Origin of the sequence: Desulfohalovibrio reitneri (assembly GCF_000711295.1) — a bacterium.
In the GTDB taxonomy this organism is placed as follows: domain Bacteria; phylum Desulfobacterota; class Desulfovibrionia; order Desulfovibrionales; family Desulfovibrionaceae; genus Desulfohalovibrio; species Desulfohalovibrio reitneri.
Genome location: NZ_JOMJ01000003.1, coordinates 1,295,364 through 1,751,079, shown reverse-complemented (window position 1 = coordinate 1,751,079; position 455,716 = coordinate 1,295,364). Strand labels below are relative to the sequence as shown.

The window sequence follows — 455,716 nt, the reverse complement described above, 5'->3', positions numbered from 1 at the left end:
GTCCAGCAGGGGGGCCAGGCGGCGGCGGATGCCAAGGTTCACTCTGGCGCGCGGGTCGGCCACGTAGATGCGGTACATGTAGTCCCGCTCCTCGTCCGTGACCATCTCCAGCGTCAGCTCGTCGTGGTTGCGCAGGAAAAGCGCCCACTGGCAGGCCTCGGAGACGCTGGGGGTCTGCTCAAGGATGTCGATGACCGGGTAGCGGTTCTCCGTCTCCAGGGCCATGAACAGGCGCGGCATGAGGGGGAAGTGGAAGGCCATGTGGCACTCGTCCCCCCGGCCGAAGTACTTGGCGGCGTCCTCGGGCCACTGGTTGGACTCGGCCAGCAGCACGCGGCCGGGGAACCGCTCGTCCACATGCCTGCGGGCCTGCCGCAGGAACTCGTGGTTCTCGGGCAGGTTCTCGCAGTTGGTGCCCTCGCGCTCGTAAAGGTAGTTCACCGCGTCCAGGCGGATGCCGTCCACGCCCAGCTCGAACCAGAAGTCCAGTATCCTGAGCATGGCCTCGCGGACCCTGGGGTTGTCGTAGTTCAGGTCCGGCTGGTGGGAATAGAAGCGGTGCCAGTAGTAGGCCTTGGCCTGGTCGTCCCAGGTCCAGTTGGAGCGCTCGAAGTCGCGGAAGATGACCCGCGCCTCGGGATAGCGCTCCGGGTCGTCGCTCCACACGTAGAATTCGCGGGCCGAGGTGCCGGGCTTGGCGGTGCGCGCCTTGCGGAACCAGGGGTGCTGGTCCGAGGTGTGGTTGAGCACCAGCTCGGTGATGACCCGCAGCCCCCGCTTGTGCGCCTCCCGCAGCAGCCGCTTGAAATCGCCCAGGGTGCCGTAGTCGGGATGCACGCGCGTGTAGTCGGAGATGTCGTAGCCGTCGTCGCGCATGGGCGAGGGGTAGAAGGGCAGAAGCCACAGCGCGGTGACGCCCAGGTCCTCCAGGTAGTCCAGCTTGGCGATGAGACCCTTGAAGTCGCCCATGCCGTCGCCGTTGCCGTCGGCGAAGCTCTTGAGATGGACCTGGTAGAGGACCGCGTCCTTGTACCAGTCCCCGGGGCCGGGGCAGAGGGGTTCGTCGGCCATGTCGCTTCAGTCCTTACATGAAGTAGTCGAAGTCGGTTTCGCGGCGCAGGCGGGTGCGCAGTCGGAAGACGCGGGCGGGCAGCACGCGCGGGTCGAAAGCCATGCGGTTGGTGCGCCCGGCCCAGACGAACTTGTCGTCGCCGAGGAGGTCGTGGACCATGTAGGTGGCCCCCTCCTTGATGCCCAGGTCCTCCAGGGGCAGCTCCAGCTCGGCGGTCTGCGGGTTGTGCGGATCCAGGGAAACGGCCGTGAGGGTGGTTTCGCGCCTGCCCTCCTCGCCCTCGGCCCACTTGGCGAAGAAGACCACGTGGTCGTTGTGGGAGGGCAGGAAGCGCACGTTCCAGGTCTGGCGCAGGGCCGGCGTTTTGGCCCGGATGGCGTTGAGCCGGGTGATGAAGGCGGTCAGGTTGCCGGGCCGGTCCAGGTCCCAGTCCTTGATCTCGAACTTTTCCGAGTCCAGGTACTCCTCCCGGCCGTCCAGGCCATGGTTCTCGCACAGCTCGAAGGCCGGGCCGTAGATGCCGTAGTTGGAGGACAGGGTGGCCGCCAGCACCAGCCGGATGAGGAAGGCGGGGCGGCCGCCGTACTGCAGGTACTCCGGCAGTATGTCCGGGGTGTTGGGCCAGAAGTTGGGCCGGAAGAAGTCGCGCGGGGCGGTCTCCACCAGCTCCTGCATGTAGGATTCGATCTCCTGCTTGGAGTTGCGCCAGGTGAAGTAGGTGTAGGACTGGGAAAAGCCCGCCTTGGCCAGCCGGTACATGATCTTGGGCCGGGTGAAGGCCTCGGACAAAAAGACCGTCTCCGGCCGCTGCTTCTTCACTTCGCCCAGGCACCACTCCCAGAAGGGCAGGGGCTTGGTGTGGGGGTTATCCACCCGAAAGACCCGCACGCCCTGCCCGGCCCAGAAGAGAAAGACGTCCCGCAGCGCCTGCCACAGCTCGCGCCAGGACGGGGTCTCGAAGTCCAGGGGGTAGATGTCCTGGTATTTCTTGGGCGGGTTCTCGGCGTACTGGATGGTGCCGTCCGAGCGGTGGCGGAACCACTCCGGGTGAGCCTCCACCCAGGGATGGTCCGGGGAGCACTGGAAAGCGATGTCCATGGCGACCTCCAGCCCCTCGGACCGGGCCGCGCCCACCAGCTCCCGAAAGTCTTCCAGGCTGCCAAGGCGGGGATGCACCGCGTCGTGTCCGCCCTCGGCCGCGCCGATGGCCCAGGGGCTGCCGGGCTCGCCCGGAGCGGCTGTGGTGGTGTTGTTGGCGCCCTTGCGGAACCCGCGGCCGATGGGGTGGATGGGCGGCAGGTAGAGCACGTCGAAGCCCATGGATTTGACGCGGGGCAGTTGCTTCATGACGTCGCGGAAGGTGCCGTGCTCCGTGCCTTGCCCGCAGGAGCGGGGAAACAGCTCGTACCAGGCGGAACAGGCCACCAGAGCCGGCTCCACCGCCACGTGGCAGGCCTCTCCCAGGGATTTGACCAGCTCGGCGTGGTGGTGGCGGACCATCATGGCCCCCAGCAGGGGATCGGAAGCCAGGGCCAGTCCCTCCTCCCCCTCGTCCGGGCCGAAGGAGGCCAGGGAAGTGGCGAAGCCTTCCAGGGCGTCGGCGTCGGCCCTGGCTCCGCTTTCGCGGGCGCGTCCGGCCGCGTCCATGACCAGGGAGGCGCCGTCGGCCAGGGGCACGGTGACTTCCTGCCCGGCGTCCACCTTCTTCTCAAGCCCCGTCAACCAGCTGGCGAAGTGGTCGATCCAGCCGCGCACGGTGAACTCGTGGTCCACCTGCCGCTCGATGGGAAACCGGGCCGTGAACACGTCGTTTCCCTGCCGCTCCATTGGCTCGTCGCGCCACTCGGCCTCGTCCACCGGCCGCCAGGCCACCACGGCCCGGACCACGTCGTGTCCGTCCGCGAATACGTCGGCCCGCACGGCCACGTCCTCTCCCACGGCCCGTTTGGCCGGAAACCGGCCTCCGTCCACACGGGGCCGGACGTTCTCGATGACAACCCGCTTGCGTCCATCCTGCATAGTCGGCTCCTCTGAAGAGAGTCTCTCATATCTCTATGTAGCAGAGCCTGCGGGCCATGACAAAGATGGATGAATAAAAACGCGCCCCGGGAGCCGTTCGGGCGAGAACGGTTCCCGGGGCGCGCTGAGGGGCGGAATACCGGCGGTTACTCCGCGCGGCGCGTCTCTCGCAGGTAGTGGGCCAGGGTGTCGTCCAACTCCAGCTTGGCCCGGTGGAGCAGGGCGCGCACCTCGGCCTCCCCGGCTTGGTCCATCATGGCCTTGTGCAGAGTAACGAGGGCCGGGTAGTCGCGCAGCATGGAGCCAGTCACGCCGTCCACATTGGGGCTGACTTCCTCGTACGGGACCACCGAGGCGCGCCGTCCGGCGGCCAGCAGCTTGACCCCCTCCAGGGCAAGGTCGCGCTCGCCGCGCTTCTCCAGGGCGTTGAGGATGGTGTTGATGCGGTCGATGGGGTTGTTGCGAGGCTCGTCGGTGTGCGCGGGGTCGGCGGACCACCGCTGCAACTGCCTCCGTCCCACACGGAACAGCCGGGTGAAGAAGGCGTCGCCCAACACCCGCCGAGCCTGCCGGAAAAAACTCCACGAGGCATATCCGTTATCCATGTCTCCTCCTTCGTCGCGTGGCGGAGCAAAGTACTGGCTTTCCGCATCTATGACAATTTGGTCGCTTTTTAGAAAAAAGCGACCTTGCATTGCGTCTCCCACAGTATTACAAAAATTACCAAGGAGACGGTATGCGCTTCAATGTACTGGTCGTCGAGGACGACTTCGTCATCCGCAAGTTTCTCAGTGACATGCTGGAGCAGACCGAGTGCTCGGTCCACGCGGCCTCCAACGCGGACGAGGCCAGGAAGTGGCTGACTGAAAACGGGAATTCGTGCGACCTTGTCCTCATGGACGTTGGGCTGCCGGGGGAGACAGGCCTGGAACTCACCAAGCGCATCCGCAACATGGAGCCCCCCACCCGCGACCTGCCCATCGTGGCCGTGACCGCCTACGCCATGTCCGGCGACCGGGAGAAATGCCTGGAAGCGGAAATGGACGACTACCTGGCCAAGCCCTTCACCTTCGACGACCTCCTCGGCGTTCTGCAGCGCCATCTAGGCGACCGCTAACCCCCCTCCCAGACTGCCCATAAGGCGCCGTCTGCTTCGTTGCTTCGAAAACCGCGAAGCCCCGCGTATTACTCTATACTGCGGGCCTCCGCGGTTTTCTCGCGCCTCGCATCCGGCGCCTTCTGAGCAGCCTGGGGTTTTGTGCGTTGGGGAAAAGATGGGAAGAGGAGGGAGCAACCTGATTCCGCTCCTCGCGTGCGTAAAGCCAATCAGCCGGGGCGGGGTTGTACCGGGCAGACTCGCCACGCAATCGCCGATCCGCCGATGCACTCCCTTGCATTGTCCCGCCGTGCCCCAACCCGCGAATACACATGCAAAGGTAGTTTGCCGCAGGGTCCAGGGGCCGCGCAGGCCCCTGGTCGCCCGCAGGGCGAAATCTTAATTTTTCTTCGTCTAAATCACGGCGTTGAAGAGGTAGCCCACCAGAAGGATGCCGCAGCCGAGGACGGTGATGAATACGGCGATGAGGCGGGGTTTGAGGACTTTGCGGAGGATGACCATTTCCGGGAAGGAGAGGGCGATGACGCTCATCATGAAGGCCAGGACGGTACCCAGGGCGGCGCCTTTGCCGAGGAGGGCGTCGACGATGGGGATGATGCCAGCGGCGTTGGTGTACATGGGGATGCCGACGAGCACGGAGGCGGGCACGGCCCACCAGGCGGACTTGCCCATGATGTCGGCCATGAAGCCTTCCGGCACGTAGCCGTGGATGGCCGCACCGGCGGCGATGCCGATGACCACGTACTTCCAGACTTTGCCCACGATGTCGCGCACGGAGTCCAGGCCGAAGCGGAGCCTGCCGAGCCAGTCCAGGTTCTCGTCGGCTTCCTCGCCTCCGGCGCGCAGGTGGCGGACCCAGTCCTCCACGTGGTTTTCCATGTTCAGCCGTCCGATGACCCATCCGGCGGCCACGGCCACCCCGATGCCGGTGGCGAAGTAGAGGGCGGCCACCTTCCAGCCGAGCAGGCCGTAGAGCATGACCAGGGCGATCTCGTTGACCATGGGCGCGGCGATGAGGAAGGAGAGGGTGACGCCGAGGGGCACACCGGCGGTCATGAAACCCATGAAGAGGGGAACCGCCGAGCAGGAGCAAAAGGGCGTGACCACGCCGAGCAGGGCGGCCAGCACGTTGCCCGCGCTCTCCCGCCTCCCGGCCAGCAGCCGCCGCGCCCGGGCCTGGGTGAAATAGCTGCGCAACACCCCCACGCCGAAGACAACCAGCACGAGTAGAAGCAAGACTTTGGGGGTGTCGTACAGGAAAAAGCGCACCGCCTCGGCCAGATGGCTGCCTTCGGCCAGTCCGGCCACCCCGAACGTCAGCCAGGCGGCCAGCGGTGCCAGCTGCTTATAGATGGCGAACCAGGCCGCAAGCCCGGCCACCAGCAACAGCGTGGCCGTCACGGGAGAGAGCCGGGAGGCGCGCTCCTGGGCCGGAGACGAGGCCCCGTCACCCGCGCACGGGCAACTCTGCTTGGCCAACTCTTCGTTCAAATCCTGCATGGAAATCTCCCTCGATATTTTCTATTTGGCAAAATAGCCAATAATCAGGGCGTGTCAATGGGAGCGATGGAAGGGGCGGGTGAATGGAAGGGGTGGGTGAATGGAAGGGGCCTAGGCTACTCTAAATTAAGGCGGCATCCCGATTTCGCGCCACGCGCATGGCCAGCCAGGCGACCGGAACAAGCTGTACCGGCCTGTTTACCCAGCTCTCGCCGCTTCGCCGAGGTGCTCCCTGTCCACCTTCCCCCTGCCCATCAACCGCGAATACACGTGCAGGATTATCCTGCCGCGGGTCCAGGGCCGCGCAGGCCCTGGACCCGCGGCAGGGCGAAATCTTTTCCCTCCCCATCTTCCTCGATTTTCCTCAAAAGTTCGCCGGGGCGCTCCCTTGATGCGATTCCACCTTGCGCCCACCCGCATCGTACATGCAAAGTTACTTTGCCGCGGGGTCCAGGGGCGTGTAGCCCCCTGGCCGCCCGCAGGGCGAAATCTGTTTCTTCACTCTTCTCCCGAGGAGGCGTCATGCGCAGCGAGATGGTCGAGAAGCTGGGGATGGACCTGGAGCCGGTGGCGGTCCGGTTGATGGACGAGAAGCCGGAAGACGCCAAGGGGTTCAAGCCGGGCAAGTGGGGGTGCGTGATGTTTCTGCTGGCCGGAGCGGCCAGGGGGAACGTGGGCGCGTTCGACCGGGAGACCTACGGCTGCCCGGGCGGCGGTGTGGGGCTCGCTTTCGGCAACCGCTACGTTGACTTCCCAGGCGGCGAGGCGGGATTCTGCCGCTACCTGTCCACTGGCTACGCCGCCTGGGAGGAGGGCAAGCCCATCCTGGAGGGCGTGCTGCCGCACCTGAAGAACGAGCAGGCGGACAATTTTGTGCATGGCGAGCGGTATAAGCGCGACCCGGAGCTGGTGCGGGACTTCATCAACAGCCTGCCGATTCAGGATGTGGCGGCGGAGTACGTGGTTTTTCAGCCGCTCTCCCAAATGGGCGAGGACGAGACGGCCGAAGTGGTGGTTTTCCTGGCGGACATGGACCAGTTCGCGGCCCTGAATTTCCTGGCCAACTACGCCCGGCCGGGGCTGGACGCGGTGCGGCTGCCCTTCGCCGCGGGCTGCCAAGCCTCGGTGCTGCTGCCCCTGGAGGAAGCCAAAAGCGAGAACCCGCGCGCCGTGGCGGGCATGACGGACATCTCGGCGCGGGTGCACCTCAAGCGGCAGCTCAAGCGCGACGTGCTGAGCTTCGCCATGCCCTGGAGCCTGTTCAAGGAGATGGAGGCCAACGTGCCGGGCAGCTTCCTTGAACGCCCCAACTGGAGCCAGCTGCGGGAGATGGCCGGAAAGGGCTGATGGACGGGGGGCGGCTCGGCTGGCCGGCCGCCAACGTCCGCCTAGACGATGTTCAGGGGGTCGTCCTGCCCTTGCGCCGGGCGGAAGATGCAGCGCAGCTGGCCCGGCTCGTCGAAAAATTCCAGGTCCCACGCGCCGCCCGCGCCGAAGGCCTGGTGCACGGCCAGCCGCACCTCCGGCCGCACCAGGATGTCCACCGCGCCGGTGGACTCGCGCAGGGCGGAGCGCATTTGCGGGATGAGCCCGCAGGTCATGTCGCTGAGGTCGATGGTGGGTCGTTCGCTCATGTGGTCTCCCTGGATGCAAGAGATACGGAAAATTTTCCTGAAATCAAGAAAGTGCTGCGGCTGACGCGAAAGTAGTACGAAAGGTATTTCATTATCTTCCTTGCTTGTCCGGCTCACCGTGGTGTGAAGCGGATTCTTTTCCGCCGTCCATTTCGCCGCCATCCTTCCGGTGCTGACGGTGAAGGAAACGCGGCCGGATGAAAAGCGACCACAGGCTCAAGAATTGCCTTCCCACCGCCGAAAGGATAGTCTGTAGTCGAAACGTATTGCAGGAGGGGAGTGCAATGAGCCGCAAAGTACGCAGCGTCCGGGTGCCCGAAGAACTCGCTTCCCTGGACCTTTCCGGTCTGGTGCGCGAGTGCGAGCGCTACCTGCGCGACCTGGAATCCGCAACCCTGCTCAAGTCCAGCGGCAACAAGGACGCAGCCGAAGCCCTGCTCCGGGCCCGGCAGTCCGACCTGGGCCGCAAGATCGGCAAAAAGGTCTGGGAAGCCCGCGTGGCCTACTCCGGGGACAAGCCCAAGTAGCCCGCGGCCTCCATCACCAGGTTCACCGGCCCGCCACCGGCAGGCGCTCCGCCAGCCGCACGCCCGCCTCGTCCACTTCGGCGCGGTACGGCCACGCCTCCACGCCCGCGTCCAGCGCCCGCTCGAACGCCTCGGCGTATTCCGCGTCCACCGGCCAGGCCGGAGCCAAACAGCACGCCCCCGGTATCGACACCAGATAGAACGTGGCCACCCGCGCGCCCGTCTCCCGCTTCAGCCGCATCAGCTCCTCCAAGTGCTTCCGCCCCCTGGCCGACATCGCGTCCGGAAACAACGCCTCGCCTGCCACCTGCAAGGTGCAGTTCTTGGCCTCCACCCACACCTCGCCGCCGTCACCCTCAAACCGCGCGTCCAGTCGCGACTCACCGGTCTTGGCCTCCCGCTTCATGGCAGTCGCCCCGGCCAACTCCGGCAGCGCTCCCGCCTCCCAGGCCACCGCCAACATCCGGTTGGGCGCCAGGGTATTCACGCAGCACCACCCACCATCCGTCTCCATGGCCTCCAACGTCCACGGCAACGTCCGGCCCGGCCGCCTGGCCGGAGACAGCAATACTTTCCGGCCCGGCCGCAGCAGTCCAAGCATCGCCCCGGAATTGTTGGTATGCACCCAAAACCGCTCACCCCCCGGAAACTCCACCAACACCCGAAACCGCTTCTCGCGCTTGATGAAAACGGCCCGTGTGGTGCCTTCAGGGAAAGGGAGGAATGCCGTCATGTTGAGACCTTTATCGTGTGAGAAGGGAAAGTTTTCGCCCTGCGGGCGACCAGGGGCTAAGCGTTTCGCCTTCGGCGACCAGGGGGCTGCGCGCCCCCTGGACCCTGCGGCAAAATAATTTTGCATTTGTATTCGCGGATGGCGCGCGGTGGAATCGCGGGTAGGGAGCACTTCGGCGAATCCGTGATTGCTCAATTATTTCAGCCGATACAACTCCGCACTGGCCGTTTCGCTTCAGATGCGTTGGGACGCGAAAATTGGAATAGTGTTCCCTGCGGCTGCCATCCTTCAGTACCCCGCCCCCGAGCGAAGCGAGTGGCAAGCGAATTTGGGGAAAGAGGATGGAGGGGTGTGGGCAGGATAGAGAAAACCCCTTTGTCGCCAGAAAAGGGGTTTTCTCCTTCCCCCCCACTGCCCAGAACTCCAACCCCAACCAACCATCATCCATTCCCTTCATCCATCTCCAATTCTCGGTCTTTGCGGCCTTCGAGGCCGCAAAGACCGCCGACAATCATCCTTCCCCTACTTCACCAGCCTTAACAAGTACGCTTTCAGGTACTCGGTTTCGGGCATGGCCGGGTGGATGGGGTGGTCGGAGGCCTGGTGTCCCTGGGCCAGGATTTGGGATTGCAGTTTGCGTTGGTTGGCGGCGCGCAGCAGGGTGCGGCGGAGGTTGTCGGTGCTCATGTGCTGGGAGCAAGAGCAGGACAGCACCAGGCCGTCCGGGCCGAGCAGTTTCATGGCTTCGCGGTTGGCCTTGAGGTAGGCCTGTTCGCCTTTCTTGATGTCCTTTTTGGATTTCATGAAGGCGGGCGGGTCCACGATGATGACGTCGTATTTGCGGTCCTGCTGGCGCAGGCTCTCCAGGGACTCGAAAAAATCGCCGCGCATGGTTTCCACCCGGCCGGCGGTGCCGTTCAGTTCGGCGTTGCGTTCGGCGTATTCCAGGGCTGTTTTGGAGGCGTCCAGGCAGGTCACGGCTTCCGCTCCGCAGGCCGCGGCGGTGACGCCGAAGCCGCCCGCGTAGGAGAAGCCGTCCAGCACCCGCTTGCCCCGGCACATGGTGGCGATCAGGCGGCGGTTGTCGCGCTGGTCGTAGAACCAGCCCGTCTTTTGCCCTTCCGCCAGGGGGGCCAGGAACCGCAGGCCGTTTTCCTCTATCTCCACTTCCTCGGGCGGCGTGCCCAGGCCGGGTTCCACGTATTCCGGCAGGTTTTCCAGCTTGCGGGAGGGGGAATCGTTTTTCAGCAGGATGGAGGCCGGGTCCAGCAGATCCCGCAGGCTCTCCATCACCGCGACCTTCTCGCGCTCCATGCCCGCCGTGGTCAGCTGCACCACCAAGTGATCGCCGTGGCGGTCCACGATGAGGCCGGGCAGGTAGTCCGCCTCGGCGAAGCAGAGGCGGTAGAAGGGCGCGTCGAACAGGGTTTCGCGCAGGTGCAGCGCTTGGCCCAGCCGTTCGCGGATGAGATCCGGCCCCAGGACTTGCGACGGTTTGCGGCCTGTGACGCGGGCGCAGATAAGCGAGCCCGGGTTGACGTAGGCCGCCGCGATGAAGCGGCCCTGGGAGTCCACCACCCGGGCGGGTTCGCCCGGCGCGAACTCCTTGAGCGGGCTGCGCGCCGTGTCCACCTCGTTGGAAAATACCCAGAGGTGGCCGATCTTGAGGCGTTTTTCCTCGTTGCGTTTCAGGATGAGCTGTTTCATGGCCGCAGGGGGTAGCACCTGGGGGGCGGGGCCGCAACGCTTTGACGCCCGGGCTGGAAGCGATTAGGAGGATGACGGCGCGCCCGCGCCCCAGTTTTCTTCAGGAGAAATACCATGAGCCTATCCATCGGCATAGTGGGATTGCCCAACGTGGGCAAGTCCACCCTCTTCAACGCACTCACCAAGGCCCAGAACGCCGAGAGCGCCAACTACGCATTCTGCACCATCGAGCCCAACAAGGCCGTGGTGCCGGTGCCTGACTCCAGGCTGGAAAAGCTGGCCGAGCTGGCCAAGCCCGAGAAGGTCATCAACACCACCGTGGAGTTCTGGGACATCGCCGGTCTGGTGGCCGGCGCCAGCAAGGGCGAGGGCCTGGGCAACAAGTTCCTGGCCAACATTCGCGAGACCTCCGCCGTGCTCCACGTTGTCCGCTGTTTCGAGGACGACGACGTCATCCACGTCCATGAGAAGGTCGACCCCGTCCGCGACATCCAGACCATCGAGACCGAGCTCATCCTGGCCGACCTGGGCGTGGTGGAGAACCGCCTGGAGCGGGTGCGCAAGCAGCTCAAGGGCGACAAAAAGCTGGCTTCCACCGTGGACGCCTGCGAGAAGCTGGCCGCCCACCTGGGCGAGGGCGAGCCCGCCGCCTCCTTCCCCCGCGATACCGAGGCCGCCAGGGAGCTGCTGCGCGAGCTGCGCCTGCTTACGGACAAGTCGGTCATCTATTGCTGCAACGTGGACGAGGAGGCCCTGGGCGAGGACAACGCCCACGTGGCCGCCGTGCGCGAACTGGCCGAACGCCGGGGCCACGGCTGCATCAAGGTCTCCGCCAAGGTGGAAAGCGAGCTCATCGAGCTGGACGACGAGGAGGCCGCCGAGTTTCTGCACTCCTACGGCGCGGAGGAGTCCGGCCTGGGGCAGGTCATCCGCAGCGGCTACCACACCCTCGGCCTCATCTCCTATTTCACCGCCGGGCCCAAGGAAGTGCGCGCCTGGACCGTTACGCGCGGCACCAAGGCCCCCCAGGCAGCCGGGGTCATCCACACGGACTTCGAGCGCGGCTTCATCCGCGCCGAGATCGTCTCCTTCGAGCAGTACGTGGCCCACGGCTCCGAGGCCGCCTGCAAGTCCGCGGGCGTCATGCGCCTCGAGGGCAAGGAATACATCGTCCAGGACGGCGACGTCATCCACTTCCTCTTTAATGTGTAGGGGGGCCGTCGAGGTTGCCCCCTGGCGTCTCGCGCCTAGCCAGGGAACAACCTCGACGGCCCCGTTCACGCGCCGGTGCGCCGGGACTCGTTCGCGCTTGCGCGCGCGAACATCGCGGGGAGGCTCGCCCGTGCCGGGGGCACGGACATCGCTGGGGGGAGGGCGCTTGCGCGCGCCTGGAAGAGGCTGGGATGGTTGGGTTCCACCTTGGGCGCTTGCGCGCCCGGAAGAAGTTGGAATGTTTGGGGTTCCAATTTGAGCGCTTGCTCGCGCCTGGAAGCTGGGTGCCCCGAGGCCTCCGGTGGAAAGGGAGGCCGCGTTCGGGGGCGTATGGGTGCCGTGTTTCGGCGGCAGCCGGGCGGTTTGGGTCAGCTCTCGGGTTTAGCTCCCTCTGTGCCGTTCTCGCCCGCGCCGTTTCCGGTTTCCGCCGCGTTTTCTTCTGATTCCTGGGCGGCCTCGGCGGCGGGCTGTTCCCCCGCGTTTTCGCCTTCTCCCTGTTCCTGGGCTGGTTCGCCTTCGGCCTGTTCCTCTCCTTCGGCTTGCGGCGGCTCCGCGGATTCCCCGGCTGGTTGCTCGGCGGCTTCGGCCGCTCCCTGTTCCGTCTCGGCGGGTTCCGTGGTCTCGGCCTGGGGTTCGGGCTGTTCGGTGGGTTCTTCCTGTTTGGCTTCCGGGGCGATGTCCGGGCCCATGTCGCGGAAGATGGCCTCAATGACCGCCTTGGACTCGGCGTTGGCCTCGTGGCCGTGCTCGGCGTAGGCATTGTCCTGCACCGCTATGGCCGCGGCGAAAACCGCCCGCACGTTCTCCGTCTCCAGCACACCGCGCTCGTGCAGCTGCTCCATCAGCTTCTTGACCAGGGTCAGGGCGGCCAGGTTGGCCCCCATGGAACTCACGTTGCCCAGATCGGCCATGTTAGCCCTCCTGTTTGCCAAAGCATAGCAGGTTCGTGCCGCACGGCAAACCGCCGCGCTTGCCATGTCCGGGTCGCCGGGGCATCATCCGCCCCCTCGGAGGAACCACGTGACAAGCCTCGACAACCTTTCCCTCATCCTGGTCCGTCCCCGCTTTCCTGAGAACATCGGCTCGGTGGCCCGCGCCTGCCTCAACTTCGGCTGCCCCCGGCTGGCCTTGGTGGCCCCGGAGAATTTCGACCAGGACAAGGCCCGCCCCCTGGCCACGGCCCATGCCGCCCACATCCTCGACGCCGCCGAGATCCACCCCGATCTGGAGTCCGCCCTGGCCGGGGTCCACACGGCCGTGGCCGCCACCGCGCGAACCGGCGGATGGCGCAAGGGCATCCTGCCGCCGGGCGAGGCCGCCTCGGAAGCCGCAGCCACCATGGCCTCCGGCGGCGGGGCCGCCTTGGTGCTGGGGCCGGAGGACGCCGGGCTGAGCAACGGGGAACTGATGGTCTGCACCCACCTGACCACCATCCCCACCGCCATGGAGGGCCGCTCCCTGAACCTCGCCCAGGCCGCGCTGCTGCTGCTCTGGGAGTGCTTCCAGGCCGCCCGCCCTGCCTCCGCCGCCAAGGAGCCGGGACGGCTGGCCACCGTGCCGGAGCGGGAGGCCCTCATGCGCAACATCGCCCGCTCCCTGCGCCAGCTGGACGTCATCAAGGGCGGCAACGACGACTACTGGCTCTTGCCCATGCGCCGTTTCCTGACCCGTTTCCCCCTTCGCCGCGTGGAATTCGACATGCTCATGGGCATCACCCGGCAGGTGGACTGGCTTGCCGGGCGGAGCGGGGAAAAATAGGCCGACCGGCGATTTCCCGCCTTGCCCCCGTCACCCGGCGCGGGTAGGTTGCCGCCATGCAAGAACTCAAGCGGATCTGCGTTTTTCTGGGGGCCAACCCCGGCGTCAACTCGGACTACGCCGAGGCCACGCGCGAACTGGGCGCGGAACTGGTGCGGCGCAACATCGGGCTGGTCTACGGCGGCTCCAGCGTGGGGCTCATGGGCAGGCTGGCGGACACCGTGCTGGAGCTGGGCGGAGAGGTCACGGGAGTCATCCCCCGCGCCCTCTTCGACAAGGAGATCGGCCACACCGGCCTGACCGACCTGCGGGTGGTGGAGTCCATGCACGAGCGCAAGGCCATGATGGCCGAGCTTTCCAACGGCTTCGTGGCCCTGCCCGGGGGCATCGGCACCCTGGAGGAGCTGTTCGAGGTGTTCACCTGGGCCCAGCTCGGCTTCCACCACAAGCCCTGCGGCCTGCTGGACGTGGCGGAGTACTACCGCCACATCGGCGCTTTCCTCGACCACGCCTCGGACCAGGGCTTCATCAAGCCCGTGCATCGCACCATGTTGCTGCGCGAGGAGAGTCCGGCCGGGCTGCTGGACCGCATGGCCGCCTACGTCTCCCCCAAGGTGGAGAAGTGGGTGGAGCGGCCGGAGCAGCTTTAGCCGCTTGAAATGCCCCTTCCGCGCAACGGACAGGGCCCCGCTCCTTCTCGATGGAGCGGGGCCCTGTCCGTTGCGGCCCATGAGAGGCCGCCGGGTTCTCTGGAACGGAGGGTCAGAACTCGATCAGCGGGTTGTCCGCAAAGTACCGCAACTCGTCCTTCGGCGCGCCGTCCATGGCCGGACCCCGCTCGGGGAGCCTGAATTCCGAGCCCTCGAAAACCATGGGCTGCAGCCGGAGAAGCAGGTCGGCGGTCTGGTCCACAGCCGTCTCCAACAGCTCGTTGAGGCTGTGGGCGTGCTCCTCCCCTGTGGCCGGGTGCAGGTAGGGTATCTCGCCTTCCAGCCTGGGCAGCTGCTTGCGCATCTGCGGGATGTAGAACAGGGCGCCCAGCTCCTTCAGCCCGCGCGGCAGCATCCTCCGCAGCCGGTAGATCATCTTGGCGTTGAACAGTTTCAGGGACATGCCCTGCACCGAGGCGTACACCTTGAAGGCGGCGGTCATGGCCTCGACGGTCTGGCTGCGCGACACGCCCCCCACTTCGGCGAAACCGCATTCGGAGAAAAGCCGTTTGAGAGCCACCAGCCTGGAGTTGAGCATTCCCTGCAGGGAGTAGGTCATGACCTCCTTCAGCCCTCCGGCCAGATGGATGTCCATGAGCGTTTCCATGGCCCGGTGGCGCTGCACCGCCCGGGAACGATCGCGGGTGTTCTCGTGGTGGTAGTTGCCGGTGTGGTGGAAGACCAGGGGATGGAAGGCGGCGTCCAGGTGGATGTGGCTGGCCAGACCCGCCAGCCAGGCACACAGGTGGGCGTTCTCCGCGCCGCCGCCCTGTTCGATGATGTTGCCGGTCAGAACCCGGATGACGTCGTAGGTGTCCTCGCCGTTGTGTCCGGCCAGGATGTGCGGCACCCGCTTCACTTTCTCGGGGTAGGTGGCGGGCAGGAAATACAGGGCGTCGTGGGCCACCGCGCCCAGGTCCAGGCAGCTCGGGTTGGCCTCGATGGCCCTGGCCCAGGGGGTGCCTTCCAGCTTGCCGCGCAGCTTTTCGGCCGCTATCCAGTGGGTTATTTCTTTGGGCACTCCGCCTCCATGCGGCGTTGCAGCAAAAGGAAATCGGCCAGGGCCAGCCGGACCATGGCCGCGCACACGGGCACGATGCGGGGGATGGCGGAAATGTCGTGGCGGCCGTCGATGGTTATCTCGGTCTCGCGGCCGTCGCGGTCCACCGTGGCCTGCGACTGCCCCAGCGAGGGAATGGGCTTCACCGCCGCGCGCACCACCACCTCCTGGCCGCTGGACACGCCGCCCAGCACACCCCCGGCGTTGTTGGAGCGGAATCCCTCCGCGCCGATGAAATCGTTGTTTTGGCTGCCCAGGGAGCGGGCCGCCTCCAGGCCGGAGCCCACCTCCACCGCCTTGACCGCGCCGATGGACATGAGCGCGGCGGCCAGCCGCGCGTCCAGCTTGTCGAAAACCGGCTCGCCCAGGCCCGGGGGCACGCCGCGCGCAACCACCTCCACCACGCCGCCCAGGGTGTCGCCCGCGGCCTTCACCTCGCGCACCCGCTCCTCCCAGGCGCTGGCCGCCTCGGGGTCGGGGCTGAAGAAGGGCCGCCCGGCAGCGCCGTCCACGTCCGTCCGGGCGGCGGAGATGGAGCCCAGTTCCACGGTGTAGGCCAGCACCTCCACGCCGTGGTCGGCCAACAGGCGTCCGGCCACCGCGCCTCCGGCCACGCGCATGGCTGTTTCCCGGGCGCTGGCCCGGCCGCCACCGCGATAGTCGCGCGCACCGTATTTCATTTCGTATGACCAATCAGCGTGGCCCGGGCGATACACGTCCTTGATTGTGGAGTAGTCGTGGGAGCGCTGGTCCTGGTTGGCGATGAACAGGCCGATGGGCGTGCCCGTGGTGCGGCCCTCGAACACGCCGGACTGGATGGTCACCCGATCCGCCTCCTTGCGGGCGGTGGAGGCCACGCCGCCCTGGCCGGGCCGCCGCTTGTCCAGTTCCGCCTGGATGTCCGCCTCGCTCAGTTCGAGACCGGCCGGGCAGCCGTCGATGACCGCGCCCAGGCCGGGGCCGTGGGATTCGCCGTAGGTTGTCAGCCGAAAGAGGGTGCCGAAGGTGTTGCCGGGCATGGTCGTCTCCGGGGGTTGGTTCCGAGGGTTTCCTAGCCCGGAGCGGGCGGGGGTGGCAAGCTCACGGCTTGCGCAGCAGACAGGCGAAGAGGAACTCGCGCAGGGAGGAGTCCGGCGGAGTGGTGAAGCGGACCGCTTCCACAGCGCCTTTGTCGCGGATGAGCGACTCCACCCGTTCCTCGTTCTCGGCGCGATTGAGAGTGCAGGTCACGTAGGCCAACTCCCCGCCAGGGGGCAGGGTATTCCAGGCCGCGCGCAGCAGCTTGTCCTGAATGCCAGCCAGCTTCTTGGCGTCGCGCGGGGTGCGCCGCCACTTGGCGTCCGGCCGGCGGGCAAGCACGCCCAGGCCGGAGCAGGGCGCGTCCAGAAGGATGGTGCGCGGTTGTCTGCCCAGCGGAGGCTGGGTGGCGTCGGCCAGGAAGGCGGGCAGTTCGGGCAGGCCCAGGCGTTTGGCCTGGCTGTTGAGCTTCTTCAGCCGTCCCGGCCGCAGGTCCGAGACCCACAGGGGACGCACGCCGCGTTCGGCTAAAAGCCAGGACTTGCCGCCGCGCCCGGCGCAGGCGTCCCACACCGGCGGTGACCAGTCCTCGGGCTCCAGCCGCAGCACCGCCTCCTGGGAGGCGGCGGACTGGCGGGTGAGCCGTCCCTCGGCCTCCAGGGCGGGCAGGTCCAGTTCGGTTTCGCCCAGGGCGAAGGCTGTCTTGTCCAGGGAAAACACCGAGCCGTTTTGCAATTGAGGCAGCAAGTCGGCCGCGCCGGGGTGGCGGGTGTTCAGCCGCACGCCCACGGGCGGGGCTTGGCACGAGGCCGCCAGCACCCGCTCGGCAGCCTCGTCGCCCAGCTCCTTGCGCCACAGCCGCACCACCCACAGGGGCATGGAGTGGTAGCGGGAAAGGAAAACGTCGCTGTCCGGGTTGTCCTGGCGGTAGTAGTCCGGCTTGGCCGCGTCCTCGCCCAGGCGGGATATGTTGCGCAGCACGCCGTTGACAACCCCGGCCAGGGAGTCGCCGAAACGCTGCTTGGTGGCCTCCACCGACCAGTTCACCGTGGCGTAGGAGGGCACCCGGTCCAGCAAGGTCAGCTCGAAGGCGGCCACCCGCAGCAAGTCGCGCAGGGGCGGGGGAACCTTCTCCGGCTTGCGCAGGTGGCGGTCCAGCAGAAAATCCAGCCGGGCGCGCAAACGCAGCACGCCATAGGTCAGCTCCGTGGTCAAGCCGGTATCGCGAGGGGGCAGTTCGTCCAGCAGGGGATCCAGGGCGGCCTGCACGTCCGCTCCCCTGCCGACCCGCTCCAGGGCCTCCAGGGCGGCGCGGCGCGCCTTGGGGGTTTCAGCTTGCGCCAAGGGCTTCGTCCTTCTCTTTCTTTTCGGCTTTTTCCCTGGCCTTTTTCTCCGCCTCTTCCCTGGCCAGCCGCTCCCGCTCGTCCGCCTCGGCCACGGCCTGGGGGGTCAGAAAGCGCCGGGCGGCCGCCTCCAGGGCGGGCAGGGCCACCTGGGTGTCCAGGCAGGGGCCAAAGGGCCGCTCGTTGAGCACGCCGAAAACGGGCAGGGGATAGGTGTCCTGGATGCCGGAGGCGAGGTCGCGCTCGCAGGCCACGGCCAGGATGATTTTGGGCCTGGTCTGCACCACGATGCGGCGGGCGATTGTCCCGCCGGTGGCGATGGCGATGTGCAGGCCGTACTTCTCGGCCAGGGAGATGAGTCCGTGGATGGGGCAGCGGCCGCACCGCTTGCACTTGGACATGTCGTGGGTCAGGCGGATTCCGCAGTCGGAACGCTGGAGGCAGTGGGGCAGCAGCACCAGCACCTTGTCCGGCGGGTAGGTTCCGGCCTGATGCTCCACCAGCTCGTTGTTGACCTTGATGAAGGAGGCCCGGATCTGCCGCTTGGAAAAGCCCAGCGCCTTGCCCAGCAGGGTCATCAGGGGCAGGAAGAGCTTCACCGTGACCCCGCGTACCCGGTGGAAGAGCGGCAGGGAGCGTCCGGTGAGGATGTTGTAGACCAGCCCCAGGGCCGCGCCCAGCACGGCCAGCATGACCAGCAGCAGCACGCCGCCGGTTATCCAGGGGGCCAGGGGGTGGATGTCGCGCAGGCCGATGTAGGGCACGGCGAACAGAAGCGCCAGCGCCAGGCACAAAAGCAGGCTGGAACCAGTGATGAGCCCGATGAAAAGCCGCTTGCGCGCGGGCTGGGCGAGCTCGTCCGCGATTTCGTCGTTGAGGTCGTTGGTCATGCGTACTGTCCCGGCATGCTGGGACTATGGCACAAACGGTCCGGCGAGGCCATTATTCAGGAGCAGGCCCGGGCCTGCTGGCAGCGGCCCAGGTAGCCGCAGGCGAAGGCCTCGGCGTCCATGGATTTCTTGCCCCGGGGCGTGAGCCGGGCCACCCGGTAGACGCGGTCGCCGCAGGCGATTTCGAGGCGGCCGCCGCACACGCCCAGCACCTGGCCGGGCTCGGAGTCGTCGGAGCGCATGTCCCCGATCTCCCCGGGCTGGATGCTGACCCGCAGCGGCTTGTCGCGGTCGTCCATGTCCAGGTGGAAATAAGCCCCTGGCCAGGGGTGCATGGCCCGCGCGCGGCGGTCCACTTCCTCGGCCGGGCGGGAAAAGTCCAGCAGCCCCTCGTCCTTGCTCAGCTTGGGGGCGTAGGTGGCCAGGGCGTCGTCCTGGGGGATGGGCGCCAGGGTTCCGTCGCGCAGCATGTCCAGGGTTTCGCACAGCATCCGTCCGCCCATGTCCGCCAGCTGGTCGTGCAGGTCGGCCGCGGTGTCGGTGTAGCTTATGGCCAGGGCGCGCTGCAGCAGCATGTCCCCGGTGTCCATGCCCTCGGCCATCTGCATGATGGTCACCCCGGTGGCGGGGTTGCCTTCCAGCAGGGCGCGCTGGATGGGGGCCGCGCCACGGTACTTGGGCAAGAGGGAGGCGTGCACGTTGATGGCCCCGTGCCTGGCCGAGTCAAGCACCGCGCGCGGCAGGATGAGGCCGTAGGCGGCCACCAGCAAAACGTCGGCATCCAGGGCGCGCAGTTCCTCGACCGCCTCGGGCGTCTTGAAATTCTCCGGCTGGTACACGGGCAGGCCCTCTTCCAGGGCCAGGACCTTCACCGGGGTGGGCTTGCAGGCCCGCCCCCGGCCACAGGGCCGGTCAGGCTGGGAGTAGACCCCCACCACCTCGCCGTGGCCGGTCTCCCGGCACCAGTCGAGCACATGGCGCAGCACCTCGGAAGCGAAGTCCGGGGTGCCCATGAAGACCAGCCTCAATCGTCCGTCCTGGCCGCCTGCTTGACCCATTTCTTCACCTTGCGGTCGTAGAGGGAGCGTTTCAGCCGGGAGATGCGGTCGATGAACAGCACCCCGTCCAGATGGTCGATCTCATGCTGCAGGCAGATGGCCTTCAGCCCCTCGGCCTCGATCTCGATGGGGTTGCCCTCCAGGTCGTAGCCGCGCACCGTGCAGCTGGCCGCGCGGGTGACCTCGCAGCGGTAGTTGGCCACGGACAGGCACCCCTCCTCGGAGACCACCTCGCCGTCGGAGCAGACGATCTCCGGGTTGACCACGGCCATGGGTTCGGCCCGGTGGGAGGGCCCGGTGACGTCCACCACGATGAGCCGGATGGACTCGCCCACCTGGGGGGCGGCCAGGCCGATGCCCTCGCTCTGGTACATGGTTTCCAGCATGTCCTCGGCCAGCTGGCGAAGCTCCGGGGTGATCTCCTCGATCACCTCGGCCTTCTTGGCCAGGACCGGGTCCGGGTAGCTCAGTATCTCCAACGGCATGTCCCTATTGCTTGGCTTTTTCCCGCAGCTTGATGTGCAGCTCGCGGAGCTGCTTGGCCCCGACCGCCGAAGGGGAGCCGGTCATGAGGCAGGTTCCCTTCTGGGTCTTGGGGAAGGCGATGACGTCGCGGATGGATTCGCCGCCGCACAGGATCATGATAAGACGGTCGAAGCCGAAGGCAATGCCCGCGTGGGGGGGAGCGCCGTATTCCAGTGCGTCCAGCAGGAAGCCGAACTTGGCCCGGGCCTCCTCCTCGCCGATGCCCAGGTGCTCCAGCATGCGGGACTGGGTGTCGGCGTTGTGCACGCGCACCGAGCCGCCGCCGATCTCGAAGCCGTTGAGCACCATGTCGTAGGCGCGGGAAAGCGCCTTGCCCGGATCGTTGCGAAGCACGTCCTCCTGCCCCTCCTGCAGGGCGGTGAAGGGGTGGTGCACCGCGGTCCAGCGTTTTTCGTCGGAGTTCCACTCCAGCATGGGGAAGTCGGTGATCCACACCGGGGAGTACTGGCTGTGGTCGATGAGGCCCATGCGCTCGCCCATCTTCACCCGCAGGTGGCCCAGGGCCTCGTTGACCATGGTGGCCGCCCCGGCCTGGAAGAAGAGGATGTCCCCGGCCTTGGGGTCCAGCCGCTCGGCCAGGGCCGCCTTCTCGTCCTCGGAGAAGAACTTGACGATGGGGCTCTGCCACTCCAGCCCGCCGCCCTCGGCTTCCTTGAACTTGATCCAGGCCAGGCCCTGCGCGCCGTAGATCTTCACATACTCGGTGAGGTCGTCGATCTCCTTGCGGGTCAGCTCGCCGCCGCCGGAGACCAGCATGGCCTTGACCAGCTCCGCCTTGGCGAACACCTTGAACCCGGAGCCCTGAAAGACGTCGGAGACCTCGGTCAGGGGCAGGCCGAAGCGCAGGTCCGGCTTGTCCAGGCCGTACTTGCCCACCGCCTCGGCGTGGGGCATGCGCGGGAAGGGCGTGGGCAGGTCGATGCCCCCGGCCTCTTTGAAGAGCCGCACGATCATGCGCTCGGCCACGTCCATGACCTGGGCTTCGTCGGCGAAGCTCATCTCCATGTCGATCTGGGTGAACTCCGGCTGGCGGTCGGCGCGCAGGTCCTCGTCGCGGAAGCACTTGCAGAGCTGGTAGTAGCGGTCCAGGCCGGAGACCATGAGCAGCTGCTTGAACAGCTGCGGGGACTGCGGCAGGGCGTAGAACTCGCCGTCGCTCAGGCGGGAGGGCACCAGGAAGTCGCGCGCCCCCTCGGGGGTGGACTTGGTCAGGATGGGGGTCTCAACCTCCAGAAAGCCTTCCTCGTCCAGGTAGCGGCGCACGGCTTGGGCGGCCCGGTTGCGCACGATGAAGTTGTTGGCCAGCTTGGGCCGCCGCAGGTCCAGGTAGCGGTTGGTCAGGCGGATGGTCTCGCCCGCCTCGCTGCGGTTCTCGATCTCGAAGGGCGGGGTCTTGGCGGTGTTCAGCAACTTGAACTCGCGCACGGCCACTTCCACGTCGCCGGTGCCCAGGTTGGCGTTGGTCATGCCCTCGGGCCGGGCGCGCACCACGCCCTTGATGGCCAGCACGAACTCGCTGCGCAGGGCGTGGGCGCGGTCCAGGGACTCGCGGTCCACGTCCGGGTCGAAGACCACCTGGGTCAGCCCTTCGCGGTCGCGGAGGTCGATGAAGATCAGCCCGCCGTGGTCGCGGCGGTACTGCACCCAGCCCATGAGGCAGACCTCGGTCCCGATGTCGGAGGCCCGCAGGTCGTTGTTGCGGTGGCTTCGCCGCCAGCCGCCAAGATCGTCGATACGCCGCGCGTCGCTCATGCTCGCTCCTTGGAAAGAAAGGCGGCCTCAAGGGCCGCCCATGGGATGATTCGTCTTAGGCCAGGCGTTCGGCCGCCCGGTCCATGGAAATTGTTTCCTGCTCGCCCGTGGCCAGATTCTTGACGGTCACCGTCCCCTGGGCCAGCTCGTCGCCGCCCAGAATGAGGACGTGGCGCGCCCCGGACTTGTCCGCGGAGCGCATCTGCGACTTCATGGACTTGGCCTCGAAGGCCGCCTCGCCGCGCAGCCCGGCCTGGCGCAGGCCGCGGGCCAGCAGCAGCCCGGCCTGAAGCCCGGCTTCGTCCAGCACGGCCACGTAGAAGTCGGGCTTGGCAGCCTTCTGCTCGGCGAGCAGCAGGGCCAGCCGCTCCATGCCGCAGGCGAAGCCCACGCCGGGCACGTCCGGGCCGCCAAGCAGCTTCACCAGGCCATCGTAGCGGCCGCCGCCGGCCACGGCCGACTGGGAGCCGATGTCCGTGCTGGCGACCTCGAAGGTGGTGCCCTTGTAGTAGTCCAGGCCGCGCACCAGGCGGGGGTTGACCGTGTAGTCCAGTCCCGCCTCCTCCAGCACCTTCTTGACCACGGCGAAGTTTTCCCGGCACCCCTCGCAGGAGGCCTGCAGCGTGGTGGGCGCGCCCTTGGTGGCCTCGGCGCAGGAGTCGCGCTTGCAGTCCAGCACCCGCATGGGGTTGGTGGCCATGCGGCGGCGGCAGTCCTCGCACAGGGCGTCGGCCGTGAGGTTCTCGAAATACTCCGTGAGGAAGCCCCGGTAGGAGGGGCGGCATTCGGCGCAGCCCAGGGAGTTGATCTCGAAGGACAGCCCGCGCAGCCCGATGGCCGTGAGGAAGTCAGCCAGCATGAGGATGGACTCGGCGTCCGCCAGGGGGGAGGGCGAGCCGAAGCACTCCGCGTTGACCTGGTGGAACTGCCGCATGCGCCCCTTCTGGGGCCGCTCGTAGCGGAACATGGGGCCGAGGGTGTAGTACTTGTACACCCCGCCCGGCTGGTACCGCTTGGAGTCGATGAAGGCGCGCACCACCCCGGCCGTGGCCTCGGGCCGCAGGGTCAGCGAGCGGCCCCGGCGGTCGGGGAAGGTGTACATCTCCTTGCCCACCACGTCGGTGTCCTCGCCGATGCCCTTGGCGAACAGCTCGGTGCGCTCCACCACGGGGGTGCGCAGTTCGGTGTAGCCGTAGCGCGCGAACACCTCGCGCGCGGTGTTCTCGATGAAGGTGTAGGCGTCGGCCTCGGGCCCGAAGAGGTCCGCGAAACCGGTGATCTTTTGAATGGCCATGTCCGCTCCCGGTACGTGAAACCGGGAATCATTACGAGATCGGGGCCGGAATGTCAAAAGCCCGCGCCATGGCCGGATTGCGGGCTTTTCAGGCGATGCCTTGAGGGCTTCCGCTCCTTATTGCTCCGTCTCCCCCAGGCTCTCGTTGATCCGCCGCAGGGCCTCGGTGGCGGTGCGCAGCAGTTCGCGCAGCTGGTCTCCGGCGACTTCCGTGGCCTTCTCGCCCAGTTCGCGGGCGCGTTCCTCGCCGCGTTCCTTCAGCCCTTCCAGGGTCGTCTGCATGGTCGCGGTCAGGGCGGACAGCTGTTCGCGCAGCTTCTCCAGTTCGTCATCCAGGGCGGAGCGAAGACGCTGGGTCTCCTCCCGCAGGCGCTCCACTTCCTCGGAAAGCTGGGCCTGCTCCGCCTCCAGCCGCTGCATCTGCTCCCGCGACTGGCGCGAGGCGCAGCCGAGCAGGGAAAGCGAAACTACCACCAGGACCAGAACGAGAGCGAATCGTTTCATGGCCACCTCCAGCCTTCCTCTTCCCACGTTCGCGCCCGCATGGGAACCCCCGCTTGCCTAGTGCGCCTCGGAGGCGTATTTTCAGGGCAGATTGGCGGTCCAGGATGAACGGCCGCCGAAGGAAGAACCACATGGCCAAGGTCATCCCCATAACCAAACCCCGCGACACCCGCGACAAGTGCCTTGAAGTCGTGCTCGACCTGCTGGCCGAGCGCGGCTACTCCGGCCTGTCCCTGGAAGCCGTGGCCGCCCGCGCCTCGGTGGAAACCCGCGTGCTGCACCGCCTCTTCGGCGGATTGCAGGGGCTGGTCCTGGCCGCGGGGGAAACCGACGCCCACTGGCCGGACCTCGACGAACTGCAATCCCTGGCCTCCACTCCGGCGGACCCCGAGGAGCAGGTGGCCGTCTTCTACGAGGCCCTGCTGGAAGCCCTGGCCGAACGCCCCCGCACCGCCCGCATTCTGGCCTGGGAACTTGTGGACCGCAGCCCCCACGCCGAACTCATGGAGCGCAAGCGCGTCCGCACCTCCCTGGAATGGTTCGAGGCTCTTCCCGACGGCCTGCCCGAAGAGGAAGCCGACCTCGGCGCCGTTGTGGCCGTGCTGGCCGCGGCCTGCTCCTACCTGGCCCTGCGCGCCGGAGTCCGCCCCCAGTACGGCGGCGTAGACCTCCGCTCCCCCAAGGGGCGCGGCCGCCTGGCAGAAGCCTTCCGCCGCCTGACCCGAGGCCTCTTCGCCCCGGAATAATAATTCGCCGGGCCGTCCTTTCAGCGTACGCTCTCCACCCACCAACGGAAGGAGTGCCAATGGCCCGAATCTGCATCATCGACGACGATCACGCCCTCCGCAACGCCATGAGCCGCAGCCTGGAACGGTTCGACTTCGAGGTCGTTACCGCCGAGGAACCCAACGAGGGACTGGCCTTTCTCCGCAACCAGGGGGCGGACCTGGTGCTGCTGGACTACAACCTGCCCGGCATGGACGGCCTGGAAACCTTCGGGGCCATGCAGCGCGAGTTGGACGACCTCTGCCCGCCGGTCATCATGATAACCGGGCAGGGCAGCCTCCACCTGGCCGTGGAGTTCCTCAAGGCGGGCGGCGCGGACTTCGTGGAAAAACCCATCGTGGATTACGAAATCCTCGATATCCGCATCCGCCGCGCCCTGGACAACGAACGCCTCAAGCAGCTCCAGCGCGAGGAAACCGTGGCTCGCCGCGCCGCCGAAGCCTCCGACCGGCTCAAGGACCTCTTCATCGCCTCCGTGGCCCACGAACTGCGCACACCCCTGACCACCGTGCTCGGCTACGCCGAACTCTCCTTCGAGGCCGCCCGCAACAACCGCTGCGCGGATGCGGAAATGACCGGCCAGCTCCTGGAATCCGCCAAGGACCTCGCCTCCGTGGTGGATGACGTTATCCAGCTCGCGGAAATGGAAGGCGAATCGCCGCTGCCTGTCTCCCCCGTCGACCTGTCCGCCGAACTCAACCTCCTCAAAGAGGAGGCGCAAAGCAAACTCGCCGCCTCGGACAAAGACGGCCAGGTGGAAATCGGATGGGATGTCCCCGAACGCCTCCCGGCCGTACTCGCCGCACCCGAAAAACTCCATCGCGTCCTCTCCCAGCTGATGGACAACGCGGTCAAATTCACCGACGACGGGAAAATTGATGTGTTCGTCCAGCCGGACGAGGACCATGTGCTCGTCAGCGTCCACGACACCGGAGTCGGCATCAAACCCGAAGACAGCGAACGCATCTTCCACCGTTTCGAGAAAACCGACGCCACCGGCAACAGCCCGGGCGCCGGAGTTGGACTCTACCTCGCCCGGCGGCTCGCCGAACGCATGTCCGCCAAACTCTGGCACGAACCCAACGACAACGGCAGCACCTTCCACCTCGCCCTGCGCACCGCCGGGTAAGAGGAAATAAGAAAGGAAGAAGGGAAGATTTCGCCCTGCGGGCGACCAGGGCCTGCGCGGCCCTGGACCCTGCGGCAAAGTAACTTTGCATGTGGGGTCGCGGGTTGGGGCGAGTCAGGGGGTGGATGCCCGGAAGCGCTTCGGCGAATCGGCGATTGTGGGGGGCTGCTTGGTACATATCCTGCCCCCAGTTTGAAACAGCCTTGATTTAAGTGGAAGTCCGTGGCTTCTCAACAGGCAGGAGGTTTGCCATGAAGCGACGGAAGTGGACCCCGGAGCAGAAGACTCGGGTCGTCCTCGAAGGCCTTCGAGGACGACCCGTGGGCGAAGTGTGCGCCGAGTACGCCATCTCGCAGAACCAGTACTACAAGTGGCGCGATCAATTCCTTGCCCAGGCGCACAAAGCGTTCGAGACCGAGCACGGCGCACAGCGTACGGCCAAGCTTGAGCGCGAGAACATGAAGCTCAAAAGCCTGATCGGTGAGTTGACCATTGAGCTAAAAAAAAGCGGGCCGTTCGGATGAAGCGCGGACCATATGCAAAGGTCGCCGAGCGCAACGCCGACCTCCTGGCCCGCATTCGCGGCATCAAGGCCGACCATCCGTTCTGGGGATACCGTCGGGTCTGGGCGTTCCTGCGCTTCGTGGACGGCGTTGTCGTCGGCCAAAACCGCGTCTACCGGCTCATGAGCGAGCATGACCTCACGGTGAAGCCCAACCTGCGACTCAAGGCCAAACGCAGGCCGACCGGCGTCAAGCCCCGGCCCACGCGACCCAACGAGTGGTGGGGTATCGACATGACCAAAATCAAGATTGACGGCTACGGCTGGCTGTACGTGGTCATTGTGCTTGATTGGCGCACCAAGAAGGTCGTCGGCCATTACGCCGGCGACCAGGCCAAGGCGTGGCATTGGCTCTCGGCGCTCAACGCGGCTGTCGGCAGGCAGTTCCCCGAAGGCGTGCGCGACGGCGGTCTTCATCTCATGGCCGACAACGGCTGCCAACCGACCTCGACGAGCTTTATGAAGGCTTGCCGCGTCATGGACATCAAACTCGCCTTCACCAGCTACAACAACCCCAAAGGCAACGCCGACACAGAGCGCTTCATGCGCACCATGAAGGAAGAGCTGGTCTGGATCAATGAATGGCGTAGCCCGACGGCCTTTTACCAAGCCTTGGGCTCCTGGATCGAAGAATACAACCAAGGCTACCTGCACTCGGCGCTGGGGTATAAAACCCCGGTGACAACCGAGCAGGAACTGATCAACTCGCGGACTCTCTTAAAAAAGGCTTGCTAAACCGGGGGCAGTACAAACCATTTTTAAAGGGTTTTTCCTCCCTCTCCCACTGCCCTGAACCACCACCCCCGCCGACCACCTTCCATTCCCTCCACTCCTCTTCAACATGAAAAGGGGAGCGGGGCCTTGCCCGCTCCCCTGAGAAAACGGCACTGCAACTCCGCTTATTCTTCCGTGGAGGTGTCGTCTGCCGGGTTGGCTTTGTCGAGGACTTTGGAGAAGTCTTTTTCTTCCACGAAGCGGTAGCCGCAGTGGTCGGAGAGCTGGCCGGAAACGAAGTAGAGGTCTGGCTTGGGGTAGTCGCGACAGAGTTTGAGGCGGTGTTCGTGGTCGGCGCAGAGGCCGTTTTCGTCCATCCAGGTGCAGGTGAAGGTCAGGAAGCCGCGTTTCTTGCCGGTAATTTTGTACCGCGCCAGGCCGAGGTGGTCCTCTTTGGCCCGCTCGAATTCCTCCGGCGTGCGAATCCACCCCTCCTGCCAGCTCAGGAATATCCCCTGGCAGCATTTGCCGCACAGCTTGCACGACCCCCGGACAACGATGCGTCTGCCCATGACGTGCAGACGCAACCGCGTCCAGCCCCGCCAGAGACTCCAGATAATATCGTTCAACATGGCGCACGGAAGGTACAACCCATGACCGCCCCGTCAACCAGCGAAGTAAGGAAAGAGAAGATTTCGCCCTGCGGGCGACCAGGGCCTGCGCTGCCCTGGACCCGCGGCAAACTCCCTTTGCATGTGTGTTTGCGGGTTGGGACGCGTCAGGAGCGCGAACGGGGAGCACTCCGGCGTATGGGCGATTGTGGAGCGTGTCCACCCGGTAAAACCAGCCCTGGCAGTCAGGCTTCACATGCGTTGAAGGCGAAATTGGGCGAGGGGTCCCCGGCTGGCATATGGCTGTACCCCGCTTCCAAGGGGCGAGAAGATTTCGCCCTGCGGGCGACCAGGGCCTGCGCTGCCCTGGACCCGCGGCAAACTCCCTTTGCATTTGTATTCGCGGATGGCGCGCGGTGGAATCGCGGGTAGGGAGCACTTCGGCGTATGGCGATTGTGGAGCGTGTCCACCCGGTAAAACCAGCCCTGGCAGTCAGGCTTCACATGCGTTGAAGGCGAAATTGGGCGAGGGGTCCCCGGCTACGCCGCGTCAGTACCACGCCCCCGAGCGAAGCGAGGCCCCAGCGAATTTTTGGGGGTGAGGGGGCAGGATAATCCTGCCCCCAATGCCCTGATTTTCCACCCCAGCCAGCCACCTCCAATTCCCTCACTCCCCCACAAAAGCGAACGACCGGGGAGGCTTGAAGCCTCCCCGGTCGTTCTCCCTCTCCTCTAGTCCCTTCGTCAGCACTTTTCCAGAAATTCGGCCAGGCGGATGGCGAGCTGCTTGTCGGTCCAGCGGGTGGTGATGAACCGGCGGGAGGCGTGTCCGGCCTTGTCGCGGAGGCCGGGGTTTTGGATGAGCTGGCGGAGTGTTTGCGGAAGGTTGCGGGGTGTTGTGGTTATCCAGGGGAGGTTGGTTGTGCCGGTGAGTTCGGTGATGTGGCGGCGGTTGTGGTCGTCGAGCCCGGCGATGGTGGGCAGGCCTTGGGAGAGGCCTTCGATGGAGCTGACGCCGTAGTAGCCCTGGAGGTGGTCGAAAAGGATGTGGGCGCGGCGTTTGCGGCGCAGGCACTCCACGTGGGGGGCGTCGTCGATGAGGTCCAGTTCCAGGTGCAGGCCCTCGGTCCGCAGCTGGTCCACGGCGCGAAGGAGGTCGTCGGTGTTCTTGAGGTCTTTGCGGGTGGGGGAGTGGGTCAGCCGTACGGGGTGGTCCGGAACGGAGCCGTCCGCCGGGTGTTTGCCGGGCATGGGCAGGTAGCGCGGGTCGTCCTGGGGGACGAGGTTGGGCTGCCAGCGGGCCTCGGGCAGCAGATGCAGCAGGTCCGGCGTGGAGACGAGGAGGTTGCGGCGGTTCCGTTCGGCGTACTTGCGGCGGTACTTGTCCGGGTCGCCCCTAAAGTCCGGGTGGCCGTGGTGGTGGTGGACCACGGCCTTGCCGCGCAGGTGGTCGCGAGGCAGGAAAGGGCCGAAGGGCTGATCCTCGTCCGCGGTCATATGGAAGTGGAGGACGTCCGCGTCCCGCAGCAGGGCGTGCACTTCCTCCAGTCCCGCCTCGTCCAGATCGGGCAGGTGCAGGTCCGCGTCCCAGCCGTGGTTGTACCGCGTCTCCAGGGTGACCAGCCGGCAGGTGTGTTCCGTGTGCCGGTTGAGCGCCTTGGCGAAGGCGATGGCCGTGCCCGCCGGGTCGTTGACGGCCAGCATGAGGACGAGCACGCGGCGGGGCCTCCTGTCAGCCGGGCCGGGCTAGGCTGTCTTGCGGTTGGCCAGGTGCAGGTGGCCGACCAGATCCCAGGTGAGCAGGGTGTCCGCCTCGATGTCGCGGGCCGCCTTCAGCCCCAGGACGTCGTCCCAGTACAGCGGCGAGATGCCGGTGCCCGGGCTCTTGACGGTCAGGTGCTCCTCGGTGAGGACTTCGCCCGCCTTGATGTCGCGGGCGGCCACCACGGACTTGCGCAGTTTCTTGGCCGCGCCGTCCTCCTTGGGGGTGACGATCTTGTCCGTCTGCCGCATGGCCCGCTCCACCTCGCGGATCATGCCGATGAGGCTCTTGAGCTGGGCGGGTTCCAGGGAGGCGCGGTGGTCGGTGCCGGGCAGCATTTTGTTGAGGGTGAAGTGGCGCTCCACCACGCTGGCGCCCCGGGCCACGGCGGCCAGGGTGGGGGCCAGACCCTCCTCATGCCCGGAGTAGCCCACGGGCAGGCCGTAGCGCTGGAGCAGGGCATCCATCACGGGCAGGGCGATGTCCTCTTCCGGGCAGGGGTAGGAGGAATTGCAGTGCAGCAGCACGATGTTTTCGTGGTAGGCGCGCAGCTCCGCCACGGCCTGGTCGATTTCCTCCCAGGTGGACATGCCGGTGGACAGCACCACGGGCACGCCGGAGCGGCCGATGCGGCGCAGGGTGGGCAGGCAGACCAGGTCGGCCGAGGCGATCTTGATGAGCTCCACGCCCAGGTCCAGGGTCTGCTCCAGGCTGACCGGATCCCAGGCGGAGGCGAAGAAGACCATGCCCAGCCGCTCGGTGAGGTCCTTGGCCTGGGCCATCTCCTCGATGGAAAGCTCCAGGGCGTCGCGGTGCTCGCCGTAGGTGGGCCCGAAGCTGTTGGGGCCGGTGTAGGCCGCGGCCATGCCCTCGGCGGTGAGCAGGGAGGGGGTGTCGCGCTTTTGGAACTTGACCGCGTCCGCGCCCGCTTCGGCGGCGGCGTAGATCATTTCCTTGGCCATTTCCAGCTTGCCCTGGTGGTTGTTGCCGATCTCGGCCACCACGAAGCACGAGTGGCCGTGGCCGATGCCCAGGCCCGAGGGGAGGGTGATGCGGTCGATGCGTTCGCTCATGGTCACAACCTTACGATTTCGAGGTTTCGCCGCTCGGCCAGGGGCTGGAGCTGACGGTGGATTTCGTCCTGCCTGCCGAAGGAGGTGATGACGACTGCCTGGGCGCTGATGGTCTCCAGAACCTGCGGATGGGAGACCACGTGGCCGTGGAACAGGGAGCCGTGCTTGGCCGGGTCGTTGTCCGTGACGGCCAGCACCCGGAAGGAGGAGCCATTCAGCGCGGAGAGAACCACCTCGCAGGTGTCCGAGGCCCCGAACAGGGCCAGCCGCTCCACGCCCTGTCCGCGCAGGTGGTCCAGCTTGCCCCGGATGGAGGCCTTGAGCGAGGAGTAGATGCGGACGATCTCGGCGCAGTATTCGCCCAGCAGTTCCCGGCGTTTGGCTTCGCCCGCCTCGGTCAGGTTGTACTCGAAGCTTTTGCGCGTCACGGGGGTCAGGCGCACGGTGCCCTCGCTGCGCAGCGACTTGAGGTACTTGTTGACCATGGCGCCGCTCATTTCGGTCAGCCGCCCCAGGTGGCACTGGCTCACCCGGCTGCCCGCGGAGACCCCCTCCAGCAGGGAGAGGATGCGCGTCTGCTTGCCGGGCTTGAAGAACTGGTTTTGCTGGGAGAGCACCTGACCGTTCACCTTGTTAGCAGTTGGCGGCGAAATGGTTCAATAACGTGACACCCGTCCGCAGGGCAAGGCGGTCCCGCCAGTCCCCGGCATGCTTGCGCTCCTCCCTGGTCTGACCCAGAAGTCGCCGCACTTCGGGGCAGGGCCGCAGGGCGTTGCGCTGCAGCGACCAGGCCAGCCGCTCCCGGTGCGGGTTCCTGCCGCGAGGCGGCGGAAGGGGATTCGCTAACCCGGTAAACAATGTATCGGTTCCCCGGCCGATCTTCTTAAGGGATTTGGCGGCGTGCAGCCCGGCGCGGCGGCCAAAGACCTGTGTTGCCAGGACCATGGCCCCGCCCACGCGGTTGGCCCCGTGCATGCCCGAGGCGCACTCGCCGCAGGCGTACAGGCCGGGCAGGGAAGTGCGGCCCCAGGCGTCCACCCGCGCCCCGCCGTTGCCCGCATGGGCCATGGGGGCAACGCGCAGCCTGCCCCGGCTGGGGGAGAGCACGGTGGCCGCGCCGTCCCAGTCCAGGTAGTCGGCCAGGAAATGGTCCAGGGCGGCGTCCTCCAGGCCGAAGCCGTAGGGGCAGTGGCCGCGCCGCGCGCCGGCCAACTTGGCGATCTCCGGCGGCGGGACCACGAGGTTGCCGGAAGCGTCCAGCACCCCGGCCCCGGGGCGGGCCAGCTCGGCGATGTTCCAGAAGGTGCGGTCCGGCAGGCTGGCCCACATGTATTGCAGGTAGCCCGCGTTGATCAGCTCCACCCCGGCCTCGTCCAGCAGGCCGTAGGAAAAGCCGGGGTTGCGCGGCCCGGCCTGGGTGTAGGCGAAGAGGGGGGCGGGGCCGCCCAGGGCCATGATGGTGGCCTCGGCGCGCAGTTCCACCCGTCCGCCGTCCGCTTCGCTCTCCAGCAGGGCGCCCCGGCAGCGGCCGTCCCCGGCCAGCAGGCGGCGCACGGTCAGGCCCGGCAGAAATCGCCCGCCCAGGGCCTCCACCCGTTCGGCGAAACGGCGGTAGGTCGCGCCCAGGTCGGTAAATATGGCCGCCCTGCGGCTGCGGGGGCTGAAACAGGCGGAAAAGGCGCTGCGGCGGCCGTCCCCGTCGCGCAGGAACTCCGCGCCCAGGTCCTCCAGGTCGCGGAAGCGGTCCAGGCTTTCGGCGGCCAGAACCTCCACCAGGACGGGGTCGATCTCACCGGGACCGGCTGCCGCCAGCACGTCCTCCACCAGGGCGGCGCGCTCGGCGTCGTCGCCGCAGACCTGGATGCCCAGGCGGTCGTGGAGGTTGGCGAAGGAGGAGCCGGACGGCCCCCTGGCCGCGCTGGCCACCACCACTCCGGCTCCGGGGTTCTCCTCCAGGGCGGCCCACGCGGCGCGCAGGCCGGCCAGGCCGGAACCGAGGACCAGGATGTCGGCGTCCAGGGCGCGTGCGGGGGATGGCGGGTTCTGCATCTGCTTGCTCCAGTGGCCGCGTCGGAAAACCGGCGGCCGTGGTGGAACGGGATGCAGGGAGCGTGCCAGGAGTTCTCAGCCGGTGGTCGGCTTGGCCTCCGAGGCGAAGGAGGGCAAGGTGGTGCCGGTGCGCTGGGGGTCCATGTCCAGGCGCAGGCAGCACCAAGCCCCCATCCACGGGGGGTAGAAAGGCGTGTTAACCAGGTTCCAGATTCTGCCGCGCCCCCAGGTGGAGTAGGGCCCCGGCAGCACGGAGCGGGCGGTGCAGCGGCCGGAGGCCCCGGCGCGCCGCAGCCACCGCTTGACCCGCATCCAGTCCTGCCAGTTGGCCCGGCGCAGGGTGGAGCGGGAACAGCCCGGCCAGGGGATGCCCCGGCTGAGATAGTACAGGGAGAAGCGGTTGAGCACGGCCACCATGACCCCCCGCGAGGCCACCCGTACGGCCTCGGCCAGCACGGTCCGGGGGTCGTCGGAGAACTCCAGCATGGTCAGGAGCACGGCGTAGTCGAACTCGTCGTCCTCGTAGGGCAGCTCCTCGGCCCGGCCCAGGTGCAGGTCCGCCCGGTTGCCCAGCCGTTCGCGGGCGGCGGCCAGCATCACCGCGGAGGCGTCCAGGCCGGTGACGTCGAAGCCCGACTCCCAGAGGAAGTGCAGGAAGACGCCGGGGCCGCAGCCTATCTCCAGCAGCCTGCGGCCGCGCCGCCGCCAGGCCGAGAGCATGTGCCCCAGCAGGGCCCGCTCCCGCCCGTAGGCGAAGAGGCCTTGGGGGGTCTCGTACCAGTCCTGGTAGCGGCTGACGATGGCCTCTTCCGTGCCCATAACCTCAGTCCGAGAGCACAGCGCCCTGCGCCGCCGAGGACACCTGGGCGGCGTAGCGCTTGAGCTGCCTGGATCCGGTCTTTGGCTCGCGCGGCGTCCACTCCGCCTTGCGGCGGGCCAGCTCGTCCTCGTCCACCAAAAGCTCCAGCCGCCGCTCGGGGATGTTCACCTGGATGGTGTCGCCGTCCTTGATGAGGCCGATGGGCCCCCCGGCCGCGGCCTCGGGCGAGACGTGGCCGATGGCCGCCCCGCGGGTGCCGCCGGAGAAACGGCCGTCGGTGATGAGGGAGACCTGCGAGCCCAGGCCCATGCCCGCGATGTTGGCCGTGGGCGAGAGCATCTCGCGCATGCCTGGGCCGCCCTTGGGGCCTTCGTAGCGGATGACCACCACCTGTCCGGGCTGGATCTCCCCGGCCAGGATGGCCTGGTTGGCCTCCTCCTCGCCGTCGAAGACCCGCGCCTCGCCCTGGCTGACCAGCATTTCCTCGCCCACGGCCGACTGCTTGACCACGCACCCATCCGGGGCGAGGTTGCCGCGCAGCACGGCGATGCCGCCCTGCGGGGCGTACGGCTCGGCCACGGTGCGGATGACCTCAGGGTCGAGGATGGCGGGCTGCAGGGCGTCCAGGTTCTCGGCCACGGTGCGGCCGGTGGCCGTGAGGCATTCGCCCTCGATGCGGCCGTCGCGGCGCAACTCGTCCATGACCGCGGGGATGCCCCCGGCCCGGTGCAGGTCCTCAAGGTGGTGCGGCCCGGCCGGGGAGAGGCGGCAGAGGTTGGGCGTGGCCCGGGAGATTTCGTCGAAGATGTCCAGGGACAGGTCCAGCCCGGCCTCGCGGAAAATGGCGGGCAGGTGCAGCACCGTGTTGGTGGAGCAGCCCAGGGCCATGTCCATGGTCACGGCGTTGGCCACCGCCTTGGGGGTGACTATGTCGCGCGGGGCGATGCCTTTGGCCAAAAGGTCCATGACCCGCTCGCCCGCGGTGTGGGCCAGGCGCACCCGCTCGGCCGTGGGCGCGGGGATGGTGCCGTTGCCCGGCAGGGCCAGGCCGATGGTCTCGGAAAGGCAGTTCATGGAGTTGGCCGTGAACATGCCGGAGCAGGAGCCGCAGCCGGGGCAGGCGGTCTGCTCCAGTTCGGCCAGTTCCTCCTGGCTCATCTCGCCGCGCCGCACCTTGCCCACGGCCTCGAACACGCTGACCAGGTCGGTGCCCCCTTTGCCCGCCAGCATGGGGCCGCCGGAGACGAGGATGGCCGGGATGTTCAGCCGCAGCATGGCCATGAGCATGCCGGGCACGCTTTTGTCGCAGTTGGGGATGAGGACCAGGGCGTCGAAGGGATGGGCCGTGGCCATGATCTCCACGGAGTCGGCGATGTTCTCCCGCGAGGGCAGGGAGAAACGCATGCCCTCGTGGTTCATGGCCAGCCCGTCGCACACGGCGATGGCCGGAAATTCCAGGGGAGTGCCGCCCGCGGCGCGGACTCCGGCCTTGGCCGCCTCGGCCAGCCGGTCCAGGTCGCGGTGGCCGGGCACCACCTCGTTGGCGGCGTTGGCTATGCCCACCAATGGGCGCTCCATCTCCGAGCGGGTCAGCCCCAGGGCGTGGAGCAGGGACCGGTGGGGGGCCCGTCCGGGGCCGCCCGTCATGTTTTTGCTTCGCATGTGTCTCTCCTGTTTGGTGCAACCGCCTTTGTAGCGTCAGGCGACCGTCCCGCGCAAGGCGCGCTTCCCTTCCCAATCGCGGCGAGTTGGTACATCATGGGGGAATGCTTTCAAGACGCATTTTCCTCACCGTGTTCCTCGTGCTGCTGCTGGCCCCGGGGCAAGCGGCCCGGGCCCAGGACGATCCCCGCATGACCCCCACCGTGCGCGCCGTGCGCCAGGTGGCCCCGTCCGTGGTCAACATCACCTCGGCGCGGATGGAGAAGCGGGCCCCCAACCCCTTCGCCGACATGTTCCAGGGATTCCCGCCCATGTTCCGCGACTTCCTCAACCAGGGGCGCGAGCGCAGCGTGGAGGTCACCTCCCTGGGCTCCGGGGTGGTCATCGACGGCGGCAAGCGGCTGGTTGTCACCAACTCCCACGTCATCGCCGGGGCCTCGGAGGTGCGGGTCAACCTGCTGGACGGCCGGGAATTCCAGGCCGAGCTGGTGGGCGCGGACCCGGACTTCGATCTGGCCGTGCTGCGCCTGTCCGGCGAAGGCGACCTGCCCCAGGCGGAGATGGGCGACTCCTCGGACCTCTACATCGGCGAGGAGGTCATCGCCATCGGCAACCCCTTCGGCTACTCCCACACCGTGACCACCGGCGTGCTCTCGGCCACCGGCCGCAGCGTGCGCACCAAGCGCGGCGCCTTCACCGACTTTCTGCAGACCGACGCGGCCATCAACCCCGGCAACTCCGGCGGCCCCCTGGTGAACATCAAGGGGCAGGTCATCGGCCTGAACACGGCCATCGCCGCCCAGGCCGAGGGCATCGGCTTCGCCATCCCCGTCAACAAGGCCAAGCGGGCGGTGGAGGAGCTCATCGAGACCGGCCGGGTGGCCCTGGTCTGGCTGGGGCTGGCCGGGCAGGACGTGGACGAGCGCATCGCCGGGTATTTCGACCTGCGCCGCCCCGCCGGGCTGTTGGTCAGCGATCTGCTGCCCGGCACCCCGGCCGAGGGCTCCGGCCTGCAGCCGGGCGATGTGGTGGTGGAGGTCAACGGCGTGCGGGTGGAGGACAAGGTTCATTACGTGCAGCTGTTGCGCAACTTCACACGGGGCCAAAGCGTCAAGCTGCTGGTGGACGGCCAGGGCGGCAGGCGCACCGTGGAGCTGACCGCCGCGCCCTTCACCTGGGAGCAGGCGGTGAAGATCCTGCGCGGCCGCTGGGGGCTGAAACTGGCGGACGAAGCCGAGTCGCGCGGCTTCCGCATCAACGGCGTGGTGCAGGGCGGCCCGGCCGCCCGCATCGGCTTGCGCACCGGGGACCACATCTTCAACATCGGCGGGCTTGTCCTCAAGGACCCCCGCCATGTGGTCCGGGCGGTGAACCGCTACCGGCTGCACAACACCGTGCTCCTCAAGGTGGAGCGGGACGGCCGGGGCTACCACGTGAAGCTGCCCGTGGGGGGCTGATGCTGGCGGTGCTGTCCGACATCCACGGCAACTTCCAGGCCCTGGAGGCGGTCTGGGAGGACCTTCAGGCCCGGGGAGCGGACGAGGTGCTGACCCTGGGCGACAACGTGGGCTACGGCCCCCAGCCGGACGAGGTGGTGGCCTTTCTGCGCGAGCGGGGGGTCTCCTCCTGTCTGGGCAACCACGAGCAGGGACTGGCCGACCCGGCGGAGGCGTCAGTCCGTTTCAACCCCCACGCCCTGGAGGCGCTGGAGGTAACCCGGAGCCTGCTCTCCCCGGATTCCCTGGCCTGGTCCGTGGACCTGCCCCGGGCCATCGTCCGCCACGGCGTGCGCTTCGTGCACGGAGCGCCGCCGGATTCGGTCAACGCCTACCTCTTTCAGGAACTGCACAAGGGCAAGCTGGCCGGGCGCATGCGGCGCATGGAGGAGAACCTCTGCTTCGCCGGGCACACCCACGAGCTGCGCCGCTACTCGCTGGAGGGGGACGAGGTGGTCAAGACGCGACTGGAGCCGGGCTGGTTGCGCATCGACCCCGGGGTGAAGACCATTCTCAACGTGGGCGCGGTGGGCCAGCCGCGCGACGGCGACCCCCGGGCCAAGTACGTGCTCTGGGACCGGGGGGAGCGTGCCGAGGTGCGCCGAGTGCCCTACGACGTGGAACTGACGGCGCGGCTCATTCCCGAGGCGGGGTTGCCCGAGCGGTACGCCAGGAGGCTGTGGGGATGAACATCGGCAAGTACCGGGTTGCCGGGCTGCTGGGCGCGGGCGGCATGGGCCGGGTGTACAAGGCCGTGCTGCCCGTGGCCGGGCGCGTGGTGGCCCTGAAGCGGCTGATGCCGGACGAGACCCTGGAGATGCTGTGGGGGGAGGACGCTGTGGAGCGCCTCTTCCTGGACGAGGCGCGGGTGCTGGGGCGGCTGCGCCACCCCCGCATCGCCTCGGTGCTGGACTGCGACCGCGACGAGGCGGGGCGGCCCTTCTACACCATGGAGTATTTCTGCGCCAACCTCGGCTCCATGCTGGCCGAGTCCTATCAGGCGGAGGAGCCCAGCCGGGTGCTGCCTCCGCCCTGGGCTGCCCGGCTGGGGCGGGAGGTGTTGGACGGCGTGGGCAGACTGCACCAGGACGGCGTACTGCACCGCGACCTCAAGCCCTTCAACGTCATGCTGGACGACGAGGGCCGGGCCAGACTCATCGACTTCGGCCTGCACCGGGTGCGGGGCGAGCGGTGGGAGTCGCCGCGCGGGGTAGCCATCGGCACGCCGTTCTACACCGCCCCGGAGCAGGAGGCGGACCCGGACGCGGCCGGGCCGGAGGCGGACCTCTACTCCGTGGGGGTCATGCTCTGGCGCATGCTCACCGGCGCGCTGCCGGACGAGAACCCGGCCGCGCGCACCCCGCCCTCGGCCGCCAACCCCGGTTTGTTCGAGGCCTTCGACGCGGTGCTGACGCGGGCCGTGGCCCCCGACCCCGGCCGGCGGTACGCGGATGCCGGGGCCATGGCGGGGGAGCTGTACGAGGCCCTGACCGCCTGGGAGCAAGCCCGGGCCGGGCACTGCGAATTGCCCCCGGAGCCGGGCGGCGCGGAGGGCCCAGCCAGGCCCGCCCCCCGCTCGCGACCCTCCAAGATTTCCAAGGACGAGGCGCGGGTCGTGCTGGGGCTGGACGCCCTGCGCCACCCCTGGCCCCCGCCCGCGCCGGACCCGCTGGACAACGGCGACGGTACCGTCACCGACCGGGCCACCGGCCTGACCTGGGAGCGAGGCGTCAGTCCACACACTTTACAATGGGACGAGGCGGCCGACTGGGCCGGCGAGCTGAACCGGCAGGGCCTGGGCGGGCACGGCGACTGGCGGGTGCCCACGGCCTCGGAGCTGGCCGGGCTGCTGCTCCCGGCCGCCGGGGTGGAAACCCTCTGCCTGGACCCGGTATTCGCGCCCGCCCGGGGCGGGCTGTGGAGCGCGGACCGGGCCACCTTCACCAAGGCCTGGTTCGCCGACCCCGCCCTGGGTTGCATCGACCGGGCGGACATGGACTGTTTGCGTTCCGTGCGCTGCGTGCGGGGAGGCGAACCATGAGCGAATGCCAACGCTGCGGCGAGTGCTGCAAGCAGGGCGGACCTGCCCTGCACCGCGAGGATTTGGATCTGGTGGAGAGCGGCCCGGTGGGGCTGGCCCATCTGCTGACGCTGCGGGCCGGGGAACCAGCCTTCGACCAGGTGGCCGGGGCGGTGGCCCCGCTGGCCGGGGAGATCGTCAAGCTGGCCCCGGCCCCGGGCGGGGCCTGGACCTGCCGCTTCTACGTCGGGGAGGCGGGCTGCTCCATCTACCGCAACCGGCCCCTGGAGTGCCGCCTGCTGGACTGCCGCGACCCTTCCGCCCTGGCGGCCGCCTACGACCGGGACAGGCTGGTCCGCGCCGACCTGCTGGAGCCGGACAGCGCCTTGGCCGAGCTGGTCCGGGCCCACCAGGAAACCTGCCCGGTGGAGCGAGCCCTGGAGCTTGGCCGGCGGGCCAGGACGGGCGAGTCCGCCGCCCGGCGCGAGCTGGAGGCCATGTGCGGCGCGGACCAGGCCTTCCGCCAGGGGCTCACTGCCAGGGCCCCTGAGGCCGAGGCCTGGCTGGGCTTCCTCTTCGGCCGCGAGCTGGAGCGTGTGGTGCGGCGGGCCATGAATGCCTCGTTCTGAACCCGGCCTTGCGCTCGCCCCGAAGAGGTGGCTACAACTCCCAGCCGAGGGAACCGGGGGAGGAGAACCCCCCAATTTCGCGAGGAGCTGAAATGGCTAAACGCATCGTCATCATCGGCGGCGTGGCCCTGGGCCCCAAGGCCGCCTGCCGCGCCCGCCGGCTCGACCCGGAGGCCGAGATCGTCCTGGTGGATAAGGCCGACATCATCTCATACGGTGGTTGCGGCATTCCGTATTACGTAAGCGGCGACGTATCCGACTCCAAGGAGTTGCGATCGACCGTGTACCATGTGGAGCGCGATCCTGCGTTCTTCAAGAAGTTCAAGGGATTCGAAGCCCGCATCAACACCGAGTGCCTGGCCATCGACCGCAAGGCCAAGACGGTCCGCCTGCGCGACAACGCCAGCGGCCGGGAAGAGGACCTGTCCTACGACACCCTGGTCCTGGCCACCGGGGCCACCCCCTTCGTCCCGCCCGTGCCGGGCACGGACCTGCCCGGCGTGCGCACCATCGCCGACCTGCACGACGCCGACGCCGTGCTCTCCCAGGTGCGGTCCGGCAAGGTGAACCGGGCCGTGGTCGTGGGCGCCGGGGCCATCGGCCTGGAGATGGCCGAGTCCCTGGCCGATCTGTGGGGCGTGGAGACCACCGTGGTGGAGATGGCCCCGCAGGTGCTGCCCCAGGCCCTGGGCCGCGACATGGCCATGCTCTGCCAGCGGGAGCTGGAGCGCAACGAGGTCACGGTGCTCACCTCCGAGACGGTCACCGAGGTGCTGGGCGACGAGAACGGCGTCACCGGCATCAAGACCAAGGGCGCGGGGGACCTGCCGTGCGACCTGGTGATCTTCGCCTCCGGGGTCCGGCCCAACGCCGCCCTGGCGCGGGAGGCGGGGCTGGCCACCGGGCCCTTCGGCGGCATTCTGGTGGACCGCCGCATGCGCACCTCCGACCCCGGCATCTACGCGGGCGGCGACTGCGTGGAAGTGCCCAACCAAATCTCCGGGCACACCATGCACCTGCCCCTGGGCTCCCTGGCCAACCGCCAGGGCCGGGTCGTGGGCACCAACATCGTCGGCGGCCGGGCGGAGTTCCCCGGCGCGGTGGGCACCTTCATCATCAAGCTCTTCGAGCGGGCCGCGGGCAAGGCCGGGCTGACCATCGACCAGGCTCGGCAGGCGGACTTCGACCCGGTCCACGCCCTGGTGACCATGGCCGACCGGGCCCACTTCTATCCCACCCAGACCTGGATGTACCTCAAGCTCGTGGCGGACCGGGCCACGGGCCGGGTGCTGGGCGTGGAGTGCTTCGGCGAGAACGGCGACGCGGTCAAGGCGCGGGTTGACGCGGTGGCCGCCCTGTTGCCGCACAAGCCGGGCGTGGAGGACATCTCCAATCTGGAAGTCGGCTACGCCCCGCCCTACGCCTCGGCCATGGACATCGTGAACGCCTGCGCCAACGCCCTGGAGAACGTGCTGGCCGGGCGCAACACGCCCATGGACGCCGAGGAGTTCCTGGAGAAGTTCCACAAGGGCGAGATCCAGGCCCTGGACGTGCGGCCGGAAGGCCCCCCCAGCCGCGCCTGCAGCGAGGCCTTCGGCTCCTGCTGGACGGCCATCCCCCAGGAGGACCTGGCCGGGCGGCTGGACGAGGTGCCCGAAGGGGAGGACAAGCCCCTGGCCATCATCTGCAACTCCGGCCTGCGCTCCTACGAGTCGCAGTGCTACCTGACCTCCGAGGGCAGGAATGCCCCCCATGTGCAGGGCGGCTGGCTCATGCTCAGCTGTTTCGAGCCCGGCTTTCTGGAGTCCGGGAAGAAAAGCGGATAGCGTCCCGGGCGGCGCGCTCCCCGGGCCCGCGCCGCCCGGGGGGTCCGCCCGGTCTTGACAAGGCGGGCGGATGGTGGAAAAGGGCTTTTTTCCCGAACGCACCCCCGCAGGCAACGACGCGAGGAGTTCATGCCCCTCTCCGACCGATACAAGCGCATGTACCCGGTCAGCTGGGAACAGCTGCACCGGGACTCCAAGGCCCTGGCATGGCGGCTCTCCGAGCTGCCGGACATCAAGGGGCTAATCGCCATAACCCGCGGCGGGATGTTCCCGGCCGCGGTCATCGCCCGCGAGCTGGACATCCGCCTCATCGACACCCTCTGCGTGGTCAGCTACGACTGGCAGCAGCAGCGGGACAAGGCCGGGCTGCTCAAGGGGCTGGCCCAGGAGACCGACGGCCGGGGCTGGATTCTGGTGGACGACCTGGTGGACACGGGCAAGACCGCCCGCTTCGTGCGGGAGCTGCTGCCCGAGGCCCACTTCGCCACCGTCTACGCCAAGCCCGAGGGCAGGCCCGTGGTGGACACCTTCATCACCGAGGTCAGCCAGGACACCTGGATCCTCCAGCCCTGGGACGCCGAGACCCAGTTCGTGCAGCCCATCGCCAAGCTGCGTTCGGTTCCGCAGCAGGGCTGAACCACTTCCCACACAGGAGCGCGCCATGACCATGCACCGCACCGCAGTCCATCTCCTTCTCGCCCTGGCCCTGGTACTGGGCCTGGCCGGAATCTCCCAGGCGGCCGACGACGAACTCAAGGTCGGCTTCATCTACGTCTCCCCCGTGGGCGACGCGGGCTGGTCCTACGCCCACGACAAGGGCCGCCAGGCCATCGAGAAGATGGACGGCGTGACCACCTCCTTCGTGGAGGCCGTGCCCGAGGGACCGGATTCCGAGCGCGTGCTGACCAACATGGCGCGGCAGGACTTCGGCCTCGTCTTCGCCACCTCCTACGGCTACATGGACCCGGTCATCAACGTGGCCAAGGAGTTCCCCGAGACCACCTTCATGCACTGTTCCGGCTACAAGCGCGCCGAGAACGTGGGCACCTACTTCGGCCGCATCTACCAGGCCCGCTACCTGACCGGCCTGGTGGCCGGCTCCATGACCGAGTCGGACAAGATCGGCTACGTGGCCGCCTTCCCCATCCCCGAGGTCATCCGGGGCATCAACGCCTTCACCCTGGGCGTGCGCGAGGTCAACCCCGACGCCGAGGTGCGGGTGGTCTGGTCCAAGACCTGGTACGACCCCGCCACCGAGAAGGAAGCCGCCAAGAGCCTGCTGGACGTGGGCTGCGACGTCATCGCCCAGCACCAGGACTCCCCCGGACCGCAGGAGGCCGCCCAGCAGCGCGGCGTCTACTCCGTGGGCTACAACACCGACATGTCCCAGTTCGCCCCCAAGTCCCACCTGACCTCCGCGGTCTGGAACTGGGAGGCCCTGTACGAGGACATCACCCGCCAGGTGAAGAACGGCGAGTGGGAGTCCAAGGACTACTGGTGGGGCCTGGAGCACGGCCTGGTGGACATCTCCCCCTTCGGCCCCATGGTGCCCCAGGACGTGCGGGACATGGTCACCCAGGCCAAGGCCGAGATCATCGATGGTCAGGAGACCGTCTTCGCCGGTCCCATCAAGGACCAGGACGGCGCCCTGAAGGTGCCCGAGGGCAAGGCCATGAGCGACGAGAAGCTGCTGGGCATGACCTGGTTCGTGGAGGGAGTCGTCGGCTCCACCGAGTAGGATTCCCATGCGAGTACGTTTGACCCGGAGGCAGGAGTCCTGGAAATGGGGCTCCTGTCTCGTTTTTTTGGGAGCCGTGGCCTTCTCCCTGGGACTCTCCGCCCTGCTGCTGGCGGCCCAGGGCAAGCCGCCCCTGGAGGCCCTGCGGGGCTTCTTCCAGGGGGCCTTCGGCTCCGGCTACGCCCTCACCGACACCCTGCGCAAGGCGGTGCCGCTCTACCTCTGTTCCCTGGGTGTGGCGGTCACCTTCCGCATGCGGGTCTGGAACATCGGGGCCGAGGGCCAGTACGCCCTGGGCGCGGTGGGGGCCACCTGGGCGGTGCTGACCTTCTCCGCCCTGCCCATGGTCCTGCTGCTGCCGCTGATGTTCATCTGCGGCGGCATCGCGGGCGGGCTGTGGGCCCTGGTGCCCGGCCTGCTCAAGGCCCGGCTGCAGCTCAACGAGATCATCTCCACCCTGATGCTCAACTACATCGGCATCCTGCTTTTGGAGTACCTGGTCTACGGCCCCTGGAAGGACCCGGCCAGCTTCGGCTTCCCCATGACCGAGCAGTTCCCGGCCGCGGCGGTCATCCCGCGCATCCCCGGCACCAAGCTCCACTGGGGGCTGGCGGTCTGCCTGCTGGCCGGGGCGGCGGTCTGGATATGGCTGACCCGCACCCGTCTGGGCTATGAGCTGCGCGCCTCCGGCTCCGGGCCGCGCGCTTCGCGCTACGCCCGCATGCCGTACGGCTTCCTGGTATGCTTGGTCATGGCCATCTGCGGCGCGCTTGCCGGGTGGGCCGGGCTGGTGGAGACCTCGGCCTCGGCCGGGCGGCTGCAGCCCTCCATCATGGCCGGGTACGGCTACACCGCCATCGTGGTGGCCTGGCTGGCCCGCCTCAACCCCCTGACCATCGCCGTGGCCGCCTTTCTGCTGGCCGGGCTGCGGGTTGGCGTGGAGAACATCCAGCTCATGCACCAGGTGCCCGCGGCCTTCGGCGACATCATGGAAGGGCTCATCCTGCTGAGCGTGCTGGCCGGACAGTTCTTCACCACCTATAAGGTGCGCCTGCGGCGTGAAACGCCCGTGCCCGGAGAGGAGGGCGCATGACCTGGGAACTGCTGATCCCCCTGCTGGCCGCGGCGGTGCAGTCCGGCACCCCGGTGCTGTACGCCACCCTGGGCGAGATGATCACCGAGCGCGGCGGCGTGCTGAACCTGGGCGTGGAAGGCATGATGCTGGTGGGCGCCCTGACCGCTTTCCTGGTGGCCAAGGCCACGGGGCAGCCCTGGCTGGCCTTCGTGGCCGGGGGGCTGGGCGCGGCCGCGCTGGCCGCGGGGCACGCCCTGGTCTGCGTGGTCTTTCAGGGCAACCAGGTGGTCTCCGGCCTGGCCTTGACCATTCTTGGCGCGGGACTGGCCAACTACCTGGGCACGCCCTACATCGGCCAGTCCACCCCGGGCTTCATGCCCTTCGACGTGCCCCTGCTGGCGGACATCCCGGCGCTGGGGCCCATCCTCTTCCAGCACGACGCCCTGGTCTACCTGTCCTTTTTCCTGCCGCTTCTGGTCTGGCTGCTCTTCCACCGCACCCGGCTGGGCATGCACATCGACGCCGCGGGCGAGAACCCGGAGGCGGCCAAGGCCGCCGGGCTGAACGTATTCGGACTGCGCTGGCTGGCGGTGCTTTCCGGGGGCTTTCTGGCCGGGCTGGGCGGAGCCTACCTCTCCCTGGCCTACACCCACCTGTGGACCAACGGCTTGGCCGCGGGCCGGGGCTGGATCGCCGTGGCTCTGGTCATCTTCGCCTTCTGGCGGCCGGGGAGGGCGGTGCTGGGGGCCTATCTCTTCGGCGGGGTCATGGCCTTCCAGCTGCGGTTGCAGGCCTCCGGGGCCAACCTGCCCTCGTCGCTTCTGCTCATGCTGCCCTACGCCCTGACCCTGCTGGCCCTGCTGTTCGCCACCCTGCGCGGGGTGCGCTCCGGCGCGCCCGGCGCGCTTGGAACCAACGTGGAGCCCGAGACATGAGCCCCGTGGGACGCTTGGCCAAGACCGCCCTGGACAAGGCGCGCGCCCGCATGGCCCGCTTCTCCCGCTTCGGCGAGCAGGAGTACCGGCGGCTGCCCGAGGAGCGCCTGGAGCCGGGCCATCCGCCGCCGGCCGCGCCCACGGTGAGCCTGCGCTCCATTTCCAAGTCCTTCGGCAAGGTCAAGGCCAACAAGGACATCTCCCTGGACATCCGCCCCGGCCGCGTGCTGGCCCTCCTCGGCGAGAACGGCGCGGGCAAGTCTACCCTCATGTCCATCCTGGCCGGGCGTTTCCCCCCGGACTCGGGCGTCATCGAGGTGGACGGCGAGCCCACCCGCTTCCAGTCAAGCCGCGAGGCCATCGAGGCGGGAGTGGGCATGGTCTACCAGCACTTCATGCTGGTGGAGACCATGACCGTGGCCCAGAACGTGCTGCTCGGGCAGGAGGGCTCCTTCTGGGTCTCCCCGGCGGAGATGGAGCGGCGGGTGGCCGCCCTGGCCAAGCGGTACGACCTGCAGGTGGACCCCTCGGCCCTGGTCTCGGATTTGTCCATGGGCGAGAAGCAGCGGGTGGAGATCCTCAAGCTGCTCTACCGCAACTCCCGGGTGCTCATTTTCGACGAGCCCACCACGGTGCTGACCCCGCTGGAGACCGAGGGGCTGTTCAAGGCCCTGCGGGCCATGGCCGCCCAGGGCAAGGCCATCGTCTTTATTTCGCACAAGCTGCAGGAAGTGCTGGACATCGCCGACGAGATCGCGGTCCTGCGCCACGGCGGGATCGTGGACGACATGCTGCGCGAGGACGTGCGCTCCCGCTCGGAGTTGGCCTCCCGCATGGTGGGCAAGGAGGTGGTGCTCGACGTGGACCGCGCCCCCCAGACCCTGGGCGGGGTGGTCATGGAGTTGCGCGACCTCTCCGGCGACGGCCTGCAGAACCTCAACCTGGTGCTGCGCCGGGGGGAGATCGTGGCCGTGGTCGGCGTGGCGGGCAACGGCCAGAAGCCATTGGTGGAGGTCTTGGCCGGGCTGCGCCAGCCCCGGGCCGGGGAGGTGCGCATCCTGGGCCGCGACTGGCGCGACTTCCACGAGAACCCTTCCTGGAAGGACTCCCTGTCCTACATCCCGGAGGACAGGCTGGGCATGGCCACCTGTCCCGAGCTGGACATGGTGGACAACATGCTGCTGACCACCCGCCAGGGCTTCACCAAGGGGCCCTTCCTGGAGAACAAGCGCGCCCTGCGCACCGCCTCGGAGCTGGTGCGGGACTACAACGTGCAGCCCACCCGGGTGCGCACCGAGGCGGCCAAGCTCTCCGGCGGCAACCTGCAGAAGCTGGTGCTGGCGAGGGAGTTCTATCGCTCTCCCAAGGTCATCATCGCGGAGCAGCCCACCCAAGGGCTGGACATCTCCGCCACCGAGGAGGTCTGGAAGCGGCTTTTGCAGGCGCGCAAGCACGCCGGCATCCTGCTGGTCACCGGCGACCTGGGCGAGGCCCTGCGGCTGGCCGACCGGGTGGCGGTCATGTACCGGGGCCGCTTCATGGACGTCATTCCCACGGCCGATGAAGAACGGCTTGAAGGCGTGGGCCTGCTCATGGCGGGCATCAAACGGGACGCCTGATCATCCCCCGGGATTCCCCGGGGGCACATGCCATACAGGCCAGAAACGCGTAGGCGCGAGTGGCGGCGCGGGGGAAGCCCCGCGTCCGGTCATTCCGGTGGTGTTTCGCCGCGCAGCTTGGCTAGTTCGCGGCGGCAGCGGGTCAGCTCTTCGCCGGTGTCCCGCAGCCTTACGGCCAGGATTTCCGAAAAGAGCTTGTAGAGCATGGCGTGGAAGGGATGCCTGTCCTCCTCGGACAAGTGGTCCATGAAGGACGTGTCCATGGCCAGGCAGGTGGTGTGGGTGGCCGCCTCGATGGTGGCCGAGCGCGGCTGGCCGTCGATGACGCCCATCTCGCCGAAGACGTCTCCGGCCATGCGCAGCCTGGAAAGCTCCTCGCCCCCCTTGAGCACGCGCACCTCGCCGGAGATGACCACGTACATCCAGCGGTCGCTCTGGCCTTCCTCGATGATGGTCTCCCCCGGCTCGTACTTGCGGATCTTGGAGAGGGAGAGGATCTCTTTGAGGTAGCGGTTTTCGAAGTTGTGCAGCGACGGGATCTTCCGGAATTGACCGATGAGCTCGTCGCGGCCCTTGAGGTAGCTGGTTTCCTTCATCGTCCCTCCGTCCGTTCACGGGATACACCACCCCCGGGCGCGTGGCAACGCCGCTTGCCAAAGCCGTTCCGCCATTTTACGGTCATAAGGTGGAACAACCCCGGATTCCCTCATGACCGAGAAGACCGCTCCCACCGCAGACATCCTCCTCCAGGAAACCGAGGGCCCCGAAGGCATCGACCCGAGGGAGGCCAGGAAACGCGTGGAGTTCCTCTCCAGGCGCATCCATGAGAAGATAGACGATTACGAGGAGTACCAGTTCTCCAAGCAGGAGAGCAGGGCCCTGAACATCTTCTTCGATCTGGCCCAGGAGAACACGGGCAAGCATGACCTGCTGGCCCTGTCGGTGGTCGTTCCCAAGGTGTTTTTCGACAAGGACACGGACCTTTACCTGCTCAACGCTGACGGGGAGCTGGAGTGGCGCTGCTGCTCGGACGCGGGCTGTCCGGCCAGCGGCATCGCCCTGGAGCCGCCCGCCTTCTCGGCCGAGCCGCGCCTGGAGGGCAACAGCTACCTCCTGCCCATCAAGGGCAATCACGAACTGATTTCCCAACTGCCCATCAAGCCCCGGCGTGATGTCATCGGCATGCTGGTGGTGCGGCCCGCCTCGGACCTCAATGAGCACCAGCGCCTCTTCTTCGAGAAGTACGCCAACCGAATTGGCTACAGAATCCACAACAGGCTCATATCACAGAAGAACAAGGAACACCTGGAGTTCATCCGGAATCTGGTGGACGACATCGGGCACAACGTCATCGTGCCCAATATGTATTTTAAATTGTATTACAAGCGCCTCGAGAGCAAGATCAATATCCTCCGCGACATCGCCAAACAGTTTCAACGGTTCACCAGCGACTGCGGCATGGACGACCCCAAGCGGGCCGAGGTCTGCAACAGCCTCAAGCAGGAGATGGATTTCACCTTCCAGTCGCTCATGGACCAGTACCAGGAAATCCACCGCCACTACGAGCAGACCTCCCTGTTTTTGGAGACGCTACTGCGCCGCTCCCACTTCGAAAAGGGGCACTACGTGGTGGATCTCAAGCCGGTGAACCTGCACGCGCAGGTGGTGAAGCCGCAACTTGAGCGCTACCGGGGCAGGCTGGAGGACAGGGGCGTTCGCATAGAGGCCGGGCCGGGGACGGAGTCGGTGCGCGACCCCATGGTTCTGGCGGACGTGGGGCTCATCTCCCAGGTGGTGGCCAACTTCTTCTCCAACGCGGCCAAGTACACACGGCCCGCACCCCGAGGCGCGGACCGCCCCGGCGAGAGCTTCGTCATCTACGACTGGGACGAGGTGGAGCGCGTTGGCGACAGGGAAATGCCCGCGGTGCGTTTCAGCGTGCTCACCTCGGGCGAGCCCCTGGCCGACGAGGAGGCGGGCCAACTGTTCACCGACGGCTTCCGGGGGCGCAACGCCTCCCAGGAATACGGCACCGGCCACGGTCTCTCCTTCGTCCGGGAGGTGGTGGGTCTGCACCGGGGCGTGGCCGGATATGAACCCGCGCCTTCCGGCAACCTCTTTTTCTTCTATCTGCCCCAGCCGGACGAGGGAGAACCGGTCTAGGCGAACCTTCCCTTTACATCCGGGGACTTCGACCTTACTTGACACCTGCTTCGCGGCTGGGCTATTGCAGTCCGACCCTTGAAGGGGGCGAGAAACCAAGCCTGACGGGGGTTTCCGGCGAGGCGAGTGGCCGGCGGGGAGAAGCCGGCTCTGCATTCAATACACCTTTTTGGAGGGACGAAATGGGCTACAGCATCACCATCGACACCGACAAGTGCACTGGCGACGGCGAGTGCGTGGACGTCTGCCCCGTGGAAGTCTACGAGCTGCAGGACGGCAAGGCCGTCGTCATCAACGAGGAGGAGTGCCTCGGTTGCGAATCCTGCGTGGAAGTCTGCGAGCAGGACGCCATCACCATCGAGGAAGAGTAACCCTCCCGCGCCACAAGTGGCCTTCGGGGGAGCGGTGTAGGCCGCTCCCCCTTTTTCTCACGTCCAGACCCCCCCCCGGTCTGCCCAGCCCTCCAGACACGGGAGGCGAGAGCCCATGCCCATAGATTTCAGTGACATCCTGCAAGAATACCGCGAGCTGGCCGCAGAGACGGACAAGCTCTTCGAGGCCGTGGCCAAACAGTGCCCGGATGAAGTGGCCTGCGAGAAAGGCTGCTCCGACTGCTGCCACGCCATCTTCGATCTTTCTTTCGTGGAAGCCTACTTCCTGAACCAGGCTTTTCTCGAACGCTATGAGGGGACCGAGCGCGACGCCATCCTCATGCGCGCCGACGAGGCCGAGCGCCGTCAGCACAAGCTGGTGCGCAAGGCCCTCAAGGGCAAGGAGGAGGGCGCCGACTCGGAAGCCGTGCTGGAGGAGCTCGCCCGTCAACGCGTGCGCTGCCCCCTGCTCTCCGAGGAGCACGAGTGCGTCATGTACGACGTGCGCCCCATCACCTGCCGGCTCTACGGCGCGCCCATCGCCTTCGAGGGCCAGGTGCGCACCTGCGGCCGCTCCGGCTTCGAGGAGGGCAAGCCCTACCCCACGGTCAAGCTGGACCGCATCCAGGACCGGCTGGTGGACCTCTCCGCCCGCATGGTGGAACGGCTCAACACCCGCTACCCCGGCCTGGCCACCATGCACGTGCCCGCCTCCGTGGCCCTGATGAACAACTATGACGCCGAATACCTTGGCCTGAAGGAAGAAGAGCCGGAGGAGGACGCCTCCCTGGCCGACGCGCTGCCCGGCGACGGGGATGACGACATCTGGGGCGACGGCTTCGACCAGTCCTTTGGCGAGGGGCCGGCCGATCCCAACGCCTTCCAGCCCGGCCGCCGCATGGACTTCCCGGCCGAGGAGTGCGCCTCCTGCTCCACCTCCGATTGCGGAGGCTGCGACAAGGCCGGACCCGGCGGCTGCTCCGGCGAACCCACCATCATCGAATTCGGCGGCCCGGCCCGCCCGGAGGACGGCGAGGAATGAACGTCTCCCCCGAGGAGCGCGAGCGCCTCAAGCGGGCCATCTACGAAAAGATGGCCCCCCGGCGGCGCCGCTGGATCGAGAAAATAGGGTACGAGAACTGGGACCCCTTCCAGGAGCCCCAGGATCCCATCGATATCCGTAAGGACAAGAACCGCCTGACCGCCTCCCAACTGCTGGAGGCCTTCCGCCGCGCCCACCCGGACAAGGAATTCCCGGAACCGTACATGCGCGGTGCCAACGAACTGGCTCTGGGACTCATCAACGGCGACGAGCGCATCCAGGGCATGTACGAATTCGCCCGCTGGTACGCCGAAAAGATGGACCGCCCCGAGACCCCCGAGGAGTAAAACATGTCCAGCACCACCGCCAAGAACGTCGACGAATACATCGAGGAACAGAAGCAGGCGCTCAAGAACAATCCCTCCTGCGCCAACACCCTTTACAACCTGGGCACCGCCTACCTCTCCAAGCGCATGTTCCGCGAGGCCGAGGAAACCCTGCTGCAGGCCGTGGACAACGCACCCAAGCTGGTGGAAGCCTACGTGCAGTTGGGCGGCATCGCCATGAACCGCGGCGACATGGAAACCTGCCTGCGCTACAACCAGATGGCCGCCCAGGCCCGGCCCTTCTTCGCCGTGCCCCACGCCAACATCGGCTTCGTGCACATGCAGCGCGGCGAGGCGGACGAAGCCATCGCCGCCTTCAAGAAGGCGGTCAAGCTCGACCCCAAGTACGTCCAGGCCATGGCCAACCTGGGCGGCATCTACTTCATGAAGGGCATGCTGGACGCGGCCGAGAACTGGTCCAACAAGGCCCTGGCCCTGGAACCCCACTTCGGCCCCGCCTACGGCAACCTGGCCCTGGTCTGGCTGGAGCGCGGGGACAAGGAAAAGGCCGCGGAAAACGTCCGCAAGGCCGAGGAAAGCGGTTACGAGGTCCCCGAGGACCTGCGCGCCGAAGTGCAAGACCTCCTCTAGCCGCGCATCGTATTCCGCACGAAAAACGGGCGCGTCCTCCCAGGGAGGGCGCGCCCGTTTTCTTTATTCGCGCTTTGGCTGCGTCAGGCGATGGTCACATCGTCGTCCAGGAACACGTCCTGAATGGCGTGCAGCAGCTTGACGCCCTCCTCGATGGGCCGCTGGAAGGCCTTGCGGCCGGAAATCAGCCCCATGCCGCCCGCGCGCTTGTTGATCACCGCCGTGCGCACCGCCTGGGCCATGTCGCTGGCCCCGCCGGAACCGCCGCCGGAGTTGATCAGCCCGCAACGCCCCATGTAGCAGTTGGCCACCTGGTAGCGGGTCAGGTCGATGGGATGGTCCGTGGTCAGCTCGGAATACACCTTGTCATGGGTGTGGCCGAAGCCCACCGCCCGGTAGCCGCCGTTGTTGGTGGCCTGCTTCTGCTTGATGATGTCCGCGTGGATGGTGCACGCCAGATGGTTGGCCTGCCCCGTGAGGTCGGCCGAGGTGTGGTAGTCCACCCCCTCCTTCTTGAAGGCGTCGTTGCGGGTGTAGGCCCACAGAATCGTGGCCATGCCCAGCTCGTGCGCTTCCTCAAAGGCCTGGGCCACCTCCTGCAGCTCCCGGTTGGAGTTGGGATGGCCGAAGTAAATGGTCGCGCCCACGGCCACGCAGCCCATGTCCCAGGCTTGCCGCACGCTGGCGAAGGGAATCTGGTCCCGCTTGGCCGGGTAGGTCAGCATCTCGTTGTGGTTGATCTTCAGGATGAAGGGAATCCGGTGGGCGTACTTCCTCGCCACCGTGCCCAGCACGCCCAGCGTGGAAGCCACCGCGTTGCAGCCGCCCTCCAGGGCCAGCTTGACGATGGTCTCGGGATCGAAAAAGGCCGGATTCGGCGCGAACGACGAGGCGGCGGAGTGCTCGATGCCCTGGTCCACTGGCAAAATCGACAAATACCCCGTGTCAGCCAACCGGCCGTGCCCGAACAAAGTCTGCAGAGACCGCAGCACGCGCGGCGACCTGTCCGAATGATACCAGACCCGTTCGATGAAATCCGGGCCAGGCAAATGCATGTCATTCTTGGGAAACGTGTTGCACTTGTGCTCCAGCAGCGACTTGGCCCCGTCTCCAAGCAAACCGGCAATATCAGTCATGGCCACCTCCAAGGTTGTACGACTCACTCCCAACATTACCGCGAACAAACCAATATGAAAACAGGCCGGGCGAAAGAATCATGCTGGAAGAGGGATGAGCGAAGGAGGGGAGAGGGAGAGGGAGAGGGGAAATGGATGGTGGCTGGCGGGGGCAGTATATCTCCCTCTCCCGAGCCCCTCTCCCTCCTTTTCCAAAACTCCTTACCGCTCGCTTCGCTCGGGGGCGTGGTACAGGCAGGTGGGAGCCGGGGGACCACAGCCCAATTCAGGGTTCAACGCATCTGAAGCCAGACGGCCATGGCTGGTTATTATCGGGTGGACGCGTTCCACAATCGCCGGTTCGCCGGAGTACTCCCGCGTATGTTCCCCTGACGCGCACCAACCCGCGAATACACATGCAAAGTTACTTTGCTGCGGGTCCAGGGCCGCGCAGGCCCTGGTCGCCGAAGGCGAAACGCGTTCCTGCCCTGGTCGCCCGCAGGGCGAAATCTTCCCCGCTACCCTTTCACGAATTCATCCAACGGCGGTGTGTCCACGCCGATGGCACGCATGTCGCGGAGGTTGTCCTGGGTTATTTGGGCAGTGTCCGCGGCGGTGGCGTCGCTGATGACGGTGGTGCGGTAGCCGAGGCCCACGGCGTCGAACACAGTGGCGCGGACGCAGTTGGCGGTGTTCACACCGGTGACGGCCAGGCCGGTGATGGAGCGGTTGCGGAGAATGAGGTCCAACTCGGTGTGGAAGAAGGCGGAGAAGCTGGGCTTGGTGATGACGGTCTCGCCGGGCAGGGGCAGCAGCTCGTCCACAATGCGCGCGCCCTCGGAACCTTCCAGGCAGCATTGTCGCTCGCCGGAGAGGAACCCACCGCGGCGGGTGTACTCCACGTTGGAACCGTCCGCGCGGTAGGAGCGGGTGACGTACACTACGGGCCATCCCCGCCCCCGGAACACCGCAAGGGCCCGCGAAATCCCGTCCACGGCCACCCCAGCCTCCCCCACCGCGCACGGCGCGCCGGGAACGACGAAATCACGCTGCATGTCGATGATGAGAAGGGCGGTGTGTCGCATGTGGCTGATCCTCATGCCCGCAGCTAATTAGTCGGTCCTGAAAAAGGCCTTTCAGATTGAATCAGGCGTACTTTAGTCTGCCCCGACTCCAGGTTCCGAAGCAGAGCCAAGGGGCGAAAAGAGACAAAAAGTGCTTCAGTCCCCGCATCCACTTCTTGAAGTTGAACGCGGCTGCGGCCATCAGCAGGTTGATCGCATCACCGAGGGCCCCTTTCAGGAAGTTTTTGGCCATGCGGAAGTCGTGTTTGAGATGTCCGATCACCGGCTCGATGCCAGCGCGTCTGCGAAAACGTTGCCTGGCCTTTCGTCTCTGGTAGGGCGTGTCGCTTTTCTTCGGCCGGCCCGGAATCAGAATGCTCGTGTCACCGACTTTTTTGCGCCCCCTGTAACCCCGGTCACAGATGGCCGCCTCGGGGCAGGATTCCGTGATTTGCGAAACTTGCTCCAGAACATCCGGCAGGGTGTGACCGTCGAAAACGTTCTCCTTGAAGGACATGGCTCCTACGATCACACCGGTGGTCTTGGTCCAGGCGATGGAGGCCTTGCGTCCGAACTCGTACTTTTTGTGCTCTTTGCCCTTGCCGATGCAAAGCACGTCCGGTTCGTGCAGGCTGTAGATCTTGTTCTTGTCGGTACGTTTCTGGTCATGGACCCGGCGGAAGAGCTGCATAGCTTCCCTGTGCCTGGCCAACGAATCCCTGGGCAGTTTGCGCTCAAGTTCGCGGATCAGGACGCCAGCCATGGTCCGAATGCGTTTGATGATCTTGCGACTCTTGAATCGCTGGCGCAGGAGGCCTGGCAATTCACGGCGGAAACTGCGGCGCAAGCTGATTCCTTCGAACTCGGCGATGGCCCTGCATCGCTTGATGACCTTGGTCAGAAGCTTCACGTCAGTGGGGAAGGTGATGTTCTTCTCCTGGACCGTGGTGTCCACGGCGATCTCCCGCTCCATGGCGTCGTCGCCGTGCAGACCCACCGAGACCTCGAAGATCAAACGCGCCCCACCCTCGCCGATGCGTTTGCGGAAATAAACCAAGTCCGTGGGGTCACAAGGAAGCCTCCACCGGAAATGCGTCTCACCGCAGAAGGCCTGATAGTAGGGGTTCCGGACCCAAGCCTCAATGACACGCTCGTCGCTCAGATTTTCAAGCTGCTTGAGGATCATGAGCCCGACCATGAGTCTGATGGGCTTTGCTGGACGACCATACTCACTATAGAGGCTAGAAAACTCCTGCTCGAACCTTTCCCAGGGGATGTTCGCTGCAAGCTTGAGCAGCGGGTCCTTGGGATTGAGCTGATCGATGAGGTCCTCGTAGAGGAAATTGCCCTGATCGCTTTTGGCTGGCTTGGCCTTCATCATCACTCCCGAACCGGTGACGGCGCGACCGGTTTCTTGCAGAATCACTACAGTTCCTGGTCGAGAATGATACATTGAATGCTACACTTTGTTAATTCTTTTCAGTGTCATAGATGTTTTTCAGGGCCGACTAATTAGGTAGTGATAGGCGAAGATGGGAAATTAACCAGCTAGAGCGGGACTTCCCTGGCTGTGGGATTCCTCATCACTTGTAGAGTTGAAAGGATAAGTAGGCCAGTCAGGTTTATAATCTTCTGCTTGGTCCCCCCAACAAGCCCAGCCAGACCGGGGGCCCCTTGCGAAGAGTTCCAAGAAAGGTCCTCTGCTACACGACTCAATGAGTTCGTACTGCTCGTCAGGTTTACGAGAATGTTCTCTTTTGCGAGAAGCGATAAGATTGACTTGACTTCTTGCAGGGTCAAGAGTGCGAGCGTTTTTGCCCCGAACCCCAAAAAGGATCATTTCTGTTACATTGCGATAATAAAAGCCTACTCCACGCCCGTCAGGGCCTCCATCTTTACGGATTTTGTACCAAATAATATTTGTTTTATACTCGAAGCCCCATGCTCTGAGCACTTCAATTCCTTCTGGCAAGAGAGCATTTGGCACCCACAGATATAAATGCGCGGGCTCTGAAACTATAGATTGCACAGGTAAGTCTTTAATATCTTTTAAACCCAATGTTGGATATCGAGATAAACGTTTGTGTTCTGGGGCCATTTTCCCCGTTCTATTTGTGAATTGCCAAGGGGGATCGGCTAATACAGTATGGAAATATCTGTTACCTGTGAATTCAAGTAAAGCTTGATTGATGTCGTTCATTCTGCTTCCTCGATAAGCTGAGGTGTGAGTCCGAAAACAAGAACAGGACATCCTCCACTCCGACCTGCTTGGAGGCGAGGAAGCAATTTTGACATATGAGTGGTGCTTGCACCATATTTTTTCATTATGCCTAATTCTCGAAACCACGGGTTTAGCTTGTCACTACGAGTAATCAAGACAGCGGCACTTATTCGCCCATACTCATGAAATGCCCTGAAAGCATATAAGTCTCGGTCAAATTTTTGATCCTTGGAATTCCATTCCATATCACAGGCGACGCGCCCTTTTAGATGATCAACTTTGTGGGTGTCATGTTGAACGGAGACACCATCAACTACGAGTTGCGCTATGAGCTTGTCTTCTTTCCATCCATTATGTGTTTCTAAGAGCGAAGCGAACCTTTTAGGAATTTGGCTCTTGCTTCCACCGCTTTGCAAAACATCATTAGGCTTGATCCTGAATTGAATGAGAGCGGAGCATAACTCTTCATACTCATCACGAAGGTCGCAAGCTAACAATGCTGCAGCGTGACGATATTCATGTACTTCATATAGTGCTTGGATATCTTCGGGGACGAAGTCTTGAATTGTCATAATTTCAGCTTGTTATGGATTGCGAAAAGGTTGCCGATTCGTTTCGGTAAATTGTAGCTAGACATTATAGACCAAGTCAACCTGAGCAAAAGATGTGGAAAAATTCCTTGCGGGATATCTGCCACCTGAGCACATTCGCCGAAGTACTCCCGTCGCAGTCACCCACCCGCGCGCCATCCCGCGAAACCACATGCAAAGCTACTTTGCCGCAGGGTCCAGGGGGCGCGCAGCCCCCTGGTCGCCGAAGGCAAAATCTTCAGCTTTGGTGCCGGGTACCACCCGGCATCAAAGCGCCGAGATTTGTCTCGCCGCCTACAGCGCGGCCTGGATGAAGACCATGACGAAGAGGGCGACGGTTTCCACGACGCCGAGGGTCATGAGGTAGTTGCCGAAGCCCTGGCCTGTTTCGCCCAGGGCGTCGGAGGCGGCGGCCCCGGCTTTGCCCTGGAAGGCTGAGGAGGCACCCATGGCCAGGCCGCCCACGATGCCGGCCATGAGCATGGCGGGCCAGTTGATGAAGGCGGCTTCCCCGGCCTGGGAGGCGGCCACGGCCTGATCGACCATGCCGTTCATGACGTTCATGAGGATCATGCCGTAGATGGTCTGGGAGAGGGGCGCGCCGATGAAGGCGATGAGGATGAAGGGCGCGGCCTTGGACTGGAGGTAGGCTTTTTTCCAGGCTCCGATGGCGGCCATGCCCGCGGTGCCGATGCCGATGGCCGAGCCGAGGGCGGCGAAGCCCAGTGCGGCGGCTGCTCCGGCCTTGCCCAGCGCGGCGCTCATGAGGATGTCCATGTCCGTCTCCTTTGTTGGCTCAATCGGTTGTCTTGTTGTGTTCGCGGAAGGGGTCGAATTTGCGTCCCTTCCATTGCAGGCCCAGGTGGTTGGCGAATTCCAGGGTGTTGAGGCGCACGCCGTGGACCAGCACGCCCATCATGGCCAGCAGGATGTTGAGGCTGTGGCCCAGGAAGAGGATGAGGGCGGCCAGCAGGGCCCCGAGGGGGCCGGAGACGCCGTCGCCCACGGCCATGTTGTTGAAGGCGGCGGCCACGGCCAGGGTGGCCGCGCCCACGGCGAAGAGGCGCACGTAGGAGACCACGTCCACGAAGTTGCCGATGAGGTTGAGGGGGAACATGACGTGGTTGAACCACTCGCTTTTCAGGCGCGAGGGCGGGGTCATGAAGACGACGATGAGGGCCACGCCGGCTGCCAGGACCCAGAGCATGGCCTGGGGGAAGGGTTCGAGCAGGACCATGGCCCGGGCGGCGAAGAACATGGCCCAGGTGGTGGCGATCCAGCCCAGCTGGGCCAGGAACCGCAGATCCGGGAAGAAGCGGACCAGGTTCCAGAGGTGGGCCAGGGTGAGGTGGACCGCGCCGATGATGAAGCACAGCAGCATGACGTTGTGGTCCGAGCCGGGTCCGGTGAGCCAGTCGACGCGCAGGGAGCGCAGGGGGCCGGGCAGGGCGGTGAGGCCGAAGTAGGTGCCGGTGAGCGCGCCCCAGACAATGGTGGCGCAGCTCATGACGGTGAGCAGGGAGAAGACGCGGGAGGGCACCTTGTGTCCGGCCAGCTTGCGGCCCAGGAAGGTGAGGCCCAGAAAGAGCGTGCCGTAGCCCGCGTCGCCAACCAGCATGGCGAAGAACAGGGAGAGGAAGAGCAGGAAGGCGGCGGAGAAGTCGATTTCCCGGTAGCCGGGGACCACGCCGATCATGTCCATGACCGCCTGGATGGGCCGCACCCAGCGGGGATTGCGGATGAGGGTGGGCGGTTCCTCGTCGGCCGGGGGATCGGAGAGTTCCAGGCCGAAGCCATGTTCGGCCGCGGCCGCGCGCAGTTCGCCCTCGCGCTCAACGGGAATCCATCCGGAGATGGCCGCCAGGCCGCCCGCCTCGTCGAAGCGGTCCATGGACTCGCGCATGCGCAGGTAGTGCAGGTGGGAGGCGGCCTCGTCGCGCAGCGCGGCCACCACGGGCCGGTCTCCGGCGTGCTCACGAAGGTGGGTGTCGATGCGCGCCAACTCCTCGTCGGTATCCGCCATGAGGCGGTCGATGGCGGAGAGGGACAGCTCGGGCATGGGCACGGACACGGCGTCCGGGGTCTCGTGTTCTCCGGGTTCGCGGCGGCCCACCAGGGCGTAGTCCGTGCCGTCGGAATCCTGGGTGAGCAGGCGCAGGATGAGGCCCTCGTCCGGCTTGGGCGGGAGCTTTTTGGGCGGACCGTGGAAGAAGCGGACCACAACGCCCTTGGATTCAAGTTCCCGGGCCAGGCCGGGGTCGAAGTCGCCCAGCCGCTCCGCCCTGCGACGTTCGGCGGCCAGGCCGGCGCGCTCCTCAAGGAGGTGTTCGCGGCGGTTGACCAGGGTCCAGACACGCTCCACCACGGTGCGGGCGTCTTGTCCCGAGGGCCGGGCGCTGGAGGAAAGGGGCATGGCCCGCAAAGCCCCTTCCACGTGGGCCAGCCAGGAGGAGGCCCCTTCCAGGCCGTCGCCGTGGGGCTCGCGTGACGGCTCCAGGTGCACCGCGCCAAGGCGGCGCAGGCCCACCATGACCTCGTCGCGGTCGTCCCGGCGGCACAGGAGCAGGAGCTTGCGCATGGGCACGATCACGAGGCGGTCTCCCTTTCGCGCATTTTGGCCTTGGCGATCTTGGAGCGGGCAACGGCCGCGGTCTGCTCGTCGCCCAGGAAGATGTTGATGCGCCGGATGTTTTCCAGGCACTCGGGAATCTTGACCTTCTCGAAAAGGTTCACCCGCTGGGTGGTGGTGGTCAACTCCTCGTTCAGCAACTCGTACTGCCGCTCAAGGGTCATGCGCTCCAGGCGCAGGGTGATGAGGTGGCGCAGGGTGCGCACGCCTTCGTCCACCCAGGCCGGGGTTTCTCGGTAGTCGGGGTGGGCTTCGGGGAAGCGGACCTCTTTGAGGAGGGGGATGCGCACGCCCACGATGTTGCCACGGCCGGTTTCCACCCGCTCCGGCCGGACGAAGGGGGTGAAGTCGAAATCCTCGGAGAAGAGACGTACCCAGGAGTCCATGCGCTCCAGCGCGCCTCGCTCCTCCTTCTCCTTTTCTTCCATGATGCGGCGGAGGTTGCGCACCTCGTTCTGCAACGACTGCTTCTTGAGCTGCAGCGTGGGCAGGAACCGGCGGTAGCGAGCCAGGGCGTCGCGCTGGTTCTTCAGTTCGTTCTTGGTGAACTTGATCTTGGCCATGGGGACGCCTCCGTGGGGCTAGGCCCCCTCCTCCGCCGTCTCCGCCGGTTCCTCATCCCGCGTGGCGGCCTCGCGTTCGCGCGGCCAGTATTCCTCGATGAGGGAGGAGGGGATGCCGGTCTCCTCGGGCAGGAAGCAGTCGCCAAGGATTTTCCAACCCAGATCCAGGGCGCGCTCCAGGGGAAGATTCACCGAGAGGTCCATCATCTCGTCCTCGAAACGGCGGCCGTACTTGAGCAGCTTGCGGTCCCAGTCCGTGGTGCGGAAGCCCATGGACTGCTTCTCCAGCGCTTCCTTGTAGGAGGCGTAGAGCTGGATCATGACGTTCATGATGGTGCGGTGGTCGGAGCGGGTGTCCGCGTTGACCTGCTGCTTGAGGCGCGACAGCGAGCCGAAGGGCTCGATGCGGCCGCCGCGCAGGTAGAACTGCCCTTCGGTGATGTAGCCGGTGTTGTCCGGCACCGGATGGGTGACGTCGTCGCCGGGCATGGTGGTGACCGCCAGGATGGTGATGGAGCCCGCGCCCTCGAAGTCCACGGCCTTCTCGTAGCGGGAGGCCAGCTGGGAGTAGAGGTCGCCGGGGTAGCCCCGGTTGGAGGGGATCTGCTCCATGGTGATGGCGATCTCCTTCATGGCGTCGGCGTAGTTGGTCATGTCCGTGAGCAGGGCCAGCACCCGCTTGCCCTCCAGGGCGAACTTTTCGGCCACGGCCAGGGATATGTCCGGCACCAGCAGGGCCTCCACCGTGGGTTCGGCCGCGGTGTGCACGTACATCACCGAGCGGGACAGCGCTCCGTGCTCCTCCAGGTGGTCGCGGAAGAAGAGGTAGTCGTCGTGCTTTAGCCCCATGCCGCCCAGGATGATGACGTCCACCTCGGCCTGCAGGGCGATGCGGGCCAGGAGCTGGTTGTACGGCTCGCCCGCCACCGAGAAGATGGGCAGCTTCTGCGATTCCACCAGGGTGTTGAAGATGTCGATCATGGGGATGCCGGTGCGCACCATGTTGCGGGGGATGACGCGCCGCACCGGATTGACCGACGGACCGCCGATAGGGGTGGGGTTCTCGCGGATTTCCGGGCCCCGGTCGCGGGGGCGCCCCGCGCCGTCGAACACCCGGCCCAGCAGGTTGTGGGAGAAGGCGGTGCGCATGCCCTCGCCCAGGAACTGCACCTTGGAGTCGGTGGCCACGCCGCGCGACCCGGCGAATATCTGCAGGTAGACGCGGTCGCCCTCCAGCCGGATGACCTGGGCCAGGGAGGTGCCCCGGGTGGATGTCACCCTGGCCAGCTCGTTGTAGGCCACGTTGGTGGCCTCCACGATGACCACGTTGCCGGCGATCTGCTCAATGCGGTGATAGACCCTACGCATAGCTGGCCACCTCCGCGACCATGTCCTCCACTTTTCGCTCCAGGTCCTTGAAGTCGTCCGACTCGAAGGGGGCGCGGTTCCAGTCGCGGGTGGCCTGGGTCAGCCGCTGGAAGAAGGCCCGCGCCTCGTTCTTGTCGGAGAACTCCATGTCCGTGGTCAGGATGGAGTGCAGGCGGTCGAAGACGTAGCGCTGCCGTTCGGCGGGGGAGGCGCCGTCCACCTCGTGATAGGCGTCCTGCTGCAGGTAGACCGCGTCCAGGTACTCGCCCTTGAGGTGGATGAGGAAATCCTCCATGGAGGTGCCCTCCTCGCCGACCACCTTCATCATCTGGCCCACCTCGTTGGACTGGCGCAGAAAGCGGTCGCCGGTGGCCACCTTGTCCGGGTCCACCACCGGGGCGTACTTGGACCAGCTGTCCAGGGGATCCAGGGCGGGGTAGCGGCGGGCGTCGGAGCGGGCGCGGGAGAGGCCGTGGAAGGCCCCCACCACCTTCAGGGTGGCCTGGGTGACCGGCTCCTCGAAGTTGCCGCCCGCGGGCGACACCGTGCCGCCGATGGTCACCGAGCCCAGCGAGCCGTCGCGTAGCCGGACCACGCCGCCGCGCTCGTAGAAGGAGGCGATGACCGACTCCAGGTAGGCGGGGAAGGCCTCTTCGCCGGGGATTTCCTCCAGCCGTCCGCTCATCTCGCGCAGGGCCTGGGCCCAGCGGGAGGTGGAGTCGGCCAGCAGCAGGACGTTGAGCCCCATCTGCCGGTAGTACTCGGCGATGGTCACGGCGGTGTACACGCTGGCCTCGCGCGCGGCCACGGGCATGGAGGAGGTGTTGCAGATGATGAGGGTGCGCTCCATGAGGCTCTTGCCGGTGCGCGGGTCGGTCAGCTCGGGGAACTCGCGGATGGTCTCCACCACCTCGCCAGCGCGCTCGCCGCAGGCGGCGATGATGACCACGTCCACCTCGGCGTGGCGGGAGGTGATCTGCTGCAACACGGTCTTGCCCGCGCCGAAGGGGCCGGGGGTGCAGTACACCCCGCCCCGGGCCACCGGGCAGAAAGTGTCGATGATGCGCACCTTGGTCACCAGCGGCTCGGTGGGCCGCAGCCGCTCGGCGTAGGCGCGGATGGGAATCTTGATGGGCCACATCCGCAGCATTTTGGCCTGGTGCTCCCGGCCCTTCTCGTCGCGCAGGGTGGCGATGGGCTCGGTGATGGCGTAGTCGCCCGCTTCGGCCAACCACTCCACGGCCAGCTTGCCAGGCAGGTCGAAGGGCACCATGATCTTGTGCTCGAACATGCCCTCGGGCACCCAGCCCAGGAAATCCCCTGCGCGGAGCTCGCTTCCTTCCCGGGCCGTGGGGGTGAAGGGCCACTTGGCTTCGGTGTCCAGGGCGTTCAGGTACAGACCGCGCCGCAGGAAAAAGCCGGATTCCTCGGCCAGCCGGGGCAGGGGATTCTGCAGGCCGTCGAATACCTGGGACAAAAGGCCCGGGCCCAGCTCCACGGAGAGCAGCTCGTTGGTGAACTCCACGCGGTCGCCCACCCGCAGCCCCTTGGTGTCCTCGAACACCTGCAGGTCGGCGTAGCGGCCTCGCACGCGGATGACCTCGGACTTGAGCCGTTCCTCGCCCACTTGGGCGAAGGCCACCTCGTTCTGGATGACGGGATGCTCGAAGGCCACGGTCAGCATGTTGCCGTTGACTCCGACCAGCCGGCCCGCGTTCTCGCTCATGGGGATATCCTCACTTCTTCGGCGGCCGCGTCGATGACGGCTTCCACCGTCTCGCGGCCCCGCTGCCCGTCCAGGGCGTGCCAGCGCAGCAAAATGGAAAGCTTGGCGGCGAAGGCCAGCACGGCCCGGAACTCGAAGTCCCGGTTGACGGTCATTTCGTCCAGAAGCCGCCAGCGCAGCCGGTCCAGCTCCTCCTCGGCGCGCAGGGGGGTGTCCTGGTCAAAGGCGGCCTCGGCCCTGCGCGCCACCAGGGAACTGGAGCCCCTGGCCAGCTGGGGGCAATCCTCGTCCAGGGCGCAGGCGCGGCGCACCCGGGCGCGGGACACGGCGTCGAGAACCTGCTCCCGGGCGTCGAACCATTCGTCCACGAAGGGGTCGCCGCCGCCGGGTTCCCCGCGCAGCACCAGGGAGAGGTCGCGCTCTTGGGATTCGGTCAACTGGCCGCCAAGGCGGAACCGGAAGGTCCCCAGGCCGAAGGGCGGAGGCTGGCCGAAAACCAGGTGCGGCAGGGAGGCGGCCAGGTAGTAGAGCGCCATCTAGCCCTCGTCCCCCCCGCGTTCCTCCTGGTCCTCCTGAGGGGGGCATTCCACTACCTTGCAGGCCTCCTCGGCGCGCTGCCGTGCCTGGGCGGCGTGGGAAACGATCTCGGCCAGATGCGGGCGCAGGAAGGCTGACAGCGCCTCGGCCACGGCCTCGTCGGTGAAGTCCAGGTAGACCGAGTCGTTCTTGAAGGAGACGCGGAAGCCCTTGAGGATGTCCTGGTCTGTGTGCAGCTCGATGCCCTGGCGCATCTTGTCGCGGTACATGTCCGCGAAAAAGGAGATCAGCTCTTTCTCCTCCTCGGGGCTGACCAGCACGGCGATGTCCTGCCCCTGGCCCAGGGCGCAGCGCTCGGTGAGGTTGCGCAGCATGTCGCGCACGGTGTCGTCGTCCATGGCCCTGGTCACGGCCTCGGCCACAAGGCCGTCCATGATGTGCTCCACCCCGCGTCCCACGGAGATGAGCAGGTCGCGGGCGGCCTGCTCCAGGGTCCGGCGGGAGCGCTCTTCGAAGATTTTGGATTCCTCCTCGGCGCGTTCCTTGATGTCGCGGGCCTTGTCCTCGGCCTCACGGACGATGCGGGCGGCCTTCTTGCGGGCCCCGGCCACGATCTCCTCGGCCTCGGCCTCGGCCTTGGCCACGCCCTCGGCGTGGATGCGCTCGATGAGGTGCTGCAGGTCCTGGCTCATATCGTTCCCCCTGGCGGGTTTTCCAGCTTGGCGCGCCGTTCCGGTCGGCCATAGGCCTCCGTGGAAGCCGGTCCGGCGAAAGACCACGGAAGTCGGGCATTCGGGACTGGTGATACCACGAGGCCAGTGGCCTGTGAAAGGGGGTGGCCCAATTTATCACCTCCCGGGCGGAGTGCGGCGGGGGTGGAGGCGGTCGGGAGGCGGGGACTACGGAGCGGCCACCAGGCGGAAGCCGGTGGTGGCGCCGCCCCGGCCGGGGGCGCGGTCGTAGCGGTTGAAACAGCGGGCGTTGCGCACGTAGGAGCCGTCCCGCCCGCCGCGCAGCACGCCGTTCAGGTCCGGGTCGGTCTGGTCCGGCTTGGGGTAGGAAACGTAGGCCCCGGCGGTCCACTCCCAGACCCCGCCGGACATGCCCTCCACCCCGAGCAGGTTGGCTCGGGAGGGGGTGCGCCATTGCGCGTCCAGCCCGTCCTGGGGGCGGCCGGTGGGGGTGCCGTAACCGAAGCGGCGGCCGCCGGAGCGGCAGGCGTACTCCCACTGCGCCTCGGTGGGCAGGGTGTAGGTGCGGCCGCTCTCCTGCGACAGCCAGGCCGCGTAGGCCATGGCAACCACCCGGGAGACGCCGGTGGCCGGGGCCTCCGGGTCGCGCAGCACCACCCAGTCGCCGTCGCGGATGGCCAGTCCGGGATAGTCGCCCGCAGTGCGTCCGGTCTGGTTGAGAAAGGGGGCGAACTGCGCCCGGGTCACGGGCGTGACCGAGAGCAGGAAATCGTCGGGGCAGACTGGATGGACCGGTTTTTCGTCCTGCTCGCAGTAGGGGAACCAGGGGCCGCAGCCCATCTCGAAGCAGTCCCCCTGCACGCGCACGAAGCGCATGCCCGCCACGGGCTCACGAAGCAGGTCCGGGGCCCGCAGCTCCCCGCTTAGGGGGCCGGACAGCCCCTCGGGGAAGTCCCGCAGAACATTCCAGACGATGCGCTTGTCCGGTCCGGGGGAAATCTCGCCCAGGTCGCCTTCCAGATGGAGCTCCGCCGGGTCCAGCAGAGTCTGGCCAAGGCGCAGCAGCAGGCCCACGCGGACCTGTTCCGCTTCGCTGGACACGCCGAAGTCGAACATCACCCGGTCGTCCTCCTGGCGGGCGGAGAAATCGGTCACAAGCCCCGCCCGGGCGGCGGACGGCAGGAGCAGAAGCAGCAGGCAGATACAGGCGGCGGCGCGCGCGGTCATCCCGTGTCCTCCGGAACCACGTTGAGGTGGAGGCGGAAGAGGCGCACCCGGCCGGCGTCCGGGTCCTCAGGCGAAGGAGCGGCTTCGGCGGCGGGCTCCTCGGGAGCGGGCGGAGCGGGTTCCGGCTCGGGCGCGGGTTTGGGCATGGGCTTGTCCGGATCGGCTCCCGGCGGGGCGGCCAGTTGTTCGGGCGCGGGATCCGGGGCTGCGGCCAGCGGCCGATCGGCCTCGGCGGGCCGGTCATCGGACTGGCCCACGCCCAGCGGACCCAGGGCCAGAAAGGCGCCGCCCCCGGCCACCAGCAACAGGACCAGCAGCGCCAAGGCCGGTTTGAGCCACGGCTTGGGCTGCAGGTAGCGGCGCAGGCAGGCCCGGCAGCGGAAGGGCCGGTAGGGCAGACCACGGCCGAGGATGCGCTCCAGGGCGCGTCGTCGGGAGGGCCAGAACTCCCTGCTGCCGCAGTGGGGACATCTGGTGCCGTTGGCGTTCATAGTCGTTCCGTCGGGAGCTTGGCCGTGTTGGTTACGCGATTTCCAAGATTTTTACCAGTCTTGCGCACCAAGCAGCGCGTTTGGCCATGGTACGGGAAGAATGCGGCCTCATTGTGACGCCGTTTCCCGCCTCGCCGCCACCCGCAGCCAGGCGTCGAAGTCCGTTTCCCCCGCTTCCTTGCAGGCCAGGTAGTGGAAGGCGAACCGTTCGTAGGTCATGGGCGCGCCGTAGACGTTGAAGCGCGTCTCCCGTCCGGCCCAGGCCAGTTTCTCGCGCTCGGCCACTTGGGGGTGGACGGGCAGGTCCAGCCCGGCCAGGGCTTGATCCGCCGCGTTGTAGGCGGAGTCCGGCAGGGGCGGCAGGCCCAGCCAGCCAAGCACCGGCTCGGCCACCAGCCGCAAGACCCTGGAACGGGGGTGGTTGATCGTGCGGAAGAGCTGCTCCTCCCTCCAGTTGGCCAGCACGAAGTCCAGGTACTTGATGGAGGTCCGCTCCTCCTTCTCCCGTTCCATTTCCAGGGAGCGGGCAGGGCCCTCGTCCAGGTCGGCGAGCTTGGCGATGTCCGTGCGCAGGGCCATGTGCAGGGCCTCGGCCGGGGACAGCCCACGGGCCAGCAAGGCGTCCAGCAGCCGGTCGGAGTAGTCGAAGTCCGGGTCGGAGCACCACAGCGGCCAGGGGTGCATGAAGAACATGGCCGGGATGCACTCGGCCCGGGCGGAGCGGGGCAGCTTGTCCAGCAGGGCGGCCGAGGACAGCTCCCCCCACTCGGGCCCCAGGTGCTGATAGAGAAAAAGGTCGCAGCGGGCCAGGGACTCGTCCGGAACGGGCTGGCGGCGGTAGTTGGTGTACAGTTCCGCCCGCCAGGCCTCGTCGAAGCCGGGCGAGGCGCGCAGCAGGCGCAAGAGCAGCTCCCCCTGGCAGTTGGCCTGGATGACCAGCCGCCCGGGTCGTTCCCCGAAGCGCACGACGGCTCCCCGTCCCCTAGTCCGACAGCCGTACCGGGGTTCCGGCCAGGCCGCAGTAGCCCGGGGAGTCCGCCTCGGTGGCGGCCGGATCGGCGTAGCGCCACATCATGCAGTCCGGGCCCTGGCAGAACTTGAGCTTGTCGTCGCTGGTCTTGAGCAGGGGACAGAATTTGAATTTGGCTTCGCCGGGCTTCTTGAGCATGGGGCTCCTTTGGGTTTTGGGTCACAGCCAGCGTCTGTGGCGGAACCAGATGACCAGGCCGGCGACCACGCCCGCCATGAGCAAGAGCACAGCGGGGTAGCCCCAGGGCCAGGTCAGTTCCGGCATGATCTCGAAGTTCATGCCGTACACGCCGACGATGAAGGTCAGGGGGATGAAGATGGTGGCGATGACCGTCAGGGTGCGCATGACTTCGTTCTGCCGCAGCCCGATGGTGGACAGGGTGGCTTCCATCATGGAGGTGAGGTTTTCGCGCAGGGCCTGGGCCGCCTCCACCAGGGAGGCGGCGTGCTCGCGCACGTCGCGCAGGTAGTGGCGGCCGAAATGGTTGGCTTCGGCCTCGTCCCCGAAGCGGGCCACGATCTCCCGCAGCGGCCGCAACCCGTTCAGCAGAAAGAGCAGGTCGCGCTTGAGGTCGTGGATGGAGCGCAGGGTGTCCTCGTCCGCCTTGTCCATGATGCGCTCCTCCACCAGCTCGGAGCGTTCCGCCAGGGAGGCCACCACCACCCTGGCCGAATCCACGGCCGTGTCCAGCATGACCAGGAGCAGGTAGTCCGGGCCGGAAGCGCGGATGCGGCCCGTACCGCGCAGGATGCGCTCGGCCACGCCGTCCAGGGCCGGGGCGTCGCCCTCCTCGAAAGTGATCACCAGGTTCCCCCGGCGGGCCAGGCTGACCTGCTGCCGGGTCAGGCCCTCCTCCATGTCCAAACCGTACAGGGGCATCACCGCGAAAACGCGGTCGCCGTCCTGCTCCAGCTTGGGCCGCTGGGTGGTGTTCAGGGCGTCCTCCACCAGCAGGGGATGCAGGTCCAGCAGGGCGGCTGTATTCTTGACCAGCTCCAGGTCCGCCAGCCCCCGCACCCGGCACCAGGTCACGCCGCCTTCCGGCGGATGCAGGCGCTCGGCGTCGGGGAGCTGTTCCCGCCGCAACTCGCCACCCTCCGGCCCGTAACGCAGGACCTCCAGGCGCGGGGCCACGCCCCAGTCGCGGCCAACGTACTCGGCCCGGCCCGGAGGCGCGCCCGCCTTGCGGCCAAGGAGCTTCAGCAACTGGAACATGGCCTACCGTATACATGGAATGCCTGCCCGGGGAAACCACCGCGGAGCGCGGTTCCCGCCGCCTTGCCCAGCCTGTCCGCTTCTGCTAAACACGTGCCCACCAATCCGCATCCCCAAGGGAGAACCGACATGGCGCGCAAAGCCGCCTCCAAAGCCAATCCGCAAGAAAATCGGCGCGACGCGCTGAAGACCGCCCTGACCACCATCGAGCGCAAATGGGGCCAGGGCTCCATCATGAAGTTCGACGACAACGCCCACCAGAAGGTGCCCGTCTTTCCCTCGGGCTCCATCGGCCTGGACATGGCCCTGGGCGTGGGCGGCGTGCCGCGCGGCCGCGTCTCCGAAATCTACGGCCCGGAATCCAGCGGCAAGACCACCCTGGCCCTGCACCTCATCGCCGAGGCGCAGAAAAAAGGCGGCACGGCCGCCTTCATCGACGCCGAGCACGCCCTGGACGTGAACTACGCCCGCCGCCTGGGGGTGAACGTCAACGAGCTGCTCATTTCCCAGCCAGACTACGGCGAGCAGGCCCTGGATATCGCCGACATGCTGGTGCGCTCCGGCGCGGTGGACCTGGTGGTGGTGGACTCCGTGGCCGCCCTCATCCCCCAGGCCGAGCTGGAGGGCAACATGGGCGAGACCCAGGTGGGCGGCCAGGCGCGGCTCATGTCCCACGCCCTGCGCAAACTCACCGGCTCCATCCACAAGTCCAATTGCGGGGTTGTCTTCATCAACCAGATCCGCATGAAGATCGGCACCATGGGCTACGGCAACCCCGAGACCACCACCGGCGGCAACGCGCTGAAGTTCTACGCCTCCCTGCGCCTGGATATCCGCCGCATCCAGAGCCTCAAGAACCAGGAGGAGGCCTACGGCATCCGCTGCCGAGTGAAGGTGGTCAAGAACAAGCTGGCCCCGCCGTTCCGCGAGGCCAACTTCGACATCCTGTACGGCACGGGCATCTCGCGCCTGGGCGAGCTTTTGGACCTGGGCGTGGACCACGGCGTGGTGGACAAGGCCGGGGCCTGGTACGCCTACGGCGACGAGCGGCTGGGCCAGGGCAAGGACAACGTCCGCCAGATGCTGGCCGAGAACCCGGACTTGGCCGCCCGCATCGAGGGCGAGTTGCTGGCCCACCTGGGCATGGCCGAGGACGAACCCGCCGAGGCGGCTGCCGATGCCACGGCCGAGGCCGAGCAGTCCTGACTCCGCCGAACTGAAGATTTGGGGGCGGTCCGCGCGGCCGCCCCTTTTTTTCCGCGTCCCCTAGCCAAGCACGTTTCGATACCTAGAGGAAGACTATGCTTACGGCCAACGAAATCCGCAGCCGATTCCTTGAATTCTTCGCCTCCCGCGGGCACGAGGTGGTCAAGTCCGCCCCGCTCATTCCCCGCGAGGACCCCAGCCTGCTCTTCACCAACGCGGGCATGGTGCAGTTCAAGAAGGCCTTTTTGGGCCAGGAGAAGCGCGACACCCCGCGCGCCGTGACCTCGCAGAAGTGCCTCCGCGTGTCCGGCAAGCACAACGACCTGGAGAACGTGGGCCGCACCGCGCGCCACCACACCTTCTTCGAGATGCTGGGCAACTTCTCCTTCGGCGACTACTTCAAGGCCGAGGCCATCCGCTACGCCTGGGAGTTCTGCACCGCCGAGCTGGGCCTGGCCGCCGAGCGCCTCTACATCACCATCTACACCGACGACGACGAGGCGGATGAACTCTGGCGGTCCGAGGCCGGGGTGCCGCCGGAGCGCATCTACCGCCTGGGCGACAAGGACAACTTCTGGTCCATGGGCGACACCGGCCCCTGCGGCCCCTGCTCCGAAATCCACTACGACCAGGGCGCGGAGCACGCCTGCGGCCCGGACTGCGGCATCGGCGTGTGCGAGTGCGACCGCTACCTGGAAATCTGGAATCTGGTCTTCATGCAGTACGACCAGGTGGGCCCCGGCGAGCGGGTCAACCTGCCCCGGCCCTCCATCGACACCGGCATGGGTCTGGAGCGTATCGCCGCGGTCTGCCAGGGCGTCTTCTCCAACTACGACACCGACCTCTTCCAGCGCATCATCGGCTTCGCCGCGAACCTAGCCGATGTGAAGTACAAGGACGGCGACGAGGAGACCGACACCGCCCTGCGGGTCATCGCCGACCACGCCCGGGCCGCCGCCTTCCTCATCCCCGACGCCGTGATGCCCTCCAACGAAGGGCGGGGCTACGTGCTGCGCCGCCTCATCCGCCGCGCCCTGCGCTTCGGCAAGTTCCTGGGCCTGAGCGACCCCTTCCTCTTCCGGGTCTGCGAGGAAGTCGCCCGGGCCATGGGCGAGGCCTACCCGGAAATGGAGGAGGGCATCTCCTTCACCGCGCGCGTGGTGCGCGAGGAGGAGGAGCGCTTCGCCAAGACCCTGGACAAGGGGCTGGAAATCCTCGACCAGGAGCTGGGCAAGCTGGAGAAGAAAGGCGCCTCCGAGGTCCCCGGCGAGACCGCCTTCATGCTCTACGACACCTACGGCTTCCCCATCGACATCGTTTTGGACGTGGCCGAGAAGCGAGGCTTCACCGTGGATCAGCCCGGCTTCGAGCAGGCCATGCAGAAGCAGCGCGAACGCGCCAAGGCCGCCTGGAAGGGCTCGGGCGAGTCCGACGCCTCGGTGCTCTTCAAGCATCTGCTGGAGACCGGCCACCACAACGAGTTCCTGGGCTACGACCGCCTCGCCGCCGACGCCTCCACCGACGCCCTGCTGGACGAGTCGGGCGAGCCGGTGGAGCGGTTGCTCCAGGGCCATGGCGGCTGGGCCGTCTTCGACAAGACCCCCTTCTATGGCGAGTCCGGCGGCCAGATGGGCGACCGGGGCACCATCGACTCCATCACCGGCGACGCCGACGTGCTGGATACCCAGCGCCCCAGCGACAACCTCATCGTGCACAAGGTCTTCGTCAACGAGGGCGAACTCATCCAGGGCCAGAAGGCCACCCTCAACGTGGATGCCCTCCGACGCCAGGCGACCGCGCGCAACCACACCGTTACCCACCTCCTGCACGCCGCCCTGCGCGAGGTCCTGGGCGAGCACGTCAAGCAGGCGGGCTCCCTGGTCGGCCCCGATCGGCTGCGCTTCGACTTCACCCACATCTCCGCCATGAGCCCCGAGGAACTGCGGGACGTGGAACTGCGGGTCAACCGCGCCATCCTTCAAGACCTGCCCGTGGCCCGCGAGATCATGTCCGCGGCAGACGCCCAGGCCAAGGGAGCCACCGCCCTGTTCGGGGAAAAATACGGCGACGAGGTCTGCGTGGTGGAGGTCCCCGGCGTGTCCATGGAACTGTGCGGCGGCACCCACCTCGGCTCCACCGGCCAGGCCGGACTCTTCCTCGTCCTCTCGGAATCCGGCGTCTCCGCCGGCGTCCGCCGCATCGAGGCCGCCACAGGCGAAAACGCCCTGCACCAGGCCCAGTCCATGCGCGACGAGCTGACCAAGGCCGCGGCCCAACTCAAGTCCAACCCCCTGGACGTGGCCGACAAGGTCCAGGCCCTGCGCGGCGAAACCCGCTCCCTGCAAAAGGAAAACGAGCGCCTCCAGGCCAAGCTCCTGTCCGGCGAAGGCAAAAGCCTCATGGACGACCTGCGCGAGGTCAACGGCACCAAGGTCCTGGCCGCCAAGGTGGACGCCCCCTCGGTCAAGGTCCTGCGCGAACAGATGGACGACATCCGCTCCAAACTGCCCTCGGGCATCGCCTGCCTGGCCTCCCCCCAGGGCGAGGACAAGGCCTCCCTCATCCTCTACGTCTCCAAAGACCTCCACGACCGCTTCACCGCACCCTCCCTCATCAAGGAAGTCGCCGCCCTCATCGGCGGCTCCGGCGGCGGCCGTCCCGACATGGCCCAGGCCGGCGGCAACCAGCCCGAACAAATCGACGCGGCCCTGAACAAGCTGGTCGAACTGGTCGAGGGGTAGGAAAGAGCTGAATCCCGGGGGAGAGAAGGAAACTTTTGGAAAAGTTTCCTTCTCTCCCCCAGACCCCCTCTTATCATTCAAAACTTTTCATCGCTCGCTTCGCTCGGGGGCGTGGTGCGGGGAACGAGGCTGGCCGGGGACCGCCGCCCAATCCCGCGTTCGACGCATCCGCAGCCAAGCGCCGGGGCAGTGGTGAACCGGCATCGGTAGCCCCCAATCGCCTGTTCGCCGGGGTCCTCCCGCATGTCCCCCTGACGCGCGCCATCCCGCGAATACACATGCAAAGGTAGTTTGCCTCGGTCCAGGGCCGAGCAGGCCCTGGTCGCCGAAGGCGAAATCTTTTCTTCCTCCTCCTCTTCTTCTTTTCCAATGAAAAAGGGCGTGGCGGTGCTAAGCACCGCCACGCCCTTTTCTTTCAGCCTGTAATCCCGCCTTCTAGCAGATCATGTCCGCGGAGATGTCGCCGGTGACGTCGGCGAAGACGATGCGGTCCATGTATTCGGCTTGTTTTCCTTTGTTCCACTGGCTGACGGGGCGGTAGTAGCCCACGATGCGGGTGAATACTTCGGACTCTTTGCCGCAGGTGGGGCATTGGAAGTGTTCGCCCGCGATGTAGCCGTGTTCTTTGCAGATGGAGAAGGTGGGGGTGATGGAGAGGTAGGGAATCTTGGTTTTGGTGAAGGCTTTGACGATGAAGTTTTTCAGGGCTTCGGTGTCGGTGACGGCTTCGCCCAGGTAGGAGTGGAACACGGTGCCGCCGGTGTAGAGGGGCTGCAGCTTGTTCTGGTGGTCCAGGGCCATGAAGACGTCGTTGGTTTCGCCCACGGGCAGGGCGGTTGAGTTGGTGTAGTAGGGGGTGCCGTTGCCCGAGGCGTGGATGGATTCGTAGAGGCCCTTGTCGATTTTGGCCAGGCGGTAGGAGGTGCCTTCGGCCGGGGTGGCCTCGAGGTTGTAGAGGTGCCCGGTTTCTTCCTGGAAGCGGGAGGTGACCTCGCGCAGGTGTTCCAGCACGCGGACCATCATGCGTGTTCCGGCGTCGGTTTCGATGCCTTTGCCCAGGAGGTTGAGGCAGGCCTCGTGGCCGCCCACCAGGCCGATGGTGGAGAAGTGGGCCTGGTAGCCGTTTTTCAGGTAGCGCTTGGTCCAGGGGAACATGCCCCGCTCGAAGTTGTCGTTGACCAGCTTGCGCTTGAATTCAAGGGAGTCCTTGGCCATTTCGGCGTATTCGGTGAGCAGGTCCAGGAAGTCCTCTTCGCCCTGGGCCAGGTAGGCCAGTTTGGGCAGGTTGAGGGTGACAACGCCGATGGAGCCGGTGAGGTCGCCCGCGCCGAAGAGGCCGCCGGTCTTGTTGCGCAGTTCGCGCAGGTCCATTTGCAGGCGGCAGCACATGGAGCGGACGTCCTCGGGGTCGAGGTCGGAGTTGATGAAGTTCTGGAAGTAGGGCGCGCCGTACTTGGCGGTCATGGAGAGCAGGAGCTGGCCGATGTCCGAGTCCCAGGGGAAGTCTTCGGTGACGTTGTAGGTGGGGATGGGGAAGGAGAAGATGCGGCCGTGGTGGTCGCCTTCCAGCATCACTTCCAAGAACGCCTTGTTGATCCAGTCCATTTCCTTTTGGAATTCGCCGTAGGTGGCGTCCTGGATCTCGCCGCCGATGATGACCCCTTCCTTGGCGATGTGCTTGGGGGCCTTGAGGTCGAAGGTGAGGTTGGTGAAGGGGGACTGTCCGCCCCAGCGGGAGGTGGTGTTGAGGTTGAAGACGAACTTCTGCATGGCCTGGCGGACCTGCTTGTAGTTCAGTCCGTCGTGGCGGATGAAGGGCGCCAAGTAGGTGTCCACGTTGTTGAAGGCTTGCGCTCCGGCCCATTCGTTTTGCAGCGTGCCCAGGAAGTTGTTCATCTGTCCCAGCACGGAGTCGAAATGGCGCGCGGGACCGGCGCAGGAGCGGCCCTCCAGGTTGAATCCCTCAAGCAGGAGGTCGCGCAGGGACCATCCGGCGCAGTACCCGGCCAGTCCGAAGGACAGGTCGTGGATGTGGAAGTAGCCGTGCTCGTGCGCGTCGCGAATTTCCTCGGGGTATTTCTCCAGGGCGTAGCGGGCTTGCACGGTGCCGGAGAGGTGCAGCATGAGCCCCTGGAAGGAGTGGGTCATGTTGGCGTTTTCATTGACGCGCCAGTCGGCCTTGGTGAGGTAGTTGTCGATGGTCTGCTTGATATCGACGTAGGCCTGCTTCTGGTCGCGGAGCTGCCGCCGCTGTTCGCGGTAGATGATGTAGCGCTTGGCCACATCGTACATGCGCGACTCCATGAGGACCTGTTCGACCAGGTCCTGGACCTGTTCCTGCTCGGCGACCTCGACGAGGCCGAGCTTCTGCTCAACCTTGCGGGCCAGACGCTTGGAGAGGAGCGGGTCCTTGACGCCGCTGGCCTTGAGGGCTTTGAGGATGGCTCCGGCGATCCGTTCCGTGGACCAGGTCTCCAGGCATCCGTCGCGCTTCTTGATCTGTTTGGGCATTGCTCCTCCTGGGGGGGATGTAATCTTGTACTGTCAGCTCGAATCCTTCCGGCAGGGCGGCGCGAACGGCGGCCAGGTCGGAATCGTCGAGCGGGGGTACCTTGGTGGTGCGGAAGGTGAAGGCGCGGGGGAAGCGTTTGGTCAGGGCGAAGATTTCCGAGAGGCAACCCTCGGCTTCCTCGGCGCTGGCGCCGCCGCCGGTGAGTTCGGGGTATTTGGCCCATGGCCCTTTGACGTCAACGTAGGCTTCCTGGATAAGCCCGGCGGACAGCAGGGCCTCCACCACGTGGGGGCGCAGGCCGTTGGTGTCCAACTTCACGGGAAGGCCGTACTCGCGCAGTTCGCGCAGCAGCCGGGCCAGGTCTGGGATGATGGTGGGCTCGCCGCCGGAGACCACCAGTCCGTCAAGCCAGTGGCGGCGTTTTTTGATGAAGGCCAGGATGTCGGGCTTGTGGATGGTGGGGTGGATCTGCGGCCGCCAGGCCAGGTCGGCGTTGTGGCAGGTGGGGCAGCGCAGGTTGCACCCGCCGAAAAAGAGGACCGCGGCGTGGCGACCCTTCCAGTCGATGAGGCTGACGGGTTGCAGACCCCGTAGGTGTTCCCAGGCGTCGGAGGCGTGCATGAACTCCCGATGGCGTTCCCGATTCGATGGTTTGCGCGGAAGGGGTGGCCCTTCCGGGTACAGGGGCCGCCGCGAGGCGGGCCGGTCCTTTCCGGGCCCCCGGCCCGGACCGATGTCTGAAACCGCGAACATCGCGGCTCCCTTCCCCCCTCGTGTCCGGGCCCCGGATCCGCCGGGCTGCTCACCCACGAACGTGGACGGTTGGTGCAGAGCGCGGCGCAGGTCGGACGCAATAGGAACTACATCACCACCCGCTTTTTGTACAGACGGTAGAAGAATCGCACGTCGCGTCGCGGAAACACAACGTGTATGCCCGTCATTTCTGCATTACAGCACGGGGAGCGCACCATTTTCCACAGGCGACTTCTGCTTCGAGCCTCGCGTTGACTGCGAAAAAAAAGGGGATGTGCAAAACAAGTTTTTTCACCGCGCGGTCGGCGTGAACCTGTTCAATAGTCGGCGAACGCCTCGGCATGCTTGGCTTATTCCTGGTCCGGGGCTGTGGATTGGCCGCCTTCCGGAGGGGGCTGGGCAGGGTCGGCCTTCTCCTTGGGGGACTCGGGGGCCTCTTCCGCCAAGGCCAAACCGGCGGCCCGGTCGAGTTCGGCCAGTACCAGCCGCAGCAGTTCCACGGGCCGCATGTCGCGGCGGTCGGGGGGCGGCTGCACGGCCCTGGGGCGTGTCTCCAGGGTGGCGTTGCCGGAAGCCAGCAATTCGCCCGCGCCCAGGTAGACCGCCTCGACGCGCAAACGGCTTTCGCCCTCCAGGTTCAAATGGCGGCGCAGCTTCGACGCGGCGGAGGCGTTGCGCAGCAGGTCGCGAAGGCCGCGCGCCCGGCCATGGTCCAGGACGACGGCCGGTTGCTCCAGGAAAATCTCCCGCAGCACCATAGGCCCCCGGCGCACCAGGCTTGCCCGGTCGAACGCCGCTTCCACGCGGGGCAGGCGCAGGGCTTTCCCGCCTCCGGGCGCGTCCACGTCCACGTCCAAAAGCACGGCCTCCCGCTTCAACAGGCTCACGTCCGCCCGGCCCACCGAGATGTCGGCCAGCAGGACATGGGAGCAGAAGTCCTCCACGCGGTCGGCGGTCCACCGGTCCACGGCCCAGTCCAGGGCCAGAGGCAGGGCCACCAGCAGGAGCAGGAAGCCAATTATAATCTTCCGCATCTGGTTTTCTCAGCAGAAATGTGTTTAGGATGAGAATCGAGAACCCGTCTTCGCGGTGGCTGGTTGTCGCAAATGGCGGCCGGAAAGTACAGCCCCGCCATGGGCGCGCGAGACGTCACCGCCCCGTTCGTCCGGGGTAACGGGTTCGTCACGGCAAGGCTGTAATCCGGTTTTCGTTTTATGAGAACAACCCGGGAAGGCCCCGACAACGGAGGTACCGACATGGCCATGGCCAGGAAGCACAAGAAGCAGCCCGCGCCCGAGTCCGTGCAGACCCAGATCAACCGTTCCGACGCGGTCGACGAGGAGGCGCTCGTTCGCCGCCTGCTGGAGATGACATGCCCGGAACTTGAAGAGGGGGAGGCCAATCTGGCAGTTCGCCGCATCTGCAGCGAAGCCCTCTAGGCCGTCCAGCGCCACGCGACCCCGGAATCCCTCTTGGGTTCCGGGGTCTTTTCGTGCGCGGCCTGCGGAAATCCGCCAGGCCGCTTGCACTGGCGCGGAAAAACCTTATCCTCATGTGTGAATCCGCACTAAGCAAACCAAGCGAGGTATCCATGCGCCGCCTGCTTCTCCTGTTCGCCTGCCTGACCCTGACGTTGGCCGCCTGTGGCGGCGGGGACACCGGCCCCGGCGGGAAGGTCGGCTGGGAAAAGGGGAGCGAGTTCGACTCCATGTACGACCCGGCCGAGTTCGACAAGATCAAGGGCTATTTCCAGGAGTACATCGAGGTCACTCCCATGGAGGGCATGTCCCGGGGCATGGGCCTGATCATGGAGGACCGCACCGACGGCGAGCCGGTTAAGGTCATCTTCGGGCCCGAGGACTACGTGCGCGAGGCCCTGGAGCAGCTGGACCCCATGCCGGGCCAGAAGATCAAGGCCTACGGCTGCTGGGCCTACATTGGCGGCGAGGACGTGCTCATCGCCACCAAGCTCAAGAAGAGCCAGAAGGAATTCATCAAGGTCCGCCGCACTTCCGACGGCATGCCGTACTGGGCGATGTCGCCCCAGGAGGTGGCCGCGGAGAACACCGGCTACATCGAACCGGACGATTTCGACTGGGAGGACGAGGGGGCGAGTTGACCCCCCGCGTCCCACCGGACGACAGCATGCCCCCCGGCGTTCACGCGCCGGGGGCCTTGTTTTGTATTTGGATGGAGGCCGTCAGCTTCCGGCCTGGAGCAAGGTCAGGGCCCGGCGGATGGAGCCGCTGGGATCGGCTGCGCGCAGGCGGCTGGCAAAGGCTCCGTCGCGCCCCGCCTCGCGGGCGGTGTCGCGGGCCAGGGCCAGTTCCTCCAGCCCTTGCTCCACCCGGAAAATGCGCAAATTGGCCAGCCCCAGCTCCATTCCCGTACGCCAGTCGTCCGGTTGGTGCAGGCTGAGGCCGGACAACAGCCCCGCACGCACGGTGTCCGAACCCGGCACACGCCGCAGCGCTTCCTCCAGCCGTTTGGCCGCGCCACGGTCGGCGGGGTCCTCCTGGTTGGCCAGCACCAGGCAGTCCAGCTGGCAGGCGGGCAGGTGGCGGGCGGAGTCGAAGGCGAAGCCGGGCCGGTGGGTGAGCCCGGCGCGGCGCATGAGCCCGGCCCAGGCGGTCCAAAGTTCCTGCGGTGATTGCGGCAGGGCCGCGCGCGGCTGGCCGGTCAGCCTCCGGTGCCGTTCCAGGAGGAAGCGGGCCAGGGCCGGGTCGCCAGCGCGCTGGGAAAGGGCCGAGGCAGCCAGGGCGCACTCCGGATGGCGGGAGAGGGCATCCGAGGCTGCCGCGTCCCGGGCAGTGGCCAGCCCGCGTTCCATCTTCCCCGTGAGGGCGTGCACGGACAGCAGCCCGGCCGCGCAGTCCGGGTCGTCCGGCCGGGCGGCCAGCTCGCGGGCCAGGGAGGCGGCGTCGTCCGCCCGCCGTCCGCCGCGCCACATTTCCATGCGGGCCAGCAGGAGCAGCCGCTCCGCCTCGGCCCCGCGCGTGCGGCCGCCGGTTGTTCCGGCCAGAAGCTCCACCAGCCGGGCGGCCCGGTTGGCGGGCATGTGGTCGGCGCGGGAACGCTCCCAGGCGGCCCGGCCCATGGCCTCGGCCTTGTCCGGGTTGGCCCGCGCCCACTCCATGCCGTGCAGCAGGTCCAGGCCGTGATGGTACGGGATGAACTCCTCGCCCGGTTCGAAAAACAGCTCCTGATCCACCGCCTCGGCCGGGGAAAAGACCAGGCAGCCGCTGGCCGCGCCCTCGAAGAGGCGCATGTTGGCCTCGGCCGCGATGGTCTCGTTGGGCACCAGCCGGGCATCCAGGTAGGCGTCCTGCACTTGGCGCAGCAGCAGGCCGGAGTGGGTGGCCAGGTCGAAGCGGCTTTGCAGCAGCTCCACCATGGCCGAACGGGCCGGGCGGTAGGCGGAGAGCCGCCCCACGAAGGCCGCCAGGGAGGTCCGCTCCGCCCACGGCCGCCAGGGCCGGGAAAAGGCCAGCCAGGGCAGGTTTTCCGCGAGGGGCGAGCCCGCCTGGCGCAGCGGCTCCACCCAGGAGGGCTGGGTGGTCAGCACCAGGTCGAAAAGCGGGGCCAGCCTGCGCTGCCAGAAAAAGTTGAGATGGGTGTCCAGCCCCCAGAAGGCCACCGGGCAGTCCACCCCGTCCAGCCCGCGCGGCAGGAACCGCCGCCCCAGGTGCTCGCAGACCACCACGGCGTCCGGCTTGAACCCCTCCCGCTCCAACGCTTCGGCCACATGCAGGTCGCCCCGCTCCGGGGCGTCCAGGCAGATTGCCTCGTGGCCCGCCTCGCGCAGCGGGTTCAGCAGCCAATGCAGGGAGACGAGGCAGACGCGCATGGCTACAGCCCCAGGAAGGCCGCCACGCCCTCGGCCATGGAGCGGGCCACGCCCCGGCCCAGCTCGCGGACGCGCGGGGTGGAGCGCTTGTAGGTCCCGGCCTCCACGGCCCGCAGGGCCCCGGCCAGCTTGTCCGGGTCGCGGCCCACCAGGGTGGTGGTGCCTTCCTCCACGTAGACTGGCCGCTCGGTGTTCTCGCGGCAGATGAGGCAGGGCGCGTCGAACCAGGAGGCCTCGGCCTGCACCGAGCCGGAGTCGGAGAGCAGCAGGCGGCAGGAGCGCATGAGGTCCAGAAAGCCCAGGTAGGGCAGGGGCTCGACGGGGCGGACGTGGCGTATGGCCGCCAGCCGCCCGTCCAGATCGAAGGCCGCCAGCCTGTTCTTGGTGCGCGGGTGCAGGGGCAGGAGGATGGGGCCCTCCACCATCTCCAGCAGGTTGAGGATTTCCGTCAGGGCCTCGGGGGTGTCCACGTTGTGGGGGCGGTGGATGGTGCACAGGGCGTAGCCCCCCGGCTCCACCCCGTGTTCGCGGGCGGCGCAGGCGCAGCGGATGGATTCCAGGTGGCGGTCCAGACTCTCCAGCATCACGTCGCCGGTCAGCCGGGCCCGGTCCATGTCCACGCCCTCGCGGCGCAGATTGCCCATGGCCGAGGGCTCCGAGGCGAAGAGCAGGTTGGCGAGGCTGTCCGTCAGGCGGCGGTTGATCTCCTCCGGCATGGTCTCGTCGAAGGAACGCAGCCCCGCCTCCACGTGGGCCACGGGGATGTGCAGCTTGCGGGCGGTCAGGGCGGCGGCCAGGGTGGAGTCCACGTCGCCCACAACCACCACCAGGTCGGGCGGGTCGGCCAGCAGCACCCGCTCGAAGGCGGCCATCACCCGGCCGGTGGTCTCGGCGTGGCTGCCGGAGCCCACGCCCAGGTGGTGATCCGGCTCGGGCAGGCCCAGTTGGCGGAAGAAGACGCCGCTCATGGCGTCGCCGTAATGCTGGCCGGTGTGCACCAGCACCTGCCGCAGCCCCAGCCCGCGCAGCTCGGCGTGCAGCGGCCCTGCCTTCATATAGTTGGGCCTGGCCCCGACCACGGTGCAGACGGTTGGCATCCGGCCTCCCCTCACGCCCCGGCCGTGGCTTGGTCCGGCAGGGTCACGCCGTACACTCCGGCCATCCATTCGGCGGTCAGGCGGATGCCCTCGCGCAGGGAATAGGAGTTGGCGTGGCCCAGGTCGCGCACGCACTTGGTGGGATCCAGCTTCTTGACCTTGGTGGTGAGGATTTCCGAGTCCTTGTAGGAGACCAGGGCGGGGTCCGCCCCGGTGGCCTCCAGCACGGCGTCGGACAACTCCTCGATGGTGTGCATGGCGTCGCCGCCGATGTTGTACACCTCGCCCGGCTTGAAGTTGTCCGGGATGTTGCACAGGGAGTTGACCGTGTCCGGCAGGTAGGTGGAGGTGCGCTGGTGGCCCCGGTAGACCACCCAGGGCAGGCCGTGCAGGGCGCAGTAAATGAAGCGGCAGTTCACCGAGCGGTAGGGGGCGTAGAATTCGCCCGGACCGTAGGTGTTGAAGAGGCGGATGACCACGCTCTCGGTGCCGAACATCTCCATGGAATTGCGGACCTGCATCTCGTTGGCCCATTTGGTCATGGCGTAGTCGTTCATCTGCCGGATGGCGTACTCGTCCGGCACGGTCTCCACCATCAGCCCCGGCCAGTCGCCGTAGACCTCGGAGGAGGAGAAGTGGATGAGCCGAAAGCCCAGCCGCTCCTGCAGGCGGATGACGTTCTTGGTGCCCACGGCGTTGGTGCGCCAGAGTTGCTCATAGTAGTCCTCGCCGTTCCAGCGGCCGAACTCCGCGGCGCAGTTGTAGACGTAGTCGAAGGGACCGCAGGACTCGAAAACCCGCTCCAGCTGGCGGAATTCGGCGATGTCGCAACGCACGTAGCGCGGGGACTCCATGTCGTTGCGCAGGGAAAAGGCCAGCTGGTCGTGCTGGTGGGAGAGATCCAGGGACCAGACCTCGTGGCCGCGCCGCCGCATCTCCTTGACGATGCCGCCGCCCACGGTGCCCAGCCCGCCTGTCACGAGAATCCGCATTCCGCCTCCTTGCTCGCCGCGCCCGGGCGGCGGTTGGCCGGTCATCAGAAGTCCGCCCCGGTCAGGGGGGCGTGGTCGCAGTCCAGCCGCGCCACGGGCAGGCCGCGCTCCCGCAGCCGCGCCCAGGTCTCGAAATCCAGCGCCAGGATGATTTCGCCGTTTTCAGGCGCCGCCTCATCTTCCACAAGCCGCACGCGGTAGCCCGCCATGCGCAGGGCCTCGGCCGCTACTCCGGCGTGGGGTGAATCCTTTTTCACAGCCACGGCCTCCGTGCCCGGGGGCAGGCGCAACGCAGCCGCGCGGCCCAGCTGCTCCGCCGCCCGACGCAGGGCTGTCAGGCGGTCCATGAGGCAGGGGTCGGCGCGGGGGGCGGCGGCCATTTCCCCGGCCAGCCGCTCACGCACCTGCTCCGCCAGCTCTTCCCGGCGAAGCACCGTCTGCATGGCTCCGTGCTTGCGGTTCTCGGCCAGCACCTCGGGGACGTGTGTGAAATCCCATTCACGGGCGGCCCGCAGCCAGTAGTCCAAATCGTTGCAGACCAGGTCGCGGTACGCGCCCAGCCGCTCGTACACCTCGCGGCGGTAGAGGAAGCCCACGCCCACCGCGCCGGGGTTCACCAGCAACAGGCCGGGGTAGTAGGGTTCCAGCCGCACCACGTCCAGAAGGTTCCCGGCCGCGTCCAGGTTGGCGAAATCCGTGTAGGCCAGGCCCGCGTCCGGCCGGTTTTCCAGGGCCTTTAGGCAACGGGCCAGAAACTCCGGCCGGAACAGGTTGTCCGAGGCCAGCCAGGTCAGAAAGCGTCCTTCGGCCACGGCGAAGCCCGCGGTCATGGCCGCCGAGGCCCCCTGGTTCTTCTGGTGCAGCACTCGCACGCGGGGGTCGGCCAGGCCGTCCAGATAGGCGGGGGTGGCGTCGGTGGAGCCGTCGTTGACGATGACAAGCTCCAGGTCGTCCACGCTCTGGGCCAGCACCGAGTCCACCGAGGCGGCGATGTACTCCACTTGGTTGTATGTCGGCATTATGACGCTCACCAGGGGCATGGAGCGGCTCCCGTGGGCTGCAATTCGTCGGCCCGCCGACGCGAGGCCGCAGGTGGCGGGTGTGGTTGGGTGCGTTTTGTTCGCCGCATGAACGGTTTTCCGCCTTTCTGCTCTTTGCCCGTTCGTCTCGCGTCGCCGGTGGATTCCGGCCGGTCGGGGGTTGGTCCGGGGCAATGCCCTAAAGCGTTTATCGGCCGCAACCGATACTTCCTTTACTCGGTGAACGGTTTTGGGGCAGTCTGCCGCCAGTGGCGCGGCCGCCCAGCCAGCCAATACAACCCAGCTGATTTTCCCATGCAAACACCGCGCCCAACCAGCCAGGACACCGCCCCGCAAGGCCCCGCCACGGCCGGGGGGAACGCCCAGCGCGTGGCCCACATCGGCTGGCTGGCCTCCAGCCACCTGTCCCGCCGGGCCATGGGCTTCGCTGGCCTGGGGCTGGAGCAGCTTGTCCTCACGGACGCCGTGCCGCCCCACCTGCGCGGCGCCGACCTGCCCTTCCGGGTGGAGCTGCTGCCTTCCGGCCTGCGCTCCCGCCCACTGGAGGCCGTGGCCTGGGTGGAGGAAAAGCTGGCCGCCTTCGGCGCGGACGTATTGCACATCCACTCCACCCATTTTCCGGCCGTGCTGGGCATGTTCTGCCGCACCACGCCGAGAATTGCCAGCATCTGGGACTTCGTTTACTCCCGCGACCCGGTCTCTCCCCTGTGGCACCGGGGCGTTCTGGAAGGGTTGTTCAACGGCCCGGCCGCCGAGGCGGTCTCGTTTTCCTCCAAAGTCATCATGGACCAGTGGCTTGACCGGGGCATGGACGCGGGCCGCGCCCGCTTCCATTCCTGGGGGCTGGACCCGGAGGTATTCGCCCCGCGCCTGGACTCCGCCGGGCTGGACGGCCTGCGCGCGGAGCTGGGCATCGCCCCGGACGAGCGGGTAATCTTCTGCCCGCGCACGCCCAGCCTGCCAGCCAACGTGGACATGGTGCTGCGGGCCCTGCCGCGCCTGCGCCGCGAAACCCGCTGCCTGCTCACCGGGCATGTGCTGCCGCCCGAGACCCGCTACCTGGAGCCGCTGCTGAACGACCCGGAGATCGCCTCCCGGCTGACCATTCTGGAGCCGGTGCGGGACGCCTCCCGGCTGGCCGGGCTGTACCAGCTGGCCGACGCGGTGACCTCCCCGCACTGTAACGACAACAACCCGGCCACCGTGCTGGAGGCCATGGCCTGTGGGGCCATCCCGGTGGTGGCCGCCTCCTCCAGCGTGGAGTACTGGGCGCGGCCCGGGGTGAACGGCTTCGTGGCCCCGCCGCGCGACCTGGACGGGCTGGTGGAGACCCTCGACGAGGTGCTGGACCTGCCGCGCAAGCATCGGGAGGAGATGGGCCGGGCCAACCGCGCCCGCATCGTGGAGGAGGCCAACTTCCCCCGCACCCTGCGCCAGGTGACGGAGGACTACGCCGACTTGGCCGGGCGGGGGTGCCGCCGGGGCGAGCCGGACGAACTGGAGCTGGGGCTGCTGCACGACGCCTGCGGGCTTCAGCGCGAGGCCCTGGAGCATTACAGCCGCGCCTCGGCGCACCGCTGCGGCTCCCTGGTCCACCAGCTGGCCGAGGAAAAGCGCGCCCTGTTGCATGGCGATGCCCGCGCCTTCCACGCTGTGCGCTTCGACCCCGCGGCCCGCTCCGTGGCCCAGGCCGACTCCGGCGACCGCGCCGAGGCGGCCCGCGACCTGTCCCGCTCCATGCACCTTTTCGCCCATGACCAGATCGCCGGACTGTACCCCCTGGCCGCCTCGGGCGACGTGGAAGAGTATCTGGATTGCCTGCGCGTTATGGAGCGCACTTTGCATGTGCACCACGTGGTCTGGGTCTCGGAGAGCGTGGCCTGGTTCGGCGGCCGCTGGTCCATGTGGGACTTCTGCGCCGACCTGCTGCTGGCCGCCTGGCCGGAATACGGCTGCCTGACCCGGGCCGTGGCCGACACGCTGGCCGCCCTGCCGGAGGACGACGGGCGGCGGCCCGTCCTGGCCCGGCTGGCGCGGGCCTGCGGAAGCCACGGCCTGGAGGGCATAAGCCCGGATCTGGACCGCCGCTTCCGCCGCGAGCCGCTGGCCGCGCTGGACGGGTAGGGCCAAGCAAGCAGCATCAACCACACACCGGGGCGTGAGCGCCCCGAGCAAAGGACAGGGCATGGACATTCGAGGCAAGACCTTCCTGGTCATCGGCGGCGCTGGCTTCATCGGCTCCCATCTGGTGGACCAGCTGCGCCAAGAGGACGTGGCCGAAATCCGCGTCTTCGACAACTTCACCCGCGGCAGCGAGGAAAACCTGGCCGAGGCGCTCAGCGACCCGCGCGTGAAGATCTACGAGCTGGGCGGCGAACTGCTGCACACGGACATCCTGAACGCCGCCATGAAGGGCGTGGACGGGGTGTTCCACCTGGCGGCCATGTGGCTTTTGCACTGCTACGACTTCCCGCGCTCCGCCTTCGAGGTGAACATCGCCGGGACCTTCAACGTGTTGGAGGCCATGCTCAACAACGGGGTCAGGCGGCTGGTCTACTCCTCCTCCGCCAGCGTGTACGGCGACGCGGTGGAGGAGCCCATGACCGAGGACCACCCCTACAACAACACCAATTTCTACGGCGCCACCAAGATCGCGGGCGAGCACATGTGCCGCGCCCTGCACCACCGCTACAAGGACACGGACAAGCACTTCGACTACGCCGGGCTGCGCTACATGAACGTCTACGGTCCGCGCCAGGACTACCAGGGCACCTACATCGCGGTCATCATGAAGATACTGGACCGGCTGGACCAGGGGCTGCCCCCGGTGGTCTACGGCGACGGCTCCCAGGCCTACGACTTCGTCTACGTGGGCGACTGCGCCAATGCCAATCTGCGGGCCATGCGGGCGGACGCCACCGACGCCTTCTACAACGTGGGCACCGGGGCCAAGACCACCATCAAGGAGCTGGCCGAGCTGATTCTGGAAGTCACCGGCTCGGACCTGGAGATCGAGTACAAGCCGGGCGGGCTGACCTTCGTCAAGAACCGGGTGGGCGACCCGGCCAAGGCCTCGCTGGAGCTGGGCTTCGACGCCAAGGTGGAGCTGCGCGAGGGGCTCAAGCGGCTCATTGAGTGGCGCGACAGCCACAAGGCCGAGGTGGAGCGCCGCCGGAAAAAGGCCAGGTAGGAAGCATGTACGACATCCCCCTCATGCGCCCCCACCTGCCGGACGCGGCGCGGGAGAAGGTCTTGGAGGTGCTGGACTCCGGCTACCTCACCGAAGGCCCGGTCACCCGCCGCTTCGAGGAAATGTGTTGCGACTGGCTGGGCGTGGGCCACGCCCTGGCCGTGACCTCCTGCACCACCGGGCTGGAGATGGCCCTGCGGGCGCTGGGCGTGGGCCCGGGGGACGAGGTGGTTTTGCCTGACTACACCTACCCGGCCACGGCCACGGCCGTGGCCCTGGTGGGGGCCACCCCGGTCGTCGTGGACGTGGACCCGGCCACCATGCTCATCGACTACGAGGCCATGGAGCGGGCCGTAACCCCGCGCACCAAAGCCCTGTTGCCGGTCTCCCTGTTCGGCAACCCCGTGGATCAGGGGCGGGTGGACGCGGTGGCCCGCGAGCACGGCCTGCGCGTGCTGGAGGACGCGGCCTGCGCCTTGGGCGCTTCGTTCGGGGGCGAAAAGGTGGGCGGCATGGCCGACGTCTCGGTCTTTTCCCTCCACCCGCGCAAGTTCGTGACCACGGGCGAGGGGGGCTTGGTGACCACCAACGACCCGGACCTGGACGCCTGGATGGATTCCTTCAAGCATTTTGGCCTGGACCGCGAGGCCTCCCGCGAGGGCGCGGTCTTTTCCATGGTGGGCAGCAACCTCAAGCTGTCCAACCTGCAAGCCGCCCTGGGGGTGGCCCAGATGGAGATGGTGGACGAGCTGCTGGCCCGCCGGAGGGAGCTGGCCGCCAACTATCTGGACCTGCTGGCCGGAACCGGGGGCGTGGAGCTGCCCGCGACCACCCCTGGCGGCGAGCACTCCTGGCAGACCTTCTGCGTGCTGGTGGACGGCCGCGACGAGGTCATGGCCCGCATGCGCGCCGCCGGGGTGGAGGCGCAGATAGGCACCTACGCCCTGCACCTCCAGCCCGCCTTCCGCGACAACCCGGCCGTGCGGCTGGAAGGGGACATGGCGGGCAGCCGGAAGGCCTTCGACCGCGCCCTGGCCCTGCCCCTCTACCACACCATGACCAATGCCGAGCAGGAGCGGGTGGTGGACACCCTTCGGGAGGCCGTGCGGTGAGCGGCGCTGGCGGGAGCGGCGGGGGCCCGGTGCTGGCCGTGGCCGGAAACCAGACCACCTGCGCCGACGTGCTGCGCGCCCTGTGCGCCGCCGGGCACAGGCCCGCCTACCTGCTGCACATGGGGCCGGAGCACGCGGCGGGCATCGCCGACTACACCGACCTCGCGCCCCTGGCGGAGGAATTGGGCGTGGAAGTCATCCGACCGGCCACCTACGCCTTTTCCAGCCAGGCGGACCGCGACCTGTTCTCCGGCCTGCGCATCGACCTGCTGGTTTCCGCCGGGTGGCAGCGCATCTTTCCCGAGTGGTTCCTGCGGGGGCTGTCCATCGGGGCCTTCGGCATGCACGGCAGCGCCGACGACCTGCCCCGGGGGCGCGGCCGCTCGCCCATGAACTGGGCCATCATTGAGGGCCGCGACACCTTCCACACCTCGCTCTTCCGCTACGACGCCGGGGTGGACTCGGGCGAGGTGGTGGGCACCCTGCGCTTCGACATCACCCCGCGCGACGACATCCGCAGCCTGCGCCACAAGAATACCCTCAGCCAGATCCGCCTGCTGCTGCGCCACCTGCCCGCTCTGCTGGACGGAACGGCCCAACTGACCCCGCAGCGCGCGGACGTGGCCCCCACCTACTACCCCAAGCGGGAGCCCCGCGACGGGGTCATCGACTGGCGGGACAGCCTGGAGCGGGTGGACCGGCTGGTGCGGGCCGTGGGCCGCCCCTATCCCGGGGCCTTCAGCCTGTGCGGCGGCTCGCGGGTCAACATCTGGGCCGGGCGTCCCTTCGACTCGCGGCTGGATTTTCCCGGCTTCGAGCCGGGGGAGATCGCGGCCGTGTTCGAGGACGAGACCTTCGTGGCGGTCTGCGCGGGCGGGGCGGGCTACCTGGTCACGGACTGGGACGCCCCGGACGGCTGGCGTCCGGCGGAGGGCCGGGTGTTCGAGAGCCGGGAGAATCCCGGCTGGGAGAAGCTGGCGGCCATGCACGCCGGAGAGGGGCAGGAGGGCCTGGCCTTCACCCGCCCCATGTACGCGCGGCTGCTGGACGCCCTGCTGGAGGGCGGCTACCGCTTCGCCCCGCTGGACGAGCCGGATGACGGCGCGGAGCCGGTGGTTTTCCTGCGGCACGACGTGGACAAGTCCGTGGCCCGAGCCCTGGAGATGGCCCGCATGGAGCATGAGCGCGGGGTGCGGGCGACCTATTTCCTGCTTACCCGGGGGGCCTTCTACAATCTGCTTGAGCCAGAAACCGCGGCCATGGTGCGCGGGATAGCCGAACTGGGGCACGGCGTGGGGCTCCATTTCGATCAGCGCATGGTCCCGGGAGCGGACGGCGACCTGGACCGGGCCGTGGAGCGGGAGCTGAACTTGTTGGACTCGCTGCTGCCGGTAGGCGCGCGCCGGGCCGTGACCTTCCACAACCCCCGTCCAGAGGTGGTGCGCCGCCAGCCGGGCGGGGCGTATGTCAGCGGCTACCAGCCGGACCGGATGCCCCCGGCCTGCAAGTATCTCAGCGAGAGCAACGCGGTCTGGCGCGAGGGCGACCCGGCGGAGGACCTGCGCCGGGCGCGCTGGCCGAGGCTGCAACTGCTCGTCCATCCCCTGTGGTGGATGAACGGGCACCGCATGCGGCCCCAGGACGTGCTGCGGGAGGTGGTGGCCGAGCGGCTGGGCCGGGTGGACGCCTACCTGCGGGAGTCCAACCACCTCTGGGAGGCGGCCCGCTCCAAGGGGGAGCCGCTTCTGCCCAAGCGTTTCGCGGACGGGGAGGGCTGAGGCGTGCGCGTGAACCTGCACACCGGTCCCGCCCCGGAGGAATACCTGGACCTGATCGCCGAGGCCCCCTTGGCCATGCCCACCCACGCCCCGGCCTACCACCGGCTCATGGCCGGCCTCACCGGCGCGGAGCCGCTCTATTTCCTGGCCGGCGACCGCCATGGCCGCACCCTGGGGGCGCTGCCCTGCCTGGCCCTGGACCATCCGGAGTATGGTCCGGTGCTCAACTCCCTGCCCTTTTTCGGCAGCGTGGGCGGTGTGGTCCGCATCGGCGAGGACACCGACCCCGCGCCCGCCCTGGTGGAGGCCATGCTGGCCCACTGCCGGGAAATCGGCTCCCCGGCGGCCACGGCCATCCCCTCGCCGCTGGACGGGGGACGTTTGCCGGAAGCGGAGCACGGCTCGCGGCTGCTGCACGACGAGCGCATCGGCCAGATAACCCCGCTGCCCGCCGGGGCGGAGGACGCCGGGGAGAAGCTCTTCGCCGCCTACGAGGGTTCCGCCCGCCGCAACGTGCGCAAGGCGTTCAATAGCGGGGTGGAGTGCCGGATTTCCGACGACCCGGCGGACCTGGAGCGGGTGCAGGCCATTCACCGCGAGAACATGGCCGCCATCGGCGGGCTGGCCAAGCCGGACGGTTTTCCCGCCGCCGTGGCCCGCCATCTGGAGCCCGGGCGCGACTGCCGCCTCTATCTGGCCCATCGGGACGGCGAGCTGGCCGCTGGCCTGCTGGTGCTTTCGCACGGCCGGGTGGCGGAATACTTCATGCCCTGCGTGGCGGCGGAGCACCGCTCCGCCCAGCCCCTGAGCCCGCTAATCCACCGCGCCATGACCGACGCCGCCCTCGAGGGGCGGGCGTACTGGAACTGGGGGGGCACCTGGACCAGCCAGACCGGGGTCTACCGTTTCAAGCGCAAGTGGGGGGCGCGGGACATGCCCTACGCCTATTCCACCTGGCTGCTGGAGCGCACGGAACCGCTCTTACATCTCGCACCGCAGGAAATCCAGCGGGCCTACCCCTGGTTTTTCGTGGTGCCCTTCAACCAACTGGCGCAAAACAAGGGATGACGACCATGTCCCATATCGAGGGATCCGGAGAACTGGAACGGCTGGTGGCCGAATGCGAAAACTCCCGCCTGATGGCCTGGGCCGGCGGCCGGGAGACGGTGGAGGCCGGGCCGTGGCTGGTCTACATTAACCCCACCAACATCTGCAGCAACCGCTGCGTGATGTGCCCCCACGACGAGGCCATGCGGCCGGAGCGCGGCCACATGCCCATGGAACTGTTCGAGCGCATCGTGGACCAGCTTCCCGCCGGGGTGCGCAAGGTCTATCTGCTCAAGCAGGGCGAGCCGTTCCTCAACAAGCGGCTGCCGGATATGATCGCCCATCTCAAGACGTGGCGGCCGGACATCCACGTGGCGGTCATCTGCAACGCCACCGTGCCCCTGGCGGACAAGCTGGACGCCTTCATGCCGCACCTGGACTCCCTGGGGCTGTCCATCAGCGCCCTGAGCCCCGAGACCTACCGCGCCATCCACGGCACGGAGCACCACGGCCGGGTGCAAGACAACCTGGCGGCCCTCGACGCCTGGATGGCCCAAGCCGATCCCGAGACGCGGCCGCACGTCTACGTGGCCTACGTGCGGCAGCGGGCGAACATGCACGAGGGCATGGAGGAGGTGTTCGAGCACTACCGGGCGAACTACCCCAACCTCTGCTCCATGGACTTCCACCCCCTGTTCAACTGGCAGGGCTACATCGAGGAAGGCAACCCGGACCTGGCCGGGCCGGTGGAGGACGAGGCCCTGCCGTGCTGCATCTACCCCTGGTCCACCCTGACCATCTGCCACGACGGCAAGGTGGCCTACTGCCAGGAGGAATGCCGGGAGGACCACTTTCTCGGCGACCTGACCGAGCAGTCCCTCATGGAGGTCTGGAACGGGGAGGCGTTCCGCCGCTTCCGCCGCCGCCTGGCGGCCGGACGGTACAGCGAACTCTGGGACGACGGCTTCCTGTGCCGGGAGTGCTCCTATCTCTGGGACTGCCACTCCCAGTCGCCCCAGAATCTCGCCCAGGGCTACGCCATGGGGCTCGGCCAGCGGGAGCCCAGCTTCGGCAACCTCCTGGCCCTGCCAGCCGCGGAGCTGGCCGAACTGGCCGCCAAGTGGTTCCTGCAGGGGGAGCTGCACAAGACCGCTGGCTGCCTGGCCCATTTCGGCCGAGCGGGCGCGCCCGGGGAGTTGCGGGCCCCCCTGGACCGCCTGCGCGTCCTGGTGGACCGGGTTCTGGCCGCCAATAAGGGGCACTATGAACGGAAGGTCAAGCCGGGAGAGACCGGCCGCCCCACCTACTTCCCCCTGCCGGGCGGCCTGCGGAAGTAGCCGGAGCGATTGGCATGTGCGGCATCGTCGGAGTGATCGACTTTTCCGGGCGGCCGGTGGCGCGGGAGACGCTGGCGGCCATGACCCGGACCATGGCCCACCGGGGTCCGGACGGCGAGGGGGTGCTGGCCAAGGGCAACGTTGGCCTGGGCCACCGCCGCCTGGCCATCATCGACCTCAGCCAGCGGGCGGCCCAGCCCATGACCTCGGCCGACGGCCGCCGCCATCTGGTGTACAACGGGGAACTCTACAACTTCCGCGAACTGCGCCGCGAACTGGAGGCCGAGGGCGCGTCCTTTCGCTCCGACTCGGACACCGAGGTGGTCCTGCAGGCCCTGACCCACTGGGGGGAGAAGGCCCTGGAGCGGTTCAACGGCATGTTCGGGCTGGCCCTGTGGGACGAGGACCGGCGGGAGATACTGCTGGCCCGCGACCGCTACGGCGTCAAGCCGCTGTACGTGGCCCGGCGCGGGGAACTGTTCGTCTTCGCCTCCGAGGCCAAGGCAATAGCCGCCCACCCCGGCTTCGAGACCCGGCTGGACCACGAGGGGCTGCTGGAATACTTCACCTTCCAGAACTTCCTCTCCCGCCGCACCCTTTTCCGCGACGTGGAGACCCTGCCTCCGGGCCACTGGATGAAGGCCAACGGCGAACGCCCCCTGGGCGGGCCGAGGCAGTACTGGGACTTCGACTTCAGCGAGCCGTGCGGGGCGGCGGACGAGCGGGAGTACGTGGAGGAGCTGGATCGGCTGTTCAGCCAGGCGGTGCGGCGGCAGCTGGTCAGCGACGTGGGCGTGGGCTCCTACCTCTCCGGGGGCATGGACTCCGGCTCCATCACCGCCGTGGCCGCCTCCGAGCGGCCGGGCATGCGGACCTTCACCTGCGGCTTCGACCTGGGCACCGCCCGGGCCGAGGAGCTGGACTTCGACGAGCGCAGCGCGGCCGCGCGCATGGCCCGGGCTTTCCGCACCGAGCACCATGAGGCGGAGTTGGACTCCGCCCGTATGATCCAAAGCCTGCCGGACATCGTCTACCACCTGGACGAGCCCAGGGTGGGGCAGAGCTACCCCAACTACTATGCCGCCAAGATGGCCTCCGAGCACGTCAAGGTGGTGCTCTGCGGCACCGGCGGTGACGAGCTGTTCGGCGGCTACCCCTGGCGGTACTACCGCGCTGTGTCCAACGCCTCCTTCGACGAGTACGTGGACACCTACTACGGCTTTTGGCAGCGCCTCATCCCCAACCGGGTCATCCGCCAGGTATTCGCCCCGGTATGGCCCAGCGTGAAGGACGTCTGGACCCGCGACATCTTCCAGGGCGTTTTCAAGCGTCACGCCCGCCGTCTCTGTTCGCCCGAGGACTACGTCAACCACTCCCTGTACTTCGAGTGCAAGACCTTCCTGCACGGCCTTCTGCACGTGGCGGACAAGCTCTCCATGGCCCACGGGCTGGAGAGCCGGGTGCCCTTCCTGGACAACGACCTGGTGGATTTCGCGGTGAAGGTGCCGGTGCGCATGAAGCTGCGCGACCTGACCCGGGTGGCGGCCATGGACGAGAACGAGCCCGGCCCCAAGCAGCAAAAGTATTTCCAGCGCACCAACGACGGCAAGATCCTGCTGCGCAGGATGCTCTCGCGCTACGTTGACGACTCCATCACCAACGGGGTGAAAAAGGGCTTCAGCGGGCCGGACGCCAGCTGGTTCCGGGGCGAGAGCATCGGCTATGTGCGCCGCACCCTCTTTTCCCGCGAGACCCGCCTCTTCGACTACTTCGACCGCGAGGCCATCCTGGAGCTGGTGCTGGACCACCTGGAAGGCCGGGCCAACCGCCGCCTGCTGGTCTGGTCCCTGCTCTCCTTCGAGCAGTGGTGCCGCAGATTCCTGGGTTAATCCGGCGGATAGAGGGGAATCTCGGGCCGGGTGAAGATGGACTTCAGGGTCTCGAAGCGGCGCTGCCGCCTGGCGTCCTCTTCCGGGTCGCGGGCCTTTTCCTCGCTTTCTGCCGCCTCGCGTCGCTCCACTTCGTCCACCAGCCGGTCAAGCTCTTCGAAGTCATCGCTTGTCGAGTGGACCGGGGAGTAGCCCAGCATCTCCATTTCCCTGGCGCAGACGTGCTCGATCCAGCGCACCTCGGCCTCGTCCAGTTGGGTGGCGAATTTTCCGTAATTCTCAGGGTTCAGGGGGGAGGAGAGGTTACGGAAGGCCTGGCTGGCCTCGGCGTCGCCGCGCGCCTTGTCCGACTTGTGGAAGTCCAGCATGGCGGGCTCGTAGGCAAGCCCCAGGGTGTCGCACACCCGGCGCAGTTCCGTTTCAGGCCGGCGCAGCAGGTCTTCGTAGCGCAGCAGCACGATGCGCCCGGTGTCCCGCAGGGCGGAGTAGACCTCCAGGGAGTCCCGCTGGTTCTCCATCCACAGCTTCGCCCCACCCCGGATGCCCCGGTCCTCCTTGCCCGCCATCCACCAGGTGATGCGCTTCCAGGACAGGGCCATGTCCCTGGGGTCGCGGACCATGAACACGAACCGGCAGTCCGGGTAGTTGGCCATGAGGAAGGGCACCAGCCGGTAGCACCAGTTCTCCTTGATGAGCACGCTGGACTTGCCGTAGCGCTCCATTTCGGCCTCGTAGATGCGGCGGATGACCTCGGCGGGGTTGCGCTCGCGGCAACGGCGGAGCAGGTCTTCCTCGTCCACCCCGCTTTCCCAGTGGATGAAGGTGGTGCGCATCAGCTCGGCGCAGTCCGCCACCATGCGCCGCCACTCGGCGTCGTCGGCGAGGTCGCCGTAGCGGGAGCGGTTGTTGTGCATGATGCGGTGCAGGTGGGTGGGCGCGGCCCCCAGGCACTCGGAGTTGGCGTGCATGATCCGCAGAAACAGGTTGCTCCCGGAACGCTCGCTGACGATGAGGAAATTGAACGGGGTTTCCGCCATGCTCTCTCCGCCCTCTCGGGCCTTGCTCAGGAATACAGCCGGTGCACCCGCAGCGCCTCGCCGTGGGCGTCAACCAGGGACCGCTCTATATCGTACTCGAAGGCGCGGCTGCAAATGACCACCTCCGAGGCCCATTCTGGGATCTCACTCGGCGGCACCACCGGCAGGTCGCGGAAGGTGGAGCCCCACTTCCTCTTGTCGTTGTCAGAAAAGGCCACCACGTTGGCCCGGGCCAGTTCCGTGCTGTCCAGCAGCAGATCGGCGCATCCCCCCGCGCCGAAGAGCACCACCGGCCCGCCCGCGGTCTGGGCCAGCGCCTCGTCCGTCCTGGCCTCCACCACGTCCGGGGAGAGGACGTGCACGCGCTCCTTGCCCAGGCATGTCTCGGCAAACTCCTTGTAGCGGTCGAAATCCCGGGAATAGCAGGCCAGGAGGAAGGGTGTGTCCAGGCGCGGAGCTTCCTCCGGCGGGATGATGGGCAGGCCCAGCACCTCCGTGACCTCCTCGGGCAAGTCCTCCAGCAGGCAGACCCCGGCGATGGTGAAGTCCGGCTCGGTGGCTTGGTAGTGGAAGAGGAAGTAGCCCGTTTCCTCGGTCAGCCCCAGCAAGATGACGCGCTGGCCCCGGAAGCGGCTTTCCAGGTGGGCGGTGAGGTGCTCCAGCCGGTCCGGATAGGCGCGGTAGTAGGTGTTGATTCCTTTCTCCGCCTGCAGTTCCAGTTCATCCCGTCGCTTGGCCAGGTGGCGTCGCAGCCGCTCGTGCCCGGCTTCCCGGGCGGCTTCGATGCCCCGGTCGAAGTCCGCCTTCCAGTCCATGCCCTTGAGCAGGCCGCTGAACATGTAGACGTTCTCGTCCAGGAAGTCCCCGAAGATGGGCGAAAACTCCGGCTCGAAGCCAAGCTCCAGAAAGAGGGGCACCATCTCCGGCAGGGAGGGGATGGTGGTGCGCATGAGCACGGTGCGGGTGGCGATCCGCCATCCGGGCCGCTCGGCCGCTTCCTGGCTCAGGAGGCGGAGGTTGGCGAGGATGTGCTCCCAGGTCTCGCCCACCCGGACCTCCTCGTAGGCCTGGCCGTGGCCGTCCACGCTGACATTGACGTCCAGGTGGTCGAACCGGCGCAGCAGGTCCATGTGCTTGTCCAGCAGCTTGCCGTTGGTGGTGGTGGACAGGATGGTCTGCGGATGCAACTCCCGGGCTGCGAAGTCCATGATCTCCAGGGTGGCGGGCGTGAACAGGGGTTCGCCCCCGGCCACGGTGAGCATGGGGATGCCCCGCTTTTGCAGGGAGGCGATGAGGCTCTTGGCGTGGGGCACGAAAACGTTGCCCTTGCGCGGCTTGCCCCGCCTGGCGTCGCTGTGCACCGTGCACATCTTGCAGCGGATGTTGCAGACACCGGGCAGGGACAGGGCCAGGTTGAGCGGGGGCTGCTCCATCTCCTCGCGGCCCTGGGCGATGGCCTCCCGCACCGCCTCCACCCGCTCCCGCAGAAGCGGCGCGGTCAGGCGGGAGTAGTCGGCCAATTCGGGATAGTGCAGCTCCGCCCGGATGCAGCTCTGGCAGGCGGTCCCCTTCACGTCGCCCGTGGCCAGCCTCCGGCGCAGGTCGCGCATGAAGGGGCTGTTGAAGACCTCCAGCAATTCGGCCTCGTTGGAGGGCGGCTGCCGGTAGACCCCGGCCATGATGCGGCAGCAGGGGCGGTACCTGTTCTCGGCCACGATGATGTTTTCCCAGGGGGCCACGCACAGGGGAGCGAAACCGTCAGACATGTCGTTCTTCCTTGTTTCGTCGTCTCGGGGCCGCCGCGCTCATGCCGCCGGCTCCCGCGAGAAAATGTCCGGATTCGGCCGGAACCGCGCCAGGCACATGGCCTGTGACTGCGGGATGGTGGGCACGGCCGTCTTGAACAGCACGTACAGCAGGCCGTCCGCCACAAAGGCCTCCATGCCCAGACCGGAACCCAGGCCGAGGGCCTCCTTGAGGGGCCGCCAGTCCAGGAAGCCGCGCCCCGTGACCGCGCCGTCCTTGATGAAGAGCAGGTGCAGTCCGGACCAGTCGCAGACCAGCAGTCCGCCGGGGAATGGCTTGGCCCCCACCGGGCGGTGGAATCCCCCGGCCAGCGGGCGGAACCGCCCAGTCGGCCCGGCCAGGGAGATTTCGCCGTAGTCCGCCTTGGCCGGGTAACGCTCCAGCAGCACCGCTTCCCCGCCCAGCAGGCAGGGCAGGGAGGGAATGAAGGGCAGGCCGTTGCCGCAGAGGCGGATGACCTCGCCCGTGGGATTCAGAAAGGCCGGGCCGTCCTCGCCCAGCACGGCCAGCTGGTCCGCGCCACCTGCCAGAAAGGAGGCGGGCCGCTCCAGCCCCCGGATGGCCACCCGCTCCCCTAGGCGCATGTCGCGGTCGGTAAAGCGGAGGGACAGGCCGTCCTCCCCCAGCAGGGCCAGCCCGCCGCCCCAGGGGGTCATGGCGCGGAAGCTCCCGGCGTCCAGGGGTTCCGCTTGGCCGCCGGAGTCGTCCAGGTCGACCGCCACCACGCCGCCGCCCCGGATGTTCAGGCCCAGCAGCCGGGAAGGACCGGCAAGCGCCATGTGCTTGAGCATGAACGGCCCCCGGGCGGGGTCGGAGCGGAAAAAGTCCTGGGGATGCAGGCGCAGGGTCCGCGTCTCACCGCCGGAGGCATCCGGGCGGACCGCGCCGCAGATGTCGCCGTACAGCCGTCGGGCCCTGCCCTGGCCCCGGCTGGCCGGGTCCAGGCCGTGCAGCAGGCGGCGCGCGGCCATGCGGTCCACGGGGACGGTGTCGGCTTGGTGGAAGGTGACAGGTACGGGAATGGGCGCGTCAACCGGCATCAGGGCCTCCCTCGGCCATCCGCCGCCGCACCACGCGCCGCAGCAGTTCCAGCGGTGTGTCCGCCGCCCAGGAGCGCTCCGGCGGCAGGCGCAGGAGCCGGGCTCCGCCGGCACCTCCCCCGTGCTCCAGGCGGGCCAGGTCGTCCAGCCGTCCCAGGCAGAGGCTGCCGTCCGGCACCAGCACGTCCGGCAGTGACTGCCTGCCGGTGATGGGCTTGCCGTCGGCCGTGGCGTGGCGCTCGGCCGACCAGGCCGCGCCGGGGTCGAAGGGCCGGGTGAAGCCGTAGGAGCCCCCCCGGCAGCCGCGCTCCACAGCGTACAAAAAGCCGGGCGCGTCCGAGTCCTCCAGGCGGGCGGAGCCGTCGGCCAGGGACGGCACCAGCCAGTGGCCTTCTTCCAGGCCGTCCCCGGTCAACGGGGCCAGCCGGGCTTCCCCGTCCGCGATGCCCGGCAGGGCGAGCCGCACCCCGTCCGGTCCGAGAACCAGCCAGGGCGGGGCCGGGCGGCCTCCGTCCAGGCCGAAGGAGGCCCCAGGACATTCCCGTCCGCCGTCGCCCCGCGCCAGACAAGCCGCGCCGTGCCCCGGCCCGTGCGCAGCAGCACCGAACCGGAGTCCCCGCCGTCGAGGTCGGGGCGTCCGGCCGCGTCCAGGGAGAGCGTGTCCGCCTCGGGGACGGCCTCCCCCCAGGCCAGGGGAAATTCGCGGGAGACCGGGCCGCCCCGGGCCAGTTCGCGCGCCTCTTCGGGCGGTTCGGGGTCGAAGCGCAGCACCAGCCCGGCTGCGGGCACGTCGTAATACTGGCGGAGCTGGGCCGGGTGGTCCCGGGGCACGGCCACGGACAGCACGGGCGTGTCCGGGGCGGCGGCGTGCAGGCGCAGCGCCCCATACACGTCGTCCGGGTGGAGGAAGGGATTGCGTGGGTCCAGCCCCAGCACGGCCGTGCCGCCGTCCAGCTTATCCCCCAGCAGTTCGGCCACCCGGCCCTGCAGGCTCGCCGAACGTGGAGCGGAACACCGGACAACCTCCAACCCAGAAGCCAGGGCGGCGGCGCGGGCGGAGTCGGTGTACAGCGCCACCCGCGCCACACCCTCCAGTCGGGCCAGCCCGGCCAGGGTCTGACCCAGCAGGGCGGCGGCTTCCGGGGCCAGCCAGTCGGCTCCTCCGGCGTTGGGGAAAAAGGGCAGGCAGGCGATCATAGCTCGAAGTCGTACAGTCCCAGGCGGATGACTTCCTCCGCCAGTCGCAGGTCTTCGGGTTCGTCGATGTCGATGCACTCCACCTCGTCCTCGATGACATGCAGGTAGTCCCCGCGCGCCTGGAAGTCGAAGCTGGTGCCCTTGAAGAAGCCGTAGGAACGGTAATAGGTCCGGCCCGCCGGGGAGACGTCGTGGTCCAGAAGGGGGCGGGCCGCCCCGTCGTGGTCCGTGAGGTAGCCTGCCGGGCCGGGCATCACCCGGCGGCAGGTGGTCACGGTCTCGTACCCTTCCAGCAGCCGCCCCACCAGCCGCCCCACCACCGGGGCCTTGCGGAAGGGATGGGTGGGGTAGAGCACCACCTGGGCCTGCGGGGCGTAGCCTTCGGTCTCGAAAAGCCGGTTGCGCAGGTGCAGCAGGGCCTGGCTGATCTCCGCCTCGTCCGTGGCCAGTTCCGGCGGCCGCAGGAAGGGGACCTCCGCCCCCAGCCGCACCGCCTCCTCGGCCAGTTCCGGGGAGTCCGTGGAGACCACCACGCGGTCGATCTCTGGCACGGCCAGGGCGGTGCGGATGGAGTGGCCGACCAGGGGCACACCGCCCAGGAGGCGGAGATTTTTGCCCGGAATGCCCTTGGAGCCGCCCCGGGCGGGGATGACCGCCAGGACGCCCCGGCCGCGCAGGGGGGTTCGGCTCACGTGTTCCTCCGTCGCAGCCGTTGCCGCAGCCAGGATCGCGCCTCGCCCGCGCGGCGGTAGGCGATGAGCAGGGGGCGGATGGCGGCGTTGCCCAGCCGGAACCGCAGGCAGCGGTGGCCGTACCGTTGCTCCATGGCGCGGTAGGCCAGCACGGCTGTGCCGATCTCGGCCATGATGCGGCGCATGGTCAGGCACTCGCGGAAGTCCAGGTAGGTCTCCGCCCACTCGGAAACGCGTCTGCGCCGCTCGGCCATGTCCTCCGGTCCCAGGGCCAGAAAGGATTCCATGGCCGAGCAACATTCCTCCACGCTGGACGCGCGGGTCAGCGGCGGCTCCGCGCCGAAGACCTGGGCGTTGTAGAAGAGGTCCGCGGCCCGCACCAGCGGCGCTCCCAGGGACAGGGCTTCCCGGGAAAGTCCGCCCAGCGGGGCCTCGCTCGGGTTGAGGTTGTCGAAGACCACGGCGTTGGGAATGCTCAGGTAGGTCATCAGCTTCCAGAAGGGCAGGTGCTCCACGTAGTCGATGCGGTCCTCCACGCCCAGCTCCCGCGCCCTGGCCTTGAAGGCCTCGACGTCGTAGCCGTGGGAGCCCACCACCGCCCGGGCGTCGCCGCCTTCCCGCGCCACGCGGGCGAAGGCCTCCAGAAAAACGTCCGCCCGCTTGGTGCAGCCGGCGCGTTCCACCTGGAAGTTCACCCGGCTCAGCCAGAGGAAGACCTTGTTGCTGTCCGCGTACCTGGCGGTCAGCTCCGCCAGCAGGTCCGCGTCCACGTACGAGCGGTTGCGCCGCACGTCCTCGGGAAAAATGTGAAACATGACCCGGCCCTGGATGCCGAGGTCCTTGCACAGCCTGGCCAGGCTGGCCCAGATGCCGGAGAATACCCGGTCGGTGTGCAGCAGGGCGCGGCGGTAGATGAAGCCCGTCACTTTGTCCGCCAGCGGCTTGCGGTCCAGCCAGCCCACGGAGGGGATGATGGCCGCGTTCTCGCCCATGCCGATGTGGAAGACCGGGATGGTGTCGAACTGCAAGCCGAACATGACGGACGGGCCGCTGGTGAAGACCAAGTCGAAGTCGCGCTCGATGGCCCTGGAGGCCGGGGTCTTGCGGAAATAGGGGTAGGGGGCGTTCAGGTCCGTGTACATGTGGACCCACGGACAGGTCGTTATGTCGAAGTTCCTGTCCATGAGGACCGGGCGCGAACGGACCTGGTTGAGGTTGTCCGGGTGCATGTACACGTGGGCATCGAACCCGAAGGCGCGTAGCCAGCGGCAGAGGCGGAAGGCGCAGTTGTCCTGGTTGCCGATGAAGGCCACCCGGATGGGGCCGCGATTCGGTTCCGCCGCTTGCGCGCCGCACCGGGGGGTCTTGTCTTGCGGTGCCGTCATCATGCCGTCTTTCTGAATCGCCCGGAGTAGCAGGCCTTTTCCTTGTGGAAATGCACGGTCTCCATGGCCGCCTCCTCCACCCAGGAGCGGAACTCCTCCTCGGTGTACCGGAAGGCCTGGGAGGGAGAGTACCAGTCGTAGTTGGTCATGACGCTGACGAACTCGCCCAGCTCCTCGTTCCAGTAGCATTTGAGCAGGTTCCAGTAGATGAACCGTTGCACCGTCATCTCCCCGCCCTCGATGCCCAGCAGAGGGACGTCGGGTATGGCGAGGGGCTGGTCCAGGGAACTCAGGACTCGGCCAAGTTCGGTGAGCTGCTCGGAAAGCTCCATGAGCTGCTCATGGCTGTAGTCCGCGCAGGCCTCCCGGAAATAGTCGTCCAGCAGCTCCCTGGGCAGCGCCTTCTTGCGATAGACGTAGACCGAGACGTCCCCGCCCGTGGCGGCCACCCGCGCCAGCTCCCGGAACGTCCGGCGCGGCGCCTCGGTGTGGTGGATGACCTGGTCGCAGGAGACGTAATCAAAGGAGTTGTCGCGCACAAAGCCCAGGTCGGCGATGTCGCACTGCACAAACAGCAGATTGGGCAGGTGGCGGTAGTAGGCCGAGGCCTCAATGATGGAGTCGGAGATGTCCGCGGCCACCACGAACGTCTCCGGGGAAAGCTCCGCGAACCAGGCGGCCTTGTGCCCCATGCCGGTCCCCGCATCCAGGACGTGGCCGCAGTTCCGCAGATAGGAGCGCAGCTCGTCCTCGCTGGAGAAGCCGTACAGGTCCAGGTACCACTCCTTCTGGTTGGCCACCATCTTCTCGAAATCCGCGTCCCCGTGCGTCATCTGCCCCCATTTCTTGGAAAATGCTTGGGCGGTCTGGTCCTGGGTCGCGGAACCGGGGGCGGAAAGGAATGAGATGCAGTTTTCGCCGAGGGTCGCGAAGCCGGTGGAGGACAGGAAAGGGAGCTTGCCGATTTCAATGGTGCCCATGCCGGGTTCCTTTATAATGCGTTGCGTCAGACAGCGTTTCGAATCGATTCCGGGGATGACTCACGTCGCGCCTCCGGTGGCCGTGGCCTCCCGCCAACTCGCCACCGACTCCAGAATGGTCCGTTCCAGCACCCCGCCGGTGGTGCGCATGTCCAGCTCCCCGGCGCGGCGCACGCCCTCGCGGGAGAAGCGGGCGTAGGTTTCGGGGTCGCGCAGCAGGTCGAGTATGGCCGGGATCCGCTCGTGCTCGCCCTCCGGGTAAATGAGGCCCGCCCGGCCCCGGTCCAGCACGGCCGGAATGTCGCCGATGTCCGGGGCCACGCAGGGCACGCCGCTGGCCATGCCCTCCATGAGGGTGATGGGCCAGCCCTCGTGTGTGGAGGCCAGCAAGCAGACGTCCACCTCCTTGAAGAAGGCGGCCGGATCGGCGGCGTAGCCCAGATGGGCCACCGGGGCGCTCTCCATAGCCCGGGCCACCTCCCGGCAGTAGTCCGGGAACAGCTCCTTGCCCGCCAGCACCAGTTCGCACCGCCCGGCGCGCAGGTCGTCCCCCAGCACCTCGATGACGCGGGCCTGGTTCTTGTGCGGGGCGATGTTGGCCAGCATGCCCACCCGAAGCCGTTCCGGCTTCCCGGCCCGGCGCGGGTGCATGGGGAAGTTTTCCAGCCGCAGCCCGTTGGGCAGGATGCCGCCGGGCGGCAGGCCCATGTCCAGGCGGCGGGCGTTGTCGCGCAGCCTCGGCCCGCTGAAGAGCAGGGCGTCCACGTTGGCGTAGGTCAGCGCCTCCAGCTCCGGGTCGAAATACTCCTGGTTGCCCTCCCACCAGCGCAGGTAGCTGCGGATGTACACCGCCGGGGCGGGCCGCCGGGACAGGAAATCGGCCGTCTGGCGGGCGTAGCGGTTGGTGCGGATGACCAGGCAGTCCGGCTCGGCGCGCTCCACCAGCCGGAAGGCCTCCTCCGGCCCGCCGCTGACGTGCTCGATGCCCATGCCGTCCAGCATGTCCTCGATGGGCCCGTGGTCGTAGGACCAGCAGAACTGCTCGAAGCGGGGGGCCAGGTGCTCCACCAGCATGGCGTGCTGCCGCTCCACTCCGCCCACGCGGTAGGAGTTGAAGAAGTGGACCAGCCGCATGCTCAGTCCGCCTCCCGCACGGCGAAGAGGCTGATGAGGGGGTTGCCGTGCTCGCAGCGCGTTTCCACCGGGGCGAACCCGGCCGCTTGCACCATGCGCGTCAGGATGTCCCGATCGAAGTGGTGGGTGTGGTTCCAGTAGAGGAAGTTCCAGTTGGCCCCCAGCTCCTCGAAGGCGCGGCAGCCGGTGTGGAAGGTGTTGACGTAGAGCACGCCGCCGGGCCGCAGGGCGCGATGGGCTGCCAGCAGGTCCCGGTAGGGGTGGTAGGAGTGCTCCAGGTAGTCGCACATGGTCACGGCGTCCAGGCTCCGGGGCTCGATGTCCATGCGCGGCAGGGGGGCGCCGGAGACGTCCAGGCCCAGGCGCTCCCGCATGGCCCGCACGGCGTAGCCGTTCAGCTCGTTGCCGCTGACGCGGATGCCGCGCTTTCGGGCCGCCTCCATGAACAGGCCGACCCCGGCGCCCACGTCGTGCAGGCGTTCCAGGGGGCCGCCGTGCACGCGTTCCAGGTCGTCCAGCAGCGCGCCGAAGGAGCGCAGCCATTTCTCCTTCCAGCCCGGCAAGGAAAACTTGATGTTGGAGGACAGGGCCACGCCGTACTTGAGGCGGTTCTCGGTGAACTCGACGGAGCGCGGGGTCTCGGCCAGCAGGTAGTCCTCCCAGACGTCCTCGGCGATGCGCGGGGTGGTGAACCACAAGCCGCAGCCATCGCAGGCGGCGATGCGGCCGCCGTCGCCAGTGACCAGCCGCTCGGTGGATTCCTCCGCGCCGCAGAAGTCGCAGGCGGGGTATTCGTCGAAGGGGGCCACGCGGTCCTTGGACTGGTCCGCCTTGGTGTAGTCCGGCTTGAAGAAGCCGCGCTTCTTCAGGGCCAGGCACAGCCGTCCCTTGGCCCACCAGGCCGCCTTGCCGAGGGGATTCACCGCGCCTCCCGCGTCATGCCGCCTCCGGCGGTGTTGTCAGATGACCATGCCATGCCAGTCCATGCCTCGCAGCTGCTTGAGGACATCGTTGCGCAAAAGCGGGGTCATGGCCAGGATGACCACGTCCACGGCCTCCTCGTCCAGGGCCTGCGGCCCCATGACCGGGTGGCCGTCGCAGGTGGAGCCCCACTTGGCCCGGTCGTTGTCGATGAAGCCCACGAAGGAGAAGCGGTCCCTGGCCTCGGCCAGCCAGTCCGCCCAGGAATGGCGGTAGTTGGAGCCGGTGCCCCACACCGCCACCCGCTTGCCGTCCGCCCGTCCCGCGGCCAACCACTCGTCCGGGTCCTCGTCCAGGGCGCGGCAGTCCGTGCCGTGGGCCTCGGCCGCTCCCTCCAGGGTGTGCCGGTAGCGGCGCAGCCCGGCGGCCCCGCGCGCGAGGCCCGCCTCGTCCAGCAGCCGTTCGGCCTCCAGAAGATTCTCCCGCCAGGGCAGTGTTTCCAGCAGGGCGGGGTTGCCGGCCAAGTCCTCGTGGCGGGTCTGGCGGGTGGGGGTCAGGGGCTGGAACAGGGGCTGGATGGAGCGGTCCAGGCACCAGCGCACGTACTCCACCAAGCCTTCCACCGAGGTTTTCATGAGCACGGTGGAGGCGTTGACCACCCAGCGGTCCTTGCCCAGCCGCTCGCGCATGTCCGCGACCCTCTCCAGATTGGCTGAAACCTTCTCCCAGGAGCCGCCCCGGCGGATGCGGGCGTACCGCTCGCCCACGGCGTCAATGCTGACGTTGAGTTGCATGCGGCGGATGGAGCGCAGGTCGTCCAGCACCCGGTCCAGCAACAGTCCGTTGGTGATGAGATGCAGGTGCAGGTTGGCCAGCCTGGGGTCGGTGGCCATGGCGTGGATGAAATCGATCGCCTCGCTGGAGACAAGCGGCTCCCCGCCGCTGACCCGGAAGCTGTCCGCCGCCTCAAGCGCATCCATGTTCTCCAGCAGCGCCCGGCCGGAGACCTCGCCCACCTTGGCCTTGTCCCGGGAGTCGTGCTGGGCGCACATGACGCAGCGCAGGTTGCAACGGGTGGTGAACTCCGCGCTGTAGCGCACCGGCAGGTGGTCGGAGTCGGGATCGGCAGCCTGGCTGGCCTCCACCGCCTTGCGGTAGTTGGCCTCCTGTTTGGGCGCCAGATCGTCGGGGATTTCCGGGGCGTAGCGGTCCGCGGGGGTGAGGTTGCGGCAGCCCCGGCAGCCGCTGTCCGCCACCTCCCCGTCGCGGAAGGCGCGGCGGATGTCGCGGTACCAGTCGGTGTACCACAGGGCCGGGATGTCCAGCTCCTCCACGGACAGGGGGAAGGGCTTGCCTTTGTAGAGGCAGCAGCACAGGGTGCCGATGCCCAGGGGGGTGAAGTGCAGGTCGGTCCAGGGGGCCAGGCAGCGCGGTTCGGTCATGGGGCGATCCAGCTGTTTGGGCGACATGGCCGGGGAACATCCCTCCGGCCTGCGCCGGGAAAAGCAATATCCGTTCCACCATGTCCCGGCAACCGGCCGCCACACGGCGGCGGGGCGGATTGACCCCCTCACACCCTGCGGGTACCTTGCCGTGGTGTCGGCGGTCCGGGCTTTGCACGCGCCCGGCAGGAACACCGAACGCCAACCCACGCGACCGTCATGCAGCAGACCCTCAGCACCGTCCTCCGCCGCCACCGCCTCTTCGGTTACCCCGACCCCTCCTGGTACATCTGGGGCGCGGGGCAGATCATCCAGCGCGTCTCCGAGACCTCGCAGCGGGGCGGGATGGAGCGCGAGCGCTACCAGGCCTTGCATACGGCCATCCATCTGCTGCGCCAGGGCGGCGTCTTTTCCCCCTTCGACCGCGACCTCTTCAACATGCTCTTTCAACTGCAGGGGCTGGTGGGCCTGCCGGACGAGAAAGTCGCCTGGCACCGTTGGGCCTTCGACCAGGTGCGCGGCCTGGAGATGGACAGCCAGGGCGAGGCCGTGGTCCGGGTGGACGAGGCGCGCGGCGATCCCGCCAAGGTGGCCGCAGCCCTGGACCGCGAGCCGCCCATGCACGAGCGCTACCTGCTCCTGCTGGAACTGTGGCGGCTGGGCGAGCGGCCGGAGTTTTTGCGGCGGGCGCGGCGTTTTATGGCCCTGGAAGGCACGGCCCCGGCCGGTCCCGCCCTGGCCCTGGCCGCCTGGCGCGCCGGGGAGGACGACCTGGCCCGGGAGTTGGCCGGCGCTTCGCCCGCCACCTTCCTGCACCACCTGCTGGAGGGCGAACGGTCCCGGCGGGCGGGCGACCTGGAAACCGCCCGGGGCTACTGGCGGCTGTCCCTGAAGATGGAGCCGCTGCAACCCACCCTGGTCTACAAGATCGCCGACTCCCTGGCCCCGCCACCGGAGAAGGGGCTGGTGGAGCGGGCCGACGTGCACGTGGCCTACTACACCTTCAACAAGCTGGACATGACCCTGGACACCCTGCGCAGCCTGCTGGCCTCCAACATCGGCCCGGCCACGGTCAGCCTGCTCAACAACGGCTCCACCGCCTTCTCCCGGGGGGAGCTGGAGGCCGGTGTGGAAGCCGTGGCCCAGGGGCGGGAGGTGAACCTCGTCCACTTGCCCACCAACATCGGCGCACCCGCGGCCCGCAACTGGCTGCGCAACCTGCCCGAGACCCACGCCGCCGACTACCTGGCCTACCTGGACGACGACGTGCTGCTGCCAAGGGACTGGCTGGCGCACTACCTCCAGGACCTCAAGGAGGATTCCAGGGCGGTCTGCGCCGGACCGCTGTGCCTCAACCCCGGAAGTATTCCCACCATTCAGTACGTCTGGCGGTTCTTCGACGAGATCGGCGACCAGAAGATCCGCTTTTCCAACAACTGCCCGCAGTACATGGACTTCGGGCAGTACGACGCGCGCCGCCCCGCCCTCTCGGTGATGGGCTGCTGCCATCTTTTTGACATGCGCCGGGTCAACGGCCTGGACCTGCCCGGCTTCGACATCCGCTTCTCCCCCTCCCAGGTGGACGACCTGGAGCACGACATGCAGATCTGGAAGGCGGGCGGCACGGTGGTCTACGACGGCCGCGTGCGGGTGGTGCACCGCCAGGACGCCGGGCGGCAGGCTCCCATGACCCGGGCCTCCCTGGGCAACGTGCTCTCCAACCACCGCAAGATGGAAGCCAAGTGGAGCCTGGAGGATCTGACCCGGGTGGAGGCGCGGGTGCGCGAGGCGGACGACGCCCACTACCGCCGCTGTCTGGACATCGCCTCGCCCCTGCTGCCCCAGAATGTACGCGACTGGCTGGCGGCCTACGACCTGCCCGAACCCCGAAGCTGACCCCAACCGCGCAGGAACGCATGATACGAACGTCCATAGGCTCCCTGGAGAAGTACGACGGCCGCTCCCTGGTGCTGGCACTGGGACCGGTGGCGGCGGAGGAGATTTCCGAAGGGGCCGTTCGCGTGCCCTCCTTTTCACCGGAGGAGTTGGAGGCGGCCCGGGCCACCCCGGTGGAGCGTTTCCGCCACGGCGTCCACTTCCTGCTGGCACAGGGGGCCTGGGAGGAAAACCCGGAGGCGGTGCGGGAGATGCAGGCCTGGGCGGTGTCCGTCCACTACAAGTATTTCCACCTTCCCGCCGCCTCGGAGGATCTGCCAGACCCCCAGGGCGTACGGGAGAATACCCCTTTCAACATCCTCCACCACCTGCGGCTGGCCGAAAACGTTCCCCTGCATCTGCTACACCCCTTGGCGGACAAGCTGTCCGGCGCGGGGGAGGGCAAGCCGGCCCTGCTTCTGCTGCCCGGCCCCAGCCTCAAGGAAATCGGCCCCCACTTGGCCGAGCTGAAGAAGCACTGTCTGCTTGTCACCATCTCCCGCTGCCTGCCAATGTGTCATCAGCACGGAGCCATGCCCGACTTTTTGGTGCAGCTGGACTGCACCAGCCAGCAGGGCCTGTTTTTCCCCGAGTACCTGGACCTCTCGGGCACAACCCTGGTCGCCTTGAGCGTGGCCCCTGTGGCGGAAGTCGCCCACCGCTTTGCCGGCGTATTCTTCATGGAGTCCTTCAGCCCGGACATCCTGCCCAACCCCTTCCGGCTGCGCGAGTCCTGGCTCAGCTCGCTCATGCCCTGCATGGGGCTGGCCGAGACCCTGGGCTGCTCGCCGGTGGTCCTCACCGGTTCGGACCTGTGCTTTCCCGTGGAGGGAGAGGTCTACTACTCCGGCGCGCTGCGCGCCCCCAAGCCCAAGCAGGGGCGCTGCCAAGCCCCGTTGCTGGACGATTCGTGTCACCACATCCAGCTTGACGACCGCCATGGCCAGCCAAAGCGGACCACCTTCCACTACCTTGCCACCGCCGGGGAAGTGGAAACGGTCATGCGCGAGATCACCGAAACGCAGGGAGTATCCTTCCGGGTGTTGGAAGGCGGCGGAATCCTCTCGGCCGATTTGGCCCCGGACGTGTCCGGCCGGGAACTGCTGGACATGCCCACCCTGGACCGCACCGGCCTGGAGGCCGGATTGGCTGAGGCCGACCGGGGAGAGGAATCGCTGCATCCACTGCGGCTGAAGATGAGCCTGCTCAAGCAACTGGAGTCGCTGACCAGCCAGCGGCGGCTGGTGGAGGGTATTCCCCAGGAAGGGGCGGTGGAGTGGATCGACCGCCATCCTTTCCTCAAGAGTTTGGCCAAGGCCGGGGGGAGCAAGCGGGTGCCCTTCATGGACAAGCCCCAGGTGCTGGGCGCGCTGCGGGAGATGCTGGACCGCTGGGAAAATCGATTGCGGCTGGGGCTGGCCTGGACGGCCTTGGCCATGAGCCTGGGCAAGGGGCAGGACATCCACCTGCTGGCCCTGCGCGAGGAGCGGAGGGCCTGGGCGGAACGTATCGCGGGGGAGCTGGCCGGAGCCAGGGTGCGGATTTTGGTTCTGGCCGACGGCGGGGGCACGGACGCGGATGACGAAGTGCCCTACAACGACCTCTTTCGCTGGCTGCAGGCTCGCACCGCCCTGGCGGCCACGCCCGAGGCGATGGCCGCGGTGCGGCGCGTCATTCCCTGGAAGGACTTCCCCCAGATCGTGCCCTTCGCCGAGCTTGCCCGGCTGTACCGGGCTCGCCCGCCCGCGGGCCGCGCCTAGCGAGGACGGCCCGCGGAGGAGGAGGTTCAGGCGGGTTCGTCGGGCATGGCCCCCAGCCGTTCGGCGATGGCACGGGCCGCGCGGCGTCCCGTGCCCATGGCCAGGATGACCGTGGCCGCGCCAGTGACGATGTCGCCCCCGGCGTACACTCCGTCCACGGAGGTTTCGCCGGTCTCCTCGTTGACCTTGATGTAGCCGCGCTCGTTGAGGTCAAGCTCCGGCGCCGCCTCCAGCAGCACCCGGTTGGGGCCCGCGCCCACGGCCACCACGGCCAGGTCGCACTCCATCTCCCAGATGTCGCCCTCCACCGGCTTCGGCTTGCGGCGGCCGGATTCGTCCGGGTCGCCGAGCGCCATGCGCTGCAGCCGGATTCCGCGCAGGCGGCCGTCCTCGCCGGAGAGGAATTCCACAGGCGAGTTGAGGATCTCCAGCTTCACCCCTTCCTCCAGGGCATGATGGATCTCCTCCTTGCGGGCGGGCATCTCGTCCTGGGTGCGGCGGTAGACCACGGTGACTTCGCTCGCGCCCAGGCGCAGGGCTGTGCGGGCGGCGTCCATGGCCACGTTGCCCGCGCCCAGGATGATGGCCTTGCGGCCCCGCGCCGGGGGGGTGTCGTGGGTGGGGAACTCGAAGGCCCGGCCCAGGTTGGCCCGGGTCAGGAACTCGTTGGCGGAATAGATGCCGATGCTGTTCTCGCCAGGAATTCCCAGAAAACGGGGCAGGCCAGCGCCGGTGGCCGTGAAGACCGCGTCGTGCCGCTCACGCAGGCTGGCCAAATCGATGGTCTTGCCGCCCACCCAATTGAGCCGCATTTCCACGCCCAGCGAGGCCATGGCCTCCACCTCGCGCTTGACCACGGACTTGGGCAGGCGGAACTCGGGGATGCCGTAGGCCAGCACTCCGCCGGGCTCGTGCAGGGCCTCGTACACGGTCACGGGGATGCCGCGCGAGGCCAGGAACCCGGCGCAGGTCAGCCCGGCCGGGCCGCTGCCCACCACGCCCACGCTCACGTCGTCGCGCATCACCGGGCAGACGGGCTGGTCGGAGACCACCTCGCAGTCCCCGGCGGCGTACATGTCGGCCACGAACCGCTCCAGGCGGCCGATGGCCACGGGCTCGCCGGTCTTGGCCAGCACGCATGCCCCCTCGCACTGGATTTCCTGGGGGCAGACGCGGCCGCAGACCGCGGGCAGGGAGTTGGTGTGCAGGATGGCCCGGTAGGCGGACTCCAGGTCCTTGTTCTGCAGGTGGCCTATGAAGGCCTTGATATCCACCTCCACGGGGCAGCCTTCGATACAAGTGGCCTTTTTGCACTGCAAACAGCGGGCTGCCTCGGCCAGGGCGAGCTCCCAGTCGTAGCCCAGGCCCACTTCCCTAAAATCGGCGATCCGCTCGGCCGGATCGCGCTCGGGCATGGCGGTGCGGGGGGGGAGTTTTTTCTTAGCCATCCCGCAGCCTCCGGAAGTCTTCCATGGAGAGGATTTCGTCGCCCCGGAAGGCGGCCAGCCTGGCGCGCAGCTCGGCGAAGTCAACCTGGTGGCCGTCGAACTCCGGCCCGTCCACGCAGGCGAAGCGGGTTTCGCCGCCCACCGTCACGCGGCAGGCGCCGCACATGCCCACTCCGTCCACCATGATGGCGTTCAGCGAGACCGTGGTGGGCACGTCGAACTCCCGGGTCAGTTCGGCCACAGCGGCCATCATGGGCACCGGGCCCACGGCCACCACCTCGCCCACGTCCGGGTCGTTCTCCAGCCGCTCGCGCAGGGCTTCCGTGACCATGCCCTTGCGCCCCATGGAGCCGTCATCCGTGGTGACGACCACCTCCGGGCAGAAGCTCTCCAACTCGTCGCAAAAGAGCAGCAGGTCCTTGGAGCGGGAGCCGATGATGGACACCACATGGTTGCCCGCGGCGTGGTGGCCCTTGGCGATGTGGTGCATGGCCGCGATGCCCGTGCCGCCGCCCACGCAGACCACCGTGCCGCGCGGCTCGATGTCCGTGGGCCGGCCCAGGGGGCCGCAGACGTCCAGAATCTCGTCCCCGGCCTCCAGGGAATCCAGCAGGGCCGAGGTCTTGCCCACCACCAGAAAGACCAGCGTTATGGTTCCTCGCGCCGGATCGGTGTCCGCGATGGTCAGGGGAACGCGTTCCCCGGTCTCGTTGACGCGGATTATGACGAACGTTCCCGGCTTGGCCGTTTCGGCTATGGCCGGGGCATCGAGATCAATCCTGGAGACGGAGCCGGGAATGAGCTGTTGCTTTTCGAGAATTTTCGTCGGCATATATGTCCTTTTGGTCTGTGCATCGCACCATCCACTTCCCCGCGCGCATGACTACTCAAAGGACGGTCCCCTGGCAAGGCGCTGTCATGCTCTTGCCAAACGGGTCTGCACGTTCTATGGTTGAAATGTCCGAGGTGTCCGGCGAAAGCGGGCACCGAGCCGTCTACCATGGATGGTAGACGCGCGGAACCCCCGCCGTTCGCCTCCGGGAAGGCGGGATCGGCCGACGGCGACGGAACCGCCGCAGGCCGGATGGAGTGATTCCCGTGCGCATCGATTCCCACGGCTACACGCCCTACGACGACGCGGTCAGCCGCTTTCGAGCCCAGGAGCTTGGGCAGAACGCGCGGCAGCAGCGCGACCAGGCCCAGGCCAGAGTGACCACTACCCAGGTGGGCTTCAACCTCGGCAAACTGGGCGTGCGCTACCGCTCCGAGGACATGCGCCTGGACCACGAGGCCATGGACCGCCAGGCCGAACAGCAGGAGCACCGCCGCCAGGCGCGCTCTTTCGGGCAGGCCATGGAGGAAGCCGTCCTCCGTGCCCGTTCGGCCCAGCCGCCGCCGGACCAGGCCGGAGACCTCTCTTCCCTGACCACCATGCGGCAGGGACTGGCAGCCTACGCCAAGGCCACCTATGCCGGGCCCAGCCAGCCCACGCCGCGCCCTTCGCTGGGCACTGTGTAGCCTCTGGCCTCGCCAGACGCAGCCGCTTTTCCCTGAAGGAACCGTTCACCGTGCGCGCCGAAAGGCCATGCAAACGGCGTGACAATATGTGGCGATGTCCGGCCGACGGACTTTTTCCCCGTGCACGCCCTGCTATCCCCCATCCGGCGACCCGGCCGCGTCAGTCTTCCGACACCCCCGCCGCCCTGAGGTAGGCCCGGCGCAAATCCCCGTCCTCCAAGCTCTCCGCCCAGTGAAGGCAGAGCACCCTCAGCCCCCGGGCCAGTTCCTCCGCCCGGTCAGGCCGCGTCCGCCGGGCCTCCCGCGCCGCCTCGCTCCGCAGCAGCCCGTCCAGGGTCTCCGCCCGCCTGGACTGGCGGTGGTTGGCCTCCACCTCGGCGTTGCCCGCCCTGGCCATGGCCTTCCGGCCCGCCGGATCGGCCAGCAGGGCGGACGCCTTGGCCGCCGCGTCCGCTGGGTCCAGGTTGGCATAGGTCTGCAAATGCACGCCCGGATGGAACAGGTCGGATTGGCCATGCCCCACCTCCGGCGTCAGCAAGCACGCCCCGCAGGCCAGGGCCTCGAACACCCGGAAATTGAGGTCGCCCCGCTCGGCCACGTTCAGCACCACCCGCGCCTTGGGAAACAACTCCGCGTACGCGCCCGTGGTGATGTGCAACCCGCCGCCCAAAAGGCGCGACATCTCCGCCAGGAATACGTGCCGCCTGGGCGTGGTGGACGGATCCACGTGGCCGGCGAAAAGCACGTCCCACTCCTTTTCAGCCTCCCAGTCCGGCTTGTGCCACTCTTTGGGATACGGCGGCAGCCAGGCCACCCGGTCCACGGACAGTTCAGCCGCGAACCTCGGCAAATGGTCCCGCAGGGAAAGCGCGCAGCAGTCGAACGCCCTGGCATAGGCCGGGTACCAGCCGTGGATGTGCGAATCCACGCAGTAAAAACAGGTCAGCGCCGGAAACGACTCCAGCCCCGCCAGCGGCGGTGGAAAACTACGGTCCGAATAGACCACCACCTCCGGCTCGCACCCGGCCCGCTGGCACAACCCGGACCAGTCCAGCACCTCCGGCCGCTCCAGCGGCACGTGCGTCACCTCGTACCCCATATCCCGCATGCGCCCGGCAAACCCCGGCGTCCCAAGCCAAACCATCTTCGTCATGCGCCCGGTTATCGGCCTTCAAGGCAAGACAGTCAATGAATTGGGGAAGAGAGGACGAGGGAAGAAGGGAAGATTTCGCCCTGCGGGCGACCAAGGGGCTGCGCGCCCCCTGGACCCTGCGGCAAACTACCTTTGCATGTGTATTCGCGGGATGGCGTGGGGTGGGGAGACACGCGGGAGCACCCCGGCGCATGAGTGATTGCGGAGCGCGTCTACCCCGTAAAATCAAAATCCGGCCGTCTGGCTTCAGATGCGTTCGACGCGGAGTTGGGCTGTGCTCCCCGGCAACGCTACACCCGTACCACGCCCCCGAGCGAAGCGAGCGGTAAAGAGTTTTGTGGAAAGATGGAGGGAGTTTGGGGGAGGAAGGAAACCACTTTTTCAAAAGTGGTTTCCTTCCTCCCCCAATGCCTTGAACCACCACCCCAGCCAATCTATCCCATTCCCGGCCAATCTATCCTGGGAGTTCCACGCGCAGGGTGGTGCCTTGGTCCTCGGTGGAGGTGAAGGTGATGTCGCCGCCGTGGATGCGGGCTATGAGGCGGGCGGATGTTGTTCCCAGGCCGGTGCCGGTTTTCTTGCCGTGGGAGACGTAGGGTTCGAAAAGGCGGTCGCGGATTTCACGGGGGATGGTTCCGGGGTTGTGGATGGTGATGACTGTTTTGCCGGTTTCGCGGCGCAGGTCCAGTGTCACGGTTTCGCCGGCCGGGGTGGCCTCGATGGCGTTCTTGAGCAGGTTTTCCAGCATGCGGTGCAGCAGGTCGGCCTCGCCCCGGTGGGGGAAACCGGTCTGCCGCAGATTGTCAGGGGGAATCTCCTCGTCATTGACGCGGTAGACGAGGTTGACCTGGAAGTCCTGGGCCGTTGACTGGAATTCCCGGTGCAGTCCGTCCAGCATGTCCGCCAGGTCCAGGTTCTCGGGCTTCAGCTCGTAGGTGCCTTCCTCCATGCGCAGGAAGTCCATGGAGCGCTGGATGGAGCCGAGCATGCGCTCGGATAGCCTGGTGATCTCCCGGGCCCACTCCCGTTCCTTGTCCGAGAGGTTCTCCGAGCGGGAGAGGAGCCGCGCCAATCCGCCGACTCCGGCCAGGGGTGACTTGAGGTCGTGGCGGGCGATGCGCTGCACGTCCTCGCGCAGCCGCTCGTGGCGTTTGCGGATGGTCACGTCGCGGATGATGGCCCCGAAGAACCGTTCTCCCCGCGAGGTCCAGGTGGAGAGGGAAAGTTCGATGGGAAACTCGCGGCCCTCGCGGTTCAGGGCGTCCAGCTCGGTGCGGTTGCCGATGAGTCGTTTACGCCCGGTCTTCATGAAGCGGCGCATGCCTTCGTGATGGGCTTGGCGAAGCCGCTGCGGGATGATCATTTCCACGTCCCGGCCAACCGCCTCGTTTTCTTGCCAGCCGAAAAGCCGTTCCGCCGCCGGATTCCAGGAGAGAACCAGGCCGTTGGCGTCCGTGGTGATCATGGCGTCCACTGACGAGTCGGCCAGGGCCCGGTGCTGGTCCTGGCATTCCGCCAGCATGGAGGCCAGGATTCGCGCCCTGCGGAGCAGTTCCTCGCGCGAGAGGGATTCGAAATCCGGGTCCGTCATGCGCGCAATCTAGCACCGCGCGCCTCCCGACGCCAGTTTCGCCTTGATTTGGCGGGAAAAATCCAGCCGCGCCCAATTCGGCGCGCCCCCGCTTCCGTCGCGGTCGCCCTCGTGGATTCAACCCGACGCCCGGCTATGCATGGCGGCGTATTTCTGTATACTGGAATGTGGTGGAAAAACCTTATTGGAAAGGAGCACTTGCATGACATTGAACGGCAAGCGGATTTTGGTTGTAGGCGCGAGTTCCGGTATCGGCAAGGCAGTGGCTCGGGCGGTGTCGGAAGTCGGGGCCGAGGTTCTGCTTTGCGCCCGGTCCAGGGACAAGCTGGAGGCGCTGGCGGGCGAACTGCCGGGCGAGGCGAGTGCGCTGCCGGTGGACGTGACGGACGAGGAGGCGGTGAAGGCCGCGCTCGACGGTGCGGGAGAGCTGGACGGGCTGGTCTGCACGGCCGGAGCCTTCAAGGTGGGCCCGGTGCGCGACCTGCCCACGGACGAGGCCAGGGCCAACTTCGAGGTGAAGTTTTGGGGCGCCTACCACGTGGCCAAGTGGGCCTGCGTGCGCCAGGGCGGGGCCATCGTTCTCTGTTCCGGCATCTGGAGCCAGCGGCCCCAGTCCGGTGTGGCCCAGATGGCCTCGGTCAACGCGGCCCTGGAAGGGCTGGCCCGCAGCCTGGCCGTTGAGTACGCCCCCACGCGGGTCAACTGCGTCTCCCCCGGCGTCACCGACACGGAGTTATACGAGAAGAACATGAACCGGGAGCAGTACAGCCATCTCATGCGCACCGTGACCGGGGAGTTGCTCACGGGCAGGCCCGGTAAGCCGGAGGACGTGGCCCAGGCCATCCTGATGCTGCTGTCCAATCCCCAGATAACCGGGGAGACGCTGGTCATCGACGGCGGCGGCAAGCTGGCCTGACGCCGCCCAGGCGCGGGACCGGCTAGGCCGCGCCGCCGGCCAGGGTCTCCCGCGCCTTGGCGTAGAAGGCGCGCATCTGGTCGTCGCCGCAGAGGTCCAGCACCCTCTCGAGGAGGTCCATGGCCTTGTCCCGGCGGTTGGTGGCGGCGTAGACCAGGGCGGTGTGGAAGATCGGCTCCGGGTCCCGAGGCGCGAGCTCAGCGGCCTGGAGGTAGTGGCGCAAGGCGGCGGGCAGGTCGCTTTCCGCCGCCCTGTGCCCTCTGCCCATGTGCTGGTGGAAGGGCAGTTCGGCCACGTCGCGCCCGGGGTCGTCCAGCAGGTCCCGAAACGGCGTGTCCTTGAGGGCGGCGACCACCTCGTCGTAGTTGCTCAGGCTGTACCGCAGCTGGGCGGGGTTGATCTTGCGCATGGGGTTGACCGGGACCTCCCGCAGCGGGGGAACCTCCAGAAAACCGAACAACCGCTGTTGGCATTCGGCCGTCAGGTAGTTGGTCTCCGGATCGATCATGGCCTCGTAGTCCACCGTCAGACAGGGGAAGTTGTCCTCGAAGATGCGCTGGTAGTGGTCGATGCGGGCGCGGGCCTCGTTGAGGAGTTGCGGCAGTTCGTTGGGGTTTGGCAGCGGCAGCAGCACGCGGTTGATGGTCTCCGTGGCGTGCATGGGCCGCTTGAGCGCCTTGCGGATTTCAGGCTGGTGCAGCAACCAGGACACGTGGCGGCGCAGAAGGTTCCGACGCACCACGTGCACCACCCGGAAGTTTTCCGCCTTGTAAACGGGCAGGAAATCGTTCTTCCATTCCAGCTGATAGTACTTCACGTCCACGCCCACCGCCTTCCTCCGCCTGCGGGAAGCCAGGTAGCGCAGGTACCTTCGGAACACCTGGGGCAGGTGTTCCAGGGAAATGACCGAAGGATCCCGCTCGATCTGTTTCAGCCAATAGTGGTGGAAATGGTGCGGTTCGGTGTGGTCCGGCATTATTTCGCCGAACGCGCGGATGTCCGGGTGGGCGTTCAGCGAGGCGTTGAGAAAAGTGGTCCCCGAACGGGGCTCGGCGAAAATCACGAATCGAACCATACCGGGAATCCCCCGCCTGAACGTTTATCCACCAGAAACCACCGGAAACCGGGCACCGGAAACATACGACCATTCCAGCGCGGCCGTCAAAAAGATGGAAGTGGGCGGTGGGAGCGAGGGGATGGCGAGTGGCCGGTTGAGGTGGTGGTTCAGGGCATTGGGGATGAAGGAGAAGCCCCACCATCCTCTTCCCCCAAATTCGCTTACCGCTCGCTTCGCTCGGGAGCGTGGAACAGCCATGTGGCAGCCGGACATTCACAGCCGAATTCCGCATCCAACGCATGTGTAGCTTGACGGCCGGGGCTGGGTTTACCGGGGAGCCGCGCCCCGCAATCGCTCATGCGCCGGGGTGCTCCCTGCCCGCGATTCCACGGTGCTCCATCCCGCGAATACACATGCAAAGGTAGTTTGCCTCGGGTCCAGGGCCGAGCAGGCCCTGGTCGCCGAAGGCGAAATCCTCACTCTTCCGAATTCTTCCTTCTACGGCAGATACCGTTTCTGATTGACGTGCAGCGAAAGGTTGAGGTGGCGGGCAATCTGGGCTGGCGGGAAGAGGGCCAGTTCCATGAGGGGGGTGGGCTGGTCGGGGTCGAGGCCGAGGCGCAGGGTGCCCGGGTCGCGGAGGAAGGCGGAGAGGGCTTCGCCCGTGGCCTGGGCGATTTGGCGCCCTTGTTGGCTCTGGGCCATCTCCAGCAGGCTTTGGGAAGCGATGTCCGCCAGGCGGTCGGTGTAGACAGCGGGGTCGAGGTTGTTTTCCTTGGCTGCCAGTGCCAGGCGTTTTTGAGTCAGGCCGTGGTCGGTGTAGGCGATTTCCGCCTGGGCGATCTGGGTGAAGGCGGCCTGGGCGGCCAATTGTCCGCCCTGCAGGCCTCCGGCGGGCAGTTCGCGCAGTTTGGCGCCTAGTTCCAGCAGGCCCATGCCGGGCGCTTCCAGCCGGGCGGCATCCAGGTCCAGCCGTCCTTCCTCGGGGTCGTAGGCGGCTTCCAGGTTGAGTTGCATGCGGATGAAGGCGGGGTCGTACTCCATCTGCCGGAAGCGGTGCTCCATCCAGGCGGGCATGTTGGGCCGCACGCCGGTGCAGTCCACCGCGATGCGGTCGGGAGGGGAGAGGGTGATGACGGCGGTTTCCACGAAGGCCGTGGTCCGCATGGCGTTGCCGGGAATCTTCAGGTCCACGCCGTGCAGGGTGACGGAGCGGGAGAAGGGCGAGGCGTCCAGGCTGTCGTATTCCACCTTGGCCAGGGCGGGGTAGGTCTGGTTGAAGCTGGCCACGGCCTTTTCGGCCTGGTTCTGCATCATCCAGCCCGCGCCCAGGTAGATGGCGAAAGCGAGCAGGGGTAGGATTGCGAGGGCGATGGTCAATTTGCGCACGGGTATGCCTCCGGAGAGGGTTGTACGCCCGCTCGGCCGAGGGGGCAACTCTCGACCTCGCCCGGGGGCTCTGGTATGTGGCGGACGGGATGGATCAATCCTTTTGGAGCGATATCGTGAAGATGAGCCTGAATATCGATCCCTCGGTGGAATTCTTCAAGATGCAGGGCAGCGGCAACGACTTCGTGGTCATCGACAACCGCACCGCCCGCGTGGCCGAGGCGGACATGGCCGACTGGGCCAAAAAGCTGTGCCGCCGGGCCTTCGGCGTGGGGGCGGACGGCCTGTTTTTCCTGGAAGGCCCGGGGGACCGCGAGGACGTGGATTTCGTCTGGCATTTCTACAACTCCGACGGCTCCCGCGCGGAGATGTGTGGCAACGGCAGCCGCTGCGCCGCGCGCCTGGCCTACGAGCTGGGGCTGGCCCCGGAGGGCTGCGCCATCGGCACGGACGCCGGGGTGGTGCACGCCCAGGTCTATCCGGACACGGGCCGGGTCTCGGTCAAGCTGACCCCGCCCCGGGACATGAAGCTGGACGCGGACCTGGGCATCGCGGGGCTGGATTTGCCGGTGCACTTCGTGAACACGGGCGTGCCGCACGCCGTGGTGGTCTCGGACGACGTGACGGCCATGGACGTGGACCGGCTGGGCCGGGAGATTCGTTTTCACCAGGAGTTCGCTCCGGCCGGGGCCAACGTCAACTTCGCCCAGGTGGCGGACGATCGGACCATGTACCTGCGGACGTACGAGCGCGGGGTGGAGGCGGAGACCTTCGCCTGCGGCACCGGGGCCTGCGCCGCCGCGGCCGTGGTCCACGAGCTGGGGCTGACCGGCGAGGAAGTGGAAGTCACCACCTCCGGCGGCGAACGCCTGGTCATCACCCTCTCCGGCGGCGACGTCTACCTCACTGGCGGCGCGGAAATGACTTTCGTGGGTCGGGCGAACCTGGAGAGCGTGGGGCTGGTGTAGATCCCCCAAGGCGATACGCCGCAAACGAAAGCCCCGCACGGCGTTTGCCGCGCGGGGCGTTTTTCCTGCAAGGGGCGGGGGAACGGAGCGAAGGGCGCTATCCCCCGGCTTCGGCCTTGGCTCTGGCCCGCGCCTGCCGCCTCTCCTCGGCCTCTTCCATGCGGCGCTGGTCGTCCTGGGTTTCGGGGATGAGGCGGGGGGTTTCGGTGGGGTGGTTGTCCGGGCCCATGGAGACGAAGGTCAGGTAGGCCGAGGCCACGTGGCTGATCTTGCCGGTGTAGAGGTTCTCCACCTCCACCCGCACGCCCACTTCCAGGGAGGTGCGGCCCACGCCGTTGACGCTGGACTTGAAGAAGACCAGGTCGCCCACCTTGACCGGCAGGTGGAAGTCGAGGCGGTCGATGGAGACCGTGACCGTGTTGCAGCGGCAGTGGCGCATGGCGGCCACGGCCGCGGCCACGTCGATGTTCTTCATGATGACCCCACCGTGCACGCTGCCGAATGGGTTGGTGTCCTGGGGCTCCATCATGCGGGTCAGCACGAAGCGCGACTCGCCCACCGGCCGTCCTTGTCTTTCGTCCATTGGTAAACCTCCGCCCCCAGGCTACCCGCAACAGCCTTCACGGTCCATACGACTTTGCGGCGGGGGACTTCTGTGTTTTCACGCAAGCTGGTATGGTGGCCCAATCGTGGAAAATCCGCAGACAAGGAGGCGAACCATGGGTAAAGACGGACCACCGGAACATTACCGCAAACTCAACGAACGTTTTCCCGAATTCATGCGCGCCGTGCAGAACCTGGGCAAGACCGCCCAGGAGTCAGGCCCCCTGGACGAAAAGACCGTGCTGCTCATCCAGCTCGGAGCGGCCGCGGCCGACCGCTCCGAAGGCTCGGTGCGCTCCCACGTGCGCCGCGCCCTGGCCGCCGGGGCGGAGGAGGCGGAAATCCAGCACGCCCTGCTGGCCGTGACCTCCACCATCGGCTTCCCCAACGTGGCCGCGGCCCTGAACTGGGCACACAAGGAGCTGGACTAGGCACGAACCATCCCGAAAACAACGGGCCGCCCTCGGCGACAATGCCGGGCGGCCCGTTTGCTTCAGGCCGGGCTGAAAGCGCGTCAGGGATGGCCCTGGCGGCGTTTCTCCTTGAAGATCTGTTCCCGCTCGTTCTCCCGCCGCTCTCGCTCCAGCTTCTCCTTCCACTGGCTATGCTCCCGCTCCTGCTTGCGCCGCATTTCTTCCAGCCGTCGCTGGCGCTGTTCCCGCATTTCCTCCAGCCGCTCCAGCCGCTCGCGTTCCCATTCCCGCTCGCGCAGCCGGTCGATCTCGTCGCGATCCTCCTCCTCCCGCCACTCTTCCCGGCGGTCCGTTTCCTCAAGCCGCTGGCCGTCCGCCTCGGCATGCAGCGGGGCTGACGGAATCAGCCACGCGCCGAGCAGCGCGGCCAGGGCCAGGGTGATGAATCGGGATGACCAGCGCATGGGGATTCCTCCATGTACAGGGAATACGCCGGGCTCACCCCGCCCGCAACGGATTTGCGGGAGCGTGCGGCTGGCGGGTACAAAAAAAGCCGCCCTCGGCGAATGGCCTGGGCGGCGTTTTCCCGGTCGGCGGGGAAGGGCGTCAGCCGTTCAATCGGCTTGTCCGTCCCCGGTGTCCCGCTTCTTTCGGCTTTCCCCGGCCTGCATTTCCTCCAGCCGTTCCTCCAGCCGCTCCTCAAGCTGGCGCATGCGGACTTTGCGTTCCTCCTCCTTCTGGCGGAAGATGCCCATGCGTTTCCGCTCCATGTCGTCCCGCCGTTCGGTGCGCGCCCGCTCCATGTCCCGAAGGATGGCCTTGCGGTCCTCCTCGAACCGCTGGCGGAGCCGTTCGTCCGGCTCCGCCGCGCCGGGTCCCTCTTGGCGCATGCGGCGCATGGATTCCAGCCGTTCCCGCCGTTGCTCCTGGATGCGTTCTTTCATGCTCTGGGCATCTTCAGCCCCCGCCGGGTCGGGCGCGGACGCCAGGAGAAGCAGCGGGACGGCCGCCAGGAGGGCAAACCGCGAGAACGGGAACGGGAGGCGGCGATGGAACATGACGGTTCTCCTTTGCTCGTTGCTGCAAGCGAGGGGGAACACTAGGAGCGAGAGCCGTTTTCGGCAAGGCGCTGGAGCGGGACCAAATGGCGGCCCGCTGCCGTGTCCGGCGGACGGGGACGGCCGGCAAGTAGCTACTTCTTGTCCTTCCAATCGGCTTTTCCCCGGTCCTTGCCGCGTCCAGGGTTGTCCATGCGGCGCTCATGCCCGAGGCCCATATGTTCCCCCTCGCGGTCGCGGCGAAGCCCTTCCTGGTCCTCCTCGATTTCTTGCAGCCGCTCCTCCCGGGCGCGCTCCATCTCGCGCTTGCGTTCCTCCCGCTGGCGCTCCATTTCATCCAGGCGCTCCTTGCGCTGCTCCTCCATTTGGCGATTCATGCGCTCGCGTTTCTGTTCCTCGCGCATCTTGCGCATCTCCTTGCCCGGAACGTCGTCTGGCTGGGCGGCGGCGGGACCGGTAAAGACGAAGCAGAGGGCCAGTACGGAGGCAAGGACGATGATCGCGGGGATTTCGCGGCGGGTTTTCGTGTTTGTCATGGTGAACCTCCTTGGCGTGATAAGGGATATCCCAGTATTCATTCCTACGCCCGCAAGGTCCGCCCCGCAAGGGTGCAAGTGTGAGACCCGGGCTCTCGGCCTCCTTTTCAATCCGCCTTGCGCCTTGAGCCCCTCGGCCCAACCATGTAGACTCCGTCATCCAAATTTATTTCTGGAGACACTGCATGACCCAACCCGACGTTCCGGCCGATCTGCCGGAACCCGTGCTTACGGACAACGCCAGGGTGGTCCTGGCCAAGCGCTATCTGCGCAAGGACGCCGAGGGAAACCCCATGGAGGACTTCCGGGGGATGTTCCTCCGGGTGGCCGGGACCGTGGCCGCCGAAGAAGCCAAATACGAAAACTCCCCGTACACGGTCGAGGATCTGACCCGGGAGTTCTACCTGCTCATGACCTCCGGGCGCTTCCTGCCCAACTCGCCCACGCTGATGAACGCGGGCACCGACCTGGGCCAGCTGGCCGCCTGTTTCGTGCTGCCGGTGGAAGACTCCATGGACGGCATCTTCGACGCGGTGAAGCACGCCGCCATGATCCACAAGTCCGGCGGCGGCACCGGCTTCTCCTTCTCCCGCCTGCGCCACGAGGGCGCGCGGGTGGGCTCCACCGGCGGGGTGGCCTCCGGCCCGGTTTCCTTCATGAAGATTTTCAACACCGCCACCGAGCAGGTGAAGCAGGGCGGCACCCGGCGCGGGGCCAACATGGGCATCCTGCGGGTGGACCACCCGGACATCCTCAAGTTCATCGAGTGCAAGAGCAGCGAAGGCACCGAGCTGAACAACTTCAACATCTCCGTGGCCCTGACCGAGCGCTTCATGCAGGCCGTGGAGAACGACGAGGAATACGAGCTGATCGCCCCGCACACCGGCGCGGTCAAGGACACCCTGCGCGCCCGCGACGTGTTCACCCGGCTGGTGCGCAAGGCCTGGGAGTCCGGCGACCCCGGCATCGTCTTTCTGGACCGGGTCAACCGCGACAACCCCACCCCGGAGCAGGGGGAGATCGAATCCACCAACCCCTGCGGCGAGCAGCCGCTTTTGCCCTACGAGGCCTGCAACCTGGGCTCGGTGAACCTGGCCGCCCTGTACGACGCCGAGGCCGACGACGGCATCGACTGGGAGGAGCTGCGGCGGGTGGTGCGGCTGTCCGTGCGTTTTCTTGACGACGTTATCGACGCTTCCCGCTACCCCCTGTCCGAAATCGACGAGAAGGTGCGGCGCAACCGCAAGATCGGCCTGGGCGTCATGGGCTGGGCCGACCTGCTCTTCCGCCTGGGCGTGCCCTACGACTCCCGCGAAGCCCTGCGGCTGGCGGACAAGGTCATGGAGGCGGTACAGGCCGAGAGCAAGGCCGCCTCCAAGGAGCTGGCCCAGGAGCGCGGCCCCTTCCCGGCCTATGACAGTTCCTCCTACGCCCAGATCAACCTCGGCCCCTACCGCAACGCCACCACCACCACCATCGCGCCCACGGGCACGCTGTCCATCATCGCCTCCTGCTCCTCGGGCATCGAGCCGCTTTTCGCCCTGGCCTTTTCCCGCAACGTCATGGACGGCGAGCGGCTGGTGGAGGTGAACCCCTACTTCGAGGACGCCTTGCGCCGAGCCGAGGCCCACTCCCGCTCGCTTATGGAGGACGTGGCCAAGAAGGGCACCATTCACGCCATGGAGCACCTGCCCGAGGACATCCGCCGGGTCTTCGTCACCTCCCACGACATCTCCCCGGAAATGCATCTCAAAATGCAGGCCGCCTTCCAAAAGCACACGGACAACGCGGTCTCCAAGACGGTGAATCTGCCAAGCGACGCCACCGAGGAGGACATCCACCACATCTACACCCTGGCCTACGAGCTGGGCTGCAAGGGCGTGACCGTCTACCGCGACGGCTCCCTGAGCGGGCAGGTGCTGTGCACCGGCGAACCGGGAGAGGTGGAGAAACCCAAGCTGGGCGAGGCCTCCCGGGTCATGCAGCGGCCGGAGATGGTCTATGGCTTCACCCGCAAGGTGCGCACTGGACTGGGCGAGCTGTACCTGACCATCAACGAGGTGGACGGCAAGCCCTTCGAAGTCTTCGCCACCATCGGCAAGTCCGGCCACTCCATTATGGCCAAGGCCGAGGCCGTGGGCAGGCTGGTCTCCCTGGCCCTGCGCTCCGGCATCGGCGTGGAGGAGATCGTCAAGCAGCTGGAGGGCATCGGAGGCGAGTACACCGTCTTCGCCAAGAAGCGGCTGCTCAAGTCCATTCCCGACGCGGTGGCCTACGTGCTGCGCCAGCGCTACATGGACGACATGAACGCGGGCAACGACTCCGGCCTGGGCAAGCCCGGCTGTCCCGAGTGCGGCGACACCCTGGTCTTCGAGGAAGGCTGCCACCTGTGCCGCTCCTGCGGCTACACCAAGTGCGGCTGAAGGGAAGCGCGTCATGAAACGGGCCGCGGCAAGCACCCCAACGGCCAAAGCGGGCCACCCCAGGGAGGGAACGTTTGTCGCGGCCTGACGCCAACATCGTCGAACTGGAGCGGGTTTCCTTCAACTTCGGCTCCTCCTGGGCCCTGCAGGATGTCTCCCTGGCCCTGGGCAAAGGGGAGTTCCTGTTCCTCACCGGCCCTTCGGGCGCGGGCAAAACCACCCTGCTCAAGCTGCTCTACGCCGCCCTGCCGCTGCGGCGGGGCACCCGGGCCAATGTCTGCGGCTTCGACCTCAAGCGCATCCGGCGTGGCCGGGTGCCCCTGCTGCGACGGGAGATCGGCGTGGTCTTCCAGGACTTCAAGATCCTGCCCCGCCGCACGGTTTTCGCCAACGTGGCCATGGCTCTGGAAGTGCGGGGCATGGCCCGGCACGTCATCGAGCGGCGGGTGCGGGCGGTGCTGCGCGTGCTGCGGCTGGAGAACAAGGCCTACGAGCCCTGCGTGCGCCTCTCCGGCGGCGAGCAGCAGCGGGTGGCCATCGCCCGCAGCGTGGTGGTCAACCCCAAGCTCATCCTGGCGGACGAGCCCACCGGCAACCTCGACGCCGGGCTGTCCCGGCGGCTCATGGACGTCTTCAAGCAGTTTCACGTCTACGGAACCTCCATCATCATGGCCACGCACTCGGCCGAACTGCTGGACACCGTGCCCGAGGCCAAGGTGCTCCACCTGCAGGACGGCCGCATGTGCACCGACGACTGCCAAGTGGAGTCCCAGCCCGGACCGCTGTCCCGCTCCCTTGACGAGGAGGGGCCGGACGCCCCGGGCGTGCCCAGCGGAGGGCGCCGCTGATGGGCCTTCTCCGTCTGGCTATCCGCGGGGTGCGCGACCTGTCGGACCACCCCTGGGCGCAGGTGTTCACCCTCATGGCTGTGACCCTGGCCGCCTTTCTGGCCGGGCTGTTCCTGCTGTTGCTGCACAACCTCGACCAGGAGCTGTCCAAGCAGCGGGGCGAGGTCACGTTCCAGGTCTACTGGGCGGAAAAGGCGGACATGGACGATGTACGCCCGGTGTGGGACGAGCTGCGAAACATGAAAGGGTTGCGCGTGCTGCGGACCTTCACCCCGGAGCAGGCCTTCGAGGAGCTCTCCGCCTCCATGGATGGCGAAATGCGGGCGGACTGGATGGGCGGGCGGCCGCCCCTGCCGCCCACCGCCCTGGCCACTTTCGAGGCGGTGGAGACGGCCGAGGGGCGGGACTGGACCCGCGTGGTCTTCGACCGCCTCAAGGAACTGGAAGGGGTGGAGTCCGTCCACTTCAACCCCCTGCAGTTGGACCTGGCCCGCTCCTGGATGCGGGTCAGCCGGGGGGTGGTCTGGCCCCTGGTGGGCCTGTTGGCCCTTGTGGCCGGGCTCATCGTGGGCAACACCATCAAGCTGGCCCAGATAGCGAGGCTGGACGAGGTGGAAATCCTGCGGCTGGTGGGCGCCACCCGCACTTACATCCAGCTGCCCATGCTTTCCGGCGGGGCGGCCTTGTGCCTGGCGGCCGGGGCCGTGGCCACGGGGCTGCTCAAACTCTTTCAGCTCCTCTCCGCAGACATCATCAACGTCCCGCCGCTGTTCATCCGCATCGACTTCCTGCCCCTGTCCCAGCTGGGCGCCCTTATGGGCGGCCTGGTGCTTGTGGGCGTGGTCAGCTCCTGGGTCGCGGTCAAGGAATAGCGTGATTCCGGCCCCTCCGCCGGGGTATCCTTTCCTACTTGTTGCATCCGGAATGTGGATATGCGAAGAGCCGTGGATTCGTCGCGTACACATACGTGGAGCCAGGAGTCTTTTGCAGTTCGTCGATTTCACCATACTCCGCCCCGGCAGGGACGAGTTCCGCTACCGGGTGGAGGCCGATACCGGAAAGGTCTGGTGCACCCAGGCGTGCGAGGGCGGCTCCCTGCGGCCGGAAGCCAGGTGCCCAACCTGCCGGGCGGATTCCGACGAGTGCCAGGCGCTCAGGATGATCCTTCCCGTGCTGCGCTTCTTCTCCACGGTCACGTCCTCGGAGCGGGTCAAGGTGGCCTACAAGGACGAGACCATCTCTGCGGTGCATGAAACCTCCGCCCAGCGGGCGGCCTTCCTGGTCATGATGCATGGCCTGGTCCTCTCCCGCTGCGTGCTCTTCAACCGCTTCCGTTTTCTTCTCAACCTCTACAAGTTCCGTCTGGACGAGCACATCTTCTTCCACATGCTGGTGACGTATTCCCTGCTCAACGCCATGTTCGAGGGGCGGGAGACCAACGAGGACGAGGTGCGCCACCGCATCGCAGAGTACACCTCGGAGATAAAGTCCCGGCTGCACCGCATTCTGCGCGGAGCGCGGCAACTGGGCGACAAGGACGCCGCCCTCAACGGCCTGAACATCATCTTCAGCGTCAATCAGCTCTCTCGCGACACCCTGGGCGGGATCCTTAAGCAGTTCCGGGATGAACTGACCCCCTCGCCGCTGGTTTACCTGCGCGGGGAGTGAAGCCATCGGCGCAGGCTTTCGCTTGGTCGCAACCGCATGGCGTGGTACAAACCGTACTCAGAGGACGATCGTACTTGGCGTGGGCATGGGCACGGTGGCGGAGGGGGAATGAAGGAATACATACGCATACCGCTGGTTTACGTGGCCTTTTCGGTCTTCTGGATCGTGTTTTCCGACGCGGCCGTGTTTTGGCTGTTCGGGGCGGGGGACGAATCCAGGCTGGCGCAGACCGTCAAGGGTACCGCCTTCGTTCTGCTCTCGGGCGGGTTGCTCTTTTATCTCTCCCGCAAGCAGTTCCGGACCATTGTCGAGCGCAATCAACGCCTCTCCGAGGTTCTGCGCGGCCAACGCGCCCTGGTCCAGGAAATCCACCACCGGGTGAAGAACAACCTGCAGGTGGTCATCAGCCTGCTCTCGCTGCAACGCTCCAAGTCCGAGGACGACCAGGCCATCGAGGTGCTGCAGGAGTGCGAGGGACGCATCCGTTCCATAGCCCAGGTCCACAACCTCCTCTACGCGGACGGCGAGCCGGGCAGCCTTGATCTGTCGCTCTACATCCGCAAGCTCGGCGCGAGCCTGCCCCGGACATACGGCTTGGCCGGCCGCGTGGAGATGGACGTGCGGGGGGGCGAGAGCAGGGTGGCCATCAATGAAGCCGTCTCCATCGGCCTCATCATCAACGAGCTCATCACCAACTCCTGTAAATACGCTTTTCACGAACGTGGACAGGGAAGTGTCTCTGTGGAGCTGACCAATGAAAACAGCGGACTGACCCTGACCTACCGAGACAACGGACCGGGACTCGACGACCCGGGGCTGGTGGAATCCGACCACACCCTCGGCTTCCACCTCGTCCGCCTTCTGACCCGCCAGCTCAACGGCACTTACGCTCTCCTGGAAAAACCCGGCCTGGCTATGCGCTTCCACTTCCCCCTGGACGAGTGATGAAAGACTGGGGGAGGAAGGAAACCACTTTTGAAAAAGTGGTTTCCTTCCTCCCCCAATCCCCCTCCATCCTTCCGCAAAACGTTTCGTCGCTCGCTTCGCTCGGGGGCGTGGTGCGGGTAAGGCGCGGCCGGGGAACTACAGCCCGGTTTCGCGTCCAAAGCATGTGAAGCGAAACGGTTGGGGCGGGGTTGAACCGGTGGACGCGTTCCACAACAGTCAGTTCGCCGTGGTGTTCCCTCTCCTTTAACCCGACGCGCTTCATCCCGCGATACACGTGCAGGATTATCCTGCCGCGGGTCCAGGGCCGCGCAGGCCCTGGTCGCCCGCAGGGCGAAATCTTCCCCGTATCTCTCCTCTTCCTATTTGCTCACCCACAGGGTGGTGTTGATGCGGCGGAGGAGCTTGGTGGTTGTGGAGGAGGGGAGGAAGCGGTCTTTGCTGGAGGGTTCGTCGGCGTTGCGTCCGCAGGCAACCACGGCGTAGCGGCCTTGTTCGGCTTCTTCCAGGATGGCGCTGGCCGGGTCTTTGGCCTGGGAGACGCGCACGGAGAGTTGTTCCTGGGGGAATCCGTTTTCGATGAGCACGGATTCAGTGTGATCGATTATTTTCTGTGTTTCCGTGGTGATGCGCGGATTGTCGCGTTTGACATGGAATATGGTGATGTTGTGCTCCTCCTCGTTGCCGAGCATGAATCCCACGTGGTCGGCGATGCGGTCGGAGGCGGTGGTTTCGTCCACGCAGAGCAGGACGTTCTTGCGCTGGTTGAGTTCGTCGGGGCGTCGGCAGATCCAGATGGGGAAGTCGAGCTTTTGCCACAGGATTTTGTGGGAGACGGAGTCGCTGACCATTTCCTCCAGCCAGGAGACCCCGCGTCGCCCCAGGGCCACGGCGTCGTACATGCCCTTTTGCGCTTCATGGATGATTTCGCCCACGGTGCCCATTTGCGAGTGGACTACTTTCTTGGTGACTTTGGAGGGGTCGCAGGCGCGGTAGGTGATCCAGTCGTAGGCATAGTCCAGGGCCTCGTGGGAGGAAGTGCGTTTGGCCTCCTCCATTTCCGCCAGGGCGTGCTGCTCCGGCTGCAGGGAGGGGTCGAACGTGCCTCCGGCTGGCCGGGGGGCGACGTAGAGCAGGGTGATGCGGAGGTCGCAGAACTGGTTGAAGAAGCCTTTGACGAAACGCAGCGGGTAGGAGGCGGTGCGGTCGCCGGAAACGGTCAGCAGAAGGTGTTTTTCCATGGGAGGCTCCGGGTGTGCTTGTCTGATTTTCTCCATTGTTATGGCAGGGGGAGCGGCCGAGGGCAAGGAAGCGTGGCTGATTTTGCCGTCAGCGCGCCAGGTTGGGGGAGCATCTTCATTTTTTCCGGGCTGTCGTGCTATGCTCGGCAAGACCCGGAATGGTCCGGGCCGAGACCTATGGAGCCCGAAATGAAGCTGACCGATCTGATGTACCTGGGAATGGGCGCGGCCTATATGGCCAAGGACCGTCTGGACAAGCTGGCCGACGAGATGGCCGAGCAGGGCAAGATGAGCCGTGAGGAGGCTGAAAGCTTCCTGGAGGAGATGCGCGCCCGGGGCGAGAAGGAGAGGAAGGAGTTCGAGGAGCGCACCAAGGAGATGATGAAGGAGGCCGCCGAGGAACTGGGCCTGGCAACCAAGAAGGACATCCAGGAACTCAAGGACATGCTGGCCTCCAGGGGATAGGGCGTGATTCCCTCGCCCGGGCGTTTCTGCAAGGCGTTCCGGGTTCTTTTGACCGTCTTTTGCGTGGTGCGGCGGCGGGGTCGTTTCCTGCTGCTGCGCCCGCAGGGGCCGGCCGAACTGCGGCGGGCCATACTGGAGCTTGGCGTCAGCTTCATGAAGCTGGCCCAGGTGCTGGCCACGCGGGCGGACTTTTTCACAGAGGAGTATCTGGCGGAGTTGCGCACCATCCATGACGAGATGGAGCCCATGCCCGCGGAGGACCTTCGGCGCCAGTTCGCGCGCGCCTACCCGGATGGCTCGCCGTTCGCCGTGTTTGATGAACGCCCCCTTGCCTCGGCCACCATCGGCCAAGTGCACCACGCCAAACTGCCGGACGGCACGCGGCTGGCGGTGAAAATCCGCCGCCGGGGCATCGAGCGGCGGGTGCGGGAGGATTTGCGCATCCTGCGCCTGGCCCTGGCGTTGTTCCGTCCCTTTTTCTCCCGCGCCACCCGCAACTCCCTGGAGGCGGTGCTGCTGGAGTTCGACGCCATGCTGCGCCGCGAGTGCGACATGGCCCGGGAGCGAGACAACCTGGAGCGGTTCCGGCGGTTGTACGGCGGGTTCACCGGGGTGGTCCTGCCGCGTTCGTACCCGGAGCTTTCCTCCAAGGCCGCCCTGGCCATGAGCTACGAGGAAGGCTTCCGCATCGACGACCGCAGGGCCATGGCCTCGTCCGGGGCGGACTTCCGGGTGGTGCTGAACACGGTCATCGAGTTCTACACCGAGCAGATGCTGGTCAAGGGGGACTTCCACTGCGACCCCCACCCCGGCAACATCCTGGTGCGAGACGACTCCACCATCGTCCTGCTGGACTTCGGCATGGTCAAGCGGTTGCCGGAAAGCACTCGCGTAGCCATGATCGAGCTGGTCAAGGCGGCCAACGAACGGGATTTCGACCAGTACGTGGCCGCCTGCAAGCGGCTTGGGGTGGTCACACGGCAGGCCCCGGACGAGCTGGTGCGGGAGTTCGCCGAGCGCATGTTCTCCATCTTCGAGAACGAGGCCCTGTCCGCCTCATCCATGCAGGAGCTGGCCTGGGGCGTGCTGGAGGAGATGCAGGACCTGCCCTTCAAGCTGCCGCAGGAGGTGGTCTACGTCATGCGCGCCTCCTCGCTGGTGGAGGGGCTGGGCACCACCTACATAGAGAACTTCAACGGCATCAAGGACGTGCTGCCGGTGCTCAAGGGGAACCTTCGCCGGGCGCTGGGCCGCTCCGGCCTGCTGCCCACCCTGGCCGGGGAGGCCAGGGACCTGCCCCTCACCGTGCGGCGAGCCAAGTCCGTCTTGCAGGGGCTGGCGGAGGAGGAGTTGGCAGTCCGGCTCCACGGGGACACCATCTCCGAACTGGTGCATGCCTTTCTGGACAGGCTGCGTCCGGCCGCCCTGGGCCTGGTTCTGGTGGCCGTCGGGCTGGCCGCCGCCCTGCTGGACACGGCCTGGGCCGCCTGGACCCTGCTGGCCCTGGGGGCCGTGCGGTTGTGGACCGCCCTGCGCTGATCCCTGGCCCTGAACCGCGAACAGGTTTACAGTCCCCGTCCATGTCCGAGAACGTCATCGAGGTAACCGGTCTGTCCAAGCGCTTTGGCGATGTCAGGGCCGTGGACGACGTGACTTTCGGCGTCGGCCGGGGCCGCATCGTGGGGCTTTTGGGCCCCAACGGCGCGGGCAAGACCACCACCATCCACATGCTCCTGGGCCTTTTGACCCCCACGGGGGGCCAGGTGCGGGTGCTGGGCATGGAGCTGGCCGCCAACCGACGCGAGGTCCTCTCCCGGGTCAACTTTTCCTCGGCTTACGTGAACATGCCGGAAAACCTGAAGGTCTGGGAGAACATGCGGGTATTCGCCATGCTCTACGGCGTGGACCGACCCAAAGAGCGCGCGGCGGAAGTGCTGGAGTGGCTGGGCATAGCCGAGCTGGCCAACCGCCTCACCGGCTCCCTCTCCAGCGGCCAGACCACCCGGCTGAACCTGGCCAAGGCCCTGCTCAACAAGCCGGAAATCCTCTTTCTGGACGAGCCCACCGCCTCCCTGGACCCGGACATGGCCGACCGCATGCGTTCCCTGGTGCGCGACATCCGCGAGGAATCCGGCACCACCATGCTCTTCACCTCCCACAACATGCGCGAGGTGGAGGAGGTCTGCGACGAGGTGGTCTTTCTGGCCCGGGGGCGGGTGCTGGACCAGGGCCCCGTCGCCGAGGTGGTGGCCCGCGCCCAGAGCGAGGACCTGGAGCACATGTTCATCCGCGTGGCCCGCGACGGCGCGCTCACGCCGGGAGGCAAAGGCTGATGCGTCCCCGCCCCGTGGCCGCCATCATGCTGCGGCACGCCTACCTGCACAAGCGCAGCCTGCCCCGCTGCATGGAGATCGTCTTCTGGCCCCTCATGGACCTTTTCGTCTGGGGCTTCCTGACCCTGTACGTGCGGGAGCTGGCCCAGGGCGGGGCGGTCTCCTTCCTGCTGGGAGCCATGATCTTCTGGGAAATCCTCTACCGCGCCCAGCAGTCCATCTCCCTGTCCATCACCGAGGAGTTCTGGGCACGCAACATCATCAACCTCTTCATCTCCCCGGCCACGCCCGCGGAGATGGTGGCCGCGGTCTGCGCCATCGGCGTGGTCAAGAGCCTGCTCACCTCCTGCCTGCTGGGGGTGCTGGCCATGCCCTTCTACGGCTTCGACATCCTGGCCGTGGGCTGGATGATCGCCCCCCTCTACGGCGCGCTGCTCATCTTCGGCTGGGCCGTGGGGCTGGTCACCATGGGCCTCATCTTCCGCTACGGCCGCGCCGCGGAAGGCCTCATCTGGGGCGTGCCCTTCCTGCTGCAACCCTTCTCCGCCGTCTTCTACCCCGTCACCGTTTTGCCGGAGTGGCTGCAATACGCCGCCCTCTCCCTGCCTTCCACATGGGTGTTCGAGGGCATGCGCGCCACCCTGCGGGGCGAGGCCTCGCCCGAATACCTGGCCTGGGCCTTCGGCCTCTGCATCCCCTGGATGCTGGCGGCGGGCCTCTACTTCCGCCGCACCCTGGTCAAGGTGCGCGAGCGCGGCAGCCTGGGAAGGCAGGTCATGGAGTGAGGAGATATATGAGGGAAGGGGAGGAGTCGGGAGATTGCAGCCCGATTTCGCGACCCACGCATGAAAGGCCGATGGGCGAGGAGGGCCATGCCTGGCAGACGCTTCCCGCAATCTCCGGACCGCCCGGCATTCCCGTCATCTTTTGTTCCCGACTGTGGCGACTCGTCTGATTCCCTGAAAAAAGGCGCGGGAAGGTTTGCCTCCCGCGCCTCGTTCACCACGCTGTGAAATCGCATTCACCACGGCTGTGAAAACGAATTCACGATGCTATTCTTTTTCTGATTTTTCAAGGCGTTGCCAGACGTCGGCCCCCTCTTTGGCCAAGCGGTTGATCTCCCGGCCGTAGGACTGGCGGAGGGCTTCCAGGTACTCGGGGTCCTGTTTTCCCTTCCAGGTCTCCACTTCCAGAAAGCGTTTGGGCACCTTGGTCTGGGAGGGGTCGTAGCCGGTGTCGGCGCGGGTTTTCCAGCGCAGCCTCTGGATGTTTCGTCCGGCTTCGCCCATGGACTCGGCCAGCTCAGGCAGGTCCATGGCGGTGAAGCATTCGGCCAGCAGGTCCGGCTTATAGACGCCCCGCGCGAAGAGGCAGGAAACCAGGGAAGTCAGGATGCAGCGGTCGGCCTCGTCGTCCACCAGGAAATTGACTGCCTTGTCAACGTCCTGTTCCTGGTTCTTCTGGTCGAAGCCGTAGGCGCCCACGTCCAGGTGGGAGTGTCTGAACGACATGGACTGGGCCGCGAAGAAGACCTCGCCGGTGGCGTAGCCGGCCATCTCCTGCCCCAGCACGCAGGCGAAATCCTCGCCGCCGTAGTGCTGGGCCGCCACCATGGCGCCCTTGGCCAGCCTCTCGTAGAACTCGCCCTTGGCGTGTCCCAGCAGCCAGATGGCCTCTTTGTAGTTCTCCGCGTCGCCGAAGGCCAGGGGCACCTCGGTCTGCTCCTCGGAAACGAGTCCCTTCTGGAAGGCCTCTGTGGCCCAGGCCAGGGCCACGCCCGCGCTCATGACGTCCACGCCCTGCTTCTCCACCTCGTCCATGATGGCCAGCACGTCGGAGGCGTCGGTCACGCCGAGCATGGAGCCCACGGCGAAGATGGGCTCGTAGTCGTAGCCCACCTGGCGAAGCTGGAAGCGGTATCCTTCCTGGAACATCTCCCGCAGCATACCCACGTGGATGCAGCCCACCGGGCAGCCCGCGCAGGCGGTGTTGCGCATGAGCAGCTCCTCGGCGAACTTTTCGCCGGAGATGCCGGAAACGCGCTCGTCGTGGGTCTTTTGCAGGTTCTCCCAGGGCAGGGATTTCAACTCGTTGAGGGGGATGAGGTTCTGCGGCGTGCCCAGGTCGTGGTATTTGCTCATCATGTCGGTGGAGGTCATTTTCTCGTAGACCCGCTTGAAGAGCTTGGTGTAGCCGCGCGCGTCCGAGGGCAGGTCCAGGTTGCCGTCGCCCACCACGTTGAGCGCCTTGAGGTTCTTGATCCCCATCACCGAGCCGGAACCGAGCCTGCCGAAATGGCGGAAGGTGTCCACGTTGATGCAGGCGTAGGAGGAGAGGGTCTCCCCGGCGGGGCCGATGCGGATGTTGGAGCGGTGCCCGGACCCGCCGGGGAAGGTGCGGCGAAGCACCCGCCCGGCGGTGAACACGTTGGTTCCCCATAGGAAGTTGACGTTCTCGAACTCGATGGCCCTGTTGGCCACCTGCACGGCCACGGGGTGCTCGGCCCGGCCCCGGATGACGATGGCGTCGTAGTCAGCGAAGCGCATGGCCAGGGCCAGCCGCCCCCCGGCGTGGGATTCGGCGTACTGGTCGTGGTAGGGCGACTTGAAGCCGCAGACCACCTTGGACATGAGGGGGAAATACCCGGTCAGGCAGCCGATGGCGAAGATGAGGGGCTGGTCCGGGTGGGACCAGGACACCTCCGGCAGGCCGTATTCCTGGTACAGGGCGGCGGCCAGGCCGCTGCCCCCAAGCCAGCGGGTCTTGTCCGAGAAATGGCGCACCTGGGACTTGTTCTCGTCCAGGTGGAGCACGAGGACGCGGAAGGCTCTATTCGTCGACATCGCAGGTCCCTCCCACGCAGACGTGTTCCGGCTTTTCCATCATCTCAAGGCAGTCGTGCGGGCAGAAGGGCACGCAACGGCCGCAGTGGATGCAGACGAAGGGCTCGTTGTCCGGGGACAGGTAGATGGCGTCCACCGGGCAGGCCTCGGCACAGGCCCCGCAGCGGATGCACTGCTTCTTGTTGACCAGCACGCCGCCGCCTTCCCGCTGCCGGTAGGCCTCGGTGGGGCAGGCCTCGGCGCAGGGTGCCGGGTCGCAGCCCAGGCACAGCCGCGCCTCGAAGCCGGTGGTGATGCCGCCCGAGGATTTGATGCGGATGCCGCATTCGTTCCAGGAAAGCTTCTTGTGCACCTGCCGCGCGCAGGATAGCGAGCAGGAGTGGCAGCCGATGCAGCGCTCCATGCGGGGCGCGCGGAGTATTTTCTTGGGTTTTGCCATTCTCGTATTCCTCCCGTGTTCCGGAGGTTGCCGGGTTCCAGGTGGCCGGGGCTACCCCCGGCCGAAGAGCTTGGTCAGGGAAAGCAGTTGTTCCTTGACGCCGTCGTTCAACAGTCCGGCGTCAAGCCGCCATTCCCAGTTGCCGTTGGAAACGGCCGGGATGTTCATGCGCGCCTCCGAGCCCAGGCAGAGCAGGTCCTGCATGGGGAAAAGGCACAACTCGGCCACCGAGGCCTGGGCCAAGCGGATCATCTCCCAGGGGGCGCGCTCGGCCGTGAACGCGTGGCCGCAGTAGTCGAAGAGGTGCTTCTTGTCCTTTTCCGTGGCCTCCTCCTCGAACCAGCCCCGGGTGGTGTTGTTGTCGTGGGTGCCGGTGTAGGCCACGCAGTTTCGGGTGTAGTTGTGGGGCGCGTCGTGGGAGTCGCCCACGTTGTCGCCGAAACCGAACTGGAGGATCTTCATGCCGGGCAGGCGGAAGGCGTCGCGCAGTTCGCGGACGTCCGGGGTGATGACGCCCAAGTCCTCGGCGATGATGGGCAGCGAGGGCAGGGCCGTGGTCAGGGCGTCGAAGAACTCGAAGCCGGGGGCGTCCACCCACTCGCCGTTGATGGCGGTTTCCTCTCCGGCCTCGATCTCCCAGTAGCCGGCGAAACCCCGGAAGTGGTCGATGCGCAGGAAGTCGAACAGGGACAGGTTGTGGCGCAGGCGGTCGATCCACCAGTCGAAGCCTCGCTCCTGCAGGCGGTCCCAGTCGAAGACCGGATTGCCCCACAGTTGGCCCGTTTCCGAAAAGTAATCCGGCGGCACCCCGGCCACGTGGGTGGGCTGGCAGTCCTCGTCCAGCTTGAAGAGGTTGGGGTTGGCCCAGACGTCGGCCGAGTCCAGGGTGACGTAGATGGGCGCGTCGCCCATGAGGTGCACCCGGCGGGCCATGCAGTGCCGCCGCAGGTCGGCCCACTGGCGGGCGAAGATGTACTGGTTGAACTTGATCTGGCTTATGCGCCCGCGGTGTTCCCCGGCGAACTCGCGCAGGGCGCCTTGTTCGCGCAGGCGAAGCTCCCGGGGCCACAGGGTCCACATTTGTCCGCCGCGCGACTCCTTGATGGCCTTGAACAGGGCGAAGTCATCCAGCCAGTAGGCGTTCTCGTCTTTGAAGCGGTGGAAGAGGGTGTCCTCGGCCAGCCGTATGAAGTTGCGGTCGTAGGCCCGGCACAGCAGGTCCTCTTTGAACTCCTCCACCGCGCTGTAGTCCACCTTGTCCTCGGGCCATGAACCGTCGGAGTCCACGTCGCCCTCGTCCAGCCAGCCGTCGGCCACAAGCTTGTCGGGACTGATGAGCATGTAGTTGGCAGCGAAGGCGGAAATGGCCGAATACGGCGAGTTGCCGATGCCCGGTGTGGTGGGGTTGATGGGCAGCATCTGCCACACGCCCTGCCGGGTTTCGGCCAGAAAGTCCGCGAACCAGTACGCCCCGGGCCCGAGGTCGCCGATGCCGTAGGCCGAGGGGAGGCTGGTGAGATGAAGCAGGACGCCGCTGCGTCTGCGCATGTTGTCGTCTCCTTGTCATCCATTGGCGCCCCGGTCCTGGGAGCGCCGCGTCAAACCGGCAGTCTACACCACGCGCATGGGCGCGTGAAGCCGGGGGGGCACCTTCCGCCCGTTCGTGTAACGCCAAAGGGTTACGGAACCATGCCGCCGTTCTCTTCTCTTTTTCCCAACTCCCTGTCCAAGACCATAGGCTGGCAAGAACGCGCCGGGCGCGAGGCGCGAGAAAACCACAGGCCCGAGCACCTGTAGCCGTTAGGCGAGGAACGAGCCGTACGGATACAGAGAGCCGCGCTGTATTGGGAAATACGCGAGGGTCTGCGGTTTTCGAAGCAACGTAGCGAACGGCGCGTTCTTGCCGGCCTAACCCAGCATCCTCCGGATGGCGCGAAGCGGAACGCGAGCCTGGGAGGGGGCGCGCTCCAGGGCGCGGCCCAGGTCGGCGAAGCACTTCTCCAGTACGTAGGCATCGGTCATCACCGTCACGTCGCGTTCGTTCTCCGGCATGAAGTGGGCCTCGGCCGCCCGGGTGAGCCAGGCGCGCAGGAAGGCGCCGAAGGCTGCCTGCGCCCAGGCCTCCACCCACGGCTCCAGCCCGGGCCGGTCCTCCGGCCGTAGCCAGCTGGAGTTGTCCAGGGCTTCCCAGGCGGTGTCGAAGATGGACCGCTGCATGTCCGCCAGGTCGCGGAAGGGGGAGCGCTTGATTCGGCGCTCGGGCAGCGGCCGCTCCGGGTTGCCCTCGAAGTCGATGACGACGAAGTCCTTGCCCGTGGAGAGCAGGTGGGCCAGGTGGAACTCGCCGTGGATGCGCAGCTTCAGGCAGCGAATGGTGGAGGCGTGGAAGCGGTGGAAGATCTCCAGGCACCGGCTCCGCGCCTCGCGAATGGCGTCCGCCTCGGCCCGCGCGCCCTCGTCCAGGCCGGAGCGACCCCGCTCCAGCTGCGTCATGACCTTCTTCATGGAACTTTGCATGGTCTGGTAGACCGAGCGCTGGTACAGTCGCGAGAAGGGCTCGGCCGCGAAAGCCGGATCGCGGGTGGGCCGGGCCAGGGCCAGGTGCATTTCCGCGGTGCGCGCGCCCATCAGCCCGAACAGTTCCAGGTCGGAGCCGGTCATCAGGCTCCACAACTCGTCCGGGGGATCGACGTAGGCCGAGGCCCCGGGCGAGGCGGGCAGCTTGGGCGGAGCCATGTTCTCCGGCCCGTGGGCCAGCACCCGCTCCAGGTAGCGGTCCACCGCCTTCAGCCCCAGGGAGTGGCCGTCGGTTTCGGCCGGGACGTATTCCTTGAGGGAGGCCACCACCACCGGCTCCTGCCCTTTGCGTCGGTATTCCATGCTGCCCACGAAGCGCGGGGTGTGGTCGAAGCCCACCACCTCGGTGAGGTGGCGCACCATCTCCACGTCCGGGTTGACCCCTTCCTCGGCTTGCCGGAAGAGCTTGAGGAAGTACCGCTGGCCGAAGAGGACGATGGTGTTCACCCGCTGGGAGATGGAGTGGGAGGTTTTCAGTTCCCTGCCTTCGCGCAGGGCCTTGCGTCCCAGCCGCCCAGGCAGGGGGGCCAGTTCTCCGGAGCGGCCCCTGACGGACTTCTTGCGGGCCACAAGCTCCAAAAGCGGGGTGCAGGGCTCGCCCGGCGGCACGCCCTCGTAGATGACCCCGTCGCCTTCGGGGGCGGGAAAGGAGCAGATGACCTCGGGCCGCGACTCGGCCCGCATGCTCTCGGCCTCCTGATTCACAGCCGTGGACAGCAGCAGGTTGAAGGTGCGCGGCGGGTGGTCCACGAAGGAGGCGCGGGTGATGACCAGCCAGCAGGGGTGGCGCTCGGAGCCTACCTGCACCGCCTCCAGCATGCTGAAGTCCTTGACCTTGCGCTCGTCAGCCAGCCAGCCGCGCCGGGCCACGTAGCCGGGCAGCAGCCGGGCCAGCTCTGCCCTGGCCTTGGCGGTCAGCAGCTCGCCGCTGCGGGGGTCGGCCGCCAGCTTGGGCAGGGCGCTGACCTCGTGCGCCCCGGCCTCCCTGCGCAGGGAGAAGATGTAGTAGCCGCAGGGCCCCAGGGTGAAGGGCGTGCCGCCTTCGCGCAGGGTGGGGAAGGCCTGGCGGGAGAATACCTCCTCGGGCACGAAGCCGGACCAGTCCTCCAAATGGAGTTCGGCCATCTGGGGGTGGCGGGAGAGGTTGGCCACCACCAGCACGGCTTCCGGATCCCCGCCGTCCCTCTCCAGGGTGCGCAGATAGGCCAGCACGCTGGGGTTGCGCGGCAGCACGAACTCCAGCTTGCCCCGCGAGAGGGCGGTCAGCCGCTTGCGTGTGGCGATGATGCCTTTCATCCACCACAGGAGCGAGGAGCGGTTGTGCTCCTGGTTTTCCACGTTGACCGCCTCGTAGTGGTATTCCGGGTCGATGATGACCGGCAGGAAGAGGCGCTGGGGGTTGGCTGCGGAAAACCCCGCGTTGCGGTCCGCGGACCACTGCATGGGGGTGCGCACGCCGTCGCGGTCGCCCAGGTAGTAGTTGTCGCCCATGCCGATTTCGTCGCCGTAGTAGATGACAGGCGAGCCGGGCATGGTGAAGAGCAGGACGTTCAACAGCTCGATCTTGCGGCGGTCGTTGTCCAGCAGCGGGGCCAGGCGACGGCGGATGCCCAAATTGATGCGCGCCCGGGGGTCGCGGGCGTACATGCGGTACATGTAGTCCCGCTCCTCGTCCGTGACCATCTCCAGGGTCAGCTCGTCGTGGTTGCGCAGGAACATGGCCCACTGGGAGCCCTCGGGGATTTCCGGGGTCTGGTCCAGAATGTCCACGATGGGGAAGCGGTCCTCCATCTGCAGGGACATGAACATGCGCGGCATGAGGGGAAAGTGGAAGGCCATGTGGCAGGCGTTGTCGTCGCCGAAGTAGGCCACGGCGTCCTCGGGCCACTGGTTGGCCTCGGCCAGGAGCATCTTGTCCCGGTGGTTCTCGTCCACGTGGGCGCGCACCTGCTTGATGAACTCGTAGGTCTCGGGGAGGTTCTCGCAGTTGGTGCCCTCCCGTTCGTAGAGGTAGGGGATGGCGTCCAGCCGCAGGCCGTCCACGCCCATGGCCAGCCAGAAGTCCAGCAGCTTCATGACCTCCCGGCGCACGTCCTTGGAGTCGAAATTGAGGTCGGGCTGGTGGGAGTAGAAGCGGTGCCAGAAATAGGCCTTGGCCACCGGGTCCCAGGACCAGTTGGAGGTCTCGAAATCCTTGAAGATGATGCGCGCTTCCGGATACTTCTCCGGGGTTTCGCTCCAGACGTAGTAGTTGCGGTGGCGGGTGCCGGGGGCGGCCTGGCGGGCGCGCTGGAACCAGGCGTGCTGGTCCGAGGTGTGGTTGAGCACCATCTCGGTGATGACCCGTATGCCCCGCTTGTGCGCCTCGCGCAGGAAGGCCTTGAAGTCGCGCAGGTTGCCGTAGTCCGGGTTGACTTTTTTGGGATCGGCGATGTCGTAGCCGTCGTCCCGCAGGGGCGAGGGATAGAAGGGCAGCAGCCAGACCGCGGTGACGCCCAGGTCCTCAAGGTAGTCCAGCTTTTTCGTCAGGCCCTTGAAGTCGCCGATGCCGTCGCCGTTGGAGTCCGCGAAGCACTTGACGTGCAGCTCGTAAATGATGGCGTCCTTGTACCAAAGGGGATCGTTCATGAGTGCTCTGGATTCCTTTATGGTGTTTGCGGCAGGGTAACACCTTATCCGCGAGGCGGCTTCCTCGCAAGGAAGAACGGCTTCTTGTTGAAAGGGACCTTTGGAGAAGGTATAAGAAGGAATTGGTATGGTGGAATCTTTCGCCGCCACGCCACGGGAGACAAGGTGCAGGGCATACAAGGAATCTTCTCCACCACCACCGGCACGGGCGAGGCTGCGCGCAAGGTCTACTGGACCGCGCGGGAGCGGGACGACGGCTCCATCACCGTACAACCCCTGAGCCGCAATTTCGCGCCATCCGGCCAGCCCAGGAACGTCTCCCGCGAGGATTTCCTGGAGCGGTTCGAGCCGGAGCCGGAGTTCTTTCTGGACACCGTTTCCGACCGCCGGCAAGGCAAGGAGGTCGTGGACGGCCGCCCCCTGGCGGACATGGACCTGCCCGGCGCGGAACAGGTCAACGAGGACAACATAAAGGCCAATTTCAATCTCGGGCTGTGGCTCCTGGAAAACGGCCGCAAGGCCAAGGCACGGCGGGTATTCGAGCGCATTCTGCGGCTGGAGGGGCCCTTCCGCCGCGAGGACAAGCACCTCTTCAACGGTTTCGGCATCGCCCTGCGCAAATACGGGCAGCCCGACATGGCCCTGTCCTTCTACGACAAGGCCCACCTGCTGGCCCGAGACGACGAGAACCTGCACCACAACATGGCCCGGTCCCACTTCGAAAAAGGCGACACAAAAAAGGCCAGGGAAGAACTGGAGAAGTCCCTGCGGCTTAACCCAGGCCTCAAGGAATCGAAGCGGTTCCTGCGCTATCTCAGCGGACAGGGACGCCCCAAGCCGCGCGTTTACCGCCAAACACCGTTCGAGGAGTAGCCCAACAGGGAGGGTGTTCGTGCACATCGGCATCGACGCCGGTTCTGTCAGTGTCAAGACTGTCGTCACGGATTCCGGCGGAAAGGTGGTGTTCAGCGCCTACCGCCGCCACCATGGAGCGCCGCTGCGGGTGGCCCGCGAGATGCTGGCCGAGGCGGCCTCGGAATACGGCCCCCTGCCGGTGGCCTGCACCGGCTCCAGCGGCCGTCGGCTGGCCGCCGCCCTTGGGGCTCCGCACTTCAACGAGTTGTCCGCCTTCGCCCGGGGCGCGGCGGCCCTACGGCCGGACGCCGCCAGCCTCTTCGAGATGGGCGGCGAGGACTCCAAGTTCCTCCTGCTGGAGGACGGCCAATTGGCCGACTTCGGTCTCAACTCGGTCTGCGCCGCGGGCACCGGCTCCTTTCTGGACCAGCAGGCCGAGCGCATGGGCCTCTCCCCCGAGGAGTTCGCCGAGCTGGCGCTCGAGAGCCGCAATCCCCCGCGTGTGGCCGGGCGTTGCTCCGTGTTCGCCAAGTCGGACATGATCCACCTGCAGCAGATCGCCACCCCCCTGCGCGACATCGCCGGGGGGCTGTGCTTCTCCGTGGCCCGCAACTTCCGCGGCGCCATCGTGCGCGGACGGCCCACTCCCGGCCCGGCCCTGTTCCTGGGCGGCGTGTCCCTGAACAAGGGCGTGCTGCGCGCCTTCCGCGAGGTTTTCGGCATGGAGGACATCGAGGTGCCGGAACACTCCACCCAGTTCGGCGCGCTGGGCGCGGCCCTGCGCGGGGCGGAGGCCGGAACCGCCGTCCCCCTGGACCTGGACGGGCTTGACCGCGCCCTGGCTCGCGACGACTCCGGCGCCACCTCCCGCCGCAAACCCCTCATCCGCTCCGGCGACCGCTTCCAGGAACGCCACGCCCCCCACCCGGAGCACCGGCCCGAGCGGCTCACCGGGCCGCTTTACATGGGCATCGACATTGGTTCCATCTCCACCAACCTGGCGGTCACGGACGAGCACGGCCGCCTGCTGTCCAAACGCTACCTGCGCACCGCCTCCAAGCCCATCGAGGCCGTGCGCACAGGGCTGGCCGAGATCAAGGCCGAGCTGGACCCGGACGGCGGGGGGGTGGACATCGCCGGGGTGGGCACCACCGGCTCCGGTCGCTACATGATCGCCGACTTCACCGGAGCGGACATCGTCAAGAACGAGATCACCGCCCAGGCCACGGCCGCGGCCTTCATCGACCCGGAGGTGGACACCATCTTCGAGATCGGCGGCCAGGACTCCAAGTTCATCTCCCTGCGCGACGGGGTCATTGTGGACTTCGAGATGAACAAGGCCTGCGCCGCGGGAACCGGCTCCTTTCTGGAGGAACAGGCCGAAAAGCTGGGCGTTGACATCAAGGGCGAGTTCGCCGAGCGTGCCCTCAAGGCCCGCGCCCCGGCGCGGCTGGGCGAGCGCTGCACCGTGTTCATGGAGAACTCCCTGCAGGCCGGGGCCTCGCAAGGCGTGGAGACCGACGACCTCCTGGCCGGGCTGGCCTACTCCATCGTGGAGAACTACATCGGCCGCGTGGTTTCCGGCCGGACCATCGGGGAGCGCATCTTTTTCCAGGGCGGCACCGCCTTCAACCGCTCCGTGACCGCGGCCTTCGAAAAGCACCTGGGGTTGGAAGTCACCGTTCCGCCCAACCACGACGTCACCGGGGCCATCGGCATGGCCCTCATCGCCCGCGACCACATGCGGGCCACGGGCGGCGAGTCCACCTTCCGAGGCTTCGACCTGGCCCACGTGCCCTTTGAGCAGTCCTCCTTCGAGTGCCAGGGGTGCGACAACCGCTGCGAGATCAACCGGGTAAAAATCGAGGGTTCCGACGCCAAACTCTTCTACGGCGGCCGCTGCGAGAAGTACGACCAGGCCAAGAAGAAACCCGACCCGTCCGGAGACCTGTTCCGCTTCCGCGAGGAGACCCTGCGCGCCGAGCACGAACAGCGGCGCGACGCCTTCACCCAGGCCGGGTTCACCGCGCCGCGCGGGGTCATGGGCCTGCCCATGGTCTTCTTCATGCACGACTACCTGCCCTATTTCTCCACCCTCTTGTGGGAGCTGGGCTTCGAACCGCGCCTTTCTCCGCGCACCAGCCGCAAGGTGGTGGGCCTGGGGGTGGAGGCCGTGCTGGCGGACACCTGCTTCCCCATCAAGGCGGCCCAGGGGCACGTGCGCGCCCTTTTGGAAGAAGGCGTGGACCGCCTCTTCCTGCCCAGCTTCACCGACCTGGCCACCCCGGAGGACGACTTCGACTCCGCACAGGCCTGTCCCCTGACCCAGTCCTTCCCCTACCAGATCACCGCGGCCCTGCCCCGGGCCGACGTCATCGCGCCCACCATTTCCCTGCGGCTGGGCACCAAGCCCGTGCTGCGCGAGCTGCACGCGGCCCTGCACCGCTTCGGCGTGGGCAAGGGGGAACTCAAGCGGGCCATGCGGCTGGCCTCCCAAGCCCAGGCCCGCTACGCCGAGGCCATCCGCGAGCGCGGGCGCGAGTACCTGGACAACCTGGAAGGCCGTGCCCTGGTGATCATGGGCCGCGCCTACAACGCCTTCGACCCCGGCATGAACCTGGACCTCCCGGCCAAGGCCGCCGCCCTGGGCGAGAACGTCATCCCCATGGACTTCCTGCCCCCGGCGCGCATCACCGATTCCTGGCCGTACATGTACTGGCGCTCAGGACAGCGCATCCTCTCCGCCGCCCGGGTGGTGCGCGACGACCCGCGCCTCTTCCCCCTCTACCTGGGCAACTTCTGCTGCGGGCCGGACTCCTTCATCCTCAAGTTCTTCAATGAGGAAATGCGCGGCAAGCCCGCCCTGCACCTGGAGATCGACGAGCACTCCGCCGACGCCGGGGCCATCACCCGGGTGGAGGCCTTCCTGGACTCACTGGACGCCCTGCCGCAACCCCACGTGGACCGCGAGGCCCGGCCCAAGCGCCATGTCCCCTTCCGGCCCGGCCAGGGCGGCGGGCGCACCATCTACGTCCCTCCCATGTGCGACCACGCCCATGGCTTGGCCGCCGCCTTCCGCCACTGCGGCCTGGAGGCCCGCGTCATGGACGAGGCCGGCGACGAGGCCATGGAGCGCGCTCGTCACTATGTCTCCGGCAAGGAGTGCTACCCCTGCGCCGTGACCGTGGGCGAAATGCTGGGCGCCGCCGCCTCGCCCATATTCAAGCCGGACTCATCCGCCTTCTTCATGCCCGGCGGCACCGGGCCCTGCCGCTTCGGCCAGTACAATCTCTTCCACCGCATGGCCCTGGACCGCGCCGGGCTGCCACAGGTGCCCATCTTCGCACCGGTGCAGGACGCCTCCCTCTACGAGGAACTCGGCCTGGTCGGCTCCCGCTTCTCCCGCCGCGCATGGGAGGCCACCGTGGCCTTCGACCTGCTCACCAAAATGCTCCACGAGACCCGGCCCACGGAAGCCACCCCCGGCCAGACCGACGCCCTCTACCAGGACGCCCTGCGCCGCCTGGAGGAAACCCTGGCCTCGGACGAGGAGGACATCGCCGGACTCCTTCAGGACATCGGCCGCGACTTCCAGGCCGTTCCGCAGACCGGCGAAACTCGCCCCCTCATCGGCGTGGTGGGGGAAATCTTCGTGCGCTCCAACCGCTTCTCCAACGAAGACCTCGTCCGCAACATCGAGGCCCTGGGCGGCCGCGCCTGGCTGGCCCCTGTGGACGAGTGGATCCTCTACGTGGGCTACGTCTCCCGCCGCAAAGCCCGCCAGGACTGGGACTACAAGCGGCTGCTCAAGCTCTGGCTGGAACAGCGCGTCCAGGACAAGATCACCCACCACCTGGAAGCCGCAGCCAACGGCTTCCTCCACACCCTGCCCGAACCATCCACCCGGGAAGTCATCGACAACGCCAAGCCCTACATGCGCGACACCTTCCAGGGCGAAGCCATCCTCTCCGTGGGCAAAACCGTGGATATGGCCAAGCGCGGCGCCGTGGGCATCGTCAACGCCATGCCCTTCGGCTGCATGCCCGGCACCGTGGCCACCGCCGTCCTCCGGCGGGTCTGCGACGAGCACTCCCTCCCCGCCATCTCCATGCCCTTCGACGGCACCGCCTCCCCCACCCTCCACCTCACCCTGGAAACCTTCATGGAACAGTGCAGGCAGCGGGTGGAGTAGGAAGAAGAGGAAGAAGGGAAGAGGGAAGATTTCGCCCTTCGGGCGACCAGGGGGCTACGCGCCCCCTGGACCCTGCGGCAAAGTAACTTTGCATGTGTGTTCGCGGGATGGCGCGCGTCTGGGGTGAATACCAGAAAGCACCCCGGCGAAACGACGGTCATTGAGCGCGTCCTTCCTGAAGCCATCACACGGAACGAGCCTTCCGTGGTGCGGGGCATCCCTGCTCAAGCCTGATAAGTTTCCACCGGCCGTGGACACTCCCCGGTCGATATGTTTTATTTCTACTTTGATGGTCACCTTTCAACGGCGAGGATCCGCGGAACGTTTGTGCTCCTTAGCTGATCGGTGTGCTTCGATATCGCGTCACTCGCCACAAACGCATGGGATGTTCCTATGGCTATGAGACGAATCGCCTTTTTCATCGCGGGAGCAGCGGCGGGCGCCGTGGGCATGGCCTACGCCAAGAAGGGCAAGGACGAGAGCCTGCTGCAGGAACTGGTTCACACCGGCCACGACCTCTCCGAGAGGGTTCTGGGGACGGTGGAAACCATCAAGGAAGATGTCGAGGATTACTTGGCCGAGGCCAAATACCGGCATGAAGAGAGAGTGAAGCAGCGGGCCTCGCAACCCGAGCAGGGCGGTCCCACAACGGCCGAGTCCGGCGTGGCCCAGACCGCAAGCGCGGGCCCGGCGGATGAGGCGGCGGAGCCCCGGGCTTCCGACGAAGGAAGCGGCAAGGAGTCCTAGACAGTGGCTCCGCTTGTGCGCCGGTTTTCCGCTCGCCGCTTCCGCAGTTGCACCCAAGCCCGCGCTCCACGATGAGCATAGTCCGCAGCATTCCAGGCCGCATCCGTTTCGATGTGGGCTCGGAGGAGGCCTTCGCGAAGGTTCGCGACCAGCTCCTCGACGACCTTGGCGGAGAGCTCGGCGAGCTGGAACTACGCTACAACCCCCGCTCAGGCAGAGGGTTGGCGCTTTTTTCTCCGGACGAAGGGGCGACCAGCAGGGCGCTGGAAATCCTGGCGGACATCCTGCACACCTCCCTCCCCATGACGCTGCCGCCCTGCCGCGGCGCCGATTTGGGAGACGAGCGGGCCTGCGCTCCGCCGGGGCTGCACCCCGGAGGGCATGCCGAGACCCCGCTGGAACATCCCTTCGTGAGCGTCGCGCGCAAGGTTTTCCTCTTCTTCCTTCGCCGGCGTTTCATGCCCATGCGCATCAGGCCCTATTTCGTGGCCTTCACTGTGGCTCCGCTCATTCTTGAGGGGCTGCGCTCACTGGTGCGGGGCCGGATCAACGTCAGCGTGCTGGACGCCTCGGCCGTGGGCTCGGCCATGCTCATGCGCGATTTCGACACGGCGGGCTCCATCCATCTGCTGCTTGAGGTCAGCGAGGACCTGGAGGACTGGACGCGGGAAAAGTCCAGGGGAGACCTGGCTTCGCTGTACAGGGGGGACGGAAGGCCGGCCTGGGTGCAGCGCGGCGAGGGTGAGGTGCAGATTTCCCAGGACGAGCTACGGCAGGGCGACCTGGTGGTGGTCCGCTCCGGGGCCCGGATTCCGGTTGACGGCGTGGTGGCGGACGGAACGGCCATGGTCAACCAGTCGTCCATGACCGGGGAACCGCTCTCGGTGAAGCGCGGCCCGGGCAAGGAGGTGTTCGCCGGGACCGTGGTGGAGGAAGGCAAGCTCATCATTTATTCCGAGAGCGTGGGCGACGAGACGCGCTTCGCCAAGATCGCCCAGGTCATCTCCGATTCCGAATCCATGAAGGCCGACGTCCACAGCCACGCCGTCCAGCTGGCGGACAGGATCGTGCCCCTGTCCTTCGTCCTCTTCGGGGTGGTCTTCGCGTTCACGAGAAACTGGATGAAGGCCTCGTCCGTGCTCATGGCGGACTACTCCTGCGCCATCAAGATCGCCACGCCGCTGGCGGTGCGTTCCGCCATGCTGGAGTCCGCCCACTTCGGAGCGGTCATCAAGGGGGGCAAATACATCGAGCAGCTTTCCAAGGCGGACGCCATCGTCCTGGACAAGACCGGGACGCTGACCAAGGCCTCGCCCGAAGTCGTGCGCGTCTGCCCCGTGAACGGCTATTCCCGCAGCTACGTGCTGCGCAACGCCGCCTGCATGGAGGAACATTTCCCCCACCCCATAGCCGACGCCATCGTCCGCAAGGCCGACGAAGAGGGCCTGGTGCATGACGAGCGCCACGCCGAGGTGGAGTACACCCTGGCCCACGGCGTCTCCACCACGCTGGGCGACGACCGGCTGGTGCTGGGCAGCAGGCACTTCATCAGCGACGACGAGGGCATCCACATCGACGATTCACAGGAGGCGGTGGCCGAATGCACTAGGCAGGGCCTTTCCACCCTCTACCTTGGCGTGGGCGGCGAGTTGGCCGGGGTCATCGCCCTGGAAGACCCCTTGCGCGAGTCGGCCTACCGCTTCGTCCGGCGGCTGGAGAACATGGGCATGCGGCGCATCGTCATGCTCACCGGCGACGGCGAGGCCTCGGCCAAGGCCGTGGCCGGGGAAGTGGAGATCAAGGAATACCACTCCCAGGTTCTGCCGGACGACAAGACGCGCATAGTGGACGAGTTGCGGGAGGAAGGCCACATCGTGGCCATGGTTGGCGACGGCATCAACGACTCCGCCGCCCTGAGCCGGGCGGACGTGGGCATCTCCATGAAGCACGGCGCGGACATCGCCCAGGAGGCGTGCGACGTCATGCTCACCGTCGACCGGCTGGACAGCCTGGTGGACTCCATCACCCTTTCGCGCTTGGCCATGAAACGAATCCGGAACAACTACGGATTCATCGTGGCCAGCAACACGGCCTTCATCGGACTGGGCGTGTCGGGTCTCATCACCCCGGCTCTTCTAGCCTTTCTGCACAACTCCGGCACGGTGCTGACCTGCGCCTGGAGCATGCGGCCGTACTTGTCGCGAAAGTAGGGAATCCGCGACTTCTCCGGTTTCCCAGAGAAGCCGGGGAAGTCGCGGGCTATGCGGCTCGAATGACGTATGGTTCCGGTCGCGGCTACTTGGCGAGGGTTCTCTGGTTTTGATACAGATGCAGCGTCAAAAATCCCAGGAAAACCGAGCCTCCCACGACGTGCCAGTTTTCGGACACCGTCAGGGCGGCCAGCGCCCCGCCCAGGGAGGCCATCATGCCGCGCTTCACGTAGCGGCGGCCCTTGGCGCTTTTCAGCGCCTTGCCGGCGTTTCGGGCGCGGTTCTTCACCTTCTCCACGTCAATGCCCAGCGTGGTTGCTATCTTCCCCATAACCTGTTCGGCCGAGGTCTTGCCCCGGTCGTAGAGCACGAGCAGGCTGCCGATGCGCTTGTTGACCTCGACCTGCAGGACACCCTTGGCTTCAAGAAGGGAGTCGCGGATGGAGTAAGCGACCTCGGCCACCTTCAGTGCCTCGTTGCGAAAGCGGACCCTGCCCGTGGTTGCTGCCGTGTTCATCGAATTCCTCGCATGTGAATGGTGCTTCCCGTCAGTATTGCAGAAAAGTCGCCATTGCTGTCAACGCGATTGCGGAATATGAACTCCCTTCGCCATACCGCTCTCTTCCGGCGCGCCGTCCGGGCTGGCGCAGCCAGCACTCCGGGCAACCCGCCAAAGGAAACGCCATGAAATTCGACGCAATAGCCTCCCTGCGCCGTTACATATCCATCAAGCACAGCCTGCCCGGCCGCATCCGGATCAAGTTTTCCAAGGATATCCTCCAGGACCCCGACGCCCTGGACCTGGTCCGTTCGGCCATGGACCTTCCCTCGGCTGTCACGGATACCAAGCTGAACCCGTTTTCCCGGACCCTGCTCATCGAATACGACCCCGCGACCGTCCCCCCCGGTCTGCTCGAGGAACTCATCACCACCAGCGACGACGAACGCGCCTCGACCATCGTCGAGCAGCTTCACGAAAAGCTCTACAACTGAACCCGCCACTTTTCGCGCGCCCGCTGTCCGGGCTTTCGCTCCCCAGGCGGGCCGCGTGCGCCCCGCCTTTTCCGGCGCACCTGGGGGAGGCCTGCCGCCCGTCCATTCCTGTGTCCGCTTGGTAATCCGGGCTTTCCGGCTTCCAGTGCGGCGTTGTCCCCTCGCTCCACCTCCCCCGCCCTTCGAAATTTTGCCAAAAAAAAATTATCCTTCCCCCCCTTGCAATAAGAATTATTCCTAAGTAGGAATGATCCTCATGGAAGCCATCGGACGTTTTCAAGATGTGTGTCGGGAGCGCGGCCTGAAGGTGACCCAGCAGCGGCTGGAGGTGTACCAGGCCTTGCGGAGCTTCAGCGGCCACCCCACCGCCGAAGAGGTGTACCGGGAGGCCAGGGAGCGCGCGCCGACCATTTCCCGCGACACGGTCTACCGCACCCTGGGACTGCTGGAGGAGTCGGGGCTGATCCACCGCGCGCCGTCCAGCGGCCCGGGCGACACCGCGGTGCGGTACGACAAGGAACCCGCCGGACACCATCACCATCTGGTCTGCACCGTGTGCGGCGAGGTGGAGGACCTGCACGGGTACGGCCTGGACACTTCCATCCTGGCTCAAGCCGTGGGGGACTGGGGGCGAGTCTATTCCTGTCAGATGGTGGTCCAGGGAATTTGCCGCGCCTGCCTTCAAGGCAAGGCACAAACAGGGTAGGCTTGGGAGCGCTTTTTTTTGGCGCCTGCGCCAAGAGTGAATCCGAAAATCATGCAACCGCCCAATGAAATCGGGCACAAAGCAAGGAGGAACAGCATGACCAATTTGAATCTCTGCCCCATCGGCGAAGGTTTCCCTGAGATGGAAGTCGTCACCACCCACGGCCGCATGAAGCTGCCTCAGGACTTCAAGGGCAAGTGGTTCGTGCTCTTCAGCCACCCCGCCGACTTCACCCCCGTATGCACCACCGAGTTCGTGGCCTTCCAGAAGCGCATCGACGAGTTCAAGAAGCTCAATTGCGAGATCATCGGCCTGTCCATCGACCAGGTGTTCTCCCACATCAAATGGACCGAGTGGATCGAGGAAAAACTCGGCGTGGAGATCACCTTCCCCATCATCGCCGACGACATGGGCCGCGTGGCCGAGCGGCTGGGCATGGTCCATCCCGGCAAGGGCACCAACACCGTGCGCGCCGTCTTCATCGTGGACGACAAGGGCGCCGTGCGCATCATCTTCTACTACCCCCAGGAGCTCGGCCGGAACATCGACGAGATCCTGCGCGCCGTGGAAGGCATGCAGACCTCCGACAACAACGGCGTGGCCATCCCCGCGGGCTGGCCCAACAACGAACTCATCCAGGACCGCGTCATCGTCCCGCCTGCCCAGGACGTGGAAACCGCCAAGAAACGTTCCCAGGAATACGAGTGCTACGACTGGTGGCTCTGCCACAAGAAACTGTAGCCTCATCCACCTCCAAGCGGCCCGGCCGGGAGCGCGTCACCGGCCGGGCCGCCACCTTTCGAGGGGAAACGGCGCGAGAGTGCAGGCAGGCGCGGTGAGAACCCAGTTCTCACCGCGCCATTTTCATGGCGTTTGGTGGAGGGGAATGGATGGCGGCTGGCGGGGGAGGAAGATCAGGGCATTGGGGAGGAACAACAGTTCGGTTTCGCGTTCAACCCATGTGAAGCCAATCGGCCAGGGCTATGGCACCGGGTATGCGAGTCCCCACAATCGCATGTCCGCCGGAGTGCTCCCGCACAACATCCCGACGCGTCCCAATCCGCGAACACACATGCAAAGTTAGTTTGCCTCGGGTCCAGGGCCGAGTAGGCCCTGGTCGCCCGCCAGGGCGAAATCTTCCTTCTCTCCCGCCTCCGTCTACACGGGTTTGGTGATGATGTAGCCGGTGGCGTTTTCCGGGATGTAGCCTTGGGTGGCGGGGGCTGGGGTGAAGGAGCCTCCGGGTGTGGGGACCACGTGTCCGGCCGGTGCGGGGGTGGTGCTTCCGGCTGGTCCCGGTGTGGTGGAACCCGGCGGTCCGGCGAAGGTCACGCCGGCGCCTGCTGTGAGTAGGGACATGGCATCCTCCTTCCCTAGAAAGTGCCCCAGGGTTCCGGGGTGGTCAAGTCGCGGGCTGGGCGGGTTCGTAGGTACGGGCCTCAATCTTGTTGTTCTCGGGGTCGCGGAAGTAGACGGCCTCGGCCATGCCGCGCGCTCCCCAGCGCTGGACAGGCCCTTCTTCAAGCCCCACGCTCACCTTGTCCAGCCGTGCGAGCAGATCAGTCCAGGCTTGGCGGTCCAGGGCCAGGCAGAAGTGGTTGAAACCCGGGCCGTGCTCGGGTTCCGGGGCATGATCCGGCTCGTTTTCGCGGTTCTTGCGCCACAGTCGAGGCGGGAAGATGTTGATGAGGGTGTCCGGGCTGACGCGCAGGGAGGGGAAGGGAACTTCGCCGCGCCGCCACTCCTCGGCGCTTTCCTCTTCCAGGCCGATGACGTCGCGGTAGAAACGGAGCAGGGCTTCGGGGTCGGCCGCGTTGAGTGCGATGTGGTCAAACCGCATGGGGGCCTCCAAACAGGTCGTGCAGGGTTTCGCGGCGGTGGCCGAAGATGCGGGCAAGCTGGCGCCTGACCAGCGGCGCGGCCAATTCGCCAAGGGGCGGCAGAGGAAGGGCGTAGGTGACAAGGTCGCGCATGCGCACGCCGCCCGGAATCTCCTCGAGAAAATGCTCGTGGTGCCACAGCCGGTAGGGCCCCAGCCGCTGCTCGTCCACGAAGTAGCGCGGCGGGGCGACGTGGGTGATTTCCGTAAGCCAGGGCAGCTTGAGTCCGGGGAACGGCGCCACCCGGTACTCGATCATCTGCCCGGCGTGCATGACAGCGGGGTCCCCCAGCAGGGTGAAGCAGAGCCAGTCCGGGGTGATGCGGCACAGATTGCGCGGGTCGGCGAAGAAGTTCCAGGCCTCGCCCAGGCCGCAACCCAAGTCCTGGGTGGTGTCGAGTCGGCGGATCATGAGAGGTGAAAGGGCGCGGCCCGGGAGAGGCCGGACCGCGCCGTAGACCGGGTCAGGCGCGGCCGCGCTCCTTACCCGGATGAAACTTGCGTTTCTCGGTTTTGCTCGGGTTCTTGTCCAAATGGACGAAGCGCTTGACCGCTGTTTCCGCGAAACGCCCCACGATGTCCGGGAGGTCCGAGTCCTTCCAGGCCTCCTTGAAGTCATCCCGCTGTTTCAGCCCGTCGGACAACTCGAAGCCGGGCTCGCTGTCCGGGGCCAAGCTTATGTCGTCGTACTCCACTTCCCCGCCCTCGAGGATTTGATTGAAAAGTTCCCGCATGGTGTAGGTGAAGAACTTCTTCACGTCCTCGGTGGACTCGGCCTGGTCCATTCGTTCCCGCATTTTGGGGCGCAAGGCGTTTTCAAGCTTGGAGTAGGACGCGATCTCGGTCATGTGTCGTCTCCTTATCATCTAAGTTCAACGGACTTCGCCGTATCTTTCAGAGTACCACATTCAGCCCGCAGGGCAAGGTGGACAAGATGGAAGGAAAAAGGGATTGGCTACAGCGCGGCCAACCAAGTGGCCAGTTCGCAGGCTAGGCAGCAGGCGCCAAGGAAGTCGCCGTTGAGGCCGTGCTCGCGTTTGCCCAGAAGGGAGAGGGCCAGCACGGGGACGGCGGATAGGGCAGTGGCCAGGGCGAGACTGGCGGGGGGCAGCAGGATGAGGCCAAGGGCGATGTATTGGATTGCGGCCCAGATGAGGGCTGGACGGTCGGCCCCGGCGAGGAAGGTTCCGCCCAGACCGGGCCGGGCCAGGGGGCGGGCTGTGTGAGCCAGGGCGACCATGGCGAAGCGGCCGGCGATGAAGCCCATGAGGATCGCGCCGGGGTCGCCCGCGTCGAGCAGGCGGCCGAGGGCGAGGCCCTGCGCGCCGAGGACCAGGATGAGGCCGATGACGGCGAAGGCGCCGCAGCGTGAGTCCTTGAGCACGCGCCAGAAAGCCTCGCCTCGCGCGCCGCTGCCCCAGGCGTCGGCGATGTCGGCCAGTCCGTCGGCGTGCAGGCCGCGGGTGAGCACCAGAGAGAGGGCCAGCAGTGCCCATCCAGCCAGCAAGGTGTGGTCGGCCAGCAGGCCGAGGGCGAAGGGCATCGTGGCGGCCGCGCCCAGAACAAGTCCGGCCACAGGGAAGAGCCGGATGGTCCGGGCCAGATCGGCCGCTTCAGTTTGTCTGGCTGGAGCCAGGCGGGTCAGGAAGGAGAGGGCCAGCAGCAGGTCGGCCACCGGGTTGGGGGGCCTCACGCGGGGCCTCCCGCCAGCCGGACCAGGGACCCGATGCGCAGGTCCAGGAATTTTTTGGCCGAGCTGCGGTTGAGGGCAAGTTCCAGAAAGTCCTGGGACCCGGGCAGCAGCCCCAGGCCGCTTCCGGGCAGTTCCCCGTATGTGCGGGCCAGGGTGAGGGGCAGGCGCGCCGGAGCCACAAGACTTATGCCTGTCCAGTCACGCAGGGTGGGCAGCCAGTCCCTGGTTGGCATATTCAGGATGCAGTTGCCAAAGCGATCTATATGCATGACATGGGCCACCAGCCCGTCCCGGGTGATGCGGGGCAGGGAGCGCTCGAAGCGGTGGAGCCCCTGCTGGCGTATGGGCTTGCCCAGTGCCGAGGGGTCGGCGCCGCTGGCCAGCTTGGCTGCCGCCGGAGCAAAGACGTCGCGGCCGTGGAAGGTGGACGCCCCGTTGTGTTCCGGCGCGGGCAGTTCCCAGGCCTCGATCCGTTCCGAGGATTGCAGGGCGAGGGAAAGCAGGCCGTTGTCCGGGGCCACGTAGAAGCGGTCGTCGATGCGCGCGATGACCGCCCGTCTGGCTGTGCCGACGCCCGGGTCGACCACGGCCAGGACCACGGCCCCGGCGGGCAGGTGGTGGTGTGTGGCGGCCAGGAAGAAAGCCCCCTGGATGATATTGAAGGGGTTCACCTGGTGGCTGATGTCCACCAGCCGCGCGTTGGGCGCGTGGGACAGGCAGGCCGCCTTCATCTGGCCCACGTAGGCGTCGTTCAGGCCGAAGTCGGAGAGCAGGGCGATGATGGCCATTTCTTCAGTGTGAACCGGTCGCGGAATATTGGCAAGCCAGCGGCGCTGAGGCTGCCTAATACGCCCTTCTGGCGGAGAAACCCCGGCCGATGACGTTGAGGGTTGAGCCCATGATGGTGAAGGCGCCGGGGTCGGTGGTGTAGACCAGCTCCTCCAGCCGTTTGACCTGTGTGTTGTCGATGACGGTCATGAGCACCTCGCGTTCCTGCCCGGTGTAGGTGCCCTGGGCGTGCAGGAAGGTGGAGCCGCGAGCCATCTCGGTGTTGATGCGCCGGGCGATCTCGTCCACCTGGTCGGAGATGATGAGCACGAAACGGCGGGCGTTGAACATGCCCAGAAAGTACTCCGTGACCGCGCCGGTGATGAATACCATGGCCACGGAGTAGAGCACCATGTCCACGGTGAAGAGTCCCCAGCCCAGGGCGAAGACCAGGCCGTTGAAGGCGAAGTTGGTCTGGCCCATGCGCAGGTTGTAGCGCTGGTTGAGGAGCACGGCGAATACGTCGGTGCCGCCCATGGACCCCATGGAGCGCAGGGCGATGCCCGCGCCCGCGCCGGTGACAACGCCGCCGGCCAGGGCGGCCAGCATGGGCTCGGTGACGCCCAGGGTCCAGGGCACGAGTTCGATGGAGATTGTGACCGCGCTCATGCCGTAGAGGCTGTAGAGGAAGAAGCGCCGGGAGACCTTGAGCCAGGCCAGGGCGAAAACGGGCAGGTTGATGAGGAAGAACCACGCGCCCGGGGTGAGGGAGTCGGTGCCGTAGAAGACGAGCAGGGCGATGCCGGAGAGGCCGCCCATGAGGAAGCCCTCGGGAACGATGATGGCCTTGAAAGCCCACCCGTAGAGGAAGGCCCCAAGCGTCAGGAGGATGAGGTTCCACCAGACGGAGAAAGTGAATCGCTGCAGCCGCTCGGACATGGCCGTACTCCGTCCCAGCCCTGCACTCTAGGCAGGGTGGATGGCAAGGATTTTTTTGCGGCCGTGAGGCCCGGGGCGGGAGTCGGCTCAGGTCTCGCGCGAACTGAGCGTGATGTTGAAGGCCACGTTGTAAAAGTGGTGGAAGAAGTCCACGTACTCCACTGTGATGTGGGAAGGCACGGTGATGCGGGTAGGGGCGAAGCTGATGATGCCCTTGATCTCGGCGTCGATGAGGTAGTTGGCCGCGCGCTGGGCGCGTTCGGGCGGGGTGGAAATGATACCGATTTCGATGCCCATTTCCTTGACTTTCTCGCCCAGGCGGCGGGAGCAGATGACCTCCAGGCCGGAGACCACCTCGCCGATCTTGAAGGGGTCGCAGTCGAAGGCGCCGGAGATATGGAAGCCGCGCTGCTTGAAAACCTTGTGGCGCAGAAGCGCCCGTCCCAGGTTGCCCACGCCCACCAGCGCGCAGTTCCAGGTGCGGTCCACGCCCAGGGCCTTTTTGATGGATTGCATCAGGTCCTGCACGTAGTAGCCCACCCCGCGTACGCCGAACTCGCCGAAGTAGGCGAGGTCCTTGCGAATCTGAGAGGGGTTCACTTCGCAGATGCGGGCCAGGTGCTCCGAGGAGATGACCTCGGTGTTCTCCTGCTTGAGATTCTCGAGGACCTGTACGTAGACGGCCAGCCGCTGGATTGTGGCTCGGGGGATGTGTTCGCTTTTTACGCCGGGCATCGTCTTACTCATGTGAAATGAGTAACATATTTATGGGAAAAAAAGGGGGACCGCGGGCGCGGTCCCCCCCAAGCGTTCTTAGTGACCCAGGGCGACGCCACCGATCCAGGGGTTGGCGAAGATGAGGATCAGGTTCACGACCAGGGCGTAAATGGCCAGGGACTCGATGAAGGCCAGGCCCAGAATCAGGGTAACGGTCAGCTTGCCGCCGGCCTCGGGGTTGCGGGCGGTGCCTTCGCAGGCGGCCTTCAGGCCCAGGCCCTGGCCGATGCCGCAGCCGGCGGCGGCCAGCGCCATGCCCATGGCGGCGCCCCAGGAGGTGGCGGAGACGGCCGCGGCGGCGCCGTCGGCGGCGAAGGCGGCGGAGGCCACGGCGACCATGGCCAGAGCAGCGGTCAGGATGAAGGTCATCTTACGCATGTCAAAACTCCTCTTGTATGAATGTTGTTGGTCCAAGGACCATTTCCCCCGCTAGTGGGCGTGCTCCAGAGAGCCCTTGAGGTAGATCATCGCCAGGATGAAGAAGATGAAGGCCTGGATGGTCTTGGCCAGCCCGAACAGGAAGTACATCGGGATGGTGGAGACGACCGGGGCCAGGGTGAAGAGCAGGACCAGCACGATTTCCTCGCCGCGGATGTTGCCGAACAGCCGCAGGGTGAGGGAGAGGGGCCGGGCCAGGTGGGAGACGATCTCCAGGATGAACATCAGCGGAGCCAGCGCGGCCACCGGGCCCATGAAGTGCTTGATGTACCCGAAGCCGTGGGTGCGGATACCCCAGTAGTTGTAGTAGAGGAAGACGAAGATGGCCATGGCCGCGTTGGTGTTGACGTTGGCCGTGGGAGCGTCGAATCCGGGAACGAGGCCCTGCATGTTCATGAACCAGATGAAGAGGAACAGGGTGGCCAGCAGGGGGAAGACCTTGCGGCCCGCCTCGCCGATGTTGCCCACGGTGAAGTCCTCGAGACCACCGATGATCATCTCGAAGAAATTCTGCAGGTGGCCGGGAACCATCTGGATCTTGCGGGAGACCATCAGGCTCAGGACGATGAGCACTGCCATGGTGAACCAAGTGAAAAGCACGTGATTGGGCACGTGCAGCCCGACGGCCTGGGCCAGTTCGGGCAGAATGAGCAGCGGATGTGGAAGTCCTCCTGCGGCAGCCATTGGATGCGCCTCCTTGCCGAATCGTAGTTACGCGGCGGCCCCCTCCGAGGCCAGCCGGCTCAAGCCAAACACAACACCGGTCGCGACAACGCTGGACAGCCCGGCCAGAAGACCCGTCACGGGCGCCGCCATGGGCACCACCAGCAGGTACAGGGCAACGCCGGTCAGGGCCAGGCGGAGATAGAAACGGAGCAACTGCTCCGTCACCGCGCCCCTCTCCATGCGCAACGCCTTCTGGGCGAATCCGGCCAGATGATAGAAATTGAGCGAGGCGATGGCGGCTCCGGCGGCGAATGCTCCGGCCCAGGCCATGGCTCCCAGGGGGAGGCAGGCCATTGTGGCGGCCAGGGTCCCGGCCAGGGCGATGCCCAACTGCAGGATCACCAGGCCGCGCACGTCGCGACGCTCGAATCCCCTGCGGTAGAGGGCGGCTTCAAGAGCCCTGGGGCGGAGTGCCGGAATCCTCTTCATCGTCCTTCGCTTCCTTTCCGTGCCGTTCGCTTTCAGTTTGGCGGTTCATCCTGCGGGCTTCCTCGATGATGTTCTTGAAGCCCGCGCCGATCCCCGCCAGGAGCCAGAAGAGAAGAATCCATGGTCTGAAGCACCAGCCCAAATCACACAGCCAATCCTCGAGAAAGTATCCGATGGCCAGCCCCACGAACGTGCAGGTGACCATGTGGATGCCGATCAAGGCGGCGCTGCTGATAAGGTCCCAGGGCCCTGGCCCCTCGCTCTTCAATCCGCTCCTCGGGACGAACGGGACGTCGAGCCCCGTTCTTTCGTTCAATTTCTCACAAGGACGGTTGAGTGCTAGCATGGGGCCTTTGCCCAAGTCAACGCGTTCCGAGTAAAAAATGGCCACGGGGCCACATCCGGGATGAACACGAGCCGGTGACGTACCGCCTCCACAAACGAATGACAACCCCACGCCGCCGCGCTATCTTCCCGGCCCATGGCACGCAGTAAAGAACTTTCCCCGGCCCGCCTGTCCTCCCGCCTCGACCCGGCCCGCTGTCCTTTCGAGTCCTCGCGGGACGCGCCGCCGCCCACCGACCCCGTCCGGCAGCAGCCCCGGGCCGTGCACGCCTTCGAGCTGGGCCTGTCCATCGCCGGGCAGGGCTACCACATCTGCCTCGCTGGCCAGCCCGGCCTGGGCAGGAGCCACTTCGCCCACCGCCTTCTGGCGTCCCGCGCCGCAGAGATGCCAACTCCGCCCGACGCCCTCTATGTCTGCGATTTCGACGACCCGGACCGGCCTCGGCTTCTCTATCTGCCAGCGGGGATGGGCCGGGCCTTCCGCAACGACATGGCTTCCCTGGCGCAGGCCGTGGGCCGGGACCTCCCCTCCCATCTGGATCAGGAGGCGGTGCACGCCCGCCGCGAATCCCTGCGCGCCGGGTTCGAGGAGAAGCGGGGCGGGGTTTACGCGGACATGGAACGCCGAGCCCGGGAGGCCGGCTTCACCCTCTCTCTTGACTCCGAGCAGGGGCTCTCCATCACCCCCCGTGGCGACGAGGGGGACCGCCCGACCGGAGAGGAGCAGCACACCCGGCGCACGAGACTGCTTTCCGATCTGGCCCGCCGGCTCCGCCTGCTGCAGGCGGAGGAGCGGGACCTGCGCGAGGCCTTGCGGGACATGGAGCGGGAGGAGGCGGCAGAGGCCTTGGATCGGCTGCTGGCCCCCTTGCGCGAGGCCTACGCCGATTTCTCCGACGTCCTGTCCCACCTGGAGGCCGCCCGCGCCCACGTGCTGGACAGCCTGGACGACCTCCTGCCAAGCGGCGAGGAGTCCGACCGGGAATCGGCCGAGTCCGTGACCTCCCGCTTGGAGGCCAACCTCTTCGTGGACAACGCCGAGACCTCGGGCGCGCCCATCATCGAGGAGGAGCACCCCACCTTCTTCAATCTGCTGGGCTGCATAGAGCGCGAGGCGGAGATGGGCGCGTTGTCAACGGACTTCTCCCTGGTCAAGGCGGGCAGCCTGCACCGGGCCAACCACGGCTTCCTCATCCTCGACGCCGAGGACGTGCTGGCCTCGCCCGCCGCCTGGGACGGACTGCTGCGCGCCCTGCGCTGGCAGAAGGCCGGGGTGGAGGACCCCACCGACCACGACGCCCGCGCACCCGCACCGTGCGCCCCAGGCCTGTCGACCTGGACCTCAAGGTGGTCCTCATCTGCGGCGAGGAAGCCCTGGAGCTGCTGCTGCACGGCGAGCAGCGCTTCCGCCGCCTGTTCAAGGCGCGGGCGCACATGCAGTCGGACGTGGCGCGCTCGGCCCGCTCCATCAAGGACTTCCTGCGGGAGACCTGCCAGATAGCCCGCGACCTGGAGCTTTTGTCCTTCCCGCGCGAGGCCCTGGCCGCCCTGGCCGACTTCTCCTCCCGGCTGGCCGGGCACCAGAAGCGGCTTTCCCTGGAGTATCCGGCCGTGCGCGACCTGCTGGTGGAGGCCGACGCCCTGGCCCGGGCCGAGGGGCTGGACACGGTGCCCGCGCGGATCATCGCCCGCGCCCAGGAATTGCGCGACTTCCGCGACAACCTCATCGAAGAGGAGTTTCTGGAGGACTACGACAAGGAGATCATCAAGGTCCCCACCACGGGGTCGGCTGTGGGCCGGGTTAACGGGCTTACCGTCACCGGCTTCGGCGACTACGTTTTCGGCCTGCCCCACCAGATAGCCTGCACCGTGGGCGTGGGCGAGGGCGGCATCATTGACCTGGAGCGCGAGGCCGAGCTGGGCGGGCCAATCCACACCAAGGCCATGCTCATCCTCAAGAGCTACTTGCTGGGCCGCTTCGCCACGGACAAGCCCATCGTCCTGGCGGGGTCGCTGTACTTCGAGCAGTCCTACGCCAACGTGGAGGGCGACTCCGCCTCCGGCGCGGAACTGGCCGCCCTGCTGTCCGCCCTCAGCCAGGTGCCCGTGGACCTCTCCCTGGCCTTCACCGGCGCGGTCAACCAGTCCGGGGCCATCATGGCCGTGGGCTCGGTCACGAACAAGATCGAGGGCTTCTTCAGCGTGTGCCGTCGGCGGGGGCTCACCGGCTCCCAGGGGGTGCTCATTCCGAGCGACAACGTGGACGACCTCATGCTCAAACCCGAGGTGGTCCAGGCCGTGCGCGACAAGACCTTCCACATCCATCCTGTGCGCACCATCGAGGAGGCCATGACCCGCCTCACAGGCCGGAGCACCCGTTCGCTCATGCACCGCGTGGATACCCGCCTGGCCGCCCTGGCCGAGACGGCCCGCGCGTATAGAAACTGATGCCAGAGGTTGCCGCCGGGCGGCGGGGCTTATTCGCCCCCGCCCTGGCCGCCCTGGGTGTTCTTTTTGCGCGGGCGGCGCTTGCGCTTCTTTTTGGGCCCGCCGTCCTGGCCGCCGCCCTCGCTTTTGCCACCCTGGTTCCGGCCATCCTTGGGGCCGCCGCCGGAGGGCTTGCCGCCTTCCTTGGGCTTGCCCTCGGGCTTGTCCGCTTCCGGCGCGGGGGGCGGGGTGTGCAGGTTCTTGTGGTGGAAGTCGTCCAGCAAAAAGGCCAGCAGGGCCAGGGAGTCGTCCTCCCCGGCCAGTTCCCTGGCCAGGGGCAGGAAGCGCTGGATGCGCTCCTGCTGCAGGGCTTTGGTCTTGCGCAGTTCGGCCTCCAGCAGGGCGGTGGTGCGCTCGGCCACCACCTTCTGCACGTCTTCTTCCGTGGGGGCCTCGCGCTTTTCCAGGTTGATCTTGTAGTTGCGGGCGATGCGCTGGAGGTTGACCTCCTCCATGGTGTCGGTCAGGGAGATGACCTCGCCCGCGGCCCCGGCCCGGCCGGTGCGCCCGGCGCGGTGGATGTAGGACTCCTGGTCCTCGGGCGGTTCGTAGAGCACCACGTGGGACAGTTCCGGCACGTCGATGCCCCGGGCGGCCACGTCGGTGGCCACCAGGAAGCGCACCTGCCGTTTGCGTACGCGCTCCAGAATCTTTTCCCGCTTGGCCTGGGTCAGGTCGGCGGAGAGCTCGTCCGCGTTGTAGCCGAAGTTCTGCAGCACGGCGGTGAGATAGTGCACCTGCGCCTTGGTGTTGCAGAAGATGAAGGCCGAGGCGGGGTTCTCCGTCTCGATGATGCGCACCAGGATGCGGTCCTTCTCCATGCGCGGCGCGTTGTAGTAGACGTGGTTCACCTCGGCCACGTGTACGCTGGACGAGGAGAGGGAGAGCATCTCCTGGTCGGTCATGAACTCGTTGGCCAGGCGGATGACCTGCGGCGGGTAGGTGGCCGAGAACATGAGGGCGTTGATGCGCATTTTGGGCAGGTAGCGCTGCACCGCCTTCATGTCCGGGTAGAAGCCGATGGAGAGCATGCGGTCGGCCTCGTCGAAGACCAGCATGCGGATTTCGTCCAGGGTGAAGTTGCGGTGCAGCAGGTGGTCCAGCACCCGGCCGGGGGTGCCCACCACGATCTGCGCGCCGCCACGCAGGGCCTCGGTCTGCTCGCCGTAGCCCACGCCGCCGTAGACCGCGGCCACGCGCGGACCGTCCGGTCCGGACAGCATTTCCGCCTCGCGGGCCACCTGGCGGGCCAGCTCGCGGGTGGGCAGCATGACCAGGGCCTGGCAGGCGTCCTTGGCCGGGTCCACCTTCTCCAGCATGGGCAGCACAAAGGCCCCCGTCTTGCCGGAGCCGGTGCGCGACTGCACCATCAGGTCGCGGCCCTGGAGCAGGTAGGGCAGGGAGTGGGCCTGCACCGGCATCAGCTTGGTCCAGCCCGCGCGCTCGCAGGCTTGGCGCAGCCCTTCGGGCAGCTCCTCGAAAGATACCTCCGGAAGGGAGTCTTCCGGCGCCTCGATCTTCATATCGCTCTTCTCGTCAGACATATCGACCTCGTTTCGATTCCATTGGGGACGGCGACCATACCCGACTTGGGGCCATCCCGCAAAGCGGGACAGACGGACCGGGAGGGACGGCGGCCGCCGGGGATGCCGTTTTTCAGTCGCCCTCGTCCGCGAAGGCGAAGTAGCGGTCCGGCTCCCGCTTGGCGCGGTACATGGCCTTGTCCGCCAGGCGGATGAGGGTGGAGGGTGTTTCGCTGTCCCGGGGGTAGAGGCTGACGCCGATGGAGCAGTCAACCTGAAGAAGGTGCCCGTCGGTGGAGATGGGGTCGTCTCCGGTCAGGGCCACGTGGAGGCGTTCGGCCAGGGTGGCGGCGTCCTGGCGGGAGCCGAGCTCGCCCAGCACCGCCACGAACTCGTCCCCGCCCAGGCGGGAGATGGTATCCGCGTCGCGCAGGCAGGAGCGCATGCGGCGGGCGGTTTCCCGCAGCACCTCGTCCCCGGCGTCGTGGCCGTGGCGGTCGTTGATTTCCTTGAACCCGTCCAGGTCCACATACAGCACGGCCACCAGGCCGTTGCTCCGTCCGGCCGCGGCCAGGGCCTGCTGCAACCGGTCCTGCAGCAGGCGGCGGTTGGGCAGTCCGGTGAGGTTGTCGTGCAGTGCCTGCTGTTCCAGCTGCTGCTTGGCCAGGGTGATCTCCGTGACGTCGTGCAGGTTGACCACCACCTGGCCGTTGCGCATGGCGGAGAAGCGGGCGGTGATCCACTGCTTGCCGCGTCCGGGCGGATCGAAGGCGTAGACGCGCTTGGCCGGGAGGTTGGGCAGGACGCGCTGGCGCAGGTCCTTGAGAAAGGTCTCGCGCTCCTTGCGCGAAGGCAGCAGCAACTCGGCCAATTCCCGCGTGGTGGCGGGCGGGGAAGCGTCATCCAGGCCGACCATCCTGCGGAAGCCCTGGCTGATGAAATGCAGCGTGCCTTCCTCGTCCACCACCACGATGCCGTCGATGGCGTTGCTCAGAAGGTCGTCGTAGAACTCGCGGCTCTCCCGCAGCTCCCGCTCCATCTCGTCGCGGCGTACCTCGGCCCGGCGTCGTTGCACCGCCAGGCGCACGGCCCGCCCCAGGGGCTCCGGAGACAGGTCCTGCTTGATGAGGTAGTCGTCAGCGCCGTGGCGCAGGGCGGAAACGGCCACGTCCTCGGAGCCGAATCCGGTCAGCAGAATGGCCGCCGGGGGGTGCTCCAACTGGCGCAAGTGCCGCAACAAGTCCACGCCGGAGCTTTCGCCCAGGCGGTTGTCCACCAGGCACAGGTCGGCCGGGGTCCGCTCCAGTTCCTCCATCGCCTGCCTGGCGCTGGTGGCCTCGCGCAGGGTGAAGGGCGCGTCGAGGCCCTGCTCCAGGGTGTCGCGGATCAGTTCGACGTCGTCCGGGTTGTCCTCCACCAGGAGGAGTTCATAGGTGTCCAGGCCGTTCCTCACAAGTCCGAAGTGGGTCGGTGCGCTTTCCTCACGGTATCCGGAAAGTACCGCCGCGAGGGGGTTTTGACAAGAAGGGGGGCCGGAGGGCGGCTGGCTGGGAGGGGCGGGATGTTCACGGGCGGAAGCGTTTTTCCAGGAGGGCCACTTCCTTGTTCCCGTTTTCCGTTGGCTGGCGGCCGACCTCGGCGAAGCCCAGCCGCTGGTGGAAGGCCATGGAGCCGGGGTTTGGCGGGCGCACGTTGACCTCGCAGCAGAGCAGGCGAAGGCGGCGCGCACTGGCGTGCTCCTCGGCGGCCCGGTACAGGCCGCGCCCCAGGCCCAGGCCCGCGCCGCCGAGGCCACGGCCACGCGGTCGATGTAGAGGAAGGCGGAGTGGTTGGCCGCGAAGTAGCGGTAATTGGGGCTTTGGTAGTCGCTGCCCTGCTCCAGGGCCAGCAGCATCCCCGCCAGGGCCCCGTCCGGCGAGCGGGCGGCCAGGGCCAGGGCGCAATGCTCAAGCAGGGCGGCAAGGAAGGCGGGGTCCAGCTTGCCCAGGGCGGGCACGTTGGCCTGGTTCAGCTCCAGCAGGTCGTTATGGTCGGCCGGGCCGACCGGATGGATGACGGGTTCGGGCATGGCGAGGGGGTGTACTCCGGCGCGCCGGGAGGGTCAAAGGGTAAAGCCGCCGCCCCGGGTCCGAAGGAAAGGTATGGGGTCGCGCCGTGCAGCTTGAGAATTTGATGGCCGGGGTCATGGACGGCTTGCGGTCCGGGATGGGCCGCGTGTCCCCCAAGAGCGCGGACAATGCGGACAGTGGGCTGCCAGCGGGGGGTGGCGAGTCCTCGGGGGACACCGCCGCGACAGCCTGCGGCGCGGCCCCCTAGCCGGAAAGGGGGACGAAGGGGCGCGAAAGGCCCGGCCGCGGCGTGAGCGGCCGGGCCTTTTCGTGTTTGCGCGGATGGGGCGGAAGGCGGAGCTCACGGGCATGACTCTCCGTAACGGGAGACCCGGTCGCCAGCTCGCCTGCCAGGGATGAGGTGTAAATGAAGAGAGTGGAGATCAGTTTCCCGGCGCTGGAAACCGCAGTTCCACGCGGGTGCCGGAGCCGTGGGTGGCGTGGATGGTGCCGCGAAGCTGGCGGGCCAGGCCGTGGAGGATGCTGCCGCCCAGGCTGTCGTCGTGTTCCCAGAGGGCCTCTTCGGGCAGGCCCACGCCGTTGTCCTCCACGGAGAGGCGGTAGCCGCCGTTCTCCTTGGCGCAGGCCACCGCCACCCAGTTGTGGTCCTGCACGCCGTCGGGGAAGGCGTGCTTGGCCGCGTTGAGCAGGACCTCGGTGACGAACATGCCGATGAGGCAGAGGTGCTTGGAGGTAAGCTCTTCCTTATAGCACTCCTGGTCGAGAATGACCGGGAAGCCGAAATCGACGCACTCCTCCAAAGAGGAGAGCAGCTTGCGCAGGTAGGGGCCGGGCGCGGCCAGGCGGGATTGGCTGTGCCGGTAGATGGCTTCGTGGGCGTCGGCCACGGCCTGGATCCGGCTGGTGACCTCCCGCGCGGACAGGCTGTCGTTGTCCATGGCGCGCAGGCGGAAGTAGGACGACAGCATGTTGAGGTTGTTCTTGATGCGGTGGTGGACCTCCTTGAGCAGGGTGAGGTCCCCGGAATTCCCGGACGGTTCTGCGGAGCGCTCCGCCTGCTCGCGCGGCAGGACGGAGCCGAAGAGGATGGGCTGGCTGTTGAAGGTGAACCGGCCAATGCTGAGCCGGGCGGGGAGCAGTTCGTTGTCCAGCCGCCGCAGGTCCACGTCCCAGGGCATCATTTCCCCGGTGTCCGGCAGTTCCTCCAGAATGCGACGCCGCCGCTCCGGCCGCAGGTAGAGCTGGTCCGGGATGCTGCGCACGCGGCGCAGCAGGTCTCCGCTGTTCTCCGCACCCAGCAGCCGGGCCAGGTGGGCGTTGGCCGCCAGCAGCCTGCCGGACTCGTCGCTGCAGAAGATGCCCGTCCTGAGATCGTGGAAAACGGCTTGCAGGCATTCCCGCAGATGCATGCCGGGCGCGGCGGACTCCTCCGCCTGCCCGTACACGCCGGAGAAACGGAACAGGGCGTCGACTCCGACGTCCAGAGCCCCCGCCAGTTTTTCCAGGGTGGTCAGCGAGGGCGAGGCAAGACCGCGCTCCATGCGTCCCACGTATTCACAGGAAATGCCGGCGGACTCGGCGAGCTGTCCCTGGGTGAGGTGTCTGGCGAGCCGAAGCGAACGGAGCCGTTGCCCGAACTGGGTCTGTATCGGCGAGCGTGGCATAAAGTTGAACATACATCCCATTGGTTGACTGAAAAGGACCCGAGAGTGCGTCCCCGCGCGGTATGCGCTGCTTGGCGGCTTCCGCGCCTGTAGAGTGAACGATAGGCGGGGAGGAAACCTGTTTCCCCGTTCGGATGACCTGTTTGGGGATTTGGGCGACCAAGTAATTTCAGGCAAAAAGGGGAGGATACCGGCTGGCGGCACGCGCACAATAGGGTTTTGCCGCGAGGATGCAATTATTATCTTTTTTGTGAAGTATTTTGGTTGAATGGAAAGCGGGGACCGGATTGGACGTGGCCGGGCCGCGCCGGCGAGTGGTCCCGGCATCAGGGCGGCAGGCCCGGGGAGGTTAGCCGGGGATGGGCTGGCCGCCGTTGCTGGCGGGCCTGGGCTTGCCGTACAGGGACTTGTGGAAGCGGTCCATGTTGGCCCGGGGGCCGATGGCGATGAGGGTGTCCCCGGCGTGGATTGGTTCCAGCGAGGCGGGGTTGTAGATCCGTTTGCCATCGCCGCGCTTGATGGCCACGACGATCAGGTCGAAGTCGTTGCGGATGTTGGATTCCATGAGCGACTTGCCCGCGAAGGGGGCGCTCTCCGGAATGCACAGCTCCTCGAGTTCGAGTTCCACCTCTCTGCCGGAAACGGCCTGCTCCATGAAGTCGGTGATGGTGGGGCGGAGGATGTTCTGGGTGATGCGCATGGCCGCGCTGGCGTAGGGCGAGACCACGTGGTTTGCCCCGGCCAGGTAGAGTTTTTTCTCCACGCCCCGGCTGCTGGCCCGGGCGCTGATGAACACCTCCGGGTTCAGGGCGCGGGCCGTGACCACGATAAAGACGTTGTCCGCGTCGCGGTTGACCACCGAGATGACGCCCCTGGCGCGCTCCACCCCGGCCTCGGCCAGGCTCTCCTCCTCCATGGCGTCGCGCCTGATGGCGGGCGCGCCCAACTCGCGGCAGCGCAGTACCGCCTGCTCGTCGGTGTCGATGACCACAACGGACACGCCGTTGCGCATCAGTTCGGCGGTGACGATCTGCCCCATCTGCCCGAACCCGCAGATGACGTAGTGGTCGGAGTGTTTCCCGAGTTCCTTGCGCATCTTTCGCCTCCGGTACAGTTCCAGGGCCTGCCCGTCCAGGAACAGGTTGCCCACGAAGGCGGCGGTGGCCGCCACCAGGCCGAACCCGGACAGGATGAGGAGGATCGCGAAGACCCGCCCGCCTTCGGTGAGGTGGAAGGGGGCCACCGTGGTCAGGGTGCCGATGGTCAGGTAGAGGGCCTCCACGGGCGAGACGTCCTCCACCAGCATGAACCCGCCCATGCCCAGCAGGAGCAGGCACAGCAACGAGAGCAGCAGAAAGGCGGCGAAGCGCAGCCTGCGTGAGAGGCCTGCGCGTCTCATGAGGCGGCGGGGTTGGGTGCTGCTGGGGGCATGTCGCGCGTACCTCCCGGGCCACGTGGTTCCGGCGCGGAGCCGCGTATCGGCCCCGCGCCGGGGAACAAAGCACAAGCCCGGAGGGATGTCCAGGCCCCGAGGCCGGGGGCGCGCGTGAGGCTAGCCCTGCCCCTCCTCCTGCAGTTCCTGGATGAGGGTGCGCAGCTCCTGCGCCTGCTGGGAGAGCGAGCTGACCGCCTCCGCCGCCTGGTTCATGGCCTGGGAGGTCTCCGCGGAGATGGTGTTCACCTCGGTCATGGAGCGGTTGATCTCCTCGCTGGAGGCGGACTGCTCCTCCGAGGCGGTGGCGATGGAGCGGACCTGGTCGGCGGTGGACTCCACGATGCCGAGGATCTCCCGCAGCGCGCCGCCCGCCTGGGAGGCCATCTCGTTGGTTTCGACCACCACCCGGGCGGCCTGGTCCATGCTCTCGATGTTGGTCCGGGTGCCGCTCTGGATGGCCTCCACCGCCTGCCCCACCTCCTTGGTGGCGGACATGGTCTTCTCGGCCAGCTTGCGCACCTCGTCGGCCACCACGGCGAAGCCGCGACCCGCCTCGCCAGCGCGGGCGGCCTCGATGGCCGCGTTGAGCGCCAGCAGGTTGGTCTGGTCGGCGATGTCGGTGATGACCTCCATGATCTGGCCGATGCCCTGGGCCTGGCCGCCCAGTTCGCCCAGGGAGTCCTTCATGCCCTGGGCCTGGTGGTTGATCTGCCCGATGGACTCGATGACCCGCTCCACGATCCGTTCGCCCTCCTGGGCCTTCTGGCGGGCGTTGTCCGCGCTTTCCGCCGCCTTGGAGGCGTTCTGGGCCACCTCCAGGACGGAGGCGTTCATCTCCTCCATGGCCGTCGCCGTCTCGGTGACGCGCTGGGCCTGGCTCTCGGCCCCCCGGCTGGACTGCTCGATCTGGGCGGCCAGCTCCTCGGAAGCGGAGCCAACGATGTGGACCACGCTCTCCAGCTTGTCCGCGGCCTGCAGCATGCCTTCGCTGCGGGCCTTGCGCGCCTGGCGCAGGGCCTCTTCCGCCTCGCCCTTGGCTTCCTCGGCGGCGGCCGCCTTCTCCTCGGCTTCGCGGCTCTTGCGGCGGATTTCCTTGTCGTTCTCCTCCAGGGTGGAGGCGGTGGCGTTGAGGGTGTCCAGAATGTCGCCGATCTCGTCGGAGCGGGTATGCTCTTCGCGGTAGGCGTAGTCCCCGCCGGAAATGGTGTTCAGCGCCTTGGTGATGCGTCCGAGCGGCCGGATGATGACCCGGTTGGAGAAAAGCCAGATGACCACCGCGATGACGGCCAGGGAGATGAGCCCGACCAGGGAGAGGTAGGTGATGGTCCGCTCCACCGGCTGGTTGATCTCGGCCATGTCCAGCAGGCCGATGAGCTTCCAGCCCGTGTCCGGCGCGGTGACGACCACGCCGAGCTTCTCCGTGCCGTCGGCCGTGACCCGCGCGGAACCGGAGCCCATGGCGAAGAGGTCGGACAGATAGCCGGCCTCCAGTTCGTCCACGTTCTTGAAGATGGCGTCCTCGTTCCTGGGGTCGGCCAGGATGACGCCGTCGTCCTGGAGCAGCACCACGTAGCCGGACTGGCCGAGTTGGATGGAGCCGACCAGCTCGGTCAGCCTGTCCAGGGAGATGTCCATGCCGACCACGCCGATGGGCTCGCCGTCGCGCAGCACCGTGCGGGTGACGCTGGCCACGATCTGCCCGGTGGTGGAGCGGTAGGCCTTGGAGATGGAGGCGCGGCCGGTGACGGGCAGGGCCTCCTTGTACCAGGGCCGCGCCCTGGGGTCGTACCCCGGGGGCATGGTGGTGTCCGTGCGCGCGCTGATGAAGCCGCCGTTCTCGTTGCCGAGGTAGACTTCCACATACGAGGGGTGGGATTCCTGCATGGCCCGGAAGGACTTGACGATCTGCCGCCCGACGAAATCGCCGGAGTCGGGTTCTGCGGAGCGGGGCTCGTCGGCGTCCACAAAGCTGGTGGCCACTCTGTCCAGCCGCTGGGACATGGGGAGGCTGGCCAGCATGTCGGCGTTCATGCGGCTTTCTTCCAGAAAGATGGAGATGGCCTTCTCCACCTGGGAAAGCTCGCCGGTTATGGAGCGCTTGAAGGACTCGTAGGACTGTTCCCTGAAATTGGATGCGGCCAGGACGAGAATGGCCACCATCATCAACGAGATGAGGACCACCAGCCCGGCGATGAGCTTGGTCTTGATGGAGCGCAGCATGGTACTTCCCCCCTTGCTGTGGTTGTCCGGAGCGTCGCGGCCCTCCAAGCCGGGATGCCCCGTTGGTCGCTGTGTTCCCGGCCGCGTGTCGAACCGGCGGTCCCTGGACGTCGTATACTTGCCGGATACCGGCGGGCGTCCCGCTCCAGGACGTTGCCGGAGCGCGTGGAGAGGCGGAGCGGCTGCGGAATGGCGGTATTTTGAATTTGAAATAGTATCCAGTCGCATTCCGGTTGTCGATGATAAAGATCGTGCCTACAATTCGACGTGGCTGCGGCGACGGTTGACCTAGCGGGTTGTCCGGACAAGCGGCGAAGCGATTGCGCGGGGCGGCTGTGGACCGCCGAAACCCTTTTCTGGCAGGGGTTTTGCCGCTCGCGGCCAAGGCATTGCCATTCAGCCGCTCCCTGGTATGATGGGAGTGAATATCCGGCCGGAAATCACCGCCGGGAAACGATTTCACGCCGCGGCCAATCAGCGGGGAGTGTATGAACGTACTGCTTGTCTATCCCAGGTACCCGGACACCTTCTGGAGCTACCGAACCATTCTCCCCTACGTCTCCAAGAAGGCGGCTTTCCCGCCGTTGGGGCTTCTTACCGTCAGCGCCATGCTGCCTCCGGAGTGGAATCGCCGGCTGGTGGACGTCAACGCCCGCCAGCTCACGGACGAGCAGATCAGCTGGGCGGACATGGTGTTCGTCAGCGGCATGATCGTGCAGCGCGACTCGGCCGCGGAGATCGTCGGGCGCTGCAAGGCCATGGGCAAGACCGTGGTGGCGGGCGGACCGCTGTTCTCCACCCAGAAGGCGCGGGTGCCGGGGGTGGACCACTTCGTGCTGGACGAGGCCGAGGTGACGCTGCCGCGCTTTCTCAAGGACCTGGAGGAGGGGCGGCTCGAGCACGTCTACTCCTCGGATGAACGGCCGGACATCTCCACCACTCCGGTGCCGGACTGGAGCCTCATCGACATGGACGACTACGTCTCCATGTCCGTGCAGTACTCCCGTGGCTGCCCCTTCAACTGCGAGTTCTGCGACATCGTGGCCATGAACGGCCGCAGGCCGCGCACCAAGCGGCCGGAACAGATAATGGCCGAGTTCGAGTCCCTCTATGAGGCGGGCTGGCGCGGCGGGGTCTTCGTGGTGGACGACAACTTCATCGGCAACACCGCCGAGGTGAAGAACATGCTGCCCCGGCTCATCCAGTGGCAGCGGGAGCGCGACTTCCCCTTCCAGTTCATGACCGAGGCCAGCACCAACCTGGCCGACGACCACGAGCTGATGTCCCTCATGAGCCGGGCCAACTTCCACAAGGTGTTCCTGGGCATCGAGACGCCGGAGGCGGAGAGCCTGGCGGAGTGCGGCAAGCACCAGAACGCCGGGCGCGACCTGGCCGAGGCCGTGCGCACCATCCAGTCCAACGGCATGCAGGTCATGGGCGGATTCATCGTGGGCTTCGACAGCGACACGGAGCGGACCTTCGACGCCCAGATCCGCTTCATCCAGCAGGCGGGCATCGTCACGGCCATGGTCGGGCTGCTCAACGTGCTGCCGCGCACCAGGCTGTGGAAGCGCCTCAGCGCGGAGGACCGGCTCCTGGAGGATTCCACGGGGCAGAACACGGACGGCTTCCTGAACTTCGTTCCCAGGATGGAGCCGGAAAAGCTCATCTCCGGGTACAAGCGCATCATCGAGCGCATCTATTCCCGGCCCATGTACTACCGCCGCATCCACACCTTCCTCAAGACCTACACCCCCACGGCCCGCACCCACATGCGCCGGGAGGACGTGCAGGCCTTCCTCAAGAGCCTTTTGCGCATCGGCCTGCTCTCCAAATCCAGCCCCCACTACTGGAAGCTGCTGCTCAAGACCCTCACAACCAACATCCGCTCCCTGCCCGTGGCGGTGGAGCTGGCCATCTGCGGCGAACACTACGTCCGCATGCGCGACAAGCTGCTGCGCGGGGAGGGAGAGGACCCCAACGCGGTCAGCGTGACGGCCTCCCGCTAGCCGGACTTCTTTTCGCTGATCGCGCGGCGGATGTCGGCGTCGAGTTCGCTGAAGACGAAGGGCTTGGCGATGTGGCCGTCCATGCCGTTGTCGCGGAAGCGCTGCACTTCCTCGTCGCGTACGTAGGCGGTCAGGGCGATGATGGGGATGTCGCGCGGCGCGCCGGTCTCCCCGTCGCGGATGCGGCGGGTGGCTTCCAGGCCGTCCATTTCCGGCATCTGAACGTCCATGAGCACGGCGTCGAAGCCGTCCTCGTCCAGCATATCCAGGGCCTGTTGGCCGTCTCCGGCCACGGTGACGTGGTGTCCGGCCTCGGCCAGAAAACGGGTGGCGGCCAGCTGGTTGACCCGGTTGTCCTCCACCAGAAGCAGCCGCAGGCTGGGAACCTTTTCCTTCGGCTCCAGCCGGGATTCTTCGGGGTCCTGCCTCCGTTCCCCGGTCGCTTCGGCCAGGGGCAGGGTAAAGCGGGCCTCGGTGCCTTGGCCCTGCTCGCTTTCCACGCGCAGCTCGCCGTCCATGAGCTCCACCAGCCGCTTGACGATGGCCAGCCCCAGGCCGGTTCCGGCGATCTTCTTGGTGTAGGTCTCCTCGGCCTGGGCGAAGGGCTGCATGACGTGCTCCAGCCGGTCCTTCGGGATGCCCCGGCCGGTGTCGCGCACAATGAACTCCGCCAGCCTGCGGCCCTGTTCGTCCAGGCCCGCGTCCCGCACCCGCACCCCCGTGCGTGTCTGTGGCTCGCTTCGGGCGGCCGCAGAACTCAGGGCGGAGGAAAGGGGGTAGGACAGCCCCTTGCGGGCCATCTCCAGCACGTTGGCCCGGGGCGCGCCCTGGGCTGGCTCCAGATAGCGCCCGGAGCGGCCGTGGAAGTACAGGGCATCACCGTTGCGGTTGACCAGCACCGCCGGACCGGCGATCTCCAGAAGAAAACGCTCCGCGGACCGCTTGAAATCCCGATTCTCGTCTCTGGCCGCGTTTCCGCGCCGAGCTTGCGTCTGAGGGGTGCGGGGGCGGTATTCGGGCAGTTCAGGCGTTTCGGCCAGCCGGACCGACGCCTTGCCCCGCTTGATGCGGTAGATGCGGGACTTATTGTCCAGGGGGGCGAAGACGGCGGAGAAGTCGCCCACGCTTTCCGAGGTGCCCAGCATGAGCAGGCCGCCCTGCCGCAGCCCGTAGCGGAACTGGGAAAGGGCCTTCTTCTGCGCCTTGGGCTTGAGGTACATGAGCAGGTTGCGGCAGCAGACCATGTCCAGGTTGGAGAAAGGCGGGTCGGCGATGAGGTTCTGCTCGGCGAAGACCACCATCTCCCGGATTTTTTGCCTGATGTGGTATTTCCGTTCGCTTTTCGAGAAAAAGCGCCGCAGCCTCTCTTCGGAAACGTCGGCCTCGATGGTGGCCGGGAATATTCCCCGGCGTGCCTGGGCTATGGCGTCCTCGTTGAGATCCGTGGCGTATATGTCCACTTGCAGGTCCAGTTCCAGTTCATCCATGGCCTCGCGCAGGATGATGGCCACGGAGTACGCCTCCTCGCCCGTGGCGCAGCCTGGAATCCAGACTCGGTAACGGGCTTGGTCGAGCTCCGGCAGGGCCGTCTTGACCAGTATCTCCTTGAGCGCCTCGAAGGCCGAAGGATCCCGGAAGAAGTTGGTCACCCCGATGAGCAGGTCCTTGAACAGGGCGCGGAGTTCGGCCTTGTCGTCCCGCAGATGGGCCAGGTAGTCCTTGGGCCGGCCGGTCTGGTGGAGGATCATCCGCCTGCGGATGCGGCGGTTGATGGTGGATTCCTTGTACAGGGAAAAGTCGTGGCCGGTCTGGGTCTTGAGCAAAAGGAGCAGCTTGTCCCGCGCGCTGGTCGGCAGTGTCTCTTTGCCGGGCTGCGCGCCAGAGGGGACCAGCGGAAGCCGCCGGGCGTAGTCCATGATGTGGGAGGCCATCGCCGCCGGTTCCAGCACCAGGTCGGCCAGGTCCTCGTCGATGACGCTCTGGGGCATGGTGGGGAACTGGGCGGTTTCCGGGTTCTGGGCGATGACCAGGCCGTTGGCCTCCTTGATGGCCCGCGCCCCCAGGGTGCCGTCGGCGTTGGAACCCGACAGCAGGACCGCCACAGACCTGCCGCCCGCCTCCTCCGCCAGGCTGCGGAAGAGAGTGTCGATGATGGCCCTGGAGGTGTGGTCGTCAGGCGGCTCCAGCAGCATTTTGCCGTCATAGACGGTCAGCGAGTTGCCCGGCGGGGTGACGTAGATGCGTCCGGGCTCCACGGCCATGCCGTCCTCGGCCACGGCCACCGGGACCTCGGTCTCCTTCTGCACCAGGGAGGAGAGGATGTCCCGCTCCGATTCCTTGGCCTGGTGCTGGATGAGGAGCAGGCTGCAGCAGCCGTTGTTCTTCAGGGAGCCCAGCAGGGCCGAGAACGCCTCCAGCCCCCGGCGGAGGCCCCCACGCCCACCAGCAGATGGGCCGGCTCGTCCGGTTCGTCCTCGCTGGCGTGGCTGTCCGCAGGGACTTCCTCGTCCCGATCGCCTTCAGCGCCTTCCCCGGGAGACCCTTCGGCCTCGTCCCGGGGTTCCTCTGCGGGAGGCTGCTCCCCGTTTTCCGGAGCCGCCTCCCCGTCCCAGGTTTCCGGGCCGGTGTTCTTCTCGCTGCTCATGGCTCGTCCTTGTGCTGGATTCCTGGTTCATTCTACGCTCACAGGTTGCGGCGGTCCAGGGAAAGCGGGCCGGCAGCCTGTTCCGGCCGTTTCGCCCCGTCCGTAATTCTTTTCACCGGCCCATGCCTGACGCCCTCCCCCATGGCGCAAGGAAGGTCTCTTGCAACCGGCAAGCATCTGCTTTTCCTCGATTGATTCATCACCTCGAAACCAGGCACGGGATTTCACGCTATTCGTTTGACCATATTTTTGAAAACGTGGTAGTTTCCTGAACTAAGAGTGAAAAATCCAATGATCACGACGAGCGAGGATTAGTAGCCGGTACGCCGGGATGGTCGAGCCGAAGTCTGATCACGGAACGCGGCGGGGCGGAGGCCTCGCGCAATCAGGGGCCATGCCCCGCAACTTCACCCGTTTCGGGAGGAACCACATGAGCAACGACAACCGCAAACCAACCACCACCGATGCCGGCATTCCGGTGAACAGCGACGAATTCTCCCTCACCGTGGGGCAGGACGGGCCCATCCTGCTGCAGGACGCCTACCTCATCGAGCAGATGGCCAACTTCAACCGGGAGCGCATCCCCGAGCGCCAGCCGCACGCCAAAGGCTCCGGGGCCTTCGGCCACTTCGAGGTCACCCAGGACGTCAGCGCCTACACCAAGGCCGCGGTCTTCCAGCCCGGCACCAAGACGGACACCCTCATCCGCTTCTCCACCGTGGCGGGCGAGCGCGGCAGCCCCGACACCTGGCGCGACCCGCGCGGCTTCGCCCTCAAGTTCTACACCACCGAGGGCAACTTCGACATGGTGGGCAACAACACGCCGGTCTTCTTCGTGCGCGACCCCATGAAGTTCCAGCATTTCATCCGCTCCCAGAAACGCCGCGCCGACAACGGCCTGCGCGACCACGACATGCAGTGGGACTTCTGGACCCTCTCCCCGGAATCCGCCCACCAGGTCACCTGGCTCATGGGCGACCGCGGCATCCCCAAGACCTGGCGGCACATGAACGGCTACTCCAGCCACACCTACATGTGGGTCAACGCCCAGGGCGAACGCTTCTGGGTCAAGTACCACTTCAAGACCGACCAGGGCATCGAGTGCCTGACCCAGGAAGAGGCCGACCGCATCGCGGGCGAGGACGCCGACTACCACCGCCGCGACCTCTTCAACTCCATCGAGAAAGGCGACCACCCCAGCTGGACCCTCAAGGTGCAGATCATGCCCTTCGAGGAGGCGGAATCCTACCGCTTCAACCCCTTCGACCTGACCAAGGTCTGGCCGCATGAGGACTACCCCATGCACGAGGTCGGGCGGCTGACCCTCACCCGCAACCCCACCGACTTCCACACCGAGATCGAGCAGGCGGCCTTCGAGCCCAACAACTTCGTCCCCGGCACCGGACCCAGCCCGGACAAGATGCTCCTGGCCCGCCTCTTCTCCTACGCCGACGCCCACCGCGCCCGCCTGGGGGTCAACTACAAGCAGATCCCGGTGAACAAGGCCAAGTGCCCCGTGCACAGCTACTCCAAGGACGGAGCCATGCGCGTGGAGAACGTCACCGACCCGGTCTACGCCCCCAACTCCAAGGGCGGCCCCGCGGCCGATGGCCAGCGCTACCCCGAGGACGCCGTCTGGGGAGCCAGCGGCGACTTCGTCCGCGCGGCCTACACCAAGCGCAAGGACGACGACGACTTCGTCCAGGCCAACGCCCTGGTCAACAAGGTCATGGACGACGCCGCCCGCGACCGTCTCGTCTCCAACGTGGTGGGGCACCTCTCCAAAGGCGTCTCCGAACCCGTGCTCGAACGCGCCCTGGAGTACTGGCGCAACATCGACAAGACCATCGGCGACCGCATCGCCGAAGGCGTCGGGAAGAAGTAGGACAAGCAAGTTAAACCGCCCATCAGGTCTGGCCGGGCCAGCCCTGATGGGCGGGAAGATTTCGCCCTGCGGGCGACCAGGGGGCTGCGCGCCCCCAGGACCCTGCGGCAAAGTAACTTTGCATTTGTGTTCGCGGGTGAACGCGCGTCAGGTGTGAAGCAGGGGAGCGCCTCGGCGAATGGGCGCTTTGGGAGAGGCGAGACGCCGGTACACCCCCGCCCTGGCCGTTTGGCTGGCGATATGCATGGACGCCGGATTGGGCTGGAATCCCCAGGTCGCCACGTTCCGCCCCCCATCCTTTTACTCCGGCCAACCTCCTTCATTCTCCACCTCCAAGAGTGTCCGCCATGTCCGAACAGTACGAAGATGTCTGCGAATCCAACGAGTTGTTGAACACGGTGCTGGACAACGTGGATGCCGGTGTTCTGCTCATGGACGACGGCTTCAACGTGGTCATGGTCAACCAGACCTTGCTGCGTTTGTTCGACGTGACGTGGGAGAGCATTCAGGGGGTGAAGTGCGGCAATGCCCTGGGCTGCATCCACGCGGTGCTGGAGGGCGGGAAGTGCGGCGAGACCTCGCAGTGCGAGGAGTGCGGCTTGCGCGGTTCTGTGCTGGACGTCATGCGCTGCGGGGTGCCTTCCGACCGCAAGCGATTGCGGCGGGAGTTCGTGTCCGGCGGCACGCGCAGGCGCATGTTTCTGGAGCACTCCACCAGGCGTGTGGAGCATCGCGGCAGCGGGCTGATACTGGTGGTGCTGTACGATGTCTCGGAGCTGGAGCAGAGCCGCCGGGACCTGATGGAGAGCAAGGCGCAGCTTGACCGGGACATCGAGGCGGCGGCGGAGATTCAGCGGAGCCTGCTGCCTTCGGCCAGCCCCATCGCCCGCCGCCTCAGGTTCGGCTGGAATTTCCGCCCCTGCGCCGGGGTGGGCGGCGACCTGTTCCACGTGGCCCGCCTGGATGAGAAACGGGTGGGGATGTACATGCTCGACGTCTGCGGCCACGGGGTTTCCGCCGCCATGATCACGGTCTCCGTCTCCAGGATGATGCGGCCCGAGACGGGCATGCTGTTCAAGCCGGGAGGCGGCGGCGAGCCGCTTCCGCCCAGCGGGGTCATGTCCATGCTGGAGCGGGAGTATCCCTTCGAGCGGTTCGGCAGCTATTTCACCATGCTGTACATGATCGTGGATACGGAACAGGGGGAGATGGTCTGGTGCAGCGCCGGACACCCGTGGCCCGTGTTGGCCAGGAGGGTGGGCGGCGAGACGAGCGTGCGCACGCTGGATTCCGAGGGCCCGGCCATCGGCATCGGCGCGGATGTGCCGTTCAGCGACCGGCGGCTGCGGCTGCGCCAGGGCGACCGTGTGATCCTCTACACCGACGGCATCCTGGAACGGGCGGACGACGAAGGCGAGCAGTACGGCGAGGGTCGCATGTTCACGGACGCCTTGCGCACCGCGGACCGGCCCATCTCCGAGGCCATGAACGCCATGCTGCGGGACGTGCTGGCCTTCGGCGGCGACACCCCGCCCCAGGACGACATCGCCCTGCTGGGCTTCGACTACACCGAAAGCCAGGGCTGACGGGCTCTGGCGCGCTTTCGCCTGGCACGTATCATGCTTCCGATGGCGCATCCGGAAGAGTGTGCCAGCAGGGGAGCGCGCCATGGTCAATCCAATCGAGTCCGGCTACGCGGCCCAGGCCGTCAGCGCCACGAATTCAGCCAGCCAAAAGCCCAAGGTGCAGCAGACGAACGGGCAGGGCGGGGATACGGTCAGCCTGTCCAGGGAATCCCTGTCCATGACGAGCTTTTTCCAGGGGCTGGGGGTGGAGCACACCCCGGGCAAGTCCGTCACCCTCAAGGACCTGCGGGCCGGGCTGGAGCGCACGGAGGAGGCCTTCCGGGGCGACGTGGGCGCGCTGTTCATCGAGAACGGCATCCGCGCCAAGCCCCCCGTGGAACTGACCACGGCCCGGGACGGCTCCGTGGTGGTCAAGGGCGACCACCCGCAGAAGGAAAAGATCGAGCAACTCTTCGAGGACAACCCGGACCTGTCCAACGATTTCCGCAAGGTGGCCTGCCTGACCAGCATGATCGAGGCGGGCCAGGAGCACATGGAGTTCGCCCGCGCCTACCGCCAGGACCCCTACGCCGCGGTGGCCGAGTACGGCCACCTCTTCAACTCCATGCCCGCCGACCCCTTCAGCCTGACCATCGGCGAGGAGCGGACGGCCTAGGCCGCGAACGCCCCGTCCGGCGGGCGTTCGCGGGATGTTCCGGGGCGGCGCGGTTCCGCCTACCAGAGGTTGTCGCTGCCCAGGACCAGGTTGGACAGGGTGATCATGCCCACGATCTCTCCTTTCTCGTCCGCCGGGGCGCGGTGCACGCCCACGTGCTGCAGCAGGCGGATGGCGTAACGTATGTCCATGTCCGCCGGGACGGTGACGACCGGCTTGGTCATGATCTCGTAGACGAACACCTCGTCCGGCCTCTGTCCCTGGGAGATGACCTCCCTGGCCAGATCCTGCACGGTGACGATTCCCCAGGCGTCGTCCGGGGTGCGCTTGGCCACCAGCAGTTCGGACACCTGGTTGGAGCGCATCATGGCCGCGGCTTCCTTGGCGGTGGCCATCCCCTCGATGCTGAGGACTTCCTCGATCATGACGTCGCGTACCCGGACTATCGGCATTGCCGCTCCTCCTGTTCACTGCGTTGCTAGAGGTACTTGTCCCTGACCTCTTCCTTGAACTTCTCGATCTGGCTCTCCAGGCCGACCACCCTGTCCACCGGCATGACGAAGGCGATGCCGGTGCCCGGCTTGTGGAACTCCCCGGCGGTCTTGATGGCCTCCAGAACGGGGTCCACCAAGTGCTCCTCCAGGAGGAACATGACGATGTCGGTCTGGTCCTCCAGGGTCAGGCCGAAGAAGGTCTTGGCCTCCCGCATGCCCGTCCCCCTGGCCTGGATGATGGTGGCCCCGGTGGCACCCGCCTTCTTGGCGGCGTCCACGATGGGGTCGGTCTTGTGCGGCTTGACCGGCGCGTAAATCATCTTGAACTTCATCGGCTTTCCACTCCGGTGGGTTTCCGCCGCGTTGGCCGCGCGGCGATCCAGTGGGCGATTTGGGCGTACCCCATGACGGTGATGATGGGAAAGAGGCTGGCGAAGGCGATGAGCCCGAAGCCGTCCAGGGCCGGGTCGCGGCCCGGCACCGCCTCGGACAGGCCCAGGCCCAGCGCGGCCACAAGGGGGACCGTGACCGTGGAGGTGGTCACGCCGCCCGAGTCGTAGGCCAGGGCGATGATCTTCCGCGGGGCGAGGAAGGTCTGGATGACGACCATGATGTATCCTGCGAGGATGTACATGTAGAGCGGGGTGCCGGTGACGATGCGGAAGGCCCCCAGGGAGATGCCGATGGCCACCCCGGCGGCCACCGTGATGCGCAGGCCCCACTGGCTGATGACGCCGCCGGAGACTTCGTTGGCCTTGAGGGCCACGGCCAGCAGGGAGGGCTCCGCGATGGTGGTGGAGAAGCCGATGAGGAAGGCGAACAGGTACACCCAGCCGTAGGCGGTCCAGGCGGTCGGGTCGCCGCCCAGCAGGAAGTCCGGGCTGGAGAGCTGCAGGGCCATTATCTTGCCTACCGGGAAGAGCGCCTTTTCCAGCCCCACCAGGAACAGGGCCAGGCCGAGCACCACGTATATCCCGCCCACGATGAGGCTTTTGAGATGGGGGATGGGCTGGCGCAGGATGAGCAACTGAAAGCCGACGATAAGCCCGATGATGGGCAGCACGTCCCGCACCGTGGACAGTAGGGTGGATCCGAACTTGGCAAGGAATTCCATGTGGTTCCCGCTGTCCTAGTTGAACACCAGCACCCCGTAGCCCATGACGAAGATCATGGGCAGGAGCGAGGCGAAGGCGATGAGCCCGAAGCCGTCCAAGAGGGGGCTGCGGCCTTTGATGATGGAGGCGAGGCCCACGCCCAACGCGGCCACCAGGGGCACGGTCACGGTGGAGGTGGTCACGCCGCCCGCGTCGTAGGCGATGCCGATGATTTGCTCGGGGGCGATCAGGGTCATGAGCATGACCAGCACGTAGCCGCCGATGATGAGGTAGTGGATGGGCCAGCCCTTGAGGATGCGGAGCACGCCGATGAGGATGGCCAACCCCACGGAAAAGGCCACGGACAGGCGAAGCCCCAGGGCGTACTGCTCCATCGCCTGCTGGCCGGAAGTGATGAGGCCTCCGGTGGAGGCGATCTCGGCGGCCTCGGCGGCCACGGCGATGAGGGCGGGTTCCGCCACCGTGGTGGAGAAGCCCAGGGCGAAGGCGAAGGTGAGCAGCCAGAAGAGGCTGCCCTTGCGGGCCAGGGCGTGGGCCATGTTCTCGCCGATGGGAAAGAGGCCCATCTCCAGCCCCAGGACGAAGAGCATGAGCCCGAGGACCACCAAAAACCCGCCGAACAGGGCTTCCAGCATGTCCGGCAGCGGCTGCTGGATGACCACGCCCTGAAAGAAGGCGATGACCAGGATGATGGGGAGCAGGTCCTTGAAGGCGCTCCACAGCTTGGTGCCGAAGGCGCGCCCCAGGAGGCTTATTTTCCGTATGCCGGGCGTCTGTTTCATGTCCATTTCCGGAGCGCGCCGCGCCGGCGTGCGCGGGGGACGTTGCGCGCGCCGTGGGTGATTGAGCCGGATGCCGCGAGCGTCCGGGGAAGATCAGGAGCGGGCTGCGCGGACAACGCCGTGCTTGGCAAGAATTCGGTCATCTCCAGCCGCTTTAGTGGCATTTGGCCGGAATGACAAGACATGACGCCCCGATGGCCGCGCGCCGCGGTGCGGATCATTCCGGAAACCTGGCCATGAACCGGCGCTCGGATTCCGCGTCGCCGATGACCAGCAGGGAGTCCCCGCTCTTGAGTTTCGTGGCGGGATCGGGATTGATTTCCAACCCGGCTTGGCGGTCGATGCCGATGACGCTGCAGCCGGTATCCTCCCGTATGCCGCTGTTGATAAGGGCCTTTCCGGCCAGGGAGCTGTGCGCCTTCACCCTGAAGATGTTCAGCCCCTCGGTCAGGGTCAGCACCTTGCCCGGGCTGAGCAGATTGATGACCGTGTTGGCGGTAATGGTGGAATAGGACATGACCAGGTCGGCCCCGGCCTTGTGCATCACGGAGATGCTGCGGTCCTGGGTGGCGCGGCTGATGATCTGGATGTCCGGCCGCAGGCGGCGGCAGTAGATGGTCAGGTAGATGTTCAGGTCGTCGTTGTGGGTGGTGACGAACACCGAGGGCGCCTCCTTGATGCCCGCCCGCACCAGGGTGTCGTAGTCCGAGGCGTTGCCGGGCACCCAGTTGGCCGCGTCCGGAACCCGTTTGGGGTTCTTCTCCACGATGCGGTACTCCACGTCCCGTTGCCGCAGGACTTCCGCCGCGGCCTGGCCCACCCTGCCGCCGCCCAGGATCAGCACCGGGGACGAGACCGGCGGGGACTCGCCAACAAGTTCGTCGTAGGCCTCCAGCTGTTCCGTGGTCCCGGCCAGAATCAGGGCGGCGTTGGGATCGATGACGGTGTCCAGCTGGGGCGGCACCATCCGGCCGCGCTGCCACAAGCCCACCACGTTCATGCCGGTGGATTCCCGCAGGCCGCTGTCCTGGATGGAGCGACCGGCCAGCGCGGTTCCCCGGGCTGGGGCTTCCGCGATGTGCAGATCCCCGAGACTGCCGATGACGTTGCTCTTTGTGCCCGTGCCGAGGATGCGCCGGGCAAGCATCTGCCCGAGCATGTGCATGAACTGGTACGTGTGCTGCGCTCCGGCCAGCTGCAGAATATCCACCGAGTCCCCGGAGTCGGCGTTGGCCACTATGGGCACAGTGCCGGTGACTTCCCGGATGGTGTAGGAGGCATGGGTGTTCTTGATGTCGTCGCTCAGGGCCACGATCATGGCCGCCTGGTGCGCGCGCAGCCGCTGGTATGTCTGGGTGGCGTCGTACTCCCCCACCACCACCCGGAATCCCTGGTCCACCAGTTCCAGGGCCTGGGCCACCTCGGGCACCAGGATGCAGTAGTCATAGGAGAAGCGGCGCAACCGCATGGCCAGGCTCAGGGCCGCGGCCCCGGCTCCGATGATGAGCAGATGTCCGGAAGTCCGCTCCGGCAGCTCCCTGGGGGCCCTGGATTTGGTCTGGGCCTCCAGGAACGGGGCGTAGAAGAACTGGATGAAGGCGAAAGGCAGCATGACCAGCAGGAACACGATGCCAGTCAGCAGGACGATGGTGGAGAAGAGCCTGCCGACGTCGCTGGTGAAGGTGATGTCGCCGAAGCCGAGCGTGGACATGACCGTCAGGGTCCAATACAAGCCGGTCATCCAGGAGAACTGCTGCCCTTCGCGCTCCATGAGGACGTGGAACAGGACGCTGTACAGGGCCACGAAAAAGACCAGCACAAGGACGAACTTGAGCAGGGAGCGCAGGTTGCGCCTGGCCCGGCGGTCCTGCAGCAGGTACATCAACTGGGACGGAATGAACTTCATGCCGCTTCCTTGTCCGGGCCAGGAAATCAGGCCGGCTTCGCATTGTGTGAAAGCTTCGCCACCCCGGTCGTCCCGCTTTGCTCCCGGTCCCGCTTTCCGGTTATTCCAGGCGATTTCACGCCCCCGGCGCCGACTCCTCGAACGTCGCCGCTCCGCAGCAATATCCAATCCGAAATGGGGAGGCAATCGAACAATGCGCGCTTTCTTCAGATAAGCGGCGGGTTGAACGAAGTCAGCGGGAGGTCCGCGTTCCCCTTCGGCAGGCTCGGCGGCGCCGCTTGTCATGGCCGGGCCCAAAAACCGCGTCTTTCCGATTGCTCATCGGGCTGTTTCGGCTATATAGGAGGGATGAGCAAAGAACCCCGGGACAGTACCGAGCGGCCGGACCCCAAAGGTGGCCTGAAGAAAGACCTCGGGCTCGGAGCCGTCTTGTGCATATCGGCCGGGGCCATGATCTCGTCGGGCTTGTTCATCCTGCCCGGCATCGCCCACGCGCAGGCCGGACCGGCCAGCGTCTTTTCCTACTTCTTCGCCGGGCTGGTGGCCTGCTGCGGCATGCTTTCCGTGGCGGAGATGATTACGGCCATGCCCAAGACCGGCGGCGACTACTTCATCGTCACCCGCACCCTTGGCCCGGCGGTGGGCACTGTCACAGGGCTGCTTGTCTGGTTTTCCCTGGCGCTCAAGACCTCCTTCGCCCTGCTCGGACTCTCGGTGTTTGCCGGCCAGGTCATGCCCTGGCACCAGGAACTGGGCGGCGTGGGCCTGTGCCTGATCTTTTTGCTGCTCAACATCGTGGGCGTCCGGCAAGCGGCGTTTCTCCAGTACGGCGTGGTCATCGGCGCGGTGCTGCTCATCGTTCTCTACTGCGGTGTGGGCGTACAGCATGTTCACTCGGACCACCTGCTGCCTTTCGCCCCCCTGGGCTGGCATGCGGTATTCGCCACCTCCGGGCTTATCTTCGTGTCCTACGGAGGTTTGCTGAAGACCACCGCGGTGGCCGAGGAGGTCCGGGATCCCGGGCGCAACCTGCCTCTGGGCATGATTCTCTCCCTGGTTGTGGTGGTCCTGCTGTACACTGTGGCCGTCTTTGTGACCTCGGGGGTTCTGCCGGGGGACGAACTCAACATGTCCCTCACCCCCATTTCCGACGGGGCGGATGCCATCATGGGCCAAACGGGCCGCCTGGTTTTGAGCGTGGCCGCGTTCTTCGCATTCGTTTCCACGGCCAACGCGGGGCTCATGGCCTCCTCGCGCTACCTTCTCGCCTTGAGCCGCGACCATCTCGCCCCGGAAATCCTTGGCAGGGTCAACACGCGGTTCAGCACGCCCCACATCGCTCTCCTCTTCACGGCGCTGGTGATCATCGGCTCCCTGTTCCTGGAGACAAAGGCCTTGGCGGGCGCCGCGTCCACAGTACTCATCGTGTCCTACATCCTGGCCAACCTGTCCGTGATCATCCTGCGCGAAAGCGGCCTTCTGCATTACAGGCCCGTCTTCCGGGCCCCACTTTACCCGGTGCTGCAGGTGCTTGGCATATTGGGATCGGTGTTCATGCTGTCGGAGATGGGTATGAAGGCCTTGGTCCTGAGCCTCATCCTCGTCTTTGCCGGGCTGTTTTTTTATTGGTTTTACGGCCGTATACGCTCCAACCAGGAATACGCGCTCAAGCGCATGATCTCCCGCATCACCCATGAGGAGCAATTCGGCGAGGAGCTGGAGCGCGAACTGCAGAACATCGTCCGGGAGCGGGGAGGCATCGCTGTCGACCGTTTCGATGAACTCGTTGAAAACGCCTTGTTTTTTGATCTGAACGAAAAGATGGAGGTTTCCGGAATCTCCACCAAGGTCGCCGACGCCCTGGCCGGCAAGTGGGGGATCGCCCCCTTGGAGGCCGCCGCCCGGGTAAGTGAACACTTGGCGAGAAACACCCTGGACGAGGTCGTGCCGCGTATCGCTGTCGGTGAAGTCGACATAGACTGTCAGGGGGTCTACGACCTGGTAATCATCCGGGATAGACAATATCTGGAAAGCGAGCGGGGAAAGTTCCACGCCCTGTTCCTGATCGTGACGTGCAAGGGCGAGGAAAGGCGTTTCGTGGAGACGGTGGCGGCCCTGTCCCAAATCCTCCTGCCCGCGGAATTCGAGAAAGAGTTTCTCGAGGCCAAGGACGAGCGGCGCGTGAAGGACCTGCTTCTTCTGGGGACCAGGCGCAGGGGGTGGTTGTAGAGTCTCGGGCAAGAAGCGCGAGCAGCCAGGGCGACCCGCCCGCCCATGCGCCCGGCTGGGTACGCGAGGGCGGATGCTTCAGAAGAAGGGGGCCGGCGGATGCTCCCGCCGGCCCCTTCGATGCGTTGCGTGTTCGGATCGGTCGGAAACCGGCCGTCCGATCGCGCGAAGCCTTACTCGAACCAGGAGTCGACCAGGTCCTTGTTGGCCTTGATCCATTTGGCCGCGCCCTTTTGCGGGTCCTCGGCCCGTTTGATGGTGGCGATGAGGTCGCCAAGGGTGGCGTCGGTCATGAACCATTCGTTCATCCAGTCCAGCACTTCCCCGAAATCCTTCTCAAAGCCCTTCCTGGTGATGAAGAAGATGTCGTCCCCCTCGCCGTAGACGTTCTTCGGATCCTCCAGATACTTGAGGTCGTACTCGGCAAAGGCGTAGTGGGGGTTCCAAAGGGTCACGACGACGGGCTTCCCTGCCTCGTAGGCGGATTGCAGGACGCCCAGCATGGCGGGTTCGGAGCTTTCCACGAACTCGTACGCATCGAGTTCGTATTTCTTGACCGCTTCGCGCGTCAGCTCGTTGAGGCTCGACCCGGAGTCGATGCCCACGATTTCGTTGTCGAATTTCCCCGCGTTATCGGGAAGCTCGTCCAGGGAATCGACGTCCACGTAGGACGGCACCACCAGGCCCAGGCTGGCGCCCTTGTACCAGGCGCTCTGGATGTCGAAGTCGTCGCCGAACTTCTCCACCAGCGGCTTGTCGGAGTTGGGCAGCCACACCTCCAGGCCGACGTCCAGGGAGCCGGAGGCCACGCCGCCGTACATGACGCCGTTGCCGACCTCCATCAACTCGACGTTGTAGCCGCGCTTTTCCAGCAGAATCTTCCACATGTTGGAGACGGCGACGTTTTCGGCCCAGTTGTTCACGCCGAAGCGCAGGGTTTTCTCCTTGGCCATGGCGGGCTGCGAAATGCCGGACAGGACAAAGGCCAGGGCGGCCAGCGCGATTATTCCTTTCAACCTCAACATACGTTCCTCCTTGTTTGCGGTTGCCCACTCGCTGTGGGGGACGCGCCCTTCGCCGCATGTCAACCGGCGGCGAGGCGCGATCCGGTTAAATTCGTTGTATTATGTAGAGATGGACCGGGTGCCTGCTGAACGTCTTGAGCCGCTTGAACTCGAACAGGGTTCTGGCGGAGGGCTCGGTAAAGCAAAGCGGCGACATGTAGACCGGGACCGTGCCCCCGGGGCCGCCTTCCCCGGCAAGGTCCAGAAACGCGGGGATGTGGCCGGACGGGAGCTGTTCGTCGAAAACGAAATTGGCCGAGCACTCGATTCCGCCGTGCTTGTGGTTCACCGCCCGCATTCTCTGGAAGCACCGAACGACATCCTCGCTCCGCAGGGGTTTGCCGATGGAGTCCAGCGTCTCCTGGTCCGCGGATTCCAGGCCGACGTTGATGAAGACGTTGGCCCCGCATGCCCCCAGTTTTTCGAAGAAGCGGTCGTCCTTCTTCAGGAAGGACGTGACGCTGGCGAAAAGAAAGACGTTGGCGCCCCGCATGTACGCCCTGTCGATTCCCAGGCGGTTTTTGGCCTCCTGGATGGCGAAGAGGACGAGGTCGCCGGCGGCGTTCATGGGGTCGTGGTCGCCGAGGAACACGGCGTTGTAGTTGGCCAGGTCGCGGCCGTAGAGCGTGGCGAGCTGATCGAGCCGCTCTTCGATGTCCGCTTGCGAGAGGCTGGAAAACGGCCTGGCGTTCTTCACCGCGCAGAAGCCGCACTTGTGCAGGCAGCCGTGGGAGATGTTCAGCGGGATAACGTCGTAGTCCACGTGGCGGGCGTCCGGCGGCAGCACGGAGGGCCGCCCCCCGCAGGCCTCGAACAGTCGCTCCGCCTTGGCTCGCAGCCGCTCGGGCGTGTTCTCCACGGCTTCATTCAGGAACCGCTGGAACCGCTCGGGCAGGCCGTCCGCCGAGCGCCGGACCTTGTCCAGCTCGTCGAACCAGCCGGTGGCCAAGCGCCACACAGCCGGGTTGGTGAAGGGGTCCCCGCCGAGGATGTTGTTCGAGTCGTAGGGGAGGTTGGGCAGGTAGTACTCCCCCACGGTCTTGAACACCTCGCTGTACGGCTCCGGAATCCTGAAGGAGACCTGCGCCGGGAAGGACGCGTCCGTCAGCGTCTCCCACGACCCGGCGTACCCTCCGGTGGAGTAGTAGACCCAGTCGTTTCCGGCGGTGCGCTTGAGGTATTCCAAATCGCTGGGCCAATCCGGGTCGCGTCCCTCGGCCCGGACGACCTCGCTGTTCAGGTTGAACTGCAGCAGCGCCGAGTCGGTCTCGATCTCGGAGTACAGGCCGTATTTGACCGGACGCCGCTGCTTGACGTGGGCGTCCTCCCCGCGCTTGTTCAGCGTGATGCGGAAGCCGTCGCCCGCGAAGGTCTCCGGTTGCGGATGTTCAGAGTCCATGAGCATGAAGCCGGGTCCTCTACTTCAACAGTTCTTCTTCAAAGGGGTAGTGGGTGAGCAGCCTGGTTCCCTCCTCGGTCACCAGCAGCTGCTCCTCCAGCTTGACGCCCTCGCGTCCGCCCTTTTCCCCGATGTAGGATTCCACGCAGAGTGTCATGTTCGGCTCGATGACACCGTCGTACCCCGCGTCCGGGAAGTCCGCCCGGTGGTAGAGGTATGGGTACTCGCCGGACATGCCCACGCCGTGGGCGGAGAGGTAGTACCGGTTGGCGTGGTATTTCTCCGGGATGTCCCAGGCCTTTTCCGCGTACTCGCGAAAGGTCATGCCCGGCTTGATGATGTCGATGTTGTGCTGGATCTGCTCATGGGCGACCTTGTAGAGGGTGCGCTGCTCCTCGCTGGGGGCGTCCGGGCCCACGTGGAAGGTGCGGGAGAAGTCGGAGTAGTAGCCGTGGCAACCCACCACGTCGGTGTCGAAGCCCACCAGCTCGTTCTCCCGGATGACCTTGTTGGCCGATTCCTGGAACCAGGGGTTGGTGCGCGCGCCGGAGTTGAGGAGCCGCGTCTCGACATAGTCACCGTTCAGGGCGATCACTTCCTGATGCAGTATGGACCACAGCTGGTTTTCGGTGATGCCGGGCTGGATGGCGCCACGCATTTTTCCGGTGGCCTGCTCCGTGGCCTGGAGCGAGGCGATCATGCACTTGATTTCCTCGTCGGACTTGATGCAGCGGGCCATCTCCACCGGCTGCTGCGCGTCCACCACGGGAACGCCGCACTTGGCCATCTCGATGGCCACCCCGGCGTTCATCCGCTCCAGGCCGATCCGGAGGTCCGGCCCGGCGAGTTCCTTCATGAGCGCGATCATCTTGCGCGCCCACTGCGCCTCCCGCTCCTTGATGTGCGGCCCGGCCGCCACGAAGCTGGCCGTTTCCGAGGGGCGGACCTCGTCGATGGTCTCCAGCCCGTCGGCGAGGTGAAGGCAGCCAGTAAACTCGAAGAGGATGCTCCTGTCTTCAGTGAGGAGGAGGTAGCGGGAGGGGGCGTTGCGGGACGAGAAAACCTGCATGTTGCGGGCGCCGGTGGCGTAGCGGATGTTCACCGCGTCGGAGAGGATCAGGGCGTTCACACCGTACCGCTTCATCTGCTCCCGCACACGGCCGAGCCGGTACTCGCGGACGGCCTTCAGGTCGATGCCCGCGCTCTCCGGGGCCAGATCGATCAGATCCGGCCAGTTCATGTTCCCGTCGTCCGTGTGCCACTCCATGAGGGGCATGGTTCTCCTCCGGTTCGGTTCCGGCCCGTGCGGGGCCGGGGTAGTGTTTCCAGGCTTTGATTGGCGGCATCCTATCCACCACTTGGCTGACTACAAAGCTAGGAAGTATCCATTTTTTAGATAGGTCGTGGACCGTCGGCGCCAAGCCGTGTAGGCTGCCGGTGGGTCGTTGTTGAGCAGTTGGAGGAGCGGGCTTTGATTTCACTCAATTTTTCGCATCTGCAATGCTTTGTGGCGGCGGCGGAGACCGGGTCCTTTTCCGCTGCGGGGCGCTTGCTGGGGAAGGCGCAGTCCGGCGTCAGCACCGCGGTGGCCAATCTGGAAATCGACCTGGGGACGCGGCTTTTCGACAGAAGCAGGAAATACCTGCGACTCACGGAGGAGGGCGAAGTCCTGCTGCGCGACGCCGTGGGTATCGTGCAGGGCGGGGAGAGGCTGAAGGACCGGGCCCTGTCGTTTTGCGCGGAGGAGGACACGCACATCCGCCTGGCGCTGGACGAGGGGGTGCACAGCCAATTCGTCGAACAGTTCCTCGCGCCCTTCGAGAGCGGGTTTCCGTTTACGGAACTCGACCTGCAGACCGGGATATTCAACGACGTGGAAGAGTGCGTGGCGTCGGGCAAGGCCGACCTGGGCCTGTTGATCAGCTCGGGAATCCCCAAGCGGCTGGAGGCCTACAAACTGCTTTCCTATGTTTCCTTCCACGCTGTGGCCGCCGCGGACCACCCGTTGACCGGAAAGGAAGCCGTGACCATCAGCGACCTGGAGGATGAGCGGCAACTGGTCGTCACCAGCCGGGGCGACGGAAAAGACACCGAAGTGACCCACTTCAGCCCCAAACGGTGGCTTGTGGACAGCTACGGCGCGTGCGCTTCGCTGGTGGAGCGGGGGATGGGGTGGGCCTTCTTCCCCGCGACCATCCTGAACGACCCGCTGGTCCAGCGGAACATCCAGCAGATATCCCTGGAGCTGGAAATCCGCGAGCACGCCTCTCCGCTGTACCTGATACGAAACAAGAACAGGAAGGTGGGCAAGGCGGGCCGCTGGCTGCTCCGGAAGCTCGGTGAATACGCAATGTGACGGTCGGCCCCTGGAACCGGGGCAATCCGACGCCGCCCAACAGGCCGGGTCATGCGCGGCTGTCGCGGATGCCTCGCGCCATGCCCGGGCGGAGTGCGATGGAAGGCGATGCGGGCGGGTCAGTCCGCGCAGGGCAAGTGCAGAGAGAAAGTCGCGCCTTTTCCGGGTTGGCTGTCGAAAGCGATGTCTCCGCCGTGAAGCTCGGCGATCTCCTTGGCGAAGGACATGCCCATCCCGGCGGAGAACTGCTTGGTGCTGAATGTGGGATCGAAGATGCGATCAGAAGATTCCGGCGGTATTCCAGACCCTTCGTCGGACACGGCAAAGGACGCCACCCCGCCCTCCCGCGTCAGGCTCAGGCGGACCACATCACCTGGCTCGGATGCTTCCACCGCGTTGATGACAATCTCGCCGAGGGCCATGGCGAGCAATTCCTTATCAACAAGGACAAGTGGCCCATCCTCTTCGGCACACTCCAGCTTCACGCCGGACTTTCTGGCGTAGTCGGAGTTTAATCGCACGGCCTCCCTCAACACGTCCCCTGCGTGCATGGACTGCAATTCGGTTTCGATCTGCCCTTGGGTTTTCAGGATGCTGCCTATCAGCCCTTCCAGAGAGGCCGCCTCTGAATAAATGATGTCCGCTTTTTCCCGTATCTCGTCCGGGGTCGCGTCGTCCGTCCCAATGAGCCGCGCAAAGCCGCCGATGGTTTGCAGCGGGTTGCGTGTTTGGTGGGCGATGCTGGTGACTGTTTTGCACGCCAAATTTTTTCGTTCCAGCGAGACAATGCGTTCCTGGTTCATTTTCAGCCGCTGGTGCGCGTCACCGAGTATGTTGTAGGACCGTTCAAGTTCTTTTGTGTAATGCCGAATGATGTCCACGCCCTCTTCAACCTTTTTATAGAAGAGGGATACGGAGGCGATGATGATGAAGGTTGTCGTGTTGGCCGTGCCTGAGATGGGCGCGATGCGAAGCCATGTGTCCATGCTTCCTGTGCTGAGAAGTATAATCCGCGCCAGGTGGCCGAACCCGCGACTCAAGGAAAAGGCGGCCAGTGCCATGGTCAGGGCCACCAGATAGGACCACATGAGATTGTCCGGTTCCTTGCGGGACAAGCGAAGTGCGAAATTGAGAGCGACCACGGCGAGCAGGATCATGCAGGTCGAGCCAAGCGTATCGACGATCCAGATCATGTATACGGGTGGTTCCGTCATGCCGAAACTTCCTTCAAGAAACTGCGGAGGCCGAGAACGAAAAAGAGCATGGCGGGAACAGCCAAAAGATGGTCAAAAGACAGGAAGTAATACAGCAGGGCGATGTTGCCGAGCTCGCTGGATATGGTCATGGTCCATGGATTGTCTCCAACAAAAGGGGCAACATCCAAATAAAGATGCACCAGATGCGCTGAAAAGGTGGCGGCATTCCACAGCGCGAACAGCAGGCAGGAAACGCGAAGGTAGAGCCTGCCCCGGCCCTTGGGAAGCGCGCTTAGCCCCAGGCCAAACAGCAGCAGAATGGAAGTGAGGAAAAAGAGGAAGTGCCCAAATTGATGGACGTAGAGCCCCTCGGGAGCGGGATGCACCTGCAGGGCTGCGGCCGGGCTTGCGGAGCAGATGATAGCGGCGACCGCAAGCGCGATGAGCAGCGGCGAGCGGGCGGCTTGTGGACCCTGGTGAAACATGGGCAACACTCCACGGCGTATCGGATGCTACGAATGCGCGTCTGGTTCAGTCCTCTTGGCCATGTCGTGTCCCGCGCATGGAAACCACTGGCTCCATGTGTCGTGCCCTGAACGGTGGGGATGCGCTAGGCGAGTGAACGAGGACGAGGAATTGTCCGGGAGAGGGGAGACGGGATGGTCGGTCCGCCCAGGGTTCCGGGATGGTTGACCCTGGGGCGCGGGGCTTTTGTGGGGCGGGCCGGACGGGTGGCCCCGTGGGAATCCTTGCCTTGCCGGAGCGGCCATCGGCAACAGCCCCTCTTGCCTGAAACAGGGCGCGGCAAAGTGCCGGGCCCCAGGCGCATCCCTGCGGAAAGTAGCGGTGAGGGCGTGACCCACTTGTCCCTCCTTGCCGCGGCACGTGCGGATAGAACAAAAGACTCGGAATAAGGATAGCACGCGCGGTGGAGTTTGCGAAGCCGAGAGCCGCTTATCGGCAAAGTGGGGAAACGGGTCGGAAGGTCAGCAGTCTTTCTTGAAAAAGGAGTGTTGCTTCCAGGGAGAGGCTGTCGGGAATTACCGCCCACGTACCAAGAAACATTGGCCCCAGGCCAACCCCGCTCTTTTTAACCCCGCAATCGAACTCATTCGGCCAAAGCAACGAAGGTTCCAATTTCCCCAGCACCTCCCCTCGAGCTAACATGAAGGGCAGTCCAATGGTGCCGCCCCGCAAACTGTGAGCCGTCGCCGGACCTCCAGCAGTTAGGCGAGCGGAGCGAGTCGTACGGGATGAAGAGAGCCGCGAAGTACTGCGGCAATCCCGGCAAAATAAAAGAAGGGGCTACTCGGTGAGCAGCCCCTTCGGGATTTACTTTGGCGTCCCCAGGGGGATTTGAACCCCCGTCGCCGGCGTGAAAGGCCGGTGTCCTGGGCCGGGCTAGACGATGGGGACGCTGGTAAAAAAAAGTTGGCTGGGGGACTAGGATTCGAACCTAGGTTAACGGAGCCAGAACCCGTCGTCCTGCCAGCTAGACGATCCCCCAGCGCGCGAGAGAAAGCTTGTAAGGGCCTTGGCCTTGGCTGTCAACCCTTTTTTGGGGAAGATTTTCAGCCGGCTCCGGGGCCGCTTTGCAAGGCCTCCAACGTCCCCGGCACAAGGGGTCGGCCCCGTGAAAGGAGAGGTGAGAGCGGTGATTTCGCCGCACCTCGGCCAAAGGCTGCCCAAAAAGACGGTGGACGCACGAAAAGCGCGCCCCTCCGCCGCCTGTGGCGGAGGCGGAGGGGCGGCGCGTTTTCGCGGAGGCGTCCCGCGGGGCCTGTGTCCGGTCCGCTAGGCGGACTTGGCCAGGCGGCGGGTCTGCTTCTTGAGCTTGGAGATGCGCTTGCGCAGGCGGTCCCGCTGGGCGGGGTCCTCGGTCTGGTCGCGCTGCGCCTTGAGGTCGCGCATGGTGCTCTTGAGCTCCAGGATCTTGCCCTTGTTCACCTCGGCGGCCGTGGGCTCGGTCTCCAGACCGAACATCTCCTTGATGGTGGAGATGATCTCCTCCTTGCTCATGGAGGAGACGCCCTGGATCATGGGCAGCTTCTCGATGCAGAGATCGCGAAGCTCCTTGGCCGTCATCTTCTCCAGGTCCTTGCTCAGTCCGAGTTCCTCGAACTTGATCTCGTAGGACCCGTCCTCCTTGACCTCGCCGATGCCCTTCTTTTCCTCGGTTTCGGCGGCCTCGGTCTCCACGGCCTCTTCCTGGACCTTTTCTTCTTCGCTCATGGCTTCCTCCGGTAAAACCTCTATATCTTGCCGAACCGGCGGAGGTAGGCGCGGTAGCTCCTGCCCACCGGATCGTCGGACTCCTTGAGACGCTCCAGCCCGCCGAGATTCTCCGGCGGCCGGGGCGCTGGGCGGGCCTTTTGGGGGCTCGCCGCCCGCTCGACATCGAGCGGAACCCGGTCGTGTAGCAGTTCGAATGTGGCCTTGTCAAACAGCTCCCGGCCCAGGAAAACGTTGCATTTGGTGACGATGTCCGGGGCCAGGAAGGACAGCTCCTGCATGACCATGGGGCCCTCCGCGCCCAGTACCAGCGTGCGGCCGCGAATTCCCAAGGGGCGGACCATGTCCGCCAGCTCGTCGCCCAGCACCTCGCGCCAGGAACGCCACAGGCGCACAGCGTCCGTTCGCTCCGAGCCGCCCATGCGCTCCAGCAGGGAACGCACCTCGTCACCGGCCGCCGCGGCCCGGCCCTCGGAGTTGTCGCGAGTTCGTTTGCGCCAGGTCATTCGTCGCTCCACATCCGCCGCGGTGGCTTGCCAACGCGCCGAGTCGCCCGGGTGCATCATCATATAAGATCGCGCTCGAGTCGAGACCGAGCCATCCCGGCGGTCCGTCCCGGGGCAAATATCTCAGCCACTGGCGGCACGTCCCCCCTATGTTCTTCCGTCCGCCAAGGCAACCACCAAAAGGCCCCTTGACGAGGGCCGGGGAAGCGTGTAGCTCTCTTATCCATACATCAACATTGATTGATATTGCACTATGGAAATACTTAGATACAGCAAGGCGCTGGCCGACGAGACCCGCGTCCGCATTCTGGCCGTGCTCATGGAGCGCGAACTGAACGTGGGCGAGATCGTCCAGGCCCTGGGTCTTCCACAATCCCGCGTTTCCCACCATCTCGGCCTGCTGGCCGAGGTGGGCCTCGTCCAGCCCCGCCGCGACGGGCTCTGGGTTTTTTACTCGGCCGCCGACCAGGGCAGCCAGCAGGAGTACCTGGAGGCTGTCTCTCCTTTTCTGGAGGAAGGCCCCCTGGCCCGCGACCGCGAGGCCGCCCGACACGTGGCCGAGCGGCGCCGCGACGAGACCCGCCGTTTCTTCGACGCCATCGCCACGGACTGGGAGTGCTTCTCACGCGAGGTGCTGGGCGACCTGGACCTGGGCGGCCGGGTGCAGGCGCTCCTGCCGGAGTGCTCCACCGCCGCCGACCTGGGCTGCGGGGACGGCGCGCTGCTGCCGTCGCTGCACCAGCGGGCCGGGCGCGTCATCGGCGTGGACCACTCGCCGGGCATGCTGCGGGCCGCCCGCCAGCGCCTGGGCGACGTGGACTGGGCCTCCCTGCGCATAGGCGAGCTTGAGCACCTGCCCCTGCGCGACGCGGAGGCCGACGCGGCACTGATTTGCATGGCCCTGCACCACCTTTCCCACCCCGCCGAGGGGCTGACCGAGTCGGCCCGCACCATCCGGCCGGGCGGGACTCTACTGGTGGTCGATTTTGATAAGCACGGCAAGGAAGACATGCGGACCCGGCACGGCGACCGCTGGCTCGGCTTCTCCGAGGACGAGCTGGCCGAACTGCTGCGCGAAGCCGGACTGACCCCGCTTCCCGCGTTGGCCGAGGAACTTCCCTCCGGCCTGCGCCTTCTCTTCCAGCCCGCACGGAAACCGCACGAACACAAGGAGACTTAAGACATGAGCGTGCAACCCCTCGACCTTTCCCTGGATTACAAGATCGCCGACATTTCCCTGGCCGACTGGGGCCGCATGGAAATGGAGATGAGCGAAAAGGAAATGCCCGGACTGATGGCCCTGCGCGAGAAGTACGGCTCGGAGAAGCCCCTCAAGGGCCTCAAGATCGCCGGCTCCCTGCACATGACCATCCAGACGGCCATGCTCATCGAGACCCTGACCGCCCTGGGCGCGGACGTGCGCTGGGCCTCCTGCAACATTTTCTCCACGCAGGACAACGCCGCCGCCGCCATCGCCAAGTCCGGCTCCGCCAAGGTATTCGCCTGGAAGGGCGAGACCCTTGAAGAGTACTGGTGGTGCACCGAGATGTGCCTGACCTGGCCCGACGGCTCCGGCCCCGACCTCATCGTGGACGACGGCGGCGACGCCACCCTCATGATCCACCTGGGCGCCAAGGCCGAGAAGAACGCCGCGGTGCTGGACGAGGGCGACACCGACTCCGCCGACTACATGGCCCTGGTGGGTCGCCTGAAGGCCTCCATGAAGGAGAACCCCCAGAAGTGGACCAAGATCGGCGAAGCCTGCAAGGGCGTCTCCGAGGAGACCACCACCGGCGTGCACCGCCTCTACCACATGCTGGACCAGGGCGAGCTGCTCTTCCCGGCCATCAACGTCAACGACTCGGTCACCAAATCCAAGTTCGACAACCTCTACGGCTGCCGCGAGTCCCTCATCGACGGCATCAAGCGCGCCACCGACGTCATGATCGCCGGCAAGGTCTGCATGATCTGCGGCTACGGCGACGTGGGCAAGGGCTGCGCCCAGGCCCTGCGAGGCATGGGCGCCCGCGTGCTGGTCGCCGAGGTGGACCCCATCTGCGCCCTGCAGGCCACCCAGGAAGGCTTTGAGGTGACCACCATCGAGGACGCCATCGACGAGATAGACATCTATGTGACCGCCACCGGCAACTGCAAGGTCATCACCGGCAAGCACATGGAAAACATGAAGGACCAGGCCATCGTCTGCAATATCGGTCACTTCGACAACGAGATCGAGATGGCCCACATCGAGAAGTCCGACAAGTGGACCTGCACCACGGTCAAGCCGCAGGTGGACAAGTGGAAGTTCGCCGACACCGGCCGCGAGATCATCGTGCTGGCCGAAGGCCGCCTGGTGAACCTGGGCTGCGCCACCGGCCACCCGTCCTTCGTCATGTCCAACTCCTTCACCAACCAAGTGCTGGCGCAGATGGAACTGGCCAAGGGCGATCAGAAGATCGACGTCAAGGTCCTGCCCAAGCACCTGGACGAGGAAGTCGCTCGGCTCCACCTGGACCGCCTGGGCGCCAAGCTCACCAAGCTGTCCCCGGACCAGGCCTGCTACCTGGGCGTGGACCCCATGGGACCCTACAAGTCCGAACACTACCGCTACTAAAATGTGTTGTCCCCGCCCCCGCCCAGGGTAGGGGGGACTCACACCGGAGAGAGGCTTGACGCGAACGCCTCTCCCTCCATCCGGTCACGCCCCGAGGGAAGCTCTGCCCAGGTTTCCCTCGGGGTTTTTTGCGGCGGGTGGTGAGGTGACACCTCACCACCCGCCGCCTTTTGAGAAAGCGGGAGAATGGGGGGTGGTTGGCGGGGGTGGTGGTTCAGGGCATTGGGGGAGGAAGGAAACCACTTTTCCAAAAGTGGTTTCCTTCCTCCCCCAATGCCCCCACCATCCTTCCACAAAACGTTTTAGCGCTCGCTTCGCTCGGGGGCGTGGAGCGTACGTAGTGCAGCCGGGCGACAACAGTCCAATTCCGCGTTCAACGCATGTTGAACCAAACGGCCGGGGTGGGAATATACCGGCCGAGGGAAATCCATTGGCCTATTCGCCTATTCGCCGGAGTGCTCCCTTGCCGCGCTCCTACTCGCCCCATCCCGCGAACACACATGCAAAGTGAGTTTGCCGCGGGTCCAGGGCCGCGACTAAATCGCCCCGGAGGGCGATTTGGAGCAAGCGCGGAGCGCTTGGCCCGAAGGGCGAGGGCCAAGGAGGGCCCGAGTAGTCATGCCCTGGTCGCCCGAAGGGCGAAATCCTCATGTACTGCCCCCGGTTTAGCAAGCCTTTTTTAAGAGAGTCCGCGAGTTGATCAGTTCCTGCTCGGTTGTCACCGGGGTTTTATACCCCAGCGCCGAGTGCAGGTAGCCTTGGTTGTATTCTTCGATCCAGGAGCCCAAGGCTTGGCAAAAGGCCGTCGGGCTACGCCATTCATTAATCCAGACCAGCTCTTCCTTCATGGTGCGCATGAAGCGCTCGGTGTCGGCATTGCCTTTTGGGTTGTTGTAGCTGGTGAAGGCGAGTTTGATGTCCATGACGCGGCAAGCCTTCATGAAGCTCGCCGAGGTCGGCTGGCAGCCGTTGTCGGCCATGAGATGAAGACCGCCGTCGCGCACGCCTTCGGGGAACTGCCTGCCGACAGCCGCGTTGAGCGCCGAGAGCCAATGCCACGCCTTGGCCTGGTCGCCGGCGTAATGGCCGACGACCTTCTTGGTGCGCCAATCAAGCACAATGACCACGTACAGCCAGCCGTAGCCGTCAATCTTGATTTTGGTCATGTCGATACCCCACCACTCGTTGGGTCGCGTGGGCCGGGGCTTGACGCCGGTCGGCCTGCGTTTGGCCTTGAGTCGCAGGTTGGGCTTCACCGTGAGGTCATGCTCGCTCATGAGCCGGTAGACGCGATTTTTGCCGACGACTACGCCGTCCACGAAGCGCAGAAACGCCCAGACCCGACGGTATCCCCAGAACGGATGGTCGGCCTTGATGCCGCGAATGCGGGCCAGGAGGTCGGCGTTGCGCTCGGCGACCTTTGCATATGGTCCACGCTTCATCCGAACGGCCCGCTTTTTTTTAGCTCAATGGTCAACTCACCGATCAGGCTTTTGAGCTTCATGTTCTCGCGCTCAAGCTTGGCCGTACGCTGTGCGCCGTGCTCGGTCTCGAACGCTTTGTGCGCCTGGGCAAGGAATTGATCGCGCCACTTGTAGTACTGGTTCTGCGAGATGGCGTACTCGGCGCACACTTCGCCCACGGGTCGTCCTCGAAGGCCTTCGAGGACGACCCGAGTCTTCTGCTCCGGGGTCCACTTCCGTCGCTTCATGGCAAACCTCCTGCCTGTTGAGAAGCCACGGACTTCCACTTAAATCAAGGCTGTTTCAAACTGGGGGCAGGATACTCATTCTTCCCTTCTTCCTTCTTCTCTCCCTCTTAAAACAGCCTCCACATCGAGTTTGGGGGGCGGGTGTGTTTGAGGCGGTCCCAGGTTTTGGCCAGGGGGTAGAGGGCGGCCAGGCAGAGGGCGGTGGCCAGCAGGGGGAGCCAGAGGGTTTCCGTGAGCGGTTGCAGGAGTGTCTGGGCCGCGGCCAGGAGCCAGAGGTGGAGGATGTAGGCCAGGAAGGGGGCGCGTCCCAGGGAGGCGAGCAGGCCGGAGCCGGGGAAGCGCGGGAAGCGGGTGAAGGTGAAGAGGAGCAGGGCGCAGAGGCCGAGGGTGAGGCAGAGGAAGGTTGGGCTGGGGGGGTATTTGACCACTTGAAGGAAGCCGGTGAGCCCGTCTTCCAGCGGCGGCAGGGTGCGCAGGTTGGCGGACATGCCGCCCCACAGCCGCAGCACGGGGAAGAGGGCCAGCAGGCCGATGCCGGTGGGCAGCAGGGTGCGCAGGGAGGTGAAGGGCCGGGCGGCCAGTTCCCGTCCCAGGGCCATGCCGATGAGCACCACCCCGGCCCAGGGCAGGATGGGGTAGTTGACGAAGGCCTCGCCCATCTGGCCGGGCAGGTAAAGCAGGGAGGAGGCCAAGTCCACCGGACCGCCGCCGGGCGCGCGGATGGTGAGGGTGGCGGTGGTGGAGATGAAGAGGGCTCCCAGCGGCGCGGTGGCGAAGGAGGGCAGCACGGCCATGGGGCCGAGCAGGGCCAAGCAGACGCCGAGCATGGAGAGCACGCCGAAGTAGGGTGCGAAGGGCGACGGAGCGGTTCCGGCGATGAAGTCCGGCAGCATCCAGGCGGTGTTGGCCAGGAGGAACTGAGCCAGGACCAGGATGAGGCCGCGCACGGCCAGGGTGGAGGCGCAGCGGAAGGAGGTCCAGCCCTGGGACATGCGGTTGTGGGTGAAAAGCACCAGCCCCGCGCCCAGGCAGATGGCGAATCCGGGCGCGGCCGGATGGCTGAGGAAGCGGAGCAGGAAGACCCCGGTTTCGGGGTCGGGGAAGGGGCCGTACCAGGTTTCCCCGCCCGCGTAGAGGCCGCCGGAGAGGAAGTGGACGGCGTGGTCCATGACCATGAGGGCCACGCACAGGCCGCGCAGCAGATCCAGTGGTGTGAGCCGGTCGAAGCGGCTGGGGGCGGTCGCCATTTGGCGATTGTGCCACGGCTGCACCGCGAAGGCCAGAAACACGCTCCTTGGCGCGCGAGGGCCGCCGCGTTGCCCCTGTTCCGAAAGACGTGGTACGTTGGTTGCCTGAATCATGCGCGAAATGCACGCGAAGGAGGCTTTCCCTTGACTCGCGACAACTCCGGACACGGCGAACACCACAAACACGACGACCACCAGGGCCAGGGCAACGACCACCAGGGCCACGGCGATCATGGAGGCCACGGCGGCCACGACCACCAGGGCCACCACGCCGCCATGCTGGCGGATTTCAAGAAGCGGTTCTGGGTTTCCCTGGTCCTGACCCTGCCCATCGCCGCCTTCTCGCCCATGCTGGGCGGCCTGCTGGGCTACGGCGAGGCCCTGGACATCCCGGGGCGGCTGCCGCTGCTTTTCGCCCTGTCCACGGTGGTCTTCTTCTACGGCGGCTGGCCCTTCCTCAAGGGCGGCGTGGACGAGGTGAAAAAAGGCCAGCCGGGCATGATGCTGCTCATCGGCCTGGCCATTGTGGTGGCCTACGTCTACTCCGGGCTGGTCACCTTCGGCCTGCCCGGCAAGGTCTTCTTCTGGGAGCTGGCCTCCCTGATCATTATCATGCTCCTGGGCCACTGGATCGAGATGCGCTCGGTCATGTCCGCCCAGGGAGCCATGCAGGAACTGGCCAAGCTCGTCCCCTCCACCGCCCACCGCCTCAAGGAGGACGGCTCCACCGAGGACGTGCCGGTCTCCGACCTGAAGCGGGGCGAACGCGTGGTGGTCAAGCCCGGCGAAAAAATCCCGGCCGACGGCCAGGTGGCCGAGGGCTCCAGCTCGGTGGACGAGTCCGTGCTCACCGGCGAGACCAAGGCAGTGGAGAAGGGCCAGGGCGACGAGGTCATCGGCGGCGCGGTCAACGGCCAGGGCTCCCTCACCGTGGAGGTCCAAAAAACCGGCGAGGATTCCTTCCTCTCGCAGGTCATGGAGATGGTGCGGCAGGCCCGCGAGTCCAAGTCCCGCGCCCAGGGGCTGGCGGACAAGGCAGCTGGCTGGCTCTTCTACATCGCCCTCGCCGCGGGCGTCCTGACCATGATCGCCTGGCTGGCCCTGGCCGGGAGCGACTTCGTCTTTTCCCTGGAACGCACCGTCACGGTCATGATCATCACCTGCCCCCACGCCCTGGGGCTGGCCATCCCCTTGGTGGTGGCCGTGTCCACCACCCTGGCGGCCAAGCACGGCCTGCTCATCCGTAACCGCACCCCCTTCGAGGCTGCCCGCAACATCCAGGCCGTGCTCTTCGACAAGACCGGCACCCTGACCAAGGGCGAGTTTGGCGTGGACCGGGTCATCCCCTTGGCCGACGCGGACGAACAGGAAATCTGGAAGCTGGTCGCAGCCGTGGAGGGCCGCAGCGAGCACCCCATCGCCCGGGCCGTGGCCGATGGCTACCAGGAAAAGCACGGCCAGCCGCCCCGGGCCGACGACTTCGACTCCATCCCCGGCAAGGGCGCCAAGGCCACCGTGGACGGAACGGAAATCCGCATCCTCTCCCTCAAGGCCGCAGGCGAGGCCGGGCACGACCTGCAATCCGAGGAAATCACCAAGGCCCAGGACGCGGGCATGACCGTGGTGGCCGTGCTGCGCGGCGGCTCCCCCATCGGCGCCGTGGCCCTGGACGACCAGGTGCGCGAGGCCTCCAAGGAAGCCGTCTCCCGCCTCAAGGACATGGGCATCCAGTGCATGATGCTCACCGGCGACAGCAAAAACGTGGCCGAGCGAGTGGCCAAGGAACTCGGCCTGGACGACTGGTTCGCCGAAGTCCTGCCCGACCACAAGGCCGACAAGGTCAAGGAAATCCAGGGACGCGGCCTGTCCGTGTGCATGACCGGCGACGGCGTCAACGACGCCCCCGCACTGGCCCAGGCCGACGTGGGCGTGGCCATCGGCGCGGGCACAGACGTGGCCGTGGAAACCGCCGACGTGGTCCTCGTCCGCTCCGACCCGCGCGACGTGGCCGACATGATCCGGCTCTCCGGCGAGGTCCGCAAAAAAACCATCCAGAACCTCTTCTGGGCCACCGGCTACAACGCCTTCGCCATCCCCCTGGCCGCGGGCGTCCTCTGGTGGGCCGGCATCGTCCTCTCCCCCGCCGTGGGAGCCGTCATCATGTCCCTCTCCACCGTCATCGTGGCCATCAACGCCAAGTTGCTGACCTTCCCGGAAGAGTAGGGGGAGAAGCATTTCGCCTTCGGCGACCAGGGGGCTGCGCGCCCCCTGGACCCTGCGGCAAAGTAACTTTGCATGTGTGTTCGCGGGATGGGGCGAGCAGGAGCGCGGCGAGGGAGCACTCCGGCGTAGTTGCGACTGAGGTATTCGAACACCCGGTAGAATCCCACCCCGGCAGTTTGGCTCCACATGCGTTGAACGCGGGATTGGGCTGTTGTCGCCCGGCTACACTACGTACGCTCCACGCCCCCGAGCGAAGCGAGTGACAAGCGAGTTTTTGAAGGAGTTGGGGGTGTGGGGGAAGATATCCTGCCCCCAGTTTGAAACAGCCTTGATTTAAGTGGAAGTCCGTGGCTTCTCAACAGGCAGGAGGTTTGCCATGAAGCGACGGAAGTGGACCCCGGAGCAGAAGACACGGGTCGTCCTCGAAGGCCTTCGAGGACGACCCGTGGGCGAAGTGTGCGCCGAGTACGCCATCTCGCAGAACCAGTACTACAAGTGGCGCGATCAATTCCTTGCCCAGGCGCACAAAGCGTTCGAGACCGAGCACGGCGCACAGCGTACGGCCAAGCTTGAGCGCGAGAACATGAAGCTCAAAAGCCTGATCGGTGAGTTGACCATTGAGCTAAAAAGTCGGCCCTGAAAAACATCCATGCCACTGAAAAAAATTAACAAAGTGTAGCATTCAATGTATCATTCTCGACCAGGAACTGTAGTGATTCTGCAAGAAACCGGTCGCGCCGTCACCGGTTCGGGAGTGATGATGAAGGCCAAGCCAGCCAAAAGCGATCAGGGCAATTTCCTCTACGAGGACCTCATCGATCAGCTCAATCCCAAGGACCCGCTGCTCAAGCTTGCAGCGAACATCCCCTGGGAAAGGTTCGAGCAGGAGTTTTCTAGCCTCTATAGTGAGTATGGTCGTCCAGCAAAGCCCATCAGACTCATGGTCGGGCTCATGATCCTCAAGCAGCTTGAAAATCTGAGCGACGAGCGTGTCATTGAGGCTTGGGTCCGGAACCCCTACTATCAGGCCTTCTGCGGTGAGACGCATTTCCGGTGGAGGCTTCCTTGTGACCCCACGGACTTGGTTTATTTCCGCAAACGCATCGGCGAGGGTGGGGCGCGTTTGATCTTCGAGGTCTCGGTGGGTCTGCACGGCGACGACGCCATGGAGCGGGAGATCGCCGTGGACACCACGGTCCAGGAGAAGAACATCACCTTCCCCACTGACGTGAAGCTTCTGACCAAGGTCATCAAGCGATGCAGGGCCATCGCCGAGTTCGAAGGAATCAGCTTGCGCCGCAGTTTCCGCCGTGAATTGCCAGGCCTCCTGCGCCAGCGATTCAAGAGTCGCAAGATCATCAAACGCATTCGGACCATGGCTGGCGTCCTGATCCGCGAACTTGAGCGCAAACTGCCCAAGGATTCGTTGGCCAGGCACAGGGAAGCTATGCAGCTCTTCCGCCGGGTCCATGACCAGAAACGTACCGACAAGAACAAGACCTACAGCCTGCACGAACCGGACGTGCTTTGCATCGGCAAGGGCAAAGAGCACAAAAAGTACGAGTTCGGACGCAAGGCCTCCATCGCCTGGACCAAGACCACCGGTGTGATCGTAGGAGCCATGTCCTTCAAGGAGAACGTTTTCGACGGTCACACCCTGCCGGATGTTCTGGAGCAAGTTTCGCAAATCACGGAATCCTGCCCCGAGGCGGCCATCTGTGACCGGGGTTACAGGGGGCGCAAAAAAGTCGGTGACACGAGCATTCTGATTCCGGGCCGGCCGAAGAAAAGCGACACGCCCTACCAGAGACGAAAGGCCAGGCAACGTTTTCGCAGACGCGCTGGCATCGAGCCGGTGATCGGACATCTCAAACACGACTTCCGCATGGCCAAAAACTTCCTGAAAGGGGCCCTCGGTGATGCGATCAACCTGCTGATGGCCGCAGCCGCGTTCAACTTCAAGAAGTGGATGCGGGGACTGAAGCACTTTTTGTCTCTTTTCGCCCCTTGGCTCTGCTTCGGAACCTGGAGTCGGGGCAGACTAAAGTACGCCTGATTCAATCTGAAAGGCCTTTTTCAGGACCGACTAAAAAAAAGCGGGCCGTTCGGATGAAGCGTGGACCATATGCAAAGGTCGCCGAGCGCAACGCCGACCTCCTGGCCCGCATTCGCGGCATCAAGGCCGACCATCCGTTCTGGGGATACCGTCGGGTCTGGGCGTTTCTGCGCTTCGTGGACGGCGTAGTCGTCGGCAAAAATCGCGTCTACCGGCTCATGAGCGAGCATGACCTCACGGTGAAGCCCAACCTGCGACTCAAGGCCAAACGCAGGCCGACCGGCGTCAAGCCCCGGCCCACGCGACCCAACGAGTGGTGGGGTATCGACATGACCAAAATCAAGATTGACGGCTACGGCTGGCTGTACGTGGTCATTGTGCTTGATTGGCGCACCAAGAAGGTCGTCGGCCATTACGCCGGCGACCAGGCCAAGGCGTGGCATTGGCTCTCGGCGCTCAACGCGGCTGTCGGCAGGCAGTTCCCCGAAGGCGTGCGCGACGGCGGTCTTCATCTCATGGCCGACAACGGCTGCCAGCCGACCTCGGCGAGCTTCATGAAGGCTTGCCGCGTCATGGACATCAAACTCGCCTTCACCAGCTACAACAACCCAAAAGGCAATGCCGACACCGAGCGCTTCATGCGCACCATGAAGGAAGAGCTGGTCTGGATTAATGAATGGCGTAGCCCGACGGCCTTTTGCCAAGCCTTGGGCTCCTGGATCGAAGAATACAACCAAGGCTACCTGCACTCGGCGCTGGGGTATAAAACCCCGGTGACAACCGAGCAGGAACTGATCAACTCGCGGACTCTCTTAAAAAAGGCTTGCTAAACCGGGGGCAGTACAAAGAGGATATCCTTGCCCTGAACTATCACCCCCGCCGACCGCCCTCCATTCTCCAGCGCTTCCCGCTTCTTTTCATTCCTCCCGGTTCCGGGCTACCATGACTTCATGTTTGAAGATCGTGTGGCCCGTTTGGGCGAGGTATTGGTGTCGCGGGGGTTGTGGCTGTGCACGGCGGAGTCGTGCACGGGCGGTTTGGTGGGGCATGTGTTGACGTCGGTTTCCGGGTCGTCGCTTTGGTATGTGGGCGGCGTGGTGGCCTATGCCAACTCCGTGAAGGAGGGGGTGCTGGGCGTGCCGCCGGACGTGCTGGCCCAGCACGGCGCGGTGAGCCGGGAGGTGGTGGAGGCCATGGCTTCCGGGGCCGCCGGTTTGCTGGGCGCGGACGTGGGGGTGTCGTTGTCCGGTGTGGCCGGTCCCACGGGCGGCACGCCGGACAAGCCGGTGGGCCTGGTTTGGATAGGGTTTTACGGGCCGTGGGGTGTCGAGGCGGAGTCGTTCCGGTTCGGCGGCGGCCGGGAGGAGGTCAAGCGCGCCTCGGCCGAGGCGGCTGTGGAAGGCGTCCTGTCCAGGTTGGAGGCGTCGTGAGCGGGCGGCTGTTCATCGCAGTGCCCCTGCCCGGGGAGTACAGGGAAATACTGGAGGGGCTGACCGGCCGGTTGCGGAAGCGTCTGCCCAAGGGCGCGCCGCTGACGTTCACCAAGCCGGATACCTGGCACCTGACCCTGCGGTTTTTGGGCGACACGCCCGAGGAGCGCATCGAGCCGCTCAAGGCGGCTTTGGCGGATATCGACTGGCGGGCGTTCACTTTGCGCGCGGGCGGGTACGGAGCGTTTCCCGGCATCCAGCGGCCGCGAGTGCTGTGGGTGGGGCTGCGCGAGGGGGCGGACGAGGCGCGGGCCCTGGCCTCGGCGGTGGAGAACGCCTCCGTGGCGGCCGGGTTCGAGCCTGAGGAACGGCCGTTCAGGCCGCATTTGACTGTGGCGCGGGTGAAGAAGGGTGGGCGTCTGCTAAACGCCGCGGAGTTGCTGGCGGAGATTGGCCGGGAGAGCTGGCCGGGCTTCCTTGTCCGGTCCTTTACTCTCTTCGGGAGCGAACTGCGGCCGGAGGGGGCGGTTCATACGCCGTTGGCCGAGTTCGGGGCTGGGACTGACGAGATCGGCTAGATGTAGTCGCCCCGGTTGAATTTGATGGTTTCGGTGACGCTCATGATTTCCAGCTCGTCCACCAGGGAATTGAGGTCGGGGTTTTCCTGGGCAAGGTTGGGTCGCTCTTCCTTGATGCGCCGCACTTCGGAGCCGATGCGCTCGAGCACGCCGTAGGCCTCCTTGAGGTCCCCCTCGCCGGGATTTTCCAGTTTCCCGGCGTAGTTTTCCCATTCCTCCAGCAGGTTTTCCACGTGCTTCATGACGGGCTCCGTCTGGCTGGGCGCCCCGGTCTGTCCCACTCCCAGCAGGGGATTGGCCAACGGCGGCGGCAGTGTTCCCGCCTCGGCGGGTTTTTCGCCTCGGTCCTGTTGGGCGCGCAGCATGTCCTCAAAGGAGGACTTGGCCCGTTCCTGCCGGGTCCGTTGCGCGTTTTCCTGCTGCTGGGCCCCGTGGATTTCTTCGGGACGAATTTTCATCTCCAACTCCAGGGTTCACGGTTCGCGAAGGTTGAAGCATTTTCCGTGCCACCCGTCAGGCGCCGTCATGCGTTTGAAATAACGTGTCTTTCCGTTGATTCCTTCCCGGCAATTCCTGCCCGGCGCAAGGCGGTATTCGCGTGTACCGTTGTGACATTGACGGTAAGACAGAACATGCCGCTTGTCTATCGCCCCTGGTTCTGGCAGGGGTTGGTAATGAGAGTATCGGCGGATTCGCGGATTTCTTGAGGCCGCAGGCCGCACCCGACCGCCAAGCGCAACAAGGAGTGAACCATGATACAAGTGAAGAAGATTCTCTGCGCGGTGGACTTCTCCGAGTTCAGCCCCCATGTGGCCGAGTACGCCGCCACGCTTGCCAAGGCCATGGGGTCGGAAGTGCGGGTGCTGTATGTGGCGCCTTCCCTGTCGCAGTACGTGGGTTTCCATGTGCCGCCCAGCTCCATCGAGAGCTTCGTCGAGGACATCGTCTCCGGCGCGGAAAAGACCATGGAGCAGTTCCTGGAGGACCACTTCAAGGACGTGCAGGCCACGGGCGAGGTCGTCACCGGCTACGCCGGGGAGGAGATTCTCACCCAGGCCAAGGAAAGCGGGGCCGACCTGATCGTCATGGGCACGCACGGGCGCCAGGGCATCGACCGCATCCTGTTCGGCTCGGTGGCGGAGAAGGTGGTCAAGTCCGCGGGCTGTCCGGTGCTCACCGTGCGCCCGGACTTCAAGCCCGGCAGGGAATAGTCCCGCACTCCCCAACACGACCGGAATCGGAACAAGGCCCGGCGCGATGACTCGCGCCGGGCTTTTTTGTCACCAGCCTTTCACTTGACCAGGCAGTCAGCCGGGTATACCAGAAATAAGGGAGTTCGCTTGTGCAGCCAGGCGGCGTACGGTGTAAGGTGGAATCGGAGAACTCGGTTTATTCGCAGTAAGGCGTTCAATTTACTGAAAGTGCATCTTGTTCCTTTGCGGTTTGAGAGAGGGGCTTCTGTTGGTAAATATGCTGAATATTTGTTCGGCCGATGTCCGAAAAGTCGAGAGGGAGCGGTTCCTGGGGGGGATGGGTCCGGTGCGCAAACCAGAGGGGAAAAACGGCATGACGGGACGGGTGGAGGACAACCCGGCCGCCGGAGACGGTGCGGCCGGGCGCGCGGAGCCTCGGTTGCGGGTTCTTCTGGCCGAGGACAACAAGGTCAGCGCCCTTGTCTGCGACCGCCTGTTGACCAGGTTGGGGCACCGGGTGTTCAGCGTGGAGAACGGGCTGGAGGCTCTGGAGCTTTTGTCCCGCCGCGAAGTGGACGCTGTGCTGCTGGACGTGCAGATGCCCGGCATGGACGGGCTGGAGTGCGTGCGGCGCCTGCGCCGGGGCGAGGCGGGCGAGCGGGCCGCAGGGCTGCCCGTCATCGCGCTGACGGCCCACGCCCAGCTGGGCGACCGGGAACGCCTGCTGGATGCGGGCATGGACGAGTACCTGACCAAGCCCATCGATTTCGAGAAGCTGGAGGCGACGCTCCGCCGGGTGGCCGCAGCAGGGGGATGACGCTTTTCCTCCCGGCATGGACGTGATACTCGGAGATCGAGAGTGAACCCAGGACCATGCCGGAACACAGTCCACATCCCCCAGGCGGACCGATGAACCTCGACGCCGAGGAGTCCTACCGCGCCTTCTTTCTGGACAGCGGCGCCGTGGCTTTCCTGGTCGATCCCGACAGCGGCCGCATCGTCCGGGCCAACAGGGCCGCCTGCGCATTCTACGGCTACTCCCCGCCGGAGTTCTCCGGCATGACCGTGTTCGACCTCAACACCCTCCCCCGCGACGAGGTGCTGGCCCGCATGAGCCAAGTGCGCGCTGGGGGCCGGGAGATTCTTCAATTCACGCACCGGCTTCGCTCCGGAGAACTCCGGGAGGTGGAGGTCTCCAGCGGGCCGGTCAGTCTCGGCGACCAGAACCTGCTGTACTCCATAATCCGCGACCGCACCGAGGAGAACCGGTCCCGCCGCGAGGTGGAGAGCTTCTTCACCCTGCCGCTGAACCTGCTCTTGGTGGCCGGAATGGACAGCCGCATCCACCGGGTCAACGAGGCCTGGCGCGGCGTTCTCGGTTATGCGCCGGAGGACCTTCACGGCCGTTTCTTCCTCGACCTGGTTCACCCGGAGGACCGCAATTCCACTCGGGCTGTGCTGGCCGGCCTGTCCAAAGGCAGGGTGGTTTCCCGCTTCGAGAACCACTACCAGTGCGGAGACGGCTCCTACATCCGTCTGGCCTGGTCCACGGCCCCGGACCTGGACGAGGGCGTCATTTACGCCACGGCACAGGACGTGACCGAGTCGCGCCGGGCCGAGGAGGAGCTGCGGTTGCAGAGCGCCCGGCTGCGGGCCTTGGTGGAGCTGGCCTCCATGGACGAGGCCGAGCCCAAGGAATTGGCCGATTTCATCCTGGGACAGGCCATGCTGCTCACCGACAGCGGCCTGGGTTTCGTGGCCGAGGCCAGCGCCGACGGCGAACGGCTGGTTCCGCTTGCTTTCTCTCCCGGGGCCATGCGCCTCAGCGCGGCGCACATGCCACGCGATGGATTCTCCATCGCCGCCTCCGGCATCTGGCGCGAACCCATGGAGACGGGGAACCCGCTGGTGGCCAACAACTACCCGGATCACTCCAAACGCGGCCAGCTTCCTGAGGGGCACGCGCCCATCAACCGGCTGCTGGCCGTCCCCATGCGCCAGGGGGACGAACCGCCGCTGGTGGTGGCCGTGGCCAACAAGCGCAGGGACTACACGGAAACGGACACGAACCAGCTGACCCTGCTCATGCGCGGCTTGTGGGAGCACATCCGACGCCGCCGCACCCAGGCGGAATTGCTGCGGGCCAAGGAGGAGGCCGAGGCCGCCTCCGAGGCCAAGTCCCGCTTTCTGGCCACGGTCAGCCACGAGATGCGCACCCCCCTCAACGGCGTGCTGGGCATGCTGCAATTGCTCCGCTCCACCGGCCTGAGCCCGGAGCAGGACGAGCTGGCCGAGACAGCCTTCACCTCCGGGCGCACACTGCAGCGGGTCATCGGCGACATTCTCGACTTTTCCTCCTTCGACGCCGACAGTGTTGAGGTTTACCCGGAATCCTTCGACCTCGCGGCCATGCTGCGGGGGCTGGCGGACATCTACCAGCCCGTCTGCCGCCGCAAGGGGCTCGCTTTCCGCCTGGAAAAAGCCTCCGGCCTGCCCCGCTGGGTGCATTGCGACATGCACCGCCTCCGCCAGATTCTAAGCAACCTGCTGGACAACGCGGTCAAGTTTTCCAGCGACGGGGAGATAACCCTGTGGGCCTCGGGGCGCCCCGCGGGCGGTTGCCTGCGGCTGGCCTTCGTGGTCTCGGACCAGGGGCAAGGCATCCCCGAAGATATGGTCGAGCGCGTTTTCAACCCCTTCACCCAGGTGGATGACTCCCCCACCCGCAGCCACCAGGGCGTCGGTCTGGGGTTGAGCATCGTCAGCGTGCTGGCGCGCGCTTTGGGCGGTTCGGTCTGCCTGGACAGCGGCCCCGGGGGAAGCTCCTTCGGCCTGTCCCTGCCCGCGGACAAGGGCAGCCAGCCCGGCCATCCCAAGGGTGAGCCCTCCAATGGCCGGTTTGACGGCCTACGCATCCTTTTGGCCGAGGACCACCAAGCCAACCGTGCCACCATGTCCCGCCTGCTGCGGCGCATGGGGGCCGAAGTGGTGGAAGCGGCCCATGGACGGCAGGCGGTGGAGGCCTTCGGGCGGCAGCCGGTGGATCTGGTGCTCATGGACGTGCGGATGCCGGTCATGGACGGCCTGGACGCGACCAGGACCATCCGGGCCGAGCCCAACGGAGGGGACGTGCCCATCGCCGCCCTGACCGCCCACGCCATGCCCGGCGACCGCGACCGTTTCCTGGCCATGGGCATGGACGGATACCTGGCCAAGCCCCTGGACCTCGGCGAGCTGGCCGACCTGGTCGCGAAACTGATCCCGGACCGCGCCGGCACGGCCGGATGACTCGGCTATGCGCGTTTTCCGCCTCGTACTCCCGCTGCCGCCGCTTCTGCTGGCCCTGCTGCTGTACGCGGGCGCGGCGCTGGCCGACCCGCTGCCGCTCACGTCCGAGGAGGAGGCTTGGCTGGCCGAGCACGAGGTGATCCGCCTGGGCGTGGATCCCAACTGGCCCCCTTTCGAGTTCTTCGACAGCCAGGGACGCTACAGCGGCATCGCCGCGGACTACATCGCCCTGCTGGAAGAGCGGCTCGGGGTGCGGGTGGCCCCGGTGCGCGGGCTGAGTTGGGAGGAGGTCCTGGAGGGCGCCGAGGAGAGGCGGATCGACCTCGTCCCCTGTGCTGTGGCCACATCGCCTCGCCGTGAATACCTGGACTTCACTTCCCCCTACCTGAGCTATCCCCTGGTCCTCTTTGCCCGCCAGGAAAGCTCCTACATCCCCGGAATCGAGGTCCTGCGCGACAAGCGCGTGGCCGCCGTGCCGGCCTACGCAACCCTGGACATGATCCGGGCGGACCACCCGTGGTTCTCGCCCACGCTCTTTCCTTCGGTTCCCCGCGCCCTGGAGGCCGTGGCCACGGGCAAGGCTGACGTTTTCGTGGGCAACCTGGCCGCCGGGGTCTGGACCATCCGCAACAACTCCCTGACCAACATCAAGGTGGCCGGACCCACCGGCTACAGGTTCGAACTGGCCATGGGCGTCCGCTCCGACTGGCCCATGCTGCGATCCATACTGGACAAAGCCTTGGCCTCCATCAGCCCGGCCGAACACAACCGCATCGAGGCCAACTGGTTCTCGGTGGAGGTGGAAAGCGACACAAGCCGTGTCGTGCGAGTGGCCCTGGCCGTGGCCGGAGTGGGCGTGGTCCTTCTCCTGGCGGTGCTGCTCTGGAACCGCTTCCAGCACAAGGAAATACAGCGCCGCCGCCAGGTGGAGGCCGCCCTGCGGGCCTCGGAGGCGCGTTTCCGGGCCATGTTCCAGGCCCTCATCGTGGGCATGGCCGTGTTCGACTCCGAGCAGAAGCTGATCCACCTCAACGAGGCCGGGGCGAAAATGTTCGGGTGCGACTCCCCCGAGGACCTGCTGGGTCGCTCACCCGAAGAGTTCGTCCACCCCGACGACCTGGAGGACCGCCGCCAAGCCCAGAAACGACTCTGGAGCGGGGAGACGGACTCCTACGCCGCCATCCGCAGGCTGCTGCGGCCGGACGGCGGCGAGTTCGTCGGCGAGATATACGTCTCCGCCGTGCGCGGTGACGATGGGGACATCGAGCAAGTGGTCATGCTCATCACCGACGTTACCGAGCGTATCCAGGCCAAGCGCGAGCTGGACCGCTCCAACGAACTCCTGCGGGCCACCCTGGACTCCTCGCCCACGGGCATCCTGGTGGTGGACGGCCATCGCAACATCATCATCTGCAACCCCGCCTTCCTCCACTTGCTCAACCTGCCCGAGTCCTGGCCAAAGACCCCGGATCTGGCCAGCCGCGAGGCCATTGCGGCGGAGCAGATGGCCGAGCCGGAACAGCAATTGGAACGCGTCAGGCAGCTCATGGCCAACCCCGGAACCGACGAGGTGGACACCATCCACCTCAAGAGCGGCCGCATCGTGGAGCGCCACGCCCACCCGTTCCGCATGGGCGGGGAAACGGTGGGCCGGCTTTTTATCTACATGGACGTCACCGAGCGCAAACGCGCCGAGGAGCTGCGCGAGGACGTGGAGCGCATGACCCGCCACGACCTCAAGTCGCCCCTGGGTTCCTTCATTTCCCTGGCGGACGCCCTGCGGAGCGCGGACAACCTCACCCCCCGCCAAGCGGACATGCTGCGCACGGCAAAGGAATCCGCCTACCGCATGCTGAACATGGTCAATCTCTCCCTGGATCTTTACAAGATGGAGCAGGGCACCTACCGGCTCGACCCCGCGCCCGTCGACCTCCACAGCGTGCTCGACGATGTCCGCGACGAGACAGCGCAGCTGCTGCGGGCCAAACAGATCGAGGTGGAGCTATCCGGGCCGGACCGGGCCACCGCCTTCGGCGAACGGCTCCTCTGCCACTCCATTCTCGGCAACCTGCTGCGCAACGCCGCCGAAGCCTCGCCCGAAAACGGGACCGTCCACATCCAGCTCGCGGACGATGCCCACCCCTCGGTCAGCGTCACCAACAAGGGGGAAGTCCCGCCCGGCATCCGCGACACCTTCTTCGAAAAATACGTTACTTCCGGTAAACGCTACGGCACCGGCCTGGGCACCTACATGGCCCGCCTCACCGCCACCACCATGGGCGGCGACATCCACCTGGACACCTCCACCCCCGGACAAACCACCGTCACCGTCACCTTCCGCCCCGTGCCCAAGTAGGGAAAGGGGAAGAGGAAGGAGATTTCACCTTCGGCGACCTGGGCCTGCGGGGAAAAGCATTTCGCCTTCGGCGACCAGGGCCTACACGGCCCTGGACCCGAGGCAAAGTAACTTTGCATGTGTCTTCGCGTGTTGGTGCGTTGTGGGTGCGCGAGAGGGGAGCGCCTTGGCGGATGTGCCATTGCGGAGTGGCGGAGTTGGGGGACTCCTCCTTGGCCGATTGGCTGGCGAGGCGAGGGATGCGGAAGAGGCTATGCGGTGAGTGAGGCGACGAATCGAGTTCCCCTGAAAATTTGGCGGCAATGAGAAAGGCGGCCGCACCGAAACCGGTGCGGCCGCCTTTGTTGTCTTGGTAATGTGGCGGGAAGGGCTACCTGCCGTTGCCCCCGCCGTTCCCGCCGCCGTTTCCACCACCATTGCCGCCGCCGTTTCCGCCTCCGTTGCCTCCGCCGGGGCCGCCACCGTTGCCCCCGCCGTTGCCTCCGCCGGGACCGCCGCCATGGCCGCCCGCGTTGCCGGAGTTGCCGGGAGCTCCGGAGTTGCCGGGGCCGCTGCGGCTGTTGCCGGAGTTGCCCCGGCCCTTGCCTCCGGACATGCCGGAGGCGCCCGGGGCGCTGCGGTCGCTCTTGCCGGCCAGGCCCACGCCCTTGCCGGGATGGCCGTCGGAGGAGCGGCCCACGCCGTGGCCTCTGGATTCTCCCTTGCCCAGGCCGCGCGCGGTGGCCATGCCCATCTCCCCCTTGGCGGAGGCGCGGTCGCGGGAGCGGGCCATGGATTGGGTCTGGGAACGCTGGGTCTGGCCCTTGGCAACGCCGAGGCCCAGCACGCTGGGATGCACGCCCAGGTCGTGGGCGATCTGGCCCCAGCCCATGCCCTCGTCGCGCATGCCGGCGATGGTGTCCACGCTGACGCCGGTGGTGGAGGCCATGCTTTCGTCGGCCGCTGCCCGGGCGGCGTCCAGCTCCGCCTGCGCCTCGGCGATGGCCGCCTCGTCGCCTGTTTCCACGGCCGCGGCCAAGTCGGCTTCGGCCTCGGCCACGGCGTCCAGAGCGGCCTGGGTGTCCTGGTCGGTCTCCGTGGCCGTGGCCTCGGCCAGCGCCTCGGCACGCGTGACCTCGGTGGGGTTGTTGAAGGCGCTGGTCACGTTGTCGTCACCGGTGGTTCCGTCGTCGGTCTGGGTGGTGTCCGTGCCGTCCGTGGCGCCGTCGGTTGTCTGGGCCAGGGCCGGCGCGGCCAGCAGGGCCAGCAGCATCAGGGCCAGCAGGATCAAGCGTGTAAAAGGAATACGGTTTTGCATGTCCGCCTCCGATCTCATGTTGTGGTTTCGGGCACCCCGAAAATTCGGATGGATTGGGAAAGCGAGGCCGCGCCGGAGCCGGTTTCCACCGGTTCCGGGCTGCCGAACCAGCTGGTGCGGATGCGCTTCGCCCGCAGGCCGGGGGCCTGCCGGGTCAGCTCCCGCTTGACCAGCAGGGCGCGTTGCTTGGCCACCTCACGGTTGCCCTCGACAAAGGCCACCACGTGCAGGGTCGTCCCGGGGGAATGGCGCAGAGTCTCGGCCACGCCGCGCAGGGAGACGCGGCTCTCCGGGGTGAGGCGGCCGTCCTCGAAGGACGGGGCTCGGATGGCCAGCCTGCGCTTGCCCACGGTGGCCCGGCGGTAGGTGAAGTCGCCAAGGTCGTTGAGCATGGAGACCGCCCGCAGGGCCCGTCCGCCGGGAATGTCCTGGGCCAGAAGCTCCTTGAGGGAGGCGGCCGCCTCGCCGTTGCGGCCCAGCCTGGCCATGGCCTCGGCCCGGCCCAGCAGGGCCTGCTGGTCGCGCGGGGCGGATTGCAGGATGCGGGCGTACTCCGCGGCCGCCATCTCCGGCTTGCCGGTGCGCAGGAAGCCCTGGGCCAGACGGCGGCGGAGCAGGAAGGAGCGGTCGTCGATGGCCGCGGCCTTGCGGTACTGCCGCAGCTCCTCGTCCACCCGTCCGGCCTCGCCCAGCGCCTTGTCCAGCCAGATGCGGTATTCCACGCGCAGGGGCTCGCGCTCCACCGCCCGGGAGAGCATGGCCACGGCCTCCCCGGTATGGCCCGAGGCCAGCAGGCCCCGGCCGAAGAGGAAGGAGGATTCGGCGTTGCCGCCCGCTGCGCGGTACACCTCGCCCGGCGAGGCGGGCGGAGCCAAGCCGCCCCCGGCCAGGAACCCCCCGCTGAAGGCCAACAGCAGGCAGGCCGCCACCAGGGCGGGGGCGAGAGCGGGCCGGGTGGTCAGCCCGTCCAGCCAGCGCCGCCACCAGGGGCGGCTCGCGGCCACCCGGAGCATGACCGCGTCGGCAAGCCACTCCGGCGGCTCGGCTTCCGGCAGATCGCGGATGCGCTTGCCGAGGGCGTCATTGAGGTCAGTCCGTTCCGGGCTCATGTCCGTTCTCCACGAGAATCCGTTTCATCTTGGCCAGCCCGCGGTGTACCCGCATTTTTGCCCCGCTGGGGGAAATCTCCAGAGCGTCGGCGATCTCCCGCATGGTCATCTCCTCCTGAAACCGCAGCACCAGCGCTTCGCGGTGCTCCAGGTCCAGCTCGCCCAGGGCGTGGTGCACGGCCCGGGCGTCCGCGCCTAGGATGAGGGCCAGCTCCTGCTCCGAGTCATCGGAGGCGGGCAGGTCCTCCCCGCGGACCTCCACGGTGTCCGGGGCTGCCCGCTTCCTGCGGGCGTGGTCGCGGGCTAGGTTCACGCCCACGGCGTAGAGCCAGGGGAAGAAGCGCCTGTTGGCGTCGAAGCCGTCCAGCCCCTTGAAGGCGCGCGCGAAGGCCTCCTGGGTCAGGTCGGCGGCGGCTTCCTCGTCCCGCGCCGCGCGGTACATGAGATTGTAGATGGGTCGCTGGTAACGGCGCACGAAGCTCCCGAAGGCCTCCGTGTCGCCGGCCAGCACCAGCCGTATCGCGGTCGCGTCATTCATCCCGTGTACCCGGCGGGGGCGGCCCCGTTTACCAGGATATACGCAGACGGCCGGAAACGGTCACAAGGAGGAACCGGATTTATTCGCGGAGACGGCGAAAAGGTTCACTGACTGGCCTTCCTCGAAGGTCTCGCCCGAAACCTTGATGCGCTCGGCCACGCCGAACCAGCTGGGCTTCACACGCTCGGACGGCAGGTCGAAGTTCTCCAGCAGGTAGTCGCGCACGGCCAGGGCGCGTTCCCTGGCCAGTTCGCGGTTGTTGCGCTGGTAGGCGACCACATACAGGTCCAGGTTTTCGGCGTTTGCCAGAATTTCGCCCACCAAGTCCAGGGAGGCGGTGGAGCCGCCCCAAAGCTCCGGCTTGAAGGGCTGAAAGGCCAGTTTTTCCAGGGTGACTTTCCGCTTGCCCAGCAGGTGATTGCGGTAGCTGAAGTCGCCAAGGTCGTTGAGGTGGTCGGTGGCCAGACGGGCCAGGGGGCCGTCCGGCCAGGCGGCCAGATAGTGCTTCCAGGCGGTCTTTTCCTCCGGCGTCCGCCCCAGCCTGCCAAGAATGAGGGCGCGGTTGTAGAGGGCCTGCGTGGAATAGGGTCGCTTGTCCAACACCTTCCGGTAGTTGTCCAGGGCCTGCTCGTTCTCGCCAGCCTTGAGCTGCAGGTGGGCCAGGTGGAGTCGTGCGCCCAGGTGGCCGGGCTCCATGCGCAGCACCCGGCGGTAGCTGTCCCGCTCTTTTTCCGTGTCTCCCGCCTCGCCCCGGGCAACGCCCAGCCAGAAGAGGTAGTCCTCGTCATCCGGGGCGTACTGGGTGGCGCGTTTAAGGTACTTGGCCGCCTCGCCCGGCTTGTCCTCGGCCAGCAGGAAGCGGCCCAGGTAGAAGTTGGCCCGGGGGTTGGCCGGGTCTTCGGCCAGCTCGGCGCGGAAGCTTTCCGCCCCGGCCTCGAAGCTCTTGGACTGCAGGTAGTACTTCCCCTTCACGTCCTGCACCACGCCACACCCGGACAGCAGAACGCACATGACGAGGCACGCGGCCAGCCTCAGCGGACCGCGCGCGCAAAAGCGATGGTTCATGGATACCTCCTCCTGATGATGGAATGCATGCAGAATCCGCTCCAGCCGCGAAGGGGTCGAGCCGAACGCGGGCATGTCCCTTGTCAAAAAGCGACCAACGGTTCGTGTCAAGCCGCCCGATTTGTTTCATATCGTCATGAAATGCCCGAGAATCAAGCAATCGTGGACGCGTAATCATGGATCGGCTCTACAAAAAAGCGACCAAAAGGAAGGAAAATCGGCCACGCGAGCTTGAACGGAATGGGCGACTCGTATTATGAGTACGGGTAGGGGGACTTGGCGATGGGTGGACAGGGGGAGTAAATGGCCCATCGCTGGGCATTCCCTTTCCTACCCCTCCGGTCTTTGTGCCGGAGGGGTTTTCGCGCTGTGCGGTCAGTTTTCTCCGCCGCTCCCATCCCTCTTGCCCGACAGCCCTTCCAGGCCCGAACGCACGTGTACGTCGCGCTGGGGGAAGGGAATCTCGATGCCGTGTTCCTTGAAGCCGTCCCACACCGCGAGATAAATGTCGCTTTTGACGTTGACGATGCCGTTCTGCGGGTCGGCTATCCAGAAGCGCAGTTCCAGGTCCACGGAACTGTCGCCGAAGCCCACCAGCCTGGGCAGGGGCGGCGGGTCGGTCAGCACCCTGTCGGAGACCTTGGCGGCGTCCGCCATGATGCGCATGGCCAGCCGGATGTCCGAGTTGTAGGACACTCCGACCGGCAGCTTCAGGCGGATGTTGCGGTTGGAGAAGGACCAGTTGACCACCTGGGTGGTGATGAGGTCCTCGTTGGGGATGAGGTATTCCTTGCCGTCGCGCGTGACCACCGAGGCGTATCTGGCCCGCAGGGTGGTGATCCAGCCGTAGACGTCGCCTATCTCGATGACGTCGCCCGGCTTGATGGACTTGTCCATGAGCAGGATGAAGCCGCTGATGAGGTTGGCCACCACCTTCTGCAAGCCGAAGCCGATGCCCACGCCCACCGCGCCGGAGAATACGGCCAGGGTGGTCAGGTCCAGCCCCACGCTGTTCAGGGCGATCATGATCACCAGGGTGATGACCACCACCTTGATGAGCTTGCCGATGAGCACCCTCGCCGAAGGGGTGAGCCCTGTCATGGCCGCCAGCCGGTGCTCCGCCAGGTTGGACAGCCAGGAGCCCGCCCGCAGCATGACCAGGACCAGGATGGTCGCCTTGGACAGGGTCAGCAGGCTGATGCGCACCTCGCCCAGGTTGAAGGCCACCGAGTCCAGCAGGGCCATGGCCGGAGCCAGGAGGCCGAGGATGTTCAGGGCAGCCAGGGCCCAGACGAACCCGGCGATGAGGCGCGCCCAGAAGCGGGAGAGGACGAAAGCGGTGGCGAAGCGGATTGCCAGCCAAGCCAGCAGCAGGCTGGAGGCAAGACGGAACAGGGTCTCCTCGCCGCCCAGCCGGGCGTTCACCGCCCAGGCGATCCAGGTCAGCGCCAGGGCCGCGAGGTAGGGCGTCTGCCGGACAAGGGAGCGGAACAGCCTGGGACCCAGCCCCACCCCCCGGTAGAGGCGGTCGAAGCGGCGCTGCAGGGTCCGCCTGAGCGGCGCGGCCAGGATGAAGGCCAGAACAAGGAGTGCCAGCAGAACTCCGGCCTGGGTCGCGGTCTCCGCCGAAAGCAGCCGCTGGGCGGCCCAGTCTCCGGCTTGCCGCAGCCAGGCCAGCGCCTTGTTCAGATGGGGGGAAAACGTATCCATGATCGCGTATCCTCTGTCGAGAATAGACCGGGGGCGAGCGGAATGTCCATGCCGGGGGCGCGGTGGCGGCAATCGGGGTGCGGCCCTGTGACTGACGTGTCATGCCGCCGTCGAGGCTTGAGATGCCCGCCGACTCGTAGTAAACTGGAAAGTTCGCTAGAGTGGCGATTACTGGAATATGTGAAAACCGACCAATAGTCACAGGAGAGAGACATGTCTGATCCCGCCAAGATGGACAAGAAGGAACGCCGCGAGAAGGTCATCGAGGTGCTGAACAAGGCCCGCTCCATGGAACTGTACGCCATCTCCCAGTACATGGTGCAGCACTACGCCCTGGACGCCATGGACTACGGCGAGCTGGCCAAGAACATGAAGCTCATCGCCATCGACGAGATGCGCCACGCTGAACAGTTCGCCGAGCGCATCAAGGACCTCGACGGCGAGCCCACCACCGAGCTGGCCGACAAGATCACCCGGGGCCAGGAAGTGGGCCAGATCTTCACCTTCGACGCCGAGGTGGAGGACGACACCGTGGACGTCTACAACCAGTTCCTGAAGACCTGCCGCGACATGGGCGACAACATCAGCGCCCGCCTCTTCGAGGTCATCATCGAGGAGGAACAGGAACACGCCGACCACTTCGACAACGTGGGCGGCCACATCAAAAACCTCGGCGACACCTATCTCTCCAAGGTCGCCGGCACCTCCGCCTCCACCGGCCCCTCCACCAAGGGCTTTGTGAACATGGGCGGCGACGAGGCCTAGGAGCCTCGCCGGTCGATTCAAATGATGAAGGCCCCCGGCTTCTTGGAAGCCGGGGGCCTTTTCACGTCACGCGCAGGGGCGGGAAATCAGTAGTGGTATCGGCACTGGACCACAATCTGGCAGTCCTTCTTGTCGTCGTACTTGGAGACGAGGCGATGCTCCTGGTCGATGCGGCGGGACCAGTAGCCTGAGAGGTCGAAGCGGAGGGCTTCCGGTTTCCCCCGGCCTTCAAACGGACTGTGCAGGGCGTCGCGGAGCAGCATGTTGACGCGCTTGAGGCCTTCTTCCTTGTCCACCTTCCGCCAAAAGAGGTATTCCTCCCGGGCCTGGGGTGTCCAGGCGAGCAGCGTCACCTCGTCCTCCAGCAGGTCGCGTTCCTCTACGCCGGATTCCAGCCCCCGGCCCGCCGCCTCAGCGCAGCAGCAACAGGGGGGACTCGCTGGCGGTGAGCATGGCCGTGGTGGTGGAGCCCACCAGGAAGCGGCGGATGCGGGAGTGGCCGTAGGCCCCCATGACCAGCAGGTCCAGGCCGTGTTCGCGGCGGTAGTCGAGCAGCGCCGGGTTCACGTCGCCGCCGATGATGGCGGTCCGTATGTGTTGTCCTCCCGCGGAGAGCGTGTGCCGCGCCTCGTCCAGGGCGGCGCGGTTGGCGGTGTTGTCCGTGCCCACCATGACCACGTGCGCCTTCAGGCCAGTCAGCAGGTCGCTTTTGGCCACGGCGGCCAGCGCTTTCTTGGCCGTGGGGGAGCCGTCGTAGGCGATCATGTAGCTCTGCGGTTCGCTGAAGCCGGGCAGGGCCACGAACACAGGGCGTTTCACCGTGCGGATGACGTTCTCCAGGTGGCTGCCGATGGCCCCGGAGACTTCCTGGTGCGCCTCGCCGTGGCGGCCGATGACCACCATGCGGGTGGTGGGTTCCAGCTCGGCCAGCGACTCCACCAGCGTGCCGTGGCGCTGGGTCAGGTTCACCTCGTCGGCTCCGGCGTCCTGCACGCGCTGGCCCGCCGCCTCCAGCAGGTGCTTGCCCTGCTGCAGGGCCAGGCGGCTGCGCTTGCGGTCCAGCTCCACCAGTTCCTCGCGCAACTGCTCGCGGCTGCCCAGGCCGATGGAGCCGGAGAGGTCGGAGCGGCCGGATTCGTCCACCCGGGGGAACTCGTCCTTGTCCAGCACGTGGAGCATGCGCAGGGGCGCACCCAGGCGGCCGTGCGCCCACACGGCTGCGTCGCACACGGCGGAAGCCGCGCTGGAACCATCGATACAGGCGATGATGTCTTGCATTTCCGCCTCTCTAGTGTCCGGCGAGGAGCTTGTCCGCCTCGCCGGGTTTGTCGTGCACGCCGTAGCGGTCCACCAGGGTGGCGCTGGCCTCGTTGTAGCCCAGTATCTCCACCTCGGTGCCCTTGCGGCGAAAGGTGAGCACCACCTTGTCCAGCGCGGCCACGGCGGAGATATCCCAGAAGTGGGCCTGCGTCACGTCGATGGTCACGCTCTCCAGCACCTCGCCGAAGTCGATGGCGTTGATGAAGTCCGTGGCCGAGGCGAAGAAGACCTGCCCCCGGATACGGTAGGTGCGGTGCAGGCCGTCGAGGGTCACGTCGCTGGTGAGGTGCATGAGCCTGCCCACCTTGTTGGCGAAGAAGAGCGAGGAGACCAGCACGCCCACGAAAACGCCGATGGCCAGATTGTGCGTGGCCACGACCACCACCACGGTGGAGATCATGACGAGGTTGGCGCTCATGGGGTGGGTGCGCAGGTTGCGCAGGGATTCCCAGGAGAATGTGCCGATGGAGACCATGATCATCACCGCCACCAGCGCGGGCATGGGAATCTGGCGGATGACGTCGCCCAGAAAGACGACCATGAGGAGCAGCACCACCCCCGCGAAAAGGCAGGAGAGCCGCCCGCGCCCGCCGGACTTCACGTTGATGACGGATTGGCCGATCATGGCGCAGCCCGCCATGCCGCCGAGGAATCCCGTGCCGATGTTGGCCAGCCCCTGGCCGACGCACTCGCGATTGCGGCGGCTGGTAGTGCCGGTCAGGTCGTCCACGATGGTGGCGGTCATCATGGATTCCAGCAGGCCCACCACGGCCAGCCCCGCCGCGTAGGGGAAGATGATCCTGAGCGTCTCGAAGCTCAACGGCACGTCCGGCCACAGGAACACGGGCAGGGTGTCGGGGAGCTGCCCCATGTCGCCCACCGTGCGCACGGGCAGGCCCGCGGCCACGGCCACGGCGGTGAGCACCAGGATGCAGACCAGCGGCGAGGGAACCACAGCGCCCACCTTGGGGATGCGCGGAAAAAGGTAAATGATGGCCAGCCCGGCGGCGGTCATGGCGTAGACGTGCCATGTGACCCCCGTGAGCTCCGGCAGCTGGGCCATGAAGATGAGGATGGCCAGGGCGTTGACGAAGCCGGTGACCACCGAGCGCCCCACGAAGCGTATCAGGTCGCCGAGCCGGAAGAATCCGGCAAGTATTTGCAACAAGCCGGTGAGCAGAGTGGCGGCGAAAAGGTACTCCAGCCCATGCTGCTGGACCAGGGTGACGATGAGCAAAGCCATGGCCCCGGTGGCGCCGGAGATCATTCCGGGGCGGCCGCCGGCGATGGCGGTGATGACGGCGATGGAAAAGGAGGCGTACAGCCCCACCTTGGGGTCCACCCCGGCGATGATGGAGAAGGCGATGGCCTCGGGCACCAGGGCCAGAGCCACGACAAGACCCGCCAGAAGGTCGCCGCGCAGGTTGTGGAGCCAGTTTTTCTTCAGGTCGCGAAGCATGGAGAGTGATGGTCCGTTGGTTGAGCGTGTTGCTGGAGGGCGCAGCGAACCGCGTGCGACGGGCCGGGGCGCGTCTACGGGTCGCGGACGACGGGGCGGAGAAGGCGGCGGCGCGCGGGGCGCACGCAAGACGGCCTGTTCGCCGGGTATACGCGGAGGGTTCCAGAGCGAGTGGAGAGCCTTCGGCACAAAAACGGCCCGACGTGCGTTGAGGCCGCCGGAAAGCGCAAGCCGCCGCAGCGCGGCGGCGGGTGGCGCAAAGAAAAAGCGGTTACGACCAGCTGAGCCGTAACCGCTTGATTTTTCTGGTAGCGGGGGCCGGATTTGAACCGACGACCTTCGGGTTATGAGCCCGACGAGCTACCGAACTGCTCCACCCCGCGTCAGGAAGGAGGCATATTTAAGGCAGTTGGGTGAAGGTGTCAACCCTTCTGGACAGATTGGTTCAATTTCCGTATTCAAGCCCCGCCATGAGCGAGTCGAGAGAGCGAAACGCCGCGCCCCGAGCGGGTGCTGACGAGGCCCCGGACACTCCCCACCTGTCCGTGGTGGTGCCGGTATACAACGAGGAAGGCAACCTCCGCCCCTTGCTGGACGAGATTCGCGCCGCCCTGGACGGCGCGGGCATCGACTGGGAGGCGGTCTTTGTGGACGACGGCTCGGCGGACGACTCCCTGCGGGTCATCCGCCAGCTGGTCCTGGAGGAGCCGCGCCTGCACTACCTGGCTTTCGCCCGCAACCGGGGCCAGTCCGCGGCCTTCGCGGCCGGGTTCCAGGCCGCCCGCGCCCCGCGCATCGCCACCATGGACGCCGACCTGCAGAACGACCCCGCGGACATCCCGGCACTGCTGGCCCTGGCCGACCAGGGGCACGACCTGGTCTGCGGCATCCGCGCCCGCCGCCGCGACTCCTTCATGAAGCGCGTGGGCTCCCGCATCGGCAACGCCGTGCGCACCCGGCTCACAGGCCGCACTGTGCGCGACACCGGCTGCTCCCTGAAGATTCTGCGGGCGGACATGGCCCGGGCCATGCCCGTGTTCAACGGCATGCACCGCTTCTTCCCCAACCTCATGCTCATGCAGGGGGCCACCCTGGCCGAAACCCCGGTCAACCACCGGCCCCGCGCCTCGGGAACCTCCAAGTACGGCACTCTGGACAGGGCCATCGCAGGGGGCTACGATCTCTTCGGCATGCGCTGGCTCCTCTCCCGCTTCGTGCGGTACGAGATCAAGGAACGCAAGTAATTCCCCGCGCCGCCCGCCTTTCCCATGGACCAGAGTACGGAATCGACTGACAAGACCCCCGGCGACGGGGCGGAGAACGGCGCGTCCCGCCGCAATCCATACAGGGCGCTGCTTAAGGGGCTGGCCATGCTGCTGCTGTTGGGCGGGGCGGCCTTCGCCGCGCGCGCCCTGGGCATGGAAGAAGCCTTCGACAAGGCCTGGATCGACGCCAACATCCGGGGCCACGGCCTGTACGGCTACGCGCTGTACGTGCTGGGAACGGCCGTGTTTACCGGCTTCGGCCTTCCCAGGCAGATTCCCGCCTTCCTGGGCGGCTACGCCTTCGGCGCGCTGCAGGGCACCTTGCTGGCCACCCTGGGCGCTGGGCTGGGCTGTTTGGCCTCCTTCACCTACGCCCGTTACCTGGCCCGCTCCTGGGCGCGCCGCCGGTTCGGCAAGCGGCTCAAGCGGGTGGACGACTTCCTGGGCCGCAACACGTTTTCCATGGCCGTGGTGGCGCGGCTCATGCCCTTCACCTCCAACGTGCTGACCAACCTGGCCGCCGGGCTGTCCTCGGCCGCGCTGCTGCCGTTTCTGGCCGGATCGTTGGTGGGCTATCTGCCACAGTCCCTGGTATTCGCCCTGGCGGGCAAGGGCACCCGGGTGGCCCCGGAACTCCGCTTCACCCTGGCGGCGCTGCTCTTTGTGGCCGCGGCTGTGCTGGGCGTGTACCTCTACCGCCGCCACCGCGCCGCCGCGGCCGCCCTGCGCGACGATTGAGCGCAAGGAGTCCGCGACGACGAAAAAGCCCCGCGCATCAAGCGATGCGCGGGGCTTTTCTCGTCATGGCGGGCCTGAGCTAGTCCGCGTCCAGGGAGCGCAGGATGGCCCCGTACAGCCGCGCGCCCACGCGCCGTTCCTGGCCGTTCTCCAGGCCGGGGATGAGGCAGCGGACCACGGGCAGGGCCAGGTCCTCGCGGGTGAGGTCGCAGTAGACCGGCGGGTGCCCGCTCTTGGTGAGCACCTCTTCAAGCAGGGCCAGATCCTGTTCCGGGTCGCCGGTGGAGTGGTCCGGCAGGTCCTCGATCCGCCGCTCGGCAAGGCCCTCGGGCGGCTGGGCGGAGGGCTCGCCGCCGGGGAAGGGGTACATGGTCTCCAGCAGGGCGGAGACGGCCGCGCGCGGGCCGGAGGGGTGGCAGGCCGTGGCCCAGGAGACTTCCTCCCCGTCCTGGTGGCGGACCACGCAGCGGTAGGCGGGCACGCCGAAGGGGGAGGTGATGTCCTCCAGAATAGGTTGCACTCCGGCCTGGCGCAGGGCGTCCAGGTGGGTGGCCAGTTCGGGGTCGTCGGAAACGGGCAGGAAGCAGCGGGAAGGATCATGCACTGCCAGGGCGGCGGCGTCGCGCTCCAGCGTCTCGCACACCCCCTGCAAGCGCGCCTGGGCCATGGTCACGCCCGCGCCCAGGCCGGTGGAGTCGTGCCCCGTGGCCAGCTCAGGCTCGTCCAGGTTGCAGAAGAGGAATATCAGTTGGGCGGGCAGCAGGATTTCACCGCCGCCCGCGTCCCGGCCGAGCACCCAGAGAAGGGACAGGTGGTCTGAAGGTGTGTCCAGCCGCAGGGAGTCCGGCCGCAGGGCGATGCGCCCGGCGTCGGCCAGTTCGTTGTAGCTGCCACGCACAAGGCCCATGGGGGTGGTGTAGCCCAGGGGGCCGTCGTCGGTGATGGAGGCGTAGCTGGAGGCCCGTTCCACCATTTCCATGACCAGGGAGGCGCGCGCCTGGGGCAACCGCAGCCCCTTGCCGTAGCTGGTCTGGCCGCCGGAGAGGGCGTAGTCCAGCCCGCCCTGGCGCACCCGCACCTCCATGTGCCACTTGCGCAGCAGGTTCACCGGGCTGAGAGCCGCCTGATGGCGCTGTTCCTCCTCGGCCGAAAGGCCCATGCGGGCCAGGGCGTCCAGCCCCATGCGCACCACCTCGTCCGGGCCGGGAAGCTCCGCCGGGGCGGGCTTGCCCACGCCGAACCGCTCGGCGAAGGCCTCGGGCAGGGTGGCCGCCGGGCACAGGACCGCGCGGGCCACGTCCGGGTCCACCGGCGGCGGCAGCCCCCGGGCGATGGTCCGGGGCAGGGGGGTCAACGTCTCGCGCGCCTGGTCCAACAGGCCGAGCCAGGGGGTGTGTGAAGCCTCCTCCTCCAGGAGCGTGGCCCGGATGAGGGGCAGCGGGGTGGCCTCGGCCAGGGCCTCGCGGTCTGCCTCTTCCTCGAAGCGCACGGCGATGCCGGTGAACCGCTCGTGGGAGAGAGCGCTTTCGAAGAGTAGGGCCTGGAAGGCGTGCGGGGCCTCCTGGATGGCTCCGGCGCAGAGCTGGTCGAAGTCTTCCGGCTCCATCTCGCCCATGCGGGAGATGACGAAGCGGCGCAGAAAGACGTCGTTGGGCGCGGCCTTGAGTTGGTCCAGGGCTTCCTGGGGATGCATGGGGGCGGCCGGAGTTGGGGCGAAGAAGCCTGTTCCGGCCTGGGTGCGGTGGTGGCGGAGGACGTATTCGATCACGCCTTGGTCCTTCTGGCCTTGTATGCCCTGGCGGCCTCCACCATGCGCGGGGCCCAGTGGGGAGCGCCCAGGGCGTGGATGTGGGTGTAGCTGGCGAAGACGTTGTCCCGCGCCAGTCCGTCTAGGGAACCCTGGAAGCCGGGACAGGCCTCCTCCCGGGAACGGGCGATGCCCGAGCCCTTGTGCAGCCGCAGGCAGAATGCATCCGGATCGATGTCCGCCGAGCCGGGGCAGAAGGAGTAATGGAATTCGTGGCCGCGCAGACTGGTCCCCAGGGGGTGGTAGGGATTGTCGCGCACCGCCTCGGCGTGCACATAGCCCAGGCCCTTGGGCCGCTGGGCGACCTTGGCCTCCAGGGGGAGCACGCCGGACATGGGGTATGACTGGCCGCCGTATTCCAGGGTGCGGCAAAGGTAGAGGAAGCCGCCGCATTCCGCGTAGACAGGCACCCCGGCTTGGCACAGCCCGTACACGTGGTCGCGGGGGTTTGGCAGTCGCGGATGCGCTCGGCCAGGGTCTCGGGAAAACCGCCGCCCATGTAGAGGCCGTGGATGTCCGGCCAGGGTTCATCATCCAGAATGGAGAGAAAGACCAATTCCGCCCCCGCTCGTTCCAAGGCCTCCAGGTTCTCCGGGTAGTAGAACCACAGGGCGTCGTCGCGCACCACCCCGATGCGCACCGGCTCCCCGCCGTGGGATTCCGGCCACAGCGGAGTGGAGGACTCGGCCAGGGAGGGCGCGCCTTCGGCGGTGCGGCGGAGCATGTCCAGGTCGCACCACTCCTGGAGCAGGTCGGCCACCGGATCCAGCACGGCCGCGGCGTCCATCTCGCGGGCGGACCACAGGCCCATGTGGCGCTCCGGGATGGGGGTGTCGGAAATCTTGGGCAGGAACCCGGCGATGGGCACCTGGGTGTGTGTCTCGATGGAACGGCGCAGGACGGTGCGGTGGCGCTCGCCCGCTGTGCGGTTGAGGATGACGGCGGCCAGCCTGGTGCCTTCCTCGAAATTGTTGATGCCCTTGATGATGGCCGCGGTGGTGCGGGTCATCTTGGTGGCGTCCAGCACCAGCACCACGGGCGCGAGCAGCAGACGGGCCAGTTCGGCCGATGACAGGGAGCCGTGCTCGTCCAGGCCGTCGAACAACCCCCGGTTGCCCTCCACCACACCCACCTCCGCGGTGCGCATGCGTTCGGCGAAGAGGGCGCGGACCACGTCCGGCTCCATGAGGAAGGTGTCGAGGTTGGTGGCCGGACGGCCCGCGGCCAGGGAGAGCCAGGCCGCGTCGATGTAGTCGGGGCCCTTCTTGAAAGGGGCCACGGACAGGCCATTCCGTGCCCAGGCGCGGCACAGGCCCAAGGAAACCAGGGTCTTGCCGGAGCCGCCGGACAGCCCTGCCAGGAGGAGGCGCGGGAGGTGCTGCATAATGACAGAGCCGGGCCGCAAGGAGCGCCTTGCCGACCCGGCCTCTATGAAATCCCGGCCCGGCGGCCGGGAGGTTTCGTTTGCCTAGTCCTCGCCCTCGGCGTGCTTGCCGGCGCCGGGGAGGCTGTACATGGTGGTGGAGCCGGAAGACCAGAAGACCAGCTCGCCCTCGTTGACGAGGGTGGTCAGGACCTTCTTGACCTCGCGGGACTTGGCGTCGGGGAAAAGCTTGGTGAAGTCGTTGAAGTAGAACTTGGATTTGGAGCCGGACTTTTTGTTCAGAAAGTCCTTGATTTCCTGTTTGGCTTGATCTGCGTCGAGAGGCATGGCCACGCTCCTTTTTGGTGATGAGGGCGGGGCCTCGCGGCCCCGCCCTCGTTGCGTTCTGTCAGGCGACTACCACTTGAAGTTGGTGGTCTGGCGCCAGGAGTAGTAGGCCGGATCGCGGAAGTCGTCGATCAGGTGCTCGGTGAACTCCAGGCCGGTCTTCTCGAAGAAACGCTCCCAGCCGATGCGCTCGGCCCAGTCGCCGATGCGCTCGTACTTCTTGGCGTCCTGCTTGTAGGCATCCACGATCTTGCGGATGGTCTGCACCAGGGTCGGCCAGCGCGGCGGCTCGTTGGGCACATAGGCGGCCACGACCTTGGAGAACTTGGGGTTGGAGATGCGGTTGGACACCTTGCCGCCGACCATGATGGCGCAACCGTCGCCCTCGGCGTCGGCCAGGGGCAGGGCGGCGCACATGGTGTAGCAGTTGCCGCAGAACATGCAGCGCTCTTCCTTAATGGCCACGGTCTTCTTTTCCTTGCCGTTGACTTCCACCTTGGAGGGGCGGATGGCGGCGGTGGGGCAGGAAGCGACGGCCAGCGGAATCTCGCAGATGTCGTCCAGGACCTCGTGGTCGATGAGCGGCGGCTTGCGGTGGATGCCCACGACGGCGATGTCGGAGCAGTGGCAGGCGCCGCACATGTTCAGGCAGCAGGCCACGGCCAGGCGGATGGGCGCGGGCAGCTCCATGGACTGGAATTCGGAGTAGAACTCGTCCATGAGGGCCTTAACCGGGCCGGAGGCGTCGGTGGCCGGGGTGTGGCAGTGCACCCAGCCCTGGGTGTGGACCACGTTGGGCACGGAGGCGCCGGTGCCGCCGATGGGGAACTTGTTGGAGCCGCCGGGGAACTTGCGGCCCTCAAGGTCCTTCTTCAGGGGCTCGACCTTGTCCTTGGAGTCCAGGATGAACTCCACGTTGTTGCGGGTGGTCCAGCGGACGTAGCCGTCGCAGTGGGCGTCGGCGATGTCCAGGATCTCGCGGATGAGGCCGACGGACATCAGGCGGGCGGTGCCCACGCGGATGGTGTAGACCTCGTCCCCGGACTCGGCCTTGTGCATGAGCACGCCGGGCTCCAGGATCTCGTGGTACAGCCACTTGCCGTAGTTGTTCTTGATAACCGGCGGCAGGAAGTTCTGGTAGTTTTGGGGGCCGATGTCGGTGATGCGGTTTTCCATCGGCTTGTCAGGATTGTATCCCGAAGAAACGAACGCCATGGGGGTTCCTCCCTATGTTGTCTTCTAGAGTTTGTTACGCTGCCTCTGATAAACCGTCCGCTACCGCTGGTGGCGGCTGCGGAAGTCCTGGATGTCGCGCTCGAACCCGCCCGGAACGTCCTCGGACTTCCAGAAGATGTAGGGGTTCTCGCGGGGGTACTGCACGTGCCGGGCGTCGGCCTTGGTGCCGGTCACCTCGAGCAGCTTCTGGAAGCCCATGCGCTTCATGGTCTCGCCCAGGCGCTCGCGGTTTTTGCCTTCTTCCATCCACCAGTCCCAGATGTTCTCGATGACTTCCTTGACCTCGTCGAAGGGGTCCTCGACGGGCACGAAGGGCACCAGCAGGGAGGACATCTGCGCGCCGTCCAGGATCGGGGCCTTGGCGCCGCAGAGGATGCTCGCGCCGCGCTCGTCGCCGATGCGCAGGGCGCGGGGCATGGTGTTGATGCAGTGCATGCAGCGGTAGCACTCGGAGTTGTCAATGGTCAGCTTGCTGCCGTCCCAGCTCATGCAGTTGGTGGGGCAGCGGTTGATGACCTCTTCCTCGATGTCGAACTTGCCCCAGTCGCGGGAGGCGTGGGCGCCGGCGTTGGGCTTCAGCTCGCCGCCGACGTAGGCCTTCACGGCGTCCTGGTCGATCTTGATGTCATCCTTCCAGGTGCCGATGAAGGACATGTCCGCACGGGCGATGGAGGCCACGCAGCCGTTGGGGCAGCCGTCGAACTTGAACTTGAACTTGTAGGGGAACGCGGGGCGGTGCAGCTCGTCCTGGTACTCCTGCGTCAGGGCGTAGCACAGGGCGTGCGTGTCGTAGCAGGCGTACTCGCAACGGCTCATGCCCATGCAGTCGGCCGGGGTACGGAGGTTGGAGCCGGATCCGCCCAGGTCGGTTTCCATGTTGTGGGTCAGCTCGTAGAAGATCTCCTCGAGCTGCTCGGTGAAGGTGCCCAGCCATACCAGGTCGCCGGTGGAGCCGTGCATGTTGGTCAGGCCGGAGCCGCGCATGTCCCAGATGTCGATGAGCTTGCGCAGGTAGTCGGTGGTGTACCACTTGCCCGAGGGATGGTTCACGCGCACGGTGTGGAAGTGGGCCACGCCCGGGAACTGCTGGGGGGAGTCGCAGTAGCGTCCGATGACGCCGCCGCCGTACCCGAACACGCCCACGATGCCGCCGTGCTTCCAGTGGGTCTCCTTGTCCTTGTAGGAGAGCTCCAGCACGCCGAGCAGGTCGTCGCAGACATCCTCGGGAATCTGGTACTCCACGCCGTCCTTGTTCTCGTGGCGGCGGGCGGCCTCCTGCTTGATGTCGTCAACGAAGCTCGGCCAAGGACCCTTGGTCAGCTCGTCGAGCAACGGGGTCTCATGTTTCGCCATTGTCCAGTACCTCCGTCGTCAGGTGTTGAGGGCATATGCACCCTGTTTTGAAGCCATCCCTATTTCAAACCGCCCGTTTCGCGCCATGGGCTGCCGCGGGCGGACGGCGTGCGGGATCGTGTATTCAAGGAACATGGAGTTCCCGCTTGTCTAAAAGTGGACAAGCAGGACCGAAAACTAGTGAAAAGTAAACGTCCTTGTCAACCCAAAAAGCCCGCTTCGCGGGAGTTTGCGGGCCTTCGCGGCCGTCCGGCGGCACCGCGTCCGGCCCGCTCCCAGGGCGGGGTTTCCATGGCAACCACCTACTGGAATCCCAGGGAAAAGACAATCCCTCCTCATCCGGTCAGGGTGTCCAGGGCGCGCTGGGCCTCGGCCGCCACGGTGGTCTGTTCGCCGATGCCGTCCTCGCCTTCCAACTCCGTTTCCGAGCGGTCGTCCAGCATCGCCTCCAAGGCGGAGCGCGCCGTTTCCAGCGCCTGGCCGGAAAGATTCCCGGCGGCCAGCCCCAGGGCGCGGCAGGCCAGGGCCCGGGCGCGGGCGTCGTGGCATTCGTGCTGCTCGGGCGATCCCTGGTGGCGTTCGGCCGCCAGCCCGGGGTCCAGCACCCTGGTCAGGTGCGCCGCCCCTCGGGCCACCAGTTCCGGCCGCGCCTCGGCCAGCCGGACCAGCCCACGCAGCACGCCGTGGCGCAGGCCGGGGTTGTCCAGGAAGTTGCCGTGGCAGACGCCGTCGTGCTCGCGCACATAGGACAGCAGAATGGAGTGGTACTGCTCGGCCAGTCGGGGGCTTGCGGCCAGCACCTCGCCCATGGCCTCGGGCACGCCCCAGCCGATGCCCCCGCTCTCCTCGTTGAGCCGCCAGAGCATGTTGCGGACAATGGTCCGCCCGGCCTCCGGCTCGCTCGCGTCCAGGTCGGCGGCCACCTTGCCGAAGGCCTTTCGCGCCCGCCAGCGCAGGGCGGGGGAAGGACTCAGGATGAGGGAGAACAACGCCCCTGAAACGCGTTTCAGCCCCAGGCTATCCAACTCGCCCAGGCGCTCGCTCCAGTTGGCGTCCGCCAGGATGGCCTCCACCGCGTCCTTGGCTTTTCTCACTTTCGGCACGACGCCCTCTCCGGCCCGTGGCCCATCAATAATATTGCCAGGAAGTGCCTTCCTCCCGGAAGAGGGTGTCCATCTGCTCGGTGATGGCCACGGCCAGCATCTTCTCGGATTCGGCCAGGGTGACGTTCTTGTCCGGGTCCAGGCCCACGTCCAGGGCCACCTCGCGCCAGTGGTCGCGGGTGGTCTCGGCGGCCTTGCGGTGTTCCTCCTCCTTGCCGGCAGTTTTCACCCAGCGTCCGACCCATCTCCAGTCCGATCGTTCCATGGTGTCCTCCGTCGCGGTTCGCGGGACAAGGTTTTCAGGACAGACTATGCACCAGCCGAAGCATCGTGTAAACGCCGCCCTGGAATCAATGGGCTTGCAATCAAGCGGGCAACCGCTACCATGCCCGAATCCCGCCCCGACACGGGGCCAGGAGGCGATATGGAACAGGAACTCTACGAGGAAGACCTTATCGATCTCATCGAGAACGTGCTCGGCCCGCTGGAGAAGTACTTCACCACCTTCATCGACATCGGGGTGGACGATCAGGAGCCGCGCAAGGTTTTTGTGGACGACATCGGCAAGACCGGGCTGGCCTTGACCTCCCACGCCCAGGACGAGATCCGGGGCGCGCTGGAACTGCTCTATCAGAAGGTGGGGCGGGTCTCGGTGCGCCGGGCCGGCTACCACAACCGCATGGGCGTGCGTCCGCGCAAGATCATGGACGTGGACATCGCCGGGGGCGAGGAGCCGGACCAGGGCTGGGCCAAGCACTAGCCCTGGTCCCCCGCGGCGGCTCGGAGCCCGAACGCGGCGTGGCCGGGCGCTCCCGACCCGCCGGTCCGGCCCGTGGCCGCCGCCGGCTCGGGACGTGTCCGCATGCCCGGCCAGAGGCCCGGCGGCGTGTCGCCCCGCCCCGCTAGGCGGCCGTCCTGACGACCACGATGCGCTGCGGGTCCAGCCCGCGAAGCAGATCGGACCACTCCACGGCCTCCCCGTCCAGCTCGGCCCCGGCCACGTTCGCGGGGTCCACCCGCAGCAGCCTGGCGGCCTCCACCAGCACCCCGTGCTCCAGGAAGGCCGGACCGGCCTGATTCAGGGCCAGGTTGAAGAGCAGCACGCGGCAGCTCCCCTCTCCTGCGTCCGGGGTATCGTCCTCTTCAGCCTCGTCCGCGAGGGCGATGCCCGAACGCATGCCGCCCACCGGGCTGTGACGGCGCATGGTGATGCCGCATACTCCCGGCATTGCCCCGGACAGGGCAAGGCGGCAGCCCGGCCGAAGCCTGGCCGTTTCCAAATCATCCACCGGATGTCCGTCCAGAAAGACGGTGGCGCAGGCCGAATCCAGTACCTCCCCGCTCAAGCCGAGGTCCTCGCCGAGAAGCGACTGCAGGCTGGTCCCGGACCCGGCCAGGATGTCGAATCCCTCCCGAAGAAGGGGGAAAAGCGTTTTGTGCTCGGCCCGGACAGTGATTGAGTGAAAGGTGGACAAGGCGTCCTGTTCCCCGTGTGGCATAAGCACCTCAGACCGCGTGGTTTCTTGATTGCTGAGTGGTGGACATACTCTAGTTTATTTGCTTCATCATGACCAGTTCCGTCACCAGTCCGCGGCGAAAAAAAGGACCGCGGCCACAAGGAGGAAAGCATGGTCAAGATTTTGCGCATCAACACCCGCGAGCGTACCTTCACCCTGGAAGAGGCGGGCGACTACGCCGGGCTGGGCGGCCGCGCCCTGACTTCGCGCATCGTCAACCGCGAAGTCCCCGCCGACTGCCATCCGCTGTCCGCGGAAAACAAGCTGATCTTCGCTCCCGGGGTGCTCACCGGCACCAAGGCCTCCAGCTCCGGCCGCATCTCCGTGGGCGCCAAGTCGCCCCTCACCGGCGGCATCAAGGAGTCCAACTCAGGTGGCGTGGTTTCCCGCAAGCTGGCCAAGCTGAACCTGGCGGCCATCGTGCTGGAGGACAAGCCCGAGCGTGACGCCCCCTTCATGGTCGTCCGCGTGGACAAGGACGGCGTGACCATCGAGGACGCCCCGGCCGTGGGCAAGGGTAACTACGAGTACGCCAAGGAGCTTGACGCCAAGTACGGCGGCTCGGCCACCTGCGCCCTCATCGGCCCCGCGGGCGAGCAGTGCCTCAAGTCCTCCACCATCCAGTTCACCGACATGGAGGGCCGTCCGGCCCGTTCCGCCGGTCGCGGCGGCATGGGCGCGGTCATGGGCTCCAAGCGGGTCAAGGCCGTGATCGTCGACGACTCCGGCGCGGGCAATGTGGAGTACTCCGACCCCGATGCCTTCACCAAGGCCTCCAAGCGCTGGGCCGAGATAATCCGCGAGCACGCCATCACCTCCCAGGCCCTGCCCACCTACGGTACGGCCGTGCTGGTGAACATCATCAACGAGGCGGGCGCGCTGCCCACCAAGAACTTCCGAGAGGGCCGCTTCGACCGCGCCGCCGACGTCTCCGGCGAGAAACTGCACGAAATCATCGAGGCGCGCGGCGGCAAGACCCGCGAGGGCTGCCACGTGGGCTGCGCCATCCAGTGCTCCCAGCAGTACCTGGACGAGAAGGGCGAGTACGTCACCTCCGGCTTCGAGTACGAGACCCTGTGGGCCATGGGCCCCAACACCACCATCTCGGACATGGACGACATCGCCCGCCTGGACCGCGCCTGCGACGACATGGGTCTGGACACCATCGAGATGGGCAACACCATCGCCATGGCCATGGAGGGCGGCCTCATCCCCTGGGGCGACGGCCCGGCCGCGCTGAAGCTCATCGAGGCCGTGGGCGAGTACGGCTACCTGGGCAAGCTGGTGGGCAACGGCACCACCTACATGGCCGACGCTTACGGCGTGGACCGCATCCCGGTGGTCAAGAACCAGGCCCTGCCCGCCTATGACCCGCGCGCGGTCAAGGGCATCGGCGTGACCTACTCCACCACCCCGCAGGGCGCGGACCACACCGCCGGCTACGCCGTCTGCCAGAACGTGCTCTCCTGCGGCGGCGACGTGGACCCGCACTCCAAGGAAGGCCAGGTGGAGTTGTCCAAGACCCTGCAGATCGCCACCAACGCCGTGGACTCCGCCGGGTTCTGCCTGTTCGTGGCCTTCGCCGTGCTGGACACCGAGGACGCCCTGCAGGTCATCGCCGACATGGTGGCGGCCAAGGCGGGCGTGAACTTCACCCCGGACGACATTATGGCCCTGGGCAAGCAGGTGCTGGACGACGAGGTGGACTTCAACCGCCGCGCCGGGTTCTCCGAGGTGGACGACCAGCTGCCCCGTTTCTTCCGCAAGCAGCTGCCGCCGCACAACGTCACCTGGGACTTCGAGTACCAGGAGATGCAGGCGGTTAAGGCATAGCGGATTGTAGAAAACGCAGCCCGGCGAGACTGGGTTGAAGAGCGCTGAAAAGAAAGAAATGAAAGGGCCGGGACCGGGAGGTTCCGGCCCTTGTCTTTGTGGTCGGAATCGGGGAGAAGAAAGCATGCGCATAGACATAACCTGCTTCGCCACACTGAAGAAGTACGAGCCCAAGGCTCCGGTGGGGTACGAGACGGAGGCCGGAACCATCGGCCAGCTGGCGGGTGAGCTCGGCCTGCCGCCCGAGGAATTGAAGATCATCTTCATCAACGGGGCAAAGGCCTCCCTGGACTCGGAGCTTTCCGAGGGCGACCGGGTGGGGCTGTTCCCCGCCGTGGGCGGAGGGTAGCGTGCCCGGGGACCGGTCCAGCGAGTGGCCCTCCCAGCGTCCGGAGGAGTGGTCGGGCGAGTGGCGCGACGAATTGCGCGCTCTGGCCCGTCCGGCCTCCCTGCGCGAGGGCGACCGGCTGGTGGTCTCCGGCGAGGAGTTGGACGGCTGGGCCGCCGAGCGGAACCTCGACCGCCGCCGGGCCGAGGAGGCGGCCCTGGAGGCCGGAGTGGTCCCCGTGGCCCGGCTGCGCAACTTCGAGACCTTGGATTGTGCCGGGCAACTGGCCCTGGTGCGCTCCACCTGCGCCATGGCCGGGCTGGGCGGCCTGGGCGGAGTGGTGCTGGAACTTCTTGTCCGTGCCGGGGTGGGCCGCATCCGGGCGGCTGACGGCGACGTCTTCGCCGAGCACAATGAAAACCGGCAACTGCTGGCCACCACGGCCAACCGCAATCGGGCCAAGTCCGGTGCGGCCCTGGAGCGGGCCGCGCAGCTGGGCTCCTGCACCCACCTGGAGACCATCGGCTCCTTCCTGGAAGAGGCGGGCATGAACGACCTGGTGCGCGGTGCGGACTTGGCCATGGATTGCCTGGGTGGGCTGGCCCACCGCCGCGCCCTGGCTTCGGCCTGCGCCCGGCAGGGGGTGCGGCTGGTGTCGGCCGGGGTGGCGGGCTGGACCGGCTGGCTGGCCGTGGTGGAGCCGGGCGGCCCCTCCCCGGCGGAGATGCTTGGCGACGGGCGTTCCGTGGAGGAAAGCCTGGGCACCCCCGGCCCCATCGTCTGGACCCTGGCCTCCTTGCAAGCCGCCGAGTCCGTGCGCCTGCTGTCCGGCGGCACCTCCTCCCTTTCCGGGGCCATGCTCCTGGTGGACCTGGAGGCCATGCGCTTCGAGCGGGTGGATCTGGTCTGAGGTCGGCCAGGGATTCGGGGCCGTCCCTATTCGCAATGCCGCATTGACGTTTCTTTTTCACTCGGTGAGTATGAGGATTCGGGGACAGGATGGGGCGTTTCCGTTTCCCGCCGCCACGAGGCCGTCAAACGACTGGCCTAGCATCGTTTTTTCCGCCGCCAGGCAGCGCCCGGGGGAGCCCAGCATGCGAGCCATAGAGTTCTATTTCCGCCACTGCTCCGACCTCGCTTGCGAGGTCGAGGCGGAGGGGTTGCGCGTGCTTTCCGCCAACCCTCGCTGGCACGGTGTGGGCTGGCGGCCGGAGGATGTGATTGGCCTGCCGTTCCCCGAACTGCTGCACCAGGGCGACCGGGAAAAGGCGATGGAGATCCTTCACTCCCTTCCCGGCGGCGGCGAGGTCGGCGAACTGCGCTGCCGGGTGCGCTCACGGGGGCGCACCGGCGTGACCCTGACCTTCACAATGGCGGCCGAGCCGGAGCGCGGCCGCATCCATCTGCTGGCCTCCCTGGAGGAGACCTCGGCCGACGGCGAGAGCGCCACCCTGGATTCCCTGACCGGGCTGCCCAACCGGGCCATGCTGCTGGAACGGTCGGAGCGGATTCTGCGCGACGCCGAGGGCAAGGGGCTGAAAACCGCCTTCCTCTTCGTGGACCTGAACAAGTTCAAGCCCGTCAACGATACCCACGGACACGCCGCGGGCGACTTGGCCCTGAAGACCGTGGGCGAGCGGCTGACCGCCAGCGTGCGCGGCGACGACATGGCCGCGCGCCTGGGCGGGGATGAGTTCGTGGTGGTGGCCTCGGGATTGCGCCAGACCATCCACGCCTCCCTGGCCGCCAAGCGGCTTTTGGCCGCCCTGGCCCGCCCCATCGAAATCGGCGGCGGGGTCGAGGTGGAGGTGGGGGCCAGCGTGGGCATCAGCGTTTTTCCGGACAACGGTACGGACGTGCTCGAACTGCTGCAGGGCGCGGACGAGGCCATGTACGCCCTCAAGCGTACGGGCAGGCAGGGGTATGTCTTCGCCAAGACGGGCGGGGGCGACAAGGAGACGGCATGACTTCGGACCTGCAGGAAAAGCTGCTCCGCGAAATGGTGCAGGCGGTGACAAACGAGGTGGCGGGCATCGTCAAGGCGGAACTGGGTGAGCTTGTGGAGAAGGAAGTGGCCAGGGCGCTCTCCCGGGCCGTTTCCGAGGGCGACTTCCTGCGGACCATGAACCAGGACATGCGCCAGGGCCTCTCCGACATCTACCGCGAGATTTCCCAGGCCCGGCAGGGCCAGGAGAAGCTGGCCGAGGGCGCGGGCGACGAACAGGAGCTGCTCAACCAGGCCACCGGCGAGCTGGACTCGGTCATCCAGGCCACCGAGGAAGCCTCCCTCAAGATCATGGATATCGTGGAAAAGCAGATGGAGGCCGCCTCCAGGCTGGAGAAAATGCTGGCCGATGGGCCGGAGGGGGCCAGGGAACTGGCCTCGGGCATGAACGAGCAGCTCATGGAGATCATGACCGCACTTTCCTTCCAGGATCTCACCGGGCAGCGCATCCGCCACGCCATCGAAACGCTCAAGCGAGTGGAGGGACTGGTCACGGACCTTTACGTCTCCACCGGACTGATGCTGGAAGAGCACGAGCGCGACCCGGAAAAGGCCCCCGAGGCGGTCAAGCGGGAAAGTCGGGCCAAGCTGGTGGACGGCCAGGAAGGCTGCGACGACCTGCTTTCCCAGTTCGGCCTGGGCTGATTCCGTCTTCAGAAGGCCGCGTCCGCCTTTTCCTGGCCGCCCGCCGGTCCTTCGCCTCAGTTCCCATTTTATCCGGCTTTTGCTCACCACCGGCCGCGTCCGCGCGACCCGTTGCCGTTCGAGGCGTGCGTGCGGCAGCGAGGTCTCGCCTTGCCCGCGTGCGCCTGCCCGGCGGCCTGTTCCGGTTCCCCTGTTCAGTTTTCAGGTCCGGCACGGGCGGGCAGGGTGCCGCCATGGCTAAGGCTGGGGCGTGGTATCCAGTTAAAATATCGTTACATTGACAGCATATTCCAAGTCGAATAACTGATTAACTAGAAGCAAAACCCGAGGGGAGCATGCCGTCTGAAACACTCATCATCGCCCTGGCTGGGCTGGGACTCGGCCTGGGAGCCGGGTTTCTTTTAGCCCGCGCGCGTGCGGGCGCGGCGGGTGAGGCCCAGCGCCGCTTCGCCAGCATCAGCGACGAAATCAAGGACATGGTGTTCCGGTACGACATGTCCGGCGGGGGGCGGTTCGAGTTCATCAACACCGCGGCCGTGGACGTCACCGGCTACCATGCCAAGGAGTTGATGGGGAATCCCGAGCTTCTGTACCGCATCGCCGTTCACGATGAGGAATTCGACCCGCACAGCTTGAAAGCCATGCTCATCCAGGGGGCCAGAAAAAACCCCACTTTCGCCATCACGCGCAAGGACGGGCAGAGGTCCTGGGTGAAGATGCGCAACGTGCTCATCCGCGAGGGGGCGGCCGGGCGGGTGCGGGCCGTGGAGGGCATCATTTCGGACGTGACGCGCGAGAGGCAGGCCCGTGAAAGCCTGCGCGACTCGGCCGAGACATACCGGATTTTCTTTTCCGCCTCCGGCCTGGCCACGGCCATGGTGGACGAGGAGGGCAGGGTGCCCCGGGCCAACGACGCCTTCGCCGCCTTCTGCGCCGCGGACCTGGAGCGCGTCCAGGGCAAGGCCCGCTTCGACGAGTTTCTGGACGAAAGCTCGGCAGCCAAGTTCAAGCGCTACAACGCCCTGGCCATGGTCCAGCCCGACGTGGTGCCGCGCGGCTTCGGCGCCGACTTCCAGGACCGCAAGGGGGCCATCAAGCCGGTCTACATCTTCATGTGCCCGGTGCCGGAGAAACGGGTCAGCGTGTTGACGGTGCTTGACCTGCCCGAACTGCGCCTGATGCAGGAGGCGGCGGACGTCCAACGGCTCTACTTCCGCCAACTCTTCCACAACTCCCCCCTGGGCATCGCCATCCTGGACGAGGAAGGCCGGGTCATGGACATCAACCCGGGCTACACCGCCATGTTCGGCTATGCCCTGGAGGACGTGCGCAAGTGGCAGAGCCGGCACTTCCTGGTGCCCAAGGACCTGCTGGAAGAGGGGGGAGCCATCCACCAGAGCGTGCTGGCGGGCAAGACTGTGCAGCGGGAGACCCGGCGCACCGCCAGGAACGGCCGCGAGATCCCGGTGCAGTTTCAGGCCTACCCCTTCTATCTGGAAGACGAGATCGGCGGCATCTTCGCCATCTACCAGGACATTTCCCAGCGCAAGGAATACGAGGAGCAACTGGCCCACAGCGCGTTGCACGACCCCCTCACCGGCCTGCCCAACCGCGCCCTGTTCAAGGAGTACGTGCACAAGGCTATGCACCGGGGCGACCACGCGGACACGGAGTGCGGCGTGGTCATGCTGGATCTGGACCGCTTCCGGCGGGTCAACGAGACCTACGGCCACGAAGCCGGGGACGCCATACTCCGGGAGGTGGCCGCACGCCTGGCCGAACTCGCCTCTCCCGAGGACAGCTTGGCCCGGCTCACCGGGGACCAGTTCGGCATTCTGCTGGACGGCATGGAGTCCAGGTGGAACCTGCTGGCCAAAGTGACCGAGATCGGCCGTTCCCTGAACAGCGCGTACAGGGTTGGCGATGCCGAGGTCCACGTGGAGTGCGCCCAGGGCATCGTCATGGACATCCATACCCGCGCGGGGGCCGAGGAGGTGCTGCGGGACGCGGCCGTGGCCCTGGACAGGGCCAAGCTGGAGGGCGGCGAGGACCGCCTGAAGGTCTTTCGGGAGGAGATGTTCCAGGAGGTCGCCGACGCAGTCTCCCTGGAGAACGAAATCCGCCGGGCCATTCGCGGCAAGCAGTTCCGGGTGCACTACCAGCCTGTTATCTCCCTGCAAGACGAACGCGTGGTCGGTTTCGAGGCCCTGCTGCGCTGGATTCACCCCGAGCGGGGCGAGATTTCGCCAGAGGAGTTTATCCCCGTGGCCGAGAGCACGGGGCTCATCAACCGGCTGGGCGCCTTCGTGCTGCGGGCGGCCTGCGCCCAGATGGCCAGGTGGCACCGGGAGGTTCCCGAGGCCCGGGGGCTTGTCGTCAGCCTCAACATCTCGCCTAGGCAGCTGGAGGAGCAGCGTATGGCCGCGCTCATCGACCGGGTGCTGCGGGAGTCCGGCCTGCCGCCGGAATGCCTCAACATCGAGATCACGGAAAGCCTGATCATGCGGGACACAAAGGCGGCCATGCGCTTCTTCGAGGGCATGCGCGGCAAAGGGGTGCGCATGGCCATCGATGATTTCGGAACGGGCTATTCCTCCCTGGGCTACCTGCGACGTTTCCCGGTGGACTCCCTCAAGGTGGACAGGTCCTTCGTCAGCGGAGAGGCCAGCGCGGGCGGCCGCCAGATCATCAAGACCATCGTGGACCTGGCCCGGAACATGGACTTCCGGATCATCGCCGAGGGGGCCGAGACCCGGGAGCAGGTGGACATGCTCAAGGAATTGGGCTGCCACCAGGCGCAAGGCTTCTATTTCGCCAAACCCATGGAGCCGAGCGAGGCCCTCGCGTACTTCAAGGGAGAAGGGTAGCCCGGCGGAACGGAGGGGACCATGGCTGGAGAACGGAGCGACACCGGGGCCGAAGCGGGGACCGGCGCGTCGCCGGAGCCGCGGCGTATTCGCGAAGCCGGGGACACGGCCCGGGAGCGGCTGGCCGAAGTGCTGGGGGGCAAGGCCGCCGAGGCCCTGCTGGAGCACGCGCGCCGCGCCACGGCCGCGGGCCGTCCCGCCTTCGGCCGGATACGGGTGGTCGAGGGCGGCCTGGACCTCTCCGCCGCTGCCGGCGATCCGGAACTGGCGGGGGAACTGGAGGACGGACTGGACGACTTCCGCCGCAACCTCGTGGAACTGCTGGTGGAACTTACCGGCGGCATGCTTTTGCCGCGCCTGGGGCCGCTGCTGGAGGGCACGGGCTCGAGCCTGCGGCCGGGGGAGGGGCGGTGATGCCTGTCCGCCAGGAGGCGTTCGTCAGCGACGTTGGCCGGGGCGGAGCGTTCACGGTTGGAGAGCCAGGTCCCCGGGGGCGGGGAGGCCGGTCATGAGCGCCGCGGACAGCCAGCCCCGGGAACAGCTGCTCCGCCTCATTGGCGACAATCGCGAGAACTGTCTGCGGCAATGCCGCGAGGATGCCAGAAGCGAAAGCCTCCACGCGGCCGCGCTGACGGGCGAGGCCCTGGACGAGGTCTGCGGCGGCCTGCTGGCGGCTGTGGAGGCGTCCCTGTCCGATGACGGTGGCCCGACCGGGGAATCGCATGTGGATCGGGTTTTCCGGCGGGGCGGCTGGTCCATTCCGCACTCGGAACTCATGCGATGCCTGGATGGCCTCAGGCGGAGCCTGCGTGGCCTGCTGCTGGAGGACTGCCGGCTCGACCCTGGCCTGTTGGCCGGACTGGACCGGCTGGACGAGAGCATCGAGGAGATCAAGCGCGACTCCCTGAACCGGTTCCTGGTGGACCAGGAGCGGCGCTTCCGGCTGGTGTTCGAGAAGTCGGCCGTGTGCGAGGTCTTTGTCGACTCCCGGGGACGGCTCTTGGTGGGCAACCCCGCTTTCAGGGAGTCGTTCGGCTACGACGACGCCCAACTGGCCGACGGACTGCGGGGCCTTTTCACCTCCAGTGATGACTTTGACGCCTTTGTGAAGATGCTGTCCCCGGAAAAGGATGTTGAGGACCGGGGGTTCGAGGTCCGGCTCGCGGCCAGTGACGGGTCGGTGGGCTGGTACCGCATCGATGCGGCCGAGGCGGGAGGTTTCGGCGGAGAGGCCGGGGTCTGGCTGGTCATGTTCCAGGACGTCACTCTGCACAAGGAGGCGGCCAGGAAAATCCGCCGCCAGCGGGACCTGCTGACCACGGCGGAGGGGCTGGCGGGCGTCGGGGCCTGGGAGTGGAATCTGGTCGAGGACACCTGGTGGTTCTCCCGCAACTGGCAAGTGATTCACGGCACCTCGCGCAACGGCCTTCGCACCGGGGAACTGCTGGAACTGGCTCATCCCGACGACGCGGGGGAAATCCGCCGGGCCTTCCAGACGGCCAGGACCGAGGGCGTTGCCTACGACCTGGAGCACCGCGTGGTGCGCGAGAACGACGGGGAGGTGCGCCACCTCAAGGTGCGCGGGGAGATGGAATACGACGAGGACGGCCGGCCGTCGCGCATGGTGGGCGTGTCCCAGGATCTCACCGAACACCGGGAGGCGGAGCGGCGCTTGGGCTACAACCTCGCGCTGCTCCAGGCCCAGATGGAGGCCTCGCCGGACGGGGTGGTGCTCAGCGCCCCGGACTCGCGCCTGCTCTCCTGGAACCGCCGATTCATGGATATCTGGGGGGTGAGCGGCGAGGTCATGGACACCGCCGACGGCAACCGCGCCCTTGAGGCCGTGCGGCGGGAGTTGGCTGACCCGGACGGCTTTATCGCCGAGGCCAAGCGTTTAATGGGCGCACCGGACGAGAACGAGACGGGCCGCGAAATCCAGTTGACCGGGGGGCGGGTGCTGGAGCGGCATTCCCGGGCCGTGCGCGACCCGGACGGCACCTACTGGGGCCGGGTCTGGTTCTACCGCGACATCAGCGAACGCAAGCGCGCCGAGAAGGCGCTGCGGCGGTCCAACCGGGCATTGAAGGTGCTGCGCGACTCCAGCGACGCCCTGCTGCGCGCCGGGGAGGAGGACACCCTGCTGGGCGACGTCTGCCGCATCGTGGTGGAAACGGGCGGTTACAGCATGGCCTGGGTGGGATTCGCCATGGACGACCCGGCAAAGACCGTGCGGCCCGTGGCCCATTGGGGAATGCGGGACGATTACGTGGAGAACATCCGCCTGACCTGGGACGAGTCGGCCACGGGGCAGGGACCGGGGGGACGGGCCATCCGTCTGCGTAAGCCCCAGATGGCCCGGGACATCGCCACGGATCCCTTTTTCAAGCCCTGGCGCCAGGCGGCCATGGACCGGGGCTTCGCCTCCTGCCTTTCCCTGCCCCTGTGCTCCGAGGACTCCTGTCTGGGCGTACTGAACATCTACGCCTACGAGACCGACGCCTTTGACGACGAGGAGGTCGAGCTGCTGCGGCATTTGGCCGGACAGCTGGCCCACGGGCTCGTCACTCTGCGCCGGGGGCGGAAGCACGAGCAGGCGGTGGAGGCCCTGCGGACCAGCGAGGAGCGTTTCCGCAGGCTGGCGGAGAACGCCCGGGACATGATCTTCCGCATGTCCTTGCCAGAAGGCAAGTACGAGTACGTCAGCCCGGCCTGCGAGGCGGTCATGGGCTACCCGCCGGAGGATTTCTACGCCAGCCCGGCCTTCATCGGTGGTATTCTGGCCCCGGATTTCGGGGAGTACTTCCGGCGGAAGTGGAAGGGTTTGATGCGCGGGGAAGTGGAGCCGGTCTCCGAGTACAGGATCGTCACCCCGGACGGCGCACAGAAGTGGCTCAGCCAGCGCAACGTGCTGGTGCGGGACGCGGACGGGAACCCCGTGGCCCTGGAGGGCATCGTCACCGACATTGACGAGAGCAAGCGGTCGGCCGAGGAACTGCGCCACCGGTCCTTCGAATTGGAAATCCTCAACCAGCTTTCCGGCAAGCTGGGTTACACCCTGGACTACGGCGAGCTGCTGCGGCTTTTGATGAACAACCTGCACCAGGTCATGAACTACGACGTGGTGGCCGGCGCCCTGGTCAGGGAGGACGGCCTGGACGTCAGCATCCAGTGCGCCGTGCCCGCCTCGGACGGCATCAAGGAGTATGTGGCGGGCAGGCTGGCCAGGACCGTCGAGCGGTTCACGGGCGGGGCCGCCAGGGAGGCCGCTCCCTCCGCACGGGTGGCGGACTGCGCGGCCATGGAGGGGATGGGGAGCCTGGACGCGCTGCGGTCGTCCTTCCAGGTGCCATTGTTTACCCGAAACCGGGAGGTGGCCGGGGTCATCCTGGTCGGGTCCGGAACGGTCAACGCCTTCAACCTGGGGCAGGTCAGGATGCTCTACGCCCTGGCCGGACAGGCCTCGGAGTCGGTGGAGCGGCTGCGGGAGCTCATGGCCGAGGAGCGCAAGGGCCTCAGCCAGTTCCTGGGCGCACTGCCCGAAGGAGTGTTCCTGCTGGACAAGCACCTCCACGTGGAAGTCTCCAACGGCAACGCCCAACACATCCTGCGCCGCGTCACGGGACGGGCAGGTCGGTTCGAGACCATTCTGGATACGCCGCTGATGCGGGTGGTGGGAGAAGGCATGGACCACGGCGGACGGGTGGAGCTGCGCGCCGTGGACGAGCAGGCCGTGTACGAGGTGTGGAGCACGCCGCTGCGCCACGGCCCCTACGCCGGAGGGTGGATGCTGCTGCTGCGCGACGTGACCGCGGACAGCCTGGCCGAGGAGGCCCTGCGCAGCTCCGAGGAAAAGTTCCGCAGCCTGTTCGATTCCTCGGGCGACGCCATCTTCGTGCACGATCTCGAGGGGCGCTTTCTGGACGTGAACAGGCGGGCCTGCGAGCGGCTGGGCTACACCCGCCAGGAACTGCTGCGCATGAGCCCGGCGGACATCGACAGCCCAGAGTTCGCGGACAGGGTCGGGGAGCGCATCAAGCAAATCCGTGAAAAGGAATACACCTTTTTCGAGACCGAGCACGTTCGCTCCGACGGCACCACGGTGCCCACCGAGATCACGGCCAAGATCATCGAATACCAGGGGCGTCCGGCAATTCTCGCCACGGCCAGGAACATCACCGAGCGCAAGCGGGCGGAAGAGGCGGTGCGGGAGCGCGAGCAGCTGCTCAAGTCGCTCATCCAGGGCATCCGCGCGGCATTCTTCATCGTGGACCGGCGGGACCTGGAAGTGGTTGAGGCCAACCAGATGGGGCTGGACCTGCTGGGACGGGGGCGCGAGGAGGTGGTGGGGCGGTCCTCCCGGGAGGTGCTGGCCTTCCAGGACCTGGGCTACGGCGACGGCAAGAGCCTGGGGGGACGGCGCATCATCAGCCAGGAGCACGTGCTGCGGCGGCCCGACGACAGGCTCGTGCCGGTTTCGCTGTCCGTGCTGGAAGTGACCATCAAGGCCCACCCGTATTACGTATTCGTCTGTTTCGACATCAGTCAGCGCAAGGATCTGGAGCGGCAACTGGCCATCTCGCAGCGGCTGGAGTCAGTAGGGCAGTTGGCGGCGGGCATCGCCCACGAGATCAACACCCCGGTGCAATTCATCGCCAACAACCTGGATTTCCTCAAGGAAAGTTGCGAATACTACACCAACTACATCCGCGCCTGCGAGCGGGCCAGGGAGGCGGTGGAGCGCGGCGGCGATGCGGCCGGGGCCGTGCGTGGCGAGCTGGCGCCCGGCCTGCGCGACAGGCTGGACTTCTACATGGAGGAATCGCGCGAGGCCCTGGAGGAATCGGTGCAGGGGGTGGAGCGCATCTCCAGCATCATCGGCTCCATGAAGCATTTCTCCCACCCGGGCGGCAAGCGGAGGGAAAAAGTGGACCTCAACGAGGCGGTGGAGAGCACGGTCAACGTCTGCCGCAACGAGTGGAAGTACGACGCGGAACTGGTCTCGGACCTGGAGGAGGGGCTGCCCGTCATCGAGGGCTACCCCGCGGACCTCAACCAAGCCATCCTCAACCTGGTGGTCAACGCCGCCCACGCCGTCACCGAGCGGTATGGGGGCAGCGGGGAAATGGGGCGGATAACCGTCCGGACCTACGCGGAGGGGGCCAACGCGGTGCTCGAGGTCAAGGACACGGGCACGGGTATCGCCGAGGAGGATCAACCCAGGATATTCGATCCCTTCTTCACCACCAAGGAGGTGGGCAAGGGAACGGGCCAGGGGCTGGCCATCACCCACGCAGTGGTGGTGGAAAAGCACGGCGGGGAAATCGATTTCAACTCAACTCCGGGCAAGGGGACGACCTTCTTCATCCGCCTCCCCATGGAACCGCCCGGCGGGGAGCGAAACGGGAACTGACCCATGGAATACAAGCTGCTGCTGGTGGACGACGACGAGAACCTGCTGCGTTCCTTCAAGCGCGTGCTGTCGCGCCGCCTCCTGGTGGACACCGCGACGGACGGCAAGACCGGGCTGGAGAAGGTGCGCACCGGCGGGCCGTACGCCGTGGTCATCTCCGACTACAAGATGCCCGGCATGGACGGCGTGGAGTTTTTGGCCGAGGTGGGGCGCGTGAGTCCGGACACGGTACGCGTGCTGCTGACCGCCTACGCCAACCTGCAGGTGGCGGTGGACGCCGTGAACACGGGCAACATCTTCCGGCTGCTGACCAAGCCCTGCCCCAAGGAGACCCTGGCCGAGGTCATCAAGGCCGGGCTGCGGCAGTACCAACTCCTGCGCAGCGAGAAGGACCTGCTGGAGCAGACTGTGGCGGGGGCCATGAAACTCATGGGCGAGATGATGCACATGCTCAACGCAGAGGCCTCGGAGCGCATAGGCCGCATCCTGCCGCTGCTGCGCTTCGTGGGAAAGGACCTCGGCGACAGGAGCGTGTGGGCCACGGAGTCCGCGGCCATCCTCTCCCAACTGGGCTATGTGCTGCTGCCGGAAGAGGTGCGGGAGCGTGTGGAATGGGGCAAGGACCTCAAGAGCGGGGACCGCGAGCTGTACAAGCAGTACCCGGAGGTCTCGGGCAAGCTCATCTCCCATATCCCCCGACTGGAAAACGTGGCCCAGATAGCCCGGTACGCGGAGAAGAACTACGACGGCTCCGGCATTCCCGAGGACGGCGTGGCGGGCGATTCCATCCCGCTGGGTTCGCGCATCGTCAAGACGCTCATGGACTACGACCGCGCCCTGTCCGAAACGGCCGAACCGGCCAAGACCGGTGACAGGGAAAGGGCGGCCGTGGTGGAGAAGATGCGAGGCGACCCCCGCTACGACCCCAAGGTGCTGGAGTCCCTGCAGGCCGCCCTGGACGAGGAGAAGCCCTACCGCATCCGCGAAGTCCCCCTCTCCGACCTCAAGGTGGGCATGATTCTGGGCGAGGACCTTTACTCCGAGCGCAAGGGCCAGAAGACAAAAATCATGGCCCAGGGCCACGAAATCAACGCCATGGGTCTGGAATACATCCAGAGCTACGCGGGCTACCTCAACCTCAAGAATACCATCCGGATCATCGAGATATTGTAGGGGCGGTTCCGCGCCGCGCTTTTCCTGGTGCGGGCCGCGCTATGCTGCAGGCTGACGGGGGAGCAACCCCGGCCAAGGAGCGGAGCATGCTGGGAGCCATGGCGGGCGACATCATCGGCAGCCGGTTCGAGGGCGGCGGCGCGCCCGCGCCGGGATTCAAGCTGTTCACGCCGGGGTCGCGCTTCACCGACGACACGGTGCTGACCTGCGCCGTGGCCGAGGCCTGGCTGGACGGCCTGGACCCGGCCGCGACCCTGCGCAAATGGGTGCGCCGTTTCCCGCGCGCAGGCTTCGGCCCCAACTTCCTGACCTGGGTGGACGACCCGGGCCGGGCCATGCCCAGCAAGGGCAACGGCGCGGCCATGCGGGTCAGCCCCCTGGCCTGGCTGGCTGGAGACGAGGCGTACCTGCTGCGCGCGGCCGGAGAGCAGGCCCGCGTCTCCCACGACACGCCCGAGGGCGTGGACGGGGCCAGGGCGGTGGCCGCGGCCGTGTACTGGGCCAGACAGGGGCGGAGCAAGGCGGACATCCGCGCCGGGATCAACCGGCTCCTGCCGCGCTACCACCTGGGCTGGCCGCCAGCCCGCACGCCCACGGCCCTGGCGGAGGAGTCGGTTCCCGTGGCCCTGGCGGCCTTCCTGGCGGCGGAGGATTTCGAGGGCGTGGTGCGCAAGGCGGTTTCCGCGGGCGGCGACACCGACACCGTGGCCTCCATGGCCGCGGCCGCCGCCGAGGCCATGCACGGCCTGCCCGAGGCCATCCGGCGGGAAACCACCGACCGCGTCCCCCCCCGACTTCATCCACCTCACCGACCGGGTCCACGCGGCGGCTGGGACGTATGGGTAGACAAGGGGGGGGACTATTGATGTGGTCCATATGGCAGGATAATTCCCTTCACCTTGCCCCTTGCCAGTCAACCAGCTATTGCTCAATCCAACTGAATACTAGTGATGAAAGATATGCGAGGGATTTATGAAGTTGAATAGTCAGGTAGTGGGGAATATCGGCATGTACTATGCGAGCTATCGCCTTTCTCAGCTTGGATGGAACGTGATGCCAACTGCACGCAATGCCAGAGGAATCGATCTCGTTATGTATACCAGTGACGGCAGTAGTTTTCTCGGTATTCAGGTGAAGGCGTTAAGCAAGAAAAATCCGGTGCCGCTGGGAACTTCACTAGAGAAAATAATGGGGGACTACTGGGTCTTTGTCACCAAGGTCCGCCATGACCCCGTCTGCTACATCCTGAAGCCTGGAGAGGTCAGGGAAATGGCCCATCGAGGCGAGAAGAACGGAAAGGTATCGTTCTGGCTGCAACCGAAATCGTATAGTACGTTTGCCTTTCAGGAAGCCTGGGACCGAATCCAGCCAAAGCCCTGTAGTTGAAAAATGGATTTCTGAAAAGAGACGCGATAACGGGTGCTACGGTCCATAGGGCTTGCCTGTATTAACAAGATACATTGATGATTTGCCCCCGGCCTTGAATGGGCAAAAGTCGATGGCGTAGGACCTCTCCTCCCTGCCATCAGGCAGGGCCTTCCCCAGCTTTTCTGATCCTACCCTCTCCTCAGCCCAAGTACTGCACAGCCTTGCGGCAGGCTTGCAGAAAGGCATCGTTCAGTTCGTCGCGGTGCAGGGTCAGGCGGAGCCAGTTGTGGCCCTGGATGCCGGTCAGGCTATTCAGGTTGGCGGTGAGGAAGCCGCGCGCGGCCAGGGCGGCGTGGAGGGTGTCGGCGTCCGCTTGGTGGTGGCGGAACATGATGGTGTTGGTGTCCGAGGCCAGGAACTGGAAGCCGGGGAGTCTGGAAGCGTTGGCCAGGAAGCGGGTCCGCCGCCCGGCCGCCATTTCCCGCGCGCGGGTTGCGTGGTCCGGGTCGCTGGCGGCCAGCTTGGCCAGGTGCAGGGATATCCAGGGCGCGGGGAACATGGGGCGGTAGGCGTCCACCGCTTTCCGCAGTCCGCCGCTGGCGCAGAGCAGGTAGCCCACCCGGCCGCCCGGCAGGCAGTGCGCCTTGGAGAAGGTGCGCAGCACCAGCAGGTTGGGCGCCTCGGCCAGGAAGCGGGACGCGCTGACCACGCCTTCGGGGCGGTCCGTGTATTCGCCGTAGGCCTCGTCCACCACCACGGCTGTCCCTGCGAGGCGAGCCGCCTTCACCATCCGGCCTATCTCCGCCACGGGGATGTGCTGGCCCGTGGGGTTGACCGGGTTGCTCAGCCAGAGCAGCCGGAACCGGCCGTGCCGCAGCCGTTCGGCCGCCTCGCGGGTGACAGCCCGGTCCCAGCGCAGGCCGGGCGGGTGCAGCGGGTCCACCTCCGCGCCCATGCGGCGGGAGAAGGTCTCGAAGGGGTCGAAGTTGGGCACGGGCAGCAGGACCCGCGCGCCGGGCTCCAGCAGGGCCCGGCTGATCTGGTCGATGAGCTGCTCCAGACCTGCGCCGAAAAGCAGCCAGTCCGGCGGCACGCCGTGGGGGCGGCCAGCAGGCGGCGCAGGCCCGGGGGATGTTTTTCCGGATAGTGCCTCAGGCTCCCGGCCAGCAGCCCGGAAAGCTCGGGCGAGCGCAGGGCGCGGTCCACCAGGGGGGAGAAGCCGTCGGTGTTCCTGCCGATGTCGAACCGGTGCGGCGCGGGATGTCCGGGCCGGTGGATGGTGCCGCCGCCGTCCTGGTCCTTGCGCAGGTAGTCTTTGCTCCCGGCGTCCAGGGCGGCGCGCGTCAGGCTGGAGACGGCCACCCCGCTGCTCACGAGGGGCTCTCCCTGGTCAGCAGGTAGTGCGCCCTGTCCGATTCCGGCGGATCGGGGGGAAAGAAGGCGGAGACGGCGTACCCCCGCCGGTTCAGGTACTCAAGCAGCACCTCGCGGGTGGCCAGCCGGAAGGCCATCGCCGCGCCCATGTCCCGCTCCTTCAGGCTGTTCAGGTCGGACGGGATCGGCAGCAGCACGGCCTCGGCGAACGGCATCCGCCCGGGGGCGGCCACCGGGGCTCCCTTCAGGCCGCTCCGGGGCGGACGGGGTTTGCGTTCGGGCCGCGCGTCCAATCCGCACTCGGCGAGCAGCCTGTCCAGGGGCAAACCCTGGTGCATCCCGCTCTCCACCTGGAAGCAGTCCACCTTGTAGGCCAGGCAGCGCGCGCCGAACCGGTTGACGTACAGGTGGGCGTTGCGGCTCTCCATGGGCTCGAAGGTCCAGCGGAAGCGGCGCATCCCTTTCCGCCGCAAAACCTCGAAAACCACACGCTTCAGCTCGGAACCCAGGCCCGTGTTCCGCTCGCCGGGCAGCACGCCCAGCATGTGCCCGTAGGCGGTGCGCTCGTCCATCGTGGCCAGCACAACGGCCATCCCCACCATGCGCCCGTCGCGGTATGCGCTCAGCACCAGGCCGGCGGGGGAGGGCTCCATGGCCAGCGCCCCCAGGGTGATGGGCGAGGTGGCCCCGGCCTCGTCCAGCCCCCAGATTTCCCGCTGCAAATCGATGCACTCCCGCAGCCCGCTCGGCGAAGTCACCGGACGAATGTCGAAATTCCGGGAGAGCGACTCGCCGTCAAGGGCGCGATGCGCGGACGGGCCCGGAAAAGGGGGGTGTACGGTTTTTGCGTTCCTGGGTTCCATGAGCGGTTTTTCAAAGGCAAATGATACGGAAAGCAAATGAGTATAGCATGAAAAGCGAATTGACAAGAACCGGTCTGGCCGGTTCTACCCTGCGGAAGTGCCGAATTCGGGAAAAAATTTCACGAACAGCATAACGGGAAAGCCTGGGAGGGCAGCGACGTGCCGCTACTCGCCCAGGCTTCAATTGAAAAAGGAAGAAATGGGAAGAAGGGAAGAAAAGATGGTGCCCGGGGCGGGACTTGAACCCGCATGGCCGTAGCCCAGGGATTTTAAGTCCCCTGTGTCTGCCAGTTCCACCACCCGGGCGGGTGGGTTGTTCCTATAATCGGGGAGGGCGGCAGTCAATCGGGTGGTTGTCCTGGGCGGGCGCTTCCTGGTTTGGCGGGTTGCTTCCCGCCGGGTTTCGCATCTGATTCCCGGGGGCTGTTTCCGCCCGCGATCCGGTGCCACGTGTAGCGAGTGGTGGTACGGAGCCGAGGGGACGCCTCGCCTGCCTGTCCGATACATATCATCGCATTTCCACTGGTGCCCCCGACTCTCGACCGTTCCGAGCCGTGCGCCTTTCCGGCTTTGCTGTCCCATGGTCGTTCCTGTTTCCCATACCCCCGTAGCGTATAGCGTTGGTTTCTCGTCAGCGTACCGCCGCTGGTCGCCAAGCGGCCATATGGTTGCCGTCCCCTCATTCGCATTCGCCCGGAATTGCTCGTATGGCGAGGGAAAAAAATATTCGGCAGCAAGATTCCGACAGGATTTAGTTTTCCGATTATGGCCGGTGACGGGAGGATGAAAAGTGTGACAATCTCGTTGACACCCATACCCCCTATGGGTATTTAAGGGCCATGGATGCCACGCCCGGAGCGCATGCGTCCGGGCGAGACAACAACCTGAGGAGGGTTATCATGTCCCGCAAGATCATCGCTCTGCTGTCCCTGGTCCTTCTGGTCACTTCACTGGTGGGTGTCGCCCTGGCCGCTGAGCCGGACGGCAACTTCCGCAAGGGCAAATATCTCTTCCGCAAGAACTGCCGCACCGCCGGGTGCCACGTGGCGGGAGGTGACGGCGGCGACCTCAGCCCCGCAACCATGACCCAGGCCAAGTGGATCGAGACCTTCACCAATTGGCAGGAGATTCCCTGCGTGGATTCCTGGGGCGGCCTGTCCGACTCCGACCGCAAGGACATCTTCACCTACATGCACGACTTCGCCAAGGATTCCCCCACTCCGGCCAAGTGCAGCTAGACCGTCAGGTCAAGGGAGCAGGTCATGACGAGTGACTCCCCCCGTTTCACCAGGCGCGGCTTCCTCAAGGCGGCCGGCCTTACCGCCGCGGCCGCCACGGCCGGGTCCGTAGCCGGACCCGGCCGGGCCTCGGCCCGGGTGCCCGAAGCCAAGGCCCCGGACTGGGATTCCCGCTACTCCGTGTGCGACATGTGCTTCAACAAGTGCGGCCTCATCGCCCGGGTGGACCAGGAGGGCGTGGTTCGGAAGCTGGACCCCAACCCCAAGTTCCTCAAGTCCCGGGGCATGCTCTGCGCCAAAGGCAACGCCGGGGTAGCCCAGCTCTACAACCCCGACCGCCTCAAGCATCCGCTGCTGCGCGACGGCAAGCGGGGCGAGGGCAAGTTCAAGCGCATTCCCTGGGACGAGGCCCTGGACATGGCCGCGGACAAGCTCAAGGAGCTTGGCGGGAAGTACACCCGCTGCGGCACCCTGTTCACTGCGGGCAGCGACCTGCAGTCCAAGTTCGTCCACCGCTTCGCAGAGGTCTACGGATCCTTCAACATCACCAGCCACGAGTCCCTTTGCCTGGTCTCCAACAACCGGGCCTTCCTGGACACCTACGGCGAGGTGCCCTTCGCCGACGTGCTCCATTCCAAGTACGTGCTCATGGCCGGGGCCAACCGCTTCGAGGCGCTGGTCACGCCGGACTCCATGGACCTCGTATCCGCCATGAAGGAGGGCTGCAAGCTGGTGGTCCTGGACCCCCGCTTCACCAAGACCGCGGCCCTGGCCAACGAATGGTACGCCATCCGCCCGGGCACGGATATGGCCCTGATGCTGGCCATCGCCCACGTCCTCGTTTTCGAGGACTTGTACGACAAGCGGTTCGTGACCGAGCGCTGCTACGGCATCGACGAGCTGCGCGAGCACGTGCGCCGCTACGACCCGCGCTGGGCCGCCCACGAGACGGGCGTCGAGGCCCAGGCCATCGTGCGCATGGCCCGGGAAATGGCCCGTGCCGCGCCGCGCGCCATGGTCTACCCGGGACGCCGCAGCTCCGACTACTCCAACTCCACCCAGATCCGCCGCAGCTTCGCCATCGTCAACGCGCTGCTGGGCAACTGGGACCGGCCCGGCGGCCTGCTGGGCGCGCGCCAGGTGGGGCTCAAGGGCGGCATCCCCTATTCACCACCCTGGTACGACGACAACCCCTTTGACCGCGCGGACGCCGGGCGTGTGCCCATGATGTTCGAGGAGGAGGGGGCCTTCACCCTCATGCGCGAGGCCGTGCTCTCGGGCAAGCCGTACCCGGTCAAGGGCTGGTTCATCTACAAGACCAACCCCATGGGCACCGGACCCAACCGGGCCAAGACCATGAAGATGTTCGAGGCCATGGACTTCGTGGTCACCACCGACATCCTCATGACGGACACGGCCTGGATGTCCGACCTGGTGCTGCCCGCTCCCACCTACCTGGAGCGCGCCGACCCGGCGGCCGGATTGCAGGGCTCCAGCGCCTGCGCCTGCGTGGTGCAGCGCGACCCCGTGACCGAGCCGCTCTACGACACCCGTCCCATGTTCGACATCTGCAAGGGGCTGGCCGAGCGGCTGGACCTGGGCCAGTATTTCGACTTCACCGTCGAGGAGTACCGCACGGCCCAGCTGGAGGGACTGCCCGAAGCCGAGGACATCCTGCGCCGCGACGGGGTCTATTACAACGCCTCCAAGGTGTACGGCATCTACGAGGGGCGCATCTTCAAGACCCTGTCCAAGAAGATCGAGCTCTTCAACCAGCGCTACCAGGACATGGGGCTGGACCCCCTGCCCGTGTACCAGCCACCCGCCCATCCCAAGGGCGGCGGCCTGCGCCTGGTGGTGGGCCGCAGCGCGGTGCACACCCACTCGGCCACCCAGGACAACCCCCTGCTCAACGAGTTCGTGTCCACCAACACCCTCTGGATGCACCCCCATACGGCCAAGCGCCTGGGCATCGCCGACGGCGACCTGGTGGAGGTCTCCAGCAAGGCGGGCACGGGCGAGCTGCGGGCCGAAGTCACCGAGGCCATACGCGAGGATACGGTCTATACCCTCACCGGGTACGGAGCGCTTTCCACGGGATTGAGCCTGGTGCACGGCAACGGCGCCTCCATCGCCGCCCTGCTGGAGGACGGCTGGGACGAGATGACCGGCAACGCGGCCATGCATGAGACCTTCGTCACCGTGACGAGGAAGGAGGCGGCATGAGCGCCACCACCAAGACCCGAAAGAAACAGTACGCCATGGTCGTGGACGCGGCCAAGTGCATTGACTGCAAGGGCTGCATGGCCTCCTGCAAGGTGGCCAACGGCGTCCCCCGGGGTTTCTGGCGCAACTGGATCAAGCAGAGCGAGGCCAGCTACGCCCAGGGCCCGGCCTCCGGGCGCCAGTTCCAGCCCGGCGGCTGCATGCACTGCTCCGAGCCCACCTGCGTGACCGCCTGCCCCACCGGGGCCACCTACCGCGACGAGGCCGACGGCATCGTCAAGATCGACCGGGGGTTGTGCATCGGCTGCGGCAGCTGCATCCCGGCCTGCCCCTATGGTGCGCGCTACCGCCACCCCCGGCTCAACGTGGCCGACAAGTGCAACTACTGCTCGGAGCGCCGGGCCGCCGGCCTGGCCCCGGCCTGCGTGGACACCTGCCCCACCAAGGCCCGTGTCTTCGGCGACATCAACGACCCCGGGTCCGAAGCGGCCATCCTGCTGGCCGAGAACAAGGACCGCACCGTGCGGGTGGTCAACGCCCAGTCCGACACCAAGCCCAACATGTACTACGTGGGCGGCACCAGTCCGGCCGACTGGCCGGTGCGGGCCCAGATCCCCATGCCGCTGACCACCATGATGCGCGCGGCCACGCCCGCGCTGCAGGGGCTGATCGGCCTCACGGCCCTGGGCGTGGTGGGCCTGGCGATCAAACAGCTCCTGCTGCGGCAACACCCGGCGGAGGAGCAGGACGAAGCCTGCGACATCCCGGACGCGTCCTCCAAAGACGGACGCGGGGAGGACTGACATGGCCAAGCATCTCAAGCGACACAACCGCTGGGACATCTTCATCCACTGGTTCAACTTCGTGCTGTGGATGCTCCTGCTCATCACCGGGCTGGGGCTCATCAGCAACGAGAACATCGACCCCGTGGGCGGCTGGTGGCCGGACGCCCTGCGCGCTGTGACGGGCGGAGGGGCCAACCTGCTGCTCATCCACGAAATCCTGGGCGTGGTCTGGATACTGGGCTTCGTCCTCTACCTGCTCTTCAACTTCCAGGGGGCAAAGGTATTCCTGCGGGAGAGCTTCTCCGTGGACCTGCGCTGCGACGTGAACTGGATGATCAAGAAGCCCATCCACATGCTCTTCGGCGACGAAGGGCTGAAAAAGGCGGGCATGAAGCCCGGCCTGCCGCCGCAGGGGTTCTACAACATGGGCCAGAAGGCCTTCGCCATGGTGGCCGTGGTGGGCGGGGTGGTGCTGGCGCTGACCGGCATCGTCATGATCCTCTCCCAGAACGCGCTGACAGCGGAGCAGACCTGGCTGGCCCAGTGGTCCATCCTGCTGCACTACGTCTTCGCCGGACTCATCTTCGCCGGACTGCTGGTGCACGTCTACATGGCGGCGCTGGCCCCGGAGGAGCGCCCGGCCTTCCGCTCCATGTTCACCGGCACGGTTCCGGCGGACTTCGCCAAGCACCACCACCGTCTCTGGTACGACAAGGTCGTTTCCAAAGACGGCGAGGAATGAGGGAAGGGCTGCCCGGAGCGGTTCCGGGCGGCGCGATCGGACGACAACGCGCATCGCGAGGAGGGAAACCATGCGAGCCGCAATCCACGCCAAACTGCTGACCGCCGCCCTGGTGGTCCTGGCCCTGGCCCTGGCGGGCTGCTCCGCCAAGCACGCCCCGGGCAACGAACCGCCCGCGCAGGCCCCCGAATGGTCCTACAACGCCGAGGACATCGTTGACGCCGCCTTCGTCAAGCAGCACATCAACGTGCCGCGCACCGACGACGTGGTCATCATCGACGCCCGGCCCCACATGGCCAAGTACGTCAAGGGCTACATCCCCACGGCCATCAACATCCCGCAGACCAAGTTCGACGAGATGGGCACCATGCTGCCCGAGAGCAAGGACGCCCTGCTGGTCTTCTACTGCGGCGGCTACCACTGCAAGCTGTCCCACAAGGGCGCGCGCGCAGCGGAGAAGCTGGGCTACACCAACGTCAAGGTCTACGCCGCGGGCATGCCCGACTGGAAGCACCACGGCTACGACGTGGCCGTGGAGTCCGAGTACGTCAAGGACCTCCTGGCCGAGCGGGGCAAGGCCTACCTGCTGGTGGACTCCCGTCCGCACAACAAGTTCCTTGACGGGCACATCCCCTCCAGCGTGAACATCCCCGACTCCCAGTTCGAGGAGATGGCCGGCATGCTGCCCGCGGACAAGTCCACCGAGCTGGTATTCTACTGCGGCGGCTTCCACTGCAAGCTGTCCCACAAGTCCGCGGACAAGGCCCGCGCCATGGGCTACACCAACGTCCGCATCAACGAGTCCGGCTACCCCGGCTGGAAGAAGGAGTTCGGCGGCGCGCAGGCCGTGGCCATCCAGGAAGGCGGCGCCATGGGCACCATGGACGTGGCCCAGTTCCGCAAGATTCTGGAGGAGAACCCCGACTCCGTCCGTCTCATCGACGTGCGCGACCCGGACGAGTACAAGGCCGGGCACTTCCAGTCCGCTGAAAACATGCCCGTGGACCAGGTGGAGGAGAACATCGAGTCCTTCTCCGGCGACAAGCCCGTGGTCTTTGTCTGCTCCACCGGCGCGCGCTCCGGCGAGTGCTACTACATGATGCTCGACAAGCGCCCCGACATGGAGGATGTCTACTACATCGAGGCCACCATCGAGTACTCCGAGGACGGCGGCTACACCATCACGCCCAACAAGTAACCGCCATCGCCCGTGGCGGGCGGGGGGCGGCGAGCCCTCCGCCCGCGGCGGACGGGAGGACCGGTCATGAAAACCGCCCCCGCCGCGATTCTTCTGCTTTTCATCCTGGCATCCGCCGCCCCGGCGGAGGAACGGCCCATCTGGTGGGACGACGCCCAGCGCCAGGCCGAGCGCCACGGCTACCACCTCATCGACACCCCCGCACTGCGAAAGCTGCTGGCCGGCGACCCCGACGCGCTGCTGCTTGACGTGCGCCCGGATTACGAATACCGCGCTGGACACATCCCCGGCGCCGTGAACATGTCCTTCGACCTGGCCGAGGCGGACAGGCTGCCCAAGGAAAAAAAAGAGGATTTCAGGGACCTGCTGGGGTGCGATCTAAAGCGGCCGGTGGTGGTCTACTGCCGGGGCTTCAGGTGACTGCGCAGCCCCATCGCGGCGCGCTGGGCGGCGCGTCTCGGATACGGCAACGTGCTGCGCTACCCCGTCGGTTTCAAGGGCTGGGTGGCCGCTGGCGGCAAGGTGGCCACGGCGTCCAGGCAGGCCGAAAGCAGCAGGCAGGCCGAGGAGTAGAAGGGATGCGCATCCGCTTTGGCCACGGCCCGTCCGAAGCGGGAGGTCCAGTCCAACATTTCCCCGGCCAGGGCGCGCGCCTCGGCCGCGGATTCCCCGGAGCCGGACTCCAGGAGCAGGGAGAGATACTCCAACTCCACGCAGAGGTGGTCCGGCGGCGGCCCGCCGGGATCGGTGTCCAGGCCGGAGGCCCGGAGCCTCTCCGCCATGCGCCGCGCCGGTGGCCCCATCATGCGGGCTTCCCCGCCGGAGTGCGGGGCCGGGTGGCAGGAGTGGTAGGGCGGGGCGGCCACTCCACCGAGCGAGCTGACGAAGAGGCGCACGTACTCCGGCTCCAGCTCCCGGCAGAAGGCCTCGGCCCCGTCCGGGGTCGGCAGGGCGGCTGCCAGTTCCACCAGGGCGCGGCCGCAGGTGTCATCCCGGTCCGCGTGGGCCGTGGCGAAGGCGGGCAGGTCGGTGGACAGCATCTCCGGGCAACCCTGGTCCGGCCCGGCGAAGAGGTGCTGCAGCAGGTTCAGGGCGTCCAGCAGGAAGGAATCACATGAAGAAGAATGCATCGAAAAATTCCGTTGGGGACGAGGTGCGGGGGAGTAGCTCCCAGCATTATGACCCGCGAGCCGGGCAAACGCAACGCGGGGGGGACGGCGCCGCCCAAGACGAGGCACCCAAGCTGGACGACCTGCAAAAGGACGTCCTCTCCCGGCTCAAACGCATCGAGGGCCAGGTGCGCGGCATCCAGGGCATGGTGCGCCAGGGCAAGGAGTGCGAGGACATCCTCATCCAGGTCAAGGCGGTCTCCTCGGCCCTGAAGTCCACCACCCGCCAAGTGCTGCGCCGCTACGTGCGCACCTGCCACACCCGGGCGGTGAACGCCGAGACCGAGGAAGAGGCGGCCGCGCAGCTGGAAAAGACGGTCAAGATCCTCACCGATTTCCTGGACAAGTGACACCGCGCATTGCCACGGCCCGGCCGCCGCGCTAGATTCCGGCCGTGCTTCTTTCCCTGCGCATCGCCCTCAAATCCCTTTCCGCCCACAAGCTGCGCGCCGTGCTGGCCATGCTGGGCGTCTTTCTCGGCGCCCTGGCCCTGACCGGGGTGCAGAACGTCTCCAAGGCCATGGTGGTCAAAGCCGAACAGGAAGTGGAGAAGTTCGGCGTGAACCTGGTGGTGGCCCGGGCCGGGCAGGCCCGCTTCCGCCGCTCGGGCAATCTGTCCGTGGGGCCGGAGGCGCGGACCTTCACCAAGGCCGACGCCCGCGCCCTGGCCGAGTCCCTGCCCGGGGTTGTGGCCTACGCCCCCTTCATCGACGAGGAGACCCGCATCCGCGCCGGGGCCAAAAAGGTGCCCTGCCAAATCGTGGCCACCTGGCCTTCCTTCACCGGGATTCGCGCCTTCAACGCCCGCTGGGGCCGCTTCTTCACCATGGAGGAAGAGCGCGAACTGGAGCGCGTGGTCGTGCTGGGGGTGAAAGTGGCCGAGCGCCTCTTCCAGACGCCGGAGCGCGCCCTGGGCCGCATGGTCTTTCTGCAGCGGGCCGCCTTCCGAGTCATCGGGGTCATGGAGCCCAAGGGGCGCGACCTCTCCGGAACGGACCAGGACGAACAGGTGTTCATGCCCCTGACCACCTACATGCGCCGGGCGGCCAACGTGGACCACATCGGCGGGGTCTACCTGCGTGCCGCCAAGGGCGCGGACCTGACCCGGATCAAGGATGCGGCGGCCTCGCTGTTGCGCCGCCGCCACCAGATCGGGCCGGGCGAGACCGACGACTTCACGGTGCTCACCGCCCGCGAGTCCATCCAGTTGCAGCGCCAGGCCCTGGACCTGGTCTTCACCCTGGGGGTCATTTCTTCCTCGGTTTCCTTCGCCGTGGGCGGGCTGGGCATCCTCTCCATCATGATCCTGCTGGTGCGGGCGCGGCGGCTTGAGATCGGCATCCGCCGGGCCGTGGGGGCCAGGCGGCGGGACATCGTGCGGCAGTTTCTTTTGGAATCGGCCATCATGTCCACCACCGGCGGCCTGCTTGGCGTTGGCGCGGCAGCGGGGCTCTCCCTGGGCCTTTCCCTGGCCGGCGTCTTTCCTCTGGTTGTGGACCAGACCGTGGTCTCCCTCTCCCTGGCGGGGTCGGCCATTTTGGGCGTGGCCGCCGGGGCCTATCCCGCCTGGACAGCGTCCCGCCTGGAAATTCTGGGCGTGCTCAGAGACCAGTAAGCATTTTCACGCCGCCGGACCTTCCCGGCGGGCCGGTTCCCTGGTATCCATCCATCCATGGACAACAACGGACGCGAAGTGAAGGAACCGGACGCCCCTAGGCGGCGGGTCTACAATCCGCGCAGCCCCGGAACCCTGTTTCTGGTGGTTCTCGTTGTGGTGGTCGCGGCCCTGGTTCTGTTGGCTCTGCGCGGCTAGATTCCGCCCGGGGCGGAGGGCCGGACGGCCCGCGAGCCTTGACGCGCAAGGCCATTTGGACTACTCGCCGAAGCGGTGGACGGACGGCTGGGACACGGGCGGGAATCCCTTCTTCAGGGCCTCGTTCCGAATTGCACATGCGCTTGACGGCGCTCTTGTGACAACGTATTCCCCCGGGAAGTCTCCGGGATATATCATGGATGCGCGCGGGTCGGACGGGGATGGTCCCCGGCTCTCCGGGCGCGGCCTTGCGGATGGGAAACATGACCCTGGCGCAGCTCCTCACAGAAGAGAAAGAGGCGATGGTCGAAGCGTGGTTCGACCTGGTCCTCTCCACCTATCCCCCCGAAACGGCCAAGCTCTGGAAGGCCAACCGGGACCAGTTCACCAATCCGGTGGGCAGCACCGTTCTGCGCGCCCTGGGCGGACTGGTGGAGGAGTTGGCCGACTGGTCGGACGCCGACCGGGTTTGCGCCCATCTGGAGGAAATCGTCAAGATCCGGGCGGTGCAGGATTTCACCCCCGGCAAGGCGGTCTCCTTCGTGTATCTCTCCAAGAAGGCGCTGAAGCGGGTCCTCGGCAGCCGGGCCGAGTCCATGCGCGCCGAGTTGGAAACCTTCGAGAGCCGGGTGGACAACCTGGCCCTGCTGGCTTTCGACATCTACGTCAAAAACCGCGAACAACTGTATCGGATGCGCGTTGACGAATACAAGCGCGCCCACAACATGCTCTTCAGGCGGGCCGGGCTGATGTGCGAGCCCGAGACCGAGTTCGGAGACAATCCCCTGGGGCTGGCCGGGGGGATGAGCAACGACAAAGCGAGGTAAGGGCTGATGAACGCGTTCTACTCACTGTTTCTCGTCTGCGCGCTGGCGGTGGTCGCCATGCTGGGCGTGGGCGCGGCGCACCTGGAGGGCCTGTTCGGCATCGTGTTGCCGTACGCCGCCGTGCTCATCTTCGTGCTGGGCTTCATCAACAAGATGCTCGACTGGGGACGCTCGGCGGTGCCGTTCCGCATTCCCACCACGGGCGGCCAGCAGAAGAGCCTGGACTGGATTCCCTACAACCGCTTCGACAACCCGGTGAACACCCGTGACACCGTCATCCGCATGGCGGCCGAGGTGCTGCTGTTCCGGTCCCTGTTCCGCAACACCCGCGTGACCCTGGGCAAGAACCCGGACGGCGAGGTGCAGGTGGGCTACTGGTCGGCCAAGTGGCTGTGGCTGGCCGCCCTGGCCTTCCACTACTCCTTCCTGCTCATCGTCATCCGCCACATGCGGCTCTTCGCCGAGCCCATACCCTTCTTCGTCACCGGGGCGGACTTCCTGGACGGCATCCTGCAGATCGGGCAGCCCACCCTGTACATGACCGACGTGCTCATCCTGGCCGGCCTGGTATTCCTGCTGGTCCGCAGGCTGCTGGTGCCGCAGATGCGCTATCTGTCCAACGCCGCCGACTACTTCCCGCTCTTTCTCATCATCGGCATCGCCCTTTCGGGCGTCTACATGCGCTACATCGCCAAGGTGGACGTGGTGGCCATCAAGGAATTCACCATGTCCCTGGTGATGTTCAGCCCGCACATTCCAGAGAACATCGGCATCTCCTTCTGGGTCCATCTGTTCCTGGTGAGCGTCCTGCTGATGTACTTCCCGTTCTCCAAGCTCATGCACCTGGGCGGCGTCTTCCTCTCGCCCACGCGGAACCTGCCCAACGACAGCCGCATCCGGCGCCACGAGAATCCTTGGAACCCCAAGATTCCGCCCCATTCCTACGCGGCGTACGAGGACGACTTCCGCGAGCCCATGGCCGAGGCGGGGCTCCCCCTGGAAAAGCAACCCGAAAACGCCGAGTAGCCCGCAAGGAGTTGGCATATGGATAAGAAGCCGGAAGAACTTCTCGCAACCGTTGATTACGACAATCCGCCCGAGACGGGCTGGATGGACACGCCGAACGACTTCAGTCCGGGCCGCTGGGCCTACCCGGCCAAGCCGGACGTCTACTCCGGCATGGGCTTCCCCAACGCCCGCGAGTGGACACCCTCGGACGAGGACTGGAAGCTGCCCGAGAACTGGAAGGAGATCATCCACAACGGCTTTCGGGAGCGCCTGGACAAGTACCGCTCGCTGAAGGTCTTCATGGATGTCTGCGTGCGTTGCGGCGCCTGCGCCGACAAGTGCCACTACTACATCGGCGGCGGCGACCCCAAGAACATGCCGGTGCTGCGCGCCGAACTGCTGCGCTCGGTGTACCGCAAGGACTTCACCACCGCCGGCAAGATCCTGGGCAAGCTCAACGGCGCGCGGGTCATGGAAGAGGACGTCCTCAAGGAGTGGTTCCTCTACTTCTACCAGTGCACCGAGTGCCGCCGCTGCTCCCTGTTCTGCCCCTACGGCATCGACACCGCCGAGATCACCATGATGGCCCGCGAGCTGCTGCACCTGGTTGGCTGCGGCATCAACTGGATCATGGAGCCGGTCTCCAACTGCAACCGCACCGGCAACCACCTCGGCATCCAGCCCCACGCCTTCAAGGACATCATCGAGTTCCTCTGCGACGACATCGAGGACTACACCGGCGTCCGCATCAACCCGCCCTTCAACGAGAAGGGGCATGAAGTCCTCTTCATCACCCCCTCGGGCGACGCCTTCGCCGACCCCGGCATCTACACCTTCATGGGCTACCTGATGCTCTTCGAGCACATCGGGCTGGACTACACCCTGTCCACCTACGCCTCCGAAGGCGGCAACTTCGGCCTCTTCACCGGGGCCGACACCATGCAGAAGCTCAACGCCAAGATGTACGCCGAGGCCAAGCGGCTTGGCTGCAAGTGGATCCTCGGCGGCGAGTGCGGCCACATGTGGCGCGTGATCAACCAGTACATGGACACCATGAACGGGTACATCATGGAAGGCTCCAACATGGGCACGCCGCGCAACCCCATCACCGGCACGGTCTTCCACAACGCCGCGCAGACCAAGATGGTCCACATCACCGAGTTCACCGCCGACCTCATCAAAAACGGCAAGCTGGACCTCTCGCCGGAGCGCAACGACCACCTCAAGGTCACGTACCACGACTCCTGCAACCCCGCCCGGGGCATGGGGCTTCTCGACGAGCCGCGCTACGTCATCCAGAACGTGTGCAACAACTTCTACGAGATGCCCGCCAACACCATCCGCGAGCGCACCTTCTGCTGCGCCGGCGGCTCGGGCCTCAACACCGACGAAATCATGGAAATCCGCATGCGCGGCGGCCTGCCCCGCGGCAACGCCCTGCGGTACGTGCAGCAAAAGCACGACGTGAACATGCTGTCCTGCGTCTGCGCCATCGACCGGGCCACACTCATCCCCCTGGCCAACTACTGGGCCCCGGGAGTCGAAGTGACCGGCGTGCACGAGATGGTGGGCAACGCCCTCAATCTCAAGGGCCAGAAAGAGCGCGAAGTCAACCTGCGCGGCGAGCCGCTGGAGGAGGTCTAACCCATGAAGCTTTACAACGGTGCCGCCATCATCGCGGGACTGGTCGTCTTTGTCGGCCTGGTCTCGTACCCCTTCTGGACCAACATCGGGGACAAGGCCTACGAGCAGCCCGAACTCAAGCTCCCTCCGGAGGATAAGGCCACGGAGTGCGTGGAGGACACGCAGTGGATGCGCGAGAACCACATGGCGCTGCTCGATGACTGGCGCGACGCGGTGGTTCGCGAAGGCAAGCGGATCTACGTCTCCAAGACGAACCACAAGGAATACGTCATGAGCCTGCAGGAAGGCTGCATGAAGTGCCACGAGACCAAGACCGAGTTCTGCGACAAGTGCCACGACACCGCCTCGGTCTCCCCCTACTGCTGGGATTGTCACGTGGCTCCCAAGGAGGAGAACTAGCCATGGAAACCAGAAGGAAATTCCTCAAGTACGCCGGCGTTTCCCTGCTGGGGCTGGCCGCGGCCCCCGTTTCCAGGGCGGCCGCCTCCTACATCCCCCACGAGAGCCACACCAAGTCCCGGGCCGAGGCCTTGACCGGCTCCCGCTGGGCAATGGTCATCGACACCCGCAAGCTCACCCGCGAGTCGGACTTCAAGCCCCTCATCGAGGCTTGCCACTCGGTGCACAACGTGCCGGACATCGAGCCGCCGCTCGACATCAAGTGGATCTGGACCGACAAGAAGGAGCACGTCTTCCCCGGGAAGCACAACGAGTTCCAGGCGGAGAAGATCGAGCATAAGCCGTACCTGCTGCTGTGCAACCACTGCCACAATCCGCCGTGCGTGCGGGTCTGCCCCACCCAGGCCACCTTCAAGCGGGAGTCCGACGGCATCGTCGTCATGGACATGCACCGCTGCATCGGTTGCCGGTACTGCATGGCCGCCTGCCCCTACGGCGCCCGTTCCTTCAACTTCATGGACCCCAGCCCGCACATCAAGGAGCTCAACCGCGAGTACCCCGAGCGGATGCGGGGCGTGGTGGAAAAGTGCAACTTCTGCGTTGAGCGGCTGGCCGAAGGCAAGATGCCCGCCTGCGTGGAAGCGTCCGACGGCGCCCTCATCTTCGGCGACCTCGACGATCCCTACTCCGAGGTGCGCAAGGTGCTCCGCAAGGAATACACCATCCGGCGCAAACCGGGCCTGGGCACCGAACCCAACGTCTACTACATCATCTAGGAGAGGAGAGGAGCCATGCTCGAGACCGCACTGAAAGGAAGCCCCCGCTACTGGGGTTGGCTTGTCCTCCTGCTCATCATCATGGGAATCGGGGGAGCCGCCTGGTACGTCCAGCTGGACCAAGGCCTGCAGGTCACCGGACTCAACCGGGACGTTTCCTGGGGATTCTACATCGCCCAGCTGACCTACATGGTCGGTGTGGCCGCCGCGGCCGTCATGCTGGTGCTGCCGTACTACTTCCACCACTACAAAGCCTTCAAGAAGATGATCATCCTGGCCGAATTCCAGGCCATCGGCGCCATCATCATCTGCATCGGCTCCATCGTGGTGGACCTCGGCCAACCCCAGCGCATGCTCAACGTGCTGCTTTATCCCACGCCAAACTCCGTCCTCTTCTGGGATATGGTCGTCCTCAACGGCTACCTGTTCCTCAACCTCATCATCGGCTGGGTGACTCTGCAGAGCCAGCGCAACAACATGCTGCCGCCCAAATGGGTCAAGCCCCTCATCTACCTCTCCATCGTCTGGGCCGTCTCCATCCACACCGTGACAGCCTTCCTGTACGCGGGCCTGCCCGGACGCCACCTCTGGCTGACCGCCATCATGGCGCCGCGCTTCCTGGCCTCCGCCTTCTGCGCCGGTCCCGCCATCCTGTTGCTGGTGGCCTTCATCCTGGAGAAGCTCACCGATTTCCGCGTGGGCGAAGAAGCCAAGAAAGCCGTGGCCAAGATTGTCACCTACGCCATGTGCATCAACGTCTTCTTCTTCCTCTGCGAAATCTTCACCGGCTTCTATTCGCAGATACCGGGTCACATGCACCCCATGATGTTCCTGTTCGGCTTCGAACACGGCAACTACGTGGCCGTGCTGATGTGGATCGCCACCTTCCTGGCCTTCCTCTCCCTGGCCCTGCTCATTCCGCCCAAGCTGCGCGAAAACCATAAGATCCTGCCCTGGGCCCTGGCCGCCCTGGTTGTGGCCACCTACATCGACAAGGGCATCGGCCTGCTGGTGGGCGGTTTCACCCCCAACGTGTTCGAAGGCTTTACCTTCTACGCGCCCACCATGCCGGAGATTCTCATCACCGCGGCCGTCTACGCCTCAGGCATCTTCGCCATCACCATCCTCTACAAGGTGGCCCTCACCGTGCAGAAGGAAACCAGCTAGACTGGACAAGCGAAGCAACACAATCAAAAGCCCGCTTCCGGAAGGAAGCGGGCTTTTTTTGTTGGAACGGAGAGGGAAGAACGAGTGCGAGAAAGAGAGGATTCCGCCCTTCGGGCGGCCAGGGCATAACTCGGGCCGGCTCTGCTCTTTTCATCCCTAAGACCGAGCAGGCTCGGCCCAAGGGCTGAAGGCTCCTTGGCCCTCGCCCTTCGGGCCAAGCCTCCGCGCTTGCTCCAAATCACCCTCCGGGGCGATTTGGTGTCTCGGCCCTGGTCCCGCGGCAAAGTAACTTTGCAAGTGGTATCGCGGGAGGACGCTCGCCAGAAGAATATTCCGAGGCACCCCGGCGAATGGCGAGGGTAGAGGAGAGAAGGCGTGGAGGGTGAAGAAGGTGTTGAGGAACTGGGCGAGCACTCTCGTTTTCTTGAACCCGGGGACGCTAAACAATTGCCGGAAATCTTCATACCCGGCGCATGGTGCATCCCTCTCACGGTTTTGTGCAGCGCTAGCTCGTCCCCTTGGCGAGTTGCTCCACGGTTTCCAGGAGTTGCTTCTTCCGCACCGGCTTGGCCAGAAAGGCGGTGCAGCCGGCCCGCAGGCAGTGGTCGCGGTCGGATTCGAAGGCGTGGGCGGTGAGCGCCACGATGGGTGTGGGGGGAAGTCCGCGCTCGTCCTCGTGGCGTCGGATGGCTCGGGTGGCCTCGTACCCGTCCATGACCGGCATCTGGATGTCCATGAGCACCAGGTCGGGGGCGTATTGCGTGAAGAGGTCCAGGGCTTCCTTTCCGTTGACCGCGGGCAGGACGGTGTGCGGTGAGCGCTTGAAGTAGGTCTGGAAGAGGATGCGGTTGTTTTCCGAGTCCTCGGCAAGGAGGATGGTCAGAGGGCCGGCTACGGCCTTCGTGTCGTCGTGCGCGTGCCGTGACGGCGCGCTGAGGGCTTCCATGGCTTCCGCTGGTGTGAGCGGTTTGAAGAGGATGGCAGGTGCGGAGCCATTTCTGAATCGCGGTAACGTGACGGTGTGGTTGGTGGGCAGAAGGGCCAGGATGTGACCAGAGGGCGGGATGCAACGGCGCAGACCGGCCAGGTTTTCGGTGGAGACCAGCTCCGGCTGGTCTAGCAGGATGTGGTCGTAGGCCTTGCCCTTGCCCGCGGCCTCGCCCGCCGTGCTGGCCGCGTGCTCATGGTGAGGTTCGATGGCTGCTTCCACCCCGAGGCAACCCAGGGTGCCGGCCATGGCATCCGCCTCGTCCGGGTCGGCGCAGACCAAAAGCGTCCGTCCGTGGAGCGGTTGATTGGCCGTGCGCTGTTTTCCAGCGGGGATGATGACGGTGAATGTCGTGCCCTCTCCCGGCGTGGATTCGAGGTTGATGGCCCCGTTCATGAGGTCGAGGATGCGCTTGGAAATGGTCAGCCCCAGCCCGGCGCCGCCGAAGCGCCGGGTGGTAGTGGAGTCGGCCTGGGTGAAGCTGCGGAAGATGCTGTTGCGGAACTCGCGGGGGATGCCGATGCCGGTGTCGATGACGCGGAACCGCAATCCTGGCGTGCCTTCCGGGGTGTCGCACGGAGAGGCTTCAAGGCGCACACGGCCGCGCTCGGTGAATTTGATGGCGTTGCCCAGCAGGTTGACCAGCACTTGCAGCAACCGGTCCGGGTCGCCGGTGGCCTGGTCCGGCAGGCGGGGGGCCAGCAGTAAAAGCAGGTCCAGCCCCTTGGCGTGGGCGCTTGGGGCAAGGGCGCGGCAGGCCTTTCCGGCCACCTCGGCGGGGGAGTAGGGCGACTCCTCCAATTCCAACTGTTCCTCCAGCTTGGAGAGATCGAGAATGCGATTGATGATTTCCAGCAGGGCCTGCCCGGTGGTGCGAAAGATGGAGGCGTACTGCCGCTGATCCGGGGTGAGGTTGGTTTCGCTGAGGAGTTCGGCCATGCCCAGCATGACGTTGAGCGGTGTCCGGATTTCGTGGCTCATGTTGGCCAGGAATTCGCCCTTGGCCTTGCTGGCGGCTTCAGCCGCCTCCTTGTCCAGGCGAAGCTGCATGGCGTGCAGCCGTTCTGAGATGTCGGAGATGACGCCCTCGAGCAAGACGACTTCGCCGGAAGGACCGCGCACCACCCTCGACTTCAGTTCGACTTCAACGGCGGAGCCGTCGCGGCGGCGCACCCGGGTGCGGAAGCCGTGCAAGCGCTCCCTGGCGTACAGTTCCGTCAGCAGGCGTTCCCTGTCGGCCGGGTTGGCGTAGAGGTCGCGCCCCACGTGGCTCACGGAGCGCATGAGGTGTTTAGGCGAGTCGTAGCCCAGCATGCGGGCCAGGGCCGGGTTGGCCAGCACCAGGTCGCCGTCGGGAGTGGATTGGTAAAATCCGTCCGAGGCGTTCTCGAAGATGGAGCGGAAGCGTGCTTCGCTGTCGCGGATTTCGCTGTCGCGGCGCTGGATGCCGTCGGCCATCTGGCCGATGGCGTTGCCCAGCATGGCCAGTTCGTCGCCCTTTCGTGGCGGCGGCCGGGCGTCCAGGTCGCCCGCCTCGATGCGCCGCACCGTGGAAACCAGATCGCGGATAGGCCGTGAGAGCGTGCGGTGGATAAGCCAGGACAACGTCAGGCCGAGCAGCAAGCCGAGGGATGCCAGGCTGGCGGCGGCCGAGGTGTAGAACAGGGTGGCCTTTCGGGTGTCCAGAATGAGCCGGTCGAGGGCGAGTTCCCGGGCGTGCAGCATGGTCCGCATGGATCCGGTGAGCCGCTGCTGCGATTCCTTGAACAGGGTCAGGGTGTCGTTGGCATCCCGCAGCCGGCCCGGCTCCATGGAAAGGATGCGTTTGGCCAGGATGTAGTAGGGCTGGAAGGCCGAACGGAAATCGTCCACTTCGCCGGCGCTCTCCGGCCTGGTCCTGCGCAGTTCGTCCATGAGGCGGTAGAATTCGCGCGCCTTGGCGTCCAATTTCTGAAGGTGGGCCGTCTTGTCGCCCGTGCCCAGGACCAGGGGGTCCCATGCGTCGGCTTGGATGGAGCGGACCAGGAGGATGCCGCGTTGCACTTGCTTCTCGACCATGAAGCGCATCTCGGAGGCCTCTTCCATGGCCCGGTCCATGCGCAGGAAGGAGAGGTAGGCCATGGAACCCAGGATGGCCAGAAAGGCCACCAGCAGGCCGTGGCTTATGAGCAGCTTGCGCCGCAGGTTCACGGCAGCTCCGGAGGAAGCAGGCCGACCAGCCGCCACCCGTTCTCCAGGGTGCGGACCTCGGCCGGGCAGGGCGCGCCCAGCAGAGAGAAGGAGAAGCGGCGGTCATCGTCCGGCAGAACGCGGGCCAGCGCGGCCGCTGTGGGAGAGGACTGGCGGTCCAGCTGGTATTCACTCGGAGCCAGCACGTCCTCCCGCACGGTATCCAGGTAGTACACGTCGTCCAGGCAGGAAATGCCGTAGCGCCGCCTGGCCGGCGGCGTGGCGTGGACCACGGTTCTCCGCTCGTCAAGCAGCAGCAGGGCGGCCCGGGATGGGTCAAGCAACGACTCGCCCAGGGGACGTGTGCGCAGGTCGCAGCCCGCCGAGGCCACGTACCGCTCCCCGGAATAGACCGGCGTGCACACCGAGGTCACGTAGCCCTTGCCCGTGGCGTCCACGTAGGGCGGCAGCCAGATCGTTCCCCGGACGGGATTGGTTTGGGGACCCGCCATGTACACCGGACGGATGGCGGTGTTGAAGTCCATCCGCAGGGGAAGCAGGGCGGCGGCCTCCGTGGGTGGATAGTAGACAGCCACCGAGGAGGTGGTCAGCACGTAGGCCTGGTCGATGAACAGATGGCGGGTGACGGCCTCCTTAATGGAGCGTCCGCAGACGCGTTCCAGGGCGGCCATCCGCTCGGTCAGAAGGGGGTCACTCTGGTGGCGCCGGAGGCCCACACGGCCACGCCGCCGTCACGGGCGATCTTCCGGTAGGCGACGTTTTCAAAGAAGGCGTAGCGCTGGGCTTGGGGGGACTCGGAGGCCAGGGGCTCGGGCGGGGAGGCGAAAACACCCCACGCCTCGACCGCCAGGCCCCGGGAGAGCCTCGCTGCCTGTGCGAATACGGTGTTGAGCCTCTCCACCGTTTCCTGGGGGATGGCCTCCGGACCGTGCCCTTGGGAGCAGGCCGCCAGACAGAGCAGGCAAATGACCGCCGTTGCCGCGTTGCGGAGCATGAAGACCGACCTTGCCGGGGTTCGATGCTCCAACTGCTACTCCCGACCAGCCGTACTGTCCAGTCCGCCGCGAACGATGTCCGGACAGGCGGCGTGTCGTGGTCGGAATACGGCCAGGGCTGGCGGCGAGGGAAGATGCTGCGCCACGCTGCCGGCCAGAAAGAGCATGGGGGAGAGGCGCGGGGTGTCATCGTCCACGCCCACTGTCTTGCAGAACATTTCCCCCCAGTTGGTGGAGTGGATGATGGAGATGGAGCGGATGCGGGTGGCCTCCCTCGGCTCCAGCAGGTTCAGCACGAGCATGGCCCGAACCACCCGTTCCGGGTTGAGTCCCTCGTCGATGTCCGTGTCAAAGGTCTCGGCCAAAGGAAAAAACTCGCACAGCCGGGCCATGAGGTCGGCCAGGTCCCGGGCGATGACAGGAGAGACCGTGTAGTCGGCGCGTACGTCCACGTTTTCGGTGTAAAGGCCGTTGGCCACGGCCCAGGCCGCCAGCCAGGCCAGGTCGCCCGCCCGCTTGAGCTCCAGCGGCTCCAGGCGGCGGGTGCGCGGGTCGCGCTGGCCGCAGTGCAGCAGGTAGGCGGAGGGGGCCGCGGGGCGGTTGGCGCTGAAAGCCAGCTGGTCCGGGCCGCGCCCATCCAGGCCGGTGATGAAGAGGCGGCCCACCTTGTGCTCGCGCGGGGCGAAGGCGGCGAATATCCTTCGGCCCAGCTTGGTCAGGTCGTTGGGGTGGATGGCCGCCTCTCCGCTCTGCAGCCATCGTTTCCGCACCCGCAGGTAGGTTTGGACGATGAAGGAGTTGACTCCCCTGCCCACCTCGATGAGCCGGGGCAGACCGCCGTCCTCATCCATGCGGGCGGGCTGTCCGCCGAGCCTGCCGCACCCGGTCTCCAGGGCCAGAAACCGCCTGGCGGACAGCTCGTCCCGCCGGGCTGGGATTCCGGCGCGGGAGGCCTCGCCCCGGATGTTCGCCTTGAGGAGGAAGGCGGTCCGGATCAGGTCCAGGGCGGCACGGTTGCTCCGGCGGTCGTAAAAGGCGGCCACCTTCATGAAGAGCAGGGCGTAGGGGTCGATGCGCCACAACTCCAGCGAACCATTCTGGATGTTGGCCTTCACCGCGTCGCAGAGCAGCGTGCCGGAGGGTTCCTCGGTGTACTTCTCCAGCAGGGCGAATTTCATGACCGACTTGAAGGGGTGCTTGAGCGCCTTGACGATCTGCCACAGGGCCGCCCCGAAAAATTCCCTTTGGGGAATGCCGGGCACGTGCCCCAGGTCGATGAAGCGATCCCCAAATCCACGGGGAAGCCGCTCCACGGCGCGGTCGTACGTCTTTTGGCAAGCCCCGGGCGGAACAAGCCACCACGCGGGCCGCGCGCCCGCCAGGCGCAGGGCGGTGCGGTAGAACTCCTCCTTGAGCATCAGCGCCTGGGCCGTGCCGGACGACTCCCCGCTGGACGCCCCGAAGTTGTTCTCCCGCACGCTGGCGGTGTCCATGAGGAATAAGTGCGCCTCCAGGCCGAACCGTTCCGAGGCCCACTCCTCCAGCAGTTCGCATTTGCGCCGCAGCCCGGCGGCGTCCGCCTCGGACAGGTTTTCCAGGCGGCAGCACAGCCAGAAGTCGATGTCGGATTTCCCGGATTGGGCCACGGTACCCAGCGAGCCGATGGTGTACAGGCCCTCGATGACCACGCCTTCCGGTGCGTCCACGGGCTGCCCGGCCCCGCGAAGTGGCGGGCCGCTGTTTCCAGGGTGGAGAGGGTGGGGTGGTAGCCCCGGACGCGGCAGGGCGGCGCGGCCGGGTGCAGCCCCGAGTGCCTGTCGAAGAAGCGGCTGTGCAGCAGCAGCGGGGTAAGCTCCAGAAAGTCGCGCGCCCCGGGGGGCAGCCTCCGTTTGGCCATGGCCAGGCGGCGGACTGCATCGCGCTCGAAGGGCGTGGACATGGAACGCGTTTCACGTCTATGCAGCCAAGCGCGCACACAGCCTTCGGCCAGGTCCAGGGTGGCCCGGTTCAGGCTGTCAGGCAGCCGGGGCTTTTCCCCGGCCGCCCGCCGCAGGTCCGCCACCAGCCGGGTTTCCTCCAGGTCGAACAGAGGCGGTCCGGCGGCGTCCAGATTCCAGGCCCGGCAGGCGGTCCAGGTGCAGGCGGAGAGGATGGCCCCCCGCAGGCTGCTGGCAGAGATGTCCACGCCCTCCAGGTGGCAGTCCAGCAACTCAAGCCCCAGGCCACGCAGGCCGGACAGAGAGGAACGGCGGACTTCCGAGGCACGCAGGCGGCAGGATCGCGCCTCCGAGTCGGTCAGCCGGAGGCCGTCCAGCAGACAGCATGCCGCATCCAGTTCCACGGCCCGCAGGCCGTGGGCCTCAACATGTCGCAGAAGGCAGCCGCCCATGCGGCATCGTTCAATTTCCACCCGGAGGAAGCGGGTCGAGCGGAAATCGCAGCCTTCAAAGGAGCAGTCCCGGAATACCGCGTCGCGGAACACGGCCCCGGAGAAGTCGCAGCGGGTGAAAACGCAGCCCTCGAAAACGGTACGCTCCACCAGGGCGCGCCTGAAATCCGCCCGGTCAAGGCCAGTTTCCCGGAACCGGGAATCAGCCACCAGGCTTCCCTCGGCCGACCAGCGCAGCAATTCCGCCTGGCCCACCTCCACCCGCCTGGGTTCCTCCGTCCCGCGTTCGCCGACCCATTCCGCCTCCCGGGGCCGCCGGGACGACCGAACGACCAAGGTGCGGCGCAGGGCGTCGACCACGCGCGGGTCGTAGCGTTCGCCTTCCTCGTCCAGCAGTCCAGCCATCACCTCGCCGTCCGCCCTGACCAGGGCCAGGAAGCTGGAGAGCCAAGCCAGCATGCGGTCGCGGGGAGGGAGCGACTCAAGACAGGAGAGGAACTGACCATGGGGAAGCAGCGGTAGTCTGGCCAGGACCCCGGCCCGCAATCCGGGGCGGCGGCGCAGCAGTCCCGCGGCCAGCCCTCCGGCGCCGTCCGCCCGGGTCAGCGCCAGGGTCTCCAGGGCGGCCAGGGCGACGTCGTCCCGGCCGTGCTCAAGCAGCGGCCGCACGTGTTCCGCCGCGGCGCGGGAGGGGCCGGGACGCGTGTCCGCCAAGGCGCGCAACAGCGGGATGGCCACCTCGGGCTCCGCGTCCGGGCCGAGGCCAAGGCGGCCAGTGCGTCTCCGGCTCCCTCCAGAAGGGGGAGGAGAGAGGCGGCTTCCACGGTTTCCCGTCCCGGGTGCTCGGCCTCCAGCAGGTCGCGCAGCCGACGCCCGAGCACGCCCGAGGCAAGGGCGTGGGACGCGGCGAAGGACAGGTTGCCCGGGCCTATCCGCCCGGCCGCGCGCGACCATTCCCCGGGGCTCTCATCCTTGAGCAGCCCCAGGGTGTCCAGGGCCAGGGCGGCCGGTTCCGTCGGCGATTCGTCCGGATCGAGCAGCGCCCGGTTGCAGAGCAGGACGCGGTCGGCCACCGGGGCCCGGGCCAGTTGCCCGGCCACGGCCTCTCCGTCCGCCACCCCCCGCCGGACCAGGTCTAGAAAGAGGATGCGCCCGAATTCCCCCATGCGTCCCAGGCCGTCCAGGCACAGATCGAGAGGCCCTTCCGGCCCGGCCGACCTGGCCAGGACGTGCAGGCGCAGGGCCGCCTCGGAGCGGCTGGCCAGCCACGCCGCGCGTTCTTCCGTCACCTCCACGCCATCCGGCTCCTGGCGCAGGAAATCGTGGATGAAGCGCTCAAGCTCCGGCCACAGCCGCTGCGGCGGCGGATGGAGGGCGAAGTTCCTGAACCCCTTGAGGGTGGAGTTGTACTCGGACCGAGTGTCCGTCATGGCGTCCCGGCGGGAAAGGGTGCCGCGTGAAAAACCGGCCTCTGGTCACGAGTGGCACATTTCCGGGGAAGTGGAAAGAGACGGCGGGTACGTTCCTACTCCCTGGACAGGCGCCGTATGCGGCGCAGCACCGGCGGGTGGGAGGCGTGCAGGGCGGTATGGAACGGATGCGGTGTGAGGTTGGCCAAGTTGTCCGCGGCCAGCCGCTTCAGCGCATCCACCATGTCGCGTGCGTTCCAGGCCTTTGCCGCGAACCGGTCCGCCTGGAACTCGTACCGTCGGGAGACCGCATTGAAGGCCGCACCCAGCAGCAGCCCGGCCGGGCTGAACAGCAGGGCGAAGGCGAACAGCCCGGCGTGGACCGACGGCCGCATGCCCAGCATTTCGCTCTCAATTGCCGTGCCCAGGAAGAGCGACAGCAAAAACAGCAGCAGGCCCATCCGCGCCAGCCCGGCCAGCAGCAGCCGGGGCACGTGGCCCAGCCGGGCGTGGCCCATCTCGTGCGCCATGACCGCCGCCGCCTGCCCCGGCGTCATGGTCTCCACCAGGGTGTCGAACAGGGCCGCCCGCCGCCATGCGCCGAAGCCCGCGAAGAAGGCGTTGCCCCGCGTGGACCGCCTGGAGCCGTCGATGACGTACACCTCGTCAAGTTTGAACCCCTGCTCGCGCGCCAAGCCCTCGATGTTCTCACGCAGTTCTCCCCGGGGCAGCGGGCTGAACTTGTTGAACAGCGGCAGAATCCACACCGGGGCCACGTACTGCATGGCCAGGGAGACGGCCGCGGCCGCGGTCCAGGCGGGCAGCCAGCCCACCGGCCCCAGCCAGCCGAAGAACCACAGCACCAGCGCCAGCAGCCCTCCGCCCAGCAGCGCACTCAAAAGCAGGCCCTTCACCCGGTCCAGCACGAACGTTTTCCAGGTGGTGCGGTTGAAGCCGTACTCCTCCTCCAACACGAATGTCCGCCAGATGGAGAAGGGCAGGCCGATCACCTCGGAGGCCAGGGCCACCAGCCCGAAAAAGGCCAGTCCGGACGCCACCCCGCCAAGTCCCAGCGACCAGGCCAGGCCGTCCAGCCAGCCGAACACGCCCAGCCCCAGGGCCGCCAGCAGCGCCGCCAGTCCCACGGCCTCCTCCCACAGCCCGGCGCGGGTGGCCCGGCAGGTGTATTCCTGGGAGCGCGCGTACCGCTCGGCGTCGTACACGTCGGCGAATTCCTCCGGCAGCACCGGGTCCAGGGCGCGCAGGTTGAGAAGCGACGCCGCGGCACGTACCATGAAGGCCGCAACAACCGCGACCGCAACCAGCCATGCAACCATCGGAAACCACCTCGCTCTTCGTGTTCCACGGCGAACTCGCCGCCATCCTCCGCACGCCGCACCAGCGCGGCGTGGTGGAAGTTGAAGCCGCCCGGTCCGCCTCGCTCAAGGACGCTCTGGAAGCCTCGGGGCCACCGCACACCGAAGTCCACGACCTTCTGGTAGACGGCCGCGAAGCGGATTTCAACACCCCCCTTCGCCCCGCGACCCGCGTGGACCTCTTTCCCCCGTTCCCGCCCATCAACCCCACGGTGGACACCCGCCTCCGCCCAGGATTGCCGCGCGTGGCCTTTCTGGTGGACAAGAACGTGGGCAAGCTGGCCACCCTGCTCCGCCTCATCGGCCACGACGCGGCCTACGCCGAAGAAACGCCCGACCCGGAAATCGCCGCCTGGGCCGAAACCGAACAGCGCATCGTCCTCAGCAAGGACCACCGCCTGCTCAAGCGCGCCCGCATCCACCACGGCCGCCTGGTCCGCGCCGTCCAGCCGGCGGACCAGCTCAAGGAAATCGCCGCCCTCTACGGCCTCTCCGCCGCACCCGCCTTCACCCGCTGCCTCAAGTGCAACACACCGCTGCAACCCGTGGACAAACAGGACATCCTCCACCGCCTGGAACCCAAGACCAAACGCTACTTCCACTCCTTCCACATCTGCCCCGAGTGCAACCAGATCTACTGGCCCGGCTCCCACACCAAACGGATGCGGGAACTGCTGGAAGAACTGGGATTGGATGAAGAATAGCGGGGAAGATGGAAGAGGGAAGATTTCGCCTGGCGGGCGACCAGGGCCTACTCGGCCCTGGACTCGAGGCAAACAAAGTTTGCATCTATGTTCGCGGGAGGGCGCGCGGAAATATGGCGGACAGGAAGCACCCCGGCGAAAGCACCATTGCGGAGTGGGGGCGGTCGATGCAATCCCGCCCTGGCCGTGCGGCTTGGACGCGGGAGCTGGCGTCGCGGCATGCCGCATGTCTGCACCACGCCCCTCGGCCCATGTGGAATAAACCCCGCCCCGCCAGCCTGTATGGTACATCCTCCGCCCCATCCCGAGGGCTTGGCGGCTGGCGGGGCCGGTGGGGTTACAGGGAGAACCAGTAGAGCATGACCACGACAGCCGCTATGATGACGACCGTGAAGAGCAGGAAATAGCGCATGGACGGAGTCTCGTTGGCTCAGATGAGGTTTTTCTTGGCCATGTGGTTGAGGAACTTGGCGGCTTCCTGCAGTTCCGGATTGATTTCCAGTGCCTTCTCGAAGCTCTGCTTGGCCTTGCCGTACTCACCCATCTCAAAGTAGGCGCGGCCGGTGTTGTAGAACAGGTTTTCGTCCTTGGGGGAGAACTCCGCCGCCCGGGTGTAGTAGTCAACGGCCTGTTCGAACATCTTGCTTTTGCGCAGGTTGATGCCGAACTCGTTGAACATGTGTTTGTGCTGCTCCTCGAAGGCGGCGTCCAGCTTGACCACGCGGTCCAGTATGTCCTGCGCCTTGGCGGTGTCGCCGCGCTCCATGTAGCACAGGCCGATGCCGAAGTTGGCCCGGACGTTGTCCTCGTCCACCTTGAGGGCGTTGCCGTACTCCATCTCCGCGGAGAAGGTCTCGCCCCGTTTGCGGTGCCGATCGGCCCTGGCCAGGGTTTTGCGCAGATCCCGAAGCTTTGGGAATACCTCCTTCTGGTAGAATTCCGGCTCCGGGGCGTACTTCTCCAGCAGCTCGTCCTTGTCGATGGTCTCCGTGGGGCCGGTGGGCACGTGCTCGTCGTTGAGGTTCTGGACGTGGATTTCGCCGTTGTCCTGTTCTTCCACGTAGAAATAGCTCTGCTGTACCGTCTTGCGCGAGGTGGTGCCCGTGCCGATCTTTATGACTTTTTGCGCGGAGAAGACGCCGCGGATCTTGTCTTGCTGTCCATCGGAGAGAGGGGTGTCTGCCATGGGCGTCTCGACTGGCTGTTTCGGGTTGGGAGGCCGTCCAGACAGTAGGGCAATCCCGTGGCGAGATCAATAGAATGGGGCCGCGCCCCGCTGGCGCGGCCCGTGACGGAGGGAAACGGCGGTCGCCCGCCAAGGAGGGTCATTCTGGTTGCGGCCTGGACTCCCAGTCGTCCACCGGCTCGGCTTCCTCCACTTCCTCCCAGCCGGTGATCATGCCCTTGATGTGGGCGAAGAGGGCGTGGCCGGTGGTGGTCATATAGACGTGCACGATGAGGAAGGAGAGGATGAGGAAGGCCCCGACCGTATGCAGCACGGCCAGCACGGACAGCGACCAGCCGCCGATGCCCCAGGCTGCCCAGTCGTTGTAGCCCCAGTAGAGGAAACCGGTGACCATCTGGAAGGGCAGCAGCACTGCGGAGATGGACAGGTAGGTCAGCCGCTGCAGGGGATTGTGCTTTGCCTCTGGCCGCTTGGGCACGGGGTGCGGGCGGCCGATGAAGATGCCGTAGGTGTAGTACTGCATGACCTGCAGCACCTTTTTGGTGGTGGGCATGTACTGCTTCCACTCGCCGGTGGTCAACAGCCAGAAGACGAAGAAGGCGAAGGCGATGAGCCAGAACAGCCCCGCGTCATTGTGCCAGGAGGCGGCGTCCTCGAACCCGAAGAGGGTGAAGGAGCCGTGGGCCTCGAAGCCGGTCAGCAGCAGAAAGGCGATGACCGCGGCCTGCAGCCAGTGCCAGAAGCGCTCGTAGCGCGTATAGAGGTAGATTTTCTTCATCCGTTCCATGACCCTACTCCCGGGAGTTGGAGTTGCGCCTGCGCATGGCGATGAACCGGACAAGCCCGTGCAGCATCACCCCCGCGAGGGAAGCTGCGGCCAGCCCCCAGCCCGCGGCGTCCAGCCAGGGCAGGTGGTCGCGCCCGGGCACGTACACCCCGGCCACCCCGGCCATGCGGCCCTGCCTGGAGTGGCATTCGGCGCAGGCCACGGTCTGCTCCTTGGGGGCGACCATGTGGGTGGTGGGGTAGTAGTACTCGGTCTCCACGAAGCCGTGCTCGCCGGAGTATTCCAGACCCACGTACTCCATGGCCGTCTGGATGGACTTGTCCCAGTCCCAGTTGCCCCAGTAGGCGGTGCCGTCCTTGCCGAAGAGGTGCAAAAGGACCATGTTTCCGTTCTTCTTGTCGTAGGGCTGCTTCCCCCGGTGCACTTTGAAGGGCATGATGCGCGATTTGGGGTCGTCGTGGGAGCCCATGGGCTTGTTCAAGGCCACAGGCTGGCTGGGATCAATCTCGTCCGTGACCAGGACGTAGCTCATGGCGCCGTTGAACCAGCGGTATTCCGGCACCACGTTCTTGCCCCAGACGAACTCGCCTTTCTTGGAGTTGTAGCTGGACTTGCCCAGGGGACCCTTTTCCGTGAAGGGCTTGCTCTGGTCGTTCATGCGTCCGGCCTTGGACCAGTCCCACCACAGCTTGGTGGGCTTGACCCGGGCGAATTGAGGGATGTGGCAGGCTTGGCAGGCCACCTTGTCGGTGTGGTCGTTGGCCTTGACCGTGGTCTTGTGCGGCGTGGCCGAGTGGCAGGACTCGCAGGCGATCTTGCTGGCCAGGTCCGCCTCGGTGAGGCTCAGCCGTTCCTGGGAGGCGGGCAGGGAGTAGAGGCGCCCGGCGATCTTGTGGTTCTTGGTGGTGTGGCAGCGGGTGCAGGCGAAGTCCAGCCCCTCGGCGTCCATGTGCACATCCAGGCTCTTCTTGGGCTCCACCAGGGAGGAGTCCAGGTCGCCGTGCTTGACCCCGTCGCCCCCGCCGCCGTTGAAGTGGCAGGTGCCGCAGTTGACCCGGTCCGGCCGCCCCACGGACTGGGCCAGCTTGTTCCAGTCGGGCGGCTCGTAGAGGTCGTTGTTGCCCTTGAACACGGTGGGCTTTTCAGGCGGGTAGCCCGCCTTGGTGGGGAATTTCTTGTAGGTGTGCAGCTGCTCGTGGCAGACGATGCAGTCGATCTTGTTCTCGGCCGTGAAGTCGAAGTCCTTGTCCTTCCAGCCGAAGCCGATGTGGCAGGAGGTGCAGCGCGGCTCGTTGGTGGGCACCGAGACGCAGAAGTTGTTGATGGTGCGGCCGTACTTGCCGATCTGCCCGTCTCCGCCGCACTCGTCGCAGATCCAGTCCCAGTGGATGGTGTGGTGGATCTGCTCCGCCGAAAGGGTGTGGCAGGAGAGGCAGGCCTCGGTCACTTCCTCGGGGCGTTGGAAGTCCTTCTTCAGGGCGTCGAATTTGGAGTGGTCGGCGGTGGTCCATCCCCCGCCCGGCGCGGAGGCCGCCTTCTGGGCCAGCCGCCGCCCGATGGCATCGTCCGTGCCCTCCTCCTGGGCCCAGGCGGGCGAGGCCGCCACAAGCGCCAGCAGAAGCGCCGCGATCAACCGTTTGGCTCGCATCGTGTCTACCCTCCTCGCTGCGAACGGTGTGTATACGCCCCCCGCCTCGCCAGGCGGAAGGCGATGGCGGCCAGCCCCCACAGGAAAGCCGCGATCATGTGCACCCAGTCGATGGCCAGGACGAAATACGGGTCCAGGGTGACGCCGGGATCGTTCTTGATGACCCGCAGGATGCCGGTCACTGCCACCACGGCGATGAGCCCGGCCCGCAACATGCCCGAGACGGTCAGCCGGGGAAGGACGCCGGACCGCAGGGTCGCCCCCAGGGCCCAGGAGAGCAAAAAGAGGAACAGCGCTCCCAGGGCGTAGTGGACCAGGTGGGTGGTGAAGAAGTCCGCCAGCCAGCCCAGGCCCGGCAGGTCGGAGATGGAGTAGCGCTTCATGATGGGCATCTGCGCCATCCCGGTGAGGGCCAGCAGGAACACTAGCCAGGGGAAGGCGCGGCGCAGGATGGACGGCATGGCGGCGGCGGTCGGTCTAGTCATCGGCGCCTCCCTTCCTGTCGCGGATGGATTTGGCCGCGGCGAAGACCCCGGCGGCCAGGCCGGCCACGGGCGCGGCGAAGACCGCGCTGGCCAGGTTCTCCTCGTTCGCCATCACGTTGGGTTTGGCGGCCAGGTCCGGCTTGTGTTTGCCCCTGGAGTCCACGGCCTCGTTCAGCACCTCCCATGGCACGGGGGAGAGGTAGATGGTGTTGGTCCCGCCGTTGTCCTCCAGGCCGTAGAGGAAGCCGCCCGTCTCTCCGGCGCGCCGCTTGGCCAGGGCCACGATCTCCTCGCGCGGGCCGATGGACTGCACGCTCTCCGGGCAGACCTCCACGCAGGCGGGCAGTTCCCCCTTGGCCACCTTGGTGTCGAAGCAGCGGTCGCACTTGTACATGACCCCGTTGCCCGCGAAGCGCGGCATGAGGCTGAGGTACAGCCCCACGCCGGTCTGCCGCTGCGGGATTTGCCAGGGGCAGACGGCGCGGCACTTGGCCCCGCCCATGCACAGGCCGGACTCGATGCGCACGATGCCGTTTTCCAGCTTGCGAGCCGCGCCGAAGGGGCAGAGGTTGGCGCAGGGCGGGTTCTGGCAGTGGAGGCAGCGCCGGGGGATGTGCAGCCTGTACTCCTTCCCTTGCCACTCGACCTCGGCTGTCTGGATGGAGAGCCAATTGTAGGGGGTCAGCCGATCGGTGACGTTTCGCCGCTCGGACCAGTCCTCCACCGGCACCTTGTTCGGGTACATTTTGGGGAAGGGCTTCTTCGGCTCGGGGAACTTGTGCCCGTTGGTCTCGCGGCAGGCGTAGACGCACTGCTGGCAGTTGATGCAGCGGGAGATGTCCAGGAAGGCGCACAACTCCTCGGCGCGACGTCCGTGCACGCCGCCCTTGCCGTACCCATCCGAGGCGCGGGCCGCGCCGGGCGCGGCCGCCGATGCGGCGCCCAATGCCAGCCCGCCCAAAAAGGCTCGCCGGGACAGCTTTCGGGGGGGATCGCTCATGAAATCCGTCCAATCCAGTAGGGAATATGCGTTATTCTACGCTTGGTTCCGTTGTACGCTTTTGTGGGCCAATGGCAATGCATGGCCGGAATTGAGCAGGAAGCATGCCGTCCGTGCTGTGGTACTTTTTCCATTTGTTTAAGGTTATTAGCTTGTTTGGCGTCTGGGTCGTGTTTACAGGTGTATAAAGCAGATGTATAAGAACTTATGCAGCTGCATAGCGAATGCGGCGGCCTGGACCGCCACCTGGAAAAGATTCTCGACACCATGCACGAGGGGCTGGTCTTTATCGCCCCGGACGGGCGCATCACCCTGGTCAACCAGGCCTTGTGCGACATGCTGGGCTACGGGGCGGAGGAGCTGCTGGGCCGGCCCTGCACCGTCCTCGGCTGCGATGCCTGCGAAAGCGTCCGCACCGAGAACGGCGAGCACTGGTGCAAGCTCTTCGAGCGGGGCCGCGAGTCCCGCAAGCCCTGCACCCTGGCCCACAAGGGCGGCGGCGTGGTGCGCGTGCTGAAGAACGCCCGGCTGCTGGAGGAAAACGGCCGCGTCACCGGCGCGGTGGAAACCCTTTCCGACGTCTCCGAACTGGAGGAGAGCAGGCAGGACCTGGCCGGGCTCAAGCGCCTCTTCGGCACCCAGCGCGGCTTCATGGGCTTCATCGGGGAGTCCCCGGCCATGCGCCGCGTGTACGACCTGCTGGAGCGGGCCGCCGCCTCCGAGGCCCCGGTCATCATCCTGGGCGAGTCCGGCACGGGCAAGGAGCTGGCCGCGCGGGCCATCCACGAACTCGGCCGGCGGGCGGGCGGCCCCTACATCCAGTGCAACTGCGCCGCCCTCAATGAGTCCCTTTTGGAGTCCGAACTGTTCGGCCACGCCAAGGGGGCCTTCACCGGCGCGGTCAGCCACCGGGTGGGCCGTTTCGAGGCCGCCCACGGCGGCGACCTCTTCCTTGACGAAATCGGCGACGTGCCCCTGGAGTTGCAGGTCAAGCTGCTGCGGGTTCTGGAAACCAAGCGGTTCGAGCGGGTGGGCGAGCATCTGGACCGCGAGGCGGACGCCCGCATCATCACCGCCACCAACAAGGATCTCGAGGCCCTGGTCGCCGGGGGCGGCTTCCGCCAGGACCTGTTCTACCGCATCAACGTCATCCCCGTGCGCATGCCGCCCCTGCGGGAGCGCAAGGAGGACGTGCCCCTGCTGGCCGACCATTTCGTCGAACTGTTGCGGCGGTCCACGGGCAAGGACATCGCCGGGCTCTCGCCCGAGGCCATGGAGCTGTTCATGGCCCACGACTGGCCGGGCAACGTGCGCGAACTCAAGAGCGCCTTGGAGTACGCCTTCGTGCTGGCCGAGTCCGGCCGCGTGCTGCCCGAGCACCTGCCCGGCCAGATGGATTCGCCTAAAAGAGACGAACCGCCCGCCAAGGGAGCGGGAGGCTGGACCGGCGACCTGGGCGAGCGCGACGCCCTGGTGGAGGCCCTGCGCCGCACCGGCGGCAACAAGAGCCAGGCCGCCCGCCTGCTGGGCGTGACCCGCATGACCGTGCTCAACCGCATGCGCAAGTACGGCGTGGACACCCGCACCGTCATCACCCCCTAAGACCATGCGGTACACGGCGCTTTTCCTTTTCCTGCTCCCGGCCTGTTTGCTGTCCGCTTCCGCGCTGGCGGAGCGCGCCCCGCTGCTGGTCCCGGAAGTGGTCGAGGAACTGGACCACGCCACGGACGCCTTCACCCAGGGGCTCTTTTTCCACAACGGGTTCCTCTACGAGACGACCGGCCTGCGCGGAAGCTCCAGGCTGCGCCGCCTGGACCCGGAGACCGGAAACGTGCTGGCCTCACGCTCCTTGCCGGGCAGCCTTTTTGGCGAAGGAGGCTGCGTCCTGAACGGGCGGGCCGTGGTCCTCTCCTGGACGGCCGGGCGCGCCCTGCGTTTCGCCCTGCCTTCGCTGGAGCCGCGCGGCGAGTGGGGCTACCGGGGGCAGGGCTGGGGGTTGACCTGGGACGGACGCCGGTTGATCATGTCCGACGGAAGTTCCGGGCTGATTTTCCGCGATCAGCGCGACTTCTCCCGCCTGGGCGGGGTGCGGGTCACTGACGGCGGCGAGCCGGTCAAGCGGCTCAACGAGTTGGAATGGCTGCCCGGGCCGGGGCTGGTTCTGGCCAACGTCTGGGGTGCGGAACAGGCCGTGGCCGTGGACCCGGTCAACGGGCGGGTGCGTTTCCGCCTGGACCTCTCCGGGCTGGCGGAACGGGCCGGACGCTCCGGCCACCCCCGCGAGGTGCCCAACGGCCTGGCCTGGGACCCGGAGCGCAAGCTGCTCTACGCCACGGGCAAGAAGTGGCCCAGGCTGTTTGCATTGCGGCCGCCCGGCGAGATCATGGACACGGACACCCAGGAGGCGCGGTGAGCGATCAGGACGACGAACGGGTCATCCACGCCGAGGCCGAGACCGTGGCCGGGGAGGGGCCGGTCCAGCCGGGTTTCGACGTGGTGGAGATGCCCCTGGAGGGCGTGGCCGCCTACTGGCTGTCCCTGAAGAAGCTGTGCGACATGCGCCGCTCCAAGAAGGTGCTGGCCGAGGAGGCCAAGTACACCCCGGAGCCCTTTGTCCGCCACCTGCTGGAGATCGGCTTCGAGACCATGCCCGAGGAGCGGGCCCGTGCCATGGTCCGGGCCAAGGCGCGTACCGTGCTGGCCACCACCCGCCGTTCCTTCGATCTCATGCGGCTGGCCGTTGAAGCGGTCATCATCAAGGAAAACCCCCGCCTCTCCCTGGTGCGCATGCTGGCCCATTTTCCACGCCCCCCCGCCAACGAGGAGCGGGCCATGCGCCGGGCGCGCGACCTGGCCGAGGCGGTCACCGCCAAGAACGCGGACCTGCCCAAGCTGCTGCGCGTGGGCCACACCGTGCCGCCGGACCGGCAGGTCATCAAGCTGCTCTTCTTCATCCTGTTCGCCCGCCGCCGGGGCGTCACCGCCTTGCGTTCCCTGCTGCCCCACGTGGGCTCCAACTACTTCGCCGAGGGCATCAAGCTGGTGGCCGACGGTTTCGATCCCCGCCTCATCGACGACCTCCTCCGCCGCAACGCCTCCGCCTCCCTGGCCGAGGCCTCGGCCAAGCTCCGCCTCTCCGAGGAGATGTTCCTCGCCATCCGCGCCAAGGAACCGTACTCAAGACTGTACTTGCTTGCGAAATCGTATCTTTGATTGGACTGGCGGGGTCTCCCTGGCTTCGTTGCCCGCCTTTGGTGTGGACTGGCGAGGATGCCCCCTGGCTTCGTTGCTCGCCGATTGGCAGGCCCGGCCGTAGTAGGCTACTGGCCGGGCCTGCCAATCGCCTCGCGCCTCGCCATGGAACATCCTCGCCAGCCTATGTGATTGGGTTGGTGGGGCGCTCTGCGCGCACCTGGCGCTTGGGCACCACCAGTTAACACGTTAATTCGGCATGACGGGCGCTCTGTACGCGCCCGGCGCTTGGGAGCGCTTGGAGAGGAAGCGCCCGGGCAATGCGTCCAGCTGCACTTCAGAGATGGGCGCTCCGCGCGCGCCTGGACGAATCGGGGCGCGTGAACTCGCCGGAAAGAAACGGTGGGATAGGCTCAGGCCGCCAGCCCAGGGCTGATTGGACAGCGATGGGATGGCTTTCGCGGCTTTGAGCGCAAAGGGAAGCGCGTGGGCCCGCGCAACACGCCGCCGTGATAGACGGCGCGAGCAATACTGCCTCGCGGGAGGCTTCGCGGAGAGAGCGGTTTGGCTGGCCTTTGGTTCAGGCCTTGGCCATGTGGTTGTCCACCAACTCCCGCAGGGTGATGCCGTCCAGTTCGCGGAGCATGGCGTCTGTGGCACGGGCCCAAAGCATGCGGGTGGGGCAGCTTTCCATGTTGGGGCAGGGCTCCTGGCCGTGGTTGGCGCAGTCCACTAGGCAGAAATCGCCTTCCAGCTGCCGCACGATTTCGCCCATGGTGATGTCCTCGGGGGCCTTGGCCAGCATGTGGCCACCGCGCGGACCGCGCTTGGACTGGATGTAGTCGCCTTTTTTAAGCAACCGCACCAGCTTTTCCAGGTACTTCACGGGCAGGTCCAGCCTGCGCGAGATGTCGGAAACAGTTACCGGGCCGTTGTCGCCGTGCACAGCGATGTCGACCAGCATGCGGGCACCGTACCGGCTTCTTGTGGATAGCTTCATGGCGTACTCCTCGAGCTTGGACCCGGGTGAGGCTTATCGCATGAGTCGGAAAAAGGGAAGAAACGCACGGGACGGGGAGCGCCTCCAAGGTCGTCCCCGGGAGCGTAAAACGGCCCGAAAGGAAAGCGGTGCGGGCCTTCCGGGCCGTGGAGTTATTTTTGGAGTTTTTCGCGAAGAGTCATGCTTGGCTACACCCCGATCCATTCCAGCAGGCCGAAGAAAGCCGGGATGAGCAGCCACAGCGCGCCAACCACGCGCCAGGGCGGCTGGCCCAACCGCTCGTACAGGGTGGACTCGCCCAGGGGGATGAATCCCTCCGCCGCCCGGCGCAGGGGGGAGGCCGCCAGGGTGTAGAGCCACGACCCAAGCAGCATGCCCGCGCCGCCGCCGATGAGGGCGTCCAGCGAGCCTTGTCCGGCCGCTCCTGCCAGGGTGCCGGGGCAGTAGCCCAGCAACCCGAAGCCCACGCCGAAAACCAGTCCGCCGATGACGGAGGAGCCCACCGAGCCGCCCTTGCGTCGCGGCTCGACGCGCCCCAGCATGCGCAGCAGCCTAAAACCCACGGACCCCACCAGCACGGCCGAGAGCATGACCTTGAGCACGGTGAAGTCGGTCAGGAAGAGCTGCCCCATGATGGTCTCGTACCGCGTCACCCCGGCGCGCTGCAGCAGAAAGCCGAAGGCGATGCCAAGCAACAGGGCGGGGATGAGCTTGAGGTATCTCATGGGTACACCACCGCCGCCGTGGCCATGCCGCCGATGAGGAAGCACAGGGCGGCCAGCCAGCTGGCGGTTTGCAGCTGCAGCGCGCCGGATATGCCGTGGCCCGATGTGCAGCCCCCGGCCAGCCGTGCGCCGAAGCCCAGCACCGCGCCGCCCACAAGGGCGGTCAGCAGCCGGGGCAGGCCGCCAGGGCCGAAGGCCTCCCGCCATAGCTGCGGCACCAACTCAAGCCGGAAGTCCCCGGAAATCCCGGCCGAGACGAAGGCCCCGGCCAGGATGCCGATGACGAACACCAGGCTCCAGTTCAGCTTGGGCGGATGCTCGCGGTAGTAGGCGCGCAGCGGCTCGCGGCGGCGCACCGCCTTTTCGATGAGCCCGGCCAGGGTGGCGTAGGCCGAGGAAGCCCCCACCGCCCTGTCCGCCGCGAGGTAGGCCAGGAACGTTACCACGCCCACGCCCGCGCCGCAGAGGTAGGGGGACCAGCGGGCCGCCTCCCAGATGGATTGCGCTTCGGCCACGTCACTACTCCCTGTCTATGGGGCAGCCGCGCGCGGAGCAGGCGGCCATGGAGCCCAGAGCGTCTCCCACGTCCTTGAACCCTTCCGCCTTGAGCAGTGAGGCCGCGATGATGGCCCGCTGCCCGGAGCCGCAGAAGGTGATGGCGGGCTTGCTTTTGTCCAGTTCGCCGATCCGGTCCGGCAGATGGCCCAAAAAGACGTGCTTGGCGTCGGGCAGCATGCCGTGGGCCACTTCCTCGTCCTTGCGAACGTCCAGCAGGGTGAAGTCCTCGTCCGACTCGATGCGGGAGACCAGCTCGTCAACGTGCACCGCCGGGATGCGGTCGTACTCGCGGCCGCTCTTCTCCCACTCGCTCATGCCGGTGATGTAGCCCTCCACCTGGTCGAAGCCCAGGCGCATGAGGTAGCGCATGGCGCTGCGGGCCAGGTCGTCCGGGGCGGCGTCGTCCACCACCAGGCCGATGGGCCGCTCGTACTCCAGGAACCAGCCCGCGAAGGCCGGGAGCATGTGCAGGGGAATGGCCAGGCTGCCCGGAATCAGCGCCCCGGCGATGGCCTCGGGGCTGCGGGTATCCACCACGCGCATTCCGTTTTCCGCCCGCTCGGCGAAGTCGTCCACGTCCAGGGGCGGCGGAGTGGGCACGCGCGGCATGGGCGCGGCGGAGCCGTGCAGGTTGTATTTCTCCATCATGTGGAAGTAGGGCGGCTTGGTGTGCTTCTCCGCGAGCTTCTTCTTTATGAAGTCCTCGCGCTTGGTGAATTTCAGCGCCGGGTTGGTGCGCCGCTCAAGCCCCAGGGTGGACACCTCGCGCTCCGCCATGGTGGAGCCGCAGACCGAACCCGCGCCGTGGGCCGGCCACAGCAGCACGTGGTCGCCCAGGGGCAGGATCTTCTCGAAGATGGAGTCGTAGAGCAGCCCGGCCACTTCCTCGGCCCGGTCCGGGAAGAAGTCGGTGCGGCCGGTGTCGTGCACGAAAAGCACGTCCCCGGTGAACACCCCCACCGGCTCGCGGCCAGCGCTCTCGGGGTCGTACAGCACGTAGGAGAGGGACTCGTCGGTGTGGCCCGGGGTTTTCATGGAAACCACGCGCAAACCGCCCACCAGGAACTGGAAGTCCTCGCCCGTGGGCGCGCCGTAGGTGAAGGGCAGGTCCTCGCCGTGGCGGATTTCCGCGCCGGTGCGGGCGGCCAGCTCGGCCGAGCCGGTCACGTAGTCCTCGTTGCGGTGCGTCTCGAAGATGTAGGTGATGCGCGCGCCGTTGGCCCGCGCGATGGCCACGTACTCCTCGCAGTCGCGGCGGGGGTCCACCACGGCGGCCTCGCCGTCGCGGCCGAAAATGTAGGAGATGTGGCCCAGATGCTCGGAATGGACCGGCTGGAAAAAGAATGACATATGGTTTCCTCCTGATATGCTGGGGAATTGGAGCCAAGTCACTCTATAACACGGCAAAGCGGTGCCGTGTAAAGAGGCGGAGGAAAACGATCCGGAACGGCGGGTTCAGCCGGAGCGGCTCCGGTCCAGCCCCCGGTAGGAGATGGCTTCGGCCAGGTGGGGGGTGGTGATGCGGTCGGCGCCTTCGAGGTCGGCGATGGTGCGGGCCAGGCGCAGGACGCGGGTGGAGGCGCGGGCGGACAGGCCCAGGCGCTGGAAGGCCCCCTCCATGAAGCGGTGTTCCTCGTCGCCCAGGGTGCAATGCGCTTCCAGGGCGGCCCCGGAGAGGTCGGCGTTGAGCAGGGGGCCGCTTTGGCCGAACCGCGCGGCCTGCACCTTCCGCGCCCGCAGCACGCTGTCCCGCATGGTGGCCGAGTCCGTGCCGCCGCCGTCGCCGCGCATCTCGTGGTACTCCACGGCCGGGGCCTCCACCTGCAGGTCGATGCGGTCCAAAAGCGGGCCGGAGACGCGGGCCTGGTAGGCGCGCACCTGGTTGGGGGTGCAGGAGCAGCCGTGGCGCTCGTCAGTTAGGTAGCCGCAGGGGCAGGGGTTGAGCGCGGCCACCAGCATGAAGTCCGCCGGGTAGGTCAGGGACAGGGCTGCGCGGGAGATGGTCACCCGGCCGTCCTCCAGCGGCTGGCGCAGGGCTTCCAGCACCTGCTTCTTGAACTCCGGCAGCTCGTCCAGAAAAAGCACGCCCCGGTGGCCCAGGGAGACCTCGCCGGGGCGGGGATGCGCCCCGCCGCCGATGAGCCCGGCGTCGGAAATGGTGTGGTGGGGCGAGCGAAAGGGCCGGGTGGCCACCAGGGACTGGTCCTCGGCCAGCATGCCTGCCACGGAGTATATCTTGGTGACTTCCAGGGCCTCCTCGAAGGCCAGGGGCGGCAGCACCGTGGGGATGCGCTTGGCCAGCATGGTCTTGCCGGAGCCGGGAGGCCCTGAAAATAGCAGATTGTGCGCGCCCGCCGCGGCGATCTCCACGGCGCGCTTGGCGTGCTCCTGGCCCTTGACCTCGGCGAAGTCCAGGGAGAAGCGCAGCCGCCGGGCGAAGTCCTCCTCCGCCCGGCTCTGGGCGGGCTCCAGGGACTCGCGGCCGGAGAGGAACTCCACGGCCTGGGCCAGGGTCTCCACGCCGTACACCTCCAGCCCCTCCACCACGGCCGCCTCGGCCGCGTTGGCCCGGGGCACCAGGATGCCGCGCGCCCCATCGTCGCGGGCGCGCACCGCCAGGGGCAGCACGCCTGGGATGGGCTTCAACTCGCCGGACAGGGACAGCTCGCCCGAGAAGAGCCAGCCCTCCAGCCGCTCCGCCTCCATTGCCCCGGACGCGCCCAGCAGCCCCAGGGCCAGGGGCAGGTCGTAGGCCGAGCCGGACTTCTTCAGGTCCGCCGGGGCCATGTTCACGGTGATGCGGGAGGGGGGCATGCGGTAGCCCGAGTTCTTCAGGGCGGAGAAGACCCGCTCCTTGGCCTCGCGCACAGCGCCCTCGGCTAGGCCGACAAGGGTGAAGGCGGGCATGCCCTGCCGGGCCAGATCGACTTCCAGCTCGACTGCGTGGGCCTCGATGCCCAGGAGCGCGGCGGTGCGGGTGGTGCAGAGCATGTGGGTGGCCTTCGGGCGTCGTGCGTCCGATATAGGCCAAAAACGCCAGGAAGAAAAGGCGATTATCCCCGGCGGATGCCCTTGGCGGAAGGCGCGCGGCGGCCACGGCATCCCCGAGGTCCAGGGGGCGGACCGCCTCGATCATCTCAAGGCCGTGCACGGCGCAGCCGGGGGTTGTCCGGCAACCGTTTCCGGGTGGCAAGCCGCGCGGCATGCCACCCGAGTGTGGCGGGCCGTGGTTACTCCACCCAGTCGCCCAGGCGGTTCCAGCGCACGTCCATGGGGCCTTCCGAACCCCAGGACCAGTAGAGGAAAAGCGCCTCGCCCTTGATGTTCTCGCGCGGCACGAAGCCCCAGAACCGCGAGTCGTAGGACTCGTCGCGGTTGTCGCCCATGACGAAATAGTGGCCGTCCGGCACGTTGACCGGCCCCATGTTGTCGCGCCGGGGCAGCACGCGGGGGTCGGTGTGCTGCACGTAGGGCTCGTCCAGCGGCTTGCCGTTGCGGTACACCTGCTTGTCGCGCACCTCGATGGTGTCGCCGGGCAGGCCGATGATGCGCTTGATGAAGTCCTTGCCGCCCACGCCGCCGCGCACCTGCACATTGTCCTCGTCGAACACCCCGGCCCCGCCGCCGGTGGGCTGGCCGGGGAAGCCGAAGACGATGACGTCCTGGAACCCGGGGTCGTCGATGGGGATGAGCGTTTGGCCGGTGAAGGGGATTTTCACCCCGTAGATGAATTTGTTCACCAGCAGGTGGTCCCCCACCTGCAGGGTCTGCAGCATGGAGCCGGAGGGGATCTTGAAGGCCTGCACCACGAAGGTGCGGATGAACAGGGCCAACAGAAGCGCGATGAAGAGCGCCTCGGCGTATTCCTTGATGAGCTTGAGCGATCGGCTCACTGGCTAGTCCTCGTCGGTCCGCAGCGCGGCCAGGAAGGCTTCCTGGGGCACTTCAACATTGCCCATCTTCTTCATGCGCTTTTTGCCTTCCTTCTGCTTTTCCAGCAGCTTGCGCTTACGGGTGATGTCGCCGCCGTAGCACTTGGCGGTAACGTTCTTGCGCATGGGGGCCACCCGCTCGCGGGCGACGATGCGGTTGCCGATGGCCGCCTGGATGACCACCTCGAACATCTGCCTGGGGATGGCCCGCTTGAGCTTCAGCGCCAGCTTGCGGCCCACATGGGCGGCGGAGTCGCGGTGGACGATGCAGGCCATGGCGTCCACCTTGTCGCCGTTGATGAGGATGTCCAGCTTGACCAGGTTGGAGACCCGGTAGCCCGTCACCTCGTAGTCCATGGAGGCGTAGCCCCGGGTCATGGACTTCAGCTTGTCGAAAAAGTCGAAGACGATCTCGGCGAAGGGCAGGGCGTAGGTCACAATGACCCGGTTGGTGGTCAGGTAGCGCATGTCCTGCTGCTCGCCGCGCCGCTCCTCGCACAGCTTGACCACCCCGCCCACGTGCTCGCCGGGCACGTGGATCTCCATGCGCACCCACGGCTCGGCCAGTTCCTTGATCTCCGTGGGCTCCGGCAGCCGGGTGGGGTTGTCGATCTCGAAGGTCTCGTCCTCGGTGGTGGTCACGCTGTAGGCCACGGACGGGGCGGTGGCGATGAGCGAGGTCTGGAACTCCCGCTCCAGCCGCTCCTGGATGATCTCCATGTGCAACAGGCCCAGGAAGCCGCAGCGGAAGCCGAAGCCAAGCGCCTGGGAGACCTCCGGCTCGTAGGAGAAGGCCGCGTCGTTGAGCTGCAGCTTCTCCAGCGCGCCCTTGAGCGGCTCGTACTCGGACGGCTCTGTGGGGTACAGCCCGCAGAATACCATGGGCTTGATCTTCTGGAATCCCGGGAACGGCTGCTGGGTGGGGTTGCGCGGGTCGGTGATGGTGTCGCCCACCCTCGCTTCGTCCAGGTCCTTGATGGAGGCGGTCAGGAAACCGACCTCGCCCGGACCCAGCTCCTTGACCATGGTGGTGTTGGGCGCGAACACGCCCAGGTCGGTGACTTCGAACTCCGCCTTGTTGGAGTGCATCATGATGCGCTGGCCCGACTTGATGGTGCCGTCCAGCACGCGGAAGAGCACCACCACGCCCTGGTAGGAGTCGTACCAGGAGTCGAAGATCAGCGCCCGCAACGGGGCGTCCGGGGTGCAGCGCGGCGGGGGAATGTCGCGGACGATGCGCTCCAGCACGTCCTCCACGCCCTGGCCCGTCTTAGCGGAGACGTACAGGGAATCGGAGCAGTCCAGGCCGATGCCCTCCTCGATCTCCAAGGCCACCCGCTCCGGCTCGGCCGAGGGCAGGTCGATCTTGTTCAGAACCGGGATGACTTCCAGGTCGTGGTCCAGCGCCAGGTAGACGTTGGCCAGGGTCTGCGCCTCCACGCCCTGGGTGGCGTCCACCACCAGCAGCGCGCCGTCGCAGGCGGCCAGCGACCGCGACACCTCGTAGGAAAAGTCCACGTGGCCCGGCGTGTCGATGAGGTTCAGCAGATACTCCTGCCCGTCGCGCGCCTTGTAGGGCAGACGCACCGTCTGCGCCTTGATGGTGATGCCGCGCTCACGCTCCAGGTCCATGCGGTCCAAAAACTGGTCGCGCTTGTCCCGGTCGCCCATCTGGCCCGTGATCTCCAGGATCCGGTCGGCCAGCGTGGATTTGCCGTGGTCGATGTGCGCGATGATGCTGAAATTGCGAATGCGGCTGGTGTCCATACGGGGATCGTCTCGAAAAGAAGGAAGTGTAAAAGGGACGCCGCCCGGATGTACGGCAAACGCCACGGTCTGTCCAATGCCATGCACGCCCTCCGGCCAGCCTCCCGCATATAATCAGCCCGTTCGGGTTGAGCAAGGGGTGAGTGGGGAAGTGGAAAAGCGAGTGAAAACTCCACAAACGTCACTTCGCCGGGGTGCTCCATTGCATCCCACCTGACGCCCGCCAACCCGCGAACACACATGCAAAGTTACTTTGCCGCAGGGTCCAGGGGGCGCGAAGCCCCCTGGTCGCCAAAGGCGAAATCTTTCCCTATTTTCTCCTCAATGGGCGAAATCTTCCTTCTTCCCTCTTCCTCAATCCACGGGGCAGGCGGCTGGGTCGGGGCCGATGTGTTTCTGTCCGGTGGATTCGATGACCGCCCGCCAGTAGTCGGAGCGGATGTTGAGCTGTTTGCGCTTTGAGGTGACGAGGTGGAAGGGCAGGTGGACGTAGCGGTCCTGGATCTTGCCCACCACCATGCCGGTTCTGCCCGCCATGGCCGCGTGTACGGCGGACTGGCCGAGGAAGCCGCAGTAGACGCGGTCGTTGGAGTTGGCCGGCACGGAGCGGATGATGTAGCTGGGGTCGATGAACTTGAGTGTGTAGCGGGTCTTGCGTTGCTTGAGGTAGTCGTCGATGGAGGAGCGGAGCACGGAGCAGATGTCGCCCAGGCGCACGTTGCCCGAGGCGTCCTTTTCACCGGAATGCGGGCAAAGGTGCTGCCCGGAGCCTTCGGCCACCACGATGACGGCGTGGCCGCGTTTGTTCAGCCGGTCGTAGAGTGCGGGCAGGAAGCCGCGCTTGCCTTCCAGTTCGAAGGGGTATTCCGGCACCAGGACGAAGTTGACCTCTTTGAGAGCCAGCACGGACTGGGCGGCGATGAAGCCGGAGTGCCGCCCCATGAGCTTGACCATGCCGATGCCGTTGACCGCGCCCTCGGCCTCGTTGTGGGCGCAGCGGATGGCCTCGGTGGCCTGCTCCACCGCGGTGTCGAAGCCGAAGGAGCGGGTGATGAAGTTGATGTCGTTGTCGATGGTCTTGGGGATGCCGATGACGGCGATGGTCAGGCCGCGTTTTTCCACCTCGTCCTGAATGGCCTGGGCGGCCTTCATGGTGCCGTCGCCGCCGATGACGAAGAGCTGGGAGATGTTCATGCGCTCCAGAGCGTCCACGATGTCCTCGGCGGATTGCGGCCCGCGCGAGGAGCCCAGCACGGTGCCGCCGAACTGGTGGATGCCGGAGACGGTGGCGGGGTCGAGTTCCATGACGTCGTGCCCGTAGGAGGGGATGAAGCCTTGCAGGCCGAAGCGGATGCCGAAGACCGCGGCCACGTCGTAGCTGTGGTGGGCCTCCAGGACGATGGAGCGGATGACGTCGTTGATGCCGGGACAGAGGCCGCCGCAGGTGACGATGGCGCACTTGACCTTGGAGGGCTTGAAGTAGATGGGCTCGCGCGGCCCGGCCAGTTCGAAGTCCATGGTTACGGTCTCGTCGTCGGCCAGTCCGGCCACCTCCTGGTCGGTCATCTGGATGGTGGCGCGGGCGGAGTCGTCGATGAACCGGCAGTAGCCAAGCGGGTGTTTCTCCTTGGCCTCGCCGAGGCTGGAGATGGTGGTGTCGAGTTCGGGCTTGGCGCTCTTTTTCTTTCCCTTGGGCATTGCTTCCTCTGCTGAGGTTTGGGCGCGTTCCCGGAAAGGGAACCATGAACCAGCATAATGAACAAGGCGGGGCGGCGATGCAAGGGGCGTGTTGCCGCGCGGGGGTGCTCCGGCCGATTTGGCGTGCTATGGTGGCTCTCCATGCCTTGGGAACGAGCCAGATACGACCGTGTGGCGGCCCTTTACGACCTGATGGAATGGCCGCTGGAACGGCTGGTCTTCGCGCGGCTGCGGCCTCTGGCGGTGGAGCGCGCAAGCGGCCGCGTGCTGGAGGTGGGCGTGGGAACGGGAAAGAATCTGCCCCTGTATCCGGGCGGGGTGGAGCTTACCGGCATCGACGTCAGCCCGGCCATGCTGCGGCGGGCCCGCGAGCGCAGCCACGCGGAGGGCGGTACCCGCGACCTCCGGGTGATGGACGCGCGAGACATGTCCTTCGCGGACAACCGCTTCGACACCGTGGTCTCCTGCCTGGTGCTCTGCTCCATCGCCGAGCAGGATCGGGCCCTGAACGAGATGCGGCGGGTGCTTGTTCCCGGCGGAATGGCGGTGTTCCTGGAGCATCAGCGCTCCGCCTCGCCCTGGGTGAACCGGCTTCTGCGCCTGGCCGGAATGGTGACGGGCCCCTTGCTGGGCGACTCCATGCAGGCGGACACCGAGTCGAACATCCGCGCCGCCTGTTTCGCGGTGAACGAGCGGCGGACCTGGCTGGCTGAGACCCTGCGGCTTTTGGTATGCACCTTGGAAAAGTGACCGCTCAGGCGTGGCGGGCGAAGGCCCGCTTGATGTGCTCGGCCAGGGAGTCGGACGGGCCGGCGGGCTGGTGCGAGCGGAGCAGCACGGTGGTCAGGCCGGGCAGGTCGGGCAGGCCGTCCCCGGCGGTCAGGAAGCGGTGCTCCGGCGAGGCCGAGGAACGGGGCACAGGGGCCACGGCCAATCCCGCCTGCACCGCCGCCCGAATGGCCGAGATGGAGGGCGAGGACAGGGCGATGCGGTAGGGCCTGCCCATGGCCTCCAGAGCGGCGGCGGCCCAGGAACGGACGTGGCAGCCCCGGTGGTAGACCGCCAGGGGCAGGGGGGAGAGGCGGTGGACCTGGTGTGCGGGCGAGCCGATCCAGACCGTGGGCTCATGCAGGATCACCTCGCGCCCCTCGGCCGGGTCGTGCATCTGACAGACGGCCAAGTCCAGCTTGCCTTCCTCCAGCCTCCCGCGCAGCCGTGTGCCGGGTTCGCAGCGCACATGCACCTCCACGTTGGGATGGCTGCGGGCGAACCCCTCCAGAATCTCCGGCAGGAAGCGCACGGCATAGTCCTCGCTGGCCCCCAGCCGCACCAGCCCGGCCATCTTCGGCTCGGCCAGCTCGGCCAGGGCCTGGTCGTGCAGGAGCAGGATGCGGCGGGCATAGGCCAGCAACCGCTCGCCGCGCGGGGTCAACGACAGGCTTGCCCCGCGCAGGAACAGCGGCCCGCCCGCCTCCTCCTCCAGCCGCTTGATCTGCTGACTGACCGCGGACTGGGAGCGGTTCACCCGCGCCGCCGCCCGGGTGAAGCCCCCGGTGTCGGCCACGGCCGCGAACGTCCGCAGCAGGTCCGTGGAAATGGTCTCGCCCATGAGGTGTTATTAGCATAGCTGGACGCCGTTATTCAATCTATTCGTTTGCCTTATTTTGGCGGCGCGGCCATCCTGCATGAAACAGGAGGACGAACCATGCGCCGCCCAAAGATGGCCCCAGGCCGCCGACCCGCCCTGCGAGGGCTTTCCGACCACCTTCTGCACGACCTCGGGCTCATCGAGGAGCGCGGCCGCATCCTCCATGCCGCACCCAACCCCAACGCCACCAAAAAACCGGGAGGTACCCCAGTGGAATCCCAAACCAAAGCCCACCAGGACATTCACGACAGCTTCCGCGACTACCTGAAGCACATGCCCGGCTGGGCGGAAGCCTACCACGACATGGCCTCCGAATCGTACAAGGACGGCGAGGTCCCGGCCGTGACAAAACGCCTCATGGCCCTGTGCGCCGCCCTCACCCATGGCTGCCAGGGGTGCATCCTCTTCCAGACCCAGCACGCCCTGGACCTGGGTGCCACGCCCGGCCAGATCATGGAAACCTGCGCCGTGGCCGCCTCCCTCGGCGGCACTATGGCCGCCGCGGAGACAGCCAAGGTCATGCGCTTCATGCGGGAAAAAGAACTGGTCTAAGGGACAGAAAAAGAGATGGAGGGAATACGGGGATGCTGGCAAGGGTTTTTGTTCCCTTTCCCGCACCCTCTCCCTTCTTTTCCGATACTTTTTGTCGCTCGCTTCGCTTGGGGGCGGGGTGACGGGCAAACGGCAGCCGAGAGACAGCAACCCAATCCCGCGTTGAACGCATCTGAAACCAAACGGCCGGACGGGATTGTACCGGCCTAATATCCCCGCAATCGCGCGTTCGCCGGAGTGCTTCCTCGCCGTGCGCCACCGCGCGTCAACACGCGAATACACATGCGAACCCGGTTTGCCGCGGGTCCAGGGCCGCGCGGGCCCTGGCCGCCGGAGGCATTCCCCTGGTCGCCGAAGTCGAAATCTTCCCCTTCCCACCCCCCTCGTCTGCAAGGGGGATGCGTTGCGGGGTGAAACTTGCTACTTCTGGACGTTCGGAGGGTATGATGAACGAATCGCAGAAGGAGCGCATGCGCGCGGCCATCGCGGAACAAATCGAGAAAACGCGGGCCGAGTTGGCCGACATGGAGGAGCGCGCCCAGCCGGTATCGCTGGACGAGCCCATCGGCCGGCTTTCGCGTATGGATTCCATTACGAATCAGGGCGTTATGCACCAGGCGGTGCAGCAGGCCAGGACCAAATTGCAAAAGTTGCAGAACGCGCTGGAGCGCGTGGAGTCGGACCCGGAGTTCGGCTTGTGCGAGGAGTGCGGCGAGCCGATCAACCCCAGGCGGTTGGCGGCTATGCCGGAGTCCGAGCTGTGCATCAACTGCGCTGAGTAGCCGCCGCGCGTTCGGGCGGCGGATTCCCGCACGGAAGAACCATTTCGCCAGCCGGGGGCCCCGAGGGGCTCCCGGCTTTTCGTGTTATCCCAGCAAGTCTGTGACCTGGGAGCGGAACTCGTTGCGCAGGGCTGCTTCCAGGCTGCCCAGGGAGCCCTGGATTTCCGTGGCGGGCCGGATGAACCGGGAGACGTCCCCGTCCAGGGCCTGGCTGGTGAGGGACTGCCAGGAGGCGGCCAGGCCGTCAAAGAGTGCGGCCCGCGTCTGGTCCGGCGATTCGGCCAGGGCCCGGCGGAAGGCGGCCTCGTCGAAGTCGAGGGTCTGGTCCCCGGGCCGTGCTCGCAACCCCGCGTCGGCCAAGTCCTCTCGCCTGTCCCGGACCTCGCCGCTCCAGCGTTCCGGGAAGCCCTGGGTGAAAAGCCCGGCGTCCGAGGCGAGCAGGAGCTGGAGGTCGTTGTAGGCCTGGACGAGGTCGCGGGTGGAGCGGGAGAGCGCGTCAGGGGCGTTTTCCACGCGCACCGCCCCGGCCGGGCGGAAGGAGTCGGTGACTTCGATGCCCAGCCGCCCCTCGTCTTCCAGGACGAGGCCGGGGTTGCGCACGCGCCGCGCACCCTCCACGGAGATTGCGGCGTCCGAGCCGGGCCGGGAGGTGGCCGCCAGCCCCAGGGCGGAGCGGATGTCAGCCACTTGGCAATCGCTGTCCGTGGGCACGGCCAGCCCCCGGGCGGCGGCGTAGGAATCCACGTTGTCCGCCTCGGCGAGGGCCGAGGGAGCGGTCAGGCTGAGCCGTTCGCCCACCTTGGGGGCCAGGCTCTCGATTTCCAGCTGGATGCGTTCAGCCGAAACCAGGCCGTCCGGCAGGTTGGGGTCGTAGTAGGGTTTGTCCACGCGGGACACCGAGGCGGCCAGGTGGTCGTCGCGACCCCGGAGCGCGGCGGCGACGCCCTGGTAGAGGTCCTCCCAGGTGGCGTCCCGGGGCAGCACCAGCAGGTCCGCCGGGTCGGTGCCCAGCAGGGAGGCGTCGCCGTACACGCCGTCCTTGTTGGCCAGGATTTCCCCGCGCGAGAGGTCGGAAACGACCACGGTCAGCTGCCCGGAAAGGCGGTCGGAGAGGTCGTAGGAGAAACCGTACTTGCCCTGGGCCAGCCCCAGTTCCGCATTGGGGTCGCGGGCGCGGGAGATGGAGCGGCCGGATTCCGCGTCGTGGTTCGCGGCCACGTCGTAGCGGCCGGTGGTGGCCTGGGTGGTTGGGGAATCCACGGAGCGCAGGTCCAGCTCGCGGCCCAGGTGGCGGGAGGCGGAGATGCGCAGGTCCTGGGCGTCGTAAGCGCCGTTGATCCCCACGGCCAGCACCTGCCCCACGGTGTTCAGCCCGCGCACGCGGGTGTCCGGGGCGGTTTGGCGAAAGCTTTCGGCCTGCACGGGCAGGTCGGTGCGGTTCACGGCTCGGGCCAGGGCGGTCAGCACGTCGCGGTTGGTGTCGTCATCGGCCACCTCAATGGTGGCGGTGGCGCTTTTTCCGCCCCAGGAAAAGGTCAGGGAGTGCTCCCCAGCGGGCAGGTCACTGGGCGCCACCGGGTCCAGGCCCCGGGAGAAGGCGCGGTGGTAGGGCCGGGCCTGGTCGCCGCCGCGCAGTTCGGCCTTGACCCGGGAGGCGATGGAGTCCTCCACCGAGGTCATGCGCGCGGTGGACGGGTCCGAGGCGGGCCAGCGGAAGGAAGCCAGCTGGCGGTCCAGCCGCAGCAGGCGGCTTTCCAGGGCGCCGGCCAGCAGGTCCCGCCACGCCTCGGAGCGCGGGGTGGAGGATGCCCGGAAGCGTCCCGTCAGGTCCGGGCGGCTGGAGCCGCGGGGGCCTTGCAGGGCGGTGGGCTGGTTGGCGAGATGCGAGCCGTCAATCCTGACCATAGTGGACCCGTTGCAGGCACAGGCCGTGCGCCGGGGCGCACAGGGCCCCGGCCGAACGATCCTCGGCCTCGCAAACGGATCGGACATCCCCGGGGGATACTTTACCCCGCCCCGCTTCCACCAGTAGTCCCACCATGTTGCGCACCATCTGTTTCAAAAAGCCGTCCGCGGTGAAGCGCAGGACCAGCTCGTCCGGCATGTCCTCGGCCAGGGCGGCGGGCTCCGTGGCGAAGTCGATGGAGTGCAGGGTGCGCACCGTGGAATTGACCGGGTTGCCCACGTTCATGAAGGAGCGGAAGTCGCGGCGGCCGATGAGGCTGTCGGCGGAAGCTTTCATGGCCTCCACGTCCAGCGGGCCGCAGGTCCAGACGAAAGGGCGGCGTTGGGGCAAGCACCAGCCGCGCTCCAGCCACAGGTGGTAGGCGTAGGTCTTGGCCACGGCGTGGTACTGGGCGTGGAACTCCGGGTCCACTTCCTCGGCCCGCACCACGTTCACCGCGCGGGGCAGCAGGGCGTTGGCCGCCAGCCGCCAGTCCAGCCCGGTCCGGTTCTCCGGGGCGTCGAAGTGGGCCACCTGACCCAGGGCGTGAACCCCGGCGTCGGTGCGTCCGGCACCGCGCACTCGCACGGGCTGGTCGCAGATGCGGGACAAGGCGCGGGCCAGGATGTCCTGCACGGTGTTGCCGCCGGGCTGGGACTGCCAGCCCTGGAAGCGGGAGCCCATGTAGGCCAGGGTCAGTTTGATGCGGGGCATGGGAGGGGTGTACCGGCCGCCGCCGCGCGGGGCAAGGCGGCGGCCGGAGAAAAGGCTGTTACTGGTCCTGGAAGGGAATCTGCATCTCGGTCAGGGCCTCGGACAGGCGGGCGGCCTTTTCCGGGGCCACGTTGTTGAGGATCTCCCCGGCCGAGCGGCCGCGCATTCCGGCCAGAATCTTGACGGCGGTGTCCTCGTCCAGCTTGCTCAGGGCCTGGGCGGCGTTCTGCGCCTTCATGGAGGAATAGACGTCGATGAGATGCTTGAACTTGCGGTCGCGGATGGACTTGGCCTCTTCGATCATCTGCTTGATGTCGGCCTGGATGCGCTGCACCCGCTCCAGCTTGGCGTCCACTTCCTTTTCCAGGGTGCGCAGGGATTCCTCGCGGCGCTTGAGCTGCTCTTCCTTGCGTTGCAGGGCATCCCAGTCCGGGGGCACCTCGCCGGATTGCTCCTGTTGGCCGCCTTGTTCGTCCTGGCCGCCCTGGTCCTGGGCCAGGGCTTCCTTGGGCGAGAGGGCGCGCACGACGGCGTTGGAACCGGAGTCCGCCACGGAAGGGGCTTTCTTGCCAGAATCCTTGGGCTTCGCGGCCGGGTCGGCTTTTTGACCGATCCCGGAGGCGGCCATGTCCGGGGTCATGTCCCCGGACACCTCCACCTTGGGCAGGTGGGTGCCGTCGAAGAAGCCCATTCCCACGGCGGCGAAAGCCGCCAGCTTGAAGACCGCCAGGACCAGCAGGGCCTGGAACAGCCTAGAAAGCACGGTAGCCGTGGAGGATCGTTGCGACTTCGTCGTTTTCTTTTTCCTCGAGTGCCTGTTCTTCCCGGGCATGTTTCTCCGCCTGCTGTTCCTTGAGTTTTTCCATGACCTTGCGGTCCTTGGCCTTCTCAATCAATGCCGCGCGGGCGCGTTCGACCTCCTCGGCCAGGCGGTTGCGGCGCACCCTGGAGCTCTCCACGTCCTGGCTCAGCCCCCTGTGGTAGTTCTCCCACAACCACAGGTCGGCTTGGGTCATCTCGGCGTTGCCGAAGCGGGAGGCCTCGTGGTCGGCCAGGGCTTGCAGCAGCCCCTCCAGGCGCTCCTCCTGCTCGCGCAGGCGGGACCGGGCCCTGGCGAGGTCCTGCTGCGCCTGCTCCTCCGCCTGTCGGCGGAACTGCAGCACCTTTTCCAGCTTGAATCGAAACGGTTTTCCCACAACGCGAACCTCTCGGGATGAGCCTGAAGCACAAACCGTGCCGTGACACCGGAAAAAAGCCTACGTCTTGCCGCCCGGGCTGACAACGTGTATTCCGATATTTCCCATCAGCACGGGGCTCACAGTGGACGACACGCCGCTCACCGAACTGCTGCGCAACTTGAGGCAGCGCCTGGACGAGGCCGGACGCCACGAGGCGGACGACCTGCTGGACCAGCTCGGCGCTCGCCTGGAGGCGCTGCCCGATGCGGTGGACACCCCCTCCGAATTGCGCATTTGCCCCAACCTGGTCCTCTACCGCTTCGACCTGCGGGAGGACCGCCTCGATTACCTCAGTTCCACCGTGGAGGAACTCACGGGGTTTCCTCCGGACTACTACCTGGGCAATGGACTCGACTTCATCCTCGCCCAGACCCACCCCGAAGACAGAGGGCCACTGCTTGAGAAGATGGAGTATGTCCGCAACCAGGCCGGAGAGTTCGGCGGCCTGGTCCCGGTATGGCAGACCTACCGCCGGTTGCACAAAAACGGCCATTGGGTGTGGCTGGCCGACTGGGCGAACTACCACGTGTCCGAGCACGGGGAACTGCTGGGGTTGACAGGTACGGTCTACGACGTTTCCCCGCACAAGGGAGCCGAGTCCGCCCTGCGCCTGAGCGAGGCGCGCTTTCACAATTTGTTCCGTGGCTCGCCCATGCCCACCTTGTTGCTGCGCCGCGACAGGGGGGGAGGATTTGTGCTCATGGACGCCAACCCGGCCGCCGAAAATCTGACGCGCGGAGGCATCCCCTCCCTGCTCGGCAAGTCCCTGGACGGACTGCTGGGCGCCGACCATCCCATGCTGGAGGCCGTCCGCCGGTGCGGCGACAGCCAGGAGCACACCAGCCACGCCGGCCCCCACACCATGCTCACCACTGGCGAGCGCCGCTGGCTGCAGGCCACCTGCGTGCCGGTCAGCCACGAACTGGTGCTGGTCCACCTGGAGGACGTCACCGAGCGGCGCGAGGCGGAGCGGGCCCTGCGGGAGAAAGAGGCCCGCTACCGGCTGCTGGCCGAGAACACGGCGGACGTCATCTTCACCTTCGACCTCCAGGGCCGCTTCACCTACGTCAGCCCGTCGGTACGGCGCATCCTGGGCTACCTGCCCGCGGAAGTCCTGCGGCTTGGCTTCGCCGACGTCATGCTCCCTGAAACCCTGGACCGCATTCAGAAGGGCCTGGCCGAGCGGCTGCGCGCCGAGCGGGCGGGGGAGCCGGACCCGGGGCCGCGATTCTACGAAATGCACATGCGCCGCGCCGATGGCTCCCACGTGTGGTGCGAGTGCGTGACCACGGATGTCCGCGACGAGAACGGGGTCATGGTGGGCATCCAGGGCGTGCTGCGCGACATCTCCGAGCGCAAGCGCATGGAGGAGGATCTGCTGCGGGCCAAGGAGCAGGCCGAGGCGGCGTCGCAGGCCAAGAGCGCCTTCCTGGCCAACATGAGCCACGAGATACGCAACCCGCTGCACGCCGTGCTGGGCCTGGCCGAGCTGTTGCTGGAGGACGAACTGCCTCCGGAGCAGCGCGAGCGGGCCGAGATGCTGCAGGGCTCCGCCTCCTCCCTGCTGGGCATCCTGGGCGACGTGCTGGACAATTCCAAGATCGAGGCGGGCAAGCTGGAACTGGAGCCGGACGTGTTCGACCCGGCCGAGCTGGTGCGGGCGGTGGCGGCCGAGCAGCGGGTGCAGGCCTCCTCCAAGGGCGTGGGCGTCAGCCTTTTCATCGACCCCCGGCTGCCGGGCCACATCCTCTCCGACCCCGGACGGCTGCGGCAGATCCTGGTCAATCTGGCGGGCAACGCGGTCAAGTTCACCGACGAGGGGTACGTGGAGATCATCGCCCGCCGCCTGGACGACGGATCCGGTCCGGACGGCCGCGCCCGGTTGCTCTTCGCTGTGGCCGACACGGGCGAGGGCGTGCCGCGCGGCCTGGGCGACGAGATTTTCGACAGCTTTGCCCAGGCGGAGCACGGCCAGGGCGGCACCGGCCTGGGGCTGGCCATCTGCAAGGGGCTGGCCGAACTGTTCGAGGGCTCGCTGTGGTACGAGTCCACTCCGGGCAAAGGCTCGGTTTTCTGTTTCTCCGCGCCTTTCGCCGAGGTGGGCGCGCTGCCGGAGGCCGGTGCCGACGGCCGCGCCGCCGAGACAACACCCTCCCAGGAACGGCTGCACGTGCTGGTGGTGGAGGACGACTGGACCAACCGCCGCTTCGCCTGCCAGCTGCTCCAGCGGCGTGGGCACAGGGTCAGCGAAGCGGAGAACGGGCGGCGGGCCTTGGAAATCCTGGCGGAGCGGCCGATGGACCTGGTGCTCATGGACCTGCGTATGCCCGGGCTGGGCGGACTGGAGACCACGCGGGCCATCCGCCGGGGCGAGAGAGGCTGCGACCCGGCCACCCAGATCGTCGGACTCACCGCCCACGCCTCCCGCCAGGACCGGGAGGCCTGCCTGCGAGCGGGCATGGACGGATACCTGGCCAAACCCCTGCGCCTGGAAAAGCTGTACCGTCTGCTGGGCCGGGTAAGCCGGGAAAAGGCCAGGAACGAAGGCAACGGGGCAGTGGATTTCTCCATGGCCCGGGACCTGCTGGCTGACGAGGACGGGGCCTCCTTTCTGCTGCGCTTCCTGGAAGACGCGGACAAGCGGTGCCAGGAAGCCCGCCGGGCCCTGGCCCGGGGCGAGCCGCGCGTGGCCAGGGAAGAGGCCCACTCCCTGGCCGGAGCCTGCCTGGTGGTGGGGGCGGCCGACTTGCACGCGGCCTGCCGCCGCCTGGAGGAACAGTTGGACGCGGGCGGGCAGGGCGCGGTGGAACTGGCCGACGACGTCTGCGCCGCCTGCCGCCGAACCCGCCGCGAGCTGGAAGCCCTGCTGGACTGATCCGTTCCGCGCGTGTCCGCGCTCCGGTTTATCTTTTTTCCTCCCCCGCTTCCCTTCGCTCGTCCTGTCCTGCTAGGATGCAACGGACACCCACAACCGGTTGCCCGGCGAGCTGGAGGCGGCATGGCGGAAGTGCACGAGTGCGAGGGCCTGCGCGACAGGGAAGGCGTTTTCGAGGACAGGTGGGACGCGGCCGAGCGGCTGGCGGCCATGCTGGCCCCCCATTACGAGGGCAGCGACCAAGCCATTATCCTGGCCATTCCGGCGGGCGGCGTGCCCGTGGGGCTGGTGCTGGCCCGGCGGCTGGACCTGCCCCTGGACCTGCTGCTGGTGCGCAAGCTCAAGATTCCCGGCAACACCGAGGCGGGCTTCGCGGCCACGGGGCTGGACGGAAACATCTTCTACAATCGCGAGTTGATGGCCCGGCTTGGGCTGGGCGAGCACGACGAAGAGGTGGAGCGGGAGCGCGAGGCCGTCATGGAGGACCTGCGGGAGCGCAACCTGGCCTTCCGGGGCGGCGAGGGCTTCCCCGACGTCTCCGGCAAGACCTGCATCCTGGCGGACGACGGCCTGGCCTCCGGGTTCACCATGCGCGCCGGGGTCAACGCCGTGCGCAAGCAGGGCGCGGCCCGGGTGGTGGTGGCCGTGCCCACCTCGCCCTGGCGGACCATCGAATGGCTGCGGGGCGAGGCGGACGAGGTCTACTGCGCCAACGTGCGCACCTCCTGGACCTTCGCCGTGGCCTCGGCCTACCGCCAGTGGCGCGACCTGGAGCGCCCGGAGGTCATGGAGATGCTGCGCCGCCACCGCGCGGGCAAGCCTGACCGCCCTTGACTGCGGGGCTGGAATGCTTACATGGAAAGTGAAGGCGAAAAGGTGGAACCCCAACAGGAGGACGAACCCGTTAAGCCGTTCATGATCATACGGACCCCGAAGCCGAGGGTGCGATGACCCGGCGGGCCACAACGCCCCGAGGAACGAGCGAAGAGGGCCATGGCGGACGATCCGCCGGTTGACCCAGGGCATCGAGAGAACCACCGGTCGGGCTTTCGGGACGCTCCCGGAACGCGGCGAGGGCCGCTGACACGGAGAGCAGACAGATGAAACCGCGCTACCCGCTCCAGGGTGACGCGGTTTCGTCGTTCATGGCCTCAGCCCCCGGCCACGACCCGCCAGCCCAGCCTGGCCGCCAGCAGCAGCAGGACCCCGGCGAAGATGACGTGGATAAGCCGGGTGTTGAGCTTGGCGGACATGACCCGCGAACCGATCTGCCCGCCCGCGAAGGCCAGCACGGCGGCGGGCAGGATGAAGGACCAGTTCACGCTGGCCTGGGCAGCGTACCCCAGAAAGCCGAACAGGGACGAAAAGCAGACGATGAAGGTGGAGGAGGCGGCCGCCGCCTTGGTCTCCACGCCCACCAGAAAGATGAGCAGCGGCACCACGAAGACCCCGCCGCCGATGCCCAGCAGCCCGGCCAGAAGCCCGATGGCCGCCCCCACCAGCACGCCGGAGGCCGCCTTGCCCATGCGCCGTCCGCCCTCGGGCCGCTTGATGGCCTTCGGCCCCAGCAGCATGCGGACCGCGGCCAGCACCAGCACCACGGCCATGACCCCCATGAAGAGGTCCATCTCCACCCGCTGATTGAGCCAGGAGCCAAGCGGCGCGGCCAGGCTGGAGGAGACGATGAGGGGAATGGCCAGGCGGAAGTCCACCATGCCCTTGCGGCCGTAGACCCAGGCGGCCGAGGCCGCGGCCACCAGGTTGAGGAACAGCGAGGCGGACGCGGCCTGGGCCTTGCCCATGCCCGCCAGGACGAACACCGGGGAGAAGATGAGCCCGCCGCCCAGCCCCACCATGGTCAGGACCAGGGCGGCGGCGAAGACGACCGGCAGGAGCAGCGCGTACATGGCCGGCAACATGGCACAGGCGCCTGAGCGCGTCCAGGTGCCTCGCAAAATTGTAAATCACTACCGGAATACTCTTCAATTTTGTGGCCTGGGATGGCCCGTCGGCTCCCGGTCAATCCCCATTTCCTCTCCGTTGCGGGGGTTTTCGAATGTGGCACGGTTCATGGAGGGAATATGGCATCAACCCCCAACGGGAGGTGCGCCATGGAACCGGCCATCGACATCGGCAGAGTCAATTCCCCGCCCCTTGGGCGCGCGGGCAAAGCCGGGCCGCGCATGGTCCGCGTGGAGCTGCGCGACGTGACCCTCTCCGCCCGGGCCCGGGCCACCATCGGGGACGCCTTTCTCCAGATATCCCGCCGCTACGGCGTCCCCTACGAGCGGCTCAAGCGGGCCGTCAGCGGGCGCATCTGGGTCAACCTGGAGCGCGACACCCTCAACTTCCGTTTTGAAGTGCCCGAACTGGAAGCGGACATGCTCCTGACCATCCCCGGCGAACACTGGGACTACCGGTTCGCCTCACCCAGCCAGCACTGACGGACGACGATCGACACAGGCAGGCATACTGCAAAGCCCCCGGGAGCGCCCCACTCCCGGGGGCTTTTTCATGGTCGAACAGTGGGGAAGCGGGGAGGTTGCCCTCCCCGCGTGTGGATGTGCCGGGTTGACCCTCTGGTCATCCCCCTCAGCACCCCTCCCCCGTGCCGGAGCAGGCTTGGCCGCAGACTGTTTCGCGGCGTTTGCGGAGTTTGGAGAGGTCTTCGCTGCCGTAGACCGCCCGCAGGCCCTGCTCGATGAAGCCCTCCATCTCCACCGGGTATGGGCCGCGTTCCTCGAACAGCGCCCTGGGCCCGGGGCCGATGCCGGAGACCAGCACGGCCCGGCAGTCGCGCAGCAGGTCGGAGAGGGTCAGCCAGCGGCGGTCGCCGCCGCCCGGGGGCGGGGCGTGGCGTTCGTCGATCTTGGCGAAGCTTCCCTCCTCGTTCTGGCCATAGATGTGGAATACCTTCGTCTCGCCCAGGTGCAGGTTGACCAGCATGCCTTCGCGCGTGGCCACGGCCACGTTGGGGCAGGAGGCGTCCGGCCCGGCCGCGTCCTTCTTTTCCGAGCACTTGCTCAGGCAGGAGGCGAACTCCTCGGAGCGGTCGGAGTCAAGCAGCCCCACCGCGTCGGAGCGGCAGCGGCGGCAGTGGCGCATCTGCGGCAGGTGGACCTGGGCGCGGCCCCTGGCCTCGTCCACCTCCTTGCCCGTAGGCGCGGCGCGGTCGGCGAAGGGGGTGTCCGCCGTGGGGATGAGGGCCATGACGTTGAGCATGTCCACGCCCAGCTCCCGCATGACGCGGGCGATGTCCTCCACGTGGTGGTCGTTCAGCCCCGGCGTGAGGATGGTGTTGACCTTGACCTTGACGCCCCGCTCCTTGAGCCCGGCGATGGCCTCCCGCTGGCGGCCCAGCAGCAGTTCCGCCGCGGCCCGGCCCTGGTAGGTCACCTTGCCGTCGCGCACCCAGCGGTAGAACTTCTCGCCCACCTCCGGGTCCACGGCGTTGACCGTGATGGTCATGTGGCTGATGCCCGCCTCCTTGATTTCGTCCAGATGGAAGGGCACGGCCAGCCCGTTGGAGGAGACGCAGAAAAGCATCTGCGGGTGGGCCGCGCGGATGCGGGAGATGGTCTCCAGCGTCTTGTCCGCGTTGGCGAAGGGATCGCCCGGCCCGGCGATGCCCGCCACGGTGATGCGCGGCTCGCGGGCCAGGATCTCGTCCATGTAGCCCGCCGCCTGGGCCGGGGAGAGCACGGCCGAGGTCACGCCCGGGCGGGACTCGCTGACGCAGTCGTACTTGCGGTTGCAGTAGTTGCACATGATGTTGCAGCGCGGGGCCACGGGCAGGTGGACGCGGCCGCAGGAGCCCTTGGCCCGGACGTTGAAGCAGGGGTGGCGGTCTTCGGCGTGCTGCATGGCTCTCTCCCTAGATGTAGCCGTAGCCGATGTCGGAGTCGGCCTGTTTCTTTTCGATGACGGTGTTGACGATGCGGTCGAAGAGGTCCTGCGTTCCGGCGTAGCCCAGGTGGCGCACGCGTTGGGAGCCGAACCGGTCGTGGATGGGGAAGCCGCAGCGGATGAGCGGCGCGTCCAGCTCACGGGACAGCACCCGGTAGCCCTTGGAGTTGCCGATGAGCAGGTCCGGGTTCAGTTCCCGCGCCTGCTCCGTGATCTCCGCGAAATCCACCTTGGCGAAGACCTTCGGCGGCTCGGGCAGGATGCCATCGGTGACGTCCCGCACCGCCCGCTCCAGGTTGCCGGAGGAGCCGCCCGAGGCCACCAGCACCGGCTTCACACCGATCTCCGCCAAAAAGGAGGTCAGGGCCACGCACATGTCCTCCTCGCCGAAGACCACGGCCCGCTTGCCGGAAAGGTACTTGTGGCCGTCCACCATGGCGTCCACCAGCCGCCCCCGGGCCAACTCGTGCCGCCGGGGCAGAGGGCGGCCGGAAAGCTCCTCCAGCGTCTCCATGAAGGCGTCGGTCTCGCGCAGGCCGATGGGCAGGCCCAGGGAGCGCAGCGGCGTGCCGAAGCGTTCCGCCAGCACGCCCCCGGCGCTCCTGGCCGGGTCCAGCACGCGGCCGAACTCGATGGAGGCCGGGGCCGCGCCCATGGAGCGGATTCGCGACACCGGGCAGCCGCCCTCGGGAATCTTGCGGTAGTCCTCCAGGGCCGGGCCGTCCAAGGTTTCGGAGATGTCCGGCAGGATGGCCGCCGTAAGGCCGAAGTCCTCAAGCAGCCGCTTGAGGTGGCGGATGTCCTCGGGCGAGACCAGGCCGGGGAAAAGGTTGATCCGCCCGGTGGGCTCCCCGTCACCCGCCAGCTGATCCACGGCCGCGCGCACCGCGCCGTGGAAGCCGTCCATGTGCGAGCCGGAGTAGGACGGCGTGGAGACATGGATCAGTTCCGGCAGGTCCAGGTCGCCGGCGAACTCCTTGCGGAACTCGTGCAGGATCATGGACACGTCGTCGCCGATGGTCTCCGTGAGGCAGGTGGAGGCCACGCCGATGGCCCGCGCACCGTACTTCTTTATGACGTTGATCAGCCCCAGCTTGAGGTTGGGGCCGCCGCCGTACACCGCGTGCTTCTCCCCCAAGGCGGAGGAGGCGATGTCCATGGGCTCGCGGAAGTGGGAGATGATGTAGCGCCGCATGTAGGTGGCGCAGCCCTGGGAGCCGTGCAGAAACGGCACGCAGGACTCGATGCCCGCGAAGGCCATGGCCGCGCCCAGGGGAGCGCACATCTTGCACGCGTTGGTGGTGGAGACGAAATTGGGCCGCTTGGCCTTGGGGGTGGCGGTCATGAGGCCTCCTTCATGGCCGGGGCCTTCAGGGAGCCCCGGCGGCGCGGGGTGAAGCCCCACACCGGACTGGTCACTGTGCGGTGAATCTCGCGGGCGAAGTTGATCATGCCCGCGAAGCCCTCCAGGGCCTCCTTGCGCTCGTGGTTGTGGTCGCAGAAGCCCACCCCCAGCTTGTAGGCGATGGGCCGCTCCTTGACCCCGCCCACGAACACGTCCACGTCCTTCTCCTTGATGAAGGCGGACAGCTCCAGGGGGTTGGCGTCGTCCACCACGATTGTGTCCGGGTCGGTGATGCGGGCCAGCTCCCGGTAGTCCTCCTCGGTGCCGGTCTGCGAGCCCACCACCGCCACCTTCATGCCCAGGTGGCGAAAGCACTTGACCAGGGAGAACGCCTTGAAGGCTCCGCCCACGTAGACGGCCGCCTTCTTGCCCTCCAGGTCGCGGCGGAACTCCTGCAACTGGGGGTACAGCGTCTCCAACTCCTCCCGCACCAAGTCGCGGGCCCGGCCGGGCATTTCCGGGTCGCGGTCCTTGAAGTGGTCGGCCACGTCGTACAAGGCCTGGGCCATGTCCTCGATGCCGAAGTACGACACGCGCATGTGCGGCGTGCCGTACTTCTCCTCCATCATGGCGGCCAAATCCATGGTGGCCCCGGAACACTGCACCACGTTCAGCGCCGCCCCGTGCGCCCGGGACAGCTCGTCCACCCGCCCGTCGCCGGTGATGGTGGCCGTCACCTCCACCCCCATGCGGCGATAGTACTCGCGGATGATCCAGATCTCCCCGGCCAAGTTGAAGTCGCCCAGAATGTTCAGCGACAGCGGCGGCACCTCCGAGGTGTCCCCCGTGCCCACCAGCCGCATCATGGCCTTGCAGGCCGCCTCGTACCCGGCCCGCTTGTTGCCCCTGAACCCCTCGGACTGCACCGGAATGACCGGAATACCCGTGTCACGCGACACGCGCCGGGCCACGGCCTCCAGATCATCCCCGATGATGCCCACGATGCAGGTGGAATAAATGAACGCCGCCCTGGGGCCGTGCTCCGCGATCAGCTCCCGCAGCGCCGCCTCCAGCTTGGGCTCGCCCCCGAACACCACGTCCTTCTCCTGCAAGTCAGTGGAGAACGACAAACGGTGCAGCTCCGGCCCCGACGACAACGCCCCCCGGATGTCCCAGGTGTAGGCCGCGCAGCCGATGGGCCCGTGCACCAGGTGCAAGGCGTCCGCGATGGGGTACAGCACCACCCGCGAACCGCAGAACACGCAGGCCCGCTGCGACACCGCCCCGGCCAGCGAGTCTTTGTTGCAGGCTATGGTGAAGGCATCCCCGCCCGTCCTGGCGATCTGCCCTTCCCGCTCCTCGAAAATAGAATCCATGCGATCCTCCAATCACGTCGTGTCTGACAGAAAGACCAAGGCAAGGAACGTTCCATGTGGAGATGCAGCTGAAATGATGTGTTTTCTCGATTTCCCAAGGTGAACGAAACCGGGAAAACCTTCAAAAGTGTACGGAGTAAACCCACCATTTTGTGGGATTGGGAGGGGGGAGGAAGATTTCGCCCTTCGGGCGACCAGGGGGCTACGCGCCCCCTGGACCCTGCGGCAAACTACCTTTGCATGTGTATCGCGTGTTGGCGCGTGGTGGTTCGCGAAAGTGTGAACCCCGGCGAACTTGCGATTGCGGGGCTTTGGAAGTCGGTACAATCGCGCCCTGGCCGTTTGGCTGGCGATGTGTTCAACGCGAAATTGGGCTGCGGTCCCCCGGCTACCAACTGCCCGTCCCCAGCCCCCGAGCGAAGCGAGCGACAATAGGTTTAAGAAGGGGAGGGAGAGGGAGAAAAACCTCCTTTTAAAGGGTTTTTCCTCCCTCTCCCACTGCCCTGAAGTTTCACCCCGGCAGCCACCTTCCACTCCCCACCTTCCGCAACAAATCAGGCGGCGCGCGGGACAAACCCCGCGCGCCGCCTGACTTGCCTGTTTCGTGCAATCGGGAAGGCCTAGGCCTTCTTCAGGAAATCCACACAGAAGTCGGCGGCCTTATCGAAGTCCACGCCGCCGGAGAGTTCGAAGACCGGGCAGTCCCGCAGGAGTTGGATGTAGGCGTTATCGGACATGTCGCGGTGGCGGGTTCTTTCGTCCCATTCGAAGAAGAGGCCGAGCTCCTTCATGAAGGCGGGCATGAGGTCGCGCCGTTCGGACAGGTCCACCTCCTTAATGCGCAGGGTGGAGCCGTCGCGTTGCCAGTTGAGGAGGACGAGGGCGCGCATGGGGCAGGAGAGGGTGAACTTGTCCTCGCCGAAACATTCCTCGATGAGGGCGTCGTACTTGTGCTCCAGGTCCCAGAGCTGTTCCGGGGGGAGCTGTTCGAATCGCTCGCGCTCGGCTTCAGGGATGACCGGGCGGAGGGATTCGTTGTGCAGCACGGTGCCGGGGTTGACCCTGGGCATCTTGGGGACGCCATGCATCATCAGCCCGCCGTCCGAGGGCTCCACCATCACGCGGTCATTGGAGACGAAGTCGGTGCCCTGGCACATGATGTTCAGGGCCAGGGTGGATTTGCCCATGCCCGCGAATCCGGCCATGTTCAGCCCCTTGCCGCGCAGGGCCACGCCCGAGGCGTGGAAGAGCAGGGAGCCGCGCTTGATGAGCCGTTCGATGAAGCGGTTGTTGATGAAGTTGATGACCTGGTTGTCGTTTTCGATGCAGGGCCCCATTGCCGCCTGGGTATCGCCGGCCAGGAAGAAAACCATGCCGGTGAGGCGCTTGCGGATGATGCGCCCGTCGTCCAGGTCGAGGTACTCTTCCTTGATCTTGGTCTTGCCGGGCTCGGGCTGCTTGACGGTGTAGTCCAGTCCCAGGTCCAGGACGGGGCGCTGGATGGCCGTGACCTCGATGTCCGGTTCGCCTCCGGAGGCCAGGAAGCTCTGGAAGTAGCCGCCAAGCTTTTCCAGCAGTTCGCCGGAGTTGGAGTGGACGTCGATGCGCACGTCGCCGAAGAGCAGGCGCAGGCGGCCCACGGGCGGGTGCTGTTCCAGGTAGGGGAGGGCCAGGGCGTGGACGGAACCGGTGCTCATGGGATGCGCTCCAGGACGAAGTCGACGTAGCGGGCCGCGGCGTCTATCCGATTGGCTTCCAGCAGGCCCCGGAAGCCCCCGAAGGCGGACACCTCGTAGATTTTGGGGCCGTCGGGCGTTTCCACCACGTCCACGCAGGTGAAGGCCATGTCGAAAAGGTCCTGGGCCGCGCGGGCCAGGTCGACGATCTCTTTGGAGGGCTCCTGGGCCACGTATTTGCCCCCGGCGCGGGTGGTGGTGTTCCAGGAGTCGCCCGAGCCCTGCCGGGCGTAGGTGGCTAGGTACTCGCCGCCCAGGAAGGTCACGCCCAGGTCCAGGCCTGGGTGCCGCACCATCTGCTGGATGTACATGACCGGGTTGCCCTGGGCCTTGTAGTCCTCGATGTTTTCGCGCAACTCGTCACACGGCTCCAGCACGGTCATGCCGCGCGCCTTGGTGGAAAAGAGGGGCTTGAAAACCGCCCGGCCGTACTCCTCCACCGCCTCCATGGCGGCGTCGGTGTCCTCGGTGATGACGGTGGGGGGCATGGGCATGCCGCCGTTGCGCAGCCCCACGGTGCAGGAAAGGCGGTCGATGAGCTTCATGATGCTTGAGGCCTTGGAAAAGACGGGCACGCCGCACCGCTGCTCCACGAAGCGCAGTATTTCCAGGCGGTCCAGCACGGACGGGGTGTAGCTGGGGGCGATCTTCTTGATGATGATGGCGTCCATTTCGCCCAGGTCGTGCCCTTGGTAGAGCGCCCTGCAGGAGTCCAGGTCCAGGCGCACCCGCTCCATGTCCACCAGCAGGCGGAACCCGGTTTTGGCCTCCACGGCGTCGGCCAGCTTTTCCGAGGACCAGCCCCCGGGTATGCCCACTACGGCGATCTTCTTCATTCCTGCCCCCTCGCGCCGGCCGGGACGCTGTCCGCACCCGGTCCGTCCCGCCCGCCCCCGCCTGGTGAGGAAGCGGCGGGTACGTGCGGGTCATGCGGTTTCATGGTCTGGCGAATGGTTTGCCTGGTTCGTGGTTTCGTCGGCATCCGGCCGCTAGAAGTAGTAGAGCACCTGCAGCGGCAGTCTGAAGTCCTCCAGCGGCTTGTTCCCCGCGGCCACCAGCTGCTCCAGCAGGTAGACGCCGCGCAGGTGCATGGCTCTGGCGAACTTGTGGTTCAATTCGAAGCGGGTGGAGGTCAGGAAGGAGCGGATGAGCCCCAGGCACAGCCTGGCCTCGAAGGTGGTGTCGCCCCGCCGCCTGGCGAAGTCCCTGGTGAAGGAGAAGAACCGCCTGACGATGGCCTCGATGCGGTCGCGGGCCTGGCGGTCGAAGATGGGCAGGCGGAAGTTGGAGACCAGAAAGACCGAGACGTCCTGCAGGTAGTCCGTTTGCCTGGAACGGTGCAGGTCGATGTAGTGGATGCGCTGCGCGGCGTGGTCGTAGACGATGTTGTTGATGTTGAAGTCGCCGTGGATAAAGACGGAGAAGGGGGCGTCAATCTGGCTGGAGATGGACTTGGCCTCGCCCAGCAGCCCTTGCAGGGGAGGGATGGTCACGCCGCCGATGCGGCGCACCGGAGTGTCGAACTCCGGGTAGAGGCGCAGCGTGTCGTTCAGCCGCGACAGGCACTGGCCGATGTAGTCCACGTTCACGGGCTCGGGCTGGAGGGTGTCCTCCCACAGCTCGTTGAGGGTCTGCTCCAGCAGGTCCATGGCCTCGTAGAGGTATTTGTCCTCGGCCTGCAGCACCAGATCCTGCAGGGTGCAGCCGCCGAGGAACTCGATGAGCAGGGAGGCGGAGGAGCCCTCCTCGCGCAGGGCCACCACCTTGGGCGGCAAGCCGGGCATGATCTCGTGCCATTTCTCGATGTTGTCCCGTTCCTGGATGAGCTTGCGGCGCTCGCCCTCCTTGAAGATGACGCCCTGGGAGTCGGGATCGCCCCCCTCGGGGCTGCCAACGCGGCCGATGCGGCAGCCCGAGCGCGTGCCCCAGATGGAATGGAACTCCACGTCGGAGATGGGCACCTCGCGCCCGGCCGCGGCCAGGGTGTCGCGCAGGGCGTTGTACTGGCGGATTTTGAACTTCTCGCCCAGGATGTAGAAGATGACCGCCTCGCCCACGTTGAGCAGCGCGTCGCCGATGCGCTCCAGGTAGCGAAAGATGAACAGCGTGGTGACCAGGTTTCCCGTCTCCATGCCGGAGCGCAGCTCGTCGAGGATGCGGTCGAACTGCTTCTTGTAGCGCGAGTCAAGGGAGGATTCCGTGAGGCAGATCTGGAAGGCCAGGGACATGTCCGGCTTGAAGAGCGCGTCGTACACCATGTCCAGGGCGTCGCGTATCTCCCCGAAGAAGGGGGAGTACTCGTAGCGGTTCAGGAATTCCGGGTCGGTCAGGTAGTTGGTCTGTTCCACAATGTTCACGGCGTGGTCGGCCAGCCGTTCCAGGTTGTTGGCGATGATGTGGGCCGCCCGCAGCCTGTCCTGGCCCCGCTTGTCCAGGTTTTCGCCGTGGATGCGCGAGAAGCAGGTGTTCTCGATGACGCTTTTCATGTTGTCCACGTAGGAGTCGCGGCTGGTGACTTTTTCCACCGCCTTGTCCGACGGGCTCTCCAGGGCCAGCAGGGTGTTCTCCATCTGCTTGCCCACTTCCAGGAGCATGAAGCGCAGGTTCTGCTCGATCTCCTGCATCCCCTAGGCCTCGCTCCCCGAACGTATCTCGAATTCGTCCTCGTTTTCGCATTCCTGGTCCCGCTCCTTCCAGCCGAAGCTCAGTTTCACCTTGCGGCGGCTGCCCTTGAGCTTGGCCTCCACGTTGAACCCCACCAGGCCGCAGGGCTTGAAGACAAGCTCCTCCCCCTCGCGGGCGAAGGTCAGCTCTCCTTTGCGGAACCCGTCGGCCAGGGCGTCCAGGTAGCGGGTGATGGTCTCCACGTCCTGCACGGACTCGTACTTGAATTCGTTGTCGTCGCTCACGTCGTCCTCTCGCTCAGCCGAGGCGCTCGGCGTATTCGTCCATGACCTGCTGGCGGGACACGCCGCACAGGATGAGGCTCTTGCGCACGATGAGGTCGTCCCAGGCGGGCTGCAGTCCTATCTCCCGGGCGACCTTCTCCTTGTCCTGAAATTCCGGGTCCTTGACCTTTTCGCTCATGTGGCAGTCGTCGCCCATGAAGATGAGCAGGGGCCGCTCGGCCCGGCCGCAGTATTCGTTCTGGCGGTTCACCGCCCGGATGAGGAACTCGGTGTACTCCATGGACTGCGGGTTCCAGACCTCGATGCCATCCACGTCGTAGTCCGCCAGCAGGATGGGCCAGAACTGCTCCGGGTGGGGGATGACGATACCCGCGCCCAGGCTGCGGGCCTCCTCGATGATCTCCGTGGCCCGGTAGAAGTACTGCAGGGAGAACTCCGCCTTGACCAGCTTCTTGATCGCCTTGAGGTAGACCTGGGCGTGGTTGATCAGGGTTTCGTCGTACTCCGCCCGCAACTCGTCGAAGAAATTGCGCAGCAGCTTGTTCTTGATGGACCCCTTGGGCACCCGGCTCCAGTTGTCCTCCAGCATGCGCTGGATCTTGCCCACGTACAGCCCGGTGAAGGCCACCACGTCCGCCTCGGTGTTGGTCTGGCGGGCGGCCTTCTGGCGCACGACCTCCTTGTCCGGGGAGGTGACGGCGTGCATGAAGTCGAACAGCTGCGAGGAGCGGTACTTGAAGGTGTGGTTCAGCATGGCCTTGAGCATGCTGGCCTGGTTGGGCCCCTCCACCCGGTCCCGCCGGAAGTGCAGCAGAAGCTGCACCTTGCGGTTGAAACCGGAGGAGTAGCAGTCCACCTCAACCCCGGCGTAGTCATCCCACCACAGCAATTCGTTGTGCTGGGTGGGAATGATCAACTCGTGCCGCTTGTTGGGATAAATGGCCTCCACCCGCCGCCGGATGGTGTCCATGGGCACGAACTCGGGGTGCCAGTGGACGGCCAGGACGTTCTCCTGCTTGGGATGCGTCTGGCTGGGCACGGCCACCCGGTCCAGCTGCTCCTGGGTGAGGTCCGTGGAGATGATGCGAAAGAATATCTCCTCGTCGGCCTCCGTGACCTCGGGCGGTATGGCGTCCAGATCAACCGTGACGCACCGCTCCCCCTGCGGTCTCAACTTGACTGCTTCCATCGGGCTCATGGCTACCACTCCATTGTTACGGCCGGGTTGCGGCCGGGTCCGGACGCGAACTTCCCCGCCGCGCGTCCGCCTTCACTTGTACTTGTCGTGGCACTGTTTCTTCAACTCCTCAAGCCGGGCCGCAGCCTGCCTGGTTTCCTCCACCCCGCCTGACTCCATGGCGCGGCGAAACACGTCCATGGCGCGGCGGTTCACGTCGTAGTACTCCTCGCCCTCGTCGGGGTAGGTAAGCATCAGGTCGAAGTCGTCCATGAACTTGGAGGCGATGCCCGGGTCGGGAAAAACCCCGCCCTCCAGCGCCTCGAGGATGGCCTTCCAGTCCTTCTTCATGCCCTTCTTCAGGCTGGTGTACTTGGGCTTGCCGTCGCCCTTGGCCAGCGCCCGACGCTCCGCCGCCGGCTCGCTCTCGTCATCTTCGTCCGCGTCGCCCTCGGCCTCGCGGCGGGCCTTGGCCTCTTCCGGCGTCAGGCCGCAGACGCAGCCTTCCACGCCGCAGGAACACACCAAGGCCTCGGGCTCGTATTTCATGGACACCGAAACGAAATAGGAATCGCCGGATTCCTTGAGACTGACCTTGAGCTTGTTGATGGAGGCGAACTCCACTGGATGCTCACCGAGAGTCAAGTTGCCCGACTCGAGCCCGTCGGCCACGTTGCGCAGCACGTCCCCCACGGCGGAACGGGGGACCGCGAATTCCATCTTCGTCTTGTTGGACATCTGATGCCTCCCTGTATCTTGGCGTCCCGCAAGGGGCGCGCTGTTGGCGAATCGCGCCGCCGGGGATTCCAACCGCCGGGAGCGCGTCAACCTGTATACCACATCAGTCGAGAAAATCACCAGTTTCCTCCGTGAACGGCGTCCGCCACATTGCCGTAACACGCGCGGGAAAGCCACTTGCCATCTCCCCCGCGCCGATGCATCCTCCACACTGCCCGAAGCAACCGCCAGGAGGACCACATGGCCCGCAACGTTCGCCCCAAAGACGCCGTAATGAAAAAACACTCTGTGCGGGACGAAAACCTGACCATGGTCTATTCCGCCAGCGGGCGCGCAACCAACCCCAACCTGGAAGCCGCTCCGCCGAAAAACGTCTTCCTGGTCGGTCTGCGCGGCTCCGGAAAATCCACCATCGCCCGCCTGGCCGCGGAGAACCTGGGCAAGACCTTCGTGGACACCGACGCCCGCGTGGTGGAAAAAGCCGGACGCCCCATCGCCGAAATCGTGGCCGAACAGGGCTGGGACGCCTTCCGACAGATCGAACACGACACCCTGGCCGAAATCTGCAGCGACTCCGGCCAGATCGTGGCCACCGGCGGCGGCATCGTCCTGCGCGAAGACAACCGCGGACTCCTCCGCCAAAACGGCAGGACCTACTACCTCCTGGCCGACCTCAAGACCCTCGCCGACCGCCTGGAAGCACACCCCCAGTCCGACCAGCGGCCCCCCCTCACCGAACTCGCCCCCGAAGAAGAACTCCGCCAGACCCTCAACGAACGCGAACCCCTCTACTACCAGGTTATCGACGGCATCCTCCAAGCCTCCAGGACGCCGGAAGAGATTGTGGAGGACCTGAAAGAGAAGTTGCGTTTGTAGGAAGAGGGAAAGAAGGGAGAGAGGGAAGGTTTCGCCCTGCGGGCGACCAGGGCCTGCGCGGCCCTGGACCCTCGGCAAACTAACTTTGCATGTGTGTTCGCGTGTTGGCGAGTGGTGGCGCGCGGCAAGGAAGCACCCCGGCGAACGCGCGATTGCGGGAATTCTAGGCTGGTACAATCCCGCCCGCCTGACCGTTTGGCTTCAGGTGCGTTCAACGCGGAATTGGGCTGCGTTCCCTCGGGCCACCACATGCCCGCACCCCCCGCACCCGAGCCGGCCAACCAGCATTCCCTGATTCCCACGACGGATTGCGGTTCAGGCCGCCTCAACCGCTCTTGTTTTTCTTTACCCCGGGAAAACCGTCGGCGCAGGGGACGCCCGCCTGGCAGAGGCCGCAGGAGGAGACGCGGACGCCGAGCTGGCGGTGTTCCACGTGGAGGGCGGTGGTGCCCCGGATGTAGGCGCGGCATTTTTCCTTGTCGTGGCCGTGTTCGGAGATGGCCCCCGCGGGGCAGCGTTTGGCGCAGGCGCGGCAGCGGTTCTTGGTGAAATGGAGGCAGTGGGCGTGGTGGTCGGTCCAGGGGCGGGGCGAGGCCGGCAGGTCCACCCTGGCCACCACGGAGCCCACCCGGTGAGCCTTGCCCACGGGGGTGATGAGGGCGTCGCACAGGCCGAAGGTGCCGTGCCCCGCCATGAAGGCGGCGTGCCGTTCGGACCAGCGGGAGGCGTACTGGTACTTGTCGCTGTATTCCCGCTGGAATTCCGGCGACAGGGCCGGGGCGCAGGCGGCCACGTCCCAGGAGGCCAGGGCGTTGACCATGTGGCGTCGCAGGGCCTCGTTGATGGCCTCGCCGTGCAGCCGCACCATGCTCCATTCCGGGGCCGGGAATTCCTTCCGCTTGGCCTGGGCCGCCTTGGTGGCCCCCGTCTGCGGCAGCACCCAGGAGATGACGCGCAGGTCGGCGCCTTCGGCCGGGTCGTCCGGGAAGGCGTTGGCGAAGGCTTCCTCCGGGGTCCAGAAGAACTCGCCGATGTCTTTCTTGAGGAAGTCCCAGAGCGGGTCGTCGCCCCTGGCGAAGCCCACCAGCGGCGGGTCGAAGGCGGGTTCGTCCCGTCCCGGCGCCAGCCGGTTGGCGGAGGAGTCGGTGAAGGCCTCTATGAGGCGCCGGACACTTGCCGAGTCCATGGTTCCTTGTAACCCGGCGTAGGAAAAATGTCAGCCTGCGGCATGTTATAATGCAACCTGTGTGATTGAAAAAAGCCGCCCCGGCTTGAACCGGGGCGGCTTGGGAAGGCGGATGCGCGGGCGGCCTACAGGCCGTTTTTGATGACCAGGTCGGTGATGGGCCCCCGGGACTTTTCGCCCTTGAGCACCAGGTGGGCGTAGTTGTCCGAGCCCTTGAACTTCTTCACCACCCAGTTCAGGCCGTTGTTCTCCTGGTTCAGGTAGGGGTTGTCCACCTGCCGGGTGTCGCCCAGGCAGAAGCACTTCACCCCTTCGCCCATGCGGGAGAGCAGGGCACGGCACTCGGAGCGGGACATGTTCTGCATCTCGTCGATGATGACCACGGAGTGCTCGATGGTCATGCCCCGGATGTAGGCCATGGGCAGCAACTCGAACTTCTTGGGGTCGAACTGCGGGGGGTAGGTGTCGGCCGAGTGGAAAAGCCGGTTGGCCGGGCGGGTCTGGTGGAGCTTCATCACCAGATCGGTGACGTACTTGGTGTACGGCTCCATCTTCTCCTCCACCCGTCCGGGCAGGTAGCCCAGCTTCTGGCCAATCTCTATCATGGGTTTGACCACGTAGATCTTGCCGTGGCTCTTCTTCTCCAGGGAGAGGTGCAGGGCGGCGGCCAGGGCCAGGAAGGACTTGCCGTAGCCCGCCTCGGACTGCACGGAGACGAGGTCTATGCCCGGGTTGGTCATCAGCTCCAGGGCCAGGTTCTGGTACACGTTGCGCGGCGTGATGTTCCAGACCTTGTGCTGGTAGGAGATGACCTTCTCCCCCTCCGGCCCGTTGAACACCGGCCTGCCCTCGTCCCAGCGGAAGCTGTTGGCGATGGGCAGGTCCTCCGGCCCCAGAAATCCCGTGAAGTACTCCGCGTCCGACTTGAAGGGCACGGAGTCCTTGTAGTTCTCCGAGGAAATGCCCTGGGCGTCGGCCTGCAGCTGCAGAATGCGGTCGTTGGTCACCAGGATGGGCTGGTCCAGGCCGGACTCGGCGATTTCCTCCAGGATGAAGTTGTCCACGTGGCTCTGGAAGCTCTCGGCGATGCGGCCCGGCTTGAGCACGGTGTACGCGTCCGGGTTCTCCGCCAGGATCTTCACCACCTTGGTCACGATGTGGCCCAGGCGGGGGTCCTTCTTGAGCTTATTCAGCTCCAGGAGCACGTGGTAGGGGATGAAGACGTCGTTCTCCACCCCGTTTCGCAGTTGCAGCAGCGCCCCGGGGTCCTCCAGCAGGACGTTGGTGTCGACGACGAACTTCTTCTTGGCGGGGGATTGGGCCTTGGCGGCGGAACCGCCCTCGATCACGTAGGGGGTATTGGCTTGCATTCTCTCCATCCGGTTCGGAGATCTTCCCTTACCGAGTATCCGGCGGCCACGATTTTGGCAAGCCCGGGTCACGGGCATGAACCGGTAAATTATACCGCCAGTCAAGGCTCGGGAACTGTTTCAGACGATTGTCGCCCCGGAGAGCGCGCCTGGACGGGCGCGGCGGGGAGAAGATGGGGTGCGGGTTCAATTCCGGCGTTACCTTTGGCTGCCTCGGCCGGGCGAAGTCTCCGGCCACCACGTCATACCTACCCCCGCACCGTGACGATTCCGTGTCGCCCGGACAATCCCCCCGGACTTGACGCGCTGCAGGCCGCCGAATATCAAAATAGGCTGAGAAATCCCGATTCCCAACCCCTTCAGGAGCATCATCATGAGTTGCGGCAAGGAACACCATCACGGCCACGAACACGGACACCACCCCATCCAACACGCCAAGGTCGGCAAGCCCATCGAACACTTCGAAATGAAGGTATTCGACCCCGAGGAGGGATTCTTCGCCGACTTCTCCTCGGAAAAGACCCTGGCCGAGGGCAAGTGGATCGTCCTCGTCTTCTACCCCGCCGACTTCACCTTCGTCTGTCCCACCGAGCTGGCGGACCTCGCGGAAAAACACGAGGAACTGAAGAAACTCGGCTGCGAGCTGGTCTCCGTGTCCACCGACACCGAGTTCACCCACATGGCCTGGAAAAACGACGAGCGCCTGCTGCAGAACGTACGCTACAAGATGGGCGCAGACCCCACGGGCAAGGTCTCCCGCTACTTCGGCGTGTACGACTGCGACACCGGCCTGGCCCTGCGCGGCACCTTCATCATCAACCCCGAAGGCATGCTCGTGGGTTCCGAAACCACCTACTACAACGTGGGCCGCAATGCCGACGAACTCGTGCGGAAAATGCAGGCCAATACCTACCTCAAGGAAAACCCCAACGAGGCCTGCCCGGCCAAATGGACCCCGGGCGAAAAAACCCTCACCCCCTCCGAAATCCAGGTCGGCAAGGTCTACGAATCCCTCAACGAGTAGTGATTTAAAAGACCAGGGCTGAAAAGCCGCCCCTCCGGGCTTTAAGCTAGGAGGGGCGGCTTTTTGTGTGGCAAGATGCAGATGAAGATTTCGTCCTGCGGGCGACCAGGGCCTGCGCGGCCCTGGTCGTCCGCAGCAAACCAAAGAACTTATCCGTAAATAAATAGACTAAACTGAACAGTTCGAGCATTCTCCTCAAAAGAGGAGGACGCATGGGAAAGCGAGTTCAATCTTGGGAAGTTTCTGATGAATTCTGGGCTATTGTCGAGCCGCACATTCCTGTACCTCAACATGATACCACGAGGAAATACAAGCGAAAACCAGGGGGCGGTGGAAAGCCTCTCCCGCCTCGGAGAGTTTTTGAGGCCATCGTATATGTTTTGCGCACTGGGATTCAATGGAAGGCCTTACCCAAAGAAGTGTTTGGGAGCCCAAGCTCTATCCATGCCTATTTCAGAAAGTGGGAAAAGCAAGGCTTTTTTCTGTCGCTTTGGCAAGCAGGTCTCGCTGAATATGATGAAATGATGGGGATTGCTTGGGAATGGCAAGCCGTTGACGGGGGTGCGCTTAAAGCACCTTTGGCCTGTGAGGCGGGTGGCAGAAATCCGACAGACCGGGGAAAAAAAGGTTCCAAACGCCACATTCTTGTGGACGAGCGTGGCGTCCCGTTGTCGATCGTTGTAACAGGCGCAAATCGACATGATGTATCCCAGTTGGAGAATGTGTTGAAAGGCAAAGTCGTGGGCGGGCCTTTCGAGCCAGAGGTGGTAGATAACCTCTGTGCCGATGCAGGCTACACCGGCGACAACGCACGGCAAGTAATTGAGAACGCAGGGTATCTCCCCCATGTTCGGCCGCGTGGTGAAGAGATCGCAGAGAAGGAACGCAACCCTGAATTCAAGCCACGAAGGTGGGTTGTAGAAGTGAGCCTGTCTTGGCTTAATCGCTTCAGGAAGCTTCTGGTCAGGTTTGAAAAGCTGCATTCAGCTCATTTGGCATTAACCCATTTGGCGGCCGCCATCATCATCGCTCTGAGAAAGACAGGAATTATTTACGGATAAGTTCTAAGTTTGCATGTGTAACGCGTGTTGGTGCGAGATGGTATCGCGGTCAAGGAACATCCCGGCGCACTGGCGACCGTGGAGCGCGCCTACCCGGTACAACCACGCCCCGGCCGTTTGGCCGCAAATGCGCTGAACGCTGAATTGGGCTGCCGTCTCCCGGCGCCCGCCGCGTGCCCTGAACTTGCACCCCGGCCAACCACCATCCACCCCCCTTGCTCCCCTCGCTTCCTCTTCCCTTTTTCCTTCCCAATCCATATTTTCCTGGCCATGAGGCATTTTCTGTACAGCGAGATTGGGAATGGCGAGCCGGGGTCGGCGTTTTTTCATGTTTTGCCCGCGCCGTTGGAGGCCACGGTGAGCTACGGCGCGGGGACGGCCCGGGGGCCGGAGGCGATTCTGGCGGCTTCGGGGAGTTGGAGTTGTTTTTGGACCCCGACCTGGGCAGTCCGGGCGAGCGGGGGGTGTGGACGTCGGATGGCTTGTGCGCTCCCGGGGATTCGCCCGAGGGGGCGTTGCCCCGGATTCAGGAGGCGGTGGGCGCGGCCCTGAGGGGCGGCTCGTTTCCCCTGCTGTTGGGCGGGGAGCACACCGTGAGCGTGGGGGCCTTCGCCGCTCTGGCCGAGTCGGGCCGGGACGTGGGCGTGGTGCAGGTGGACGCCCACGCCGACCTGCGGGAGGAATACGAGGGCAGCAGGTGGTCGCACGCCTGCGTCATGCGCCGGGCGGTTGAGCTAAGCCTGCCGGTGTTCCAGGTGGGCGTGCGGGCCATGTGCCGGGAGGAGCACGAGTTCCGGCGTCAGGCGCGGATTCCGCACCTGGATGGCAAAACGGCGCTCAAGCGCGGCGTGCATGGGCCCATGCTGCCCAAGGATTTTCCCCGGGAGGTCTGGCTGACCTTTGACGTCGACGGCCTGGATCCCTCGCTGATGCCCGCCACGGGCACGCCGGTGCCTGGCGGGCTGGACTGGCGGTTGGCCATGGCCGTGCTGGACCGCATCGGCCTGGAGGACAGGCGCTTGCTAGGCGCGGACGTGGTGGAATTGGCCCCCATCACCGGCCTGCACCACCCGGACTTCACCGCCGCCCGGCTGTGCTACGAGATCATGGGCCGGGTGGGGTAGCGGGGCGATTTTCCGGCAGAAAGCCGAAGTGGCGGAAGATGTCGCGGGCTTCTTGGCTGAAGAGGAAATCGGTGAAGGTCCTGGCGTTCACCGGGTTGCGGCCGGAGGAGACGGGGCAGGCGCGGTAGGCCGCTTGGTCGCGCATGTCCAGGTCCTCGGGGAGTTCCACCGTCTCCAGGTCCAGTCCCTGACGGGCGGCGTGCAGCCCCTCGGTGATCCAGACCGGCCCGGCGTCGGCCTCGCCGTCCAGGATGCGGCGCGGCGTTTCGCGGTGGTGCACGGTGGTCGGCCTGGTTGAGCCATCCGCCTTTTTGTCCTCCATGATTGTCCGCACCAGATCCTCGCCGCCCGCTCGGCGGTACATCTCCAAAATGTGGCAGCCGATGTGCTCCAGCTCAGGGTCGGGCTGCGAGAGCCGCACGCCGGGCCGGGCAAGATCGGCCGGGGAGCGGATGTCCAGGGGGTTGCCCTTGGCGACCATGAGAGCCAGCCGATTGCGCAGGTAGACAGGGCAGCGGGCGGGCTCGGTCAGCCCGGCGCGGGCGAGTTCGTCAACGGCCTCGTCGGAGACGGGCACGTAGAGGTCGGCCCGGCCGGTGATTTCCCGGCCGTCGAACCGGGCCTTGCCCGCGAGTATCTGGCGCAGCTGCAGACCCGGCGGCAGGGTCTGGCAGTAGATGTGTTCCACCCCGGGATGGGCGGCGCGGAAGGCGTCCAGCAGGTCCGGCGTGGCCATGAACTGGTTGCCGGCCAGAAAGAGAAGAAGGTCGGCCTTGTCCAGGCCGTCAAGGCCGATGAGGTCGTCGCGTCGCTGAGAGGGAATGGTCGGCGCGTCCATGGGGTCTCCTTCGTCGCTGGTCTATTCCCGCCTCGGCGACAGGTCGGCCAGCACCCAGGCGAGGTCCTCCCATTCAAAGGGCTTGGCCAGGTAGGCGTCCATGCCCTCGGCCAGGAACTCCTCCCGATCTCCCGTCATGGCGTGGGCGGTGAGCGCCACCACCGGCACCGATGGGTCCAGAACGGCTCCGCCCCGCCGGATGCGCCGCGTGGCCTCCAGCCCGTCAAGGCGCGGCATGGAGATGTCCATGAGCACCAGGTCCACCCGTTCGCGGGCCAGGATGTCCAGGGCCTCGTCCCCGTCCGAGGCGGTTAGCACGGAGTGGCCATGTCTTTCCAGCATGCGCCGGGTCATGAGCTGGTTGACGCGATTGTCCTCGGCCAGCAGGACCCGCATCGGGGAGGTGTCGCGTGGTTCGGCCGGTGGTGGGGCCGACGCGGAGTCAACGGGGCGGGCGGTGATGGTCAGAAAGAAGGAACTGCCCTGGCCGGGCGTGGATTCAACCCAGAGCCATCCACCCAACAGTCCGGCCAGCTTGCGTGAGATGGTCAGCCCAAGGCCGCTCCCGGCCTTGGGGCGGGAGTAGGAGGCGTCGGCCTGGCGGAATACCTCGAACATGGCCTCCTGCTGCTCCGGGGGGATGCCCGGCCCGGTGTCCCGCACTTCGAAGAGCACTCGGTCCGATCCCTGTTCCGTGGGCCGCGCGATGACGGTCACGGCCCCCCGCTCGGTGAACTTGACCGCGTTTCCCACCAGATTGACCAGCACCTGGCGCAGCCTTCCCTGGTCGGTGTACACCAACTCGGGAAGGTCCGGGGCCGGTTCGAAGGTCAGGCTCAGGTCCCGCTTGCCCGCCTCGATGGCGAACATGCCCAGCACGCTTCGCGCCAAAGGCCGCAACTCCACCGGGGCTTCCTCCACCGACAGCCTGTCCGCCTCGATGCGGGCCATGTCCAGGATATCCTCCAGCAGGCTTAGGAGGTTCGTGCCCGCTTCGCGGATATTCCCGGCGTATTCTTCTACCAGGGAGGGGTTTTTCGTGTCGGCCAGCAGCAGTTCGGCCATGCCCAGCATGCCGTGCAGGGGAGTGCGGATCTCGTGGCTCATGTTGGCCAGGAACTGGCTCTTGGCCAGGGAGACGTTCTCCGCCTGGATGCGCGCCTCTTCCTGGTCGCGCAGCAGCCGTTTCTCGCGGGTCATGTCCTGGTAGAGGAGAAGCACGGCGTCCTTGGAGAGCATGCGGGCCACGGTAAGCACGGGGAACACCCCCCCGTCCTTGCGCCGCAGCCGCCGTTCAAGCCGCACCGTTCCCTCGTCGATGATGCGCTGGCGCTGCAGGGGCAGTTCCCGCAGGTCGTCCGCATCGTAGAGGGTGGACAGCCCGAGCCCGACCAATTCGCCGTGTTCGTAGCCGAGCATCCGCTCCATGGCCGGGTTGACCTCGCGCAGCCGACCGTCGAGGTCGGTGAGCACAATGCCCACCGGGGCTTCCTCCACCAGGCTGCGGAAGAGGGCCTCGGAGGCGCGCAGGGCGGACTCGGCCCGCCTGCGGCTGGTTACGTCCGCGCCCACCAGAAGGAGGACCCGCTTCCCGTGCAGGTCCATGCTCTGCAGGGTGCCGTGGGTGATTGAAGTGGAGCCGTCCTTGTGGCGCATCTCCGCCTCCAGTTCCACCTGCTCCAGCTCGCCGGAGAGCAACGGCGAGATCAGCTCGGGTACGCGCAGCCCGTCGAAGTCGCGGATGATTTCCCTAAGCCGCATGGAGGTCAGCCGCTGGGCGTCGTAGCCCAGCTTCCTGGCGGCGCCCCGGTTGGCGTGCAGGATGCGGAGATTCTCCGGATCCAGGAGGTAGATTTCGTTGAGGGAGGCGTCCAGCATGTGGCCGAAGGAGGCGGCCTCCTCCTCTGCCCGGAGCCGGGCGTCCATTTCCTGGCGAAGATTTGTGTTGGTCCGCTCCAACTCCTCTGTGCGGGCGGCCACCCGCTCCTCCAGCTGTTCGTTGGCCCGACGCAGGGCCCGTTCCGCCTGGAGGCGGGCCGTGTCCTCGCTGTGGGCGCGCTCGCGGTAGGCCAAGGCCAGCACGGCCAGGGCGGCCATGAGCAGGGATGCCGCCGGGAGGACCCGTTCCGGGGCGAAAAGGTCCCTGGCCGGGAAAAGGGCGGCCAGCCGCCAGCCCGGCAAGCCGGGCATTTCCGCCCGCCGCACCAGCATGTCCCTGCCGTCGTGGGTGACGCGGTCCTTGGAGATGTCCACCGGCAGGGCGTCCACCGACTCGTTCCGGAAGCCGGGGCCCAGCCGGCGTGCCTCATCCGTGGAGAGGGGGGCGGCTGTGCGGAGCGTCCAGTCCGGCTGGTTGGTGGCGAAGACGATGCCCTCGGGGGAGAGCAGGGCCATGGGCACGGGGTGTGCTTCCAGGATTTTGTCGAAACGGGAGGAGTCCAGCTTGCATACGGCGATGCCCACCGGGTTCGCCCGGCCAGCGTGGACGGGGGCGGCGATGTAGGCGCCGATATCCCTGAAGTGGGCGCTCAGTTCAAGGCTTACCGACGGCCGGCCCTGCATGGCCTCGCGGAAGTAGGAGCGGTAGGCCAGGGAGTTGCCGGAAACGAGCCGTATGTGCTCCCTGGGGCTGGTCATGACGGGCATGCCCTTGTCATCGAGGAGGAAGACCGCGCTGGCCGCCAGCAGTTCCCTGGCAGCGTCCAGGATGACCCCGGTGCGGTGGTCGGGTCCGTCCCCGTTCAGGGCGTATTCCAACGGGTCGAGGGAGGTCAGGCGCATCATGCGACCGGGGTATTCGGCCACTTCCTCCCACAGGGCGTTGGCCGCGGCCTGTGTTTTGCGCAGGCGCAGCCGCTCGTCCTCGCCCGCGTGCCACAGGCCGAGGATCCACCAGCCCCCCACATACAGCGCCGCGGCCAGCAACACGAACACCAGCAGATGGCGCCATCCCAGAAGGGGGGGAGCTTCCCCTATATGTCCCCATTCTTCGGATGCCATTTTCCATCCATCTACCGCACTCCGGGCGGAAAATGAACAAGAATCATCATTCCGGCTTGCCCCTCCAGCCTCCCGGGGAGTAGCCTGCGAGCATCGTATCCAACCCATCGGAATGCAGAGTGAACACCATTCGCACAACATGCACGCGCGATTGCCCCGGAACCTGCGGACTCCTCGGCCGGGCGAAGAACGGGCGGCTGGCGGAGCTGCGCGGCGACCCGGAACACCCCCTGGCGCAAGGCGCTGCCTGCGCCAAGGCCACCCGCTATCCCGGGCGGGTCAACCACCCCGACAGGCTGCTGCACCCCTTGCTTCGAAGCGGGGGAGGCTGGTCCCGGATATGCTGGGACGAGGCCTTGGACGCGGTGGCCGCGCGGCTTGAGGAAACCATTCGCCACCACGGCCCGGAGGCCGTGCTCAACTACCAGGGCTACGGCCAGCGCACCGGGCTGATGCTGCTCGTCCAGCGTTTTTTCGCCGACCTCGGCGGCGTGACCGGGTTGCGCGGCAGCCTGTGTGGGGGCACGGGGCAGGCCGCCCAGGAGATGGACGTGGGGTCGCCCCGCGTTTCCCACGATCCGGCCGACCTGGAGAACGCCGCGAGCATCGTGCTGTGGGGGCGCAACCCCGCGGCCACCCAGCCTTGGCTGGCGCGTCTGGTGCGGCGGTGCGCCAAGGCTGGCGCGCGGGTGCTGCTGGTGGATCCCCTGCCCAGCGAGACAGCCACCCTGGCGGAAAAGCGAATCGCCCCCAGGCCGGGTGGCGACCTGTGGCTGGCCCTGGGCGCGGCCCTGGCGGCCCGGCGGCTGGGCGGCTTCGACATGGAGTTCATCGGGCGGCGGAGCGAGCATTTCGCTGCCTACGAAGCCATTCTGGCGGCACACACCGAGGCGGAGTGCGCCGCCCGGGCCGGAGTCGGGGAGGGCGAGCCGGACATGCTGGCCCGGGCGTACCTGGAGCGGCCCTGCGCCACCCTGTTGGGCTGGGGGCTGCACCGGCATGAGTGGGCCCACCAGGCGGTGCGGGCCATCGACGCCCTGGGCGCGGCCACCGGCAATCTGGGGCTGCCCGGCGGTGGCGTCTCCCAGGGGTTCGAGGAGTACGGCCCCTTCGACCCGGAGGTCGCGGGCATGGGTGTGGCTCGCCGCCGCCTGCTCATGCCGCGCATCGGCCGCGAGCTTGTGGGAGCCGCCCCCCGGGTGCGCATGATCTGCGTCACCGCGGCCAACCCCCTGGCCATGGCTCCGGACACCAACCGGGTGGCCGAAGGCTTCGCCCGGGCGGATTTCCGGGTCTACATCGGGCATTTCCCGGACGACACGGCCCGCGCCTCGGACCTGCTGCTGCCAGCCACCATGTTTCCGGAGGAGCTGGATGTGGTGGCCTCCTTCGGCCACAACCACCTCGGCCCGGTCAATCCGGTTTCCGAGCCGCGCGGGGAGTGCCGCCCGGCCTGCGACATGTTCCGCGACCTGGCCCGGCGCATGGGCCTTGGCGGCCACTGGGGCCGCTCCAGGCGGGAGTGGCTGCGGGAGCTCATCCGCCCGGCGGCGGAGCGGGACGGCTTCAGCCTGGAGGACGTGCTGGCCGGGCCGGTGCGGCTGGGCGAGCCCGTGGTCCCCTACCGGGAATCCTTCCCCAGCCCGACGGGCCGCTTCCGCTTCCTGGACAGGCTGGAGGAGGAGACCGAAGCCTGCGATCCCGGGGCCTATCCCCTGCGGCTGCTCAGCCCGGGCGACCCCAAACGGCTGAATTCCGAGGCCGCGCCCGATGACTTCCAGGGGTTGCCGGAACTGCGGGTCCACCCCGAGGCCGCCCACGGCCTGGCTGACGGCGCGGAGGCGCTGGCGGTGAGCCCGGTGGGCGAGCTGCGGGTGCGTGTGCGGCTGGACGAGGGGCTGCGAACGGACACCGCCGTCACCCGCAGGGGTGGCTGGGCCGCCCAAGGGCACGGAATCAACCTGCTCACTGTGGACGTCGTCTCCCGCGCGGGAGAGGGCACGGCCTACTACGCCACGCGCATCCGGCTGGAGAAGGCGGACTGAAGTGGTTCGCCGGGTCTACTCCGGCAGGATGACGAGCTGCACGCTGCTGGCCTTGGCCAGCTTGCCCAGGTCGATGGTGCCGCCGATGGAGGCGGGGATGAAGATGGTGCCCTCGAAGCCGCCGTTGATCTTCTCTTCGATCTCCTCCGGCGGGCAAGTGACCACTTGGCCGGGGCAGAGCATGGGCAGCCGCTCCTTGACCGAGGCGTGCTCCTCGCGGGCGATGACCATGCAGGGCCTCGGCGCCAGCCGGTCGTTGTGCAGCAGGGCGTTGATGGTCTCCAGAAGCTGGTCCTCGTGGATGGGCTTGAGCAGCCGCGCGTCCGCTCCGATGACCGGCTCGTCCTGCAGGGCGGTGATGACCAGCACCGGAATTCGGCGGGTGGCGGCGTTCTGCCGCAGGGAGGTTATGACCGTGCCGCCGTCCATGCCGGGCATCATCAGGTCCATGGTGATGAGGTCGGGCGGGTTGGTCACGGCGCGGTCCAGGGCCTGCAGCCCGTTGGCCGCCTCGTCCACCGCGAAGCCCTCGCTACGCAGCAGCTGCGCCAGGTAGGTGCGCACGGCCTGGTCGTCGTCAACCACCAATAGCCGCCAGGGGCGCCGGTCGTCCCGCTGGGGGCGGTTCAGGGCCGCCCGCCGGATGGGCGCGGCCGCCCGTCCCGTTTCGTCCTCCGCGCGCGCCAGGACCGGTATGCTGAAGTGGAAGGCGCTGCCCTCGCCGGGATGGCTCTCAACCCAGATGGTCCCGCCGTGGGACTCCACGATGTAGCGGCAGATGGGCAGGCCCAGGCCGGTGCCCTTGGGCTTTTCCGTGAGGGTGTCGCCGGACTGGCGGAAGCGGTCGAAGACGAGTTCCTGGTCCTTGGCCGGGATGCCCGCGCCGGTGTCCTCCACCGACACCACGAGGCGGTCCTGGCGGCTTCGTACCGACACGGCCACGCGGCCGTGCTCCGTGAACTTGATGGCGTTGGAGAGGAGGTTGATGACCACCTGCACCAAGCGGTCGCGGTCCACCCGCACTCTTGGCAGTCCGGGCTCGATGTCCGTCTCCGCGTCCAGGTTCTTGTCGCGCAGAAGGTATTCCACGCTGGCCATGGACTGCCGCACCAGTTCGCCCATGTTCGTCTCGCGCATGCGCCACTCGATCTTGCCGGCCTCCATCTTGGATATGTCCAGCACATCGTTGATCAGCTCGGTGAGACGCTCGCCCTCGGAGACGATGATGGAAATGTTGTCCGCCACTTGGTCCACGGCCCGGGCGATCTTCTTTTCCGGCCGTTCACCCAGGGAGGGGAAGATGACGTCCGTCAGCCTGCGCTGGATGATCTTGGCGAAGCCCAGCACAGAGGTCAGCGGGGTGCGCAGCTCGTGGGAGACCGTAGTGATGAAGTCGGTTTTCATGCGGTCGATCTCCTTCTCCCTGGTCACGTCGCGGATGACGACGACCGCGCCCAGGCAGGCCGCCTGGGCTCCCTCCGACTCCTCCTCCTGGATGGGGCGGGCCAGGGCCTTGCCGGTGTTGCCTTCGGCCAGGGCCACTTCGGCGGTCAGCACCTCGTCGCCGCAGGTGGCGGCTTCTTCGGCCAGGGCGGAGAGGTCCAGGGGGAACATCAGGGAGACGTCCTTGCCGCCGAGGTCCGCGTCCTCGGCGAAGCCGAACATGCGCAGGAGCATGGGGTTGAAGCGGGAGATGCGGCCGTTGATGTCCGTGACCAGCAGGCCGTCGGCCAGGTTGTCGATGATGGCCTGGGTGAAGAGCAGGTTTCCGCGCAATTCGGAGGTGGAGGCGTCCACCCGGCTTTGCATGTCCCCCACCAGCCCCTTGATCTCGTCGGCCATGTTCTGGAGCGTGGTGGCCAGCTGGCCGATCTCGTGGCGGGAGCGCACTGGCATGGGGGCGTCGAAGTCGTGGCGGGAGAGGCGTTCGGCGTAGTCCGTGAGGGCGCTCAGGGGCAGGGAGACCCGCCGCACCCCCAGGTACAGAGCCACGATGGCCACGGCCATGATGGCCAGAAGCAGGGCTTGCTGCCGGGCCACCGCGTCGAGGATGTACTCGTGGATGAGGCCCCGGTCCATGCCCACGTGCACCGTCCCGGCCACCCCGGCCAGGATGGGTTTGGAGACGTCGATGTAGCTGCCCTCGGCGGTCTTGATGTCGGTGACGGTGAAGCCCTTGGGTGAGGGACGCAGCCGCTCCACAGAGGGCGGCACCCGGGGCACGAAGGTGTGGGCGATGGGCCTGCCCGAGGCATCGGAGACCAGGACGTAGGCCGTGCCGTGGATTTCCAGGTACTGGTCCACCATGGCTTGCGCCGTGGAGGCGTCGCGGTTGAGCAGCACCTCCACCGAGGAGGTGGCGATGGACTGGGCGATGGCCTCGCCCTTGCTGATGTACTCCTCTGTCATGTTGCGGTGCAGGCTCCAGGCGGAGAGCACGGAGATGGACACGGCGATGACGCCGAAGAGGAGGATGGTCAGCAGCAGGGTGCGCTGAAAGAGGGGGGAGATGCGGCGCTTCATTGGGTCCACCCGGTCCAGTCGCGCACCGGCACGAAAACGCCGTCCTTGACGGTGGTGAAGTAGATGCGCTTGAGGCCCTGGTGGTCGTCCGGGCCGAAGGAGACCGGCGCGCCCACGCCCAGGTCGAACTGGCGCAGACCCTCCGCCGCGCACCGCATGTCCTTCCTGTCCGGCACTCGGCCGTTGCGGCGGACCAGGGCCGCGAAGGTTTTGGCGTTGAGGTAGCCCTCGAAGCTGACGAAGCTGTAGCGCAGGGGGGCGTACCCCTTGGCCGCCCCTTCCGGCGGGGCGGGCGCGAACTCGTCCATGGCGCGGCGGTATTCCCGCACCGCGCTCAGGCTCTCGTCCTCGTAGCTGGGCACCACCTGGGTGTTGATGAGGCGGCGGGTGTAGCGGTCCTCGCCAAGGCTCCGCAGCAGCGCCAGCAGGTTCTCGCTGCCCACGAAGCTGAGGTTGGCGATGGGCGCGTCCAGTCCCGCGTCGCGGGCGTCGCGGATGAAGGCGGCGCAGGCTTCGTAGGAGCCCACGGAGATAATCGCTTCGGGGTTCCCAGCCTTGATGAGTTCCACCTGGTCGGCGGTGGAGCGCTGGAAGGGATGTCCGCGCCGGTACGTGGCCTCGGCGGCCATGGACAGGCCGTGGTCGTCCAGGGCCCGCCGCACTCCGTCCCAGCCGCTGCGGCCGTAGGCGTCCGCTTGGTAGAACACGGCGATACGCTCCCGGCCCAACTCCACGAACTTGTCCACCAGGCGGGAGGTCTCCCGCCGGTAGGAGTCGCGCAGGTTGAAAACGTATTCCGCGTATGGCGGCTCGCGCTGGGGCTGGGCCCCGGAGAAGGGGAAGAAGAGAAGGATGCCGCGGTCGCTGTAGTGCTTGAGCAGGGGCAGGACGCGTGTGGTGGTGGGCGTGCCCACGTAGTTGAAGAGGGCCAGCGCCTCGCCGCCCTCGATGAAGTCGATGGTGTTCTCCATGGCCGGGACCGGGTCGTAGCCGTCATCGAGGGTTTTGATGCGGACGGGGCGGCCCAGCAGCCCGCCGGAGGAAGCCTCCAGCTGGTTGAAGTAGGCCATGGACCCCCTGTAGAGTTCGATGCCCAGCCCCCGGGAGGGGCCGGTGAAGGCGCCGGACATGCCCAGCAGGATGGGCTCGGCGGCGGCCGCCGGGGAACACAGCAACACGGCCAGCAGCAGCGGCAGGAAACGTTTCGGCACAGCGACCCCTCCAGCCTGCCGCCCCCGGACCAGTCAGGGGACGGTGGTCCTGCCTACCAGGGGCGCGGAAAAAGTGGAAGGATTATAATCCCTCCCCGGATTTCGCCCGCAACCCCCGCCAGCAGAGAGCCACGTGGTCCGGGTCCAGCTTGCGCGTCAGCAGGCTGACCACCACCGCCGCCAGGGCCGAAACCGGCAGGGCCACCACGTTGGGGTCCACGAACTGCAAGAGCCACACCCACGACCCCTTGGCGAACGAGGAAACCAGGGTGGCCTGGCCGAACAGCGCCTGGCTTAGGCCGATGGCCGCGGCCTCCTTTTCGTGCACGAACAAAAGCCAGAACATGGAGGAACAGAAGCCCAGCACCAGGGAAGCGGCGGCGCCCGCGCGGGTCATGCCCTTCCAGTACAGGCCCAGGCAGTAGATGGGCAGGAAGGAGGCCGCGCAGAGGCCGAAGAAGAAGGCCGTGGCGCGCGCGATGACCGAGCCGGGCAGCACCCAGGCCCAGATGAGCGCCATGAGGATGGCCACCACCGTGCCGATGCGCGATCCGGTGATGGAGTCCTTGCGCCCCCGCCCCATGGCCTGCTCGATGACGTCGCGGCCCAGGGAGGCGCCGCCCGCGTGGTACTGGCTGGAGAGGGTGGACATGGCCGCGGCGAACATGGCCATGAGGAACAGCGCCGAGAACCAGTCCGGCATGATGTTCTCGATGTAGGTGGGGATGATCTTGTCGATGTTCCCCCCGGCCATGGCGATGGATATCTTGCCGAACTTCTGGTGGAAGATGGCGTTGGACAGCGCGCCCACGGCGAAGGCCACGCCGGTGAGCAGGGGGATGAAGAGGCCGCCGTAGAGGGTGGCCCGTGCCAGGTCGCGGTCCGAGGAGACGGTCATGAAGCGCAGGGCCAGCTGCGGCTGGGCCAGCACGCCGATGCCCACGCCGTAGACGATGGTGGTGTAGATGACCAGCCACAGCGGCGAGCCGAAGGCCGGTCCCTGCGTCCAGGAGATCATGCCTCCTTTTTTCAGGGACTCGGGCATGAGCGGGGCCAGGTCGGTCAATGTCTGGTGCGCCTCGCCCACCCCGCCCAGCAGGGAGTAGGTGGTGAACAGCAGGATGAGCATCATGGCCACCATGATGGTACCCTGGAAGGCGTCCGTGTACATGACCGCCTTCAGCCCGCCGGAGATGGTGTACACCGCGATGATCACGGTGAAAAAGACCAGCGCCCAGGCGTAGGGCACGCCCAGGCCCACCTCGATCATGCGGCTGATGCCGATGAGCACGGCGGCCGCGTACAGGGGGATGAAGAGAAAGACGATGGCCCCGGAGAAGCCCTGAATGAACCTGGACTTGTAGCGCCGCCCCAGCAGCTCGGGGAAGGTGTGGGAGTCCAGGGCCAGCCCCATGCGGCGGGTGCGGCGGCCGAAGAAGATCATGGCGATGAAGACCCCGGCGAAGACGTTGAGGAACGTCAGCCAGAGCAGGGAGAATCCGAACAGCGCCGCCGCCCCGCCGAAGCCGATGATGGCCGAGGTGGAGATGAAGGTGGCGGCGTAGGACATGGACATGATGTAGGGGTTCATGCGCCGTCCGGCCAGCAGGTAGTCCGCGGCCTGTTTGGTCTCGCGCCAGCCGCGCCAGCCCAGGTAGAAGACCGCGCCCAGGTAGAGCAAAATGACCAGGAGCTTGACCGTCACGACGCGCCTCCCCCGGCGGAGTCGCCGTCACGGCCTTTGCGGGCCCGCTTGGGCAGGATGATCTTGCGCATCTTAAACGGGTCGCTGTCCACGCGGTCGTTCCAGTGAACCACCCCGTAGACCACGCACACCGCGGCCGAAACCAGACAGAGCCAATAGGCCAGGGCCACGTCGAGCCCAGCGAATCCGAGCATGTCCATTCCCCTTGCAGGCAGGGCCGGGTCGCCTCCCGGCGGAACCGTCTTCCCCGTATTGAGAAGGCGGGCGCTTATTTCTGTCCGATAACTGGGGCTGGATTGTCAAGTTTGGAAAAACGGTGAAGCCCCCGATTCCCCGGTTTACTTGGCGCTTCCCGGAGCGTAGCGGTAGGGCATGGACGCGAACTCACTGGCCGATATCGCCGCCGAACGGGCGGAGGGGCTGTATCGCTCCCGGCGCATGCTGTGCTCCGAGGCGGTGCTGGCCGCCCTCAACGAGGTCTTTGCCGGGCCGCTCGACCCGGATCAGGCGCAGGCCGTGATGGCCGGGCTGCCCATCGGGCTGGGCGGGCCGGGTGTTTGTGCGGGGCGGTGTCCGGCGCGGTGGCCGGGGTGTCCGTGCTGCTGTGGCGCGAGGGCGCCTCGCGCAAGGAAATCCGCGAGGCGGGCAGGGCGCTGCACGACGCCTTCAAGGCGGAGGCGGGATCCACCTGCTGCCGGGTCTTGAGCAAAAAGGCGGACGGCGACGCCAAGGCGCATTTTCAGCAGTGCGCCGGGTTCACCGGCCGGGCCGCGTTCCTGGCCGCGCGGGAGGCTTTGGCCAGGCGCCCGGCGCTGGCCGCCCGCGCCGACCCGGACCTCCCCGGCGCGGGGCCGGCGTGGCCGTCGGGTTCGCGCGGCGGGTGCTGGAGCGGTTGTTGCGGATGTTGCCGGGATAGGGCCGCCGCTTCAGCCGCTTTCCCCGCTCAGCACCCGCGCCAGTTCCGCCTGCATCTCGTCCGTGTCCACGGGTTTGGCCAGGTAGCCGTCCATGCCCGCGCCCAGGGCTTGGTCGCGATCCTCGTTCATGGCGTGGGCGGTCAGGGCGATGAGCGGCACGTCCGCCCAGGGTTCGCCGGAGGAGCGGATGCGGCGGGCCGTCTCCAGGCCGTCCAGTTCAGGCATCTGGATGTCCAGAAAGACCGCGTCCACCCGCTCCCCGCCGCGCAGGACGTCCAGCGCTTCCAGGCCGTTGGAGGCCGTGAGCGCGGTGTGGCCCCGCTGCTCCAGCTGGCGGGAGACCGCCAGGCGGTTGATGGGGTTGTCCTCGGCCAGCAGCAGGGTCAGCCCGGACGGCTCGACGCCCTCCCTGGCTTTGCTCGCCCCGGGGGCGGTCCCGCTGTAGCGGTCCAGGGTAAGGCTGAAGTAGACCGACGTGCCCTTGCCCACCTCGCTGTCCACGGACACGCTGCCGCCCATGAGCTGCACCAGCCGCTTGACGATGCCCAGGCCCAGCCCCGTGCCCTCGAAACGGCGGCTCATGGAGCCCTCGGCCTGGGTGAACGGCTCGAAGATGCGCCCCAGCTTCTCCTCCCTGATGCCGATGCCGGTGTCGCTGACCTCGAAGAGCAGCCGCCGCCCGCCATCCGGGGCGGAGGGCAGCGAGGAGACCGCCAGGCGCACCTCGCCCCGCTCGGTGAACTTGACCGCGTTGCCCAGCAGGTTGAAGAGGACCTGCCGCAGCCGCCCGGCGTCGCCCCGGGCCACTCCCTCGGCACCGGGGTCGATCTCCACCCGCAGGTCCAGTCCTTTGGCTTCGATGCGGGGCTCGAAGGTGGCCGCTGTCTTGCGGGCCACCTCCGCGGGCGAGAAGGGGGAGCTCTCGATTTCCAGCCTGCCCGCCTCGATCTTGGAAAAGTCCAGGATGTCGCCGATGATGGTCAGCAGGGAGCGGGCGGAGAACCGGGCCGTGCGGACGTATTCCCGCTGCTCCCGGCTCAGCTCGTCCGTGTCCAGCAGCTCCAGCATGCCCAGCACCCCGTTGAGCGGGGTGCGGATTTCGTGGCTCATGTTGGCCAGAAACTCGCTCTTGGCGCGCGAGGCCGCCTCGGCGTCCTCCTTGGCGCGGATGGCCAGGCGCTCCATCTCGGCGCGGTCGGTGATGTCCTGGCCGATGCCGCAGACCGAGGTCACGCGGCCACGTTCGTCCTTGATGGGAAAGTAGCTGAGCAGCAAAAGCCGTTTGCGGCTGTGCAGCTCGAAAGGCGCTTCCACGGTCTGCTGCCGCCCGGTGCGCACGGCCTCGTTATGGGCCGCCTCGGCTGTTTCCGCCAGTTCCCCGGGCAGCACGTCGCGCGGCAGTTTTCCCTCGGCCTGGGCCGAGGAAAAGCCGAAGTACTCCTCCAGGCGGCTGTTGACGAACACATAGCGGCCGCGCAGGTCGCGCATGAAAAGCAGGGCCGGGGAGTTGTCCAGGATGGTCTGCAAAAGCTCCTGGCTCTGGCCCAACTCCCGCACGGCCAGGGTCAGCTCGGCGGTGCGCGACTCCACCCTGCGTTCCAGCTCGTCGCGGGCCGCCTTCAGTTCCGCCTCGGCCCTGCGCCTGCCCTCCAGCTCCCGCCGCAGCCTGCGTCTGGACTCGCGCAGCCTGGCAGAGGCGTCGTTGAGCGCGTCCACCAACTCGTCCAACTCGTCCCGCATGTCCGGCGGGTTGGGCGGCCTGTTGAGCAGCAGGGGCGAGGTGGTCCCGCCAAGGTCGGACTGGCGCAGGTAGCCCGCCACTTCGGCCAGGTGGCGGTTGACCAGGTACTGAAAGAGCAGCAGCACGAACCCGGCGATAACCGCCACGGCCAGGAAATCAGCCAGCAGGCTGGCCCTGGTTCGGTTCAGCATGGCCTGACGCACCCCGCCGAGATCCGCGGTCACGGCCAGGGAACCCAGATCGCGGGGGGTTCCCTCCACGCGCACCACCAAGCGGAATGTCCTGGAGAGTGACTCGCCTTGAGGCGTGGAACCCAGTTCCAGCACCACCTCCCCCTGCTCGCGCACCACCGCCGAGGAAACGTAGGGCATGTGCAGCAATCCCTCGACCTGTGCGCGCAAGAGGGGGTCGTTGGCCAGCCAGACCGCTTCGGCCACGGCGTCCAACCGCGTTTCGCCTATCTGTTCCAGGTCCTGGCGCACTTCTTCCACAGCTTGCCTGTAGGCCAGCAGCATGCGCCCGCCCGTGACCATGAGGAAGATGAGCACCCCGAAAACCAGCGTGCGGAAAACGAGGCGGCGGCTGACGCCGGAGGGATAGACGCTCGCGAACATTACGGTCCCGTGGGAAGGGTCTCCTCTCTGAATCGCTTCAACGTGCCGTCAAGCCGCATGAAGCGAAGCACCTGCTCCAGCCGTTCCACGGTGCCCGCGTGGGCCTTGTTGAGCAACAGGTACATGGGCATCTCCGCCAGAGGGGGCCGCAGCACCCGCACGGAAAGCCCCAGCCGCCGCGCGGTCAGCAGCCCGTCGGTCTCGGCGCACAGGGCCAGGTCGATGCGGCCCTTGCCCAGCATGGTGAAGAGCTGCTCCAGGTTGTCCACAGCCACCGCCTCGCGAGCCAAGTGCGCCCTTTTCTCGAAAATTTTCCAGCCGTTGACGTAGCCCACCCGCCAGGGCCCCAACCCCTGCCAACCCGGCGGATCCATCGCCGCGCCCGCATGGCTCGCGAAGGCCACAAAGCGCCGCGTGGGCAGAACCGGCTCGCTCACCAGTACGAGCTGGGGATACATCCCGGCCACTTCGAACATCCGGCCCACATCCCCGTCGGCCATGCCGGAAGCCGCATCGCGCAAGCTGCGCTCGGCGGGCATCATGCGGGTCTTGGCCCGCAGACCCGCCCGCCGGAAGGCCTCCCGCACCACTTTGTCGAAGTAGCCTTCGCCGTCCGGGGTGGAGAAAGGGGGTGAATAACTGGAATTGATGACGAACTCGCTCGCGCCCGGATCGTGGGGCGGCGTGTCCGCGTCCGCGGTGCCCGAAAACGACGCCAGCCAAAGCGCCAGGCACAGGACCGCAATCCGGTTGACCATGCCGAAGCAATACGGGATATCGGCCACCGAGGGAAGCCCCCGCCCGCCAACGACGCCCGGCCGCCACCTCCCCTCCACGCCGCTTCCTCGTTGACACCGGCGTGGCAAAGTCGGATTCTGCGAGCAGTGAAAAAATCATCCGGAGGACACCTAATGCGCGACGCCGCCGCCTTCATACACGACGCCTACCAAGACCCCGGCCTCCGCGCCGGACTGGCCAGGGCCGTGGCCAACGGACGGCACGCGGACTGGCTGGCCGAACAAGGCTACCGCTTCACCTCCAAGGAACTCGAGCAAGCCATGCGCGACCACCCCGCCACCACCGACCCCGGCGACGTGCCCGGCGACATGGCCGCCACCCTCCTGGCCCTGCTCCGCTCCTGCGAAAAAAAGGGCGAATGTCCCAGGTGAGAGGAAGCGGGGAAGATTTTCGCCCTGGCGGCCGACCAGGGGCTGCGCGCCCCCTGGACCCTGCGGCAAACTACCTTTGCATGTGTTTTCGCGGGTTGGCGCGCGTCAGTGGCGGATACCAGGGAGCGCTTCGGCGAATTGGCGATTGTTGGGCTATTTCAGCCGGTAAAATTCTGCCCTGGTCGTCTGGTTTCAGATGCGCTGAATGCTGAATTGGGCTGCTGTCTCCCGTTGTCCGGAACGCGCACCCCCGCCAGCCACCTTCCATACCCCTACGCCTCTTCCCCGGCCTCGTTTTTCAGAGCTTCGGTCCGGCGGCGGAGGATTTCCTCGCCGGATTGGCGGCCGAGTTCGCGCCATTCCGGGGGGAGTTTGACGTCGAGGGCGGTTTGCAGGTCGGTTTCGGCGCGGTCCAGGGCGGTGTTGCCGCCCAGGGCGCGGGCGAGCTGGAAATGCTGGGGGGCCAGGTTGCGGGCGGCCAGCATGGGCAGGAGCCAGGCCTTGTCCTCTGGCGGCAGGGTGGCGTAGTCCCGCAGGCGGGGGATGGTTTCGGCCGCGGTGTCTCCGGCGCGGCGCAGCTCCACGGTGAGCTTGAGGCGTTTGCCCAGGGCCTGGGCCTCGCCGGGCAGCAGGGCGGCGCACAGGGCCATCCAGCGCAGGAGTTCCCGTTCCTCCTTGTTATCCGGGCGCGGCGCGGCCTCCATGTTGGCGGCTGCGATGCGCCAGCGTTCGCCCTCGGCCAGTTCCCACAGCCAGGGGCGCAGGCAGTGCCCATGGGCCAGCAGGGACAGGTAGCGGCCGGGAGCGGACGAGGCGCAGGCCTTGCGCGTTTCCATGCCCACGCGCTCGGCGGCCATCTTGGCCAGGTCGCCCTGTTCGGCCACGGCCCGCATGGCCTGGATCAATTCGTCAGTGACCTCGAAATCCGGAAAGCAGCAGGCCAGCCTGGCGGCGCGCACGGCGCGGAGGGGGTCGGCCAGGAAATTGGCCTCGGCCACGGGCCGCAGCAGCTTGGCCTTCAGATCGTCCAGCGCGCCGGGTGCGGCCGTCACGCGGCCCGCCTCGTCCTCGGCCAGGGCGTTGATGGTCAGGTCGCGGGTGGCCAGGTCCTCCTCGATGGAGTCCGCCTCGGAAAGGGTGTACTCCTCCCCCCGCCATATCCAGGTGATGCCCTTGCGCCCCACAGGCCTGGCGCGCGGGTAGGCGGCCAGGAACCCGTCCTTGTCCGCGTCCAGCACCACCCAGTCGCGGTCTCCGCAGTCGCGGCCCAACAGCCTGTCTCGCACCGCCCCGCCCACAAGATAGACTCGCATGGCCGGAAGGTACGCAAAAGTGGGCGCATATGGGAAGAGGGGGAGGACGCCAACCGTCCGGGCGTGCTATGGGAAGCGGAAAAAGGAGCGGTCATGAACCGTGAAGAGATGCAACAGGCGTTCGAGGCCTTTTTCGAGAAGTACAAGAAGACCGAGGGAGACCAGACCTCCTGGTCCGCGCCCTGGCGAGAAACCATGCCCTCGGGAGCGGACGTGGAAATCAACCTCACCAAGTGCCCGGCCGGGACCATCTTCAAGGTATTCAAGAACGGGAAAAAACTGGGCGAGATAAACGGCTGGGACGCCTTTTTCGAGCAGATTGGCGGCATGCTGGGGCAGGAGGACTGGGACCCGGAGGCCTACTTCGGCTCCATGCGCGACATGACCTGAGGTTTTCTTTTCGCCGTCTTGTGGTAGCCTGTACGGAATTCCCTTTGCGGAATCCAAACCAATACACCGCCAATTGGGGAGAAAACCATGAAAACGCTCGTCCTGTACTACTCCATGTACGGCCACATCCACCGCATGGCCCAAGAAGCCGCCGAGGCCGCGCGGTCCATCGAAGGCAACGAGGTCAGCCTAGCCCGGGTGCCGGAAATCCTCTCCGGCGAGGTCATCGAAAAGATGGGCGCGCGGCAGACCATCGACATGCAACAGGACGTGCCGGTCATCGACCGAGACGAGTTCGGCGACTACGACTGCTACATCTTCGGCACGCCCACCCGCTTCGGCAACATGATCGGCCAGATGCGCATGTTCTTCGACTCCACCGGCGGCCTGTGGGCCAAAGGCGCGCTGGTGGGCAAGGTGGGCACCGTATTCGCCTCCTCCAACACCCAGCACGGCGGACAGGAATCAACCATCCTCTCCTTCCACATCACCCTGCTCCACCAGGGCTTCGTCATCACCGGCCTGCCGTACTCCTTCCAGGGACAGACCCGCGTCGACGAGGTCTCCGGCTGCTCCCCCTACGGAGCCTCCACCATCGCCGGACCGGACGGCGGCCGCACCCCATCGGAAAACGAACTGGAAGGCGTGCGCTTCCAGGCCCGCCACGCCTGCGAAATCGCCAAAAAACTGCGCGGCTGACCAATCGTTGGAGAGAAGGAAAGAAAGGGATGATTTCGCCCTGGCGGGCGACCAGGGGCTGCGCGCCCCCTGGACCCTGCGGCAAAGTGACTTTGCATGTGTATCGCGTGTTGGCGAGCATCAGAAAGATACAAGTGAGAACTCCGGCGAACCTGCGATTGTGGAGCGTGTCCAGCCGGTAGAATACAGCCGCGGCCGTTTGGCTCGCGATGCGTTGAACGCGAGATTGAGCAGAAATTCCCCAGCTCCCACCTGCCCGCCCCCCGCCCCCGAGCGAAGCGAGCGGCAAGCTGCCTGCAATCAAGAAAGGAAGATTTCGCCCTTCGGGCGACCAGGGGGCTGCGCGCCCCCTGGACCCTGCGGCAAAGTAACTTTGCATGTGTGACGCGTGTTGGTGCGCGTCAGGGAGTGGAACGGGAGTAGCCCGCGAAGGTACGCCAAGAGTGCTCGTCCACTCGACAAAATCCAGTCCCGGTCGTTTGGCATCCAGATGCGTGGGACGCGAGATTGAGCAGAAATCCACCGGCTCCCAACTGCCCGCCCCCCGCCCCCGAGCGAAGCGAGCGGCAAAAAGTTTAGGAAAAGGAGGGTGAGGGTGCGGGAGAGGGAGGAAAGAACCCTTTTTAAAGGGTTTTTCCTCCCTCTCCCGCTGCCCTGAACGTCAACCCTCGCCAGCCATCCTCCATTCCCCTGCGACCACGAAAAATCGTGCTGGCAACGCGGTATGAGCCGCGTTGCCAGCCCATTAACCAGCCTATTCCTGCACGATGTCCGCGCCGGAGAGAACGAGAACCATGCGTTTGAATACGTCGATGTCGAAGGCGCCCTGCATGTCTTCGCGCATGTGTTTGAGGGCCATGAAGGGTGTGCGCGCTTTGGCCTGGGGGCGGCTTGTGGTGAGGTTGTCGTAGACGTCGCAGACGGAGACCACGCGCACAGGCAGGGGGATGGCGTTGCCGGCCATGCCGCCGGGGTAGCCCTGGCCGTCGTGTCGTTCGTGGTGGAAGAGGATGATGTTGGTGGATTCCTGGGTGAGGGGCAGGTTGGAGCAGAGGGAGACCCCGTGGATGGGGTGGGTGCGGAAGGTCTGCTCGTCCTCCGGGGTCATGGGCGCGCCCTGGTTGTCCAGGATGCGCTGGGGGAGTTTGGCCTTGCCCACGTCGTGCATGAGCGCGCCCACGCCGGCCTCGACCATTTTGTCGTGGTCCAGTCCGTAGGTGTGCAGCACGGAGGCGGCGAAGGCGTAGACGTTCACCGAGTGGGTGAAGGACTGGTAGTCGCGGGAGATGAGGCGGGCGATGGACTTGAGGGATTCCTCGCGCCCCAAAAAGCCGATGGAGTCCTCCACGAGTTTCTGCACGCGGCTGAAGAGGACTTTGGAGACGCGTTCGGGCAGCCGCTTGGAGAACACCTCGCGCAGGATGTCGTTGGAGGCGCTGACGAAGGTGGAGGCGCGTTCCTCCAGGGCTATTTCCGGGTCGCCCAGGATGCGGCCCAGGTTGTCCTGCAGGTAACGGGCGTAGCGGCGGCGCTGTTCCTGGGGCACGTAGACCCGTTGGATGCCCAGGTTGAAGAGGCTTTGGCGGGTGGGCTCGTCGAAACGGTCTGATTCCGAGGTGAAGAGGACGTAGCGGCCTTCCTGCTTGAGGTAGACGCGGAATTCCGGCTGGGTCTCGGGGAAGAGCATCAGCGGGGAGACGGCGAAGAAGTCGCGACCGGTGGCCTCGCCGCCCAGGGGATCATTGGGGTTGGGCGTCATGCGCCTCCCGCGCGGCTGAGCAGCCGGATCTTGGCCAGGGCCTCAAGCTCCTCGGACAGGGCCAGGGCGGAGAGCGGGTCCGGTCCGAAAGCCAGCAGGCCGTGGCGGCCCATGAACACCGCTCCCATTCCCTCGCCCAACTCCCCGGCGGAGCGGGCCACTGCCCGGGCCAGGTCCTCGCCGCCGGGGGGGATTGCCGGGCATTCCGCCAGCTTGCAGCAGAACATGTCCGCCTCGAAGAGCGGCAGAGCGCGCAGCCCGGCCATCCCCTCGGCAAGGTCCAGGGCCAGCAGGTGCGGGGGATGGGTGTGGACGATGGCCCGGGCTTCCTGGCGGCGGTTGTACACGGCCTGGTGGGCCCTGGCCTCGGTGGAGGGCGCGGGGCCGGAAAGGTGCGCGCCGTCGGAAAGGCGCACGCGGGCGAAGTCGGAGGGCTGCAGGGAGCGCTTGGCCGCGCCCGAGGCGGTGACCACCATGACCTCCGGTTCGTCCTCAGGCCGCAGGGAAAGGTTGCCGTTGAACCCGGCGAAGAGGCCGCGCCGCCAGCCCAGCCTTCCGGCCCTGGCCAGCAGGTCCTCGGGGTGGCGGCCGTCGCCGGAGGGGCCGGACTCGCCCGGGATGACCGGCTTGACGTCCAGCACCGGGGTGCCGTCCACGGCCTCCAGCGGGCCCACGGCGAGGCGGGCGCCGTCCATGGCGCGGATGGTCACCTTGTGCAGGCCGATGGGGTTGGGCCGGTCGGGCGAGCGGGTGTTGAAGACGCCGGTGCGCGGGTTGGCCGGGTCGCCGCGCGGATGCACGGACAGGGTGTCGCGGTCGGCCTGGTGGAAATGGCAGAGCAGCCAGACCTCGTCGCCCGTCTTGAGACCGTCAAGAGCGGGCAGATACTTTTCCTCGAACTCAAGGACGGCGTCGGGCGCGCCTTCGCGGCCCTGCTTGGGGGCCCTGGCGCGGTCTGCCAGTATGGAGCGAACATGGGCCACGGGTTCGAACCGCATCAGTCTTCCTCGAAATGGTCGAAACCCCGCACCGGGGCTGGTTCTTCGTTCAAGAGGATAACGCCTGGGCTGTCCGTGACAACCCCAAGTATGCATGCCCCGGCGGATTGCGCGGCCTCCCGAGCCGCAGGGGCGCAGGCCCCGAGCAGGGCGTAGTCCTCCCCGCCCAGGTAAGCGAAGAGGGGCGCCTTGTCCCCGGCCCCGGCCGCGGCGCGGCGGACTTCGGGGTGAAGGGCATCCGGTGAGAGGTCGATGAGCGCCCCGGTCTCCGGGGCCAGGAAGCGGGGCACGTCGCGGGCCAGTCCGTCGGAGACGTCCATCAGCCCGCGCACACCGGGGATGGCGGAGAGCCTGCGGGAGGCCTGTAACAACAGCGGCGGGGAGAGATGATGGCAAACCGCCTCGGGCGAGTCGGCCTCCGCATCCTCGCGGCCCATGCGCTCCAGGGCCAGTAGTCCGGCCCGGGCCAGCCCCAGGGGGCCCACGGCGAAGAGGGTGTCGCCCGGCCGAGCCTGCCCCCGCGCCAGAGCGCGTTCGGCCCACGGCCCGCCCCAGGCGGTGACGCAGAAGCCCACCTGCGCGGCCACGGACAGGTCGCCGCCCACCAGGGCCATGCCCGCCTCCACGGCCACGTCGCGCATGCCCTCGAGGGCGCGCCGCCACCAGTCGTCCGGCAGGCCGGGGGGGATGAGCAGGTCCAGGGAGAAGCCCAGTGGTTGCGCGCCCATGCCCGCCAAGTCGGAGACGTTGACCAGCAGGGCCTTGCGTCCGGCCTCCTCCGGGGTGAAGTAGGCGCGGCGGAAATGCACGTCCTCCAGAAAGGCGTCGGTGGTCAGGCACAGGCGGGAGGGGCAGCGCAACACGGCGCAGTCGTCCCCCCGGCCCAGCTCCATGTGGTCGTGGGCCGCGGGAAAGATGTCGTCCACCATGGCCAGGAATTCGTTTTCCGAGGCGAGGGCCATCTACTCCTCCGGCTCCAGGAAGCGGCCCACGATGACCTTCAGGCCGAAATCCTGGAAGTTGACCCGGTACTTGTCCGGGGGGATGTGCTGGATGATCTTGCCGCGGCCGTAGATGGCGTGGCGGCAGTAGCCCATGGGCAGCGCGCCTCCGTCGCCGCCCTTGGCCGGACCGCCGGTGGTGGGCGCGGAGGTCGGCGGCTCGGGCATGCCGCGCGGCCGGGCCATTTCGAAGCCGCCGCCGAAGGTCTCGCGGTAATCGTCGTACAGTTCGGCCGGAAGTTCGGTGACGAAGGGGGAGGGGCGAACCGGCTCGTTGCGCTCCAGGTGGCGCACCCAGACCGCCTCGGGCACGAAGAGGTCCAGGTGGTCCATGGCCCGGGTGCAGGCCACGTACATCAGCCGCCGCTCCTCCTCCATGTCCTCCATGCGGTGCATGGCCCGTTTGCCGGGAAAGCGCTCCTCAGCTAGGTCCAGCACCATGACGGCCTTGAACTGCAATCCCTTGGCCGAGTGGATGGTGGACAGCACCAAGGCGTCCTCCGGCGGGGCCTCGCGATCCTCGCCCGGGTTCTCCAGGGAGACGTCGGCCAGGAAGGAGGGACAGTCCTGGTAGCCGGAGGCGATGGAGGCCAGCTCGTCCAGCCCCTGCTGGCGGCGCGGGTAGTCGTCCGGGTAGGCGCGGCGCATGATGGGCAGGTAGAATTCGGCGATGGCCTCCAGGGCGTGCGCGGGGCGGCCGGGGTCGCGCCGCAGGGTATCCAGAAAGCGGAGCAGGTCGCCGAGCTGCTGGTTCTTGGCCGTGCGCTTGGCCAGCCAGTCGGCGTCGCCCCGCAGCACGGCCTCGATGACCTTGGGCACGGTCTTGGGGCCCACGCCCTTGACATGGCCCAGCGCGCGGTTCCAGGCGGCCAGGTCCGAGGGGTTGCAGGCCAGCCGCATGTAGGCCAGGGCGTCCTTGATGTGGGCCGCCTCGGTGAACTTGATGCCGCCGTATTTGACGAAGGGAAAGCCCAGCTTGTTCAGTTCCACTTCCAGCAGATAGCTCATGAAGCCCGCCCGGAAGAGCACGGCGATGTCCCCGGTGTCCAGCCCGTGCTCGCGCTTCAGCTCGGAGACGCGCTGCAGCACGGCCCGCGCCTGGGAGGCGTCGGAGTGGGTGCGGTAGACGCGGGGGCGGTGGCTGGTGGCCCGCTCGGTGTAGAGGTGCTTGTCGTACTTTTCGCGGGCGTTTTCCAGGATGGTGTTGGTCAGGTCCAGAATGGGCTGGGTGGAGCGGTAGTTGCGCTCCAGCCGCACCACCCGCGCTCCGGGAAACTCCTCGCCGAAGCGCAGGATATTGGCCACGTTGGCCCCCCGGAAGGCGTAGATGGACTGGGCGTCGTCGCCCACCGCGGCCACCTCGCCGTGGTCGCCGGCGATGAGCTTGACAAGCCGCGCCTGCACCAGGTTGGTGTCCTGGAACTCGTCCACCATGACGTGGTTGAAGCGGCGGCGCACCGTCTCCAGCACCTTGGGGTTGGCCAGCAGCAGCCGCTCCAGTTCGAAGAGCAGGTCGTCGTAGTCGAACAGCCCGTGGTTGCGCTTGAGGTTGCGGTAGGCGTGGGCGATCTCCTCCAGGTCCTCGCAGTATGGCAGCAGGTGCGGGTACTCGCGGGAGACCAGGTCGGAGACGTTCAGCTCCTTGTTGCGCGACTTGGAGACCACCTCCACCAGGGTGTCCTTTTTGGGAAAGCTCTTGTCGCCCTTGCCCAACTCCAGCCGGTCGCGGGCGTCCTTGGCCAGGGAGGAGGCGTCCGCCTTGTCCAGCACGGTGAAGGCGGGGTTCACCCCCAGCTCGGCCGCGTGGCGGCGCAGGGTGGCGAAGGCGAAGGAATGGAAGGTGCCGCCGGGCACCGAGGCCAGTCCCCGCCCCAAAAGGGTGGAGGCGCGGGAGACCATCTCGAAGGAGGCCTTGCGGGTGAAGGTCAGCAGCAGGATGGACTCGGGCGGCACGCCTTCCTCCACCAGCCTGGCCAGGCGGTAGACGATGGTGCGGGTCTTGCCCGAGCCCGCCCCGGCGATGACCAGCAGGGGTGAGCCGCGATGGGTGGCGGCCTCGTACTGGGCCTCGTTCAGTCGGGAGCGGTAGTCGATTTGCACCGGGGGAACATGGGGGGGCGCGGCCCCGGTGTCAAGGCTGGGAGAAACAGACGCCCTGCCCCAGCCCCTCGGGCCGCGCCAGTTCGTCGTGGCGGGCCTTTATGGCCTCCAATTCGCGGCGCACCTCGTCGGGAAAGTCCACGGGGTCGCCGTGCGGGGTTTCCTGCCGCACCACCTCGTCAGCCGTGGCCAGCCGGTTGCCCACCCGCACCCGGTAGAGCACGTGGAAGAAACGCACCGCGTCCCGCTCCACCTCGATGACCATGCTCTCCACGCGCACGGGTTCGCCCACCTTCTCCAGGCGGCGCAGCCGGTAGGCGGCCTGCCGTGCGCGCAGCAGGCTGCCGCCGCCCCGGTGGATGTCCAGGCCGCAGTCGCCCAGGATGGCCTCGGCCGCGGATAGGAACAAGCCGGGCAGCCCCCGCATGGAAAGCTGCCCGGCGTGGTCGGCCCACTCGGGACGCAGATATTCCTCAAGTCGCAAATGGGACATGTTCTTCCTCCATACCCGCCATCCTAGGGCAACGGCGGGTACGGGGCAAGGCGGGGAGGCGGAACGGGCCGCCTCCCGGGAGCGAAAAACGGACTACTCGTTTTCCAGCTCGTTCGCGGCTTTTTCCACGCCGTCCTTGAAGCCCTGGCGCAGCTCCATGATCCGCTTGGCCAAGTCCGGGTCGGACAGGGCCAGGATCTGGGCGGCCAGGTGGGCTGCGTTCTTGGCCCCGGCCTTGTCCAGGGCCACGGTGGCCACGGGGAAGCCCGGGGGCATCTGCACGGTGGCCAGCAGGGCGTCCATGCCCTGCAGCGGGGAGGCGTTGATGGGCACGCCGATGACCGGGCGGATGGTCTTGGCGGCCACCGCCCCGGCCAGGTGTGCGGCCATGCCCGCGCCGCAGATGAATACCCGGCAGCCCTGGCCTTCCAGCTCGTCCACCAGTCCGGCGGTGCGCTCCGGGGTGCGGTGGGCCGAGGCCACGGTGAAGCGGTGGGGGATGTCCAGGGAGGACAGGGTGTCGCTGCAGGAGCGCATGACGTCCTTGTCCGAGATGGAACCGATGAAAATGGCCACAAGAGGTGCGTCGCTCACAGGGATTCCTCCTCGGGTTCCCATTTCAGGCCTTTTTGGCCGATGTCGAAACGGCAGTACTGTTCCTCGAAATCAATGGCTTCCACCGCCTTGTAGGCGGCCTCTCGGGCGCGCTCCAGCCCCTTGCCCAGGGCGGTGACGTTGAGCACCCGCCCGCCGGAGGTGACGAGATTGCCCTCGCCGTTGAGGTCGGTGCCGGCCTGGAATACCTTGACCCCGCCCGGGGCCTCGGCCCGCTCGATTCCGGTAATGCGCATGCCCTTGGAGCAGGGGCCGGGGTAGCCCTTGGCCGAGAGGACCACGGAAAGGGCGGTCTCCGGCTTCCAGGACACGCTGGTGCCGTTCAGCCCGCCCTTGGTGCAGGCCAACATGATCTCGGCCAGATCGGAGTCCAGGCGCATCATCAGCGGCTGGCACTCGGGATCGCCGAAGCGCACGTTGTACTCCAGCACCTTGGCGCCGTCGGCGGTGATGATGAGCCCGGCGTAGAGCACCCCCACGAAGGGATGGCCCTTGGCCCGCATGTAGCTCAGGACCGGGTCGATGACCTGGCGGCGGACGGTCTCATAGTGGTCCTCGGGCAGGATGTGCGCCGGGGAGTAGGCGCCCATGCCGCCGGTGTTGGGGCCGGTGTCGCCCTCGCCCACGGGCTTGTGGTCCTGGGAGGTGGGCATCACGGCGCTGGTTTCGCCGTCGCAGAAGGCCAGGAAGGAGACTTCTTCGCCCACCAGCAGTTCCTCGATGACCACCTTGTCGCCCGCGCCGCCGAACTCCTTGTGCACCATGACCTGCTCCAGCACGTGCTCGGCGCGCTGCACGGACTCGCAGATGATGACCCCCTTGCCCGAGGCCAGGCCGTCGGCCTTGATGACCAGCGGCGCGCCGGTCTCGCGCACGAAGTCTCGCGCTTGGCGGAAGTCTTCGAAGCTTGCGAAGTGGGCCGTGGGCACCCCGGTCTCCAGCATGACCTCTTTGGCGAAGGCCTTGGAGCCCTCCAGCCGGGCGCAGAACTCGGTGGGCCCGAAGCAGGGGATGCCGGCATCATGCAGGGCGTTGGCCAGCCCCTTGGTCAGGGGCAGCTCCGGCCCGGGCACGCACAGGCCCACATCCTTTCTTTTGGCGTAGTCCACCAGGGAGCGGATGTCGTCGGGATCGATGTCCACGTTGCGGCCGAACTCGGCCGTGCCGGGGTTGCCGGGGGCGATGGACAGGCTGTCCACCAGCGGTGATTGGGAAAGCTTCCAGGCAAGGGCGTGTTCGCGGCCGCCCGAGCCGACCAGGAGGACATGCACGTGGCGCGCTCCTCGGGGTTTGGGGTTGAAGGAAGGGGGAAACTACCGCAGGAGGCCCGCGGTGGCAACGCGCGGGCTTGGCCCGGAAATATAGGGTGTTGTGATTTGGTGGCGGATATTCTATGCATGTTCCCGTTTCGGCTGCATTTTCAGGGAGGAGGGTTTCGTTATGCGGCTGCTCGGCAATCTGCTTTGGCACATCCCGTTTCTCGGCTTCGTCACCGCCGGAGTCACCTGGCTTCTCGGTCTGCTGCTCACCATGCTGGTCATCCCCGCGCCCATCGGCCTGGGCTGCATGGAGCTGGGCAAATTCCTTTTCCTTCCCTTCGGCAGGGAGATGATCTCCGGCACCGTATTGAAGGACACGCGGCATCCGAAGTGGAAGGCCTACTCCACCGTGATCATGGTGCTGTGGCTACCAATCGGCCTGGTGCTGGCGGCGTTCGCGACCCTGCAGGTGGTCAGCCTGTTCCTGAGCATTCTGGGCATCCCGGCGGCCATCGTCCTGGCCAAGTCGCTGCCCACCTATCTCAACCCGGTGAACAAGAAGTGCGTGCCCTCGGAAGTGGCCGAGGAAATCCGCCGCCGCAGGGGCGTGGAGGGCGCGGCCGCCTACCTGGGTGAAGAGGCCTAGCTACCCGTCACCGCGAGCCGTCCCGGCCAGCGCGGCCTGGATGGTCTCCGAAAGCTGCGTTTCCGGAATGGGCTTGAAGAGGTAGGCCGCCACCCCGATGGTTTCGGCCTCCTCCGGGGTGAAGGATTCGGAGAAGCCGGTCACGAGGATGACGGGCAGATTCGGCCGCAGGGCCAGCATTTCCCTGGCCAGCTCCTCGCCGGTGATACGGGGCATGGCCTGGTCGGTGATGATCAGGTCGAAGGCCCAGGGATCGGCCGTGAACTCTTCAAGGGCCTCGCCCGGCTTGGTGTGCGCGGTGACGCTGTACCCCAGGTTGCGCAGGGTCTCCGAGGCCATCTCAGCCAGGATGGGCTCGTCGTCAACCAGGAGAATGCGGCCCTGACCGCCGTTGGCCGCCTCGGCCCGCTCGGCGGGATGGGGCGAGCAGACCTCCCCCCGTGGCATCCGGACAACGAAGGTCGTCCCCTCGCCTTCCCGGCTGTCCACCGAGATCGAACCGCCGTGGGCCTCCACGATGCCGTGCACCACGGACAAACCCATGCCCGTGCCCTCGCCCTTCTCTTTGGTGGTGAAGAAGGGGTCGAAGATGCGCTCCAGCACCGATGGCGGCATGCCCTCGCCTGTGTCCGTGACGTACAACTCCAGCATGCCGCATCCGGCCGGGTCCGGGGGCGCGTCGCGCAGGACCACTTCCAGGGTGCCGCCCCGGTCCCGCATGGCCTGCACCGCGTTGGTGCAGAGGTTCATGACCACCTGGTGCAGCTGGGTGGGGTCGGCGACCACGGCGTCGTCCTCCGCCTCCAGCTTCTGCTCGATCTCCACCCCCGGCGGCAGGGTCGCGGAAAGCATCTTGGTGACTTCCTTGCACAGGGTCGCCAGGTGGACCGTGGACCTGGCCTGCTCGGTTTGCCGGGAAAATGTAAGGATCTGCCGCACCAACTCCGAGGCGCGGGTGCCGGCGGAGCGGATCTGCTCCAGGTACTCGCCCACCTTGGGGTTTTCGTTGCGGCGCAGGGCCAGGTTGGCGAACCCCAAAATGGCGTAGATCATGTTGTTGAAATCGTGGGCGATGCCCCCGGCCAGGGTGCCCAGGGCCTGCATCTTCTGGGTGTTGCGAACGCGGCGTTCCAATCGCAGCCGCTCGGTCTCCGCCTCCAGCAGATCGGTGACGTCCACGGCCACGCCCAGCACCCAGCCGTACTCGGGCAGGGGCACCTTGGTCTTGGTGTACCAGCGTTTTTCGCCGGTGGCGGAGGTGATGGTCTTGTGCGGGATGTGCAGGACCGTGCCCGTCTCCAGCACGGTGCGGTCCTCGCGCTCGAAGCGGGCCAGTTCCTCGGGGTTGGCGTTGAAGGCGCCCCCGGTGTGGCCGATGAGATTCTCCGGCGGTACGCCGTAGAGGTCGGCCATGGCCTTGTTCACCAGCAGGTAGCGGCCCTGGGCGTCCTTGACGAAAATGGGGCTGGGCACGGAGTCGATGACCAGCCGCAAAAAGCGACGCTGCTCCTTGAGCCCGTCCTCGGCCTCGCGCCGTTTGGTCACGTCGCGGCCCACGGCCTGGTATTCGGTCAGCTCGTCCGCCTCGCCGAAAATGGCCCGGTGGGTCCACTGCTGCCAGCGCAGGGAACCGTCCTCCATGCGGATGCGGTGCTCGAAGCTGGTCACTGGCTGTTCCGGGGTGAGGCTCGCGATGTGGCTCTCGATGAGGCGCAGGTCCTCGTCCGGGATGTCCGGCAGGAAATTGCTGTTGAGCAGGTCATCGCGGGTGCGGCCGTAGTAGCGCAGGTAGGCCTCGTTGACGTAAGACAGGCGTCCGTCGGGTAGATAGCGGCAGATCAGCTCGGTCTGGTCCTCCAGGATGGCCCGGTACCGCTGCTCGCTCTGCCGGGCGCGCTCCTGGGCCATGATGCGCTCGGAGACCTCGGCCATGAGCTGCTCGTTGGCCTTGCGCAGTTCCGTCGTGCGCTCGGCCACCCGGGCCTCCAATTCCTCCCTGGCCTCGCGTAGAGCCTCCACCATGCGGCGGCCCTCGGTCACGTCCCGCAGCGTCACCAGGTGCGCCGGAGCGCCGTCCCAGGTGATGTTAACCGCCCGCATCTCGGCCACCTGGCGGTCGCCGCCGGCCGCGTGCAGCTCCACTTCGGCCACGTCCCCCACCGAGGGCAGGCCGAACGGCCACTCGGCCAATTCATCCGCCTTGCGGCCGAGCATTTCCTCGGCCGCGGGATTGAGGAACCGGACACTCCCCTCCCGGTCCACCACGAGCATGCCTTCGAGGGCGCTGACGATGACCTGGCTCAAGCAGCTGTTGCCCGAACCCAGGCACCACGCCTCGGGATTCTTCAGCGCCTCGCGGAGCTTGCGGTTTTCCTCGCGAAGCCGTTCAAGCTCGCTTAGCGAATCGTCGGCAGGGGGCACGTCATCCATATCGGCCATTTCCATCACTCTCCCTCCGCGCGACAATCAAGCCCGCCGCGCGGCACAACGAAGCAAGCCCCAGACATACACCATCAACGCCAGGGAATCCATGATAACACGTGCTTCAATCAGGTGAACGGCGAGTGATGGCGGGGGAACGGCGGTGCCGGGGGGGGGTGCTGGGGGCGCGAAGGTGAATCGGAGCGAAGCGCGCCCCCCTTTCGGGGGCCGGATGCCCCCGTGTTCCCGGAGAGCACTACTTCCGGGCCTTTTTCGCCTCCTCGGCCCCCATGGAGACCAGGATGGCCAGGGCGGCGGCCACAAAGGCCAGGGGCAGGAAGAAGATGACGCACATGGGATGCTCCTTGCAGTGGATATAAGTCCTGTTCCGTCCGCCGCAACGGGTTCTTCGGCGTGGGTGGATACACAGGACACAGCGCACAGCGACGCATGCGCCGGGGTGCTCCCCGACCTCGTCCTGACGCGCTCCACCCCGCGAACACACATGCAAGGTTACTTTGCCGCAGGGCCAGGGTGCGCGTAGCCCCCTGGTCGCCCGCAGGGCGAAATACCCCTGTTTTTCCTACACAAAAAAGGCGGACGGTGGGGTCAAACCCAGCCGCCCGCCTTTCATTCATCCAGCCCCATTCTACGCCAGCACTTCGCGTCCGCGCATTTCGGTGCGGCGGATGCGGGCGGGGAGGCCTCCGGTGTTTTCCACCACCACTTCGCCGTGCAGGGAGGGGGCGGTTTCGAAAAACACGTCGCCGCGCACGCGCAGGAGCTGGCAGTTGGCCAGGGAGGGCACGCCCGCGGGGAAACGGCGGAGGAACTCGTCGATCTTCTTGTAGTAGCGGGAGTCCAGTTCCACGCGGGTGGTGTGCCCGGTGTGGATGAGGTTGAAGCGGTCGTCGAGCCGGTAGTTGTCGGACATGACGCGCAGCAGGTCGTCGGTGGTCTTGACCGGCAGGAAACGGGAGCGGGGCACCTCCACCACGGCGGCGCCGGGGAAACCGGAGATGGCCGAGCCCATGGCGGTCTCGAGCTGGAACACCTTGGGCGAGTCCGGATCGCGGGGGTCGATGGTCTTGGAGTTGGCGATGAGGGAGAGTGACACCTCGCCTTCCTCCTCCAGCAGCCTGTTCAGGGCGCGCAGGTCCACCCAGACGGAGTTGGTGTTAAAGTAGCGGTGGCGGTCGATGTCCTGGAAGGCGTCCAGGTCGCCGTCCGGGGTCTGGGCCACCTCGCGCAGCACCAGCCGTCCGTCCTCGGCGCGGGCCAGATGGCCGCCCTTGCGGTCGTCCTTGGTGCGGCGGGCGACCTCCATGAGGAAGGGCGCGCCGGTCTCGGCCATGAGGCCCAGCAGGGCGGGGTCGAAGGAGGCCCCGAGGTTGTCCGCGTTGGACACGAAGGCGTAGTGGTAGCCGCGCTCAAGCAGGGCGTCCAGGGTGCCGGAACTCTTCAGGGCGGCGTACAGGTCGCCGTGCCCGGGCGGGTTCCACTCCAGGGACGGATTGTCAGGCCACTCCGCCGGGGAGAGATCGTCGGCCATGACCTTGGGGAAGCGGTTCTGCAGAAAGGACAGGGGCACGCCCGTGGGGTTGCCGAAGTCGCCCAGGGCGGCCAGGGAGTCGTCCTCGGTATTGAAGGAGTTCATCAGCACCAGGGGCAGGCAGGCTCCGGTGTCGCCTCGGAACCGCTCCACCTGGCGGCGGATGATGTCCAGGAAGGTGAGCCCGTTTTTCACCGGCAGCAGGGACTTGGCCTTGTCCAGCCCCATGGAGGTCCCCAGGCCGCCGTTAAGCTTGAGCACCACGGCCTGGTCGGCCAGCTCCAGCCCCTTGGCTGCGTGCTCCCGGCTGGTGGCTAGGCTGGGCACCTCGTCCGGGGTCAGCGGCGAGAGGTCGGACTCGGGAATCATGCCGCGCTCGCCCGAGGCGAGGCGCTGGTACAGGCCGGTGAAAGCGGAGACGACGGACTCGGGCAACCCGTCGCCGCGCATCTTCTTCTTGAAGGTCTCGATATGGCTCATGCTGTGCTCCTCCCACAGTTTGGTCGCATCCGCCCCCCGTGACGGAACCGGGCGGAGGGGCTTTGTTTTCATGATGCCACACTCGTATTTCCATGGCGAATGATAAAGGGGAGGGAGTGGAGAGAAAACGGTGAGACGGGTGAAAACGGGGTGCGGGGAAAGGGGGAAGGCTGGCGGGGTGGACGTTCAGGACATTGGGGCAGGATACTTCCTCCTCCAAACTCCCTCCATCCTTCCTCAAAACTCTTTGCCGCTCGCTTCGCTCGGGGGCGTGGTACAGGCGTAAGAACCGGGGTGCCGTCTTTCAATTTCGTGTTCAACGCATCTGGAATCAACCGGCCAGGGTGGGGGCCGGGTAGACCCCATCCCGCGAACGCAAATTCGCCGGGGCGCTTCCTGGTATCTCCCCTGACGCGCTTCATCACGCGATACACATGCAAAGTTACTTTGCCGCAGGGTCCAGGAGGCGCGCAGCCCCCTGGTCGCCCGCAGGGCGAAATGCTTAACCTTCTCTTCTTCTACCCGATTTTCACCACGGCCAGGGTGATGTCGTCGTCCTGGGGTCGTCCGGCGGTGAAGGAGGCGACCTGGCTGAAGACGGCGTCGAGGATTTCCTGGGCGGTTTGGTGGGCGTGGGCGCGGACGATTTCCTGGAAGCGTTCCTTGCCGAAGTAGTCGCCTTCGCGGGAGGCGGCTTCCCAGATGCCGTCGGTGCCCATGGCGATGATGCAGCCCTGGGGCAGCGGGGTGAGTTCGTTGTCCGGGTAGCGGGAGGTCTGGTCCACGCCCAGGGGGAGGCCGTGGCCGAGGATAGAGGCGAAGGCGTCCATGGCGGGGTCGTAGATGATGGGCGGGTCGTGTCCGGCGCGGGCCCAGCGCATTTCGCCCTGGGGGGTGACGGAGAGTCCGATCATGGTCATGAAGCTGGAGGTGGCCTCGAAGTCGGTGAAGAGATCGCGGTTGACCCGGCGCAGGGCGTCGCCCAGGGATTTGGAGCGCATGAGGTGGGAACGCAGGGAAGAGCGGGCGGTGGCCATGAGCAGGGCGGAGTCCACGCCGTGTCCGGAGATGTCGCCGAGAAAGACGGTCAGGGGGGCGTTGTCCGGGCCGGAGGCGGCCAGGATGTCGTAGTAGTCCCCGCCGAGTTCCTGGCAGGGCAGGGCGCGGGCGGCCACCTGCAGGCCATCGAGTTGGGGCATTTCCGTGGGCAGGAGGGAGCGCTGGACTTCGGCGGCCAGGGCCAGGGAGTGTTTCTGCTCGGTGAGGTCGGAGACGAAGGCCACGTGGCCCCAGAGTTCGCCGTTGTCTCCGGTGAGGGTGTTGGACTTGACCAGGATGGGCACCTTGCGCCCGTCCTTGGCGCGGAGGGAGCCCTCCAGCACGCGCTGGTCGTTGCTGAGGAGCCACTCGCGGTTGTATTTGAGAAAGCGGCGGTATTCGTCGGTGGCGAGTTCCATGGGGGTGAGCCCCAGAATCTCCTCGCGGCTGAAGCCCAGCATGCGGCAGTATGCCTGGTTGGCGTCGAGGATGCGCAGGTGGGGGTCCATGAGCAGGAAGCCCTCGGCCGCGGTCTCCACGATGCGGCGGAACTTTTCCTCGCTGCGGCGCAGGGCGTCTTCGGCCAGCTTGCGCTCGGTGACGTCGACCACCACGCCTTCGTAGTGGGTGACCTGGCCGCTTTCGTCGCGCAGGGCGCGGGTGGTGTCCTCCACGTGGCGGACTTCGCCGTTGGAGGTGCGCACGCGGTATTCCTGGCAGTAGCTGGTGCGTTCGGCGGCGGCGTGTTCCTCAACCTCGCGGCCGAGCCGCTCCAGGTCGTCCGGGTGGACCAGGTCGTTCCAGGTGATCTTGCCCTCGAGGAAGTCGGACGCCTTGTAGCCGAAGCGGCGGACGTTTTCCGAGACGTAGACCAGGGTGTATTCGGGCGCGGGCAGACGTCGGAAGAGGACCACGGGGCTGTGGTCCACGATTTCCTTGGCCAGGCGCAGTTCCTCTTCCGGACGCATGGGGACTCCACTCTTTTCTATCCCCATGTTTCGGGGGGCTTGTCAATCACAGCACGTCGTGTTCGGCCAGGATTCGCACTCCGATGGTCCAGAGGATGAGGCCGCCGGCGGCGTCGGCCAGCCTGCCCACGGGCAGCATGCGGGCCAGGAAGTTGCCGGCGTGCAGCCCGGCCGCGGTGAAGAGCAGGGCCACCACGCCGATGACCAGGGAGGGGAAGAGGACCGGCTGGCCAAGCAGGGCCAGGGAGAGGCCCACAGCCAGGGCGTCCAGGCTGGTGGCCACGGAAAGCAGGACGAGGGTGGCGCCCCGGGTGGGGTCGGGGCGGGTGTGGTCCTCGTCCGGGAAGAGGGCTTCGCGGAGCATGTTGGCGCCCACCAGGAAGAGCAGGATGAAGGCGGCCCAGTGGGCGAAGCCCTCGATGAAAGGGCGCAGGGCGGTGCCGCCCAGCCAGCCCAGAGCGGTCATGCCGCCCTGGAAGAGGCCGAAATGGAAGGCCAGCCGGAAGGTGGCCCGTGCGGAGACGCGCGGCCGGGTGGCGCCGGTGGCCGCGGCCACGGCCAGGGCGTCCATGGCCAGGGCCACGGCCAGGGAAAGGACGCGGAGCCAGCCCACGGGCTAGTTCCCGCTTCCGGACACGGGGTTCACCTCCACCGTGATGTGGGAGAGGGAGGCCACCTTGTCCAGGGCGGCCTTGTACTCGTCCGGGGTCTTGGGGTGCTCGGCGGCCAGGGAGACCTGGGCGGCCAGATGGCCCGGCCCCACGCGCCAGACGTGCAGGTCGGTCAGGCGGCATTCCCCGTCGCACTCCAGGGCGGCCCGCATGCGGTCCTCCAGGCCGGGGTCGTCGGAGTAGTCCAGCAGCATGGCCCCGGTGTCGCGCACCAGCCCCCAGCCCCAGCGGGTGATGACCGCCGCGCCAACGATGCCCATGACGGGGTCGAGGAAGGTCCAGCCCGCCAGCTTGCCCGCCAGCAGGGCCACGATGGCCAGCACCGAGGTGAGGGCGTCGGCCAGCACGTGGATGTAGGCGGCGCGGATGTTGTGGTCGTGCTCGTGGTGATGGTGGTGTTCGTGGTGGGCGTGCCCGTGCCCGTGCCCGTGCCCGTGCCCGTGCCCGTGCCCGTGGTCGTGGCCGTGGTGGCCCAGCAGCCAGGCCGAGGCCAGGTTGACCACCAGCCCGATGACCGCCACGCCCATGGCCCAGCCGAAGTTGATGGGCAGAGGGTTGATGAGCCGCTCCACGGACTCCCAAACCATGAACAGGGCCACGCCGATGAGCAGCACGGCCGAGGCGAAGCCGCCCAGCGCGCCCACCTTGCCGGTGCCGAAGGTGAAGCGGCGGTTGGCGGAGTGGCGGCGGGCCACGGCGTAGGCCATGGCGGTGACGCCCAGGGCCCCGGCGTGGGAGGCCATGTGCCAGCCGTCGGCCAGCAGGGCCATGGAGTTGAAGGCCAAGCCGCCCGCGATCTCGGCCACCATGGTGACCAGGGTGAGCAGTATGACCAGGCGGGTGTTGCGCTCGTGGCGGTCGGCGGAAGCGTGGCTGAAGTCGTGTTCGTGCAGCCAGTATTCGATGTCGTCGCGGTTCACGATTCGTCCTCGGGGAGCCTCGCGGCCAGGGGCATGCGCCAGCCGGTGCCAAAGGCGCGGTCTGTTATCTTCAAAGCGGGCGGGGCCTGGCGGCGCTTGAACTCGGCGCGGCGCATCATGGTCTCCACCCGGCGGGCCAGCTCGAGGTCCACCCCGCGTTCGGCCAGCTGGCGCGGGGTTTCGCCCCGGGTCAGGCCGTCCACGATGGGATCCAGTTCCTCATAAGGCGGCAGGCTGTCCTGGTCCTTCTGGTCCGGGCGCAGCTCGGCCGTGGGGGCCTTGTCCAGCACGTTTTGAGGGATGACCTCGCGCCCGGCCAGAGCGTTCATGCGGCGGCAGACGCCGTAGACCAGGACCTTGGGCACGTCGCCCAGCACGGCCAGCCCGCCGCACATGTCGCCGTAGATGGTGCAGTAGCCCACTGCCAGCTCGCTCTTGTTGCCGGTGGTCAGCAGGAAGCGGCCGAACTTGTTGGACAGGGCCATGAGCAGCACCCCCCGGATGCGGGCCTGGATGTTCTCTTCCGTGACGCCCGGCTGAAGCCCGGCGAAGGGCTCGGCCAGGGCGGAGCCGAAGCCGTCCATGAGGCCGCCGATGGGCAGGGTGAGGGTCTCCATGCCGAGGTTGGCGGCCAGGTCGGCGGCGTCGTCCAGGGACTCTTGCGATGTGTGGGGGGAGGGCATGAGCACGCCCAGGACGTTCTCCGGGCCGATGGCCTCGGCGGCCACGGCCGCGGTGAGGGTGGAGTCCACCCCGCCGGAGAGGCCCAGCACGGCGGTGGAGAAGCCCTGCTTGGTCATGAAATCGCGGGTGCCCATGACCAGGGCGTTGTGCGCCTCCGCCTCGGGGGAGAAATCGTCCTCGGCCACGCCGCCGCCCTCGTCCAGGTCCACCAGCAGCACGTCCTCGGCGAAGCCCATGGCCCGGGCGGTCAGCCCCCGGCCGGGCAGGGCGGCCATGGAGCGTCCGTCGAAGAGCAGATCGTCGTCGCCGCCGGTCTGGTTGGCCAGGAGCACGGGCAGGCCGTAGTGGTCGGTGATGGCCCGGAGCATGTCCTCCCGCACTGCCTGCTTGCCCAGGGTGAAGGGCGAGGCGGAGAGATTGAGCACGGCCCTCGCGCCCAAGTCGCGGCACTCGGCCACGGGGTCGGTGTGGTACTTGCGCTCCAGCCAGAAGTCCTTGTCATTCCAGATGTCCTCGCAGACCGTGACGGCTAGGCGCGTCCCGGCCACCGCGATGACCAGCGGACCGGAGCCGGGCTCGAAATAGCGCGTCTCGTCGAAGACGTCGTAGGTGGGCAGCAGGCGCTTGGCGTAGACCGATTCGATCTCCCCGCCGCGCAGCAGGGCCGCGGCGTTGTGCAGGGGGCGGCCCACACCGGTTTCGTTGGGCCAGGGCAGGCCCACCAGCAGGGGCGGACCGTCTGCCAGCTCCCGGGCCAGCCGGGCGGCCGCCTGGCGGCAGGCCGGGCGAATCCCGCGCGCAGCAACAGGTCGCGCGGGGGGTAGCCGGACAGGGCCAGTTCCGGAGCCACGCACAGGTCGGCCCCGGCGGAGGCGGCCTGGCGGTGCAGCTCGGCCACCTTGGCCGCGTTGGAACGCACGTCGCCAACCAGTGGATTGGCCTGCAGAAGCCCTATTTTCACGACGGTTCTCCTCGCGGTTGCATGACCGACGAGGGTAGCCGTTTTGGTGCTTCCTGAAAAGGCGTCAGGGCTGTTCCGCCTCGCCGGGAAGGCACTCCGGGCGGCGGGTGAATATCCAGGCCCCGATGAGGGCGGTGAAGGGAGCCACCATGACCAGGCCGAAGGAGCCGACCAAGGTCTTGAGGATTTCCGCGGCCACGTAGACCACGTTGAAGAAGTTGGCCAGGGGCACGCCCTTGGCCATGAAGGCCATGAGCAGGGTGAGAAAGCCGCCGGAGTAGGCCAGCAGCAGGGTTGTGGTCATGGTTCCCACTACGGCCCGGCCCACGGAAATGCCGGACTTGAGGGCCTCGGTGAAGGAGATGTCCGGCTTCTTGCAGACCACCTCGTGCAGGGAGGCGGAGACGTCCATGGCCAGGTCCATGACCGCGCCGGAGGCGGCCAGGAAGACGGCGGCCATGTAGATGCGGGAGAGGTCCAGGTGGGCGAATCCGGCGTAGAGCAGGGGTTCGGAAAAGGGCATGACCGCGCCGGAAATGGCGAACTCGCCGGTGAAGAAGACGGCTAGGGCGGCCGAGGTGAGGATGCCCAGGAAAGCCCCGAGAAAGGCGGTCAGCCCCTTGCGGTTGACCCCGCCCACCAGGAAGATGATGGCCGCGGTCATGACCGCCACCACGCCCAGGGCCAGCCAGACCGGGTCCCACCCCTTGAGCAGCAGGGGCACCAGCACCCGCCACAGCATGAGCGCGGCGAAGAGGAAGGATAGCAGGGCCTTGGCCCCGGTGAGTCCGCCGAAAAGCAGCAGCGCCCCGGCGAACAGCCCCAGCAGGAGCAGCTCCAGGTCCAGCCGGTAGTGCGACTCCGGCGCGGCGTTGACGATGCGCTCCTCGTCCGGGGAGAGGGTGAGGGTGACGAAGGCGGAATCGCCTTCCTCGAACAGGGTGTCGCGGTCCATCATACCCAGCAGGGGGTTGTTGGACGTGACCACCTCGCCCTGGAACCGCCCGTTCTCGATTCGCAGGAGGAGGTGCTGGTCGCCCGTCTTGACGATGCCGTGGCGCAGGACATCGGAGTCGTCCGTCTCCAGCACTGTGGCCCGCACCCGCTCGGAGCGGGTGTCCTGCAGCGCGCCCTCGAAGCCGGTGGGCAGGAAGTAGAGGGCCACGGAGAGCACGGCGAACAGCAGGGCTGCGGCGAGGTCGCGGCGGGAGGAGTCGGTGCGGGTGGCTGGCATGGTCTGGCTCCGCTGGGGAAATGAAAAAGGGCGGCGCGGTCCGCGCCGCGCCGCCCGGGAGGTGGTGCGGGGTGGCTATTTGGCGGCTACCTTCGTCTTGGCGGAGCTTTCGGCATAGTGCGCCTTGGGCTCGATGCCCATGACGGCCATGAGCTTCTTGGCTGCGTCGGTGTTGTCGTAGTAGCCGTTGAAGATGTCGGCTCCCACGCCCATGGCGGAGATGGGTACGGGCACGCCGGTGTGCTTGTAGGAGGTCCAGCCCAGGCCGGCCTTGTTGTTGAGAATGTGGGTGACGGTCACGGTCAGGGGCTCGTAGCCGCCGTACAGCAGGTAGGTGGAGGGATCGGCGGAGTGCTCCTCCTGGCCGCGCATGGAGCGGTGGAAGGACTCGATGAGCTGGGCCCGCTCGTAGTCGGTCAGGACCATGACGTCGGCCTTGGAATCGCCCTGGAACTTCAGGCCGAAGTTCTCGGTGATGAGGGGCTTGATGTCCTCGAACCCGCCGCCTTCCTTTTTGAAGGGACCGAGGACTTCCTGGTCGAACTTGGTGAAGGAGACCTTCTGGCCGCCCAGCACCTTGAAGTCGGTCTCGTACTTGGTGCCGGCGAAGCCCAGGGTCAGGCCGCCGCACTCGTGGTCGCCGGTGACCACGATGAGGGTCTCGCCGGGGTGCTTCTCGGCGAAGGCCATGGCCTCGCCCACGGCGTCGTCAAAGGCGATGGTGTTGCTCACGGCCGCGCCCGCGTCGTTGGCATGGCAGGCCCAGTCGATCTTGCCGCCCTCGACCATCATGAAGAAGCCTTTGTCGTTGTCCAGCAGCTCGATGCCCTTCTTGGTGAACTCGGGCAGGGTGATGTCCTCGGGGCGCATGTCCATGGCGTAAGGCAGGGCGCCGGAGTCCTGCAGCCAGGAGTTGTAGGCGATGGCGCGTTGGCCAGGCTTGAGGGCCATGAAGTCCTTTTTGTTGTCCACCACCTTGAAGCCGTTCTTCCTGGCCAGCGCCAGGGCGTCGCCCTTGGGCTCAACGCCCTTGCGTTTGCCAGTGGGGTCCTTCAGCCCACCGCCGCCGAAGTAGTCGAAGCCGGACCCGGCCAGCTGCATGTCGACGTAGTGGTACTGGGAGCGGTGGGGCACCTTGGCGTAGAAGGCCGCCGGGGTGGCGTGGTCGATGGACACCGAGGAGACGATGCCGACCTTCATGCCGCGCTCCTTGGCCATCTCGGCCAGGGTCTTAACGCGTCTTTCGGAGGGGTCCATGCCGATCATGTTGATGTTGGTCTTGATGCCGGAGGCCAGGGAGGTGGCCGAGGCGGCGGAGCCGGTGATGAAGCGGTTGGCCGCCTGGGTGGTGGTCATGCCCTGGGCGGGGAAGCGGTCCATGCGCAACTCCTCGCCGGTGTAGGCGGTGGCGGCCATGCGCTGGGGCGAGGCCATGCCGTCGCCGATGAACAGGAATACGTACTTGGGCGGTTTGCCCGAGTAGTCGTACTTTTCGGCCGTGGCGGGAACCGCCAGGGCCATGACCGCCAGGGCGGCCAGCAGGATGCGAAGGGGTTTCATTGCCTGTCCTCCTCGAAGGAAAAGTTGGGGGGTGGGGGTTTGCCGCGGTAAGGGCACGCTGCCACGTTCCCCGCCTTCGATGGTTGCGGACAGGTTACGCGATTCCAAAGGATTTATGAACACATACCCGGGGAGGAGGAAAGCGGCCCCCGGCGCGGGGGGCCGCCGATTCGGTTTCGGGAGGATGGCGGCTACTTCTTTTTGGGCATGCCGATGGTCTTGATGGAGGCCAGCTTGTCCCAGGCGTAGTAGCTCACGCTGACGTCGTCCGTGCCCTGGTCGCGGATGACCCGCAGGTAGGCCTCCTGGATCTCGAAGACCACGTCGCCCCGCATGGGGTCGCCGTCGTTGTTGAACTCGATGGCGCAGCCGTTGCGCAGCTTCCGCGAGAGGCCCAGGTGGGGCATGGAGGCGTATTCCACAACCTTGATCCAGGTTTCCTTGAGCTCTTCAGTCATTGTCTCTCCCTTACTTGAGGTGATGGCGGGTGAAGCCGGAATTGGTTTTCCCTATTCCGTCATTCGTAGGCCAACATTTAGTCTACAACAAGAGACAATTTTTCATGGTTGTAAATAGCAAGATTGAAACCTCGCGCATGCCCGTCCCGCGCCTTTGACCTTCCCTCCGCCCGTGCTACCATGCGGCAATGTTGCTGGACTGCCACGTGCACACCTCCGAGCACTCCCCCTGCTCCGTCATGACCGCCTACAAGGCCTGCGCCACCGCTTCCGCCGCCGGACTGGACGCCATGGCCCTTACCGACCACCACTACCTGGCCGGGCAAGCGGAGATCGACGCCCTCATGCGCCACTTCCCCGGACTCCGCCTCTACCCCGGCATCGAAGTAACCGTGGCCGAAGGCTTCGACATGGTCGTGCTCACACCGCGCGGCGCCTCGCCCGCCACGGAGTTCCGCCCCCGGCCCTTCCTGGGACTGGACGAACTGGAACGACAACTCCGCCCCATGCGCGACGACTGCTTCCTCTTCGTGGCGCACCCCTTCCGCTACCAGGACCGCCGCACAGCCGACCTGGAATCCGTCCTCGCCTTCGCCGACGGCGTGGAAGTCAACTCCATCAACATCCTCAAAACCAAACCCACCTGGAACAACGGCCAGGCACAACCCGCCAACGCCGAACTCTACGAACAAGCCGCCCGCGACTTCGACCTCGTCCGGCTCACCAACACCGACGCGCACCAGGAAAACGCCCTTGGCTGCCTGGCCAACTCCCTCCCCGGACAACCACCCGCCGAACCCGCCGAACTCAACCACCTCCTGCGCACCACACCACCACAACCGCACCAAAACCCCGAACGACTCAAAAAAATCCTCGGAAAAAGCGGCTTTCTGTCACTTTTTGGATTGTAGAGGGGGGAAGAAGATTTCGCCCTGCGGGCGACCAGGGCCTGCGCGGCCCTGGACCCGCGGCAGAAATAATTTCTGCACTTTGTGACGCGTGATGGAGGGAGTCAGGGTACGTTCCGGGAGGAGTCCGCGAATATGCTGCGGCGTGGTGTGGGAGGCGGGTATAACCAGGGTCCCGTTGGTTGGACTCTCTCGTTCATGGGCGCGGTGTTTGGCTCCAATAACCCAAAATAGAGGGCCAACCTGCGAAGCAAGGAGCGGATTTCCCCCCGTAACGAGTTCGCCGGAGTGCTCCCCGACATACTCGCTACCTTTCCTCAACACGCGAATACAAATGCAAAATTATTTTGCCGCAGGGTCCAGGGGGCGCGTAGCCCCTGGTCGCCCGAAGGGCGAAATCTTTCTTCTCTTCCCCATAAAAAAAGCCGCCTTGTTCCGGGGCGGATGCCCCGGAACAAGGCGGCTGGTTGTCGTCTCTCGCTTCCCGTTATTCGCTGACGCTTTCGATGGCTCGTTCGAAGTTGTGTCGGCAGCGTTCGTCTTGGCAGATGTTTTCCATGAGGTCTTTGGTTGTGAGTTCGTCACCGATTTCTTCGCGCAGGACGCGGGTGAGCATGAAGATGATGTTGTTGAGGAAGGCGTCGAAGGTTTGGGAGGAGGGGGCGAGTCCGATGGTCCCGGCCTGTTTGTCCAGGTGGAAGGAGTAGGACTTGAACATGAGGCGGTGGAGGGAGACGGCCTCGTTGCGCCGGGCGTCCTCGTCGATTTTCTGCATTTCCTTGAGCAGGTCGTCGATGAAGGAGTCGAAGCTGGGGTAGGTGTGGTTGAGCAGCAGGGTGTGGGCTGCCAGGAGTCCGTCGTAGAAGATGGAGGGGTGAGGCAGGAATATTTTGCGGCGGCGCAGGACGGACTGCACGTCGTCGCCGTGGGGCTGGACGGCGTGGGCGGAATGGGGCTGGGGCTCGGCGTCCTCGGCGGGTTCGCTGAGGAATACCTGCTCGCCGCCGGGGTCATCGCGCATGTCCAGGAAGGGTGCGGACTGGATGAAGGAATCGAAGTCGTCGAAGCCGTAGTCGGTGGGGTCGAAGGAGGGGTCGAGCCGCTGCATGACGGGCTTGACCGAATCCTTGGGCGCGTAGCCGCCGCCGGTGCGGGACATGATGTTGACCACGGCCTGCCGCAGCAGTTTGTGGGCTTCGGTGAGGTCGTCCTCGACAGGGAGCATTTCTGTCAGGCCGGTCTTGCGTTCCGGGGCGAGTTTCTTGACCAGGCTGAAGTAGTATTTGAACTCGTTGCAGGATTTGACCCAGAAGAAGTTGGTGGAGTTCTCCTCGCCCAGGCCCATGATCTCCTTGCCCTTGGAGCGGACCTTCTGGGCCACGGAGACGTAGTCGGAGTCGCCGCCCACGATGAGGACCTTGTCAATGTGGGAGAGGAGGGAGACGTCTTCAACCACGTCCAGGGAGAGGCGGATGTCCGCGCCGTTTTTGGCGTGGGAGCCGCGCGGGAAGAGATGGATGAGGTCGATGGAGTGTTCCTGGAGCTTGCGGGAGTAGGAATAGAAGAAGCTCCAGTTGGCGTAGGCCTTGTTCATGACCACTTTGCCCAGGGAGGCGGCGTACTCCATGATGACGTCGATATCCACCAGCTCCGGTTGGCGGGTGCGCCAGTCGCGGCGGTAGGAGCCGATGCCGTTTTCCAGGTCGTAGAGGGCGGCGTGCAGGTTTTCGAAATCCCAATAAACGGCCACGAGATCGGACATAGAAAATCTCCTTGAAACGATGCTTGGGGTTGCTCGGGGACGCCGGGCGGGGGGCCGCTCCCCCGCCCGGCCCATAGTCCGCTTTAGCGGGTGAGCTTGCGATACTTGACGCGGTGCGGCTGCAGGGCTTCCTCTCCCAGGCGCTGCTTCTTGTCTTCCTCGTACTCGGAAAAGTTCCCGTCGAAGAAGACTACCTGAGAATCGCCCTCGAAGGCCAGCACGTGTGTGCAGGTGCGGTCCAGGAACCAGCGGTCGTGGCTGATGACCATGACGCAGCCGGCGAAGTTGAGGATGGCTTCCTCGAGCGCCCGCATGGTGTTCACGTCGAGGTCGTTGGTGGGCTCGTCCAAAAGCAGGACGTTGCAGCCGGACTTGAGCATCTTGGCCAGGAAGACGCGGTTGCGCTCACCGCCGGAAAGGACCCCGACCTTCTTCTGCTGGTCCGCGCCCTTGATGTTGAAGCGGCCCAGATAGGAGCGTGTCTTGATCTCGCGGTTGCCCAGGGTGAAGACCTCGCGGCCCTCGCCCACGACCTCCCACACTGGCTTGTCGTCGTCCAGGGCGTCGCGGGTCTGGTCCACGTAGCCCAGCTTCACGGACTCGCCCAGGTCGATCTCGCCGCAGTCGGGCTCCTCCCTGCCGGTGATGAGCCGGAAGAGGGTGGTCTTGCCCGCGCCGTTGGGGCCGATGATGCCCACCACGGCTCCGGGGGGCACGGTGAAGTCGAGGTTCTCGAAGAGCAGGCGGTCCTCGTAGCCCTTGCAGACGCCGTTGGCCTGGATGGCCTTCTTGCCCAGCCGCGGTCCGGGCGGAATGTAGATTTCCAGGTCCTCGGCCAGCTTATCCACGCCTTCCTTGAGCAGTTCCTCGTACTTGTTGATGCGGGCCTTGGATTTGGCCTGGCGGCCGCGCGGGGACTGCTTGATCCAGTCCAGCTCGCGTTCGAGGGTCTTGACTCGCTTGGCCTCGGATTTCTCCTCGCGGCGCATCCGTTCCTCTTTCTGCTGCAGCCAGGAGGAGTAGTTGCCCTTCCAGGGAATGCCGTGGCCCCGGTCCAGCTCCAGAATCCAGCCCGCCACGTTGTCCAGGAAGTAGCGGTCGTGCGTCACGGCGATGATGGTGCCGTGGTAGGTGTGCAGGTGGTGCTCCAGCCAGGCCACGGTCTCGGCGTCGAGGTGGTTGGTGGGCTCGTCCAGAAGCAGGATGTCCGGCTTGCGCAGCAGCAGGCGGCACAGGGCCACGCGGCGCTTCTCGCCGCCGGAGACCTTGTCCAGGGGCATGTCGCCGGGGGGGCAGCGCAGGGCGTCCATGGCCTGCTCCAGGCGGGAGTCCAGGTCCCAGGCGTCGGCCGCGTCCAGCTTCTCCTGCACCTCGCCCTGGCGCTCGATGAGTTTCTGCATCTCATCGTCGTCCATGGGCTCGGCGAACTTGGCGTTGATCTCCTCGAATTCCTTGAGCAGATCGGCCACCTCGCCGACGCCTTCCTCGACGACCTCGCGCACGGTGCGCGTCTCGCCCAGCAGGGGCTCCTGCTCCAGGTAGCCGATGGTGTAGCCGGGGGCGCAGTCGGTGGTGCCCTGGAAATCGTCGTCCTCGCCCGCGAGGATCTTCAGCAGCGAAGACTTGCCCGACCCGTTCAGGCCGATGACGCCGATCTTGGCGCCGTAGAAATACGACAGGGAAATGTCCTTCAGAATGGGCTTCTTCTCGTAATACTTGGAAACCCGGGACATGGAATAAATGATCTTGTTGGGCTCGGCGCTCATATCTCCCCAATACCGGTTGGCGTTACTGATCGAAAACCTTAACCGACTCACTTTGTATAGCACACACACTGGATGTCAAAGGGATTCAGGGGAGGAAATGGTGGCGGAAATTGGTGGCAAGGGAACGGATGGTGGCTGGCGGGGGTATCCTGCCCCCAGTTTGAAACAGCCTTGATTTAAGTGGAAGTCCGTGGCTTCTCAACAGGCAGGAGGTTTGCCATGAAGCGACGGAAGTGGACCCCGGAGCAGAAGACTCGGGTCGTCCTCGAAGGCCTTCGAGGACGACCCGTGGGCGAAGTGTGCGCCGAGTACGCCATCTCGCAGAACCAGTACTACAAGTGGCGCGATCAATTCCTTGCCCAGGCGCACAAAGCGTTCGAGACCGAGCACGGCGCACAGCGTACGGCCAAGCTTGAGCGCGAGAACATGAAGCTCAAAAGCCTGATCGGTGAGTTGACCATTGAGCTAAAAAAAAGCGGGCCGTTCGGATGAAGCGTGGACCATATGCAAAGGTCGCCGAGCGCAACGCCGACCTCCTGGCCCGCATTCGCGGCATCAAGGCCGACCATCCGTTCTGGGGATACCGTCGGGTCTGGGCGTTTCTGCGCTTCGTGGACGGCGTAGTCGTCGGCAAAAATCGCGTCTACCGGCTCATGAGCGAGCATGACCTCACGGTGAAGCCCAACCTGCGACTCAAGGCCAAACGCAGGCCGACCGGCGTCAAGCCCCGGCCCACGCGACCCAACGAGTGGTGGGGTATCGACATGACCAAAATCAAGATTGACGGCTACGGCTGGCTGTACGTGGTCATTGTGCTTGATTGGCGCACCAAGAAGGTCGTCGGCCATTACGCCGGCGACCAGGCCAAGGCGTGGCATTGGCTCTCGGCGCTCAACGCGGCTGTCGGCAGGCAGTTCCCCGAAGGCGTGCGCGACGGCGGTCTTCATCTCATGGCCGACAACGGCTGCCAGCCGACCTCGGCGAGCTTCATGAAGGCTTGCCGCGTCATGGACATCAAACTCGCCTTCACCAGCTACAACAACCCAAAAGGCAATGCCGACACCGAGCGCTTCATGCGCACCATGAAGGAAGAGCTGGTCTGGATTAATGAATGGCGTAGCCCGACGGCCTTTTGCCAAGCCTTGGGCTCCTGGATCGAAGAATACAACCAAGGCTACCTGCACTCGGCGCTGGGGTATAAAACCCCGGTGACAACCGAGCAGGAACTGATCAACTCGCGGACTCTCTTAAAAAAGGCTTGCTAAACCGGGGGCAGTACAGGGGTGTGTGTTCAGGGCAGCGGGAGAAGGAGGAAACCCCTTTTGGGAAAAGCGGTTTCCTCCTTCTCCCGCACCCTCATCCTCCTTCCGCCAAACCTTTTATCGCTCGCTTCGCTCGGGAGCGGGGTACAAGCAGGCGGGAGCCGGGAGACCGTGGCCCAATCCCGTGTTCATCGCATCTGAAGCCAAACGGTCGGGACTGGGATTTACCGGGTGAAATAGCCAAGCAATCGCGGGTTCGCCGTAGTACTCCCTTCCCGCGCACCACCTCGCGCCAACACGCGGTACATATGCAAACTTAGTTTGCCTCGGGTCCAGGGCCGAGCAGGCCCTGGTCGCCCGCAGGGCGAAATCCTCCCTCTTTTCCCTCCAGCTTCCCCCGCCTCCGCTTTTTCTTGCTTCACGCCCGTCCATGCCGTAGGTGCTGGCCTCGTGACCGATGCTGTCTTTTTGCTCATAGCCATTGGCTTGTTGTGGTTCAGCGCGGACTGGATCGTGGAGAGCGCTTCGGCGGTGGCCCGGCGGTTCGGGGTGTCGGAGTTGGCCATCGGCTTGACGGTGGTGGCTTTCGGGACCAGCGCGCCGGAGTTTTTGGTGACCATCACGGCCGCCATTCGCGGCCTGGCCGATATTTCCCTGTCCAACGTTGTGGGGTCGAATTTCTACAATCTGGGCCTGGTGCTGGGTTTGGTGGCCATGGTGCGGCCGGTGGGCGCGGGCAAGGTGGTGCTGTACCGCGACGGCATGCTGCTGCTGGGGCTGACCGCGGCGGTGGGCATGGCGGTTCGTTTCGGCTGGCTGGGCCCCAGCGGGGGGCTGGTCCTTCTGCTGTTCTTGTTGGGGTATGTGCTGATTCTGCTGCGCACGCGGTCGGCGGTGCAGGATATTCCGGGAGCGCGCGAAGTGCGCTGGTGGGACTATCCTCGGCTTTTGGCCGGGTTCGCCGGGGTGGCCCTGGGCGGCAGCCTGATGGTGGAGTCGGCCTCGTCCATCGCCCGGGGGCTGGGTGTGAGCGAATGGTGGATCGGCATGACACTGGTGGCCTTCGGCACCAGCCTGCCGGAGCTTGTGACATGCCTTTCCGCCGCCTTGAAGGGGCGCAGCGACATGCTTCTGGGCAACCTCATCGGCTCCAACGTGTTCAACTTCGCGGGGGTGCTGGGGCTGACCTGCATGCTGCGGCCGCTGGATGTTTCGCCCTCTGCCCAGGCGGTGGTCTGGTTCAACCTGGGGGTTGTGGCCTTGGTGCTGGTTTTCATGCGCACGGGCTGGCGCATCGGCCGGAGAGAGGGGCTGGTGCTTGTGGCCCTGAACGTGGCGGCCATGGCTTTCGGGCGGTTGGGATAAGTATTGCGTTGGATGCCCGGGGCATTATATGAGTAAGGTTGAACGTATCGACGCACAAGGAGCACAACCATGAATCGTTTCGGATACGCGGCCGGGGGCGTGCGCCAGCGCACCCGCGCCACCCCTGAGGTGGTCAACGCCTTCATGCGGGGCGTGTACGCCTGGATGAGCGGCGGCTTGGCAATCACCGCCCTGGTGGCCTGGTACGGGGCGCAATCGCAGTTCGTCATGCAGAACATTCTGGGCAGCGGGGTGGGCCTCATCGGCTTGGTCATCGGCCAGTTCGCCCTGGTCATCGTGCTGTCCGCGGCCGTGCACAAGCTGGCTCCGGCCATGGCCTCGGGGCTTTTCCTGCTCTACTCGGGCATGATGGGCCTCTTGCTGGCGACCATTTTTTACGTCTACCCCATGGGCGACATCTTCAAGGCCTTCATCACCACGGCGGGCATGTTCGGCGCCATGAGCGTCTACGGCCTGACCACCAAGAAGGACCTGACCTCCTGGGGCAGCTTCCTGATGATGGGGTTGTTCGGCATAATCATCGCCATGGTGGTGAACATCTTCCTGCAGAGCGCGGCCATGGACTTCGTCATCTCCGGCATCGGGGTGGTGGTATTCACCGGCCTGACCGCCTACGACACGCAGCAGCTGCGGGTCATGGGCGACGTGGCCCCGGACGACCAGGCCGCGGTGCAGCGAGCCACCATCAACGGCGCGCTCAGGCTGTACCTGGACTTCATCAACCTGTTCATCATGCTGCTGAGCCTTTTCTCCGGAGGGCGCGAGTAGGCGACTCGTCAAAGGGCCGGTTCCGCGCGGGACCGGCCCTTTTCCTTTGCATGGACAGACTGCAGACCATCCAGAAAACCCTGGGGCCGCTCCTGGCTCCCATGGGATCGCTGTACTCCCAGTGGATGCGCCGTCGGGAGCGCGCTTACGCCTCGGGCCGCAAGCCGGTCTGGCGGCCGCCCGCTCCGTGCGTTTCGGTGGGCAACATCAGCATGGGCGGCACGGGCAAGACCCCCATGGTGGGGCGCTTGCTTGAGTTGGCCGAGTCGTGGTGCCGCTCGCCCTGCGTGTTGACCCGGGGCTACCGGGCCGCGCCGCCTGGGGAGCACTACCTGGTGCGGCCGGACAGCCCGCCGGACGAGGCGGGGGACGAGCCGCTGATGCTGGCCAGGGAGCACCCCTCGGCCAGCGTGGTGGTGGACCCTGTCCGCTCGCGCGGGGGGCAATGGGCGGCGGAGAACCTCCGCCCCGACCTCTACCTGCTGGACGACGGCTTCCAGCACCTGGGCGTGGCCCGCGACGCCAACCTCTGCCTGTTGCGTCCCGTGGACCTGACCGCGGACTGGGGGAGGGTGTTCCCGGCCGGATACTGGCGCGAGGGGGCCTTCGCCCTGCGCCGGGCGGACGCCTTCCTGGTGAAGCTGGAGCCCGGGGCCGACCCCGGGGCCCTGGCCGACCTGGTCCGCGAGCGGCTGGCGGAGCTGGACGCTCCCTGCTGGACCTTCCATTTGCGCGTGCGCGGGTTCCGGTCGCTGGACCCGGAAGAGGGCGGCGAGACCGCCGACCTGGGCGGCGAACCGTACCTGCTGGCCTGCGGCGTGGCCCATCCGGGCCAGGTGGAGGCCACGGTGAGCGAGCACCTGGGCTACCCGCCCGAGGGAATCATGGCCTTCGCCGACCATCACACCATGGACGCGGACACGGTGCGGGCCATCCGGGCCGAGGCGGCCCGGCGCGGCTGCGCCAGGGTGGTGGTCACGCCCAAGGACGCGGTCAAGCTGCCCCCGTTTTCCGGGGGCGTTTCTTGTGTTACCAAAGTGGATATTTCCTCCCCGGTGATCGGGGACGATGATTTCGATCAATTTTTGCGCGGCCGCGTAGAGCGGGCCGAGAAACAGTAAGGATTTTTCGCATATGGCCAGAAGGAAAAAGCAAGGCGGCAAGAGCCGGAACAACGGACAGGACGCCAACCAGCCCAAACAGGAACAGGCGGACAAGCCCGCCAAGGGGAAGGACATGCCGAAAGGCGGCGCTCCCAAGGGCAAAGGCGGTAAGCCCGGAGGCAAGCCCCGGGGCAAGGGCGGCAAGCCAGGCGGCAAGGGCGGCCCCTCTCCCAAGGACGTTTTGGGCGCGCTGCGCAACGCCGGACGCCCCCTGAGCCTGTCCGATCTGCTGAGCGCGTTGAAGCTTCCCAAGCAGCAGAAGGGCCGCCTGATGGACACCCTCGACCAGTTGCAGGACGAGGGCAAGGTCATCCGCACTAAACGCAACGTCTTCGGGCTCATGGAGAACATGCGCATGCAGACGGGCACCCTGGAGATCACCCGCTCCGGGGTGGGGTTCGTCACGCCCGAGGACAAGCGCCGCCGCGACATTTTCATCAACCCCAAGGATTTCGGCGACGCCTGGAACGGCGACCGTGTGGCTGTGGTCATCACCCGCGAAAAGGGCCGCAAGGCCTCGCCCGAGGGGCGCATCGCGCGGGTGCTGGAGCGAGGCCAGGAGCGCATGCCCTGTCGGGTGGAGCGCCCCCTGGGACGGGGGCTGTACCTCTGCCATCCCACCGACCCCCGCCAGCCGGTGCGCTTCATGGCCCCCTTCGAGGAGGAGCCGCCCAAGGGCACCATCGTCACCCTTGCCCCGGACGAGCAGATCGAGGGCGAACTGTGGCGCGGCGAGGTGCTGGAGGTCATCGGGCCGGAGGACGACGTGGCCGTGCAGGAGTCCCTGGTCAAGTCCAACAAGGGCGTGCCCACCAAGTTCCCCGAGGCCGTGGTGCAAGAGGCCGAGGACCTGCCCGCCGAGCCGGGCGAGGCGGACAAGGCCGGACGCAAGGACCTCACGGACCTGCCCTTCGTGACCATCGACGGGGCCAAGGCCAAGGACTTTGACGACGCCGTCTACGTGGAGCGGAAGGACAAGGGGTACACGCTGTGGGTGGCCATCGCGGACGTGGCCCATTACGTGCGCCCAGGCTCCGGCCTGGACCAGGAGGCGCGGGAACGCGCCAACTCCTACTATTTCCCACAATCGGTGGAGCCCATGTTCCCGGAGGCGCTGTCCAACGGACTGTGCTCCCTCAATCCCAACACACCGCGCCTGTCCATGGTGGCGGAGATCGAGATGAGCGAGGGCGGCAAGCCACGTGGCAGCCGCTTTCACCAGGCGGTCATTTCCTCCCATGCCAGGCTGACCTACCAGCAGGTGAAGCGGGCGGTGCTGGACCGCGACGAGGAGGAGCGGCTGCGGCTGGAGCCGGTGCTGCCCATGCTGGAGCTGGCCGAGGAGCTGGCCCGCAAGATCAACGCCCGCCGCAACGCTCGGGGCAGCCTGGATTTCGACCTGCCCGAGCCGGAGATCCTCTTCAACATCTACGGCGAGACCGTGGACATCCGCCCCAAGGTGCGCCACTTCGCCCACCAGATCATCGAGGAGTTCATGATCGCTGCCAACGAGGCCGTGGCCGAGTTCCTCACGGAGAAGGGGGCGGGCCTGCTCTACCGCATCCACCCCGAGCCGGACCAGGAGAAGGTGCGCAACCTCTACAAGGTCCTCAGCAAGACGGACATGGTGGACAAGCTGCCCCGGGAGATCGACCCCAAGGGGCTGCAGCAGCTGCTGCACGAGGCCGAGGACACGGACATGGAGTTCATGGTCTCGCGGCTGACCCTGCGCACCATGATGCAGGCCAAGTACGAGCCCACCAACGAGGGGCACTTCGGGCTGGCGAGCGAGTGCTACTGCCACTTCACCTCGCCCATCCGCCGCTACGCCGACCTGCAGGTGCACCGCGCCCTGAAGCGCGTGCTGGACCTGCCCGGCGGCCAGGCCATGGGTCACAAGAAGCTCAAGGACCTGGGCGCGCACCTCAGCGCGCAGGAGCGCGTGGGCATGGAGGCGGAGCGGGAGATCCTCAAGCGGCTGACGGTGCTCTTTTTGCGCGACAAGGAGGGCCAGACCTTCACCGGCGTCATCAACTCCCTGGCGGACTTCGGCTTCTGGGTGGAGCTGAACGAGGTCATGGCCGAGGGGCTGGTGCGCCTCTCCACCATGACCGACGACTACTACGCCTTCCTGCCGGAACAGCAAATGATGCTGGGCGAGCGCACCGGCAAGCAGTACAAGCTGGGGCAAAAGGTGACCGTGACCCTGGCGGAGGTGAACATCTCCCGCCTGGAGATCAACCTCACGCTGGCGTGAAGAGGCTTCCGGCCAGCCTGCCGCCTTTTTCCAACAGGGTGGCGAATTCCTCGGGGGGCATGGGCCTGGCCAGCAGGTAGCCCTGCAGGAAGTCGCAGTCAAGCTTGCGCAGGGCGTGCATCTGGTCGGCGGTTTCCACGCCCTCGGCGGTGACGTGCAGCCCCAGGGAGCGGGCCATGGAGATGATGGCCCGCACGATGGCCGCGTCGTCCGGGTCGTGCGTCAGGTCGCGGGTGAAGGAACGGTCGATCTTCAGACCCCGGATGGGGAACCGCTTGAGGTAGTACAGCGAGGAGTAGCCGGTGCCGAAGTCGTCCACCGCGATGTGGGCGCCGGTCTCGCGGATGCGCCTGAGGGTCTCCACCCCGCGCTCCACGCTGGTCATGATGGCCGTTTCTGTGATCTCGAACTCCACCAGTGAGGGGTCCAACCCGGATTCGCGGATGGCCTGTCCCAGGCTCTCGGGCAGGGCGGGGTTCTGCAGCTGCCGCGCGGAGAGGTTCACGGCCACGGCAAGGTGGCCGTGGCCCGCGTCGTGCCAGGCGCGGGTATCGGCCAGCGCCTTGCGCAACACCTGGGCGTCGATGGAGGCGATCATGCCGTTTTCCTCGGCCAGGGGGATGAAGTCCGCCGGGGAGACCAGGGAGCCGTCCTCCCGACGCCAGCGCACCAGCGCCTCCATGCCGATGATGCCGCCCGTGGCCGCGTGCACCTTGGGCTGGTAGAAAACCTCGAACTCCTCGTTGTCGATGGCCCGCCGCATGGCCCGCTCCAGTTCCAGGCGCTGCAGGGCGCGCTCGTTCATGGCCCGGGTGAAGAGGCGTATCTGGTTGCGGCCGGCCTCCTTGGCCCGGTACATGGCCGTGTCCGCGTTTTTGATGAGGCTTTCCGGCGTGTCGCCGTCCTCGGGGTAGTAGGTCACGCCCACCGACCCGGTGACGTAGATGTCGCGCCCCTTGATCTGGAAGGGGACGTGCAAGGCGTCCATGATGCGCTCGCCCACCACCATGGGGTCGTTGTCCGTCCGCACCTCCTCCACCATGACCACGAACTCGTCCCCACCCAGGCGGGCCACGGAGTCCTGCTCCCGCAGCACGCCCTTGAGGCGGTGGGCCACGGCCATGAGCAGCAGGTCGCCGAAGGAGTGGCCCATGGAATCGTTGATGTTCTTGAAGTTGTCCAGGTCCATGAAGATGAGCGCCAGCCGCTCGTCCTGACGCCGGGCGTGCTGGATGGCCACGTCCAGGCGGTCAAGCAGCAGCAGCCGGTTTGGCAGGCCGGTCAGGGCGTCGTGGTAGGCTTGGTGCTTGAGCAGCTCCTCGGAGCGCTTGATTTCGGTGATGTCGTGAAAGACGGCCACGTAGTGCGTGGTCTCGTCCTCGGCGTTCTTCAAGGCGGAGATTGACAGCCACTCGGGGTAGGCCTCACCGGACTTGCGGCGGTTCCATATCTCGCCCTCCCAGGTCCCGGTCTCCAGCAGGGAGCGCCACATCTCCTTGTAGAACTCCGGCCCGTGACGGTCGGACTTGAGGATGCGGGGGTTCTTCCCCACCACCTCGTCCTCGGTGTAGCCGGTGATGTGGGTGAAGGCGGGGTTGACCTGGAGGATGGTCCCGTCCACGTCGGTTATGGTGATGCCGTCCAGGGAGTGCTCGAAGACCCGGCCCATGAGCTGCAATTCCTGCTGCGCCACCCGGCGCTCGCCGATTTCCCGGGTCAACTCCTGGTTGGCCTCGCGCAGGCGGCGGGTGCGTTCCTCCACCTTGTCCTCCAACAGGGAGTATGCCTGCTGCAGAGCCCGCTCGGCGTCCTTGCGGTCGGTGATGTCCAGGAAGTGGCCCACCAGCCCGGCCAGCCGTCCTTCGGCGTCGGTGTAGGCGGCCTTGGAAAGGAGCACGTCGCGCTCCCGCCTCTGGTCGTCCTCGACCGTGAGTTCATACTGCCGGTAGCCGAACTCGCGGAACAGTTCCTCATCCTGTCGTTCGTAGGCCTCGGCTGTTTCGGGCGGCGACAGGTCCCTGGCGGTGCGGCCCACAACCTCATCCCGGGTCACGCCCAGCATGTCTGCGAAGGCCAGGTTGCAGCCCTGGTAGACGCCCCGGGTGTCCTTGTAGAAGACCGGCTGAGGCAGGGCGTCGATGAGGGTTTGCAGGAAGGAGAGCTGCCGCCGGACCTCGGCCTCGGCCTCCTTGCGGCGGGTGATGTCGCGGACGATGGCCTGTACGCGGTCCTCGGCCAGCCGCTTGAAGTTGATTTCCACCTCCAGCGGTTCCCCCTGCCTGGAGAGAAGGCGGCCCTCCCGGGTGACGCCCCGTCCGGTTACGAGCTCGGCGAAGCACCAGCCCGGGATGTCGCAGTCCGGTACCTCGAAAATCCCTGCCGGGTTGACGTCCGGGGATTCTCCGCGTTTGACCCCGACCATTTCCCGGCCCGCCTGGTTGGCTTCCAGCAGTTCGCCGTCCGGGGTGAAGAGGAAGATGCCGTCCGAGGCCTGCTCCAGGAGGTTGCGGTAGCGCTGTTCCGACTCCCGCACGGCGACCTCGCCCGCGGCGGCCCGCCTGGCCAGAAGGGCCAGGGTCAGCAGCAGGACCACCCCGGCGCCGAGGGAGGCCACTGTCAGTTGCCGGGTGGCCTGGTTCAGGGTGGCCATCTGGGCGGACACATCCAGATAGATTTCCAGCGCGCCCAGGTAGCGGTCTCCCTCCATGACGGGCACGTAGGTTTCCACCACGCCGCCTTGCCAGCGCTCGCCCTCCGCTGTGGCTTCCTCCTTGCGCACCAAGCTGGAGAAGGCCTTGCCCGAACGGATTCCCGCATCAAGCACCGATTGCTCGATGTGCGCCGAGGGAGGCTTCTCGGACGTGGAGAGCGTCAGGCGCCCATCGGCGGAATAGAAGTTGACCCGGTTGACGCCCAGGTCGTCCATGAATCCGCGCAGGAAGAATATGGTCCCTGGGGGCGGCGCGTCCTTGCCCAGGCGCAACCATTCGCTGAGGTGGATCTCGTCGGCCAGGTGGTTGGCCAGACGGGTTGACTGGACCTCCGCCCCGGAGCGGACGGTGTCCGCGAAGTGGGGCAGCACCACGAAGTTCAGGGCCAGGGGAAAGATGACCAGGGCCACCACGCCCAGGGCCAGAGCGGGCCAGGCGGGGCCGCGAAAGGGATGTAACCGGCCGAAAGCGCGCATTCGCATGTTGTGCTCCTGAAAGCCGCTTTTCGCAACGCTTGAAAAAGGGGTTGTCAAACCGGGGTTGATGACCTAAAGAGTCGCTTCCCGTTCGGGAAAAAACCGTATGTCATCACGAAACGTTCCCCTCCGCCTCATTGGCGCCGTGCTGCACGTGGTCAACCGCCTGCTCGGCGGCGCGCTGGACCCCCTCTTCGAAACCGAAGAGGAGCCCAGGCGCGGCAACGCCTGAGCGGGTTCAGCCGCCCCTCGTCAGCTCCTCCACCAGCCGGTGGTAGGCGTCCAGGCCGCAGACCTTCTCGTCCACTTCGCAGAGAAGGGGGTCCTTCGCCTCGCAGACGGTGGTCAGGGCCTCGAAGAGAACCACCATTTCCCCGGCTCCGGTGCCCCCCGCCACGCGGCGGGCCAAGTCGAGCAGCTCATCCGGCGCGTCCTCCGTCAGCACGGGCGTCATGCCCGCTTCGGTGAACTCGAAATCGATGTGCTCCAGGTAGGCCTGGGCTCGCGCTTGCGCCGTGGTCATGCATCCCCCGTGTTGGCGTTTTGGGCAGCTTGGCATACGGCCGGGCGCGGCGAAATGATTACTTGCCGATGCAGAAGGAGGTGAATACCTCCTCCAGGACGTCCTCCGGAGCGATCCGGCCGCTGACTTCCTCCAGGGCGGCACAGGCCGACTCCAGCCGTACGCCCAGCAGGTCGGGCGGCACCCCGGCCGACTGGTCGCGGAGCAGCTCTTCCAGTTCCACGGCGGCCCGCTCCAGGGCCCGCGCCTGCCGCCGGTTGGGGGCCACCTCGGCCGCTTCGGCCGCTCCGGCCGAGCCCTCGGCCATTTCCCTGGCCGCGCGGGAAAGCGTGTCCAGTCCGCGACCGCTCCGGGCCGAGACACGCACCCAGGGGAATCCCGAAAACTCCGGCGGCGGCTCGTCGACCGCGCCCGGCAGGTCCGCCTTGTTCATCACCACCAGGCAGCGAGAGGGGCCCAGCTCCTCGGCCAGGGCCGCCTCCGCCGCAAAGGGAGGGGCAGAGGCGTCCAGCACCAGCAGGGCCAGGTCGGCCGCATCCAGCAGTTCCCGGGAGCGGCGCACGCCCTCCAGCTCCACCTCGCCCTGGGTCTCGCGCAGGCCTGCCGTGTCCACCAGACGCGCGGGCAGGCCGTCCAGCAGGCAGGCCTCCTCCAGGTAGTCCCGGGTGGTGCCGGGGCACTCGGAAACGATGGCCCGTTCGCGGCCGAGAAGGGCGTTGAGCAGGCTGGACTTGCCCGCGTTGACGCGCCCCGCCAGCACCACCAGCGCCCCCTCGCGGACCAGCTTGCCGCGCCCGGCGGCCGAGGTCAGCCTTCGCACTTCCTGAAGCACGCTCTGCAGTCTGCCGCCGATCTTGTCCGGCGGGGCGCACTCAACCTCGTCCTCTGGAAAGTCCACGGCCAAGCAGAACGCAGTGCGCAAGTGGACCAACTCCTCGCGCAGGGCGTCCACCCTGCCGGACAGCATTCCGGCCAGCCTGGCGCTGGCCTGCTCAGCCGCCTCCCTGCCGGGGGCGGCGATGAGTTCGGCCACGGCCTCGGCCTGGGCCAGATCCAGCTTGCCGTTGAGATAGGCCCGGCGGGTGAACTCGCCGCGCTCCGCCGGTCTCGCCCCGGCGGCATGGGCCGCCTCCACCGCTTCGCGCAGCACGGCCGGGGAGCCGTGACAATGCAGCTCGGCCACGTCCTCGCCGGTGAAGGAGGCGGGACCGGGGAAGAACACAGCCAGCACTTCGTCCACGGCACGCCCCCCGCGGTCCAGCAATTCCCCGTGGTGCATGAAGCGCGGCCGGAACCCGATGAACCCCGAATGCGCCGGGTGGAAGAGGGAGGCCAGGATCTCGCGGGCGTCCGGCCCGGAAAGGCGCACCACGCCGACGCCTCCCGGTCCGGGCGGGGTGGCCTGGGCCACGATGGTTTCGGCGCGCTGCTTTTGCATGGCTCCACGAAAAAGGGGGCCCGCGGGCCCCCTTGATTATTGTTGCTGGCGTCCCCGCTCCCGCTTGGGACTGATGAGGACCCTCTTCAGCGGCCCGTCCCCCTTGGATCGGGTGGATACCGATTCGTCCGCCTGCAGGGCCAAGTGGACGACCCGGCGGTGGTAGGAGGACAGCGGCTTGGTGGATTGGGGGCGGTTCTGTGTCCTGGCCTTGTCCGCCAGGTACATGGCCATCTGCCGCAACTTGTCGTCCTGCCGCTCGCGGTAGTCGCCGGCGTCGAGCTGGATTTTGATCTGCTCGTCGCGCTGCTTGGCCACGATGCGGTTGGTCAGGTACTGCAGGGCGTTGATGGTCTGGCCCTCGCGGCCGATGAGCAATCCGGCCTGTTCCTCGTCGTCCACCACGACCTTGATGCGGTCCTTGGTCTGAATGACTTCGACGGGCACTTCGCCCACGATGGGCTTGATGAGGATGGTCACGGTCTCCTTGATGAGCTGTTCCAGCTCTTTGTCGTCAAGGGGGCGCTCCATGTCCTCGGGCCAGCGGTTGAAGTTCTCTTCCTCCGGCTCCTCATCCTCGTAATCCGTGCCGGTGGAGGCGGGGGGCGCGGCTTGCTCCTTCGGCTGGGGAGCGGAACGCTCTTCCGGAACGGGAAGGGCGGCCTCGTCCGAAGCCGGAGGGCGTGTCTCGTCAACGGCCTGGGGAGAGGACTCCTCGGCGGCTGGAGGCGCGTCCACGTCCCGCTGGGGGGGAGCCGCGCTCTCCTTTTTCGGAGCCTTGGCCGCTTCTTTTTTTGGTGGCTTGGCCTCGTCCCGCTTGGGCGGTTTTGCCTCGTCCTTTTTCGGCGGGGCGGCTTCGTTTTTCTTGGGCTTGCCGCCCTTGCCGCGGGGACGGCGGCCGCGGGACTTGCCCTCGCCCTTTTCTTCCTCGGGTACGGAAACCTGGCCGCGCGGCCGGGCCTTGATAACGGCCTTTTTCTTGCCCACCAGCCCAAAAATACCGGACGAGCCGCCGGACAGGATCTCGATTTCCAGTTTGTTGCGTTCCAATCCAAAATGGTCGCAGGCGGACTGGATGGCCTCATCCAGTCCTTTGCCTGTGAACTCCTTGTACTCGCTCATAGGCCTTGCTCCTTGTCAGGCCCCGCTCAGGCCGCCGACGATCTGCGGATCATCCACTGCTGGGCAATGGAGAGCACGTTGTTCGTCAGCCAGTAGACGACCAGGCCCGCCGGGAAGGTCAAAAAGAGCCCGGTGAAGACGACCGGCATGAGCATCATGATCTTGGCTTGTGTCGGATCGCCCGGCGAAGGGGTCATCTTCTGCTGGAGGAACATGGTGGCGCCCATGATCAGGGGGGTTACGAAATAGGGGTCGCGCGCCGAGAGGTCCACCAGCCACGGCAGGTCGGTGAAGGGCACGTACTCGATGAAGGCCGCGTGGCGCAGCTCGATGGAGGTCAGCAGCGCCTCGTAGAGTCCGATGAAGACGGGGATCTGCAGCAGCATGGGCAGGCAACCGCCCGCGGGATTGACCTTGTAGGTCTTGTAGAGCTGCATCAGTTCCTTGTTCAGCTGCTCGCGGTCGTCCTTGTACTTCTCCCGCAGCTTGGTCATCATCGGCTGGATCTTCTTCATCTTCTCCATGGACTTGTAGGACTTCTGCGAGAGTGGCCAGAAGATGATCTTGATGACGATGGTCAGGAGGATGATGGCCACGCCCCAGTTGCCGACGAAGCCGTGGAAGACCTTCAGCACCGTGACCAGGGGCGCGGCGATGACGTGCAAAAAGCCGTAGTCGATGGAACGCCCGAGGCCGTGCCCGGCCGCGGCCAGTTCCTCCTCGGACTTGGGGCCGAGGTAGTAGGAGTTGGACACGGTGGTCTCGCCCCCGGGAGGCAGGCTGATGCCGGAGCGCTCGGCGGCAAGGCGGTAGATCTTGGAGCTCCGCTTGGCCTTGAACACCGCGCCGGAGGTTTCCGGGGCCAGGGCCAGCAGGAAGTAGTTGGAACCCAGACCGCCCCAGCGCACGTCGCCGTCCACCAGCAGCCCTTCCCGCAGGTCGTCCTCGTCGTCCTCCTCGTCCATGGAGTCGTTGGCCAGCCAGGCTATCCGGTCGTTGTTGTAGCGGCTGCTGTCGTCGCCCGCCAGCCCGGAGGAGGCCAGGGTGAAGGCCAGGCGCCCCTCGAGGGGCGCCTCGGTGCGGGAGATGACCCGCACGTCCTCCTCCACGAGGTAGGAGTCGGCGTGGAAGGTCAGGCTGCGCACCAGCCGGGCGTCGGGCAGGTCGCAGACCAGCCGCATGGTGCCGGTTTCGTCACCGGAGAGCTCGAGGTCGGAGCCGTCGAAAGACCACTTGCCCTCTGTCCAGGTGGGACGGCCGATCCAGATGAGGCCCAGCGGCGCCTTGGCCATGGCGCTCTCGGAGACGAGGTCCACGTCGGCCGAATTGGGCTTGATGGATTCCTTGTAGTCGCGCAGGGAGAACCGCTCCAGCAGACCGCCGCCGGTGTTCAGCACGGCCTTGTAGAGCGGGGTGTTGACGGTGATGCGCTCGCCCTCGGCCCGCACCAGGTCCATCTCCGGCATGGAGCGGTCGGGCTGGGTGGCGGGCAAGCCGGTGTCCGCCCCGGGGTCGGCCTGCCGCTGGGCTTGCTGCTGTTGCGGTTGCTGGGGCTGGGGCGCCTGTTCCGGCGAGAAGTACAGGCTCCAGACCAGGATGATGACGAAGGACAGGGCGGTGGCTATGACAACCCGTTTGCTATCCACGGAAGACTCTCTTTTCTTGGCGCCTTCGGCCGTCGTCCCCCGGGGAGGGGGGTGGTACGGGATCGTACCCGCCGCGGCGGAACGGGTGGCACCTGAGGAGCCTTCCGAGGGCGAGCATGCCGCCCCGCCGTGAACCGTGCACCTCAAGCGCCTGCCTGGCGTACTCGGAGCAGGTGGGCTGGAATCGGCAACCCGGCGGGGTCAACGGGGAAACGGCTAGCTGATAGAACCGGACGAGCAGGTACGGAAGGGACCGCACGAGGCTAGGCCCCGTCCCCGTCGGCGACGGCCTGGCGGCTGACGCGCCGCATGATGGGCAACAACTCTTCCGTCACCATGTCCAGCCCGACGGCCGCGGGATCGAGTTTCCGCTTGGGAACCACAACGACATCCACGGGCGCGTCGAATTCGTGCTGATGCAGCCTGAAAAATTCCCGTATGACTCGCTTGACTCGGTTCCGCTTGGGTGCCGACCCCGTCTTGCGGGTGACGGTCAGCCCCAAGCGCCACGTTCCGCTCTCGCGCGGCAGGGCGAAGACGACGAAATTTCGGCTGAAAAACTTCCGGCCCCGGTCAAAGACAAACTGGAACTGGGGCCGGGCGAGGAGGCGATGCTCCTTCGCCAGCCCTAAACCGCCAATCTCTTGCGACCCTTGGCCCGCCTGCGGCGGATTACCGCCCGGCCGCTCCGGGTTTTCATGCGGGCCCGGAAGCCGTGCGTCCTTTTGCGTCGAATCTTACTCGGCTGATACGTGCGTTTCATCGCTTTCTTCGCTCCTGGCAAAAAATCGAACGCAGTTCTCTAGCCCCTCCCGGGGGAGAAGTCAAGGGAGCCGCGTCCGGTTCGATTGATTTCCTTGAACACGGACGGAGCGCACGCTATCCTCCCCGTCCACAAACCGCAAGGAGAGTTTCATGGAGAACGCATTGCAACATTTCCGGCGCGCCCGCCTGGACCAAGCGGCCGACGCCCTGCGCAGGAACAACTTCCAGGCCCGCGTGACCGATACCGCCGAGGAGGCGAGGCAGGTCGTCCTCTCGACCATCATCCCCTCCCTGGACCCCGCCCCGCGCATCGTTTCCTGGGGCGGCTCCATGTCCCTGGCCGCCACTGGCCTCATGGACGACCTGCGCGGCTCGGACATGGAGGCCATCAACGGCTTCGACAAGTCCCTTCCCTACGAGGAGAACATCGAGCGCCGCCGCCAAGCCCTGCTCAGCGACCTCTACTTCACCGGCACCAACGCCGTCACCGAGGCGGGGCAGCTGGTCAATCTGGACATGATCGGCAACCGCGTGGCCGCCATGACCTTCGGCCCCAGGCACGTGGTGGTCGTCGCCGGGTACAACAAGCTCACCCCCACCCTCGACGAGGCCATGTGCCGCACCAAGGACTTGGCAGCGCCGCCCAACGCCATGCGCCTGGACAAGAAAACCCCCTGCGTCAAGACCGCCCGCTGCGAGGACTGCTCCTCCCCGGACCGCATCTGCAACATGTGGACGATCCACGAGAAGTGCTTCCCCAAGGGGCGCATCCACGTGGTGCTCGTGAACCAGGACCTGGGTCTGTAGATGTTCGTCACGCCCGCCTGGGACCAGGCCCTCTTCACCTGGATCAACACACGTCACGCCCCGGCCGCGGACTGGCTCATGCTGGCCGTGTCCGAGGCCTGGCTGGCCTGGGCGCTGGGGGGGCTGGTCCTGGCCCTGTACGTCTGGAGAAAGGGGGTGCGGAGCGCCTTGCCGCTGCTGCTCATTCCCCTGGCCGTGGGGGCGGCGGACTTCTCCACCAAGCACCTCAAGGACGCCAATTGCCGCGCGCGGCCCCTCAACACCCTTCCGCACACCCGCTTCTTCGAGGACGGCGTCTGGCAGAAGAGGCCGGCCGGGTTCTCCCGCAAGCCCGGCTGCGGCTCCTCCTACCCGTCCGCCCACGCGGCCAACACCATGGCCGCGGCCTCCTCGGTGATGTTCCTCATCCCCCAGACCCGCCCGTGGCTGCTGGCCCTGCCCGCCGTCACCGGCTATTCCAGGGTTTATTTGGGTAAGCACTATCCCACGGACGTGCTGGCCGGATGGGTGGTGGGACTGGCCTGGGCCGCCTTCGTCCGTATGCTCTTCATGTGGTGGCGGCGACGGCGGAATTGAGCCCGGAAATCGCCTGGCAGGGAGGGGGCGTGGGCCTCCCGCCTATTTTTCGCGCTTTGCCTCCGCCGGGCGGGCGCGGCCATTCCCCGCCCGGGGGCCGCTCAGTTCCCCTCCTCCGGGACAAGGCAGTCGAAAACCCCGCCGAAGCCCGCCTTGAGCACCTCCTGGGAGGTGGCGCGGGGCGCTTCCTCCGAGGGGCAGGTCGCGTCCCGCTTGGAGAGGCGGCGCAATTCGCGCGGGCTTTTGTACTCCAGCGCGCCGCAGTGGCGGCAGGCGTAGACCGTGGCCCGCTTGTGGCAGTTGCAGTCGGACTTGGCGAACTGGTGTTTGCGCACGGTGTGGTTCCCCGTGTCCCGCTACCCGGCCAGTCCGGTCAACTCTTCCTTGCGCAGTTGCAGAAGCGCTCCCAGCAAATCGTCGTCCTCGCCGTAGAAGGGCTTCAACGTGCCCAGTCGTAACATGCCGGAGGCGTCGGACAGCACCAGGTTGTGCTCCCTGGGGCTGTGGAAGAAGGCGTCCAGGTGCGAACCCTCCGTCCGCCCGTCGTCCTCGTCCGCCAGCGGGGTCAGGAACTCCTCCACTGGGAGGCCCAGGGCGTCCTCCTTGTCCAGCCCCAAGTCGGCGGCGAAGGCGTCGTTGGCCAGGATGACCTGGTGTTCCGTATCCAGCACCACCACCGCGTCCGGCGTGGTGTCCAGCACCTTCTGAAACATCCGCAGGGTCGCGGAGAGGCTCTCCTCAGCCTCTCTTGCCGAGGTCACGTCCACCATGACGCCCTGCAGAAATGTCCGGCCGTCCACCTCCACCGGCCGCAGGCTTTCGGAGACCCACAGGGCGTCGCCGTCGCGGCCGTAGACTTGGGAGACCATGGGTTCGGCCGAGGCGGCCACCTCGGCCGAGCGGCCGGGCGAGGCGTAGAGCTGCTGGTCGATGTTGCGCAGGGTGTCCACCGCCTCTTCGGGCGAATCGAAGCCCAGGATGTCGCAAAAGGCCCGGTTGGCGCGGCGCAACCTTCCGTCCCCGTCGCGCAGGGAGAGCCCCGCGCCGGGATGGTCGGCCAGCATGCGCCAGCCCGCTTCCCGCCGCGGGTTGTCGTTCGCGGCTTGGGCGAGCGCGGCCAGCAAGTCGTCTCCGCTCACCGGCTGGAGCAAACAGTCCCTTACACCCAGGCGCAAGGCTTGGCGCATCTCCTCCGCGCCGGGGTCATCGGCCAGGATGATGACGGGCATGTCCCGGGATTCCGATCGGATGCGGCGGACCATTTCCAGGCCGCCCATGCCGGGATGGGAAATATCGACCAGCACCGCCCCGGAGGGGCGGGCGGCAAAGGCCTCCAGCCCCTCCGCCCCGTCCCCGGCCTCGCGCACCGAGGCGACCAGCGAGGTGAGAAAACGCCGCAGACGGGAACGCGAATCCGGGCCGCCCCCAACCACGAGGACATCCAGCCCGGACAGGGCGTTCCCGCCGGCGGCGGGTGGTTCAAACTCTTCCATGGTTCACGTCCCCTCCTCGGGCAAGGATAAAGCCCTTTCCCGGCGAGGACAACGCGTTTTCCGCGTTAGTCCGTGGAGCGGCTACAACTCGTCCATCCAGGCCAGGGCCCATCCGCGGGCCTCGTAGGCCATGTCCCGGATTTTCACTCCTTTTGGAGCGCGGCGCTCGGTGTGGGAAAAGAGCGCCCTGTCCGCGTCCCTGCGCCACTGCTGCTTGGCCTGGGGCCACAGGGTGTAGAGGTGCAGGTCCTGGTGGTCCTCCCACACGACCACGGCGCCCTTATCGGGCAGCCAGGCCAGAATGGGCCCCTTGGCGGCCAGGGACTCCATGGTCAGGGGCGGGGGCGTGGCATGGTCGATACGGGGCTTTTCCAACACGGTCTGCATGGCTCGCTCCCTCCAGGCCCCGGCATGCGCCGGGGGTCAAGGCTTTGTTCCCTGATACCTCCATACCGGAAGCGGGTGGGGAGGCAAGGGGTTTTTTCGGGGAGGAAACGGGAGAGCGGAGGGGAGGTGGTCGCGGGGCGGCCCGCATGGCCGCCCCGCTGGTGATTTGCTGAACGTTGGTTCGTTAGGTTTCGCAGATTTGGCCACCCTCACGCTTGAGGACATCCACCAACTCCTGCATCTCGGTAGACAGTTCAACCATGTCCTGGATTGCTCTGTCCGTTTCGGAAATGGCCGTGGCGTTTTCCTCTACAATGCGGTTAACCTCGGAGACCGAGCTGTTGATCTCCTCCGAGGCGGCGGACTGCTGTTCAGCGGCCGTGGCAATGGAGGAAACCTGGGAAGCGGCCTCCTCGGCCCAGGAAACAATCTCGCCCAGAGACTGGTCGGATTGCCCGGCGAGTTCCACCGCTTCGCGTACGGCCTCTCCCGCCTGATCCACGCTTTGCATGTTGGTCTGAGAAACCTCCTGGATTCCCTGGATGACCTCACCGACCTCCTTGGTGGCCTCCATGGTCTTTTCGGCCAGCTTGCGGACCTCGTCGGCCACCACGGCGAAGCCGCGCCCGGCGTCGCCCGCGCGGGCGGCCTCGATGGCAGCGTTGAGTGCCAGCAGGTTTGTCTGGTCGGCAATGTCGTTGATAACCTGCATCACTCGGCCAATGTCATCCGCCTTCTGGCCCAGGCTGCCCATGTTTTCCTTGAGTTCTGCGGCGATCTGCTCAAGTCGGTTCATGGACTGGAGGGATTGGCGGACAATTTCTTTGCCGTCGGTGGCCTTCTGCTGGGAAGAGTTGGTCCGGTCGGCCGCTGTGGAAGCGTTGTTGGCCACTTCAAGCACGGTGGTGTTCATCTCCTCCATGGAGGTGGCAGTCTCGGTCATGCGCTGGCGCTGGTGCTCCGCCCCGACCCGCAGTTGCTCAGATTGAGCTGATATCTCCTCGGAAGCGGAGGCCAACCGGTCCACGGCCGTGCCCAGGCGTTGAGCGGCCTGCATCAGCCGGTCACACTTTTCAGCCTCGGCCTTACCCTTTGCCTCGGCCTCGGCGGCCATGCGTTCGGCTTCCTCGGCCTTCTCCTGGGCGTCGCGCTCTTTTTCCTCCATTTTCTCAAGGTTATCACGAAGGTTGTCCACCATTCTGGCCAGAGTGCTCACCATGCCGGTTATCTCGTCCTTGCCGCGCGGGTCCAGTTCCACGTCCAGGTCGCCGTCGGCTATGCGGGCGGCCACATTGGCGGTGTCGTTGAGGGGGCGGATAATGCTGCGCACCACGGCCACGCACAGAGGTAGGACCAAGAGGAGCAAGGCGGCCAGAACAAATGCCCCAACAACAAGTATCGTTTTGTCGGCAGAGGCGTTGATTTCATCGGTCATGGTCTCAACAAAACGATCGATGTCGTCCAAGTAAAGTCCGGAAGCCAGCCACATGTCGGTCCCTGGTATCATCTCTGCGTAGGACAACTTGGGCTGGAGCCCTTCGCCTGGCTTTTCCCACATGTATCGAACGAAGCCACCGCCGCTTCTCGCTTCATTGTGCAATTCCCTGACAAAGTGCACTCCGTCCGGGTCCTTGACCCGGACCATGTCCTTTCCCGTGAGGCTGGGATTTGTGGCATGAGCCACGATGGATGTGTCCCGAACGATGAAGAAGTAGCCGATGTCATTTTCGCCAAAGCGGATGGGGGCGATGATATCGGCCAAGGCTTTTTCCTGGTTGGTTGCAGTGAATGCTACGTCGTCAAGGGCGGAAGCCAAGGCATGCACCGAGCTTTTAAGCCGGTGTTGTTCTCCCTCCAGGGCGGCTTGCCGGGCCTCCTTTGTCGCCAAGGACCGAAGGTCCATGATTTCCAAGTACAAAGGTGCTCCCACCGTGTACTGCCCCCGGTTTAGCAAGCCTTTTTTAAGAGAGTCCGCGAGTTGATCAGTTCCTGCTCGGTTGTCACCGGGGTTTTATACCCCAGCGCCGAGTGCAGGTAGCCTTGGTTGTATTCTTCGATCCAGGAGCCCAAGGCTTGGCAAAAGGCCGTCGGGCTACGCCATTCATTAATCCAGACCAGCTCTTCCTTCATGGTGCGCATGAAGCGCTCGGTGTCGGCATTGCCTTTTGGGTTGTTGTAGCTGGTGAAGGCGAGTTTGATGTCCATGACGCGGCAAGCCTTCATGAAGCTCGCCGAGGTCGGCTGGCAGCCGTTGTCGGCCATGAGATGAAGACCGCCGTCGCGCACGCCTTCGGGGAACTGCCTGCCGACAGCCGCGTTGAGCGCCGAGAGCCAATGCCACGCCTTGGCCTGGTCGCCGGCGTAATGGCCGACGACCTTCTTGGTGCGCCAATCAAGCACAATGACCACGTACAGCCAGCCGTAGCCGTCAATCTTGATTTTGGTCATGTCGATACCCCACCACTCGTTGGGTCGCGTGGGCCGGGGCTTGACGCCGGTCGGCCTGCGTTTGGCCTTGAGTCGCAGGTTGGGCTTCACCGTGAGGTCATGCTCGCTCATGAGCCGGTAGACGCGATTTTTGCCGACGACTACGCCGTCCACGAAGCGCAGAAACGCCCAGACCCGACGGTATCCCCAGAACGGATGGTCGGCCTTGATGCCGCGAATGCGGGCCAGGAGGTCGGCGTTGCGCTCGGCGACCTTTGCATATGGTCCACGCTTCATCCGAACGGCCCGCTTTTTTTTAGCTCAATGGTCAACTCACCGATCAGGCTTTTGAGCTTCATGTTCTCGCGCTCAAGCTTGGCCGTACGCTGTGCGCCGTGCTCGGTCTCGAACGCTTTGTGCGCCTGGGCAAGGAATTGATCGCGCCACTTGTAGTACTGGTTCTGCGAGATGGCGTACTCGGCGCACACTTCGCCCACGGGTCGTCCTCGAAGGCCTTCGAGGACGACCCGTGTCTTCTGCTCCGGGGTCCACTTCCGTCGCTTCATGGCAAACCTCCTGCCTGTTGAGAAGCCACGGACTTCCACTTAAATCAAGGCTGTTTCAAACTGGGGGCAGGATATGAACGCATACCTCCCGCCCCTCCCATGGTCATTGGTTGTTATAAGCGACAACCTGGATATGCGCTTCCTGCATATCCAAGTTGCGAACAGCCGAGTTGTGAACATGTGGAGTTGCGTTGTCAAGCAAATGACAAAAAACAAAAGCCTCAAAGACCACGTGTGGCGGGGGTTTTGCTGTACTGAGAGGTTGTAAAGGAACTGGCAGGTCGGAATAAATGAACACGGGGGGCAAATGCCCCCCGTGCTTTAATTGCTAGAGGAATGGCTTAGGCGTGGTCGCTCTGGTTCTTGAGCTGGCCCACCAGGCCGCGCATTTCCGTGGCCAGGGCGACCATGTCCTGGATGGCCTGGCCGGTCTGCTGGATGGCCGTGGCGTTTTCCTCGGCGATGCGGTTGACCTCGGACACGGAGCCGTTGATCTGCTCCGAGGCGGCGGACTGCTCCTCGGCCGCCGTGGCGATGGAGGAGACCTGGTTGGCGGCCTCCTCGGCCATGGTCACGATCTCGCTGAGGGAGCTTTCGGAGCGCCCGGCCAGGTCCACCGCGCCGCGCACGGCCTTCCCGGCGCGCTCCACGCTGTCCATGTTGGTCTTGGAGACGTCCTGGATGCCCTGGATGACCTGGCCCACCTCCTTGGTGGCGTCCATGGTCTTTTCCGCCAGCTTGCGCACCTCGTCGGCCACAACGGCGAAGCCCTTGCCCGCGTCGCCCGCGCGGGCTGCCTCGATGGCCGCGTTGAGGGCCAGGAGGTTGGTCTGGTCGGCGATGTCGTTGATGACGTCGATGACCCGGCCGATGTCGTCCGCCTTCTGGCCCAGGCTGCCCATGTTCTCGCGCAGGTCGGCGGCGATGCCGTCCAGCTCCCGCATGGAGGCCATGGACTCGCGCACGATTTCCTGGCCGTCGGCCGCCTTGCGCCGGGATTCCTGGGACCCTTCGGCGGCGTTGGAGGCGTTGGAGGCGACCTCCAGCACCGTGGAGTTCATCTGTTCCATGGATGCGGCGGTCTCCGACATGCGATCCTTCTGGTTCTCGGCCCCGGCCTTGATCTGCTCGGTCTGGGCGGAGATTTCCTCCGAGGCGGAGGACAGCCGCTCCACGGCCTCGTCCAGTTGTTCGGCGGCCTGGAGAAGCTGGCGGCTCTTGGCCTCCTCGGCCTTGCTCCGCTCCTCGGCCTCGGCTGCCATGCGCTCGGCGGACTCCGCCTTGTCAGCGGCCTCGGCCTTCTGGCGGTCGATTTCGCGCAGGTTGTCCCGCAGGGTGGAGACCATGTGCTTGAGGGTGGTCACAAGGGAGGTGATCTCGTCCTTGCCGTTGGGGTCCAGCTCCATGTCCAGGTCGCCCTCGGCGATGCGCTCGGCCACTTCCCCGGCCCGGTCCAGGGGGCCGATGATGCTGCGCAGGACGAGCACGCAGAGCGGAATGACCACCAGCAGCAGCGCTCCGGCCACCACCAGGGTGATCAGCAGCATGGTGTCGTCGATGTGGCCGTCCATCTCCGTGACCATGTTGGAGACGGTGGCCTCCACGTCGTCCACGTACACGCCGGTGGAAAGCCACAGGTCAGTGCCGGGGATCATGGTGGCGTAGGCCAGCTTGGGCTGCTCGCCTTCGCCCGGCTTGTCCCAGATGAAGCTGACGAAGCCGCCTCCGGATTCCGCGGCCTCCACCAGCTCGTCATAGACATGGACGCCGTTGGGGTCGGTAACATTGGACATGTCGCGGCCCTCCAGCCGGGGCGTGGCCGCGTGGGCCACCACCGTGGTGCCCCGGGCGATGAAGAAGTAGCCGGAGTTGTCGTCCTCGTAGCGGGCGTCGGCGACAGCTTCGCGCAGCTTGCCGGCATCGTCGCCGGCCAGGACGCCAAGGGCCTCGGCCATGGTGTTGACCGTTGCCTTGAGCTTGTCCCGCTGCCCCTGCATGGCGTTCTCCTCGAGATTGTCCGCCGCCATGTACTCGATCTCGATGACCTCGCCATACAGCGCGAAGCCGATGCCAGCTGCGAAAAGCAGGCAGAGCGCCACAAGCAATATGAGGCGCAGGCGAATGGTTATGCGTCGCATGAAACTCCCCCGTTCTGATACACGTTGATTCAATTGCGTGAAACCTGTTGCGAAAGAAAACCGTCGTTACAGCAATAATGTGGCCGTGTGAAGGCACATACATGGAATGATAGAGTTACATACATAAAAAGTCCTGGCATGAATGATGCCGCTTCACCCCGTCCCTGAAACGGATGGTGGCATGAAGGCAAGAAAAGCCGCCTCAAGTAGCGAAGCGGCTTACGCAAAAGGGAGGGAAGTGGAGAATGAACGCCGGGCGGCCGTGGCCGCCCGGCGGGTCATGGTCTGATGGGGTTCAGCAGGCTTGGCCGCCCTCGGCCTTGAGGTCGTCCACCAGCTTGCGCAGTTCGCCCGCCTGGGCGGCCTGCTCCTGGATGGCCTGGGCGGTCTGGGACATGGAGTCGGCGTTCTCGTTGGCGATGCGGCTGACCTCGGACACGGAGCTGTTGATCTCCTCCGAAGCGGCGGACTGCTGTTCCGCGGCCGTGGCGATGGAGGACACCTGTGAGGCGGTCTCCTCGGCCAGGCTCACGATGTCGCGCAGGGACTGCTCCGAGGATCCGGCCAGTTCCACGGCCTCCTTCACTGCCTCGTCCGCCTGCTCCACGCTGTCCACGTTGGTGCGGGAGACCTCCTGGATGCCGCTGATGGCCTCGCCCACTTCCTTGGTGGCCTCCATGGTCTTTTCGGCCAGCTTGCGGACCTCGTCGGCCACCACGGCGAAGCCGCGCCCGGCGTCGCCCGCCCGGGCTGCCTCGATGGCCGCGTTGAGCGCCAGGAGGTTGGTCTGGTCGGCGATGTCGTTGATGACGTTCATCACCCGGCCGATGTCGTCCGCCTTCTGGCCCAGGCTGCCCATGTTCTCCTTGAGGGAGGAGGCGATCTGTTCCAGCCGCCGCATGGACTCCATGGAGCGGCGCACGATCTCCTGCCCCTCGTTGGCCTTGCCGCGCGAGGACTCGGCGCGCTCGGCAGCTGTGGAGGCGTTGCGGGCCACCTCCAGCACGGTGGCGTTCATCTCCTCCACGGCGGTGGCCGTCTCGGAGATGCGCTCGCGCTGGTGGGCGGAGCCCTGGTTGATCTGGTCGGCCTGGGCGGAGATTTCCTCGGAGGAGGAGGACAGCCGCTCCACCACGTGCTCCAGACGGTTGGCCGCGTCCATGAGCCCCTCGCACTTGGCCTCCTCGGCCTGGCGGCGGGCCTCGTCCGCCTGGGCGGCGGCCTGCTCGGCGGCCTCGGCCTTCTCCGCGGCCTCCTTGCGCCCGGCCTCGATCTCGCCGAGGTTGCGGCGCAGGGTCTCCACCATGGAGCGCAGGGCGGTCTGCAGCCTGGTGACCTCGTCGCGGCCCTGAGGCTCGATGTCCACCTCCAGGTCGCCCTCGGCCACGCGCTGGGCGGTCTCCGTGGCCCGGCCAAGGGGGCGGGAGATGGAGCGGAAGATCATCAGGGAGACCGGCAGCACGATGAGCAGCAGGGCGGCCAGCACGGCGGCGAAAACGTAGACCAGCGTGTTGTTTACCGACTCGTCGATGGTGCCGCCGATTTCGTCCATCATGGCCTGGACGTTGTCGATGTAGACGCCGGTGCCGATCCACATGTCGGTGCCGGGAATCATCTCGGCGTAGGAGAGCTTGGGCTGGTCGCCAGCGCCCGGCTTGGGCCAGATGTACTGCACGAAGCCGCCGCCGTCCTGGGCCTCCTGGTAGAGCTCATGCACCAGGCGGACGCCGTTGGGGTCCTTGAGGTCGCCCAGATCCTCGCCCTGCAGGTCCTTGTTGGGCGGCAGGGCCACGTTGGTGGTCTGGCGGTAGACGAAGTAGTAGCCGGACTCGTCCTCCTCGAACCGTATGGTGTCCACCGCCTTGCGGATGGTGGCGATCTTCTGGTCCAGGGAGGCGTCGTCCTTGATGAGGTCGCCCAGGGATATGGCCATGGAATGGGTGGCCACCTTGAGCTTTTCCTTCTGTCCGTCCATCGCCGTGTCCTGGGTGCTCTCCACGGCCATGTCCTCCACGTGGAGCAGTTCCAGGTAGAATCCTCCGCCCACCCCGGCCGCGAAGAGCAGGCCGAGTCCGATGAGCAGGATCATCCGCATGCGGATGGTGATGTTGCGCATTTTTCACCTCGTGAGTGAATTGACGTTCAAAACCGAAGCGCGCCGTTTGTCACACCTCGGCCATGTTGTCAAAAGGTTGCCCGAACGACATGAACTCCCCTCGAATCATAGACACTGCCCGGGTGGGGAAGGAATGTCAAAACCCTCGCGAAGCCGATACAGGACAACAGCGCGGGATGCGGAAGACACGAAAACGGCATGAATCCGGTTCGTGTTCATCCCGGCTGAATTGCATGACCCTTCAATAGCAAAATGCGGGTTTCACCCCATGGACGGGCGGCGGCGAATGGATGTTGTATGCCGCTTTCGACAATTCAGCCCATGGAGTGCGCCATGCGTCTCGTCAGTTGCAGCCGCATTGCCGGAAGACTGGAAAGCGGTCTGAACTGGTACCGCGTTTCGTTCGAGCGCCTGGGTGAAACGCGCCACGTGCACGTGCCCATGCCGCCCTGGGAAAACGACCCGGACGACGAGTACGCCCTGGCCGTGCAACGGGCCGCGAGCGAACTGGACCGCCATATGGAAATCGCCCGGCGGCACATGGGAGAAGCCGTGGAGGGGTGATTCCGGCGCGAAGTGGTGTTTCCGCGCGTTCCGCGCCAGGTGCAGAAGAAGCCAAACAGCCTGGCCGGTATTCCCCGGAATGGAATCCCCCCGAAGCCCATGCGCCGGGGTGCTCCCTTCCAGCGCTGCTCCTTCCCCGATCCCGCGTCATACATGCAAAGTGAGTTTGCCCCGGGTCCAGGGCCGCGCAGGCCCTGGTCGCCCGCAGGGCGAAATCTTCCCCTCCCTCCCCAAGCAAAAGGCCGGGCGGTTCAATTGAACCGCCCGGCCTTTTGTCTCTATTGGGGGTCGCGCGCTTCTATCCCGCCTGTCCGCCCTCGCTCTTGAGGTCGTCCACCAGCCTGCGCAGTTCGCCCGCCTGGGCGGCCTGTTCCTGGATGGCCTGGGCGGTTTGCTGCATGGAGTCGGCGTTCTCGTCGGCGATGCGGTTGACCTCGGACACGGAGCTGTTGATCTGCTCCGAGGCCGCGGACTGCTGCTCGGCGGCCGTGGCGATGGAGGAGACCTGGGATGAAGTCTCCTCGGCCAGGCTCACGATGTCCAGCAGGGACTGTTCCGATTCCCCAGCCAGCTCCACGGCTTCCTGAACGGCTTCCCCGGCCTTTTCCACGCTGTCCATGTTGGTGCGGGAGACTTCCTGGATGCCGTGGATGGCCTCGCCCACCTCCTTGGTGGCCTCCATGGTCTTCTCCGCCAGCTTGCGGACCTCGTCGGCCACCACGGCGAAGCCGCGTCCGGCGTCGCCCGCGCGGGCGGCCTCGATGGCGGCGTTGAGGGCCAGGAGGTTGGTCTGGTCGGCGATGTCGTTGATGACGTTCATCACCCGGCCGATGTCGTCGGCCTTCCGGCCCAGGCTGCCCATGCTTTCCTTGAGGTGGGAGGCGATCTCCTCCAGGTGGCGCATGGAGGTCATGGAGCGGCGGACGATCTCCTGTCCTTCGTTGGCCTTGTCGCGCGAGGATTCGGCGCGCTCGGCGGCGGTGGAGGCGTTGCGGGCGACCTCCAGCACGGTGGCGTTCATTTCCTCCACTGCGGTGGCCGTCTCGGAGATGCGCTCGCGCTGGTTGGCGGAGCCCTGGTTGATCTGGTCCGCCTGGGCGGAGATTTCCTCGGAGGAGGAAGAGAGCCGCTCCACCACGTGTTCCAGGCGGGTGGCCGCGTCCAGCAGTCCCTGCTGCTTGGCCTGGACGGCCTGCTTCCTGGCCTCGTCCGCCTGACTCGCCGCCTGCTCGGCTGCGTCGGCCTTTTCCGCGGCTTCCTTGCGCTTGGCCTCGATCTCCTGGAGGTTGCGGCGCAGGGTCTCCACCATGGTTTGCAGGGCGGCCTGCAACTTGGTGATTTCGTCGCGGCCCGTGGGCTGGATTTCAACTTCCAGGTCGCCGTCCGCTATGCGCTGGGCGGCTTCGGTGGCCTGCCCCAGGGGGCGGGAGATGCTGCGGAAGATGACCAGGGAGACGGGCAGCACGATGAGCAGCAGGGCCGCGACTACGCCAGCGGCCATAAACATGATCGAGGAATCCACGGATTCCTCGATTGCCCCGGCGATGCGATCCATGGCTGCCTGGACATTGTCGATGTAGACCCCGGAGGCCAGCCACATGTCCGTGCCGGGAATCATCTCCGCGTAGGACAGCTTGGGCTGTTCTCCCGCGCCGGGCTTTTCCCAGACGTAGCGCACGTAGCCCCCGCCGTCCCTGGCCGCCTGCTGGAGCTTGCGCATGAAACGGACGCCGTTTTTGTCTTCCACAGCTCCCAAATCCTTGCCGTGCAGGGACGGGTCGGCGGCGTGGGCGGTGATGCTGGTGCCCTTGGCGGTGAAAAAGTAGCCGGTGTCGTCGGCCTCGAAGCGGATGGGGGCGATGGCCTTGCGGATGGTCTCGACCCGCTCCTCGCGGGTTGCGTCGTCCGCGATCATCTCGGACAGGGAGACGGCCATGGAGTGGACGGCCACCTTGAGTTTCTGTTTCTGGCCGTTCAGGGTGGACTCCTGGGCGCTGTCCACGGCCAAGTCCTCCACATGGAGCAATTCCTGGTGGAAACTTAACCCGACCCCGGCCGCGAAGAGCAGGCCAAGGCCGATAAGCAGAAGCATCCGCATGCGGATGGTGATGGAACGCATAGCTTTTCCCCTCACTATACGAAAGGTTGCAAAATACCCGAACGCGGCCGCACGGGCCAAAAAAAACTTCCCCATACTCACTCTGCTTCGCACGAACGGGAATGTCAAAATGTATCGTTCCTATGTCACGTTTGGCATAATCTGGAGGAGATTTCGAAGCACCGTGACGACCGCAAAGATGGCGCGCGAACCGACCGGGCCGGTATGGTTTTTCGGCCTCCGGGACCGTTTCCAGGCAGGAAACGGCCGGATTCCAAGCGGAACAGGCGCGGAGCGAGGGGATGATGACGAACTCTCGGGCTCTCGATATTCGTTTTGACGGAGGCTAAGGCTCACCGTTCACGGGGGTGTCCTTTTTTCATGCCTGGCGTCCGCCTGACCTATCCGTTGCTTGTTCTGCTGGGGCTGTTGTGCTTGGCGCTGGGCCGCCACCACGTTCCTGCGGCCCCTGGCCGTGGAGCGCCTGGAGCGGCAGGCCTTCGACTGGCGCATGTCCCTGCTGCCGCCACCCGAGACTGGCGCGGACATCGTGGTGGTGCACGCCGGGGAGGAGACCTTCGCCCAGCTTGGCGAATGGCCCTGGCCGCGCGAGGTGCACGCTAGGCTGCTGGCCAAGCTGGGCCACGCCGATCTGGTGCTGCTGGACGTGCTCTTTCCGGAGCGCAGCGATCCCGGGGACGACCGGATGTTGGCCGCGGTGGCCGGAGCAATGGGAAGCGTGGTTACGGCCGCGCACATGGTTCCGGATGACGGCGGCATGCGGGTACTGCCGCCCTACCAGGATCTGCGGGAGGCGGCCAGCGCCGTGGGCGTGACCAACGTGGACGAGGACATCGACGGCCTGATCCGCTACGCCGTGCCCTTGCGCCGGGTGGGCAAGGAATACGTCCCCTCCCTGCCACTGGCCGGGGCCGCCCGGCTGCTGCAGGCCCCGCTCGGCCTGGAGGGCAACGGGGACGGCCTGCGACTGACCATTGGCGACCACACCGTTCCCCTGGACCGCCAGGGGCGCATGTGGATCAATTTCTCTTCCGGCCCGCCCGCCGCCTACGAGTACGGCCGCGTGCTGGATGGCCGGGTGGAGCCGGAGACGTTCAAGGGCAAGGTGGTCGTGGTGGGCATGGGCGCCTCCGGCCTGGAGGACTTCCATGTGGTGCCTGACGGCGGCGTGGACAGCCAAGTGATACCCGGCACCCGCTTCAACGCGGAGGTGCTGTCCACCCTGCTGGACGGGAGGGTTCCGGGCCGCATCAGCCCCCTGTTGGCGGCAGGGATGACCCTGGCGCTTTCCCTGGCGGCGGCGCTGCTGGCCCTGTGGCGCAGGCCCCTGCCCGGGGCGCTGGTGGCCGGCGGGGTTCTGCTTCTGTTTGCGGGGGCGGAGGTCCTGGCCTTCACCCGGTGGCTGGTTTGGGCGGACATGGTGGCCCCGGCGGCCGGAATGGCCGTGGCTTTCACCGCGGCGTCGCTTTCGCGCATGCACGTCATGCACCGCGACTGGACCCTGAAAACCTTCTCCATCACCTCGCTGCACGACCTGCAGGGACAGGGCCTTTCCGCCTTCCCGAGCCTGGACGCCTATCTCCGGGCGGTCTGGCCGGAGATACAGGCCAACACCCGGGTGCAACTCGTCTCCCCCATGGCCGGGGAAAAGGAACTGCCCCGCCCGGTGCGGGAGGCCCTGCGCGGCGCGTGCTCGTCCCCGGACGCCCCGGAGAACGGGGCCACCGTCATGGTGCAAAGCGCGGGGCAGCCCTTTCCCTCGACCATGGCCGTGCCCGTGGCCGAGGAGCATGGGAAGGGCACGCTCTATACGCTCGTTGGCTGGAAGGGCAGGCTGGCTGACGAGACGGCCAAGACCATCGCCACCACGCTGTTGTCGGCATCCTGGTTTTTCAACGCGTAGCAGCAGAGCCGCAAGCGAAAGCGGCTGCTCACCGAAACCATCCACGCCATCTTCCGGGCGGTGGACATCCGAGACCCCATCACCGGCGGGCACTCGGACCGCGTGGCCAAGCTGAGCCTGGACATCCTGCGGCGGCTGGATCTGCCGGAGGAGACCGTGGACGACATCTATCTGGGCGCGCTCATCCACGACATCGGCAAGATCGGCATTCCGGACGCGGTGCTGAACAAGCCGGGCAAGCTGGACTACGACGAGATGTACACCATCCGCAAGCACCCGGAGTTGGGCAGGGAGATAATGGGAACGGTGCCGTTGTCCGAGACCGCCCTGCGCACCCTGTACGAGCACCACGAGCGGTACGACGGTTCCGGCTACCCGCGCCAGTTGCGTGGCGAGGAGATCAGTCTGGGCGGGCGCATCCTGGCGGTGGCCGACGTGTTCGACGCCCTGAACTCGGACAGGCCGTACCGCAAGGGGCTGGATATTGAACAGGTCTGTTCCTTCCTCTGGAAAAGGTCTGGCACGGAGTTCGATCCACAAGTGGTTGATATCGCTCTTTCTTTGAAAGCGCCGGGAAATTGGCGTCCGCCGGATGAATGATATAGAGTCAAGGTGTTGAATGGGCTGTGAAGGATTGAAGATGCATATGCCAAGTGGGAGGGGTGTGCTCATGACGTTCCAATGTGCTGCCAGAGCGCTTCTGGCCTCGGTTCTGCTGCTTTTGTTCGCGGCCGTACCCGGCATGGCCGGGGATATGACCGGGCAGGAAGTTGAGGGCGAGGCCAGCCTCGCCAAGTCCGGCGGTGAGACCGTGCCCGCCGAGCCGGGGCAGCCGGCCGCCGAGGGCGACAGCATCACCATCGAGGGCACCGGCTTCGTGGTGATGACGGATGAGGACGAGAACGTCCGGGTCCGGGCCGAGGACTACACCGAGGTGCGCTTCGACGGAGAGAAGGCCGGAAAGGGCCTGCGGTTCGGCGTGCCCGAAGGCGAATTTCGACGTGGTGCCCGGCAACAAGCTGGAAGTGAAAACCCCGCACATGGTGGCGGCCGTGCGCGGCACGGAGTTCACCATGGAAGTCACCGACATGGCCACTGAACTGGCCGTGAGCGAGGGGGTGGTCGATGCCACGGACAACGGCGGCGCAACCGAGTCGGTCTCCGCCGGGCAGGATACGGTGGCTGATACGGAAGGCTTCGCCGGGCTGGGCAAGCCGTCCTTCGTGGCCCACCACGCCAAGGTCATGGCCAAGGAGACCAAGGCCTCCCGCGCCCGGGCGGCCCAGGCGGCCGCGCGCGGCCAGGGCCGAGGAAAGGGGAAAGGGCTTGATTCCGCGCCCGGCCAGAGCAAGGGCAAGGGCAACCAGGGTCTCGGCAGGGCCGGAGCGCCCGGCCAGAGCCAAGGCCAGGGCAAGGGCCTTGGCCGCGACGGCTCGCAGGGCCGGGGCACGGCGTCGGTGGCTCCCCGGGCAACTCCGGAAACGCCGGGGGCAACGCCGGTGGGAATGCTGGTGGCAACTCCGGCGCGATTCTGACGCGCGCCGCCTGAGCGGCCGGGAGCGCTTTCGCCCTGACAGACAGGCATCTCATCCCCCGGGCTTAGGGCCCGGGGGATTTTTTTACGCCGTATGGAAGGAAGAAGCGAAACGAAAAAAGCCCGCGCCTTTCGGCGCGGGCCTTGTGATTGACGATGGTGCCGCGGCACAGAATTGAACTGCGGACACGGGAATTTTCAGTCCCCTGCTCTACCAACTGAGCTACCGCGGCACGTCGTGAGGGAAGGACATTTACCCACATTCGCCTTGCTTGGCAAGGGGGTTGCGGGCTGAAATTTCAATTTCAGTCCTTTTCCGCGAAGTGGGAGGCGATGAGGTCTCCGTCCCCTTCCGCTGCCGACGCCTGCAGCTCCTTGGACTCCCCGTGGCAGTGGAAGGTGCAATCGGCCATGAGGCTGACGTACCCGGCCGAAAGCACGGTGGAGTAGGGAATCTGCTCCCGCATCTCGGCGAAGCCGATGCGCTCCGGAAAGATAAGGGGGACGCGCTTGCCGCCGAAATCCTCGAAGACGATGTACTTCATCCGTTCTCCTGTGCCCTGCGCTGGATGATGGCCTTGGCCGGAACCAGCCCGGTGGCCCCGGCGGAGACAATGTTCCCGGCCACGCCGGGCCCGTCACCGGCAACGTACATGCCTTCGATGTCCGTGCGCAAGTCCGCGCTGGTCTTGACCTGGGTGGCGAAGAACTTGATCTCCGGGGCGTAGAGCAGGGTCTCGTCGTTGGCCACGCCCGGCACGATGCCGTCCAGCTTTTCCAGCCCCTGCACGATGTTGGTCAGGATGCGCTCGGGCAGGGCCATGGCAATGTCACCGCAGACCACGTCGGTCAGGGTGGGGTCCACCGCGCCCTTGGAGACGCGGTTCCAGGTGGAGCGGCGGCCGCGCACCAGGTCGCCGAAACGCTGCAGAATGGGCTTGCCCCCGCCGATGAGGCTGGCCAAACGGCCGATGGACTCGCCATAGGCCTGGTTGTCGGTGACCGGCTCGGTGAGGATGACTTTGGAAAGGAAGGCGAAGTTGGTGTTCTCCGACTTGTGGTCCATGTAGGCGTGGCCGTTGACGCAGACGAAGTCCTGGTAGTTCTCCAGGGAGACGAAGCCTCCCCGGTTGGTGCAGAAGGTGCGGGTCTGGTCGTCGTACTTGTCCGTCTGCACGAAGAAGGTGGGGTCGTAGATGATGTCCGTGAGGTCGGCCATGATGTCGTTGTGGACCTCCACCCGCACCCCGACCTCGATGCCGCGCTGGGAGCGCTCCAGCCCGTGGCGTTCGGCCAGCTTGCCGATCCACTCCGCCCCCACCCGGCCGGGGGCCAGGATGACGTCTTTGCAGGCGTAGGTGCCCCGGTTGGTGGTCACGCCGGTGATGGCGCCGTTCTCCACCTCCACGTCCCGCACCTCCTCGGAGGTGTGGATGGTCACGCCCTTGGAGCGGATGTGCTCGCTCATGGTCTCGATGTGGCCGGGCAGCTTGTCCGAGCCCAGGTGCTTCTGCTTGATGAGCAGAAGGTCCACGCCCTTTTTGCGGGCCTCCTTGCGGATGGACCGGGCGCGGTCCATGTCCGTGGGGTAGACCGGGGCGTCCATGCCGAAGCGGTTGAAGATGGCCTCGGTCTCGTCGATGAGCGCCTTGGCCTCGGGCACGGGCATGAACTGGGTGAGGTCGGTCTTGCCCAGGATGTGGATGAAGTTGAGCTTGCCGTCGGAGAAGAGGCCCGCGCCGCCCACGCCCGCAAGGATGTTGCAGGGGCGGCACTTGACGCAGTCGGCGTAGGTCTGCTGGGCGATGGGGCACTTGCGCTTGCTGGGCCCCTTGCCCTTGTCGATGAGCAGGACGTCGAGGTCGGAATGCTCGGCCAGGTGGTAGGCGGCGAACAGCCCGGCCGGGCCGCCGCCCACGATGATGACGTCGAAGCTCTTCTTCTGGGTCGCGGTCACGTTGCAAAGTCCTCCGGAGGGTGATCTGGGCGGAAAGCCCATCGTCCAGTATATGACGGAAAAAAACGGCTAGGCAAGCGAAAACCGCGCCTGGAAACGGTTTTGCGGCGAGGCGTTGGCTGAAAGGACGGCGCCAGGACGCGGGCGCGTACGGGAAGCCCCGGCCGCTGACGCGGTGGGGGCGGGAAGGTCAGCCCTCCCTGGGCGTGACCGGGCGGGCGGGGTTGCCCGCCACCACGCCGCCGTCCTCCACGTTGCGAGTGACCACCGACCCCGCGCCCACCACCGCGCCCCGGCCCACGCGCAACGGGCCCAGAATGGTGCAGCCCGAGCCCAGGTCCGCGCCGTCCGCCACCAGGGGGCAGAGGCGCTCCGCCTCCGGCTCGGAGGACTTGTGGCCCAGGGTGGTCCCGTGGCGAAGGGTCACGTCCGCCCCGATGACGGTGTAGGCGTTCACCACCAGCCCCACGCCGTGGTGCAGGGCCAGCCCCGGACCCACGCGGGCGGCCGCGGGCAGCTCCACGCCCAGCAGCCACTCCACCAGCAGGCGGTAGGCCACCATGAACGGCAGCCCCAGCCACCACACCGGGCTGGACCTGGGCCTGGACGCGAAGATGTGGGCCACGCGGTACAGAGTCAGTATAAGGCGGCCCTTGGCGCTGCCCGCGTTGCGCCGCCAGTCGCGGGCCAGGCTTTCCCCAAAGCCCGCCCGGGCCGCGTCCCGCGCGGCCATCTCGTCGCTCCACAGGCGCGTGGTGTCGTCCATGTCGTCCCCCTCCCGCGTTGTCCGGGCGCACGGCGGGTCGCCTTCCCGGCCGGGCCATGATAGGGCAGGCTGGCATGATTCGTCCAACCTGACCGAGGGGGATGACGGGTGACGGACAAGCGAACCCTTTCCATAGCCAAGGGGGAGCGGCGGGGCTACCCGCTGGACAAGACCCTGCACCGGCTCTTCCGCGAGCAGGCGGCCCGCACGCCCCACGCCCCGGCGGTGGCGGACGGTGCCGAGCGGCTGACCTGCGCCCAATTGGACCGCGACTCCGACCTGGTGGCCGGGTGGCTAATTGAGCGCGGCGCGGGGCCGGGGGCCATAGTGGCCCTGCACATGGAAGAGAGCGCCGCCTTCATGGCCGACTACCTGGGCGCGCTCAAGGCGGGCGCGGCCTACATGCCCCTGGACACCGACCTGCCCCCCGCCGCCCGCGACCGCACCCTGGAGGCGGTGCAGCCCCTGGCCGTGTGAGCCGCGGGGGAGTGGGCGGACGGGCTGACAGCGCCCTGGCGGGAAACGACCCTGCGCCTGGATCCGGGCTGGCGGGAAGCCATGCCCGCCCCGCCGGAGCGTTTCCCGGAAGTCGGGCCGGACGACCCAGCCTACTGCGTCATGACCTCCGGCACCACGGGCGAGCCCAAGGGCATCCTCTGCCCGCACCGGGGGGCGGTGAACTCCTACTTCTGGCGCTACGAGCACCTGCCCTACGCCGAGGCCGAGCGGGAGGCCTGCTCCATCTTCTTCGTCTGGGAATGTCTGCGGCCGCTGCTGCAAGGGGCCTGCCTGCATATTCCCCCGCCGGGCGCGGTCTACTCCCCGCGCGAACTGGTGGACTATCTGGCGGAGAACCGCATCACGCGCGTCCTCTTCACCCCCTCCCTGCTGGACCGGTGGTGCTGGGCGGCTTCTGCCTGGACCTCAAGCTGGCCATCGAGGCGGCCCGGCTGCTGCAAGCGCGGGGCCGCGCGGTGGGGCTGCTGGGACTGGACCCGGTCTGGGACGAGGACTCCGGCCTGGGCAACCTGCTGCGCCACGCCCGCAACCTGTTGCGCTTCGGCCCCGGCTACGTGCGGGCCAAGCTAACGGCCCGCCGCTCCATGGCCGACGGCGTGGTGGCCGTGCTACCCGAGCGGCTGGGCGGCCTGGAGGGCGAAGGGGCCGAGGCCCGGGCCAGGCGGTTCGTGGATTCCCTGTACCGGGATATGCAGGCCTTCCGGCCCGCTCCGCTGGACTGCCCGGCGGCCGGGGTGGTGGCCGAGGAGTGGACCCGGGCGGGGCTGGCCCCCTTCCGCCGGTCCCTGGCCCGCGAACCGCTGGTGCGCTGGACTCGCTGCCTGCACAACGAGGTTTTCCAGGCGCGGGCGGCCGAGGTGTCCGCCCGGGCCGTGGACGAGGTGTTCGGGCTGTTTACGTAGTCCGGTCCGCGTGTTCCGCCGCCAGGGGTTCCGCCGCCACGGCGGGCTCCGGCGCGGGCTCCTTGGATGAGCCGAACAGCCCGCCCAGCTCCGAGGCCAGCATGCCCGCCAGCATCAGCCCGCAGCCAATGAGGCCGCGCGTGTCCAGGGTCTCGCCCAGGATGAGCCAGCCTGTCAGGGCGGCGAAGGCCCCCTCCAGGGAGAGGATGATGGCCGCGTGGGCGGCCGGGGCGTCGCGCTGGGCCACCACCTGCAGGGTGTAGGCGATGCCCACCGAGCCCAGCCCGCCGTAGAGGATGGGCACGGCCGCGTCCTTGATGCCCGCCCAGGCCGGTTCCTCCAGGATGAAGGCCGCCAGCAGGGAAAGCAGGGAGCATATCCAGAACTGCACGCAGGCGAAGCGCACCGGGTTCAGGCGCGGGGCGAAGTGGCCCACGCAGAGCACGTGCCCGGCGAAAAACAGGGCGCAGATGAGCACCAGGAAGTCGCCGAAGGACATGGTGAAGTCGCCCCGGATGGAGAGCAGGTAGAGCCCCACCGCGGCCAAGGCCGCTCCCATCCAGGACCAAGCCCCGGGCCGCTGGCGGAAGAGGGCCAGCCCGATGAGCGGCACGATGACCACGTACAGCCCGGTGATGAAGCCCGCCTTGCCCGCGGTGGTGGTCACCAGCCCCCACTGCTGGAAGGCCGCGCCGCAGAACAGGGCGAACCCGGCCAGCAGGGCGGCGGCGGCCGCCTTTTTGGCGGGGTAGGGCGGCAGGTTGGAGCCCGCGCTGCGCAGGGCCAGGGGGGTGATGGCGGCCGCGCCCAGGGCGAAGCGCACGCCGTTGAAGGTCATGGGCCCCACGTGGTCCATGCCCATGCGCTGGGCCACGAAGGCGGCCCCCCAGATGGCGGCCGTGACCAGCAGGAGGAGATCGGCCCGCAGGGCCCCGGGGGCCCTCACGTCACCGCCCCGTCCATGACGCGCTGCCAGCCCACGCGGATCATGTGCACGGCGAAGGCCACCAGCAGCAGGGAGATGATTTTGGACACGGCCCGCACGCCGCGCTTGCCCATGACCCGCATGACCGCCTTCACGTGGCGCATGGAGAACCAGGTCAGGAACATGTTCACCACCAAGGCGGCGATGGTCGGGCCCACCCCGGCGGTGTCCTGCAGGACGAGCAGGGCGGAAAGCATGGCCGGTCCGGCGATGAGGGGCAGGCCCAGGGGCACCACGCCGAAGTCCTCGGACAGGGGGGTGGCCTTGCGCTCGTAGTCCAGCAGGCTGCGCGAGGCCACGATGAGCAGGATGAGGCCGCCCGCCATTTGGAAATCGCCGATGGTGATGCCGATGGCCTGGAACAGGAAGCGGCCGATGGCCATGAAGCCCAGCCCCACCACCAGGGCGGTGACCGCCGCGTGTTTGGCGGTGCGGCTGCGTTCGGCCTCGGCCACGTCCTCGGTCAGGCCGACGAACATGCCGGCCATGCCTATGGGGTCGATGGCCACGAAAAGCGGGATGAAGGCCATCACGAACTGGTTGAGCCACTCGGCCATGGCGGGTATCCTCCTTGCGGGCGTCCGGGCCGGTCAGTCGGCGGACGCCCCGCATACAACCCCCCGGCCGCCAAGTCCAGCCCCGGGGGCTTTGGAACCGAATGCTCCGACGCGCCGCCCTTCTCGCCGCCATCGCCGCCCTGGCCGCCTGCCTGCTGCTGCCCGCCTGCCGCGGCGCGGTGTCGGATGCGGTGTCCATCGCCACCAATCCCAGCGGAACCACGGCCGCCCGCGTCCTGGCTCGGCGCGGAGCGGCCTACGCCGCCAATCCCGCCCAGCTGCAGCGCGACGCCCGCGCCTTCCGCGAGGCCTTCGAGCAGATCATGCAGGCCCTGCAACGGGCCGCGGGCGGGGAGTGGGGCCGCGACGAGGCCGAGACCCCCGAGCCCAAAAAGTACGTCAAGTACACCCAGAACTACAAAAGCCGGGCCATGGTGGACTTCGACCAGGGGCTGGTGACGGTGGAGACCGTGGACCAGGAAACCCCGCGCGACTCACTGCATACGGCCATCGTGACCACCCTGCTGACGCCGGACGACCCCCGGGCGGTGGACCTGTTTTCCTCGGAGCCGGTGAAACTGGGCGACACCCCGTACCTGCTGGGCGAGGTGAAGGACCACGACGACAAGGACATCCGCTGGGAGTGGCGGGCCGGGCGCTACGCCGACTGGCTGCTGGCCAATCGCCTGGACCGGCGCGAGGTGCGGGGCGGCGAGACCACCGCGCGGCGGGTGACCTTCCCCATGGTGGAGGACCACGTCTCGGTGCGGGCCGCCAAGTACGATCCCCTGGTGCGAAAGAACGCCGAGCGGTGGGGCGTCTCCCGCAACCTCATCTATTCCATCATGCGGGTGGAATCCAACTTCAACCCCTACGCCGTGTCCCACGCCCCGGCCTTCGGGCTGATGCAGGTGGTGCCCACCACGGCCGGGGCGGACGTCTACCGCCACCTGCACGGCCACGCGGGCATCCCGGGTGAGGACGAGCTGCTGCGGCCCGAGACCAACATCCTCTACGGCACCGCCTACCTGAACCTGCTGGACACCCGCTACCTGGACGGGGTGGCGCATCCCGTGTCCCGCGAGTACGCCGTCATATCCGGCTATAACGGCGGGGCGGGCAGCGTGCTGCGCATGTTCGCCTCCACCCACGAGCGCGCCTTCTCCCGCATCAATGCCCTGGACCCGGACGAGGTCTACCGCAAGCTGCGCCACGACCACCCCTACGCCGAGACCCGGCGGTACCTGTGGAAGGTGGTTCAAGCGCGCAAGGAGTTCGTGCGGCCGTAGCCGCCGTTTCCCGGCGGCTCCCCCTTCCCGCGCTTGTGCCGCGCCGGGTTCTCCCCTATGCTTCCCCACGGGGGAAGGTCTTTCGGGGGAAGGACGTATTCATGTTGTTCAACAACACCATTCGAGCACGGTTGCAGCTGTTCGCGCTGCTGGCGGCATGCCTGCCCGTGCTCTTCGCGCTGGGCACGTTCGTGCTGGTCGTGCAGGGGGAGGTTGAGGAGAACCGCCTGCAGGAAATGCGGGACAACCTGCGCTTCAAACAGCGGTTCGTGGAGGACTGGCTGGAGGAGGAACTAACAGATGTGGTATTCCTCTCCAGTTTGCCGGCCTTCAACCCGCCCCTGCGCGATGGGGACCTGCCGCCCTTGCTCCGGGATTTCGTGGAGCAGAACCCCGGTGTCTCCTCCGCCTTGGCGGTCGACGACAGAGGTGTAATCGTCGCCGCGTCGGACGACTCACTCCTCGGAATCTCCGTGGAGGACCGTGACTACTTCCGCAAGGCCCGTTCCGGCCCGACCATCTCCAAGGTCATTCTCGGCCGGGCCACGGGCGACCCCATGATCATCTTCGCCGCCCCCCTGCGGGACGGGGAGGGGCGTTTCGCCGGAATCGCCTCCGCCTCGGTGCGCCTTGAGAGCATCACCCAACTGCTCACCGAACTGCGGATAGGCCGCTCCGGCGACTCCTACATCTTCGACGGCCAGGGCCGCGCCCTTGGTCGCCCCAAGGGCTTTTTCCAGTTTCCCCGGCTGGACGAGGATCTGGAGATCCCCATCATTTCCCAGGGCACCCTGCGTGCCCTGAGCGGGGCGGGAAAGGGCATGCGCTACCGCAGCCGCACCGGGAGGGCCATCCACGTGGTCAGCCGACCGGCCAAGGAAGGCGAATGGCTGCTGGTCTCGGAGATGTCGCGCAAGGAGATCATGGCCGCTTTCTGGAACACCCTGGCCCTGCTCGGCCTGGGGCTTGGGTTGACCTTGCTGGTGCTGCTGCCGGTGCTCTTCTCCTTGACCTCGTCCATCGTGGCCCCGATACAGAATCTGGCGGACACCGCCCGGATTCTCATCGACAAGGGCTACCAGGCCGTGGACCCCATGCCGCCGGGCCGTTCCGCGCCCAAGGAGGTACGCACCCTGGACCAGGCCTTCCAGGCCATGCTGGGCAAGATCCGCCGCACCATCGCCGACCTGGAGCGGACCACGGTCACCGATCCCCTCACCGGCCTGCCCAACCGGCGTTTCCTGCAGATCGAGGCCTCCCGCCTGGTCAAGCTGCATGAGCGTTCCGGTGAGCCCATGGCCTGTTTGATGATCGATCTGGACCACTTCAAGCGCATCAACGACACCCATGGCCACACCGCCGGGGACGAGGTGCTCAGGCGGATGGGGGACTTGCTTGCCGCCATCTTGCGCGGCTCGGACATGGTGGTGCGCTACGGCGGGGAAGAGTTCGCCGTGCTCGCGCCCAACACTTCCATGGACGAGGCGTGCCAGCTTGCCGAGCGCATCCGCGCCGGGGTCGCTGAACTGGAGGTCTCCTTCGGCGGCCAGACCATACCCCTCAGCGCCTCCATCGGCGTCTCGGAGTTGAATTTCAGTAAAGCGCGGCGCAGCCTGGAGGAAGTGCTGGACTTGGCGGACAAGGCCCTCTACCGGGCCAAGGGGGAGGGCAGGAACCGAGCGGTCTGCCGCATGGACGAGCCGGCCCCTCCTGACCCATAGGCGGGGGCGCTGTTCTTCCCCGTCGGCGTGACCGCCGAGGGCTACTCCCGCTCCCGCAGTTCAGCCATCTTCTCGTTGTAAAAGGCGATGGCCTCCCGCCGGCCCAGCATGCCCAAAAGCGCCTGGGGGTCGTCCTGGCGCACCACGGGCAGGGCGTCGAGGTTGCGCTGGGTCAGCTTGCGCATCACCGAGCCCAGGTCCTCTCGCGGCGTGACCTTGATGATGTCCGAGCGGGCCAGGTCGCGCATGTTGATGAGGTCGTCCATGTGCGGCTGCAGCAGTATGGCCCGCACGTCGTTGGCCGAGAAGATTCCCGTCAGCCCCCCCTTGTCGTCCAGCACCGGGAAGTAGTGCTGGTCCGTGGACGTGAAGAGGCGCTTGAAGCGGCGGAAGCTCATGTCCTCGGGCACCGGCTCCACCCAGCGCACCCGGTCCAGCATGTCCCGCACGGTGTACTCCTGCAGGATGTCGGTGAACATCTCGCCCGCGTGGGCCGGGGAGGAGAACTTGTTGGCCACCTGCTCGCGGTAGATGGAGGAGCGGGAGAGGAGCTGGCAGAGGAAGCAGACCAGCAGCGAGGGCAGCAGCAGGGAGTAGGAGTTGGTCATCTCCGAGACGAAGATGATGGTGGACACCGGAGTGGCCGAGACGGCCGTGAAGAACCCCGCCATGCCCACCAGCACCATGGCCCCCGGGTCCGGGGCCAGGGCCGGGGCGACCAGCTGGAAGACCTGCCCCACGGCCCCGCCCAGGCAGCCGCCGATGACCACCGAGGGGCCGAAGACGCCGCCCGAGCCGCCGGAGCCGATGGTGAAGGCGGTGGTCAGGATCTTGCCCCCGGCCACGCCCAGCAGCAGAAGCATGGGCAGCTCGTTGAACAGCCCCCCCTGCAGCACGCCGTAGCCGAAGGCCAGCGTCTCGGGCAGGAAGAAGCCGACGACGCCGGTGAGCAGGCCGCCGATGGCCGGTTTGACGTGGCTGGGGATGGGGATGGCCCCGAAGGCGTCGTGCACCTTGTAGAAGGTGGTGGAGTAGATCCAGCCGCCCAGCAGGAGCACCCCGGCCAGCACGGCGTAGGGGCCAAGCTCCAGCGGGGAGGAGAAGCTGAACTCCGGCGCGGCGAAGAGGGAACCCCAGCCGAAGACCAGGCAGAAGGTGCAGTAGGCCACCACCGAGGAGATGCCCGCCGGGATGAGCACCTCGGACTCGAAGTCCGCCTCGGAGTAGAGCACCTCCGAGGCGAACAGCGCCCCGGCCAGGGGGGCGCGGAAGATGGCCCCCACGCCCGCGCCCACCCCGGCGGCCAGCATGATGCGTCGCTCCCGCTCCGAGAGCTTCAGCTTGGAGGCCAGGAAGGAGCCGAAACCAGCGCCGATCTGGGCGATGGGTCCCTCGCGGCCGCCCGAGCCGCCGGTGGTCAGGGTGATGGTGGAGGCGATGGTCTTGATGATGGGCACCCGGCCGCGGATGATGCCGCCCTTGTTGTGATAGGCTTCGATGGCCGCGTCCGTGCCGTGGCCCTCGGCCTCCGGAGCGAAGGTGTAGACCAGCCAGCCGGAGACCAGCCCCCCGGCCGTGGGGAGAACCAGGAGCATCCAGCGGATGAGGGGGGTGTCGGTGTGGGGCAGCAGGGGGTGTTCGCCCGCGGGCAGGGACGGCCGGTACCCGGCCATGGTGTCCAGGAAATAGTGCATCCCCAGCTCTGTGAGGGTGTGGAAGGCGATGGCCCCCAGCCCGGAGATGAGGCCGATGGATGCGAAGTAGAACAGCCAAGTGGCGTGGGTCTTGATGGCCCCGTGCCAGGCCACCGGACCGGGCACCCCGGTCGTCTGCCTGGGTGCGGGCATCTAGTGCGCGGCCTCCTCGTCCGTGTCCGGCACCACGAAGTTGGGCCCGGCCACCAGCATGGCGTTGGGCATGGTGGACTGCACCAGCTCCATGACCGAACCGAACCAGTTGTCCTTGATGAAGCCATGGCCGTAGGCTCCAAGGGTCACCAAGGAGTCGTGGGGCACGGCGTAGAGGTTCTCCTCCAGGTCGCCGGACTCGAAAACGTGCCAGCGGCGGACCTCGTAGTCGAAGATGGTGCGCAGCCCCGCCTTGTCGATGGCCTTTTCCACCTTGTCCCGCTGCCTTGGCTTGTCCGCCTGGGTGAAGACGTCCAGGGGGCAGCCGCAGAGCCGGGCCACCCGCGCCCCCAACCGCACGGAACGGATCCCGTTCTCCGAGCCGCCGAAGAGCACGGCCACCGATTTCCAGGGCTTGCACACCGAGGCGTGCAGCAGGATGGGGAAGGTGGCCGTCTTGAGCAGGGCGCGCACGCGGTTGCCGATCTTGCCCAGGGCGATGGTGGCGGGTTTTTCGCTCATCACGCGGGGGCAGGCCATGAAGTCGTAGTCCGCGGGCAGGTCCGGCAGGTTGGAGGCGGTGAAGCCGGGCTTGTCCAGAATGTCGTAGCGCGCGCCGGATTCGTCCAGAAGCTCCCGCACCCGCTCCTCGGCCGTGTCCGGGGAAGCCATGTAGGAGGAATCCAGATCCACCTGCATGGCCTCGTTGGGGAAATAGATCAGGAACTTGCGGTGGCGGGGGATGTACACCCGCAGGGTGAGGTCGAGCTTCTTGCAGAAGTGGGCCGAGCAGAGCAGGGTTTCCCGGCCGTACGGGGTGTTGCGGTAGACGTGCAGCATCCTGGCTTCCATGGCGGCTCCTTGGGAGGGATGTATCCAAAAAGCTAGCACATCGCTCGTTGTGCGTCGATGCTCGCCAGGAATGCGGCGGCCTCGCGGGGAGGGAGGGTCAGGGGGAGAAGCCGTTGCCGCCGCGAAGCCAGGCCCGCCACAGCGCGGGCCCGTAGAGCAGGCAGACCCCGGCCCCCAGGGCCAGGAAGGGGCCGAAGGGGACGGCCAGGTGATCCCCGTCGGCCCGGCGCCGGCCGAGGTAGAGGATCGAGGCGGGCAGTGCGGCGGCGCAGGCCAACAGCAGCACCAGCGGCAGCAGCCGCCAGCCCAGCAGGCCGCCGATGAGCAGCATGAGCTTGACGTCGCCGCCGCCCAACCCCTCGCGCCCCCCGGTCAGCAGACGGTGCCCCTGCTGGGCGGCCAGCAGGAATCCCGCCCCGGCCAGCGCGCCGATGACGGCATCCCAGCCCAGGCCGTAGAGGAAGGCTCCGGCGGGCAGGGCCAGGGCCGCGCCCGGCAGGGAAAGGGCGTCGGGGATGCGGAAGCAGGCCAGGTCAACGGAGGAGACGGTCAGCAGCAGCCAACCGAAGAGGAGGGCCGCGCCCCAGTGGGCGGAGAAACCGTAGCGTTCGGCGGCCAGCCAGGCCCACAGGCCCATGGTCAGCACAGTCGCCGCCAGGCGGAGCGGGCTGGGCCGGGGGGAGTCGGGGCGCAGCCGCGCAGCCGCCTTGTCGGCGCGCACTCCCAGGCCGAGTCCCAGGAGGCAGGAAATGAGGGGAAAGGCGTCCACCGCGTGGAGAGAGGCGGGGCTACCCCTTGCGCCCCGAACGGTTGATGATGTCGTCCAGGTCGGAGTCCAGCTTCTCGGCGCGCCGCCGTTCGCGCTGGGCCTGGTCCTCGTCGTCAAGCCCCTTGCGGGCGCGGTGGACCAGCACGTGATAGCGGAAAACCGTGTCGCCCAGACCGGGCACCTCGTCGCCGTGCTCCAGCTTGTGCCAGGCTAGGCCCTCCTCGACGGATTCGGCGTAGTGGGTGAAGGCCAGGCCGAGCTGGCCCCTGGTCTCGCCGTCCTCGGCCTCGGCGCGCTCGTTGCGCGGTTCGGCCACCAGCCAGAAGTCGTTGATCCGCTCGCGGTCGGCGGGGTCGGTCAGGGAGAGCTGCAGCACCAGGGCGGGGTGGCGCTCGGCGAAGGGACGGTTGGCCTGTAAGGTGACGTTGCCCAGCCGCACGCCCATGCTGGAGATGTCGTCCAGCCGCACGGGCCGTCCCGGCGCATCGCCGGTGGAGGCCAGCAGGGGGCGTTCCACGCCTCGGGGGCGGCCTTGTCGAGCTTGAGGGAATCGGCCACGTCCCACACCCGCGCCTCGGCGGTGACGTCCTCGGGGATGTCGCTGCGCAGGGCGGAGCGTCTGGAATAGGGATGCATGACCGTGGGCGGGTCCAGCAGCAGGGCGGGGCGCTTGCCCTTGCGGATGCCGGTGATATGGCTGGAAAAGGAGTAAAAGAGCATGCCCTCGCCACTGCCCACGGTGAGGTAGCAGTCGACGTTCTGGCCGATAAGGCTCTCGGTGGGCTTGACCGTGGCCGGAGGCTCGACCAGCAGGGCCTCGTCCGTGACCTCGGTGAGCAGGCAGGCCATGAGCCGCTGGGGCGCGCGCTCCAGGCTGACGTCGAAGCGGCCATTGAGGTCGGCCGTTTCCCGCAAAAGGCGGTGGATGCGTCCGGGGTCGTTGAGCCGCAAGTCCGGGGGCGGCTTGCGGCGGGCGCGCACAAAGCGGTTGAGCACCAAAACGGCCAGTATGACCGTCAACAGGCCGAAGGCCAACGGTGCCAGCGCGCCCCAGTCGAGATTGCCGTGACCGAAAAACTGCATATCTTCCCCTGCTTGGGCATTGTACGCGGAAAGCCGGGCGGGGCAAGGGGGTTGTCCTTGTCCGAAAAATCGGACAGTCTACGGCAAAGCGATGCGGCCGCCGCAAGGAAACGATGAAACGGCGGCATGTTGGAGCGGGCATTCCCTCTTGGCCCGATCCATGCTTAGACTTCGGTTCGAAGTTTGTTTGCAATCAGGCAAAGGAGAGACGACATGGACAAGGCGACGCGCGATGCCGCCCGCGAGCGGCTGAAAGGGTTCTGCAGGGTCTGCAAGGTCTGCCACGGCGTGGCCTGCTCCGGGGAAGTCCCCGGCATGGGCGGGGCCGGGACCGGCAGCGCCTTCACCGCCAACCACCAGGCGCTGGCCGAAGTGCGCCTGGCCATGCGCACCCTGCACGGCGTGACCGAGGTGGAAACCTCCGCCTCCTTTTTCGGCAAGGAGTTCGCCACGCCCATCCAGGCCGCCCCCATGACCGGGGTGTCCTACAACATGGGCGGCGGCATGGGCGAGGAGGAGTTCATCTCCGCCATCGTCGGCGGCTGCGGGGACGCCGGGTCCCTGGGCTGGACCGGCGACGGGGCCGACCCGGCCATGTTCGACTCCGGGCTGGCGGCCATCCGCGAGCACGGCGGCGGGGTGGCCGTCATCAAGCCCCGCTCCCAGGACGAGATCAAGGCCCGCCTGCACCGCGCGGAAGAGGCCGGAGCCACCGCTGTGGGCGTGGACGTTGACGGCGCGGGCCTCATCACCATGGCCAAGTTCGGCCAGCCAGTGGGCCCCAAGACTCCGGCCGAGCTGGAGGAACTGGTGCGCTCCACCGGGCTGCCCTTTTTGGCCAAGGGCATCATGACCGTGGACGAGGCCGAGGCCGCCCGCGACGCCGGGTGCGCCGGCATCGTGGTCTCCAACCACGGCGGCCGGGTGCTGGACCACACTCCCGGCGTGGCCGAGGTGCTGCCCCGCATCGCCCGCAGGGTGGGCTCGGACATGACCGTATTCGCCGACGGCGCGGTGCGCTCCGGCGCGGACGCGCTCAAACTGCTGGCCCTGGGCGCGCACGGCGTGCTGGTGGGCCGCCCCCTGGTGACGGCGGTGTTCGGTGGCGGCCGGGAGGCCGTGGCCGGGGAACTGGAGGCCTACCGCACCCAGATGGTGCAGGCCATGCTCCTCACCGGCGCGGCCTCGGCCGCCGCGGTGCCCGCCTCGGTCCTGGCCGGGGACCCCCTTGCGGGGAAGGGCTGAGGCAGTATGGAGCAGGGGCGGGGCCCACGCGTCCCGCCCCCGGAGAAAAACCCGATCATGCACCGAGCCACCACCCTCGCGGTCCTGCTGCTGGCCGCCGTCCTCCTCCATTTCCCGGCCAGCGCGTCCGAAGCGCCGCCCGCGTCCGGCGCCAAGCGCAGCGTCCTGGTGCTCAACTCCTACCACGACGGCTACGCTTGGTCGGACAACATCGTGGAGGGGCTGCGGCTGGAACTGGCCGAACGCGGAGTGCCCGCCGACCTGTTCCTCGAGTACCTGGACACCAAACGGCACGGGCAGCAGGCGGAGGGAGAACTCTTCCGCTGGCTGGAAGCCAAGTACCGCGACCAAACCTTCGATCTGGTGGTGGCCTCGGACAACTACGCCTTCGATTTCGCCCTGGACCACCGGGAACAACTCTTTCCCGAGGCTCCACTGGTATTCTGCGGAGTGAACGACTTCGACCCCGCCCGCATCCAGGGACTGCCCGCAACCGGCGTGCTGGAGAACACCGATGTGGCCGCCACCCTGCGGGTGGCCCGCAGGCTGCACCCCGGCACCTCCCGCGTGGTGGTGGTGGGCGACGACTCGGTCACGGGCCGGGCCATCCGCGCCCAGGTGCGGCAGGCCGAGGAGCAGTTGGGCGGCAGCCTGGATTTCGAGTACCTGCACGGCTCCCTGGAATCCATGCTTGAGGACCTTCGCAATCTCGGTTCCGGTGACATCGTATTCTACATCCCCTTCTTCCAGCGGGAGAGCGACGAACACGGGGGGCGCTTCTTCGATCCGGGCGAAGTGCAGGCCAGGGTGGCCGAGGTCTCCGGCAGGCCGGTCTACTCCACCTGGGCCTTCCTGCTGGGCCACGGCAGCGTGGGCGGCAAACTGATTTCCGGCGTGGACCACGGTCGCCTGACCGGCGGCCTGGCGGCGCGGTTGCTGCGCGGCCAGGCCCCGTCCTCCATCCCGGTGGTGCGCGAGGCGGACAACCCATACCTCTTCGACTACAACGAGCTGCAACGCTGGCGGGTGCCGGAAACCAAGCTTCCCGAGGGCTCCACCATCGTCAACGCGCCCAAGGCCTTCTACGAGATTTCCAAGGAGCTTTTCTGGACGGGCCTGGTGGCCTTCATCCTGCTCACCGCCCTGTCCGCGCTGCTCATCATGAACATCCTGCGCCGCCGGCGCATCGAGGAGCGGCTCAAGGGGCAGCTCTCCTTTCTTGAGATCCTCATGGACACCATCCCCCAGCTGGTGTGCTGGAAGGACGCCGACCAGCGCTACCTGGGGGCCAATCGCACCTTCACCGAGTTCTTCGGGCTGTCAGACCCGGCCGACGTCATCCGCCGCTCCGACGAGCAGTTCATGAAGTCGGGCCGCTTCACTGAATGGGCCGCGGCCATGGATCGCGAGGTGCTGCGCACCCAGAAGTCCAAGCTGCGCGCCCGCGTCTCCCTGCGCGACCCGCGCCAGGAGGAGGGAGGCGAAACGGTCTGGCTGGAGGTCAACAAGGTTCCGCTGTACGACGCCCAGGGCAAGGCAGTGGGCACCCTGTCCACGGCGGAGAACGTCACCCGCGAGATCAACCTGGAGCGGCAGCTGCTGCAGTCGCAGAAGATGGAGGCCATCGGCGCCCTGGCCGGCGGCGTGGCGCACGATTTTAACAATATCCTGACCTCCATCGTCAACTCCACCGAGCTGGCCATGATGGATGTGGACGAGGAGAGCGAAGCGGGCCGCGACCTTGGCCGCGTGCTCAAGGCGGCCCAGCGCGGCAAGCGGCTTGTGGAGCAGATCATGGCCTTCTCCCGGCCCTCGCAGGAGGGCTTTCGGCCCACCAATCTGGCCGAACTGGTGCGCGAGACCGCCGGGCTGCTCACCCCCTCCCTGCCGCGCAACATCGAGGTCAGCGCCCAGGTGGACCCGGAGGCCGAGGAAGCCGGACGGGTCATGGTGGACCCCACCCAGATCTACCAGGTGCTCATGAATCTCTGCACCAACGCCTTCCAGGCCATGCGGGAGACCGGCGGGCGGCTGACCGTTTCCCTTTCCCGCATGGAGCCGGACTGCGAGGAGGCCGGGCTTCTGCGCATGCGCGCGGGTCCCGCGCTCAAACTCACCGTGGCCGACACCGGCCCGGGCATCGACCCGGCCATCGCGGACAAGATATTCGACCCCTTCTTCACCACCAAGGGGAAGCACGAGGGCACCGGCCTGGGGCTGTCCGTGGTGCTGGGCGTGGTCAAGAACCATGGCGGGGCGGTGCGGCTGGCGGGCGGACCCGGCGACGGCGCGGTCTTCGAGATCATACTCCCGGCCGTGCCCGCCGCCGAGGGCGAGGCCGTGGAATCGCCCCGGGCCACGGGCGCGTCCGGGGCCAGCCTGCTTTTCGTGGAGGACGACCAGGACCAGCTGGCCACCACCCGCGCGTGCTGCGGGGGCTGGGCTTCGAGGCCGTGCCCGCCGAGGGCGCGGACGAGGCCCTGCGGCGGCTGGAGGAGCGGAGTTTCGATCTGGTCATCACCGACTTCGACATGCCCGGCAAGAGCGGCGTGCAGCTGGCCGGCGACATCGGCCGCCGCTGGCCGGGGCTGCCCGTGCTGCTGATCTCTGGCCGGGCCCAGGCATTCGAGGCGGCCGAGGGGGTGGACAACGTGGTCAAAGTGCTGGCCAAGCCCTTCACCGGGCAGGAGCTGGCCGAGGCGGTCTGCCGCGCCCTGGGCGACGGCGGGCGCGAGGGCGGGGGGACTCCCCTGAAGCCGGAAGCGGCGGGGAGGGCGCATGGCCCGCATCCTGATCGTGGATGATGAGCCCGAGGTCCGCGACACCATGTGCAGCCTGGGCCGCCGCCGGGGCTTCGAATGCGGCCAGGCGGCCGATTTGTCCGAGGCGCGCGCCAAACTGGACGGCGGCGGGTTCGACGTGGTCCTTCTGGACCTGCGTCTGCCCGACGGCAACGGCCTGGACCTCATGTCCGACATCAAGGGGCTGGACGACCCGCCTGAGGTCATCATCCTCACCGGCCGGGGCGACCCGGACGGCGCGGAGCTGGCCATCCAGGGCGGGGTCTGGGACTATCTGGTCAAGCCCGCCTCCATCAAACAGATATCCCTTTCCCTGGACCGGGCGGCGCGCTACCGCGAGGAAAAGCGGCGCAGCGGCGGACGCCGCGCCCTGGAACTGGGCCGCATCAAGGGCTCCTCCCCGGCCATGCGGGCCTGCTTCGACCAGGTGGCCACGGCCTCGGCTTCGGACGCGGCCGTGCTCGTCACCGGCGAGACCGGCTCCGGCAAGGAGCTTTTCGCCCGCACCATCCACACCAACTCCGCCAGGGCGGCCAAGCCCTTCGTGGTGGTGGACTGCGCCTCCCTGACCGACACTCTGGTGGAGTCCACCCTTTTCGGCCACCGCAAGGGCTCCTTCACCGGCGCCACCGAGGACCGCAAGGGCTTGGTGGCCGTGGCCCACGGGGGCACCCTCTTTCTGGACGAGGTGGGCGAACTGCCCGGAGGTGTGCAGAAATCGCTTTTGCGCGTGCTGCAGGAAAAGCGGTACCGGCCGGTGGGGGCCACCAAGGAGGAGGCCTCGGACTTCCGCCTCATTTCGGCCACCAACCGGGACCTGGAGTTGATGGTGGAGGAGGGGGCCTTCCGTTCCGACCTGCTCTTTCGGCTGAAAACGGTCCACCTGCGCCTGCCGCCCCTGCGGGAGCGTGGCGAGGACCTCAAGACCCTGGCCGTGGAGCGGGTGGACGAGCTGTGCGGGGAGCACGGCCTGCCCGCCAAGGGCTTCTCCGCGGACTTCTTCGAGGTGCTGACCGCCCACGACTGGCCCGGCAATGTGCGCGAGCTGTTCAACGTACTGGAGCGGGCGGTGGTGGCCTCCGGCCGCGAGCGCACCCTGTACGCCATGCACCTGCCCCCCGACCTGCGCATCAAGGCGGCCAAGGCCCGCTTCGACCCTGTAGACGGAGAAGATACGGCGGAGGAATCCGCCGGGTCGCCCGGCGACCTCCCCGGCATACCACCGGAAGATACCCTGAAGAGCGGCTTGCCGAGCCTCAAGCAACACAAGATACTGGCGGAACGAGCCTACCTCTCGCGCCTCCTGGAGGAAACAGACGGAGATGTGGCCAGGATGCTTGAGCTTTCCGGCCTGTCCCGCTCCCATCTCTACGCCCTGCTCAAGAAGCACGACCTCCATTCCGCGTCCTGATTTCCGGACAAGCTCGTACGGCTGCTGTCCGTTTTTTCGGATGCGAGAGCGGGGAAGATTGTCCGCTTTTTCAGACAAAGCAGTGGACGCTGTGCGCCAAGAATGTGTAAGACTACGGAATGCCGGGAGTCATCTTAATCCTCCCGTTTCGGCATCGAATTTGTAACGCAACCGCAAACAAGCCGGACGCCAACCGCACAGGGGAGCGGTTTCAGTATCATCCCGTTTCGGTAAGCTTTGCGGAAAAACCCTCAGGAGGACCTCTTCCATGGCGAAGATGCAGACCATCGACGGAAACACCGCCGCGGCCCACGTGGCGTATGCCATGAGTGAATGCTCGGCCATCTATCCCATCACCCCCTCGTCCACCATGGGCGAGATCGCGGATGAGTGGGCGGCCCAGGGGCGGAAAAACGTCTTCGGGCAGACGGTCAACGTCAAGCAGCTGCAGAGCGAGGCCGGAGCGGCCGGCGCGGTACACGGCTCCCTGGCCGCGGGCAGCCTGACCTCGACCTTCACGGCCTCCCAGGGCCTGCTGCTGATGATCCCCAACATGTACAAGATTTCCGGCGAGTTGCTGCCCGGCGTGTTCCACGTCTCCGCCCGGGCCATCGCCGCGCACGCCCTGTCCATCTTCGGCGACCATGCCGACGTCTACGCCTGCCGCCAGACCGGCTTCGCCCAGCTGGCCTCCGGCTCGGTGCAGGAGGTCATGGACATGGCCCTGGTGGCCCATTTGGCCGCCATCGAGTCCCGCGTGCCCTTCCTGCATTTCTTCGACGGGTTCCGCACCTCCCACGAGGTGAACAAGGTCGAGATGATCGACTACGAGGACATGGCCAAGCTGGTGAACCGCGACAAGGTGGCCGCCTTCCGCGCCCAGGCCATGAACCCCGAGCACCCGGACATCCGCGGCACCGCCCAGAACCCGGACATCTACTTCCAGGGCCGCGAGGCCGCCAACACCTTCTACAAGGCCGTGCCCGGCTACGTGCGCGACGCCATGGCCAAGGTCGGCCAGCTCACCGGCCGCCAGTACGACCTCTTCAACTACGTGGGCCATCCCGAGGCCGAGCACGTGGTCGTGGCCATGGGCTCCGGCACCGAGACCATCGAGGAGGTGGTCAACCACGAGAACGCCCGGGGCAACAAGCTGGGCCTGGTCAAGGTCCGCCTGTACCGTCCCTTCGAGACGTCCGCCCTGGTGGAGGCCATCCCCCACACCGCCTCCACCGTCACCGTGCTGGACCGCACCAAGGAGCCCGGCGGCCCGGGCGACCCGCTGTACCTGGACGTGCAGACCGCCTTCGCCGAGCACGAGGGCGACCACAAGCCCCGCGTGCTGGCCGGCCGCTACGGCCTGGGTTCCAAGGAGTTCAATCCGGCCATGGTCAAGGCGGTCTACGACAACGCCGCCAAGGCCAAGCCCAAGACCCACTACGTGGTCGGCATCGAGGACGACGTCACCCACACTTCCATCGAGGTCGAGGACTACGTGGACACCACCCCCGAGGGCACGGTGCAGTGCAAGTTCTGGGGCCTGGGTTCCGACGGCACGGTGGGCGCCAACAAGCAGGCCATCAAGATCATCGGCGACAACACCGACCTCTACGGCCAGGGCTACTTCGCCTACGACTCCAAGAAGTCCGGCGGCCTGACCGTTTCCCACCTGCGCTTCGGCCCCGAGCCCATCCAGTCCACCTACCTGGTGGACAAGCCCGGCTTCGTGGCCTGCCACAACCCGGCCTACGTCAACCAGTACCAGCTGCTCGAGGGCATCAAGGAGGGCGGCACCTTCCTGCTGAACTGCTCCTGGGACGCCGAGGAGATGGACAAACGCCTGCCCGCCTCCCTGAAGCGGGAGATCGCCTCCAAGAAGCTGGACCTGTACGCCGTGGACGCGGTGAAGATCGCCTCCGAGGTGGGCCTGGGCGGCCGCATCAACATGATCATGCAGACCGCCTTCTTCAAGCTGGCCGAGGTCATCCCCTTCGATGACGCCGTGGCCTACCTCAAGGAGTCCATCAAGAAGGCCTACGGCAAGAAGGGCGAGAAGATCGTCCAGATGAACATCGACGCCGTGGACCGCGCCGTGGACGGCCTGAAGAAGATCGACTACCCCGCCTCCTGGGCCGAGGCCACGGACGAGGCCAAGCCCGAACTCGACGAGCCCGATTTCGTCAAGCACGTCATGCGGCCCATGCTGGCCCAGCAGGGCGACAAACTGCCCGTGTCCGCCTTCAGCCCGGACGGCATCTTCCCCATCGCCACCTCCCAGTACGAGAAGCGCGGCGTGGCCATCCAGGTGCCGCGGTGGATCAAGGAAAACTGCATCCAGTGCAACCAGTGCTCCTTCGTCTGCCCGCACTCGGCCCTGCTGCCGGTGCTGGCCACCGAGGAGGAGATGGCCGGCGCGCCCGAGGGCTTCGAGACCCTCGAGGCCAAGGGCAAGGCCCTGAAGGGCATGAAGTACCGCATGCAGGTCGACGTGCTCGACTGCATGGGCTGCGGCAACTGCGCCGACATCTGCCCGGCCAAGGAAAAGGCCCTGGTCATGAAGCCCCTGGACGAGGAGCGTCCCCAGCAGGCCAACTACGACTTCGCCGCCAAGATCCCCTTCAAGGAAGGCATCATGAAGCGGGACTCCGTGAAGGGCAGCCAGTTCTACACCCCGCTCATGGAGTTCTCCGGGGCCTGCGCGGGCTGCGGCGAGACCCCTTACGTGCGGGTGCTGACCCAGCTGGTGGGCGAGCGCATGTACATCGCCAACGCCACGGGCTGTTCCTCCATCTGGGGCGCCTCCGCTCCCTCCACCCCGTACTGCGTCAACTCCGACGGGTTCGGACCCACCTGGGGCAACTCCCTGTTCGAGGACACGGCCGAGTTCGGCTACGGCATGAACATGGCCGTGCACCAGCGCCGCTTGAAGCTGGTGGACAGCGTGAAGGAGGCCATTCCCGAGGCCGAGGGCGAGTTCAAGGAAGCCCTTGAGCAGTGGCTGGAGCACAAGGACGACCCCGAGGGCTCCCGCCAGTGGGGCGACCGCGTCAAGGCCGTCCTGGGCACCGCTGGCGGCAACGGCCGTCTGGCCGACATCCGCGAGAACGCCGACCTGCTCTCCAAGAAGAGCTTCTGGATCTTCGGCGGCGACGGCTGGGCCTATGACATCGGGTTCGGCGGCCTGGACCACGTCATCGCCTCCGGCGAAAACATCAACATCTTTGTGATGGACACGGAGGTTTACTCCAACACCGGCGGCCAGGCCTCCAAGGCCACTCCGCTGGGCTCCATCGCCAAGTTCGCGGCCTCGGGCAAGAAGACCGCCAAGAAGGACCTTGCCCGCATGGCCATGAGCTACGGCTACGTTTACGTGGCCACCGTCTCCATGGGCGCGGACAAGCAGCAGCTCATGAAGGCCTTCACCGAAGCCGAGAGCTACGACGGCCCCTCGCTCATCATCGCCTACGCGCCCTGCATCAACCAGGGCATCCGCAAGGGCATGGGCAAGACCCAGTATGAGCAGAAGTTGGCCGTGGACTCCGGCTACTGGCCGCTGTTCCGGTACGATCCGCGGCTGGCGGAGAAGGGGGAGAACCCGCTGCGCGTGGACTCCAAGGCCCCGGATGGCACACTCCAGCAGTTCCTGTCGGGCGAGAACCGCTACGCCCTGCTGGAGAAGACCTATCCGGAGGAGGCCAAGCGTCTGCGGCGTGAGCTGGAGTGGAAGCAGCGGCTCCGTTTCGATGAGCTCAAGGCCATCAGCGAGCTGCGCTACCGCGCCCACATTGACGAAGGGGAAGGGGAGATCCCCGAGGAGAAGGGAATGCCCGTGTGCATGCTTCCCGAAAACCCCGAGGCGGCGGCCGGCCGCTTCGAGACCGAGGAGCCGTGCGACGACGGCCGCTCGGGGAAGCATGACGACTAGGGCGGAAGGAAACCCGGCAAACGTGAAAAGGAGCGTGTGACAATGTCAATCGGACTGTTGGCCCTTATCGCCTTCATCCCCATCGCGCTGGCGCTGGTCCTCATGGTGGGGATGCGCTGGCCGGCCACCAAGGCCATGCCGCTCGCCTGGGCGGCCTGCGCCCTGGGCGGCATCCTGATCTGGCAGCTTCCCGCCGGCTACGTGGCGGCGCTTTCACTGCAAGGCGTGGTAACGGCAATATCGATTCTGATCATCGTCTTCGGGGCGATTCTCATCCTGCACACCCTGAAATACTCGGGCGGCATGGAAACCATTCAGTGCGGTTTCCAGAACATCTCCGCCGACCCGCGCGTGCAGGCCATCATCATCGGCTACCTGTTCGCGGCCTTCATCGAGGGCGCGGCCGGCTTCGGCACCCCGGCGGCCCTGGCGGCCCCGCTGCTGCTGGCGCTGGGCTTCCCCCCGCTGGCCGCGGCCGTGGTCTGCCTGGTCTTCAACTCCTTCCCCGTGACCTTCGGCGCGGTGGGCACGCCCGTCATCCTGGGCCTGAAGTTCCTGCGCGGCCTTGTCGAGCAGGCCGTGGCCACCGGCGGCGCCGGGGTCAACTTCGACTCCATGGAGGCCTTCAACCACCTCATCGGGCAGTGGTCGACCATCATGCACCTGCCCATGATCATCATCCTGCCCATCTTCATGCTGGGCTTCATCTCCCGCTTCTTCGGCCCCGAGCGCTCCTGGATGCCCGGCTTCCGCGCCTGGAAGTTCTGCGTCTTCGCCGCCGTGGCCTTCATCGTGCCCTATCTGTTCTTCGCCTGGTTCGTGGGACCGGAGTTCCCGTCCCTCATCGGCGGCCTGATCGGTCTGGGCGTGGTGGTCTGGGGCGCCCGCCGCGGCATCGCCGTGCCCAAGGACACCTGGTCCTTCGGTCCCCAGTCCAAGTGGGAAGAGGACTGGGTCGGCACCGTCCGCCCCGAGGAGGACTGCAAGTTCGAGGCGCACATGTCCCAGTTCCGCGCCTGGATGCCCTACGTCCTCATCGGTATCATCCTGGTCATCACCCGCATCCCCGAGCTCGGCCTGAAGGGCTTCCTGGCCGCCCAGAAGATCCCCTTCAACAACATCCTGGGCTACGAGTCGGTTAACGCGGCCATCGCCTACCTCTACCTGCCGGGCACCATTCCCTTCATCCTGGTGGCCCTGCTCACCGTGGGCATCCACGGCATGAAGGGCGGCAACGTCTCCCGCGCCTGGAGCGACTCCTTCAAGAAGATGAAGAACCCCACCATCGCGCTGTTCTTCGCGGTGGCCCTGGTCTCCATCTTCCGGGGCTCCGGCATCGGCGACGCGGCCCTCAACCCCAACAGCTACCCCTCCATGCCGCTGGCCATGGCCGACTTCGTGGCCTCCATCGCCGGCCAGGCGTGGCCCATCTTCGCCGGCTTCGTCGGCGGCCTGGGGTCCTTCATCACCGGCTCCAACACGGTCTCCGACCTGCTGTTCGCCGAGTTCCAGTGGGGCATGGCCAGCCAGCTTGACCTGCCGCACCAGGTCATCGTCGCGGCCCAGGCCGTTGGCGGCGCCTTCGGCAACATGATCTGCATCCACAACATCGTGGCGGTCTGCGCCGTGGTCGGCCTGTCCGGCCAGGAAGGCGCCATCATCCGTAAGACCTTCTGGCCCTTCCTGCTCTACGGACTGGTCGTGGGCCTGATGGTCACGCTGATGAGCTACGTGTTCATGCCGAACCTGTTCTAAACGAACGAAACGTCAACGCGGCGGCTCCCGCACCGGGGGCCGCCGCTTTCAAATAAGGAGATTCTCCATGGCCGACGCCACCACCCTCGCCAAGGATTTCGAGGCCATCGTCGGGGCGGACAACGTCATGACCCACGAGGCCGATCTGCACGCCTATTCCTACGATTCGGCGGTGCTGCCCTCCAAGGCCCCGGCCCTGGCCGTGCGCCCCACCACCGAGGACCAGCTCGCCCGCGTGACCCGCGCCTGCAACCAGAAGGGCCTGCCCCTGACGGTGCGCGGCGCCGGAACCAACCTCTCCGGAGGCACCATTCCCGAGCAGGGCGGCGTGGTCATTCTCACCGGCGCCCTGAACCAGGTGCTGGAGATCAACGAGGAAGACCTCTACGCCGTCTGCCAGCCGGGCGTGGTGACAGCCAAGTTCGCCGCCGAAGTGGCCTCCCGCGGCCTCTTCTATCCCCCGGACCCCGGCTCCCAGGCCGTGTCCACCCTGGGCGGCAACGTGGCCGAAAACGCCGGTGGCCTGCGGGGCCTGAAGTACGGCGTGACCAAGGACTACCTCATGGGCATCGACTTCTTCGACGTGGACGGCGAGCAGGTCACTTCCGGCTCCCGCACCGTGAAGTGCGTCACCGGGTACAACCTGCCCGGCCTGATGTCCGCCTCCGAGGGCACCCTGGGCGTTTTCAACAAGCTCATCTTCAAGCTCGTCCCGCCGCCGCAGGCCTCCCAGGCCATGATGGCCGTGTTCGACGATGTGCAGGACGCCTCCCGCACCGTGGCCTCCATCATCCGCAATAAGATCGTGCCCTGCACCCTGGAGTTCATGGACAACGTGACCATCCGCACCGTGGAGGGCTTCCGCGGCGCCGGGCTGCCCACCGACGCGGCCGCCCTGCTGCTCATCGAGGTGGACGGCCACCCCGTGCAGGTCAAGGAGGACGCCGAGAAGATCGAGAAAATCTGCAAGGAAGAGGGCGTGCGTTCCATTGAGATCGCCCGCGACGCCGAGCACAAGGGCCAGCTCTGGCAGGCCCGGCGCGACGCGCTGCCCGCCCTGGCCAACTTCCGGCCCACCTGCGTGCTTGAGGACGCCACCGTCCCCCGCTCCAAGATGCCGGACATGATGACCGCCCTGGGCCGCATCGCCGACGAGTACAAGCTGACCATCGGCACCTTCGGCCACGCGGGCGACGGCAACCTCCACCCCACCATCATGACCGACAAGCGCGACAAGGACGAGTGGCACCGCGTGGAAGAGGCCGTCAACGCCATCTTCGAGGAAGCCCTGGGCATGGGCGGCACCCTCTCCGGCGAGCACGGCATCGGCATCGCCAAGTCGCAGTGGATGGAGAAGGAGACCTCTCCGGCCACCATCGCCTACTGCCGTAAGATGAAGGCCGCCCTCGACCCCAACAACATCCTCAATCCCGGCAAGATCATCGGGACCTAGGAGGGGACATGGCCGAGATTCAGGAACTCATCAAACTGCTTGGCGAGCTGGACGACGAACTCGTCGGCTGCATGCGCTGCGGCATGTGCCAGGCGCAGTGCCCGGTCTTCGCCCAGACCGGGCGGGAGGCCGACGTGGCCCGGGGCAAGCTGGCCCTGCTGGACGGGCTGGCCCACGAGATGATCAAGGATCCCAAGGGGGTCAAGGAGCGCCTGGACCGCTGCCTGCTGTGCGGTTCCTGCCAGGCGGCTTGCCCCTCAGGGGTGAAGGTGGTGGACATCTTCCTCAAGGCCCGGGCCATTCTCACCGGGTACATGGGGCTGCCCCCCGCCAAGAAGGTCATCTTCCAGCAACTCATGACCCGGCCCCAGCTGTTCGACAAGATCGTCGGGCTGGGCTCGCGCTTCCAGGGCGTATTCTCCAAGAAGGCCAGCGAGGTCATGGGCACGTCCTGCGCCCGCTTCGCCTCGCCCCTGGGGGACCGCCACTATCCCAACCTGGCGGACAAGCCCTTCCACAAGACGCAGGGCGAGCTGAACGAGCCCCGGGGCTCCTCCGGGATGCGCGTGGCCTTCTTCCCCGGCTGCGTCACGGACAAGGTCTATCCCCGCGTGGCCGAGGCGACCCTCAAGGTGCTTCGCCACCACGGCGTGGGGATCTACCTGCCCCACGGACAGGCCTGTTGCGGAATCCCCGCCCTGTCCTCGGGCGAGCGGAAGTCCTTCGAGAAGATGGTGGAAACCAACCTCTCCCTTTTCGAAAAGGGAGACTTCGATTACATTATCACTGTGTGCGCCACCTGCGCGGCCACGCTCAAGGACGTGTGGCCCATGATGGTGGAGGACGACACCCGCCGGGAACGGGCCAAGGCCATGAGCGGCAAGGTCATGGACATCTCCCAGTTCCTGGTGGACGTGCTCGGCGTGGAGCCGGGCGAGGCCCACGGCGGCAAGAAGGTCACCTACCACGACCCCTGCCACCTGCGGAACTCGCTGAAGGTCACCGCCCAGCCCCGCAACGTGCTCAAGGCGAGCCGCGGCGTGGAGTTCACGGAGATGCCCGAGGCGGCCACCTGCTGCGGCTGCGGCGGCTCCTTCTCCCTGGAGCACTACGACCTGTCCCGCACCATCGGCCAGCGCAAGGCCGAGAACGTCGGCAAAAGCGGCGCCGAGTTGGCGGCCACCTCCTGTCCGGCCTGCATGATGCAGATCTCCGACATGCTCTCCCAGAAGGGGGAGAATACCCCGGTGCGCCACGTCGTCGAGGTCTACGCCGAGGGCCTGAAGTAACCGCAACACCAGCCGAGGGGAGTCAATGTCCCGCAGCCTCTACATAACCGCCACCGAAAGCCGCAGCGGCAAATCGGCCATCGTCCTCGGAGTCATGCAGGAGATCCTGCGCAAGGTGGGTCGGCCGGCCATTTTCCGGCCGGTCATCACCGCCGGAGCCGCCGAGGAGGAAGGCCGGGACCACGACATCGAGCTGATCCGCAAGGCCTTCAACCTGGATCAGGAGTACGAGCAGGCCTATGCCATGCACCTGCGCGAAGCGCGGGAGCTGATCAACACCGGCCGCCGCGACGTGCTCCTGGAGACCGTGCTCGGCAAGTTCAAGGAGCTGGAGCAGGAGTACGACTTCGTGCTCTGCGAAGGCACCGACTTCCTGGGCAAGGACCCGGCCTTCGAGTTCGAGCTCAACGCGGAGATGGCCGCCAACCTCGGCGCGCCCGTGCTCTTCGTGGCCAACGGCCGCGGCAAGACGGCGGAAGAGGTCATGTCCCTGGCCCAGGGCACCATCGAGACCCTGGAGGAAGCCGGGGTCGACATCCTGGCGGCCATCGTCAACCGGCTTGCCTGCGACGACTGCCAGGCCCTGGCCAAGAGCCTGCAGTGCAAGGTGCGCTGCAAGGAGCCGCTTTTGGCCTACGCCATTCCCGAGGTGGAGACGCTGGGCAACCCCACCATGAAGGACGTGGCCAAGTGGCTGAAGGGGCAGGTGATCTACGGGCACGGCCAGATGGAGACCCTCATCGAGGAGTACCTCATCGCGGCCATGCAGATCGGCAACTTCCTGGAGTACATCGACCAGGGCGCGCTGATCATCACCCCCGGGGACCGCTCGGACATCATCCTGGCCTCCCTGGCCTCCAGGCTCTCCTCCCAGTACCCGGACATCTCCGGCATGGTGCTCACCGGCGGGCTGCAGCCTCCGCCAGCGGTGCACAAGCTCATCGAAGGCTGGACCGGCGTGCCGGTGCCCATCGTGTCGGTCAAGGAACACACCCACCTCACCACTCAGAAGCTCAACGAGCTGTACGGACGCATCGGGGCGGACGATCCCAAGAAGATCGCCACCGCCCTGGGCGTCTTCGAGTCCAACGTGGACGTGGGCGAGCTGTCCGACCGCATCCTGGCCGAGCGCTCCAGCCGGGTGACGCCGAAGATGTTCGAGTACGGACTGGTGCAGCGGGCCGCGGCCGATCCCCAGCGCATCGTGCTGCCCGAGGGCACCAGCGAGCGGGTGCTGCGGGCCACGGACATCCTGCTGCGCCGCAAGGTGGCCGACATCATCCTGGTCGGCGGCGAGGAGGAGGTGCACTCCAAGGCCTCCCAGTTCGGCCTGGATATCTCAGGCGCCCGCATTGTGGACCCATCCACCTTCGAGCGGCAGGAGGAGTACGCCGAGACCTACTTCCAGGCCCGCCAGCACAAGGGCGTGCGCCTGGAGGACGCGGCCGACCGCATGCTCGACCCCACCTACTTCGGCACCATGATGGTGCACCTGGGTGACGCGGACGGCATGGTCTCGGGCTCGGTGACCACCACCGCCCAGACCATCCGTCCCGCCTTCGAGTTCGTGAAGACCAAGCCGGGCTTCTCCATCGTCTCCTCGGCCTTCTTCATGTGCCTGCGCGACCGTGTGCTGGTCTTCGGCGACTGCGCCGTGAACCCCAACCCCAACGCCCAGCAGCTGGCCGAGATCGCCATCAACTCCGCCCAGACGGCGGAGATATTCGGCATCGAGCCGCGCGTGGCCATGCTCTCCTATTCCACCGGCGAGTCCGGCTCCGGCACGGACGTGCAGAAGGTGGTGGAGGCCACGGCCATCGCCAAGGAGCGGGCCCCGGACCTGCTCCTGGAAGGGCCGTTGCAGTACGACGCGGCCATCGACCCGGAGACCGCCAAGACCAAGGCGCCCAACTCCAAGGTGGCGGGGCAGGCCACGGTCTTTATCTTCCCGGACCTCAATACCGGCAACAACACCTACAAGGCGGTCCAGCGGGCCGCGGGCGCGGTGGCCATCGGCCCCGTGCTGCAGGGCCTCAACAAGCCGGTCAACGACCTCTCGCGCGGCTGCGTGGTGGAGGACATCGTGAATACGGTGGCCATCACCGCGGTGCAGGCCCAGGCGGAAAAGCAGAGTAAATAAGGAGATCGGCTGACATGAACGTTCTGGTACTCAACTCCGGCAGCTCGTCCATCAAGTTCCAATTCTTCGCCATGCAAGGCGGGGAGGGCGGCGCCGTCCGCGCCAAGGGCGCGGTGGAGCGCATCGGCGAGTCGTCCGGCAAGTTCGAATACGAAAACGAGAAGGGTGCGGAGTTCAAGCGCGAGGACGCCGTGCCCGACCACGACGCCGGTCTGCGCCTGGTCATGGAGGCCCTGACCCACGCCGACCACGGCGTGCTGGCCTCCACCGACGAGATCGAGGCCGTTGGGCACCGCGTGGTGCACGGCGGGGAGCGCTTCCACGCCCCCACCAGCATCAACGACGAGGTGGAGCAGGCCATCGAGGCCCACATCCCCCTGGCCCCGCTGCACAATCCGCCCAACCTCACCGGCATCCGGACGGCCCGCAAGCTCATTCCGAACGCCGAACAGGTGGCCGTGTTCGACACCGCCTTCCACCAGACCATGCCCCCGCACGCCTACATGTACGCCTTCCCCTACGAGCTGTACGAGCAGGCCGGGGTGCGCCGCTACGGGTTCCACGGCACCTCCCACGCCTACGTCTCCCGCGAGCTGTGCAAGCTCATGGGCCGCGAGGTGGAGGACGTGAACCTCATCTCCGCCCATCTGGGCAACGGCGCCTCCATGGCCGCCGTGGCCGGAGGGCGGTGCGTGGACACCTCGCTGGGCATGACTCCGCTGGCGGGGCTGATCATGGGCACCCGCACCGGCGACTTCGACCCGGCCATCCTCTTCTACCTGGCCCGCGAGCGGGGCTACTCCCTGGAGGAGATGGACCAGCTGGTGAACAAGGAGTCCGGGCTGAAGGGCATCTGCGGCAGCAACGACCTGCGCGACGTGCACGATAAGGCAGCCTCGGGCGACGAGCGCGCCGCCCTGGCCCTGGAGATGCTGGCCTACCGCAACCGCAAGTATTTCGGCGGCTATTTCGCCGCATTGGGCCGTGTGGACGCCATCGTCTTCACGGCCGGGGTGGGAGAGAACGACGACCGGGTCCGGGAATTGTCCCTGCAGGGGCTGTCCGGCCTCGGCGTCCATGTGGATCCGGAACGCAACCAGGCCGGCGGCGGCCGTTTCAAGGCGCCAGGCCGCATTTCCACTGACGATTCCCCGGTTCAGGTGTGGGTTGTGCCCACCAATGAAGAGCTGGAAATCGCCAGGCAGACCTACACTGCGCTGCGGGCCTAACCATTTGGAGCGTGTATGAGCACACAAGACAAGGACGAGATGCTGCGGACCTTTACCGCCAAGGCGGAAGCGGTCTCCTGCGTGGTGGAGGAAGTTCCCTCCATGGCCAAGGCATTCGACTACGTGGTCGATCTGTGCGGCAAGAAGGAAGCCTGCAAGCTTCTGATCTCCGGCTGCGAGGAGGCCCTGTCCAAGAAGGCCGAGGGGCTGTGCGAGACCAAGCAAGCCAAGCTGGTGGCCGCCCCCAACCTGAACAAGAAGGACTTCGGCTCCCTCAAGAAGAAGTGCAACGACAACGGCTTCGTCTGCATCGACGAGGGAATGCGCGACCACCTTGCGGGCACAGACATCGGCGTGGCCCTGTGCCAGGGCGGCATCGCCGACACCGGCACGGTCATCCTCGACTCCGACTCCGAGGAGACCCGCCTGGCCACCATGATCTCCGAGATCTTCGTGGCCGTGGTGCCCAAGAGCAAGCTGTTCGCCAACACCTACGAGGCGGAAGATGTGGTGTCCAAGCTCATCGGCAAGGACCCGTCCTACACCGCCTTCATCACCGGCGCGTCCCGCACGGCGGACATCGAGCGGGTGCTGGCCCTCGGCGTGCACGGCCCGCTGGAGATGCACGTCCTGCTCCTGGACAAGTAGCCCCACTCCCATCGGAGGAGATATGCAGAAAGCACACGACCTGAAGGAATACAGGGAAGAGGTCGGCCAGGCGCTGGACAACGAGTTCCTGCGCAAGGCCATGGACAACTTCGCCCGCGCCTACCCCCAGGGGCGGGCCAAGGCCTTCGCCGGCATGGACGCGGCCGCGCTCATCGCCGAGATCGCCGAGGCCAAGGACGAGTCCGTCAGCCACATGGAGGAGCTCTACCAGGAGTTCAAGAAGAACGCCGAGGCAGCCGGGGTGAAGGTGCACCGCGCCCGCACCGCCGCCGAGGCCAACGAGATCATCGCGGACATCGCCCGCGAGGAGAACTGCAAAAACATCGTCAAGTCCAAGTCCATGACCGCCGAGGAGACGCTCCTCAACCACCACCTGGAGGCCGAAGGCCTGCAGGTCACGGAGACGGACCTGGGCGAGTGGATCATCCAGCTTCGCCACGAGGGCCCGACCCACATGGTCATGCCCGCCATCCACCTCTCCCGCGACCAGGTGGCCGGACTGTTCAGCCAGGTCACCGGCTCCAACCAGCCCAACGAGGTCGAGAAGCTGGTCAAGGTGGCCCGGCGCGAGCTGCGCCAGCGCTACGTTGACGCGGACATGGGCATTTCCGGGGCCAACTTCTGCCTGGCCGACAGCGGCGCCATCGGCCTGGTGACCAACGAGGGCAACGCCCGCCTGGTGACCACCCTGCCGCGCGTGCACGTGGCCCTGGCCGGGCTGGAGAAACTGACCCCGAGCCTGCACGACGCCCTGCGGGTGCTCAAGGCCCTGCCGCGCAACGCCACCGGCCAGGCCATCACCTCCTACGTCACCTGGATCAAGGGCCAGAGCGAGTGCAAGGCGGCGGAGGACAACAAGAAGTCCTACCACATCGTCTTCCTGGACAACGGCCGCACCGCCATGTCCAAGGACCCCCTGTTCAAGGAAGTCCTGCGCTGCATCCGCTGCGGCGCCTGCGCCAACGTCTGCCCGGTCTACCGCATGGTGGGCGGGCACCAGTACGGCCACATCTATATCGGGGCCATCGGCCTCATCCTGACCTACTTCTTCCACGGCCGGGACAAGGCCAAGAACCTGGTCAAGAACTGCATCAACTGCCAGGCCTGCAAGGCGGTCTGCGCCGCGGGCATCGACCTGCCGCGCATGATCAAGGAAGTGCTGGCCCGCATCCAGGACGAGGAGGGGCACGAGCTGGAATCCCGCCTGCTGTCCAAGGCCATGTCCAACCGCCGCTTCTTCCACGGCCTGCTGCGCAGCGCGCGCTACGCCCAGAAGATGTTCGGCACCAAGACCTCGGCCGACCACAAGGGCAAGTACCAGCGCCACCTGCCCATGCTGCTCTCCAAGGAGCACGGCTTCCGCGAGATTCCCAAGCTGGCGGACACCCCCTTCCGCGACAAGTTCCCCAAGCTGCGAGAGAAGGTGGAGCATCCCCGCTACGTGGTGGGGCTCTTCGGCGGCTGCGCCGAGGACTTCCTGTACCCCGAGCACCTGGAATCGGGCATGGAGACCTTCAAGGGGCAACGGGTGGACGTGCGCTACCCCATGTCCCAGACTTGCTGCGGCCTGCCCCTGATGATGATGGGCGAGACCACCACCGAGCGGGACGTGGCCAAGCAGAACATCCGCGCCTTCGATCCGGCGGAGCTGGACTACATCATCTGCCACTGCCCCTCCTGCGCCTCGCACCTCAAGGGCTACCCGAACCTGTTCAAGAACGATCCGGAGTGGCACCTGCTGGCCCAGCGCTTCGCTGACAAGGTCATCGACTACTCCTCCTTCGTCCAGGAAGAGCTTGAAATGGGCAAGGAGCACTTCGAGCAGGGCGGGCCCCGCGCCGCCTACCACTCCCCCTGCCACCTCTGCCGTGGCATGGGCGTGCACGAGGCCCCGCGCAAGCTGCTGGGCACCGGCGGCTACGACTACGTGGAGATGAAGGAAGAGGAAGTCTGTTGCGGCTTCGGCGGCACCTACTCGGTGAAGTTCCCCCGCATCTCCTCGCAGATCCTTAAGACCAAGCTGGACCACATCGAGGAGTCCGGGGCCGACCTGCTGGTCACCGACTGCCCGGGCTGCGTCATGCAGATCCGCGGCGGCCTGGACAAGCGCGGCTCCAAGGTCAAGGTCCGTCACATGTCCGAGGCCCTGGCCGAACGCAAGAAGCCCGGCGGCGGGCACCCGTAACCAACCGCATACCCTCACCCTCCGGGGCCCGGTCTTCCGCAAGGGAGCCGGGCCCCTTGCTTTTGCGGGCTAGGCCGGAGCAGCGCCCGGCGTGGTCCTTTGGGCGGCCACCTCGCGGTTGCCCATCTCCACGGCCGCCAGCAGGCGATGATGCGTCTCGGGATACTCCGCCCGGCTGACGGGCACGTGCACGTGGCGCACCTCGCCGCCGAGCTGAAACGAGACGAGGAACCACTCCACGGTGTCGGACCGGCCGCCGCGCAGCGGCCTGCAGGAAACGAGCGTCATGGCCGTTCCTCCGGTTTGCGATTTCTCCATGCATGTCCGTGTAGATCACCACAGGTTCCCCTGAACGACGCTGACGTGGAATTCGGGTTACGATGGCGTCTATCCCGCCAACCCAGAACGTGGCCGCACCCGGCGGTCGAGTGCGCGGCCGGACCGGGCGGCCTCCCGGAATCATGCGCTCCGGCGAGCCTCGCCGCGTGACGGCTGGTGGCGGATGGATGACGTCACATGCCCCTGCGGGACGCGCTTTGCACGGAATCTGCATCCCGCCCGGCTGGAGGCAAAATGGACCGCACCCTCTTTTTCCTGCACATTCCCAAGACCGCCGGGACGACCCTCACCAGCGTGCTGCGGGCCAATTTCCCGCCACAGGCAATCCTCTCCGCCTACGACCACGACGCCCTGCGGCGGGTGGACGAGCTGGACGATCAGGCGGCGGCGCGGCTGCGGCTCATCCAGGGGCACGTTTTCGTGGCCGACTTCGAGCGGTTCTTCTCCCGGCCCGTGCTGGCCTTCACCATGCTACGCGACCCCGTGGCCCGGGTGGTTTCGGAGTACGAGTTTTTGCGCTCCTGGCCGGAGCACCACCTGTACGAGTACCTCAACCGCCAAGACGTGGGGCTGGCGGAGTACGTCTCCAGCTGCAGGCCGGAACTCAAGTGGCGCGGCAAGAATCTTATGACCCGCAGCCTGTGCGGGGCCGTGCCGCCGGACTGCCCGGGGGAGGAGATGCTGGCCCGGGCCACGGCCAACCTGGACCGTTTCCACGTGGCGGGGGTGACGGAGCTGTTCGACGAGTCGCTGTTGCTGCTGCGCCGGGCTGCCGGGCTGGGCAACATCCTCTATGAACGGCGCAACCGCCGCGCCGCCCCCCGCCGGCCGGAGGACTTGACTCAGGCGGAGCGCGAAGCGGTCCTGGCGCACAACCAGCTGGACCAAGCTCTTTACGCCCACGCCCGCCGCCGCCTGCTGCGGGAGACCGCCGCCCTGGGCGGTACTTTCACCGGCGAACTGTGGGCCTTCCGTGCCCTCAACACCCGCTACCAGTCCATCTGCGACAAGGTGCTGGCCAAAAGCGGGGTGGAGCGGCGGGCCAAGGGCTACACCCTGGCCTGAGTTTCCGGCGCGACCCGCCGGAAAACGCGACCGTTCACTCCGGAATTCGCGTATCCTCCAGGGAATCAATAGCCCGGCTGGTCCAAATCCGCCGCCGCGTTGCACTGGCGACGGCAGGTGGGTGAAATGCCGGGTGATGCATCTAATTTAAATTTGAATTTGACAGGCGGCCGTAATCCCCTATTTTAGATGGCGGGAGGATCGAGCATGACCGGCAGCAAAAAGACCGCCCCCCGTCGCGCCGGGCCGCGCCGCCCCACCAGGGAGCGCATCATCCGGGCCGCGGGGGAGCTGTTCGCCGAGCGCGGCTACCTGGGGGCCACCGCCCGCGAGGTGGCGGCCAAGGCCGGGGTCAACCCGGCCTCCATCAACTACCACTTCGACGGCAAGGAAGGGCTGTACGACGCGGTGCTGGCCGAGGCCCGGCAGGGCTTCGCCCCGTCCCTGCGGGAAGTGCGCGAGGCCCTGCCGTGCGACGCGCCCGTCTGGGATCGGCTGGAGGCGCTGGTGCGCTATCTGGTGGCAGAGCTGCTTTCCCACGACCCGTCCCGATGGCATTTCAAGCTCATGGTGCGGGAGATGACCTTCCCCTCGGAGCGGCTGCTCCTGCTGCTGGACCAGGAGATGGCCCCCCGCGCGGAGATCATGTCCGGACTTACCGGGGAGATTCTCGGTTTGCCGCCGGACCACCGCCTGTCCAGGCGGGCGGCCAGCATGGTCATCGCCTATTGCCTGCATCTGCACCAGAACCGAGGAGTCATCGCCAGGCTGTTTCCCCAGGTGCCCTTGACCGGTCAGGAGGTTGACGGCTTGGTGGACGACTATCTCGTGTACGTGCGCGGCGGCCTCAAGGCCTTGGCGGAGCGGGTGCGGGAAGAGGGAGAACATGATGCGTAAGCCGCTTGTGATTTTACTTGTGCTCGCCCTGGCCGGGGCCGGGGTGTGGTGGTTCAAGCTGCGTCCGGCCCCGGAGGAAAACGGCCGCCTGACCCTGTACGGCAATGTGGACATCCGCCAGGTGGAGCTTGGCTTCCGCGTTTCCGGCCGGGTGGCGGAGATGCGCTTCGAGGAGGGCGGCCACGTGGAGGCCGGGCAGCTGCTGGCCCGCCTGGACGACCAGCCCTACCTGGACAAGGTGCGGCTGGAGCAGGCCAGGCTCGACGCCCAACGGGCCGTGGTGGACAAGTTCCGCTCCGGCTCCAGGCCGGAGGAGGTGCAGCGCGCCCGGGCCAAGGTGGAGGAGCTGGAGAGCGCCTTCCGCAACGCCTCCCGCGTGTACGAGCGGCGCAAGAAGCTGTTCGCCGAGCGGGTCATCTCCGAGCAGAACTTCGACGACGCTCTGACCCGCATGCAGGAGGCCAACAAGCGGCTGCGACAGGCCCGCGAGGAACTGCGCCTGCTGCGCAAGGGCTTCCGCGACGAGGACGTGCGCGCCCAGGAGGCGGAGATGGAAGTGGCCGAGGCGCGGCTGGCTTCCGCCCGCACCGACCTGGAGGACACCGTACTCTACGCGCCCTCGAGGGGCATCATCCTCACCCGCGTGCGCGAGCCCGGCGCGGTTGTGGCCTCGGGCCAGCCGGTCTACGCCCTGACCTTCGATTCCCCGGTGTGGGTGCGGGCCTGGGTGGCCGAGCCGGACCTTGGCCGGGTGTATCCCGGCCAGAAGGCGCGGGTTTTCACCGATTCCCGGCCGGATGAGCCCTATGTCGGCCACGTGGGCTTCATTTCCCCCCGGGCGGAGTTCACCCCCAAGACGGTGCAGACCACCCGGCTGCGCACGGAGCTGGTCTACCGGCTGCGCGTGGTGGTGGACAACCCGGACCGGGGGCTGCGCCAGGGCATGCCCGTGACCGTGAAGCTGGAAACGCCGCCGCCGGGCGAGGTGCGCCAGAGCGCGGGCAACGCCACCCGGAAGAATGGCGGAGATGCCGGATGAGCGCCGCCTCCCGGGTGTCCGAAGGCCGCCCCGTGGCCGAGGTGCGGGGGCTGGTCAAGCGGTTCTCGGCCAAGGGGCCGCCCGCCCTGGACGACATTGACCTGACCGTGTCCGCCGGGACCATGACCGGGTTGGCCGGGCCGGACGGCGCGGGCAAGACCACCCTCATCCGCTGCCTGGCCGGGCTGCTCACCCCGCAGGAGGGGGAGGCGCTGGTTAACGGTCTGCACGTCATCAAGCGACAGGAGGAGGTGCACAAGGTCATCTCCTACATGCCGCAGCAATTCGGGCTGTACGAGGACTTGAGCGTGCTGGAGAACCTGCGCCTGCAGGCGGACCTGCGCGGCGTCACCGGGGAGGAGCGGGACAAGACCTTCCCCCGCCTGCTGGACTTCACCGGGCTGGAGCCCTTCACCGGCAGGCTGGCGGGACGGCTGTCCGGCGGTATGAAGCAGAAGCTGGGGCTGGCCTGCGCCCTGCTGGCCAAGCCGGATCTGCTGCTTTTGGACGAGCCCAGCGTGGGCGTGGACCCGGTTTCCCGCCGCGACCTGTGGCAAATGGTGCGGGAGCTGGCCGGGGAGGGCATGGCTGTGGTCTGGTCCACAGCCTACCTGGACGAGGCGGAACGGTGCGGCCAGGTGCTGGTTCTTCAGGATGGCCGCCCCCTGTATCTGGGAGACCCGGCGGAACTGACGGCCAGGGTGCGCGACCGCGTTTTCCGCCTCACCGGCGTGCCCGCCTCGCAGCGGCGGAGCGTGCTGGCCGAGGCCATGGCCCGCGACGACGTGGTGGACGGGGTCATCCAGGGGCGGGCAATCCGCCTGGTCATGGCCGAGGAGGCCGAGCCGCCCGAGTCCGGCAACCTGGGCGCGGAGTCCGGCCAGGCCGAGGCGGTGAAGCCGCGCTTCGAGGACGCCTTTGTGGACGCCCTGGGCGGCGGGGCATCCGGCCGCTCACCCCTGGCCGAGACCGTGCAGGAGCGCCGGGGAGGCGACGAGGCAATCATTGTGGCCAGCGACCTCACCCGGCGCTTCGGCGATTTCACCGCGGCCAGCAAGGTGACATTCCAAGTGGCTCCCGGGGAGGTGTTCGGCCTGCTGGGTCCCAACGGCGCGGGCAAGTCCACCACCTTCAAGATGCTCTGCGGGCTGCTGCCGCCCACCGAGGGCGAAGCCCGCGTGGCGGGCTGGGACCTGGCGGCCTCGCCCAGCAAGGCGCGGGCGCGCATCGGTTACATGGCCCAGAAGTTCTCCCTGTACGGGGTCATGACCTGCGCCCAGAACCTCGATTTCTTCTCCCGCGTCTACGGCTTGCGCGGCAAGGTCCGGCGGAAGGCGGTGGGGCAAATGGCCGACATCTTCGCCCTGGGCCCCATGCTGAACCGCCCGGCCGGGGCGCTGCCCCTGGGCTTCAAGCAGCGGCTGGCCCTGGCCTGCTGCCTCATGCATCGGCCCGACGCCCTCTTTCTGGACGAGCCCACCTCCGGGGTGGACCCCATCACCCGCCGCGAGTTCTGGAGCCATATCAATGCCATGGCCGAGAAGGGCGTGGCGGTCATGGTGACAACGCACTTTCTGGACGAGGCCGAGTACTGCGACCGGGTGGGGCTGATGTACCGGGGCGAGGTCATCGCCCTGGGCTCCCCGGCCGAACTCAAGGACCAGGCGGCGGACGAGGACAATCCCGACCCCACCCTGGAGGACGCCTTCATCCACCACATCCGCCGGGTGGAGGCGGAGCATGATACGAAGGAGGCCGCGTGAATCCCCGCCGCGTGTCCGCCCTGTGCGCCAAGGAGGCGCGCCAGATCGTGCGCGACCCCTCCTCGGTGCTCATCGCCTTCGTGCTGCCCGCGCTGCTCATGTTCCTCTACGGCTACGGCGTCTCCCTGGACATGGAGAACCTGCGGGTGGGCATCGTGCTGGAGGACACCGCGCCCCCGGCCCGCGACCTGGCCCGCACCATCTCCGCCTCGGCCTATTTCGAGGCGGACGTGGCCCCGACCCGCCAAGCCTTCGCGGGCGACCTGGAGTCGGGGAAGCTGCGCGGGCTGGTGGTCATCCCCCAGGACTTCTCCGCTCGGCTGGCCGAGGGGCGGGCGGAAATCCAGACCGTGGCCGACGGCAGCGAACCCAACACAGCCAACTTCGTGCGCGTGTACACCGAAGGCGCGGTGCAAACCTGGCTGGAGCTGCGCCGAGCGCGGGCGGAGCGGGCGGAAACGGGGGGGCCGGTCATGGAGCAGCGCATGTGGTTCAACGAGGAGGTCCGCTCGCGCAACTTCCTCATCCCAGGTTCCATCGCCATCATCCTGACCCTCATCGGCACCCTGCTCACCGCCCTGGTGGTGGCCAGGGAGTGGGAGCGGGGCACCATGGAGGCGCTCATGGCCACGCCAGTGACCATCGGGGAAATCCTGGCGGGCAAGCTGCTGCCCTATCTGGGGCTGGGGCTGGGCTCCACCGGGGTCAGCTACGTGCTGGCGCGTGTGGTCTTCGACGTGCCCTACCGGGGCAGCCTGCTGGTCCTGGGGCTGGTGGCGGCGGTCTTTCTGGCCGCGGCCTTGGGGGTGGGGCTGCTCATCTCCACCCTGGCCCGCAACCAGTTCGTGGCCTCGCAAATGGCCCTTCTGACCGCCTTCCTGCCCGCCTTCCTGTTGTCCGGCTTCCTGTTCGAGATTTCCTCCATGCCCCCGGCCATCCGGCTGCTGACCCACATCGTCCCGGCGCGCTATCTGGTGCCCTGTCTGCAGACCGTCTTTCTGGCCGGGGACGTCTGGCCGCTGCTGCTGCCCAACCTGGGCTCCATGCTGCTCATGGCGGCCATCCTTTTCACCATAACCTGGCGCAAGAGCGCCAAGAAGCTGGACTAGGCCATGGCCCTTTCCGTCTTCCGCATCCGCGCCCTGGTCATCAAGGAGCTGCTGGCGCTGGTGCGGGACAAGCGCTCCCGCATCGTGCTGATTGGCCCGCCGCTGTTCCAGCTGGTCATCTTCTCCTTCGCCGCCACCCTGGAAGTGGAGAACATCGTCGTGGCCATCCACAACCGCGACCGGGGCCAGGCCTCCACCGAGATCGTGCAGCGCATGGTGGGGTCGCCCAACATCTCCACCGTGCTCTTCGCGGACAACGAGCGGGAGCTGGCCGGGTACATCAACCGCCAGGAGGCCCTGGCCGGGTTCTCCTTTCAGGAGGATTTCACCGAACGGCTGGCCCAGGGGCGGGATGCCCCCATCCAGGCGGTGCTGGACGGCCGCCGCTCCAACGCCGCCCAGATCGCCCTGGGCTACGTCTCCACCATGGTGGAGGAGTTCGCCCGCGAGCGGGCGGCGGTGCCTGGCACGGCGCGCGCCCCGCCCGGGGAGGCCGCCGCCGTGGAGGTGGTGGAGCGCAACGCATTCAACGCCAACCTGGAGAACCTGTGGACCACGGTCACGGCCCTGGTGGCCATCCTGTCCATGGTCCTGGGGTTGCTTGTCACCTCGCTTTCCGTGGCCCGCGAGCGGGAACTGGGCACCTACAACCAGATCCTGGTCTCGCCCCTGACCCCGCTGGAGATTCTGGCGGGCAAGACCGTCCCGGCCTTCATCGTGGCCGTGGCCGAGGGCACCATCATGGTGCTGGCGGCCATCTTTGTCTTCCAGGTGCCGTTCCGGGGCTCGCTCCTGCTCCTGTACGGCGGGCTGCTGGCCTTCCTGGCCTCCATCGTGGGGGTGGGGCTGTTCATCTCCTCGCTGTGCCGCACCCAGCAGCAGGCCATCCTGGGAGCCTTTTTGTTCATGGTCCCGGCGGTCATCCTCTCCGGCTTCGCCACACCCATCGAAAACATGCCCTGGTGGCTGCAGGACGTCACCGTGGCCAACCCGGTCAAGTACTTCCTGGTCATCGTCAAGGGCGTCTTCCTCAAGGACATGAGCGCGGCCGTGGTCTGGGCCAACACCTGGCCCATGCTCTGCATCGCCGTGGTCACCATGACCGTGGCCTGGTTCTTCTTCTCCAAGGGATTGGAGGAGTAGCCCCGTCTTGCCGAACCGCCGGTTTTCGGGCTAGGTTGGCTGAATAGCTGGAAAGCCCGAGCCATGGACAAGCTGCGCATCCTCCTCCTCCACCCCGACTGCCGGGTCCGCGCCGAACTCAGGCGCCATCTGGACACCCAGGACTTCCTGCGCGTGGTGGGCGAGGCGGTGACGGCCTTCGAGGCCATGGAGCTCATTGACGCCGTGGGCTACGGCGCGGTTTTCCTGGGCTTCGACCTGCCCGGCGGGGTCAGCGGGCAGGAGATGGCCCAGATGATCTCCTCCCGCAAGCAGCGTCCCGCCCTGGTCTTTGTGGCCGAGGACGAGTCCCTGGCCTACAAGGCCTTCGAGATGGAGGCCCTGGACTACCTCTGCTGGCCCTGTCCGCCGGAGCGGCTGGACAAGACGGTCTCCCGGCTGCGCCAGGCCCGCTCGGTGCTGGCCGAGGCCTCCGCCCCATCCGCGCCCCAGGCCTGGGACGAGTCGGACGACGAGGAGGGGGGGCTGGTCAAGCTGCCCCTGGAGGAAGAGGAGGAGGACCAGTTCCTGGACGCCCTGCGCCAGGCCTGGGACTACCGGGGGCGCGGGCCGGAGATCGAGAAGCTGCCCATCACCCTGGAAGGCAAGATGGTCCTGGTGCCCTTCGACGAGATCGTCTTCATCGAGGCCTACGAAGACTATTCCTACGTGCACACCGCCTCCCAGAAGTTTTTGACTTCCTACCGGCTGAAGAATCTGGAGGACAGGCTGCGGCCGCACCGATTCTTCCGCGTGCACCGCAAGTTCCTGGTCAACCTGGACATGGTCACGGAAATCGCCTCCCTGCCAGGGTCGAACTTCATGCTCCGCACGGCCGGGTCGGGCAAGACGCGCATCGAGCTGCCCGTCTCTCGCCGCCGCATCGCCGATCTGAAGCAGATTCTGGGGTTGTGAGCCGTCGACCGGGGCAGGCGGACCGTTGACCGAAAAGGACGCGACCCCTTGACCGGGGACGCCTAGAGGAAGAAACGGACCAATACGGCGGTCCCAAGGAGTCGAGACGAAATGCCCGAGAGCGGCGCCATCGAAAGCCTGCTACGCGAGGACCGGGTCTTCAGGCCCCTGCCCAAGCTGGTGCTGGACGCCAACATCAATCCCGGCGAGTTGGCCGCCGCCTTCGAGCGGGCCGCCTCCGATCCCCTGGGGTATTGGGAAGGCGCGGCCCTGGAGCTGGACTGGTTCTCCCGCTGGGAGCGGGTGCTGGACGACTCCCAGGCCCCGTACCACCGCTGGTTTCCCGGGGGCACCTGCAACATCGTCCACAACGCCCTGGACCGCCACATCACAACGGCCAACAAGAACAAGCTGGCCCTGATCTGGGAGGGCGAGCCGGGCGACACCCGCAAGTACACCTACTACGAGCTGTACCGCGAGGTGAACCGCTTCGCCTCCGCCCTGCGCTCGCTGGGTGTGGGCAAGGGCGACCGGGTGGTGGTCTACATGCCGCCCCTGCCGGAGCAGGTGGTGGCCATGCTGGCCTGCGCCAAGATCGGGGCCATTCACTCGGTGGTCTTCGCCGGGTTCTCCGGCCGCGCCCTGCGCGACCGCATCCGCGACACCCAGGCCAAGTGCATCGTCACGGCCGACGGCTTCTACCGCAACGGCCAGGTTGTTGGGCTCAAGTCGCGGGTGGACGCGGCCCTGGCCGACGAGACCCTGGACTTCGTGGACATCGTGGTGGTGGTGCGGCGCACCGGCGCGGACGGCGGCCTGGACCCCTCCCGCGACGTCTCCTACGAGGACGTGGTGCGCATGGAGCGGCCCGAGGCGCACACCGAGGTCATGGAGGCCTCCGACCCGCTGTTTCTGCTCTACACCTCCGGGGCCACGGGCAAGCCCAAGGGCATCGTCCACGCCCACGGCGGCTACATGGTGGGGGTGCACCGCACCCTGGACTGGGTGTTCGACATCAAGCCCACCGACATTTTCTGGTGCACGGCCGACGCGGGCTGGATAACCGGCCATTCCTACGTGGTCTACGGCCCGCTTCTGGCGGGCACCACCACCATGATGTACGAGGGCCACCCCCTCTACCCGCAGGCCGACCGCATCTGGCGCATCATCGAGCAGTTCGGGGTAACGGTGCACTACACCACCCCCACCCTCATCCGCATGTTGCGTCGCTACGGCGACCGATTCCCCCGCGCCCGCGACCTCTCCACCCTGCGCCTTTTGGGCACGGTGGGCGAGCCCATCTCCCCGGAGACCTGGATGTGGTACCACCAGACCATCGGCGGCGGCACCTGCCCCATCATGGACACCTGGTGGCAGACCGAGACCGGCCACGTCATGCTCTCCCCGCTGCCCGTATCGCCGCTGAAGCCCGGCAGCGTGGGCAAGCCCCTGCCCGGCGTGGAGTTCGAGGTCGTCGATCCCGAGGGCGAGCCGGTGGAGCGGGGCAAGGGCGGGCATCTGACCCTGGCCGGTCCCTGGCCCGGCATGCTGAAAAACGTCTGGAACGACCCCGAGGCCTACCAGGCCTACTGGAAGGACGGCCGTTTCCTCACCGGCGATGTGGCCCGGGTGGACGAGGACGGCTACATCTGGATGCAGGGCCGCGCCGACGAGGTGCTGAATATCGCCGGGCACCGCATCGGCACGGCGGAACTGGAATCCGCCCTGGTGAGCCACCGCGACGTGGCCGAGGGCGCGGTCATCCCGGTGGCGGACAAGATCAAGGGCGAGGCGGCCAAGGCTTTCGTGGTGCTGGCGGACGAGGTCCAGCCCTCGGACGAGCTGGCCGAGGACATCAAGGCCCACGTCACCCGCGAGCTGGGCCCGGTGGCCGTGGTCAAGACGGTGCGCTTCCGCGAGACCCTGCCCAAGACCAACTCCGGCAAGATTCTCCGCCGCGTGCTGCGCGCCGAGGAGGCGGGGCAGGACCCCGGCGACCTGTCCACGGCCATCGAGGAGGAGTAGCCGCGCGGCGTGACGGTTTGCGCGTGAAACGGGAAAGGCCGCCCGGGACGATGTCCCGGGCGGCCTTTTTCTTGCCGGTGAACGGCGGGGCTATTTCTTGCGCAGGTGGAAGATGCCCCAGGTGAGGTGGCCGTTGTTGCCGCCCTCGACCCAGTGTTGCAGGCCGGTCTTCATGCGCTCGATGTAGTCCTCGCTGACCGCGGCCTTGAGCTCGTCCTCGCGGGACTCCAGCTCCTTGAGCACCCGGCCGTAGTGGTTGGGCAGCTGGTGGGAGTGGTCGTCGAACTCCACCACCTCCAGGCCCAGCTTGGCGGCCGTGTCCTTGTAGAACTGGGGCCAGGCCAGGGTGTCCAGGTGCACGCGGTCCAGGATGGGCTGCAGCACCGAGGTGGGGCAGTCGTCGGTCATCATGGGGTCGGTGAAGACCATCTCCCCGCCGGGCTTGAGCACCCGCGCGGCCTCGCTCATGACCTTCTCCCGCTCGCAGGAGTGCAGGATGGCGTCCTGGGACCAGACGAAGTCGAAGGTCTCGCCGGGGTAGTCCAACTTCTCGAAGGCCGCGTCCACCACGTCGACCTTGTCGGTCAGGCCCTGCTCCTTGTTCATCTCGCGGTCGCGCTTGTTCTGCGCCTCGGAGAGGTTCAGGGCAACCACCTCGCAGCCGTGCTCCTTGGCCAGCCAGCGGGCGGCGCCGCCGAAGCCCGCGCCCAGGTCGATGACCTTGGCGCCCGGCTTCAGGCCGCTCAGCTTGCGAGCCATGGTTTCCACGGTGCGGCGGGAGGCGTCGAAGATGTTCTCGTCCGGGGTCTTGTAGAGCCCGATGTGAATGTCCTCGCCGCCCCAGATGGTGTAGTAGAACCGATCCGCGTCGGTGGAATTGTAGTAGTCGCGCGCGATGCACACGCTCTTGGAGTACGTGGTCATGCTAGCAGTTCTCCTTGAATTCCTTTTCCGCGATGTGGATGAAGAAGTCCGGGTCGTCTTCGCGGTACTTGCCCTTGAAGTCGCCGAACGTCTCGATGTTCTGGAAGCCCACCTGGCGCATCAGGTCGCGGGTGTAGTCCTTGCGCAGGGGGAACATGTTGAGGTGGAATTGGGACTGGTCCGGGAAAGTGTAGACGAAACGGGCCAGCCCGTCGTCCACGTGTTCCGGTTCGGCGGTGACGTCGTCGCCGCAGTAGTAGTATTTGTGCTTGGTGGAGTAGTCCCCGTCCAGGATGGCGTCGTAGTTGCGCTGGTCCAGGATGAGCACCCCGTCGTGGTTCAGCGCGGCGTAGAACTCGGCCAGCGTCTTGCGGCGGGAGTTCTCGTCGAACAGGTGCGTGAAGGAGTTGCCCAGGCAGATGATGGCGTCGAAGTTGCACTTGACGTTCTTGTTCAGCCAGCGCCAGTCCGCCTGCACGGTGGACAGCACGTGGCCGCGCTTGATGCCGTTCTCGAAGGCCTTGCCCAGCATGGCCACCGAGCCGTCGGCCGAGACCACGTCAAAGCCCGCCTCCATGAGGCGCACGGAGTGGAATCCGGTGCCGCAGGCCACGTCCAGCACGCGCTTCACGCCACGGGAGCGGAGCTGTTCGATGAAGAAGTCGCCCTCGCTCTTGGCGCGGGAATCCCAGTCGATGAGCTCATCCCATTTGTCGGCCAGGGTGGTGGTGTATTCCTTGGTGAAGTGATCACTGTCCCTGACTTTCGTGGGGTCGCCTTTACCAAAACACTGTTCTTCGCGAAGCATGCCTCTCCCTCCAATGGGTGTTACGAGTTTCCGGTCACTTCAGGTCGATGCGGGCCGTCTAGGCCACCATGGCGCCGAGGGCCCCGGCCCAGGCCGGGGGGCCGTAAGCGCCGCGCGCGCGCTCCAGGATGTCCTCGGGGGTGAAGACGTGCTCCTGGGTGCCCCTGCGCTCCACGCAATAAGCGGCCACGGCCGCGCCCAGTCCGCAGGCCTCCTCCAGGGGACGGCCCTCGGCCAGCCCTTTGAGGAGCCCGGCGCGGAAGGCGTCTCCCGCTCCGGTCGGGTCCTGGGCGTCCAGCACGGGCAGGGCCGGGACCTCCACGGGGTCGGCTCCGGCCGTATGGACGCGGCAGCCCTGGTCGCCGAGCGTGGTGACCACGGAGCGGCACTTGCCCAGCATGCCGTCCATATCCAGGCCGGTGGCCTGCATGGTCATTTCCAGTTCGTAGTCGTTGGCGATGAATACGGCCGCGCCCTCCATGCCCCGGCTCAGTCCCTCGCCGCCCAGGGCGGGGATCTGCTGGCCGGGGTCGAAGACGAAGGGGGTGCCGCGGTCGCGGAAGACCTCGGCGTGCCCCACCATGTCGTCGGCGTTGCCGGGCGAGATAATGCCCAGGTCATCCGGCCCGGTCTTGGGGTCGCGCTCCATCCGCCGGCGCATGGCGCCGGGGTTGAAGCCGGTTATCTGGTTGTCCGCCTTGTCCGTGGTGATGAAGGCTCCGGCGGTGTGCTCGTCCTCGATGGTGCGGATCATGTCCAGGGGCAGGCCCAACTCCTTGAGCCGGTCCATGTAGCGCTGCCCGTCCTTGCCCAGCACCCCGTGGATGACGGGCTTCTCGCCCAGCAGGCACAGGTTGTAGGCGATGTTGCCCGCGGTGCCGCCGAAGCGCTCCTCCATGGAGTCCACCAGGAAGCAGACGTTCAGGATGTGCAGCTTGTCCGGCAGAATGTGGTCCGCGAACCGCTCGGGGAAGGTCATGATGCGGTCGAAGGCCAGGGAGCCGGAAATGGCGATGGTCATGCGGTCTCCTCGGTTGCTGCGTGGTTGAAGTCGGATCTGCCTGTGGCCGCCGCGCCCGCTAGATCTTGCAGGCGGTGCGCAGGTCGTTGGTGGCGTCCTTCTTCTCCCAGGTGAACTCCGGCAGCTCGCGCCCGAAGTGGCCGTAGTTGGTGGTCTTGGCGTAGATGGGGCGCTTGAGCTTGAGGCGCTCGGAGATGAAGTAGGGCCGCAGGTCGAAGACCTCGTTGACGGCCTTGGTCAGCACTTCGTCGGACACCTGGCCGGTGCCGAAGGTGGTGGCCAGCACGGACACCGGGTCGGCCACGCCAATGCAGTAGGCCACCTGCACCTGGCACTTCTCGGCCAAGCCCGCGGCCACGATGTTCTTGGCGATGTAGCGGGTCATGTAGGCCGCGGAACGGTCCACCTTGGAGGGGTCCTTGCCGGAGAAAGCGCCGCCGCCGTGGGTGCCCGCGCCGCCGTAGGTGTCGTTGATGATCTTGCGCCCGGTCAGGCCGCAGTCGCCCATGGGGCCGCCCACCACGAACCGGCCGGTGGTGTTGATGAAGATGTCGGTCTTGTCGTCCATCAACTCGGAGGGCAGCACGTGCTTGATGACTTCCTGCCGGATGCCGTCGGTGAGGTCCTGGAAGGCGATGTCCGGGTCGTGCTGGGAGGAGACGACCACGTTGTCGATGCGGGCGGGCTTGCCGTCGCGGTACTCCATGGCCACCTGCGTCTTGCCGTCGGGGCGCAGGAAGGGGAGGATCTTCTCCTTGCGGGCGTAGGTCAGCCTGCGGGACAGCTTGTGCGACCAGTAGACCGGGGCGGGCATGAGGGTGTCGGTCTCGTTGCAGGCGAAGCCGAACATCATGCCCTGGTCGCCCGCGCCCTGTTCTTCTGGGGACTTGCGGTTGACGCCCTGGGCGATGTCCGGGGACTGCTTGTCGATGGAGGAAAGCACCGCGCAGGTCTCGTAGTCGAAGCCCATGTCCGAGGAGGTGTAGCCGATGTCGCGGATGGTCTCGCGCACGATGTCCGGGAAGTCGGCGTAGCCCTGGGAGGTGATTTCGCCGGCGATCATTGCCATGCCGGTGGTCACCAGGGTTTCACAGGCCACGCGGGACTCGGGGTCCTGGTCGAGCAGGACGTCGAGCACGGCGTCGGAAATGGTGTCGGCCACCTTGTCGGGATGGCCCTCGGTCACGGACTCGGACGTAAAGAGATAAGTGCCGTCGCAATGAATCACGTCGATCTCCAGTCGGTTTGAATGGTTTGCGGGGATAAGTCCGGGGAACAGTTTAGGCCGCGGCCCGCAGGTCCCGGATGTCCTCGGCCAGGCGCAGCGCCGCGGCCGAGCGGTTGAGGGTGAAAATGTGCACGCCGGGAGCGCCCCCGGCGATGAGGTCGCGGGCCTGGTTCATGGCCAGTTCCCTGCCCATTTCGGCCACGGCCTCGTCGCCGCCCTCCTGGTGGGCCTTCTCGAAGTCCAGGAACAGCTTGCCCGGCACCGAAGCCCCGCACAGGGTGAGGATGCGGCGGAGGTTGTTGAAGCTGACCACGGGAAGCAGGCCGGGCAGCACGGGCTTTTCGCAGCCCATCCCGCGCAGGCGCTCCACCAGGTCGAAATAGAGGCGGTTGTCGAAGAAGAGCTGGGTGGAGAGGAAGTCAGCGCCCTGGTTCAGCTTGACCTTCTGCCAGTACAGGTCTTCGGCCTTGGTGGCCGAGGCGGGGTGCGGCTCGGGGTAGCCGGCCACGGCCACGCCCAGTTCCGGGTCGCGGCTTTTGAGGTGGGCCACCAGGTCCGAGGCGTGCTCGAAGTGGCCGCCCGCGTCCTCCTGGCCTTCCGGCAGGTCGCCGCGCAGGGCCAGCACGTTTCTTACGCCGATTTCCCGGATGCGGTCCGTCTCGCGGTCGATGTCGTCCTTGGAGGCGCCCACGCAGGTCTGGTGGACCAGCACTTCCAGGTCCAGATCGTTCTGGATGCGGTCGGCGATGGGAAGGGTGTTGCCTCTGGCGGTGCCGCCCGCGCCGCAGGTCACGGAGACGAACAGCGGGTCGGCCGCTTTGCAGGTCTCCACGGTGCGGAGGAAGGGATCCCAGCCGGATTCCTCCTTGGGGGGAAAGAACTCAAGGGAGACGAACGGCTTGTCGTCGAAGTGATCGGCGATGCGCACGCTTTTCCTCGCTTGCTGAGTGGTTTTCGGAAGTATTTTGTTCACTGTTGGTGTTACGTTCTTTTGGCACTGTTGCGGGTAAACTTCACCCTGCATTTGTGACGTACAAAGCGTCCTTGTGACGCATTGTGGTCGTAGCTTGTATGCGGCGGTTGGCCGCGTGGTGCATCGACGCGTTTGGTCGCCTTTTCCCTGCTATTCCCGCGCTTAGACTGTGCGTGGTTTCAAGCGGGAAGGATCGTCGGCGAGACCCCGCGTTGAGCTATGGTAAGGGATAGGGAAATGAATGGCCCATGTCAAATCGGCAAAAATGCGGATCGTGTATGGTTGGAGGGGGGCAGTGGGCGATGTCCGGCGAGTGGGATGGCGAGCTTGATCATACTGCCCCAAGCTCGGTTATACTCCCCCAATCTTCAAAAATCGGCCATGAGGTCGTTTTTAGAGTCGTTTGAACACGAAATTTTCACCTGGTTGACATTGCCCAGGCGAATGGAAAAGCCCGGGAAGCCCCGTCAGGCCTGGATTTTCAGGAGAAAAAAATTTTTACCCCGCTCGGAGGCGTGGCACCAGCCATGCGATGAGCAGGCCGGTTTCCTCTTTGCTTAGAGGGGGGCCGTGCTCGCGGCAGAGGGCCCAGGCGGCGCGGGACAGAGCCTTGGCCAGGGCGGCCGGATGGTCGTCCCCGGCGCCGAATTCGTGGCCGGAACGGGCCATGCCCATGAGGATGAAATTTGCTTGGGACTTGGAAAGGGAGACGCCCCGGTCCCGGCAGCGGTCGCGCAGGGAGCGGGGCGTTCGGGCGAGGGAGAAGCCGTTTTCGTGCAGTTCAGCGGCCAGCTCCTCGTAGAGTACGCGGTAGGAATCGGGCGGGAGGCGCGGGAGTCCGGTGTGCAGGCTCACGCGTTCGGCCAGCTCCCGAAGGCGGTCCGCGGAACGTCCGCCCACGCTCCAGCCGGACGCGGGGGCGCTTCCGGGCGCGGCCGCCCCGTCGTCTGTCACGGCGCGTCGTCCTCCAGGGTTTTCCTGGCCTTGTCCAGCAGGTCGGCGCCTTTCTCCCGCGCCTGTTCGATGGCTCGGTCGGCTTTTTTGCCCGCCTTTTCCATGGGCCCCTCCTCCTGGCAGGCCAGGCCGCCGAGGGAGAGAGCCAGCCCCAAAAGCAGAGCCAGTATTGTCCGCTTCACGCCGCTACTCCGACATGGCCCGGACAACGTCCTGGTTGATGACCGCGTCCGGGTTGGCTTTGAGCCACTGACGCACCTTCCCGCACAGCCCGGTGCGGCAGTGCGGCTCCAGGGCGGCGATGTCCTCGGCCGCGCCCGGCGAGACGCGGTAGGAGCCGCACTGGCCGCAATCGACCTTGTAGAAGCTCTCGTTGCCTTCCAGCAGGTCTGCGGCCTGGCCGCAGAGGTAGCATTCCATTTCCTTCTTCACTCGGGACTCCTTGGATTGGGGATCCCCCAGAATAGCACGATTTCGCCCGGCCGCGCAGCGTTTTTTCCCATTCAGTCCGCCGCGCGGCCACTATTTTCCGGCCTGCGGCCGATCTCGCCCGCTTTGGCCAGGGCCAGGCGGGTCAGCACCGGCCCGGTGAGTTCGAAGACCACGGTGGAGCCGATGACCAGGGGGATGATGGTCTGCTCCAGGCCGGGTACGGCGTGACCGGCCACCAGGGCCAGGCCCAGGGCCACCCCGGCCTGGGGAAGCGCGGCCAGGCCCAGGTAGCGCCGCACGTTCCGGTCCGCCCCTGCCAGGCCCCCGCCCACATAGGCCCCAAGGACCAGCCCGGCCAGGCGCATGAGCACGTACACCCCGCCCACAAGGCCGAGTTCCGTCAGCTTCTCCACGTGCAGGGTGGCCCCGGCCAGGATGAAGAAGAGGATCATGATGGGCCACTCCAGATCCTCGATGGTCTCGAAGGGGGCGTCGTGGTGGGTGGAGAGGTTGACGATGACCGCGCCCAGGACCATGGCCGCCAACAGGAAGGAGAAGCCCAGCCACAGGGCCAGCCCGCCGCAGACCAGGATGAACCCCAGGGCGTCCGCTTTCATGGGGTCGCCCTGATTGATGCGCGAAGTGATCCAGGTGGCGGGCAGGCCAAGGGCCAGGCCCAGCAGCACCGCCCCGCCCAGCTCCCAGCCGCCGGTGGCCAGGGCGTGCAGGGCGCCTCCGTTGCCCGCCACTGTCTCGCTCAAGGCCAGCATGATGGAAAAGAGGGCGATTCCCCAGGCGTCGTCGATGGCCACGATGCCCAGCAGGGTCTCGGTGAACTCCCCCTCGGCCCTGGCCTCCCGCACCACGTTGGAGATGGCCGCCGGGGCCGAGGCCGGGCCGATGCCCGCCATGAGCAGGCACAGGGCGAGGGGCGCGGGGGTGAGGAAATACAGCCCGCAGAAGACGAATACGGCCACGCCCAGCACCTTGGCCACGGAAATGGTCAACACCCTGGCCCCGCGCTGGCGGATGTTGCCCAGGGAGAACTTTCGCCCCAGCAGGAAGGCCACCATGAGCAGGGCGGTGCGGGAGACCAGCGGGTACCAGTCGTCGATGCGGCTGGGCAGCAGGTTCAGAGCGTACGGCCCGGCCAGCACTCCCAGCAGGATGAGGATGGTTACGGCGGGCAGCTTGACGCGACCGCTGAGGAAGCCCGTCAGCAGCCCGGCCAGAAAGAGCAGGCCCAGGGTCAGCAGAGTGATGGCGGTCTGGCTCTCCATCGCGTTCCCGTGGCGCCTCGATGTCCCGGATTGAACCCCGTCGGCCCGGACGCCGCAGGGAGCAAGCGTCCGGACCGGACCCGGACAGGTTGGCGCGGACTACTGGTCCATGGTGCCGTGGGCGCCGTCCATGGACCCGTGGCCGTATCCGCCGTCCTCCATCTTGCCGTGGGGCATCTCTTTGCCGTGGCCCATGCCGGAGCCGTTGTGGGCCTTTTCGAAAACGCTCCACTCTTCCTGGTCGATGGCTCCGGAGCGGTCCATGTCGATAATGTCGAAGGCCTTGCCGGGTTCCGTGTTCCGTGAGAAATGCTCGACGAATTCGTCCTTTTCCACCAGCCCGTCGCCGCTGGCGTCCAGTTCCTGGAAGTCGGCCTGGTAAGCTGTATGGCCGTTCATGGCGGCGGCCGGAGCGGCCATGAGCAGCAGGGCGGTGATGCAAAGAAGCGCGCGTGGCATGGTATCCTCCTGAATGTTGCGAATTGGAGCCTGCAAGGATACGACCCTCGGGGCATGGGCACAAGGGGGGTTGCCACGGAAAACTCGCGCCTTACCATGCCCTTTCGCCACCACTGGAGAGAACCATGCGACGGATATTCCTGGCGGCGCTTTGCCTGCTGCTGGCCGGCTGCGCCGCCCTTTCGCCCGAGCCCCGGACAACCGGGCAGCGGCTGGACTCGTTCCCCACGGAGAACCTGCCCTTGCAGGGCGAGGTGGAGATACTCTGGGACGAGCACCAGATTCCCTACGTCATCGCCGAGAACGACCGCGACGCGGCCTTCGCCCTGGGGCTGGTGCACGCCCACCTGCGCTGGGGGCAACTGGCCCTGTTCAAGCGGCTTTCCCAGGGCCGGCTGTCCGAGATGCTGGGCCCCCCGGCCGAACGGTTCGACAAGCTGCTGCGGCGCATCGGCTACGACCGGGCCTCGGCGGAGATCGTGCGCCGCTGGCCCGAGGAGACTCGGGTCTGGATGGAGTCCTTCGTGGCCGGGCTGAACCACTACGCGGCCACGGCCGCGGAGGAGCCGCCGGAGTTCGGCCTGCTGGGCATCGAACCGGAGCCCTTCACCTGCGAAGACCTCGTGACCATGTCCCGGGTTGGGGGCACGGACATCACCTGGCTTATGTGGGCGGAGATGCTGCCCCTGCGCGGCGGCGGGGAGTGGCCCGAAGCCTGGGGCAAGGCCCTGGCCTCCGGCGGCGGGCCGGACAAGCGGGTCGCCGCCCGGGCCGAGGCGCGGGACGCCCTGCCGGGGCTTCTGGCCGCTCTTTCGCGCAGCGGCTCCAACTCCCTGGCCGTGGGGCCGGGCCGCAGCGCCTCGGGCGCGCCGGTCATGGCCTCGGACCCGCACCTGGGGCTGTCCCTGCCCAATTTCTGGCTGATCTGCGGTCTCAAGTCCCCGACCATCCAGGCGGTGGGCCTCATGCCGCCGGGCTGCCCATCTTCGCCCTGGGCCGCAACCCGTACATGGCCTGGGGAGGCACCAACCTGCACGCCTCGGTTTCCGACCTCTACGCCGTGGACGAGACGGAGTTGTCCAGCCGCCCGGAGCGTCTTAAGACGCGCTTCTGGTTCGACGAGGAGTTCGCTCTGCGGGAGTCCGCGCTGGGGCCGGTACTGTCCGACTCGGAAGCCTTCAGGGACGGTGCGGGCGAAACTCTGGCCCTGCGCTGGACAGGCCACCGGCCAACCGATGAAATCACCGCTTTGCTGCGTGCCAACCGGGCGGCCACGCCCGAGGCTTTCCGCCAGGCCTTCGCGGGCTACGGCTCGCCCCCCATGCACATGCTTTACGCCCACGTCTCCGGGGAGATCGGGGCCTTTCCCGCCATGCTGCTGCCCGAGCGCGAGCCCATGGTGCCGAGGGACCTGGTGCGCGACCCGGACGAGCCCGGCGCCATGTGGAGCGGCTTCAAGGAAACCACGGAGTTCGCCTGGCTGCGCGACCCGGAGCGGGGCTACGTGGTCTCCGCCAACACCCCGTTGGACTATGTGCAGGACGAATTGGGATACGCCTTCGCCCCGCCGGACCGGGCGCGCCGGCTGGCCGAGCTGGTGGAGGCCGTGGGCGAACTGGACGCGGGCGGCGTGGCCGCCATCCAGCGCGACGTGGCCAGCGCCAGCGCGGAGAAACTGGCCGCCATGCTGGCGGAGGAACTGCGCCGGTCCGGTGCGGACGGAAAGCTGTCGGACACCCTTGCCGCCTGGGACGGGCGCTACGGCGTGGAATCGCGCGGGGCGGCGGCCTTCGAGGCCGCTCTCTCCCCGCTTTTGGACGGCCTGTATGGGGAGGAGCCGGGCTACCGCTCGGAGTGGAACTACCTGCGCGTCTTCCTGGCGGACGACCTGAGCGCCCTGCCCGATGCCGAGCGCGACGACCTGCTGCGCGGGGTGGCGGAAAAGGCGCGCGCCAGCCTGGCAGACCATCCCGACTGGGGGAGCATGCACCGGCTGCGGGTGGGCCACATCCTCAAGGGGCTGCCCGTGCTGGGGCGGTTCTTCGTGCTGGGGGAGGAGCCGTATCCCGGCTCGCGGGAGACGATATTCAAGGCCTCCCACGGGCCGTCGCGGTCGGTGGTCCATCCCACCTACGGCGCGCAGTCGCGCCACATCTCGGACCTTTCCGACCCGGACGCCAACCGTTTCGTGCTCATGGGCGGGCAGGACGGCTGGCTGGGCAGCGCGGACTTCGACGGCCAAGTGCCGCTGTGGCTGCGCGGGGAATACGTCAACGTCCCCCTGACCGAGGCCGGGGCGCGGGAGACGTTTTCCAGGCGGATGGAGCTTCGGGGAGGCCGCTGAGGCGACCTACTGGTTGGGGACCGGCTTGTTGTCGTGGTCGAGGATGACGATGGCCGGGTTGTGCTCGGCCATCTCGGCCTCGTCCAGCCAGGCGTAGGCCGCGATGATGACCTTCTGCCCGGCCTCGCCCTTGCGGGCGGCCGCTCCGTTGAGGCCGATCTCCCCGGGCTCGCCGGGGATAGCGTAGGTGGTCAGCCGCTCGCCGTTGTCCACGTTGTAGATGTCCACCTGCTCGAAGGGGGCGATGTCCGCTCGCTTGAGCAGGTCGGCGTCGATGGCCACGGACCCCACATAGTCGGGGTTGGCGTAGGTCAGCCGGGCGTGGTGCAGTTTGGCGCGCAGAAAGCAGCGTTGGGCCATTCGTTCCTCCTTGCCCCGAGGCCGGGGCAGGGGTCCACCTAATGCATCGGGCCGGGCGGGGCAAGGGGGTCAGGTGGTGATTTCCTCCGGCCGCCGTGCCAGCCCATGCATCAGTTCCCGGCCGAGCCTCCGCACCCGCTCCAGGGCGTCGCCGCTGTCCCGGCCGTTCTTCATGCGCCGCTCCAACTCCTCGGCGGCCCCGGCCAGTCCGCCCGCGCCAAAGGTGGCGGCCGTGGACTTGAGGTTGTGGGCCAACCTGCCTGCGTCGTCGCGGCGGCCCTCCAGAACGGCGCGCTCCAGGGTCTCCAGTTCCACAGGCAGGGCGGTGGCCACCAGCTCGGCGAAGGACCCCAGCGCCTCCCGATCGCCCTCGAAGAGGTCCAGGGCATGCGGCCAGTCGGGAGCGTCGCCCGCTTCCTTTTCCTGCGTCAGGGAAACGGTTTCACCCCGATGGGGCGCGCTGTCCCCGTTTCCGTTCAGTCCCGCCAGCGCGGCCGCCAGCTTCTCCATGCGCACGGGCTTGGGCAGATACTCGTCCATGCCCGCCGCGAGCGCCCGGGCCCGGTCGTCGTCAAAGGCGTGGGCCGAGAGCCCCACCACGGGCACGGAAGCCACCGGGCCGTCCAGGGAGCGGATGCGCCGGGTGGCTTCCAGGCCGTCCAGCACCGGCATGCGCACGTCCATGACCACGGCGTCGTAGCCGCCGCCCCGCACCGCCTCCACCGCGCGCTCGCCGTCAACGGCCTCGTCCACCAAGAGACCGTAGCGCTCCAGCATCCGGCGCATGGTGCGCCGATTGAGGTCGTGGTCCTCGGCCAGCAGAATCCGCAGGCCGGACAGGTCTGTGCGGCCGCTCCGGTCCTCCCCGTCGTGGGACGGCGTTTCCGCCCGGACCAGGGGGTGGTCAGGGTGAAGCGGCAGCCTCCGCTCGGGGTGTCGTCCACGTCCAGTTCTCCGCCCATCAGCTCGGCGATGCGGGCGCACAGCGGCAGTCCCAGCCCCAGCCCGCGTGTGCCGGATGCGTCCCGGGAGCGGTAGAAGGCCTCGAATACCCGCCGCCGTTCGGCCGGTGTAATGCCAGGCCCGGTGTCGGAAACGGTGAAGCGCAGCCTTTCCCCGCCCCGGGCGGCCACGATATCCCCGGTCACGCGCACTTCGCCCCCGGGCGTGTACTTGACGGCGTTGTCCGCCAGGTTGGCGAGCACTTGGCGCAGCCGGTGATCATCGCCGCGTACGGCTTGAGGCAGGTCTGAGGCGTCCAGATGGAAGGCCAGTCCCTTGGCCTCGGCCTGGCGGCGCGGGATGTCCATGGCCTGACGGAGAAGCTCGCCCGGCCTGAAGGCGCGTTCGCGCAGCCGCATGTGGCCGTGTTCGACGGCGGAGAGGTCGAGGAGGTCGTCGATGATGGCCTTGAGTCCCTCGGTGGCCTCGCGGGCGGTGCGCACCCGCTTCCGCTGGCGTTCGGATAGTGGGGTGCCGGCCAGCAGCTGCAGCTCCCCGTCCACCCCGGCCAGGGGGGTGCGCATCTCGTGGCTCATGTTGGCCAGGAACTCGCTCTTGGCCTGGTTGGCCTTCTCCGCCCTGTCGCGTTCGCTGGCCAGGTCCATGCTCAAACGCTCGCTGATCATGAGGATGATGCCTGTGAGCAGGACGATGGCGAAGACGATGCTGACCAGATAGACAAGGCTGAGGATGCCCATGCCGGCGGCCGCGTCCGGGGGCTGGGCGAGGAGGAGCCAGACCCCTTCCGCGAGATACGTCCCGCTCCCGGCCAGGAACATGAAGCCGAGCAGGCGCTGCGGGCGGCCGTAGTGGTTGCCGCGCAGCAGTTCCCGGGCCGCGAGACCGGAGAACAGGGTCAGGCAGGCGGACATGGTCAGCATGCGGGGATACAGCCACGGCTCCACCAGGGAGAAGTAGGCCAGGGGAACCAGGGCGGCGGGCAGGACGAGCAGGGCGGAGTGCCTGGGTGGGCGCCCCAGAAAGACGCGGAACCCGTTCCAGAACAGGATTTCCGCCAGGATGACAAGGAGGTTGGCCGCCACGATGGTCAGCCAGGGCGGGGTGACGGCGCGCAGGGAGATGCAGACCAGCCCCAGGAAAAAGGACAGGCACCCGGCCACGAACAGCCGCGTGCCAGGCACGGATCCCCGCAATCTGCCCTGGTAGGCGATGGCCCCGGCCGTGACCAGCAGGGTCAGGGCCAGCGCCATGGTCAACGTGGCGATGTCCAACAGCACCCCCTTCCCCTTCGGCGAAAAACCGTCGGACAGAATACGGTTGGATGGAGAGAAAAGGCAAGCGGTAACGGAGAGGGGAGCGCGTGGCGGCTGGAAGGGGGAGAGGCCATGGAGGAAACGCAAAAAAAGGCCGGGTCATATGACCCGGCCTTGGAAATTCGTGGTGGAGCTGAGGAGAATTGAACTCCTGGCCTCCTGAATGCCATTCAGGCGCTCTCCCAACTGAGCTACAGCCCCACGCGGCGAGGAAGAATCTTTTACGCACCTTGGCTGTGATGTCAACCGTGTGGCGAAAATTTTTTCCCTTCCGGAGAAGGGAGCGGCCCGCGCGGGCGAGCGCATCGTCCCGTTCGCCGGGGCCTCGGTACCTCCCGTCGGGATGGCTTAGTAGGAGACCACCCGGTCCGCCTGCTTCATTTGCTCGTAGAGGAACTTCATGTTGGACAGCGTCACGCGCTCGTCTTCATCCACGCCGTGGATGGCCATGCACTTGCCTCAGGCGGCCAGCACGCCCTCGCTGAGGGTGAACAGCTTGGCCTGCTCCGAGATGGGGAACTGGTCCGAGTCCCCGGCGTAGAGGTCAACCGAGCCGCCGTTGAGGAAGATGGTCACGTCCTCGTCCTCGTTGAGCAGGAAGTTGCCGTACCGGACCGCGTTCCACTTGATTTCCGGGTCGGTGCTGGACAGGACAATGAGAAAACGCATGCGGTACTCCCTTGCTGTTCTTCAATGGATTCTCCACAGTCGATCACGTACACCAATGCGGCGCCGCATGGCAATCCGCCGTCCGCGAGACGGCGAGCGGAAAGCGCCCTCTCCGCCGGGAGAGTCCCGGTGCGCGGGGAATTCGCGCCGCTTGACCCCCCGGAGGGGTGTGCTACCGTCCGTGCACCGGTCCCGGCCATGATGACGTTGCCAGCCTTACTTCGCCCCGCGCTCGCGGCCCTGTGCATCACGCTTTTGGCGTGTTTGTGCGCCTGCTCGCCTGAGGGGGAGGCACCCGGACCGGCCGAGCCGCCCGGCGTGACCCCGTCCGAGGTGCGCGTCGGCTCCTCCCTGGCGCTGACCGGCCACGCCCGCGCCCTGGGAAAGCAGACCCTGGCCGGGGCGCGCGCCTACCTGGACTGGGTCAACGACAACGGCGGCGTGCACGGTCGCCGCATCGAACTCATCGCCTACGACGACGCCTACGACCCCGCCCGCTGCCTGGTGAACACCCAGAAACTGCTGGTGGAGGACCGGGTCTTCGCCCTGTTCTGCTACGTGGGCACGCCCACCACGGTGAAGGTGCTGCCCCTCATCGAGCGTGCCCGCATCCCCCTGCTGGGCGTGTTCACGGGCGCGGCCGCCCTGCGCGACCCGCACAACCCGCTGGTGCTCAACGTGCGCGCCTCCTACTACCAGGAAATAGAGGCCGCCGTGGACCGCATGGTGGACGACCTGGGGCTGACCCGCATCGCGGTGTTCTACCAGTACGACGCCTTCGGCTTCGACGGCCTGGCCGCAGCGGAGAAAGCCCTGGACAAGCGCGGCCTGTCCCCGGTGGCCCGGGGCGATTACACGCGCGGCACCACCGAGGTGTCCGAGGGGCTGAACCGCATTGTGGATTCCGGGGCCGAGGCGGTCATCATGATCGGCACGGCCGCGCCCTGCGCCGCCTTCGTGCGCCGCTCGCGGGACAGGGGCTTCAACCCGGCCTTCCACACAGTCTCCTTCGTGGATCCGGGCGAGTTCGCCACCCACCTGAAAGGTCAGGACGACGCCCTGGTACTGCTCACCCAGGTGGTGCCGGACCCGGGCGAGACCGTGGCGCCAGGGGGGCCGGAATACGCCGAGTTGCTGGCCCGCTACGATCCCCGGGCCCAGCCCACGGCCATCGGCCTGGAGGGCTTCTACAACGCCCGCGTGCTGGTGGAGGGGCTGCGGCGGGCCGGACGCGGCCTGACCCGCCAGGGTTTCATCGACGCGGTGGAGTCCCTGCGCGGCTTCCCCTTGAGCCGTTCCCTGGAGGTCAGCTTCGGCCCCGGCGACCATCAAGGGCTGGACGAGGTCTTTATGACCCGTTTCCAGGGCGGCTCCTTCCGCCCGGTGGAGGACTGGGGCCGGGTGCGCGCCCTGCTGGCCAGCGGGGAGGAGGGGTCATGAGCGGGCTGGTCACCAGGCTCCGCACCATGGCCCTGGACAAGAAGATCTTTTTCTCCATCCTGGTGGTCATCCTGACTATCTCCCTGGCCATCGCCCTGC

Annotated in this window: 401 protein-coding genes, 6 tRNA genes and 8 pseudogenes (2 of these 415 only partly in view); 171 read left to right on the top strand and 244 right to left on the bottom strand. The window is 66.7% G+C overall.

Features of this window, described 5'->3' with window-relative positions:
• The 3 genes from treS (N911_RS16800) to N911_RS0108840 form a co-directional block, all read right to left on the bottom strand.
• Positions 1–1,071: the 5' end (the start) of a maltose alpha-D-glucosyltransferase gene (gene treS / locus N911_RS16800; protein WP_237559922.1), read on the bottom strand. It extends 1,785 nt beyond the left edge of the window; 1,071 of the gene's 2,856 nt are visible here — the first part of the coding sequence; it begins with the start codon at positions 1,069–1,071; its stop codon lies off the left edge, out of view.
• Between the two features lie 13 nt (positions 1,072–1,084).
• Positions 1,085–3,091, bottom strand: coding sequence for an alpha-1,4-glucan--maltose-1-phosphate maltosyltransferase (locus N911_RS0108845; RefSeq protein WP_029896321.1), 2,007 nt, complete (start codon positions 3,089–3,091; stop codon positions 1,085–1,087).
• 146 nt (positions 3,092–3,237) lie between these two features.
• Positions 3,238–3,696, bottom strand: a complete 459-nt coding sequence (locus tag N911_RS0108840) for a hypothetical protein (RefSeq protein ID WP_029896319.1) — start codon at positions 3,694–3,696, stop codon at positions 3,238–3,240.
• Between the two features lie 131 nt (positions 3,697–3,827).
• Between N911_RS0108840 and N911_RS0108835 the strand changes: the two genes are divergently transcribed.
• Positions 3,828–4,208, top strand: a complete 381-nt coding sequence (locus N911_RS0108835; RefSeq protein WP_029896318.1) for a response regulator — start codon at positions 3,828–3,830, stop codon at positions 4,206–4,208.
• A 393-nt stretch (positions 4,209–4,601) separates the two neighbouring features.
• On the opposite strand, the gene N911_RS0108830 is transcribed toward N911_RS0108835, so the two are convergent.
• Positions 4,602–5,708 carry a permease gene (locus tag N911_RS0108830; protein ID WP_029896316.1) on the bottom strand — a complete coding sequence of 369 codons (1,107 nt, stop codon included), beginning with the start codon at positions 5,706–5,708 and terminating at the stop codon, positions 4,602–4,604.
• Positions 5,709–6,230: 522 nt separating this feature from the next.
• Here N911_RS0108830 and N911_RS0108825 point away from each other — a divergent pair.
• Positions 6,231–7,055: a DUF169 domain-containing protein gene (locus tag N911_RS0108825; protein ID WP_029896314.1), complete on the top strand. Its 825-nt coding sequence runs from the start codon at positions 6,231–6,233 to the stop codon at positions 7,053–7,055.
• A 41-nt stretch (positions 7,056–7,096) separates the two neighbouring features.
• On the opposite strand, the gene N911_RS0108820 is transcribed toward N911_RS0108825, so the two are convergent.
• Complete coding sequence (locus N911_RS0108820; RefSeq protein WP_029896312.1) at positions 7,097–7,342, bottom strand: hypothetical protein; 246 nt, start codon at positions 7,340–7,342, stop codon at positions 7,097–7,099.
• Positions 7,343–7,626: 284 nt separating this feature from the next.
• On the opposite strand from N911_RS0108820, the gene N911_RS0108815 reads away from it, so the two are divergent.
• Positions 7,627–7,869 carry a hypothetical protein gene (locus tag N911_RS0108815; RefSeq protein ID WP_029896310.1) on the top strand — a complete coding sequence of 81 codons (243 nt, stop codon included), beginning with the start codon at positions 7,627–7,629 and terminating at the stop codon, positions 7,867–7,869.
• Between the two features lie 22 nt (positions 7,870–7,891).
• Here the strand turns inward: N911_RS0108815 and sfsA are convergent, their stop codons facing one another.
• Both sfsA and N911_RS0108805 read right to left on the bottom strand, forming a co-directional pair.
• The gene (gene sfsA, locus N911_RS0108810) at positions 7,892–8,602 is read right to left on the bottom strand and encodes a DNA/RNA nuclease SfsA (RefSeq protein ID WP_029896308.1); all 711 of its coding nucleotides are present in this window, start codon (positions 8,600–8,602) and stop codon (positions 7,892–7,894) included.
• A gap of 522 nt (positions 8,603–9,124) precedes the next feature.
• The gene (locus N911_RS0108805) at positions 9,125–10,309 is read right to left on the bottom strand and encodes a class I SAM-dependent rRNA methyltransferase (RefSeq protein ID WP_029896307.1); all 1,185 of its coding nucleotides are present in this window, start codon (positions 10,307–10,309) and stop codon (positions 9,125–9,127) included.
• Between the two features lie 114 nt (positions 10,310–10,423).
• On the opposite strand from N911_RS0108805, the gene ychF reads away from it, so the two are divergent.
• Positions 10,424–11,521: a redox-regulated ATPase YchF gene (gene ychF / locus N911_RS0108800; RefSeq protein WP_029896306.1), complete on the top strand. Its 1,098-nt coding sequence runs from the start codon at positions 10,424–10,426 to the stop codon at positions 11,519–11,521.
• A 368-nt stretch (positions 11,522–11,889) separates the two neighbouring features.
• On the opposite strand, the gene N911_RS16795 is transcribed toward ychF, so the two are convergent.
• Positions 11,890–12,432, bottom strand: a complete 543-nt coding sequence (locus tag N911_RS16795) for a hypothetical protein (protein ID WP_035104607.1) — start codon at positions 12,430–12,432, stop codon at positions 11,890–11,892.
• Positions 12,433–12,541: 109 nt separating this feature from the next.
• Between N911_RS16795 and N911_RS0108790 the strand changes: the two genes are divergently transcribed.
• Together N911_RS0108790 and N911_RS0108785 are read left to right on the top strand one after the other, a co-directional pair.
• Positions 12,542–13,279: an RNA methyltransferase gene (locus N911_RS0108790; RefSeq protein WP_029896305.1), complete on the top strand. Its 738-nt coding sequence runs from the start codon at positions 12,542–12,544 to the stop codon at positions 13,277–13,279.
• A gap of 56 nt (positions 13,280–13,335) precedes the next feature.
• Positions 13,336–13,929 (top strand): LOG family protein, encoded by a 594-nt coding sequence (locus tag N911_RS0108785; RefSeq protein ID WP_029896303.1) that lies wholly within the window; start codon positions 13,336–13,338, stop codon positions 13,927–13,929.
• Between the two features lie 112 nt (positions 13,930–14,041).
• Here N911_RS0108785 and N911_RS0108780 read toward each other — a convergent pair whose 3' ends face one another.
• The 9 genes from N911_RS0108780 to N911_RS0108740 all read right to left on the bottom strand — a co-directional run bounded on the left by N911_RS0108780 (position 14,042) and on the right by N911_RS0108740 (position 23,453).
• Positions 14,042–15,010, bottom strand: coding sequence for a zinc dependent phospholipase C family protein (locus N911_RS0108780; protein ID WP_029896301.1), 969 nt, complete (start codon positions 15,008–15,010; stop codon positions 14,042–14,044).
• Positions 14,995–16,068 (bottom strand): chorismate synthase, encoded by a 1,074-nt coding sequence (gene aroC / locus N911_RS0108775; protein WP_029896300.1) that lies wholly within the window; start codon positions 16,066–16,068, stop codon positions 14,995–14,997. Before aroC ends, N911_RS0108780 begins: the two co-directional genes overlap by 16 nt.
• Positions 16,069–16,129: 61 nt before the next feature.
• Positions 16,130–17,410 carry a transcription antitermination factor NusB gene (locus N911_RS0108770; RefSeq protein WP_029896297.1) on the bottom strand — a complete coding sequence of 427 codons (1,281 nt, stop codon included), beginning with the start codon at positions 17,408–17,410 and terminating at the stop codon, positions 16,130–16,132.
• The gene (locus tag N911_RS0108765) at positions 17,397–18,299 is read right to left on the bottom strand and encodes a DUF116 domain-containing protein (RefSeq protein ID WP_051694114.1); all 903 of its coding nucleotides are present in this window, start codon (positions 18,297–18,299) and stop codon (positions 17,397–17,399) included. Before N911_RS0108765 ends, N911_RS0108770 begins: the two co-directional genes overlap by 14 nt.
• Positions 18,300–18,355: 56 nt before the next feature.
• Entirely contained in the window at positions 18,356–19,357 is a 1,002-nt protein-coding gene (fmt, locus tag N911_RS0108760) for a methionyl-tRNA formyltransferase (protein WP_029896294.1), read from the bottom strand.
• Positions 19,324–19,842 carry a peptide deformylase gene (gene def / locus N911_RS0108755; protein ID WP_029896291.1) on the bottom strand — a complete coding sequence of 173 codons (519 nt, stop codon included), beginning with the start codon at positions 19,840–19,842 and terminating at the stop codon, positions 19,324–19,326. The genes fmt and def overlap by 34 nt, the downstream gene beginning before the upstream one ends.
• 4 nt (positions 19,843–19,846) lie before the next feature.
• Entirely contained in the window at positions 19,847–21,655 is a 1,809-nt protein-coding gene (gene aspS / locus N911_RS0108750) for an aspartate--tRNA ligase (RefSeq protein ID WP_029896289.1), read from the bottom strand.
• A gap of 55 nt (positions 21,656–21,710) precedes the next feature.
• Positions 21,711–22,949 (bottom strand): histidine--tRNA ligase, encoded by a 1,239-nt coding sequence (gene hisS / locus N911_RS0108745; RefSeq protein WP_029896288.1) that lies wholly within the window; start codon positions 22,947–22,949, stop codon positions 21,711–21,713.
• Positions 22,950–23,066: 117 nt separating this feature from the next.
• Positions 23,067–23,453, bottom strand: a complete 387-nt coding sequence (locus tag N911_RS0108740) for a hypothetical protein (RefSeq protein ID WP_029896286.1) — start codon at positions 23,451–23,453, stop codon at positions 23,067–23,069.
• Between the two features lie 131 nt (positions 23,454–23,584).
• Between N911_RS0108740 and N911_RS0108735 the strand changes: the two genes are divergently transcribed.
• The 4 genes from N911_RS0108735 (at position 23,585) to N911_RS0108720 (ending at position 26,665) form a co-directional block, all read left to right on the top strand.
• The gene (locus tag N911_RS0108735; protein ID WP_051694113.1) at positions 23,585–24,199 is read left to right on the top strand and encodes a TetR/AcrR family transcriptional regulator; all 615 of its coding nucleotides are present in this window, start codon (positions 23,585–23,587) and stop codon (positions 24,197–24,199) included.
• Between the two features lie 59 nt (positions 24,200–24,258).
• The gene (locus N911_RS0108730; protein WP_029896282.1) at positions 24,259–25,368 is read left to right on the top strand and encodes a hybrid sensor histidine kinase/response regulator; all 1,110 of its coding nucleotides are present in this window, start codon (positions 24,259–24,261) and stop codon (positions 25,366–25,368) included.
• Between the two features lie 251 nt (positions 25,369–25,619).
• Positions 25,620–25,892: a transposase gene (locus N911_RS0108725; RefSeq protein ID WP_029895442.1), complete on the top strand. Its 273-nt coding sequence runs from the start codon at positions 25,620–25,622 to the stop codon at positions 25,890–25,892.
• Positions 25,889–26,665 (top strand): IS3 family transposase, encoded by a 777-nt coding sequence (locus N911_RS0108720; RefSeq protein ID WP_051694112.1) that lies wholly within the window; start codon positions 25,889–25,891, stop codon positions 26,663–26,665. Before N911_RS0108725 ends, N911_RS0108720 begins: the two co-directional genes overlap by 4 nt.
• A 164-nt stretch (positions 26,666–26,829) precedes the next feature.
• Here the strand turns inward: N911_RS0108720 and N911_RS0108715 are convergent, their stop codons facing one another.
• The 7 genes from N911_RS0108715 to ilvD all read right to left on the bottom strand — a co-directional run bounded on the left by N911_RS0108715 (position 26,830) and on the right by ilvD (position 34,621).
• Complete coding sequence (locus N911_RS0108715; protein ID WP_081859124.1) at positions 26,830–27,276, bottom strand: YkgJ family cysteine cluster protein; 447 nt, start codon at positions 27,274–27,276, stop codon at positions 26,830–26,832.
• 723 nt (positions 27,277–27,999) lie between these two features.
• The gene (locus tag N911_RS0108710) at positions 28,000–28,971 is read right to left on the bottom strand and encodes a glycosyltransferase family protein (RefSeq protein ID WP_029896277.1); all 972 of its coding nucleotides are present in this window, start codon (positions 28,969–28,971) and stop codon (positions 28,000–28,002) included.
• Between the two features lie 30 nt (positions 28,972–29,001).
• Complete coding sequence (locus tag N911_RS0108705; protein ID WP_035104600.1) at positions 29,002–30,090, bottom strand: N-acetylneuraminate synthase family protein; 1,089 nt, start codon at positions 30,088–30,090, stop codon at positions 29,002–29,004.
• Between the two features lie 2 nt (positions 30,091–30,092).
• Positions 30,093–30,719, bottom strand: a complete 627-nt coding sequence (locus N911_RS0108700; RefSeq protein ID WP_029896273.1) for a nucleoside-diphosphate sugar epimerase/dehydratase — start codon at positions 30,717–30,719, stop codon at positions 30,093–30,095.
• Between the two features lie 4 nt (positions 30,720–30,723).
• The gene (locus tag N911_RS0108695; RefSeq protein ID WP_035104593.1) at positions 30,724–32,139 is read right to left on the bottom strand and encodes an FAD-binding protein; all 1,416 of its coding nucleotides are present in this window, start codon (positions 32,137–32,139) and stop codon (positions 30,724–30,726) included.
• 75 nt (positions 32,140–32,214) lie between these two features.
• On the bottom strand, positions 32,215–32,958 hold the full coding sequence (locus N911_RS0108690; protein WP_029896269.1) for a class I SAM-dependent methyltransferase: 744 nt from the start codon (positions 32,956–32,958) through the stop codon (positions 32,215–32,217).
• A 4-nt stretch (positions 32,959–32,962) separates the two neighbouring features.
• Positions 32,963–34,621, bottom strand: a complete 1,659-nt coding sequence (gene ilvD, locus N911_RS0108685) for a dihydroxy-acid dehydratase (RefSeq protein WP_029896267.1) — start codon at positions 34,619–34,621, stop codon at positions 32,963–32,965.
• 104 nt (positions 34,622–34,725) lie between these two features.
• On the opposite strand from ilvD, the gene N911_RS0108680 reads away from it, so the two are divergent.
• The 10 genes from N911_RS0108680 to N911_RS0108635 all read left to right on the top strand — a co-directional run bounded on the left by N911_RS0108680 (position 34,726) and on the right by N911_RS0108635 (position 45,959).
• Complete coding sequence (locus N911_RS0108680; protein ID WP_029896265.1) at positions 34,726–36,078, top strand: trypsin-like peptidase domain-containing protein; 1,353 nt, start codon at positions 34,726–34,728, stop codon at positions 36,076–36,078.
• Entirely contained in the window at positions 36,078–36,806 is a 729-nt protein-coding gene (locus N911_RS0108675; protein ID WP_237559921.1) for a metallophosphoesterase family protein, read from the top strand. Before N911_RS0108680 ends, N911_RS0108675 begins: the two co-directional genes overlap by 1 nt.
• Positions 36,803–38,158: a protein kinase domain-containing protein gene (locus N911_RS0108670; RefSeq protein ID WP_029896261.1), complete on the top strand. Its 1,356-nt coding sequence runs from the start codon at positions 36,803–36,805 to the stop codon at positions 38,156–38,158. Before N911_RS0108675 ends, N911_RS0108670 begins: the two co-directional genes overlap by 4 nt.
• On the top strand, positions 38,155–38,766 hold the full coding sequence (locus tag N911_RS0108665; protein WP_029896259.1) for a YkgJ family cysteine cluster protein: 612 nt from the start codon (positions 38,155–38,157) through the stop codon (positions 38,764–38,766). Before N911_RS0108670 ends, N911_RS0108665 begins: the two co-directional genes overlap by 4 nt.
• A 92-nt stretch (positions 38,767–38,858) precedes the next feature.
• Positions 38,859–40,592, top strand: coding sequence for an FAD-dependent oxidoreductase (locus tag N911_RS0108660; protein WP_029896257.1), 1,734 nt, complete (start codon positions 38,859–38,861; stop codon positions 40,590–40,592).
• Between the two features lie 129 nt (positions 40,593–40,721).
• The gene (gene gpt / locus N911_RS0108655; protein WP_029896256.1) at positions 40,722–41,228 is read left to right on the top strand and encodes a xanthine phosphoribosyltransferase; all 507 of its coding nucleotides are present in this window, start codon (positions 40,722–40,724) and stop codon (positions 41,226–41,228) included.
• A 31-nt stretch (positions 41,229–41,259) separates the two neighbouring features.
• Positions 41,260–42,330, top strand: a complete 1,071-nt coding sequence (locus N911_RS0108650; RefSeq protein WP_029896254.1) for a BMP family ABC transporter substrate-binding protein — start codon at positions 41,260–41,262, stop codon at positions 42,328–42,330.
• 7 nt (positions 42,331–42,337) lie between these two features.
• On the top strand, positions 42,338–43,423 hold the full coding sequence (locus N911_RS0108645) for an ABC transporter permease (protein WP_029896252.1): 1,086 nt from the start codon (positions 42,338–42,340) through the stop codon (positions 43,421–43,423).
• A complete protein-coding gene (locus N911_RS0108640) occupies positions 43,420–44,340 on the top strand; it encodes an ABC transporter permease (protein ID WP_029896251.1) in 921 nt (306 codons plus the stop codon). The genes N911_RS0108645 and N911_RS0108640 overlap by 4 nt, the downstream gene beginning before the upstream one ends.
• Entirely contained in the window at positions 44,337–45,959 is a 1,623-nt protein-coding gene (locus N911_RS0108635) for an ABC transporter ATP-binding protein (RefSeq protein WP_081859123.1), read from the top strand. The genes N911_RS0108640 and N911_RS0108635 overlap by 4 nt, the downstream gene beginning before the upstream one ends.
• Positions 45,960–46,048: 89 nt before the next feature.
• Here the strand turns inward: N911_RS0108635 and N911_RS0108630 are convergent, their stop codons facing one another.
• Positions 46,049–46,555, bottom strand: coding sequence for a cyclic nucleotide-binding domain-containing protein (locus N911_RS0108630; RefSeq protein ID WP_029896247.1), 507 nt, complete (start codon positions 46,553–46,555; stop codon positions 46,049–46,051).
• A gap of 112 nt (positions 46,556–46,667) precedes the next feature.
• On the opposite strand from N911_RS0108630, the gene N911_RS0108625 reads away from it, so the two are divergent.
• The 5 genes from N911_RS0108625 to N911_RS0108605 all read left to right on the top strand — a co-directional run bounded on the left by N911_RS0108625 (position 46,668) and on the right by N911_RS0108605 (position 50,512).
• A complete protein-coding gene (locus tag N911_RS0108625; RefSeq protein ID WP_035104587.1) occupies positions 46,668–48,122 on the top strand; it encodes a sensor histidine kinase in 1,455 nt (484 codons plus the stop codon).
• A gap of 182 nt (positions 48,123–48,304) precedes the next feature.
• Positions 48,305–48,493, top strand: coding sequence for a ferredoxin (locus N911_RS0108620; protein ID WP_029896243.1), 189 nt, complete (start codon positions 48,305–48,307; stop codon positions 48,491–48,493).
• A gap of 115 nt (positions 48,494–48,608) precedes the next feature.
• Positions 48,609–49,535 carry a YkgJ family cysteine cluster protein gene (locus N911_RS0108615; RefSeq protein WP_029896241.1) on the top strand — a complete coding sequence of 309 codons (927 nt, stop codon included), beginning with the start codon at positions 48,609–48,611 and terminating at the stop codon, positions 49,533–49,535.
• Entirely contained in the window at positions 49,532–49,882 is a 351-nt protein-coding gene (locus N911_RS0108610; protein ID WP_029896239.1) for a hypothetical protein, read from the top strand. Before N911_RS0108615 ends, N911_RS0108610 begins: the two co-directional genes overlap by 4 nt.
• Before the next feature lie 3 nt (positions 49,883–49,885).
• Positions 49,886–50,512, top strand: a complete 627-nt coding sequence (locus N911_RS0108605) for a tetratricopeptide repeat protein (RefSeq protein ID WP_029896238.1) — start codon at positions 49,886–49,888, stop codon at positions 50,510–50,512.
• 83 nt (positions 50,513–50,595) lie between these two features.
• Here N911_RS0108605 and N911_RS0108600 read toward each other — a convergent pair whose 3' ends face one another.
• From N911_RS0108600 to corA, 17 genes are all read right to left on the bottom strand, one after another.
• Positions 50,596–51,648 (bottom strand): class I fructose-bisphosphate aldolase, encoded by a 1,053-nt coding sequence (locus tag N911_RS0108600; protein WP_029896236.1) that lies wholly within the window; start codon positions 51,646–51,648, stop codon positions 50,596–50,598.
• 497 nt (positions 51,649–52,145) lie between these two features.
• Positions 52,146–52,712: a cysteine hydrolase family protein gene (locus N911_RS0108595; RefSeq protein WP_029896234.1), complete on the bottom strand. Its 567-nt coding sequence runs from the start codon at positions 52,710–52,712 to the stop codon at positions 52,146–52,148.
• 61 nt (positions 52,713–52,773) lie between these two features.
• A complete protein-coding gene (locus N911_RS0108590; protein ID WP_237559856.1) occupies positions 52,774–54,069 on the bottom strand; it encodes an IS5 family transposase in 1,296 nt (431 codons plus the stop codon).
• A gap of 162 nt (positions 54,070–54,231) precedes the next feature.
• The gene (locus tag N911_RS18000) at positions 54,232–54,891 is read right to left on the bottom strand and encodes an MT-A70 family methyltransferase (RefSeq protein ID WP_081859121.1); all 660 of its coding nucleotides are present in this window, start codon (positions 54,889–54,891) and stop codon (positions 54,232–54,234) included.
• Positions 54,888–55,484: a BglII/BstYI family type II restriction endonuclease gene (locus N911_RS17995; protein WP_081859120.1), complete on the bottom strand. Its 597-nt coding sequence runs from the start codon at positions 55,482–55,484 to the stop codon at positions 54,888–54,890. Before N911_RS17995 ends, N911_RS18000 begins: the two co-directional genes overlap by 4 nt.
• A gap of 312 nt (positions 55,485–55,796) precedes the next feature.
• The gene (locus tag N911_RS0108580) at positions 55,797–56,279 is read right to left on the bottom strand and encodes an ATP synthase subunit K (RefSeq protein WP_029896232.1); all 483 of its coding nucleotides are present in this window, start codon (positions 56,277–56,279) and stop codon (positions 55,797–55,799) included.
• 19 nt (positions 56,280–56,298) lie between these two features.
• Complete coding sequence (locus N911_RS0108575; RefSeq protein WP_029896230.1) at positions 56,299–58,092, bottom strand: V-type ATP synthase subunit I; 1,794 nt, start codon at positions 58,090–58,092, stop codon at positions 56,299–56,301.
• On the bottom strand, positions 58,089–58,694 hold the full coding sequence (locus N911_RS0108570; RefSeq protein WP_029896228.1) for a V-type ATP synthase subunit D: 606 nt from the start codon (positions 58,692–58,694) through the stop codon (positions 58,089–58,091). Before N911_RS0108570 ends, N911_RS0108575 begins: the two co-directional genes overlap by 4 nt.
• A gap of 18 nt (positions 58,695–58,712) precedes the next feature.
• Positions 58,713–60,062 (bottom strand): V-type ATP synthase subunit B, encoded by a 1,350-nt coding sequence (locus N911_RS0108565; RefSeq protein WP_029896226.1) that lies wholly within the window; start codon positions 60,060–60,062, stop codon positions 58,713–58,715.
• A complete protein-coding gene (locus N911_RS0108560; RefSeq protein ID WP_029896224.1) occupies positions 60,055–61,788 on the bottom strand; it encodes a V-type ATP synthase subunit A in 1,734 nt (577 codons plus the stop codon). Before N911_RS0108560 ends, N911_RS0108565 begins: the two co-directional genes overlap by 8 nt.
• Positions 61,785–62,324, bottom strand: a complete 540-nt coding sequence (locus N911_RS0108555) for a DUF2764 family protein (protein ID WP_029896223.1) — start codon at positions 62,322–62,324, stop codon at positions 61,785–61,787. The genes N911_RS0108560 and N911_RS0108555 overlap by 4 nt, the downstream gene beginning before the upstream one ends.
• Entirely contained in the window at positions 62,325–63,017 is a 693-nt protein-coding gene (locus N911_RS0108550; RefSeq protein ID WP_051694111.1) for a hypothetical protein, read from the bottom strand.
• Positions 63,018–63,224: 207 nt separating this feature from the next.
• Entirely contained in the window at positions 63,225–64,244 is a 1,020-nt protein-coding gene (locus N911_RS0108545; protein WP_029896221.1) for a formylglycine-generating enzyme family protein, read from the bottom strand.
• Entirely contained in the window at positions 64,241–64,735 is a 495-nt protein-coding gene (locus tag N911_RS18625; protein WP_035104582.1) for a hypothetical protein, read from the bottom strand. Before N911_RS18625 ends, N911_RS0108545 begins: the two co-directional genes overlap by 4 nt.
• 108 nt (positions 64,736–64,843) lie before the next feature.
• Positions 64,844–65,701 (bottom strand): WcbI family polysaccharide biosynthesis putative acetyltransferase, encoded by an 858-nt coding sequence (locus N911_RS0108535; protein ID WP_029896220.1) that lies wholly within the window; start codon positions 65,699–65,701, stop codon positions 64,844–64,846.
• A 16-nt stretch (positions 65,702–65,717) separates the two neighbouring features.
• On the bottom strand, positions 65,718–65,903 hold the full coding sequence (locus tag N911_RS0108530) for a hypothetical protein (protein WP_029896219.1): 186 nt from the start codon (positions 65,901–65,903) through the stop codon (positions 65,718–65,720).
• Between the two features lie 21 nt (positions 65,904–65,924).
• Complete coding sequence (gene corA, locus N911_RS0108525; RefSeq protein WP_029896218.1) at positions 65,925–66,980, bottom strand: magnesium/cobalt transporter CorA; 1,056 nt, start codon at positions 66,978–66,980, stop codon at positions 65,925–65,927.
• Positions 66,981–67,109: 129 nt separating this feature from the next.
• Between corA and recA the strand changes: the two genes are divergently transcribed.
• Positions 67,110–68,186: a recombinase RecA gene (recA, locus tag N911_RS0108520; protein ID WP_029896216.1), complete on the top strand. Its 1,077-nt coding sequence runs from the start codon at positions 67,110–67,112 to the stop codon at positions 68,184–68,186.
• A gap of 95 nt (positions 68,187–68,281) precedes the next feature.
• Positions 68,282–70,927: an alanine--tRNA ligase gene (gene alaS / locus N911_RS0108515; RefSeq protein WP_029896214.1), complete on the top strand. Its 2,646-nt coding sequence runs from the start codon at positions 68,282–68,284 to the stop codon at positions 70,925–70,927.
• A gap of 435 nt (positions 70,928–71,362) precedes the next feature.
• On the opposite strand, the gene N911_RS18820 is transcribed toward alaS, so the two are convergent.
• The 3 genes from N911_RS18820 to N911_RS0108495 all read right to left on the bottom strand — a co-directional run bounded on the left by N911_RS18820 (position 71,363) and on the right by N911_RS0108495 (position 75,226).
• Complete coding sequence (locus N911_RS18820; RefSeq protein WP_237559970.1) at positions 71,363–73,381, bottom strand: ribonucleoside triphosphate reductase; 2,019 nt, start codon at positions 73,379–73,381, stop codon at positions 71,363–71,365.
• Positions 73,299–74,060 carry an anaerobic ribonucleoside-triphosphate reductase activating protein gene (locus N911_RS17990; protein WP_081859225.1) on the bottom strand — a complete coding sequence of 254 codons (762 nt, stop codon included), beginning with the start codon at positions 74,058–74,060 and terminating at the stop codon, positions 73,299–73,301. The genes N911_RS18820 and N911_RS17990 overlap by 83 nt, the downstream gene beginning before the upstream one ends.
• Before the next feature lie 482 nt (positions 74,061–74,542).
• A complete protein-coding gene (locus N911_RS0108495; protein ID WP_029896207.1) occupies positions 74,543–75,226 on the bottom strand; it encodes a hypothetical protein in 684 nt (227 codons plus the stop codon).
• A 222-nt stretch (positions 75,227–75,448) separates the two neighbouring features.
• Here N911_RS0108495 and N911_RS0108490 point away from each other — a divergent pair, with 222 nt between their 5' ends.
• Both N911_RS0108490 and N911_RS0108485 read left to right on the top strand, forming a co-directional pair.
• Positions 75,449–75,631 (top strand): hypothetical protein, encoded by a 183-nt coding sequence (locus N911_RS0108490; protein ID WP_029896205.1) that lies wholly within the window; start codon positions 75,449–75,451, stop codon positions 75,629–75,631.
• 152 nt (positions 75,632–75,783) lie between these two features.
• Positions 75,784–76,311 (top strand): MamS/MamX family magnetosome protein, encoded by a 528-nt coding sequence (locus N911_RS0108485; RefSeq protein ID WP_035104577.1) that lies wholly within the window; start codon positions 75,784–75,786, stop codon positions 76,309–76,311.
• An 81-nt stretch (positions 76,312–76,392) separates the two neighbouring features.
• On the opposite strand, the gene N911_RS0108480 is transcribed toward N911_RS0108485, so the two are convergent.
• The 4 genes from N911_RS0108480 to N911_RS17530 are packed head-to-tail and all read right to left on the bottom strand — an operon-like array spanning position 76,393 to position 81,168.
• The gene (locus N911_RS0108480) at positions 76,393–78,039 is read right to left on the bottom strand and encodes a glycosyltransferase (RefSeq protein ID WP_029896201.1); all 1,647 of its coding nucleotides are present in this window, start codon (positions 78,037–78,039) and stop codon (positions 76,393–76,395) included.
• A 2-nt stretch (positions 78,040–78,041) separates the two neighbouring features.
• A complete protein-coding gene (gene wecB, locus N911_RS0108475) occupies positions 78,042–79,136 on the bottom strand; it encodes a non-hydrolyzing UDP-N-acetylglucosamine 2-epimerase (protein ID WP_029896199.1) in 1,095 nt (364 codons plus the stop codon).
• A gap of 11 nt (positions 79,137–79,147) precedes the next feature.
• Positions 79,148–80,128: an NAD-dependent epimerase/dehydratase family protein gene (locus N911_RS0108470; RefSeq protein ID WP_029896197.1), complete on the bottom strand. Its 981-nt coding sequence runs from the start codon at positions 80,126–80,128 to the stop codon at positions 79,148–79,150.
• Positions 80,129–80,172: 44 nt separating this feature from the next.
• Entirely contained in the window at positions 80,173–81,168 is a 996-nt protein-coding gene (locus tag N911_RS17530) for a glycosyltransferase family 2 protein (RefSeq protein WP_051694109.1), read from the bottom strand.
• Between the two features lie 294 nt (positions 81,169–81,462).
• Between N911_RS17530 and N911_RS0108460 the strand changes: the two genes are divergently transcribed.
• The 7 genes from N911_RS0108460 to asnB all read left to right on the top strand — a co-directional run bounded on the left by N911_RS0108460 (position 81,463) and on the right by asnB (position 91,521).
• A complete protein-coding gene (locus tag N911_RS0108460; protein WP_081859118.1) occupies positions 81,463–83,292 on the top strand; it encodes a glycosyltransferase family 4 protein in 1,830 nt (609 codons plus the stop codon).
• Between the two features lie 61 nt (positions 83,293–83,353).
• The gene (locus N911_RS0108455; protein ID WP_029896190.1) at positions 83,354–84,358 is read left to right on the top strand and encodes an NAD-dependent epimerase/dehydratase family protein; all 1,005 of its coding nucleotides are present in this window, start codon (positions 83,354–83,356) and stop codon (positions 84,356–84,358) included.
• A 5-nt stretch (positions 84,359–84,363) separates the two neighbouring features.
• Positions 84,364–85,470, top strand: a complete 1,107-nt coding sequence (locus N911_RS0108450) for a DegT/DnrJ/EryC1/StrS family aminotransferase (protein WP_029896187.1) — start codon at positions 84,364–84,366, stop codon at positions 85,468–85,470.
• Positions 85,467–87,248, top strand: a complete 1,782-nt coding sequence (locus N911_RS17525) for a formyltransferase family protein (RefSeq protein ID WP_051694108.1) — start codon at positions 85,467–85,469, stop codon at positions 87,246–87,248. Before N911_RS0108450 ends, N911_RS17525 begins: the two co-directional genes overlap by 4 nt.
• Positions 87,249–87,251: 3 nt before the next feature.
• Positions 87,252–88,316: a GNAT family N-acetyltransferase gene (locus N911_RS0108440; RefSeq protein WP_029896183.1), complete on the top strand. Its 1,065-nt coding sequence runs from the start codon at positions 87,252–87,254 to the stop codon at positions 88,314–88,316.
• Positions 88,317–88,321: 5 nt separating this feature from the next.
• Positions 88,322–89,632 carry a radical SAM/SPASM domain-containing protein gene (locus N911_RS0108435; protein WP_029896180.1) on the top strand — a complete coding sequence of 437 codons (1,311 nt, stop codon included), beginning with the start codon at positions 88,322–88,324 and terminating at the stop codon, positions 89,630–89,632.
• Positions 89,633–89,646: 14 nt separating this feature from the next.
• Positions 89,647–91,521, top strand: coding sequence for an asparagine synthase (glutamine-hydrolyzing) (gene asnB / locus N911_RS0108430; RefSeq protein ID WP_029896179.1), 1,875 nt, complete (start codon positions 89,647–89,649; stop codon positions 91,519–91,521).
• On the opposite strand, the gene N911_RS0108425 is transcribed toward asnB, so the two are convergent.
• From N911_RS0108425 to N911_RS17980, 11 genes are read right to left on the bottom strand one after another with little or no spacing between them, the layout of a single operon-like run.
• A complete protein-coding gene (locus N911_RS0108425) occupies positions 91,518–92,558 on the bottom strand; it encodes a sulfotransferase family protein (RefSeq protein WP_029896177.1) in 1,041 nt (346 codons plus the stop codon). The genes asnB and N911_RS0108425 overlap by 4 nt on opposite strands.
• A 26-nt stretch (positions 92,559–92,584) precedes the next feature.
• A complete protein-coding gene (locus tag N911_RS0108420; protein ID WP_029896175.1) occupies positions 92,585–94,324 on the bottom strand; it encodes a radical SAM protein in 1,740 nt (579 codons plus the stop codon).
• Between the two features lie 39 nt (positions 94,325–94,363).
• The gene (locus tag N911_RS0108415; protein WP_029896173.1) at positions 94,364–95,404 is read right to left on the bottom strand and encodes a hypothetical protein; all 1,041 of its coding nucleotides are present in this window, start codon (positions 95,402–95,404) and stop codon (positions 94,364–94,366) included.
• Positions 95,394–95,870 (bottom strand): hypothetical protein, encoded by a 477-nt coding sequence (locus N911_RS0108410; protein ID WP_029896171.1) that lies wholly within the window; start codon positions 95,868–95,870, stop codon positions 95,394–95,396. The genes N911_RS0108415 and N911_RS0108410 overlap by 11 nt, the downstream gene beginning before the upstream one ends.
• Positions 95,816–96,601, bottom strand: a complete 786-nt coding sequence (locus N911_RS0108405) for a hypothetical protein (RefSeq protein ID WP_029896169.1) — start codon at positions 96,599–96,601, stop codon at positions 95,816–95,818. Before N911_RS0108405 ends, N911_RS0108410 begins: the two co-directional genes overlap by 55 nt.
• Positions 96,598–97,293: an acylneuraminate cytidylyltransferase family protein gene (locus tag N911_RS19005; RefSeq protein WP_051694106.1), complete on the bottom strand. Its 696-nt coding sequence runs from the start codon at positions 97,291–97,293 to the stop codon at positions 96,598–96,600. Before N911_RS19005 ends, N911_RS0108405 begins: the two co-directional genes overlap by 4 nt.
• On the bottom strand, positions 97,290–98,681 hold the full coding sequence (locus tag N911_RS18810; protein WP_237559919.1) for a glycosyltransferase family protein: 1,392 nt from the start codon (positions 98,679–98,681) through the stop codon (positions 97,290–97,292). Before N911_RS18810 ends, N911_RS19005 begins: the two co-directional genes overlap by 4 nt.
• Entirely contained in the window at positions 98,678–99,658 is a 981-nt protein-coding gene (locus N911_RS0108390; RefSeq protein WP_051694105.1) for a class I SAM-dependent methyltransferase, read from the bottom strand. Before N911_RS0108390 ends, N911_RS18810 begins: the two co-directional genes overlap by 4 nt.
• A gap of 60 nt (positions 99,659–99,718) precedes the next feature.
• Positions 99,719–100,792: a glycosyltransferase family 4 protein gene (locus N911_RS17515; RefSeq protein WP_051694103.1), complete on the bottom strand. Its 1,074-nt coding sequence runs from the start codon at positions 100,790–100,792 to the stop codon at positions 99,719–99,721.
• A 2-nt stretch (positions 100,793–100,794) separates the two neighbouring features.
• Positions 100,795–101,715: a methyltransferase domain-containing protein gene (locus N911_RS17510; protein ID WP_051694102.1), complete on the bottom strand. Its 921-nt coding sequence runs from the start codon at positions 101,713–101,715 to the stop codon at positions 100,795–100,797.
• A 36-nt stretch (positions 101,716–101,751) separates the two neighbouring features.
• The gene (locus N911_RS17980) at positions 101,752–103,182 is read right to left on the bottom strand and encodes a radical SAM protein (RefSeq protein ID WP_029896160.1); all 1,431 of its coding nucleotides are present in this window, start codon (positions 103,180–103,182) and stop codon (positions 101,752–101,754) included.
• A 192-nt stretch (positions 103,183–103,374) separates the two neighbouring features.
• Here N911_RS17980 and N911_RS0108365 point away from each other — a divergent pair, with 192 nt between their 5' ends.
• A complete protein-coding gene (locus N911_RS0108365; RefSeq protein WP_051694100.1) occupies positions 103,375–105,051 on the top strand; it encodes a glycosyltransferase family 2 protein in 1,677 nt (558 codons plus the stop codon).
• Between the two features lie 20 nt (positions 105,052–105,071).
• Positions 105,072–106,850 (top strand): 6-hydroxymethylpterin diphosphokinase MptE-like protein, encoded by a 1,779-nt coding sequence (locus N911_RS0108360; protein WP_029896156.1) that lies wholly within the window; start codon positions 105,072–105,074, stop codon positions 106,848–106,850.
• Between the two features lie 26 nt (positions 106,851–106,876).
• Here N911_RS0108360 and gltA read toward each other — a convergent pair whose 3' ends face one another.
• Positions 106,877–108,298 carry an NADPH-dependent glutamate synthase gene (gene gltA, locus N911_RS0108355; protein ID WP_029896154.1) on the bottom strand — a complete coding sequence of 474 codons (1,422 nt, stop codon included), beginning with the start codon at positions 108,296–108,298 and terminating at the stop codon, positions 106,877–106,879.
• Positions 108,291–109,130 carry a sulfide/dihydroorotate dehydrogenase-like FAD/NAD-binding protein gene (locus N911_RS0108350; protein ID WP_029896152.1) on the bottom strand — a complete coding sequence of 280 codons (840 nt, stop codon included), beginning with the start codon at positions 109,128–109,130 and terminating at the stop codon, positions 108,291–108,293. Before N911_RS0108350 ends, gltA begins: the two co-directional genes overlap by 8 nt.
• A gap of 266 nt (positions 109,131–109,396) precedes the next feature.
• Here N911_RS0108350 and N911_RS0108345 point away from each other — a divergent pair, with 266 nt between their 5' ends.
• Positions 109,397–109,816, top strand: a complete 420-nt coding sequence (locus tag N911_RS0108345) for a hypothetical protein (protein ID WP_029896150.1) — start codon at positions 109,397–109,399, stop codon at positions 109,814–109,816.
• 160 nt (positions 109,817–109,976) lie between these two features.
• Here the strand turns inward: N911_RS0108345 and N911_RS0108340 are convergent, their stop codons facing one another.
• Together N911_RS0108340 and N911_RS17505 are read right to left on the bottom strand one after the other, a co-directional pair.
• Positions 109,977–110,969: a glycosyltransferase family protein gene (locus N911_RS0108340; protein ID WP_029896148.1), complete on the bottom strand. Its 993-nt coding sequence runs from the start codon at positions 110,967–110,969 to the stop codon at positions 109,977–109,979.
• Positions 110,970–111,423: 454 nt separating this feature from the next.
• Positions 111,424–112,560 carry a two-component system sensor histidine kinase NtrB gene (locus N911_RS17505; protein ID WP_051694098.1) on the bottom strand — a complete coding sequence of 379 codons (1,137 nt, stop codon included), beginning with the start codon at positions 112,558–112,560 and terminating at the stop codon, positions 111,424–111,426.
• Positions 112,561–112,762: 202 nt separating this feature from the next.
• Between N911_RS17505 and N911_RS0108330 the strand changes: the two genes are divergently transcribed.
• Entirely contained in the window at positions 112,763–113,476 is a 714-nt protein-coding gene (locus N911_RS0108330) for an SDR family oxidoreductase (protein ID WP_029896145.1), read from the top strand.
• 22 nt (positions 113,477–113,498) lie between these two features.
• On the opposite strand, the gene N911_RS0108325 is transcribed toward N911_RS0108330, so the two are convergent.
• Complete coding sequence (locus tag N911_RS0108325) at positions 113,499–114,551, bottom strand: sulfotransferase domain-containing protein (protein ID WP_029896142.1); 1,053 nt, start codon at positions 114,549–114,551, stop codon at positions 113,499–113,501.
• A 480-nt stretch (positions 114,552–115,031) separates the two neighbouring features.
• On the bottom strand, positions 115,032–115,922 hold the full coding sequence (locus tag N911_RS0108320) for a hypothetical protein (RefSeq protein WP_029896140.1): 891 nt from the start codon (positions 115,920–115,922) through the stop codon (positions 115,032–115,034).
• A 122-nt stretch (positions 115,923–116,044) separates the two neighbouring features.
• Between N911_RS0108320 and dapF the strand changes: the two genes are divergently transcribed.
• Positions 116,045–116,890, top strand: coding sequence for a diaminopimelate epimerase (gene dapF, locus N911_RS0108315; protein ID WP_029896138.1), 846 nt, complete (start codon positions 116,045–116,047; stop codon positions 116,888–116,890).
• Positions 116,891–116,987: 97 nt separating this feature from the next.
• Here dapF and N911_RS0108310 read toward each other — a convergent pair whose 3' ends face one another.
• A complete protein-coding gene (locus N911_RS0108310) occupies positions 116,988–117,473 on the bottom strand; it encodes an acyl-CoA thioesterase (RefSeq protein ID WP_029896137.1) in 486 nt (161 codons plus the stop codon).
• A gap of 136 nt (positions 117,474–117,609) precedes the next feature.
• Here N911_RS0108310 and N911_RS0108305 point away from each other — a divergent pair, with 136 nt between their 5' ends.
• A complete protein-coding gene (locus N911_RS0108305) occupies positions 117,610–117,924 on the top strand; it encodes a carboxymuconolactone decarboxylase family protein (protein ID WP_029896135.1) in 315 nt (104 codons plus the stop codon).
• 83 nt (positions 117,925–118,007) lie between these two features.
• Here the strand turns inward: N911_RS0108305 and N911_RS17500 are convergent, their stop codons facing one another.
• From N911_RS17500 to N911_RS0108290, 3 genes are all read right to left on the bottom strand, one after another.
• Complete coding sequence (locus N911_RS17500; protein WP_029896133.1) at positions 118,008–118,370, bottom strand: hypothetical protein; 363 nt, start codon at positions 118,368–118,370, stop codon at positions 118,008–118,010.
• Positions 118,371–118,520: 150 nt separating this feature from the next.
• On the bottom strand, positions 118,521–118,850 hold the full coding sequence (locus N911_RS0108295) for a hypothetical protein (protein WP_138774363.1): 330 nt from the start codon (positions 118,848–118,850) through the stop codon (positions 118,521–118,523).
• A 248-nt stretch (positions 118,851–119,098) separates the two neighbouring features.
• On the bottom strand, positions 119,099–119,500 hold the full coding sequence (locus N911_RS0108290; RefSeq protein WP_029896128.1) for a hypothetical protein: 402 nt from the start codon (positions 119,498–119,500) through the stop codon (positions 119,099–119,101).
• 185 nt (positions 119,501–119,685) lie between these two features.
• Between N911_RS0108290 and N911_RS0108285 the strand changes: the two genes are divergently transcribed.
• The 5 genes from N911_RS0108285 (at position 119,686) to N911_RS0108265 (ending at position 125,384) form a co-directional block, all read left to right on the top strand.
• Entirely contained in the window at positions 119,686–121,923 is a 2,238-nt protein-coding gene (locus tag N911_RS0108285) for a vitamin B12-dependent ribonucleotide reductase (RefSeq protein ID WP_029896126.1), read from the top strand.
• A gap of 95 nt (positions 121,924–122,018) precedes the next feature.
• On the top strand, positions 122,019–122,771 hold the full coding sequence (gene ftsE, locus N911_RS0108280) for a cell division ATP-binding protein FtsE (protein ID WP_051694335.1): 753 nt from the start codon (positions 122,019–122,021) through the stop codon (positions 122,769–122,771).
• Positions 122,771–123,643, top strand: coding sequence for a cell division protein FtsX (locus N911_RS0108275; protein WP_035104567.1), 873 nt, complete (start codon positions 122,771–122,773; stop codon positions 123,641–123,643). The genes ftsE and N911_RS0108275 overlap by 1 nt, the downstream gene beginning before the upstream one ends.
• 112 nt (positions 123,644–123,755) lie before the next feature.
• The gene (locus N911_RS0108270; RefSeq protein WP_029896120.1) at positions 123,756–124,439 is read left to right on the top strand and encodes a hypothetical protein; all 684 of its coding nucleotides are present in this window, start codon (positions 123,756–123,758) and stop codon (positions 124,437–124,439) included.
• 108 nt (positions 124,440–124,547) lie between these two features.
• Positions 124,548–125,384 (top strand): sensor histidine kinase, encoded by an 837-nt coding sequence (locus tag N911_RS0108265; protein ID WP_029896118.1) that lies wholly within the window; start codon positions 124,548–124,550, stop codon positions 125,382–125,384.
• Positions 125,385–125,746: 362 nt separating this feature from the next.
• Here the strand turns inward: N911_RS0108265 and N911_RS0108260 are convergent, their stop codons facing one another.
• Positions 125,747–126,625, bottom strand: coding sequence for a universal stress protein (locus N911_RS0108260; RefSeq protein ID WP_029896116.1), 879 nt, complete (start codon positions 126,623–126,625; stop codon positions 125,747–125,749).
• Positions 126,626–126,814: 189 nt separating this feature from the next.
• Here N911_RS0108260 and N911_RS0108255 point away from each other — a divergent pair, with 189 nt between their 5' ends.
• From N911_RS0108255 to N911_RS0108240, 4 genes are read left to right on the top strand one after another with little or no spacing between them, the layout of a single operon-like run.
• Positions 126,815–127,090 carry a phasin family protein gene (locus N911_RS0108255; RefSeq protein WP_029896115.1) on the top strand — a complete coding sequence of 92 codons (276 nt, stop codon included), beginning with the start codon at positions 126,815–126,817 and terminating at the stop codon, positions 127,088–127,090.
• A gap of 3 nt (positions 127,091–127,093) precedes the next feature.
• A complete protein-coding gene (locus N911_RS0108250; protein ID WP_029896112.1) occupies positions 127,094–128,629 on the top strand; it encodes an ABC1 kinase family protein in 1,536 nt (511 codons plus the stop codon).
• 41 nt (positions 128,630–128,670) lie between these two features.
• Positions 128,671–129,423 carry an ABC transporter ATP-binding protein gene (locus N911_RS0108245; protein ID WP_035104562.1) on the top strand — a complete coding sequence of 251 codons (753 nt, stop codon included), beginning with the start codon at positions 128,671–128,673 and terminating at the stop codon, positions 129,421–129,423.
• Positions 129,423–130,208 (top strand): ABC transporter permease, encoded by a 786-nt coding sequence (locus N911_RS0108240; RefSeq protein ID WP_029896108.1) that lies wholly within the window; start codon positions 129,423–129,425, stop codon positions 130,206–130,208. Before N911_RS0108245 ends, N911_RS0108240 begins: the two co-directional genes overlap by 1 nt.
• Before the next feature lie 267 nt (positions 130,209–130,475).
• On the opposite strand, the gene N911_RS0108235 is transcribed toward N911_RS0108240, so the two are convergent.
• The 4 genes from N911_RS0108235 to treS (N911_RS0108220) all read right to left on the bottom strand — a co-directional run bounded on the left by N911_RS0108235 (position 130,476) and on the right by treS (N911_RS0108220) (position 137,910).
• Positions 130,476–132,266 carry an aldehyde ferredoxin oxidoreductase N-terminal domain-containing protein gene (locus tag N911_RS0108235; protein WP_035104559.1) on the bottom strand — a complete coding sequence of 597 codons (1,791 nt, stop codon included), beginning with the start codon at positions 132,264–132,266 and terminating at the stop codon, positions 130,476–130,478.
• Positions 132,253–132,705 carry a 4Fe-4S binding protein gene (locus tag N911_RS0108230; protein ID WP_029896104.1) on the bottom strand — a complete coding sequence of 151 codons (453 nt, stop codon included), beginning with the start codon at positions 132,703–132,705 and terminating at the stop codon, positions 132,253–132,255. The genes N911_RS0108235 and N911_RS0108230 overlap by 14 nt, the downstream gene beginning before the upstream one ends.
• Before the next feature lie 51 nt (positions 132,706–132,756).
• Positions 132,757–134,253 (bottom strand): 4-alpha-glucanotransferase, encoded by a 1,497-nt coding sequence (gene malQ, locus N911_RS0108225; protein WP_029896102.1) that lies wholly within the window; start codon positions 134,251–134,253, stop codon positions 132,757–132,759.
• 360 nt (positions 134,254–134,613) lie between these two features.
• Positions 134,614–137,910 carry a maltose alpha-D-glucosyltransferase gene (gene treS / locus N911_RS0108220; RefSeq protein ID WP_029896100.1) on the bottom strand — a complete coding sequence of 1,099 codons (3,297 nt, stop codon included), beginning with the start codon at positions 137,908–137,910 and terminating at the stop codon, positions 134,614–134,616.
• 165 nt (positions 137,911–138,075) lie between these two features.
• On the opposite strand from treS (N911_RS0108220), the gene N911_RS0108215 reads away from it, so the two are divergent.
• The 4 genes from N911_RS0108215 (at position 138,076) to N911_RS0108200 (ending at position 145,914) form a co-directional block, all read left to right on the top strand.
• A complete protein-coding gene (locus N911_RS0108215) occupies positions 138,076–138,783 on the top strand; it encodes a tetratricopeptide repeat protein (protein ID WP_035104554.1) in 708 nt (235 codons plus the stop codon).
• A 19-nt stretch (positions 138,784–138,802) separates the two neighbouring features.
• Positions 138,803–142,957, top strand: coding sequence for an acyl-CoA dehydratase activase (locus tag N911_RS0108210; RefSeq protein ID WP_029896096.1), 4,155 nt, complete (start codon positions 138,803–138,805; stop codon positions 142,955–142,957).
• A 393-nt stretch (positions 142,958–143,350) separates the two neighbouring features.
• A complete protein-coding gene (locus tag N911_RS17495) occupies positions 143,351–143,704 on the top strand; it encodes a hypothetical protein (protein WP_138774361.1) in 354 nt (117 codons plus the stop codon).
• A gap of 71 nt (positions 143,705–143,775) precedes the next feature.
• Positions 143,776–145,914 carry a heavy metal translocating P-type ATPase gene (locus N911_RS0108200; protein WP_029896092.1) on the top strand — a complete coding sequence of 713 codons (2,139 nt, stop codon included), beginning with the start codon at positions 143,776–143,778 and terminating at the stop codon, positions 145,912–145,914.
• 85 nt (positions 145,915–145,999) lie between these two features.
• On the opposite strand, the gene N911_RS0108195 is transcribed toward N911_RS0108200, so the two are convergent.
• Positions 146,000–146,431 carry an HMA2 domain-containing protein gene (locus N911_RS0108195; RefSeq protein WP_029896090.1) on the bottom strand — a complete coding sequence of 144 codons (432 nt, stop codon included), beginning with the start codon at positions 146,429–146,431 and terminating at the stop codon, positions 146,000–146,002.
• A gap of 167 nt (positions 146,432–146,598) precedes the next feature.
• Here N911_RS0108195 and N911_RS0108190 point away from each other — a divergent pair, with 167 nt between their 5' ends.
• From N911_RS0108190 to N911_RS0108180, 3 genes are all read left to right on the top strand, one after another.
• The gene (locus N911_RS0108190; RefSeq protein ID WP_029896088.1) at positions 146,599–146,907 is read left to right on the top strand and encodes an HMA2 domain-containing protein; all 309 of its coding nucleotides are present in this window, start codon (positions 146,599–146,601) and stop codon (positions 146,905–146,907) included.
• Positions 146,908–147,163: 256 nt separating this feature from the next.
• Entirely contained in the window at positions 147,164–147,613 is a 450-nt protein-coding gene (locus N911_RS0108185) for a Fur family transcriptional regulator (protein ID WP_029896086.1), read from the top strand.
• Between the two features lie 96 nt (positions 147,614–147,709).
• Complete coding sequence (locus N911_RS0108180) at positions 147,710–148,354, top strand: peroxiredoxin (RefSeq protein WP_029896084.1); 645 nt, start codon at positions 147,710–147,712, stop codon at positions 148,352–148,354.
• 417 nt (positions 148,355–148,771) lie between these two features.
• Here the strand turns inward: N911_RS0108180 and N911_RS0108175 are convergent, their stop codons facing one another.
• The 12 genes from N911_RS0108175 to N911_RS0108120 form a co-directional block, all read right to left on the bottom strand.
• Positions 148,772–148,972 carry a hypothetical protein gene (locus N911_RS0108175; protein ID WP_029896081.1) on the bottom strand — a complete coding sequence of 67 codons (201 nt, stop codon included), beginning with the start codon at positions 148,970–148,972 and terminating at the stop codon, positions 148,772–148,774.
• A gap of 43 nt (positions 148,973–149,015) precedes the next feature.
• On the bottom strand, positions 149,016–149,453 hold the full coding sequence (locus N911_RS0108170; protein ID WP_029896080.1) for a VOC family protein: 438 nt from the start codon (positions 149,451–149,453) through the stop codon (positions 149,016–149,018).
• Complete coding sequence (locus tag N911_RS0108165; RefSeq protein ID WP_029896078.1) at positions 149,443–149,904, bottom strand: SRPBCC family protein; 462 nt, start codon at positions 149,902–149,904, stop codon at positions 149,443–149,445. Before N911_RS0108165 ends, N911_RS0108170 begins: the two co-directional genes overlap by 11 nt.
• Before the next feature lie 52 nt (positions 149,905–149,956).
• Positions 149,957–150,340: a hypothetical protein gene (locus N911_RS0108160; RefSeq protein WP_029896076.1), complete on the bottom strand. Its 384-nt coding sequence runs from the start codon at positions 150,338–150,340 to the stop codon at positions 149,957–149,959.
• Positions 150,341–150,447: 107 nt separating this feature from the next.
• Entirely contained in the window at positions 150,448–151,185 is a 738-nt protein-coding gene (locus tag N911_RS0108155; protein ID WP_138774360.1) for an adenosylcobinamide-GDP ribazoletransferase, read from the bottom strand.
• Positions 151,182–151,973 (bottom strand): SAM hydrolase/SAM-dependent halogenase family protein, encoded by a 792-nt coding sequence (locus N911_RS0108150; protein WP_029896072.1) that lies wholly within the window; start codon positions 151,971–151,973, stop codon positions 151,182–151,184. Before N911_RS0108150 ends, N911_RS0108155 begins: the two co-directional genes overlap by 4 nt.
• Positions 151,974–152,028: 55 nt before the next feature.
• Positions 152,029–152,892 carry a YitT family protein gene (locus tag N911_RS0108145; protein ID WP_029896070.1) on the bottom strand — a complete coding sequence of 288 codons (864 nt, stop codon included), beginning with the start codon at positions 152,890–152,892 and terminating at the stop codon, positions 152,029–152,031.
• Positions 152,893–152,979: 87 nt separating this feature from the next.
• Positions 152,980–153,627 carry a redox-sensing transcriptional repressor Rex gene (locus tag N911_RS0108140; RefSeq protein WP_029896068.1) on the bottom strand — a complete coding sequence of 216 codons (648 nt, stop codon included), beginning with the start codon at positions 153,625–153,627 and terminating at the stop codon, positions 152,980–152,982.
• A 78-nt stretch (positions 153,628–153,705) separates the two neighbouring features.
• Positions 153,706–154,047 carry an ATP synthase F0 subunit C gene (atpE, locus tag N911_RS0108135; RefSeq protein ID WP_029896065.1) on the bottom strand — a complete coding sequence of 114 codons (342 nt, stop codon included), beginning with the start codon at positions 154,045–154,047 and terminating at the stop codon, positions 153,706–153,708.
• 51 nt (positions 154,048–154,098) lie between these two features.
• Positions 154,099–154,791: a F0F1 ATP synthase subunit A gene (atpB, locus tag N911_RS0108130; protein ID WP_029896063.1), complete on the bottom strand. Its 693-nt coding sequence runs from the start codon at positions 154,789–154,791 to the stop codon at positions 154,099–154,101.
• A 27-nt stretch (positions 154,792–154,818) separates the two neighbouring features.
• Positions 154,819–155,262 (bottom strand): ATP synthase subunit I, encoded by a 444-nt coding sequence (locus tag N911_RS0108125; protein ID WP_029896061.1) that lies wholly within the window; start codon positions 155,260–155,262, stop codon positions 154,819–154,821.
• The gene (locus tag N911_RS0108120) at positions 155,225–155,653 is read right to left on the bottom strand and encodes an AtpZ/AtpI family protein (protein ID WP_237559918.1); all 429 of its coding nucleotides are present in this window, start codon (positions 155,651–155,653) and stop codon (positions 155,225–155,227) included. Before N911_RS0108120 ends, N911_RS0108125 begins: the two co-directional genes overlap by 38 nt.
• A gap of 90 nt (positions 155,654–155,743) precedes the next feature.
• Here N911_RS0108120 and N911_RS16775 point away from each other — a divergent pair.
• Positions 155,744–156,838 (top strand): annotated as a pseudogene (locus tag N911_RS16775) (AAA family ATPase); the annotation flags it as partial.
• A 116-nt stretch (positions 156,839–156,954) separates the two neighbouring features.
• The gene (locus tag N911_RS19000; RefSeq protein ID WP_272913351.1) at positions 156,955–158,055 is read left to right on the top strand and encodes a Lon-insertion domain-containing protein; all 1,101 of its coding nucleotides are present in this window, start codon (positions 156,955–156,957) and stop codon (positions 158,053–158,055) included.
• Between the two features lie 29 nt (positions 158,056–158,084).
• Here N911_RS19000 and N911_RS0108110 read toward each other — a convergent pair whose 3' ends face one another.
• The 5 genes from N911_RS0108110 to N911_RS0108075 all read right to left on the bottom strand — a co-directional run bounded on the left by N911_RS0108110 (position 158,085) and on the right by N911_RS0108075 (position 167,005).
• Entirely contained in the window at positions 158,085–159,638 is a 1,554-nt protein-coding gene (locus N911_RS0108110) for a DEAD/DEAH box helicase (protein ID WP_081859111.1), read from the bottom strand.
• Between the two features lie 112 nt (positions 159,639–159,750).
• On the bottom strand, positions 159,751–161,685 hold the full coding sequence (locus tag N911_RS16770) for a diguanylate cyclase domain-containing protein (RefSeq protein ID WP_035104548.1): 1,935 nt from the start codon (positions 161,683–161,685) through the stop codon (positions 159,751–159,753).
• A gap of 423 nt (positions 161,686–162,108) precedes the next feature.
• Complete coding sequence (locus N911_RS0108085) at positions 162,109–163,350, bottom strand: helix-turn-helix domain-containing protein (RefSeq protein WP_161781612.1); 1,242 nt, start codon at positions 163,348–163,350, stop codon at positions 162,109–162,111.
• Positions 163,351–163,699: 349 nt separating this feature from the next.
• Positions 163,700–164,749, bottom strand: coding sequence for a potassium channel family protein (locus tag N911_RS0108080; protein ID WP_051694095.1), 1,050 nt, complete (start codon positions 164,747–164,749; stop codon positions 163,700–163,702).
• Between the two features lie 153 nt (positions 164,750–164,902).
• Positions 164,903–167,005: a methyl-accepting chemotaxis protein gene (locus tag N911_RS0108075; protein ID WP_029896049.1), complete on the bottom strand. Its 2,103-nt coding sequence runs from the start codon at positions 167,003–167,005 to the stop codon at positions 164,903–164,905.
• A 488-nt stretch (positions 167,006–167,493) separates the two neighbouring features.
• Here N911_RS0108075 and N911_RS0108070 point away from each other — a divergent pair, with 488 nt between their 5' ends.
• Positions 167,494–169,014, top strand: a complete 1,521-nt coding sequence (locus N911_RS0108070; protein ID WP_029896047.1) for a B12-binding domain-containing radical SAM protein — start codon at positions 167,494–167,496, stop codon at positions 169,012–169,014.
• Here the strand turns inward: N911_RS0108070 and N911_RS16765 are convergent.
• Both N911_RS16765 and N911_RS17490 read right to left on the bottom strand, forming a co-directional pair.
• On the bottom strand, positions 169,011–171,377 hold the full coding sequence (locus N911_RS16765; RefSeq protein WP_237559968.1) for a CheR family methyltransferase: 2,367 nt from the start codon (positions 171,375–171,377) through the stop codon (positions 169,011–169,013). The two genes, N911_RS0108070 and N911_RS16765, sit on opposite strands and share 4 nt — an antisense overlap.
• A gap of 20 nt (positions 171,378–171,397) precedes the next feature.
• A complete protein-coding gene (locus N911_RS17490) occupies positions 171,398–171,658 on the bottom strand; it encodes a hypothetical protein (protein WP_051694091.1) in 261 nt (86 codons plus the stop codon).
• A 430-nt stretch (positions 171,659–172,088) separates the two neighbouring features.
• Here N911_RS17490 and N911_RS0108060 point away from each other — a divergent pair, with 430 nt between their 5' ends.
• The 3 genes from N911_RS0108060 to N911_RS17485 all read left to right on the top strand — a co-directional run bounded on the left by N911_RS0108060 (position 172,089) and on the right by N911_RS17485 (position 175,784).
• Positions 172,089–173,543, top strand: a complete 1,455-nt coding sequence (locus N911_RS0108060) for a catalase (protein WP_029896046.1) — start codon at positions 172,089–172,091, stop codon at positions 173,541–173,543.
• Between the two features lie 347 nt (positions 173,544–173,890).
• Positions 173,891–175,129, top strand: coding sequence for a SpoIIE family protein phosphatase (locus tag N911_RS0108055; RefSeq protein ID WP_029896043.1), 1,239 nt, complete (start codon positions 173,891–173,893; stop codon positions 175,127–175,129).
• A gap of 82 nt (positions 175,130–175,211) precedes the next feature.
• Positions 175,212–175,784, top strand: a complete 573-nt coding sequence (locus tag N911_RS17485; protein ID WP_029896042.1) for a hypothetical protein — start codon at positions 175,212–175,214, stop codon at positions 175,782–175,784.
• 59 nt (positions 175,785–175,843) lie between these two features.
• Here the strand turns inward: N911_RS17485 and N911_RS0108045 are convergent, their stop codons facing one another.
• From N911_RS0108045 to N911_RS0108025, 5 genes are all read right to left on the bottom strand, one after another.
• Positions 175,844–176,236: a CBS domain-containing protein gene (locus tag N911_RS0108045; RefSeq protein WP_029896041.1), complete on the bottom strand. Its 393-nt coding sequence runs from the start codon at positions 176,234–176,236 to the stop codon at positions 175,844–175,846.
• A 26-nt stretch (positions 176,237–176,262) separates the two neighbouring features.
• Positions 176,263–176,610 carry a P-II family nitrogen regulator gene (locus tag N911_RS0108040; protein ID WP_029896037.1) on the bottom strand — a complete coding sequence of 116 codons (348 nt, stop codon included), beginning with the start codon at positions 176,608–176,610 and terminating at the stop codon, positions 176,263–176,265.
• Entirely contained in the window at positions 176,607–177,392 is a 786-nt protein-coding gene (locus N911_RS0108035) for a DUF1538 domain-containing protein (protein WP_029896035.1), read from the bottom strand. The genes N911_RS0108040 and N911_RS0108035 overlap by 4 nt, the downstream gene beginning before the upstream one ends.
• Before the next feature lie 15 nt (positions 177,393–177,407).
• Positions 177,408–178,175, bottom strand: coding sequence for a DUF1538 domain-containing protein (locus N911_RS0108030; protein WP_051694089.1), 768 nt, complete (start codon positions 178,173–178,175; stop codon positions 177,408–177,410).
• A gap of 217 nt (positions 178,176–178,392) precedes the next feature.
• On the bottom strand, positions 178,393–180,081 hold the full coding sequence (locus tag N911_RS0108025) for a potassium channel family protein (RefSeq protein ID WP_029896031.1): 1,689 nt from the start codon (positions 180,079–180,081) through the stop codon (positions 178,393–178,395).
• Positions 180,082–180,429: 348 nt separating this feature from the next.
• Between N911_RS0108025 and N911_RS0108020 the strand changes: the two genes are divergently transcribed.
• Positions 180,430–182,310, top strand: coding sequence for an APC family permease (locus N911_RS0108020; RefSeq protein WP_051694087.1), 1,881 nt, complete (start codon positions 180,430–180,432; stop codon positions 182,308–182,310).
• Positions 182,311–182,483: 173 nt separating this feature from the next.
• On the opposite strand, the gene N911_RS0108015 is transcribed toward N911_RS0108020, so the two are convergent.
• From N911_RS0108015 to N911_RS0108005, 3 genes are all read right to left on the bottom strand, one after another.
• Entirely contained in the window at positions 182,484–183,335 is an 852-nt protein-coding gene (locus tag N911_RS0108015; RefSeq protein ID WP_029896028.1) for a glycine betaine ABC transporter substrate-binding protein, read from the bottom strand.
• Positions 183,336–183,420: 85 nt separating this feature from the next.
• Positions 183,421–184,779 (bottom strand): radical SAM protein, encoded by a 1,359-nt coding sequence (locus N911_RS0108010; RefSeq protein ID WP_029896022.1) that lies wholly within the window; start codon positions 184,777–184,779, stop codon positions 183,421–183,423.
• 13 nt (positions 184,780–184,792) lie between these two features.
• Positions 184,793–186,049, bottom strand: a complete 1,257-nt coding sequence (locus tag N911_RS0108005; protein ID WP_029896016.1) for a M24 family metallopeptidase — start codon at positions 186,047–186,049, stop codon at positions 184,793–184,795.
• A gap of 180 nt (positions 186,050–186,229) precedes the next feature.
• Between N911_RS0108005 and N911_RS0108000 the strand changes: the two genes are divergently transcribed.
• A complete protein-coding gene (locus N911_RS0108000; protein WP_341860298.1) occupies positions 186,230–187,129 on the top strand; it encodes a LysR family transcriptional regulator in 900 nt (299 codons plus the stop codon).
• 119 nt (positions 187,130–187,248) lie between these two features.
• Here N911_RS0108000 and N911_RS0107995 read toward each other — a convergent pair whose 3' ends face one another.
• The 6 genes from N911_RS0107995 to N911_RS0107970 all read right to left on the bottom strand — a co-directional run bounded on the left by N911_RS0107995 (position 187,249) and on the right by N911_RS0107970 (position 191,063).
• Entirely contained in the window at positions 187,249–188,322 is a 1,074-nt protein-coding gene (locus tag N911_RS0107995) for a sensor histidine kinase (RefSeq protein WP_161781611.1), read from the bottom strand.
• Between the two features lie 17 nt (positions 188,323–188,339).
• Complete coding sequence (locus N911_RS0107990) at positions 188,340–188,810, bottom strand: hypothetical protein (protein ID WP_051694085.1); 471 nt, start codon at positions 188,808–188,810, stop codon at positions 188,340–188,342.
• Positions 188,811–189,663: 853 nt separating this feature from the next.
• A tRNA-Glu gene (locus N911_RS0107985) sits at positions 189,664–189,741 on the bottom strand.
• Between the two features lie 16 nt (positions 189,742–189,757).
• Positions 189,758–189,832 (bottom strand) — tRNA-Gln (locus N911_RS0107980).
• 287 nt (positions 189,833–190,119) lie between these two features.
• Positions 190,120–190,557 (bottom strand): hypothetical protein, encoded by a 438-nt coding sequence (locus N911_RS0107975; RefSeq protein ID WP_341860297.1) that lies wholly within the window; start codon positions 190,555–190,557, stop codon positions 190,120–190,122.
• A gap of 20 nt (positions 190,558–190,577) precedes the next feature.
• A complete protein-coding gene (locus tag N911_RS0107970; RefSeq protein WP_029896010.1) occupies positions 190,578–191,063 on the bottom strand; it encodes a DciA family protein in 486 nt (161 codons plus the stop codon).
• Positions 191,064–191,316: 253 nt separating this feature from the next.
• Here N911_RS0107970 and N911_RS0107965 point away from each other — a divergent pair, with 253 nt between their 5' ends.
• Positions 191,317–192,243 (top strand): ArsR/SmtB family transcription factor, encoded by a 927-nt coding sequence (locus tag N911_RS0107965; protein WP_029896008.1) that lies wholly within the window; start codon positions 191,317–191,319, stop codon positions 192,241–192,243.
• A gap of 3 nt (positions 192,244–192,246) precedes the next feature.
• The gene (gene ahcY, locus N911_RS0107960; RefSeq protein ID WP_029896006.1) at positions 192,247–193,677 is read left to right on the top strand and encodes an adenosylhomocysteinase; all 1,431 of its coding nucleotides are present in this window, start codon (positions 192,247–192,249) and stop codon (positions 193,675–193,677) included.
• 665 nt (positions 193,678–194,342) lie between these two features.
• On the opposite strand, the gene N911_RS0107955 is transcribed toward ahcY, so the two are convergent.
• From N911_RS0107955 to N911_RS0107945, 3 genes are all read right to left on the bottom strand, one after another.
• Complete coding sequence (locus N911_RS0107955; RefSeq protein ID WP_051693969.1) at positions 194,343–195,119, bottom strand: IS3 family transposase; 777 nt, start codon at positions 195,117–195,119, stop codon at positions 194,343–194,345.
• Positions 195,116–195,388, bottom strand: coding sequence for a transposase (locus tag N911_RS0107950; RefSeq protein ID WP_029895442.1), 273 nt, complete (start codon positions 195,386–195,388; stop codon positions 195,116–195,118). Before N911_RS0107950 ends, N911_RS0107955 begins: the two co-directional genes overlap by 4 nt.
• Before the next feature lie 107 nt (positions 195,389–195,495).
• Positions 195,496–196,635: a heparan-alpha-glucosaminide N-acetyltransferase domain-containing protein gene (locus N911_RS0107945; protein ID WP_161781610.1), complete on the bottom strand. Its 1,140-nt coding sequence runs from the start codon at positions 196,633–196,635 to the stop codon at positions 195,496–195,498.
• A gap of 144 nt (positions 196,636–196,779) precedes the next feature.
• Here N911_RS0107945 and N911_RS0107940 point away from each other — a divergent pair, with 144 nt between their 5' ends.
• The 6 genes from N911_RS0107940 to thpR all read left to right on the top strand — a co-directional run bounded on the left by N911_RS0107940 (position 196,780) and on the right by thpR (position 202,922).
• Complete coding sequence (locus tag N911_RS0107940) at positions 196,780–198,858, top strand: heavy metal translocating P-type ATPase (protein ID WP_237559916.1); 2,079 nt, start codon at positions 196,780–196,782, stop codon at positions 198,856–198,858.
• Between the two features lie 376 nt (positions 198,859–199,234).
• Positions 199,235–199,498, top strand: coding sequence for a transposase (locus N911_RS0107935; RefSeq protein WP_029896001.1), 264 nt, complete (start codon positions 199,235–199,237; stop codon positions 199,496–199,498).
• Positions 199,499–199,618: 120 nt separating this feature from the next.
• Positions 199,619–200,914 (top strand): IS5 family transposase, encoded by a 1,296-nt coding sequence (locus tag N911_RS0107930; RefSeq protein WP_237559957.1) that lies wholly within the window; start codon positions 199,619–199,621, stop codon positions 200,912–200,914.
• A 53-nt stretch (positions 200,915–200,967) separates the two neighbouring features.
• Positions 200,968–201,744, top strand: a complete 777-nt coding sequence (locus tag N911_RS0107925; protein WP_051693969.1) for an IS3 family transposase — start codon at positions 200,968–200,970, stop codon at positions 201,742–201,744.
• A 120-nt stretch (positions 201,745–201,864) separates the two neighbouring features.
• On the top strand, positions 201,865–202,344 hold the full coding sequence (locus N911_RS0107920; RefSeq protein ID WP_029895992.1) for a CinA family protein: 480 nt from the start codon (positions 201,865–201,867) through the stop codon (positions 202,342–202,344).
• Positions 202,341–202,922 carry an RNA 2',3'-cyclic phosphodiesterase gene (gene thpR, locus N911_RS0107915; protein WP_029895991.1) on the top strand — a complete coding sequence of 194 codons (582 nt, stop codon included), beginning with the start codon at positions 202,341–202,343 and terminating at the stop codon, positions 202,920–202,922. The genes N911_RS0107920 and thpR overlap by 4 nt, the downstream gene beginning before the upstream one ends.
• Here thpR and N911_RS0107910 read toward each other — a convergent pair.
• Entirely contained in the window at positions 202,919–203,380 is a 462-nt protein-coding gene (locus tag N911_RS0107910) for a hypothetical protein (protein ID WP_029895990.1), read from the bottom strand. The genes thpR and N911_RS0107910 overlap by 4 nt on opposite strands.
• Before the next feature lie 294 nt (positions 203,381–203,674).
• Between N911_RS0107910 and N911_RS0107905 the strand changes: the two genes are divergently transcribed.
• From N911_RS0107905 to N911_RS0107890, 4 genes are all read left to right on the top strand, one after another.
• Positions 203,675–204,133 (top strand): universal stress protein, encoded by a 459-nt coding sequence (locus tag N911_RS0107905; protein WP_029895989.1) that lies wholly within the window; start codon positions 203,675–203,677, stop codon positions 204,131–204,133.
• Positions 204,134–204,488: 355 nt separating this feature from the next.
• Positions 204,489–204,932, top strand: coding sequence for a response regulator (locus tag N911_RS0107900; protein ID WP_237559915.1), 444 nt, complete (start codon positions 204,489–204,491; stop codon positions 204,930–204,932).
• 92 nt (positions 204,933–205,024) lie between these two features.
• On the top strand, positions 205,025–207,403 hold the full coding sequence (locus tag N911_RS0107895; RefSeq protein WP_029895983.1) for a PAS domain S-box protein: 2,379 nt from the start codon (positions 205,025–205,027) through the stop codon (positions 207,401–207,403).
• A gap of 7 nt (positions 207,404–207,410) precedes the next feature.
• Positions 207,411–209,759, top strand: a complete 2,349-nt coding sequence (locus N911_RS0107890) for a PAS domain S-box protein (protein WP_029895981.1) — start codon at positions 207,411–207,413, stop codon at positions 209,757–209,759.
• A gap of 370 nt (positions 209,760–210,129) precedes the next feature.
• Here the strand turns inward: N911_RS0107890 and N911_RS18450 are convergent, their stop codons facing one another.
• The 5 genes from N911_RS18450 to N911_RS0107865 form a co-directional block, all read right to left on the bottom strand.
• Positions 210,130–211,056 carry a hypothetical protein gene (locus N911_RS18450; protein WP_161781609.1) on the bottom strand — a complete coding sequence of 309 codons (927 nt, stop codon included), beginning with the start codon at positions 211,054–211,056 and terminating at the stop codon, positions 210,130–210,132.
• Positions 211,057–211,070: 14 nt separating this feature from the next.
• Positions 211,071–212,165 carry a tetratricopeptide repeat protein gene (locus N911_RS0107880; RefSeq protein WP_029895979.1) on the bottom strand — a complete coding sequence of 365 codons (1,095 nt, stop codon included), beginning with the start codon at positions 212,163–212,165 and terminating at the stop codon, positions 211,071–211,073.
• Positions 212,146–212,703 (bottom strand): RNA polymerase sigma factor, encoded by a 558-nt coding sequence (locus N911_RS0107875; RefSeq protein ID WP_029895977.1) that lies wholly within the window; start codon positions 212,701–212,703, stop codon positions 212,146–212,148. The genes N911_RS0107880 and N911_RS0107875 overlap by 20 nt, the downstream gene beginning before the upstream one ends.
• Positions 212,704–212,763: 60 nt before the next feature.
• Positions 212,764–213,768, bottom strand: a complete 1,005-nt coding sequence (locus N911_RS0107870; protein ID WP_051694081.1) for a tetratricopeptide repeat protein — start codon at positions 213,766–213,768, stop codon at positions 212,764–212,766.
• Between the two features lie 375 nt (positions 213,769–214,143).
• Positions 214,144–215,478, bottom strand: coding sequence for a mechanosensitive ion channel family protein (locus N911_RS0107865; protein ID WP_051694079.1), 1,335 nt, complete (start codon positions 215,476–215,478; stop codon positions 214,144–214,146).
• Positions 215,479–215,691: 213 nt separating this feature from the next.
• On the opposite strand from N911_RS0107865, the gene N911_RS0107860 reads away from it, so the two are divergent.
• Positions 215,692–216,243: a ferritin-like domain-containing protein gene (locus N911_RS0107860; RefSeq protein WP_051694078.1), complete on the top strand. Its 552-nt coding sequence runs from the start codon at positions 215,692–215,694 to the stop codon at positions 216,241–216,243.
• A gap of 86 nt (positions 216,244–216,329) precedes the next feature.
• Here N911_RS0107860 and N911_RS0107855 read toward each other — a convergent pair whose 3' ends face one another.
• From N911_RS0107855 to N911_RS0107835, 4 genes are all read right to left on the bottom strand, one after another.
• On the bottom strand, positions 216,330–216,596 hold the full coding sequence (locus tag N911_RS0107855; protein ID WP_237559914.1) for a Txe/YoeB family addiction module toxin: 267 nt from the start codon (positions 216,594–216,596) through the stop codon (positions 216,330–216,332).
• A gap of 58 nt (positions 216,597–216,654) precedes the next feature.
• Positions 216,655–217,521 (bottom strand): universal stress protein, encoded by an 867-nt coding sequence (locus N911_RS0107850; RefSeq protein WP_029895968.1) that lies wholly within the window; start codon positions 217,519–217,521, stop codon positions 216,655–216,657.
• A 10-nt stretch (positions 217,522–217,531) separates the two neighbouring features.
• Positions 217,532–219,022, bottom strand: a complete 1,491-nt coding sequence (locus N911_RS0107845; protein ID WP_029895966.1) for a SulP family inorganic anion transporter — start codon at positions 219,020–219,022, stop codon at positions 217,532–217,534.
• 306 nt (positions 219,023–219,328) lie between these two features.
• A tRNA-Met gene (locus N911_RS0107835) sits at positions 219,329–219,405 on the bottom strand.
• 87 nt (positions 219,406–219,492) lie between these two features.
• On the opposite strand from N911_RS0107835, the gene N911_RS0107830 reads away from it, so the two are divergent.
• Together N911_RS0107830 and N911_RS0107825 are read left to right on the top strand one after the other, a co-directional pair.
• Positions 219,493–220,266: a glycosyltransferase family 2 protein gene (locus tag N911_RS0107830; RefSeq protein WP_081859101.1), complete on the top strand. Its 774-nt coding sequence runs from the start codon at positions 219,493–219,495 to the stop codon at positions 220,264–220,266.
• 24 nt (positions 220,267–220,290) lie between these two features.
• Positions 220,291–221,025, top strand: coding sequence for a TVP38/TMEM64 family protein (locus N911_RS0107825; protein WP_081859100.1), 735 nt, complete (start codon positions 220,291–220,293; stop codon positions 221,023–221,025).
• 79 nt (positions 221,026–221,104) lie between these two features.
• Here the strand turns inward: N911_RS0107825 and N911_RS0107820 are convergent, their stop codons facing one another.
• The 8 genes and pseudogenes from N911_RS0107820 to N911_RS0107785 all read right to left on the bottom strand — a co-directional run bounded on the left by N911_RS0107820 (position 221,105) and on the right by N911_RS0107785 (position 228,500).
• The gene (locus tag N911_RS0107820) at positions 221,105–222,793 is read right to left on the bottom strand and encodes a YcaO-like family protein (RefSeq protein ID WP_029895955.1); all 1,689 of its coding nucleotides are present in this window, start codon (positions 222,791–222,793) and stop codon (positions 221,105–221,107) included.
• Positions 222,790–223,242, bottom strand: coding sequence for a hypothetical protein (locus N911_RS19085; RefSeq protein WP_341860296.1), 453 nt, complete (start codon positions 223,240–223,242; stop codon positions 222,790–222,792). The genes N911_RS0107820 and N911_RS19085 overlap by 4 nt, the downstream gene beginning before the upstream one ends.
• Before the next feature lie 101 nt (positions 223,243–223,343).
• Positions 223,344–224,216: pseudogene (locus tag N911_RS19080) on the bottom strand (cobyrinic acid a,c-diamide synthase CobB); the annotation flags it as partial.
• Between the two features lie 84 nt (positions 224,217–224,300).
• A complete protein-coding gene (locus N911_RS0107805; protein WP_029895953.1) occupies positions 224,301–224,543 on the bottom strand; it encodes a dissimilatory sulfite reductase D family protein in 243 nt (80 codons plus the stop codon).
• A gap of 69 nt (positions 224,544–224,612) precedes the next feature.
• Complete coding sequence (gene dsrB, locus N911_RS0107800) at positions 224,613–225,758, bottom strand: dissimilatory-type sulfite reductase subunit beta (protein WP_029895951.1); 1,146 nt, start codon at positions 225,756–225,758, stop codon at positions 224,613–224,615.
• Between the two features lie 60 nt (positions 225,759–225,818).
• Positions 225,819–227,132 (bottom strand): dissimilatory-type sulfite reductase subunit alpha, encoded by a 1,314-nt coding sequence (gene dsrA / locus N911_RS0107795; RefSeq protein ID WP_029895949.1) that lies wholly within the window; start codon positions 227,130–227,132, stop codon positions 225,819–225,821.
• A 335-nt stretch (positions 227,133–227,467) separates the two neighbouring features.
• The gene (locus N911_RS16740; RefSeq protein WP_035104525.1) at positions 227,468–228,235 is read right to left on the bottom strand and encodes a DVU0298 family protein; all 768 of its coding nucleotides are present in this window, start codon (positions 228,233–228,235) and stop codon (positions 227,468–227,470) included.
• Between the two features lie 25 nt (positions 228,236–228,260).
• Positions 228,261–228,500, bottom strand: coding sequence for a hypothetical protein (locus tag N911_RS0107785; RefSeq protein ID WP_029895945.1), 240 nt, complete (start codon positions 228,498–228,500; stop codon positions 228,261–228,263).
• 159 nt (positions 228,501–228,659) lie between these two features.
• Between N911_RS0107785 and N911_RS0107780 the strand changes: the two genes are divergently transcribed.
• Positions 228,660–228,995, top strand: a complete 336-nt coding sequence (locus N911_RS0107780) for a hypothetical protein (RefSeq protein WP_029895943.1) — start codon at positions 228,660–228,662, stop codon at positions 228,993–228,995.
• A 142-nt stretch (positions 228,996–229,137) separates the two neighbouring features.
• Here the strand turns inward: N911_RS0107780 and N911_RS17480 are convergent, their stop codons facing one another.
• The gene (locus N911_RS17480; protein ID WP_138774359.1) at positions 229,138–229,710 is read right to left on the bottom strand and encodes a hypothetical protein; all 573 of its coding nucleotides are present in this window, start codon (positions 229,708–229,710) and stop codon (positions 229,138–229,140) included.
• A gap of 153 nt (positions 229,711–229,863) precedes the next feature.
• Between N911_RS17480 and N911_RS0107770 the strand changes: the two genes are divergently transcribed.
• The 11 genes from N911_RS0107770 to N911_RS0107720 all read left to right on the top strand — a co-directional run bounded on the left by N911_RS0107770 (position 229,864) and on the right by N911_RS0107720 (position 245,399).
• On the top strand, positions 229,864–231,585 hold the full coding sequence (locus N911_RS0107770) for an aldehyde ferredoxin oxidoreductase family protein (RefSeq protein WP_029895940.1): 1,722 nt from the start codon (positions 229,864–229,866) through the stop codon (positions 231,583–231,585).
• 124 nt (positions 231,586–231,709) lie between these two features.
• Positions 231,710–231,934: a MoaD/ThiS family protein gene (locus N911_RS0107765; RefSeq protein WP_029895939.1), complete on the top strand. Its 225-nt coding sequence runs from the start codon at positions 231,710–231,712 to the stop codon at positions 231,932–231,934.
• 1 nt (position 231,935) lies between these two features.
• Positions 231,936–232,823 (top strand): HesA/MoeB/ThiF family protein, encoded by an 888-nt coding sequence (locus N911_RS0107760; protein WP_051694073.1) that lies wholly within the window; start codon positions 231,936–231,938, stop codon positions 232,821–232,823.
• A gap of 184 nt (positions 232,824–233,007) precedes the next feature.
• Positions 233,008–233,880: a GGDEF domain-containing protein gene (locus tag N911_RS0107755; RefSeq protein ID WP_051694071.1), complete on the top strand. Its 873-nt coding sequence runs from the start codon at positions 233,008–233,010 to the stop codon at positions 233,878–233,880.
• A complete protein-coding gene (locus N911_RS0107750; protein ID WP_029895935.1) occupies positions 233,877–234,563 on the top strand; it encodes a protein phosphatase CheZ in 687 nt (228 codons plus the stop codon). The genes N911_RS0107755 and N911_RS0107750 overlap by 4 nt, the downstream gene beginning before the upstream one ends.
• Before the next feature lie 335 nt (positions 234,564–234,898).
• A complete protein-coding gene (locus tag N911_RS18995; protein ID WP_051694070.1) occupies positions 234,899–237,430 on the top strand; it encodes a sensor domain-containing protein in 2,532 nt (843 codons plus the stop codon).
• A 21-nt stretch (positions 237,431–237,451) separates the two neighbouring features.
• Positions 237,452–237,844, top strand: coding sequence for a hypothetical protein (locus tag N911_RS0107740; protein WP_029895922.1), 393 nt, complete (start codon positions 237,452–237,454; stop codon positions 237,842–237,844).
• A gap of 94 nt (positions 237,845–237,938) precedes the next feature.
• The gene (locus N911_RS17475; protein WP_051694068.1) at positions 237,939–242,840 is read left to right on the top strand and encodes a PAS domain S-box protein; all 4,902 of its coding nucleotides are present in this window, start codon (positions 237,939–237,941) and stop codon (positions 242,838–242,840) included.
• Between the two features lie 3 nt (positions 242,841–242,843).
• Positions 242,844–244,013 (top strand): HD domain-containing phosphohydrolase, encoded by a 1,170-nt coding sequence (locus tag N911_RS0107730; RefSeq protein ID WP_029895919.1) that lies wholly within the window; start codon positions 242,844–242,846, stop codon positions 244,011–244,013.
• 86 nt (positions 244,014–244,099) lie between these two features.
• Entirely contained in the window at positions 244,100–244,879 is a 780-nt protein-coding gene (locus N911_RS0107725) for an ADP-ribosylglycohydrolase family protein (RefSeq protein ID WP_051694066.1), read from the top strand.
• 106 nt (positions 244,880–244,985) lie between these two features.
• On the top strand, positions 244,986–245,399 hold the full coding sequence (locus N911_RS0107720; RefSeq protein WP_029895914.1) for a hypothetical protein: 414 nt from the start codon (positions 244,986–244,988) through the stop codon (positions 245,397–245,399).
• Between the two features lie 181 nt (positions 245,400–245,580).
• Here the strand turns inward: N911_RS0107720 and N911_RS0107715 are convergent, their stop codons facing one another.
• The 3 genes from N911_RS0107715 to N911_RS0107700 form a co-directional block, all read right to left on the bottom strand.
• The gene (locus N911_RS0107715) at positions 245,581–246,474 is read right to left on the bottom strand and encodes a pyridoxal phosphate-dependent aminotransferase (RefSeq protein ID WP_029895912.1); all 894 of its coding nucleotides are present in this window, start codon (positions 246,472–246,474) and stop codon (positions 245,581–245,583) included.
• A gap of 277 nt (positions 246,475–246,751) precedes the next feature.
• The gene (locus N911_RS17470; protein ID WP_161781608.1) at positions 246,752–247,513 is read right to left on the bottom strand and encodes a GNAT family N-acetyltransferase; all 762 of its coding nucleotides are present in this window, start codon (positions 247,511–247,513) and stop codon (positions 246,752–246,754) included.
• A gap of 326 nt (positions 247,514–247,839) precedes the next feature.
• Positions 247,840–247,924, bottom strand: a tRNA-Leu gene (locus N911_RS0107700).
• Positions 247,925–248,517: 593 nt separating this feature from the next.
• Between N911_RS0107700 and N911_RS0107695 the strand changes: the two genes are divergently transcribed.
• The 6 genes from N911_RS0107695 to N911_RS0107670 all read left to right on the top strand — a co-directional run bounded on the left by N911_RS0107695 (position 248,518) and on the right by N911_RS0107670 (position 254,380).
• Positions 248,518–248,856 carry a c-type cytochrome gene (locus N911_RS0107695; RefSeq protein ID WP_029895906.1) on the top strand — a complete coding sequence of 113 codons (339 nt, stop codon included), beginning with the start codon at positions 248,518–248,520 and terminating at the stop codon, positions 248,854–248,856.
• Positions 248,857–248,880: 24 nt separating this feature from the next.
• Complete coding sequence (locus N911_RS0107690; RefSeq protein WP_029895903.1) at positions 248,881–251,082, top strand: molybdopterin-containing oxidoreductase family protein; 2,202 nt, start codon at positions 248,881–248,883, stop codon at positions 251,080–251,082.
• Complete coding sequence (locus N911_RS0107685) at positions 251,079–251,885, top strand: 4Fe-4S dicluster domain-containing protein (protein WP_051694063.1); 807 nt, start codon at positions 251,079–251,081, stop codon at positions 251,883–251,885. Before N911_RS0107690 ends, N911_RS0107685 begins: the two co-directional genes overlap by 4 nt.
• A gap of 1 nt (position 251,886) precedes the next feature.
• A complete protein-coding gene (locus N911_RS0107680; protein ID WP_029895899.1) occupies positions 251,887–252,609 on the top strand; it encodes a cytochrome b/b6 domain-containing protein in 723 nt (240 codons plus the stop codon).
• A 70-nt stretch (positions 252,610–252,679) separates the two neighbouring features.
• The gene (locus tag N911_RS0107675; protein ID WP_029895897.1) at positions 252,680–253,807 is read left to right on the top strand and encodes a rhodanese-like domain-containing protein; all 1,128 of its coding nucleotides are present in this window, start codon (positions 252,680–252,682) and stop codon (positions 253,805–253,807) included.
• Positions 253,808–253,873: 66 nt separating this feature from the next.
• A complete protein-coding gene (locus tag N911_RS0107670; RefSeq protein WP_332113288.1) occupies positions 253,874–254,380 on the top strand; it encodes a rhodanese-like domain-containing protein in 507 nt (168 codons plus the stop codon).
• Here the strand turns inward: N911_RS0107670 and N911_RS17465 are convergent.
• Entirely contained in the window at positions 254,287–254,937 is a 651-nt protein-coding gene (locus N911_RS17465) for a molecular chaperone TorD family protein (RefSeq protein WP_051694061.1), read from the bottom strand. The genes N911_RS0107670 and N911_RS17465 overlap by 94 nt on opposite strands.
• Between N911_RS17465 and N911_RS0107660 the strand changes: the two genes are divergently transcribed.
• From N911_RS0107660 to dsrP, 9 genes are all read left to right on the top strand, one after another.
• Positions 254,922–255,326 (top strand): metal-sensitive transcriptional regulator, encoded by a 405-nt coding sequence (locus N911_RS0107660; RefSeq protein ID WP_081859222.1) that lies wholly within the window; start codon positions 254,922–254,924, stop codon positions 255,324–255,326. The genes N911_RS17465 and N911_RS0107660 overlap by 16 nt on opposite strands.
• Positions 255,327–255,370: 44 nt before the next feature.
• Complete coding sequence (locus N911_RS0107655) at positions 255,371–256,591, top strand: ABC transporter permease (protein WP_029895890.1); 1,221 nt, start codon at positions 255,371–255,373, stop codon at positions 256,589–256,591.
• Positions 256,592–256,648: 57 nt separating this feature from the next.
• Entirely contained in the window at positions 256,649–256,789 is a 141-nt protein-coding gene (locus N911_RS18445; protein ID WP_161781607.1) for a hypothetical protein, read from the top strand.
• Positions 256,790–257,052: 263 nt separating this feature from the next.
• Complete coding sequence (locus tag N911_RS0107645) at positions 257,053–257,616, top strand: RsbRD N-terminal domain-containing protein (RefSeq protein WP_081859221.1); 564 nt, start codon at positions 257,053–257,055, stop codon at positions 257,614–257,616.
• A gap of 6 nt (positions 257,617–257,622) precedes the next feature.
• Complete coding sequence (gene dsrM / locus N911_RS0107640; protein WP_029895886.1) at positions 257,623–258,642, top strand: sulfate reduction electron transfer complex DsrMKJOP subunit DsrM; 1,020 nt, start codon at positions 257,623–257,625, stop codon at positions 258,640–258,642.
• Positions 258,643–258,660: 18 nt separating this feature from the next.
• A complete protein-coding gene (gene dsrK / locus N911_RS0107635) occupies positions 258,661–260,268 on the top strand; it encodes a sulfate reduction electron transfer complex DsrMKJOP subunit DsrK (protein ID WP_029895879.1) in 1,608 nt (535 codons plus the stop codon).
• Between the two features lie 3 nt (positions 260,269–260,271).
• Positions 260,272–260,667 carry a sulfate reduction electron transfer complex DsrMKJOP subunit DsrJ gene (dsrJ, locus tag N911_RS0107630; protein WP_029895877.1) on the top strand — a complete coding sequence of 132 codons (396 nt, stop codon included), beginning with the start codon at positions 260,272–260,274 and terminating at the stop codon, positions 260,665–260,667.
• A gap of 2 nt (positions 260,668–260,669) precedes the next feature.
• Positions 260,670–261,443: a sulfate reduction electron transfer complex DsrMKJOP subunit DsrO gene (gene dsrO, locus N911_RS0107625; protein WP_029895875.1), complete on the top strand. Its 774-nt coding sequence runs from the start codon at positions 260,670–260,672 to the stop codon at positions 261,441–261,443.
• 15 nt (positions 261,444–261,458) lie between these two features.
• Complete coding sequence (gene dsrP, locus N911_RS0107620) at positions 261,459–262,610, top strand: sulfate reduction electron transfer complex DsrMKJOP subunit DsrP (protein ID WP_029895874.1); 1,152 nt, start codon at positions 261,459–261,461, stop codon at positions 262,608–262,610.
• Between the two features lie 505 nt (positions 262,611–263,115).
• Here the strand turns inward: dsrP and N911_RS17460 are convergent.
• The 7 genes and pseudogenes from N911_RS17460 to N911_RS0107585 all read right to left on the bottom strand — a co-directional run bounded on the left by N911_RS17460 (position 263,116) and on the right by N911_RS0107585 (position 271,876).
• The gene (locus N911_RS17460; protein WP_051694059.1) at positions 263,116–265,788 is read right to left on the bottom strand and encodes an ATP-binding protein; all 2,673 of its coding nucleotides are present in this window, start codon (positions 265,786–265,788) and stop codon (positions 263,116–263,118) included.
• Positions 265,785–266,459 carry a PDC sensor domain-containing protein gene (locus tag N911_RS0107610; protein WP_029895872.1) on the bottom strand — a complete coding sequence of 225 codons (675 nt, stop codon included), beginning with the start codon at positions 266,457–266,459 and terminating at the stop codon, positions 265,785–265,787. Before N911_RS0107610 ends, N911_RS17460 begins: the two co-directional genes overlap by 4 nt.
• A gap of 8 nt (positions 266,460–266,467) precedes the next feature.
• Complete coding sequence (locus tag N911_RS0107605) at positions 266,468–266,782, bottom strand: fimbrillin family protein (protein WP_029895871.1); 315 nt, start codon at positions 266,780–266,782, stop codon at positions 266,468–266,470.
• 36 nt (positions 266,783–266,818) lie between these two features.
• Positions 266,819–268,429: a class I adenylate cyclase gene (locus N911_RS0107600; protein ID WP_237559913.1), complete on the bottom strand. Its 1,611-nt coding sequence runs from the start codon at positions 268,427–268,429 to the stop codon at positions 266,819–266,821.
• A 734-nt stretch (positions 268,430–269,163) separates the two neighbouring features.
• Positions 269,164–269,577 (bottom strand): annotated as a pseudogene (locus N911_RS18790) (pentapeptide repeat-containing protein); the annotation flags it as partial.
• A gap of 197 nt (positions 269,578–269,774) precedes the next feature.
• A complete protein-coding gene (locus N911_RS18615; protein WP_029895865.1) occupies positions 269,775–270,602 on the bottom strand; it encodes a hypothetical protein in 828 nt (275 codons plus the stop codon).
• Between the two features lie 95 nt (positions 270,603–270,697).
• Entirely contained in the window at positions 270,698–271,876 is a 1,179-nt protein-coding gene (locus tag N911_RS0107585; RefSeq protein ID WP_161781606.1) for a M48 family metallopeptidase, read from the bottom strand.
• 32 nt (positions 271,877–271,908) lie between these two features.
• On the opposite strand from N911_RS0107585, the gene N911_RS0107580 reads away from it, so the two are divergent.
• Entirely contained in the window at positions 271,909–272,661 is a 753-nt protein-coding gene (locus N911_RS0107580; protein WP_029895862.1) for a Mut7-C RNAse domain-containing protein, read from the top strand.
• Between the two features lie 430 nt (positions 272,662–273,091).
• Here the strand turns inward: N911_RS0107580 and N911_RS0107575 are convergent, their stop codons facing one another.
• The 5 genes from N911_RS0107575 to N911_RS0107555 form a co-directional block, all read right to left on the bottom strand.
• Entirely contained in the window at positions 273,092–273,847 is a 756-nt protein-coding gene (locus N911_RS0107575) for a tetratricopeptide repeat protein (protein ID WP_029895860.1), read from the bottom strand.
• Between the two features lie 139 nt (positions 273,848–273,986).
• Positions 273,987–274,634 (bottom strand): cytochrome b/b6 domain-containing protein, encoded by a 648-nt coding sequence (locus tag N911_RS0107570; RefSeq protein ID WP_029895858.1) that lies wholly within the window; start codon positions 274,632–274,634, stop codon positions 273,987–273,989.
• 4 nt (positions 274,635–274,638) lie between these two features.
• Positions 274,639–276,282, bottom strand: coding sequence for a tetrathionate reductase family octaheme c-type cytochrome (locus tag N911_RS0107565; protein WP_029895856.1), 1,644 nt, complete (start codon positions 276,280–276,282; stop codon positions 274,639–274,641).
• A gap of 5 nt (positions 276,283–276,287) precedes the next feature.
• Positions 276,288–276,767, bottom strand: a complete 480-nt coding sequence (locus N911_RS0107560) for an iron-sulfur cluster-binding protein (protein ID WP_237559912.1) — start codon at positions 276,765–276,767, stop codon at positions 276,288–276,290.
• Complete coding sequence (locus tag N911_RS0107555) at positions 276,760–277,767, bottom strand: 4Fe-4S dicluster domain-containing protein (protein WP_029895852.1); 1,008 nt, start codon at positions 277,765–277,767, stop codon at positions 276,760–276,762. The genes N911_RS0107560 and N911_RS0107555 overlap by 8 nt, the downstream gene beginning before the upstream one ends.
• 207 nt (positions 277,768–277,974) lie before the next feature.
• On the opposite strand from N911_RS0107555, the gene N911_RS0107550 reads away from it, so the two are divergent.
• The 3 genes from N911_RS0107550 to N911_RS0107540 are packed head-to-tail and all read left to right on the top strand — an operon-like array spanning position 277,975 to position 280,980.
• Positions 277,975–279,369: a sigma-54 interaction domain-containing protein gene (locus N911_RS0107550; RefSeq protein ID WP_029895850.1), complete on the top strand. Its 1,395-nt coding sequence runs from the start codon at positions 277,975–277,977 to the stop codon at positions 279,367–279,369.
• Between the two features lie 46 nt (positions 279,370–279,415).
• Complete coding sequence (locus N911_RS0107545) at positions 279,416–280,180, top strand: glutaminyl-peptide cyclotransferase (protein ID WP_161781605.1); 765 nt, start codon at positions 279,416–279,418, stop codon at positions 280,178–280,180.
• Positions 280,177–280,980: a hypothetical protein gene (locus tag N911_RS0107540; RefSeq protein ID WP_035104513.1), complete on the top strand. Its 804-nt coding sequence runs from the start codon at positions 280,177–280,179 to the stop codon at positions 280,978–280,980. Before N911_RS0107545 ends, N911_RS0107540 begins: the two co-directional genes overlap by 4 nt.
• 559 nt (positions 280,981–281,539) lie before the next feature.
• Here the strand turns inward: N911_RS0107540 and N911_RS0107535 are convergent.
• From N911_RS0107535 to N911_RS0107500, 8 genes are all read right to left on the bottom strand, one after another.
• Positions 281,540–281,959, bottom strand: coding sequence for an RrF2 family transcriptional regulator (locus tag N911_RS0107535; protein WP_029895845.1), 420 nt, complete (start codon positions 281,957–281,959; stop codon positions 281,540–281,542).
• A gap of 188 nt (positions 281,960–282,147) precedes the next feature.
• On the bottom strand, positions 282,148–282,684 hold the full coding sequence (locus N911_RS0107530; RefSeq protein ID WP_035104511.1) for a DUF6691 family protein: 537 nt from the start codon (positions 282,682–282,684) through the stop codon (positions 282,148–282,150).
• Entirely contained in the window at positions 282,681–283,199 is a 519-nt protein-coding gene (locus tag N911_RS0107525; protein ID WP_202593860.1) for a YeeE/YedE thiosulfate transporter family protein, read from the bottom strand. Before N911_RS0107525 ends, N911_RS0107530 begins: the two co-directional genes overlap by 4 nt.
• A 4-nt stretch (positions 283,200–283,203) precedes the next feature.
• Positions 283,204–284,592 (bottom strand): MBL fold metallo-hydrolase, encoded by a 1,389-nt coding sequence (locus tag N911_RS0107520; RefSeq protein ID WP_029895839.1) that lies wholly within the window; start codon positions 284,590–284,592, stop codon positions 283,204–283,206.
• Between the two features lie 105 nt (positions 284,593–284,697).
• A complete protein-coding gene (locus tag N911_RS0107515) occupies positions 284,698–286,233 on the bottom strand; it encodes a YifB family Mg chelatase-like AAA ATPase (protein WP_029895837.1) in 1,536 nt (511 codons plus the stop codon).
• 239 nt (positions 286,234–286,472) lie between these two features.
• Positions 286,473–287,135, bottom strand: coding sequence for a signal peptidase I (gene lepB, locus N911_RS0107510; protein WP_029895835.1), 663 nt, complete (start codon positions 287,133–287,135; stop codon positions 286,473–286,475).
• 3 nt (positions 287,136–287,138) lie between these two features.
• A complete protein-coding gene (gene lepA / locus N911_RS0107505; RefSeq protein ID WP_029895833.1) occupies positions 287,139–288,941 on the bottom strand; it encodes a translation elongation factor 4 in 1,803 nt (600 codons plus the stop codon).
• Between the two features lie 354 nt (positions 288,942–289,295).
• Entirely contained in the window at positions 289,296–290,639 is a 1,344-nt protein-coding gene (locus N911_RS0107500) for an ATP-dependent 6-phosphofructokinase (RefSeq protein ID WP_029895831.1), read from the bottom strand.
• Between the two features lie 141 nt (positions 290,640–290,780).
• Here N911_RS0107500 and N911_RS0107495 point away from each other — a divergent pair, with 141 nt between their 5' ends.
• Entirely contained in the window at positions 290,781–291,389 is a 609-nt protein-coding gene (locus N911_RS0107495; RefSeq protein WP_029895829.1) for a class I SAM-dependent methyltransferase, read from the top strand.
• Between the two features lie 4 nt (positions 291,390–291,393).
• Here the strand turns inward: N911_RS0107495 and N911_RS0107490 are convergent, their stop codons facing one another.
• Complete coding sequence (locus tag N911_RS0107490) at positions 291,394–292,248, bottom strand: LysR substrate-binding domain-containing protein (protein WP_029895826.1); 855 nt, start codon at positions 292,246–292,248, stop codon at positions 291,394–291,396.
• 96 nt (positions 292,249–292,344) lie between these two features.
• On the opposite strand from N911_RS0107490, the gene N911_RS18785 reads away from it, so the two are divergent.
• Together N911_RS18785 and N911_RS0107480 are read left to right on the top strand one after the other, a co-directional pair.
• The gene (locus N911_RS18785; protein WP_237559911.1) at positions 292,345–292,839 is read left to right on the top strand and encodes a carboxymuconolactone decarboxylase family protein; all 495 of its coding nucleotides are present in this window, start codon (positions 292,345–292,347) and stop codon (positions 292,837–292,839) included.
• Between the two features lie 446 nt (positions 292,840–293,285).
• Positions 293,286–293,621, top strand: coding sequence for a TraR/DksA family transcriptional regulator (locus N911_RS0107480; protein ID WP_029895821.1), 336 nt, complete (start codon positions 293,286–293,288; stop codon positions 293,619–293,621).
• A gap of 84 nt (positions 293,622–293,705) precedes the next feature.
• Here the strand turns inward: N911_RS0107480 and N911_RS0107475 are convergent, their stop codons facing one another.
• From N911_RS0107475 to fliJ, 4 genes are read right to left on the bottom strand one after another with little or no spacing between them, the layout of a single operon-like run.
• A complete protein-coding gene (locus N911_RS0107475; RefSeq protein ID WP_029895819.1) occupies positions 293,706–295,526 on the bottom strand; it encodes a hypothetical protein in 1,821 nt (606 codons plus the stop codon).
• A complete protein-coding gene (gene truA, locus N911_RS0107470) occupies positions 295,513–296,280 on the bottom strand; it encodes a tRNA pseudouridine(38-40) synthase TruA (RefSeq protein WP_029895817.1) in 768 nt (255 codons plus the stop codon). Before truA ends, N911_RS0107475 begins: the two co-directional genes overlap by 14 nt.
• Before the next feature lie 58 nt (positions 296,281–296,338).
• A complete protein-coding gene (locus tag N911_RS17455; protein WP_051694054.1) occupies positions 296,339–297,043 on the bottom strand; it encodes a MotE family protein in 705 nt (234 codons plus the stop codon).
• Positions 297,033–297,476 carry a flagellar export protein FliJ gene (gene fliJ / locus N911_RS0107460; protein WP_029895812.1) on the bottom strand — a complete coding sequence of 148 codons (444 nt, stop codon included), beginning with the start codon at positions 297,474–297,476 and terminating at the stop codon, positions 297,033–297,035. Before fliJ ends, N911_RS17455 begins: the two co-directional genes overlap by 11 nt.
• Before the next feature lie 124 nt (positions 297,477–297,600).
• Here fliJ and N911_RS17450 point away from each other — a divergent pair, with 124 nt between their 5' ends.
• Positions 297,601–300,393: a PAS domain S-box protein gene (locus N911_RS17450; protein ID WP_051694053.1), complete on the top strand. Its 2,793-nt coding sequence runs from the start codon at positions 297,601–297,603 to the stop codon at positions 300,391–300,393.
• A gap of 123 nt (positions 300,394–300,516) precedes the next feature.
• Complete coding sequence (locus N911_RS0107450) at positions 300,517–301,227, top strand: phosphoribosyltransferase (protein WP_029895809.1); 711 nt, start codon at positions 300,517–300,519, stop codon at positions 301,225–301,227.
• A gap of 317 nt (positions 301,228–301,544) precedes the next feature.
• On the opposite strand, the gene N911_RS0107440 is transcribed toward N911_RS0107450, so the two are convergent.
• Positions 301,545–302,300: a sulfite exporter TauE/SafE family protein gene (locus N911_RS0107440; RefSeq protein WP_161781604.1), complete on the bottom strand. Its 756-nt coding sequence runs from the start codon at positions 302,298–302,300 to the stop codon at positions 301,545–301,547.
• Between the two features lie 204 nt (positions 302,301–302,504).
• Here N911_RS0107440 and N911_RS0107435 point away from each other — a divergent pair, with 204 nt between their 5' ends.
• Positions 302,505–302,837 carry a hypothetical protein gene (locus tag N911_RS0107435; RefSeq protein ID WP_029895804.1) on the top strand — a complete coding sequence of 111 codons (333 nt, stop codon included), beginning with the start codon at positions 302,505–302,507 and terminating at the stop codon, positions 302,835–302,837.
• A gap of 148 nt (positions 302,838–302,985) precedes the next feature.
• Here N911_RS0107435 and N911_RS0107430 read toward each other — a convergent pair whose 3' ends face one another.
• The 9 genes from N911_RS0107430 to N911_RS0107390 all read right to left on the bottom strand — a co-directional run bounded on the left by N911_RS0107430 (position 302,986) and on the right by N911_RS0107390 (position 313,580).
• Positions 302,986–304,257: a radical SAM protein gene (locus N911_RS0107430; RefSeq protein ID WP_029895802.1), complete on the bottom strand. Its 1,272-nt coding sequence runs from the start codon at positions 304,255–304,257 to the stop codon at positions 302,986–302,988.
• Between the two features lie 10 nt (positions 304,258–304,267).
• Positions 304,268–305,644, bottom strand: a complete 1,377-nt coding sequence (locus N911_RS0107425) for a nitrogenase component 1 (protein WP_029895801.1) — start codon at positions 305,642–305,644, stop codon at positions 304,268–304,270.
• On the bottom strand, positions 305,641–307,020 hold the full coding sequence (gene nifE / locus N911_RS0107420; RefSeq protein WP_029895799.1) for a nitrogenase iron-molybdenum cofactor biosynthesis protein NifE: 1,380 nt from the start codon (positions 307,018–307,020) through the stop codon (positions 305,641–305,643). Before nifE ends, N911_RS0107425 begins: the two co-directional genes overlap by 4 nt.
• 620 nt (positions 307,021–307,640) lie before the next feature.
• Positions 307,641–308,717 carry an HprK-related kinase B gene (locus N911_RS0107415; RefSeq protein ID WP_029895797.1) on the bottom strand — a complete coding sequence of 359 codons (1,077 nt, stop codon included), beginning with the start codon at positions 308,715–308,717 and terminating at the stop codon, positions 307,641–307,643.
• Positions 308,714–309,592: a GAK system ATP-grasp enzyme gene (locus tag N911_RS0107410; RefSeq protein ID WP_029895795.1), complete on the bottom strand. Its 879-nt coding sequence runs from the start codon at positions 309,590–309,592 to the stop codon at positions 308,714–308,716. Before N911_RS0107410 ends, N911_RS0107415 begins: the two co-directional genes overlap by 4 nt.
• A gap of 153 nt (positions 309,593–309,745) precedes the next feature.
• A complete protein-coding gene (locus tag N911_RS0107405; RefSeq protein WP_029895794.1) occupies positions 309,746–311,380 on the bottom strand; it encodes a phosphate signaling complex PhoU family protein in 1,635 nt (544 codons plus the stop codon).
• Positions 311,381–311,383: 3 nt separating this feature from the next.
• Complete coding sequence (locus tag N911_RS16725; RefSeq protein WP_035104506.1) at positions 311,384–311,665, bottom strand: amphi-Trp domain-containing protein; 282 nt, start codon at positions 311,663–311,665, stop codon at positions 311,384–311,386.
• Between the two features lie 13 nt (positions 311,666–311,678).
• Positions 311,679–312,863 carry a hypothetical protein gene (locus N911_RS0107395; protein WP_202593859.1) on the bottom strand — a complete coding sequence of 395 codons (1,185 nt, stop codon included), beginning with the start codon at positions 312,861–312,863 and terminating at the stop codon, positions 311,679–311,681.
• A gap of 72 nt (positions 312,864–312,935) precedes the next feature.
• Positions 312,936–313,580, bottom strand: a complete 645-nt coding sequence (locus N911_RS0107390; protein WP_029895787.1) for a GAK system XXXCH domain-containing protein — start codon at positions 313,578–313,580, stop codon at positions 312,936–312,938.
• A gap of 240 nt (positions 313,581–313,820) precedes the next feature.
• Between N911_RS0107390 and aroL the strand changes: the two genes are divergently transcribed.
• On the top strand, positions 313,821–314,456 hold the full coding sequence (aroL, locus tag N911_RS0107385) for a shikimate kinase AroL (RefSeq protein ID WP_029895786.1): 636 nt from the start codon (positions 313,821–313,823) through the stop codon (positions 314,454–314,456).
• Positions 314,457–314,781: 325 nt separating this feature from the next.
• Here aroL and N911_RS0107380 read toward each other — a convergent pair whose 3' ends face one another.
• Together N911_RS0107380 and N911_RS0107375 are read right to left on the bottom strand one after the other, a co-directional pair.
• The gene (locus N911_RS0107380; RefSeq protein ID WP_035104503.1) at positions 314,782–315,642 is read right to left on the bottom strand and encodes a 4Fe-4S ferredoxin; all 861 of its coding nucleotides are present in this window, start codon (positions 315,640–315,642) and stop codon (positions 314,782–314,784) included.
• A 125-nt stretch (positions 315,643–315,767) separates the two neighbouring features.
• A complete protein-coding gene (locus N911_RS0107375) occupies positions 315,768–317,012 on the bottom strand; it encodes a PhoH family protein (RefSeq protein ID WP_051694051.1) in 1,245 nt (414 codons plus the stop codon).
• Between the two features lie 373 nt (positions 317,013–317,385).
• Between N911_RS0107375 and N911_RS0107370 the strand changes: the two genes are divergently transcribed.
• The 3 genes from N911_RS0107370 (at position 317,386) to N911_RS16720 (ending at position 320,221) form a co-directional block, all read left to right on the top strand.
• Positions 317,386–318,036: a peroxiredoxin gene (locus N911_RS0107370; protein WP_029895779.1), complete on the top strand. Its 651-nt coding sequence runs from the start codon at positions 317,386–317,388 to the stop codon at positions 318,034–318,036.
• Between the two features lie 212 nt (positions 318,037–318,248).
• The gene (locus N911_RS17960) at positions 318,249–319,097 is read left to right on the top strand and encodes an IS5 family transposase (RefSeq protein WP_081859091.1); all 849 of its coding nucleotides are present in this window, start codon (positions 318,249–318,251) and stop codon (positions 319,095–319,097) included.
• A 536-nt stretch (positions 319,098–319,633) separates the two neighbouring features.
• On the top strand, positions 319,634–320,221 hold the full coding sequence (locus N911_RS16720) for an arginase family protein (RefSeq protein WP_341860295.1): 588 nt from the start codon (positions 319,634–319,636) through the stop codon (positions 320,219–320,221).
• On the opposite strand, the gene N911_RS0107350 is transcribed toward N911_RS16720, so the two are convergent.
• Positions 320,202–321,059, bottom strand: coding sequence for a molybdate ABC transporter substrate-binding protein (locus N911_RS0107350; protein ID WP_029895774.1), 858 nt, complete (start codon positions 321,057–321,059; stop codon positions 320,202–320,204). The genes N911_RS16720 and N911_RS0107350 overlap by 20 nt on opposite strands.
• Before the next feature lie 21 nt (positions 321,060–321,080).
• Positions 321,081–323,993 carry a PAS domain S-box protein gene (locus N911_RS17445; RefSeq protein WP_237559910.1) on the bottom strand — a complete coding sequence of 971 codons (2,913 nt, stop codon included), beginning with the start codon at positions 323,991–323,993 and terminating at the stop codon, positions 321,081–321,083.
• A 185-nt stretch (positions 323,994–324,178) separates the two neighbouring features.
• Here N911_RS17445 and N911_RS0107340 point away from each other — a divergent pair, with 185 nt between their 5' ends.
• Complete coding sequence (locus tag N911_RS0107340) at positions 324,179–326,104, top strand: molybdopterin-containing oxidoreductase family protein (RefSeq protein WP_029895771.1); 1,926 nt, start codon at positions 324,179–324,181, stop codon at positions 326,102–326,104.
• A 15-nt stretch (positions 326,105–326,119) separates the two neighbouring features.
• Here the strand turns inward: N911_RS0107340 and N911_RS0107335 are convergent, their stop codons facing one another.
• The 4 genes from N911_RS0107335 to N911_RS16715 form a co-directional block, all read right to left on the bottom strand.
• Entirely contained in the window at positions 326,120–328,627 is a 2,508-nt protein-coding gene (locus N911_RS0107335) for an ATP-binding protein (protein ID WP_029895770.1), read from the bottom strand.
• Positions 328,624–329,838, bottom strand: coding sequence for an ABC transporter substrate-binding protein (locus N911_RS0107330; protein ID WP_029895769.1), 1,215 nt, complete (start codon positions 329,836–329,838; stop codon positions 328,624–328,626). The genes N911_RS0107335 and N911_RS0107330 overlap by 4 nt, the downstream gene beginning before the upstream one ends.
• 82 nt (positions 329,839–329,920) lie before the next feature.
• Positions 329,921–331,543, bottom strand: a complete 1,623-nt coding sequence (locus N911_RS0107325; RefSeq protein ID WP_029895768.1) for a sodium:solute symporter family protein — start codon at positions 331,541–331,543, stop codon at positions 329,921–329,923.
• Positions 331,540–331,737 (bottom strand): symporter small accessory protein, encoded by a 198-nt coding sequence (locus N911_RS16715; protein WP_051694326.1) that lies wholly within the window; start codon positions 331,735–331,737, stop codon positions 331,540–331,542. The genes N911_RS0107325 and N911_RS16715 overlap by 4 nt, the downstream gene beginning before the upstream one ends.
• 249 nt (positions 331,738–331,986) lie before the next feature.
• Here N911_RS16715 and N911_RS19185 point away from each other — a divergent pair.
• Positions 331,987–332,313 (top strand): annotated as a pseudogene (locus N911_RS19185) (C-GCAxxG-C-C family protein); the annotation flags it as partial.
• Positions 332,314–332,469: 156 nt separating this feature from the next.
• Here N911_RS19185 and N911_RS17440 read toward each other — a convergent pair.
• Positions 332,470–334,815 (bottom strand): ATP-binding protein, encoded by a 2,346-nt coding sequence (locus N911_RS17440; protein WP_051694048.1) that lies wholly within the window; start codon positions 334,813–334,815, stop codon positions 332,470–332,472.
• Entirely contained in the window at positions 334,815–335,573 is a 759-nt protein-coding gene (locus N911_RS0107310) for a substrate-binding periplasmic protein (RefSeq protein WP_138774357.1), read from the bottom strand. The genes N911_RS17440 and N911_RS0107310 overlap by 1 nt, the downstream gene beginning before the upstream one ends.
• A gap of 153 nt (positions 335,574–335,726) precedes the next feature.
• Between N911_RS0107310 and N911_RS0107305 the strand changes: the two genes are divergently transcribed.
• A complete protein-coding gene (locus tag N911_RS0107305; protein WP_029895765.1) occupies positions 335,727–335,984 on the top strand; it encodes a Nif11-like leader peptide family natural product precursor in 258 nt (85 codons plus the stop codon).
• A 272-nt stretch (positions 335,985–336,256) separates the two neighbouring features.
• Here the strand turns inward: N911_RS0107305 and N911_RS0107300 are convergent, their stop codons facing one another.
• Positions 336,257–337,297, bottom strand: a complete 1,041-nt coding sequence (locus N911_RS0107300; RefSeq protein ID WP_035104492.1) for a tRNA nucleotidyltransferase/poly(A) polymerase-related protein — start codon at positions 337,295–337,297, stop codon at positions 336,257–336,259.
• A 93-nt stretch (positions 337,298–337,390) separates the two neighbouring features.
• Here N911_RS0107300 and N911_RS0107295 point away from each other — a divergent pair, with 93 nt between their 5' ends.
• Positions 337,391–337,687: a hypothetical protein gene (locus N911_RS0107295; RefSeq protein ID WP_029895761.1), complete on the top strand. Its 297-nt coding sequence runs from the start codon at positions 337,391–337,393 to the stop codon at positions 337,685–337,687.
• An 87-nt stretch (positions 337,688–337,774) separates the two neighbouring features.
• Positions 337,775–338,386 carry an NAD(P)H:quinone oxidoreductase gene (gene wrbA, locus N911_RS0107290; RefSeq protein ID WP_029895759.1) on the top strand — a complete coding sequence of 204 codons (612 nt, stop codon included), beginning with the start codon at positions 337,775–337,777 and terminating at the stop codon, positions 338,384–338,386.
• 754 nt (positions 338,387–339,140) lie between these two features.
• On the opposite strand, the gene N911_RS0107285 is transcribed toward wrbA, so the two are convergent.
• The 7 genes from N911_RS0107285 to purD form a co-directional block, all read right to left on the bottom strand.
• Positions 339,141–340,145, bottom strand: a complete 1,005-nt coding sequence (locus N911_RS0107285) for an HD-GYP domain-containing protein (RefSeq protein ID WP_035104489.1) — start codon at positions 340,143–340,145, stop codon at positions 339,141–339,143.
• Positions 340,142–341,143: a tRNA (N6-threonylcarbamoyladenosine(37)-N6)-methyltransferase TrmO gene (gene tsaA / locus N911_RS18255; protein ID WP_029895755.1), complete on the bottom strand. Its 1,002-nt coding sequence runs from the start codon at positions 341,141–341,143 to the stop codon at positions 340,142–340,144. Before tsaA ends, N911_RS0107285 begins: the two co-directional genes overlap by 4 nt.
• A complete protein-coding gene (thiL, locus tag N911_RS0107275; RefSeq protein ID WP_029895753.1) occupies positions 341,143–342,105 on the bottom strand; it encodes a thiamine-phosphate kinase in 963 nt (320 codons plus the stop codon). Before thiL ends, tsaA begins: the two co-directional genes overlap by 1 nt.
• Entirely contained in the window at positions 342,106–344,244 is a 2,139-nt protein-coding gene (locus N911_RS0107270; protein ID WP_029895752.1) for an ATP-dependent helicase, read from the bottom strand. It abuts the gene before it with no gap.
• 31 nt (positions 344,245–344,275) lie between these two features.
• A complete protein-coding gene (locus tag N911_RS0107265; RefSeq protein WP_029895750.1) occupies positions 344,276–344,737 on the bottom strand; it encodes a thioesterase family protein in 462 nt (153 codons plus the stop codon).
• Positions 344,738–344,830: 93 nt separating this feature from the next.
• Positions 344,831–345,331: a 5-(carboxyamino)imidazole ribonucleotide mutase gene (gene purE, locus N911_RS0107260; protein WP_029895748.1), complete on the bottom strand. Its 501-nt coding sequence runs from the start codon at positions 345,329–345,331 to the stop codon at positions 344,831–344,833.
• Complete coding sequence (gene purD / locus N911_RS0107255) at positions 345,328–346,623, bottom strand: phosphoribosylamine--glycine ligase (protein WP_029895746.1); 1,296 nt, start codon at positions 346,621–346,623, stop codon at positions 345,328–345,330. Before purD ends, purE begins: the two co-directional genes overlap by 4 nt.
• A 169-nt stretch (positions 346,624–346,792) precedes the next feature.
• Here purD and N911_RS0107250 point away from each other — a divergent pair, with 169 nt between their 5' ends.
• Positions 346,793–347,257 (top strand): YccF domain-containing protein, encoded by a 465-nt coding sequence (locus N911_RS0107250; protein ID WP_051694044.1) that lies wholly within the window; start codon positions 346,793–346,795, stop codon positions 347,255–347,257.
• On the opposite strand, the gene N911_RS16710 is transcribed toward N911_RS0107250, so the two are convergent.
• From N911_RS16710 to N911_RS0107200, 9 genes are all read right to left on the bottom strand, one after another.
• A complete protein-coding gene (locus N911_RS16710; protein ID WP_051694042.1) occupies positions 347,258–349,702 on the bottom strand; it encodes a PAS domain S-box protein in 2,445 nt (814 codons plus the stop codon). It abuts the gene before it with no gap.
• 625 nt (positions 349,703–350,327) lie between these two features.
• On the bottom strand, positions 350,328–351,710 hold the full coding sequence (locus N911_RS0107235) for a UTP--glucose-1-phosphate uridylyltransferase (protein ID WP_051694041.1): 1,383 nt from the start codon (positions 351,708–351,710) through the stop codon (positions 350,328–350,330).
• A gap of 518 nt (positions 351,711–352,228) precedes the next feature.
• A complete protein-coding gene (locus N911_RS0107230; RefSeq protein ID WP_051694040.1) occupies positions 352,229–353,716 on the bottom strand; it encodes a PP2C family protein-serine/threonine phosphatase in 1,488 nt (495 codons plus the stop codon).
• 46 nt (positions 353,717–353,762) lie between these two features.
• Entirely contained in the window at positions 353,763–354,329 is a 567-nt protein-coding gene (locus N911_RS0107225; RefSeq protein ID WP_029895736.1) for a manganese efflux pump MntP, read from the bottom strand.
• Positions 354,330–354,332: 3 nt separating this feature from the next.
• Positions 354,333–355,307: a CDF family Co(II)/Ni(II) efflux transporter DmeF gene (gene dmeF, locus N911_RS0107220; RefSeq protein ID WP_035104485.1), complete on the bottom strand. Its 975-nt coding sequence runs from the start codon at positions 355,305–355,307 to the stop codon at positions 354,333–354,335.
• Positions 355,304–356,845 (bottom strand): NAD+ synthase, encoded by a 1,542-nt coding sequence (locus N911_RS16705; protein WP_341860294.1) that lies wholly within the window; start codon positions 356,843–356,845, stop codon positions 355,304–355,306. Before N911_RS16705 ends, dmeF begins: the two co-directional genes overlap by 4 nt.
• A gap of 171 nt (positions 356,846–357,016) precedes the next feature.
• Positions 357,017–358,186, bottom strand: coding sequence for a YibE/F family protein (locus N911_RS0107210; protein ID WP_035104481.1), 1,170 nt, complete (start codon positions 358,184–358,186; stop codon positions 357,017–357,019).
• Between the two features lie 75 nt (positions 358,187–358,261).
• Positions 358,262–359,746 carry an alkaline phosphatase gene (locus N911_RS0107205; protein WP_029895730.1) on the bottom strand — a complete coding sequence of 495 codons (1,485 nt, stop codon included), beginning with the start codon at positions 359,744–359,746 and terminating at the stop codon, positions 358,262–358,264.
• Positions 359,747–359,937: 191 nt separating this feature from the next.
• On the bottom strand, positions 359,938–360,204 hold the full coding sequence (locus tag N911_RS0107200; RefSeq protein WP_029895729.1) for a hypothetical protein: 267 nt from the start codon (positions 360,202–360,204) through the stop codon (positions 359,938–359,940).
• 188 nt (positions 360,205–360,392) lie between these two features.
• Here N911_RS0107200 and N911_RS0107195 point away from each other — a divergent pair, with 188 nt between their 5' ends.
• Entirely contained in the window at positions 360,393–361,115 is a 723-nt protein-coding gene (locus tag N911_RS0107195) for a PHP domain-containing protein (protein ID WP_051694038.1), read from the top strand.
• Positions 361,116–361,599: 484 nt separating this feature from the next.
• Here the strand turns inward: N911_RS0107195 and N911_RS17430 are convergent, their stop codons facing one another.
• Both N911_RS17430 and ettA read right to left on the bottom strand, forming a co-directional pair.
• The gene (locus tag N911_RS17430) at positions 361,600–362,874 is read right to left on the bottom strand and encodes an NYN domain-containing protein (protein ID WP_051694036.1); all 1,275 of its coding nucleotides are present in this window, start codon (positions 362,872–362,874) and stop codon (positions 361,600–361,602) included.
• Between the two features lie 83 nt (positions 362,875–362,957).
• Positions 362,958–364,640 carry an energy-dependent translational throttle protein EttA gene (ettA, locus tag N911_RS0107180; protein ID WP_029895724.1) on the bottom strand — a complete coding sequence of 561 codons (1,683 nt, stop codon included), beginning with the start codon at positions 364,638–364,640 and terminating at the stop codon, positions 362,958–362,960.
• 219 nt (positions 364,641–364,859) lie between these two features.
• Here ettA and N911_RS0107175 point away from each other — a divergent pair, with 219 nt between their 5' ends.
• From N911_RS0107175 to rnr, 6 genes are all read left to right on the top strand, one after another.
• Positions 364,860–365,132 carry a transposase gene (locus N911_RS0107175; protein ID WP_029895442.1) on the top strand — a complete coding sequence of 91 codons (273 nt, stop codon included), beginning with the start codon at positions 364,860–364,862 and terminating at the stop codon, positions 365,130–365,132.
• Positions 365,129–365,905 (top strand): IS3 family transposase, encoded by a 777-nt coding sequence (locus tag N911_RS0107170; RefSeq protein WP_051693969.1) that lies wholly within the window; start codon positions 365,129–365,131, stop codon positions 365,903–365,905. Before N911_RS0107175 ends, N911_RS0107170 begins: the two co-directional genes overlap by 4 nt.
• Positions 365,906–366,352: 447 nt before the next feature.
• On the top strand, positions 366,353–367,267 hold the full coding sequence (locus tag N911_RS0107165) for a calcium/sodium antiporter (protein ID WP_081859087.1): 915 nt from the start codon (positions 366,353–366,355) through the stop codon (positions 367,265–367,267).
• Between the two features lie 69 nt (positions 367,268–367,336).
• Positions 367,337–368,056 (top strand): Bax inhibitor-1/YccA family protein, encoded by a 720-nt coding sequence (locus tag N911_RS0107160; RefSeq protein WP_035104478.1) that lies wholly within the window; start codon positions 367,337–367,339, stop codon positions 368,054–368,056.
• Positions 368,057–368,106: 50 nt separating this feature from the next.
• Positions 368,107–369,177, top strand: coding sequence for a tetraacyldisaccharide 4'-kinase (lpxK, locus tag N911_RS0107155; RefSeq protein WP_051694034.1), 1,071 nt, complete (start codon positions 368,107–368,109; stop codon positions 369,175–369,177).
• Between the two features lie 13 nt (positions 369,178–369,190).
• Positions 369,191–371,476: a ribonuclease R gene (gene rnr / locus N911_RS0107150; protein ID WP_051694032.1), complete on the top strand. Its 2,286-nt coding sequence runs from the start codon at positions 369,191–369,193 to the stop codon at positions 371,474–371,476.
• Here the strand turns inward: rnr and N911_RS17425 are convergent.
• Positions 371,463–374,669, bottom strand: coding sequence for a sensor domain-containing protein (locus N911_RS17425; protein WP_051694030.1), 3,207 nt, complete (start codon positions 374,667–374,669; stop codon positions 371,463–371,465). The two genes, rnr and N911_RS17425, sit on opposite strands and share 14 nt — an antisense overlap.
• 100 nt (positions 374,670–374,769) lie before the next feature.
• Between N911_RS17425 and N911_RS18990 the strand changes: the two genes are divergently transcribed.
• A complete protein-coding gene (locus N911_RS18990; RefSeq protein WP_272913350.1) occupies positions 374,770–374,895 on the top strand; it encodes a hypothetical protein in 126 nt (41 codons plus the stop codon).
• A 6-nt stretch (positions 374,896–374,901) separates the two neighbouring features.
• Here the strand turns inward: N911_RS18990 and N911_RS0107135 are convergent, their stop codons facing one another.
• From N911_RS0107135 to rpmH, 7 genes are read right to left on the bottom strand one after another with little or no spacing between them, the layout of a single operon-like run.
• Positions 374,902–375,186, bottom strand: a complete 285-nt coding sequence (locus tag N911_RS0107135; protein ID WP_029895714.1) for a hypothetical protein — start codon at positions 375,184–375,186, stop codon at positions 374,902–374,904.
• A 58-nt stretch (positions 375,187–375,244) separates the two neighbouring features.
• Entirely contained in the window at positions 375,245–376,624 is a 1,380-nt protein-coding gene (mnmE, locus tag N911_RS0107130; protein WP_029895712.1) for a tRNA uridine-5-carboxymethylaminomethyl(34) synthesis GTPase MnmE, read from the bottom strand.
• 36 nt (positions 376,625–376,660) lie between these two features.
• Positions 376,661–377,746 carry an RNA-binding cell elongation regulator Jag/EloR gene (jag, locus tag N911_RS0107125; RefSeq protein ID WP_029895710.1) on the bottom strand — a complete coding sequence of 362 codons (1,086 nt, stop codon included), beginning with the start codon at positions 377,744–377,746 and terminating at the stop codon, positions 376,661–376,663.
• A 26-nt stretch (positions 377,747–377,772) separates the two neighbouring features.
• Positions 377,773–379,392, bottom strand: coding sequence for a membrane protein insertase YidC (yidC, locus tag N911_RS0107120; protein ID WP_029895708.1), 1,620 nt, complete (start codon positions 379,390–379,392; stop codon positions 377,773–377,775).
• Positions 379,385–379,651 (bottom strand): membrane protein insertion efficiency factor YidD, encoded by a 267-nt coding sequence (yidD, locus tag N911_RS17950; protein ID WP_081859086.1) that lies wholly within the window; start codon positions 379,649–379,651, stop codon positions 379,385–379,387. The genes yidC and yidD overlap by 8 nt, the downstream gene beginning before the upstream one ends.
• 4 nt (positions 379,652–379,655) lie before the next feature.
• Complete coding sequence (rnpA, locus tag N911_RS0107115; RefSeq protein WP_051694028.1) at positions 379,656–380,018, bottom strand: ribonuclease P protein component; 363 nt, start codon at positions 380,016–380,018, stop codon at positions 379,656–379,658.
• A 2-nt stretch (positions 380,019–380,020) separates the two neighbouring features.
• A complete protein-coding gene (gene rpmH / locus N911_RS17945) occupies positions 380,021–380,155 on the bottom strand; it encodes a 50S ribosomal protein L34 (RefSeq protein WP_081859085.1) in 135 nt (44 codons plus the stop codon).
• Between the two features lie 152 nt (positions 380,156–380,307).
• Here rpmH and N911_RS0107110 point away from each other — a divergent pair, with 152 nt between their 5' ends.
• Together N911_RS0107110 and N911_RS0107105 are read left to right on the top strand one after the other, a co-directional pair.
• Complete coding sequence (locus N911_RS0107110) at positions 380,308–380,964, top strand: lactate utilization protein (RefSeq protein WP_029895703.1); 657 nt, start codon at positions 380,308–380,310, stop codon at positions 380,962–380,964.
• A complete protein-coding gene (locus N911_RS0107105; RefSeq protein WP_029895701.1) occupies positions 380,965–381,540 on the top strand; it encodes a phosphatase PAP2 family protein in 576 nt (191 codons plus the stop codon).
• Positions 381,541–381,641: 101 nt separating this feature from the next.
• Here the strand turns inward: N911_RS0107105 and N911_RS0107100 are convergent, their stop codons facing one another.
• From N911_RS0107100 to N911_RS0107065, 8 genes are all read right to left on the bottom strand, one after another.
• Positions 381,642–381,875: a hypothetical protein gene (locus N911_RS0107100; RefSeq protein ID WP_029895699.1), complete on the bottom strand. Its 234-nt coding sequence runs from the start codon at positions 381,873–381,875 to the stop codon at positions 381,642–381,644.
• A 21-nt stretch (positions 381,876–381,896) separates the two neighbouring features.
• The gene (locus N911_RS0107095) at positions 381,897–383,033 is read right to left on the bottom strand and encodes a PAS domain S-box protein (protein ID WP_029895697.1); all 1,137 of its coding nucleotides are present in this window, start codon (positions 383,031–383,033) and stop codon (positions 381,897–381,899) included.
• 81 nt (positions 383,034–383,114) lie between these two features.
• Entirely contained in the window at positions 383,115–383,420 is a 306-nt protein-coding gene (locus N911_RS0107090) for a hypothetical protein (protein ID WP_029895695.1), read from the bottom strand.
• Between the two features lie 184 nt (positions 383,421–383,604).
• A complete protein-coding gene (locus tag N911_RS0107085) occupies positions 383,605–385,323 on the bottom strand; it encodes a methyl-accepting chemotaxis protein (protein WP_138774356.1) in 1,719 nt (572 codons plus the stop codon).
• 44 nt (positions 385,324–385,367) lie between these two features.
• Entirely contained in the window at positions 385,368–386,144 is a 777-nt protein-coding gene (locus N911_RS0107080) for an IS3 family transposase (protein WP_051693969.1), read from the bottom strand.
• Positions 386,141–386,413 carry a transposase gene (locus N911_RS0107075; RefSeq protein ID WP_029895442.1) on the bottom strand — a complete coding sequence of 91 codons (273 nt, stop codon included), beginning with the start codon at positions 386,411–386,413 and terminating at the stop codon, positions 386,141–386,143. Before N911_RS0107075 ends, N911_RS0107080 begins: the two co-directional genes overlap by 4 nt.
• 341 nt (positions 386,414–386,754) lie before the next feature.
• Complete coding sequence (locus N911_RS0107070) at positions 386,755–388,551, bottom strand: methyl-accepting chemotaxis protein (RefSeq protein WP_029895691.1); 1,797 nt, start codon at positions 388,549–388,551, stop codon at positions 386,755–386,757.
• A gap of 295 nt (positions 388,552–388,846) precedes the next feature.
• Positions 388,847–390,667 carry a methyl-accepting chemotaxis protein gene (locus N911_RS0107065; RefSeq protein WP_029895689.1) on the bottom strand — a complete coding sequence of 607 codons (1,821 nt, stop codon included), beginning with the start codon at positions 390,665–390,667 and terminating at the stop codon, positions 388,847–388,849.
• Positions 390,668–391,000: 333 nt separating this feature from the next.
• Here N911_RS0107065 and N911_RS0107060 point away from each other — a divergent pair, with 333 nt between their 5' ends.
• On the top strand, positions 391,001–391,231 hold the full coding sequence (locus N911_RS0107060; RefSeq protein ID WP_029895687.1) for a hypothetical protein: 231 nt from the start codon (positions 391,001–391,003) through the stop codon (positions 391,229–391,231).
• Between the two features lie 298 nt (positions 391,232–391,529).
• On the opposite strand, the gene N911_RS0107055 is transcribed toward N911_RS0107060, so the two are convergent.
• Positions 391,530–393,350: a methyl-accepting chemotaxis protein gene (locus N911_RS0107055; protein ID WP_029895685.1), complete on the bottom strand. Its 1,821-nt coding sequence runs from the start codon at positions 393,348–393,350 to the stop codon at positions 391,530–391,532.
• A 391-nt stretch (positions 393,351–393,741) separates the two neighbouring features.
• Here N911_RS0107055 and N911_RS0107050 point away from each other — a divergent pair, with 391 nt between their 5' ends.
• From N911_RS0107050 to N911_RS0107035, 4 genes are all read left to right on the top strand, one after another.
• Positions 393,742–395,253, top strand: a complete 1,512-nt coding sequence (locus tag N911_RS0107050; protein ID WP_029895683.1) for a CHASE2 domain-containing protein — start codon at positions 393,742–393,744, stop codon at positions 395,251–395,253.
• Between the two features lie 60 nt (positions 395,254–395,313).
• On the top strand, positions 395,314–395,853 hold the full coding sequence (locus N911_RS0107045; RefSeq protein ID WP_051694023.1) for an HD-GYP domain-containing protein: 540 nt from the start codon (positions 395,314–395,316) through the stop codon (positions 395,851–395,853).
• A 70-nt stretch (positions 395,854–395,923) separates the two neighbouring features.
• The gene (locus tag N911_RS18440) at positions 395,924–396,352 is read left to right on the top strand and encodes a FecR family protein (RefSeq protein ID WP_161781602.1); all 429 of its coding nucleotides are present in this window, start codon (positions 395,924–395,926) and stop codon (positions 396,350–396,352) included.
• A complete protein-coding gene (locus N911_RS0107035) occupies positions 396,258–396,788 on the top strand; it encodes a FecR domain-containing protein (RefSeq protein ID WP_161781601.1) in 531 nt (176 codons plus the stop codon). The genes N911_RS18440 and N911_RS0107035 overlap by 95 nt, the downstream gene beginning before the upstream one ends.
• Before the next feature lie 156 nt (positions 396,789–396,944).
• Here the strand turns inward: N911_RS0107035 and N911_RS0107030 are convergent.
• The 4 genes from N911_RS0107030 to N911_RS0107015 form a co-directional block, all read right to left on the bottom strand.
• Positions 396,945–397,020: transfer RNA gene (locus tag N911_RS0107030), tRNA-Phe, on the bottom strand.
• Positions 397,021–397,092: 72 nt separating this feature from the next.
• Positions 397,093–397,332: a hypothetical protein gene (locus N911_RS0107025; RefSeq protein ID WP_029895674.1), complete on the bottom strand. Its 240-nt coding sequence runs from the start codon at positions 397,330–397,332 to the stop codon at positions 397,093–397,095.
• A complete protein-coding gene (locus N911_RS0107020; RefSeq protein WP_029895672.1) occupies positions 397,329–398,744 on the bottom strand; it encodes an NAD(P)/FAD-dependent oxidoreductase in 1,416 nt (471 codons plus the stop codon). The genes N911_RS0107025 and N911_RS0107020 overlap by 4 nt, the downstream gene beginning before the upstream one ends.
• Positions 398,745–398,934: 190 nt before the next feature.
• Positions 398,935–399,510: a serine O-acetyltransferase gene (locus N911_RS0107015; RefSeq protein ID WP_051694021.1), complete on the bottom strand. Its 576-nt coding sequence runs from the start codon at positions 399,508–399,510 to the stop codon at positions 398,935–398,937.
• Between the two features lie 108 nt (positions 399,511–399,618).
• Between N911_RS0107015 and N911_RS0107010 the strand changes: the two genes are divergently transcribed.
• From N911_RS0107010 to N911_RS18435, 3 genes are all read left to right on the top strand, one after another.
• A complete protein-coding gene (locus tag N911_RS0107010) occupies positions 399,619–399,987 on the top strand; it encodes an AMP-binding protein (protein WP_029895668.1) in 369 nt (122 codons plus the stop codon).
• Positions 399,988–400,068: 81 nt separating this feature from the next.
• On the top strand, positions 400,069–400,599 hold the full coding sequence (locus N911_RS17940) for an AMP-binding protein (protein WP_081859081.1): 531 nt from the start codon (positions 400,069–400,071) through the stop codon (positions 400,597–400,599).
• Entirely contained in the window at positions 400,485–400,931 is a 447-nt protein-coding gene (locus N911_RS18435) for a hypothetical protein (RefSeq protein WP_161781600.1), read from the top strand. Before N911_RS17940 ends, N911_RS18435 begins: the two co-directional genes overlap by 115 nt.
• Here N911_RS18435 and N911_RS0107000 read toward each other — a convergent pair.
• Together N911_RS0107000 and N911_RS0106995 are read right to left on the bottom strand one after the other, a co-directional pair.
• Positions 400,924–401,877 carry a DMT family transporter gene (locus N911_RS0107000; RefSeq protein WP_051694019.1) on the bottom strand — a complete coding sequence of 318 codons (954 nt, stop codon included), beginning with the start codon at positions 401,875–401,877 and terminating at the stop codon, positions 400,924–400,926. The genes N911_RS18435 and N911_RS0107000 overlap by 8 nt on opposite strands.
• Positions 401,874–402,473, bottom strand: a complete 600-nt coding sequence (locus tag N911_RS0106995) for a MarC family protein (RefSeq protein WP_029895663.1) — start codon at positions 402,471–402,473, stop codon at positions 401,874–401,876. The genes N911_RS0107000 and N911_RS0106995 overlap by 4 nt, the downstream gene beginning before the upstream one ends.
• A gap of 101 nt (positions 402,474–402,574) precedes the next feature.
• On the opposite strand from N911_RS0106995, the gene N911_RS0106990 reads away from it, so the two are divergent.
• Complete coding sequence (locus N911_RS0106990) at positions 402,575–403,762, top strand: murein transglycosylase domain-containing protein (protein WP_051694017.1); 1,188 nt, start codon at positions 402,575–402,577, stop codon at positions 403,760–403,762.
• Positions 403,763–403,863: 101 nt separating this feature from the next.
• Positions 403,864–405,483 carry a sensor domain-containing diguanylate cyclase gene (locus N911_RS17420; RefSeq protein WP_029895659.1) on the top strand — a complete coding sequence of 540 codons (1,620 nt, stop codon included), beginning with the start codon at positions 403,864–403,866 and terminating at the stop codon, positions 405,481–405,483.
• A gap of 41 nt (positions 405,484–405,524) precedes the next feature.
• Here N911_RS17420 and N911_RS0106980 read toward each other — a convergent pair whose 3' ends face one another.
• The 5 genes from N911_RS0106980 to N911_RS0106960 form a co-directional block, all read right to left on the bottom strand.
• Entirely contained in the window at positions 405,525–407,330 is a 1,806-nt protein-coding gene (locus tag N911_RS0106980) for a chloride channel protein (RefSeq protein ID WP_081859080.1), read from the bottom strand.
• A complete protein-coding gene (locus N911_RS0106975; protein ID WP_029895656.1) occupies positions 407,331–408,182 on the bottom strand; it encodes a universal stress protein in 852 nt (283 codons plus the stop codon).
• A 97-nt stretch (positions 408,183–408,279) separates the two neighbouring features.
• A complete protein-coding gene (locus N911_RS0106970) occupies positions 408,280–408,951 on the bottom strand; it encodes a prepilin peptidase (RefSeq protein ID WP_051694015.1) in 672 nt (223 codons plus the stop codon).
• Between the two features lie 19 nt (positions 408,952–408,970).
• Complete coding sequence (locus N911_RS0106965; protein ID WP_138774354.1) at positions 408,971–409,420, bottom strand: hypothetical protein; 450 nt, start codon at positions 409,418–409,420, stop codon at positions 408,971–408,973.
• A complete protein-coding gene (locus N911_RS0106960) occupies positions 409,309–410,034 on the bottom strand; it encodes a PilZ domain-containing protein (protein WP_029895650.1) in 726 nt (241 codons plus the stop codon). Before N911_RS0106960 ends, N911_RS0106965 begins: the two co-directional genes overlap by 112 nt.
• A gap of 213 nt (positions 410,035–410,247) precedes the next feature.
• Here N911_RS0106960 and N911_RS0106955 point away from each other — a divergent pair, with 213 nt between their 5' ends.
• The 12 genes and pseudogenes from N911_RS0106955 (at position 410,248) to ldhH (ending at position 430,136) form a co-directional block, all read left to right on the top strand.
• Positions 410,248–411,279: an alpha-hydroxy-acid oxidizing protein gene (locus N911_RS0106955; protein WP_029895648.1), complete on the top strand. Its 1,032-nt coding sequence runs from the start codon at positions 410,248–410,250 to the stop codon at positions 411,277–411,279.
• A 6-nt stretch (positions 411,280–411,285) separates the two neighbouring features.
• Positions 411,286–413,535, top strand: a pseudogene (locus tag N911_RS19075) (ATP-binding protein); the annotation flags it as partial.
• Positions 413,536–413,705: 170 nt separating this feature from the next.
• A complete protein-coding gene (locus tag N911_RS17935) occupies positions 413,706–414,083 on the top strand; it encodes a response regulator (protein ID WP_341860293.1) in 378 nt (125 codons plus the stop codon).
• Entirely contained in the window at positions 414,058–415,491 is a 1,434-nt protein-coding gene (locus N911_RS0106940; protein ID WP_029895646.1) for a sigma-54-dependent transcriptional regulator, read from the top strand. The genes N911_RS17935 and N911_RS0106940 overlap by 26 nt, the downstream gene beginning before the upstream one ends.
• 268 nt (positions 415,492–415,759) lie before the next feature.
• Complete coding sequence (nifJ, locus tag N911_RS0106935) at positions 415,760–419,416, top strand: pyruvate:ferredoxin (flavodoxin) oxidoreductase (RefSeq protein WP_029895644.1); 3,657 nt, start codon at positions 415,760–415,762, stop codon at positions 419,414–419,416.
• Positions 419,417–419,458: 42 nt separating this feature from the next.
• Positions 419,459–421,171 (top strand): L-lactate permease, encoded by a 1,713-nt coding sequence (locus tag N911_RS0106930; RefSeq protein ID WP_029895642.1) that lies wholly within the window; start codon positions 419,459–419,461, stop codon positions 421,169–421,171.
• A gap of 67 nt (positions 421,172–421,238) precedes the next feature.
• A complete protein-coding gene (locus N911_RS0106925; protein ID WP_029895640.1) occupies positions 421,239–422,624 on the top strand; it encodes an FAD-binding oxidoreductase in 1,386 nt (461 codons plus the stop codon).
• Positions 422,625–422,632: 8 nt separating this feature from the next.
• Entirely contained in the window at positions 422,633–423,913 is a 1,281-nt protein-coding gene (locus N911_RS0106920) for a (Fe-S)-binding protein (RefSeq protein WP_029895638.1), read from the top strand.
• A gap of 25 nt (positions 423,914–423,938) precedes the next feature.
• Positions 423,939–426,053: a phosphate acetyltransferase gene (gene pta, locus N911_RS0106915; RefSeq protein WP_029895636.1), complete on the top strand. Its 2,115-nt coding sequence runs from the start codon at positions 423,939–423,941 to the stop codon at positions 426,051–426,053.
• A 14-nt stretch (positions 426,054–426,067) separates the two neighbouring features.
• Positions 426,068–427,282 carry an acetate/propionate family kinase gene (locus tag N911_RS0106910; protein WP_029895634.1) on the top strand — a complete coding sequence of 405 codons (1,215 nt, stop codon included), beginning with the start codon at positions 426,068–426,070 and terminating at the stop codon, positions 427,280–427,282.
• Positions 427,283–427,297: 15 nt separating this feature from the next.
• A complete protein-coding gene (locus tag N911_RS0106905) occupies positions 427,298–427,930 on the top strand; it encodes a LutC/YkgG family protein (RefSeq protein ID WP_051694010.1) in 633 nt (210 codons plus the stop codon).
• A 22-nt stretch (positions 427,931–427,952) separates the two neighbouring features.
• Entirely contained in the window at positions 427,953–430,136 is a 2,184-nt protein-coding gene (gene ldhH, locus N911_RS0106900) for an L-lactate dehydrogenase (quinone) large subunit LdhH (RefSeq protein ID WP_029895630.1), read from the top strand.
• Positions 430,137–430,205: 69 nt separating this feature from the next.
• On the opposite strand, the gene N911_RS0106895 is transcribed toward ldhH, so the two are convergent.
• The gene (locus tag N911_RS0106895) at positions 430,206–430,424 is read right to left on the bottom strand and encodes a hypothetical protein (RefSeq protein ID WP_029895628.1); all 219 of its coding nucleotides are present in this window, start codon (positions 430,422–430,424) and stop codon (positions 430,206–430,208) included.
• A gap of 228 nt (positions 430,425–430,652) precedes the next feature.
• On the opposite strand from N911_RS0106895, the gene N911_RS0106890 reads away from it, so the two are divergent.
• From N911_RS0106890 to acs, 8 genes are all read left to right on the top strand, one after another.
• Positions 430,653–431,540: a sulfotransferase family 2 domain-containing protein gene (locus N911_RS0106890; RefSeq protein WP_081859077.1), complete on the top strand. Its 888-nt coding sequence runs from the start codon at positions 430,653–430,655 to the stop codon at positions 431,538–431,540.
• Positions 431,541–431,747: 207 nt separating this feature from the next.
• Positions 431,748–432,437 (top strand): TetR/AcrR family transcriptional regulator, encoded by a 690-nt coding sequence (locus N911_RS0106885; RefSeq protein WP_029895624.1) that lies wholly within the window; start codon positions 431,748–431,750, stop codon positions 432,435–432,437.
• The gene (gene hlyD / locus N911_RS0106880) at positions 432,430–433,476 is read left to right on the top strand and encodes a secretion protein HlyD (protein WP_081859075.1); all 1,047 of its coding nucleotides are present in this window, start codon (positions 432,430–432,432) and stop codon (positions 433,474–433,476) included. The genes N911_RS0106885 and hlyD overlap by 8 nt, the downstream gene beginning before the upstream one ends.
• A complete protein-coding gene (locus tag N911_RS0106875) occupies positions 433,473–435,239 on the top strand; it encodes an ATP-binding cassette domain-containing protein (protein WP_029895622.1) in 1,767 nt (588 codons plus the stop codon). The genes hlyD and N911_RS0106875 overlap by 4 nt, the downstream gene beginning before the upstream one ends.
• Positions 435,236–436,348, top strand: a complete 1,113-nt coding sequence (locus tag N911_RS0106870; RefSeq protein ID WP_029895620.1) for an ABC transporter permease — start codon at positions 435,236–435,238, stop codon at positions 436,346–436,348. The genes N911_RS0106875 and N911_RS0106870 overlap by 4 nt, the downstream gene beginning before the upstream one ends.
• A 3-nt stretch (positions 436,349–436,351) precedes the next feature.
• Positions 436,352–437,491 (top strand): ABC transporter permease, encoded by a 1,140-nt coding sequence (locus tag N911_RS0106865; protein ID WP_029895618.1) that lies wholly within the window; start codon positions 436,352–436,354, stop codon positions 437,489–437,491.
• A gap of 63 nt (positions 437,492–437,554) precedes the next feature.
• The gene (locus N911_RS0106860; protein WP_029895616.1) at positions 437,555–438,424 is read left to right on the top strand and encodes a LytR/AlgR family response regulator transcription factor; all 870 of its coding nucleotides are present in this window, start codon (positions 437,555–437,557) and stop codon (positions 438,422–438,424) included.
• 111 nt (positions 438,425–438,535) lie between these two features.
• Positions 438,536–440,449: an acetate--CoA ligase gene (acs, locus tag N911_RS0106855; protein ID WP_029895614.1), complete on the top strand. Its 1,914-nt coding sequence runs from the start codon at positions 438,536–438,538 to the stop codon at positions 440,447–440,449.
• A gap of 90 nt (positions 440,450–440,539) precedes the next feature.
• Here acs and N911_RS0106850 read toward each other — a convergent pair whose 3' ends face one another.
• The 10 genes from N911_RS0106850 to N911_RS16685 form a co-directional block, all read right to left on the bottom strand.
• Positions 440,540–441,373 carry a methyltransferase domain-containing protein gene (locus N911_RS0106850; RefSeq protein WP_029895612.1) on the bottom strand — a complete coding sequence of 278 codons (834 nt, stop codon included), beginning with the start codon at positions 441,371–441,373 and terminating at the stop codon, positions 440,540–440,542.
• A 1-nt stretch (position 441,374) separates the two neighbouring features.
• A complete protein-coding gene (locus N911_RS0106845) occupies positions 441,375–442,181 on the bottom strand; it encodes a glycine/sarcosine N-methyltransferase (protein WP_029895610.1) in 807 nt (268 codons plus the stop codon).
• A gap of 58 nt (positions 442,182–442,239) precedes the next feature.
• The gene (locus N911_RS0106840; protein ID WP_051694006.1) at positions 442,240–443,202 is read right to left on the bottom strand and encodes a carbohydrate kinase family protein; all 963 of its coding nucleotides are present in this window, start codon (positions 443,200–443,202) and stop codon (positions 442,240–442,242) included.
• 58 nt (positions 443,203–443,260) lie between these two features.
• Complete coding sequence (metK, locus tag N911_RS0106835) at positions 443,261–444,430, bottom strand: methionine adenosyltransferase (RefSeq protein ID WP_029895606.1); 1,170 nt, start codon at positions 444,428–444,430, stop codon at positions 443,261–443,263.
• Between the two features lie 52 nt (positions 444,431–444,482).
• A complete protein-coding gene (locus N911_RS0106830) occupies positions 444,483–445,358 on the bottom strand; it encodes a methylenetetrahydrofolate reductase (RefSeq protein ID WP_029895604.1) in 876 nt (291 codons plus the stop codon).
• Positions 445,359–445,901: 543 nt separating this feature from the next.
• Positions 445,902–446,357: a hypothetical protein gene (locus N911_RS0106825; RefSeq protein ID WP_029895602.1), complete on the bottom strand. Its 456-nt coding sequence runs from the start codon at positions 446,355–446,357 to the stop codon at positions 445,902–445,904.
• Positions 446,354–446,539 (bottom strand): hypothetical protein, encoded by a 186-nt coding sequence (locus tag N911_RS0106820; RefSeq protein WP_029895600.1) that lies wholly within the window; start codon positions 446,537–446,539, stop codon positions 446,354–446,356. The genes N911_RS0106825 and N911_RS0106820 overlap by 4 nt, the downstream gene beginning before the upstream one ends.
• Positions 446,540–446,543: 4 nt before the next feature.
• The gene (locus N911_RS0106815) at positions 446,544–446,789 is read right to left on the bottom strand and encodes a hypothetical protein (RefSeq protein WP_029895598.1); all 246 of its coding nucleotides are present in this window, start codon (positions 446,787–446,789) and stop codon (positions 446,544–446,546) included.
• Positions 446,790–446,860: 71 nt separating this feature from the next.
• Complete coding sequence (locus tag N911_RS0106810) at positions 446,861–448,069, bottom strand: cation:proton antiporter (protein ID WP_029895597.1); 1,209 nt, start codon at positions 448,067–448,069, stop codon at positions 446,861–446,863.
• A gap of 99 nt (positions 448,070–448,168) precedes the next feature.
• Complete coding sequence (locus N911_RS16685) at positions 448,169–448,528, bottom strand: EF-hand domain-containing protein (protein WP_035104461.1); 360 nt, start codon at positions 448,526–448,528, stop codon at positions 448,169–448,171.
• A gap of 125 nt (positions 448,529–448,653) precedes the next feature.
• Between N911_RS16685 and N911_RS19180 the strand changes: the two are divergent.
• A pseudogene (locus N911_RS19180) lies at positions 448,654–450,872 on the top strand (penicillin acylase family protein).
• A gap of 6 nt (positions 450,873–450,878) precedes the next feature.
• Here the strand turns inward: N911_RS19180 and panD are convergent.
• The 6 genes and pseudogenes from panD to N911_RS0106765 form a co-directional block, all read right to left on the bottom strand.
• On the bottom strand, positions 450,879–451,232 hold the full coding sequence (gene panD, locus N911_RS0106790; RefSeq protein ID WP_029895593.1) for an aspartate 1-decarboxylase: 354 nt from the start codon (positions 451,230–451,232) through the stop codon (positions 450,879–450,881).
• Between the two features lie 69 nt (positions 451,233–451,301).
• Entirely contained in the window at positions 451,302–451,772 is a 471-nt protein-coding gene (locus tag N911_RS0106785; protein WP_029895591.1) for an Hpt domain-containing protein, read from the bottom strand.
• Between the two features lie 6 nt (positions 451,773–451,778).
• Positions 451,779–452,009: pseudogene (locus tag N911_RS19175) on the bottom strand (response regulator); the annotation flags it as partial.
• Between the two features lie 131 nt (positions 452,010–452,140).
• Positions 452,141–452,839: pseudogene (locus tag N911_RS19170) on the bottom strand (sensor histidine kinase); the annotation flags it as partial.
• 794 nt (positions 452,840–453,633) lie between these two features.
• Positions 453,634–453,709, bottom strand: a tRNA-Ala gene (locus N911_RS0106775).
• A 147-nt stretch (positions 453,710–453,856) separates the two neighbouring features.
• A complete protein-coding gene (locus tag N911_RS0106765; protein WP_237559908.1) occupies positions 453,857–454,177 on the bottom strand; it encodes a DsrE family protein in 321 nt (106 codons plus the stop codon).
• 318 nt (positions 454,178–454,495) lie between these two features.
• Between N911_RS0106765 and N911_RS0106760 the strand changes: the two genes are divergently transcribed.
• Both N911_RS0106760 and N911_RS0106755 read left to right on the top strand, forming a co-directional pair.
• On the top strand, positions 454,496–455,617 hold the full coding sequence (locus N911_RS0106760; protein ID WP_237559907.1) for an ABC transporter substrate-binding protein: 1,122 nt from the start codon (positions 454,496–454,498) through the stop codon (positions 455,615–455,617).
• Positions 455,614–455,716 carry the 5' portion of an ATP-binding protein gene (locus N911_RS0106755; RefSeq protein ID WP_029895583.1) on the top strand. The gene runs 1,871 nt beyond the window's last position, so 103 of the gene's 1,974 nt are visible here — the first part of the coding sequence; the start codon lies at positions 455,614–455,616; its stop codon lies off the right edge, out of view. Before N911_RS0106760 ends, N911_RS0106755 begins: the two co-directional genes overlap by 4 nt.

Coding starts and splice junctions, on each gene's coding strand:
- N911_RS0107580 (WP_029895862.1), top strand. CDS start 271,909: ATGCAACCATCGGAAACCACCTCGCTCTTCGTGTTCCACGGCGAACTC.
- N911_RS0107910 (WP_029895990.1), bottom strand. CDS start 203,380: ATGAAAATTCGTCCCGAAGAAATCCACGGGGCCCAGCAGCAGGAAAAC.
- N911_RS0107730 (WP_029895919.1), top strand. CDS start 242,844: ATGGAATACAAGCTGCTGCTGGTGGACGACGACGAGAACCTGCTGCGT.
- N911_RS0108625 (WP_035104587.1), top strand. CDS start 46,668: ATGACCGAGAAGACCGCTCCCACCGCAGACATCCTCCTCCAGGAAACC.
- pta (WP_029895636.1), top strand. CDS start 423,939: ATGTCCCGCAGCCTCTACATAACCGCCACCGAAAGCCGCAGCGGCAAA.
- def (WP_029896291.1), bottom strand. CDS start 19,842: ATGCCGTTGGAGATACTGAGCTACCCGGACCCGGTCCTGGCCAAGAAG.
- tsaA (WP_029895755.1), bottom strand. CDS start 341,143: ATGCGGTTCGAACCCGTGGCCCATGTTCGCTCCATACTGGCAGACCGC.
- N911_RS17495 (WP_138774361.1), top strand. CDS start 143,351: ATGGCTATGAGACGAATCGCCTTTTTCATCGCGGGAGCAGCGGCGGGC.
- N911_RS0107935 (WP_029896001.1), top strand. CDS start 199,235: ATGAAGCGACGGAAGTGGACCCCGGAGCAGAAGACACGGGTCGTCCTC.
- N911_RS0108305 (WP_029896135.1), top strand. CDS start 117,610: ATGGGTAAAGACGGACCACCGGAACATTACCGCAAACTCAACGAACGT.
- N911_RS0107535 (WP_029895845.1), bottom strand. CDS start 281,959: ATGAAGCTATCCACAAGAAGCCGGTACGGTGCCCGCATGCTGGTCGAC.
- N911_RS0108195 (WP_029896090.1), bottom strand. CDS start 146,431: ATGAACACGGCAGCAACCACGGGCAGGGTCCGCTTTCGCAACGAGGCA.
- panD (WP_029895593.1), bottom strand. CDS start 451,232: ATGGCCCAACGCTGCTTTCTGCGCGCCAAACTGCACCACGCCCGGCTG.
- N911_RS0106905 (WP_051694010.1), top strand. CDS start 427,298: ATGAGCACACAAGACAAGGACGAGATGCTGCGGACCTTTACCGCCAAG.
- N911_RS17430 (WP_051694036.1), bottom strand. CDS start 362,874: ATGTCCGATCTCGTGGCCGTTTATTGGGATTTCGAAAACCTGCACGCC.
- asnB (WP_029896179.1), top strand. CDS start 89,647: ATGTGCGGCATCGTCGGAGTGATCGACTTTTCCGGGCGGCCGGTGGCG.
- N911_RS0107765 (WP_029895939.1), top strand. CDS start 231,710: ATGCGCATAGACATAACCTGCTTCGCCACACTGAAGAAGTACGAGCCC.
- N911_RS0108425 (WP_029896177.1), bottom strand. CDS start 92,558: ATGGCGGAAACCCCGTTCAATTTCCTCATCGTCAGCGAGCGTTCCGGG.
- N911_RS0107975 (WP_341860297.1), bottom strand. CDS start 190,557: ATGAGCGAAGAAGAAAAGGTCCAGGAAGAGGCCGTGGAGACCGAGGCC.
- hisS (WP_029896288.1), bottom strand. CDS start 22,949: ATGGCCATTCAAAAGATCACCGGTTTCGCGGACCTCTTCGGGCCCGAG.
- treS (WP_029896100.1), bottom strand. CDS start 137,910: ATGAACGATCCCCTTTGGTACAAGGACGCCATCATTTACGAGCTGCAC.
- atpB (WP_029896063.1), bottom strand. CDS start 154,791: ATGGCTGCCGCAGGAGGACTTCCACATCCGCTGCTCATTCTGCCCGAA.
- N911_RS0107480 (WP_029895821.1), top strand. CDS start 293,286: ATGAACGAATCGCAGAAGGAGCGCATGCGCGCGGCCATCGCGGAACAA.
- N911_RS0108040 (WP_029896037.1), bottom strand. CDS start 176,610: ATGAAGTTCAAGATGATTTACGCGCCGGTCAAGCCGCACAAGACCGAC.
- N911_RS0108420 (WP_029896175.1), bottom strand. CDS start 94,324: ATGTCTGACGGTTTCGCTCCCCTGTGCGTGGCCCCCTGGGAAAACATC.
- N911_RS0107295 (WP_029895761.1), top strand. CDS start 337,391: ATGAACCGTGAAGAGATGCAACAGGCGTTCGAGGCCTTTTTCGAGAAG.
- N911_RS0108830 (WP_029896316.1), bottom strand. CDS start 5,708: ATGCAGGATTTGAACGAAGAGTTGGCCAAGCAGAGTTGCCCGTGCGCG.
- N911_RS0107230 (WP_051694040.1), bottom strand. CDS start 353,716: ATGCGTCCGGAAGAGGAACTGCGCCTGGCCAAGGAAATCGTGGACCAC.
- N911_RS18615 (WP_029895865.1), bottom strand. CDS start 270,602: ATGACGGACACTCGGTCCGAGTACAACTCCACCCTCAAGGGGTTCAGG.
- N911_RS0108075 (WP_029896049.1), bottom strand. CDS start 167,005: ATGCTGCGCTCCATCAAGACCAAGCTCATCGCCGGGCTGGTGGTCCTC.
- N911_RS0108555 (WP_029896223.1), bottom strand. CDS start 62,324: ATGGCGCTCTACTACCTGGCCGCCTCCCTGCCGCACCTGGTTTTCGGC.
- N911_RS0107950 (WP_029895442.1), bottom strand. CDS start 195,388: ATGAAGCGACGGAAGTGGACCCCGGAGCAGAAGACTCGGGTCGTCCTC.
- N911_RS0107995 (WP_161781611.1), bottom strand. CDS start 188,322: ATGATCTGGATCGTCGATACGCTTGGCTCGACCTGCATGATCCTGCTC.
- N911_RS0108605 (WP_029896238.1), top strand. CDS start 49,886: ATGTCCAGCACCACCGCCAAGAACGTCGACGAATACATCGAGGAACAG.
- lepA (WP_029895833.1), bottom strand. CDS start 288,941: ATGGACACCAGCCGCATTCGCAATTTCAGCATCATCGCGCACATCGAC.
- N911_RS0107395 (WP_202593859.1), bottom strand. CDS start 312,863: ATGAGCCCGATGGAAGCAGTCAAGTTGAGACCGCAGGGGGAGCGGTGC.
- N911_RS0108365 (WP_051694100.1), top strand. CDS start 103,375: ATGCAGCAGACCCTCAGCACCGTCCTCCGCCGCCACCGCCTCTTCGGT.
- N911_RS0108805 (WP_029896307.1), bottom strand. CDS start 10,309: ATGAAACAGCTCATCCTGAAACGCAACGAGGAAAAACGCCTCAAGATC.
- N911_RS17425 (WP_051694030.1), bottom strand. CDS start 374,669: ATGCGAATGCGCGCTTTCGGCCGGTTACATCCCTTTCGCGGCCCCGCC.
- N911_RS18990 (WP_272913350.1), top strand. CDS start 374,770: ATGTCATCACGAAACGTTCCCCTCCGCCTCATTGGCGCCGTGCTGCAC.
- N911_RS0108650 (WP_029896254.1), top strand. CDS start 41,260: ATGCACCGCACCGCAGTCCATCTCCTTCTCGCCCTGGCCCTGGTACTG.
- N911_RS0108020 (WP_051694087.1), top strand. CDS start 180,430: ATGAGCAAAGAACCCCGGGACAGTACCGAGCGGCCGGACCCCAAAGGT.
- ldhH (WP_029895630.1), top strand. CDS start 427,953: ATGCAGAAAGCACACGACCTGAAGGAATACAGGGAAGAGGTCGGCCAG.
- N911_RS0107695 (WP_029895906.1), top strand. CDS start 248,518: ATGTCCCGCAAGATCATCGCTCTGCTGTCCCTGGTCCTTCTGGTCACT.
- N911_RS0108705 (WP_035104600.1), bottom strand. CDS start 30,090: ATGAGCGAACGCATCGACCGCATCACCCTCCCCTCGGGCCTGGGCATC.
- N911_RS0108080 (WP_051694095.1), bottom strand. CDS start 164,749: ATGAGACGCGCAGGCCTCTCACGCAGGCTGCGCTTCGCCGCCTTTCTG.
- fmt (WP_029896294.1), bottom strand. CDS start 19,357: ATGGGTCAAGCAGGCGGCCAGGACGGACGATTGAGGCTGGTCTTCATG.
- alaS (WP_029896214.1), top strand. CDS start 68,282: ATGCTTACGGCCAACGAAATCCGCAGCCGATTCCTTGAATTCTTCGCC.
- aspS (WP_029896289.1), bottom strand. CDS start 21,655: ATGAGCGACGCGCGGCGTATCGACGATCTTGGCGGCTGGCGGCGAAGC.
- N911_RS0106810 (WP_029895597.1), bottom strand. CDS start 448,069: ATGGAGAGCCAGACCGCCATCACTCTGCTGACCCTGGGCCTGCTCTTT.
- N911_RS0108285 (WP_029896126.1), top strand. CDS start 119,686: ATGACCCAACCCGACGTTCCGGCCGATCTGCCGGAACCCGTGCTTACG.
- dsrJ (WP_029895877.1), top strand. CDS start 260,272: ATGAAGCTTTACAACGGTGCCGCCATCATCGCGGGACTGGTCGTCTTT.
- N911_RS0107090 (WP_029895695.1), bottom strand. CDS start 383,420: ATGCAGACCGTGTTGGAAAAGCCCCGTATCGACCATGCCACGCCCCCG.
- N911_RS0108390 (WP_051694105.1), bottom strand. CDS start 99,658: ATGGGCACCATTGAAATCGGCAAGCTCCCTTTCCTGTCCTCCACCGGC.
- N911_RS0107085 (WP_138774356.1), bottom strand. CDS start 385,323: ATGGACCTTCGGTCCTTGGCGACAAAGGAGGCCCGGCAAGCCGCCCTG.
- ychF (WP_029896306.1), top strand. CDS start 10,424: ATGAGCCTATCCATCGGCATAGTGGGATTGCCCAACGTGGGCAAGTCC.
- N911_RS0107685 (WP_051694063.1), top strand. CDS start 251,079: ATGAGCGCCACCACCAAGACCCGAAAGAAACAGTACGCCATGGTCGTG.
- nifJ (WP_029895644.1), top strand. CDS start 415,760: ATGGCGAAGATGCAGACCATCGACGGAAACACCGCCGCGGCCCACGTG.
- dsrM (WP_029895886.1), top strand. CDS start 257,623: ATGAACGCGTTCTACTCACTGTTTCTCGTCTGCGCGCTGGCGGTGGTC.
- N911_RS0107435 (WP_029895804.1), top strand. CDS start 302,505: ATGGAACCGGCCATCGACATCGGCAGAGTCAATTCCCCGCCCCTTGGG.
- N911_RS0108005 (WP_029896016.1), bottom strand. CDS start 186,049: ATGCCCCTCATGGAGTGGCACACGGACGACGGGAACATGAACTGGCCG.
- N911_RS0108350 (WP_029896152.1), bottom strand. CDS start 109,130: ATGCCGACGAAAATTCTCGAAAAGCAACAGCTCATTCCCGGCTCCGTC.
- N911_RS0106875 (WP_029895622.1), top strand. CDS start 433,473: ATGAGCGCCGCCTCCCGGGTGTCCGAAGGCCGCCCCGTGGCCGAGGTG.
- N911_RS0106910 (WP_029895634.1), top strand. CDS start 426,068: ATGAACGTTCTGGTACTCAACTCCGGCAGCTCGTCCATCAAGTTCCAA.
- N911_RS17440 (WP_051694048.1), bottom strand. CDS start 334,815: ATGTTCGCGAGCGTCTATCCCTCCGGCGTCAGCCGCCGCCTCGTTTTC.
- N911_RS0108030 (WP_051694089.1), bottom strand. CDS start 178,175: ATGAAACAGACGCCCGGCATACGGAAAATAAGCCTCCTGGGGCGCGCC.
- N911_RS18810 (WP_237559919.1), bottom strand. CDS start 98,681: ATGATGACGGCACCGCAAGACAAGACCCCCCGGTGCGGCGCGCAAGCG.
- N911_RS0106940 (WP_029895646.1), top strand. CDS start 414,058: ATGGCCCGCATCCTGATCGTGGATGATGAGCCCGAGGTCCGCGACACC.
- N911_RS0108840 (WP_029896319.1), bottom strand. CDS start 3,696: ATGGATAACGGATATGCCTCGTGGAGTTTTTTCCGGCAGGCTCGGCGG.
- N911_RS0108435 (WP_029896180.1), top strand. CDS start 88,322: ATGTCCCATATCGAGGGATCCGGAGAACTGGAACGGCTGGTGGCCGAA.
- N911_RS0107425 (WP_029895801.1), bottom strand. CDS start 305,644: ATGACCGCCACCCCCAAGGCCAAGCGGCCCAATTTCGTCTCCACCACC.
- N911_RS0108530 (WP_029896219.1), bottom strand. CDS start 65,903: ATGCTCAAGAAGCCCGGCGAAGCCAAATTCAAATTCTGTCCCCTGCTC.
- N911_RS0107570 (WP_029895858.1), bottom strand. CDS start 274,634: ATGGAACGGATGAAGAAAATCTACCTCTATACGCGCTACGAGCGCTTC.
- N911_RS0108010 (WP_029896022.1), bottom strand. CDS start 184,779: ATGCTCATGGACTCTGAACATCCGCAACCGGAGACCTTCGCGGGCGAC.
- N911_RS17505 (WP_051694098.1), bottom strand. CDS start 112,560: ATGACGGACCCGGATTTCGAATCCCTCTCGCGCGAGGAACTGCTCCGC.
- N911_RS0106850 (WP_029895612.1), bottom strand. CDS start 441,373: ATGACCACGTACTCCAAGAGCGTGTGCATCGCGCGCGACTACTACAAT.
- N911_RS0107075 (WP_029895442.1), bottom strand. CDS start 386,413: ATGAAGCGACGGAAGTGGACCCCGGAGCAGAAGACACGGGTCGTCCTC.
- N911_RS0107645 (WP_081859221.1), top strand. CDS start 257,053: ATGACCCTGGCGCAGCTCCTCACAGAAGAGAAAGAGGCGATGGTCGAA.
- N911_RS0107585 (WP_161781606.1), bottom strand. CDS start 271,876: ATGGTACGTGCCGCGGCGTCGCTTCTCAACCTGCGCGCCCTGGACCCG.
- N911_RS0107680 (WP_029895899.1), top strand. CDS start 251,887: ATGGCCAAGCATCTCAAGCGACACAACCGCTGGGACATCTTCATCCAC.
- N911_RS0108245 (WP_035104562.1), top strand. CDS start 128,671: ATGTCCGAGAACGTCATCGAGGTAACCGGTCTGTCCAAGCGCTTTGGC.
- N911_RS0108455 (WP_029896190.1), top strand. CDS start 83,354: ATGGACATTCGAGGCAAGACCTTCCTGGTCATCGGCGGCGCTGGCTTC.
- N911_RS0108070 (WP_029896047.1), top strand. CDS start 167,494: ATGAACGTACTGCTTGTCTATCCCAGGTACCCGGACACCTTCTGGAGC.
- N911_RS17990 (WP_081859225.1), bottom strand. CDS start 74,060: ATGCACGCCTCCGACGCCTGGGAACACCTACGGGGTCTGCAACCCGTC.
- N911_RS0107660 (WP_081859222.1), top strand. CDS start 254,922: ATGAAGAAGAATGCATCGAAAAATTCCGTTGGGGACGAGGTGCGGGGG.
- N911_RS0107530 (WP_035104511.1), bottom strand. CDS start 282,684: ATGAGATACCTCAAGCTCATCCCCGCCCTGTTGCTTGGCATCGCCTTC.
- nifE (WP_029895799.1), bottom strand. CDS start 307,020: ATGGATTCTATTTTCGAGGAGCGGGAAGGGCAGATCGCCAGGACGGGC.
- N911_RS0107105 (WP_029895701.1), top strand. CDS start 380,965: ATGTTCGTCACGCCCGCCTGGGACCAGGCCCTCTTCACCTGGATCAAC.
- N911_RS17485 (WP_029896042.1), top strand. CDS start 175,212: ATGGTCAATCCAATCGAGTCCGGCTACGCGGCCCAGGCCGTCAGCGCC.
- N911_RS0107785 (WP_029895945.1), bottom strand. CDS start 228,500: ATGGAACGATCGGACTGGAGATGGGTCGGACGCTGGGTGAAAACTGCC.
- N911_RS0107250 (WP_051694044.1), top strand. CDS start 346,793: ATGCGGCTGCTCGGCAATCTGCTTTGGCACATCCCGTTTCTCGGCTTC.
- N911_RS0108595 (WP_029896234.1), bottom strand. CDS start 52,712: ATGCGACACACCGCCCTTCTCATCATCGACATGCAGCGTGATTTCGTC.
- N911_RS0108160 (WP_029896076.1), bottom strand. CDS start 150,340: ATGACCGAGATCGCGTCCTACTCCAAGCTTGAAAACGCCTTGCGCCCC.
- N911_RS0107440 (WP_161781604.1), bottom strand. CDS start 302,300: ATGTACGCGCTGCTCCTGCCGGTCGTCTTCGCCGCCGCCCTGGTCCTG.
- N911_RS0107375 (WP_051694051.1), bottom strand. CDS start 317,012: ATGCAAGCCAATACCCCCTACGTGATCGAGGGCGGTTCCGCCGCCAAG.
- N911_RS0108680 (WP_029896265.1), top strand. CDS start 34,726: ATGCTTTCAAGACGCATTTTCCTCACCGTGTTCCTCGTGCTGCTGCTG.
- aroC (WP_029896300.1), bottom strand. CDS start 16,068: ATGCCCGGCAACACCTTCGGCACCCTCTTTCGGCTGACAACCTACGGC.
- N911_RS0106990 (WP_051694017.1), top strand. CDS start 402,575: ATGCTCCGACGCGCCGCCCTTCTCGCCGCCATCGCCGCCCTGGCCGCC.
- N911_RS0108165 (WP_029896078.1), bottom strand. CDS start 149,904: ATGATCCGCCGACTCGACACCACCCAGGACTTGGGTTGCGGCCTGGGC.
- N911_RS0108845 (WP_029896321.1), bottom strand. CDS start 3,091: ATGCAGGATGGACGCAAGCGGGTTGTCATCGAGAACGTCCGGCCCCGT.
- N911_RS0108415 (WP_029896173.1), bottom strand. CDS start 95,404: ATGCCGGTTGACGCGCCCATTCCCGTACCTGTCACCTTCCACCAAGCC.
- N911_RS0108240 (WP_029896108.1), top strand. CDS start 129,423: ATGCGTCCCCGCCCCGTGGCCGCCATCATGCTGCGGCACGCCTACCTG.
- N911_RS0108490 (WP_029896205.1), top strand. CDS start 75,449: ATGGCCATGGCCAGGAAGCACAAGAAGCAGCCCGCGCCCGAGTCCGTG.
- N911_RS0108175 (WP_029896081.1), bottom strand. CDS start 148,972: ATGTCCCTACTCACAGCAGGCGCCGGCGTGACCTTCGCCGGACCGCCG.
- N911_RS0108480 (WP_029896201.1), bottom strand. CDS start 78,039: ATGCGCGTCTGCCTCGTCTCCCTGCATTGGCTGCTGAACCCGCTGCGC.
- N911_RS0107300 (WP_035104492.1), bottom strand. CDS start 337,297: ATGCGAGTCTATCTTGTGGGCGGGGCGGTGCGAGACAGGCTGTTGGGC.
- dsrK (WP_029895879.1), top strand. CDS start 258,661: ATGGATAAGAAGCCGGAAGAACTTCTCGCAACCGTTGATTACGACAAT.
- N911_RS0107170 (WP_051693969.1), top strand. CDS start 365,129: ATGAAGCGTGGACCATATGCAAAGGTCGCCGAGCGCAACGCCGACCTC.
- N911_RS0108565 (WP_029896226.1), bottom strand. CDS start 60,062: ATGCGTAGGGTCTATCACCGCATTGAGCAGATCGCCGGCAACGTGGTC.
- N911_RS0108290 (WP_029896128.1), bottom strand. CDS start 119,500: ATGACAAACACGAAAACCCGCCGCGAAATCCCCGCGATCATCGTCCTT.
- N911_RS0106960 (WP_029895650.1), bottom strand. CDS start 410,034: ATGCAGTTTTTCGGTCACGGCAATCTCGACTGGGGCGCGCTGGCACCG.
- N911_RS0107955 (WP_051693969.1), bottom strand. CDS start 195,119: ATGAAGCGTGGACCATATGCAAAGGTCGCCGAGCGCAACGCCGACCTC.
- N911_RS0107060 (WP_029895687.1), top strand. CDS start 391,001: ATGCGTCTCGTCAGTTGCAGCCGCATTGCCGGAAGACTGGAAAGCGGT.
- N911_RS17980 (WP_029896160.1), bottom strand. CDS start 103,182: ATGTCGCCCAAACAGCTGGATCGCCCCATGACCGAACCGCGCTGCCTG.
- N911_RS0106925 (WP_029895640.1), top strand. CDS start 421,239: ATGGCCGACGCCACCACCCTCGCCAAGGATTTCGAGGCCATCGTCGGG.
- N911_RS0108720 (WP_051694112.1), top strand. CDS start 25,889: ATGAAGCGCGGACCATATGCAAAGGTCGCCGAGCGCAACGCCGACCTC.
- N911_RS0107310 (WP_138774357.1), bottom strand. CDS start 335,573: ATGGTCAACCGGATTGCGGTCCTGTGCCTGGCGCTTTGGCTGGCGTCG.
- N911_RS16715 (WP_051694326.1), bottom strand. CDS start 331,737: ATGCTCGGATTCGCTGGGCTCGACGTGGCCCTGGCCTATTGGCTCTGT.
- N911_RS0107415 (WP_029895797.1), bottom strand. CDS start 308,717: ATGAGCACCGGTTCCGTCCACGCCCTGGCCCTCCCCTACCTGGAACAG.
- dsrB (WP_029895951.1), bottom strand. CDS start 225,758: ATGGCGTTCGTTTCTTCGGGATACAATCCTGACAAGCCGATGGAAAAC.
- N911_RS0107965 (WP_029896008.1), top strand. CDS start 191,317: ATGGAAATACTTAGATACAGCAAGGCGCTGGCCGACGAGACCCGCGTC.
- N911_RS0107175 (WP_029895442.1), top strand. CDS start 364,860: ATGAAGCGACGGAAGTGGACCCCGGAGCAGAAGACTCGGGTCGTCCTC.
- malQ (WP_029896102.1), bottom strand. CDS start 134,253: ATGCGCAGACGCAGCGGCGTCCTGCTTCATCTCACCAGCCTCCCCTCG.
- N911_RS0107555 (WP_029895852.1), bottom strand. CDS start 277,767: ATGAGCGATCCCCCCCGAAAGCTGTCCCGGCGAGCCTTTTTGGGCGGG.
- N911_RS0107690 (WP_029895903.1), top strand. CDS start 248,881: ATGACGAGTGACTCCCCCCGTTTCACCAGGCGCGGCTTCCTCAAGGCG.
- N911_RS0107945 (WP_161781610.1), bottom strand. CDS start 196,635: ATGGCGACCGCCCCCAGCCGCTTCGACCGGCTCACACCACTGGATCTG.
- N911_RS0108055 (WP_029896043.1), top strand. CDS start 173,891: ATGTCCGAACAGTACGAAGATGTCTGCGAATCCAACGAGTTGTTGAAC.
- N911_RS0107285 (WP_035104489.1), bottom strand. CDS start 340,145: ATGACGCCCAACCCCAATGATCCCCTGGGCGGCGAGGCCACCGGTCGC.
- N911_RS0107475 (WP_029895819.1), bottom strand. CDS start 295,526: ATGGTCAGGATTGACGGCTCGCATCTCGCCAACCAGCCCACCGCCCTG.
- N911_RS0107450 (WP_029895809.1), top strand. CDS start 300,517: ATGGCGGAAGTGCACGAGTGCGAGGGCCTGCGCGACAGGGAAGGCGTT.
- N911_RS0108670 (WP_029896261.1), top strand. CDS start 36,803: ATGAACATCGGCAAGTACCGGGTTGCCGGGCTGCTGGGCGCGGGCGGC.
- N911_RS0107830 (WP_081859101.1), top strand. CDS start 219,493: ATGAGCGAGTCGAGAGAGCGAAACGCCGCGCCCCGAGCGGGTGCTGAC.
- N911_RS0108715 (WP_081859124.1), bottom strand. CDS start 27,276: ATGTTGAACGATATTATCTGGAGTCTCTGGCGGGGCTGGACGCGGTTG.
- N911_RS0108085 (WP_161781612.1), bottom strand. CDS start 163,350: ATGCCACGCTCGCCGATACAGACCCAGTTCGGGCAACGGCTCCGTTCG.
- N911_RS0108640 (WP_029896251.1), top strand. CDS start 43,420: ATGACCTGGGAACTGCTGATCCCCCTGCTGGCCGCGGCGGTGCAGTCC.
- N911_RS0107740 (WP_029895922.1), top strand. CDS start 237,452: ATGGCTGGAGAACGGAGCGACACCGGGGCCGAAGCGGGGACCGGCGCG.
- N911_RS0108735 (WP_051694113.1), top strand. CDS start 23,585: ATGGCCAAGGTCATCCCCATAACCAAACCCCGCGACACCCGCGACAAG.
- N911_RS0108035 (WP_029896035.1), bottom strand. CDS start 177,392: ATGGAATTCCTTGCCAAGTTCGGATCCACCCTACTGTCCACGGTGCGG.
- N911_RS0108615 (WP_029896241.1), top strand. CDS start 48,609: ATGCCCATAGATTTCAGTGACATCCTGCAAGAATACCGCGAGCTGGCC.
- wrbA (WP_029895759.1), top strand. CDS start 337,775: ATGAAAACGCTCGTCCTGTACTACTCCATGTACGGCCACATCCACCGC.
- N911_RS0108255 (WP_029896115.1), top strand. CDS start 126,815: ATGAAGCTGACCGATCTGATGTACCTGGGAATGGGCGCGGCCTATATG.
- N911_RS0108200 (WP_029896092.1), top strand. CDS start 143,776: ATGAGCATAGTCCGCAGCATTCCAGGCCGCATCCGTTTCGATGTGGGC.
- N911_RS0107905 (WP_029895989.1), top strand. CDS start 203,675: ATGATACAAGTGAAGAAGATTCTCTGCGCGGTGGACTTCTCCGAGTTC.
- N911_RS0108725 (WP_029895442.1), top strand. CDS start 25,620: ATGAAGCGACGGAAGTGGACCCCGGAGCAGAAGACTCGGGTCGTCCTC.
- N911_RS0108630 (WP_029896247.1), bottom strand. CDS start 46,555: ATGAAGGAAACCAGCTACCTCAAGGGCCGCGACGAGCTCATCGGTCAA.
- rnr (WP_051694032.1), top strand. CDS start 369,191: ATGGCCAGAAGGAAAAAGCAAGGCGGCAAGAGCCGGAACAACGGACAG.
- N911_RS0107205 (WP_029895730.1), bottom strand. CDS start 359,746: ATGAAACCCCTTCGCATCCTGCTGGCCGCCCTGGCGGTCATGGCCCTG.
- N911_RS0107235 (WP_051694041.1), bottom strand. CDS start 351,710: ATGAGCCATATCGAGACCTTCAAGAAGAAGATGCGCGGCGACGGGTTG.
- N911_RS0107990 (WP_051694085.1), bottom strand. CDS start 188,810: ATGTTTCACCAGGGTCCACAAGCCGCCCGCTCGCCGCTGCTCATCGCG.
- N911_RS0108695 (WP_035104593.1), bottom strand. CDS start 32,139: ATGCAGAACCCGCCATCCCCCGCACGCGCCCTGGACGCCGACATCCTG.
- N911_RS0108310 (WP_029896137.1), bottom strand. CDS start 117,473: ATGGACGAAAGACAAGGACGGCCGGTGGGCGAGTCGCGCTTCGTGCTG.
- gltA (WP_029896154.1), bottom strand. CDS start 108,298: ATGGCTAAGAAAAAACTCCCCCCCCGCACCGCCATGCCCGAGCGCGAT.
- thiL (WP_029895753.1), bottom strand. CDS start 342,105: ATGGCCCTCGCCTCGGAAAACGAATTCCTGGCCATGGTGGACGACATC.
- N911_RS0107495 (WP_029895829.1), top strand. CDS start 290,781: ATGCCTTGGGAACGAGCCAGATACGACCGTGTGGCGGCCCTTTACGAC.
- N911_RS0107210 (WP_035104481.1), bottom strand. CDS start 358,186: ATGCCAGCCACCCGCACCGACTCCTCCCGCCGCGACCTCGCCGCAGCC.
- N911_RS0107750 (WP_029895935.1), top strand. CDS start 233,877: ATGACTTCGGACCTGCAGGAAAAGCTGCTCCGCGAAATGGTGCAGGCG.
- N911_RS0108665 (WP_029896259.1), top strand. CDS start 38,155: ATGAGCGAATGCCAACGCTGCGGCGAGTGCTGCAAGCAGGGCGGACCT.
- N911_RS0107755 (WP_051694071.1), top strand. CDS start 233,008: ATGCGAGCCATAGAGTTCTATTTCCGCCACTGCTCCGACCTCGCTTGC.
- N911_RS0108690 (WP_029896269.1), bottom strand. CDS start 32,958: ATGGGCACGGAAGAGGCCATCGTCAGCCGCTACCAGGACTGGTACGAG.
- wecB (WP_029896199.1), bottom strand. CDS start 79,136: ATGCCAACCGTCTGCACCGTGGTCGGGGCCAGGCCCAACTATATGAAG.
- N911_RS0108485 (WP_035104577.1), top strand. CDS start 75,784: ATGCGCCGCCTGCTTCTCCTGTTCGCCTGCCTGACCCTGACGTTGGCC.
- N911_RS0108570 (WP_029896228.1), bottom strand. CDS start 58,694: ATGGCCAAGATCAAGTTCACCAAGAACGAACTGAAGAACCAGCGCGAC.
- N911_RS0108025 (WP_029896031.1), bottom strand. CDS start 180,081: ATGAAGTTCATTCCGTCCCAGTTGATGTACCTGCTGCAGGACCGCCGG.
- ahcY (WP_029896006.1), top strand. CDS start 192,247: ATGAGCGTGCAACCCCTCGACCTTTCCCTGGATTACAAGATCGCCGAC.
- N911_RS18440 (WP_161781602.1), top strand. CDS start 395,924: ATGACGTTCCAATGTGCTGCCAGAGCGCTTCTGGCCTCGGTTCTGCTG.
- N911_RS0107860 (WP_051694078.1), top strand. CDS start 215,692: ATGTCTGATCCCGCCAAGATGGACAAGAAGGAACGCCGCGAGAAGGTC.
- rpmH (WP_081859085.1), bottom strand. CDS start 380,155: ATGAAACGCACGTATCAGCCGAGTAAGATTCGACGCAAAAGGACGCAC.
- N911_RS0107370 (WP_029895779.1), top strand. CDS start 317,386: ATGAGTTGCGGCAAGGAACACCATCACGGCCACGAACACGGACACCAC.
- N911_RS0106895 (WP_029895628.1), bottom strand. CDS start 430,424: ATGACGCTCGTTTCCTGCAGGCCGCTGCGCGGCGGCCGGTCCGACACC.
- N911_RS0107875 (WP_029895977.1), bottom strand. CDS start 212,703: ATGAATGACGCGACCGCGATACGGCTGGTGCTGGCCGGCGACACGGAG.
- N911_RS0106930 (WP_029895642.1), top strand. CDS start 419,459: ATGTCAATCGGACTGTTGGCCCTTATCGCCTTCATCCCCATCGCGCTG.
- N911_RS0107890 (WP_029895981.1), top strand. CDS start 207,411: ATGCGCGTTTTCCGCCTCGTACTCCCGCTGCCGCCGCTTCTGCTGGCC.
- N911_RS17420 (WP_029895659.1), top strand. CDS start 403,864: ATGTTGTTCAACAACACCATTCGAGCACGGTTGCAGCTGTTCGCGCTG.
- N911_RS0107850 (WP_029895968.1), bottom strand. CDS start 217,521: ATGCAAGACATCATCGCCTGTATCGATGGTTCCAGCGCGGCTTCCGCC.
- N911_RS0106885 (WP_029895624.1), top strand. CDS start 431,748: ATGACCGGCAGCAAAAAGACCGCCCCCCGTCGCGCCGGGCCGCGCCGC.
- N911_RS0108045 (WP_029896041.1), bottom strand. CDS start 176,236: ATGCCGATAGTCCGGGTACGCGACGTCATGATCGAGGAAGTCCTCAGC.
- N911_RS0108560 (WP_029896224.1), bottom strand. CDS start 61,788: ATGAGCGAGAACGCGGGCCGGCTGGTCGGAGTCAACGGCAACATGCTG.
- N911_RS0107070 (WP_029895691.1), bottom strand. CDS start 388,551: ATGCGACGCATAACCATTCGCCTGCGCCTCATATTGCTTGTGGCGCTC.
- N911_RS0107920 (WP_029895992.1), top strand. CDS start 201,865: ATGTTTGAAGATCGTGTGGCCCGTTTGGGCGAGGTATTGGTGTCGCGG.
- N911_RS0108235 (WP_035104559.1), bottom strand. CDS start 132,266: ATGTCGACGAATAGAGCCTTCCGCGTCCTCGTGCTCCACCTGGACGAG.
- N911_RS0108785 (WP_029896303.1), top strand. CDS start 13,336: ATGCAAGAACTCAAGCGGATCTGCGTTTTTCTGGGGGCCAACCCCGGC.
- N911_RS0107515 (WP_029895837.1), bottom strand. CDS start 286,233: ATGCTCTGCACCACCCGCACCGCCGCGCTCCTGGGCATCGAGGCCCAC.
- N911_RS17490 (WP_051694091.1), bottom strand. CDS start 171,658: ATGAGCAGCGAGAAGAACACCGGCCCGGAAACCTGGGACGGGGAGGCG.
- N911_RS0107675 (WP_029895897.1), top strand. CDS start 252,680: ATGCGAGCCGCAATCCACGCCAAACTGCTGACCGCCGCCCTGGTGGTC.
- N911_RS0107925 (WP_051693969.1), top strand. CDS start 200,968: ATGAAGCGTGGACCATATGCAAAGGTCGCCGAGCGCAACGCCGACCTC.
- N911_RS0107350 (WP_029895774.1), bottom strand. CDS start 321,059: ATGGACGCGCCGACCATTCCCTCTCAGCGACGCGACGACCTCATCGGC.
- N911_RS0106890 (WP_081859077.1), top strand. CDS start 430,653: ATGCCCCTGCGGGACGCGCTTTGCACGGAATCTGCATCCCGCCCGGCT.
- N911_RS0106785 (WP_029895591.1), bottom strand. CDS start 451,772: ATGGACGAGTATCTGCCCAAGCCCGTGCGCATGGAGAAGCTGGCGGCC.
- dsrA (WP_029895949.1), bottom strand. CDS start 227,132: ATGGCGAAACATGAGACCCCGTTGCTCGACGAGCTGACCAAGGGTCCT.
- N911_RS0108580 (WP_029896232.1), bottom strand. CDS start 56,279: ATGGACATCCTCATGAGCGCCGCGCTGGGCAAGGCCGGAGCAGCCGCC.
- dsrP (WP_029895874.1), top strand. CDS start 261,459: ATGCTCGAGACCGCACTGAAAGGAAGCCCCCGCTACTGGGGTTGGCTT.
- N911_RS0107065 (WP_029895689.1), bottom strand. CDS start 390,667: ATGCGCAACATCACCATCCGCATGCGGATGATCCTGCTCATCGGACTC.
- N911_RS0108470 (WP_029896197.1), bottom strand. CDS start 80,128: ATGCGGATTCTCGTGACAGGCGGGCTGGGCACCGTGGGCGGCGGCATC.
- N911_RS0107390 (WP_029895787.1), bottom strand. CDS start 313,580: ATGTCCAACAAGACGAAGATGGAATTCGCGGTCCCCCGTTCCGCCGTG.
- N911_RS0106860 (WP_029895616.1), top strand. CDS start 437,555: ATGGACAAGCTGCGCATCCTCCTCCTCCACCCCGACTGCCGGGTCCGC.
- N911_RS0107335 (WP_029895770.1), bottom strand. CDS start 328,627: ATGAAGCGCCGCATCTCCCCCCTCTTTCAGCGCACCCTGCTGCTGACC.
- N911_RS0107430 (WP_029895802.1), bottom strand. CDS start 304,257: ATGCAGCACGCCGAAGACCGCCACCCCTGCTTCAACGTCCGGGCCAAG.
- N911_RS0106865 (WP_029895618.1), top strand. CDS start 436,352: ATGGCCCTTTCCGTCTTCCGCATCCGCGCCCTGGTCATCAAGGAGCTG.
- N911_RS0107500 (WP_029895831.1), bottom strand. CDS start 290,639: ATGCCCAAGGGAAAGAAAAAGAGCGCCAAGCCCGAACTCGACACCACC.
- N911_RS0106840 (WP_051694006.1), bottom strand. CDS start 443,202: ATGACCATCGCCATTTCCGGCTCCCTGGCCTTCGACCGCATCATGACC.
- ettA (WP_029895724.1), bottom strand. CDS start 364,640: ATGAGCGCCGAGCCCAACAAGATCATTTATTCCATGTCCCGGGTTTCC.
- corA (WP_029896218.1), bottom strand. CDS start 66,980: ATGTTCCAGTTGCTGAAGCTCCTTGGCCGCAAGGCGGGCGCGCCTCCG.
- N911_RS0108190 (WP_029896088.1), top strand. CDS start 146,599: ATGAAATTCGACGCAATAGCCTCCCTGCGCCGTTACATATCCATCAAG.
- truA (WP_029895817.1), bottom strand. CDS start 296,280: ATGCCCCGCATCAAACTGACCCTGGCCTACATGGGCTCCCGCTTCCAG.
- N911_RS0107110 (WP_029895703.1), top strand. CDS start 380,308: ATGGAGAACGCATTGCAACATTTCCGGCGCGCCCGCCTGGACCAAGCG.
- acs (WP_029895614.1), top strand. CDS start 438,536: ATGCCCGAGAGCGGCGCCATCGAAAGCCTGCTACGCGAGGACCGGGTC.
- N911_RS0107490 (WP_029895826.1), bottom strand. CDS start 292,248: ATGGGCGAGACCATTTCCACGGACCTGCTGCGGACGTTCGCGGCCGTG.
- N911_RS0108125 (WP_029896061.1), bottom strand. CDS start 155,262: ATGAAGAGGATTCCGGCACTCCGCCCCAGGGCTCTTGAAGCCGCCCTC.
- N911_RS17530 (WP_051694109.1), bottom strand. CDS start 81,168: ATGCCCCTGGTGAGCGTCATAATGCCGACATACAACCAAGTGGAGTAC.
- N911_RS0107970 (WP_029896010.1), bottom strand. CDS start 191,063: ATGACCTGGCGCAAACGAACTCGCGACAACTCCGAGGGCCGGGCCGCG.
- N911_RS0107560 (WP_237559912.1), bottom strand. CDS start 276,767: ATGACTAGACCGACCGCCGCCGCCATGCCGTCCATCCTGCGCCGCGCC.
- N911_RS0108260 (WP_029896116.1), bottom strand. CDS start 126,625: ATGGAAAAACACCTTCTGCTGACCGTTTCCGGCGACCGCACCGCCTCC.
- N911_RS0108460 (WP_081859118.1), top strand. CDS start 81,463: ATGCAAACACCGCGCCCAACCAGCCAGGACACCGCCCCGCAAGGCCCC.
- N911_RS0107380 (WP_035104503.1), bottom strand. CDS start 315,642: ATGGACTCGGCAAGTGTCCGGCGCCTCATAGAGGCCTTCACCGACTCC.
- N911_RS0106995 (WP_029895663.1), bottom strand. CDS start 402,473: ATGGCCGAGTGGCTCAACCAGTTCGTGATGGCCTTCATCCCGCTTTTC.
- N911_RS0108360 (WP_029896156.1), top strand. CDS start 105,072: ATGATACGAACGTCCATAGGCTCCCTGGAGAAGTACGACGGCCGCTCC.
- N911_RS17940 (WP_081859081.1), top strand. CDS start 400,069: ATGCCCGCCCCGCCGGAGCGTTTCCCGGAAGTCGGGCCGGACGACCCA.
- N911_RS0107720 (WP_029895914.1), top strand. CDS start 244,986: ATGAAGTTGAATAGTCAGGTAGTGGGGAATATCGGCATGTACTATGCG.
- N911_RS17995 (WP_081859120.1), bottom strand. CDS start 55,484: ATGACAATTCAAGACTTCGTCCCCGAAGATATCCAAGCACTATATGAA.
- N911_RS0108645 (WP_029896252.1), top strand. CDS start 42,338: ATGCGAGTACGTTTGACCCGGAGGCAGGAGTCCTGGAAATGGGGCTCC.
- N911_RS0108550 (WP_051694111.1), bottom strand. CDS start 63,017: ATGAGCCAGGACCTGCAGCACCTCATCGAGCGCATCCACGCCGAGGGC.
- ilvD (WP_029896267.1), bottom strand. CDS start 34,621: ATGCGAAGCAAAAACATGACGGGCGGCCCCGGACGGGCCCCCCACCGG.
- hlyD (WP_081859075.1), top strand. CDS start 432,430: ATGCGTAAGCCGCTTGTGATTTTACTTGTGCTCGCCCTGGCCGGGGCC.
- N911_RS0107080 (WP_051693969.1), bottom strand. CDS start 386,144: ATGAAGCGTGGACCATATGCAAAGGTCGCCGAGCGCAACGCCGACCTC.
- N911_RS0108325 (WP_029896142.1), bottom strand. CDS start 114,551: ATGGTTCGATTCGTGATTTTCGCCGAGCCCCGTTCGGGGACCACTTTT.
- lpxK (WP_051694034.1), top strand. CDS start 368,107: ATGGACAGACTGCAGACCATCCAGAAAACCCTGGGGCCGCTCCTGGCT.
- N911_RS18450 (WP_161781609.1), bottom strand. CDS start 211,056: ATGCAAAACCGTATTCCTTTTACACGCTTGATCCTGCTGGCCCTGATG.
- N911_RS0108140 (WP_029896068.1), bottom strand. CDS start 153,627: ATGCCCGGCGTAAAAAGCGAACACATCCCCCGAGCCACAATCCAGCGG.
- N911_RS0108675 (WP_237559921.1), top strand. CDS start 36,078: ATGCTGGCGGTGCTGTCCGACATCCACGGCAACTTCCAGGCCCTGGAG.
- N911_RS0107135 (WP_029895714.1), bottom strand. CDS start 375,186: ATGACCACGGCGCAAGCGCGAGCCCAGGCCTACCTGGAGCACATCGAT.
- N911_RS0108405 (WP_029896169.1), bottom strand. CDS start 96,601: ATGATCGCCTGCCTGCCCTTTTTCCCCAACGCCGGAGGAGCCGACTGG.
- N911_RS0107725 (WP_051694066.1), top strand. CDS start 244,100: ATGCTGGGAGCCATGGCGGGCGACATCATCGGCAGCCGGTTCGAGGGC.
- N911_RS0107895 (WP_029895983.1), top strand. CDS start 205,025: ATGAACCTCGACGCCGAGGAGTCCTACCGCGCCTTCTTTCTGGACAGC.
- N911_RS0106920 (WP_029895638.1), top strand. CDS start 422,633: ATGGCCGAGATTCAGGAACTCATCAAACTGCTTGGCGAGCTGGACGAC.
- N911_RS0107565 (WP_029895856.1), bottom strand. CDS start 276,282: ATGCGAGCCAAACGGTTGATCGCGGCGCTTCTGCTGGCGCTTGTGGCG.
- N911_RS0108820 (WP_029896312.1), bottom strand. CDS start 7,342: ATGAGCGAACGACCCACCATCGACCTCAGCGACATGACCTGCGGGCTC.
- N911_RS0107610 (WP_029895872.1), bottom strand. CDS start 266,459: ATGGCCGCCCTGGAACGCGTCTGCGGACGCTCCATTAAGGAGGCCGTC.
- dapF (WP_029896138.1), top strand. CDS start 116,045: ATGAGCCTGAATATCGATCCCTCGGTGGAATTCTTCAAGATGCAGGGC.
- N911_RS0108660 (WP_029896257.1), top strand. CDS start 38,859: ATGGCTAAACGCATCGTCATCATCGGCGGCGTGGCCCTGGGCCCCAAG.
- N911_RS0108060 (WP_029896046.1), top strand. CDS start 172,089: ATGAGCAACGACAACCGCAAACCAACCACCACCGATGCCGGCATTCCG.
- N911_RS0108170 (WP_029896080.1), bottom strand. CDS start 149,453: ATGCGGTTTGACCACATCGCACTCAACGCGGCCGACCCCGAAGCCCTG.
- N911_RS0108545 (WP_029896221.1), bottom strand. CDS start 64,244: ATGACCGCGCGCGCCGCCGCCTGTATCTGCCTGCTGCTTCTGCTCCTG.
- mnmE (WP_029895712.1), bottom strand. CDS start 376,624: ATGCAAAAGCAGCGCGCCGAAACCATCGTGGCCCAGGCCACCCCGCCC.
- N911_RS0107865 (WP_051694079.1), bottom strand. CDS start 215,478: ATGGATACGTTTTCCCCCCATCTGAACAAGGCGCTGGCCTGGCTGCGG.
- N911_RS16710 (WP_051694042.1), bottom strand. CDS start 349,702: ATGGAAATGGCCGATATGGATGACGTGCCCCCTGCCGACGATTCGCTA.
- N911_RS0107780 (WP_029895943.1), top strand. CDS start 228,660: ATGGAACAGGAACTCTACGAGGAAGACCTTATCGATCTCATCGAGAAC.
- atpE (WP_029896065.1), bottom strand. CDS start 154,047: ATGCGTAAGATGACCTTCATCCTGACCGCTGCTCTGGCCATGGTCGCC.
- N911_RS0107805 (WP_029895953.1), bottom strand. CDS start 224,543: ATGCCTCTCGACGCAGATCAAGCCAAACAGGAAATCAAGGACTTTCTG.
- N911_RS16685 (WP_035104461.1), bottom strand. CDS start 448,528: ATGCCACGCGCGCTTCTTTGCATCACCGCCCTGCTGCTCATGGCCGCT.
- N911_RS0108740 (WP_029896286.1), bottom strand. CDS start 23,453: ATGAAACGATTCGCTCTCGTTCTGGTCCTGGTGGTAGTTTCGCTTTCC.
- N911_RS0107575 (WP_029895860.1), bottom strand. CDS start 273,847: ATGGCAGACACCCCTCTCTCCGATGGACAGCAAGACAAGATCCGCGGC.
- N911_RS0106955 (WP_029895648.1), top strand. CDS start 410,248: ATGGACAAGGCGACGCGCGATGCCGCCCGCGAGCGGCTGAAAGGGTTC.
- N911_RS0108180 (WP_029896084.1), top strand. CDS start 147,710: ATGACCAATTTGAATCTCTGCCCCATCGGCGAAGGTTTCCCTGAGATG.
- N911_RS0108150 (WP_029896072.1), bottom strand. CDS start 151,973: ATGGCCATCATCGCCCTGCTCTCCGACTTCGGCCTGAACGACGCCTAC.
- N911_RS0107200 (WP_029895729.1), bottom strand. CDS start 360,204: ATGACTGAAGAGCTCAAGGAAACCTGGATCAAGGTTGTGGAATACGCC.
- N911_RS0108835 (WP_029896318.1), top strand. CDS start 3,828: ATGCGCTTCAATGTACTGGTCGTCGAGGACGACTTCGTCATCCGCAAG.
- gpt (WP_029896256.1), top strand. CDS start 40,722: ATGCCCCTCTCCGACCGATACAAGCGCATGTACCCGGTCAGCTGGGAA.
- N911_RS0108340 (WP_029896148.1), bottom strand. CDS start 110,969: ATGACGAAGATGGTTTGGCTTGGGACGCCGGGGTTTGCCGGGCGCATG.
- N911_RS0108635 (WP_081859123.1), top strand. CDS start 44,337: ATGAGCCCCGTGGGACGCTTGGCCAAGACCGCCCTGGACAAGGCGCGC.
- N911_RS0108295 (WP_138774363.1), bottom strand. CDS start 118,850: ATGAAAGAACGCATCCAGGAGCAACGGCGGGAACGGCTGGAATCCATG.
- N911_RS0107900 (WP_237559915.1), top strand. CDS start 204,489: ATGACGGGACGGGTGGAGGACAACCCGGCCGCCGGAGACGGTGCGGCC.
- N911_RS0107550 (WP_029895850.1), top strand. CDS start 277,975: ATGCAGCTGCATAGCGAATGCGGCGGCCTGGACCGCCACCTGGAAAAG.
- N911_RS0108450 (WP_029896187.1), top strand. CDS start 84,364: ATGTACGACATCCCCCTCATGCGCCCCCACCTGCCGGACGCGGCGCGG.
- N911_RS0107605 (WP_029895871.1), bottom strand. CDS start 266,782: ATGCTCCGCAACGCGGCAACGGCGGTCATTTGCCTGCTCTGTCTGGCG.
- N911_RS17500 (WP_029896133.1), bottom strand. CDS start 118,370: ATGCGCTGGTCATCCCGATTCATCACCCTGGCCCTGGCCGCGCTGCTC.
- N911_RS0108765 (WP_051694114.1), bottom strand. CDS start 18,299: ATGACCAACGACCTCAACGACGAAATCGCGGACGAGCTCGCCCAGCCC.
- N911_RS0107015 (WP_051694021.1), bottom strand. CDS start 399,510: ATGGACGACACCACGCGCCTGTGGAGCGACGAGATGGCCGCGCGGGAC.
- N911_RS0108145 (WP_029896070.1), bottom strand. CDS start 152,892: ATGTCCGAGCGGCTGCAGCGATTCACTTTCTCCGTCTGGTGGAACCTC.
- N911_RS17960 (WP_081859091.1), top strand. CDS start 318,249: ATGGGAAAGCGAGTTCAATCTTGGGAAGTTTCTGATGAATTCTGGGCT.
- N911_RS0107095 (WP_029895697.1), bottom strand. CDS start 383,033: ATGGAAGAGTTTGAACCACCCGCCGCCGGCGGGAACGCCCTGTCCGGG.
- recA (WP_029896216.1), top strand. CDS start 67,110: ATGGCGCGCAAAGCCGCCTCCAAAGCCAATCCGCAAGAAAATCGGCGC.
- N911_RS0108815 (WP_029896310.1), top strand. CDS start 7,627: ATGAGCCGCAAAGTACGCAGCGTCCGGGTGCCCGAAGAACTCGCTTCC.
- N911_RS0107880 (WP_029895979.1), bottom strand. CDS start 212,165: ATGAGCCCGGAACGGACTGACCTCAATGACGCCCTCGGCAAGCGCATC.
- N911_RS0107055 (WP_029895685.1), bottom strand. CDS start 393,350: ATGCGTTCCATCACCATCCGCATGCGGATGCTTCTGCTTATCGGCCTT.
- N911_RS17475 (WP_051694068.1), top strand. CDS start 237,939: ATGAGCGCCGCGGACAGCCAGCCCCGGGAACAGCTGCTCCGCCTCATT.
- N911_RS0108110 (WP_081859111.1), bottom strand. CDS start 159,638: ATGTCTGACGAGAAGAGCGATATGAAGATCGAGGCGCCGGAAGACTCC.
- jag (WP_029895710.1), bottom strand. CDS start 377,746: ATGAGCGAGTACAAGGAGTTCACAGGCAAAGGACTGGATGAGGCCATC.
- N911_RS0108730 (WP_029896282.1), top strand. CDS start 24,259: ATGGCCCGAATCTGCATCATCGACGACGATCACGCCCTCCGCAACGCC.
- N911_RS0107160 (WP_035104478.1), top strand. CDS start 367,337: ATGAATCGTTTCGGATACGCGGCCGGGGGCGTGCGCCAGCGCACCCGC.
- N911_RS0108620 (WP_029896243.1), top strand. CDS start 48,305: ATGGGCTACAGCATCACCATCGACACCGACAAGTGCACTGGCGACGGC.
- N911_RS17465 (WP_051694061.1), bottom strand. CDS start 254,937: ATGCATTCTTCTTCATGTGATTCCTTCCTGCTGGACGCCCTGAACCTG.
- N911_RS0108590 (WP_237559856.1), bottom strand. CDS start 54,069: ATGAAGGCCAAGCCAGCCAAAAGCGATCAGGGCAATTTCCTCTACGAG.
- N911_RS0108495 (WP_029896207.1), bottom strand. CDS start 75,226: ATGCGGAAGATTATAATTGGCTTCCTGCTCCTGCTGGTGGCCCTGCCT.
- sfsA (WP_029896308.1), bottom strand. CDS start 8,602: ATGACGGCATTCCTCCCTTTCCCTGAAGGCACCACACGGGCCGTTTTC.
- N911_RS0107845 (WP_029895966.1), bottom strand. CDS start 219,022: ATGCTTCGCGACCTGAAGAAAAACTGGCTCCACAACCTGCGCGGCGAC.
- N911_RS0108600 (WP_029896236.1), bottom strand. CDS start 51,648: ATGACTGATATTGCCGGTTTGCTTGGAGACGGGGCCAAGTCGCTGCTG.
- N911_RS0108230 (WP_029896104.1), bottom strand. CDS start 132,705: ATGGCAAAACCCAAGAAAATACTCCGCGCGCCCCGCATGGAGCGCTGC.
- N911_RS17515 (WP_051694103.1), bottom strand. CDS start 100,792: ATGCGGCTGGTCCACTTCTTCAACTCCTACCGCGTGGGCGGAGTGGAG.
- N911_RS18000 (WP_081859121.1), bottom strand. CDS start 54,891: ATGAACGACATCAATCAAGCTTTACTTGAATTCACAGGTAACAGATAT.
- N911_RS0107930 (WP_237559957.1), top strand. CDS start 199,619: ATGAAGGCCAAGCCAGCCAAAAGCGATCAGGGCAATTTCCTCTACGAG.
- N911_RS0107195 (WP_051694038.1), top strand. CDS start 360,393: ATGTTGCTGGACTGCCACGTGCACACCTCCGAGCACTCCCCCTGCTCC.
- N911_RS0108825 (WP_029896314.1), top strand. CDS start 6,231: ATGCGCAGCGAGATGGTCGAGAAGCTGGGGATGGACCTGGAGCCGGTG.
- N911_RS0108330 (WP_029896145.1), top strand. CDS start 112,763: ATGACATTGAACGGCAAGCGGATTTTGGTTGTAGGCGCGAGTTCCGGT.
- N911_RS0107025 (WP_029895674.1), bottom strand. CDS start 397,332: ATGAAGTACATCGTCTTCGAGGATTTCGGCGGCAAGCGCGTCCCCCTT.
- N911_RS0107405 (WP_029895794.1), bottom strand. CDS start 311,380: ATGCAGGAGATCGAGCAGAACCTGCGCTTCATGCTCCTGGAAGTGGGC.
- N911_RS16795 (WP_035104607.1), bottom strand. CDS start 12,432: ATGGCCGATCTGGGCAACGTGAGTTCCATGGGGGCCAACCTGGCCGCC.
- N911_RS0106975 (WP_029895656.1), bottom strand. CDS start 408,182: ATGGAAGCCAGGATGCTGCACGTCTACCGCAACACCCCGTACGGCCGG.
- N911_RS0108265 (WP_029896118.1), top strand. CDS start 124,548: ATGAAGGAATACATACGCATACCGCTGGTTTACGTGGCCTTTTCGGTC.
- N911_RS0107305 (WP_029895765.1), top strand. CDS start 335,727: ATGCGCGACGCCGCCGCCTTCATACACGACGCCTACCAAGACCCCGGC.
- N911_RS0107265 (WP_029895750.1), bottom strand. CDS start 344,737: ATGTCCCATTTGCGACTTGAGGAATATCTGCGTCCCGAGTGGGCCGAC.
- N911_RS0107410 (WP_029895795.1), bottom strand. CDS start 309,592: ATGAAGAAGATCGCCGTAGTGGGCATACCCGGGGGCTGGTCCTCGGAA.
- N911_RS0107770 (WP_029895940.1), top strand. CDS start 229,864: ATGGTCAAGATTTTGCGCATCAACACCCGCGAGCGTACCTTCACCCTG.
- N911_RS0106845 (WP_029895610.1), bottom strand. CDS start 442,181: ATGCTTCGCGAAGAACAGTGTTTTGGTAAAGGCGACCCCACGAAAGTC.
- N911_RS0107825 (WP_081859100.1), top strand. CDS start 220,291: ATGGACCAGAGTACGGAATCGACTGACAAGACCCCCGGCGACGGGGCG.
- N911_RS0108015 (WP_029896028.1), bottom strand. CDS start 183,335: ATGTTGAGGTTGAAAGGAATAATCGCGCTGGCCGCCCTGGCCTTTGTC.
- N911_RS0107870 (WP_051694081.1), bottom strand. CDS start 213,768: ATGAACCATCGCTTTTGCGCGCGCGGTCCGCTGAGGCTGGCCGCGTGC.
- N911_RS18625 (WP_035104582.1), bottom strand. CDS start 64,735: ATGAACGCCAACGGCACCAGATGTCCCCACTGCGGCAGCAGGGAGTTC.
- N911_RS16770 (WP_035104548.1), bottom strand. CDS start 161,685: ATGCCCGAACCCGTCATCCATCCGGTCGGCCCGGCCGACCATAACGAC.
- N911_RS18785 (WP_237559911.1), top strand. CDS start 292,345: ATGCGCCGCCCAAAGATGGCCCCAGGCCGCCGACCCGCCCTGCGAGGG.
- N911_RS0108185 (WP_029896086.1), top strand. CDS start 147,164: ATGGAAGCCATCGGACGTTTTCAAGATGTGTGTCGGGAGCGCGGCCTG.
- N911_RS18995 (WP_051694070.1), top strand. CDS start 234,899: ATGCCGTCTGAAACACTCATCATCGCCCTGGCTGGGCTGGGACTCGGC.
- N911_RS18445 (WP_161781607.1), top strand. CDS start 256,649: ATGGACAACAACGGACGCGAAGTGAAGGAACCGGACGCCCCTAGGCGG.
- aroL (WP_029895786.1), top strand. CDS start 313,821: ATGGCCCGCAACGTTCGCCCCAAAGACGCCGTAATGAAAAAACACTCT.
- N911_RS0106980 (WP_081859080.1), bottom strand. CDS start 407,330: ATGCCCGCACCCAGGCAGACGACCGGGGTGCCCGGTCCGGTGGCCTGG.
- N911_RS0108275 (WP_035104567.1), top strand. CDS start 122,771: ATGGGCCTTCTCCGTCTGGCTATCCGCGGGGTGCGCGACCTGTCGGAC.
- dsrO (WP_029895875.1), top strand. CDS start 260,670: ATGGAAACCAGAAGGAAATTCCTCAAGTACGCCGGCGTTTCCCTGCTG.
- N911_RS0108610 (WP_029896239.1), top strand. CDS start 49,532: ATGAACGTCTCCCCCGAGGAGCGCGAGCGCCTCAAGCGGGCCATCTAC.
- N911_RS0107520 (WP_029895839.1), bottom strand. CDS start 284,592: ATGTCATTCTTTTTCCAGCCGGTCCATTCCGAGCATCTGGGCCACATC.